General features: G+C 69.7%; 314 protein-coding genes, 7 tRNA genes and 3 pseudogenes (1 of these 324 running past the window's edge). 169 read left to right on the top strand and 155 right to left on the bottom strand.

The window, feature by feature from the left end; all coding sequences use genetic code 11:
• Positions 1 to 163: 163 nt before the first annotated feature.
• The 6 genes from OF850_RS05210 to hisI all read right to left on the bottom strand — a co-directional run bounded on the left by OF850_RS05210 (position 164) and on the right by hisI (position 4,646).
• A complete protein-coding gene (locus OF850_RS05210) occupies positions 164 to 451 on the bottom strand; it encodes a hypothetical protein (protein WP_301588828.1) in 288 nt (95 codons plus the stop codon).
• Positions 452 to 717: 266 nt separating this feature from the next.
• Positions 718 to 1,818, bottom strand: a complete 1,101-nt coding sequence (gene lpxB, locus OF850_RS05205; RefSeq protein ID WP_301588827.1) for a lipid-A-disaccharide synthase — start codon at positions 1,816 to 1,818, stop codon at positions 718 to 720.
• Positions 1,815 to 2,696, bottom strand: a complete 882-nt coding sequence (locus OF850_RS05200; protein ID WP_301588826.1) for a carbon-nitrogen hydrolase family protein — start codon at positions 2,694 to 2,696, stop codon at positions 1,815 to 1,817. The genes lpxB and OF850_RS05200 overlap by 4 nt, the downstream gene beginning before the upstream one ends.
• On the bottom strand, positions 2,693 to 3,280 hold the full coding sequence (locus tag OF850_RS05195) for a GNAT family N-acetyltransferase (RefSeq protein ID WP_301588825.1): 588 nt from the start codon (positions 3,278 to 3,280) through the stop codon (positions 2,693 to 2,695). Before OF850_RS05195 ends, OF850_RS05200 begins: the two co-directional genes overlap by 4 nt.
• Positions 3,277 to 4,227: a CobW family GTP-binding protein gene (locus tag OF850_RS05190; RefSeq protein WP_301588824.1), complete on the bottom strand. Its 951-nt coding sequence runs from the start codon at positions 4,225 to 4,227 to the stop codon at positions 3,277 to 3,279. The genes OF850_RS05195 and OF850_RS05190 overlap by 4 nt, the downstream gene beginning before the upstream one ends.
• Positions 4,224 to 4,646: a phosphoribosyl-AMP cyclohydrolase gene (gene hisI, locus OF850_RS05185; RefSeq protein ID WP_301588823.1), complete on the bottom strand. Its 423-nt coding sequence runs from the start codon at positions 4,644 to 4,646 to the stop codon at positions 4,224 to 4,226. The genes OF850_RS05190 and hisI overlap by 4 nt, the downstream gene beginning before the upstream one ends.
• 23 nt (positions 4,647 to 4,669) lie before the next feature.
• On the opposite strand from hisI, the gene OF850_RS05180 reads away from it, so the two are divergent.
• The 3 genes and pseudogenes from OF850_RS05180 to OF850_RS05175 all read left to right on the top strand — a co-directional run bounded on the left by OF850_RS05180 (position 4,670) and on the right by OF850_RS05175 (position 6,345).
• Positions 4,670 to 5,146, top strand: a complete 477-nt coding sequence (locus OF850_RS05180) for a Fur family transcriptional regulator (protein ID WP_301588822.1) — start codon at positions 4,670 to 4,672, stop codon at positions 5,144 to 5,146.
• Between the two features lie 70 nt (positions 5,147 to 5,216).
• A pseudogene (locus tag OF850_RS23630) lies at positions 5,217 to 5,813 on the top strand (UDP-N-acetyl glucosamine 2-epimerase); the annotation flags it as partial.
• On the top strand, positions 5,752 to 6,345 hold the full coding sequence (locus OF850_RS05175; protein ID WP_368044672.1) for a UDP-N-acetylglucosamine 2-epimerase: 594 nt from the start codon (positions 5,752 to 5,754) through the stop codon (positions 6,343 to 6,345). The pseudogene OF850_RS23630 and the gene OF850_RS05175, both read left to right, overlap by 62 nt.
• On the opposite strand, the gene OF850_RS05170 is transcribed toward OF850_RS05175, so the two are convergent.
• From OF850_RS05170 to OF850_RS05145, 6 genes are all read right to left on the bottom strand, one after another.
• Positions 6,335 to 7,093 (bottom strand): NAD kinase, encoded by a 759-nt coding sequence (locus OF850_RS05170; RefSeq protein WP_456313710.1) that lies wholly within the window; start codon positions 7,091 to 7,093, stop codon positions 6,335 to 6,337. The two genes, OF850_RS05175 and OF850_RS05170, sit on opposite strands and share 11 nt — an antisense overlap.
• A 2-nt stretch (positions 7,094 to 7,095) precedes the next feature.
• Positions 7,096 to 7,923 (bottom strand): carbon-nitrogen hydrolase family protein, encoded by an 828-nt coding sequence (locus OF850_RS05165; protein WP_301588820.1) that lies wholly within the window; start codon positions 7,921 to 7,923, stop codon positions 7,096 to 7,098.
• A 52-nt stretch (positions 7,924 to 7,975) separates the two neighbouring features.
• The gene (locus OF850_RS05160; RefSeq protein ID WP_301588819.1) at positions 7,976 to 8,338 is read right to left on the bottom strand and encodes a hypothetical protein; all 363 of its coding nucleotides are present in this window, start codon (positions 8,336 to 8,338) and stop codon (positions 7,976 to 7,978) included.
• On the bottom strand, positions 8,338 to 9,324 hold the full coding sequence (gene moaA / locus OF850_RS05155; RefSeq protein WP_301588818.1) for a GTP 3',8-cyclase MoaA: 987 nt from the start codon (positions 9,322 to 9,324) through the stop codon (positions 8,338 to 8,340). Before moaA ends, OF850_RS05160 begins: the two co-directional genes overlap by 1 nt.
• Positions 9,325 to 9,397: 73 nt before the next feature.
• Positions 9,398 to 10,360: a Bug family tripartite tricarboxylate transporter substrate binding protein gene (locus tag OF850_RS05150; protein ID WP_301588817.1), complete on the bottom strand. Its 963-nt coding sequence runs from the start codon at positions 10,358 to 10,360 to the stop codon at positions 9,398 to 9,400.
• A gap of 31 nt (positions 10,361 to 10,391) precedes the next feature.
• Entirely contained in the window at positions 10,392 to 11,027 is a 636-nt protein-coding gene (locus OF850_RS05145) for a phosphorylase family protein (RefSeq protein WP_301588816.1), read from the bottom strand.
• Between the two features lie 308 nt (positions 11,028 to 11,335).
• Between OF850_RS05145 and OF850_RS05140 the strand changes: the two genes are divergently transcribed.
• The 9 genes from OF850_RS05140 to ychF all read left to right on the top strand — a co-directional run bounded on the left by OF850_RS05140 (position 11,336) and on the right by ychF (position 19,768).
• On the top strand, positions 11,336 to 12,505 hold the full coding sequence (locus OF850_RS05140; protein WP_301588815.1) for a CaiB/BaiF CoA transferase family protein: 1,170 nt from the start codon (positions 11,336 to 11,338) through the stop codon (positions 12,503 to 12,505).
• Positions 12,502 to 13,392, top strand: a complete 891-nt coding sequence (locus OF850_RS05135; RefSeq protein WP_301588814.1) for a hydroxymethylglutaryl-CoA lyase — start codon at positions 12,502 to 12,504, stop codon at positions 13,390 to 13,392. The genes OF850_RS05140 and OF850_RS05135 overlap by 4 nt, the downstream gene beginning before the upstream one ends.
• An 85-nt stretch (positions 13,393 to 13,477) precedes the next feature.
• Positions 13,478 to 13,942: a (2Fe-2S)-binding protein gene (locus OF850_RS05130; RefSeq protein WP_301588813.1), complete on the top strand. Its 465-nt coding sequence runs from the start codon at positions 13,478 to 13,480 to the stop codon at positions 13,940 to 13,942.
• Positions 13,943 to 13,962: 20 nt separating this feature from the next.
• Positions 13,963 to 16,155: a xanthine dehydrogenase family protein molybdopterin-binding subunit gene (locus tag OF850_RS05125; RefSeq protein WP_301588811.1), complete on the top strand. Its 2,193-nt coding sequence runs from the start codon at positions 13,963 to 13,965 to the stop codon at positions 16,153 to 16,155.
• A gap of 55 nt (positions 16,156 to 16,210) precedes the next feature.
• Positions 16,211 to 16,879 carry a hypothetical protein gene (locus OF850_RS05120; RefSeq protein ID WP_301588809.1) on the top strand — a complete coding sequence of 223 codons (669 nt, stop codon included), beginning with the start codon at positions 16,211 to 16,213 and terminating at the stop codon, positions 16,877 to 16,879.
• Between the two features lie 92 nt (positions 16,880 to 16,971).
• Entirely contained in the window at positions 16,972 to 17,646 is a 675-nt protein-coding gene (locus OF850_RS05115; RefSeq protein ID WP_301588808.1) for a 50S ribosomal protein L25/general stress protein Ctc, read from the top strand.
• Positions 17,647 to 17,652: 6 nt separating this feature from the next.
• On the top strand, positions 17,653 to 18,219 hold the full coding sequence (gene pth / locus OF850_RS05110) for an aminoacyl-tRNA hydrolase (RefSeq protein ID WP_301588807.1): 567 nt from the start codon (positions 17,653 to 17,655) through the stop codon (positions 18,217 to 18,219).
• Complete coding sequence (locus OF850_RS05105; protein ID WP_301588805.1) at positions 18,216 to 18,674, top strand: hypothetical protein; 459 nt, start codon at positions 18,216 to 18,218, stop codon at positions 18,672 to 18,674. The genes pth and OF850_RS05105 overlap by 4 nt, the downstream gene beginning before the upstream one ends.
• Complete coding sequence (gene ychF / locus OF850_RS05100; RefSeq protein WP_301588804.1) at positions 18,674 to 19,768, top strand: redox-regulated ATPase YchF; 1,095 nt, start codon at positions 18,674 to 18,676, stop codon at positions 19,766 to 19,768. Before OF850_RS05105 ends, ychF begins: the two co-directional genes overlap by 1 nt.
• Before the next feature lie 9 nt (positions 19,769 to 19,777).
• On the opposite strand, the gene OF850_RS05095 is transcribed toward ychF, so the two are convergent.
• Positions 19,778 to 19,975, bottom strand: coding sequence for a DUF1674 domain-containing protein (locus tag OF850_RS05095; RefSeq protein WP_301588802.1), 198 nt, complete (start codon positions 19,973 to 19,975; stop codon positions 19,778 to 19,780).
• 92 nt (positions 19,976 to 20,067) lie between these two features.
• Here OF850_RS05095 and htpX point away from each other — a divergent pair, with 92 nt between their 5' ends.
• The 9 genes from htpX to OF850_RS05050 all read left to right on the top strand — a co-directional run bounded on the left by htpX (position 20,068) and on the right by OF850_RS05050 (position 30,028).
• Positions 20,068 to 21,006 (top strand): zinc metalloprotease HtpX, encoded by a 939-nt coding sequence (htpX, locus tag OF850_RS05090; protein WP_301588801.1) that lies wholly within the window; start codon positions 20,068 to 20,070, stop codon positions 21,004 to 21,006.
• Between the two features lie 94 nt (positions 21,007 to 21,100).
• Positions 21,101 to 22,168 (top strand): TRAP transporter substrate-binding protein, encoded by a 1,068-nt coding sequence (locus OF850_RS05085; protein ID WP_301588800.1) that lies wholly within the window; start codon positions 21,101 to 21,103, stop codon positions 22,166 to 22,168.
• Between the two features lie 3 nt (positions 22,169 to 22,171).
• Positions 22,172 to 22,768 (top strand): TRAP transporter small permease subunit, encoded by a 597-nt coding sequence (locus tag OF850_RS05080; protein WP_301588799.1) that lies wholly within the window; start codon positions 22,172 to 22,174, stop codon positions 22,766 to 22,768.
• On the top strand, positions 22,765 to 24,129 hold the full coding sequence (locus OF850_RS05075) for a TRAP transporter large permease (RefSeq protein ID WP_301588798.1): 1,365 nt from the start codon (positions 22,765 to 22,767) through the stop codon (positions 24,127 to 24,129). The genes OF850_RS05080 and OF850_RS05075 overlap by 4 nt, the downstream gene beginning before the upstream one ends.
• Positions 24,130 to 24,147: 18 nt before the next feature.
• The gene (locus OF850_RS05070) at positions 24,148 to 26,175 is read left to right on the top strand and encodes a hydantoinase/oxoprolinase family protein (RefSeq protein WP_301588797.1); all 2,028 of its coding nucleotides are present in this window, start codon (positions 24,148 to 24,150) and stop codon (positions 26,173 to 26,175) included.
• Positions 26,175 to 27,797 carry a hydantoinase B/oxoprolinase family protein gene (locus tag OF850_RS05065; protein WP_301588795.1) on the top strand — a complete coding sequence of 541 codons (1,623 nt, stop codon included), beginning with the start codon at positions 26,175 to 26,177 and terminating at the stop codon, positions 27,795 to 27,797. Before OF850_RS05070 ends, OF850_RS05065 begins: the two co-directional genes overlap by 1 nt.
• Positions 27,794 to 28,270 (top strand): MaoC family dehydratase, encoded by a 477-nt coding sequence (locus OF850_RS05060; protein ID WP_301588794.1) that lies wholly within the window; start codon positions 27,794 to 27,796, stop codon positions 28,268 to 28,270. Before OF850_RS05065 ends, OF850_RS05060 begins: the two co-directional genes overlap by 4 nt.
• A gap of 52 nt (positions 28,271 to 28,322) precedes the next feature.
• Positions 28,323 to 29,270: a 3-hydroxyacyl-CoA dehydrogenase family protein gene (locus tag OF850_RS05055; RefSeq protein ID WP_301588793.1), complete on the top strand. Its 948-nt coding sequence runs from the start codon at positions 28,323 to 28,325 to the stop codon at positions 29,268 to 29,270.
• The gene (locus OF850_RS05050) at positions 29,267 to 30,028 is read left to right on the top strand and encodes an SDR family NAD(P)-dependent oxidoreductase (protein ID WP_301588792.1); all 762 of its coding nucleotides are present in this window, start codon (positions 29,267 to 29,269) and stop codon (positions 30,026 to 30,028) included. The genes OF850_RS05055 and OF850_RS05050 overlap by 4 nt, the downstream gene beginning before the upstream one ends.
• A gap of 3 nt (positions 30,029 to 30,031) precedes the next feature.
• Here OF850_RS05050 and OF850_RS05045 read toward each other — a convergent pair whose 3' ends face one another.
• A complete protein-coding gene (locus tag OF850_RS05045; RefSeq protein WP_301588791.1) occupies positions 30,032 to 30,421 on the bottom strand; it encodes a RidA family protein in 390 nt (129 codons plus the stop codon).
• Between the two features lie 68 nt (positions 30,422 to 30,489).
• On the opposite strand from OF850_RS05045, the gene OF850_RS05040 reads away from it, so the two are divergent.
• Positions 30,490 to 31,704 carry a Zn-dependent hydrolase gene (locus OF850_RS05040; RefSeq protein WP_301588790.1) on the top strand — a complete coding sequence of 405 codons (1,215 nt, stop codon included), beginning with the start codon at positions 30,490 to 30,492 and terminating at the stop codon, positions 31,702 to 31,704.
• On the opposite strand, the gene OF850_RS05035 is transcribed toward OF850_RS05040, so the two are convergent.
• From OF850_RS05035 to OF850_RS05000, 8 genes are all read right to left on the bottom strand, one after another.
• The gene (locus OF850_RS05035; RefSeq protein ID WP_301588788.1) at positions 31,701 to 33,080 is read right to left on the bottom strand and encodes a CoA transferase; all 1,380 of its coding nucleotides are present in this window, start codon (positions 33,078 to 33,080) and stop codon (positions 31,701 to 31,703) included. The genes OF850_RS05040 and OF850_RS05035 overlap by 4 nt on opposite strands.
• 40 nt (positions 33,081 to 33,120) lie before the next feature.
• Entirely contained in the window at positions 33,121 to 34,809 is a 1,689-nt protein-coding gene (gene atzF, locus OF850_RS05030) for an allophanate hydrolase (protein WP_301588786.1), read from the bottom strand.
• Positions 34,806 to 35,627: an alpha/beta hydrolase gene (locus OF850_RS05025; protein ID WP_301588784.1), complete on the bottom strand. Its 822-nt coding sequence runs from the start codon at positions 35,625 to 35,627 to the stop codon at positions 34,806 to 34,808. Before OF850_RS05025 ends, atzF begins: the two co-directional genes overlap by 4 nt.
• Positions 35,624 to 36,490: a polysaccharide deacetylase family protein gene (locus tag OF850_RS05020; protein ID WP_301588783.1), complete on the bottom strand. Its 867-nt coding sequence runs from the start codon at positions 36,488 to 36,490 to the stop codon at positions 35,624 to 35,626. The genes OF850_RS05025 and OF850_RS05020 overlap by 4 nt, the downstream gene beginning before the upstream one ends.
• A 1-nt stretch (position 36,491) precedes the next feature.
• The gene (locus OF850_RS05015; protein ID WP_301588782.1) at positions 36,492 to 37,271 is read right to left on the bottom strand and encodes an ABC transporter ATP-binding protein; all 780 of its coding nucleotides are present in this window, start codon (positions 37,269 to 37,271) and stop codon (positions 36,492 to 36,494) included.
• Positions 37,264 to 38,040: an ABC transporter permease gene (locus OF850_RS05010; RefSeq protein ID WP_301588781.1), complete on the bottom strand. Its 777-nt coding sequence runs from the start codon at positions 38,038 to 38,040 to the stop codon at positions 37,264 to 37,266. Before OF850_RS05010 ends, OF850_RS05015 begins: the two co-directional genes overlap by 8 nt.
• Before the next feature lie 8 nt (positions 38,041 to 38,048).
• Positions 38,049 to 38,999 carry an ABC transporter substrate-binding protein gene (locus tag OF850_RS05005; RefSeq protein ID WP_301588780.1) on the bottom strand — a complete coding sequence of 317 codons (951 nt, stop codon included), beginning with the start codon at positions 38,997 to 38,999 and terminating at the stop codon, positions 38,049 to 38,051.
• A gap of 134 nt (positions 39,000 to 39,133) precedes the next feature.
• The gene (locus tag OF850_RS05000; RefSeq protein WP_301588779.1) at positions 39,134 to 40,093 is read right to left on the bottom strand and encodes a D-2-hydroxyacid dehydrogenase family protein; all 960 of its coding nucleotides are present in this window, start codon (positions 40,091 to 40,093) and stop codon (positions 39,134 to 39,136) included.
• Positions 40,094 to 40,261: 168 nt separating this feature from the next.
• On the opposite strand from OF850_RS05000, the gene minC reads away from it, so the two are divergent.
• Genes minC through OF850_RS04980 form a run of 4 tightly spaced genes read left to right on the top strand, consistent with a single transcriptional unit; the run spans position 40,262 to position 43,166 of the window.
• Positions 40,262 to 41,005, top strand: a complete 744-nt coding sequence (gene minC, locus OF850_RS04995; protein ID WP_301588778.1) for a septum site-determining protein MinC — start codon at positions 40,262 to 40,264, stop codon at positions 41,003 to 41,005.
• Between the two features lie 30 nt (positions 41,006 to 41,035).
• Positions 41,036 to 41,860: a septum site-determining protein MinD gene (gene minD / locus OF850_RS04990; protein ID WP_301588777.1), complete on the top strand. Its 825-nt coding sequence runs from the start codon at positions 41,036 to 41,038 to the stop codon at positions 41,858 to 41,860.
• Positions 41,857 to 42,144, top strand: a complete 288-nt coding sequence (gene minE, locus OF850_RS04985) for a cell division topological specificity factor MinE (RefSeq protein ID WP_301588776.1) — start codon at positions 41,857 to 41,859, stop codon at positions 42,142 to 42,144. The genes minD and minE overlap by 4 nt, the downstream gene beginning before the upstream one ends.
• 8 nt (positions 42,145 to 42,152) lie before the next feature.
• Positions 42,153 to 43,166, top strand: coding sequence for a serine hydrolase domain-containing protein (locus tag OF850_RS04980; RefSeq protein WP_301588774.1), 1,014 nt, complete (start codon positions 42,153 to 42,155; stop codon positions 43,164 to 43,166).
• 6 nt (positions 43,167 to 43,172) lie between these two features.
• Here OF850_RS04980 and OF850_RS04975 read toward each other — a convergent pair whose 3' ends face one another.
• From OF850_RS04975 to OF850_RS04965, 3 genes are read right to left on the bottom strand one after another with little or no spacing between them, the layout of a single operon-like run.
• A complete protein-coding gene (locus OF850_RS04975) occupies positions 43,173 to 43,508 on the bottom strand; it encodes a DMT family transporter (RefSeq protein WP_301588773.1) in 336 nt (111 codons plus the stop codon).
• Positions 43,505 to 44,455: a glycosyltransferase family 2 protein gene (locus OF850_RS04970; protein WP_301588771.1), complete on the bottom strand. Its 951-nt coding sequence runs from the start codon at positions 44,453 to 44,455 to the stop codon at positions 43,505 to 43,507. The genes OF850_RS04975 and OF850_RS04970 overlap by 4 nt, the downstream gene beginning before the upstream one ends.
• Before the next feature lie 7 nt (positions 44,456 to 44,462).
• Complete coding sequence (locus OF850_RS04965; protein WP_301588769.1) at positions 44,463 to 45,167, bottom strand: class I SAM-dependent methyltransferase; 705 nt, start codon at positions 45,165 to 45,167, stop codon at positions 44,463 to 44,465.
• A gap of 163 nt (positions 45,168 to 45,330) precedes the next feature.
• Between OF850_RS04965 and OF850_RS04960 the strand changes: the two genes are divergently transcribed.
• Genes OF850_RS04960 through OF850_RS04945 form a run of 4 tightly spaced genes read left to right on the top strand, consistent with a single transcriptional unit; the run spans position 45,331 to position 48,841 of the window.
• Positions 45,331 to 46,155 (top strand): FAS1-like dehydratase domain-containing protein, encoded by an 825-nt coding sequence (locus OF850_RS04960; protein ID WP_301588767.1) that lies wholly within the window; start codon positions 45,331 to 45,333, stop codon positions 46,153 to 46,155.
• On the top strand, positions 46,148 to 47,086 hold the full coding sequence (locus OF850_RS04955; RefSeq protein WP_301588765.1) for a DMT family transporter: 939 nt from the start codon (positions 46,148 to 46,150) through the stop codon (positions 47,084 to 47,086). The genes OF850_RS04960 and OF850_RS04955 overlap by 8 nt, the downstream gene beginning before the upstream one ends.
• On the top strand, positions 47,070 to 47,963 hold the full coding sequence (locus OF850_RS04950) for a DMT family transporter (RefSeq protein WP_301588764.1): 894 nt from the start codon (positions 47,070 to 47,072) through the stop codon (positions 47,961 to 47,963). Before OF850_RS04955 ends, OF850_RS04950 begins: the two co-directional genes overlap by 17 nt.
• Positions 47,960 to 48,841: an MBL fold metallo-hydrolase gene (locus tag OF850_RS04945; protein ID WP_301588763.1), complete on the top strand. Its 882-nt coding sequence runs from the start codon at positions 47,960 to 47,962 to the stop codon at positions 48,839 to 48,841. Before OF850_RS04950 ends, OF850_RS04945 begins: the two co-directional genes overlap by 4 nt.
• Here OF850_RS04945 and OF850_RS04940 read toward each other — a convergent pair.
• The 5 genes from OF850_RS04940 to OF850_RS04920 are packed head-to-tail and all read right to left on the bottom strand — an operon-like array spanning position 48,824 to position 54,298.
• Positions 48,824 to 49,450, bottom strand: a complete 627-nt coding sequence (locus OF850_RS04940) for an NUDIX hydrolase (protein ID WP_301588762.1) — start codon at positions 49,448 to 49,450, stop codon at positions 48,824 to 48,826. The genes OF850_RS04945 and OF850_RS04940 overlap by 18 nt on opposite strands.
• The gene (locus OF850_RS04935; protein ID WP_301588760.1) at positions 49,431 to 50,237 is read right to left on the bottom strand and encodes a nitroreductase family protein; all 807 of its coding nucleotides are present in this window, start codon (positions 50,235 to 50,237) and stop codon (positions 49,431 to 49,433) included. Before OF850_RS04935 ends, OF850_RS04940 begins: the two co-directional genes overlap by 20 nt.
• Positions 50,234 to 52,237, bottom strand: coding sequence for an acetate--CoA ligase family protein (locus OF850_RS04930; RefSeq protein WP_301588759.1), 2,004 nt, complete (start codon positions 52,235 to 52,237; stop codon positions 50,234 to 50,236). Before OF850_RS04930 ends, OF850_RS04935 begins: the two co-directional genes overlap by 4 nt.
• Positions 52,234 to 53,385, bottom strand: a complete 1,152-nt coding sequence (locus tag OF850_RS04925) for an acyl-CoA dehydrogenase family protein (protein ID WP_301588758.1) — start codon at positions 53,383 to 53,385, stop codon at positions 52,234 to 52,236. The genes OF850_RS04930 and OF850_RS04925 overlap by 4 nt, the downstream gene beginning before the upstream one ends.
• A gap of 4 nt (positions 53,386 to 53,389) precedes the next feature.
• Positions 53,390 to 54,298, bottom strand: coding sequence for an SDR family NAD(P)-dependent oxidoreductase (locus tag OF850_RS04920; RefSeq protein WP_301588757.1), 909 nt, complete (start codon positions 54,296 to 54,298; stop codon positions 53,390 to 53,392).
• A gap of 153 nt (positions 54,299 to 54,451) precedes the next feature.
• Between OF850_RS04920 and OF850_RS04915 the strand changes: the two genes are divergently transcribed.
• Positions 54,452 to 56,887 (top strand): MHYT domain-containing protein, encoded by a 2,436-nt coding sequence (locus OF850_RS04915; protein WP_301588756.1) that lies wholly within the window; start codon positions 54,452 to 54,454, stop codon positions 56,885 to 56,887.
• 13 nt (positions 56,888 to 56,900) lie between these two features.
• Here the strand turns inward: OF850_RS04915 and OF850_RS04910 are convergent, their stop codons facing one another.
• From OF850_RS04910 to rlmB, 10 genes are all read right to left on the bottom strand, one after another.
• Complete coding sequence (locus tag OF850_RS04910; RefSeq protein WP_301588755.1) at positions 56,901 to 57,269, bottom strand: HesB/IscA family protein; 369 nt, start codon at positions 57,267 to 57,269, stop codon at positions 56,901 to 56,903.
• 17 nt (positions 57,270 to 57,286) lie between these two features.
• On the bottom strand, positions 57,287 to 57,637 hold the full coding sequence (locus OF850_RS04905) for an SUF system Fe-S cluster assembly protein (protein ID WP_301588754.1): 351 nt from the start codon (positions 57,635 to 57,637) through the stop codon (positions 57,287 to 57,289).
• On the bottom strand, positions 57,630 to 58,073 hold the full coding sequence (sufU, locus tag OF850_RS04900; protein ID WP_301588753.1) for a Fe-S cluster assembly sulfur transfer protein SufU: 444 nt from the start codon (positions 58,071 to 58,073) through the stop codon (positions 57,630 to 57,632). The genes OF850_RS04905 and sufU overlap by 8 nt, the downstream gene beginning before the upstream one ends.
• Positions 58,070 to 59,314, bottom strand: coding sequence for an aminotransferase class V-fold PLP-dependent enzyme (locus OF850_RS04895; RefSeq protein ID WP_301588752.1), 1,245 nt, complete (start codon positions 59,312 to 59,314; stop codon positions 58,070 to 58,072). The genes sufU and OF850_RS04895 overlap by 4 nt, the downstream gene beginning before the upstream one ends.
• Complete coding sequence (sufD, locus tag OF850_RS04890; protein ID WP_301588751.1) at positions 59,314 to 60,585, bottom strand: Fe-S cluster assembly protein SufD; 1,272 nt, start codon at positions 60,583 to 60,585, stop codon at positions 59,314 to 59,316. The genes OF850_RS04895 and sufD overlap by 1 nt, the downstream gene beginning before the upstream one ends.
• Positions 60,582 to 61,325 (bottom strand): Fe-S cluster assembly ATPase SufC, encoded by a 744-nt coding sequence (gene sufC / locus OF850_RS04885; protein ID WP_301588750.1) that lies wholly within the window; start codon positions 61,323 to 61,325, stop codon positions 60,582 to 60,584. The genes sufD and sufC overlap by 4 nt, the downstream gene beginning before the upstream one ends.
• Positions 61,325 to 62,824: a Fe-S cluster assembly protein SufB gene (sufB, locus tag OF850_RS04880; RefSeq protein ID WP_301588749.1), complete on the bottom strand. Its 1,500-nt coding sequence runs from the start codon at positions 62,822 to 62,824 to the stop codon at positions 61,325 to 61,327. Before sufB ends, sufC begins: the two co-directional genes overlap by 1 nt.
• Positions 62,825 to 62,833: 9 nt before the next feature.
• Entirely contained in the window at positions 62,834 to 63,286 is a 453-nt protein-coding gene (locus OF850_RS04875; protein ID WP_301588748.1) for an SUF system Fe-S cluster assembly regulator, read from the bottom strand.
• Positions 63,287 to 63,478: 192 nt separating this feature from the next.
• Entirely contained in the window at positions 63,479 to 64,246 is a 768-nt protein-coding gene (locus tag OF850_RS04870; RefSeq protein WP_301588746.1) for a 2-keto-4-pentenoate hydratase, read from the bottom strand.
• The gene (gene rlmB, locus OF850_RS04865; RefSeq protein WP_301588744.1) at positions 64,243 to 65,004 is read right to left on the bottom strand and encodes a 23S rRNA (guanosine(2251)-2'-O)-methyltransferase RlmB; all 762 of its coding nucleotides are present in this window, start codon (positions 65,002 to 65,004) and stop codon (positions 64,243 to 64,245) included. The genes OF850_RS04870 and rlmB overlap by 4 nt, the downstream gene beginning before the upstream one ends.
• Positions 65,005 to 65,071: 67 nt before the next feature.
• On the opposite strand from rlmB, the gene OF850_RS04860 reads away from it, so the two are divergent.
• Positions 65,072 to 65,143: transfer RNA gene (locus OF850_RS04860), tRNA-Thr, on the top strand.
• Positions 65,144 to 65,249: 106 nt separating this feature from the next.
• Positions 65,250 to 65,840 carry an EF-hand domain-containing protein gene (locus OF850_RS04855; RefSeq protein ID WP_301588743.1) on the top strand — a complete coding sequence of 197 codons (591 nt, stop codon included), beginning with the start codon at positions 65,250 to 65,252 and terminating at the stop codon, positions 65,838 to 65,840.
• Here OF850_RS04855 and OF850_RS04850 read toward each other — a convergent pair.
• The 8 genes from OF850_RS04850 to phnG are packed head-to-tail and all read right to left on the bottom strand — an operon-like array spanning position 65,830 to position 71,981.
• Complete coding sequence (locus OF850_RS04850) at positions 65,830 to 66,495, bottom strand: DUF1045 domain-containing protein (protein WP_301588742.1); 666 nt, start codon at positions 66,493 to 66,495, stop codon at positions 65,830 to 65,832. The two genes, OF850_RS04855 and OF850_RS04850, sit on opposite strands and share 11 nt — an antisense overlap.
• Positions 66,492 to 67,619 carry an alpha-D-ribose 1-methylphosphonate 5-triphosphate diphosphatase gene (locus OF850_RS04845; RefSeq protein WP_301588741.1) on the bottom strand — a complete coding sequence of 376 codons (1,128 nt, stop codon included), beginning with the start codon at positions 67,617 to 67,619 and terminating at the stop codon, positions 66,492 to 66,494. The genes OF850_RS04850 and OF850_RS04845 overlap by 4 nt, the downstream gene beginning before the upstream one ends.
• Positions 67,616 to 68,305: a phosphonate C-P lyase system protein PhnL gene (phnL, locus tag OF850_RS04840; RefSeq protein WP_301588740.1), complete on the bottom strand. Its 690-nt coding sequence runs from the start codon at positions 68,303 to 68,305 to the stop codon at positions 67,616 to 67,618. The genes OF850_RS04845 and phnL overlap by 4 nt, the downstream gene beginning before the upstream one ends.
• A complete protein-coding gene (gene phnK / locus OF850_RS04835) occupies positions 68,302 to 69,057 on the bottom strand; it encodes a phosphonate C-P lyase system protein PhnK (protein ID WP_301588739.1) in 756 nt (251 codons plus the stop codon). The genes phnL and phnK overlap by 4 nt, the downstream gene beginning before the upstream one ends.
• Positions 69,054 to 69,899, bottom strand: a complete 846-nt coding sequence (locus tag OF850_RS04830) for an alpha-D-ribose 1-methylphosphonate 5-phosphate C-P-lyase PhnJ (protein ID WP_301588738.1) — start codon at positions 69,897 to 69,899, stop codon at positions 69,054 to 69,056. The genes phnK and OF850_RS04830 overlap by 4 nt, the downstream gene beginning before the upstream one ends.
• On the bottom strand, positions 69,896 to 70,996 hold the full coding sequence (locus OF850_RS04825) for a carbon-phosphorus lyase complex subunit PhnI (RefSeq protein ID WP_301588737.1): 1,101 nt from the start codon (positions 70,994 to 70,996) through the stop codon (positions 69,896 to 69,898). Before OF850_RS04825 ends, OF850_RS04830 begins: the two co-directional genes overlap by 4 nt.
• A complete protein-coding gene (gene phnH, locus OF850_RS04820) occupies positions 70,996 to 71,562 on the bottom strand; it encodes a phosphonate C-P lyase system protein PhnH (RefSeq protein ID WP_301588735.1) in 567 nt (188 codons plus the stop codon). The genes OF850_RS04825 and phnH overlap by 1 nt, the downstream gene beginning before the upstream one ends.
• Positions 71,559 to 71,981 (bottom strand): phosphonate C-P lyase system protein PhnG, encoded by a 423-nt coding sequence (gene phnG / locus OF850_RS04815; protein ID WP_301588734.1) that lies wholly within the window; start codon positions 71,979 to 71,981, stop codon positions 71,559 to 71,561. Before phnG ends, phnH begins: the two co-directional genes overlap by 4 nt.
• Positions 71,982 to 72,062: 81 nt before the next feature.
• On the opposite strand from phnG, the gene phnF reads away from it, so the two are divergent.
• Complete coding sequence (gene phnF / locus OF850_RS04810; RefSeq protein ID WP_301588733.1) at positions 72,063 to 72,788, top strand: phosphonate metabolism transcriptional regulator PhnF; 726 nt, start codon at positions 72,063 to 72,065, stop codon at positions 72,786 to 72,788.
• Complete coding sequence (locus OF850_RS04805) at positions 72,788 to 73,954, top strand: alpha-D-ribose 1-methylphosphonate 5-triphosphate diphosphatase (RefSeq protein ID WP_301588731.1); 1,167 nt, start codon at positions 72,788 to 72,790, stop codon at positions 73,952 to 73,954. The genes phnF and OF850_RS04805 overlap by 1 nt, the downstream gene beginning before the upstream one ends.
• On the opposite strand, the gene OF850_RS04800 is transcribed toward OF850_RS04805, so the two are convergent.
• Positions 73,907 to 75,484 (bottom strand): hypothetical protein, encoded by a 1,578-nt coding sequence (locus OF850_RS04800; protein WP_301588730.1) that lies wholly within the window; start codon positions 75,482 to 75,484, stop codon positions 73,907 to 73,909. The two genes, OF850_RS04805 and OF850_RS04800, sit on opposite strands and share 48 nt — an antisense overlap.
• Positions 75,485 to 75,601: 117 nt before the next feature.
• Between OF850_RS04800 and OF850_RS04795 the strand changes: the two genes are divergently transcribed.
• Positions 75,602 to 76,597, top strand: a complete 996-nt coding sequence (locus OF850_RS04795; protein ID WP_301588728.1) for a glycosyltransferase family 2 protein — start codon at positions 75,602 to 75,604, stop codon at positions 76,595 to 76,597.
• Here OF850_RS04795 and OF850_RS04790 read toward each other — a convergent pair.
• From OF850_RS04790 to dctP, 7 genes are all read right to left on the bottom strand, one after another.
• The gene (locus tag OF850_RS04790; RefSeq protein WP_301588726.1) at positions 76,533 to 77,048 is read right to left on the bottom strand and encodes a biotin transporter BioY; all 516 of its coding nucleotides are present in this window, start codon (positions 77,046 to 77,048) and stop codon (positions 76,533 to 76,535) included. The two genes, OF850_RS04795 and OF850_RS04790, sit on opposite strands and share 65 nt — an antisense overlap.
• Before the next feature lie 46 nt (positions 77,049 to 77,094).
• Positions 77,095 to 77,292, bottom strand: a complete 198-nt coding sequence (locus OF850_RS04785) for a hypothetical protein (RefSeq protein WP_301588725.1) — start codon at positions 77,290 to 77,292, stop codon at positions 77,095 to 77,097.
• Between the two features lie 61 nt (positions 77,293 to 77,353).
• Positions 77,354 to 78,601 carry a serine hydrolase domain-containing protein gene (locus OF850_RS04780; protein WP_301588723.1) on the bottom strand — a complete coding sequence of 416 codons (1,248 nt, stop codon included), beginning with the start codon at positions 78,599 to 78,601 and terminating at the stop codon, positions 77,354 to 77,356.
• Positions 78,602 to 78,682: 81 nt separating this feature from the next.
• Positions 78,683 to 79,918, bottom strand: a complete 1,236-nt coding sequence (locus OF850_RS04775) for an ABC transporter substrate-binding protein (protein ID WP_301588722.1) — start codon at positions 79,916 to 79,918, stop codon at positions 78,683 to 78,685.
• A gap of 61 nt (positions 79,919 to 79,979) precedes the next feature.
• Positions 79,980 to 81,257, bottom strand: coding sequence for a TRAP transporter large permease (locus OF850_RS04770; protein ID WP_301588720.1), 1,278 nt, complete (start codon positions 81,255 to 81,257; stop codon positions 79,980 to 79,982).
• The gene (locus OF850_RS04765) at positions 81,254 to 81,838 is read right to left on the bottom strand and encodes a TRAP transporter small permease (protein WP_301588718.1); all 585 of its coding nucleotides are present in this window, start codon (positions 81,836 to 81,838) and stop codon (positions 81,254 to 81,256) included. The genes OF850_RS04770 and OF850_RS04765 overlap by 4 nt, the downstream gene beginning before the upstream one ends.
• Positions 81,839 to 81,862: 24 nt before the next feature.
• Complete coding sequence (dctP, locus tag OF850_RS04760) at positions 81,863 to 82,831, bottom strand: TRAP transporter substrate-binding protein DctP (protein ID WP_301588716.1); 969 nt, start codon at positions 82,829 to 82,831, stop codon at positions 81,863 to 81,865.
• Positions 82,832 to 82,977: 146 nt separating this feature from the next.
• On the opposite strand from dctP, the gene OF850_RS04755 reads away from it, so the two are divergent.
• Positions 82,978 to 84,444, top strand: coding sequence for an N-acyl-D-amino-acid deacylase family protein (locus OF850_RS04755; protein ID WP_301588715.1), 1,467 nt, complete (start codon positions 82,978 to 82,980; stop codon positions 84,442 to 84,444).
• A 70-nt stretch (positions 84,445 to 84,514) separates the two neighbouring features.
• The gene (locus OF850_RS04750) at positions 84,515 to 86,137 is read left to right on the top strand and encodes a thiamine pyrophosphate-binding protein (protein WP_301588713.1); all 1,623 of its coding nucleotides are present in this window, start codon (positions 84,515 to 84,517) and stop codon (positions 86,135 to 86,137) included.
• 3 nt (positions 86,138 to 86,140) lie between these two features.
• Here the strand turns inward: OF850_RS04750 and OF850_RS04745 are convergent, their stop codons facing one another.
• From OF850_RS04745 to OF850_RS04705, 9 genes are read right to left on the bottom strand one after another with little or no spacing between them, the layout of a single operon-like run.
• On the bottom strand, positions 86,141 to 86,692 hold the full coding sequence (locus OF850_RS04745; RefSeq protein ID WP_301588712.1) for a VUT family protein: 552 nt from the start codon (positions 86,690 to 86,692) through the stop codon (positions 86,141 to 86,143).
• A complete protein-coding gene (gene queC, locus OF850_RS04740) occupies positions 86,670 to 87,368 on the bottom strand; it encodes a 7-cyano-7-deazaguanine synthase QueC (RefSeq protein ID WP_301588711.1) in 699 nt (232 codons plus the stop codon). Before queC ends, OF850_RS04745 begins: the two co-directional genes overlap by 23 nt.
• Positions 87,365 to 88,393 (bottom strand): tRNA epoxyqueuosine(34) reductase QueG, encoded by a 1,029-nt coding sequence (queG, locus tag OF850_RS04735; protein WP_301588709.1) that lies wholly within the window; start codon positions 88,391 to 88,393, stop codon positions 87,365 to 87,367. Before queG ends, queC begins: the two co-directional genes overlap by 4 nt.
• Entirely contained in the window at positions 88,390 to 88,785 is a 396-nt protein-coding gene (locus OF850_RS04730) for a RidA family protein (RefSeq protein ID WP_301588708.1), read from the bottom strand. Before OF850_RS04730 ends, queG begins: the two co-directional genes overlap by 4 nt.
• Positions 88,782 to 90,389 carry an AMP-binding protein gene (locus OF850_RS04725; protein ID WP_301588706.1) on the bottom strand — a complete coding sequence of 536 codons (1,608 nt, stop codon included), beginning with the start codon at positions 90,387 to 90,389 and terminating at the stop codon, positions 88,782 to 88,784. Before OF850_RS04725 ends, OF850_RS04730 begins: the two co-directional genes overlap by 4 nt.
• Positions 90,386 to 91,540: an acyl-CoA dehydrogenase family protein gene (locus OF850_RS04720; protein ID WP_301588705.1), complete on the bottom strand. Its 1,155-nt coding sequence runs from the start codon at positions 91,538 to 91,540 to the stop codon at positions 90,386 to 90,388. The genes OF850_RS04725 and OF850_RS04720 overlap by 4 nt, the downstream gene beginning before the upstream one ends.
• The gene (locus OF850_RS04715) at positions 91,540 to 92,334 is read right to left on the bottom strand and encodes an enoyl-CoA hydratase family protein (RefSeq protein WP_301588703.1); all 795 of its coding nucleotides are present in this window, start codon (positions 92,332 to 92,334) and stop codon (positions 91,540 to 91,542) included. The genes OF850_RS04720 and OF850_RS04715 overlap by 1 nt, the downstream gene beginning before the upstream one ends.
• A complete protein-coding gene (locus tag OF850_RS04710) occupies positions 92,331 to 92,807 on the bottom strand; it encodes a MarR family winged helix-turn-helix transcriptional regulator (protein WP_301588702.1) in 477 nt (158 codons plus the stop codon). The genes OF850_RS04715 and OF850_RS04710 overlap by 4 nt, the downstream gene beginning before the upstream one ends.
• Complete coding sequence (locus OF850_RS04705) at positions 92,807 to 93,529, bottom strand: SDR family NAD(P)-dependent oxidoreductase (RefSeq protein WP_301588701.1); 723 nt, start codon at positions 93,527 to 93,529, stop codon at positions 92,807 to 92,809. The genes OF850_RS04710 and OF850_RS04705 overlap by 1 nt, the downstream gene beginning before the upstream one ends.
• 76 nt (positions 93,530 to 93,605) lie before the next feature.
• Here OF850_RS04705 and OF850_RS04700 point away from each other — a divergent pair, with 76 nt between their 5' ends.
• The 4 genes from OF850_RS04700 (at position 93,606) to OF850_RS04685 (ending at position 98,838) form a co-directional block, all read left to right on the top strand.
• Positions 93,606 to 95,921, top strand: coding sequence for a bifunctional salicylyl-CoA 5-hydroxylase/oxidoreductase (locus OF850_RS04700; RefSeq protein ID WP_301588699.1), 2,316 nt, complete (start codon positions 93,606 to 93,608; stop codon positions 95,919 to 95,921).
• The gene (locus tag OF850_RS04695) at positions 95,918 to 97,126 is read left to right on the top strand and encodes a flavin-dependent oxidoreductase (RefSeq protein ID WP_301588697.1); all 1,209 of its coding nucleotides are present in this window, start codon (positions 95,918 to 95,920) and stop codon (positions 97,124 to 97,126) included. The genes OF850_RS04700 and OF850_RS04695 overlap by 4 nt, the downstream gene beginning before the upstream one ends.
• Positions 97,123 to 97,869, top strand: a complete 747-nt coding sequence (locus tag OF850_RS04690) for an enoyl-CoA hydratase (RefSeq protein WP_301588694.1) — start codon at positions 97,123 to 97,125, stop codon at positions 97,867 to 97,869. Before OF850_RS04695 ends, OF850_RS04690 begins: the two co-directional genes overlap by 4 nt.
• A 117-nt stretch (positions 97,870 to 97,986) precedes the next feature.
• Complete coding sequence (locus OF850_RS04685) at positions 97,987 to 98,838, top strand: universal stress protein (protein WP_301588693.1); 852 nt, start codon at positions 97,987 to 97,989, stop codon at positions 98,836 to 98,838.
• 15 nt (positions 98,839 to 98,853) lie between these two features.
• Here the strand turns inward: OF850_RS04685 and trpE are convergent, their stop codons facing one another.
• On the bottom strand, positions 98,854 to 100,338 hold the full coding sequence (gene trpE / locus OF850_RS04680; RefSeq protein ID WP_301588691.1) for an anthranilate synthase component I: 1,485 nt from the start codon (positions 100,336 to 100,338) through the stop codon (positions 98,854 to 98,856).
• On the bottom strand, positions 100,338 to 102,224 hold the full coding sequence (locus tag OF850_RS04675) for a peptidylprolyl isomerase (protein ID WP_301588689.1): 1,887 nt from the start codon (positions 102,222 to 102,224) through the stop codon (positions 100,338 to 100,340). The genes trpE and OF850_RS04675 overlap by 1 nt, the downstream gene beginning before the upstream one ends.
• 108 nt (positions 102,225 to 102,332) lie before the next feature.
• Between OF850_RS04675 and tpiA the strand changes: the two genes are divergently transcribed.
• From tpiA to OF850_RS04655, 4 genes are all read left to right on the top strand, one after another.
• Entirely contained in the window at positions 102,333 to 103,067 is a 735-nt protein-coding gene (gene tpiA, locus OF850_RS04670; protein ID WP_301588862.1) for a triose-phosphate isomerase, read from the top strand.
• Between the two features lie 46 nt (positions 103,068 to 103,113).
• Positions 103,114 to 103,434, top strand: a complete 321-nt coding sequence (gene secG, locus OF850_RS04665) for a preprotein translocase subunit SecG (protein ID WP_301588687.1) — start codon at positions 103,114 to 103,116, stop codon at positions 103,432 to 103,434.
• A gap of 64 nt (positions 103,435 to 103,498) precedes the next feature.
• Entirely contained in the window at positions 103,499 to 104,278 is a 780-nt protein-coding gene (locus tag OF850_RS04660; protein ID WP_301588685.1) for a serine/threonine protein kinase, read from the top strand.
• A gap of 34 nt (positions 104,279 to 104,312) precedes the next feature.
• Positions 104,313 to 105,947, top strand: coding sequence for a CTP synthase (locus OF850_RS04655; RefSeq protein ID WP_301588683.1), 1,635 nt, complete (start codon positions 104,313 to 104,315; stop codon positions 105,945 to 105,947).
• A 4-nt stretch (positions 105,948 to 105,951) separates the two neighbouring features.
• On the opposite strand, the gene OF850_RS04650 is transcribed toward OF850_RS04655, so the two are convergent.
• Positions 105,952 to 107,103 (bottom strand): hypothetical protein, encoded by a 1,152-nt coding sequence (locus tag OF850_RS04650; protein ID WP_301588681.1) that lies wholly within the window; start codon positions 107,101 to 107,103, stop codon positions 105,952 to 105,954.
• 17 nt (positions 107,104 to 107,120) lie between these two features.
• A complete protein-coding gene (locus tag OF850_RS04645) occupies positions 107,121 to 108,515 on the bottom strand; it encodes an aspartate aminotransferase family protein (RefSeq protein ID WP_301588679.1) in 1,395 nt (464 codons plus the stop codon).
• Positions 108,516 to 108,579: 64 nt separating this feature from the next.
• Here OF850_RS04645 and OF850_RS04640 point away from each other — a divergent pair, with 64 nt between their 5' ends.
• Positions 108,580 to 110,865, top strand: coding sequence for a molybdopterin-dependent oxidoreductase (locus tag OF850_RS04640; protein ID WP_301588677.1), 2,286 nt, complete (start codon positions 108,580 to 108,582; stop codon positions 110,863 to 110,865).
• Positions 110,865 to 112,202 (top strand): alkaline phosphatase PhoX, encoded by a 1,338-nt coding sequence (locus OF850_RS04635; RefSeq protein ID WP_301588675.1) that lies wholly within the window; start codon positions 110,865 to 110,867, stop codon positions 112,200 to 112,202. The genes OF850_RS04640 and OF850_RS04635 overlap by 1 nt, the downstream gene beginning before the upstream one ends.
• A 1-nt stretch (position 112,203) precedes the next feature.
• Here OF850_RS04635 and OF850_RS04630 read toward each other — a convergent pair whose 3' ends face one another.
• From OF850_RS04630 to glpK, 3 genes are read right to left on the bottom strand one after another with little or no spacing between them, the layout of a single operon-like run.
• Positions 112,204 to 112,524, bottom strand: coding sequence for an AtuA-related protein (locus OF850_RS04630; RefSeq protein ID WP_301588673.1), 321 nt, complete (start codon positions 112,522 to 112,524; stop codon positions 112,204 to 112,206).
• Positions 112,521 to 113,891: an acyclic terpene utilization AtuA family protein gene (locus OF850_RS04625; RefSeq protein ID WP_301588672.1), complete on the bottom strand. Its 1,371-nt coding sequence runs from the start codon at positions 113,889 to 113,891 to the stop codon at positions 112,521 to 112,523. The genes OF850_RS04630 and OF850_RS04625 overlap by 4 nt, the downstream gene beginning before the upstream one ends.
• Positions 113,891 to 115,360 (bottom strand): glycerol kinase GlpK, encoded by a 1,470-nt coding sequence (gene glpK, locus OF850_RS04620; protein ID WP_301588671.1) that lies wholly within the window; start codon positions 115,358 to 115,360, stop codon positions 113,891 to 113,893. The genes OF850_RS04625 and glpK overlap by 1 nt, the downstream gene beginning before the upstream one ends.
• A 74-nt stretch (positions 115,361 to 115,434) precedes the next feature.
• Between glpK and OF850_RS04615 the strand changes: the two genes are divergently transcribed.
• The 3 genes from OF850_RS04615 to OF850_RS04605 are packed head-to-tail and all read left to right on the top strand — an operon-like array spanning position 115,435 to position 119,313.
• The gene (locus OF850_RS04615; RefSeq protein ID WP_301588670.1) at positions 115,435 to 116,607 is read left to right on the top strand and encodes a M20 aminoacylase family protein; all 1,173 of its coding nucleotides are present in this window, start codon (positions 115,435 to 115,437) and stop codon (positions 116,605 to 116,607) included.
• A gap of 7 nt (positions 116,608 to 116,614) precedes the next feature.
• The gene (locus tag OF850_RS04610) at positions 116,615 to 118,177 is read left to right on the top strand and encodes a methyl-accepting chemotaxis protein (RefSeq protein ID WP_301588669.1); all 1,563 of its coding nucleotides are present in this window, start codon (positions 116,615 to 116,617) and stop codon (positions 118,175 to 118,177) included.
• Positions 118,174 to 119,313, top strand: coding sequence for a PP2C family protein-serine/threonine phosphatase (locus tag OF850_RS04605; protein ID WP_301588667.1), 1,140 nt, complete (start codon positions 118,174 to 118,176; stop codon positions 119,311 to 119,313). The genes OF850_RS04610 and OF850_RS04605 overlap by 4 nt, the downstream gene beginning before the upstream one ends.
• On the opposite strand, the gene OF850_RS04600 is transcribed toward OF850_RS04605, so the two are convergent.
• Genes OF850_RS04600 through OF850_RS04570 form a run of 7 tightly spaced genes read right to left on the bottom strand, consistent with a single transcriptional unit; the run spans position 119,308 to position 125,663 of the window.
• On the bottom strand, positions 119,308 to 121,638 hold the full coding sequence (locus tag OF850_RS04600) for an Hpt domain-containing protein (RefSeq protein WP_301588665.1): 2,331 nt from the start codon (positions 121,636 to 121,638) through the stop codon (positions 119,308 to 119,310). The two genes, OF850_RS04605 and OF850_RS04600, sit on opposite strands and share 6 nt — an antisense overlap.
• Positions 121,635 to 122,273, bottom strand: a complete 639-nt coding sequence (locus OF850_RS04595; RefSeq protein WP_301588664.1) for a response regulator — start codon at positions 122,271 to 122,273, stop codon at positions 121,635 to 121,637. The genes OF850_RS04600 and OF850_RS04595 overlap by 4 nt, the downstream gene beginning before the upstream one ends.
• On the bottom strand, positions 122,270 to 123,271 hold the full coding sequence (locus OF850_RS04590) for a chemotaxis protein CheB (protein ID WP_301588663.1): 1,002 nt from the start codon (positions 123,269 to 123,271) through the stop codon (positions 122,270 to 122,272). The genes OF850_RS04595 and OF850_RS04590 overlap by 4 nt, the downstream gene beginning before the upstream one ends.
• Positions 123,268 to 124,167: a chemotaxis protein CheW gene (locus OF850_RS04585; RefSeq protein ID WP_301588662.1), complete on the bottom strand. Its 900-nt coding sequence runs from the start codon at positions 124,165 to 124,167 to the stop codon at positions 123,268 to 123,270. Before OF850_RS04585 ends, OF850_RS04590 begins: the two co-directional genes overlap by 4 nt.
• Positions 124,160 to 124,849, bottom strand: coding sequence for a CheR family methyltransferase (locus tag OF850_RS04580; RefSeq protein WP_301588661.1), 690 nt, complete (start codon positions 124,847 to 124,849; stop codon positions 124,160 to 124,162). Before OF850_RS04580 ends, OF850_RS04585 begins: the two co-directional genes overlap by 8 nt.
• A 53-nt stretch (positions 124,850 to 124,902) precedes the next feature.
• Positions 124,903 to 125,226, bottom strand: coding sequence for an STAS domain-containing protein (locus OF850_RS04575; RefSeq protein WP_301588660.1), 324 nt, complete (start codon positions 125,224 to 125,226; stop codon positions 124,903 to 124,905).
• 29 nt (positions 125,227 to 125,255) lie between these two features.
• Entirely contained in the window at positions 125,256 to 125,663 is a 408-nt protein-coding gene (locus OF850_RS04570; protein WP_301588659.1) for an ATP-binding protein, read from the bottom strand.
• Between the two features lie 197 nt (positions 125,664 to 125,860).
• Between OF850_RS04570 and OF850_RS04565 the strand changes: the two genes are divergently transcribed.
• The 4 genes from OF850_RS04565 to OF850_RS04550 are packed head-to-tail and all read left to right on the top strand — an operon-like array spanning position 125,861 to position 129,710.
• A complete protein-coding gene (locus OF850_RS04565) occupies positions 125,861 to 126,595 on the top strand; it encodes a hypothetical protein (protein WP_301588657.1) in 735 nt (244 codons plus the stop codon).
• A gap of 33 nt (positions 126,596 to 126,628) precedes the next feature.
• The gene (locus tag OF850_RS04560) at positions 126,629 to 127,792 is read left to right on the top strand and encodes an acyl-CoA dehydrogenase family protein (protein WP_301588656.1); all 1,164 of its coding nucleotides are present in this window, start codon (positions 126,629 to 126,631) and stop codon (positions 127,790 to 127,792) included.
• Entirely contained in the window at positions 127,789 to 128,751 is a 963-nt protein-coding gene (locus tag OF850_RS04555) for a Bug family tripartite tricarboxylate transporter substrate binding protein (protein WP_301588654.1), read from the top strand. Before OF850_RS04560 ends, OF850_RS04555 begins: the two co-directional genes overlap by 4 nt.
• The gene (locus tag OF850_RS04550) at positions 128,748 to 129,710 is read left to right on the top strand and encodes an NAD(P)H-dependent flavin oxidoreductase (RefSeq protein ID WP_301588652.1); all 963 of its coding nucleotides are present in this window, start codon (positions 128,748 to 128,750) and stop codon (positions 129,708 to 129,710) included. Before OF850_RS04555 ends, OF850_RS04550 begins: the two co-directional genes overlap by 4 nt.
• On the opposite strand, the gene OF850_RS04545 is transcribed toward OF850_RS04550, so the two are convergent.
• On the bottom strand, positions 129,692 to 130,597 hold the full coding sequence (locus OF850_RS04545) for a tyrosine recombinase (protein ID WP_301588651.1): 906 nt from the start codon (positions 130,595 to 130,597) through the stop codon (positions 129,692 to 129,694). The genes OF850_RS04550 and OF850_RS04545 overlap by 19 nt on opposite strands.
• A 3-nt stretch (positions 130,598 to 130,600) precedes the next feature.
• Entirely contained in the window at positions 130,601 to 130,747 is a 147-nt protein-coding gene (locus OF850_RS04540) for a hypothetical protein (protein ID WP_301588650.1), read from the bottom strand.
• A 36-nt stretch (positions 130,748 to 130,783) separates the two neighbouring features.
• Between OF850_RS04540 and aroB the strand changes: the two genes are divergently transcribed.
• Both aroB and OF850_RS04530 read left to right on the top strand, forming a co-directional pair.
• The gene (aroB, locus tag OF850_RS04535; RefSeq protein ID WP_301588648.1) at positions 130,784 to 132,481 is read left to right on the top strand and encodes a 3-dehydroquinate synthase; all 1,698 of its coding nucleotides are present in this window, start codon (positions 130,784 to 130,786) and stop codon (positions 132,479 to 132,481) included.
• Positions 132,478 to 133,488 carry an NADP-dependent oxidoreductase gene (locus OF850_RS04530; RefSeq protein ID WP_301588647.1) on the top strand — a complete coding sequence of 337 codons (1,011 nt, stop codon included), beginning with the start codon at positions 132,478 to 132,480 and terminating at the stop codon, positions 133,486 to 133,488. The genes aroB and OF850_RS04530 overlap by 4 nt, the downstream gene beginning before the upstream one ends.
• 3 nt (positions 133,489 to 133,491) lie before the next feature.
• Here the strand turns inward: OF850_RS04530 and OF850_RS04525 are convergent, their stop codons facing one another.
• The 3 genes from OF850_RS04525 to OF850_RS04515 form a co-directional block, all read right to left on the bottom strand.
• Complete coding sequence (locus OF850_RS04525) at positions 133,492 to 134,478, bottom strand: glycosyltransferase family 2 protein (protein WP_301588645.1); 987 nt, start codon at positions 134,476 to 134,478, stop codon at positions 133,492 to 133,494.
• 78 nt (positions 134,479 to 134,556) lie between these two features.
• A complete protein-coding gene (gene cysE / locus OF850_RS04520; protein ID WP_408906455.1) occupies positions 134,557 to 135,222 on the bottom strand; it encodes a serine O-acetyltransferase in 666 nt (221 codons plus the stop codon).
• Positions 135,207 to 136,202: a cysteine synthase A gene (locus tag OF850_RS04515; RefSeq protein ID WP_301588644.1), complete on the bottom strand. Its 996-nt coding sequence runs from the start codon at positions 136,200 to 136,202 to the stop codon at positions 135,207 to 135,209. Before OF850_RS04515 ends, cysE begins: the two co-directional genes overlap by 16 nt.
• A 165-nt stretch (positions 136,203 to 136,367) precedes the next feature.
• Between OF850_RS04515 and OF850_RS04510 the strand changes: the two genes are divergently transcribed.
• Positions 136,368 to 137,318 carry a Bug family tripartite tricarboxylate transporter substrate binding protein gene (locus OF850_RS04510; RefSeq protein ID WP_301588641.1) on the top strand — a complete coding sequence of 317 codons (951 nt, stop codon included), beginning with the start codon at positions 136,368 to 136,370 and terminating at the stop codon, positions 137,316 to 137,318.
• 459 nt (positions 137,319 to 137,777) lie between these two features.
• Here OF850_RS04510 and OF850_RS04505 read toward each other — a convergent pair whose 3' ends face one another.
• Genes OF850_RS04505 through OF850_RS04475 form a run of 7 tightly spaced genes read right to left on the bottom strand, consistent with a single transcriptional unit; the run spans position 137,778 to position 142,557 of the window.
• On the bottom strand, positions 137,778 to 138,752 hold the full coding sequence (locus OF850_RS04505) for a zinc-binding dehydrogenase (RefSeq protein ID WP_301588640.1): 975 nt from the start codon (positions 138,750 to 138,752) through the stop codon (positions 137,778 to 137,780).
• A gap of 10 nt (positions 138,753 to 138,762) precedes the next feature.
• Entirely contained in the window at positions 138,763 to 139,191 is a 429-nt protein-coding gene (locus tag OF850_RS04500) for a GNAT family N-acetyltransferase (protein WP_301588638.1), read from the bottom strand.
• Positions 139,188 to 139,646: a CopD family protein gene (locus OF850_RS04495; RefSeq protein WP_301588637.1), complete on the bottom strand. Its 459-nt coding sequence runs from the start codon at positions 139,644 to 139,646 to the stop codon at positions 139,188 to 139,190. Before OF850_RS04495 ends, OF850_RS04500 begins: the two co-directional genes overlap by 4 nt.
• 7 nt (positions 139,647 to 139,653) lie before the next feature.
• Complete coding sequence (parA, locus tag OF850_RS04490) at positions 139,654 to 140,280, bottom strand: ParA family partition ATPase (RefSeq protein WP_301588635.1); 627 nt, start codon at positions 140,278 to 140,280, stop codon at positions 139,654 to 139,656.
• Between the two features lie 29 nt (positions 140,281 to 140,309).
• Positions 140,310 to 140,924, bottom strand: a complete 615-nt coding sequence (locus OF850_RS04485; RefSeq protein ID WP_301588634.1) for a hypothetical protein — start codon at positions 140,922 to 140,924, stop codon at positions 140,310 to 140,312.
• Positions 140,921 to 141,220, bottom strand: coding sequence for a hypothetical protein (locus OF850_RS04480; protein ID WP_301588633.1), 300 nt, complete (start codon positions 141,218 to 141,220; stop codon positions 140,921 to 140,923). Before OF850_RS04480 ends, OF850_RS04485 begins: the two co-directional genes overlap by 4 nt.
• Positions 141,221 to 141,237: 17 nt before the next feature.
• A complete protein-coding gene (locus OF850_RS04475; RefSeq protein ID WP_301588632.1) occupies positions 141,238 to 142,557 on the bottom strand; it encodes a sulfite oxidase in 1,320 nt (439 codons plus the stop codon).
• Between the two features lie 45 nt (positions 142,558 to 142,602).
• On the opposite strand from OF850_RS04475, the gene OF850_RS04470 reads away from it, so the two are divergent.
• Genes OF850_RS04470 through OF850_RS04460 form a run of 3 tightly spaced genes read left to right on the top strand, consistent with a single transcriptional unit; the run spans position 142,603 to position 147,889 of the window.
• Positions 142,603 to 144,039 carry an NAD(P)H-hydrate dehydratase gene (locus tag OF850_RS04470; protein ID WP_301588630.1) on the top strand — a complete coding sequence of 479 codons (1,437 nt, stop codon included), beginning with the start codon at positions 142,603 to 142,605 and terminating at the stop codon, positions 144,037 to 144,039.
• A 23-nt stretch (positions 144,040 to 144,062) separates the two neighbouring features.
• Entirely contained in the window at positions 144,063 to 145,463 is a 1,401-nt protein-coding gene (locus tag OF850_RS04465) for a malonyl-CoA decarboxylase (RefSeq protein WP_301588628.1), read from the top strand.
• 38 nt (positions 145,464 to 145,501) lie between these two features.
• Positions 145,502 to 147,889: a 1-deoxy-D-xylulose-5-phosphate synthase N-terminal domain-containing protein gene (locus OF850_RS04460; protein ID WP_301588626.1), complete on the top strand. Its 2,388-nt coding sequence runs from the start codon at positions 145,502 to 145,504 to the stop codon at positions 147,887 to 147,889.
• Here the strand turns inward: OF850_RS04460 and OF850_RS04455 are convergent.
• Positions 147,871 to 148,428: a DUF1643 domain-containing protein gene (locus OF850_RS04455; protein ID WP_301588624.1), complete on the bottom strand. Its 558-nt coding sequence runs from the start codon at positions 148,426 to 148,428 to the stop codon at positions 147,871 to 147,873. The two genes, OF850_RS04460 and OF850_RS04455, sit on opposite strands and share 19 nt — an antisense overlap.
• Before the next feature lie 113 nt (positions 148,429 to 148,541).
• Here OF850_RS04455 and OF850_RS04450 point away from each other — a divergent pair.
• From OF850_RS04450 to dnaE, 30 genes are all read left to right on the top strand, one after another.
• Positions 148,542 to 148,626 (top strand) — tRNA-Leu (locus OF850_RS04450).
• 38 nt (positions 148,627 to 148,664) lie between these two features.
• Positions 148,665 to 149,987: a trigger factor gene (gene tig / locus OF850_RS04445; protein WP_301588623.1), complete on the top strand. Its 1,323-nt coding sequence runs from the start codon at positions 148,665 to 148,667 to the stop codon at positions 149,985 to 149,987.
• A gap of 184 nt (positions 149,988 to 150,171) precedes the next feature.
• The gene (gene clpP, locus OF850_RS04440; protein ID WP_301588621.1) at positions 150,172 to 150,813 is read left to right on the top strand and encodes an ATP-dependent Clp endopeptidase proteolytic subunit ClpP; all 642 of its coding nucleotides are present in this window, start codon (positions 150,172 to 150,174) and stop codon (positions 150,811 to 150,813) included.
• Between the two features lie 144 nt (positions 150,814 to 150,957).
• The gene (clpX, locus tag OF850_RS04435; protein WP_301588619.1) at positions 150,958 to 152,214 is read left to right on the top strand and encodes an ATP-dependent Clp protease ATP-binding subunit ClpX; all 1,257 of its coding nucleotides are present in this window, start codon (positions 150,958 to 150,960) and stop codon (positions 152,212 to 152,214) included.
• Between the two features lie 118 nt (positions 152,215 to 152,332).
• Positions 152,333 to 154,729: an endopeptidase La gene (lon, locus tag OF850_RS04430; RefSeq protein ID WP_301588618.1), complete on the top strand. Its 2,397-nt coding sequence runs from the start codon at positions 152,333 to 152,335 to the stop codon at positions 154,727 to 154,729.
• Between the two features lie 191 nt (positions 154,730 to 154,920).
• The gene (locus OF850_RS04425) at positions 154,921 to 155,196 is read left to right on the top strand and encodes an HU family DNA-binding protein (protein ID WP_301588617.1); all 276 of its coding nucleotides are present in this window, start codon (positions 154,921 to 154,923) and stop codon (positions 155,194 to 155,196) included.
• A gap of 122 nt (positions 155,197 to 155,318) precedes the next feature.
• Positions 155,319 to 155,394: transfer RNA gene (locus tag OF850_RS04420), tRNA-Val, on the top strand.
• 62 nt (positions 155,395 to 155,456) lie between these two features.
• Positions 155,457 to 155,533: transfer RNA gene (locus OF850_RS04415), tRNA-Asp, on the top strand.
• 196 nt (positions 155,534 to 155,729) lie between these two features.
• Positions 155,730 to 156,098 (top strand): NADH-quinone oxidoreductase subunit A, encoded by a 369-nt coding sequence (locus OF850_RS04410; RefSeq protein ID WP_301588615.1) that lies wholly within the window; start codon positions 155,730 to 155,732, stop codon positions 156,096 to 156,098.
• A 6-nt stretch (positions 156,099 to 156,104) separates the two neighbouring features.
• Positions 156,105 to 156,650, top strand: coding sequence for a NuoB/complex I 20 kDa subunit family protein (locus tag OF850_RS04405; protein WP_301588614.1), 546 nt, complete (start codon positions 156,105 to 156,107; stop codon positions 156,648 to 156,650).
• A gap of 16 nt (positions 156,651 to 156,666) precedes the next feature.
• Positions 156,667 to 157,281, top strand: a complete 615-nt coding sequence (locus tag OF850_RS04400) for an NADH-quinone oxidoreductase subunit C (protein ID WP_456313722.1) — start codon at positions 156,667 to 156,669, stop codon at positions 157,279 to 157,281.
• A gap of 68 nt (positions 157,282 to 157,349) precedes the next feature.
• Positions 157,350 to 158,519, top strand: coding sequence for an NADH-quinone oxidoreductase subunit D (locus OF850_RS04395; RefSeq protein WP_408906459.1), 1,170 nt, complete (start codon positions 157,350 to 157,352; stop codon positions 158,517 to 158,519).
• 62 nt (positions 158,520 to 158,581) lie between these two features.
• Positions 158,582 to 159,229: an NADH-quinone oxidoreductase subunit NuoE gene (gene nuoE / locus OF850_RS04390; protein ID WP_301588860.1), complete on the top strand. Its 648-nt coding sequence runs from the start codon at positions 158,582 to 158,584 to the stop codon at positions 159,227 to 159,229.
• Between the two features lie 4 nt (positions 159,230 to 159,233).
• The gene (nuoF, locus tag OF850_RS04385) at positions 159,234 to 160,529 is read left to right on the top strand and encodes an NADH-quinone oxidoreductase subunit NuoF (protein WP_301588611.1); all 1,296 of its coding nucleotides are present in this window, start codon (positions 159,234 to 159,236) and stop codon (positions 160,527 to 160,529) included.
• Between the two features lie 6 nt (positions 160,530 to 160,535).
• Positions 160,536 to 162,563: an NADH-quinone oxidoreductase subunit NuoG gene (gene nuoG / locus OF850_RS04380; protein ID WP_301588610.1), complete on the top strand. Its 2,028-nt coding sequence runs from the start codon at positions 160,536 to 160,538 to the stop codon at positions 162,561 to 162,563.
• A gap of 4 nt (positions 162,564 to 162,567) precedes the next feature.
• Positions 162,568 to 163,578 carry an NADH-quinone oxidoreductase subunit NuoH gene (nuoH, locus tag OF850_RS04375; protein ID WP_301588607.1) on the top strand — a complete coding sequence of 337 codons (1,011 nt, stop codon included), beginning with the start codon at positions 162,568 to 162,570 and terminating at the stop codon, positions 163,576 to 163,578.
• A complete protein-coding gene (nuoI, locus tag OF850_RS04370) occupies positions 163,575 to 164,063 on the top strand; it encodes an NADH-quinone oxidoreductase subunit NuoI (RefSeq protein ID WP_301588605.1) in 489 nt (162 codons plus the stop codon). Before nuoH ends, nuoI begins: the two co-directional genes overlap by 4 nt.
• Entirely contained in the window at positions 164,060 to 164,755 is a 696-nt protein-coding gene (locus OF850_RS04365; RefSeq protein ID WP_301588603.1) for an NADH-quinone oxidoreductase subunit J, read from the top strand. Before nuoI ends, OF850_RS04365 begins: the two co-directional genes overlap by 4 nt.
• Positions 164,755 to 165,066, top strand: a complete 312-nt coding sequence (gene nuoK / locus OF850_RS04360; protein WP_207537050.1) for an NADH-quinone oxidoreductase subunit NuoK — start codon at positions 164,755 to 164,757, stop codon at positions 165,064 to 165,066. The genes OF850_RS04365 and nuoK overlap by 1 nt, the downstream gene beginning before the upstream one ends.
• A 4-nt stretch (positions 165,067 to 165,070) precedes the next feature.
• On the top strand, positions 165,071 to 166,981 hold the full coding sequence (gene nuoL, locus OF850_RS04355; RefSeq protein WP_301588600.1) for an NADH-quinone oxidoreductase subunit L: 1,911 nt from the start codon (positions 165,071 to 165,073) through the stop codon (positions 166,979 to 166,981).
• Between the two features lie 3 nt (positions 166,982 to 166,984).
• Positions 166,985 to 168,502, top strand: a complete 1,518-nt coding sequence (locus tag OF850_RS04350) for an NADH-quinone oxidoreductase subunit M (RefSeq protein ID WP_301588598.1) — start codon at positions 166,985 to 166,987, stop codon at positions 168,500 to 168,502.
• Complete coding sequence (gene nuoN, locus OF850_RS04345; RefSeq protein ID WP_301588597.1) at positions 168,499 to 169,920, top strand: NADH-quinone oxidoreductase subunit NuoN; 1,422 nt, start codon at positions 168,499 to 168,501, stop codon at positions 169,918 to 169,920. The genes OF850_RS04350 and nuoN overlap by 4 nt, the downstream gene beginning before the upstream one ends.
• Positions 169,917 to 170,633 (top strand): biotin--[acetyl-CoA-carboxylase] ligase, encoded by a 717-nt coding sequence (locus OF850_RS04340; protein ID WP_301588596.1) that lies wholly within the window; start codon positions 169,917 to 169,919, stop codon positions 170,631 to 170,633. Before nuoN ends, OF850_RS04340 begins: the two co-directional genes overlap by 4 nt.
• A gap of 3 nt (positions 170,634 to 170,636) precedes the next feature.
• Positions 170,637 to 171,431 (top strand): type III pantothenate kinase, encoded by a 795-nt coding sequence (locus OF850_RS04335; protein ID WP_301588595.1) that lies wholly within the window; start codon positions 170,637 to 170,639, stop codon positions 171,429 to 171,431.
• Positions 171,428 to 173,071, top strand: coding sequence for a ribonuclease J (locus OF850_RS04330; protein ID WP_301588594.1), 1,644 nt, complete (start codon positions 171,428 to 171,430; stop codon positions 173,069 to 173,071). Before OF850_RS04335 ends, OF850_RS04330 begins: the two co-directional genes overlap by 4 nt.
• On the top strand, positions 173,071 to 173,328 hold the full coding sequence (locus OF850_RS04325; RefSeq protein ID WP_301588593.1) for a DUF1467 family protein: 258 nt from the start codon (positions 173,071 to 173,073) through the stop codon (positions 173,326 to 173,328). Before OF850_RS04330 ends, OF850_RS04325 begins: the two co-directional genes overlap by 1 nt.
• 395 nt (positions 173,329 to 173,723) lie before the next feature.
• Positions 173,724 to 175,031 (top strand): proline--tRNA ligase, encoded by a 1,308-nt coding sequence (gene proS, locus OF850_RS04320; protein WP_301588592.1) that lies wholly within the window; start codon positions 173,724 to 173,726, stop codon positions 175,029 to 175,031.
• A gap of 45 nt (positions 175,032 to 175,076) precedes the next feature.
• Positions 175,077 to 176,330 carry a lipoprotein-releasing ABC transporter permease subunit gene (locus OF850_RS04315; protein WP_301588590.1) on the top strand — a complete coding sequence of 418 codons (1,254 nt, stop codon included), beginning with the start codon at positions 175,077 to 175,079 and terminating at the stop codon, positions 176,328 to 176,330.
• A complete protein-coding gene (locus OF850_RS04310) occupies positions 176,323 to 177,003 on the top strand; it encodes an ABC transporter ATP-binding protein (RefSeq protein ID WP_301588589.1) in 681 nt (226 codons plus the stop codon). The genes OF850_RS04315 and OF850_RS04310 overlap by 8 nt, the downstream gene beginning before the upstream one ends.
• 21 nt (positions 177,004 to 177,024) lie before the next feature.
• On the top strand, positions 177,025 to 180,444 hold the full coding sequence (gene dnaE, locus OF850_RS04305) for a DNA polymerase III subunit alpha (protein ID WP_301588588.1): 3,420 nt from the start codon (positions 177,025 to 177,027) through the stop codon (positions 180,442 to 180,444).
• 4 nt (positions 180,445 to 180,448) lie between these two features.
• Here the strand turns inward: dnaE and OF850_RS04300 are convergent, their stop codons facing one another.
• Positions 180,449 to 181,576, bottom strand: coding sequence for a Kelch repeat-containing protein (locus OF850_RS04300; RefSeq protein WP_301588587.1), 1,128 nt, complete (start codon positions 181,574 to 181,576; stop codon positions 180,449 to 180,451).
• Between the two features lie 145 nt (positions 181,577 to 181,721).
• On the opposite strand from OF850_RS04300, the gene OF850_RS04295 reads away from it, so the two are divergent.
• From OF850_RS04295 to galE, 5 genes are read left to right on the top strand one after another with little or no spacing between them, the layout of a single operon-like run.
• Positions 181,722 to 182,072: a RidA family protein gene (locus OF850_RS04295; RefSeq protein WP_301588586.1), complete on the top strand. Its 351-nt coding sequence runs from the start codon at positions 181,722 to 181,724 to the stop codon at positions 182,070 to 182,072.
• Positions 181,967 to 183,148 (top strand): NAD-dependent epimerase/dehydratase family protein, encoded by a 1,182-nt coding sequence (locus OF850_RS04290; protein ID WP_368044671.1) that lies wholly within the window; start codon positions 181,967 to 181,969, stop codon positions 183,146 to 183,148. The genes OF850_RS04295 and OF850_RS04290 overlap by 106 nt, the downstream gene beginning before the upstream one ends.
• Before the next feature lie 18 nt (positions 183,149 to 183,166).
• Positions 183,167 to 184,297, top strand: coding sequence for a DegT/DnrJ/EryC1/StrS family aminotransferase (locus OF850_RS04285; protein WP_301588584.1), 1,131 nt, complete (start codon positions 183,167 to 183,169; stop codon positions 184,295 to 184,297).
• 6 nt (positions 184,298 to 184,303) lie between these two features.
• Complete coding sequence (locus OF850_RS04280) at positions 184,304 to 184,618, top strand: YnfA family protein (protein WP_301588582.1); 315 nt, start codon at positions 184,304 to 184,306, stop codon at positions 184,616 to 184,618.
• Positions 184,619 to 184,674: 56 nt separating this feature from the next.
• Positions 184,675 to 185,676 (top strand): UDP-glucose 4-epimerase GalE, encoded by a 1,002-nt coding sequence (galE, locus tag OF850_RS04275; RefSeq protein ID WP_301588581.1) that lies wholly within the window; start codon positions 184,675 to 184,677, stop codon positions 185,674 to 185,676.
• Here the strand turns inward: galE and OF850_RS04270 are convergent, their stop codons facing one another.
• Both OF850_RS04270 and OF850_RS04265 read right to left on the bottom strand, forming a co-directional pair.
• Complete coding sequence (locus OF850_RS04270; RefSeq protein WP_301588580.1) at positions 185,677 to 186,063, bottom strand: DUF488 domain-containing protein; 387 nt, start codon at positions 186,061 to 186,063, stop codon at positions 185,677 to 185,679.
• Positions 186,063 to 186,395: a DUF1491 family protein gene (locus OF850_RS04265; RefSeq protein WP_301588579.1), complete on the bottom strand. Its 333-nt coding sequence runs from the start codon at positions 186,393 to 186,395 to the stop codon at positions 186,063 to 186,065. The genes OF850_RS04270 and OF850_RS04265 overlap by 1 nt, the downstream gene beginning before the upstream one ends.
• Positions 186,396 to 186,457: 62 nt before the next feature.
• Here OF850_RS04265 and OF850_RS04260 point away from each other — a divergent pair, with 62 nt between their 5' ends.
• The 3 genes from OF850_RS04260 (at position 186,458) to OF850_RS04250 (ending at position 188,025) form a co-directional block, all read left to right on the top strand.
• Positions 186,458 to 186,661 (top strand): hypothetical protein, encoded by a 204-nt coding sequence (locus tag OF850_RS04260; RefSeq protein WP_301588577.1) that lies wholly within the window; start codon positions 186,458 to 186,460, stop codon positions 186,659 to 186,661.
• Between the two features lie 74 nt (positions 186,662 to 186,735).
• On the top strand, positions 186,736 to 186,891 hold the full coding sequence (locus OF850_RS04255) for a type II toxin-antitoxin system Phd/YefM family antitoxin (protein WP_301588575.1): 156 nt from the start codon (positions 186,736 to 186,738) through the stop codon (positions 186,889 to 186,891).
• A gap of 42 nt (positions 186,892 to 186,933) precedes the next feature.
• Positions 186,934 to 188,025, top strand: coding sequence for a DNA topoisomerase IB (locus OF850_RS04250; protein ID WP_301588574.1), 1,092 nt, complete (start codon positions 186,934 to 186,936; stop codon positions 188,023 to 188,025).
• Here the strand turns inward: OF850_RS04250 and parE are convergent.
• From parE to OF850_RS04230, 4 genes are all read right to left on the bottom strand, one after another.
• Positions 187,976 to 189,949, bottom strand: coding sequence for a DNA topoisomerase IV subunit B (gene parE / locus OF850_RS04245; RefSeq protein WP_301588572.1), 1,974 nt, complete (start codon positions 189,947 to 189,949; stop codon positions 187,976 to 187,978). The two genes, OF850_RS04250 and parE, sit on opposite strands and share 50 nt — an antisense overlap.
• 102 nt (positions 189,950 to 190,051) lie before the next feature.
• On the bottom strand, positions 190,052 to 191,641 hold the full coding sequence (locus OF850_RS04240; protein ID WP_301588570.1) for an MFS transporter: 1,590 nt from the start codon (positions 191,639 to 191,641) through the stop codon (positions 190,052 to 190,054).
• A 1-nt stretch (position 191,642) separates the two neighbouring features.
• Positions 191,643 to 192,926, bottom strand: a complete 1,284-nt coding sequence (locus tag OF850_RS04235) for an NCS2 family permease (protein ID WP_302474067.1) — start codon at positions 192,924 to 192,926, stop codon at positions 191,643 to 191,645.
• A 49-nt stretch (positions 192,927 to 192,975) separates the two neighbouring features.
• Positions 192,976 to 194,037 (bottom strand): NAD(P)H-dependent flavin oxidoreductase, encoded by a 1,062-nt coding sequence (locus OF850_RS04230; protein WP_301588568.1) that lies wholly within the window; start codon positions 194,035 to 194,037, stop codon positions 192,976 to 192,978.
• A gap of 90 nt (positions 194,038 to 194,127) precedes the next feature.
• On the opposite strand from OF850_RS04230, the gene glmM reads away from it, so the two are divergent.
• A complete protein-coding gene (glmM, locus tag OF850_RS04225; RefSeq protein ID WP_301588566.1) occupies positions 194,128 to 195,495 on the top strand; it encodes a phosphoglucosamine mutase in 1,368 nt (455 codons plus the stop codon).
• Positions 195,492 to 196,283, top strand: a complete 792-nt coding sequence (gene thiD, locus OF850_RS04220; protein WP_301588564.1) for a bifunctional hydroxymethylpyrimidine kinase/phosphomethylpyrimidine kinase — start codon at positions 195,492 to 195,494, stop codon at positions 196,281 to 196,283. Before glmM ends, thiD begins: the two co-directional genes overlap by 4 nt.
• Before the next feature lie 6 nt (positions 196,284 to 196,289).
• Here thiD and OF850_RS04215 read toward each other — a convergent pair whose 3' ends face one another.
• Positions 196,290 to 197,255, bottom strand: coding sequence for a Bug family tripartite tricarboxylate transporter substrate binding protein (locus OF850_RS04215; protein ID WP_301588563.1), 966 nt, complete (start codon positions 197,253 to 197,255; stop codon positions 196,290 to 196,292).
• Complete coding sequence (locus tag OF850_RS04210; protein WP_301588562.1) at positions 197,252 to 198,283, bottom strand: adenosine deaminase family protein; 1,032 nt, start codon at positions 198,281 to 198,283, stop codon at positions 197,252 to 197,254. Before OF850_RS04210 ends, OF850_RS04215 begins: the two co-directional genes overlap by 4 nt.
• A 60-nt stretch (positions 198,284 to 198,343) precedes the next feature.
• On the opposite strand from OF850_RS04210, the gene OF850_RS04205 reads away from it, so the two are divergent.
• Positions 198,344 to 199,468 carry a phosphoserine transaminase gene (locus OF850_RS04205; protein ID WP_301588560.1) on the top strand — a complete coding sequence of 375 codons (1,125 nt, stop codon included), beginning with the start codon at positions 198,344 to 198,346 and terminating at the stop codon, positions 199,466 to 199,468.
• 4 nt (positions 199,469 to 199,472) lie between these two features.
• On the opposite strand, the gene OF850_RS04200 is transcribed toward OF850_RS04205, so the two are convergent.
• Positions 199,473 to 199,643 carry a metallothionein gene (locus OF850_RS04200; RefSeq protein ID WP_301588559.1) on the bottom strand — a complete coding sequence of 57 codons (171 nt, stop codon included), beginning with the start codon at positions 199,641 to 199,643 and terminating at the stop codon, positions 199,473 to 199,475.
• A 70-nt stretch (positions 199,644 to 199,713) separates the two neighbouring features.
• The gene (locus tag OF850_RS04195) at positions 199,714 to 200,250 is read right to left on the bottom strand and encodes a hypothetical protein (protein ID WP_301588558.1); all 537 of its coding nucleotides are present in this window, start codon (positions 200,248 to 200,250) and stop codon (positions 199,714 to 199,716) included.
• A gap of 77 nt (positions 200,251 to 200,327) precedes the next feature.
• On the opposite strand from OF850_RS04195, the gene OF850_RS04190 reads away from it, so the two are divergent.
• The 3 genes from OF850_RS04190 to OF850_RS04180 all read left to right on the top strand — a co-directional run bounded on the left by OF850_RS04190 (position 200,328) and on the right by OF850_RS04180 (position 203,816).
• Entirely contained in the window at positions 200,328 to 201,479 is a 1,152-nt protein-coding gene (locus OF850_RS04190) for an ATP phosphoribosyltransferase regulatory subunit (protein WP_301588556.1), read from the top strand.
• A complete protein-coding gene (locus OF850_RS04185) occupies positions 201,479 to 202,768 on the top strand; it encodes an adenylosuccinate synthase (protein ID WP_301588555.1) in 1,290 nt (429 codons plus the stop codon). Before OF850_RS04190 ends, OF850_RS04185 begins: the two co-directional genes overlap by 1 nt.
• 82 nt (positions 202,769 to 202,850) lie before the next feature.
• Complete coding sequence (locus OF850_RS04180; protein WP_301588554.1) at positions 202,851 to 203,816, top strand: Bug family tripartite tricarboxylate transporter substrate binding protein; 966 nt, start codon at positions 202,851 to 202,853, stop codon at positions 203,814 to 203,816.
• Positions 203,817 to 203,836: 20 nt separating this feature from the next.
• Here the strand turns inward: OF850_RS04180 and OF850_RS04175 are convergent, their stop codons facing one another.
• The 8 genes from OF850_RS04175 to OF850_RS04140 form a co-directional block, all read right to left on the bottom strand.
• Positions 203,837 to 205,057, bottom strand: coding sequence for a TIGR03087 family PEP-CTERM/XrtA system glycosyltransferase (locus OF850_RS04175; protein ID WP_301588552.1), 1,221 nt, complete (start codon positions 205,055 to 205,057; stop codon positions 203,837 to 203,839).
• The gene (locus OF850_RS04170) at positions 205,057 to 206,100 is read right to left on the bottom strand and encodes a FemAB family XrtA/PEP-CTERM system-associated protein (protein ID WP_301588550.1); all 1,044 of its coding nucleotides are present in this window, start codon (positions 206,098 to 206,100) and stop codon (positions 205,057 to 205,059) included. The genes OF850_RS04175 and OF850_RS04170 overlap by 1 nt, the downstream gene beginning before the upstream one ends.
• Positions 206,097 to 206,969, bottom strand: coding sequence for an XrtA system polysaccharide deacetylase (locus OF850_RS04165; RefSeq protein WP_301588548.1), 873 nt, complete (start codon positions 206,967 to 206,969; stop codon positions 206,097 to 206,099). Before OF850_RS04165 ends, OF850_RS04170 begins: the two co-directional genes overlap by 4 nt.
• Positions 206,966 to 208,147 (bottom strand): ExeA family protein, encoded by a 1,182-nt coding sequence (locus tag OF850_RS04160; RefSeq protein WP_301588545.1) that lies wholly within the window; start codon positions 208,145 to 208,147, stop codon positions 206,966 to 206,968. Before OF850_RS04160 ends, OF850_RS04165 begins: the two co-directional genes overlap by 4 nt.
• Before the next feature lie 52 nt (positions 208,148 to 208,199).
• Positions 208,200 to 209,726, bottom strand: a complete 1,527-nt coding sequence (locus tag OF850_RS04155) for a TIGR03016 family PEP-CTERM system-associated outer membrane protein (RefSeq protein ID WP_301588543.1) — start codon at positions 209,724 to 209,726, stop codon at positions 208,200 to 208,202.
• 244 nt (positions 209,727 to 209,970) lie between these two features.
• On the bottom strand, positions 209,971 to 210,879 hold the full coding sequence (locus OF850_RS04150; protein WP_301588542.1) for a P-loop NTPase family protein: 909 nt from the start codon (positions 210,877 to 210,879) through the stop codon (positions 209,971 to 209,973).
• On the bottom strand, positions 210,876 to 212,378 hold the full coding sequence (locus tag OF850_RS04145; RefSeq protein ID WP_301588541.1) for an XrtA system polysaccharide chain length determinant: 1,503 nt from the start codon (positions 212,376 to 212,378) through the stop codon (positions 210,876 to 210,878). Before OF850_RS04145 ends, OF850_RS04150 begins: the two co-directional genes overlap by 4 nt.
• Positions 212,378 to 213,022, bottom strand: coding sequence for an XrtA/PEP-CTERM system exopolysaccharide export protein (locus tag OF850_RS04140; protein WP_301588540.1), 645 nt, complete (start codon positions 213,020 to 213,022; stop codon positions 212,378 to 212,380). Before OF850_RS04140 ends, OF850_RS04145 begins: the two co-directional genes overlap by 1 nt.
• A 313-nt stretch (positions 213,023 to 213,335) precedes the next feature.
• Between OF850_RS04140 and OF850_RS04135 the strand changes: the two genes are divergently transcribed.
• From OF850_RS04135 to OF850_RS04105, 7 genes are all read left to right on the top strand, one after another.
• Complete coding sequence (locus OF850_RS04135; RefSeq protein ID WP_301588539.1) at positions 213,336 to 214,664, top strand: exopolysaccharide biosynthesis polyprenyl glycosylphosphotransferase; 1,329 nt, start codon at positions 213,336 to 213,338, stop codon at positions 214,662 to 214,664.
• 61 nt (positions 214,665 to 214,725) lie between these two features.
• Positions 214,726 to 216,675, top strand: coding sequence for an ATP-binding protein (locus OF850_RS04130; protein WP_301588538.1), 1,950 nt, complete (start codon positions 214,726 to 214,728; stop codon positions 216,673 to 216,675).
• Complete coding sequence (gene prsR / locus OF850_RS04125; RefSeq protein WP_301588536.1) at positions 216,672 to 218,048, top strand: PEP-CTERM-box response regulator transcription factor; 1,377 nt, start codon at positions 216,672 to 216,674, stop codon at positions 218,046 to 218,048. Before OF850_RS04130 ends, prsR begins: the two co-directional genes overlap by 4 nt.
• An 11-nt stretch (positions 218,049 to 218,059) precedes the next feature.
• Positions 218,060 to 220,828: an XrtA/PEP-CTERM system TPR-repeat protein PrsT gene (gene prsT / locus OF850_RS04120; protein WP_301588533.1), complete on the top strand. Its 2,769-nt coding sequence runs from the start codon at positions 218,060 to 218,062 to the stop codon at positions 220,826 to 220,828.
• 3 nt (positions 220,829 to 220,831) lie between these two features.
• A complete protein-coding gene (locus OF850_RS04115; protein WP_301588532.1) occupies positions 220,832 to 222,136 on the top strand; it encodes a putative O-glycosylation ligase, exosortase A system-associated in 1,305 nt (434 codons plus the stop codon).
• Between the two features lie 121 nt (positions 222,137 to 222,257).
• Complete coding sequence (locus OF850_RS04110; RefSeq protein ID WP_301588531.1) at positions 222,258 to 223,499, top strand: glycosyltransferase family 4 protein; 1,242 nt, start codon at positions 222,258 to 222,260, stop codon at positions 223,497 to 223,499.
• Entirely contained in the window at positions 223,496 to 225,463 is a 1,968-nt protein-coding gene (locus OF850_RS04105) for a hypothetical protein (RefSeq protein WP_301588530.1), read from the top strand. Before OF850_RS04110 ends, OF850_RS04105 begins: the two co-directional genes overlap by 4 nt.
• Before the next feature lie 103 nt (positions 225,464 to 225,566).
• On the opposite strand, the gene OF850_RS04100 is transcribed toward OF850_RS04105, so the two are convergent.
• Positions 225,567 to 226,019, bottom strand: a complete 453-nt coding sequence (locus tag OF850_RS04100; protein WP_301588864.1) for a hypothetical protein — start codon at positions 226,017 to 226,019, stop codon at positions 225,567 to 225,569.
• On the opposite strand from OF850_RS04100, the gene asnB reads away from it, so the two are divergent.
• The 6 genes from asnB (at position 225,936) to OF850_RS04070 (ending at position 234,130) form a co-directional block, all read left to right on the top strand.
• Positions 225,936 to 227,783 carry an asparagine synthase (glutamine-hydrolyzing) gene (asnB, locus tag OF850_RS04095; RefSeq protein WP_301588858.1) on the top strand — a complete coding sequence of 616 codons (1,848 nt, stop codon included), beginning with the start codon at positions 225,936 to 225,938 and terminating at the stop codon, positions 227,781 to 227,783. The genes OF850_RS04100 and asnB overlap by 84 nt on opposite strands.
• Positions 227,784 to 227,856: 73 nt before the next feature.
• Positions 227,857 to 230,049 carry a glycosyltransferase gene (locus tag OF850_RS04090; protein ID WP_301588529.1) on the top strand — a complete coding sequence of 731 codons (2,193 nt, stop codon included), beginning with the start codon at positions 227,857 to 227,859 and terminating at the stop codon, positions 230,047 to 230,049.
• Between the two features lies 1 nt (position 230,050).
• Positions 230,051 to 230,785 carry a YdcF family protein gene (locus tag OF850_RS04085; RefSeq protein WP_301588527.1) on the top strand — a complete coding sequence of 245 codons (735 nt, stop codon included), beginning with the start codon at positions 230,051 to 230,053 and terminating at the stop codon, positions 230,783 to 230,785.
• Positions 230,782 to 231,852: a GNAT family N-acetyltransferase gene (locus OF850_RS04080; RefSeq protein WP_301588526.1), complete on the top strand. Its 1,071-nt coding sequence runs from the start codon at positions 230,782 to 230,784 to the stop codon at positions 231,850 to 231,852. Before OF850_RS04085 ends, OF850_RS04080 begins: the two co-directional genes overlap by 4 nt.
• On the top strand, positions 231,849 to 233,030 hold the full coding sequence (locus OF850_RS04075) for a glycosyltransferase family 4 protein (protein WP_301588525.1): 1,182 nt from the start codon (positions 231,849 to 231,851) through the stop codon (positions 233,028 to 233,030). The genes OF850_RS04080 and OF850_RS04075 overlap by 4 nt, the downstream gene beginning before the upstream one ends.
• Positions 233,027 to 234,130: a glycosyltransferase gene (locus tag OF850_RS04070; protein ID WP_301588524.1), complete on the top strand. Its 1,104-nt coding sequence runs from the start codon at positions 233,027 to 233,029 to the stop codon at positions 234,128 to 234,130. The genes OF850_RS04075 and OF850_RS04070 overlap by 4 nt, the downstream gene beginning before the upstream one ends.
• Positions 234,131 to 234,138: 8 nt before the next feature.
• On the opposite strand, the gene OF850_RS04065 is transcribed toward OF850_RS04070, so the two are convergent.
• Positions 234,139 to 235,050, bottom strand: coding sequence for a glycosyltransferase (locus OF850_RS04065; RefSeq protein WP_301588522.1), 912 nt, complete (start codon positions 235,048 to 235,050; stop codon positions 234,139 to 234,141).
• Positions 235,051 to 235,136: 86 nt separating this feature from the next.
• Here OF850_RS04065 and OF850_RS04060 point away from each other — a divergent pair, with 86 nt between their 5' ends.
• On the top strand, positions 235,137 to 235,601 hold the full coding sequence (locus OF850_RS04060) for a response regulator (RefSeq protein ID WP_301588520.1): 465 nt from the start codon (positions 235,137 to 235,139) through the stop codon (positions 235,599 to 235,601).
• A gap of 21 nt (positions 235,602 to 235,622) precedes the next feature.
• Here the strand turns inward: OF850_RS04060 and OF850_RS04055 are convergent, their stop codons facing one another.
• From OF850_RS04055 to OF850_RS04030, 6 genes are read right to left on the bottom strand one after another with little or no spacing between them, the layout of a single operon-like run.
• Complete coding sequence (locus OF850_RS04055; RefSeq protein WP_301588519.1) at positions 235,623 to 236,588, bottom strand: asparaginase; 966 nt, start codon at positions 236,586 to 236,588, stop codon at positions 235,623 to 235,625.
• A gap of 2 nt (positions 236,589 to 236,590) precedes the next feature.
• The gene (locus OF850_RS04050; RefSeq protein WP_301588517.1) at positions 236,591 to 238,180 is read right to left on the bottom strand and encodes a peptide chain release factor 3; all 1,590 of its coding nucleotides are present in this window, start codon (positions 238,178 to 238,180) and stop codon (positions 236,591 to 236,593) included.
• Between the two features lie 45 nt (positions 238,181 to 238,225).
• The gene (locus OF850_RS04045) at positions 238,226 to 238,579 is read right to left on the bottom strand and encodes a hypothetical protein (protein ID WP_301588515.1); all 354 of its coding nucleotides are present in this window, start codon (positions 238,577 to 238,579) and stop codon (positions 238,226 to 238,228) included.
• Positions 238,576 to 241,077, bottom strand: a complete 2,502-nt coding sequence (locus OF850_RS04040) for a cbb3-type cytochrome c oxidase subunit I (RefSeq protein WP_301588514.1) — start codon at positions 241,075 to 241,077, stop codon at positions 238,576 to 238,578. Before OF850_RS04040 ends, OF850_RS04045 begins: the two co-directional genes overlap by 4 nt.
• Positions 241,074 to 242,036, bottom strand: a complete 963-nt coding sequence (locus OF850_RS04035; RefSeq protein WP_301588513.1) for a cytochrome c oxidase subunit II — start codon at positions 242,034 to 242,036, stop codon at positions 241,074 to 241,076. The genes OF850_RS04040 and OF850_RS04035 overlap by 4 nt, the downstream gene beginning before the upstream one ends.
• Positions 242,033 to 242,653, bottom strand: coding sequence for a cytochrome c oxidase assembly protein (locus OF850_RS04030; protein WP_301588512.1), 621 nt, complete (start codon positions 242,651 to 242,653; stop codon positions 242,033 to 242,035). The genes OF850_RS04035 and OF850_RS04030 overlap by 4 nt, the downstream gene beginning before the upstream one ends.
• 148 nt (positions 242,654 to 242,801) lie before the next feature.
• Here OF850_RS04030 and selD point away from each other — a divergent pair, with 148 nt between their 5' ends.
• From selD to OF850_RS03990, 7 genes are all read left to right on the top strand, one after another.
• A complete protein-coding gene (gene selD / locus OF850_RS04025) occupies positions 242,802 to 244,973 on the top strand; it encodes a selenide, water dikinase SelD (RefSeq protein ID WP_301588511.1) in 2,172 nt (723 codons plus the stop codon).
• A complete protein-coding gene (locus tag OF850_RS04020) occupies positions 244,930 to 245,121 on the top strand; it encodes a hypothetical protein (protein WP_301588509.1) in 192 nt (63 codons plus the stop codon). The genes selD and OF850_RS04020 overlap by 44 nt, the downstream gene beginning before the upstream one ends.
• A gap of 77 nt (positions 245,122 to 245,198) precedes the next feature.
• Complete coding sequence (locus OF850_RS04010; RefSeq protein WP_408906458.1) at positions 245,199 to 248,324, top strand: molybdopterin-dependent oxidoreductase; 3,126 nt, start codon at positions 245,199 to 245,201, stop codon at positions 248,322 to 248,324.
• 1 nt (position 248,325) lies between these two features.
• Complete coding sequence (locus OF850_RS04005; RefSeq protein ID WP_301588503.1) at positions 248,326 to 249,189, top strand: 4Fe-4S dicluster domain-containing protein; 864 nt, start codon at positions 248,326 to 248,328, stop codon at positions 249,187 to 249,189.
• Positions 249,190 to 249,194: 5 nt separating this feature from the next.
• On the top strand, positions 249,195 to 250,106 hold the full coding sequence (gene nrfD / locus OF850_RS04000; RefSeq protein WP_301588502.1) for an NrfD/PsrC family molybdoenzyme membrane anchor subunit: 912 nt from the start codon (positions 249,195 to 249,197) through the stop codon (positions 250,104 to 250,106).
• Entirely contained in the window at positions 250,103 to 250,369 is a 267-nt protein-coding gene (locus tag OF850_RS03995) for a hypothetical protein (RefSeq protein ID WP_301588501.1), read from the top strand. Before nrfD (OF850_RS04000) ends, OF850_RS03995 begins: the two co-directional genes overlap by 4 nt.
• Before the next feature lies 1 nt (position 250,370).
• The gene (locus OF850_RS03990) at positions 250,371 to 251,234 is read left to right on the top strand and encodes a formate/nitrite transporter family protein (RefSeq protein WP_301588500.1); all 864 of its coding nucleotides are present in this window, start codon (positions 250,371 to 250,373) and stop codon (positions 251,232 to 251,234) included.
• Between the two features lie 2 nt (positions 251,235 to 251,236).
• On the opposite strand, the gene OF850_RS03985 is transcribed toward OF850_RS03990, so the two are convergent.
• A tRNA-Sec gene (locus OF850_RS03985) sits at positions 251,237 to 251,329 on the bottom strand.
• Between the two features lie 45 nt (positions 251,330 to 251,374).
• Between OF850_RS03985 and OF850_RS03980 the strand changes: the two genes are divergently transcribed.
• Positions 251,375 to 251,641, top strand: coding sequence for a PRC-barrel domain-containing protein (locus tag OF850_RS03980; RefSeq protein WP_301588498.1), 267 nt, complete (start codon positions 251,375 to 251,377; stop codon positions 251,639 to 251,641).
• Here the strand turns inward: OF850_RS03980 and OF850_RS03975 are convergent.
• The 16 genes from OF850_RS03975 to OF850_RS03900 all read right to left on the bottom strand — a co-directional run bounded on the left by OF850_RS03975 (position 251,580) and on the right by OF850_RS03900 (position 271,004).
• Positions 251,580 to 253,466, bottom strand: a complete 1,887-nt coding sequence (locus OF850_RS03975; protein WP_301588496.1) for a selenocysteine-specific translation elongation factor — start codon at positions 253,464 to 253,466, stop codon at positions 251,580 to 251,582. The two genes, OF850_RS03980 and OF850_RS03975, sit on opposite strands and share 62 nt — an antisense overlap.
• Positions 253,463 to 254,848 (bottom strand): L-seryl-tRNA(Sec) selenium transferase, encoded by a 1,386-nt coding sequence (gene selA / locus OF850_RS03970; RefSeq protein ID WP_301588493.1) that lies wholly within the window; start codon positions 254,846 to 254,848, stop codon positions 253,463 to 253,465. Before selA ends, OF850_RS03975 begins: the two co-directional genes overlap by 4 nt.
• A 14-nt stretch (positions 254,849 to 254,862) precedes the next feature.
• Positions 254,863 to 255,771, bottom strand: coding sequence for a hypothetical protein (locus OF850_RS03965; protein ID WP_301588491.1), 909 nt, complete (start codon positions 255,769 to 255,771; stop codon positions 254,863 to 254,865).
• Complete coding sequence (locus OF850_RS03960; RefSeq protein ID WP_301588487.1) at positions 255,768 to 256,163, bottom strand: c-type cytochrome; 396 nt, start codon at positions 256,161 to 256,163, stop codon at positions 255,768 to 255,770. The genes OF850_RS03965 and OF850_RS03960 overlap by 4 nt, the downstream gene beginning before the upstream one ends.
• 8 nt (positions 256,164 to 256,171) lie before the next feature.
• The gene (locus OF850_RS03955) at positions 256,172 to 256,777 is read right to left on the bottom strand and encodes a DUF3341 domain-containing protein (protein ID WP_301588485.1); all 606 of its coding nucleotides are present in this window, start codon (positions 256,775 to 256,777) and stop codon (positions 256,172 to 256,174) included.
• Complete coding sequence (nrfD, locus tag OF850_RS03950; protein WP_301588484.1) at positions 256,774 to 258,099, bottom strand: NrfD/PsrC family molybdoenzyme membrane anchor subunit; 1,326 nt, start codon at positions 258,097 to 258,099, stop codon at positions 256,774 to 256,776. Before nrfD (OF850_RS03950) ends, OF850_RS03955 begins: the two co-directional genes overlap by 4 nt.
• Positions 258,096 to 260,729, bottom strand: coding sequence for a 4Fe-4S dicluster domain-containing protein (locus OF850_RS23625; protein WP_301588482.1), 2,634 nt, complete (start codon positions 260,727 to 260,729; stop codon positions 258,096 to 258,098). Before OF850_RS23625 ends, nrfD (OF850_RS03950) begins: the two co-directional genes overlap by 4 nt.
• Entirely contained in the window at positions 260,726 to 261,340 is a 615-nt protein-coding gene (locus tag OF850_RS03940; protein WP_301588481.1) for a cytochrome c3 family protein, read from the bottom strand. The genes OF850_RS23625 and OF850_RS03940 overlap by 4 nt, the downstream gene beginning before the upstream one ends.
• A gap of 59 nt (positions 261,341 to 261,399) precedes the next feature.
• Positions 261,400 to 262,077, bottom strand: coding sequence for an extensin-like domain-containing protein (locus OF850_RS03935; RefSeq protein WP_301588480.1), 678 nt, complete (start codon positions 262,075 to 262,077; stop codon positions 261,400 to 261,402).
• Between the two features lie 31 nt (positions 262,078 to 262,108).
• Positions 262,109 to 264,526 carry a hybrid sensor histidine kinase/response regulator gene (locus OF850_RS03930; protein WP_301588478.1) on the bottom strand — a complete coding sequence of 806 codons (2,418 nt, stop codon included), beginning with the start codon at positions 264,524 to 264,526 and terminating at the stop codon, positions 262,109 to 262,111.
• Position 264,527: 1 nt separating this feature from the next.
• Complete coding sequence (locus OF850_RS03925) at positions 264,528 to 266,033, bottom strand: ATPase domain-containing protein (RefSeq protein WP_301588476.1); 1,506 nt, start codon at positions 266,031 to 266,033, stop codon at positions 264,528 to 264,530.
• 124 nt (positions 266,034 to 266,157) lie between these two features.
• Positions 266,158 to 267,456, bottom strand: coding sequence for a citrate synthase (gltA, locus tag OF850_RS03920; protein ID WP_301588475.1), 1,299 nt, complete (start codon positions 267,454 to 267,456; stop codon positions 266,158 to 266,160).
• Positions 267,457 to 267,568: 112 nt separating this feature from the next.
• On the bottom strand, positions 267,569 to 268,297 hold the full coding sequence (locus tag OF850_RS03915; protein ID WP_301588474.1) for a class I SAM-dependent methyltransferase: 729 nt from the start codon (positions 268,295 to 268,297) through the stop codon (positions 267,569 to 267,571).
• Positions 268,298 to 268,522: 225 nt separating this feature from the next.
• On the bottom strand, positions 268,523 to 269,080 hold the full coding sequence (locus tag OF850_RS03910) for a thermonuclease family protein (RefSeq protein WP_301588473.1): 558 nt from the start codon (positions 269,078 to 269,080) through the stop codon (positions 268,523 to 268,525).
• Positions 269,081 to 269,133: 53 nt separating this feature from the next.
• Entirely contained in the window at positions 269,134 to 270,183 is a 1,050-nt protein-coding gene (locus OF850_RS03905) for a CYTH and CHAD domain-containing protein (protein WP_301588472.1), read from the bottom strand.
• Between the two features lie 293 nt (positions 270,184 to 270,476).
• The gene (locus OF850_RS03900; protein WP_301588470.1) at positions 270,477 to 271,004 is read right to left on the bottom strand and encodes a SixA phosphatase family protein; all 528 of its coding nucleotides are present in this window, start codon (positions 271,002 to 271,004) and stop codon (positions 270,477 to 270,479) included.
• An 88-nt stretch (positions 271,005 to 271,092) separates the two neighbouring features.
• Here OF850_RS03900 and OF850_RS03895 point away from each other — a divergent pair, with 88 nt between their 5' ends.
• Positions 271,093 to 271,710 carry a DUF6134 family protein gene (locus OF850_RS03895; protein ID WP_301588857.1) on the top strand — a complete coding sequence of 206 codons (618 nt, stop codon included), beginning with the start codon at positions 271,093 to 271,095 and terminating at the stop codon, positions 271,708 to 271,710.
• Positions 271,711 to 271,759: 49 nt separating this feature from the next.
• The gene (locus OF850_RS03890; protein ID WP_301588468.1) at positions 271,760 to 272,533 is read left to right on the top strand and encodes a creatininase family protein; all 774 of its coding nucleotides are present in this window, start codon (positions 271,760 to 271,762) and stop codon (positions 272,531 to 272,533) included.
• On the opposite strand, the gene OF850_RS03885 is transcribed toward OF850_RS03890, so the two are convergent.
• Together OF850_RS03885 and OF850_RS03880 are read right to left on the bottom strand one after the other, a co-directional pair.
• Positions 272,530 to 273,249: a metallophosphoesterase gene (locus OF850_RS03885; RefSeq protein WP_301588467.1), complete on the bottom strand. Its 720-nt coding sequence runs from the start codon at positions 273,247 to 273,249 to the stop codon at positions 272,530 to 272,532. The two genes, OF850_RS03890 and OF850_RS03885, sit on opposite strands and share 4 nt — an antisense overlap.
• Positions 273,246 to 274,646, bottom strand: a complete 1,401-nt coding sequence (locus OF850_RS03880) for a cryptochrome/photolyase family protein (protein ID WP_301588466.1) — start codon at positions 274,644 to 274,646, stop codon at positions 273,246 to 273,248. The genes OF850_RS03885 and OF850_RS03880 overlap by 4 nt, the downstream gene beginning before the upstream one ends.
• Before the next feature lie 102 nt (positions 274,647 to 274,748).
• Here OF850_RS03880 and OF850_RS03875 point away from each other — a divergent pair, with 102 nt between their 5' ends.
• Entirely contained in the window at positions 274,749 to 275,366 is a 618-nt protein-coding gene (locus OF850_RS03875; protein WP_301588465.1) for a fasciclin domain-containing protein, read from the top strand.
• Positions 275,367 to 275,387: 21 nt separating this feature from the next.
• On the opposite strand, the gene pdeM is transcribed toward OF850_RS03875, so the two are convergent.
• On the bottom strand, positions 275,388 to 276,059 hold the full coding sequence (gene pdeM, locus OF850_RS03870; protein WP_301588464.1) for a ligase-associated DNA damage response endonuclease PdeM: 672 nt from the start codon (positions 276,057 to 276,059) through the stop codon (positions 275,388 to 275,390).
• Positions 276,056 to 278,620 carry a ligase-associated DNA damage response DEXH box helicase gene (locus tag OF850_RS03865; protein ID WP_301588462.1) on the bottom strand — a complete coding sequence of 855 codons (2,565 nt, stop codon included), beginning with the start codon at positions 278,618 to 278,620 and terminating at the stop codon, positions 276,056 to 276,058. The genes pdeM and OF850_RS03865 overlap by 4 nt, the downstream gene beginning before the upstream one ends.
• Positions 278,621 to 278,632: 12 nt before the next feature.
• Between OF850_RS03865 and OF850_RS03860 the strand changes: the two genes are divergently transcribed.
• The gene (locus OF850_RS03860) at positions 278,633 to 279,673 is read left to right on the top strand and encodes a ligase-associated DNA damage response exonuclease (RefSeq protein WP_301588460.1); all 1,041 of its coding nucleotides are present in this window, start codon (positions 278,633 to 278,635) and stop codon (positions 279,671 to 279,673) included.
• Entirely contained in the window at positions 279,670 to 281,256 is a 1,587-nt protein-coding gene (locus OF850_RS03855; protein ID WP_301588458.1) for a cisplatin damage response ATP-dependent DNA ligase, read from the top strand. The genes OF850_RS03860 and OF850_RS03855 overlap by 4 nt, the downstream gene beginning before the upstream one ends.
• 7 nt (positions 281,257 to 281,263) lie before the next feature.
• Here OF850_RS03855 and OF850_RS03850 read toward each other — a convergent pair whose 3' ends face one another.
• Together OF850_RS03850 and OF850_RS23620 are read right to left on the bottom strand one after the other, a co-directional pair.
• The gene (locus OF850_RS03850; protein WP_301588456.1) at positions 281,264 to 281,440 is read right to left on the bottom strand and encodes a hypothetical protein; all 177 of its coding nucleotides are present in this window, start codon (positions 281,438 to 281,440) and stop codon (positions 281,264 to 281,266) included.
• A gap of 86 nt (positions 281,441 to 281,526) precedes the next feature.
• A pseudogene (locus tag OF850_RS23620) lies at positions 281,527 to 281,649 on the bottom strand (hypothetical protein); the annotation flags it as partial.
• Positions 281,650 to 281,888: 239 nt separating this feature from the next.
• Between OF850_RS23620 and OF850_RS03845 the strand changes: the two are divergent.
• From OF850_RS03845 to bfr, 3 genes are read left to right on the top strand one after another with little or no spacing between them, the layout of a single operon-like run.
• Positions 281,889 to 282,911 (top strand): extracellular solute-binding protein, encoded by a 1,023-nt coding sequence (locus tag OF850_RS03845; RefSeq protein WP_301588453.1) that lies wholly within the window; start codon positions 281,889 to 281,891, stop codon positions 282,909 to 282,911.
• Between the two features lie 18 nt (positions 282,912 to 282,929).
• Positions 282,930 to 283,091 (top strand): (2Fe-2S)-binding protein, encoded by a 162-nt coding sequence (locus OF850_RS03840; protein ID WP_301588452.1) that lies wholly within the window; start codon positions 282,930 to 282,932, stop codon positions 283,089 to 283,091.
• A 17-nt stretch (positions 283,092 to 283,108) separates the two neighbouring features.
• Entirely contained in the window at positions 283,109 to 283,603 is a 495-nt protein-coding gene (gene bfr / locus OF850_RS03835; RefSeq protein WP_301588450.1) for a bacterioferritin, read from the top strand.
• A gap of 4 nt (positions 283,604 to 283,607) precedes the next feature.
• On the opposite strand, the gene OF850_RS03830 is transcribed toward bfr, so the two are convergent.
• Positions 283,608 to 285,245 (bottom strand): ABC transporter permease, encoded by a 1,638-nt coding sequence (locus OF850_RS03830; protein ID WP_301588448.1) that lies wholly within the window; start codon positions 285,243 to 285,245, stop codon positions 283,608 to 283,610.
• 84 nt (positions 285,246 to 285,329) lie between these two features.
• A complete protein-coding gene (locus OF850_RS03825; protein ID WP_301588446.1) occupies positions 285,330 to 285,965 on the bottom strand; it encodes a flavin reductase family protein in 636 nt (211 codons plus the stop codon).
• A 121-nt stretch (positions 285,966 to 286,086) separates the two neighbouring features.
• Here OF850_RS03825 and OF850_RS23615 point away from each other — a divergent pair, with 121 nt between their 5' ends.
• From OF850_RS23615 to OF850_RS03805, 4 genes are read left to right on the top strand one after another with little or no spacing between them, the layout of a single operon-like run.
• Positions 286,087 to 287,187, top strand: a complete 1,101-nt coding sequence (locus tag OF850_RS23615) for a hypothetical protein (RefSeq protein ID WP_301588444.1) — start codon at positions 286,087 to 286,089, stop codon at positions 287,185 to 287,187.
• Positions 287,079 to 287,540 (top strand): PAS domain-containing protein, encoded by a 462-nt coding sequence (locus tag OF850_RS03815; RefSeq protein ID WP_301588443.1) that lies wholly within the window; start codon positions 287,079 to 287,081, stop codon positions 287,538 to 287,540. The genes OF850_RS23615 and OF850_RS03815 overlap by 109 nt, the downstream gene beginning before the upstream one ends.
• 30 nt (positions 287,541 to 287,570) lie before the next feature.
• Positions 287,571 to 287,840 carry a hypothetical protein gene (locus OF850_RS03810; RefSeq protein WP_301588441.1) on the top strand — a complete coding sequence of 90 codons (270 nt, stop codon included), beginning with the start codon at positions 287,571 to 287,573 and terminating at the stop codon, positions 287,838 to 287,840.
• Positions 287,841 to 287,852: 12 nt separating this feature from the next.
• On the top strand, positions 287,853 to 288,362 hold the full coding sequence (locus OF850_RS03805; protein WP_301588856.1) for a methyl-accepting chemotaxis protein: 510 nt from the start codon (positions 287,853 to 287,855) through the stop codon (positions 288,360 to 288,362).
• Here the strand turns inward: OF850_RS03805 and OF850_RS03800 are convergent.
• Entirely contained in the window at positions 288,359 to 289,336 is a 978-nt protein-coding gene (locus OF850_RS03800; RefSeq protein ID WP_301588440.1) for a 2-hydroxyacid dehydrogenase, read from the bottom strand. The two genes, OF850_RS03805 and OF850_RS03800, sit on opposite strands and share 4 nt — an antisense overlap.
• A gap of 108 nt (positions 289,337 to 289,444) precedes the next feature.
• On the opposite strand from OF850_RS03800, the gene OF850_RS03795 reads away from it, so the two are divergent.
• Genes OF850_RS03795 through OF850_RS03785 form a run of 3 tightly spaced genes read left to right on the top strand, consistent with a single transcriptional unit; the run spans position 289,445 to position 293,975 of the window.
• The gene (locus OF850_RS03795) at positions 289,445 to 290,233 is read left to right on the top strand and encodes an SDR family oxidoreductase (protein WP_301588439.1); all 789 of its coding nucleotides are present in this window, start codon (positions 289,445 to 289,447) and stop codon (positions 290,231 to 290,233) included.
• Positions 290,227 to 292,320, top strand: coding sequence for a hydantoinase/oxoprolinase family protein (locus tag OF850_RS03790; protein WP_301588438.1), 2,094 nt, complete (start codon positions 290,227 to 290,229; stop codon positions 292,318 to 292,320). The genes OF850_RS03795 and OF850_RS03790 overlap by 7 nt, the downstream gene beginning before the upstream one ends.
• Positions 292,320 to 293,975, top strand: a complete 1,656-nt coding sequence (locus OF850_RS03785) for a hydantoinase B/oxoprolinase family protein (RefSeq protein ID WP_301588437.1) — start codon at positions 292,320 to 292,322, stop codon at positions 293,973 to 293,975. Before OF850_RS03790 ends, OF850_RS03785 begins: the two co-directional genes overlap by 1 nt.
• A gap of 755 nt (positions 293,976 to 294,730) precedes the next feature.
• Here OF850_RS03785 and OF850_RS03780 read toward each other — a convergent pair.
• From OF850_RS03780 to OF850_RS03770, 3 genes are all read right to left on the bottom strand, one after another.
• The gene (locus OF850_RS03780; protein ID WP_301588436.1) at positions 294,731 to 295,417 is read right to left on the bottom strand and encodes a hypothetical protein; all 687 of its coding nucleotides are present in this window, start codon (positions 295,415 to 295,417) and stop codon (positions 294,731 to 294,733) included.
• A gap of 319 nt (positions 295,418 to 295,736) precedes the next feature.
• Positions 295,737 to 296,963, bottom strand: coding sequence for an MFS transporter (locus OF850_RS03775; protein WP_301588435.1), 1,227 nt, complete (start codon positions 296,961 to 296,963; stop codon positions 295,737 to 295,739).
• A gap of 416 nt (positions 296,964 to 297,379) precedes the next feature.
• Complete coding sequence (locus OF850_RS03770) at positions 297,380 to 299,797, bottom strand: non-ribosomal peptide synthetase (protein WP_301588855.1); 2,418 nt, start codon at positions 299,795 to 299,797, stop codon at positions 297,380 to 297,382.
• A 742-nt stretch (positions 299,798 to 300,539) separates the two neighbouring features.
• Between OF850_RS03770 and OF850_RS03765 the strand changes: the two genes are divergently transcribed.
• Positions 300,540 to 300,731 carry a hypothetical protein gene (locus OF850_RS03765; protein ID WP_301588433.1) on the top strand — a complete coding sequence of 64 codons (192 nt, stop codon included), beginning with the start codon at positions 300,540 to 300,542 and terminating at the stop codon, positions 300,729 to 300,731.
• Positions 300,732 to 301,035: 304 nt separating this feature from the next.
• Entirely contained in the window at positions 301,036 to 302,406 is a 1,371-nt protein-coding gene (locus tag OF850_RS03760; protein ID WP_301588432.1) for a tyrosine-type recombinase/integrase, read from the top strand.
• Positions 302,407 to 302,478: 72 nt separating this feature from the next.
• Here the strand turns inward: OF850_RS03760 and OF850_RS03755 are convergent, their stop codons facing one another.
• Positions 302,479 to 302,769 (bottom strand): hypothetical protein, encoded by a 291-nt coding sequence (locus OF850_RS03755; RefSeq protein WP_301588431.1) that lies wholly within the window; start codon positions 302,767 to 302,769, stop codon positions 302,479 to 302,481.
• An 869-nt stretch (positions 302,770 to 303,638) separates the two neighbouring features.
• On the opposite strand from OF850_RS03755, the gene OF850_RS03750 reads away from it, so the two are divergent.
• The 10 genes from OF850_RS03750 (at position 303,639) to OF850_RS03705 (ending at position 309,985) form a co-directional block, all read left to right on the top strand.
• Positions 303,639 to 303,866 carry a MerR family transcriptional regulator gene (locus OF850_RS03750; RefSeq protein ID WP_301588430.1) on the top strand — a complete coding sequence of 76 codons (228 nt, stop codon included), beginning with the start codon at positions 303,639 to 303,641 and terminating at the stop codon, positions 303,864 to 303,866.
• A 229-nt stretch (positions 303,867 to 304,095) separates the two neighbouring features.
• On the top strand, positions 304,096 to 304,362 hold the full coding sequence (locus OF850_RS03745; RefSeq protein WP_301588429.1) for a hypothetical protein: 267 nt from the start codon (positions 304,096 to 304,098) through the stop codon (positions 304,360 to 304,362).
• A complete protein-coding gene (locus OF850_RS03740; protein ID WP_301588428.1) occupies positions 304,359 to 304,574 on the top strand; it encodes a hypothetical protein in 216 nt (71 codons plus the stop codon). Before OF850_RS03745 ends, OF850_RS03740 begins: the two co-directional genes overlap by 4 nt.
• Positions 304,571 to 305,440, top strand: coding sequence for a DUF7146 domain-containing protein (locus tag OF850_RS03735; RefSeq protein ID WP_301588426.1), 870 nt, complete (start codon positions 304,571 to 304,573; stop codon positions 305,438 to 305,440). Before OF850_RS03740 ends, OF850_RS03735 begins: the two co-directional genes overlap by 4 nt.
• A complete protein-coding gene (locus OF850_RS03730) occupies positions 305,433 to 306,902 on the top strand; it encodes a YfjI family protein (protein ID WP_301588425.1) in 1,470 nt (489 codons plus the stop codon). The genes OF850_RS03735 and OF850_RS03730 overlap by 8 nt, the downstream gene beginning before the upstream one ends.
• A complete protein-coding gene (locus OF850_RS03725) occupies positions 306,899 to 307,255 on the top strand; it encodes a hypothetical protein (protein WP_301588424.1) in 357 nt (118 codons plus the stop codon). Before OF850_RS03730 ends, OF850_RS03725 begins: the two co-directional genes overlap by 4 nt.
• Entirely contained in the window at positions 307,252 to 307,662 is a 411-nt protein-coding gene (locus tag OF850_RS03720; protein ID WP_301588423.1) for a hypothetical protein, read from the top strand. The genes OF850_RS03725 and OF850_RS03720 overlap by 4 nt, the downstream gene beginning before the upstream one ends.
• A 98-nt stretch (positions 307,663 to 307,760) precedes the next feature.
• Entirely contained in the window at positions 307,761 to 307,988 is a 228-nt protein-coding gene (locus OF850_RS03715; protein ID WP_301588422.1) for a hypothetical protein, read from the top strand.
• Between the two features lie 9 nt (positions 307,989 to 307,997).
• Positions 307,998 to 309,503 (top strand): PAS domain S-box protein, encoded by a 1,506-nt coding sequence (locus OF850_RS03710; RefSeq protein ID WP_301588421.1) that lies wholly within the window; start codon positions 307,998 to 308,000, stop codon positions 309,501 to 309,503.
• 65 nt (positions 309,504 to 309,568) lie between these two features.
• Positions 309,569 to 309,985 carry a response regulator gene (locus OF850_RS03705; RefSeq protein ID WP_301588420.1) on the top strand — a complete coding sequence of 139 codons (417 nt, stop codon included), beginning with the start codon at positions 309,569 to 309,571 and terminating at the stop codon, positions 309,983 to 309,985.
• Positions 309,986 to 310,140: 155 nt separating this feature from the next.
• Here the strand turns inward: OF850_RS03705 and OF850_RS03700 are convergent, their stop codons facing one another.
• On the bottom strand, positions 310,141 to 310,386 hold the full coding sequence (locus OF850_RS03700; RefSeq protein ID WP_408906454.1) for a DUF6894 family protein: 246 nt from the start codon (positions 310,384 to 310,386) through the stop codon (positions 310,141 to 310,143).
• 512 nt (positions 310,387 to 310,898) lie between these two features.
• Between OF850_RS03700 and OF850_RS03695 the strand changes: the two genes are divergently transcribed.
• Positions 310,899 to 311,438, top strand: a complete 540-nt coding sequence (locus OF850_RS03695; protein ID WP_301588418.1) for a hypothetical protein — start codon at positions 310,899 to 310,901, stop codon at positions 311,436 to 311,438.
• Positions 311,439 to 311,451: 13 nt separating this feature from the next.
• On the top strand, positions 311,452 to 311,604 hold the full coding sequence (locus OF850_RS03690) for a hypothetical protein (protein ID WP_301588416.1): 153 nt from the start codon (positions 311,452 to 311,454) through the stop codon (positions 311,602 to 311,604).
• Positions 311,605 to 311,714: 110 nt separating this feature from the next.
• On the opposite strand, the gene OF850_RS03685 is transcribed toward OF850_RS03690, so the two are convergent.
• A complete protein-coding gene (locus OF850_RS03685; RefSeq protein WP_301588414.1) occupies positions 311,715 to 312,575 on the bottom strand; it encodes a hypothetical protein in 861 nt (286 codons plus the stop codon).
• Between the two features lie 567 nt (positions 312,576 to 313,142).
• Complete coding sequence (locus OF850_RS03680; protein WP_301588412.1) at positions 313,143 to 313,787, bottom strand: PEP-CTERM sorting domain-containing protein; 645 nt, start codon at positions 313,785 to 313,787, stop codon at positions 313,143 to 313,145.
• A 269-nt stretch (positions 313,788 to 314,056) separates the two neighbouring features.
• Between OF850_RS03680 and OF850_RS03675 the strand changes: the two genes are divergently transcribed.
• Positions 314,057 to 314,233, top strand: coding sequence for a hypothetical protein (locus OF850_RS03675; protein WP_301588410.1), 177 nt, complete (start codon positions 314,057 to 314,059; stop codon positions 314,231 to 314,233).
• 50 nt (positions 314,234 to 314,283) lie between these two features.
• On the opposite strand, the gene OF850_RS03670 is transcribed toward OF850_RS03675, so the two are convergent.
• The gene (locus OF850_RS03670; RefSeq protein WP_301588409.1) at positions 314,284 to 314,976 is read right to left on the bottom strand and encodes a hypothetical protein; all 693 of its coding nucleotides are present in this window, start codon (positions 314,974 to 314,976) and stop codon (positions 314,284 to 314,286) included.
• Between the two features lie 678 nt (positions 314,977 to 315,654).
• Between OF850_RS03670 and OF850_RS03665 the strand changes: the two genes are divergently transcribed.
• Complete coding sequence (locus tag OF850_RS03665; protein WP_301588407.1) at positions 315,655 to 316,380, top strand: PEP-CTERM sorting domain-containing protein; 726 nt, start codon at positions 315,655 to 315,657, stop codon at positions 316,378 to 316,380.
• 505 nt (positions 316,381 to 316,885) lie between these two features.
• On the opposite strand, the gene OF850_RS03660 is transcribed toward OF850_RS03665, so the two are convergent.
• Both OF850_RS03660 and OF850_RS03655 read right to left on the bottom strand, forming a co-directional pair.
• Positions 316,886 to 316,960: transfer RNA gene (locus OF850_RS03660), tRNA-Asn, on the bottom strand.
• A 71-nt stretch (positions 316,961 to 317,031) separates the two neighbouring features.
• Positions 317,032 to 317,105: transfer RNA gene (locus tag OF850_RS03655), tRNA-Cys, on the bottom strand.
• Between the two features lie 110 nt (positions 317,106 to 317,215).
• On the opposite strand from OF850_RS03655, the gene OF850_RS03650 reads away from it, so the two are divergent.
• The 11 genes and pseudogenes from OF850_RS03650 to OF850_RS03600 form a co-directional block, all read left to right on the top strand.
• The gene (locus OF850_RS03650; protein ID WP_301588405.1) at positions 317,216 to 317,896 is read left to right on the top strand and encodes a protein-L-isoaspartate O-methyltransferase family protein; all 681 of its coding nucleotides are present in this window, start codon (positions 317,216 to 317,218) and stop codon (positions 317,894 to 317,896) included.
• A gap of 62 nt (positions 317,897 to 317,958) precedes the next feature.
• Complete coding sequence (locus OF850_RS03645; RefSeq protein WP_301588403.1) at positions 317,959 to 319,344, top strand: TolC family outer membrane protein; 1,386 nt, start codon at positions 317,959 to 317,961, stop codon at positions 319,342 to 319,344.
• A 32-nt stretch (positions 319,345 to 319,376) separates the two neighbouring features.
• Entirely contained in the window at positions 319,377 to 319,880 is a 504-nt protein-coding gene (locus OF850_RS03640) for a DUF2497 domain-containing protein (protein ID WP_301588401.1), read from the top strand.
• Between the two features lie 47 nt (positions 319,881 to 319,927).
• The gene (locus OF850_RS03635) at positions 319,928 to 322,588 is read left to right on the top strand and encodes a valine--tRNA ligase (RefSeq protein WP_301588399.1); all 2,661 of its coding nucleotides are present in this window, start codon (positions 319,928 to 319,930) and stop codon (positions 322,586 to 322,588) included.
• A 28-nt stretch (positions 322,589 to 322,616) separates the two neighbouring features.
• Entirely contained in the window at positions 322,617 to 324,335 is a 1,719-nt protein-coding gene (gene ilvD / locus OF850_RS03630; RefSeq protein WP_301588397.1) for a dihydroxy-acid dehydratase, read from the top strand.
• Between the two features lie 79 nt (positions 324,336 to 324,414).
• Positions 324,415 to 325,571: pseudogene (locus OF850_RS03625) on the top strand (DegT/DnrJ/EryC1/StrS family aminotransferase).
• Positions 325,475 to 326,062, top strand: coding sequence for an O-linked N-acetylglucosamine transferase family protein (locus OF850_RS03620; RefSeq protein ID WP_368044674.1), 588 nt, complete (start codon positions 325,475 to 325,477; stop codon positions 326,060 to 326,062). The pseudogene OF850_RS03625 and the gene OF850_RS03620 overlap by 97 nt, the downstream one beginning before the upstream one ends.
• Before the next feature lie 252 nt (positions 326,063 to 326,314).
• The gene (locus OF850_RS03615) at positions 326,315 to 326,641 is read left to right on the top strand and encodes an O-linked N-acetylglucosamine transferase family protein (protein ID WP_301588392.1); all 327 of its coding nucleotides are present in this window, start codon (positions 326,315 to 326,317) and stop codon (positions 326,639 to 326,641) included.
• Entirely contained in the window at positions 326,638 to 327,441 is an 804-nt protein-coding gene (locus OF850_RS03610; protein WP_301588387.1) for a glycerophosphodiester phosphodiesterase, read from the top strand. Before OF850_RS03615 ends, OF850_RS03610 begins: the two co-directional genes overlap by 4 nt.
• Before the next feature lie 25 nt (positions 327,442 to 327,466).
• Positions 327,467 to 328,270 (top strand): ABC transporter ATP-binding protein, encoded by an 804-nt coding sequence (locus OF850_RS03605; protein WP_301588385.1) that lies wholly within the window; start codon positions 327,467 to 327,469, stop codon positions 328,268 to 328,270.
• A protein-coding gene (locus tag OF850_RS03600) for an AMP-binding protein (protein WP_301588383.1) crosses the window boundary here: on the top strand, positions 328,267 to 329,143 show its start. Its footprint extends 1,007 nt past the window's final position; only the first 877 of its 1,884 coding nucleotides appear in the window; its start codon is at positions 328,267 to 328,269; its stop codon lies beyond the right edge, outside the window. Before OF850_RS03605 ends, OF850_RS03600 begins: the two co-directional genes overlap by 4 nt.

Genomic DNA, 329,143 nt, shown 5'->3' with positions numbered 1-329,143 from the left:
TGTATCGCTCGACGGACCGCCGCTGTCGTGGTGGCGCAGCCGTGTTGAACCTGGCCCATAGCGCGTCCTTCCACTCCTGGGAGAAGACTGCACCATCAAAACCTGGGATCAAACATCTAGTTCACGTCGATCTCGTCCAACTGGCCGCGCAGCATGAAGGCCTTCAGGTCGCACATGGTGAACATAGTCTGGCCGCGCGAAACGTGGGAGGCGGCCTCGATCGTATCCGGCCCGCCGCCTCCGCTTTCCGGCGTTCTGGCGGCATCAGCACGACACCACTCACCTCGGCCTGAGCAAGGTCCTGCTCCAGGTCGCACAGCTTACCCCCGGCGTTCTGCAATTCCAGATCCGCGGTGGCCAGTTGCTTGGCGTCGCCCCGCGCCAGCGTGCAGGCGAGGTCTTGTCGCGCCGCTTTCAGCTTCAGGTCCTGGTTGCACGCCTGCTGGAGCATCTGGCTCTGCCTGATGCGGACGCGAAACTTGCCCGCCTCAAGATTCGACGCCGCACTCTGGCGCCGGGCGCGCGGCCTCGAAGCCTGTAAATCAGCTGCGCAGCTCCTGGACCTTGCGGCCGAGCCTCGCGAATGCGCGATTCCAGTTCGTTGCGGTCCATGTGGGGCAGGATCCGCGAGGTCGAGATCGATGCCATGCAAGACGGTTCGCTCGGTCGGGTCGATGCGGAAGCGTCTCATGAGGCCGCGAAGCTCGAACATGGCGCTCAAGAAAGCATGCGCAGCACCGCCTCCGCAGCCGCCGCGCTCGGGGCGCCACCACCAGGCGGTGCCAGCTTCTCCAGCGCGCGGTGGAAGCCCCGGCGCTGCCGTTCCGCCTCGGCTCCGTCGTCGATCAGCGGTTGGAGCGCCGCGCGCAGCAGGCGCGGCTCGCAGCGCTCCTGCAGGAATTCGGGCACGACCTCCTCCTCGGCCAGGAGGTTCACGAGGGAAGCGTGGCGCACGCGCATCAGGCGGCGGACGATGGCGGCGGTGACCGGGTTCACGCGATAGGCGACGACATGCGGCAGCCCTGCCACCGCCGCCTCCAGCGAGGAGGTGCCGGACTTGATCAGTCCGGCGCGGCAGGCGGCCATGGCATCGGCCTTCTCGGCCGGGGCGCGGACGTAGCGCGCGCCCCACGACGCGGTCTCGGCGCGCACCTCCTCCTCCACCGTGCCGGCCAGGGCCACGACCGGGGTAACCCCGGGCGGCAGGGCAGCGCCGAAGACCGGCAGGTGGCGGCGCAATTCGCCGCGCCGGCTGCCCGGCATGACGAGGAGGCCTGGCCCGTCCAGCGGGAAGCGCGCGGCATCGCCACCAGCCGCCTCGCTTTCCAAGATGGGGTGGCCGACGAACTCCACTGGGATGCCAGATTGCTCGAAGAAGGGTGCCTCGAAGGGCAACAGGGCGAGGATGCGGTCCACCACCCCCACCATCCTCCGCACCCGTCCGGGACGCCACGCCCAGACCTGCGGCGCGACATAGTGCACCACCGGAATGCCCAGCGCCTTGGCGCGCCGCGCGAGGCGCAGGGTGAAGCCCGGATTGTCCACCGTCACCAGCAGGGCGGGGCGGTCGCGGCGCAGCGCATCCTCCGCCTCGCCCATCCGGCGCGCGAGATTGCGAAGCTGCGGCAGCACCTCCACCAGCCCCATCAGCGCCAGCTCGCGGATGGGGAACAGGCTTTCGACGCCCTGTTCCGCCATGCGCTCCCCGCCGATCCCGGCGAAGCGAAGCCCCGGCGCCAGCGTCCGCAGCGCGGCGACGAGGCGCGCGGCGAGGATGTCGCCCGAAGCCTCGCCTGCCGCGATCCAGACGAGGCTCATGCGAACTCGGCCGGAGAGGGGCGGGGAACCGGGGCGCGCGGCCAGTCGCGGTGGTTCCGCACCGCGCCGTCCGCCCGCACCCGCTCCAGCGCCTCGGGGTCGAGATCGGCGAGGACGAGGCCCGGCTCGTCCATCGCTCCTTCCGCCAGGATGCCGTCTGAGGGGAAGCCGCGATCCACCGGGCCGAAGATGCCCGCCGCGCCATGGTTCTCGTCCAGCGCGGCCGAGGCGGCGAAGCCACCGACGGTGGGCGCCACGGCCACGAAGCACTGGTTCTCCATCGCGCGCGCCCGCGCGCCGATGCGGACGCGGCTGAAGCCGTGCGTGGTGTCGGTGCAGGAGGGGACGAGGACCAGCCACGCCCCCGCCTCGACCTGGGCGCGGACCAGCTTGGGGAATTCCGCATCGTAGCAGATGGCGATGCCGATCCGGCCCCAGGGCGTGTCGAAGACGCGGGGCGCCTCGCCCCCCTCGACCATCCAGCGCTCGGCCTCGAAGCGCGTCATCATCCGCTTGTCCTGGAAGGCCATGGTGCCGTCGGGGCGGATCAGCGGCGCGCGGTTCACGATCCTCCCGCCCATCTCCATCGGCAGGCTCCCGGGGCAGAGCCAGATCCCGGCCGCGCGTGCGGCTTCGCGCATAGCCTCCAGCACGGCGGGTGCGGCCCGCACCATGGCGCGCAGTTCCGTCGCCTCGTCGGCCGCGCGGTTGCCGGCCAGGGCAGCGCCGAGCTCCACGCAGGCATATTCGGGCATGACGGCCATCTCCGCCCCGGCGTCGCGGGCACGGCGGGCCCAGTGCTCCAGCTTGGCGGCATAGGCGGCGATGTCGGGCAGCGGCTCGACCGGCCAGGCGCAGGTGGCGAGGCGCAGCGTCACAGCGTCTTGATCCAGAAGGACAGGTGGTGCGGGACTTCCGCCGCGCCGCCGATCTCGCGCCAGTTGAATCGGCAGGCGATGTCCGGATGGTGGGTGTAGCCGCGCTTCCGCCAGAACCCGTCGAGCGGCACGTGACCGGGCGGGCGGCGCGGGTCCTCCGCATCGCGCTCCACGGCGCAGAAGGCGGCGAAGCGCAGCCCCGCCTCGCGCGCCACTTCCTCCCGCTTCGTGAAGAAGGCGACGCCGACGCCCTGGCCGCGATACTCGGGCAGAAGGACGCTTTCGCCGAAATAGGAGTGCTCTGCCGGGTCGCGCCCCGCTTCCTCGAAGGCCTGCCGGACGGGGGCATGGGCCTCGCGCATCGGCTGGCAGGTCGAGGCGCCGACTGCTTCCTCGCCATCCAGCCCGACGATCACCGCGGCGCCCTCGCCCTCCGCGTACTGGCGCAGGTAGTTGGTCTCGTAGCGGCCTTCCGCCTCGTAGAGGTAGGGCCACTCGCGGAACACCGCGCCGCGCAGATGGCCAAGGCGCGGCAGGTGGCGCAGCAGCGCCTCGCCGCGCAGCGTCTCGATGCGGAGGCTCACGCCGCCTCCAGGAAGGCGCGCAGCCCTGCTTCCGCCACCTCGGGGTCGAGGCCGCGCAGGATGAGAACGAGGCGCGAGGAGCGGTCATCCCCTTCCGGCCAGGCGGGCAGGCGGCGCGGCGCGTCGAAGAGGTGCCGCACCCCGTGCAACGCGACCGGGGCCTCCTCGCCCTCCAGGTTCAGCACCGCCTTGAGGCGCAGCATTCGCTCGCCCTGCGTCATGGCCATCATCTCCAGCCAGGAGGCGAGGCCCTCCCATCGCAGCGGCTGGCTGAAGCGAAGGCAAAGGGCGCGGATGTCGGAGCCGTGCCGGTTCGGGTCGTGATGATGGTGATGATGCGCCTCCTCCGCGGACCAGGGCAGGTTCCGCCCAGGGTCGCCGGGCGCGAAGATCGCCTCGGCCGGGGCGTCGTTGCGCAGGATGGGCGCGACCGGGTTCAGCGCACGCAGCCGGGATTCCAAGGCCGCCGTGTCGGGCGCCACGTCGGTCTTGGTCAGCACCAGCCGGTCCGCCACCGCAACCTGCCGCCGCGCTTCCTCCTGCGCCTCCAGCGTCGCCATGCCGTGCGCGGCGTCCACCAGCGTCACCACGGCGTCCAGCACGAAGTCGCGGCGCAGCAGCGGGTCGGACATCAAGGTCTGGAGGATCGGGCCGGGATCGGCGAGGCCCGTCGTCTCGATCACCACGCGGTCAAAGGGCCGGCCAGAGGCCGCGAGGTCGCGCAGGGCGCGCGACAGGTCGCCGCGGATGGTGCAGCACAGGCACCCGGCCTGGAGCAGCACCACATCCTCCTCCACGGCCTGCACGAAAAGTTGGTCCAGCCCGATCTCGCCGAACTCGTTCACCAGCACGGCGGTGCGGGGCAGGGCGGGCAGGAGGCGGTTCAGCAGCGTGGTCTTGCCCACGCCAAGGAAGCCGGTCAGCAGGGTGATGGGGCGCGGCGTCATGCGCCGTACAGGCTCTCGGGGCTGGCCTCGGGCGCCGCGATCTCGGTCAGCACGCCGTCGCGCGGGGCGAGGAAGAAGCAGGAGCGCCGACCGGTGTGGCAGGCCACGCCATGCTGGTCCACCAGCAGCAGCACCGTATCCCCGTCGCAATCGAGCCGGAGGTCGAGGACGTGCTGGACCTGCCCGGAGCTTTCCCCCTTGCGCCACAGCCGATTGCGCGAGCGGCTGAAGTAGCAGGCACGCGCGGTTTCCAGCGTCTCCTCCAACGCTGCGGCGTTCATCCAGGCCATCATCAGCACCTCGCCCGTGTCGTGCTGCTGCGCGATGGCGGGAACAATGCCCAGGCCGTTGAACCGCACCGAGCGGAGGATCGCGGAGCGGAGCACCGGGTCGGGAATGGGGAGGGAGGCGGGATTCATCGGGATGGAGTATAACCCGCCGCATGACCGCCGTAGAGACGCCGGAACTCGACGCCGCTCTGGCCGCTGCCGAAGCGCGCTGCGCCCGACAAGGCGCCACGCTGACCCCGCTGCGCCGCCAAGTCCTTCGCCTCGTGCTGGAGGCGGGGCAGCCCGTGGGCGCCTACACATTGCTGGAGCGCCTGAAGGAGAGGCGGGGCCCAGCCGCACCGCCCACCGTCTATCGCGCCCTGGACTTCCTGCTGGAGCAGGGTCTGATCCACCGGCTGGAACGGCTGAACGCCTTCCTGCCCTGCATCGGCCCCGAGGAGGAGCCCTGCGGCCATGGCTGCGGCCACGACCATCCGCACCAGTTCCTGATCTGCACGCGTTGCGGCGCCACAGCCGAGATCGCCGATCACGATGTCGCTCACGCACTGACTGCAGCGGCCGATCGCCTGGGTTTCCGCCCCAGCCGCGCGACGGTCGAGGTCGAGGGAATCTGCGCCCGCTGCGCCTGAGGCCCTGGTTGCATTCCACAAGAACTGCCATGGATAGAAGCAACCACCGGTTGAGAAGCGGTGTGAATTCATGGAGTTGTCCCGCTTGCACCTCGCCTGCGTCGTCGGCACCCGTCCGGAGGCGCTCAAGCTTTTCCCGGTGATCCGCGCGGCCCGTGCATCGGGCCATCGCTGCGACATCCTTTCGACGAGCCAGCATCGGGAAATGTTGGATCAGGCGCTGGAGGGGTTCGGGCTGCGGCCCAGTTTCAACCTTGCGCTGATGCGGCCGGGCCAGGGGCTGTCGGCGCTGGCAGCCGGGGTCCTGGCGGGGCTCGACGCCTGGCTCATGGCCGAGCGGCCGGACTGGTTGCTCGTGCAGGGCGACACGACCTCGGCGATGGCGGCTGCCCTGGCCGGGTTCCACGCCCGCATCCCGGTGGCGCATGTCGAGGCGGGGCTGCGTTCCCACGACCTGGACGCGCCCTTTCCGGAGGAGGCGAACCGCGCCGTGATCGGACGCCTGGCCCGGCTGCATCTCGCGCCGACGGAAGCGGCGCGGGAGAATCTGCTGCGCGAGGGCGTGCCGGGCGGCGCCATCCGGGTCACCGGCATTACCGGGGTGGATGCCCTGCTTGTCGTGGCGTCGGGGGCGCCCGATCCGTCTGTCGCACTGGACCCAGCGCGGCACCTCGTCCTGGTCACCGCGCATCGCCGGGAAAGCCAGGGGGCGGGGCTGGACCGCTTGGCGCGCACTGGCGCGTCTCGCCGCGGGGCCGGACGTGCAGATGGTTGTGCCGCTGCACCGCAACCCTTTGGCGGCGAAGCCCCTGGCCGAGGCTCTGGCGAACCATCCCGGCGTCACCCTGCTGCCGCCACAGGATTACCGCGCCTTCGTCGCCCTGCTGTCCCGCGCCGCGCTGGTCGTCACCGACAGCGGCGGCGTGCAGGAGGAAGCGGCGACGCTCGGCATCCCCGTGCTGGTGGCGCGGGAGGAAACCGACCGGCCGGAGGCGATGGAGGCGGGCACGACGCTCGTCGTCGGAACATGGGAGGCGGCGCTGCTCGCCGCGGCGCATCGCCTGCTGGACGCCCCGCCGAGGCCGCTGCGCCCCAGCCTCGCCTTCGGGGATGGGCGGGCCGCGCCGCGGATCCTGGCGGCGCTGGAGACGTTCCGGCAGGTCGAGGCACCGGTTCCGGCGCTGGCCTTCAGACCGTGAATTGCTCGGCGATGATGCGCTCGGACAGGGAGTGGTCCGGGTCGAAGAGCATGGTCATGGACAGGCTGCGATCCTCACGGATCTCTACCCGACGCACATCGCGTACCTCCGTATAGTCGGCCGTCGCGGAGACCGGACGCTTCTGCGCCTCCAGCACCTCGATCTCCACCCGCGCCGCCGAAGGCAGCAGCGCCCCGCGCCAGCGCCGCGGCCGGAAGGCGGAGATGGGGGTGAGGGGAAGCAGGTTCGCGTCCAGCGGCACGATCGGGCCATGCGCCGAAAGGTTGTAGGCGGTGGATCCCGCCGGGGTGGCGAGCAAGATTCCGTCGCAGGTGAGTTCGGGCAAGCGTTCCTTGCCATCCACCAGCACGCGCAGCTTGGCCGCCTGGCGCGTCTCGCGCAGCAGCGACACCTCGTTGATCGCGAGCGCCGCGTGGGTCTTGTCCGCCGTGTGGGCGCGCATCCTTAGGGGATGCAGCGTCGCGGCCAGCGCCGCCGCGAGGCGCTCCGGCAGATCCTCCTCCCGATAGCCGTTCATCAGGAAGCCGACCGAACCGCGATTCATCCCGTAGACGGGCATGTTCCGGCCCAGGAAGCGGTGCTGCACCTCCAGCATGAAGCCGTCGCCGCCCAAGGCCACCACGAATTCCGCCTGGGCGGGGTTGGCATCGCCATACAGTCCGGCGAGGCGCGCGCGCGCGGCCTGCGCCGCCTCGCCCTGCGCCGCCAGGAAGGCAATGGCGGTCAAGGTCAGGCCAGCTTCCGGTGCTCGAGCACGGGCATGTCGCGCCGCACCCGCTCGGTCACGGCCCGGTCCAGCCGCGCCGTCGCCCAACCCGTCCCGTCCGAGCAGCATGCGACCACTTGGCCCCAGGGGTCGGCGATCAAGGAATGACCATAGACCTGTCGCGTCGCCCCGCGTTCCTCGTAGCTGCCCCAGGAGGCGGCGGCGATGAACCAGCACTGCGTCTCGATGGCTCGGGCACGAAGCAGCACCTCCCAATGGTCCTTGCCCGTCATCAGCGTGAAGTTGGACGGCACGAAGATCGCCTCGGCCCCGGCACGGCGCAGGGCGAGATACATCTCGGGGAAGCGGATGTCGTAGCAGATGGAGCAGCCGAAGCGCGTCCCGTCCGCCTCGAAGGTCACGATCTCGGCGCCGCCCTCGTAGAGCGCGCTTTCGCGATAGCCGGTGCCGTCGGGCCCCGTGATGTCGAAGAGGTGGATCTTGCGGTAGCGCGCCACCTCCCGCCCCTCCGGGTCGAAGACGAGGGTGGTGTTGTGCAGCTTCTCCGCGCCCTGCTCCACGATGCTGCCACCATGGACGAAGATGCCGGCACCGCGCGCCATCTCGCGCATCGCCTCGTAGGCCGGGCCTCCGGTGCCGCCCGGCTCCGGCAAGGTCTCGGCGGCGGCCACGCGCGCGTCGCGCCCGCCGCCAAGGTTGGTCCAGGTCTCGGGCAAGGACACCATGCGCGGACGGTCGGCCTGCAGCACAGCTGCGACGAGGTGCCGCGCCTGGGCGAGATTGGCCGCCTTGTCGCTGCCCTGGTTCATCTGGATCACGGAAACGCGCATGGACCGATTGAGCCACAGCGCCGAAAGCCCGGCTAGAGCCGGACGATTCGCGTCAGCGCGGCTTCGGCCATGTGATGCGGGGCTCGGACCGGCCGCGCGGCGGCAGGGTGGGATGGCCACGCGGCCCGACCGGATCCTCGGAACGCATCGGCGCCGCGTCCAGCATTGTTTCCTCCGGAGCCGACCATTCGCGTGATGGGCGCCCCTCGGACATCCGCACTGCGAGGCCGCGGATCTCGGCGCGCAGCTCGTCCAGCTGCGCCTCGATGGCATCGAGGCGCCCCTTCACCCCGAAGACCGAGAAGGGCATGACCAGGAGGCAGAGCCCAAGCCCCAGCAGGATCACCAGCAAGATGAGGCCGGTCCATTCCGGCATGCCCGGCAGGGTCAGCCGTTCGGAAAGCTGCTGCAGCATCAGCCGCCCGTCACGCTCATGTGGCGCGACAGGGCCGGATCGCGCGCCCGCTCGATCACGAAGTCGTGTCCCTTGGGCTTGCGGGCGATGGCGTTGCGAATGGCCTGCTTCAGCCCGTCCTCTCCCAGTTCCGGGTCCCGCAGCGGGGCGCGGAGGTCCGCCGCGTCCTCCTGGCCCAGGCACATGTAGAGCGTGCCGGTGCAGGTGAGGCGCACACGATTGCAGCTTTCGCAGAAATTATGGGTCAGCGGCGTGATGAGACCGAGCCGCGTGCCGGTTTCCGCCACGTCGTAGTAGCGGGCTGGCCCGCCCGTCGTGAAGGAGGTCGGGTTCAGCGTCCAGCGTTGCGCCAGCTGCCGCTTCACGGTGGAAAGCGGCAGGAACTGGTCGGCGCGGTCGCCTTCCACCTCGCCGAGCGGCATGGTCTCGATCAGGCAAAGGTCGAAGCCATGCTCGCCGCACCAGGAGAGCATGCGGTCGAACTCGTCCTCGTTCACGCCCTTCAGCGCGACGGCGTTGATCTTGACGTGCAGCCCGGCTGCCTTCGCGGCGTAGATCCCCTCCAGCACCTTGGCGATGTCGCCCCAGCGCGTCGCTTCCTTGAAGCGGGCCGCATCGAGCGTGTCGAGCGAGACGTTGACGCGCCGCACCCCGGCGCGGAACAGCCCCTCGGCATGCTTCGCCAACTGGGTGCCGTTGGTGGTGAGCGTCAGCTCATCCAGCCCGTGGCCGATCCGCGCGCCCAGGCTCTCGATCAGCGACATGACGTTGCGGCGCACCAACGGCTCGCCGCCCGTCAGGCGCAGCTTGCGGACTCCCATCGAGACGAAAGCACCGCAGAGCCGGTCCAGCTCTTCCAGGGACAGGACCTCGCTCTTGGGGAGGAAGGTCATGTCCTCCGCCATGCAATAGACACAGCGAAGGTCGCACCGGTCGGTGACCGAGACGCGGAGATAGGTGACGCTGCGGCCGAAGGGATCAATCATGAAGGGCGCTCCGGCTTCCCATGTGGGGCCGGAGCGGGGCTTCCCGCAAGGGTCATGAGCGCCCCGGGGCGTCTCACTCCGGCTCGATCCCGGCGGCGCGGATGGCATTGGTCCACTTCGCCGTCTCGGCGCGGGTGAATTCGCGCGCTTCTTCGGGGCTGGAGGCGCGGACCTGCATGCCGAAGCCGCTGCCCAGGCGCTCCCGCAGCGTGGCGTCGGCGGCGGCGTGGCGCACGGCGGCGTTCAGCCGCTCGACGGCACGAGCGGGGGTGCCCGCCGGCACGCAAAGCACGAACCAGGCGAAGATTTCGTAATCCGGCAGCCCCTGCTCCGCGACCGGCGCCACGTCGGGCAGCTGGGCGGAGCGCTGGCGCGTGGTCACGGCGAGCGAGCGCAGCTGCCCGCCCTGGACGCCCGGCAGGATCACCGCCTGGTCCGCTACGAACACGTCCACCCGGCCCGAGATCAGGTCCTGCACCGCGTTGGGCGATGAGCGGTAGGGTACGTGCAGCATCTTCACCCCGGCCATGGAGGCCAGCATCTCCGCCGCCACGCGCTGCGAGGAGGAGGCCGAAGCGAAGGTGACCGCCTCCGGCCGTGCCCGCGCCGCGTCCAGGAGCTGGCGCAGGTTGCGATAGGGGGAGCTGGCGGAGACGGCTACCAGCAGCGGCACGGAGCAAAGGGTGGAGACGGTGATGAAGTCCCGCTCCATGTCGAAGGGCACGCGGCGGAACAGCGCATTCGCGGCGGCATTGGTCGAGTTGGTTCCGAACAGCACGGTCTGGCCGTCCGGCGCGGCGCGTGCCACGGCCTCGGCGCCGATGAGGCCGTTGGCGCCGGCGCGGTTCTCGATGACGACGGGCTGGCCCAGCACCTCGCGCATCCGTTCGCCGAACAGCCTCGCCACCGTGTCCGTCGCGCTGCCCGCCGCAAAGGGGACGATGCCGCGCACCGGACCGGCCGGCCATTCCTGGGCGAGGGCAGGGGCGGAAAAGGCAGCGACTGGAAGGGCGGAAAGGATCTGGCGACGATTCATTGCGTGTAACCCTTGGCGTAGTGGCGTTTGGTTACGCGGTGAGAGCCCTCGCCGCAAGGCGCAGCCGCTTCATGGCCGTTCCGCTGTGCCGTGCGACGCGAAGAAGGCCAGGCAGATCGCCGGGGCGACGCAGCAGCGAAAGCAGGACGCGTCCGGGCGCGACATCGCCTTCCGGCGTCATTCCGGCCAGGGCTGACGGAGGCACCCCTGCGTCCGCTGGGTCGCCCACTGCGCGCAGCGCTGCGAAAGGAATGCCACGCCGCAGGGCATGGCGCAGGGCGATGGCGGATTCCATGTCCACCGCGGCCGCGCCCGTTTGCGCGCGCAGCGCCGCCTTGGCTGCGGGTGTGACGACCGCTTCGGCACCGCCTACCAGCAGGGCAGGGACGGCGCCCGTGGCGGCCGCGAGGCGCAGCGACCAGCCTGCATCGGCCGATCCCTCGCCCCAAAGGCCCGCGGCGATCAGAAGGGTGCCGGGAGGCAGCGCCGGATCCAACCCGCCGGCTAGCCCGAACGAAAGGATCGCCGTCGGAGTTTCCCGATCAAGCGCCGCGTCCAGGCGCGCCCTGTCACCACCGGCATGGACAGCCCGCACGCGAGGGAGCAGCGCCGCCTCCGCGCGCAGCCCGCAGACCAGGAGGCAGCCCGAGGGCAGGAGAGGTGGCATCGATGCCGAATAAGGGCGTGGCTGCGACGATGGAAGGCGCGGTCCCAATGCCCAGACGAAAAAAAGGAGGGGTGGGCACGGGGGGGCGCCCACCCCCCTTAAGTTAGGTGTCACCCGGAGCCAAGACGGCTCTCGGGAGCACATCCGGGAGAGACAAGGGAGAGTCGGGGGGGACTGCTCCCGTGCATCCCATCAATGCGGAGCCACAGGAGATGGTTGCGGAAAGGCTGTGGAAAAATCATGCAATGGTTTGCCGTCTCCTCCCTTCAGGCTATCAAGGAAGGTTCATGCGTCGGGAGAGCCGTTCCTTGCTGCCTCTGGAAGGTTTAAAGGTCGTCGAACTGGGCCACTACATCGCCGCGCCCTTCTGCACCCGGCTGCTCGCCGATCTGGGCGCCGAGGTCATCAAGGTGGAGCCACCGGGCGGAGACCCCTTTCGCGGCTGGGGCGCACAGAAGGACGGGCATTCGGTCTGGTTCTCCGTCCATGGGCGCAACAAGCTCTCCGTCACGCTCGACCTGAAGAGCGAGGAAGGAAAGCGGCGTGTGACGGCGCTTTGCGCGCGCGCCGACGCGGTGGTGGAGAATTTCCGCCCCGGCTACCTGGAGCGGATCGGCCTTGGCCCCGCCACGCTGCAGGCCGAGAATCCTGGCCTCGTCGTCGCGCGCATCTCCGGCTACGGGCAGGACGGGCCCTATCGCGACAAGCCGGCCTTCGGCGCGATCGGCGAGGCGATGGGCGGCCTGCGCCACCTGACAGCCAATCCAGGGCAGCATGAGTACCCGCCACCGCGCTGCGGCGTCTCGATCAGCGACGACCTTGCCGGCATGTATGCGGCGCTTGCGGTGGTGTCCGCCTGCTGGGGGCGGGACCGCGGTGGCGGGAAGGGGCGCGTGCTCGACCTGGACCTCGTCTCCTCCGTGTTCTCGCTGATGGAGGGGATGCTCACGGAGCACGGGCTGTTCGGCTGGGTGCGGCAGCCCCAAGGCGCCGCCATCGCCACGGCCGCGCCCACCAACACGTATCCTTGCGCCGACGGGAGATGGCTCTGCATCGCGGGCAATAGCGACCTCATCTACGCCCGCCTGATGACGATGATCGGACGCTCCGACCTGCGCGACGACCCGCGCATGGCAACGAATGGCGGGCGCTGCGCCCACGCCCCCGAATTGGACGAAGCCATCGCCGCCTGGACCCGCACCCTGCCCGCCGCCGAGGCGCAGGACCTGCTGGAAGGTGCGGAAGTTCCCTGCTCCCGCCTGTACGACATCAAGGATTGCGCCGAGGATCCGCACTTCCAGGCGCGCCACCTCGTCGCCCGCGTGCAGGACCCGCTGCTCGGCGAGGTGCTTCATCCCGCACCCCCCTTCCGCATGGACGGCGTGGGGCCGGAGGAGATGATCCGCTGGACCGGCCGCGAGGCCGGCGCGGACAATGACCGCGTGTTCCACGAGATCCTGGGGGAGCCCCGCGCATGATCCAGCTTTCCGAGGTTTCCCCCCGCGACGGGCTGCAGCCCATCAGGGAATGGGTTCCGACCGACACCAAGATCGCCCTGGTCCGCGCCCTGCACGCGGCGGGAATCCGGCGCATGGAGGTCGGCTCCTTCGTTTCGCCCAAGGCCATCCCGCAAATGGCCGATACCGGGGAGGTGCTGGCCGCGGCACGCGAATTGCCGGGCCTCGAATGCACCGTGCTGGTGCCGAACCGGCGCGGCTTCGATGCGGCGATGCAGGCGGGGGCGCATCGCCTCGGCTTCTTCATGAGCGTGACGGAGAGCCACAACCGCGCCAACCTCAACCGTTCCCGCATGGATAGCTTCGCCGAGCTTTCCGCCCTGCTGCGTGAGGTGCCGAAAGGCGTGAAGGTGCGGTTCAACCTGTCCTGCGCCTTCCATTGCCCCTTCGAGGGCGTGGTGCCGGAGATGGACGCGCTCGACTGGGTGGAGCGGGTGCAATCGCTGTCGCCCGACATCGAGGTCAGCATCTGCGACACCACGGGCAATGCCGCGCCGGACCAGGTACGGCGCGTCTTCACCCACGCCATCAACTCCTGGGGCAACCGCTTCGCCTTCCACGGCCACGACACCTACGGGATGGGCGTCCTCAACAACCTCGCCGCCTATGAGGCGGGGTGCCGGGTCTTCGACGCCGGCTCCGGCGGCATCGGCGGCTGCCCCTACGCGCCCGGCGCCACCGGCAACACGGCGATGGAAGACTTGGCCTGGGTGTTCCGCCGCATGGGGCTGGAGACCGGGCTGGACTGGTCGAAGCTGCTGGAGGCGGCGGATCTCGCGGCCTCCGTGCCCGGCGCGCTTCCGGGCGGGCGGGTGCGCGGGGTGCCGGCGGCACGAGAAGCCGTCTGACAATCCGGTTGCGGGGAAACCCGCGCTGGGCTTTGCTTCCCTCCAAAGCGCCGGCACCGCACCGGCGCCTCCGGAGGAAGCCCTCATGAGTCAGAGTCTCGCCCTGACGGTCAATGGCCGCGCAGTCACCGTTGCCGTGGACGATCCGCAGATGCCGCTGCTCTACGCGCTGCGGAACGAGGTGGGCCTGACCGGCCCGCATTACGGCTGCGGCCTTGCCCAATGCGGCGCCTGCACCGTGCATGTGGACGGCGCAGCCGTCCGCTCCTGCGTGCTCCCGGTGGCCGAGGCCGCCGGCAAGCGCGTGGTGACGCTGGAAGGCCTCGGCACGCCGGAGAACCCGCACAAGCTGCAATCCGCCTTCATCGAGGAGCAGGCGGTGCAGTGCGGCTACTGCACCAACGGCATGATCATGGAGAGTGCCGCCCTGCTGGAGCGCAACCCGCGTCCCAGCGCCGATCAGGTGAAGGAGACGCTGGCCAACAACATCTGCCGCTGCGGCACGCATCCGCGCGTCGTTGCCGCCGTGCTGCGCGCCGCGCAGGGCTGAGGGAGGAAGCGATGGACCGCATGACCACTGACCGCCGCTCCCTGCTCAAGGCCGGCGGCGCGCTTCTCGTGGCCTTCGCCGCCGGCGGGGCGCCGCGCGGCGCCCTGGCCTGGGCGGAGAAGCCTGTCGCCACCGACCGGGTGGAGTCCTTCCTCGCGCTCGAATCCGATGGGCGCGTCACCGCCTATGTCGGCAAGGTGGACCTCGGCACCGGGATCCGCACGGGATTCATGCAGATCGTGGCGGAGGAACTGGACGTCCCGCTCGGCCGCATCCGCGTCGTCGAGGGCGACACGGCGCTGACGCCGGACCAGGGGGCGACCTATGGCTCGCTCTCCATCCAGAATGCGGGGGTGCAGCTGCGCGCCGCCGCGGCCACGCTGCGGCGCGAGGTGCTTCGCCGCGCCGGCGAGCGCTTCGGCGCCGAGCCCGCGTCGCTGCGGATCGAGGAAGGCATGGTCGTCGCCCCGGGCGGGCGTGCGAGCCTCGCGGAACTCGTGCGCGCCGGCCGCGTCGAACTGGCGGTGGACGCGAACGCGCCGATCAAGGCGCCGGAGGAGCGGCGCGTCGTCGGCCGCGCCGCGCCGCGCGTGGACATTCCCGACAAGGTGTTCGGCCGCTTCGAGTATGTGCACGACTTCAAGCTGCCCGGCATGCTGCACGGCCGCCCGGTCCGCCCGCCCGCCATGGGCGCGGTGGCCGAGGCGGTGGACGAGGCGAGCATCCGCCACATCCCGGGCGTGGTGCGCGTCGTCCACCAGGGCGCCTTCGTGGGAGTCGTAGCGGAAACCGAGTGGTCGGCCATCAAGGCGGCGCGGGAGCTGCGCGTGCGCTGGTCGGACTGGAGCGGCCTGCCCGACCAGTCCCGCCTGTGGGAGCACGTGAAGGCCACACCCGTCGCGCAGGTGCAGGTGACGAGCGAGCGGGGCGACGCCCCCGGCGCGGTGCGCGGCGCGGCCCGGCAGCTTTCCGCGTCCTATGATTTCGGCATCAACTCCCACGCCTCCATGGGGCCGTCCTGCGCGGTGGCCGAGTGGAAGGATGGGCGCCTCACCACCTGGTCCGCCTCCCAGGCGACGCACAACCTCCGCAAGCAGCTGTCGATGATGCTGGCCGAGCCGGTGGAGAAGGTGCGCTGCATCTACATGGAGGGCGCGGGCTGCTACGGCCGCAACGGGCACGAGGACGCGGCGGCCGATGCGGCGCTGCTCGCCAAGGCGGTCGGCCGCCCGGTGCGCGTGCAGTGGATGCGCCATGACGAGCATGGCTGGGACCCCAAGGGGCCGCCCCACCTCGTCGAGCTTCGCGGCGGGTTGGACGCCCAGGGCAACATCGTGGGGTGGGAGGCCGAGGCCTGGATCCCCAAGGGCGCCGGCGGCAACGTGGACCTGGTGGCGGCCGAACTGGGCGGGCTGCCGCGCGAGAACCAGATCCATCCGGGCAACATCATCCACAACCTGGCCCAGCCCTATGGCTTCCCGGCGGTGAAGACCACCTGCCACCGGCTGGACACCACGCCCTTCCGCCCCTCCTGGATCCGCACGCCCGGACGGATGCAGAACACCTATGCCAGCGAATCCTTCCTGGACGAGATGGCCGCCGCCGCCGGCAAAGACCCGCTGGAACTGCGCCTTTCGCTGCTCCCGCGCGAGGAAACGCGCGCGAGAGAAGTGCTTGAGCGCGTGGGGCGCATCGCAAACTGGCAGACCCGCCCCTCGCCGCAGAACGACCGCTCGGGCGAGGTGCTGCGCGGGCGTGGCGTCACCTTCTGCAAGTATGAGCTGGTCCGCACCTATGTCGCCGCGGTGGCTGAGGTGGAAGTGAACCGCAACACCGGCGCCATCAAGGTCACGCGCTTCCTGTGCAGCCATGATTGCGGACAGATCATCAACCCGGACGGCGTTCGCTCCCAGGTCGAAGGCAACGTGATCCACACCCTGTCGCGTACCTTCAAGGAGGAGATGACCTTCGACCGCAAGGCCGTCACCTCGCTCGACTGGGCGAGCTATCAGGTCATCACCTTCCCCGAGATTCCGGAGATCGTGGTGGATCTGGTGGACCGCCCGACGGAACGCCCCTGGGGCGCGGGCGAACCCTCCGCGGCGGTGGTGCCGAGTGCCGTGGGCAACGCGATCTTCGACGCGACCGGCGTGCGGATGCGGAGCATTCCCTTCACCGCCGCGAAGTTCCGCGCCGCCGCGCAGGGCGTTTGACGAACGAGCCAGCATGCGTCGGGTTCGATTTTTGGTTCTTTTGCTGGGGTCGGGCTTGGTCTCGACCCCGGCCCCCGCCCAGCAGCGCGGGTGGTCCACCGACATCGCCACCCACGGCTCCTGGACCGCCTATCGCGCCCAGACACCGACCGGGCGCCAGCTCTGCGGCATCCGGGTGGTGGGCGCGGAGGGGCGGACGCTGCACCTCAAGCACTTCGCCGGCGACCGCCACGTCACCTTCCAGGCCTTCAAGACGAGCTGGTCCATCCCGCAGGGCACGCGGCTGCGCCTCAGCCTGCGGGTGGACGGCAACGCGCCCTGGACCACGGGCGGCGCCATCGGCCAGCGCAACTTCGTGGAATGGACGGTGGGCGGCGGGATCGAGCGCTTCGACGCGCAGTTCCGCAACGGCGCACGCCTGTTCCTGGAGTTTCCGGAAGGCAGCGAGGCCGCCTGGGTGGTGAGCCTCACGGGATCCGCCGCCGCGATGGGGCGGATGGTCGAGTGCATGGGCACGCTGCGCCAGGGGCAGGGGAAGCGCCGCGCAGCGCCCCGACCCAACCCTTCGGCGATGCGCCGCGCCCCCCACCGCCCTCCCAGCCCTTCGCGCCCAGCGTGCCGCAGAAGCCGCTTCCGCCCGGCGTCCGTCCGGGCGAGGCCCCCATCCGCCACGCCATCTGAGCCCATCGTGGACGCGGTTGCGCCCGCGCCGCGTTCCGCCTAGAACCCGCGACGAGGCGGCACCCCTGGAGGCCGCCTGTTTCCGTTTGGGCATTCCCCCACGGAAGCAACACACCGCGAGAAGGAGCAAGTGGCATGGTCCAGACCATTCGGATCGAGGCTGCGGCGCGCGGGCGTGCCGGTAAGGGGGCGGCGCGCGCGACCCGGCGAGAGGGGCTTGTCCCCGGCGTGATCTATGGCGCGAAGGAGGAGGCGACGCTGATCGCCCTCGACCCGCGCGTGGTCATGAAGGAACTGCACAAGGGCGGCTGGCAGTCGCACCTGTACGAGGTGGCGGTGACCGACGGCCCGACCGTCCGCACCCTGATGCGTGACGTCCAGTTCGACCCCGTCTCGGACCGCCCCATCCACATCGATTTCCAGCGCCTCGCCCCCGGCGCGCGCATCCGCGTGAAGGTGCCCGTCACCTTCCTGAACGAGGAAGAGTGCCCGGGCCTCAAGGCCGGCGGCGTGCTGAACGTCGTCCGCCGCGAGGTCGAAGTCTTCGCGGCCGTTGATGCGGTGCCTGAGAGCTTCGTGATCGACCTCGGCGAGGCGAAGATCGGCGACTCCCTGCGCTGGTCCGCGGTTCAGGACAAGGGCGGCGCCAAGCCGGTGATCAGCGGCCGCGACTTCGTGGTGGCGACCGTTGCCCCGCCGACGGTGGACGAGGACACGACGATCGTGGCCCCGCCGCCCCCGCCGGAGGCGACCAAGCAGAAGGCGCCACCCGCTGGCGGCGCTGCCAAGGCACCCGCGAAGAAGAAGTAACGCGCCATGCGACTCTGGGTCGGGCTGGGTAATCCCGGCCCCGAGCACGCGCGGCAGCGGCACAACATCGGCTTCATGGCGCTCGACGCCATGGCCCGCCGCCACGGGGCGCCCCCGTGGCGGCAGAAGTTCAAGGGCGAGGTTTCCGAGCTGACGCTGGGGCGGGAGCGCATCCTGCTTCTCAAGCCGCAGACCTACATGAACGCTTCGGGCGATGCGGTGCAGGCTGCCTGCGCCTTCCACAAGATTCCGCCGAGCGATGTCACCGCGTGGCATGACGAGCTGGACCTCGCCCCCGGCAAGGTTCGGGTAAAGCAGGGCGGCGGCACGGCGGGGCACAATGGACTGCGCGACATGCAGCGCGCCCTCGGCACGGCGGATTTCGGCCGCGTGCGGCTTGGCATCGGCCATCCCGGCCACAAGGACCGCGTCACCGGCCATGTGCTGGGCAATTTCGCCAAGGACGAGACCTGGGTGGGCCCGCTGCTTGACGCGGTGGCGGACCACGCGCCGCTGCTGGCCGAGGGCCGCGCGGAGGATTTCATGACCCGCGTTGCGGAGGCCGCACGATGACCGAACCCATGGTGATCGAGGAGTATTTCGGCGCGCCTGGCGAGGACGACCTGCTCAATGCCGCCGCGGCGCTCGCGCAGGCGCTGCGCGGCTTCGCGGCGACGGAGGCGCAGGCGGCTGCTGGGCTGCGCGCCTGCCTGCCCGGCCCCACGGATGCCGGCCCGCTTTCCGACATGCGGCGCGCCCGCGCCGTCTCGCTTGCCGCTGCCGAGGCCGCCAGCCGGGCGGCGCTGCTGCTGGAAGCCGCCGAGATCGTCGGCCCGGGCGGAAAGGCGGCCGCCATCGCGGAACGTCTCGCGGAAGCCGCGAAGCGCCTGGGAATGAACGTCGCCGGGCTGGTTCCGGCGCTGCGTGCCGCCGCCCTGTCCTTGCCGACCGACGATGCCTCCGCCCGCATCGCCGCCGCCATCCGGGTGGGGGAACTGGTGGGCGCGCTGGAGAAGGGACAAGGGTAATGGGCTTCAACTGTGGAATTGTGGGCCTGCCGAATGTCGGCAAGTCCACCCTGTTCAACGCGCTGACGCAGACCGTCGCCGCCCAGGCCGCCAACTACCCCTTCTGCACCATCGAGCCCAATGTGGGCCGCGTCGCCGTGCCCGATCCGCGCCTCCAGGTGCTGTCGCGCATCGGCAAGTCGCAGAAGATCGTCCCCACCAGCCTGGAGTTCGTGGACATTGCCGGCCTCGTGCGCGGCGCCTCGAAGGGCGAGGGGCTGGGCAACCAGTTCCTCGGCAACATCCGCGAGGTGGACGCCATCGTCCACGTGCTGCGCTGCTTCGAGGATGGCGACGTCACCCATGTCGAGGGCAGCGTGGACCCGCTGCGCGACATGGAGATCATCGAGACCGAGTTGATGCTCGCCGATCTCGACTCGCTGGAGAAGCGCGTGCCGGCCCTGCAGAAGAAGGCGCGCGGCAACGACAAGGAGGCCGCGCAGCAGCTTTCCCTGATTGAGACGCTGATTCCTGTGCTGCAGGAAGGCCGCGCGGCGCGCACCGCCGTGCCGAAGGGCGAGGAGATGGCCGCCTCGCGCCTTGGCCTCATGACCACCAAGCCTGTCCTCTATGTCTGCAACGTGGAAGAGGCGAACGCCGCGGAGGGCAACGCCCACAGCGCGAAGGTGCTGGAGTTCGCCAAGGCGAACAACGCGAAAGCCGTCGTGGTCAGCGCAGCGATCGAGGCCGAGATCGCGCAGATGGACGAGGCAGACCGCAAGGAATTCCTGGAAGGCCTCGGACTGTCCGATTCAGGCCTGGACCGCGTGATCCGCGCCGGGCACGACCTGCTCGGCCTCATCACCTATTTCACGGTCGGGCCGAAGGAGACGCGGGCCTGGACGATCACCCGCGGCATGACCGCGCCCCAGGCCGCGGGCGTCATCCATGGCGATTTCGAGCGCGGCTTCATCGCTGCCGAAACGATCGCCTATGACGATTATGTGGCGCTCAACGGCGAGGGCGGCGCCAAGGATGCCGGCAAGATGCGCGTCGAAGGCAAGTCCTACGTCGTGAAGGACGGGGACGTGATGCTGTTCCGCTTCAACGTCTGACCGCTCGGGTCAGAAGTCGCTGACCCGGCCCTTCCGCTCCCAGTCATTGTAGCGGGTCGGTTCCGGCCCGCTCGGCCCCTCCTCCTCCACCTTGGGGTCGGAGAAGGGGCGCTGCGGCCGGTTCAGCTTCGTCAGCGGCGGCGCGGTGCGCGGCTTGCCGGACGGAAGGGGCGGCTTCGGTTCCTGGTCCTGGTCCATATCCGCCATGTGGCGAGGCCCGGCCCGGAAGGGAAGGGCGCTGGATCGCAGCCTTCGCCTCCCTATCTTGTTTGGGAGGCTGACACAGGAGGCTGAACGGGATGCGCGGCTATTTCCGCACCATGGTGCTGCTTGCGGCGCTGACGGCGCTGTTCATGGGAATTGGCTGGGCGCTGGGCGGACAGCAGGGCGCGCTGATCGCGCTGGCGATGGCGGCGGCCATGAACCTCTTCGCCTGGTGGGGCAGCGATTCCATGGTGCTGCGGATGCACAACGCCCAGCCGGTCGGCCCGGGCGAGGCGCCGCAGCTCCATTCCATGGTGCAGGGGCTGGCGCAGCGCGCCGGCATTCCCATGCCGGCCCTGTACGTCATCCACGAGAACCAGCCCAACGCCTTCGCCACCGGCCGTTCCCCCGAGAAGGGGGCCGTGGCGGTGAATACCGGCCTGCTCGACATGATGGACGAGCGGGAGGTGGCTGGCGTCGTCGCGCATGAGCTGGCCCACATCAAGCACCGCGACACGCTGATCATGGCCGTGACCGCGACCATCGCCGGCGCCATTGGCTGGATCGCGCAGTTCGGCTTCCTCATGAATCGCGGCGGCGACCGGCGGGTGAACCCGATCTTCGCCATCCTGGCGATGATCCTGGCCCCTATCGCCGCCATGCTGGTGCAGACCGCGATCAGCCGTTCGCGCGAATACGAGGCGGACGCGGAAGGCGCGCGCATCTGCGGCGACCCGGCCTGGCTCGCCAGCGCCCTGAACAAGCTGGAGCAATACAAGCAAGGCATGGTGAACGAGCGCGCGGAGGCGAATCCGGCAACGGCGCACATGTTCATCGTGAACCCCCTCGCTGGGCTCCGCATGGACAGCCTGTTCAGCACCCATCCGCCGACGGAGGAGCGCGTTTCGCGCCTCATGGCGATGCGCGGGGGCGATGCGCTCCCGCCTTCCCAACCGTCCTTCCGTCCGCCACCGCCCAGGCCGCAGGCACGAAGCCCATGGGCGCAGCCCAACCCCTGGGCAGGGCGGCGCTGACGCGGCCGCGCGCCGGAGCGACCCCTCTGGCGGCGCGGGCCATCCGTGCCATGCTGCCTCCCATCCTCGGCACGGTGACCGAAGAGGAGGCCGCATGTTCCGTTCGATGCTTCTCGGGGGCGCGATTCTGGGAGCCCTGGCACTGCCCGCCGGTGCGCAGGCACCCATTCCGCCGGGGCCGCGCATCGCCATCACGGCGATCACCCAGCCCTTGCCGACCCAGCCACAATACACGCGGGTGGACCAGCCGCTGATCCGCGACGGGCTGCGGACCGCCAGCAATGGCCGGATCGAGGTGACGCTGGCCACCCATGCAGAGCGCAACCTAGCGGGGACGGAGATCGTGCGCCTCGTCCGCTCCGGCCAGGCAGAGATCGGCGCGGGGACGCTGACAACCCTTTCGGGCGACGTGCCCATTCTGGACGGCATCGACCTCTCCGGCCTCGCGCCCGACATCACCCTGGCGCGGCGGATCGCCGATGCCATGGTGCCGGTGGCGAACCGCGACATGGAGCGTTTCGGCACGCGCATCATCGCAACCTATCCCTTCCCGGCGCAGGTGGTGTTCTGCCGCCAGCCCTTCACCAGCCTTGCCGACCTGCGCGGGCGACGCATCCGCACCTTCGGCAACTCGCTGGTGGATTTCTTCAACGCGCTGGGCGCGCAGCCCACCTCCATCGGCTTCCCCGAGGTGTATTCGGCGCTGGAGCGCGGCGTGGTGGATTGCGCCATCACCGGCAGCGGCTCCGGCGCCGCCGCGCGCTGGCCCGAGGTCTCGACCCACATCTCCGATATGCCGGTCAGCTGGGCGGTCGCGGCCTACATCGTGAACGTGTCCTGGTTGAACCGGCAGGAGCCGGCGGTGCGCGAACTGATCGAGCGCACCTTCCGCGAGGTCAGCGACCGCCAATGGGCGCTGGGCGCCGAAGCTACGCGCGACGGCATCGACTGCAACATTGGCAACCGCGAGGCGTGCCGGATCCACCAGCTGGCGGCCCGTCCGATGACGGAGGTGAAGGCCACCGAAGCCGACCGCGCCGAAACGCGCCGCATCTTCGAGCAGGTGGTGCTGCCCGGATGGGTGCGCCGCTGCGGGGCGCGCTGCGGCGAGGTCTACAACCAGGTGATCGCGCCCTTGAACGGCATCCGCTTCGGAGGCTGAGGGGTGCTGCGTGCCGCCACGGGTCTTCGCCGCGCCGTGGCGGCGCTGGCCGCCCTCATGGCCTATCTCGCCGGGTGGAACTACGTCTTCTGCGCCGTCTTCGTCACCGGCGACATCATCGGGCGCAACGTCTTCGGCGTTTCGAGCGCCGCAACTGTGGAGGTGACGGGCTACATGCTCGCTTGCGGCATCGCCTGGGGCCTCGCCCATACCCTCGCACGGCGCGCGCATATCAGGGTGGACGTGCTGCTGAACCAATTGCCGCTGCGGGCGCGGGCGCCGTTGCACCTGCTTTCCCTCGTGCTGCTGACGGGCTTCGCCCTGTTTTGCGCCTGGGCTGCCTGGTCGCTCTGGGACGAAAGCGCGCTGTTCGATGCGCATGACAATTCCGCCCTCCGTATTCCACTGATCTGGCCGCAGGGAATCTGGGGCGTGGGCATTGCCGCCTTCGTGCTGATGTGCGCCGTGCTGCTGCTTGAGGCGCTGCTGGCGTTGGCTGCGGGACAGCCGGGAGAGCTGGACCGGCTGCTGGGCTCGCGCTCCTTGCAGGACGAGACGGAAGAGGCGCTTGAAGCGGTTCGGATGGCGCGCGGCGGATGATCGCGATCGTCTTTCTGCTGGGGCTTCTGGGCGCGCTGATCTTCGCTGCCGCATCCGGCGTCTCCGCCCTGCCGGTCGCCGAGATCCTCATGCTGGTCGGCATCTTCATCGTATTCTTCGGGGCAGGGGTGCATATCGCCGCCGTGCTCGGCGTGCTGGCCTTCCTGGTCGGCTTCCTGTTCAGCGACCGGCCCTGGTGGATGTTCGCCGGCCAGACATTGTGGGGGCCGTCCTCCAACTACGTGCTGGTGGCGGTGCCGCTCTTCCTGCTGATGGGCGAGATCCTGCTGCGTTCGGGGCTTTCCGGGCGACTCTACAGCGCGCTGAACCTTTGGCTGAACCGGCTGCCGGGCGGAGTGCTGCACACCAACATCGTTTCCTGCGCCGTGTTCAGCGCCATCAGCGGCTCCTCCGTGGCCACGGCGGCCACCATGGGCAGCGTCGCTCTGCCCTACTTCCAGGACACGAAATACGACCAGCGCTGGGTGCTGGGCTCGCTGGCGGCGGGTGGCGCGCTGGGCAACCTCATCCCGCCCGGCATCACCTTCATCATCTACGGGCTCATCACCGAGACCAGCGTTGGCGCGCTCTACATCGCGGCGCTGCTGCCCTCGCTGCTGGTGACCGGGCTGTTCCTGCTGCTGATCTTTCTCCACGGCGTGCGAAACCCGATCGAAAAGCCGCCCGCCGTGCCGCTGGTCCTCAAGCTGCGCGCGCTGCGGGGCCTGCTGCCAACGGTGCTGCTGATCCTGCTGGTGCTGGGCAGCATCTATGCCGGATGGGCCACGCCCACCGAGGCCGCGGCGCTGGGCGTCACCGGCGCCATGCTCTTCGCCGCCATCGAGCGCCGCCTGTCCTTCCGTCTGCTGAACGAAAGCGCGGAGGCGACGGCGCGCAACACCGCACTGCTCGGGCTGATCCTGTTTGGCGCCTTCCTGCTTAACTACATCCTGACCACGATCAACGTGCCCCAGGCCCTGGCGGCGATGATCGCGGAGATGCCGCTACCGCCCTGGGCGGTGATGCTGTGCATCATCGGGCTCTACTTCGCCCTCGGCACCTTCATGGAGGGGTTCTCCATGATCATCACCACCACGCCCGTCATCTTTCCGGTGGTGGTGGCGCTGGGCTACGACCCGATCTGGTTCGGCGTCATCATCACCATGCTGGTCGAGATCGCGCAGATCTCCCCGCCCGACGGGACGGTGATGTACGTGCTGCAGGGGATGCGGCCGAAGCCCGGGCCCATCACCGATGTCTTCCTGGGTGTGATGCCCTTCCTCCTCGCCTATCTCCTGGCCGTGCTGCTGCTTCTGGTCTTTCCCGAGATCGCGCTGTGGCTGCCAGGGATGCTGGGCTAAGCAGCGCCGGAGCCGGAATTGGACCAACCCGTTCGCATCGCCGTGGATATCGGCGGCACCTTCACCGACCTGCAAATCCTGGATGCGCGCGCCGGGCGCGTCCAGGCGCACAAGACCCCGACCACCCCGGCCGACCCTTCGGAGGGGCTGATGACCGGGGTGCGGGAGGCCGCATCGCACTTCGGCTTCGCGCTGTCCGAGGTGGGGATGCTGTTGCACGGCACCACCATCGCGACCAACGCGGTGCTGGAGCGCAAGCTGGCGCGCGGCGTCCTGCTGACGACCGCAGGCTTCGAGGACGTGCTGGAGATCACCCGCCATGTCCGGCGCGAACTCTACCGCCTCGACCCCGATCCATTCCCCTGCCTGATTGAGCGTGACCGGCGCCTGGGCGTCACGGAGCGCCTGCGCGCCGATGGCAGCGTGGAAATCCCGCTCTCCGGACTGGACGGACTGATGGAGAAGCTGCGGGCGCTGGAGCCCGAGGCGGTGGCGATCGGCCTGCTGCACGCCTACGCCAACCCTGCGCACGAGGAAGCCCTGGCGGAGGCGGTGCGCGCGGCGTTGCCGGGCGTGCCGGTCAGCCTGTCCTCGGAGGTCTCGCCCGAGATCCGCGAGTATGAGCGGCTTTCCACCACGGTGCTCAACGCGGTGCTGATGCCGGTGGTGCAGAACTACCTGAACCGGCTGAAGGCACGGCTGGGCGAGGGCGGCTTCACTCCGCGTCTGTTCCTGGTGCAAAGCAATGGCGGCATGTGCAGCCTGGACCGCGCGGCGGCGCAGCCCGCGCGCCTCCTGCTCTCAGGCCCCTCGGGCGGCGCCATGGCGGCCGAGCGCCTGTCGCGCCGCCTCGCGCGGCCCAACCTCGTCGCCGTGGACATGGGCGGCACGTCCTTCGACGTTTCGGTGGTGCAGGACCACCGCATCGGGCTCGTGACCCAGGGCGAGGTGGACCGGCTGCCGGTGCGGCTGCCGATGGTCGAGATGCGCACCATCGGCGCCGGCGGTGGTTCCATCGCAGCGGTGGATGCGGGTGGGCGGCTCAGCGTCGGGCCGCGCAGCGCCGGTGCGCGGCCTGGCCCGGTCTGCTACGGGCGTGGCGGGACCGAGCCCACCGTCTCCGACGCCAATGCCGTGCTGGGCCGCTTCGACCCAGATTTCTTCCTGGGCGGGGCCATGAAGCTGGAACTCGGCGCCGCGCGCGAGGCCATGGTGGCGCGGGTCGGCGACAGGCTCGGTCTCTCCACCGAGGCGGCGGCCGAGGGCGTGATGCGCGTGACCAACACGCAGCTTGCCGCCGCCGTGCGCCTCTCCCTCTTCGAGAAGGGCCTGGACCCGCGCGACTTCGCCCTGCTTTCCTTCGGCGGCGCCGGCGGGCTCCATGCCTGCGAGGTGGCGGAGGAACTGGGCATGACCGAAATCGTGCTTCCGCGCGAGCCGGGCACGCTTTCCGCCTACGGCATCATGTTCGCAGACCTCGTGCAGGACATCGCTCGCTCCCGCCTGCTGCCACTGGAGGAGGCGTCACTCCCGGCCATGGAGGAGACGCTCGGAGCGCTGCACGCCGAGGCGCAGGCGCGGCTAGATGCCGATGCCATTCCTGCTGGCCAGCGCGCCGTAGAGATCGCGGCCGACCTCCGCTATCGCGGCCAGGCCTTCGAACTGCTGATCCCATGGCCGGAGGCTCCGGCCCTCACGCCGCTGCTCGCGCGCTTCCACGCGACGCATCGCGCCCGCTTCTCCTATGCGGATGAGAGCGAGCGGGTGGAGCTGGTGACGCTGCGGGCGAGCGCGATCGGCCGCCTCCCCAAGCCGGAGGAAAGCCGCGACGTCCCGCCCGGTGCTTCGGCCCCCGGAACCCGGCGCCTCTGGACGGGCGGCGCCTGGTGCGAGGTGCCGGTGCATCTGCGGGAGACGCTGGCGCAGGGGGTGGAGGTGGCGGGCCCCGCCATCATCGAGGAAGCCTTTGCCACCCATTGGATCGCCCCCGGCTGGACCGCCACGCTCGACCCCGAAGGCGCGGTGATCGCGCGGAGGACCCCCTGATGAACGCGATCGAGATCGAGGTCATCCGCAACGCCTTGACCGCCGCGGCAGCCGAGATGGACGTGACGGTCTGGCGCACCAGCCGCTCCACCATCGTGCGGGAACTGCTGGACTACTCCACCGCCGTCTTCGACGCGGAGGGCTGGAACCTCGCGCAATCCGCGCGCATCCCCTCGCACCTCAACTCCATGAGCCACGCGCTGCGGGAGATCCTGGCGCGGTTCATCCCCGCCGGGGAGTGGGGCCCGGATGACGTGGTCATCACCAACGATCCCTATTGCGGCGGCCAGCACCTGCCCGACATTCTGGCCTTCAAGGCGGTGTTCCACGAAGGAACGCGCATCGCCTTCGCCGGCACGCTCTGCCACCACATCGACGTGGGTGGGCTGGCGGCAGGCTCCTACGCCGCCAAGGCGACCGAGATCTTCCAGGAAGGGTTGCGCATCCCGCCGCTGAAGGTCATCGCGGGCGGCGTGCGGAATGAGGGTGTCTGGGCCATGATCCGCCAGAACATCCGCAAGCCGGACCTGCTGCTGGGCGACCTGTCCTCGCAGCTGGCCTCGCTGGACGTGGGGGCCGCCGCGATCCGCCGCCTCGCGGCGCGTTTCGGCGCAGCGGCGATGATCGAAGCCGGACGACGCATTCTGGACATGAGCGAGGCGGGAATGCGTGCCGCCATCGCCGCCATGCCCGACGGCATCTACGAGTTCGAGGATTTCCTGGACGACGACGGCGTCGAGGTGGGCAAGCCCATCCGCCTTCATGTCAGCCTCACCATCGAGGGGGACGAGGCTCGGGTCGACCTGTCCGGCTGTTCTCCACAGGCGCTGGGTCCGGTCAACGCCACCCTCGCCAGTTCCACCGCCGCGGTGATGTTCGCCCTGATGTGCTGCGCCGAGCCTGGGCTGCACATGAGCGCCGGCTGCTACCGCCCCATCAAGGTCGAGGCGCCGGAGGGCAGCGTGGTCAATGCGCGCGCCCCGGCCGCGGTCGCGCACCGCATCGCCGCCACGCACCGCCTTCTGAACGCCATGAACGGTGCGCTGCACCAGGCCGTGCCCGACCGCATCCCTGCTGCCTATTACGGCAACAGCTACGTCACCACCTTTCAGACCGTCGCCGCCGATGGTGGGCGCGAGGTGCTGGTGGAGATCGAGATCGGAGGCAGCGGCGCGCATCCCGCGAAGGACGGGGTAAACGCTTTCTCCTCGGGCATGCACAACAACAGCAACATCCCGATCGAGATGATCGAGGCGCAGATGCCGCTGACCGTCACGCGCTATGAGTTGCGGCCGGGCAGCGGCGGCGCGGGGGAGCGGCGCGGCGGGCTGGGCCTCGTGCGCGAATGGCGGGTGGATTCGCCGCGCTGCCTGTTCACCGCCAACATGGACCGCTTCGTCCATGCGCCCTACGGTCTCGCGGGCGGGCAGGCGGCGGCGCCGGGGACGCTGGAACTTGTGCGCGACGGTGACACGATCGCCGTGCCGCCCAAGACCGACAACCTAGAGCTTCGCGAGGGCGACGTCATCCGCCTCGCCACCTCCGGCGGGGGCGGGTTCGGCGACCCGGAGCGGCGCGACGGCGATGCCCGGACCCGCGACGAAAGGCTGGGATACGCATGAGCTTCGACCCGAGGGAACATCGCCTCGCCCCGCAGCGCTGGTACGAGGACTTCGCCCTGGGGGAGGTGTTCCGCCTGCCCAGCCGCACCATGACGGAGGCGGTGTTCCTCGCCTTCCAGGCGGCGTCCGGCGACAACCACCCGGTGCATTACGACGTGGAGTTCTGCCGTACGCGCGGCATGCCGCACATGCTGGCGCATGGCTACCAGGTCTTGATCCAAACCGCGGCCGGGGCCGGGATGCTGCCCTTCCTGATCGAGGACAGCCTCAAGGGCTTTCTCGAGCAGTCCTCCCGCTTCCTTCACCCGGTCTTCGTCGGCGACACGCTCTACGCCGCGCTGACCGTGGACGAGCTGTCGCCCAATCGCTCCACTGGGGTGCTGGGACTGCGCTCCACCGTCCACAATCAGAAGGGCGTGCTGGTCCTGGAAGGGCGGCAGCGCTACCTGCTGCGCAAGCGCCCGGCCGGTTGACCGCGCGCCCGCCCCGCCGCAGCCTTCCCGGCGACAGCACGGGGAGGATGCGATGCGGGTCGCGGTGATCGGCGCGGGGTTGATGGGTCATGCCATCGCCCTGGTCTGGGCCATGGGCGGGCACACGGTCCGTCTGACCGACTCCAGCGCCGAGACGCTGGAACGGGCGCAGGGACTGATGGAAAAGGCCATCGCCACCCTGACCGAGTACGGGGAGAACAAGGGCTTCGACGCCGCCATGCTGGCGCAGGCCGTCACGCGCCACACCTCCCTTGAGGAAACAGTCGAAGGTGCCGAGCTGATCGTCGAGGCGATCATCGAGAACCCCGAGGCCAAGCGCACCCTTTACACCGAACTGGAGAAGCTGGCCCCGGCCAACGCGACGATCGCCAGCAATACCTCCTATCTCGACGTCTTCCCGCTCATGCCGCCCGCGCTGCTCAAGCGGGCGCTGATCGCGCACTGGTACACGCCGCCCTACCTGGTGGACCTCGTGGACCTCGTGCCGAGCGAGGAGCTTGAGCCTGGGCGGCTGGAGGCGGTGCAGGTGGCCCTGAATGCCATGGGGCAGGTGCCCGTGGTGATGAAGCGCTTCATCCCGGGTTACATCGCCAACCGCATCCAGGCGGCGGTGCAGAATGAGGTGCAGTGGTTGATCGACAACGGCTATGCCGACGCGCAGATGGTGGATGCGGCCGTCGTGCACGGCATCGCGCTGCGCATGCCCATCGTGGGCGTCATGGCCAAGGCCGACTTCACCGGGTTGCCGCTGCTGCAGCACACCTTCCGCAACAAGATGTACACACCCCCCGTCGCATTCGAGAGCAGCCCCTCCATGGACGCGCTGATCGCCGAGGGTGCGACCGGCGTCATGTCCGGGCGCGGCTACTACGAATGGGGCGAGGAGCCGGCCAAGCTGTTCGAGGAGCGTGACCGTAAGCTCATCGCGCTGAAGAAGTCGCTCCGGGAGATCGGCACCATGGCGGGGTTCCGGAAATGATCAGCTACGACCTCCGCGGAAAGGCCGCGCTCGTCACCGGCGGTGCCTCCGGCATCGGCCTCGCCACCGTGCGCATCCTTGGCAAGTCGGGCTGCAAGGTGGCGATCAACCACTTGGCCGACGACGCGCGCGGGCAGGAGCAGGTCGAGGCATTGCGCGCCGAAGGCATGGATGTCATCTCGGCCCCCGGCGACGTCGGCGACGCCGAAGGCTGCGCCGCCATGGTGGAGGCGGCGGCCGCCTCGCTTGGGCGGCTGGACTACCTGGTCAACAACGCCGGCACCCCAGGCACCCGCACCAGCATCGCCCCGCACGAGCTGGACCGGCTGACCGAGGAACTCTGGCACGCCGTGCTGGAGGTGAACTTGCTGGGTGTGTTTCGCTGCGCCAAGGCCGCGGCCCCGCATCTGCGGAAGGCGGGCGGTGCGATCGTCAACACCGCCTCCATCGCCGGGCTGAGCTTTCCCGGCTCCTCTCCGGCCTATGGGGCCAGCAAGGCGGGGGTCATCTCGATCACCCAGAACCTCGCACGCGGGCTGGGGCCGGAGGTGCGGGTGAACGCGGTCGCCCCCGGCGCCGTGAACTCGACCTGGCAGGTGCAGTGGAGCAATGAGGAGCGGGCGACGACCATCGAGAAGGCGGTGCTCAAGCGCCGTTGCGAGCCGGAGGACATCGCGGAGGCGATCGTCTTCCTGCTCGCGGGCGCGAAGATGGTGACGGGCCAGACGCTGGTGGTGGATGGCGGCCTGACCCTCTGAAGCTCAGTCGACCGCCACGATAGCCTCGATCTCCAGCAGGAACTCGGGGACGGGCAGGGCGGAGACGACGCTGGTGGTGCGTGCAGGAAGGTGGCTGGCCGGGAAGGCGGCGCGGTAGAGGCGGTTCATCTCCTCCACGTCCGTCGCGCGCACCAGGAGAACGCTGGTCTTGAGGACGCGAGTGATCTCCGTCCCGGCCTCGGCCAGGATGGCGTGCAGGTTCTCGACCACCTGCCTGAACTGGGCCGCGAAGTCGTCCCGCGCGATGTTCCCCTGCGCATCCACCGGCCCCAGCCCCGAGACGTAGAGCGTGTCGCCGTGCCGCACCGCCATGGAGAAGGGCGGGAAGGGGCGGCCGCCTTTCGGCGTCGCGTAACGGGTGATCTCGGCCATGCTCGCCTCCTTTGGTGCGGCGCGAACTTGGCCTATCCTGCGGCGGTCGAACATACCGGGACGAAGCGATGGCGCAGGTGGATACGGAACGCTTCCTGAAGGATCTCAACGAGCTTCGGCGCATCGGTCAGTTCAAGACCGGCGTCCATCGCCCGACCTTCTCGCCCGAGGACATGGAAAGCCGCCACTGGTTGGTCGCGCGGCTGGAGGAATGCGGACTCGAAGCCTCCATCGACGGCATCGGCAACGTGTTCGGCCGTCACAAGGGACCCGGCCCGCACCTCCTCGTCGGCTCGCATATCGAGACTCAGAACCAGGCGGGCTGGCTGGACGGCGCGCTGGGCGTCATGTCCGGCGTCGCCCTGGCGCGGGCCGGGCTGCCGGTGGACGTGATCGCCTTCGCCGACGAGGAAGGCCACTATGGCAGCTTCATCGGCAGCCGCAGCGCCACGGGCCTCCTGGAAGAGGGGGAGATCGACCGCCTCAGCAACCGCTACCACGGCAAGCCCCTGCGCGACGCGCTTCGGGAAGCGGGTCTGGAAGGGCGCGAGCGGCTGCGCCTCGACCCGTCGCGCTACAAGGGCTTCTTCGAGCTGCACATCGAACAGGGCACGCAGCTTGAGTCGCGTGGCCTGCGTGCCGGCGTCGTTACCGGCATCGTCGCCATCTGGCAGTTCCGCATCCTCATCACCGGCATGCAGGACCATGCGGGCGGCACCACCATGGCCGAGCGCAAGGATGCCGGCCTCGCCGCCGTGCGCCTCCTCGCCCGCATCGACCAGGAATTCCCCATGGTCTGCGGCGAGCGCTCCACCTGGACCTGCGGCCGCATCGCGCTGGAGCCCGGCGCGCCGAGTATCATTCCCGGCTCGGCCGAGGTGCTGTTCCAGTTCCGCGACATCGACATGGAGACGCTGGAGCGGATGGAGCGCACGCTGCGCGCCATCGTCGGGGAGTCCAACCGGCGCGAGCGCTGCACGGCGGAGCTTCAGGTGATGTCGCGCAGCATCCCCTCGCCCTGCCACGAGGCAATGATGGCGACGCTGGACCGCGCGGCGGAAGCCGAGGCGCCCGGCGGCTGGATGCGCATGCCGAGCGGCGCCGGGCATGACGCGCAGTACATGGCGCGCATCATGCCGGCCGCAATGCTCTTCGCCCCTTCCATCGGCGGCATCAGCCACCACTGGGCCGAGGACACGAAGGAAGAGGATCTGGCGCTGAACGTGCGCATCCTCGCCCGCGCGGCGGAGGATTTCCTCCGCTCCAACGTTTCGCCCGGCTAGGCCCAATCGGCTGGGCTGCTGCCCAGCGGTGCGGCGGGCAGGGCCCAGTGCGGTGGCGTCGCATCCATCCGGGCCGCGTGGCGCAGATGCGTCATGGCGCCCCAGGCGCCCCGCTCCACCGTGAGGAGCTCGCCGATCTCCTCCTGGCGCGGATCGGGGATGCGGAACCCGTCCGTCACCTGGCCCAGCCCACGCAGCCACATCCCGGTGCGGGCCAGCGCCACGCGCACCTGCCACGACCCGCCCTCCTGCGCGCGGCGCATCCATGCGGCCAGGACGCCCAGCGCCAGCAGATAGCCCGAGGCGTGGTCGAGGGGTTGGCAGGGCAGGACGCGCGGCGGGGCGGTGCCTGCCGCCTCGGCCTCGGCGACGTTGAAGCCGGTCGCGGTCTGCACCAGGCTGTCGAAGCCACGCTTTCCCGTCCAGGGCCCGGTCCAGCCATAGGCGGACAACTCCGCCACCACGATCCCGGGCCGCAGCGCCGCGAGCGCGGGGGCGGAGAAGCCAAGCCCGGACAGCCCGCCAGGACGGTAGGATTGCAGGAAGGCGTCCGCGCCCTGCACGAGGCTGCGCAGCCGGTCCCGCGCGGAAGCATCACGCAGGTCCAGCGCAGCGCAACGCTTGCCGCGCCCCGTGTCCTTCACCAGCGTATCCACCGCGGGCAGGTGCGGCGCGGTGACGTGCAGCACCTGCGCGCCATGCGCCGCCAGGGCACGGCCTGCCACCGGCCCGGCGATGACGCGCGTCAGTTCCAGCACGCGCATCCCTTCCAGCGGGCGCGCGGCCAGGGGAGGGAGGGGCAGGGGCGGCGCGTCGCCGATGCGCGTGATCTCGATCAGCGGCACCGCGGCCAGCGCCTTGCCATGTCCATGCGCGTCCCATTCGGCGAAGTCGCGCATGGCGGCGACGCACAGCCCCGCTGCCGTCGCCTCCTCCTCGAAGGGAATCGCGTCGCGGCCGCGCAGCGCTTCCGCGACCGCCTCGCGCGAGGCCTCGCAGCCCAGCAGGCGCAGGATGCCGTCGCGGTGATGGGGAAAGTTGGTGTGCAGCCGGACCACACGCCCATCCCGCGTCGGATAGGCCCCCGCGATGGCGTCCCACGGATCGGGCGGGGCGGCGCCGTTCTCGCGCAGGTGCCGTTCCGAGCGGAACTCGAGCGCCGCGTGGCGCATCTCCAACGAAACGCCCTGCGTCGGCCCGCCCCGCGCCGCATGGATCGCCGCAGCGGCGAGGGCAACGGCGGCGATCGTGGATTGCGCCGCCTCACCGATGCGGAAGGAGGAGGGGAGAACCGGGTCCTCCCCAGTCAGCCGCGCCCCGAAGGCGAGGCGCCGGTCGAGACCGGTCTGGTCGAGCAGGGCGGCGAGCGTCTCCATGCCGCCAGTGCAGCCAAGCGCCGGCCCTGATGCAAGGGCTTCAGGCGGCGCGCCGGGCCTGAAAGGCGCGCCACCCGCCGAGCGACGTAATCTCCGGCGCGCCGCGCACCCCCTCCGCCTCGGCCAGGAAACCAAGCACGGCCGAGCCGTCCTCCAGCCGCACCGATCCGAAGCCGAGCGGCGGCGGGACCGCGGCGAGCAGGGGACCGATCGCCGCCTGCGGCAACACCCAGACCTCGCCCGCGATGGCGGCACCGCCTGGGTCCCGCAGCATGCCAGGCCGGGTGCCGAGGTCGAAGAGGCGGTATTCCGGCGCCGTGCGTGCCTCCCGCAAGAAGCGGCCGCCCAGCGCCGTCACCTGCCCATTCAGCGGCAGGCCGGACATGTGCGCGCCGATGCACAGCAGCGCCGCCTCGCCCGGCTCGATCTGCGACGCGGGCAAGGGCTCGCCCAGCAGGCCGGCGGCGATGCCACAGATCCGCGCCTCGGCGAATGCGGGGCCGACCAGGGTGACACCCGCCCCGGCCGGGATGGCGACGGCCGACAGGTCGCAGAGATTCACGAAGTTCGTGTAGGTGCCGAGGCGCGAATTGGCCCCGACCGGGTCCGCCAGCATCGCCGCGACGGTCGGGATGCCGGGCGCGGTGGGCAGCAGCAGCGCGTCGGACCCTGCGAAGAGCCGCTGCGCGAGCAGCCGTGCCTCCGCCGCGGCGTGGACATCGTCGAAGGCGTCCACAGCCAGGCGATGGAGACCGCCCTCGAGGATGGTGCGCGTCACCGGGTGCAGCGAGGCGGGGCGCTCGGTCACCCATTCCCGCAGCGCGGCCGTGCGCTCGGCGACCCAGGCGCCGTCGTAGAGGCGGCGCGCGATGGCGAGGAAGGGCGAAATGTCCACGCACACGATTTCCGCACCCATCGCCTCCGCGCGGGCGAGCACGGCGGCGAATTCCTCCGCGCCCTCGTCGAACTCAAGGTGCGCTGCCAGTGGCACGGCCAGGCGGAAGCGCAGCGGGCAGGGGACGGCAGCGCGCCAGGAGGCGGGAAACTGGCGGGAATACGGGTCCTCGCCATCCGGCCCGGCGATCACTTCCAGCACGGCGGCTGCCTCCGCGACCGAGTGCGCGAAGACCGAGACGCAGTCGAGAGAGCGGCAGGCCGGCACCACGCCGCGTGTCGGCACGAGGCCGAGCGAGGGCTTCAGGCCCACGATCCCCTGCGCCATGGCCGGCACCCGTCCCGACCCGGCCGTGTCCGTGCCCAGCGAGAAGGCGACGATCCCCGCCGCAACCGCGCTGGCCGAGCCCGAGGATGAACCGCCGGGGACCAGCGCAGCGTCGCGCGCGTTGCGCGGCGTGCCATGGGGCGAGCGCGTGCCATTCAGGCCGGTGGCGAACTGGTCCAGGTTGACCTTGCCCAGCATCAGCGCCCCGGCCGCGCGCAGCCGCGCCACGGCCGGGGCGTCCGCACCCGCCACATAGGCGAAGTCCGGGCAGGCGGCGGTGGTCGGAAGTCCCGCGACGTCGATGTTGTCCTTCACCACGAAAGGGACGCCGTGCAGTGGGCCAGGGGGAAGGCGGCCAGCTTCCTCCAGGAGCGCAGCTTCGTCGCGCAGGGTGATGAAGAGGGCCGGATCGTCCCAGGCAACAATGCGTGCCAACGCCTCCCGCGCGATGTCGCGCGGCGTCGCACCGGCGGCGATGCGGGCGCGGATCTGCGCGATGGTCGTCAACGCAGCAACTCGGCGGCGGCGCGCAGAAGGGCGCCGCCGGGCTGCCGCAGCGCCTCCAGCACGCGGAAATGGTCCGCCCCGGCGATGGGCAGGAGGGGGCCTGGGGCCTGCGCCTCGGCACGGTAGCCGTGGAAGTGGCGGGAATGCTGGCACAGGGCCGGCAGCTCCGCCGCGCCATAGGCCACGGCGATCGGCTTGGGCACCACGGGGCGGCGCAGGGGCGACAATTCCGTGATCTCCTCGTCGGTCAGCCTCAGCGCCGTGTTCAGGTAGGTGTCGCGGATCGGCCCCAACTCGTAGATGCCCGAGATGCACAAGGCCGCTGCCACCGCCGGATGCTCCGCCCCCAGCGCGGCGAGATGTCCGCCGGCCGACCAGCCGGACAGAAGGATCGGCCCGCCCGCCCCATGCGCCTCGCCATTCGCCGCCAGCCAGTCCAGCGCGGCGTGGATCTGCCAGCAGATGCGCTCCATCGTCGCATCGGGCGCGAGGGAGTAGCCGCACATGGCGACGTTCCACCCCATCGAAAGCGCCCCCTGCGCCAGGATGGCGAAATCCTCGCGCCGGTTGCGCTGCCAGTAGCCGCCATGGATGAAGGCGAGCGTCGGCGCCGCGGGATCGGGGCCGCGATAGATGTCCCACTGCTCGCGCTCGGTCTCGCCATAGGCGAGGTTCAGGGCATGGACGCCCTTCAGGCGGAAGGCCGCGGAGGCGGTGGCGCGCTCGTCGATCAGCGTGGCGCTGTCCGGCACGGCCCCGGTGTTGTTGTACGCCGCGTCGCGGTCGCGCCGCGTCATCTTCGCCCAGTCGCAGATCATGCCGCTTCCCACCATTCCAGGATCGCCCGACCCTGAGCGAACACCACGCCCGGCCGCGCGGCAATCTTTTCCAGCGTCCGTTCCAGCACGCCGATCCGGTGCGGCACGCCCGAGATGTAGGGATGTGCGGCCAAGCCCATCACCTTGCAGCCCTCCTCCTCCGCCTCCTCCAGCAGCCGGTCCAGCTGGGCGAGGCTGCGCTCCTGCAACTCCTCCGCCCTGTGGTGCTGGATCATGATCAACGGGATGTCGTTCAGCTCGACGCTGTAGGGCATTGACCAGATCGGGCCATGGACCGTCCGGATGGCCACCGGCACGTCGTCCACCACCCAGTCAGCGCAGTAGCGGATGCCGTGCGCGGCCAGGATGTCCGTCGTTTCCAGGGTCTGGGTCAGTCCTGGCCCCAGCCACCCGACGGGCGGCGCGCCGGTCACGCGGGCAATGGCGGCGACCGTGTCGCGGACCATGGCGCCCTGGTCCTCCACCAGATGCGTCGGCACCTGCCGGAAGCCGTGCCCCATGAACTCCCATCCGGCCGCATGCGCCGCAGCTGCGACGCGGGGATAGGCCTCGCAGACGCGGCCGTTGATCGAGAGGGTGGGGCGGATGCCCAGGGCTTCGCAGGCGCGCAGGATGCGCCAGAACCCCACCCGCATGCCGTACTCGTGCCAGGCCCAGTTGGCGATGTCGGGCAGGACGGACGCACCGGTGGGGGCGCTGAGGACCTGGCGCGGCATAGGGCGGTCGATGCCCCACTCCTCCACGTTGACGACAAGGAAGACCAGGACGCGGGCTCCTCCCGGCCCGGTCCGTGGCGCGCGGTCGCGCGGCGCGGCGTAATCCAGCCGTGCTTCGGGGCGCATGCTAGTGATGGCTTCCCAGCAGCGCCGAGAAGCGGCGGCGCAGCGCATTGAACTCGGGGTCGGTCGGGTCGCGCGGGCGCGGCAGCGAAACCCGCTCATCCGCCACGATCCGGCCCGGTCCCGGCGACATCACCACGATCCGGTCGGCAAGGAGGATCGCCTCCTCGATCGCATGGGTGACGAAGAGCACGGTCAGGCGCGTCCGCTCCCAGATTTCCAGCAACTCGCGCTGGAGGTTCTCGCGCGTCATGGCGTCCAGCGCGCCGAAGGGCTCGTCCATCAGCACCACCTCCGCCTCGTTGGCGAGGACGCGGGCGATGGCGACGCGCTGCTTCATGCCGCCGGAAAGCTGGTGCGGATAGGCATCGGCGAAGCGCGTCAGCCCCACCATGTCCACGAAGCGCTTGGTGGTAGCCTCCACCTCGGCGCGCGGGCGGCCGCGCGCGGCGGGGCCGAAGCCTACATTGCGGGCGACAGACAACCAGGGGAACAGCCCGTAATCCTGGAACACCATGCCACGATCCGGCCCCGGGACGGAAACGGGCGCGCCCCACATCGAAAGCCTGCCCTCCGAAGGCGTCTCGAACCCCGCGATCATCCGCAGCAGCGTAGATTTGCCGCAGCCCGAGGGGCCGATCAGGCAGACGAACTCGCCCTTGCGAACGGTCAGGTTCGCCCCCTCCAGCGCCACGATGGGTTCGCCGTTGAAGGAGAAGCGCTTGGTGACCCCGGTGATGTCGAGGATGTTCAGCGCGGCGCTGGTGATCATGCCGTCAGCCATGTTGCGGACTCCAGCGCAGGAGGCGGCGGCCGAGCGCCTGCACGAGTGCATCGGACAGGAAGCCGAGCAGCCCGATCACCACCATCCCGCTGATGACGATCTCAGTGCGCGACAGCTGCCGCGCCTCCATGATGATGGCGCCGAGGCCTGTCTGCACGCCGGTCATCTCGCCGACCACGATCACCACCCAGGCGAAGCCCAGTCCGAGGCGAAGCCCGGTGAAGATGGAGGGCAGGGCGGCGGGCAGCACCACCTTCCAGAACACGGCGGAGGGGGAGACGCCGAGCATGGCAGCGGCCTCGAAGAGCCGCCCATCCACGCTGCGGACGCCGAAGATCGTGTTGACCAGGATCGGGTAGAAGGCACCCAGGAACACCAGGAAGAATGCCGAGCGCGGCCCGATGCCGAACACGATCATCGCCAGCGGCAGCCAGGCCGTGACCGGGATGGGGCGCAGCAACTGCAGCGTGGGGTCGAGCAGGGAGCGCACCAGCGCCACGCGCCCGATCAGCATCCCTAGCGGCAGTGCCAGCGCGGCGGCGAGCAGGAACCCGCCATAGACGCGCCCCACGCTCGCCAGCGCGTGCTCGGGCAGCGTCGCCGAGTACAGGTCGTCCCACACCCCGCCGAAGGCGAGGTCCCACAGCTGACGCCCGACCTCCAGCGGCGGCGGGATCAGGCTGAAGGAACGGCCCGCCGTCGAAAGGTGCCAGAAGGCCAGGAAGATCAACGGCGCGGCCAGGGCAAGGCCGAGCGCTCGTCCGCGCACCGGCATGGTCAGGCCGCGGCCCGTGCTTCGTCGTCGGAGAAGCGCGTGTTGAAGAACACGTTGAAATCTGGCTGCTGGCGGATCTGCTGCAGCTCCTGCATGTGCTGCGCGTAGGTGCGCGAACGCTCGATCATCGCCGGGGTCATGCGCCAGTTAAGCTCGACATTCTCGATGGAAACCTCCAGCGCGGCGCGGTTCATGCCCAGGCGCTGCACCGCCATCTCGATCGCGGCGGCACGATTGAGGGTTGCGTACTCGCTGGCGCGGCGATGGACGCGCATCATGGCGGCGCAAAGCTGCGGGTTGCGCTGCGTCGTCTCGTGATGGGCCGCGAAGATCATGTTCAGCGTGCCCATCGCCGTGGAGTAGGGGAACTCCACGATCTTGCCGATGCCGGAGGTGACGCTGATGCCCGGGCCGGGCTCGGCGCCCACATAGGCGTCGATGTCGCCGCGGGCGAGGGCGGCGTGCATCTCGCTGAAGGAGACGCGGATGCTCTGGATGTCGCGGATGGTCATTCCCTCCATCCGCAGCCGCTCGCGGATGAAGACTTCCTGCGTCGAGCCGGGCCAGATGCCGACGCGGCGGCCGCGCAGATCCGTCAGCGTGTTGATCGGCCCATCCTTGCGGGCCACCACCGCCATCCCCTTGTCGCAGCAAGAGCCGATGACAACCACCGGCTCGCGCGCGGCGGAACCCAGGATGCCGGCGGCAATGCCGAAGGCGCCGAAATCCACGGAGCGGGTGACGACGGCATTCTTGCCCTCGGTCGGGCTCTCGAAGGGGATCACCTCGACAGTCATGCCCTCGGGCATGAAGCGCTCATAGAAGAAGGGGGTGATGGAGTGGATCAGGCGCAGTGCCCCCATCCGGACGCGCGTGCCCTGTGCGGCGACGAGGGCGGGCGCCGCGAGCACCCCGATGGTGGTGGCAAGCAACTGGCGGCGGACGAGGCTCATGGCGCGATCTCCCTCTCGGTGAGAGGGTGATGCCGCCATGGGGTGGGGCACGGCAACGCCGCATTGCCGGTTTTTGCGCCGCCCCGTGCGAGCCCTGCATCGATTCAATGCAGGGCTGCCCAGGGAGTGTGCAATCAGCCTGTGATGACGCGGATGGGCTGGCCCTTCTCAAAGGCCTCGATGGCCTTCACTGCGCCCTCGAAATAGACGCGATAATTCTCCTCCGTGCAGTAGCCGAGATGCGGGGTCAGCACGGTGTTCGGGGCGGACAGCAAGGGATGGTCCGCCGTGACAGGCTCGACATCGTAGACGTCGATGCCTGCGCCCGCGAGGCGGCCCTCGCGCAGCGCGGCGATCAGGGCGTCCTGGTCCACGATCGGTCCGCGCGAGGTGTTCACCAGCAGGGCGGAGGGCTTCATCGTCGCCAGCTCCGCCGCGCCGACCAGGCCGCGCGAACGCTCGGACAGGATGTAGTGGATCGTCAGGACGTCGGCCTCGCGGAACAGCGCCTCCTTCTCCACGCGCCGCGCGCCGCCTTGAGCGGCCGCCTCCTCGGTCAGGTTCTGGCTCCAGGCGATGCACTCCATGCCCAGGGCCTTGCCGACAGCGGCCACGCGCCGTCCCAGCTTGCCGAAGCCGAGCAGGCCCAGCGTCTTACCTTCCAAGCCCGTTCCGATGGCCGTCTGCCAGCGCCCGGCGCGCATCGCGGCTTCCTGCTCCGGGATGCGGCGGGCCAGGGCAAGGATGAGTCCCCAGGTGAGATCCACGGTCGGCGCGCCGAAGCTGGGCGTGCCCGAGAAGGTGACGCCCCGCGCGGCGCAGGCAGCGACGTCGATGCCGCGGTTGCGCTCCCCGGTGGTGATCAGCAGGCGCAGGTTGGGCAGTCTTTCGATCAGCGCGGCGGGAAAGGGGGTGCGCTCGCGCATCGCCAGGATGGCGTCGAAGGGGCGCAGTCTTTCCACCAGCGCGTCCTGGTCAGCCAGCGTGTCCCGGAAGACGGACTTCTCGACATGTGACAACCGGTCCCAGGGGCCGAGCCGGAGCGTGACGTCCTGGTAATCGTCGAGGATGGCAAGGCGCTTGATCTGCGGCATGAGGAACCCTCCCGTGATGTTGGGGCAGGAGGCAGCCCGGAATCCGGGCCGCGTCAATGCCCGACTCCGTGGTTTTCCGGATACGCCGAGGCGATTGGGGGCTTCGCCGGGGGCGCGCACCCCGCTATGTGACGGGTTGCCTGAACCTTTGAGGATGCCCCACCGCCCATGACCGCCGACGCGCGGCCCGCCGCCCCCCCTTCGGAAGCCTTCCGGCTGCGCGCGAGCAATTACAGCCTGCTGACGCTCCGGCTGCTCTCGGCCCGTCCCGAGGAAGTGCTTCCTGCGCTGGGCGATCAGTTCCGCCGTGCCCCGGGCTTCCTGCGCTTCGCGCCGATCGCGATCGGGCTGGACGATCTGGACGGCCAGGAGGTGGATTTCGCGGCGCTGGTCTCGGGCCTCCGCAAGCTGGAGATCCTTCCCATCGGGGTGGTCGGGGGGCCGCAGACCCTGCGCGCCGCCGCTGCCGGCGCCGGGCTGCCGACCCTGCGCTCCGCGGGGCAGAAGGAAACGGAGATCGAGGCGCCGGCCCCGGTCGCAGCGCCCCCCGCCGCCCCCGAGGAAGCACCCCGTCCCGCCGCTGCCCGCACCTTGCTGGTGGAGCAGAACGTGCGCGCCGGGCAGCGCATCTACGCCCAGGGGGCCGACCTGATCGTGATGGGCACCGTCAACGCGGGCGCCGAGGTGCTGGCGGATGGGCACATCCACATCTACGGCACGCTGCGCGGCCGCGCGGTGGCCGGCGCCAACGAGGATCCGGAAGCGCGCATCTTCGTGCAGAATTTCGACCCGGAGCTGGTTGCCATCGCAGGGTTCTACGCGGTGCGCGAAGGGCTCCAGAACGCCTCCATCGGCCGCACCGTCGCGGTGCGGCTGGAGGGTGAGCAATTGCGCTTCGAGCCACTGGGCTGAAGCAATCGGAACGCGAGGTGAGGTGAACACATGGCGCAGGTGATCGTCGTCACATCGGGCAAGGGGGGCGTGGGCAAGACCACATCCTCCGCCGCCATCGCCACAGGGCTGGCGCAGCGCGGCAAAAAGACCGTCGTGATCGACTTCGACGTGGGGCTCCGCAACCTCGACCTCATCATGGGTGTCGAGCGGCGGGTCGTCTTCGACATCGTCAACGTCATCCAGGGCGAGGCGAAGCTTCAGCAGGCGCTGGTCAAGGACAAGCGCGTGGATGGCCTTGCCATCCTCCCCGCCTCGCAGACGCGGGACAAGGACGCGCTGACCCGCGAAGGCGTCGCCACGATCATTGAGGAACTGTCGAAGGATTTCGACTACATCCTCTGCGACAGCCCCGCCGGCATCGAGAAGGGCGCGTTGCTCGCCCTGTATTTCGCCGACCAGGCCATCGTCGTGACCAACCCCGAGGTTTCCTCCGTCCGCGACAGCGACCGCATCCTGGGCGTGCTCCAGAGCAAGTCGAAGCGCGCCGAGGAAAAGAAGGAGCCGGTGAAGCAGCACCTCCTGCTCACCCGCTATGATCCCGCCCGTGTCGAGCGCGGCGAGATGCTGAAGCTGGACGACGTGCTGGAGATCCTGGCCATCCCGTTGCTCGGCGTGATCCCGGAGAGCGAGAGCGTCCTCAAGGCGTCGAACTCCGGTAACCCGGTGATCATGGACAGCGACAGCACGGCGGGACAAGCCTACTCCGACGCGGTGGGCCGCTTCCTGGGTGACGACCGGCCTCACCGCTTCCTCGAAGCACCGAAGAAGCCGGGCCTGTTCGGACGCCTGTTCGGCGGCGGGAGGGCAGCATGAGCTGGCTGAACTTCTTCCGGGCCCAGAAGCGCGAAGAGGCCCAGCAGCCGCCCGGCACGGCGGCGGCGGCGAAGGACCGGCTTCAGGTCATCATCAGTCATGAGCGCGTGTCGCGCGGGCGCGACGACTTCCTGCCCAAGCTCCAGCAGGAGTTGGTGCAGGTCGTGGCGCGCTATGTCGCGATCGACCCGGGCAAGGTGCAGGTGAACCTCGAGCGCGGCGGCGACTTCTCCACCCTCGCCATCGACATAGAGCTTCCAGGGCCGAAGGCGCAGGCGCATTGAAGGCCGCGGTGGATTGGGCGCTCTCCCACGAGACGCCCTGGCCCCGCGACATCCGCGCCCACCTCGATTCCGGCTTCTTCGAGCCGCCGCCGGACAACGCGGTGATCGGCCCCGTGCAGCCGCGCGGCGGCCCGGCCGGGGTGATCTTCAAGAGCAGGAAGCGCATCGCCGAGTGGGGTGATCCGCAGCGCGCCAACATGACCTTCAGCGTGGCGAAATCCTACCTCGCGCTGCTGGCCGGCCTTGCCTGGATGGACGGCCTGCTGCCGGAGCTCGACGAGGAGGTCCGGCGCCGCGCCCCGCACCCGGCCTTCGAGGGCGAGCACAACGGCGCCGTGACCTGGCGGCACCTGCTCACCAACACCTCCGAATGGGAAGGCACGCTCTGGGGAAAGAGCGACCTGATCGACCGCGGCCGCAATCTGGGCGTGGAAGGCCAGGGCGCGAAGCGCTCCACCCGGGCGCTGCAGCCACCGGGGCAATACTGGGAGTACAACGACGTCCGCGTGAACGCGCTTGCGCTGGGCCTCCTGCTGCTGTTCCGTCGCCCGCTGCCCGACGTCTTCGCCGAGCGCATCATGCGTCCGATCGGCGCCTCCGATGGCTGGACCTGGCGCGGCTATTCCACCTCGCAGGTCGAGGTGGACGGGCGACCGATCGAGAGCGTTTCGGGCGGCGGCCACTGGGGCGGCGGTGTCATCATCAATGCCGAGGATCAGGCGCTGGTCGGGCTGCTGGTGCAGGCCGGGGGCGAGTGGCGCGGGCAGCGCGTCGTCGCGGAGGAATGGCTGCGGCAATGCCGCACCCCGTGCGCGCTGAACCCGCAATACGGCTTCCTGTTCTGGCTCAACACCGGCCGAGCCAAGTGGCCTTCGGCCAGCGAGGGCGCCGTTTGCTTCTCCGGCGCCGGCGGCAACACGACCTGGATGGAGCCGGAAGGCGACATCGTCGCAGTCTCGCGCTGGCTGGACGGCGCGGCGCTGGACGGGTTCATGCAACGCGTGCGTGAAGGGGCGACTTAGGCCCCTTCATGCCGTGGCGAGCAGTGCCACCCCGCTCACGATGAGGAGGATGGCGGCGACCTTCTGCGCCCCCATCGCCTCGCCGAAGAACCACCAGCCGACCAGGGCGATGATCGCGTAGCTGGCTGCGGTGCAGGGCAGGGCGACGCTCATCGGGATGCGGCGCAGCGCGAAGATGTAGAGAAAGGCGCTGCCGCCATAGAGGCACAGGCCGAGCAACGTCGTAGGGCGGAAGACCTGCGCGATGAAACCGCCGGCCGCGCCCGCTCCCGACTTCAGCAGCACCTGGCCAACCATGGAGGAGCAGATGGCGGCGATCAGCGCCGCCCAGTGAATGTTCACGCCTGCGTCCCCTCGTTGCGCTTTACTTCGCGCACCACGCCTTGCGGCTTGCCATTGGCCGAAAGGAAAGCCCGGCCCACATACTCGCCCAGCACGCCCAGGATCAAGAACTGCACGCCCGAAACCAGCAGCGTCACCATCATGGATGACGCCCAGCCGGAGGGCGTTTCGCCCAGCAACGCCTCGACCAGCACCCACAGCGCCATCAGGAAGCCGAGCACGCCCATCGCCACCCCTGCGATGATGGCGAGGCGCAGCGGCAGCAGCGAGAAGTTGGTGGCGAGGTTCAGCCAAAGGCGGACGAGGCGGCGGAGCGTGTAGTTGGACTGGCCCTCGACGCGCGGATAATGCGCGACCTCCAGCGTCGTGATGCGCTGCGTCACCTGCATGATCAGCCCGTCGATGTAGGGGTAGGGGCCGGAGTACTTCGTCACCTCCCGCACCACGAGGGCCGAGCAGCAGCGGAACGAGGACAGGTACAGGCCCTTCGGCTTGTCCAGCAGCGTGTCCGCTACCTTGTTGGCGAAGCGGCTGCCCAGGTTGCGCCAGCCCTCGTGCTCCTTCACAGCATAGCGCGTATAGACCACATCCCAGCGGCCCAGCCGCGCATGGTCGTAGAGGCGCACGACCTCCTCCGGCGGGTTCTGGAGGTCGTCGTCCATGTTGATGACATAGGCGCCGCGCGCATGGCGGAAGCCGGTCATCACGGCGTTGTGCTCGCCGAAATTGCGCGCGTGCTCGACGAAGGTGATGGGCACCTTCGCCTCGCGCACCAGTTCGCGGCAGACATCGCCGGAATTGTCCGGGCTGCCGTCATTGACCAGCACGACCTCGATGCCGCCTTCGGGACGAAGCTCGGACAAGGCGGCGACCAGCCGGCCAATCGTCGTGGCGCCGCGATAGACCGGTATGACGACCGAAAGGCCGACGGGGTGGGTTTCGTTCATGGGTGTCTCAGCGCGTGGCGGTGAGGAGGAGGGAACCGCCGGCCGGGAAGGGCAACCCGGCGCGGGCCAGCCCCCATTCGGCCTCGGTGGCGGCGAAAAGGGCCCGGTCCAGCCAGGGCGGGTATTCCGTGACGTCGGAGGCGGCGTCGTCGCGCCGCGCGAGGACGCGGCGCTGCAGCAGCATCAGCGGCAGGAGCAGGGAGTTCCAGTGCTGCGTCCGCACCGCACCGAATCCCGCGCGTTCCAGCATGACCCGCGCATCGGCGCGGCTGAAGCGGCGCGCATTGTGAACCCGCGCGTCATGGGCCGAGCGCAGCCATTCATGCGCGGGCAGGTTCAGCGCCAGCGTCCCGCCGGGGCGCAGCACCCGCCGGAATTCGGCCAGCGCCTCGCCGGGCTCGACGGCGCGGTGCGACAGCACGTCGAAGCTGGCGACGGCGTCGAAGCAGCCATCGGGAAAGGGCAGGGCACTGACGGTGCCGGAGGCGATGGCGGCGCCGGTCTTTTCCCGCGCGCGGCGTGCCGCGACCTCGGCGTATTCCAGGCCGAACAGTCGCAGAGCGGGACGGGCGGCGCGGAGGCGGCGCAGGAAGCCGCCCGTGCCGCAGCCGGCATCCAGCACGCTCGCACCGTCGGGAACAAGGCGCAGCAGTGCTTCCGCACGCCGGTGCAGGGCGCGGTACCACCACATGCGGTCCTCGACAGCATCCATCAGCGCGTATTCGGCTTGCTCCACACAGGGCGTGTCGCCCGTGAATCAGGCGGTGGCAAGTCCGGGAAATGACGGTCGCATGGCAGGGCGGCGCCCCGCCACCTTGCTGCCACCTCGTGCTGCGACAAGGATGCCGGCGCCAGCAACCAGAGGATGTGCAGCGATGGACCACGCCACCTTCGTGGGACGGACCGAGACGACCGAGGACCGGTTGGACCCGCGCCTCGTCATCGGCCTGGCAGCCACGCTGGACCTGCCGATGCCGAAGGGCGACATCCCGCCGCTTTGGCACTGGATGCTGTTCCAGGATTGGCGCCGCCCGGAGGGCATTGGACCCGACGGCCACCCCAAGCGTGGCGGCTTCCTGCCGCCCGTGCACGACTTGCCGCGCCGCATGTGGGCGGGCGGGCGGCTCGAATTCGGGCCCAACGCCCTGCGTGCCGAGGATCGCGTCTCGCGCCGCTCCACCATCCTTTCGGTGAAGGAGAAGACGGGCGGCTCCGGCCGCCTCGTCTTCGTGACGGTGGCGCACGAGATCGAGGGGCCGCGCGGCCCGGTGCTGCGCGAGGAGCACGACATCGTGTATCGCGGCGGCGAGGGCGCGGCGGTGAAGGCGGCGCCGGCCGCGCCCGACTTCGGTGCGACCACGACGCGCAGCCTCCTGCCCGACGCGCTGATGCTGTTTCGCTACTCGGCGCTGACCGGCAACGGCCACCGCATCCATTACGACTTCCCCTACGTGACCGGCGAGGAGGGGTATCCCGGCCTCGTCGTCCATGGGCCGCTGCAGGCGACGCTGATGGCGCAGGCCATCCTGGACGCGGCGCGTGGCAAGCGTCTGCTGCGCTTCGCCTTCCGCGGCGCGCGTCCCGCCTTCGCGGGAAACCGCCTGGACGTTCTGGCGCGAATCGAGGGCGAGGCCGCGAAGGCCGAAACCCGCGACGCATCGGGCGCGACCTGCATGGCAGCCGAGGCCGTGCTTGGCTGAACCCCAAACCGGCCGCGCTACCTCCGGCGAAGCGGCGGTGCGCGGCCTCGCCTTTGCCGCGACCGGCTACGCCGTCATCTCCTTTGCCGACGCCGCCGTGAAGTTCCTGCTGCCCGAGATCGGGGTGGCGGGAGCAATGCTGTGGCGCGGGGTGGTGGGGTCGCTCGCCGTCGCGGCCATGGCGCGCGGGCGGGGGCTGCTGCCGCGCCGCGGGACGCTGGTAATCGCGCGCTCGGCCCTGCACTGCACCGTGTCCGTGCTCTGGTACTATGTCTGGATGTCGGGGCTGGGCCTCGCCGACAGCTACGCGGTCGCAGCCGCGGCGCCACTGCTGATGACGCTGCTCGCTATCCCCATGCTGGGCGAGAAGGTAGGCTGGCGGCGCTGGACCTCCTGCGCCGTGGGGTTCTGCGGCGTCCTGTTCATGCTCCAGCCCGGCGGCGAGCTGTGGCGCTGGGAGGCGGCACTGCTGCTGGTCGGCGTCTGCGGCATGGCGGTGAGCCGCATCTGGACGCGCACCCTGGCCAGCACGGACACGCCGCAGACCATCGCCTTCTGGCTGATGCTGACCCACGTGCCCTTCGGCCTCGCGGTCCTGCCCTTCCCGGGCCTTTGGCCGGATGCGGACAGGCCGGACCTTTTCCCCTCAGCCGGGCTGGTGGCGCTGCTGGTGTTCTTCGGCGTGTCCAACGCGGTGGCGCACCTTCTCTTCGCGCGCGGCTTCGCCCTGGCGAACATCGCCGCCCTGGCGCCGCTGGAATACACGCCGCTGCTCTGGGGCCTTGCGCTGGGCTTCCTGATCTTCGGGGAGGTGCCGGCCTGGACCACACTGACCGGCGCCGCCATCGTCATCGGCGCTGGCATCTACAACCTGCACCGCGAACGGGTGCGCCGGGCCGAGGAAAGGTCGAAACGTGCCGCTGCGCCATGACATGCGGCGCGGGGCGGCCTGCATGCTCGCCGCCACCTCGCTCTTCGCCGTGATGAACGTCTTCGTGAAGCTGGCTTCCGAGGAGCTTCACTTCCTCCAGGTCATGTTCTTCCGCTCGGCCCTGGCGGTGCCGGTGGTGCTGCTGATCGTGCTCCGTACGCGCGATGGCGCCACGCTGCGCACCAAACGCCCCTGGCAACACGTGCTGCGCGCCGCGACGGGCACCACGGCCATGGCCTGCTCCTTCTTCGCGCTCTCCGTGCTGCCGCTCGCGGAGCAGACCGCGCTCACCTACACCACGCCGCTCTTCGTCACGCTGCTGGCCATCCCATTCCTGGGCGAGAAGGTGGGGGTGCACCGCTTCGGCGCCGTGGCCGCCGGGTTCCTGGGCATTGTGGTGATCGCGCTGGGCAAGGGTGCCTTCGGCGGGGAGGTCACGCGGGCGGCGGCGATGGGGATGGGGGCGGCGGTGGCGCATGGCGTCTTCTCCGCCGCGACGACGCTGCTGGTCCGCTCCCTTTCCTCCACCGAGCGATCGGGCACCATCGTCCTCTGGCAGTCGCTGCTGATGACGGGCTTCACCGGCCTCGCCATGCCCTTCGTGTGGGTGAATCCCTCGATGGAGGGCTGGCTGCTGCTGCTCGCGACCGGGGTGATCGGCGGCGTGGCGCAGGTTCTGCTGACGGAGGCCTATGCCAGTGCGCAGGTCTCGGCGCTCGGCGCCTTCTCCTACAGCGGCATCCTGTGGTCGATCCTTCTCGGCCTCCTCGTCTTCGGCGACCGGCCGACCCTGTGGACGCTGCTCGGCGCCACGTTGATCGTCGCCGCAGGTCTCTACATCATGCACCGAGAGATGGTGCGGAAAGCCCGGCGATGAACGTTCCCTTCCTGCGCGACGACCCCCTCCCGCCCGGCGAGGCGGAGACGGTCGCCCCTGGCATCCGCCGCATCCTTTGCGACAACCCCTCGGCCTTCACCTTCAGGGGCACCAACACCTACCTCGTCGGCGGGGGCGGCTCCGTCGCGGTGATCGACCCCGGGCCGGAGGATGAGCGCCACCTCCAGGCCATCCTCGCCGCGACCGCAGGCGAGCGGGTCACGCACATCCTCGTCTCCCACACGCACCGGGACCACTCGCCCGGCGCACGGCGCCTCGCTGCCCTGACCAACGCGCCGACCCTCGGATACGGCCCGCACGCCACGCCGCCGGAGGCGGGGCAGGAGGGAGGCGATCACGACTTCGTGCCGGACATCGCGCTGGCCGACGATGCGGTGGTGGATGGCGCTGACTGGCGGCTCCGCGCGCTGTTCACGCCGGGCCATTGCGGCAACCACTTGTGCTTCGCGCTGGAGGGCAGCGGTGTCCTGTTCAGCGCCGACCATGTCATGTCCTGGTCCACCAGCGTTGTTTCACCACCCGACGGCTCCATGCGCGCCTACATGGACAGCCTGGGCCGCCTGCGGCTGCGCGAAGGGGTGGACCGTCTTTACCTGCCCGGCCATGGCCCGCGCCTGCCCGACCCGATGCCATTCCTGGATGCGCTCTCGGTCCACCGGCGCAGGCGCGAGCAGCGCATCCTTTCCGCCTTGCGCGAGCACGGGCCGGCCTCTCTGGAAGCGCTGGTCGGCCCGGTCTATGGCCCGATGGACCCGCGCTTGGTGAAGGCGGCGGGGCGCTCCATGCTCGCGCAGCTCCTCATGCTGGAGGAGGAGGGAGCTGCGTCCTGCCGCGACGGGCTATGGGCGCTGGCGTAGGCGCTCCGGAAGGCGTGAGTCCCGGCCGGTGATGCGGATCAGCGGTCGCGCCGGGTCCTGACGCCAGCGCAGGAACTCCTCCACGATCATGGCGGTGATGCGGGCATGCGGCGCGGCGGCAAGCTCGTCGGGCGTGAAAAAGCGCAATTCCTCCAGCTCGCCCGAGCCGCGCATCTCGCCCAGGGCCATCTCCGCGGGGGCAAGAAGGAAGCGAGCGTGGAAACGGATGGGAAAGGTGGCGGGGGTGATGGCGCGGGTCAGATAGGCCAACCCGGAAAGGTCTGGCGCTGCCCCGCCCAGGCGCAGCCCGGTCTCCTCCTCCAGCTCGCGCGCGGCGCAGACGCCGAGCGCCTTCGCGAGCGAAGGCCGTGCGGAGAGCCCCAGCTGCGCGGCGGTGTCGCCCGGCAGCCCCGCTGCGACCGGCGCGCGGTAATCCGCGCGGTCCACCCGCCCGCCCGGAAAGACGAGCATTCCGGGCATGAAGCGCAGGTCACGGTGCCGGCGGCCCATCAGCAACTCGACGCCGCGCGCGGAGGACTCGCGATAAAGCAGCAGGCTCGCTGCATCGCGCGGGCGGGCGCGGCGCCGCTCAGCGCAGGGCGAAGCCATGGGCCTCCAACCAGGCACGGAACTCCGCCCGTTCCGGCACCGACAATTGCCGCGCCACGTTCTCGCTCCAGCTGCAGCCCTCGGGGGCGGGCCCATGCACGTTGGGGTAGCGCGGCTTGGCGCGCGGCCGAGCGGCGTCATAGGCGGCGATGGGCTCCGGCGCGGCGTCGGAATACGCCTCCCGATGCACGACGACCTCCTGCGGCAGCCGCGCCGAAATCTCGTTGCGCGCCTCGGGCCAGCCGAGCGCCAGCCCGGCCACCGGAAACACGCCATCGGGCAGCGAGGCGAGCTCGCGCATCAGGTCCAGGTGGTTCCGCACGTAGCTGACCGGGCAGGTCCCGAGCCCCAGCGCCTCGGCCGCCATCGTGGCGAAGCCGAGGGCGAGCGCCGTGTCCACCGCGCCGTTCAGGAAGCTGTCCATGTTGTCGTTGCGGTTGGTTCGCCCGGCGCGCTCGCCGATGGCGCGGTTGCGGCGGAGATCGGCACAGAACAGCAGGAAGACCGGCGCATCGGCGATCCAGGGCATGGTGCCGATGGAATCGGCGATGCGGCGCCGCGTCGTCGCGTCGCGCAGCACCACGATGCTGTATTGCTGGAGGTCGCTCTTGGACGGGGCGGATTGCGCCCCCGCCAGCACGAGGTTGAGCAGGCCGTCCTCGACCTCGCGCGCGGCGAAGCGGCGCGTCACGCGGCGGTCGAGGATGAGGCGAAGCCCCTCCGGCGCAGGGTCAGCGGGCGGCTCGAAGGGCAACCGGCCGTAGCGCGCGGCGAGGAGGTCCTTCATCGGCGTATCACCCATGCATCGGCGACGGTCAGGCCGCTCTCGTGGATCATCAGCGGGTTCACCTCCGCCTCCGCGACCTCCGGCACGAGGGCGAGGCGGGAAAGGGCGACGATGGCCCGCGCCAGCGCATCGGTGTCGCCGCGCGGGAGGTTGCGGAAGCCCTGCACGACGCGCAGCGCGCGCACCTCGGCGATCATCGCGTGGGCCGTCTCCTCGTCCACCGGGGCGAGGCGCAGCGACACGTCGCGATTCAGCTCCGCCAGGATGCCGCCCGCGCCGAGCATGACAATCGATCCGACCTCGGGGCTGTGCCGGTAGCCGAGGATGGCCTCAGCCAGCGGGCGCGCCATGGGCTGGGCCAGGAAGCCGCGGAGCCGCGCGTCGGGCGCGGCCACGCGGACGCGCTCGCGCATCGCGGCCATCTCGCGCCGCAGCGCCGCCTCGTCCAGGATGCCCAGAGCGACGCCGCCGACTTCCGTCTTGTGGGCGAGGTCGGGCGACAGGATCTTCAGCGCGACCGGGTAGCGCAGGCCAGCCGCTGGCTCCGTCTCGAAGCGTGCCCAATCGCTTTCGAGGCCGAGTGCGGCCAGCGCCTCGCGCGCATCCGCCTCGTCCGGCTCGGCAGGCAGGGAAAGGGCAGGGACCTCTGCCGCCACGGGGTGCGGCGCCCGCCAGGACAGAAAGGCGCGCAACGCGTCGGCCAGGGATTCGGGCGTGCGGAAGCCGGCGATGCCCGCCTCCGCCAGCAGGCGCAGCGACGCGTCGGCCTGCGGCACCAGGAAGGCGGCGACCGGCTTACGCGCCTCCGCCGCGGTGATGCCCGCCACTGCATCGGCCGGGCGGAACTGCGCGGAGGAGCCGATGACCGGCACGATCACCGCCGTCTCCGCGTCGCGGTCCAGCGCCTCGATTGCCGCCCGGATGCGGTCGGGCTTGGTGCCGGCCAGGGTCATGTCGAGCAGCCTCGCCCCCGCGCGCATGCCCACGGCCGAAAGCGCCTCGGAGGCGGCCGCGTCCGGCGCGCGCGCCTCGACCCCCGCGACGCCGAGCGCATCCACCGCCATGGCTCCGCCGCCGCCCGTGGTGGTCAGCACTGAGACTGCAGCGGGACGCACCACGGCGCGCTGGCCGATGGCGAGGGAGGGGAGTTCCAGGAAGCCTTCCAGCGTCGTCGCGCGCAGGATGCCATGGGCGCGGAAGAACGCGTCCACCGCGGCGTCGCTGCCGGCCAGCGCGCCGGTGTGCGACGCTGCCAACTCCGCCCCATACTCGGAGCGGCCGAGCTTGAAGGCAATGATCGGCTTGCCGCGCGCATGGGCCTTGGCGGCCGCTTCGGCGAAGGCTTCCGGAGCGCGGATCGCCTCCAGGAACAGCATCACCGCGTCCACGCCGGGGTCGTCCACCAGCATCCCGGCGATCTCACCAGCCGACAGGTCGGCCTCGTTGCCCGTGCCGATGAGGTGCGAGAAGCCGAGGCCTCGCGCCGCGCCGCGCGACAGGATGGCGCCCATCATGGAGCCCGACTGCGAGACCAGCGCGACGCGCCCCGGCAGCAGGCTCTCCGCCTCCAGCGCCGCGTTCACTGTGCAGGCGATGCGATCCTGCAGATTCACGACTCCCATGGAGTTCGGGCCGAGCACGCGCATCCCGCCCGTGTGCGCCGCTTCCACAACGCGGCGCTGGCGCTCCTCTCCCTCCGGCCCCGCCTCGGCGAAGCCGTCGGCCAGGATGCAGCAGAGCTTGGCGCCCTTGCGAGCCGCTTCCGCGACCTGCGCCTCGACATGGTCGGTGCCGAGCAGGACGTAGGCGAATTCCACGCCTTCAGGGATGTCGGGCCGCGTCGCCTCGCCGTTGATCTCGCTGGCGCGCCGATGGACTAGGTGCAGCGCGCCGCCGAAGCCGTGTCGGCGCAGGTAGCGCTGGGGCCGCGCCGTCAACCGCGATGCATCGGCCGAGGCGCCGATCAGCGCGATGCTGCGCGGCGCCAGTAACTCCCTCATCGCGGCGGGCGCTGCGAGAAGGACTGACCGAACACCCCCTCGGCGATGCGGTTGCGCATCATCTCCAGCGACCCGCCAGCGATCATCCAGCCGCGCGTCCGGCGCACGCAGTATTCAATCAAGAGGTCCTTGGAGTAGCCCATGCCGCCCATGACCTGCATGGACTCGTTGGAGGCGAGCCAGCCAGCCTGATTGCAGGCATACTTGGCCAGCGCCACTTCCTGCGCATCGGGCAGGCCGCGCCCGGCATTCACGGCGGCACGGTAGAGCAGGAGGCGCGCGGCATCGAGCGCCACGCGCATCTCCGCGAACTTCCATTGCAGCCCCTGGAAGTCCATTAGCTTGCGGCCGAATTGCGAGCGCTGCATCGCGTGCTCGCGCGCCTGGTCGAAGCAGTACTCGCCGAGCGCCAGGGCACGGGTGGTGTTGCCCAGCCGCTCCACGTTGAAGCCGCCGATCTGCTTCTTGAACCCGCCGGGGCCGAGCAGCACCATCTCCTTCGGAATGTAGACATCCTCGAAGTAGAGGGCGCACCACTCCTCGTCGTTCATGTAGAGCGAGGGCTGGCCCAGGCGGAAGCCTTCCTGCCCGCGCTCCACCAGCACGGAGCCGATACCGCCCACGCCAGGCCCGAAGCGGCAATACACCACGAAGACGTTGGCCTCCGCGCTGTTGGTGGTGAAGACCTTCTGCCCATTCAGGCGGAAGCCGTCCCCGTCCGGCGTGCAGCGCGTCGTGAGGTCGGTGAGGGCGGAGCCGGCCTCGGGCTCGCTCATCCCCACCGCTGCCACCGCTTCCCCGTTCAGGAGCGGCTTGAAGAACCGATCCTTTTGGTAAGGGCTGGCATACTCTGCCAGAGTACGGAAGGCGCCGAAATTTCCCGCCTGGAGCACGTCGGCGGAGCGGGGGCAGACTGCGGCGATCTGCTCCATCGCCAGCACGGCGTCCATCGCCGTGCCGCCCTGGCCGCCATCCTCCTCGGGCAGCATGATGCCGAACAGGCCTTGCTGTGCCATGAGCTTGGCGACATCCCACGGAAAGCCGACCGTGTGGGCGCGTTCCACCGCCCCTTCCCGAAGGTGGCGCTCGGCGAAGCCGCGCACCACCTCCGCGAAGGCGGCCTGCTCTTCCGAGACGCGGAAATCCATGGGGTCAGACCGGATCCCAGGAGAAGACATCGCCCGAACGGTCGAGCGGCGTGAAGCCGGAACGGAAGGACGGCAGCGCGATCTCGGCGATCTTCTCCGGCGTCCAGCCCGACTCGCTGTGTACGGAGCGGATGGGCCGGTTCTGCGAGAACAGGAACAGCTCGTGCATGCGCGGCGCGAAGATCTGGCCGGACACCTCCTTCGCCGCGTCGGAGGCGAGGAAGACCGCGAGCGGCGCATTCTTCTCCGGCCCCATGCGCATGATCCGCTCGACCCGCGCCTTCTGCTCCGGCGTCTCGGCGGGGATGGAGGAGGTCATGCGGCTCCACGCGAAGGGGGCGAGGCAGTTGGAGCGCACGTTGTAGCGCTTCATGTCCAGCGCGATGGACTTGGACAGCGCCACGATGCCCAGCTTCGCCGCCGAGTAGTTCGCCTGCCCGAAATTGCCGATCAGCCCCGAGGTCGAGGTGATGTGGACGAAGGAGCCGCTTTCCTGCTTGCGGAAATGCTCCGCCGCCGCGCGGCTGACGAAGAAGGAGCCGTTGAGGTGGACGTTGATGACGGCCAGCCACTCCTCCGGCGTCATGCGGTGGAAGATCTGGTCGCGCAGGATGCCCGCGTTGTTCACCACGATGTCCACGCGTCCGAAATTGTCGAGCGCGCACTGGACGATCTTCTTCGCGTTCTCCCACTCGGAGACGCTGTCGGTGTTGATGGCGGCCTGGCCGCCCTTCTGCTCGATGATGCCCTTGGTCTGCTCGGCCGGCGTGGCCGAGAAGCCTTCGCCGCCCAGCGAGGCGCCGATGTCGTTGATGACGATCTTGGCCCCGGCCTCCGCCATGGCCAGCGCGATCTCGCGCCCGATGCCGCCGCCCGAGCCGGTGACGATCGCGACCTTGCCTTCAAGCATCATGATGAGGCGTTCTCCCGTATGTCCGTTTCGCAGCGCGGGAGGTTAGGACGGGCATCCGCGCGCGTGAAGCGGTCCCCTTCCATCGATTCATCCCCTCGCAACGGTGGCGCGGGGAGGCTACGTTTGGAAGCGTAATCAAGGCCCTGAAAATCATTGCACGGGAATCTGCACGAACTCGGCGAGGTCCTCGGCGGCCACCATGACCCGGCCCTCGTGGCCTTGTCGGTTGGAATCGCCATCCTCGCCTCCTTCACCGCGCTGGACCTCGCGGGCCGGGTGCGCGCGGCCCATGGCTGGGGCGTTCGGCTCTGGACCGGGGCGGCGGCGGTTGCCATGGGCGGCGGCATCTGGGCGATGCACTTCGTGGCCATGCTGGCGTTCACCCTGCCAGTTCCGATCACCTTCGACCCGTGGCTGACCCTGTTCTCGCTCGTGCTGCCGATCATCGTGACAGGGTTCGGCTTCGGCCTCGTCCGGCGAGGAGCCGGGCGGACACGCTGGGTGGTCAGCGCCGGGATCGTGGTCGGCATCAGCATCGCGACCATGCACTACACCGGCATGGCGGCGATGCATTCGGGCGCAGTGCTGCACTACGACCCGGTTCTGGTGGCGGTGTCCCTGCTGGTCGCGGTGGTGGCGGCGACCGTGGCGCTATGGCTTTCCCTGCACGAAACCGCCCCTGCGCCGAAGTTGGGGGCGGCCGTGGTGATGGGCCTCGCCGTGGCAGGAATGCACTACACCGCGATGGCGGCGGCGACCTGGGTGCTGCCGGCGGGCCACGGGCGCCCCGATGGCGCCACCGGCCTGGAGCAGGCCTCTCTGGCGCTTGGCGTCGGGAGCACGACTGCGCTGATCCTCTTCCTGTCGCTGCTGGCGGCGCTGTTCGACCGGCGCTTCAGCGCCCTGGCGCAGCGCGAGGCCGCGGTGGCGCTCCGCGAGAGCGAGGCGCGCGCCGCCATGCTGAGCGCCGAGCGTGCGGCAGCCGAGGCAGCGCTGCGCGTGGGCGAGACGCGGTTGCACATTGCGCTGGAGGCCGCCGGGCTCGGCACCTGGGAGGTGGATTTCGCGACCGGCCAGGTCCAGTGGGACGAGACGATGGGGGCGCTGCTGGGCCTGCCGCCCGCTGCGCGCGAGTCCGCGGCGCGGCGCTGGCAGGATTTCGTCCATTCCGAGGATCTTTCCCCGCTTCGCGCCGCCTTGCGGCCCGCCATGAAGGAAGGCGGCCCGTTCGTCGCCGAGTTCCGCGTGCGCCGACAGGATGGCGTTGAGCGGGTCATGGCGCTTCGCGCCGCCCAACTCCCGCCGACGCGGATGGTGGGGGTCTGCCAGGACGTCACCCAGGCCCGAGCCGCCCAGGCCGTGCTGGAGCGCGACCGGCAGGAGCTGGAACGCCTGGTCGAGGAGCGGACCGCTGCCCTGCTCCAGGTCGCGCGCCAGCGGCGTCGGGCCGAGGAGGAGGCGCGCCAGGCCGAAAAGCTGGCTGCGCTTGGCCACCTCACCGGTGCGGTCGCGCACGACTTCAACAACCTGCTGCAGGTCGTGACCAGCGGGGCCGCGCTGCTGCGTCAGCCAAGTATCGCCGGGGCGAAGCGGGAGGCAATCCTGGACGGGATGATCCAGGCCGGGCGCAGCGCGCGGGACCTCACGGGGCGCCTTCTCGCCTTCGCGCGACGGCAGGCGTTGCATCCCGAGGTGGTGGACGTGGCGGAACGGCTTTCCGGCATGTCCGAGCTTCTGCGCCGTACCCTCGGCTCCGGCATTGAGGTCCGGACGTCGATCGAGCCTGACCTCTGGCTCGCCAAGGTGGATCCCGGGCAGCTGGAGGTGGCGATCCTGAACCTCGCCGTGAACGGGCGCGACGCAATGCCGGATGGCGGGGTCGTGACCATCGAGGCGCGCAACGCGACGCTGGACAAGGAGGGCGAGCGCCCGGCCGGCGAGTACGTGTGCATCGTCGTGCGGGACACCGGCCAGGGTATCCCGCAGCACCTGCTGGACCGCGTGCTGGAACCCTTCTTCACCACCAAGCCCACGGGGTACGGCACGGGGCTCGGCCTGCCGCAGGTGCTCGGCTTCGTGCGCCAGTCGGGCGGCGACCTTTCAATCCGCAGCGAGGTGGGGGAGGGGACCGCTGTTTCCCTGGTCCTGCCGCGCGCCCTTGAGGAGGCGGCCGCCGCCAGACCGGTATCCGCCGCGCCGAACTCCGCCAGGCGCGGGACGATCCTCGTGGTCGAGGACAATGTCGAGGTCGGGACCCTCGCGGTGTCGCTGCTGGAGGAGCGCGGCTACATCACCCGCCACGTGAGGAGCGCGGAGGAGGCGCTGTCCCTGCTCAGGTCCGGGATGATGCCGGATGTCGTGTTCTCGGACGTGGTGATGCCGGGCGGAGTCGGCGGGATGGAACTGGCCCGGATCGCGCGGGAATCCTGGCCGAGCCTGCCGGTGCTGCTGACCACCGGCTACAGCGAGCAGCTCAGCCGGACATCGCCGCCCGATGGCGTCGAGATCCTGCCCAAGCCCTATCAGCCGGAGGAATTGTCGGCCGCGCTGGACCGCGCGCTGCGGCGGAAGGAGCCGGAGGCGGCATAGCGCCGCCCCTCGGTCACACGTGGAAGGATTCGCCGCAGCCGCAGCGGCCCTTCTCGTTCGGGTTCACGAAGGTGAAGCCCGCGCTCATCGGTTTCATCTCGTAGTCCATGACCGTGCCGATCAGGTAGAGCGATGCCTTGCGGTCCACGAGGATGGTGAGGCCCTTGTCCTTCACCACCTCGTCGCCCGGCCCGGGCGCATCCACGAAATCAAGGTCATAGGCCATGCCGGAGCAGCCCTTGGTCTTGACCCCGATCCGCAGCAGCTTGCCCTCCTCGGCCTTGCCGTAGAGCGCGCGCAGCCTTTCAGCGGCAGCCTCGGAAAGCCGCATCAGCGGCGGCAATTCGCGCCTGGTCTTGGTGGGGGTTTCGGCGGTGGCCATCGCGTCCAGCCTCCTCGTCAATACATGTTCAGGGCGAGGCGCGCGTCCTCGCTCATGCGTGACTGGTCCCAGGGCGGGTCCCAGACGACCTCGACCTTGCAGCCCGCGACGCCAGGGACCTGTCGCACCGCCTCTTCCGCCATGGCAGGCAGTTCCTGCGCCGAAGGGCAAGAAGGGGTGGTCAGCGTCATCTCCACCTTCACCTCGCCGTCGTCGGCGAGTTCAATGGCGTAGACAAGGCCAAGCTCGAAGATGTCCACCGGGATCTCGGGGTCGAAGACGGTCTTCAGCGCCTCGATCACCGCTTCCTCGCGAAGGGCCGGGTTCACTTCCCCTTCGGGCGTCCAGGTCCCGTGCGTTTCACTCACTGCTCGCCTCCTGGCCACCTCGAAGCGCGGCCTCCAGCGTCACCCAGGCGAGGGTGGCGCACTTCACTCGACTGGGAAACTTCGCGGCGCCCGCGAGGCTGCGTAGCACCTCGAACCGTTCGCCATCCGGCACGGTGCCGATCCGCGCCATTTCCCGCACCTTTTCCGAAAGGTCGAGCGCGGCCTTGGAGCCGAGCCCGCCCACCGCGCCTGTCAGCATGGAGGCGCTGGCCTGCGACACGTCGCAGCCGCGCCCCAGAAAGGACGCTTCGGCGATCCGCCCATCCTCCAGCCGCAGGAACACTTCGACCCGGTCGCCACAGAGCGGGTTGTCGCCGCGCGCCGTGGCGTCCACGCATTCCAGGCGGCGTCGGTTGCGCGGCTTCCGCGCGTGGTCGCGGATCTCGGGCGGGTAAAGTTCCAGCAGGTCGCTCACGCAAAGAACCGCCGCGCCTCGCGCAGCGCCTCGGCCAGGGCATCGATCTCGCCATGGGTGGTATAGAGGCCGAAGCTGGCCCGGGCCGACCCGCTCTCCAGCCCCAGCCGCTCGTGCAGCGGCTCGGCGCAATGGCGGCCGGCGCGGATGCAGATGCCGCGCCGGTCCACGAAGGTGGAGAGGTCGTGCGGGTGCGCCGCGTCCAGCGAGAAGGAGAAGACGCCGCCGCGATCCTGCGCGCTCCCGACCAGGGTCAGCCCCTCGACCTCCGGCAGGACGCGCATCGCGTGGTCGACGAGCGACCGCTCATGCGCCTCCATCGCCTCCATGCCGATGGCTTCGACATACTCGATGGCGGCCTTCATGCCGGCGGCTTCGATGATGGGCGGGGTGCCGGCCTCGAAGCGCGCCGGCGGCGCGGCCCAGGTCGAGCGCTCCAGCGTCACCGTCTCGATCATGTCGCCGCCGCCGAGGAAGGGCGGCATCGCCTCCAGCAGCTCGTGCTTGGCGTAGAGCACGCCGATGCCGGTGGGGCCGTAGAGCTTGTGGCCGGTGAAGGCGTAGAAATCGGCGTCCAGCGCCTGCACGTCCACGCGGCGATGCACCGCGGCCTGGGAGCCGTCGAACAGCACCCGCGCGCCGTGCTCATGCGCCATGCGGGCGATGGCCCCAGCCGGCGTCACCGTGCCCAGCACGTTGGACATGTGCGTGACCGCGACAAGGCCGACATCGCCCTTCCGCAGCTCCGCGTGGAGGGAGTCGAGGTCCAGCTCCCCCGCGTCCGTGATGCGGATGAAGCCGAGGCCGATCCCGCGCCCGTCATCCCGCAGCATCTGCCAGGGAACGAGGTTGGCATGGTGCTCCATCTCCGACACCAGCACGCGCTGGCCGGGCTTGAGCATGCCCCGTCCGAAGGAATGCGCGACGAGGTTGATCGCGGAGGTGGAGCCGCCGGTGAGGATGATCTCCTCCACCCGCGCCGCGTTGAGGAAGCGACGTGCCGCCTCGCGCGACGCCTCATGGTTCTCCGTCGCCACCTCGCTCAGGTGGTAAGCGCCGCGATGCACGTTCGCGTAGGCCGTTTCCATGCAGGCGCGCATGGCGTCCATCACCTGGCGCGGCTTCTGGGCAGAGGCGCCGCTGTCCAGGAAGACGAGCGGACGGCCGCGCACCGTCTGCGACAGGATCGGGAAATCCTGCCGGATGCGCTGCACGTCGAGCGGGGCGAGGGCGAGGTCCATCAGGCGGCCTCCCGCTCCCACCAACCCGACACGGCCTCTTCCAGCGCTGCCTGGGCAATGGGATCCGTCACGCCCTCCACCGCCTCGGTCAGGAAGGCCTGGACGAGGATGGCTCGGGCCTCCTCCGCCGGGATGCCGCGGGCGCGCAGGTAGAAAAGCTGCTCCGGGTCGAGCGCGCCGACCGTGGCCCCGTGCGAGCACTTCACGTCGTCGGCGTAGATCTCCAGCTGCGGCTTGGCGTCGATCTCCGCCTCTTCGCTCAGCAGGAGGGCCTGGTTCATCTGGTAGCCATCTGTGCGCTGCGCCGCCTGCCGCACCAGGATCTTGCCCTGGAAAACGCCGCGCGACTTCCCGGCGAGCACGGTCTTCACGGTCTGGCGGCTGGGGCAATCCGGCGCGGCATGGTCGAGGAAGGTGGTCGTGTCCGCGTGCTGCCCATCCGCGACAAGCTGGGCGCCGTTCATGTGCGCCGCCGCCTTGGGTCCCTCCAGCACGACATGGATCTCGTTCCGCACGAGACGCCCGCCAGCATTCAAGGTAAAGTTGTCATAGGTGCCGCCCGCCGCCACGCGGGCGCGAATGGTACTGAGCTGGAAGGCCGCGCGGCCCTCACGCTGCACGCGCACATGGGTGAAGGAAGCGCCCTCGGCCACGCGGATGTCGTAGACCGGGTTGTGCAGATAGGCTGCCCCGGCAGGACCGGTGCTCGTCTCCACGATGGTCAGCTTCGCGCCTGGCGCCAGGCGGATGACATGGCGCGGGTGAAAGGCGATGGGCCGCTCGCCATGGGCGGCGAGGTTTAGCACCTCCACCGTTCCGGCGTCGGCCCCCTCAGGCAGATCGAGGAACAGCCCGTCCTCGAACATCATCGCGTTCAGCCCGACCAGCGGCAGGCCGCCATCCTCCGCCAGCAGTTCCTGCGCTGCCTCCAGCCGCGCGGCAAGCGGCGCGGCATGGGGCGGAAGCTGCGAAAGGTGCTCGGCCAGCCTCCCGTCCACAAAGACGATGCGGTTCGGCGCCCGGGCGGCGGGCAGGGCAGGGCTTTCGCCCACCGCGGTCAGCGCCTCGGTGAAATGCGCCTGCGCCACGGGGGCGAGGTCCGTGTAGCGCCATTCCTCCACGCGACGTCCGGGCAGTCCCTTCGCGCGCAAGGTGGCGGCGCCCGCCTCGCGTAGGGCGCGCACGCGCTCCAGCGACGCGCCGGGAAGCCGGTCGCGGAGCCCTTCGAAGCGGGAAAGGAAGCCGCCAGCGCCTCCGGTGACTGCATTCATGCCGCGCTCGCCTGGCCGTAGCCCTGCGCCTCCAGCTCCTCCGCCAGCTCCTTGCCGCCGGAGCGGACGATGCGTCCGCCCATCAGCACATGGACCCGGTCGGGAACGATGTAGTTCAGCAGGCGCTGGTAGTGGGTGATGACCAGCGCCGAGAAATCCGGGCCGCGCAACGCGTTCACGCCTTCCGAGACGATGCGCAGCGCGTCGATGTCGAGACCACTGTCGGTCTCGTCCAGGATGGCCATGGACGGGTTCATCAGGGCCATCTGAAGCACCTCGTTGCGCTTCTTCTCGCCGCCCGAGAAGCCGACATTGACGTTGCGCTTCAGCATCTCGTCAGACATCTGGAGCTGCTTCAGCTTCTCGCGCGCCAGCTTCAGGAAGGCCATGGCGTCCACTTCCTTCTCGCCGCGCGCGCGACGCTGCGCGTTCAGCGCGGTGCGGAGGAAGTTGGCGTTGCCCACGCCCGGCAGCTCGACCGGATACTGGAAGGCGAGGAACAGGCCAGCGGCCGCGCGCTCCTCCGGCTCCATCGCCAGCAGGTCCTGACCGTTCCAGGTGACGGAGCCGCCGGTGATGTCATAGCCCTCGCGCCCCGACAGCACGTAGGACAGCGTGGACTTGCCAGAGCCGTTGGGGCCCATGATGGCGTGGATCTCGCCCTTCGGAACCTCGAGGTCGATCCCCTTGAGGATCTGCTTGCCCTCGATCTCGGCGGTCAGCCCTTCGATACGCAACATTAGCCCACGCTCCCCTCAAGGCTGATCGCCAGCAGCTTCTGCGCCTCCACGGCGAACTCCATCGGCAGCTCCTTCAGCACCTCGCGGCAGAAGCCGTTGACGATGAGGCCCACGGCCTCCTCCTCGTTCAGCCCGCGCGCGCGGCAGTAGAAGAGCTGGTCCTCGGCGATGCGCGAGGTCGTGGCCTCGTGCTCTACCTTCGCCGTGACGCAGCGATTCTCGATGTAGGGCACGGTGTGCGCTCCGCACTGGTCGCCGATCAGCAGGGAGTCGCACTGGGTGAAGTTGCGCGCGCCCTGCGCCTTCGGGCTGATCTTCACCAGGCCACGATAGGTGTTCTGGCTGCGGCCGGCGGAGATGCCCTTGGACACGATGGTGGACTTCGTGTTGCGGCCGATGTGGAACATCTTCGTGCCGGTGTCGGCCTGCTGGAAGTTGTTCGTCACCGCGACCGAGTAGAACTCGCCCACGCTGTCGTCGCCCAGCAGGATGCAGGACGGGTACTTCCAGGTGACAGCCGAGCCGGTCTCCACCTGCGTCCAGGAGATCTTGCTCCGAGCCCCACGGCAGGCGCCGCGCTTGGTCACGAAGTTGTAGATGCCGCCCTTGCCCTCGGCGTCGCCGGGGTACCAGTTCTGCACCGTGGAATACTTGATGGTCGCATCGTCCATCGCGACCAGCTCGACCACCGCGGCGTGAAGCTGGTTCTCGTCGCGCTGCGGCGCCGTGCAGCCTTCCAGGTAGGACACGTGGCTGCCCGCATCGGCGATGATCAGCGTGCGCTCGAACTGGCCGGTGCTCTTGGCGTTGATGCGGAAATAGGTGGACAGCTCCATCGGGCAGCGCACGCCCTTCGGGATGTACACGAAGGATCCGTCGGTAAAGACGGCGCTGTTCAGGCAGGCGAAGTAGTTGTCGCCCTGCGGCACCACGCTGCCCAGGTATTCGCGCACCAGCTCCGGATGCTCCTGCACCGCCTCGGAGATGGAGCAGAAGATGATGCCGTGCTTCGCAAGCTCGCCACGGAAGGTGGTGGCGACGCTGACGCTGTCGAACACCGCATCGACGGCGACGGGCATGCGGCCGCTATCGGCCGGGCTCTCGCCCGCACCCTCGACGCCGGCCAGGATCGCCTGCTCCTTCAGCGGGATGCCCAGCTTGGCGTAGGTCTTCAGCAGCTCCGGATCCACCTCGTCGAGCGACTTCGGGCCGGCCTTCTTCACCGGCGCGGCGTAGTAGTACGCGTCCTGGTAGTCGATCTTCGGGTAGGAGACGCCGGCCCAGTCGGGCTCCTCCATCTTCTGCCACAGGGCGAAGGCCTTCAGCCGCCAATCCAGCAGCCACTGCGGCTCGTTCTTCTTCTTCGAGATGAAGCGGACGATGTCCTCGTTCAGCCCCTTGGGGGCGAACTCCATCTCGATCTCGGTCTCGAAACCCCACTTGTAGCCGCCTTCCTGGACGGACTGGACGGTCTCGATGGTCTCGGCAACGGCAGGCATGGAAGGCTCCTACTCGGCGGCGAGGCGCAGATCGGCCTCGGGGATGAAAGCGATGGGGGCGGGCATCGCCAGGTCAGCGACGGTGATGCCGGACAGGGCTTGGCGGATGGCGTGGTTCACCGGATCCCAGCGCCCGCGCACCGGGCAGTGTTCCTCGGAGCCGCAGCCGCCCCCGCCGCCCTCGACGCAGGCGGTCAGGGCGATCGGCCCGTCAAAGGCGGTGATCACGTCGGAAAGCGGAATGGCGTCGAGCGGACGGGCCAGCACGTAGCCGCCGCGCGCGCCGCGCACGCCCTCGACCAGCCCGGCCCCGGCCAGGATCTTGAGCACCTTGGCCACGGTCGGCTCGGCCAAGCCAGTGCGGTGGGCCAGTTCGGGCGCGCTTTGGCGCAGGGATGGGGCCGCGCCCATTCGGGCCAGCACCACCACGCCATAATCGGTCAGCCTCGACAGCTTCAGCACCGGACTCTCCTTGCTCCGCTCCAAATAGGACCAGGGGCGTCCTCTTTCCAGTGGGGCTCGGAGTTTGCGACCATTCCGGCGTTGCATGGCCGGCGCACGGGTATGCGTTAAGTGGCACCGGCCTTCGGCCGTCAGCCCGGAGGAGGCTGGCGGCCGTGGCTGGGGATCAGGAAAGCGAGGCGCGAGGACCCGTCAGTTGAAGCGGACCGAAACCTTGCCCAATCCTTCGAACTGCACCACCACCTCGCCTGGGGCGGGCAGCCAAATGGGCGGCGTCACGCTACCCAGCCACACCACCTGGCCGGCGCGCAGCCCGCCGAACTCGCGCGCCGCTGGCGAATCGGCCAGCCAGCGCAGCGCCTCGAGCGGGTGGCCCAGCAGGTCGCGTCCGTGTCCGCCGCCCTTGGACACGCCATCCACGAACAATTCGCCCCGCATGGCGCCGAGGTCGAGGTCGCGCCAGTTTGCGGGCGCGCTGCCCAGCACCCCCCCGGCGTGGAAGACCTGGTCGGCCACCAGCGTCGGCGTCCCTAGCTCCACAAGATCGCCATAGCGACGCTCGACGATTTCGATGGCAGGGAACACCTCCGCCACGGCTTCCAGCGCCTCATCCCGGCTGATCGGGCCGGGCGCCAAGTCGCGGGCAAGGCGCAGCCCGACCTCGCATTCCACCCCGGGGTTCAGGAAATCACCGAAGCGAAGCGCGGCGCCATCCGGGTGCAGGGAAGTGGCGGGGACGAAACCCGCCACTGGACCGGACAGGCCCAGGTACTCCTGCATCTGCTTCGTCGTCGCGCCGATCTTGAAGCCGAAAGGTGGCACGGCGCCCAGCTTCTCCGCGAGGCGGCGCTGCGCGGCATAGCCTTCCTCCAGCGTGCGGGGCGCGGCGGCGCCCAGCGTGGTCAGCACCCGCTTGGCGCGGCGCGCCTCAAGGATCGCGGCGGCAGCATCCATCGTCATTCCCTTCCCAGCTCGTAAAGGGCCACCGCGGCGGCGGCCGAGACGTTCAGGCTTTCCATGGCGGGGCGGATCGGCAGCCGCACCAGCTCGTCGCAGCTTTCGCGCGTCAGGCGGCGCAACCCCTCGCCCTCGGCGCCCAGCACCAGAGCGACGCGGCGGCCGACGAGCCCGGATTGCGCCAGCGTGACCGGCCCAGCCGCCTCCAGCCCCACAACCCATAGCCCAGCCTGCTTCAGCGACTCGATGGCACGGGCAAGGTTCACCTCCCGCAGCACGGGCACCACCTCCAGCGCGCCGCTGGCTGCGCGGGCGAGGGTTCCGGTCTCGGCGGGTGCATGGCGCTCCTGCATGAGGACGGCGGCCGCGCCGAAGGCGGCGGCGGAGCGCAGGATGGCCCCGACATTGCGAGGATCCGTCACCTGGTCGAGCACCAGGACCGGTCCGGTGGTCTGTTCCATCAACTGTGGCAGGGCAGGGGGCGTCAGCGCCTCGACCAGCAGGGCGGCGCCCTGGTGAATGGCCTCGCCGCCCAGCATGCGGTCCAGCCGGTCCCGCTCCACGAATTCCGGCTTGATGCGCCAGGGGCTCTCGGCCCGCTCCGCCAGTTCCGCTTCGGCACCACGGGTGACAAGGAGGCGGCGCAGGCGTCTCGCCGGGTTCCGCAGCGCCGCGGATACGGCGTGCAGGCCCCACAGCCAGACGCCCTCCTCCGGCAGGGCGGCGGATCTGGCGGGAAGGGGAGCGTTGCGGCGGCGCATGGCGGCATCTGGCGGGGATTGCCCCGTGCTGGCAAGCGGGGCCCGGCTGCGATACAGGGAGAGCTGCGCCGGGTTAGCTCAGCGGCAGAGCAACCGCCTTGTAAGCGGTAGGTCGTCGGTTCAATCCCGACACCCGGCATCCCTGTTGCACTTCGTCACCGTGGATGCCACGCGGCGGTTACACGCGGCGCGCATTTTGCGTCTCAAGGGCGGACCATCCCCGCCCGGACAGGAGACACAGCACGATGAAGTCCAAAGCTGCCTTCGCTCTCGGCGCCGCCCTTCTGGTGGGCCTCCCGGCCTTTGCGCAGCAGAATGCCGCTCCGGCTCAGCAGGGCCAGGCGCGGACCGAGGGCCAGCGTAAGGGGCCCCGCGGCATGGAGCGCATGTTCGAGCAGTTCGACACGAACCGCGACGGCCGCGTGACCTTTGACGAGGCCTGGGGCGTGGTGACCCATCGCTTCAACCAGGCCGATGCCGACCGCTCCGGTGGGCTGAGCCAGGAGGAGTTCGCCAATCTCCGCGCTCCGAGCCCCGAGGGTGCCCGCCAGCCGAGCCCCGAGCGCGCCGAACGCATGCAGCGGGGCCGCGCCGCCATGTTCCGCGCCCTCGACGCGAACAGCGATGGCCAGGTGACGCTGGAGGAGATGCGCGTTCCCGCCTCCGCCCGCTTCCGGGCGCTGGACGCGAACGGCGACGGTGCGGTGACGCGCGATGAACTGCCGCGCTGGCGTCACGGCCACCACCACCACCGCGGCGAGCGGGGTGAGCGTGGCCAGCAGGGCGAACGCGCCCCTGCGGCACCGGCCGCGCCCGCCGCCCCGGCTACGCGCTGAGGCTCAGCCTCTCCGCGATAAGGAAGGGCGCGTCCGGCTCGCGCTGCGTGAAGACGCAGACCTGCCGGACGCGCCTCGCCCGGTTCGCCGCGGCGCCCACGCGTGCCTCGGCTTCCGGTCGGATCAGCGCCTCCTCCTCTTTCGAAAGGCGGCGCGTCAGCGTCACGTGGAAGTGGAAATCCTCCAGGACGTAGGGATACCCCCAGTCGCGCAGGTGCCGGTCCTGGCGTTCGGTCAGACCCGATTTGCGGCGGCGTTCCAACTCCTTCTCCGAAGCTGGGCTACGGTGGCGGTCAAGCCGGGTGACGAGCGCATCGGCCAGGGCCTGGAGCGGCGGGCAAGGCTCCGCCTCGCGCAGCGCCAGGAACCCCTTGTGGGTCCGAACCATGAGGGGCGGCAGGTCGAAGGCCGGGATGGATGCGGCGACGCGCCGCGCCTCCCCCAGGAAGTCATCCCAGCCATGAACGGGGATAAAGGGTGGCTTGAGCGTCGCGTGCAGGCCGTAAAGGCGCGGCGCCTCCGTCCATTCCGCGATGCCGGGCAGATCCGGCTGCGCCAGCCGCGCTCCTGTCTCCGCATCGCGACCCAGCCAAGTGGACCCGGCCTGGTGCAGCGGGTCGTCCAATTCCGGCGCCCAGTACAGCGCCACCCTCATGCGACGCGTTCTCCGCGCACCCAGGTTTCGCGGATCACGGGGGTGCCGCGGTGCTCGCGCACGCGCACCAGATCGGCGCGCTGCCCCGCTTCCAACCGGCCCCGATCCTCCAGCTTCGCCATGCGGGCGGGGGCGGAGGTGACGGTCGCGATGGCCGCAGGAAGCCCGATTTCCTTCGCGGCCAGGAAGGCGGCCTCCACCATGGCGGAGGGCACGTAGTCGCTGGCGATGGCCGTCACCGTGCCGGCGCGCAGCAGGTCCATGACCGCAACATTGCCTGAATGGCTACCGCCGCGCACGAGGTTGGGCGCGCCCGCGATCACCCCGACCCCGAGGTCGCGCGCCGCCTCGGCCGCTTCCATGGTCACCGGGAATTCGCTGACCCGGATGCCGTCGCCGGCATTGCGGGTCACCTGCGCCTTGGTCTCGTCGTCGTGGCTCGCCAGGGGCAGGGCACGCGCGGAAAGCCGGTCCAGCGCGAAGCGGCGCTGCGGCTCCAGCGTCTGCTCCCGCTGTGCCAGGAGTTCGGCGATGCGCTGCTCCACCTCGGAGGCCGTCATCTTGGTCTGCCGCACGCGCATGGCGCGGTAGCGGTCAAGGTCGCGATACTGGCCGACCCCCGGCGAGTGATCCATCAGCGAGGCCATCGCCACCAGTGGATGGTCAGCGACGGAATCCAGCAGCCCCGGCATGTCGCGGGCCGGCAATTCGCAGCGCAGATGCAGCAGGTGCTCGACCCGCAGCGCGCCGCTGCCTGCCAGGGCCGTCGCTTCCTCCACCCCCTCGCGGAAGGTCTGGTCGCGGCCCTGGTCGAAGCCCAGGTCGCCGAGGCAGAGCGCGTCCAGCACGGTGGTGACGCCGGCCGCGGCGCATTGCGCGTCATGCGCCAGGAAGGCGGAGCGGGCAGGCCAGCGCGCATTGGCGCGCGGCTGCACCTGCCTTTCCAGATTGTCGGTGTGCAGGTCCACCATGCCGGGCATGAGGAAGTCGCCCTCCAGGTCCACGGCGGAGGGGTGGGCGGAGCGGCCCGGCTGGACGTCCACGATCCGTCCGCTCTCGGCCACGAGCGTGCCCTGGATCACCGCGTCCGGCAGGACGAGGCGCACATTGGTGAAGATGGTCATGCCGCCTCGGTGGCAGGGGTGGGGCCGATGGGCAAGACCCGGTGCAGCCGGTCGGCCACCCGATCCCGCACCTCCTCGTCGTGGAAGATGCCGATGATGCCGGCGCCGCGTGCCTTGGCCTCCAGGATCAGCCCCACCACCACCTCGCGGTTCGCGGCGTCCAGGCTGGCGGTCGGCTCGTCCAGCAGCAGGATTGGATAGGCGGGGCCGAAGCCGCGCGCCAGGTTCACGCGCTGCTGCTCCCCCCCCGAAAAGGTGGCCGGGGGAAGTCCGTGCAGCCGGTCGGGCAGGTTGAGCCGCCGCAGCAGGGCTCGCGCTGCCTCGCGCTCCACCCCCGCCTCCACCACGAGATCCAGGGCCGGGACGCGCGGGATGACGCGAAGGAACTGCGAGACGTAGCCCAGCGTCTCCGCCCGGATCTCGCGCACGAGGCGCGGCTCTGCGGCGGCGAAATCCACCATCGCGCCGCGGTGGCGCAGGAGGACATGCCCCGCATCCACGCCGTAATTGCCCTGGAGGCAGCGCAGCAGCGTGGACTTGCCCGCGCCGGAGGGGCCGGATAGCGCGACGCACTCGCCCGCTTGGAGTTCCAGCGCCTCGCCCTCCAGCACAGGCAGGGAGACGCCGTCTTGAAGGTGCAGGGTGAAGCCCTTGCGCAGCCCTTCGGCCTTGAGGAGAAGCGTCATGCCGCCAGCACCGAGGAAACGAGGAGCTGGGTGTAGGGGTGGCGCGGGTCGTCCAGCACGCGGTCCGCCAGGCCTTCCTCCACCACCTGGCCGCGCCGCATCACCAGGATGCGGTGCGCGAGAAGCCGCGCGGCGGCGATGTCGTGCGTCACCAGGAACACGGCCAGCCCCATCTCCTTCGCCAGCTTGCGGATCAGGTCGAGGAGGCGCGCCTGCACCGAGACATCGAGCCCCCCGGTTGGCTCGTCCATGAAGACGAGACGCGGCTCGGTCACGAGGCAGCGGGCGATCTGGAGGCGCTGCTGCATCCCGCCGGAGAAGTTGCGCGGCGGTTCGTCCATGCGGGAGGGGTCGAGTTCCACCCGCTCCATCCAGTGCGCGGCGACCTCGCGGATGCTGTCGTAGCGCCGCTCGCCCGCCGCCATCAGGCGCTCGCCGACATTGCCGCCGGCCGAAACGCCGAGGCGCAGGCCGTCGCGGGCGTTCTGGTGGACATAGCCCCACTCGGTCCGCATTAGGCGGCGCCGCCCGGCCTCGGACAGGGCGAGCACGTCCTGCCCGGCATAATGAACCGTGCCGGCATCGGCCGTGATCTGCCCGGACAAGGCGCGCAGCAGGGTGGACTTGCCGGAGCCGCTTTCGCCCACCACCGCCACCACCTCGCCGGGCCAGATGGCGACGGACACGCCATCCAGCGCCGGCGCGGCGCCGAAGCGAAGGCGCAGCCCATCGGCTTCCAGCAAGGCGCTCATCGCTGGTTCTCCCGGCAATGGTCCGTGTCGGAGCAGACGAAGACCCGCCCGCCGCGATCATCGGATACGATCTCGTCCTTGTAGCTGTCGCGGCTGCCGCAGAAGGCGCAGGGCGCGGCGGCCAGCATCGGCCGGAAGGGGTGGTCGTCGAAATCGAGCGAACTCACCTCCGTCCAGGGCGGGACGGCGTAGATCTTCTTCTCCCGCCCCGCACCGAAGAGCAGGATCGCGGCGCTGCGGTGAAGCTTCGGATTGTCGTAGCCGGGGATGGGCGAGGGCGACATCAGGTAGCGCCCGTTCACCATCACCGGATGATTGTAGGAGGAACCCGTCTCCCCCTGCCGCGCGATGTCCTCGTAGAGGCGAAGCTGCGCGAGGGAATAGTCGCCCAGCGCGTGGAGGCGCCGCGTTTCGGCGAGGCGCGGCTCCAGCCGGAACAGCGGCTCGGGCATCGGCACCTGGAAGACGAGGACCTGTCCTTCGGTGAGGGGGCGCTCCGGAATGCGGTGGCGCGTCTGGATCACCGTCGCCTCCGCCGTGCGCGTCGTCACCTTCACCCCCGCGACGCGCTGGAAGAAACGGCGGATGGAGACAGCGTTGGTGGTGTCGTCCGCGCCCTGGTCGATCACCTTCAGACGGTCGCGCGGACCAAGGACCGATGCCGTCACCTGGATGCCGCCCGTGCCCCAGCCATAGGGCAGCGGCATCTCGCGCGCGCCGAAGGGGATCTGGTGGCCGGGAATGGCGAGGCCCTTGAGGATGGCGCGGCGGATCATCCGCTTCGTCGCCTCGTCCAGATAGGCGAAGTTGTAGCCGCCTGCTTCCTGCACCGCCGCGCTCATTCGGCCGCTTCCTTTCGCGCCGCGATGCGCTCGGCTTCCCAGCGGCGGCGGATGGAACGGAGCTTTTCCAGTTCGCTCTGGAAATCCACGTGGTGCGGCAGCTTCAGGTGCTCGACGAAGCCCGTCGCCTCCACGTTGTCGGAATGGAGCAGGACGAATTCCTCGTCCTGGGCGGGGGCGGTGGCCTCCTCGCCCAGCTCCCGCGCCATGAGCGCCCGGTCCACCAGCGCCATCGCCATCGCCTTGCGCTCGTTCTGGCCGGGAATGAGCCCGTAACCGCGGGTGAATTGCGGCGGCTCCTCGCGCGATCCGGCGAACTGCGTCGCCATCTGACATTCGGTCACCGTCACCTCACCGATGGAGATGGCGAAGCCCAGTTCCGGCGGCTCGACCAAAACCTCCACCTCGCCGACGCGCAGTTCGGCGACGAAGGGATGGGCATTGCCGTAGCCGCGCTGGGTGGAATAGCCGAGGCCGAGCAGGAAGCCCTCGTCGCCACGCGCCAGCGCCTGCAGGCGCAGCGGGCGCGATGCGGGGAAGGAGGGCGGCTCGCGCGTCAGGTCGGGCGGCGCTCCGCCCTCCTCCGGCACCTCCTCGCGCATCAGCCCCTCGCCGGCGAGGAAGCCGGTGACCTGCGGCATCGGGCCGGTCCCTTCCGCGTCCTCCTCGGGCGCGGGAAGCGCGGCGCCCTCCGCGGCCAGCGCGAAATCCAGCAGGCGGTGCGTGTAGTCGAAGGTCGGCCCCAGGACCTGTCCGCCCGGCAGGTCCTTGTAGGTGGCGCTGATGCGCCGGCGCGCCTGCATCGCCCCGGTATCGAGCGGTTCGGCCGCCATGAAGCGCGGCAGCGTGTTGCGGTAGGCGCGCAGCAGGAAGGCGGCTTCCACCGCGTCGCCACGCGACTGCTTCAGCGCCAACGCCGCGAGGTCGCGGTCGAGGCAGCTTCCTTCCGCCATCACGCGATCCACGGCCAGTGCCATCTGCTCGCGCAGCTGCGCGGCCGTGATCTCTGGCAGGGCAGTGTCGCCACGCCGCTCATGTGCCAGCCAGCGATGCGCCGCCTCGATCGCCGCGTCGCCGCCTTTCACCGCGACATACATCAGCCATGCTCCTCGATGCGGACGGTGCGCGGCAGGGCGGCGAACCGCGTGCCGGCGCACAGGAACAGGTCCACTCCACGCGGGAAGGCCGCGCGCCGCGCGTCCCAGGAGGTGGCAAAGCCCTCGGGCAGCCCGTCCACGCGTAGGCGATGCTCCGTCTCGATGCCGGGCCCCAACAGACGCCAGCCCTCCCCAGGGACCAGGTGCCGAAGCTGGAGGATCACCGTCGTGCCGTCCTGCGGCGCCTCGTCCGTGCCTTCGCGGAACAGGGAAAGCGGGGGAAGGGCACCCGTGACGACCGCGAAGGCGGCGTCGCCAGGGGGGACGAGCGGGGCGCCACAATGAAAGGCGATCCAGCCGCGCGTCTCCTCACCCGCATCGGTCCAGAACGGCGTGTCGGCGTCGACCAGCGTCAGCAGCAGCGCGGCAGCGGCCGGATCCAGCGCATTGGGAATGCCCTCGGGCGGGACGATCTCCTGCACGCGGCCGGGACGGGCCATGGCCTCCATCGCGGCGCGGAAGCAGGCTTGCGCATCCAGCACGGGGTCGTGAAAACCGGGCTTCATCGCATCGTCCCGAGGGTGGAAAATCGCACGGCGGTTGCTGCGGCACGGCGGGATTTCTGCTCCCGTGCCGCGCGCTGCGCCTCGGCCAGCGGGGCCACGACGCGCGCATGCCACGCCTCGCCTTCGGCCCCTTGCAGCAGGGCATCCATCACCGCTGCCACCTCGGCGGCATGGCGGTCCCGGCCGAGGCGCCAGCCATGGCCCAGCGTTCCGTCAGGAAGGGCGACGGTGCACCGCGTCGCGGTGGCCTCGCCGAGATTGAACACGGCGCCAGCGCCGCCAGCCCGGCCGCGGAGCATGGTCAGGCCGGTCTCCGGCCCTCGCAGCCTGCGGTAGGGGGGGAGCGGGCCTGCGAGGCTTCCGATCTCTTCTGCCGAGGCACGAGCCAGGACCGAGATCCATTCGGGTCGGGTTGCCATTGGTCTAGACAGCTACACAGGAGCTTCTGTAGGGTCAACGCAGTTCTCGCCGGGGGGGCGCCCAAATTGGTTGAAGATTCCGTGACGCTTGACCGCGCGGCGGGCGTGGCGCTCTGGCGCCAGATTGCCGGGCGGATCGAAGCTGACATCACTTCGGGCATCCACGCCCCAGGGGACCGCCTGCCCACCGAGGCCGAGCTGTCGGCGCGGTTCGGGGTCAACCGCCACACGCTGCGGCGCGCGATGGAGTCATTGGAGGCGCGCGGCCTCGTGCGGGTTGAGCAGGGGCGCGGCTCCTTCGTGGCGGAGGACGTGCTCGACTACCCGCTCGGCACGCGCACCCGCTTCAGCGAGATCATCCGCTCCCAGAACCGCGAGCCGGCCGGGCAGCTCGTCCGCCTCGCGGAGATCGAGCCGGAGCCGCGCATCCGCGAGATGCTGGATCTGCGGAAAGGCGCACGGGTCGTGATGGCCGAACGCATCGCGATGGCGGATGGCCGCCCCGTGGCCCTGGGCGCGCACCATTTCCCGCTCGCCCGGTTTCCTCGCATCGCGGCGCAGCTGCGCGAGAACCCATCCATCACCGCCGCGCTGGCGGCGTCCGGCGTGCCGGATTACCGCCGCCGCGTCACCCGCATCACGGCCAGGATGCCGACAGCGGAGGAGGCTATGCTGCTGGTCCAGTCCCGCGCCCGGCCCGTGCTGGTGAGCGAGGCGCTGAATGTCGATCCCGATGGGCGGCCAGTGGATGCGACGATCACGCGATACGCGGCGGGGCGCACGCAACTCGTCGTCGGAGACGCCTGATGGCGAATTGGACCATTCGCGGCGGCGCGGTGCTTCGCGGCGGACGGCTGTCCGTGAGCGAGGTCGGCGTATCCGATGGGCGGATCGTACCCGGGGCGGGGGGGAGCGGCTTCGACGCGCGCGGCCTGCTGGTCCTGCCGGGCATCGTGGACATCCACGGCGACGCGCATGAACGATGCCTCCAGCCGCGGCCCGGGGTGGATTTCCCGGCCGCCTTCGCCTTGCGCGATGCAGCCTCGCAGATCCTCGCCGCCGGGATCACGACCGCCTTTCTCGGCGTGACTCTATCCTGGGAGCCGGGGCTGCGCTCACTGCCCGTGTTCTGCGACCTGCTGGCGGCGCTGCGCGACCCGCCGCTTGGCCCCGATCTGCACATCCACCTCCGCTTCGAGGCCGACAACCTCGACGCCGAACCTTACGCGCTGGCCGCGATCGAGGAAGGTGCCGTCGCCCTGCTCGGCTTCAACGACCATACGCCCGGCATCCTTCGGCAGCTGGACGACCCAAAGCAGTTGGGCAAGTACGCGGGCCGTGCCGGGGTGACGGAGGAGGCGTTCCGCCGCCTCGCGCTGGGCGCCGCCGCGCGCCGTCCCGAGGTGCCGGCCTCGCGCGCCCGCATGGCGGAAGCCGCGCGCCGGGCGGGCATCCCCATGCTCTCCCATGATGACGCCACGACGGAGGATCGACGGCAGTTCCGCGGCCTCGGCGCCACCATCTGCGAGTTCCCGATGGCGGAAGCCGTGGCGGAGGAGGCGCGGCGAGCGGGGGAGGCGGTGGTCATGGGCGCGCCCAACGTGGTGCGCGGCGGCAGCCACCTCGGCTGGGCCAGCGCGGCGCCGCTCGCGGAGCGCGGCCTCGTTTCCGTGCTGGCCAGCGACTATCACTGGCTTGCACTGGCCGAGGCGCCGTTCCGCCTGGCCGCGCGCGGCGTGCTCGACCTCGCCGCCGCATGGGCGCTGGTCTCGGAGAACCCGGCGCGCGCCCTCGGCCTTGCCGACCGAGGCCGCATCGCCGAGGGGCTGCGCGGCGACCTCGCCCTGCTGCGGCCGGAGGGCGGGGTGGAGGCGGTGTTCGTCGCGGGTGCCTTGGCCTGGGTCGCGCCCTCAGCGGCGTGGCGCCTAGCCGGCGCGGCGCAACGGGCAGAAGAGGTGACCGCCGCGCTCTAGGCTCGTCCGGACCAGGGTGCAGGGGCCCGCTTCCTGCAGCCCATGCGCGCGCAACACGGCCACGCGCGCCGCCTCAGGCGTGCCCGGCCCCGCGACACCCCAGATCGGGCCATCATGGGCCGCGATCGCGGCGCGGATGCGGCGGTTCAAGCCGTGGTCGTGGTCGGGGTTGTTGAAGTTGGTGTGTAGTCCGAACACCCGCACGTCGGCAGGCAGGAAGGGCACGAGATAGGCGTGCGGCTCCCAGTCGAGCGTCACCACCAGCGCACCGGGCTTCACTGGGATGGGATCGGACTGGAAGAGACGTGCCTCGTGCCGCCCATGGCCCCAGTTGGGATGCACGGTCGTTCCGAGCAGCACGCCCACCACGAGGCCGAGCACCGCCAGCGCCGGTACCGGACGACGCCCGAAGGCGAGGCCGAGCGCGACGATCACCAGCATCACCGACAGCGCTTCCAGCAGCACGAGGTAGCGATAGATGCCGAACATCCGTGCCCAGGCGAGGTACGAGATCGCGGTCACGCCCATCAGCAGCAGCACCGCCCGCCGCCCACCCGGAGGCCGCCGCCAGAGCAGCAGCGGCACGGCGAGCAGGAAGGCGATGTAGCCGGTGGCGACGCGCGCATCGCGCATCCGAATCTCGGTCACCAGGTTCGTGGTCGGCCTCAGCCACCAGAAGGGGTATAACAGGGCCTGGAGGCGCGAGCGCGGCAGGAAGCGTTCATCCGCGAGGGCTTGCAGCAGGAAGTCCGGCGAGCGGAAGACGTGGTTGTAGAGGGGGAAAAGCGGGTTCCCCGTCTCGCGCCACAGGGTGAGGGCGTGCGGGGCCCAGAAAAGGAGGAAGCCCGCGCCCATCGCCGCGCCTGCCGCCAGCGCCGCGCGCAGCCCGAGCAGGAGGAGGATCATCACCCCGATCGGCGCGGCGAAGATGACAGTGGTCAGCTTGAGTCCCGCCGCCAGCCCCGCTGCCGCCCCCGCGACCGCAAGACGCCTAAGGCGTGGCGGTTCCCCCGCGTCACGCCGCTCGGCCTCCCGCAGCACGAGCAGATAGGATAGGGCGAGCGGCACGGCAGCTGCGACATCGTTGGCGCTGAGACCGACACCCGGAAGGACGGCCGCGCCCGTCAGCCCCGCAAGGACAGCGAGCGCGGTGGCGGTCAGCCCCGCCTCACCGCGTCCGAAGAGCGGCGAGGCATGCGCCCAGGCGATGCGCGCAACCAGAAAACCGAAGGCCCCGGCTGGCAGGCCCATCACGAAGGCATAAAGGCGCGGCCAGTCCTGGAGGCCCATCCAGAGCGCATAGACGGGCAGGCTGAGGAACGGGTTGAAGTAGCTTTGCAGCTGTGCCGGTGCGCCGTCCTCGAACAGCCGGCCGTTCAGCCAAGCGAAGGGCGCGTAGAGGTGATAATTCTGCAAGTCCCAGTTTCGATCCGTCCCCAGTGCGACGGACAAGCCGCCGCCGGCCAGGAGGCAGAGGAGGAACAGGAGCGGCCAGACTCGGTCGGCGCGCCGCAGGAGAGAGGCGGACATGGGCGCCCCATAAGCCGGAATCCGGGCGCCGCGTAGGGGGCGCACCGGGGCTTGCGGCCCCTGGGCCGCTCGCCTAGAGCGATCGGGCTCGCGGCGGAAGCCGCGTGAGGATCCTCCATGCCGCCCGCCACTCCCCGCATCGCCGTGCTCGTTCCCTGCCACAACGAGGCGCTGACCGTGGCCGAAGTCGTACGCGGCTTCCGGGCCGCGCTGCCCGGCGCCGTGATCTACGTCTACGACAACAACTCGACCGACGGCACTGCCGAGGTGGCCCGAGCGGCCAGGGCGGAGGTGCGCTTCGAAAGCCGCCCCGGAAAGGGCAGCGTGGTCCGCCGCATGTTCGCGGACATCGAGGCGGACTGGTACGTCATGGTGGATGGCGACGCGACCTACGACGCATCCGCCGCGCCACTTCTGATCGCCGCTGCGGCCGAAGGCCGGTTCGACATGGTGAACGCGGCACGGGAGGAGACGGGGCATGGCGGGGCCTATCGGCCCGGCCACCGTTTCGGCAACCGGGTGCTCACCGGGCTGGTCGGCCGCGTCTTCGGCACCCAGACGCGCGACATGCTGTCCGGCTACAAGGTGTTCTCGCGCCGCTTCGTGAAGAGCTTCCCTGCAATGAGTGCCGGTTTCGAGATCGAAACGGAGCTGATGATCCACGCGCTGGAGCTCCGCCTGCCGGTTGGAGAAATCGCCGCGCCCTATGGCGAACGGCCCGAAGGTTCGACCAGCAAGCTGTCCACTTGGCGCGACGGCTTCGTGATCCTGCGCCTGATCGGCGTGCTGGTGCAGCGGGAGCGGCCCTTCGAGTTCTTCTCCATCCTCGCCGGGCTGCTGGCGGTGGTGGCACTTGGTCTCGGCCTGCCGGTGGTGTTCGAGTTCATTGAGACGGGGCTGGTGCCCCGCCTGCCGACGGCGGTGCTGGCCTCGGCACTCATTCTTTCCGCGTTGCTGTCCTTCGCGGTTGGGCTGATCCTGCAGGCCATCACCCACAGCCGGCGCGAGATGAAGCGGCTTGCCTACCTCGCGCTCGGCTCGGGGGCACTCAGCGCCGCAGCGCCTTCAGCGAAGCCAGAGCCAACGCCGTCTTCAGCGCCGTCCCGGGGATGAACAGGACGAAGCCGGCCCAGAGTGCCTTCTCCATCCCAACATAGGCCGCGAGCCACAGAACGCCCGGCACGAAAAGCACGAGATGCGCGGCGAGAAGCGCCGCGCCCTGGCGCCACCACGTGCCGCGCGCAGCGTACCCGGCCAGCCAAGCCGCAGGCAGGAAGCCGAGCAGGTAGCCCGCTGTCGGCCCGGCCAGCACGGCAGGGCCGCCCATGCCACTCGCGAAGACCGGCAGTCCCATCGCGCCTTCGATCAGGTAGAGCGCGACGGCGGACGCAGCGAGGCGGCCGCCGCCCAGGGCGCCAAGCAGCAGCACCGCAAGGCTTTGCATGGTCGCCGGCACCGGCCAGAGCGGCAGGGCCACCTGTGCCGAAGCGGCAAGCACAAGGGAGCCGAGGAATGCGAGCGCCGCGAAGCGGGATGCGGCGCGCAGGGAAAGATCTTGGGTCATGGGCGCCGCCTCGCACGCTGCGTGCGGCGCCGCAAGCCCGGCGCCGTCAGGTCACCGCGTCTTCGGCGGGCTCCGAATGGAGGGGATCGGACGCGCTGTGATCGCCCCGTCCCATCCCGCGACGCAGCGCGCAGGCCCCCGCCATGGCTGCCGCGCCAAGGCCAAGCCCAAGCGCGAAGGCCCATTTCGCGACCAGGGCCAAGGTCATCATCCCCAGCGGGGCACCGAACGGGCGCAGGATCATGGCTTCCTCCTCATCTCGACACGGAAGATGGCCCTGCGCCCGGCCCGGTCAACGCCCCGTCTCAGCCCTCGTCCACCAGCGAGCCGTAGACGAGGTTCTTGAACAGCATCCGCGTGCGGACGCGGTTGGACGGTCCCTGCGCCATGAACACGCCGACAAGGTTCTGCGCGCGGTCGATGGTGAAGGACGTCCCCCAGGCGCCGGCCCACATCGCATCGCCGGGGCTACCCGGCGCGACGCCCATGCCGTCCGCGAGGCGCACGCCGAAGCCCAGCCCGAAGCCGTAGCCCGGGCCGGTGCTGGCCGCCGGCGTCCCGCCCATGCCGACCATGTGGTTGCTCATCATGTACCGGATGGTGGTGGGGGAAAGGTAGCGCCTTCCCTCGAAGCTGCCGCCATCCACCAGAATCTGGCAGAAGCGGTGGTAATCGGCGCTGGTCCCCACCATTCCGGCGCCGCCCTTGAGGTAGGAATTGGCCGACTGATCCTGGCGGATGCGGTAGGAGGCCCACATACCGGCCTTCAACGGATCGGAATCCGGTGCCTCGGCGAGACGCGGCGCGCGGGCATCATCCACCCACCAGACCGTGTCCTTCATGCCGAGCGGGCCGGTGATGCGGCTTTCCAGCAGACGGTCCAGACGCTCCCCGGCCACGCGCTCCAGCAGCAGGCCCAGCACGTCGGTGCTGATGGAATAGAAGAATCGCTCGCCGGGCTGGAAGGCGAGGGGGATGGTGCCCAGACGGCGCAGCATCTCATCGCCGGCCAGGGGTTCGTTCCGCGCCTCGATGTTGTGCTGGCGATACAGGTCGCGGATGCGCTCCGGCGCCGCATCGCCATAAACGAAGCCGGAGGAATGGCGCAGCAGGTCCTGCACCGTGATGGGGCGGGCCAGGGGCTGGTCCCCCTGCGGCGTGTGGACGACGAGGTTCCGAAGCTCCGGCATCCACTCCACGATCGGGTCGCGCAGGGACAGCCGCCCCTCCTCGACCAGCATCATCGCCGCGACGCTGGTGAGCGGCTTGGTCATGGAGGCCAGCAGAAAAATGCTGTCCTGCGCCATGGGCTTCTGGCGCGCCATGTCCTGGTGGCCATAGGCCTGGTGGTGAACCACCTCACCGTTCCGCGCGATCAGCGCCACGGCGCCTAGAAAGGAGCCGCGCTCGATCTCACGAGCCATGGCCGGGGCGAAGCGGTCGAGGCGTGAGGGCGAAAAGCCCTGACGCAGCGTCTCGTTCTGCGCGCGGGCGAGGGATGGGGCGGCGAGAAGCCCGCCCGCAATGACGGGAAGGTTGCGTCGTGCGATCAAGAACTTTTCCTCCTGGGCGTGCCTCTGCCGGGCCGCCGGCGCAAAAGTTGCGCCAGCATCGGCCCGGCGTAAAGCGTCGCCTCAGCCCCGGACCAGGGGGCAGCCGCCTTCGGAAAGTGGACGCCAGGCTTCCTCCGTCGGGACCGTGGCGCGCAGCTTAAAGTAGTCCCAGGTGCCGCGGCTCTCGGCGGGGGCCTTCACCTCGAAGAGATAGGCGGGGTGCATCTTTCGCCCGTCCTCGCGGATGCGGCCAGGGCCGAAGGCGTCGTCATCCGTCGGCATGCGCTTCATCATCTGCAGCACCTCTCCGCCGCTGGCCTTGGCGCGGGCGGCGCCCATCTCGGCCACGGCCTTCAGGTAGTGGATGGCGCAGGAATAGGTGCCCGCGTGTTCCTGGTTCGGCATGTTGGTGGGCGTGCGGCGCAGGATGCGCCGCGCGAGGCCGCGCGTGCGGTCGTTGAGATCGTGGTAGAACACCTCGCTCATGATCAGGCCCTGCGCGTCCTCCAGCCCGATGGCGTGGACGTCGGTGATGAACATGACCATTCCCGCCAGCTGCTGGCCGCGCCGCGTGATGCCGAACTCGCGTGCCTGCTTGATCGCGTTCACCGTGTCCTGCGCCGCCGTGGCGAGGCCCACGACCTTGGCCCGCGATGCCTGGGCCTGGAGCAGGAAGGAGGAGAAATCCGTGGTGCCGGGGAAGGGGAAGCGTGCCGAGCCCAGCATGCGCCCGCCCGCGCGCTGCACGAAGCCGGCCGTGTCCCGCTCCAGCTGGTGGCCGAACGCATAGTCGGCGGTCAGGAAGAACCAGGTGTCGCCGCCTGAGCGCACCGTGGCGCCGCCGACCACGTTCGCGAACATCCAGGTGTCATAGGTCCACTGGACTGTGTGCGAGGAGCATTGCGGCCCGGTGAGGGCGGATGAGGCGGCGCCCGAGGCCAGTTGCACCTTGTCGCGCTCCCGCACCAGATTGGCGACGGCGAGGGCGATGGCGCTGTTGTTCACCTCGCAGATCATGTCCACGCCCTGGGTGTCGATCCAGCGCCGCGCGAGGGCGAGGGCCGCGTCCGGGCGGTTCAGGTGGTCGCCCTGAACGACCTCCACGCTGATGCCGCGCTGCGAGAGGCCGAGATCCTCCACCGCCTGCTGCACGGCGGCAACGGAGGTGGGGCCGGAGGTGTCGCGGTAGGGGCCGCTGAAATCGGCCAGCACGCCGATGCGGATCGTGTCGTCGCGTGTCTGGCTGCGCCCCGGCAGCGGAGACAGGGCAACCGCGCTTCCCGCGCCCAGGGCGGCGCGGCGGCTGATCGTCGTCATGGACAACCTCCCAATTGTTCGGCGGAGGTTGCCGCGAGGTCAGGCCCCCTGCAAGCGCCTTTCAGCGGAAGACGAGGCTGGGAAGCAGGAGCGAAATGGCCGGGACATAGGTGATGGCGAGGAGGCAGGCGAGGATGACGCCGATGAAGACCGGCAGGTAGCGCATCAACTGCTCGATCGAGGTGCCGGCCACCTGCGCGGCGGCGAAGAGGTTCACGCCGAAAGGCGGGGTGATCATGCCCAGCGCCAGGTTCACCACCATCACCGTGCCGAAATGCACCCCATCGATGCCGAAGCGGCCCGCCGCCTCCTGCAGGATGGGAGCGAGGACGATGATCGAGGCGCTCGTCTCCACGAACATGCCGACCAGGAAGAGGAACAGGTTCACGCCGAGCAGGAACCAGCCGGGCCCGTCGAAGGTCTCGACCAGCCAGGCGGCGGCCGCGTCGGGCACGCCCTGCCGGTTCAGCAGCCAGGAGAAGAGCCCAGCGCAGGCGATGATGAACAGGATGACGGTGGAGGACACGACCGAGCGACGGATGATCGGATACAGATCGCGCCAGGACAGCTCCCGGTGCAGCACCATGCCGACCAGCAGCGCATAGGCCACGGCAATGACGCTGGCCTCGGTCGGCGTGGTGATGCCGCCATAGATCCCGCCCAGCACGACCACGGGCATCAGCAGCGCCCAGCCCGCCTGCCGTGCCGCCTGCAGGACGGGAAGCCGCCCGTCGCCATCCTGCTTGCCCCAGCCCTTGATGCGACACCAGATCAGCACGGCCGCGATGAGGCCGCCGCCGATCAGCACGCCCGGACCGAAGCCGGCGATGAAGAGTTCGGGGATGCTGACCTGGGTGGTGACGCCGTAGAGGATCATCGGGATGGAGGGCGGGATGATGACGCCAAGCTCCGCCGCCGTAGCCTGGAGCGCTGCGGCGAAGCCGACGGGATAGCCGTGCCGCACCAGCGCCGGGATCATGATCGCCCCGATGGCGAAGGTGGTGGCGACGCTGCTGCCACTGATCGCGGCGAAGATCATGCAGGTGAGGATGCAGGTGCAGGGCAGCCCGCCCTGGATGCCGCCCACCAGGCTCTTCGCGAAATCCACGAGGCGGCGCGAGATGCCGCCCACATCCATCAGGTTGCCGGCCAGGATGAAGAAGGGGATGGCGGCGAGCGGAAAGCGATCCAGCGAGACGAAAAGCTGCTGCGCCGCGACGATCAGGGGAAAAGAGGTGAAGCCTGCGATGCCCCAGATGGCAGCGATGCCGATCGCCACCGCCACGGGCACCGCTGCGGCGAAGAGCACCAGCATGACCGCGAGCATGGCGCCGGTCATGCCACCTCCTTCGGAACGGCCTCATGCCGGTCCAGGAATTGCGCGAGCGCGCCGATCACGGCGAAGGCAGCGCCCACGGGAAGGGCGGCGTAGCCCCAACTCATGGACACCTCCAGCCCTGCCATCTCCTGGAACTGCACGCGCCCGGCCATGGACCAGCCGAACCAGAACAGAACGCCGAGAAAGGACAGGCAGCAGGCCAGGGCCGCCGCCTCCAGCCCTCGGCGAACCGCGCCGGTGCTGAAGCGATGCGCCGCGTCGATGGCCACCAGCGCCCCGGCCCTGAGCGCCACGGCGAGGCCGAGATAGGTCATCCAGATCAGCGCCGTCCGCACCAGCGCCTCCGACCAGATCGAAGGCGTCTCGGTCGCGAAGCGGGCGATGACCTGCCAGAGCCCGGCCCCGAAGGCGACGGCCAGGGCGATGCAGGCGAGGATGGCGGCGAGCCCGGTGGTGGCGCGGTCCAGCAGCAGCACCATGCGGCGCAGCGCGGGCACCCGCGCCCCCAGCAGCAGTGCCGCCGTGGCGAGGAGGCTGATCGCCCCCACCGCCATCAGCGGCCCGGGATTCAACGGGTTCATCGCCTCTCCTGGCCTAGGCGAAGCTCACTGCGCCGGCCGCCAGTCGCGGATGCGCTGGAGCAGGGCGCGGTCGAGCTGCTGCTCGATCTGCCCGGCCGAGGAGGACAGGGCTTGCTGGAAGGCCGCGTTGTCCACCTGCGTCACCACCGTCATGCCGCGGCGCCGCAGCTCCTCCACGCCTGAGGCCTCGTCGGCCGAGACACGGTCGCGGTTCGCGCGGGCCGCGGCGCGCGCCGCCTCGTTGAAGGCGTTGCGGTCGGCGGCCGACATGCGGGCCAGGAAGGCCGGATTGCAGATCAGCACGGCCGGCGAATAGACGTGGCCCGTCAGCGTCAGGAAGCGCTGCACTTGGTTCAGGTTGTTGGCCACGATCACCGGGATCGGGTTCTCCTGCCCGTCCACCGTGCCCTGCTGCAGCGCCGGCACCAGCTCGGAGAAGGCCATCGGCGTCGGCAAGGCGCCCAGCGCTGTGAAGGCGCGCATGTGGACCTGGTTCTCCATGGTGCGGACCTTGAGCCCGCGCATGTCGGCGGGCGCGTTCACCTCGCGCCGCGAGTTGGTCAGGTGCCGGAAGCCGTTCTCCAGCCAAGCCACGCCGACAAGTCCGCGCGGCTGGAAGCGGGTGAGGAGCTGCTGGCCGATCTCGCTGTCCAACACGCCGCGGGCGTGCGGGTAGTCCCGGAACAAGAAGGGCACGTCGAGGGTCCGCACCTCCGGCACGAAGTTGCCGACCGGGCCGGTGGAGCCGAGATAGCATTCCGCCGTGCCGATCTGCACGCTCTCGATCACCTCGCGCTCGTTGTCGTTGCGCTGGATGTTGACGCGGTAGCGGCCACTGGTCGCGCGCTCGAAGGCTTCCTTCAGCGCGGTGGCACCGGCGCCGTAATGGCTGTTGAGCGGCAGCGGGTGCTGGATGGTCAGCTGGGTCTGCGCAAGGGCCGGGCCCGCCAGCATCGTGGCGAGGCCGGCAGCGGCGAGGGTGCGGCGGAACATGGTCTGGAACCTCCCGAGGCGGGGCGCCCCTCGGGCGCCGATTGCCCTGAGCGTTACCGCTTCCGCCCCCGCCCGTCCATCCGGCGCGCCCTGGCGCGGGGCGCCCCCCTGCGGCATGGTGAGGCGGACGACGGAGACCCCTGCCCATGGCCCTGCGCTGCGACCTCGTGATCCGGGATGCGACCGTGTTGGACGGAACCGGCGCCCCGCGCTTCCGCGCCGACGTGGCGGTGGAGGGGGACCGGATCGTGAGCCTCGGCGACCTCGGCTCGGCCAGCGGGCAGGAGGAGGTGGACGCGGGGGGTCTCGCCCTCGCGCCCGGCTTCATCGATGCCCACACTCATGACGACCGGCTGCTGCTGTGCGGCCCCGAATGCGTCCACTGCAAGACCAGCCAGGGCGTGACGACGGTGGTGGTGGGCAATTGCGGCGTGTCCCTGGCGCCGCTGCGCATGGAAAAGCGCCCGCCGCCGCCGCTGGACCTGCTGGGCGACGAAAGCTGGTTCACCCTAGGCGGCTTCGGCGAGTACGCCGAAGCACTGGCGAAGCGCCCCACCGCCGTCAATTCCTTCGCCTTCTGCGGTCACCAATCCCTGCGCGTCGAGGCAATGGAGGGCGACGTCTACCGCCCCGCCACGGATCGCGAGATCGCCCGCATGCAGGACCGGCTGCGCGAGTCCCTGCGCGAGGGGGCAGGCGGGTTCTCCACCGGCCTCTACTACGCGCCCAACATGCACGCGCCGACGGAGGAGGTCATCGCCGTCGCCAGCGTGGTGGCGGAGGAAGGCGGCCTCTACGCCACCCATATGCGCGACGAGGCGGATGGCGTGATGGACTCCATCCGCGAGACGCTGCGGACGACGCGCGAGGCCGGCAACATCGAGACGATTATCTCACACCACAAATGCTCGATGCCGGAGAATTTCGGCCGCTCCCGCGACACGCTGGCCCTGATCGACGCGCTCGGCCAGGACCAGCCCGTCGCCTTCGACGTGTATCCCTATCCGGCCGGCTCCACCGTGCTGATGCCGGAGCGGCTGCGGCAGGACGTGCCGGTGCAAGTGACCTGGTCCGTCCCGCACCCCGAGCAGGCGGGGCGCAACCTGGACGACATCGCCCGCGACTGGGGCATGACGCGGCGAGCGACGGCGGCAAAGCTGTTGCCCGCCGGGGCCATCTACTTCCAGATGGACGAGGCCGACGTGCGCCGCATCATGGCGCATCCGCGCGCCATGATCGGCTCGGACGGGATCCCGCACGATGCGAAGCCGCATCCGCGGCTCTGGGGTACCTTCCCGCGCGTCCTCGGCCACTATGTGCGCGAGGTCGGGCTGTTCACGCTGGAAGCGGCGGTTCACAAGATGACGGGGCGCACCGCCCAGGTCTTCGGCTTGCCGGACCGCGGCACGATCCGCCCTGGCGGCTTCGCCGACCTCGTTCTGTTTGACCCGGCCACGGTGCGCGACCACGCGACCTACGAGAACCCGGACGCCATCTCCGAGGGCATCCGACGCGTGTGGTGCAACGGCGTGGAGACGTTCCGCGAAGGGCAGGCGCCGACAGGCGCCGGGCCGGGACGGTTCCTGGGCAATCCGCGCCTCCGGTCCCACTGACCGGAGCGGCTTGTCCGGCCGTTCCCCCCGGCGCATCCTCCCCCGCCCCCAGAACGAGGAAACGCCGTCCGTGCCCAGCGCCGCCCAGATGCTCGTTGATTTCCTGTGCCGCCAGGGCGTGGACCGTGCCTTCTGCGTGCCCGGCGAGAGCTACATCGCGCTGCTGGACGCCATCCACGACGCGCCGATGGACCTCGTCGTCTGCCGCCAGGAAGGCGGGGCGGGCTTCGCTGCGCTGGCCGACGCGCGGCTCACCGGGCTGCCGGGCGTGTTCATGGTCAGCCGCGGCCCGGGCGCCTGCAACGCCTCCATCGCCCTGCACACGGCCGAGCAGGACGCGGTCCCGCTGATCCTGCTGATCGGTCAGGTGGAGGCGCGCAACCTGCGCCGCGACGCCTTCCAGGAGATCGACTATCGCCGCATGTTCGGCGGTTTCTGCAAGTTCGTGGGCGAGGCGACGCGGCCCGAGCAGGTGCCCGAACTCATCGCCCGCGCCTGGGCCGCCGCGACGGGCGGCGTGCCTGGCCCCGTGGTGTTGTCCCTGCCGGAGGACGTGCTGGCCATGGCCTGCGCCGCGCCGGCCGTCGCGCCGACGCGTGTGGAGGCGGCCGCCCCCGACCCCGCGCCACTTGCCGCCTTGCTGCGCGCGGCCGAGCGCCCGATCCTGCTCGCCGGGCATGGGCTGGAAGGGGAGGGCGGCCGCGCGGCGCTGCGCCGCTTCGCCGAGGCCTGGAACCTGCCCGTCGCGGTGTCCTTCCGGCGGCAGGATCTCTTCCCCAACGACCATCCGCTCTATGCCGGCGACATGGGGTTGCGGAACCCGGACGGGCAGCGCGATGCCTTTGCCGAGGCGGATCTCGTGGTGGCGCTCGGCACTCGGCTGGCCGACATCACCACCCAGGGCTATTCCTGGCCGGCACCGAGTCAGCGCCTCGTCCATGTCTGCGCTGACCCGCGCTTCCTCGGCTGGCACTTCCCGGCGGACCCCGCCATCGTCGCCGATGCGCGGGCGTTGCTGGCGGTGATGGAGGGCGAAGCGCCGGGCTTCCCGCAAGGCCGTGCGGTCTGGTGCCGGAGGCTGCGCGACCTGCACCTCGCGGACACGAAGGTCGCGCGACGCGACTGGCCGGACGGGCTCCCTTTCGCCGAGGTCGCCCAGGCGATCGGGGAGGCGCTGCCGGAGGATGGCATCCTGACCCTCGATGCCGGCACCTTCGGCGCGCCCTTCTACCGCAAGGTGTCATGGAAGCCGGGGCAACGGCTTCTGGCGCCGATTTCCGGCGCCATGGGGTTTGGGACGCCGGCGGCCGTTGCGGCCGCGCTTCGCTGCCCGGGCCGTACCGTCGCCTGCGCGGTGGGCGATGGCGGGGCGCTGATGACTGGCGGCGAGCTGGCCGTGGCGCTGGAGCGCAAGCTGCCCCTCAAGCTGATCCTGTCGGAGAACGGGGGCTATGCCAGCATCCGCATCCACCAGGAGCACCAGCATCCGGGCCGGGTCAGCGGCACCATGTTCGGCAACCCGGATTTCGGCCGCTGGATCGAGAGCTTCGGCCTGACCCTGCTGCGCGTGAACACGCGCGACGATTTCTCCGCGATGCGCGAGGCGATCCGCCGCCCGGGCCCGGCCGGCATCCTGGTGCGCACCTCGATGGAAGCGGTGCTTCCCCGCCGCTCCGCCCTCGCGGCGGAGTGAAGGTCAGGCGAGGCCCAGCCGCTCATCGCGCCGGCGCATCAGCGCGATGAGGGGCAGGGCCGCTGCCACCATCCACGCCTTCCCGACGACCTGCCCGGCCAGGTAGTCCAGGCTGCCGAAGGCGAGCCACAGGAACACCACGCTGTCCACCACCAGCCCGACGGCGGAGGAAGCCAGCACCGCCCGCGTCAGGCCCCGCCTCTGCAACGGCGTGTAGACGCCGAGATCGGCCGCTTCCGACAGGAAGAAGGCCGTGGCCGAGGCGACGACCAGCGCAGGTGGTGCCAGGAAGGCGGAAAGCACCGTTCCCCCGGCAATGGCGCCCGCCGCCCAACCCAGGCCCAGCCGCCGCTGCACGAGGTCCCGCAGGATCAGGGCGAGGCCGATCATCAGCACGCCGGACGGTGCCATCAGCCCCGGCGCCACGGGGATCAGGCACGGGCCACCCGGCGCGCAGACCATGCCGGCATTGCCGATCAGCCAGTTGGCGGCCGGGATGCACAGCCCGAAGCCGAGCAGGAAAAGGAAGCCCTCAAGGCGCGGGGAGAGGATCATGCGATGCGGCATAGGCATCCCAGCCCCGGGCGCGCAAGTCGCAGGCCGGGCAATCGCCGCAGCCATGCCCCCAGCGATGGAGGGTGCCCCGCACGCCCCGGTAGCATGAATGGGATTCCTTGCGGACCAGTTCCACCAGGGTGGGGCCGCCCAGGGCCTCCGCCAATTCCCAGGTTGCCTTCTTGTCGCGCCACATCAGCGGCGTGTGCAGGACGAAGCGCCGGTCCATGCCCAGGTTCAGGGCCACCTGCATGGCCTTCACCGTGTCGTCGCGGCAATCCGGGTAGCCGGAGTAATCCGTCTCGCACATGCCGGCGACGAGGTGCCGCAGCCCTCGCCGAAAGGCGAGAGCGGCGGCGAGCGTCAGGAAGACGAGGTTGCGGCCAGGGACGAAGGTGCTGGGCAGCCCATCCGCCTGCAGGGTGATCTCTGCGTCGCTTGTCAGGGCGGTATCGCTGATCGCGCCCAGCACGGGCAGGTAGAGCAGGTGGTCCTCGCCCAGGGCAGGGGACGCCATGCCTTCGCGCAGCGCCGCCCGGCAATCCAGCTCGACCTTGTGGCGCTGGCCGTAATCGAAGCCGAGCGTCTCCACCCTCGGGAAGCGGCGCAGCGCCCAGGCGAGGCAGGTGGCGCTGTCCTGCCCGCCGCTGAAGAGGACCAGTGCCCCTTCCGTCACGCTGCAAGCTCGCGTAGGGCCCAGGCACCGGCTTCCGCCACGACCGGGTCCGCGTCGGCGGCCAGGGCTTCGGCGTGGGGGCGCAGCGAGGGATCGTTGCTGTTGCCGATGGCGATCGCCAGGTTCCGGCGGAATCGCCCGATGCCGATGCGCTTCACTGGGCTTCCGGCGTAGCGGGCGCGGAAGGCGGCGTCATCCAGCTCGGCCAGTTCAGCGAGGGGCGGAGCGACCTCGTGGCGCGGCTGGAAAGCCATTTCGCGTGCCGCTTGCGCGAACTTGTTCCAAGGACAGGCGGCTAGGCAGTCGTCGCAGCCATAGATGCGGTTGCCCATCGGGCGGCGGAATTCCTCAGGGATCGGGCCGCGATGCTCGATGGAAAGGTAGGAAAGGCAGCGCCGTGCATCGAGCCGGAAGGGGGCGGGGAAGGCGTTCGTCGGGCAGGCATCCAGGCAGGCCCGGCAGGAGCCGCACTGCTCGCGCTCGGGTTCGTCGGGCTGGAGGGGCAGGGTGGTGTAGATCTCGCCCAGGAAGAGCCAGTTGCCCCATTCGCGGGATAGGAGGTTGGTGTGCTTGCCCTGCCAGCCCAGCCCCGCCTGCTGGGCCAGAGGCTTCTCCATCACCGGCGCCGTGTCCACGAAGACCTTGAGCGGCGCGCCGCGGAACTCGCGCGCCATCCACTGGCCCAGCGCCTTCAGGCGCTTCTTGACGACGTCGTGGTAATCCTTGCCCTGCGCGTAGCAGGAGATCGTCGCCCGATCCCGCTCCGCCAGGCTTCCCAGCGGGTCGTAGCCCGGCGCGTAATTGGTGCCGAGCACGATGACGCTCACGGCTTCCGGCCAGAGGGATTGCGGGTGGGCGCGCTGCTCCCGCCGCGCTTCCATCCATTCCATCGTGCCGTGGGAACCGGCGTCCAGGAAGGAATCCAGCCGTGCGCGGGCCTCGGGCGGCAGGGTGGCGGTGGTGAAGCGCACCGCGTTGAAGCCCAGGGCCAGCGCCTGCTCCCGGATGCGCGCCTCCGCGCTCACGGCGGCAAGATGGCGGTCGCCTCGATCTCCACCTTCGCCTCCGGCTCCACCAGCGCGACCACCTGCACGAGCGTCATGGCAGGGAAGTGCCGCCCCATGACGGAGCGATAGGCAGGACCGAGCTCCGCCAGGCTGTCGCGATACTCGGCGATTTCGGTGACGTACCAGGTGAGGCGGGCGATGTGCTCGGCCCGTCCGCCCGCTTCGGCCAGCACGGCAAGGACGTTGCGCAGCGCCTGCCGCGTCTGCGCGACGAAGCCCTCGGCGAAATGGCCCTGGGCGTCCCAGCCGACCTGCCCGCCGAGGATGACGAGGCGGCCTTCGCCCATCAGGCCGTTGGAGTAGCCGCGCGGCGCGGGCCATCCCTTGGGGTGAAGCGCGGTGAGGCTCATGGGGCGGGGCTCTGCCAGGGCGTGGCTTCCGGTGCAAGGGGAAGCTTGCGGAGGGCGAAGCGCTGCAGCTTCCCGGTTTCCGTGCGTGGGAGGGCATCGTGGAACGCCACCCGGCGCGGGTACTTGTAGGGCGCGATGACGGATTTCACGTGCTCCTGCAGCGCGCGGACCGTGGCGTCGTCGGGCAGGTGGCCCGGATGCAGCACGACATGGGCGGTGACGATGCTGCCACGCTCCTCGTCGGGCATGCCGACGACGCCGGCCTCCCTCACGGCCGGGTGGGAGAGCAGCGCTTCCTCGACCTCCGGCCCGGCGATGTTGTAGCCGGCGCTCACGATCATGTCGTCGTTGCGCGTCAGGAAGTGGAAATACCCGTCCTCGTCCTGAAAGAAGCTGTCGCCGGTGATGTTCCAGCCATTCTGGACGTAGCCGCGCTGCCGGGGATCGGCGAGGTAGCGGCAGCCCGTCGGCCCGCGCACGGCGAGGCGCCCCGGCGTGCCGCGCGGCACCTCCTCCCCGTCCAGGCCGACCACCTTCGCCTCGTAGCCGGGAACCGGCAGGCCGGTGGCGCCGGGGCGGATCGCCTCCTCGGGCGCGGCGATGAAGATGTGAAGCATCTCGGTCGCGCCGATCCCGTCCATGAGCTTCAGGCCGGTCGCCTTCTGCCACGCCTCGAAGATCGGCTTGGGCAGGTGCTCCCCGGCCGAGACGCATTTCCGAAGGGAGGACAAATCGTGCTCCCCGGCCTTGGCCGCCATGGCGCGGTAGGCGGTGGGGGCGGTGAAGCAGATCGTCGCGCGGTGCCGGGCGATGGCGGCGGCCAGTTCCTCCGGCGGCGCACGCTCCAGCAGGATGGCGGTGGCGCCGACACCGAAGGGAAACAGCACCAGCCCGCCCAGGCCGAAGGTGAAGGCCAGGGGCGGCGAGCCGATGAAGCGGTCTTCCGGCGCGGGGAGCAGCACCTGCGCGGAGTAGTGATCGCAGATCGCTAGCATGTCGCGGTGGAAATGCATCGTCCCCTTCGGCTCCCCCGTGGTGCCGGAGGTGAAGCCAATCAGGCACACATCGTCCTGCGCCGTGTCCGCCGCCTGGAACTGCGCGGGCTGGGAAGCGCAACGCGCCTCAAGCTCGCCATTTCCCCAATGGAGGATGTGCTGGAGGTCCGGCGCATCGGCGGCGGCGAGTTCGTCGGCAAGGCGCGCGTCGCACAGCGCGTGGGTCACACGCGCCTTGCGGAGGATCTGGCCGAGTTCCCGCGCGCGCAGCAGCGGCATGGTGGCGACCACCACCCCACCCGCCTTCAGCACCGCGAAATACGCGGCCACCATCCAGGCATTGTTCGCCGAGCGCAGCAGGACGCGGTTCCCGGGCACGAGTCCGAGATCGTTCATCAGCACGTTGCCGATGCGGTTCACCCGCTCCACCAGCTGCGTATAGGTTAGCGTCTCGGCCGGAGTCACCACTGCCGGGTGCTCGGCGCGTGCCGGGAGGTTGCGGTCGAGCAGTGCTGTCGCGCAGTTCAGCCGCGCCGGGTAGGGAAGGGGGGTGAGGTCGGGCCATTCCTCCGGTGGCGGAAGGTTGTCGCGGCAGAAGCTGTCGATCACCCGGCCCTCCTGTCCCGTTCCGCGCGGGCAATCACCACGCGTTGGATCTCCGACGCACCCTCGTAGACGCGCAGCGCCCGTACCTCCCGCGCCAGGAGTTCGGGCGCGGAGTCTCGGACCACGCCCAGCCCGCCATGGATCTGCTGGCACGCATCGGCCACCCGGAAGGCGGCCTCGGTGGCATGGAGCTTCGCCATGCTCGCTTCCCGCGACACGCGCGGCCTTCCCCCATCCTTCAGCCAGGCAGCGCGATAAACGAGCAGGGCGCTCGCCTCGACCGAAACGGCCGCATCGGCGATGGCAGCCTGGGTCATCTGCTGGTCGAACAGCGTCGCGCCGAAAAGCTGCCGCCCGGACGCGCGGTCCAGCAGCAAGTCGAGGCCGCGCCGTGCGAAGCCCAGCGCAGCGGCGCCCACCGTGGCGCGGAACACGTCCAGCACGGCCATGGCGACCTTGAAGCCCTCGCCGGGCGCGCCGATGCGGTGGGCATCCGGAACGCGCACCCCGTCCAGGCGCAGCCGTGCCAGCGGGTGCGGCGCCGCGACCTCGATCCGCTCCGCGACGCTCAGCCCTTCCGCGTCGCCCGGCAGCCAGAAGGCGGAAAGGCCGCGCGCGCCCGGCGCCTCGCCGGTGCGGGCAAAGAGGAGGATGGAGCCGGCGATGGCGCCGTTGCTGATCCAGGTCTTCTCGCCGCTGATGCGCCAATCGGCGCCGTCGCGCACGGCGGCGGTGGCCAGGGCGGCGGCGTCGCTTCCTGCTTCCGGTTCGGACAGGGCGAAGGCGGCGAGGCTGGTTCCCGCCCGCGCTCCCGGCAGCACCGCTTCCCGCACTTCGGGAGGGCCGAACAGGGTGATGGCGCCGGTGCCCAGCCCCTGCATGGCGAAGGCGAAGTCGGCGAGGCCGGAATGCCGCGCGAGGATGTCCCGCGCGAGGCACAGTTTCCGCACATCCAGGCGCCCACCGGGAGGCACGGCCGCGTCGAGCAGGCCAGCCTCGCCCATCGCGCGCGCCAGGGCGCGGGTCGAGGCCTCCGCATCGCCGTGATCGGTCAGGGCTTCCGCGTGGCGTCCGGCCCATTCCTCGACATGCGCCGCGAAATCGCGGTGGGTGTCTTCAAGGAAAGGCCAGCGAAGGAAGTCCTGGTCGGGCATCAATCCCCCTGGAAGACGGGGATACGCTTCGCCGCGAAGGCCTCGTAGGCGCGGCGGAAATCCTGGGTGGTCATGCAGAGGGCCTGGGCTACCGCCTCGGCCTCAATGGCCTGCTCGACCCCCATGGCCCATTCCATGGCCAACATGCGCTTGGTCATGCCGTGGGCGAAGCCCGGGCCGGCGGCGATTTCCGCCGCGAGGGCCTGAGCCTCGGCCAGCACGTCGCCCTCCACCAGCCGGTTGAAGAAGCCCCAGCGCTCCCCTTCCTCGGCCCGCATGGCGCGGCCGGTGAAGAGCAACTCGGAGGCACGGCCCTGGCCGATGAGGCGCGGCAGGATGGCGCAGGCCCCCATGTCGCACCCCGCGAGGCCGACGCGGTTGAACAGGAAGGCCACGCGGGCGCGCGGCGTCGCGAGGCGGATGTCCGAGGCCATGGCGATGATGGCCCCCGCCCCCGCCGCCACCCCGTCCACCGCCGCCACGATGGGCTGCGGGCAGGCGCGCATCGCCTTCACGAGGTCGCCGGTCATGGCGGTGAAGCGCATCAGTCCCTTCGTATCGCGTTCCAGCAGCGGGCCGATGATCTCGTGCACGTCGCCGCCCGAGCAGAAATTGCCGTCAGCCCCCGTCACCACGAAGGCTCGGACTGCGTCGTCCGTCGCAGCGGCGCGGAAGATGGCGACCAGTTCGGCATAGCTGTCGAAGGTCAGAGGGTTCTTTCGCTCCGGCCGGTCAAGCGTGAGGGTGACGACGCCGCCCTCATTCTCGCTGCGGAGATGGTGCGGCAGGCTCATGCGATTCCCTCGGCGATGGAATGCTTGGCGCGGCCCAGCAGGGCGTGCAACGCCGCGCGATCATCCGGTGCGATCCCCGCGAGCAGGGCATTCACCCAGCCTTCATGCGCGCGGGACTGGCGGGCGAACTCGCGCGCGCCGAGCGGCGTCAGGCGAAGGCGAAAGGCACGGCGGTCATTGGCGTCCAGCCGACGTTCCACCAGCCCTTCCTCCTCCAGGCGGGCGGCGAGGCCGGTGACGTTGCCGTTGCTCACCATCATCCGGCGCGACACCTCGCCGAGGGTCAGCCCCTCCGGCGCGCGGTCCAGCGCGGCGAGCATGTCGAAGCGCGGCAGGGTGGTGCTGAACTCAGCGCGTAGCCGGCGGCGGATCTCGCGTTCCATCAGGGTCGCGCAGGTGAGGAGGCGCAGCCAGAGGCGGAGATTGTCCTTCCGGCCTGGCGGAAGTCCAGCGAGGGCCGTCTCCGCGTCCATCACACCTCTCCGCCGGAAACGGGCAGGGCGGCGCCGTTCACCCCGGGCGCAGCGCACAGGAACAGCACCGCTTCCGCCACCTCCTCTGACGTGAAGAGCCGGCCCTGAGGGTTGCCCATAGCCAACGCGGCGCGGGCGGCAGCTGGGTCGCGGCCCGTCGTGGCGCCGATGCGCGCGACGCTTTCCTCCAGCAGCGGCGTTTCGGTGAAGCCGGGGCAGACGCAGTTCACCGTGACGCCGCGCGAGGCGACTTCCAGCCCCAAGGCGCGGGTGAAGCCGAGCAGCGCGTGCTTCGCGGCGACATAGGGCGCAACATACGCATAGCCCTTCAGCGCGGCGGTGGAAGCGACGTTCACCACGCGGCCCTGGCGCGCTTCCAGCATCGCCGGCAGCAGGGCGCGGGTCAGCGCGACGGCACTCATGAGATTGGCTTCCAGCGCCGCGCGGAACGCCTCGTCATCCGTCTTGAGGAAAGGCGCGGAGACGGCCGTGCCCGCAGCGTTCACGAGGATGGTGACGGTGGGGAGGGAAGGGGGCGCCCGCGCATCGGCTGGGATGAAGTCGGCGGCGGCGCCGGCTTCGACCGCCGCGCGCAACGGCGCCTCGCGCCGTCCCAGCACCGTGACGATGGCGCCGGCTTCGGTCAGCGCGCGGGCGCAGGCCAGGCCGATGCCCGTTCCCCCGCCGCTCACCAAGGCGCGCTGCCCGTCGAACCGCAACATGCTTTGAGCTTAAAGCATTGCGGCCGCGCCCGCCACAAGGATATTCTCCGCGGCAACGGGCTCCAGGAGCAGCGCCATGCGCATCGCCATCATCGGCGGCGGCCCCGCCGGCCTCTACTTCGCCATCCTGATGAAGCGGGACATGCCGGCGGCGCGCGTCACGGTGGTGGAGCGCAACCAGTTGGATGACACCTTCGGCTTCGGGGTGGTGTTCAGCGACGCCACGCTCGACGCCTTCAAGGAGGCAGACGAGCCGTCCTACCGTGCCATCACCGAGAGCTTCGCCTATTGGGACGACATCGAGGTGGTGGCGAAGGGCGCCCGCCACCGCATCGGAGGCAACGGGTTCTGCGGCTGCTCGCGCCGCACGCTTCTGATGCTGCTGCAGGGCCGCGCGCGGCGATTGGGCGTGGAGCTGGATTTCGGACGCCAAGCGCAGCCCGAGGACTTCCCCAACGCGGACCTTGTCGTCGCGGCGGACGGCATCAACTCCCCGATCCGCGAGCGTTTCCGCGAGGATTTTCGCCCCAGCCTCGACCTGCGGCCCAACCGCTTCGCCTGGATGGGCTCCACCCGCCCCTTCGATGCCTTCACCTTCTTCTTCAAAGAGCGGCCTGAAGGCATCTTCATCGCCCATTGCTACCAGTACGAGCCGGGCCGCTCGACCTGGGTGATGGAGACGGACCCCGACACCTTCGCCCGCGCCGGGCTGGACACGATGGACGAGGCGCAGAGCGCGCGCTTCCTGGAGGAAGTGTTCCGGGAAGAACTGCAGGGGCATCGCCTCGTGACCAACCGCTCGCACTGGCGGCGCTTCCCGACTATTCGCTGCGAGCGATGGGTGCGCGGCAACCTCGTCCTGCTGGGCGACGCTAAGGCCAGCGCGCATTTTTCCATCGGCAGCGGCACGAAACTGGCCATGGAGGACGCGATCGGCCTGCACCGCGCCTTCATGGCGGGCGGCGACGTCACCACCTGCCTGCGACGCTTCGAGTCCGCCCGGCGCGAGGAGGTGGAGAAGACCCAGCACGCGGCCGACGTGTCGCTGGTCTGGTTCGAGCACGTGCGGCGTTTCTGGCACTTCGCCCCGGCACGCTTCGCCTTCGGCGTCATGACACGTTCCAAGGCCATCACCTGGGATAACCTCCTGCTCCGCGCGCCCGGCTTCGTGCGGGAGGTTCAGGAGCTCGTCGCAGCTGAGACTCCGGGCGGCAGGCCAAACAACCCGCCCATGTTCCAGCCCTTCCACCTGCGCGGCATGGAGGTGGCGAACCGCGTCGTCGTCTCGCCCATGTGCATGTACTCGGCGGAGGAGGGGATGCCGACCGATTTCCACCTCATTCACTATGGCGCGCGGGCCATGGGTGGCGCGGGGCTGATCGTCACGGAGATGACCTGTCCGGCACCGGATGCGCGCATCACCCCGGGATGCACCGGACTGTGGAACGAAGCGCAGCAGGAGGCCTGGACGCGCATCGTCTCCAACGTGCATCGCGCGGGCGCGCGCATCGCCCTGCAGCTTGGCCATGCCGGGCGGAAGGGCGCGACCAGGCTGATGTGGGACGGGATGGACCAGCCGCTGGAGGAGGGCGCCTGGCCGATCATCTCCGCCAGCCCCGTTCCCTATTTCCCGCACAGCCAGGTGCCCCGGGAGATGACGCGCGACGACATGGACCGGGTGAAGGCGGAGTTCGTGGCGGCTGCCCGGCGCGGCGTCGAGTGCGGCTTCGACATGCTGGAGCTTCATTGCGCCCATGGCTACCTGCTCGCCAGCTTCCTGTCGCCGCTGACCAACCACCGGACCGACGAGCATGGCGGCACGGTCGAGAACCGGCTGCGGTTCCCGCTCGAAGTGTTCCGCGCCCTGCGCGCCGAATGGCCCGAGGACCGTCCGATGTCGGTCCGCATCTCCGCCACGGACTGGGCCGATGGCGGCATTTCCGACGCGGACACGATAGCCATCGCCCGCGCCTTCCGCGACGCCGGTTGCGACTTGATCGACGTGTCCACTGGCCAGACCGTGCAGGATGCCCTGCCGAGCTATGGCCGCATGTTCCAGCTTCCCTGGGCCGACATGATCCGCAACGAGGGCGGCATGGCGGTGATGTGCGTCGGCTCCATCACCACGGCCGACCAAGTGAACACCATCGTCGCCGCCGGGCGGGCGGACCTCGTGGCGCTGGGGCGGCCGCATCTGGCCGACCCTTCCTTCACCCTGCATGCCGCGGCAGAATACGGCGTCCGCGAGGTGGCAACGCCCATCCAGTATGAATACGGCAAGCAGGCGCTGTTCCGCACCGCCGCGCGCGCGAGGGAGGAGATGATGGAGCTTCGGCGCAAGGCCCGTCCGGCCAGCCATGCCCCGGCCCCGCTGGGCCGCGCGGCGGAATGACGCTGCCCGTCCTGATTGCGGGGGGTGGCGTTGGCGGACTTACCCTCGCCCTATCGCTGCACGAGCGAGGCATCCCCTGCATCGTGCTGGAATCGGCGCCGGAGGTGCGGGAACTGGGCGTGGGCATCAACACCCTGCCGCACGCCATCCGCGAGCTTGCCGCGCTGGGGCTGTTGCCGGCGCTGGACGCGGTAGCGATCCGCACGCGCGAACTGCGCTACCTCAACCGTTTCGGGCAGGTGATCCGCAGCGAGGCGCGCGGCCTTCACGCGGGCCATGACGTGCCGCAGTTCAGCATCCATCGGGGGCGACTGCATGGCGTGCTGTGGCGCGCGGCGCAGGAGCGGCTTGGCGCGGCTCTGCGCGCCGGCAGCCGGGTCGAATCCTTCCGCCAGGACGGAGAAGGCGTGACGGTGACCCTCGCGGATGGCGAGGAGATGCGCGGCGCCGTGCTGGTGGGGGCGGATGGCATCCATTCGGTGATCCGCCGCAACTTGCATCCGGACGATGGCGGCATCCGCTGGAATGGCATCCAGATGTGGCGCGGCGCGCTGGACTGGCCCGAGTACGAGGGCGGCGACTGCATGATCGTCGCCGGCGACATGAAGGAAAAGCTGGTCCTCTACCCCATCGCGCCAGGCGCGGCGCCGGGCACGCGCCTCACCAACTGGGTGGTCTGCGCGCAGATCGGCGACCCGTCGGCGCCGCCGCCGCGGCGGGAGGACTGGTCGCGGCCCGGAAGGATGGAGGAGGTGCTGCCGCATCTGCGCCGCTTCCGTGTGCCCTGGCTGGACGTGGAGGCGCTGGTCCGCGCCACGCCAGAGTTCTGGGAGTATCCGATGTGCGACCGGGATCCGCTGCCGGGCTGGACCCAGGGGCGCGTGACGCTGCTGGGCGACGCTGCGCATCCCATGTACCCGGTCGGCTCCAATGGCGCCTCGCAGGCCGTGCTGGACGCGCGCTGCCTCGCCGCGAAGCTGGCCGTGCTCCCGGCGGAGGAAGCGCTGGCGGCCTATGAGGCGGAGCGTCACCCACCGACGCGTGACATCGTGCTGAGCAACCGGCGCGGCGGGCCGGAGCGCGTGGTGGACGTGGTGAGCGAGCGTGCCCCCGAAGGCTTCGCACGCATCGAGGATGTCATCGCCCCGGAGGAGCTGGAGGCGATCAGCAAGGGATATGCAGTGATGGCGGGATTCGCACGGTGAAGGTTGAAATTCGCAAGGACGGCGATATCCGCCGCGTCACGCTGCTGAACCACGCCAAGCTGAACACGGTGAACTCGCCGATCCTGGAGGAGATGGCGGGAGCCTTCGCGGTGGAGGACGACATCCGCGCCGTCGTGCTGACCGGGGAGGGCGACCGCGCCTTCATCGGCGGCGCCGACATCTCCGAGATGGGCGCGATCCGCACGCCCGAGGACGGGCGCGCCTTCATCTCCCGCATCCATGCGGTGAACAGCGCCATCCGCGCCTGCGCGGTGCCGGTCATCGCCCGCATCCAGGGCTGGTGCCTGGGGGCGGGGATGGAGATCGCCGCCGCCTGCGACCTGCGGATGTCGGCCGAGGAAGCGAAGTTCGGCATGCCCGAGGTGCGGGTCGGAATCCCCTCCGTGGTCGAGGCGGCGATGCTGCCCAACCTGATTGGCTGGGGCCGTACGCGGCGCCTGCTCCTGCTTGCCGAGACGCTGGACGCGCGCACTGTCGAGGAATGGGGCTTCCTGGAACGCGTCGTCCCCCGCGCCGGACTGGACACGGCGGTCGAAGAATGGCTGCACCTGCTGCGCGAGGCCGGGCCGCGTGCCATCCGCGACCAGAAGGCGCTGATCTCCCGCTGGGAAGGGCTGACGCTGGATGAAGGGATCAAGGCCGGGATCGGCGCCTTCGGTCAGGCTTTCACGACCGACGAGCCAACCCGGATGATGGGAGTCTTCCCCAGCCGGAAGCGCTGAACGTTGAGCGATTGCTTGCCGCGACATTGACGAAAATCAATGAATCGCCCAGCACGGTGGCCTAACTGGTGGTGAGCGGCCCTGGCCGCGCGTCACCGACAGCCATGGGAGGTTCGGATGCCTAGGCAAGCGATGGAGAAGGCACCCTGGGAAGGAGGCCTGCCGCGGCTCATCCTCTTGGCCACGGATCTGAGTTGCCGCTGCGACCGTGCCCTGGACCGTGCGGTGCTGCTGGCGCAGCAATGGAGGGCGAAGCTTCTCGTCGTTCATGTGCTGGAAGGCACGGAGCCGCGCGACCCGCCTCCGCTCGACCTCGCGCGGCGGCAGGTCGAGGCGGATCTCGAGGGCCGTTCCGTGGAATGGGAACTTGCGCTGGAGCGGGGCGAGCCGGCCGAGGCAATCCTGCGCCAGGCCCAGGCCCAGGGGGCCGGGCTGATCGTGACCGGCGTGGCGCGCCGGGATCCGCTGGGCGAATCGACCCTGGGCGCGATCGTCGAGCAACTGGCGAAGCAGGCGCCGATCCCGCTGCTGGCGGTGAAGGGACGGGCGCGCCGGCCCTATGCACGGCTCGTCGTGGCAACGGATTTCTCCGAACCGTCGCGCCACGCCATCGCCTGCGCGCGTGCGCTCCTGCCGGACACGGAGATGGCGCTGTTCCACGCCTATCGCCTGCCCTTCGAAGGGTTCATCGGCAAGGATGGCAACGAGAGCGAGCTTCGCGCGATGGCCGAGGGGGAAGCCGCCGCCTTCCTCAAGGCCGAGCCTTCCTCCCCGCCGTTGCGGATGGAGTATGGCTGGCCGGAATCAGCCCTGTCCGCCCATGTCCGCAAGGAGGCGATCGAGCTGGCAATGCTCGGCACCCAGGGCCGCACGGGGCTGAAGGGCTTCCTGGTGGGCAGTGTCGCGAAGCGGCTGATGGCCTGCCTGCCTTGCGACGTCCTGGTGGTGCGCGGCCCCGAGGCCGGGTGACCTCGCGCGGTGCGCTCAACGGCCCCCGGCCGCGAAGCGCACCGCTTCCTCGGCGGCGCGGAACAGGGCGCGTGCCTTGGCGATGCATTCCTCGTGCTCGGCGCGCGGGTCGCTGTCGGCCACCACGCCGGCGCCCGCCTGGACGTGCAACGTGCCGTCCTTCACCAGGGCGGTTCGCAGCGCGATGCACACATCCATGTTGCCATCGACCCCGAAATAGCCGAGGCCTCCGGCATAAAGGCCACGCCGGGACGGCTCCAGTTCCTCGATGATTTCCATGGCGCGCACCTTGGGCGCGCCTGAGAGGGTGCCGGCCGGGAACCCCGCCACAAGCGCATCGAGCGCCGAGAGCCCCGGGCGCAGCTTGCCCCTCACTTCGGAAGCGATGTGCATCACCTGGGAGTACCGCTCGATGGCGAACTGATGCGGCACGCGCACGCTGCCGATGGCGGCGACGCGCCCGACATCGTTGCGGCCCAGGTCGAGCAGCATCAGATGCTCGGCCCGCTCCTTCGGGTCGGCGAGGAGTTCCTGCTCCAGCGCCTGATCCTCGGCCGGGGTGGCGCCGCGGCGACGCGTGCCCGCCAGGGGACGGATCGTCACTTCGCCGTTGCGGCAGCCCACCAGGATCTCCGGCGAGGCGCCGGCCGTGGCGAAGGCGCCGAAATCGAAGAAGGTCAGGTATGGCGCCGGGTTGATGCGCCGCAGGGCGCGGTAGAGCGCGAAGGGCGGCAGGGCGAAGGGTGCCGAGAACCGCTGCGAGGGGACGATCTGGAACGCGTCGCCCGCGCGGATATATTCGCGCGCCCGCTCCACCGCCGCCATGTAGCCCTCGGGCGTGAAGTTGGATTGCGGCTCGGGCTGGGGCGGCAGGTGAGCCGGTGGGGCCGGACGGGGCAGGGGGCGGGATAGCGCCTCCTCCGCGTCATCCAGGCGCTGCTGCGCGCGCTGCCAAGCCGCCTCTGGGTCGGCGGCCTCCCAGACAGGCGTCACCAGCGTCAGCGCGTCGCGGACGTGATCGAACACCGCGAGCAGGGTGGGGCGGATCAGCACCGCCTCGGGGATGCCGAGAACGTCCGGCTTCAATGCCGGCAGGCGTTCCATCTGCCGGACCATGTCGTAGCCCAGGTAGCCGAACAACCCGGCCGCGATGGAGGGCAGTCCGGTCGAGCGACGGATCTGTAACGCGGCTACGCGGGCGCGCAGCGCCTCCAGCGACGGCAGGGCCTCGCGCTGGAAAGCGTGGGGGGCAGAAAGCGCCTGCTCGTTGCACTCGGCCACCCCGTCGCGCACGCGCCATATCATGTCGGGGGCAAGGCCGATGGCGGAATAGCGTCCGCGCGCCGCGCCGCCTTCCACGCTTTCCAGCAGGAAGGAGAAAGGCCGCCCTTCGGCGAGCTTGAGAAAGGCGCCGACCGGGGTGTCCAGGTCGGAGACGCGCTCGCGGTGCAGCAGCACCGGGCCTTCGGCCAAGGCCTCGCGGAAGGCGGCGAAATCCATCACTCGCTGCCCGCGATTTGCTGCACGACGCGCGGATTGATGCGCACGTCGGCGCGGGCGCGCAGCGCCGCCTGGTACTGCGCTTCCAGATCCTCGGCCATTGTCTGCGCCATCTCGCGGCGCAGGGCGCCCAGTGCCTCCGCCGCCTCGCCGAGTTCGGCGGGCTGGATCGAAAGAAGCTGAACCACGGCGAAGGAGCGCGGACGCGCCACCATGGTCGCGCCGTTCACCGGCAATTCGAAGACTGGAGCGAGGAGTTCGCGCGGCATCGGGTTGCCGCCGCCCGGCTCGCGCCCGAAGGGCCCCAGCACTTCCACCGGGGTGCCGATCTCCGCTGCAGCCTCGGCCATCGGGCGTCCGGCGCGCAGCGCGGCCAGCAGGGCGGCGGCGCGCTCCTCCTGGAAGCGGCGGCGCGCATCCGCCACGAAGGCCTCGGTCACTTGTTGGCGCACCTCCTCCAGCGGGATGAGGGCGGGCGGGATCACCTCGCGCACCTCCACCGCCATGAAGCCCCATTCGCCTTCCTGGAAGCGGGGCGCGGCGCCGCGCTCTGCGGCGAAGATGGCGCGCAGCGCGGCGGCGCGAGCGGCGGCGGGAACTGGCAGGGGCACTTCCGCCCCATCCGGCGCACGGCCCTCGGCGTCGATCCGCGCCTCGGCGAAGCCCAGCTCATGGCGCCGCGCGGCCTCGGCCACGGTGGCGCCGCCGGCCAGCGTGTCCTCCACGCGGGTGGCGCGGTCGAAGGCCTCGTCCGCCGCGCGCTCGGCGGCCAGCGTGGAGCGGATGCGGTCGCGCACGGCGTCCAGCGGCTGGGTCTCGCCAGGTTGCACGGTGCCGACGCGCAGCACGTGCCAGCCGAAGGGTGTCTGCACCGGGTCGGACACGCCACCCGCGGCCAGGGCGAAGGCGGCACTGGCCAGGGCGGGCAGGGGCATCTCGGTGCGGGTCACGGAGCCGAGCGGTGTGGCGCTGCCGCCTGCCTCGCGTGCGGCCGTCTCCACCGCCGGGAACTCCGTCCCCTCTTCGCGCCACAGCCGCGCCACGTCGCGCGCGGCCTCCTCCGTGGGCACGAGAGCCTGGAACACCTCGCGCCGCTCGGGTGCGCCGTACTGGTCGCGATTCGCGGCGTAGGCATCCTCGATGTCGCGCTCGCTCACCTCGATCGAGGCCATCATCCGCTCCGCGTTCAGCGTGGCGATGGCGATTTCGCGGAATTCAGGCGTGGAGAAGCGGGCGGCGTTGTTCTCGTGGAACCGCGAAAGCTGCGCCTCGGTGGGGGGCTCCGGCTCCGGCGCGTCGGCGAAGTCCAGTTCAACCAGCGCCGCCGTGCGCCGCTCCAGCTGCCAGGCGAGGATGCGGGCGGCCAGTGCCTCGGGCACGGAGGCGCCGGCGCGGACCGCACCCGAAAGCTGCTGCCGCGACAGGTCGGCGCGCAAAAGCGCCAGGAAGCCGCTCTCGGTCAGGTCGTTGTTGCGGAGGAACTGGTTGAAGGAATCGCGCGAGAATCGGCCATCCAACCCCCGGAACCCGGGGATGCGGAACACGTAGGCGCGCACCGTCTCGTCCGGGACGGTGATGCCCATGCGCTGGGCCTCCTGCCGCGCCACGCGGTCGATGACGAGGGACTCCACCGCCTGCTCCGCCACGGCCCTACGGATCGTCGGATTGGGGGTGAAGTTGCCCTGCAGCGCGCGGGTGATGCGCTGCAGCTCGCGCGTCGTCGCCTCCTGCGCCTCCTGCGCCTCGATCGCCTCGCCGCCCACGCGGGCGACGGAGGTGTCGCGGCCGATGTTGCGGACCATGTCCTCGATGCCCCAGACGGCGAAGGACAGGATCAGCAGGATGAAGAGGGCCTTGGCGAACCAGGTCCCGGCCAGGCGGCGCATCGCGGAGATCATGGGCAGGGATTAGCGGCTGGGCGGGCAGTTGCCAAACGGGGCGGCCCGCGCCATCACCCGCCCGCCAAGAGAAGGATGCTCGGGATGACGCCAGGAATCCGCCCCCTGATCGCCGGGAACTGGAAGATGCACGGCTCGCTGGCCGAGGCCTCCCGTCTCGCGGAGGAGTTGAAGGGTGGCGCTTCGGGCGCCGATCTCCTGGTCTGCCCGCCCTTCCTGCACATCCAGGCCGTCGTTTCCGCCGTCCAAGGCTCCGCCGTCGCAGTGGGCGGGCAGGATTGCCACGCGGCGGCCAAGGGCGCCCATACCGGCGATGTCAGTGCCGCCATGCTGCGCGATGCCGGGGCGACCCACGTCATCCTGGGCCACAGCGAGCGCCGGGCCGATCATGGCGAGACGGATGCGGGCGTGCGCGCCAAGACAGAGGCAGCGCTCGCCGTCGGGCTGACCCCCATCGTCTGCGTCGGCGAGACGGAGGCCCAGCGCTTGGCCGGCGAGGCAGAGCGGGTGGTCGAGACGCAGCTCTCCGGCTCGCTCCCCGATGGATTCGCCGAGGCGGGCGGCGTCGTGGCCTATGAGCCGGTCTGGGCCATCGGCACCGGCCGCACCCCCACGGAGGATGACATCGCCGCCATCCACGGCGCGATGCGCAGGGTGCTGGTGGGCCGTTTCGGCAAGGCAGCCGAGGGAACGCGCCTGCTGTATGGCGGCTCGGTGAAGCCGGGCAATGCGGCGGCGATCCTGGCATTGCCGCATGTGGATGGGGCGCTGGTGGGCGGGGCCAGCCTGGTCGCGGCGGATTTCCTGGCCATCGCGAAGGCGGCGGGCTGAGGCACGGCTTCCGGTCGAGGTGCGCTTGGTCTAGAAGCCCGGCACCATGACCACCGTCCTCCTTGTCCTGTTCCTGCTCGTCACCCTGGCGCTGATCGGCGTGATCCTGATCCAGCGCTCGGAGGGGGGTGGGCTCGGCATCGGCTCCTCCCAGGGGATGGGCGGGCTGATGTCGGGGCGTGGGACGGCGAACCTGCTGACGCGCACCACCGCCGTCCTGGGCACGATGTTCTTCGCCCTCGCCCTGGTGCTGGCCCTGCTGGACCGTGGCACGGGCGCGCGCCGCTCCATCCTGGACACGCCGCCGCCCGCGGCGCCGGCCACCGCCCCCGCCATCCCGGCGATGCCGGCCGTCCCGACCAACTGAGGCGCCCTTAAGGGGTTCTTACCCTTTCCCTGCGATGGAATCCCTGGTCACGGGAGCCATCGCGGTGAATGAGAGCTTTCCTCCCGAATTGCTGGACCGGTATCGGCCCGATTGGGTCATCGGCCGCAGCCGCTCCTCGATCGTCTGGGCGGTCACGGAGCGCGCCGGCAACCGGCCCCTCGCGCTCAAGCAGCTTTCCCTCAGCGTCATGGCCCATGTCTGGCCTCGCCACCCACACCTCGTCACCGTGGTGGATCAGCCGCGCTGGGACATGCCGGCCATGGAAAGGTTGCGTGCCCTGCCGCTGCGCGACTGGGCGTCGCCCGGCGAGGTCATGGCGCCGGCGGCCGCGATCGCCCTGCTTCTGCCCCTGTTCCGGGCGCTGCGCTGCCTGCATGTCTCTGGGGTGGCGCATGGCGGCCTGCATGGCGGCAACGTGCTGGTGCGCGGCCCGGCCGACCCCGTGCTGCTGGAGCCGGAAACCGGGCGCGTCCCGGTCCTCGGCGCCGCGCCCGAGATCCTGTGCGGCGAGGCGCCGCACCCCGGTGCCGATATCTGGGCGGCAGGCGTGCTCGCCTATCTGTTGCTCACCGGCCAGCCGCCCTGGGCCGGCGCGCCCGAGGCGATGCGCGAGCGGGTGCTGGAGGAGCCGATGGTCCCACCCCGTTCCTTCAACGACGCGATCCCCGAGTCGCTCTCCCAATGGCTGCTGCGCTGCCTCGCCCGTTCTGCCGCACGCCGCTTCGCCGATGCGGAGGAGGCGCTGGCCGCGCTTGAGGCAGTGCTGCGGGAGGAACCTGCCATGATCGGGACGAGCCCACGGGTTGCGTCGGGGAAGGGGTGACTTCCGACCCGGCTTCGGGGTAGGACGGGCTCCCATGGCGCGGTTCGTATTCATCACCGGCGGCGTGGTCTCTTCCCTCGGAAAAGGCATCGCGGCGGCTTCCCTCGGGGCCCTCTTGCAGGCGCGCGGCTATCGCGTGCGCATCCGCAAGCTCGACCCTTATCTCAACGTGGATCCGGGGACGATGTCCCCCTACCAGCATGGCGAGGTCTTCGTGACCGATGACGGGGCTGAAACCGACCTCGACCTCGGCCACTACGAGCGCTTCACCGGCGAGCACGCGACGCGGGCCGACAACTGGACCACGGGACGCCTTTACTCGGAGGTGATCGCGAAGGAGCGCCGCGGCGACTACCTCGGCGCGACAGTGCAGGTCATCCCGCACATCACGGACGCCATCAAGGAAGCGGTCCAGGCCGACACCGACACCTATGACTTCGTGCTGGTCGAGATCGGCGGGACCGTGGGCGACATCGAGTCGCTGCCCTTCCTGGAAGCGATCCGCCAGCTGGCAAACGAGCTGGGCCCGCAACGCAGCTTGTTCGTCCACCTGACTCTGGTGCCCTATATCCCCTCGGCCGGAGAGCTGAAGACCAAGCCGACGCAGCACTCCGTGAAGGAGTTGCTGGGCGTCGGCATCCAGCCGCAGATCCTGCTGTGCCGCTGCGACCGCCCGATTCCGGAGAATGAGCGGCGCAAGATCGCTCTGTTCTGCAACGTCCGGCCCGAGAGCGTGATCCCGGCCTATGACGCGCGCTCGATCTACGAGGTCCCGCTTTCCTACCACCGCGAGGGGCTGGACCGCGAAGTGCTGCGCCACTTCAACCTGAGCATCTACGGCGAGCCCGACATGCGCCCCTGGCAGCGCGTGGTCGAGCGCATCACCAACCCGGAGGGGGAGGTGACCATCGCCGTGGTCGGCAAGTACACGGGGCTGCTGGACGCCTACAAGTCGCTGAACGAGGCGCTCGCCCACGGTGGCATCGCCCACAACACCCGCGTCAGGCTCGACTGGGTGGACAGCGAGATCTTCGAGCGCGGCGAGGAAGAGGTGCTGACCCGCCTGCAGGGCGTGCACGGCATCCTCGTCCCTGGCGGCTTCGGCGAGCGTGGCACGCTGGGCAAGATCGAGGCGGTGCGCTTCGCGCGGGAGCGGAAGATCCCCTTCCTCGGCATCTGCTTCGGCATGCAGATGGCGGTGATCGAGGCGTCGCGAAACCTGTTGGGCCTGGAGAAGGCATCCTCGACCGAGTTCGGCCCGACCGAGGAGCCGGTGGTCGGCCTGATGACCGAGTGGGTGCGCGGCAACCAGCGGGAAAGCCGCACGGCCAGCGGCGACCTGGGCGGCACGATGCGGGTCGGCGTGTATCCGGCGCAGCTTTCCACCGATTCGCTGGTGGCGAGCGTCTATGGCAGCGACCGTATCGAGGAGCGGCACCGCCACCGCTACGAGGTGAACGTCGCCTATCGCGACAAGCTGGAAGGCTGCGGGCTTCGCTTCTCCGGCATGTCGCCCGACGGCGTGCTGCCGGAGATCGTGGAGTATCCGGACCATCCCTGGTTCATCGGCGTGCAGTTCCACCCGGAACTGAAGTCCAAGCCCTTCCAGCCGCATCCGCTCTTCGCCGGCTTCGTGGGCGCGGCGGTGAAGCAGGCGCGGCTGGTCTGAGGGCCTAGCGCACGCCGCGGTCCGGGACCGCGGCGCAGGTGGCAGCGGCGAGAAGCAGCCCCGCCACCCACCAGTATTGCCAGACGCCGTAGGAGAGCATCGCCACCACCAGCCCGGCGGCGAGGCATCCCGCCGCGGCTGGGTCGCGCGACGCGCGCCCCAGCTCCACCAGCAGCCACGCGCCGAGCAGGCCGCCCACCGCGCCGAGTTCCAGCCAAAGCTGGAGCGCGGCATTGTGCGGATGCAGCGGCAGCAATTGAGCGTTCGCCCAATAGGGTCCGGACACGCCGAAGCGCGCGAGCATCCCGGCATCCGGCGCGCCGGTGCCGCCGGGAATGGCGCGCGACGCTTCCATGCCCCAGCCGATCAGCGGCGAATCCATGACACGGGCGGTGACGAAATCCCAGATCAGGAGGCGGTGCGCGGCGGAGAAGGGAAGTTCGCCCACCTCGATCCCGCTTCCCAGCACGAAGCGCGCCAGGAAGGGCGCGGCCAGCACGAAGCCGGCCCCTGCCAAACCGATCAGCAGCCCGGTGACGCGCGGCACGAACGCCGCCAGGAGGACGGCGGCGACCGCGGCGAGCGAGGCGAGCTTCGCCGCTTCCCCAGGCAGCAGGAAGGACACGGCCACCATTCCCGCCGCGAGCAGCGCCCGCAGCGGCAGCGGAACGGAGGGATTCGCGAAGGCGAGGGGGGCCAACAGGGCCATCCCGGCCATGGCGTTCTTCAGCCCGAAGGCCAGCTGCGCCGGCGCTTCCGGTAGGCCCCGCACCGCCGCGCGCACAGCGTTGCCGGTGGCATCGTCCAGCGCCGCGATCGCCAGCCCCACGGCCAGCCCGCCCGCTGCCCAGAACCCGATGCGCCGCGAGGGCGAGGCGAGCAGCGCCGCCCCGGCCATCGCCCCGAGCCCCGTCATGACCGCGAGGCGCAGGCTGGTATCCAGGGCACGCCCGGGCTCCGGCGACCAAAGCGCCGACGCCGCCCCCCAGGCAAGAAGGGCGAGCAGCGGCCAGGCGGGGCGCGGCAGCTGCGAGGGGCGCCAGCCCTCGCGCCACGCCACCAGCACCGTCCCGGCGAGGCCGAGCAGGGCCAGCGGCGCCATGGCGCGCGATTGGAGAACGAGCGCGAGCGGCAGCAGCGCGAGCGCCGCCGCCACCGGAAGGGTTGCGCCGATCAAACCGCGGCGAGGCTCTCGCGACGCAGCTGGACCTGAAGCTCATCCAGCGCACGGCCGAAGCGGTCGAGCATGTCGTGGATCTCCGCCTCGGTGATGATGAGCGGCGGCGAGAAGGCGATGCCGTCGCCGGGCAGGAAGCGCATGATCAACCCGTGCGATTCCGCGATCTTGGACAGGCGCGGGGCGATCTTGCGCGCGGGGTCGAAGTTGCGGCGCGCCGCCTTGTCCTCGACCAGCTCGACGGCGGCGATCAGGCCGCGCCCGCGCACCTCGCCGACCAGCGGGTGGTCGCCGAAGCGCTGCCGCAGCCCGTCCTGCAGGGCGGGCGCGACGGACTGGACATGCGCGACGAGGTTCATCTCGTCGTAGATCTTCAGTGTCTCGACCGCCACGGCGGCCGGGACGGGGTGGCCGGAATAGGTGAAGCCATGGCCGAAGGTGCCGACGCTCTCGGAGCCATCGGCAAGGCCCTCGAAGACGCGCTCATTCACCATGACGGCGGAGATGGGCAGGAAGGAGGAGGAAAGCGCCTTGGCGCAGGTCAGGATGTCCGGCTGGATGCCGAAGGCCTGCGAGCCCCAGTACTCGCCGGTGCGGCCGAAGCCGCAGATTACCTCATCCGCGACGAACAGCACGTCATGGCGGCGCAGCACCTCCTGCACCTTTTCGAAATAGGTGGCGGGGGGAACGATCACCCCGCCCGCGCCCATGATCGGCTCGGCGAAAAAGGCGGCGACGGTGTCCGGTCCCTCACGCAGGATCACCTCTTCCAGCTCGTCCGCGAGGCACGTGGCGAAATCCTCCTCGGACTCGCCCTCGTTCGCGCCGTGGTAGTGGTGCGGCGTCGAGACGTGGTGGATGCCGGCGATCGGCAGGTCGAACAGCTTGTGGTTCGCCGGCAGCCCGGTGAGCGAGGCCGCGGCGAGGGTGACGCCGTGATACCCCTTGATGCGGGCGATGATCTTCTTCTTCTGCGGCCGTCCGGTCGCGTTGTTGAAGTACCAGATCATCTTGATGGCGCTGTCATTCGCCTCGCTGCCCGAGTTGGCGAAGAACACCTTGGACATGGGCGCGGGCGCGCGCTCCAGCAGCATCTCGGCCAGCTCGATCTGCGGTTCGTGCGAGCGGCCGGTGAAGCCGTGATAGAAGGGAAGCTGGCGCATCTGGCGCGTCGCCGCCTCCACCAGCCTCTCGTTGGAGAAGCCGAGCGAGGCGCACCAAAGCCCCGCCACCGTCTCGATGTAGGAGTTGCCCTGCTCGTCGAAGACGCGCACCCCCTCGCCGCGCGTGATCACCAGCGGCCCGTTCTTCTGGTGGGCGCGGCCATCCGTGTAGGGATGCAGCACGCTGGCGATGTCGCGGACGGCGTTGCTGTTGCGGGGAGGGGTCATGTCGCGTCTCCTGATCCGCCCATCCTAGCTGGCCGGGCGGAACGAGGAAGGGCATAACGTCGCGATGGACCAGATCGTGCCGCATGCTTCCCATTGGGGCTTCTTCGACGCGGTGGTGCGCGACGGCGTTTTCGTTGAGGCGCGGCCCTTCGCGCGCGACCCGATGCCGGCGCGCCTCGTCGCCGCGACGCCCGCCACGGTGCACAGCGCGACGCGGGTGGACCAGCCCTATATCCGCAAGGGCTGGCTACAAGGCCGGCGCGCCGGCCATGCGCGGGGCGGCGACCCCTTCGTGCCGGTCTCCTGGGACCGCGTCACCCGCATCCTGGCCGAGGAAGTGGCGCAAACCCGCGCCGAGCACGGGGACAACGCCATCTTCGGCGGTTCCTATGGCTGGGCCTCGGCTGGGCGTTTCCACCACGCCAAGACGCAGCTTCAGCGCTACCTTGCCCTGGGGGGCGGCTTCACCAACAGCGTGAACGCCTATTCCTACGCCACCGCCCAGGCCCTGCTGCCGCACGTGCTGGGCGACGTGGAGGTGCTGCTCGGCCGCATGACCGACTGGTCCGCGATCGCGCGCCATGCCCGTTTCATGCTCTGCCTCGGCGGCCTGGCCGAGAAGAATGGCCAAGTCACGAGCGGCGCGGCGGCGCAGACCTACGTGCCCAACATGCGCGCGGCGGCCGAGGCTGGGGTGCGCTTCGTCAACGTCTCGCCCTTCCGGGGCGACACGATGGAGGCGATCGGCGCCGAATGGGTGCCCATCCGGCCCGGCACCGACACGGCGCTGCTCTTGGCGATGATCCGCCACATCATGGACCGGGGCCTGGAGGATCGCGGCTTCCTCGCCACCCATGTCACGGGGTGGGACCGCTTCGCCGCGACGCTGGGCGGCCGCACGCCGGAATGGGCGGAGGGCATCACGGGCATCCCGGCCGCCACGATCCGCCGCCTTGCCGAGGAATGCGCCGGCCAGCCCACCATGCTGACCGCTGCCTGGAGCCTCCAGCGCGCCGACCATGGCGAGCAGCCCTACTGGACCCTGGTCGCGCTCGCCTCGGCCCTCGGGAGCATCGGCAAGCCGGGGCAGGGGGTCGGGTTCGGCTACGGCTCCTCCGGCGGCATCGGCAACCCGCGCCGGGCCCTGCCGAGCGTTTCCATGACCGCGACGCCCAATCCGGTGCGCGACTTCATCCCCGTGGGCCGCATCACGGAGCTGCTGGAGAACCCGGGGGGCACCATGGCCTATAATGGCCTGAATCTCGCCCTGCCGGAGATCCGCATCGTCTGGTGGGCGGGGGGCAATCCCTTCCACCATCACCAGGACTTGAACCGCCTCCTCCGCGCCTGGTCCCGTGCCGAGACAGTCGTGGTGCAGGAGCCGTGGTGGACCGGCGTGGCCCGCCATGCCGACATTGTGCTGCCCGCGACCACGACGCTGGAGCGCAACGACATCGCCTCCACCTCGCGGGACCGCTTCGTGCGCGCCATGCACCGCGCCATCGCGCCGCTGGGCCAAGCGCGCAACGACCACGACATCCTGGCCGACCTCGCCGACGCCAGCGGGTTCCGCGACCGCTTCACCGAGCAGCGGGACGAGGGGGCGTGGCTGCGCTTCCTGTACGGGCGCTGGGTCAGCGCCTGCGCGAAGTTCGGCTTCGAAGCACCTGATTTTGAAAGTTTCTGGGCCGAGGGACACGTGGAGATGCCCCTGCCAGCACACGGCGAGGAATACACGCAGTTCGCCGAGTTCCGCGCCGATCCGGAGGCCAGCCCGCTCGACACGCCTTCGGGCAAGGTGGAGATCTTCTCCGAGGCGATCGCGGCGATGGGCCTGCCCGACTGCCCCGGCACGCCCAGCTGGATCCCGCCGCGCGAGTCCCTGCTGACCGCCGCGCCGGACGAACTCCACCTTCTCTCGTTTCAGCCGGCGACGCGGCTCCATTCCCAGCTCGACCCAGGTCCAATCGCCGCCGCCGACAAGATCCAGGGGCGCGAGCCGATCCTGCTCTGCGCCGAGGATGCCCGGGCACGCGGCCTCGCCGAGGGGCAGGTGGTGCGGGTGTGGAACGGGCGCGGCGCCTGCCTGGCAGGGCTGCGCATCATCGAGGGACTTACGCCCGCCGTGGCGCTGATGGCGACCGGCGCTTGGTTCGACCCGCTGGAGCCCGGGGTGCCCGGCTCGCTTTGCGTCCATGGCAACCCGAACGTGCTGACCGCGGATGTCGGAACCTCGCGCATGGGGCAGGGGCCATCGGCGCAATCCTGCCTGGTGCGCGTGGAACCCTGGCGGGAGGCGCTGCCGCCGGTGCGCGCCCATGTCCCGCCGCCCATCGAGGAGACCGTTTGATGCGACGCCGGACCCTTCTGGCCGCCCCCGCGCTTCTGGCCTCCGCCGCGGCCCTCGCGCAGGTCGGCCCGCCCGTGCAGCAGGATGACGTGGTCGCGCCCGGCTGGCGCCGCGACATCCTGATCCGATGGGGCGACCGCGTCACCTTCGATGCCCCGCCCTTCGACCCGCGCCGCCTGACACCGGACGGCGCCTCGGCCCAGTTCGGGTGGGACGCGCGCATCGCCGCGCTGGTCGTGCCGCCCGCCTCGGCCGACGGGGTGCAACGCCTCGTCCTCGCCGTGGCGCATCCGACGGTGGACCCACGCATGGCCTTCCCCGGCGGCACGGACCGGCCGGATGTGGCGGCGATGATGCAGGGCGCCAGCCTCCTGAACCTGGAGCGCCAGGGTGGCCGCTGGATCGTGGCCGAGGGCGGCTTCCAGGCGCGCCGCGTTTCCGCCACGACTCTGTGCCGCGGGCCGGGCGGCGCGGTGCGGGGCGTCCTTGCCGTCTCGGGCGGCGCGGCGACGCCCTGGAACTCGCTGCTGCTGACAGAGGGGGATGCGACACCCTGGCTGCAGCGCCTCGGCGGGCTGAACCCCGGCCAGTATGGATGGCTGGTGGAACTTGATCCGCTCGACCCCCAGAGCATTCCCGTGAAGCGGGCAGCGCCCGGGCGCTTCGCCAAGGCGGATTGCGCCGCTGCCGTGACGCGCGACGGCCGCGCCGCCGTCTTCATGGCCGAGGCGGGGGAGGCGGGCTACCTGTTCCGCTTCCTGTCCACCGGCCCTGCTTCGGCGGACGACGCGCTCGATTCCGGCACGCTCTTCGTCGCGCGGAGCGAGGGCGGGCGGCTGGGCTGGGCGCCGCTGCCCGGCACCGGCGAGGCGCTGGCCGAGGCGCGGAGCGCGGGCGGCACCCCCTTCAGCGGGATTGCCGCCCTGTCCTGGGACACGCCGCGCTCGCGCCTCCTGATCGCGGGGCAGGACGGCGTCGCCGAGTGGCGCGGCGACCCGGCGGCGGAAGCGGGCTTCCTGGCCCCGCTCGCGCGGCTTCTCAACGCCTCCGCCGTTGCCGCCACGCCGCGCGGCGAGGTGCTGGCTGGCACCGATACGCAGGGCCGCGTCGGACCGGCGGCAGAAACCTTGTTCCTGGACGGGCGCCCGCTCTACGGCGCGCCGCGCGCGGCGGGCATCGGCGGCGTGGCGGTGACGCCCGATGGCGGCACGGTGCTGACGGTGGTCCGGCGCCCCGGCGCGGAGCCCGGCGCGTCCTTCGACCGGCCCGCGACGCGCTGGCCGGAGTTCCAGCCCGGCGTCCCGCCCCGCACCGCGCTGGTGACGCTGACGCGGTAAGCTAGCTGGGAAGCGCCACTTCAAGGGCCAGTAGGCGGAAGCTGTTGGTCTTGCCGTGGCCGTCGAGGTTGAGCGAGCCGTTCACGCCCCCCTCTAGCGCATCCTCCACGATGAAGTTGAAGGCGTGGAGCAGGGGCAGGTCGTAGCGCCGGCAGGACGTGGCACCGCGATGGCGGAACAGCGCCAGCACCCGCTCCTCCGTCACCTGCTCGGCGAGGAGGGAGTAGTGCGCCGGATCGTAGGGGATCAGCGACAGGTTCAGCCGGTTGCCTTTGTCCCCCGCCCGTGAATGGGCGATGTCGTAGAGCGGGACGCCCGTCATCGCAGCATCTCCTTGGCAGTGCGGATGGCGACGCGCGTCGGCACGCGTTCGCGCAGGATGAGATGGGAGCGGGTGAGGATGCGCGGCGTGACCCGCCACCGCGCGCCGCCCGTCCCGGCAGGACCGCAGCACAGCATGGCCAGCACCTCGCGCGCCGCCTGGTCGGCATCGTCGCGGCTCGCTGATTCGACCGCGAGGCGCACGCGGACCTCCGGCGCGTCGCACTCGGCATCGCGCCACAGCGCCCCGCCATCGCTGTCATGCACGCTGGCAAGGCCGATCAGGTCCACCCGCGCCTTGACCTTGAGGCCGCGCATCCGCAGCCGCTCCAGCAGCACGTCGGCCATGGCGCGGGCGCGGCCGGCAGCATTCGGGCCGGCGACGCTCACCTCGCCCTCGCCGAGCCAGGAGCCCTCGAAGCTGGCCGTGACCTTGAGCGTCTCAGGGCGCGGATGGCCGCGCAGTCCCCGCAGGGCGACGCGGTCCTTCCCCGCCTGCTCCAGCGTGCAGCCGGTGATGTCCAGCACCACGTCGGGGGTGATGTATTCCGCCGGGTCGTGCAACTCGTAGAGGAGCTGTTCCTTGATCGTGCGGAAATCCACGACGCCGCCCGTCCCCGCCGGCTTGGTGATGACAAGCTCGCCTTCCGCCGTCACCTCGGCGATGGGGAAGCCGAGATTGGCGGGATCGGGCACGTCCTTGCGGCCGGGGTCCCAGAACACGCCTCCTGTCACCTGGGATCCGCATTCCAGAAGATGGCCCGCCGCCGCACCGATGGCGAGCCGGTCCCAATCCTCCACGCCCCAGCCGAAATGATGCGCGAGCGGCGCGATGGCCAGGGCCGGATCGCTGGTGCGGCCCGCCACGATGACCTGCGCGCCCTCGCGCAGCGCCTCGACCAGCGGCTCCGCGCCGATATAGGCGTTGGCGGCGACGAGGCGCCAATCGCCCATGTCCAGGCCGGCATCGGCGTCGTGCACCGGCAGCTGGCCGTTCGCGACCTGGCCCGTCACGTCGTCTCCCTCGACCACGGCGATGCGGAGGTCGGGCAGGCCAAGCTCCATCGCCACCCGGGCCACGGCGCGCCCCCCCGCGGGCGGGTTGGCGGCGCCCCAGTTGCCGAGCAGCGGGATCGCATGCTCCGCCGCGTCGCGCAGGATGGGGCGGACGAGGCGCTCCAGCATCGGCTCGTAGCCGAGTTCCCCGTCGCGGCGCTTTTCCAGATGCGCCAGGGCGACGGTGCGCTCGCCCAGCGTCTCGAAGAACAGGGCGGCGGGGGTGCCACCGGCCACGAGGTCGCGCATGACGGGGATGGGCGCGTCCACCCGGTCCCCCGAAAAGCCGGAGCCATTGCCAAGGCGGAACATCAGCCGAGAACCCTCCCGACGGCGCGTTTCCAGTCGCCATGCCGCTCGCGCGCCTCGTCGCGCGACATGGTGGGGGAGAAGCGGCGTTCCAGCTTCCAATGCGTCGCCGGCGCCTCGGGACCGGGCAGGAGCCCGGCCTGGTGCCCGGCCAACCAGGCGGCGCCGAGTGCGGTGGTTTCCGCCACCACCGGCCGGTCCACCGGCGCGCCGAGCAGATGGGCCAGGAATTGCATGGTCCAGTCGCTTGCGGTCATGCCGCCATCCACGCGCAGCACGCAGTCGCCCATGGCGGGCCAGTCGGCGCGCATGGCGTCCAGCAGGTCGGCCGTCTGGAAGGCGACGGATTCCAGAGCGGCGCGGCAGATCTCGGCGCGGGTGGTGCCGCGCGTCATTCCCAGCAGCGCGGCCCGCGCCCCCGCGTCCCAGTGCGGTGCGCCGAGGCCGGTGAAGGCCGGGACGAGGTGGACGCGCTGCGCCGGGTCGGCCTTGGCGGCCCATTCCCCCGCTTCTCGCGCATGGGCGATGATGCCAAGCCCGTCGCGCAGCCACTGCACCGTCGCCCCGGCCGAGAAGATGGAGCCCTCCAGCGCGTAGGCCCGCACGCCGCCCAACTGCCAGGCGATCGTGGTGAGAAGCCGGTGCTTCGAGGCGACGGGCTCTTCGCCAGTAACAAGCAGGGCGAAGCAGCCCGTGCCGTAGGTGGACTTCACCATGCCCGGCGCGAAGCAAGCCTGGCCGATCGTCGCTGCCTGCTGGTCGCCCGCCATGCCGCGGATCGCCACCTCGCCGCCCAGGAGGCGCGTGGTGCCGAACTCCGCCGCGCAATCCCGGATTTCCGGCAGGCAGGCGCGGGGGATGCGGAACAGGGCGAGCATTTCCTCGTCCCAGTCGCCACGGCGGATGTCCATGAGCAGGGTGCGCGCGGCGTTGGTGGCGTCGGTGGTGTGGACGCGGCCCTCGGTCAGGCGATGCAGCAGGAAGCAATCCACCGTGCCGAAGCAAAGCGCCCCGCGCTCCGCCGCCGCGCGGGCGCCGGGGGTGTTGTCCAGCAGCCAGCCGAGCTTGGTGGCCGAGAAATACGGGTCGAGCAGCAGTCCGGTCCGCGCCGAGACGAGTGCTTCTTCGCTGCGGAGCCGGTCGCAGGTTTCGGCGGTGCGGCGATCCTGCCAGACGATCGCGCGGCCAATGGGCCGGCCCGTGTCCCGCTCCCACAGCAGCGTCGTTTCGCGCTGGTTGGTGATGCCGAGCCCGGCGACCTGCCGCGGCTCCAGCCCGGCCTTTGCCATGGCCTCGCGCAGCACCCGCAGGGAATGTACTTCGATGTCGCCCGCGTCGTGCTCGACCCAGCCCGGACGCGGGAAATGCTGCGGCAGCTCGACCTGGGCCGTGGCGAGGGGTTTGAGCCCGGCGCCGAAAGCGATGGCGCGGGTGGAGGTGGTGCCCTGGTCGAGGGCGAGGATCGCCTGCATGTGCCTGTGCTTCCTGCCCCTTTGACGCGGTGCCCCGTGCTGCCGGATGATGGCTTGAATCAAGGAAGACCGGAATGCCCGTCCCCAATCGTCTCGCCGACCTCCAGCCCGAAATGGCCGAATGGCGCCAGGACATCCACGCGCACCCCGAGCTTGGCTACGAGGAACAGCGGACGAGCGACCTCGTCGCCGCCAAGCTGGCGGAGTGGGGCATCGAGGTGCATCGCGGCCTGGGCGTGACCGGCCTCGTCGGCGTGCTGCGGAACGGCGATTCGGGCCGCTCGGTCGGGCTGCGGGCCGACATGGACTGCCTGCCGATGAACGACGAGTCGGGCGCGCCCTACGCCTCCACCGTGCCCGGCAAGGCGCATGCCTGCGGCCATGACGGCCACACCACCATGCTGCTCGGCGCCGCCAAGTATCTTGCGGAGACCCGGAACTTCGACGGGACGGTGCATTTCATCTTCCAGCCGGCCGAGGAAGGGGGTGCCGGAGCGCGCGCCATGATTCAGGACGGGCTGTTCGGCCGCTTCCCATGCGACAAGGTGTTCGGCGTCCACAACGACCCCAACCTGAAGCTGGGCGAGGCGGCGGTGGTGTCCGGTCCGGTGCTGGCGGCCTCCGACCGGGTGAACATCTTCATCAAGGGCATTGGCGGCCACGCCGCGCGGCCGCACCAGGCGGTGGACCCCATCGTGGTCGGGGCGCAGATCGTCGTGGCCATGCAGGCCATCGTGGCGCGGCGCGTGGACCCGCTCGACTCCGCCGTCATCTCGCTATGCCAGTTCCACGCGGGCAGCGCCTCCAACGTCATCCCGGAAACGGCAGAGATCCGCGGCACGGTCCGCACCCTGCGTCCCGGCACGCAGGACGAGATGGAGCGGCTGATCACCCAGACCGCCAAGGCGATCGGGGCGCTGAACGACGCCGAGGTGACGGTGGAATACGTCCGCGGCTACCCGCCCACCGTGAATGACGAGGCCGAGACGGAGCGCGCCGCCCTCGCCGCCGCCAAGGTGGTGGGTCAGGAGCGCGTGATCCGCAAGCGCCCGCCCAACATGGGCGGCGAGGACTTCTCCTTCATGCTGCTGGAGCGGCCGGGTTGCTTCGTGAAGCTCGGCCAGGATGACGGTGCCAGGGGCGGCGTCGCGCTGCACAACCCGAAATACGACTTCAACGACGCGCTCCTGCCCATTGGCGCCGGCTTCTTCGCCGCGCTGGTGGAGCAGGAATTGCCGCGCGGCTGACGCGCGGATGCAGCAAGGCACCGGCTTCTTCGGCCGCATCGGCACCAGGGCGGCGATCGTCCTGCTGCTGATGCTCGCCGTGCTGGCCTTCCTGGCCGGCAGCGCGCTGGTGCTGCTGCATCGCCAAGGCGCGATCATCGAGCGGATGGGCGTGCATGACCGCGCCGCCATCGCGGCGGTGGACGACTTTTCCAACGACGTGGCGGATTTCGCGCAGGGCTTCGCGGCGGTGCTGGCCGGCGCCCTTCCGCCCACCGTCACCGCGCCGCGCATGAAGCGCAACGCGGACGGCATCCTCGAAAGCTACGAGACGCTGGCGAACCTGCTCGGAAACCGGCTGGACCGCGTCGTGGCGGAGGGTGCGCGGGACATGGCGCTGCGTATGCGCGAACTGGGCGACCGGGTCGCCGACGCCTTCGCGCGGCGCGCCCGTGCCGAATGGGGACCGCTGCAGGAGGAATGGCTGGACGTGGTGGTCGCCTTCAACCGGCTTGCCACCGATGCGCGGCGCATCTCGAAGCAGGACGCGGATGAAAGCCTCGTGGAGGCGAACAGGCTGCGCGAGCAGGGCCAGCGCGCGACGCTCCTCGGGGTGCTGATGGGGCTGGTGGGGCTCGGCCTCGTCTGGGTCGTGCTCGTCGTGATGACGGTGAAGCCCCTTGGCGGCGTCGCCTCCTCCATGCGCCACCTTGCGGCCGGCGATGCCGAAGTGGATATCCCCGGGACCGACCGGAAGGACCAGGTGGGCGAGATGGCGCGGGCCGTTGCGGTGTTCCGCGCCAACCTTGCGGAAACGCGCCGGCTGATGGACCAGGCGCTGGAAGGGTCGCGGCGCACCGCCATCGTCACCACCCAGGCGAGCCAGGCGATCGGCCAGGTGAGCGAGGGCAGCCTGACCCAGCTTTCGGAGCTGCGGCAGGTATCGGACGCGCTGTCCCACACCTCGCAGGCGGTGAGCGACGTGGGACGCTCCACCCAAACCGCGCGCGACACGGCCTCCGAGGCGCGGCGCCTGCTCCAAGCCTCGCTGGAGAAGGTGCGGCTGCTGGTGGAAACCGTGGATGCCGTGGGCGAGGACACAGAGCGCGTGACGCGCATCGCCGCCACCATCGGCAAGATCGCCACCCAGACCAACATCCTCGCCATCAATGCCGCGATCGAGGCCGCCCGTGCAGGCGAGCACGGGCGCGGCCTCGCCGTGGTGGCGGAGGAGGTGCGGCAGCTCGCCGCCTCGACCGAGGCGCTGGCTCAGGAGATCGCCGAGGTGGTGCTCCAGGCCGGGCGCCGCACGCGCGAGGGGGCAGGGGCGGCCGCCGCGGTGGGCGCCAGCATGGATGATTTCGAGCGGCTGACGGAGGAAACGGCGCGCCTCGCCGCCTCCATCGCCGTTGCCATGGAACAGCAGCAGACCACCATCGCCAGCCTCGATGAGCGGGTCGCCACGCTGACCCGCATCGGCCAGGGCAATGCCACGGCCGCCGAGGAGATCACCGTCACCATGATCGACCTGTCGCGACTCGCCGCGGAATCACGCGCGGCGGTGGAGAACATGGCCGCGGGCCGCGCATGAACCCTTCCTTCCTGGTCGTCGACGACAGTTCCTTCAACCGGCTGCTGCTCAAGCGCCGCCTCGCCGAACTCGGCTATGGCGAACCCGAGATGGCGACCAACGGCGTCGAGGCACTGGAGGCGATCGGCCGGCGGCGCTTCGACGTGGTTCTGCTGGATCTAGAGATGCCGGAGCTGGATGGCATCGGCGTGCTGGAACGGCTGCGCGGCACGCGCGACGCGCCGCCGGTCATCGTCATCTCCGCCCAGACCGAGATGTCGGGCGTGATCCGCTGCATCGAGCTGGGCGCCGAGGACTACCTGCCCAAGAGCTTCGACCCGCCGCTGCTGCGGGCGCGGCTGCAGGCGGTGCTGGAAAAGAAGGCGCTGCGCGACCTCGCCGACCAGCGTCTCCGGGCGCTGGAGGCGGAGCTGGAGAGCGCGCGCCGCGCGCAGCTTTCCATCGTTCCGCGCGACTTTGTCGCGCTGGAGCGGCCCGGCTTCGCGGTCCATGCCCATATGGAGCCAGCGCGGGAGGTGGGCGGGGATCTGTACGACCTGCTGTCCATCGGCGCGGACCACATGCTGTTCGTGGTGGCCGACGTGGCAGGAAAGGGAGCGCCGGCGGGGCTGACGATGGCGCGCTCCTTCGGGTTGATCCGCGCCGCCGCCCGGACCTCGCCCGGCGTGCCGGATCCGGCGGTGCTGCTCGCCCTCGCGAATGATGACCTGGCGGCAGACAACGAGGACATGACCTTCGTCACCGCCGCGCTGGGCGTGGTGGATCGGCGCAACGGCAAGGGACGCATCTGCGTCGCGGGGCACGAGGCGCCGCTGCGCCTGACGGCAGGTGGCGCGGTCGCGCTGGCAGGCTACAACGTGCAGCCGGCCCTCGGCGTGATCGAAGGCTTCGCCTACGCCTCGCAGGATTTCGCCGTACCGGAGGGCGAGGGGCTGCTGCTCCTTTCCGATGGCGTGACCGAGGCGCAGGACCCAGAGGGCGAATTGCTGGGCAAGGATGCGGTCGTCGCGTCGCTCGGCGGCACGGTCGCCCCCGACCTCGCCATCGGAAAGCTGCTGTCGGCTATCGCCACCCATGCACGCGGTGCACCGGCCGCCGACGACGTGACCATCCTGGCCTTCAGCCGCTCGTCATAGTTCGTCCGGCTCCAGCAGCAGCACCGCCTCGCCATGGCCGAGAACGCCGACGCCGCCCACCCCGGGCCGGCCGGCGATCTCGGGATGCAGTGGCTTCAGCAGCAGGTCGGTGCGCCGCCCGATCCGCGCCACGGCTAGGCCCAGCAGCCCGGCCGGGCGCCGCAGCAGCACCACGGCGGAAGGCGGCGTGGCGGGGAGGTCCAGCAATTCCTCCAATGCGCGCAGCTTCACGTCGGGCGGAACATGGCCGGGCTCCAGCACGGATTCCACGCGGTTCGCGGGCAGGGCGTAGGGGTGGCCTGCCGCCTCCACGAGCAGGACTGGCTGGATGGCCGCGTTCAGCGGCAGGTCCAGCACGAAGCCCGTGCCCTGGCCCGGCAGACTGTCCACCCGCACGGTGCCGCCGGCACGCCGGGCCGCCTCCTGCACCACGTCCAGCCCGACGCCGCGCCCCGAGACGTCGCTGACCACCTCGCGCGTCGAGAAACCGGGCAGGAAGAGCAGAGCATGCACCGCCTCGCCAACCGGATTGGCGCCGGGCGGCAGCAATCCCCGCGCACGGGCGCGGGCCAGCACGGCCGCCTCGTCCACGCCGCGCCCGTCGTCGCGCAGCACGACGCGCAGCCGCCCGGCCCGGCGCTCAGCGGTGAACAGAATGCGCGCGATTCGCGGCTTTCCGGCAGCCGCGCGCGCTTCCGGCGTCTCAACCCCATGGTCCACCGCGTTGCGCAGCAGGTGCAGCAGCGGATCCGCCAGAAGGTCGGCGAGGGAGCGGTCCAGCGTGACTTCCTCGCCCTCGGTCACCAGCTCCACCGACTTGCCCTGCGCCTCGGCGAGTTGCCGGAGCGGGCGGTGCAGGCGCTGCGCCAGATGGGCAAAGGGCACCACGCGCAGCTCCAGCACCGCCTCGTCCATCTGGCCGAGGGACAGGCGAAGCCGGCTTGCGGCGCGGTCGGCCGCGACGCGGACGGCGCGCAGCCGCTCCAGCGCGGGGGCGAGACGCGAGGCCGGGCCGGGCGGCAGACTGCGCTGAATGGCGGAAAGATCGTCCAGCGCCTGCGCAGCACCCGGGTCGGCGAGGGAGTCGGTCAGGGCGAGGGTCGCAGCGCGCAGTTCCGCCTCCAGCGCGATCACCGCGTCGATCCGGTCCTGCCGGACGCGCAGCATGGGCGGAGGGGGCGGCGCATCGGCGGGGGCAAGGTCGAGCAGCGCGACGCCCTCGGGGTCGAGTTCGGCGCGCAGCGCGGCCAGCTCGGCGGGCGGCAGGTCGCTGGTGAAGAAAATGTCGAGCGAGCCGGGCGGGCCGGCGCTGGCGAGCGATTCCCCCGCGCGCTGCAGGAAGGCCTCCGCCACTGCCTCGGCAAGGGCGAGGGCACCCAGGCGCAGCCGCCAGATGCGGCGTCCAGCCCCCATCGCGGCGGCGGCGCGACTGTGCGCGGCTTGCGGAAGGGCGGTGGCGAGCGACGAGGTGAGCGGCGGGGGAGGCGGTGCGGGCGCCGCCTCGACGGGACGGAGCACCGGTTCCAACAGCGCCTGTCGGAAATGCCCGACCGGGAGGCCACGCGCGGCCAGATCCTGGATCTGGCGGCCGAGTTCCTCCGCCCCACGGTCGCCATGGGCGTGCGCGGCATCGGCGAAGTCGCGCGCTGCCTCGCGCGCCGAGGCGCCTTCCAGCGCTGCAAGGAGCGGCGCAGGGTCGGGCCGGCCGGGCAGGGTGGCTGCGGCGCCGGCCGGAAGGCCGGTCACCGCTTCCAGCAGGGCAAGCTTGCTCCGAAGCCGACCATAGCCGCTGGGCGATCCGGCCTCGGCGAGGGCGGCAGCCAGGGCCGGAAGCCCTGCGTCGCGTGCGGCCTCGGCCAGCTGCGGCGACGGGCGGGGCATCTCCGCCGCGAGGCGCGAGGCCAGGGAAAGCCGCAGCGGGTCGCCGCCCTGCGCGACTCCGCGCGCTGGGCTTGCTGCCGGGGCGGGCGCGGCATCTCCGGCGGCAAGCCGCGCCAGCAACGCGGCGTCGGCCGGCAGGTCGCGCCCCTCGGCCAGGGCGTCGCGTGCCGCGCGCAGCGCGTCCACCGTTCCCAGCAGTGCCTTGCGAGCATCCTGGTCGAGCTGCCGCGCGCCAGACCGCGCCCGTCCCAGAACTTCCTCGGCGGCGTGGGCCAGGGCGCCCATTCCACGCGCGCCGAGGGCATTGGCCATGCCCTTCAGGCTGTGCATGGCACGAAAAAGGACGTCCACCGGGGCTTCGCCAGTCAGCCCCGCCTCGAGCGTGTCCAGGTGCTCCGCCGACTCCGCCAGGAACTCGGCGAAAAGCGGATCATCCGGGCTCATCGCGCCATCGCCCGTCGGCAGGCGGCCACGATCTCCTCGCCCGCACGGTTGGCCAAGTCCGGCGACAGCGCGCCCGAGGGCTTGGAAACGCAGCAGAAGGCGCCGCGCCGCAACGCTTCCAGCGCGGTCGGGCTGCCGGGCGGCGCGGCGGAGGAGACGACGACGACCGCGCCCGAACCGGCGAGCGCCCATTCGGCCAGGAACCCCATCCCGTCCAGCACCGGCATCTCAAGGTCGAGCAGGATGAGGTCAGGCCGTTGCTCCGCCATCAGCCGCAGCCCTTCGTGACCGTCCGCCGCCTCGCCCACCAGTTCCAGCCCGTCGGCGCCCTCCAGGATGCCGCGCAGCAGGCGCCGGATGGTGCGGCTGTCATCCACCACCAGCACGCGCGCCGGGCCGCCCCCCTCCGCTTGCGGCTCCAGGACAGCGCGCAGCGCGGGCGCGGCTCCGACCAGCGACTCAAAGGGCGCGTCGGCTTCGGGGAAGGGCGCGGCGAAGCCCATCGCATCGGCCATGGAGCGCAGCCGCGCCAGCACGCGCTGCGCCGAGGCGGCGTCCGGCGCTGCCGCCAGCGCATCGCACTCCGCGGCCCATTCGGGACGCAGCGCGGCGAGAAGCTCCTCGTCCGCGATCATCGCGCAAGTTCCTTGAGGCGCTCGCCGATCGTGGCGGGTGGCAGCACCTCGGCGGCGGGAACACGCGCGCGCGTCGCGCCGGGCATGCCGCCCACCACGGCGCTGTCGCGCGACTGCACCATCACCATGCCGCCCTGCGCCGCGATCCGCGCCGCGCCATCCGCCCCATCATCGCCCATGCCCGTCAGCACCACGGCACAGCATGGCACGGCCAGCAGCGCCGCGCTGCGAAACAGCAGGTCGGCGGAAGGATGGACCAGCCCGTCCGCGCGCAGGGCGAAGCGTAGGGCGAGATGCGCGCCCTCGCGCAGCAGCACGGCGTCCTTCGACAGCAGCATGGCCTCGCCGGAGCGAAGCGGCGCGTTATCCGTCGCGACTTGCACCGGGACGCCGGTCCGCCGCGCGAGGTGGGCGGCCAGTTCCGGTGCAAGACGTTCGGGCATGTGCTGCGCGATGACGGTGGGCAAGGGCGGCGGCCCGGAGGCGCGCAGAAGCGCCTCCAGCGCATCCGGCCCGCCGGTCGAGGCAGCGACCAGGATCAGCGACGGGCGCTGGGCAGGCACGGCCAGCACCTGTCGCGCCGGACCGCCCGCGCGGTCCCGCTGACGCGCCCAGTGCCGCAGCCGTGCGCGCAACTCACGGTCCAGGTGACCGAGGTCGAGACCGCCCAACCCCGTATCCTTGGACAGGTAGTCGCTGGCCCCGGCGGCCAGGGAAGCGAGGGCCACCGGGCTGTCCGCCGAGGTGTGCTGGCTCACCATGACAACCGCCGGCGGGTCGGGGAGCGCCATGATGCGCCGCGTCGCCTCGATGCCCGACAGCACCGGCATCTCCACGTCCATCGCCACCACGGCGGGGCGCAGGCGCTTGGCTTCGGCGATGGCGGCCTCGCCATCCGCCGCTTCGCCCACGACGCGCAGATCGCCTTCCGCCTCGATGATGCGCCGGAGCGCAAGCCGCATGAAGGCGCTGTCGTCCACGACCAGGACCGGGATCACGCCGGCCTCCCGAGTGCGGCCACGGACAGCACCGGCAGCGGCGCGGCGCCGAAGCGCGCAAGGGCGGCGATCAGCCCGCCCTGTCGAAGCGGATGGATCTCCGCCGCTGGGACGGCGCGCACACCGGCAACGGCGGAAACCAGCATCAGACGCCCCGGATGGGTGGCAAGGCGCAGCAGCGGCGCAGGCAGCCTCGTCGGCGCGCCGCCGAGGCGTGGCCCGGCATCGAGCACGGGCAGCACCTCGCCGCGATGCGCGGCGACCGAGCCGCCCGGAACGGGAGCGGGGTTGAGCGGCGGAAGGACCGCCACCACTGCCTCGACCGGAAGGGCGACGTCGCGCCCACCCGCACTGAACAGGACGAGATCGCGATTCGCCACGGGCGGCGCGAGGGCGTCCGCCGGAGCGAGCGGCGCCATGGCGAGAAGCGAGGCCGCCTCGCGGGAACCGAGCCATTCGGTGAAGTCCTCGCCGCCGGAGGGGAGGGCGGAGATGCGCCCGGCGGGAAGTGCGAAGCGGTGCCCCCCGTGCCGCAATTCGAGGAGGAGGGCGGCGTCGCGCCAGCCTCGCGCGCCCGGCAGCGCCAGCACCGGCACGGGCGCGCCATCCAGCAGGGAGACGCCCAGCATCCCGGGCGGCGAGGCGGGCAGTGGGACGGGCGCATCGAAGCCGTGGATGCGCCAAGCGAGCGAGGTGGGCACGACGAGGCCCGCCTCGGCGAGCGTCAGTTGTAGTGCCCCGATGCCGGCGCGACGCTGACTGGCGGGCGGCAGGGGAAGCGGTTCGGCGAATTCACGCGTGGGCCGCTCGGGCAAGGCCTGGCGCGGCACGGGCACGGCGATCCCGTCCACGAAGGCGAAGGCGCCGCCGCCGGGAAGGGGGATCGCTTCAGGCATTGCGGCGCCACAGCATCTCGCCGAGCGGCGCAAGGCCGGCGGGGCGCTGGTCGGTGGGACCAAGGCCGAGCACGCCGCCCGGCCGCAGCGCGCCCGTCAGGCGGCCAATGACCTCCGCTCTCGCCTTCTCATGCAGGTAGATCAGCACGTTGCGGCAGAAGACCACGTCGAAGCGGCCCGGCAAGGCGTCGCGCAGATTGGCGCGATGGAAACGCGTGACGGCGCGCAGGGCAGGATGCGGGCGCGGCCGCCCGCCTTCGTCGGCCAACAGTGGCAGCACGTCGGGCGGAACCAAGGCAAGCGGGTCGCCCAGCCCGGCCCCCGCCTTCCCTGCTCGTGCCGCGTCCAGCGCTGGCCGGCACATGTCGAGGCCCAGCACCTCGACCGTTGTGCCGGGTGGCATGTGTCGCATGGCCAGGGCCGCGAGGCTCCATGCCTCCTCGCCGCTGGCGCAGCCCGCGGAAAGCAAGCGGAGGGCGCGGCCCTCGCTGCGCGCCGTCGTACCCAGCCCGGGCAGCAGTGTGGCCAGCGTGGTGAACTGCCCCGGCAGCCGGAACAACCGCGTTTCGCCCACGCTCACGGCGTCGAGCAGCGCGGCCCAGTCGGGGTCGTCGAAATCGGGCGGCGTCCGGGCACAGCGCGTCGCAAGTTCCGGCGCGCGGGCCAGCCGCCCGGCCAGCACGGGTGAAGCGGCCAGCCCGGCGAGGCTGGCCAGTCCCGCAAGAAGCTCCGGATTCAGGCCGCGGCAGCCTCGGCCCGCGTGCCGAAGGCGGGAATGATCTTGTCGAAGCCGCTGATCTCGAACACCTCGCGCACCGGGGGCTGCAGCCCGACCACAGCGAAGGGGACCTGGCCCTCCTTGGCCTGCTTGGCGGCCTTCAGCAGGACGCGCAGCCCGGCCGATGAAACGTAGCGCACCCCAGACAGGTCGGCGATCAGGCCGCCCTGCTTCAGCATCTCGGTCAGCTTCGCCTCGGTCATCGCGGCGGTGGCGGTGTCCAGGCGCCCGTCCAGCACGGCGACGGCGCGGCCGGCTTCCTGGGCTTCGGTGATGTCCATGACTTGTCTCTCCAGCGAGTGGGCGGAATCTACCCTCCAAGGGGAAGGGTGCAAGTGAGGCGGTTGAGTCCGCCTTCGCGCGCATAGACGGCATCGCGTGTCATCGTGCGGACGAGGTGAATGCCCAGCCCACCGGGGTCGCGCTCCTCCAGCGGGGCCGCCGTGTCGGGCGCCGTGTGCGCGAGGGGGTCGTAATCCGGCCCGTCATCGGTCAGAGAAAGCCGGACCCCTTCCGCCTGCAGGGTCGCGCCGAACTCGAAGTAGCTCGCGCCGGTCGCATGGTTCGCCACATTGGCCGCGACCTCCTCCGCGACGAGGGCGAGGCGCATCGCCACCGGCATGGGCAGGCCCGCTTCCTCGGACCAGGAATCCAGCGCTTCCTGAAGGGCGGTGACGCTGTCGAGCGTCGGCGGGAGGCGGAGACGGAACGGGCTCATCGTTCCCCGCAAGCTGGCCCGCCACGCGCCGCGCCGCAAGCGTGACGCCCCGCGCCGGGCAGGGTGAGGGTCGCGCCGGCATCGGGGGATGCGGGGCATAGTTCGTGACGAAGCGATGACAGATCGCCGCCGCATTCTCTGGCCGGCGCCCTGATCCTTGCCACGCTGCTGCAGGGTGGGTTTGGTCTTTTCGCGCTTTGGCGGGCCCACGGGCCGAGGCCGCGGAGGCGGCGCGGCTGGAACACGCCGTGGCCGGGCTGGATGCGGTGCGCGGGGCGCAGGCGGGGTTCGGCCGCCAGGTCCAGGAATGGAAGAACATGCTCCTGCGCGGCCCGGACCCAGCGGCATTGGCGACGCACCGCGCCGGATTCGAGATTGCGTTTGGCGCGGTGCGGGAAAGCCTCGCCGCAGCGGATGCCAGCGGCATCGCACCCAGCGGGCTGCTCGCGCGGCTCGGCCGCGACCATCACGATTTGCGGGCCCGCCACGAGGAAGCACTGGGCGGAGACCGATCGGGCGCGGATGCGGCGCTGCAGGCCGGCGACCGGGAACCGCAGCGCTGTCTCGGTGAGGCGGCGCTGATGTCACGCTCCTCGGCCGCGGAGGTCATGGCCGATGCGGTGCGGGCGCGGCTCGACCAGCTGGGAGAGTTGCGCGAGGCCGTCGCCGACTTCGTCGACACGGGCAGGGCAGCCCCGGAGAAAGCCGCGCCGATGGCCGAGGCGCTGCACCTCCTGCTGGAGGAGCTGCGCGACGTGCGCGACCCCGCCGCACGGCGTTGGCTGTCCGAGCTGGCCGGCGACCGCGGCGAGATGATGCGCGACCTCCGCACCCGCGCCGCCAGCAGCCGCAACGAGGCGGTGTTCCGCCTCACGGCCGCCTTCGAGCGTGCGGTCTGGCTCATCCGCCGTCTGGCGCTGGCCGAGGCATAAGGTCTAGCTTCCCCTCAAACAGGGAGGGGCGCGATGCCGGATGGAGTGGTGGAGGCCGACGCCTTCGCGGAATACCTGGGAAACATCCGGCGCCTCGTGCGCGACCGCCTGATCCCGGCGGAGCCACGGCTGGAAGGCGAGGAAACCCTGCCGGAGGACCTCACGGACCTCCTGCGGCAGGCTGGGCTGTTCGGGATCTCCATCCCCACGCGCCATGGCGGGCTGGGCCTCTCCATGGAGCAGCAGGTGCGGGTGATGATGGAGGTCACCTATGCCTCCGCCGTGTTCCGCGCCCGCTTCTCCACCACCATCGGACTCGGTTCGCAGCCCATCCTCTACAACGGGACGGAGGCGCAGCGGCGCGAATGGCTGCCGCGCATGGCGAGCGGCGAGGCCACCGCCGCCTTCTGCCTGACCGAGCCGGAAGCCGGCAGCGATGCCGGCGGCGTGCGGACCCGCGCGCGGCGCGACGGCGCGGAATTCGTCCTCGACGGCAGCAAGCGCTACATTACCAATGCCCGCCAGGCGCAGGTGCTGATCGTGATGGCGCGCTCCGAGGAGGGCTCGCGCGGGGCAGGCGGCATCAGCGCCTTCATCGTTCCGCGCGACACGCCCGGTATCACCATGGGCCCGGCCGACCGCAAGATGGGACAAGACGGCAGCGCGACGAGCGAGGTGTATTTCGATGGCGTCCGCGTGCCCGAGACGGCGCTGATCGGCGGGCGCGAGGGCGGTGGCTTCAAGACGGCGATGCGCGGCATCAACCACGCGCGTCTGCACGTCGCCACCACCTGTGTCGGGCAGGCGCAGCGCCTGCTGGACGAGGCGCTGTCCTATGCTCGGCAGCGCAAGCAGTTCGGCCAGCCCCTCGCGGAGTTCCAGCTCGTGCAGGCGCAGCTCGCCGATTCCCGCGCGGAGCTCCTAGCGGCCCGTTCGATGGTGCTGGAAACGGCGCGAGCCTTCGACGCGGCGGGCGAGGCGCAGGGCGGGATCATCGCCGACATCGCGTGCTGCAAGCTCTTCGCGTCCGAGATGGTGGGGCGCGTGGCCGACCGCGCCGTGCAGATCCACGGCGGCATGGGCTACATGCGCGGCACCGTGGTGGAGCAGTTCTTCCGCGACGTGCGACTGCTGCGGATCTTCGAGGGCGCTTCCGACATCCAGCGCCTGCTGATCGCGAAGGAGATAATGCGATGATCGCGCGACGCTCCCTGCTGGCCGCCCCGGCTCTGCTGCCCGGGCTGGCCGCGGCGCAATCCTGGCCCAACGGGCCCGTGCGCCTCGTCGTGCCCTTCGCGCCGGGCGGGGCCGCCGACACGCTTGGGCGGTTTTCCGCCGCAGCGTTAGGCGCGGCCACGGGCGGCTCCTTCCTTGTGGAGAACCGCACGGGCGCGGGCGGCAATGTCGGGCTGGAGCAGGTGGCGCGTTCCGCCCCCGACGGGCAGACTTTTGCCGTCGTCGCGGCGGCGGCGACCATCAACCAGACGCTTCACCGCAACCTCCCCTTCGACCTCCTGCGCGACTTCGCGCCCACCGTGGTGATCGCCATGGTGCCGAACGTCCTGTCCGTGCATCCCTCCACGCCCGTGCGGAACGCCAAGGAGTTCCTGGACTGGGCCATGGCGAAGGCGGGAGGCATTTCCTTCGGTTCGGCGGGAATCGGCACGCATCCGCATCTTTCGATGGAAGTGCTGCTGCGCCGCGCTGGCGCGCAAGGAACCCACGTGCCGTTCCGCGGCTCCGCCCCGGCGGTGACCGAGCTCATCGCCGGCCGCATCGATGCCGTCCTGGAGAATTTGCCGCCGCAATCCGCCTTCATCCGCGAGGGGCGGCTGCGGGCGCTTGGCATCTCCTCTCGCGAGCCGCATCCCGACTTCCCCGACATTCCGCCCTTGTCGCGCGAGCTGGGCTGGCCGGATTTCGAGCCGACCGCCTGGCAGGCGCTGATGGCGCCCGCCGGAACCCAGCCCGCCATCGTGGAGCGCGTGGCCGCCATCATCGCCACCGCCCTGCGGGAGGAGGCGAATGCCGCGCGCATCCGCTCCCTGGGGGCCATCCCCTCCGGCATGGGGCCGGCCGAGTTCCGCCCCTTCGTCGCCGCCGAGGTTGCGCGCTGGGCCGAAGTCGTGCGTGCGACGGGAGCGACCGCAGGATGAGAACCCGAGTCACCGAGATGCTCGGCATCGACCTTCCCATCGTCCAGGGGGGCCTCGCCCGCGTGGCAGGGGCGGAGCTTTGCGCCGCCGTTAGCGAGGCGGGCGGGCTGGGCCAGATCAGCACGGTCGGGCTGGACGGCCCGGAAGGATTGCGTTCGGAGATCCTCGCCTGCCGGGCGATGACCGCGAAGCCCTTCGGGGTGAACCTGCCCATCGGCCGCTTCGACATCACGCCGATGCTGGAGGTTGCGCTGGAGGAGCGGGTGGCGGTGATCGCCCTCACGGCCGGCAATCCCGCACCCTGGATCCGCCGGGTGAATGGCGGGGCCAAGGTGCTCGTACTCACCGCCGGGCCGGAGCTGGCCCGCAAGGCGGAGGCGGCGGGCGCCGACCTCGTCGCCACGGTGGGCTTCGAGGGCGGCGGCCATATCGGGCGCAGCGACGAGACGACGATGGTGATGGTGCCGCGCGTCGCCGCCGCCGTGTCCATCCCGGTCCTCGCCTCCGGCGGCATCGCGGATGGGCGAGGCCTCGTGGCGGCGCTGGCCCTGGGCGCCGAGGGGGTGGAGATGGGCACGCGCTTCGTCGCCACGAGGGAGGCGCGGGCGCATTCCGCCTACAAGCACGCCCTGCTCGCCGCGCAGCCGGAACAGACCATGCTGATCAAGCGCAGCGTGGGCCAGCCGGGGCGCGTCCTCCGTTCCCGCCATGCCGAGGCGATCGTCGCGGCCGAGGCGAAGGGCGAGGACATCCTTCCCCTCATCTCCGGCGAGGCGAATGCGCGCGGCGTGGGCGAAGGCGCGCTGGAGGACAGCTATGTCTGGGCCGGGCAATGCGTCGGGCTGATCGAGGACCTGCCCTCGGCCGGCGAGGTGGTGCGGCGCATGGGCGCGGAGGCGCGCGCGGTGCTGGAACGGCTGCACCGCCTGGGCGCGGAGGCTCAGGCGGCGCTGGGCTGAAGCCGGGCGAGGGGGTGATGCTCCTCGACCACGGCGCGCAGCCTTTCCTCCAGCACGCGGGTGTAGACCTGCGTGGTGGCGATGTCGGCGTGGCCGAGCAGGGTCTGGAGCGCGCGGAGATCGGCGCCGCGCGACAGGAGATGCGTGGCGAAGGAATGGCGCAGCACGTGCGGCGACACCCGCGCCGGGTCCAGCCCGCCCGCCAGCGCCGCCTGCTTCAGCAGGAGCCCGACCCCCTGCCGCGTCAGATGCCCCGACGCCCCGCGTGAGGGAAGGAGCCAGCGCTGCGCCTGCGGCCGCCCCTTGCCGCGCTTGGTCAGGCCTTCGCGCGCCATGGAAGTCGCTTCGCGCGCGCGACGGGAAACGGGCACGAGCCTCTCCTTCGCGCCCTTGCCGCGCACCGTCACCAGCGGTGCGTCGCCGCGCAGCGCGCCGGAAGGCAGCGTCACCAGTTCCGAGACACGCAGGCCGGATGCGTAGAGCAGCTCGATCACCGCCAACGCCACCGGCGCCTGGCTGTCGGGCAGGGAGGCCGCGCCCATGGTGAGGAGGTCCATCTCCTCCTCGGTCAGCGCCTTGGGCAGCGGGCCAGGGGCCTTGGGGCTTTCCAGCAACTCGGTCGGGTCGTCGAGGCGAAGCCCCTCGCGCGCCAGGAAGCGGTGGAACTGCCGCAGCGAGGACAGCTTCCGTGCCTGGGAACGCGGCGAGAAGCCACGGCCGGCCAGCCCGCCGATATAGGTGCGGAGTTCCGCCGCATCGGCCCGCACCGGATCATGCGCCGCGATGTATTCCGCAAGGTCGGTCCGGTAGGCGAGCAGCGTGTTGCGCGCGGCGCCACGCTCGGCCGCCATCATCTCCAGGAAGGCTTCCAGAAGATGGAGGGCCACGCGCTACCGCGTCTGGAACCGGTCATTCGGCAGGACGCGCTCGACCGGCGAGGTCGAAACGTCCGGCGGAAAGGCGCCAAGCGCCAGCAAGCCGAGCACAAGGGCCGCGATCAGCAGGAGGATCAGAAGAAGGATCGGACGACGGAACATGGAAACCGGGGCATCCCCTCGCACGGCGCGGGCTTCGTGCTACCTTCGCGGACCGTGTCGCGCAACCTCGCCCCCCTTCCATCCGCCGCCGCTTTGCCCCCGCGCCGTTCGGTCGTCCTGGTCGGGATGCCAGGCGCCGGGAAATCCTCCATCGGCCGGCGCCTTGCCGCGCGCTGGGGCCTGCCCTTCCGCGACGCCGACACCGAGATCGAGCAGGCGGCCGGCATCGCCATCAGCGAGATCTTCGCCCGCTATGGCGAGGCGCATTTCCGCGAGGGCGAGCGCCGCGTGATCGGCCGCCTGGTGAACGGCGCGGAGCCCGTGGTGCTCGCCACCGGCGGCGGCGCCTTCGCCGATCCGGAAACGCGGGCGCTGCTGCGCTCCTCCGGTGCGCTCACCGTCTGGCTGAAGGTGCGGCTGCCCTTGCTGCTGCGCCGCGTGGCGGGGCGGGAGCATCGCCCGATGTTCCGCAACGCCGATCCGCGCGAGGTGCTGGAGCGGCTGATGGCGGCGCGCCACCCGCTCTACGCCCAGGCCGACCTCGTCGTTCCCTGCCAGGACGAGCCGCCGGAGCAGACCACCCGCCGCGTCGCCGAGGCGATCCTGGCGCACCGGCCGGCCGAGCGCCTGCGTGTGGAGCTCGACCGCGGCGCCTATGACATCCTGATCGGCGAAGGGATGCTTGCGCGCGTGGGGGCGGAGATGGCGGCGCGGCTGGACGGCCGGCGCTGCGTCGTCGTCACGGACCGCAACGTCGGGCTGCACCACCTGCCCACGCTTCGCACCAGCCTTGCTGAGGCGGGATTCACCCTGGCGGGCGAAGTGACGGTCGCCCCGGGCGAGGCGTCGAAATCGCTCGCGGAATACGCACGGGTGGTGGAAGCGATACTGGACGCGAAGCCCGACCGGCGCACCGCCGTGGTGGCGCTGGGCGGGGGTGTCGTGGGCGACCTAGCGGGCTTCGCGGCGGCCTCCGTCCTGCGCGGCCTGCCTTTCGTGCAATGCCCAACGAGCCTGCTGGCTCAGGTGGATTCCTCGGTCGGCGGCAAGACCGGCATCAACACTCGGCACGGCAAGAACCTCGTTGGAGCCTTCCACCAGCCACGCCTGGTCCTGGCCGATACGGGCGCGCTCCGCACCCTGCCGCCGCGCGAACTGCAGGCAGGCTGGGGCGAGGTGGCGAAGCACGGACTCCTGCATGGCGCGCTCTGGGAATGGTGCGAGGCGAATGGCCCGCGTGCACTGGCGGGCGACCCGGCCGCGCTGGCGCATGCCGTGCTGGAAAGCTGCCGCCTGAAGGCCGCCGTGGTGGCGGAGGACGAGTTCGAAACCAAGGCCCAGGGCGGGCGTGCCTTGCTGAATCTCGGCCACACCTTTGGCCACGCGCTGGAGGCCGAGACCGGCTACGGCGACGCGCTGCTGCATGGAGAGGCGGTGGCGATCGGCCTTGGCCTTGCGGCGGAGCTTTCGGCGCGGCTTGGCCTCTGCTCGCAGGAAATGCCCGGGCGCGTGCGCGAGCACGTGCGCGAATGCGGGATGCGGGTCCGGATTGCCGACCTCCCGCGCCGCTTCACGGCCGATGCGCTGATGGCGCGGATGCGGGCGGACAAGAAGGCGCGCGAGGGGCAGATGCGCTTCGTGCTGCTGCGCGGGGCCGGGCATTGCCTGACCGCGGACGACGTGCCCGAGGACGCGGTGCGCCGCTTGCTGATCGAGGAGGGAGCAAGTCCATGAAGAACACGCAGGTGCTGCTGCGGAACCGCCCGACGGGCGAGCCGTCGGAGACCGACTTCGAGGTGGTGGAGACCGAAATTCCAAGCCCCGGTCCCGGCCAGGTCCTGGTCCGCGCGCATTTCCTGTCGCTCGACCCGTACATGCGCGGCCGCATGAGCGACGCGAAGAGCTACGCCAAGCCCGTCGCGCTCGGCGAGGTCATGGAAGGCGCCACGGTCGGCGAGGTCGTGGAAAGCAACGACCCCCGCTTCGGCGAGGGCGACCTCGTCGCCGGCAGCAAGGGCTGGCAGCGCTTCAGCGTCGCGGACGGCGATGCGCTCCGCAAGGTGGACACGGGCATCGCGCCGCTTTCCACTTACACCGGCCTGCTGGGCATGCCGGGCCTGACCGCCTGGGTCGGGTTGGAGGATATCGGCCAGCCCAAGCCGGGCGAGACCGTCGTCGTCTCCGCGGCGTCCGGCGCGGTGGGGCAGGTGGCGGGACAGATCGCCAAGGCACGCGGGGCGCGGGTGATCGGCGTCGCGGGCGGCCAGGCCAAGTGCGACTTCGTCGTGAAGGAGCTGTGCTTCGACGCCTGCCTCGACCATCGTGGCGACCTCGATGCCCAGCTGGACAAGGCCTGTCCGGACGGGATCGACGTGTACTGGGAGAATGTGGGCGGCAAGACGCAGCACGCGGTCTTCCCGCGCTTCCGCGACTTCGGGCGCATGGTGATGTGTGGGATGATCTCGCAATACAACACCGCCCCCGGGGCCGACACCTCCAAGGCCGAGCCAGGTCCCAACCTGGGCGCCGTGGTCCGCAAGCGGCTGCGCATCCAGGGCTTCATCGTGTTCGACACGGGCTGGCAGCGCTACGGGCGCTTCCTGGCCGAGATGGACGGGATGATCCGCGCCGGCCAGCTGAAGTGGAAGGAAGACGTGGTGGAGGGGCTGGAGCGGGCGCCGCGCGCCTTTATCGGCCTGCTGCGCGGCGAGAATTTCGGCAAGCTCGTCGTGAAGATCTGACCTTCAGGCAGCAGCGCGGCGCTGCTGCCATTCCGACAGGCGCTGGAGCAGCCGGTTCAAGGGCAGCCCCAGCCTGTCCGGCAGGGCAAGGCACGCCGCCTTAGCACGCAGCCGCGGCGGGCGGTCGCGGGGCGCGACCTCGGAAAGGAGGCGCCGCGCCAGGGCGTGGTTGCGCTCCGCGAAGGCAAGCTCCGCGGCGGCGACGCTACGGTGTTGAAGCTCCTGCTCGATCACGGCGCGGAACGGCACCGCCTCTCGGTGGTGGCGCAGGACGAAGCGCAGCAATTCCACCTCCTGCTTCAGGTGCTGGGCCTGGTCGTGCAGCGTGGTGCCGCTGTCGCGCCGGATCGTAACCATGGGATCGGGCAGCGCACCGGGGCGACCCGCATAAAGGCAGCGCAGGATGAACTCCCACCCCTCCGGACGGAGGCCGCGCATCCGTGAGTCAAAGCCCCCGGCGCGCTCCACCAGTGATCGGGCGAAAAGGGAGGCGGAAAGCCGGACTGGCGTCCAGCGGAAGGCGAGGGCAGCGACCAGCCGCTCGAACACGCATCCTTCGGGGATGTCGCGCCGCCCGCTCGCTTCCCACCAACCCGAGATGGCCGCGCCGAAGCCGGTCGCACCGGGTGTCGCCTCGTGCCGGAAATCGGCGAAGAGGAGGTCCAGCTTCGGAGCCGCGCGGTGCAGCGCGGCCATGCGGAGCAGGAAGTCCGGCTCCCAGCTTTCGCCCCCCTCGATGAAGGCCAGCCAATCGCCTCGCGCCCGGGCAATGCCGGCATTGCGCATCGCCTGCACGCCGCCCGAGCGTTCCACGCGCTGTATCGTGAGGCGCCGCCCGAACTCCGCGGCGAGGGCGAGACCTTCTTCCGTGGCACCGTCATCCACCACGATCACCTCGCGCGGCGCATGGCGCTGGCCCAGGACCGAGCGCAGCGTTCCGGACGGGGATGGCGCACCGGCGCGGAGCGGCAGGATGACGGAAACGTCCATGCGACACCTTCCATGCTGGGCTCGGGCGCTGTCCCCTGCCCCTATGGTAAGCGTCGAACGGGTGCGTCGGTTGCGACCTTAGCTTCGCTCCCGCAGCGCGCTCCGCTCCGTCTCGGCGCGGAGGCGGCGGACCTCCATCTCCAGCGCCGCCAGCCTTTCCCCGACCGGGTCGGGGTTGGAGGCCGAAAGCCCGTATCCGACATTCGGCTCCTGCGGGCAGTCGGAGGGTGGGCAGCGCGCCGGGATGCCGACCACCGTGGCGCCGTCCGGCACGTCGTTCACTGCGACCGCATTCGCGCCCACCCGCGCGCCGCGCCCGACGGTGATGGGCCCGAGGACCTGCGCGCCCGCGCCGATCACCGCCTTGTCGCGAATCGTCGGGTGCCGCTTGCCGGGCTTGAGCGAAAGCCCGCCCAGCGTGACGCCGTGATAGATCAGCACGTCGTCGCCAATCTCCGCCGTCTCGCCGATCACGACCCCCATTCCGTGGTCGATGAACAGACGCCGCCCGATCCGTGCGCCGGGATGGATCTCGATGCCCGTCAGCATCCGGCCGAGATGCGACGCGAAGCGCCCCGCGCCGCGCAGCCCGGCGCGCCACAGCGCATGGGCCAGGCGGTGCCACAGCACGGCGTGGAGGCCGGGATAAGAGAACACCACCTCGCCCCAGGAGGGCCGGGCCGGGTCCCGTTCGCGGATGGAACGGCCGAGTTCCAGCAATTCGCCGATCATGATTCGAGCCACGGCGGCGCGGGCAGGTTCTTGCCGCGCAGGAATTCAGGGTTGAACAGCTTGGACTGGTAGCGGGCGCCGCCGTCGCACAGGATGGTGACGATGCGGTGCCCCGGACCCATCTGTCGCGCCAGCTTGATCGCCGCCGCGACGTTCAGCCCGGCCGAGCCGCCGACGCACAGTCCTTCGTGCCGCGTCAGGTCGAAGACCTGCTCCAGCGCCTCCGGATCCGTCACCTGGATGGCGTCGTCGATCGGCATGCCCTCCAGATTGGCGGGGACGCGGGACTGGCCGATGCCCTCGGTGATCGAACTGCCCTCCGACATCACCGGCTCGCCAGTCTTGCGCCAGGAATAGAGGGCGCTGCCCAGCGGATCGGCCAGGACCACGCGGGTCGAGGGATCATGCGCCTTCAGCGCCAGGGCGACGCCCGCGAGCGTCCCGCCCGTTCCGCAGGCGCAGGTAAAGCCATCCACCTTGCCACCGGCCTGGGCGATGATCTCCGCCCCCGAGGTGCGGCGATGCCCCTCACGGTTGTCGAGGTTGTCGAACTGGTTGGCCCAGAACCATCCTTCGTCCTCGGCGAGGCGGCGGGAGACATGGACGTAGTTGCCCGGGTCCTTGAAGGGCTTGGCGGGAACGAGGCGCAGCTCGGCGCCGATCATGCGGAGGAAGTCGATCTTTTCCTGGCTCTGCGTCTCCGGCATCACGATGACCGAGCGGTAGCCACGCGCATTGCCCACCAGCGTCAGGCCGATGCCGGTGTTGCCCGCCGTTCCCTCGACGATCACGCCGCCGGGCTTCAGCGTGCCACGTTGCTCCGCCGCCTCGATGATGGCGAGGGCAGCGCGGTCCTTCACCGAGCCGCCTGGGTTCATGAACTCGGCCTTGCCGAGGATGTCGCACCCCGTTGCCTCGCTCGCGCGATGCAGCCGGATGAGGGGCGTGTTGCCGATGGAGCCGAGAAGGCCGGCGGAGGGGGCGGTCCACATGGGGACAGCTTATGTCTGCGTGGCGCGCCGTGGAAATCCCCATTCACGCTTCCCACGCGTGGCCGGGACGCGCGCCGTGCCGATCTTACGCCGCTAAAGCACGTTGACTGGCTGCAATTCCTCCAAGATAAAACGTAGATTGATCGTGCAATAAGGATTTTCACGATGGATCGCCGTTCGCTCCTGGCTGCCGCTGCCTCCCTGGCGCTTCCCCTCCCGGCTTTCGCGCAGGGCGAGCGGTCGATCCGCCTCATCGTGCCGGTGGCGCCCGGCGGCTCGCAGGATATCGTCGCGCGCCTCATCGCGCGTCACCTGGGGCCGGCCTTGGGCACGTCCATCCTCGTCGAAAACCTGCCAGGCGCTGGCTCCAACATCGGCTATGAGGCTGGGGCACGGGCGCGTCCGGATGGGCTGACGCTGGTTGCGGGCGCGGACAGCCTATCCATCAACAAGGCCCTCTTCCCGCGTCTCTCCTTCGATCCGCTGACCGACCTTGTCCCTGTGGCGCAGGTCACCTCCGTGCCGCAGATCCTGGTCACCCGCGCTGATTTTCCTGCCAATTCCCTGCCTGAGTTCGTGGAATACAGCCGGCGCACCCCGGTCGCGGTCGGGACGCCGGGCAATGGGCAACTTTCGCACCTGTTGATCGAGGTTTTACAGCAGGTGACCGAGACCACCTGGACCCATGCGCCCTATCGCGGCGGTGCGCTTGCGATCAATGACCTGCTCGGCGGCTCGCTTCAGGGCGTGATGATCAACATCGGCGCCGTGACGGACCACGTGCGGACTGGGCGTTTGAAGGGCCTCGCCGTGTCCACGGGTGCCCGCGCCGCGGCCCTGCCGGGGGTGCCGACGCTGTCCGAGGCGGGGCTGTCGGGGCTGGAGGCGTCGGGCTGGCATGGGCTGGTCGCCCCCAGGGGTACCGACCCTGCGCTGATCACGCGCATCAACACCGCGGTGGGTCAGGTGCTGCACGTGCCGGAGGTCGCGGAGCGGCTGAAGGGCCTGGGCATCGAGCCGGTGGACGCCCCGGCCGAGGCGCTGGGCGAGCGCCTGCGCGCCGACGCCACCCGCTGGGCCGAGGTGGTGCGCCGCACTGGCATGCAGCTGAGTTAGCGCCTCACTCGTCCCGACGGCGTCCGGTGATGAGCTGGGCGCCGTGCTGTCCGGTCGGCCGAACCTTCCCTGGGCTCCGCTTGCTTGAAGGTGAGGAGAAGGGAGCGCGCAAGGCGGTCGCGTCGTTCAGGGTCTTAAGGTGGGGCATCGGGCCGCGCCCATATGTCGTGGCTGAAATAAGAGTGCGTCGAGCCGGTGGCGATCACCATCGCGGCTGAAGGACGGGGATCCCTTTGGCCATGCGAACCACCAACCGCGCCTGCGTGCCCACCCCCGTCACTTCGCCCATCAGGGCAGAAGATGGTTCGCACCGGCCAAGCGATGGCCCCGGGTCCGGGCGCCGTCGTCGCCACCTGATGCAGCAGCTGGAGCAGATGGTGGTTCTACCGGTCCACCAGAGCCCGCGCCGAGGATGACGACGCGCAGTGGCGCCTTCTCGGCCGTCATGGCATGGCCCCCTCAGGGGATCAGGGCGATCTTTCCGAAATGCGCGTTGGCCTTCATGTGCGCCAGCGCCGCCTCGACGTCGTCCAGTGGGAAGCAGCGGTCCAGCGGCAGGCGCAACTCGCCGCGTTCCAGCGCGGGCCAAAGGTCGGCGCGCATCTTGCGCACGATCTCGCGGATCTCGTCGGCGGAGCGCGTGCGGAAGGTCACGCCGATGTAGGTGATGCGTCGCGCGGCATGGAGGTCGAAGTCGAAATCCGCGACCATGCCGCCCAGCCGCCCGACATTCACGATGCGGCCCAGGATAGCGGTGGCGCGCATGGTGTGCCGGACCAGCGAGCCGCTGATCTGGTCCACCACCGAATCCACGCCGCGCCCATCCGTGGCCTCCAGCACCTGGTCCACCCAGCCGGGATCGTTGGTGTCCACGGCGAGGGTCGCGCCGAACTCGCGCAGCCGGGCGCGGCGCTCGGCATTGGTGGAGGTTCCGATCACCACGGGGCTGCCCATCAGCCGCGCGACCTGCAATCCCATGAGTCCTACGCCGGAGGATGCGCCCTGGATCATCACCGTGCGTGAAGGGCCGGCGCGGCCATGCGTCACCACCGCGTCATGCATGGTCTGCAGCGCCACCGGCAGGGTGGCGGCGACCTCCCAGGACATGTTGGCATCCGGGATGGGCGACACGCGGCCCCAATCGGCCACCGCGTACTCGGCGAAGGAGGAGGCGAGGGAAGCCATGACGCGCATGCCGGGGCGGATCGAGTCCGGCACCTCCGACCCGACCTCCACCACCTCGCCGGCGCCTTCGAGGCCGGGAATGGCCCCCGGGCCGCCGATCGCTCCGTGGCGGTGGCCTGCCGCGACCGACAGGTCGGCGCGGTTCATGCCGATGGCGCGCAGGCGGATCAGCACCTGCTGCGGCCCTGGCTTCGGCTCGGGCACCTCCTGAACGGCGAGGCCCTGATCCGTGACGATGGCGGCCTTCATGGATGTCTCCTCAGAGTGTCTTGCGGTACCAGATGCGCGCATGGCCGGGCGGCATGCCGTCCAGCCGCCCCGCCTCGATCCAGCCGTTGCGTTTCCAGAAATTCGCGGCGGTGAAGGAGAAGGTGTCTGTATAGGCGTCGGTGCAGCCACGCGCGCGCGCCACCGCCTCCGCGCGCGAAAGAAGGTCGGTGCCGAGGCCCTGGCCGCGAACCTCGCGCGACAGCCACAGCCAGTCGATGAACAGCCAGTTCCAGTAGGTGAGGCCGAGCAGCCCGCCCTTCACCACGTCGTCCTCGTCGCGTGCCAGCACCGTCACCGGTTCGCGATCATAGGGACCCCCCATCTCCTGGTTGAAGGTGTGGAGGCCGCGCTGGATGGCAGCCACCGCCTCCAGTTCGGGGTAGTCGTCGTCGCTGATGGTCAGCCTGGGCGGATTCATCCCAGCCGGCCCCACGCCGCGACCAGCACGGTGAGGGTTCCAAGGAGGAGGTTCGCGGTGACCAGCTGGCGGACCCGGTCATTGGCGGCAGCGGCGCCCGCCTGGTCGCCGGCGGCCAGGGCGGCGCGCATCTGCTTCCAGGGGCCGAAGAAGATCGCAAGGAACACGGCGGCCATCAGCAGCCCGGTCAGGTGCATCAGGTGCACGTGCCAGCCCGCGCCCCGGAAGCCGCCGTAATAGCCGAAAAGCAGGCCGTAGCCGGAAAGGAGCACGATCGGCATGGCGTGCCAGACGACAAGAAAGAACCGCCGATGCGTCCCGCCCATCAGCGCCATTCGCTGCGCCGGTTCAAGCGCGGCGAGGGAGGGGCGCAATGCCAGGATGGCGAATGCCATGCCGCCCACCCAGAGCGCGGCGAAGAGGACGTGCAGGGCGTAAAGGAGGTTTGGCAACATCCTCCTGTTATTGGCCGGCGAGCCCTCGGATGGAAGAGGCGAGGGCCCGAAGCTCGGAAGCGGCGGCGGAACGGGGCTGCGCCTCGGTGACGCCCTGGCCGGTGGCGAAGGCCGTGGCATAGGCCGCGCGGTTGCCCAGGCGTTCCTCCAACACCGGCGCCTTGCGGCGGCTGAGTTCCTCCAGCACCACGTCGGCGACGCGCGATTGCGGCGGGACGCGGTTGAGCACGTACCGCCAGGGCTTCCGCTCGCCCTCGGCCAGGGCGACCGTCGCCTCGCTGGCCCAAAGGTCCGGCAAGGATGGCTGCAGGGGGATCAACACGAGGTCGGCGGCGCGCAGCATCTGCTTCGCGTCCGTGTCCACCTGCGGTGGGGTGTCGAGCACCACGAAGCCCGGCCCGCGCCGAAGCCCGTCCAGTGCGCCAGGCACCCGCCAGCCCGAGGGCGTGTCGAAGCGCAGCGGCGCATGGCCCTGGGCGACCCGAATGGCGTGCCAACGCGCCAGGGATTGCTGCGGGTCGGTGTCCAGCAGGGTGACGGGAGCGCCTTCTCCCAATGCGATGGCGAGGTTGGCCGCGAGGGTCGATTTCCCTGCGCCCCCCTTCTGCTGCGCGACCGCGATCACGAAGGCCATGCCCTTACCCCTTCGATTCGGCGCGGAGTCTAGCGCGCCTCGCGGATCGCCCGCAGGGCCGCGAGGATGGCGGCACCCGGGACGGTGAGGGGGCGCGGCGCGAGACCCTCGGCTGCGGGGGTCATGCTGGCCTGCGAGAAGGCAACGCGGCCTGTCGCACCCTCCGCCGCCTCGCGGATGCGGGCATGGTAGCCGGTGAGGTCACCGCCCAGAAAGCTGTCCCAGGCCTGCGCGACGAAATGCAGCGATACGGTGGCGCCCGTGCGGGCGGCAGCGGCCGAGAACAGCGCCTCCGTGGGCTCGCGCGTAGTGGGCGCGGCATAAAGCACGCTCACCTCGCCGCCCGAGCGCGTCGCGGCTTCGGCCAGGGCCGCGTCGGCGCGCAGGACGGGACAGGGCGCGCGCACCCGCTCCACCGCCCGCCCGATGGTGGAACAGGTGAGGATCACCGCATCCGCGGCGCGCGCCAGCGCCTCCATGACCCGCGCCGCCTCGTTCAGCGTCGCCTCGTCCGGCTCCCGAAGCAGGTCGGGACGGGCGTGGTGGGACAACTCGCAAGCGCGCACCGGCAGGGCCTCGGCCGCAGCCTCGAACAGGGCGGCGTTGCTGCGTGCCGTGTGCAGGCAGGCGAGGCGTGCGATCACGGCAGGAAGGGGTTGCGTCCGCGCGCCGCCCCACCGCGCGGGCCGAAATGCTGCGCGAGGTAGTCCACGATCTGCCGCCGCTCCTCGCCTTCCAGGGGCGCCATGCCGTGTACCTCGGTCATCCAGTCCATCAGCCCGTCCCAGCGATTCCGGTCAAAGGCGGAGCGCCGGATGATCGCGGTCGAGTGGCAGGCGGTGCAGGCGTAGAACACCTCCTCCTGGCCCGGCCCTCCGGGCAGGACAGACGGCTCTTCCTCTTGCGCCACGGCCGGCGTGGCGAGGAGGAGGGCGAGCAACAGGAAGCGACGCATCCTCACCCGACCAGGATGGCGGCGCGGCTGATCGGATTGGCGCCATAGCCCTGCGGGTTCCAGTTCGCGGCCGCATGGGGCTGCATTCGGCCTTCGCTGTCCGTGGCGCGGTACCAGATCTCGTAATACCCGTCGCGCGGCAGGGCGATGCGGCCTTGCCAGCGCTGCCAGGCGTGACGGTTGGCTGGGGCGGCCACTTCCATCCTCTGCCAGCTCGCCCCGAAATCCGTGGAGACATGGACGGAACTGACCCAAAGGTCGCCCGCCCAGGCGGCGCCGCGGAGTTCCAGCTCGCGGGTGCCAGCGGGGAGCCGCGACCCATGTGCGTGGGAGGACAGGATGGAGCGCACCGGCATGCTCTCCATGTCCGTGAAGGAGCGGCCATCGTTGCTGCTGCCCGGCACGATGGGCGTGACCGGCAGGCGGTAGGAAGTGCCGCCCATGCCGGCCCCCGTATGAGGCTTGTCCAGCACCGCAATGCGCGTCAGCCATTTCTGGGACAGGCTGCCCGGCCAGCCCGGGACCAGCAGCCGCGCCGGCGCGCCATGGATGTGCGGGATGGGCTGCCCGTTCAGCTGGAACACGATCAGCGTGTCGTCATCCATCGCCTTGGCGAGCCGCATCCCGCGCGAGATGGCGGCGCGGTCCGCCGCGCCCGACAGATGCGGGTCCGCACCGAAATGCCCGGTATGCGCGGCGCCCGGCTTAAGCCCGGCGGCGCGCAGCACGTCGCGCAGCCGCACCCCGGTCCATTGGCCGTTGCTGATGGCGCCGTTGCCCCACTGGTTGCCGCGCGTCTGCGGGGCGAAATGGGCACGCCCGTTGCCGCCGCATTCCATCTGCAGCTGCATCGTCACGTTCTCGAACCGGGAGCGCAGCTCGCCAAGGGTCAGGTTGAGGGGCGAGTTCACCTCGCCATCCACCGTGATGCGCCACGAATCGGCGTCGCCCGTGTGCTGCTCGGGGATCTGGCCGTTGTTGCGGATAAAGAAATGGCGGTAGCTGGTGATGGGCTCGTCCAGCATGTGCTCGGGCGTCTCGGCCACGAGCGGGCGGTCGCCTTGCAGGATCAGGTCAGCCTTGCCCTCGAACCGCAGCACAGGCGGGGCGTTGCCGCCGCTGCCCTGCGCCGAGGCGGGCCGGGCGAAGAGCGCCGGCAGGTGCCCTTCCGGCATGTGGCGGGCGAAGGGGATGGCCGCGCCCAGGGCGGCGCCCATGGCCGTGAGGGCCGCTCCCTTCAGCGCGCCGCGCCGGCCAAAGGCCACGGCATCGGCCCGCTCGGGGTCGTCGCGGTAAAGCTCCTGGATCGAACGTTCGGCCATGGGGGTTCCTCCGGCTGTTCCGCTTTCGCGCGGCTTCGTCCGATTATGAGCGCGATGACCCGCCGCGCCGCAACCCCCAGCGAATTGCTCTCCCCCACCGAGATGGCCGAGGCCGACCGCCTCGCCGGGAACGGACCGGCGCTGATGGAGGCGGCCGGCGCGGCCGTGGCCCGCGCCATCCGCTCGCGCTTCCGCCCCTTGCCCGTGCTGGTCCTGGCCGGGCCAGGACACAATGGCGGCGATGGGTATGTCGCCGCGCGGCACCTGGAACGCGCGGGCTGGGACGTTGCCGTGGCGCCCTTGGCCCCGCCGAATGGCGACGCGGCGGGAGCTGCCGCGCACTGGCGCGGCCCCATTCGCCCCTTCGCCCCTGCGTCCCTTGCCCGTGCCGGGCTGGTGGTGGACGCGGTGTTCGGCGCTGGCCTGTCCCGTCCGGTTGACGGCCAAGTGGCGGAAACGCTCTGCGCGATCCGAACGCCGATCGTGGCGGTGGACGTGCCGAGCGGAGTGGATGGCGCCACCGGCGCGGTGCGGGGCCTCGCGCGGCAGGCGGCGCTGACCGTGACCTTCTTCCGGCTGAAGCCTGGTCACCTCCTGCTGCCCGGCCGCGACCTTTGCGGCGAGACGGTCCTGGCCGAGATCGGCCTGCCGGAAGCCGTGCTGGACCGAATCGGTCCGCGCAGCTTCCGCAACGGTCCAGGGCTGTGGCGGCTCCCGCAGCCCGACACCGCCACGCACAAGCATTCGCGCGGGCATGTGACAATGCTTTCCTCCGACGCCTTGTCAGGGGCCGCGCTGCTTGCGGCGCGGGGGGCGCGGCGCGCCGGGGCTGGCTTGGTCACCCTGGCCTGCGAGAGCGAGAACGCAGCACGCGCGCACCGCATGGCCGAGCCGGGCGCCCTGACCCTCACGGGCGACTGGCCCGAGGCGCTGCTGGAGGATGGTCGGCGCGAGGTGTTCTGCGCAGGCCCAGGCCTTCCCCCCGACGCCACGACCCGCGGGACGGTGGCTGCGCTGCTTGCCGCTGGGAAGCGCCTCGTCCTCGACGCGGGTGCGCTCACCGCCTTTGCGGGCCACCCAGACCGGTTGCACGGCGCCGCCATCCTGACCCCCCACATGGCCGAGTTCGCGCGCCTGTTCGGCGAGGTGGGGAAGGACCGGCTTGAAGCGGCGCGCAGGGCTGCGGCGCAGTCCGGGGCGGTGATCCTCCTGAAAGGCAGCGATACGGTGATCGCCGCGCCGGATGGGCGAGCCGCCATCAACGACAACGCGCCTGCCTGGCTGGCCACCGGCGGAACGGGCGACGTGCTGGCCGGAATCGCGGCTGCCCTGCTGGCCCAGGGAATGCCGCCCTTCGAAGCCGCATGCGCCGCCGCCTGGCTGCAAGGCGAGGCCGCGCAGAGGGCCGGCCCAGGCATGATCGCGGAGGATCTGCCACCGCAAATTCACGCTACGTTTCTCCATGTTGCGGCGTTAATATAGACAGTCGCCCGGAGAGAAGTTTGATGTCTGACGTCGTCGTGATTCCCGCCGAGACCCTGGTGGACCGCGCCCTCCGGCGCGTGACCGGCCTTTGGCGCGACATGGCGGAACGCGTCTCGGGCCGCGAGGAAGAGCTCTCCATCGCCGAGCAGATGGGGGCCTGCCTGTCCGGACGGGGTGGCGAGGTTTCGGCCCGCGCCCGCGCGGCGAAGCTCGCGGCTGCCTACCGATCCCTGCCAGCGGCGGACCGGCTGTCCTTTCTCCGCACGCTGGCGGAGTTCGATGCGGACCCGGTGGCCGTCGAGAAGGCAATGGCGCAATGGACGGGCGCAACCGACCCTGCGGGCAAGGCCGCGGCCAAGGTCGCCCTGCGCCGCGCCCTGGAAAGCCCGCGCGTCCGTTTGATGACGCAGTTCACTGGCATTCCGGACGGGGTGAAGCTGCTGGTGGATCTGCGCGAGGACCTTCTCGGCCTGATGGGCGACGACCCGCTGCTGCGCGCCTTGGAAGCGGATCTCAAGACGCTGCTCGCTTCCTGGTTCGACGTCGGCTTCCTGGAGTTGCGCCGCATCGATTGGAACAGCCCCGCCGCCCTCCTGGAGAAGCTGATCCGCTACGAGGCGGTGCACCGCATCGAAAGCTGGGAAGACCTGAAGAACCGCCTGGACAGCGACCGCCGCTGCTACGCCTTCTTCCACCCCCGCATGCCGGAGGAGCCGCTGATCTTCGTGGAGGTCGCGCTCGTCCAGGGCCTCGCCGGCAGCGTCCAGGCCCTGCTGGACCCGACGGCCGAGGTGATGGACCCGGCCAAGGCCGACACGGCGATCTTCTACAGCATCAATAACTGCCAGCGCGGCCTCGACGGCATTGCGTTCGGCAACTTCCTGATCAAGCGCGTGGTCGATGTGCTGGGCCTGGAGTTCCGCAACCTGCGCAACTTCGCCACCCTCTCGCCGATCCCCGGCTTCTGCCGCTGGCTGGCCGCGCGGGAGGAGGCGGGCGCGGAGGGGCTGCTGACTCCAGAGGAGACGGAGGTGCTTCGCCAGGCGGCGCAGGCCTCGCCCGGCACCTCCGGCCTCGCGGCGCTGCAGATGCTGATGGCGCGCAAGGATTGGGACGCGCCGACGCTCAAGGCGCTGGAACCCGTGCTGAGCCGGCTTTGCCTGCGCTACCTCGCCGTGGAAGGTGGCCGGAACCCGAAGCGCGCCGCCGATCCGGTTGCGCATTTCCACCTCAGCAACGGCGCGCGCATCGAGCGCCTGAACTGGCGTGGCGACATCAGCCCCAAGGGCATGCGCGAGAGCGCGGGGATGATGGTCAACTACCTCTACGACCCCGAGGCGATCGAGGACAATCACGAGGCCTATGCGGGCGAGGGCAGGCGCGCCATGTCCGCACCGGTCCGCAAACTTGTGAAGAGCTGAATCCAGGGTAGAGTCGGGGACAAGCCGGAGGAACCCCGATGAACCAGCAGGCCCTGGCGCGACGCGCCGAATCCCCGGCCGAAGCGCAGCGTGTCGAGCTCCTGCACGCCATCGAGCGCAAGCTCCTCTGGCTGTCCGCCTGGATGATCCACCACGCCAACCATGTCCGTCCCAACCGGGACGGGCTGAAGGTGGGCGGGCACCAGGCTTCCTGCGCCTCCTGCGTGTCCATCATGACCGCGCTGTATTTCGAGGTGCTGCGGCCCGCCGATCGCATCGCCGTGAAGCCTCACGCGGGGCCGGTCTTCCACGCCATCAACCTGCTGATGGGTCGCCAGTCGCCGGAGCGGATGGAGACGCTGCGGCAGTTCGGCGGCGTCCAGCCCTATCCCTCCCGCATGAAGGATGGAGCGGAAGTGGATTTCTCCACCGGCTCCGTCGGGCTCGGCGTCGCGCTGACCTCCTTCGGCTCGCTGGTGCAGGATTACGTGCGGCTCAAGGACCTCGCCCCGCCGAGCGTGCCGGCCGGGCGCCACGTTGCCATCGTCGGCGACGCGGAGCTGGACGAGGGCAACATCTACGAAGCCCTGCTCGAAGGCTGGAAGCACGACATACGCGACGTCTGGTGGGTGGTGGACTACAACCGCCAAAGCCTCGATTCCGTGGTGCAGGACCGTCTCTTCGGCCGCATCGAGGGGCTGTTCCGGGACATGGGCTGGAACGTCGTCACCCTGAAATACGGCCGCAAGCTCCAGGCCGCCTTCGCCCGCGAGGGCGGCGAGGCGCTGCGCCGCTGGATCGATGACTGCCCGAACAGCCTCTATGCCGCGCTGACCTTCCAGGGCGGCGCCGCATGGCGCGCGGCGCTGCTGGCCGAGCTGGGCCGCGAGGATGGGGTGCGCGCCATCATCGACCCGCTCTCCGACGAGGAGTTGGCGGGGCTGATGACCAATCTCGGCGGGCATGACGTCGAGACGCTGCTGGAGGCCTTCCGCGCCCAGGACGCGGCCGGAGACCAGCCGACCTGCTTCATCGCCTACACCATCAAGGGCATGGGCCTGCCCTTCGCCGGGCACAAGGACAACCATGCCGGGCTGATGACGAAGGAGCAGATGGAGGGGTTCCGGACGGAGATGAAAATCCGCCCCGGGCATGAGTGGGACCCGTTCGAAGGGCTTCCCTTTCCGGAGGCGGCGCTGCGCCGCGTGGTGGAGGAGGCCCCCTTCGCCAAGCCGCTGACAGCGGAAGGCCGGCGCCTTTCCGCGCCCACCATCCCGGTGCCTGCTGCCTTGCCGGTGCCCAAGGTGCCCGAGGGCCGGAAGCTTTCCACCCAGGCCGCCTTCGGCGAGATCCTGGCCGGCATCGGCCGTGGGGAGGGGGAATACGCTGCCCTGGCCTCGCGCATCGTGACCACCAGCCCGGACGTGACGGTCTCGACCAACCTCGGCCCCTGGGTGAACCGGCGCGGCATCTTCGACCGGCACAAGAAGAACGACGTGTTCCGCGACGCCAAGCTCGCCTCGGCGCAGCGCTGGGGCATGTCGCCCGAGGGCCAGCACATCGAGCTCGGCATCGCGGAGCAGAACCTGTTCCTCGTGCTGGCGGCGTGCGGCCTCGCCCACTCGCTCTACGGCGCACGGCTCCTGCCAATCGGGACGGTGTACGATCCCTTCGTCAATCGCGGCCTCGATGCACTGATCTACGGTTGCTACATGGATGCGCGCTTCCTGCTCGTCTCGACCCCGTCGGGCCTGACGCTGGCACCGGAGGGCGGGCAGCACCAATCGGTCAACACGCCGCTCATCGGCATGGCCCAGGACCGGCTCTCCAGCTACGAGCCTGCCTTCTCCGACGAGCTTGCCGTGCTGATGCGCCATGCCTTCGCGCATATGCAGGCGGAGAACGGTTCCTCCGTGTGGCTGCGCCTTTCGACACGCGGCCTCGCCCAGCCCAAGCGTAAGCTGGACCCGGAGGCGGTGATCGCCGGCGGCTACTGGATGGTTCCGCCCGCGCCCGGCGCGCGCATCGCGATCGCCTACCAGGGTCCGGTCGCCCCCGAGGCGATGTCCGCCTTCGGGGCGCTGCGGGCGGAGGAACCGGGCGCCGGGCTCCTCGCCGTCACCAGTCCGGACCGGCTGCATCAGGGGTGGCTGCAGGCCCGCCGGCAGGCGCGGGGTGGACCCGGCGCGGCCCCTTCCCATGTCGAGTCGCTGCTGGCGCCGCTGGCCCCGGGGGCCGGGATCGTCACCGTGCTGGATGGGCACCCGGCCTCGCTGGACTGGCTGGGGGCGGTCCGCGGGCAGCGCGTGGCAGCACTGGGCGTGGACCGCTTCGGCCAGGCCGGCGACCTTCCTGACCTTTACGCGGAATACGGGCTGGACGAGGCAACGATCCTGGACGCGTGCGCTCAGCTCCTGATCGGGTAGGGGACCAGCGGGGCATCGCGCCGCTGGTAGAGCGGGTGCTTCGGGCTGCCATCCCCGTTCACCCCAAAGCAAAGCGGTTGCAGCCCCAGCCCGGCAAGCAGGGAAGCAAGCTGCGGCCCTCGTCCGGCGAGCGGCTTCGGCGGCTGCCCCCAGGCGACCACCAGGGGCGACGCGCGGGCGGCGTGGCGCGCGATGGCCGCGTCGTTCTCCGCCCCCACCGGGTCGTCCACCTCCAGCAGCCGCCGCTTGTCGGTGACGCGATAGGCGAAGGCGTTCAGCATCACGCAGCCCCCGGCGCCCCAGAGGTGCCGGGCGCGCCACATCACCCCCTGCACGGTCGGGTCATCCACGTCGACGTCCGCGGTGGATGGGTTCATGCCGATCACCGCCGCGACGCCGGGGCTGCCGATGGGCTTTCCATCCCACCGCCGCTCGAGGGTCCAGCGCCAGCGCCGGCAGGGGGAGAATTCGGCTTCGGACACCACGTCCTCCGCTAGGCGCAGCCGGACGCGGCCGCCAGGGTCATGAGGGTCGGCCATGGCCGCATCCTCGTGGGACCCGGCCGCCCTGGCTAGCCGCCGCGACGCTGGCTTGGCGCGGCCGGGGGTTTCCGCTACACGCCCGGCTTCCGACCCGGAACGCGGATACGGACGCGGGCGTGGTGGAATTGGCAGACACGCTGGATTTAGGTTCCAGTGGCGCAAGCCGTGGGGGTTCAAGTCCCTCCGCCCGCACCACTGGGAAGTCCCGGCACAGATTGGATGGATTGCGCGCGATGCAGGTGACGGAGGTTGCGAACGAGGGTCTGAAGCGGGCCTATACGGTGGTGGTGCCCGCTGCCGACATCGCCGCGCAGAAGGACAAGCGCCTCGCCGAGCTCGCGAAGGACATGAAGATTCCGGGATTCCGCCCCGGCAAGGTGCCGCAGAAGGTGGTCCAGGCCCGCTACGGCCAGGCCGTGATGGGCGAGGTGCTCGAGACCTCCGTGCAGGAAGCCACCGGCAAGGTGGTGTCGGAGCGCGGCCTGCGTCCGGCCCTCCAGCCCAAGATCGAGCTGATCAACTTCCATGACGGTGCCGACCTGGAGTTCCGCGTGGACGTGGAGATCCTGCCCGAGATCCCGATGCCGGACTTCGCAGCCATCTCTCTGACCCGCCCCAAGGCGGCCCCGGGCGACGAGCAGGTGCAGGAGGCTTTGGACAACATCAGCCGCCGAAACGCCTCCCTTGAGGAGACGGAAGCTCGTCCCGCCCAGAAGGGCGAAGTGCTGGTCTGCGACTTCGTCGGCCGCATCGGCGGCGAGGAATTCCAGGGCGGCTCGGCCAACGACATGCCCATCGAGGTCGCGGGCCCCGGCTTCATCCCTGGCTTCACCGAGCAGCTGGAAGGCATGGCCCCGGGCGAGGAGCGGGTGGTCAAGGTGGCCTTCCCGGCCGAGTACGGCGCGGCGGAGCTGGCCGGCAAGGATGCCGAGTTCACCGTCACGGCCAAGTCCCTCAAGGTCTATGCCAAGCCGGCCCATGACGACGAGCTGGCGAAGAAGATGGGCCTCGAAAGCTTCGACAAGCTGCGCGAGCGCATCGTCGAGGTGCTGCAGGGCGAGTACGACGCCGCCTCCCGCCTCGCCGTGAAGCGCAAGCTGCTGGACGCCCTGGCCGACCAGGCAAGCTTCACCGTGCCGGAGGGTATGGTGGAGGGCGAGTTTGCCCAGATCTGGCAGCGCGTCGAGGCCGACATGAAGGCCGGCAAGCTGGATGGCGACGATGCGGGCAAGGACGAGGAGACGCTGAAGGCGGAGTACCGCTCCATCGCCGAGCGCCGCATCCGCCTGGGCCTGCTGATCGCCGAGATCGGCCGGACCAACAACATCGAGGTGACGCGCGACGAGCTGTCCAACGCGCTTCGCCAGGAAGTCGCCCGCTACCCGGGTCAGGAGAAGCAGGTCTTCGAGTTCTTCCAGAAGAACCCGCAGGCCATGGACAACCTCCGCTCCCCGATCTTCGAGGAGAAGGTGGTGGACTTCATGCTGGAGCTGGCCAAGGTGACGGACGAGGAGATGTCGCCCGAGGCCCTGCAGAAGGCCGCCCAGGGCGAGTGACCGCGGCGCCCCGGCCACCATTCGGCCGGGGGGGTTTTGCGGTGGTGGGGAAGGGGGCTTTTCCTGCCCCCCCGCCGCACCACATGATGCGGGCTGGAGGGCAGGGCGCCGGGCGGGATTCGCCGGGCCGGCCCGCCGCCCGCGCCCATCCCGGGGCGGGCGACTTTTTCGGGAAAGACAATCCATGCGGGACCGCGATCCGGTCGAAGTGTACAACAACTCGCTGGTTCCGATGGTGGTGGAGCAATCCAGCCGCGGCGAGCGGGCCTATGACATCTATTCGCGCCTGCTGAAGGAGCGGATCATCTTCCTGACGGGTGCCGTTTACGATCAGGTTTCTTCCCTAATCTGCGCCCAGCTGCTGTTCCTGGAGAGCGAGAACCCGAACAAGGAGATCTCGTTCTATATCAATTCTCCGGGCGGTGTCGTTTCTGCTGGCCTCGCGATCTACGACACGATGCAGTACATCCGCTCGCCCGTCTCGACGGTTTGCATCGGCATGGCGGCGTCCATGGGCTCGCTGCTGCTGACGGCCGGCGCGGCCGGCAAGCGCTTCGCCCTGCCCAATGCCCGCGTGATGGTGCACCAGCCCTCCGGCGGTGCCCAGGGTCAGGCGACGGACATCGAGATCCAGGCCCGCGAAATCCTGACGCTGCGGCGCCGGCTGAACGAGATCTACGTGAAGCACACGGGGCAGCCGGTCGAGGCGATCGAGGCCAAGCTGGAGCGCGACAGCTACATGTCGGCGGAGGAGGCCCTGGCCTTCGGCTTGATCGACCAGGTCGTGACCACCCGGCCCGTTACCGCCGAGCCGGCGAAAACCTAACCGGCTTTGGCAAGTTTCAATTCCCCGGGGTGCTTGATGCTCCCCGGGGAAGGCGCGCTTCCCCCCGGGGGTTCCGGGGGGCTATCATTCGCCAACGCGCCTTCCAGGCGGGGCTGACGCCTGCCGAGGGAGCGAGGAGTGGGCATGAGCAAGTCTGGCGATAGCAAGAACACCCTGTACTGCTCCTTCTGTGGGAAGAGCCAGCACGAGGTCCGCAAGCTGATCGCGGGTCCGACGGTGTTCATCTGCGACGAATGCGTCGAGCTCTGCATGGACATCATCCGTGAAGAGCACAAGACGCACATGGTGAAGACGCGCGACGGCGTGCCGACACCGAAGGAGATCTGCAAGGTCCTCGATGACTACGTCATCGGGCAGGACCATGCGAAGAAGGTGCTCTCCGTCGCGGTCCACAATCACTACAAGCGCCTGGCCGCCGGTCAGAAGAACAACGACATCGAGATCGCGAAGAGCAACATCATGCTCATCGGGCCCACCGGCTCGGGCAAGACGCTGCTCGCGCAGACCCTTGCGCGCATCCTCGACGTGCCCTTCACCATGGCCGACGCCACCACGCTGACCGAGGCGGGCTACGTGGGCGAGGATGTGGAGAACATCATCCTCAAGCTGCTCCAGGCCGCGGACTACAACGTGGAGCGGGCGCAGCGCGGCATCGTCTATATCGACGAGGTCGACAAGATCAGCCGCAAGTCGGACAACCCCTCCATCACGCGCGACGTGTCGGGCGAGGGCGTCCAGCAGGCGCTGCTGAAGATCATGGAAGGAACGGTCGCCTCCGTCCCGCCGCAGGGGGGGCGCAAGCATCCGCAGCAGGAATTCCTGCAGGTGGACACGACCAACATCCTGTTCATCTGCGGCGGCGCCTTCGCGGGGCTGGAGCGGATCATCGGCGCACGCGGCAAGGGCTCGGGCATCGGCTTCGGCGCCGAAGTCCGCGACCCGGAGGAGCGGCGCGTCGGCACCGTCCTGCGCGAGGTGGAGCCGGAGGACCTGCTGAAGTTCGGCCTGATTCCCGAGTTCATCGGCCGCCTCCCGGTGGTCGCGACCCTCGAGGACCTGGACGAGCGGACGCTGATCGAGATCCTCACCAAGCCCAAGAATGCGCTGCTGAAGCAGTATCAGCGCCTGTTCGAGATGGAAGGGGCCAAGCTCACCTTCACCGAGGACGCGCTGAAGTCGGTCGCGCAGCGGGCCATCCAGCGCAAGACCGGGGCCCGCGGCCTCCGCTCCATCATGGAGCAGATCCTGCTGGGCACGATGTTCGAGCTCCCGGGCCTCGCCGATGTGGACGAGGTCGTGGTGAACCGCGAAGTGGCGGAAAACCGCGCCCAGCCGCTGTTCATCTACAACGAGAAGCCGGCGGAGCAGAGTTCCGCCTGATGGGGCGCGGCCTTGGAAACCGGGCCGCGCGCGACCAAATAGTGAGTCCATCCCGTGGCCGGGCGGCTTGTGCCGCCTTCGGGCTTGCCCCCGGCCGACTGTCCCTTGAGAGGTCCCCATGACGGAAACCATCCGCGGCGAGTTGCTTCCCGTGCTGCCGCTGCGGGATATCGTCGTCTTCCCGCATATGATCGTGCCGCTCTTCGTGGGGCGCGAGAAGTCGGTGCGGGCGCTCGAATCCGTGATGAAGGAGGACAAGCAAATCCTCCTCGTCGCCCAGAAGAATGCCGCCCAGGACGACCCGGGCAGCGCCGACCTTTACGAGGTCGGCACTGTTTCCACCGTGCTCCAGCTTTTGAAGCTGCCCGACGGCACCGTGAAGGTGCTGGTCGAGGGCGGACGCCGCGCGCGCATCGCTGGCTTCAAGGAGACGAAGCAATATTTCGAGGCCTTCGCCGAGGTCATCGAGGAGCAGGCACCCGAGGGGCGCGAGGTGGAGCCGCTGATGCGCTCCGTCGTCTCGCAGTTCGAGAGCTACATCAAGCTCAACAAGAAGATCGCGCCTGAGGTGCTCGTCTCGATCAACCAGATCGAGGATGCGGGCAAGCTCGCCGACACGGTGGCGGCGCATCTTTCCATCAAGATCCCCGAGAAGCAGGAGCTGCTCGAGATCGGCGCCGTCGGCCAGCGGCTCGAGCGCGTCTTCGCCCACATGGAGGGCGAGATGAGCGTCCTTCAGGTGGAGAAGCGCATCCGGAACCGCGTGAAGCGGCAGATGGAGAAGACCCAGCGCGAGTACTACCTGAACGAGCAGCTGAAGGCGATCCAGAAGGAGCTTGGCGAGGGCGAGGAGGGCAAGGATGAGGCCGCCGAACTCGAAGCTAAGATCAACGCCACCAAGCTGAGCAAGGAAGCGCGCGACAAGGCGATGGCGGAGCTGAAGAAGCTGCGCTCCATGTCGCCGATGAGCGCCGAGGCGACGGTGGTGCGCAACTACCTCGACTGGATCCTGTCCATCCCCTGGAAGAAGCGCTCCAAGGTCCGCAACGACATCGTCGAGGCGGAGAAGGTGCTCGATGCCGATCACTATGGCCTGGAGAAGGTCAAGGAGCGGATCATCGAGTACCTTGCGGTCCAGTCGCGCTCCAAGAAGATCCGCGGGCCGATCCTTTGCCTCGTCGGCCCTCCGGGCGTCGGCAAGACCTCGCTGGGCAAGAGCATTGCCAAGGCGACCGGCCGGTCCTTTGTCCGGATGAGCCTTGGCGGGGTGCGCGACGAGGCGGAGATCCGCGGCCACCGGCGGACCTATATCGGCTCCATGCCGGGCAAGGTCATCCAGGGCATGAAGAAGGCGAAGACCTCGAACCCGCTCTTCCTGCTGGATGAGATCGACAAGCTCGGTGCCGACTGGCGCGGCGACCCGTCGAGCGCCCTGCTGGAGGTCCTGGACCCCGAGCAGAACTCGACCTTCGGCGACCACTACCTGGAGGTAGACTACGACCTGTCGGACGTAATGTTCGTCACCACGGCGAACTCGCTCCGCATGCCGCAGCCCCTGCTCGACCGCATGGAGATCATCCGCATTCCCGGGTACACCGAGGATGAGAAGGTCGAGATCGCGAAGCGTCACCTCCTTCCGAAGGTGACGGAGGCGAACGGGCTGAAGCCGGGCGAGTGGACGCTCTCCGACGAGGCGATCCGCGACATGGTCCGCTACTACACGCGGGAAGCCGGCGTCCGGAATCTCGAGCGCGAGATTGGCGGGCTGGCGCGGAAGGCTGTGAAGGAGATCGTCTCCAAGAAGGCCAAGAAGGTCGCGATCAACCGCAAGAACCTCGACAAGTATGCCGGGGTGCGGAAGTTCCGCTATGGCGAAGCGGAGAGCGAGGATCAGGTGGGCGTGGTGACCGGCCTGGCCTGGACCGAGGTGGGCGGCGACATCCTCTCGATCGAGAGCGTGGTCGTCCCCGGCAAGGGCCAGGTGAAGCCGACGGGGCAGCTGGGCGACGTGATGAAGGAAAGCGTGCAGGCCGCGCTCTCCTACGTCCGCAGCCGTTCGGTCACCTTCGGCATCAAGCCGACACTGTTCGAGAAGCGTGACGTCCACGTCCACGTTCCCGAGGGGGCGACCCCGAAGGACGGGCCGAGCGCGGGCATCGCCATGGCGACGTCCATCGTGTCGGTGCTCACTGGCATTCCGGTGCGTCGAGACGTGGCGATGACCGGCGAGATCACGCTGCGCGGCCGCGTGCTTCCGATCGGCGGGTTGAAGGAGAAGCTGCTGGCGGCCCTGCGGGCCGGCATCACGACCGTCTTCATCCCGAAGGAGAACGAGAAGGACCTCGCGGAGATCCCGGACAGCGTGAAGAAGGCGCTGACCATCCGGCCCGTCTCCCATGTGGATGAGGTGATCGCGGGCGCCCTGGTGCGCGTGCCGGAGCCCATCACCTGGGTCGAGCCGGAGGAAGTGCCGCCCCCGCCTGCGGCACCGGAGCCGGCGGTGCGTCCGCACTGAAGGGAAGGGGGGCTTCGGCCCCCCTTTCTGCATCCAGGGCATGCTTCATCCGGCGCAAACCCAATGAATCCCTGGGTCTTGGCGCGACGCTTCAGTTGACGCGGCCGAAACGCCGCGATTAGTGTCGCGCCGGTGCCGTGCGGGGGAATCGTCCCTGGCCGGCAGGATGCGGAGAGAGGGGGGGCAACCCTATGAACAAGCAGGATCTGGTCAGCGTAGTGGCCGAGACGGGAGAGATGTCCAAGGCCAAGGCCGGCGAGGTGCTGGACGCGGTGTTCGACGCGATCACCAAGGCCCTTGGCAAGAAGGGCGGCGAGGTTCGCCTGGTGGGCTTCGGCACGTTCAGCACCAGCAAGCGCAAGGCCGGCAAGGGCCGCAACCCCCGCACGGGCGAGGAGATCAAGATCCCTGCCAGCACGACCGTACGCTTCAAGGCCGGCAAGGGCCTTAAGGACGCCGTGAACTGACCATCGGATCCTGGTAGATCAGTCCCCCTCCAGGGGGCGGAAGCCGGCCGCGAGGCCGGCTTTTTTCGTTCCCGGCACTTGGCCCTTGTCCTCCGCCGAGGAGGGTCTATGCAGGGTGCCAGGGGCGCTTAGCTCAGCTGGGAGAGCGCCTGCTTTACACGCAGGATGTCGGCGGTTCGATCCCGTCAGCGCCCACCACTTTCCTTCGCTCGCCGCGTTGACAGGACCGCCTAGGGGACGTAAACGCCGCTCCACGCTGCGCGGGTGTAGCTCAGTCGGTTAGAGCGCCGGCCTGTCACGCCGGAGGTCGCGGGTTCGAGCCCCGTCACTCGCGCCAGTCTTTTCACCCCATCCTTGATGTCCGTTCCTCGGCACCCAAGCTATTGCTCCGATAAGGAGAATTCCCGGGGTGCCCTATGGCGGCACGTTCCGTTCTTCCTTATGGTGCGCCGCATCGGGCCGGGCGCGGGCTTGCGCGCTGCACGGCCTAAAGTCACGTGCAAGCCAAGGCAAATCGAATCGCAAGGCCGACAATGACGCAGCCCCTGCTCGCCGAGTACTTTCCCATTCTCGTCTTCCTGGGAATCGCCGCCGGGATCGCGCTCGCCATGGTGGGGGGCAGCCTTCTTCTGGCGCGGCAGAAGCCGAATGCGGAAAAGCTCTCGGCCTATGAGTGCGGCTTCGAGCCTTTCGACGACACGCGGCGGCGCTTCGACGTGCGGTTCTACCTCGTGGCCATCCTCTTCATCATCTTCGACCTCGAAGTGGCCTTCCTGTTTCCCTGGGCGATCGCGCTGGGCGACATCGGCTGGCTGGGCTTCCTGTCCATGATGGGGTTCCTGGGCGTGCTCACCGTGGGGTTCATCTACGAATGGCGCAAGGGCGCCCTGGACTGGGAGTAAGGCGAGATGAACGAGATCGCCTGGAACAATCAGGGGCTGGGCCCCGGCGCCGAGCAGGATGCGGTGGTCCGCGCCGTGACCGGCGAGATCGAGGACAAGGGCTTCGTCGTCGCCAGCCTGGACAAGGTGGTGAACTGGGCCCGGACCGGCAGCCTGTGGCCGATGACCTTCGGCCTGGCCTGCTGCGCCGTGCCGATGATCCACGCCTACATGGCCCGCTACGACCTCGACCGCTTCGGCATTATCCCGCGCGGCTCGCCGCGGCAGAGCGACGTGATGATCGTGGCCGGCACGCTGACCAACAAGATGGCACCCGCGCTCCGCAAGGTCTACGACCAGATGAGCGAGCCGCGCTGGGTCATCAGCATGGGTAGCTGCGCCAACGGCGGCGGCTACTACCACTACAGCTACAGCGTGGTGCGCGGCTGCGACCGGATCGTGCCCGTGGACGTCTACGTGCCTGGCTGCCCGCCCACGGCGGAAGCGCTGGTCTATGGCATCCTCCAGCTACAGCGGAAGATCCGTCGGACGGGGACCATCCTCCGTGGTTGACGCGCTCGAGAACGACATCCGCGCCACGTTGGCCGATCGTCTGCCCGTGGAGTTCGTCCGCACGAACTGGAACCGCGAGCTGGAGCTGCACACGACGCGCGCGGCGCTGCCGGCCCTGATGCTGCTGCTGCGCGACACGCCTGCGCTGGACTTCGCCCAGCTGATGGACGTGTGCGGCGTGGACTGGCCCCAGCGTGCCGAGCGCTTCGACGTGGTCTACAACCTGCTGTCGCTGACGCGGAACGAGCGGGTGCGCGTGATCGTCACCACCGACGAGCGCGAGCCCGTAGCCAGCGTCTCGCTGCTCTGGCCCACCGCGACGTGGTTCGAGCGCGAGGCGTGGGACATGTACGGCATCACCTTCGCCGGCCTCGCCGATCTGCGCCGCATCCTCACGGATTACGGCTTCGAAGGGCATCCGCTGCGCAAGGACTTCCCGCTGACCGGCTTCAGCGAGGTGCGCTATGACGCCGAGGCCGGACGCGTCGTGTACGAGCCGGTGAAGCTGACGCAGGATTTCCGCAACTTCGACTTCCTCTCACCCTGGGAAGCGATGACCACGCTCCCCGGCGACGAGAAGGTCCACCTGAACCGCATCGAAGGCCCCGAGAAGGGGAGCGAGACGCCATGAGCGTGACGACCACCGTCCTGGGCGAAGGCCCGGGCGACGGGGCGGGCGAGTTCCGCCGCACCGTCCAGATGGACAGCCACACCATCAACTTCGGCCCGCAGCATCCGGCGGCGCACGGCGTGCTGCGCCTCATCCTGGAGATGAAGGGCGAGGTGGTGGAGCGCGCCGACCCGCATATCGGCCTGCTGCATCGCGGCACCGAGAAGCTGATCGAGCACAAATCCTACCTTCAGGCGAACCCGTATTTCGACCGCCTCGACTATGTCAGCCCGATGTGCATGGAGCACAGCTTCGTGCTGGCACAGGAAAGGCTGATGAACATCGAGGACCAAGTGCCGCCTCGCGCGCGCTGGATCCGCACCATGTTCGCCGAGATCACGCGCATCCTGAACCACTTGCTGAACGTGACCACCTACGCGCTCGACTGCGGCGCGATCACGCCAGCGCTGTGGGGCTTCGAGCAGCGCGAGCACCTGCTCGAGATGTACGAGATGACGGGCGGCTCGCACTACCACGTCAACTACTTTCGCGCCGGCGGCGTATCGCGCGACATCCCGGCCGAGCTACCGGAGAAGATCCTGCGCTGGGCGGCGCAGTTTCCGGCATTCCTTGACGAACTTGAGGGGCTGCTGACCGAGAACCGCATCTTCAAGCAGCGCACCGTCGATGTCGGCGTGATGACGGCCGAGCAGGCGATGGCGTGGGGCTTCAGCGGGCCGAACCTCCGTGCGTCGGGCGTCGCGTGGGATCTGCGCAAGAGCCAGCCCTACGAGATGTACAGCGAGGTGGATTTCGAGATCCCGGTCGGCCGCCATGGCGATTGCTACGACCGCTACCTCATCCGCATGCAGGAGATGCGGCAGTCGCTGCGCATCATCGAGCAGTGCCTGCTGAAGATGCCGACGGGGCCGGTCAAGATGCTGGACAGCAAGATCAGCCCGCCGAAGCGCTCCGAGATGAAGCGCTCGATGGAGGCGCTGATCCATCACTTCAAGCTCTACACCGAAGGGTATCACGTGCCGGCCGGGCAGACCTACACCGTGACCGAGGCGCCGAAGGGCGAGTTCGGCGTATTCCTTGTCAGTGACGGGACGTATCGCCCGTATCGCTGCAAGATCCGCGCGCCCGGCTTCGCGCATCTCCAGGCGATGGAGGCACTGAGCAAGGGCCACATGTTGGCCGATGCGGTGGCGATCATCGGCTCCCTCGACATCGTTTTCGGGGAGATTGACCGGTGAGCGACCGTCCCGAGGAGAAGGGCCAGAACCAGCGCGGCCCCGACAGCCTGCGCGACCAGGGCATCGGCGGCGGCTTCGAGCACACCCACGCCCAGGGCAAGGCCGAGCACGACCAGCCCACCCATTTCGCTTTCGACGAGCAGAGCGAGCGCGAGGTCCTGAAGTTCATTGCCCGCTATCCCGAGGGCAAGCAGGCCAGCGCGGTGATTCCGCTGCTCTACGTCGTGCAGAAGCAGATGGGGCGGCAGACCGGCAGCGCCTGGGTGCCGCGTGTGGCCATGGACGTGATCGCGAAGCGCCTCGGCATGCCGGCGATCCGCGTCTACGAGGTCGCGACCTTCTACTTCATGTTCAACACCAAGCCGATCGGGCGCTACCACCTGCAGGTCTGCGGCACGACGCCCTGCATGCTTCGCGGCTCCGATGACGTCCTGCGCGCCTGCAAGGATGCGGGCGGGCTGAAGGGCTATGGCGACACCAGCGTCGACGGCAACTTCACGCTGACCGAGGTGGAGTGCCTCGGCGCCTGCGTGAATGCGCCGATCCTTCAGGTGGATGACGACTACTACGAGGATCTCGACTACGAGAGCACGGTCCGGCTGATCGAGTCGCTGAAGCGCGGCGAGCGGCCGGCGCCCGGCAGCGCCATCGGTCGGCAGACCAGCGCGCCCGAGGGTGGGCCGAACACGCTGACGGGTGTGGAGGAGTAGGGCCATGGCGCTTTCCGACAAGGACCGCATCTTCACCAACCTCTACGGGACGCAGCCCTGGAACCTCCAGGCGGCACAGATGCGCGGCGACTGGGACGGCACGGCCGGCTTCATCGGCAAGGGCCGCGACTGGGTGATCGAGGAGGTCAAGAACTCCGGCCTTCGCGGCCGCGGCGGCGCCGGGTTCCCGACTGGCATGAAGTGGTCCTTCATGCCGAAGCAGAGCGACGGCCGCCCGGCCTACCTCGTCGTGAACGCGGACGAGTCCGAGCCAGGCACCTGCAAGGACCGCGACATCATCCGCCACGATCCGCAGAAGCTGATCGAGGGCTGCCTGATCGCGGGCTTCGCCATGAACGCGGTGGCCGGCTACATCTACATCCGCGGCGAGTACTACAACGAGGCCATGGTGCTGGAGGCCGCGATCGATGAGGCCTATGAGGCCGGGCTGCTCGGCAAGAACGCGGCCGGCTCGGGCTACGATTTCGACCTGTACGTGCATCGCGGCGCCGGCGCCTATATCTGCGGCGAAGAAACGGCGCTGATCGAGAGCCTCGAGGGCAAGAAGGGCATGCCGCGCCTGAAGCCGCCCTTCCCGGCGGCGGTGGGGCTGTATGGCTGCCCGACCACGGTGAACAACGTCGAGACGATCGCGGTGGTGCCGACCATCCTGCGCCGCGGCGCCGGCTGGTTCTCCGGCTTCGGCCGACCGAAGAATGCGGGCACCAAGGTGTTCTGCATCTCCGGCCACGTGAACAAGCCCTGCAACGTCGAAGCGGAAATGAGCATCCCGCTGCGCGAACTGATCGACCGCTATGCGGGCGGCGTGCGTGGCGGCTGGGACAACCTGTTGGCGGTAATCCCGGGCGGCTCCTCGGTGCCGCTGCTGCCGAAGCACATTTGCGACGACGTGCTGATGGACTTCGACGCGCTGCGCGAGCACAAGTCGGGCCTCGGAACGGCGGGCGTGATCGTGATGGACAAGAGCACCGACGTGGTGCGCGCGATCGCGCGGCTGGCGCATTTCTACAAGCACGAGAGCTGCGGCCAGTGCACCCCCTGCCGCGAGGGCACGGGCTGGATGAAGCGCGTGATGGACCGGATGGTGCGCGGCGAGGCGGAGATCGAGGAGATCGACGTGCTGGAGCAGGTGACGCGCCAGGTCGAGGGGCACACGATCTGCGCCCTCGGCGACGCGGCGGCCTGGCCGATCCAGGGCCTCATCCGCCACTTCCGGCCCGAGATGGAACGACGGATCCTTGAGCGGCAGGGGCGGCCGATGCCGCTCGCCGCGGAGTAAGCAGCGATGGCCAAGGTCACGGTCGATGGCATCGAGGTCGAGGTGCCGAACGGCGCCTCGGCGCTTCAGGCCTGCGAGGCAGCGGGGAAGGAGATCCCGCGCTTCTGCTATCATGAGCGGCTGAGCGTCGCCGGCAATTGCCGCATGTGCCTGGTCGAGGTGGAGAAGGCGCCAAAGCCCGTCGCCTCCTGCGCCTACCCGGTCATGGACGGCATGAAGATCTTCACCGACACCCAGACCGTGCGGAATGCGCGGCGCGGCGTCATGGAGTTCCTGCTGATCAACCACCCGCTGGATTGCCCGATCTGCGACCAGGGCGGCGAGTGCGACCTGCAGGACCAAGCGGTGGCGTACGGCAAGTCCTTCTCGCGCTACGAGGAGGGCAAGCGGGCGGTGAAGGACAAGTATGTCGGTCCGCTGATCAAAACGATCATGAACCGCTGCATCCATTGCACGCGCTGCGTCCGCTTCTCTCAGGAAGTGGCCGGGGTGCCGGAGATGGGCGCGACGGGCCGCGGCGAGGCGATGGAGATCGGCACCTATGTCGAGAAGGCGCTGACCACCGAGCTTTCCGGCAACCTGATCGACATCTGCCCGGTGGGCGCCCTGACCAGCCGTCCCTACGCCTTCATCACCCGCCCCTGGGAGCTCTCGAAGATCGAGAGCGTGGACGTGATGGACGCGCTCGGCGCCCCGATCCGCGTGGACGTGCGCGCGGGCGAGGTGCTGCGCGTCCTGCCGCGCCAGAATGACGAGGTAAACGAGGAGTGGCTGGCCGACCGGTCGCGCTTCGCCATTGACGGGCTGAAGCGCCGTCGCCTGGATCGCCCCTGGGTGCGGCGTGACGGCAAGCTCGTTGCGGCCTCCTGGGCGGAGGCCTTCCAGGCTGTCGCGGCCGGACTCCAGGGCAAGCGGATCGGCGCCATCGCCGGCGACACCTGCGATGCCGAGAGCCTGTTCGCCCTGAAGCAGATGCTCAACGCGCTTGGCTCGACCAGCCATGACGCCCGGCAGGACGGGGCCAGGATCGACGCCTCGCGACCGGATTTCTACCTGTTCAACAGTGGCATCGCCGGGATCGACGACGCCGATGCGCTGGTGATCATCGGCAGCAATCCCCGAGTGGAATCGCCGGTGCTGAATGCACGCATCCGGCGCCGCTGGCTGGCGGGCGGCTTCCGCGTCGGCATGATCGGACCTGATGCCGAGCTGACCTACGCGGCCGAGAGGCTGGGAGCCGGCCCACAGGACATCGCCGCCGCCGCTTCCTTCCTGGACGGCGCCGAGCGGCCGATGATCATCCTCGGACGCGGTGCCCTCGCGCGGCAGGATGGCGCCGCAATCCTGAAGGCTGCGTGGGACCTCGCGGCCAGCACCAACGCGCTGCGCGAGGACTGGCACGGCTTCAACCTCCTTCACCATTTCGGCGGGCAGGTCGGCGCGCTGGATGTCGGCTTCGTCCCGGGCGAGGGCGGCCATGACGTCGAGGGGATGCTGGGCGGCGGCGTGGATGCGCTGTGGCTGTTCGCCGCGGACGATTTCGACGTGGCGCGCATCCCGGCCGGCACCTTCATCGTCTACCAGGGCCATCACGGAGACCGCGCCGCCGCGCGCGCCGACGTGATCCTGCCGGGCGCTGCCTACACCGAGAAGGACGGCACCTATGCCAACACGGAAGGGCGCGTCCAGCACGGCCGCCTGTCCACCATGCCGCCGGGCGAGGCGCGTGAGGATTGGCGCATCATCCGTGCCGCCTCCCAGTTCCTGGGCGTAACGCTGCCCTTCGACACGCTCGATGCCCTGCGCGGCGAGATGGCCGGGAACCATCCGGCACTGGCTAGGCTGAATGCCGGCCCGGTGCGCGGCTGCACGGACAGCACGGGTCCGGCCGGGGAGGGGGCGCTTTCCGCCGAGCCCTTCGCGCCGGCTGTCACCAATTACTGGCAGGTGGACCCCATCTCCCGCGCCAGCGCGGTGATGGCGGAATGCGCCGCCACCTACCTGGCGCCGCAGCCGGCGATGGCGGCGGAGTGAGGGCATGACCGAGTTCCTCAACACGCCAGTCGGAATGCTGGCCCTGACGGTTGCCCAGACCCTGGCGCTCCTGGTGCCGGTGCTGATCGCGGTCGCCTACCTCACCTGGGCCGAGCGCAAGGTCCTGGCGGCGATGCAGATGCGCAAGGGCCCGAACGTGGTCGGCCCCTTCGGCCTGCTGCAGCCCTTCGCCGATGCGCTGAAGATGCTGATGAAGGAGACGATCATCCCGTCCGGCGCGTCGCGGCTGCTGTTCATGGCCGCGCCGATGCTGACCTTCATGCTGGCGATGCTGGCCTGGGCCGTCATCCCGGTGAACGATGGCTGGGCCATCGCCGACATCAACGTGGGCATCCTGTACCTGTTCGCGATCAGCAGCCTGGGCGTCTATGGCATCATCATCGCCGGCTGGGCCTCGAATTCGAAGTACGCCTTCCTCGGCGCGCTGCGTTCCGCAGCGCAGATGGTGAGCTACGAAGTCTCGATCGGCTTCGTGATCGTCACCGTGCTGCTCTGCGTCGGCTCGCTGAACCTCACGGAGATCGTGCGGGCGCAGGAAAACCTCTGGTTCTTCATCCCGCTCTTCCCGATGTTCGTGATCTTCTTCATTTCCGCCTTGGCCGAGACGAACCGCGCCCCCTTCGATCTGCCCGAGGGCGAGTCGGAACTGGTGGCCGGGTTCTTCGTCGAATACAGCTCGATGAGCTTCGCGCTGTTCTTTCTCGGCGAATACGCGAACATGATCCTGATGAGCGCGCTGACGACCATCCTCTTCCTGGGGGGATGGTATCCGCCGCTGCACATCGAGCCCTTCACCTGGATCCCGGGTCCGGTCTGGTTCGCGCTGAAGATCGCACTGGTGCTGTTCTTCTTCATCTGGGTGCGCGCGACCTTTCCGCGCTACCGCTATGACCAGCTGATGCGCCTGGGCTGGAAGGTATTCCTGCCTTTCTCGCTGCTCTGGCTCGTGCTCACGGCGGGGTTCCTCAAGATCACGGGGCTGCTTCCGGCATGACGACCCTCGACCGCTTCGCCCGATCCTTTCTGCTGACCGAGCTGGTCGGCGGCATGGCACTGACGCTGAAGCAGTTCTTCAGCCGCAAGGCGACGATCAACTACCCGCATGAAAAGTCGCCTCTCTCGCCCCGCTTCAAGGGTGAGCACGGTCTGCGCCGCTATCCGAACGGCGAGGAACGCTGCATCGCCTGCAAGCTGTGCGAGGCGGTGTGTCCCGCGCTGGCCATCACCATCGAGTCCGAGCCACGCGACGATGGCAGTCGGCGCACCACCCGCTATGACATCGACATGACCAAGTGCATCTACTGCGGTCTCTGCGAGGAGGCCTGCCCGGTGGATGCCATCGTCGAGGGGCCGAACCTCGAATTCGCCGTCGAGAGCCGCGAGGAGCTGCTTTACGACAAGGAGAAGCTGCTGGCGAATGGCGACCGGTGGGAGCCGGTGCTGGCCAAGCGCCTGGAACTGGACGCGCCCTACCGATGATCGCCGCCCTTGCCTTCTACGTCTTCGCGGCGATCCTCGTCGCCTCGGCGGTCATGGTCGTCACCTCGCGCAATCCCGTGCACTCGGTGCTGTACCTGATCCTCGCCTTCTTCAACGCGGCAGCGCTGTTCCTGTTGGCGGGGGCCGAGTTCCTGGCGATGATTCTGGTCATCGTCTATGTCGGCGCCGTCGCGGTGCTGTTCCTCTTCGTCGTGATGATGCTGGACGTCGACTTCAGCCAGCTTCGCGAAGGGTTCCAACGCTACGCGCCCTTTGGCGCCGTCGTGGGCGGGATCCTGTTCCTGGAACTCCTGCTGGTGCTGGGCGCCTGGAACTTTGCGCCCGAGGCCGGCGACCTGCGCTTGGCTCCCGCGCCCGAAGGTGTCTCCAACACCGAGGCGCTGGGGCGGCTGATCTACACGGATTACATCTTCCTGTTCCAGGCGGCGGGGCTGATCCTGCTGGTCGCCATGATCGGCGCAATCGTGCTGACGCTGCGCGACAAGCCGGCGCATTCCCGGCGCCAGGACATCGGCGTGCAGATCGCGCGCTCTTCCAGCCTCTCCATGCAGCGCCCGTCGCCGGGTCAGGGCATCTCGCGTGACGCGATCCTGCGCCCTCTCCCCCCCGAGCCGCGGGAGAAGCCGAAGCCAGTCACGCATGACGGTCATGGCCATGGGGGACACCACTGATGCTGGCCGTCGGCCTCGCGCACTACCTCGTGGTGGGCGCCATCCTCTTCGTGCTGGGCGTCTTCGGCATCTTCATGAACCGCAAGAACGTCATCGTCATCCTGATGTCGGTCGAGCTGATCCTGCTCTCGGTGAACCTGAACCTGGTCGCCTTCTCGGCCCAGCTGGGTGATCTGGCCGGGCAGGTCTTCGCGATGTTCATCCTGACCGTCGCCGCGGCCGAAGCCGCGATCGGCCTCGCCATCGTCGTCATCTACTTCCGCAACCGCGGGACCATCGAGGTCGAGGACGTCTCGACGCTGAAGGGTTAGGCGCATGTTCGTCGGAGCCGTCTTCTTTCCGCTCTTGGGCGCCACCATCAGCGGCTTCTTCGGCCGCTGGATCGGCGACCGGGCGGCCATGTGGTCCACCGTGATCTGCATGGTGCTCGCCGCCGTCTGTGGCGTCTCGGCCTTCTTCCAGGTCGCCATGGGCGGCCAGCCCACGACCGAAATGCTGTTCACCTGGATGGACGTGGGCGACCTCGAATTCGCTTGGTCGCTTCGCTACGACACGTTGAGCGCGGTGATGGTGGGGATGGTCACTTTCATCTCCACGCTGATCCACCTCTACAGCGTCGGCTACATGTCGCATGACGAGACGCCGTCGCGCTTCTTCGCCTACCTGTCGCTCTTCACCTTCATGATGCTGATGCTGGTGACGGCGGATAACCTCGTCCAGCTCTTCTTCGGCTGGGAGGGCGTCGGCCTCGCGAGCTACTTGCTCATCGGCTACTGGTACGAGAAGGAAAGCGCGAACGCGGCGGCGATGAAGGCCTTCATCGTGAACCGCGTCGGCGACCTGTTCTTCATGCTCGGCATGGCGCTGACCTTCTGGACTTTCGGCTCGCTGGAATTCGACGCCATCTTCGCGGCTGCCGCGGATCGGGCCGGGGACACCTTCCTGGGCCTGCCGTCGCTGGAACTGATCGGGATGCTTATGTTCCTGGGCGCCTGCGGCAAGTCGGCGCAGATCGGCCTGCACACCTGGCTCCCGGACGCGATGGAAGGCCCGACGCCCGTCTCTGCGCTGATCCACGCGGCGACGATGGTGACGGCGGGCGTGTTCCTGATGTGCCGCATGTCGCCGGTCATGGAGTACGCGCCCTTCGCCCTGTCCGTGGTCACGGTCGTGGGGGCGACGACGGCGATTTTCGCGGCGACGATCGGCTGCGTGCAGAACGACATCAAGCGCATCATCGCCTATTCGACCTGCTCCCAGCTCGGCTACATGTTCTTCGCCGCGGGAGTGGGTCTCTACCAGGCGGCAATGTTCCATCTCTTCACCCACGCCTTCTTCAAGGCTCTGCTGTTCCTGGGCGCTGGCTCAGTCATCCATGCGATGAGCGATGAGCAGGACATCCGGCGCATGGGCGGCATCTGGCGCAAGATTCCGGTCACCTACGTGGTGATGTGGATCGGCTCGCTCGCACTGGCGGGCATCCCGATTTTCGCCGGTTATTATTCAAAGGACGCGATCCTGGAGGGTGCGATCGCCGCCCAGTCGGGGGTTGGCGCCTACGCCTTCGCCTGCGGGATCCTGGCCGCCTTCCTGACAGCCTTCTATTCCTGGCGCCTCATCATCCTCACCTTCCACGGCAAGCCGCGGGCGGACGCGGGAACGATGGCGCATGTGCACGAGAGCCCGGCGGTGATGCTGATCCCGCTCCTCCTCCTTTCGGTCGGCGCAGTGGCGACGGGATTCACCTTCGCGCCCTATTTCATCGGCGACCTTCAGGAGCAGTTCTGGAACGGCGCGATCTTCAACCTTCCGGCGAAGCACATGATGGAGGCCCTGCACCACGCCCCGCATTGGGTACCGACGGTCGCGAAGATCACCGCCGTGTCGGGCATCGCGCTTGCCGTGCTGCTCTATGGCTTCCTGCCGTGGGTGCCGGCGCGCATCGCAGCCGCGGTGCCGGGGCTTTACCGCTTCCTCCTGAACAAGTGGTATTTCGATGAACTGTACGACCGCGTCTTCGTCCAGCCGGCCCGCCACCTTGCGGTGCGGTTCTGGCAGGTCGGCGACGTCCGGATCATCGACGGGATGCCGAACGGCGCGGCCGCAGTCGCGGCCGGTGCGGCGCGCGGCGCAGTGCGGCTGCAGACCGGGCGAGTGGCGAACTACGCCTTCGCCATGATCATCGGCCTCGTCCTCTTCATCACCATCTTCCTGCTGGGCGCCTGACCGATGAATGCCGCGGGCTTTCCCCTCCTTTCGCTCCTGACCTTCCTGCCGCTGGCGGGTGCGCTGATCATCATGAGCGTGCGTGGCGAGGAGGCCGTCGTCGCCTCCAACGCGCGCTGGACGGCGCTCTGGACCAGCCTCATCACCTTCGCCCTGTCGCTCATCCTCTGGTTCCGCTTCGACAAGTCCAGCCCGGACTTCCAGTTCGTCGAGCAGCTGTCCTGGCTGCCGGAGTTCGGCGTCAACTACATGATGGGCGTCGACGGCATCTCGGTGCTGTTCGTCCTGTTGTCCACCGGGCTGACCCCGCTCTGCATCCTCGCCTCCTGGGAGAGCGTGGAGAACAGGGTGCGCGAGTACATGGTCGCCTTCCTTGTCCTCGAGACAATGATGGTCGGCATGTTCTGCGCGATGGACTTCATTCTGTTCTACGTCTTCTTCGAGGGCGTGCTGATCCCGATGTTTCTCATCATCGGGATCTGGGGCGGGGCGCGGCGCGTCTATGCCGCGTACAAGTTCTTCCTCTACACGCTGCTCGGCTCGGTGCTGATGCTGCTGGCGATCATCGTGCTGTGGTTCAGCGCAGGGACCACCGCGATCCCCGAGCTTGCGGAGTTCGAGATCCCCTTCTCGATCCAGGTTTGGCTGTTCCTGGCCTTCTTCGCTTCCTTCGCCGTGAAGGTGCCGATGTGGCCGGTCCATACCTGGCTGCCCGACGCGCATGTGGAGGCGCCGACGGCCGGCTCCGTCATCCTGGCGGGCGTGCTGCTGAAGATGGGGGCCTATGGCTTCCTTCGCTTCTCGCTGCCGCTCCTGCCCGAAGCCTCGGCTTTTTTCGCGCCCTTCATCTACGTGCTGTCGGTGGTGGCGGTGGTGTACACCTCGCTGGTCGCGCTCGCGCAGCAGGACATGAAGAAGCTCATCGCCTATTCCTCGGTGGCGCATATGGGCATCGTCACGCTGGGCATCTTCACCTTCAACCAGCAGGGGATCGAGGGCGCGCTCTTCACCATGCTGGCGCACGGCGTCGTTTCGGGCGCGCTCTTCCTCTGCGTCGGCGTGCTGTATGACCGCGTCCATTCACGCGAGATCGCGCGCTATGGCGGGTTGGCGAAGATCATGCCGGCCTATGCGCTGGTCTTCATGCTCTTCACCATGGGCAGCGTGGCGCTGCCGGGCACGGCGGGCTTCCCCGGTGAGTTCCTGGTGATCGTCGGTGCCTGGGCGGTCAGCCCCTGGGTGGCGCTGGGCGCGGCGCTCGGCATGATCCTGGGCGCGGCCTACATGCTCTACCTGTACCGGCGCGTGTCCTTCGGCCGCATCATCCGGGACGATTTGCGCTCGCTGCTTGATCTCAGCCCGCGCGAGTATGCGACCTTTGCGCCGCTGATCGCACTGACGCTGTGGATGGGCATCTATCCGCAATCCTTCCTTTCCTTCTTCTCGGTGACCGTCTCGCAGCTGGTGGAACAGCACCAAGCTGCGGTGCAGGCCGCCTCCCGTCTCGCGGGGCTTCCATGAACTGGCAGATCGCCCTTCCTGAAATCGTCCTCGCCATCGCGGGCTGCGTCATCCTGCTCGTCGGGGTCATCCCCCGGCGGGACATGACCTTTCCAGTCGCCATGGCGACGATCGGCGCGTTCCTCGTCACCGGCGTCCTCGTGCTGATGCAGCCCGAGGGGACGGGCTTCGGCGGGCAATACGTGTCCGACAGCTTCTCCGCCTTCATGAAGATCCTGGCGCTGGCCGCGGGGGCGCTTTCGCTCCTGGTCGCCCTCGACTGGAACGAGAAGGAGGGGCTGTCGCGCTTCGAGTTCCCGGTGTTGGCGCTCTTCGCCACGCTCGGGATGATGGTGATGATCTCGGCCAATGACCTGATGAGCCTGTACCTCGGGCTCGAGCTGCTGTCGCTGCCGCTCTACGTCCTCGCCGGCTTCGATCGCGACAATCCGCGCTCGGCCGAGGCAGGCCTGAAGTATTTCGTGCTGGGCGCGCTGTCCTCGGGCCTGCTGCTCTATGGCGCGTCGCTGGTCTATGGCTTCGCTGGCACGACGAGCTTCGACCGCTTGGCCGACGCGCTTTCAGCCGAGGCGGGGGTGAGTGCCGGCGTGGTGGTGGGCATCGTCTTCATCATCGCCGCCCTGGCCTTCAAGATCGCGGCGGTGCCGTTCCACATGTGGACGCCCGACGTGTACGAGGGCGCGCCGACGCCGGTCACCGCCTTCTTCTCCGCCGCGCCGAAGGTCGCGGGCGTGGCGCTGCTGGTGCGGGTGCTGGCAGGGCCGTTTTCCGAACTGTCGGACCAGTGGCAGCAGATCATCGTGCTGGCCTCGCTGGGCTCGATGGTGCTCGGCGCCTTCGCAGCGATCGGCCAGAGCAACATCAAGCGCCTGATGGCCTATTCCTCCATCGGCCATGTCGGCTTCGTACTGATGGGCCTCGCGGTGGGCGGGGAAAGCGGGCTTCGCGGCGTGCTGGTCTATATCAGCATCTACATCGCCATGAATCTCGGCGCCTTTGCCGTGCTGATCGCCATGCGCCGGAACGGCCGCGCCGTAGAAGGCGTCGAGGACCTCGGCGGGCTTGGCCGCAACGACCCTATGATGGCGCTGTGCATGGCCATCTTCATGTTCTCAATGGCTGGCATCCCGCCCCTGGCCGGGTTCTTCGCCAAGCTCTACGTGCTGCTGCCCGCGGTGGAGCAGGGGTTCTGGGTGCTGGCGACGGTGGGCGTCATCTCCTCCGTCGTTTCGGCCTACTACTACCTGCGCATCGTCAAGGTGATGTATTTCGACGCGCCGCTGAACGGCTTCGAGCCGCGCGCTGGGGGCGTGACCGTGGTGCTGGGCGCGACGGCGCTGTTCACGACGCTGTTCTTCCTCTTCCCCGCGCCGCTCCTCGCGGCGGCACGGCAGGCCGCGCTGGCGCTGATGGGGTGAGCGGCGCGACCTCCCGTTGGCGGTTGCGCATCTTCGAGGCTCTGGACAGCACCCAGAGCCTCGTCTCCGGATTGGCGGAGGCGGGCGAACCGGAAGGGCTCGCGGTGATGGCCCGCCGCCAGACGGCTGGGCGCGGCCGCGAGGGACGAAGCTGGGAAGGGCCGTCGGGCAACCTTGCCCTGTCGGTGCTGCTCCGGCCCGGTGGTCCGGCGCGGGACCTGCCGCAATACGGGCTGCTCGCCGCGGTCGCGCTGCACGAGGCGGCGTCGCATCATGCTCCGGGGCTTTCGCTTAAATGGCCCAACGACCTGCTGAGGGACGGCGCGAAATGCGCCGGCATCCTGGCGGAGGGCGCGGTGGACGGGCAGGGGGGCATCGCGCATCTGGTGCTGGGCCTGGGGGTGAATTTGGCCCATGCGCCGGAGGTGCCCGGGCGCTCCACGGCAGCACTCGGCCCGACACCGCCGGAGGAGTTTGCGCGAACGCTCCTCGCTGCGCTCGAAGCCTGGATGTTTCGCCGCCGCCTCGAAGGGTTCGCGCCGGTCCGGGCGGCATGGGAAGCAGCCGGCCCAGTGCGCGGGGAGATGCTGACGCTGCGCCAGGGTTCCGGCACCGTCTCGGGGCGCTATGAAGGGCTGGCCGAGGATGGCGGGCTGATGCTCGCGACCGGGGGGCGGGTGCACCGTTTCCTCGCCGGCGAGGTAGGGGATTAGGCGATGCTGCTGGCCGTGGACGCGGGCAACACCAACGTGGTCTTCGCGGTGCATGACGGGAACGAGTGGCGCGGGCGCTGGCGCATCGCCACCCGCGCGGACCGCACCAGCGACGAATACGCCGTGTGGCTGCTGACGCTGATGACCCACGCCGGGCTGCGCCCCGCGGAGGTCGACCGCTGCGTCATCGGTACCGTGGTTCCCGCCGCCCTCTACAACCTCCGCCGCCTTTCCCGCGACTGGTTCGACTGCGAGCCGCTGGTGGCGCGATCGATCCTCGACTGGGGGTTCCGCATCATGGTGGACCGGCCGCAGGAAGTGGGCGCCGACCGCCTGCTGAATGCCCTTGCCGCGCATCATCATTACAAAGGGCCGCTGATCGTGGTGGATTTCGGCACCGCCACCACCTTTGACGTCGTGGATCAGTCCGGGAACTACCTCGGGGGCGCCATCGCCCCTGGCATCAACCTTTCCATCGAGGCGCTGCACCGCGCCGCGGCCCGGCTTCCGCGCATCGGCATCGGCCGCCCCCAGGCTGCCATCGGCCGCGACACGATCAGCGCCATGCAGTCCGGAATCTTCTGGGGCTATGTCGGGCTGATCGAGGGCATCATCTCCCGCATCCGGGCCGAGGCGGAGCAGCCGCGCCTGAAGGTGGTCGCCACCGGTGGGCTTGCCCCGCTTTTCGCCGAGGGAACCACCTTGATCGAGAAGGTGGACCCCGACATCACGCTGGAGGGGCTGCGCCTCCTGGCTGGCCGCAACCCGCCCCCCCCATCCCCCGCTGGACACGCATGACACCCAAGGACGACCTCGCCTTCATCCCTCTCGGCGGCACGGGGGAGATCGGCATGAACCTCAACGTGTATCGCTGCGACGGAAAGCTTCTCGCCGTGGATTGCGGCATCGGGTTCGGCGGGCCGGACAACCCCTCCGTCGAGATCATGGTTCCCGACCCCGGATGGCTGGCGGAGCGGCGCGAGGACCTGCTGGGCCTCGTCATCACCCATGCGCACGAGGATCATGTGGGGGGCGTGGCGCATCTCTGGCGCTCGCTGCAATGTCCGATTCACGCCGGCCCCTTCGTCTCGGCCGTGCTGCGGCGCAAGCTGGCCGAGGCCGGGCTCTCGCAGGAGGCGGAGCTTCGCCCCTTCGACCTGCCGGGCCGGCTGAAGCTCGGCCCCTTCGACATCGAGTTCCTGCGCGTCGCCCACTCCATCCCCGAGGCCCTGGCCATGGCGATCCGGACGCGCCACGGCCTTGTCGTCCACACCGGCGACTGGAAGCTGGACCCGGAGCCACTGATCGGCCCGCCCACGGACGAGGCCGGCTTCGCCCGGCTGGGCGAGGAGGGCGTGCTCGCCATGGTGTGCGACAGCACCAACGCGCTGGTCGAGGGGCACTCCGGCAGCGAGGCCGAGGTGCGGCACAGCCTGCAGGAGCTGATCCGTTCCACGCGGGGCCGCATTGCGGTGACGTGCTTCGCCACCAACCTGGCCCGCGTCGAGACGGTCGCGCTCGCCGCGAAGGAAGCGGGGCGCGACGTGGCGCTGTTCGGCCGATCGCTCCGCAACTCCGTCGCTGCGGCGCGGGAATGCGGCTACCTGTCCCGCGTGCCCGACTTCGTTGCCGAGGACGAGGCCGGCTACATCCCCGACGACAACCTGCTGATCATCTGCACGGGGTCGCAGGGCGAGGAGCGCTCGGCGCTTGCGAAGATCGCCTCCGACACCCACCCGAACATCGCGCTAGGCGAGGGGGATACGGTCATCTTCTCCTCGCGGCAGATCCCGGGGAACGAGCGCGCGATCCTTCGCGTGCAGGACGACTTGGCCCGGCGCGGCTGCAAGGTCATCACCGCGGATGACCATTTCGTCCATGTCAGCGGCCACCCGGCCCGCGACGAGCTGAAGCGTCTCTATGAGTTGGTGCGCCCGCGCTATGCGATCCCGGTGCATGGCGAGTGGCGCCACCTGTCCGAGCACGCCTCGCTGGCGCGCGGCCTCGGGGCCGAGGCACTGGTGATCGAGGATGGCGACGTGGTCCGCCTCGTCCCCGGCCGGGCCGAGATTGCGGAAAGCGTGCCGGTCGGGCGGCTGGCAGTGGATGGCAGCCGCCTCCTTCCGGTGTCCGGTGGGGTGCTGGGCGCGCGCAAGCGCATGCTCATGAATGGGGTGGTGGTTGCGAGCCTCGCCGTGGACGGGCAGGGGCGGGTCGTGGGCAAGCCGCGCATCTCGGCGCCCGGCCTGTTCGATCCGGATGGCCCCGAGTCCGAGGATCTGGCGGAGGCACTGGCGCGCGGCCTTGGCGAGTTGCCGAAGGGACTGCGGCGCGAGGACGATGCGGTTACCGAGGCGGCGCGCGCCATGCTTCGCAAGGCGGTGGGGAAGCAGCTCCGCAAGCGTCCCAATGTCGAGGTTCACCTTCTGAGGGTCTGATGGGCTGGTTCATCGGTTTCGTCGTCTATTCGCTGGTTTGGTGGACGCTGCTGTTCTGCGTCCTGCCCATCGGCGTGAAGCCAGAGGAAGGCCGCCTGGAGGAGGGAGGGTGGCGCGGAGCCCCCGCCACCCCTCAGCTTGGCCGCAAGATCATCTGGACCACGATCCTCTCGACGGTGATCTGGCTTGCGATCTACGCCCTGATCGAAAGCGATCTGATCTCGTTCCGGCGTGGCTGGCTGGCCATTCCCGATTGAGAGGTTCTGCATAAGGAAAAGGCGACTGCCTGGATTTCACCCGGCGGTCGCCCTTTGAATAGGCATATCCTTGATGGATGCCTGATTTCCAGCCGATTTCTTCCGGCTTTCGCATTGGACCCGACGGGCCATTCCGCCATTATCTCGGAAGAGAGAGGGTGTTCCTCTTTCTGCCGTGTGACTGGCGTTTCCTCCCTAAACTTGGGCTGTCTCCGCAAGGAGGCGGCCCTTCTTTTTCTTTACCTGTTGCAAGTGAGCCATTCAAGTCACTTTCTTCACCAAAAGCGTTGTGCGGCGCAGCAAAATTTCATTCCCGCTGTTGAAAGGGCCGGGTTCAGGCCCAGCCGATTCCGCTGTAGGGTGCGCGTGCCGTTGCCTTCGAGGATTCCGTTCCCTTGCGCCTGACCAAAGCCTTCCTGCCCACCCTCAAGGAAACTCCTGCCGAGGCGCAGATCGTCTCCCACCGCCTGATGCTCCGCGCCGGGCTGATCCGTCAGACGAGCGCCGGCATCTATGCCTGGCTGCCGGCGGGGCTGCGCGTGCTGAACAACGTCGCCCGCATCGTTCGCGAGGAGCAAAATCGCGCGGGGGCGCAGGAAATCCTGATGCCGACGATCCAGTCGGCTGAGCTGTGGCAGCGCTCCGGCCGCTACGAGGATTACGGAAAGGAGATGCTGCGCATCGAGGACCGGCACGGCCGCCCGATGCTGTTCGGTCCCACCAACGAAGAGATGGTGTCCGACATCTTCCGTGGCTACGTCACCAGCTACCGTGAGTTGCCGCGCAACCTCTACCACGTCCAGTGGAAGTTCCGGGACGAGGTTCGGCCCCGTTTCGGCGTGATGCGCGGGCGCGAGTTCCTGATGAAGGATGCCTATTCCTTCGACCTGACCAAGGAGGGCGCGCAGCACTCATACCGCCAGATGTTTGTCGCCTATCTGCGGACCTTCGCGCGCATGGGGCTGAAGGCCATCCCCATGCAGGCCGACACGGGTCCGATTGGCGGCAACCTCAGCCACGAGTTCATCATCCTGGCCGAGACAGGCGAAAGCCAGGTCTTCCTGGATCGCGAGCTGCTCGACTTCGACCCGCTCGCGCAGGAGCCGGATTACGAGGGCGACCTTTCGCCAACCGTGGGTTTCTGGACGAGCCGCTACGCCGCGACCGACGAGAAGCACGACGAGACGGCGTGGGGCCAAGTGCCGGCCGAGCGGCAGGTGAGCGCCCGCGGCATCGAGGTCGGCCACATCTTCTACTTCGGCACCAAGTATTCCGAGCCCATGGGGCTTCGCGTGGCCGGGCCCGACGGGTCCGAGGTGGTGCCGGAGATGGGCTCCTACGGCATCGGCGTGTCGCGCCTTGTCGCCGCGCTGATCGAGGCCAACCACGACGAGGCCGGCATCAAGTGGCCAGACGCGGTGGCGCCCTGGCGCGTTTCCATCCTGAACCTCAAGCCCGGCGACGCAGCGACCGATGCGCTGTGCGACAGGCTCCACGCTGCGATGCCCGACCAGGCGCTGCTGGATGATCGGCCGGAGCGTGCCGGGGTGAAGTTCGCCGATGCGGACCTGCTGGGCTGCCCTTGGCAGGCCATCATCGGCCCGCGCGGCGCCGCGTCCGGCAAGGTGGAGCTGAAGCGCCGCGCGACGGGCGAGCGCGAGGAAGTCTCGCTGGACGAGGCGCTGGCACGCATCCAGGGCTAGGTTCGTGCATGAAGCGGCCGCCTGGCTGCTCAACGAGAGGCACTGATGTTCAACGCATTCGAGCGCACGGTGGCCAAGCGCTACCTCTTGTCGCGCAAGAGCGACCGCTTCACTTCGGTCATCGCGATCTTCTCCTTCCTTGGCATCATGCTGGGGGTGGCGACGCTAATCATCGTGATGAGCGTGATGGGCGGGTTCCGGCAGGAATTGCTGGGCCGCATCCTTGGTCTGAACGGCCACATGGGCGTCTTCGCGGCGGAGCGAGGCAATCTGCGCGACTTCGACGCGGTCGCCGCGGCCGTGCGCCGCGTGCCCGGCGTGGTGAGCGCGACGCCCATCGTCGAAGGGCAGGTTCTGCTGACCGCCGAGGGCGGCGGAGCGAGCGGCGGCCTCGCGCGCGGCATCCGGCCCGAGGATCTGCGCGCGCGGGAGATCATCGCTGGCAACATCCGCGCCGGCTCGCTCGATCAGTTCGGCGGGGATGACGCCATCGCCATCGGCACGCGCCTCGCCTTTCGTATGGGCATCAGCGTGGGTGACCGCCTGACCCTCGTCTCCCCGCAGGGCCGCGCCACCGTCATCGGCACCATCCCCCGACTGCGCGCCTATCGGGTCGTGGCGCTGTTCGAGGTGGGGATGAACGAGTACGACAGCTCCTACGTCTTCCTGCCTCTCTCCGCCGCGCAGACCTACTTCCAGACCGGGCCGGACGCCGCGACGCAGGTGGAGGTCTTCGTCGCCGATCCCACGCGGGTGAGGGCCGTCAACCGGGAGATCCGCGCCGCCGTGCCATCCGGCATCCGCATCCTGGACTGGCAGGACGCCAACTCGTCCTTCTTCGCCGCGGTGCAGGTGGAGCGGAACGTGATGTTCCTGATCCTGACGCTAATCATCATCGTTGCGGCCTTCAATATCATCTCCTCCCTGATCATGCTCGTGAAGGACAAGGGAAGGGACATCGCCGTGCTGCGCACCATGGGAGCGACCCGCGGTGCCATCATGCGGATCTTCCTGCTCTGTGGCGCCTCCATCGGCGCGATCGGCACGCTGATGGGGTTCGCGGTGGGGGTGCTGTTCTGCCTCAACATCGAGAGCATCCGGCAATTCATTCAGATGCTTTCGGGCACGGAGCTGTTCAGCCCGGAAGTGTATTTCCTCACCCGCCTGCCGGCCGTGCTGAACTGGGCCGAGGTTGCGCAGGTCGTGGCGCTGGCGCTGGCGCTGGCCCTGCTGGCGACGATCTACCCCAGCTGGCGCGCAGCCCGAACCGACCCCGTGGAGATGCTGCGCAATGAGTAGCCCGCCGCTCGAACTGCGCGGCGTGGCGCGCCGCTACAGCACGGAGGCCGGAACGCTCGAGGTGCTTCGCGGCGTGGACATGGCGCTGCAGGCCGGCGAGGTGGTGGCGTTGGTCGCTCCCTCCGGCACCGGCAAGTCTACCCTCCTGCACGTCGCCGGATTGCTGGAGCGGCCCGATGGCGGCGAGGTCCTGGTCGAGGGCCGCGCCGCCGGCACGCTAGGCGACGATGCGCGGACGGAGATCCGCCGCAGCACCATTGGCTTCGTCTACCAGTTCCACCACCTGCTGCCCGAATTCACCGCGGCGGAGAACGTCATGCTGCCCCAGATGGCGGCTGGCGTCGGGCGTTCGAAGGCGGCGGAGCGCGCGAAGGATCTGCTCGGCACCTTCGGGCTTGCCGCGCGGCTCGACCATCGGCCTGGCAAGCTTTCGGGCGGCGAGCAGCAGCGCGTCGCGATCGCCCGGGCCCTTGCCAATGCGCCGCGCGTCTTGCTAGCCGACGAGCCGACCGGCAATTTGGACGCTGCGACGGCAGAACTCGTCTTCGCCGAGCTGCTGAACGAGGCGCGGCACCGGGGCCTCGCGGCGCTGATCGCGACCCACAACAACGAGTTGGCCTCCCGCATGGATCGCGTGGTGACCCTGCGCAACGGGGTGCTCGTTCCCGGCTGACGGATCGCCTATACTGGCGGGATGGCCGGCTTCATCCATCTCCACGCCCACTCCGCCTATTCCTTGAGCGAGGGGGCGATCAAGGCGGAGAAGCTGCCGGCGCTCGCCGCTGCGGCCGGGATGCCGGCCGTGGCGTTGACCGACACGGCCAACATGTTCGGCGCGCTGGAATTCGCCCAGGCCGCGAGTGGCAAGGGGGTGCAGCCCATCATGGGCTGCCAGCTTTGGCTCTCCCGCCGCGCCGTGTCCGAGACGCGCGAGGAGGTGATCCGCGCCGGGGCGGATTGCGTGGTTGCGCTGGCGATGGATGCCGAAGGGCTGGCGAACCTCAAGAAGCTGTCCTCGCTTGGCTGGATGCGGGACGACGATCCGTCGGGCCGCCCCGCCATCGGGCTGGATGACCTGCGTGGTCACGGCAAGGGCCTGTTCCTGCTGACTGGCGGCGATTGCGGACCACTTTCTCGCCTGCTGGCCGAGGGCCGACGAGAGGCGGCTTCCTGGCTGCTGGATGCGCTGCGCGAGTGCTTCCCGGATCGCGTGGCGGTGGAACTGATGCGCCACGGCCCCACGCCGCGCCAGGCGGCGCTGGAGCCCGGGCTGCTGCGCTTGGCCGACGAGACGGGCGTGCCCATCGTGGCCGCGAACGACGTGTACTTCGCGGAGGCGAAGATGCACGAGGCGCATGACGCGCTGCTTTGCATTTCCGAGGGGCGCCTGCTCACCGAGCGCGAGCGGCGCCGCGTCTCGCCCGAGCATTGGTTCAAGCCGGCCGACGCGATGCGCGCCGCATTCGCCGACCTGGGCGAGGCTTGCGACAACACGCTTGCCATCGCGAAGCTCTGCACCGTGCTCGAGACGGCCCGCAAGCCGGAACTGCCGGTCTGCCCGAAGGTGCGCGAGGGCCGAACGGAGGGCGAGACGGTGGCCGAGATGGCGCGCGAGGGGCTGGCGCTCCGCTTCGCCCCGGACCCCGTGCCGCCGGTCCATGCCGAGCGGCTGGAATACGAGCTGCGCGTCATCGAGCAGATGGGCTTCTCGGGCTACTTCCTGATTGTCGCAGACTTCATCCAGTGGGCCAAGGCGCAGGGCATTCCCGTGGGTCCGGGGCGCGGCTCGGGCGCGGGCTCCGTCGCGGCCTGGGCGCTGTCCATCACCGACCTGGACCCGCTGCGCTTCGGCCTGCTCTTCGAGCGCTTCCTCAATCCCGAGCGCGTCTCGATGCCCGACTTCGACATCGATTTCTGTCAGGACCGGCGCGACGAGGTGATCCGCTACGTGGTGCGCGAGTACGGTGCCGACCGCGTCGCGCAGATCATCACCTTCGGCAAGCTGCAGGCCAAGGCCGCGGTGCGCGACGTGGGGCGCGTGCTGGGCATGCCTTACGGGCAGGTGGACCGCATCGCCTCGCTCATTCCCAATAACCCGGCCAACCCCGTGCCCCTCGCCGCCGCTATCGAGGGCGAGCCGCGGCTGCAGGAGGCACGCGAGACCGACGAGGCGACGGGGCGCTTGCTCGACATCGCGCTGCAGGTGGAGGGCCTGTACCGCAACGCCTCCACTCACGCGGCGGGCGTGGTGATCGGGCGCAAGCCGCTGCTCGACATCACCGCCATCTACCGCGACCCGCGCAGCGAGATGCTCATCACCCAGTACTCGATGAAGCATGTCGAGCAGGCTTCGCTGGTGAAGTTCGACTTCCTCGGGCTGAAGACGCTCACCGTGCTCGACCGTGCGGTGAAGCTGCTGCGCGAGCAGGGGGTGGAGGTCCAACTCGACACGCTGCCGCTCGACGATGCCGCGACCTATGAGATGCTGGCGAAGGGCGACGCGGCGGGGGTTTTCCAGTTCGAAGGCCAGGGCATGCGCGACTGCCTTCGCGCCATGCGGCCCGACCGCTTCGAGGATCTGATCGCCGCCGTCTCGCTCTACCGGCCGGGGCCGATGGAGAACATCCCCGCCTATTGCGCCCGCAAGCACGGTGAGAAGTGGGACAGCCCGCACCCGCTGATCCACGACATCTTGGCCGAGACCTACGGCATCATGGTCTACCAGGAACAGGTGATGCAGATCGCCCAGGTCATGGCGGGCTATTCGCTGGGCGGCGCTGACCTGCTGCGTCGCGCCATGGGCAAGAAGAACAAGGAGGAGATGGCGAAGCAGCGCGCCATCTTCGTTGAGGGCGCGGGCAAGAACGGCGTTGCCGAGAAGGTGGCCGGCGAGGTCTTCGACCTCATGGAGAAGTTCGCCAATTACGGATTCAACAAGTCGCACGCCGCGGCCTACGCGCTCGTTTCCTACCACACAGCCTATCTGAAGGCGCATCACCCCGTTGCCTTCCTCGCGGCCTCCATGACGCTCGACATGGACAAGACCGAGAAGCTGGCGAGCCATATGCAGGAGGCGTCGCGGCTTTCCATCAAGGTGCTGCCGCCGGACATCAACCGCTCCGGCGCGGAGTTCGTGATCGAGGATGGCTCCATCCGCTTCGCGCTCGCCGCGATCAAGCGCGTCGGGCTGCAGGCGATGAAGGATCTGGTGGCGGCGCGCGACGTGGGCGGGCCTTTTGACAGCCTTGCGGATTTCGCGGCGCGGGTGGACCCGAAGCTGCTCAACAAGATGCAGCTGGAGAACCTCGCCAAGGCCGGCGCCTTCGACAGCATGGAAGGCAATCGCGCCAAGCTGGTGGCGGGGGCGGAGACGGTGCTTCGCCGCGCCCAGGCCAGCGCGGAGGAGCGGGGTTCCAGCCAGATCGGGCTGTTCGGCGAAGCGGAGCAGGGGCCGCCCATGCTGCGCCTGCCCGACATGCCCGACTGGCCCACCTTGGACAAGCTGGCCTTCGAGGCGGAGGCGGTGGGCTTCCACCTTTCGGCCCATCCGCTAGACGAGTATCGCGGGGCGCTGCGGCGCCTCGGCGTCACCCTTTCCGCGCGCATCTCCGAGAAGGCGCGGGCCGGGACGGGGCGGCTGAAGCTGGCGGGCACGGTGACAGGGCGGAAGGAGCGCAACACGCGCACCGGCAGCCGCATGGCGTGGGTGTCGCTCTCCGACCAGGCGGGCGGCTACGAGGTGACCTTCTTCTCCGAGGTGCTGAATCGCTGCCGCGACATGCTGGAGGAGGGCTCGGCCGTGCTGGTCACGGCCGATGCGCGGATCGAGAACGACGCGCTGCGCCTGACCGCCGCCGATTGCGAGAAGCTGGACAAGGCCGCCGCCGGGGCGGGGCAGGGGATGCGCGTCTTCGTGGAGGCTGCGACCGCCTTGCCCGACATCAAGGCGCTGCTGGAGCGCGAGGGGCGCGGCAAGGGCCGCGTCTCCATCGTGCCGCGCCTCGGCCCCGGGCAGGAGGTCGAGGTGGCGCTGCCGGGCGGCTGGAATGTCGGGCCGCGCATGATGCAGGCCCTGAAGGTGCTGCCGGGCGTGGCGCAGGTGGAGGAGGTCTAGCGCCTCACCCCAGCGTCCAGGCCTCGTGGATGGCGCTCTGCACCGCACCGCCCAGCACGGCACCGCCGCCGGCCACGTAAATCCAGTCCCCGATGGCCACCGCCGCGACGGCGTGGCGCGGCGTCGGCATCGGCGCATGGCTCTGCCAGGTGTCGGAGGCGGGGTCGTAGCTTTCCATCTGGCCGAACACCTTGGCGTCCCGCGCCTGTCCGCGCTCCAGGATGCCACCTTCGCCGCCCATCACGTAGAAGCGGCCCTTGTGGATCACCATGCCGTGGCCGGAGCGCGCCGTGGGCAGCTTCGCCCTCTCCTCCCAGGTGTCGCGGGCGGGAAGGTAAACGTGGTGCATGCCCGTGTTGTACTGGAAGGTGTTGAACCGGCCGCCGACGACGTGGATCACGCCGTCATGAGTCACGCAGCCGACATGGTCGCGGCCCGCTGGCAAGGGCCGGCGCAGCTCCCACTTGTCGGCCTGCGGGTCGTAGACCTCGTGCCAGGCGATGGAGGCGCGCTCTGGCGCGGGGTCGGTCGCGCCGCCAATCAGGTGAATCTTGCCGTCCAGCACCGTGGCGGCGGCCGCGCCGCGCGGGCGAAGCAATGGTGCGATCTCCTGCCAGCGGTCGCGGGCGACGTCGTAGAAGAAGGCCTTGTCGTCGCAGCGGCGATTCTGCTCGATGAAGCCGCCCAGCGCATAGACACGCCCGGCATCGGCCACCACCGCGACGTGGTTCGCCCCGCGTGGCAACGGCGCAGCGTCGAGCCACTGGTCCCGCGCCGGGTCGTAGACCGTGTGGTAGGCGCGGTTCACCCGACCTTCGCCATAGCCACCGACCACGTGCATGCGGCCATTCCAGGCCGTGGCCCAGGCCATCTCGGAGCGCGGGATCGGCATGTCGGCGCGCTTGATCCAGCGGCCGGCCGGGCCGGCGGGGGCGGGGCTGTCGGTCACGCGCTGCGCCGCCTGCTCCGGCGTGATGTGGTGCGGTGCGCCGCCCTGAAAAAGGTTGTGGAAGGGCTCGGGCGAGGGCGTCATCGGCCGCAGCGCCGGGGCTTGTTGCGCCCCGTGGTGCTGGGCCAGCGCGGCACCGGGCAGCAGCACGGCCCCGGCGGCGAGGAGGTGGCGGCGGTTCATGGCGTGGCTCCTTCGGGCTGCGCAGCCCGGGAACGGTTGGATATCCCACGGCAATGCTCGACAGCGGCACCGGATACGTCAAGGACCGGGATGGCGGGCGGCTCTCCATCGGCTAGGTTCAGGCGGCAGGACGAGAGGGGATTCCATGATCCGTCGGCTGGCTGAAGAAGGGCGCCTGTCCGGCGCGGTGGTGCATGGCGGGCTGGTCTGGCTGGCCGGGCAGGTGCCGGACGACACGTCCGGTGATGCCGAGGCACAGACCGCGGACGTGCTGCGCCAGATCGACGCGCTTCTCGCCGAGGCCGGCACGGACAAGTCGCGCCTGCTGAGCGTGACCGTGGTGCTTGCCGACATCGGGGATGCCCCTGCGATGAACCGCGCCTGGGACGCTTGGCTCGACCCCTCGGCCAAGCCGGCGCGGATGACGATCCAGGCCCCGCTGGTGGACCGATCCTGGAAGGTGGAGATCACGGGGGTGGCGGCTCTGCCCGGCTGACGCGCCGCAACGCGGACAGGGAAGCGGCGCAGTTCCGCCGCAAATCGGTTGCGATGGTGGCGGTGCAGGATCGGGTGGGCTGGATGGATTCGGAGTTCTGGAAGCGGAAGCGGGTGCTGGTGACGGGCGGGGCGGGGTTCCTCGGCTCCAATCTGTGCCACGCCCTCGCCGGGCTGGGGGCGCGGGTCACGGCGCTTGACGCGATGTTGCCCGAGGGGGGCGCCAACCCGGCCAATCTGGAAGGGGCCGGCGTGATGCTGGTGCGCGGCGATATCCGCGACACGGAACTCCACTCCCTCTGCCAGGGCGCCGAGGTGCTGTTCAACATGGCGGCCCAGACCAGCCACATGGGCGGGCAGCGCGACCCGGTGGCGGATATCGCCATCAACGCCGTCGCCCAGGTGCGTCTCATCCAGGTGATGCGCGAGGCGGCGCCTGGGGCGCGCGTCGTCCATGCCTCGACGCGCCAGTTCTACGGCCGTCCCATCGCCCTGCCGGTGGACGAGATGCATCCGGTGAACCCGCCCGACGCCAATGGCGTGTCGAAATGGGCCGGCGAGCAGTACTGGATGCTGGAGAACCGGGTCCTAAGCCGTCCGGTTGTTTCCCTGCGCCTGACCAATTGCTACGGCCCGCGCCTGCGCATCGCCGATGCGCGCCAAACCTTCCTGGGCATCTGGATCCGCCGCCTGCTGGAAAGCGAGCCCTTCGAGGTTTGGGGCGGGGCGCAGCTTCGCGACCTAGCCTTCGTGGACGACGTGACCGATGCCTTCCTGACCGCGGCCGAGCAGGCGGACCGGCCGGGCGTCGCCGGGCAGGTCTTCAACCTCGGTGGAGCGCCGCCCGTCTCGCTGCTGGAACTGGCCGAGCGCATCATCGCCGCCAATGACGGGCAGGGAAGCTTCACGACGCGCGAGTTCCCCGCCGACCGCGCTCCGATCGACATCGGCTCCTACGCCGCCAACGACAAGGCCTTCCGCGACGCGACGGGATGGGAGGCGCGGGTTTCGCTGGATGAGGGGCTGCGCCGCTCTCTCGATTGGTACCGCAGCCGCCTCGCCGATTACGCCTTCTGAGCTTTCACGGGAAACGCCATGTCCGCCGCACCCAACTTGCTGCCCTTTGCCGACCCCGGAGCGGGCTATCGCGCCCTGAAGTCCGAGATCGACGCCGCCCTGGCCCGCGCGCTGGAAAGCGGCTGGTACATCCTCGGCAAGGAGGGCGAGGCCTTTGAGCGGGAATTCGCCGAGTGGGTCGGGCTGCCGCGCGCGGTGGGCTGCGCGAACGGCACCGATGCGCTGATGCTCATCCTGCGCGGCATGGGCATCGGCGAGGGCAGCACGGTCGTCACCGTGTCGCACACGGCGGTGGCGACCGTGGCCGCGATCGAGATGACGGGCGCCACGCCGCTGCTGCTCGACATCGATCCCGACACCTACACCATGGACCCGGACGAGCTTCGCGCCGTGCTGGAGGACCCGCCGCCCGGCCTGCCGCCGATCCGCGCGGTCATCCCGGTGCACATCTACGGCCAGGCCGTAGATCTCACCCCCATGCTGGCGGCGTGCCGCGACGCCGGCGTTGCACTGATCGAGGACTGCGCCCAGTGCCACGGCGCGCGTCTCGACGGGCAGATGCTCGGCACGTTGGGCGACGCGGCGGCCTTCAGCCTTTACCCGACCAAGAACCTGGGTGCGCTGGGCGATGGCGGCATCCTTGCCACGCGCGACGCGGAGCTTGCGGATCGCATCGCCGCCATTCGGCAGTACGGCTGGAAGCGGCGCTACATCAGCGACCTCGTCGGCGTGAATTCCCGCCTGGACGAGGTCCAGGCTGCCGTGCTGCGCGTGAAGCTGAAGCATCTGGATCGGCAGAATGCCCGCCGTCGCGAGATCGCGGCGGCCTATGACGCCGCGCTGGCCGGAACCGGATTGACGCCCCCCGCCCGCCGCCCGGGCGCGGAGCATGTCTATCACCTCTACGTGCTACGCCATGCAGAGCGCGACGCGCTGATGGCGCGGCTGAAGGAGCAGGGGATCGGCACCGGCATCCACTACCCGGTTCCGGTGCACGAGCAGCCGGCCTACGCCCGGCGCGTCGCCCTTGGCCCCGCCGGCTGCGCGGAAACCGCCAAGGCGGCGCGCGAGGTGTTCTCGCTGCCCATGTACCCGGAGATCTCCGACGAGGAGGTGGGACGGGTCTGCGCCGCGCTCCGCGGGCTCTGAAGTCGCGTGGCGGCGCTGCTGGCCTTGCCGGCCGCGGCCCTGCTGGAAATTCTGGGCTGCTTCGCCGCCTGGGCGGTGCTGCGCCAGGGGGCGAGCGCCTGGTGGCTCCTGCCCGGCGCGCTCTGCCTCGCGGGGTTCGCGGGGCTCCTCGCCCTCGCACCGACGGTCACCGCGGGGCGGGCCTTTGCCGCCTATGGCGGGGTCTACGTGGTGGCAGCCCTGCTCTGGGCGACCATCGTGGAGGGGGACAGGCTGCGCTTCTTCGACGCGGTTGGGACGTTGATGCTTCTGGCCGGGGCGGGGCTGCTCCTGCTGCCGTGACTTTTCCGCATCCGCATGGTTTCGACCGTGCGGGCGCTTCGGAGGAAGGAACCAAGATGGCGCGTTACCTCGTTTCGGGCGGAGCCGGCTATGTCGGCAGCCATGTGGTCCTGACCCTGCTCGATCAGGGCGACGAGGTGGTGGTGCTGGATGACCTGTCCAGCGGCCACGGCGGCTCGCTGCAGCCGGGCATTCCCTTCGTGCAGGCCTCGCTGGCGGATCGCAAGGCGCTGGACGAGGTCTTCGCCGCCTGGAAGTTCGACGCGGTGTTCCACCTCGCTGCGCTGTCGCTGGTGGGCGACAGCATGAAGGAACCGCTGCGATATTGCCGCGAGAACCTGTCGAACAGCATCAATCTGGCAGAGGCGGCGGTGAAGGCGGGCTGCCTGCGCTACGTGCTGTCCTCCACGGCAGCGGTGTTCGGCGTCCCGCGCGAGGTGCCGATCACGGAGGAAACGCCGACCCTTCCGGTCAATCCCTATGGCTTGTCGAAGCTGATGATGGAGCAGGCCCTGGGCTGGGCCGAAGGGGCGAATGGTCTGCGGTCCGCCTGCCTTCGCTATTTCAATGCTGCCGGCGCCGACCCGGCGGGGCGCTGCGGCGAGGACCACGACCCGGAGACGCACCTGATCCCGCGCGCCATCCTCGCCACGCTCGGGCAGTTGCCGCCGCTGCACGTCTTCGGCACGGATTACGACACGCCGGACGGAACGGCGGTGCGCGACTACGTGCACGTCATGGACTTGGCGGCGGCGCATGTCGCGGTGCTGCCGCGCCTGGACCAGGGCTCGGTGCGCTACAACCTCGGCAACGGGCGCGGTCATTCGGTGCGTGAGGTGATCGCTGCCGTCGAGCGCATTTCCGGCCAGAAGGTGCCCTACGAGAACGGGCCGCGCCGGGCCGGCGACCCGCCCGTGCTCGTCGCTTCCTCCGCCCGGATGATGGCCGAGACCGGGTGGCGCCCGCGATTCGACGATCTGGACCAGATCGTCGAGACGGCCTGGAACTGGCACGTCGCGCATCCGCGCGGCTACGGCACGCAGCGCAGCGCGGCCTGATCAAGCGAGGGAGGCGCCGCGCTCCTCCAGCAGGGCGCGCAGGGCCGAGCGGTGGCAGCGCTCCTCATCCTCGCAATAGCAGCCGACCGAGAAGGCCGCTCCATGCGACATCGCCGCCAGGAGGTCGAGCGTGTGCCGGGGGGCGGGGGCCTCCATCCCGGCCCGATAGGCGGACAGGAAGGCGCGCCATTCCGCTTCGGTCCGCGCCGTCCGGCCGCTTGCCACCAGCGCGGGGCTGGGCGAGAGCTCGGGCAGCCAGACATCGAACCAGTCCTCGGCCGCGTAGCGCTCCCTTCGGACGCCGCGCGGCGGGCGGCGCACCGTGCCGATCCGGGTGCCCTTGCCGGGGTGGCGCGGCGTGCCCAGCCGGACGATGCGGACGAGCATCAGATCAGCCGCGCCTCGAAGGGAGGCTTGAGGTCTGGGGCCTCGAACTCCACCACCCAGAGGTCGGGGTCGCGCTTCACCTGGCGATCCACATAGGCGGTGGCGTCCGCCTCCTCGACCGGCGCCGCGCCGGTGCCGCGGATCCAGGCCGGGCGGCCTTCCGCGTCGCGCGCCTGGGCGAGCACGACAAAGCCTTCGCGGCCATGCAGCACGCACAGCACCCCACCCGAATCCGCGTCCCCCTTGCGGAGGATGGCGGCGGGGCGGCCGGCCATGTCCGACATGCGCACGGCCATGGAAACCCAGATATGCGCCTTGACCTTCGCGTCCATGCTCCGTGTTTGGGGGTTTCCCTCCCTTGTCGCAAGCGCGGCCGGGGGGCAGATGGTGGCCCATGGAAAGCACCAAGCTGACGCCCGGCCAGCGGGCCTATGAGCAGAAGCGCGCGCAGAAGGCCGGGATGAGCCTGGATGCTTGGCTGCGCGACAAGGAGAAGCGCGCGGCGGCGGAGACCGCTGCGGCGCCGGCGGCAGCCAAGCCCGACAAGAAGCCTGGCTTGTTCGCCCGGCTGATGGAGCGGGCGAACAAGCCGCTGTGATTGACGGCCCCATCCCGCTGGATGGCGGACCGGTCCCTGGGCTGGAGAGTCTGCCGCGAGCGGAGATGACGCTGATGGAGCAGACCCTTCCGCAGCTCGTGGACGCCGCGCTGCGCGGCCCGCTGGTGCTGACCCGCAATGGGCAGGACGCCTTCGTGATCCTTCCGGTGGATGCCTTTGCGCGCCTTGCCGCGGCCGCCGAACGCAAGGGACCGGTCATCGAGGGCTGACGCGGCAACCGCAGGACCCGGCGTGGCTTCATTACTGCAGGGATGAACGAGCCAGCACCCAGCGAGGCAGCAGCGCGCGAAGCCGGGTTGCGCCACAGCAGCGACGCGCGTCCGGGCATCCTCCGGCTCCGGCACGGGCGGGGCTTCCGCTACCGCGCCCCTTCCGGCGCCGCGGTGCGCGACCGCGAAACCCTGGCCCGCATTGCCGCTCTGGCCATTCCGCCCGCCTACGCTGAGGTGTGGATCTGCCCGGACCCGCTCGGCCACCTCCAGGCCACGGGGCGCGATGCGCGCGGGCGCAAGCAGTACCGCTACCACCCGCGCTGGCGCGCGCACCGGGACACGACGAAGTATCACCGCATGGCGGGTTTCGCCGCCGCGCTGCCGGGCATCCGCGCGCATGTGGATGCGGCACTCCGCCGGCAGGCCCTGACGCGGGAGAAGGTGCTGGCCGCGATCGTGCGGCTGCTCGACACCACCCTGATCCGCATCGGCAATGAGGATTACGCGCGCGAGAACGGCTCCTTCGGCCTCACCACGCTGCGGAACCGTCACGTGGCGGTGGAGGGCGGCGCGCTGCGCTTCCGCTTCCCTGGAAAAAGCGGCCGGGTCTGGCGACTGCGGGTGGAGGACCGGCGCGTGGCCCGCGTGGTGCGAGAGCTGCAGGACCTCCCGGGCCAGGAACTCTTCTCCTGGCAGGATGAGGCGGGGGAGGTCCACAGCATCTCCTCCGGCGAAGTGAACGACTTCCTGCGCGAGATTTCGGGCGAGGAGATCACCGCCAAGGATTTCCGCACCTGGGCCGGGACGGTGCTGTGCGGCCTCCATCTGGCGGAGCAGGGGGATTTCGGCAGCGCGACGGAGGCGAAGCGCCGCATTCGCGAGGCCGTGGCGCAGGTGGCGGCGAGGCTGGGCAACACGCCTACCGTCTGCCGCCAGTGCTACGTCCACCCGGAGGTGCTGGAACGCTTCGCACGCGGCGAGTGGCAGCTGGAGTTGGACCGCAGCCCCTCGAACGGGCTACGGCCCGAGGAAGCCGCAGTGCTGACGGCGTTGACAGCCGATCCGCCTGCGCCGCCGCGCGTCAGGCGTCCACCGCCTCCACATCCAGGCTCGCCGCGTTCTCCTGGATGAAGCGGAAGCGCAATTCGGGCCGGCGGCCCATCAGCGCTTCCATCAGTTCTGCAGTGCGAGCCCGCTCCTCGGGTGGCAGCACCACCTTGAGGAGGGTGCGCCGCGCAGGCTGCATCGTCGTTTCCCGAAGCAACGCGGGAGGCATCTCACCCAAGCCTTTGAATCGGCTCACTTCGACCTTCTGGTTGGCCTTGAAGTGCTTCTTGCGCTGCCGCTCCAGGTCGGCATCGTCCATCGCATAGACGGACTTGCCGCCGGACTGGAGGCGATAAAGCGGAGGCTGGGCCAGGAACACCTTGCCCTGGCGCACCAGTTCCGGGAGTTCCTTGTAGAAGAAGGTCATCAGCAGCGCGGCGATGTGGGCACCATCCACGTCCGCGTCGGTCATGATGACGACACGGCCGTAGCGTAGCCGTGCGATGTCGAAGCGCTCGCCCACGCCACAGCCCAGTGCCTCGATCAGGTCGCGCAATTCCTGGTTCTGCCGCAGCTTCTCGGCAGAAGCGGAGGCGACGTTGAGAATCTTGCCGCGCAAGGGCAGCACGGCCTGCGTCTCGCGGTCGCGCGCCTGCTTGGCGGAACCGCCGGCGCTGTCGCCTTCGACCAGAAAGATTTCAGTGCCTTGCGAGGATTCCTTGGAGCAATCTGCAAGTTTCCCAGGCAGCCGCAGCTTGCGCGTGGCAGTCTTGCGCGGCGTGTCCTTCTCGGCACGACGCCGCATCCGCTCCTCCGCCCGCTCGATCGCCCAGGCAAGGAGGTTGTCGGCCAGGGCCGGCGCCCCGGCCAGCCAATGGTCGAAATGATCGCGGATCGCCGCTTCGGTCAGCTTCTGCGCATCGCCGCTGGTCAGCCGATCCTTGGTCTGTCCCTGAAACTGTGGGTCGCGGACGAAGACGGAAAGCATCCCGGCCATGCCGCCGAACAGATCCTCGGCGGTGACATTGCCGGCGCGGCGCTCCTTCTTCATGTCGCCATAGGCGCGCAGCCCCTTGACGAGTGCGTTCCGCAAGCCGGCCTCATGGGTGCCGCCCTGCGGGGTCGGGATGGTGTTGGCGTAGGTGGACAGGAAGCCCTCGCCGCCATCGAGCCAGGTGACGGCCCATTCGCAGCGCCCCGCCGAGTCCGGAAACTCGCCCGTGCCGGCGAAGGGCGCGGGGACGACGGTGGCCTTGCCCTCGATTGCGGTGGCCAGGAAGTCGGACAAGCCGCCGGGGAAGTGCAGCGTCGCCTCGGCGGGGGTATCGGTCCCCTCCACCAGCGCAGGGGCGCAGCGCCAGCGGATCTCGACGCCGCGATACAGGTAGGCCTTCGAGCGGCACAGGCGAAACAGGCGCTCGGCACGGAACTGGAGGCGGCCGAAGATGTCGGGATCGGGGCGAAAGCGGATGGTGGTGCCGCGACGGTTCCGGACCTCGCCCTCGCGCTTCAGCCTCGTGGTCGGCTTGCCGCGGCTGTAGGACTGACGGAAAAGTGCGCCGCCGCGCGCCACCTCCACCTCCATGGTCTCGGAAAGCGCATTCACCACGCTGGAGCCGACGCCGTGCAGGCCGCCCGAGGTGTCATAGGCCTTGCCGCTGAACTTGCCGCCCGAGTGCAGCGTGGTGAGGATGACCTCCAGCGCCGACAGCTTGGGAAACTTCGGGTGCGGGTCCACCGGGATGCCACGGCCATTGTCGCGCACGGCCAGGAAGTTCCCATCCTCCAGCACCACCTCGATGCGGTCGGCATGGCCGGCCACCGCCTCGTCCATGGCGTTGTCGATGATCTCGGCAGCGAGGTGGTGGAGGGCGTTCTCGTCCGTGCCACCGATATACATGCCCGGCCGGCGGCGGACGGGCTCCAGCCCCTCCAGCACCTCGATATCCGCGGCGGTATAGGAGGTCGCGGCCGGCTTCACGCGGCCCGCTCCGAATAGATCGTTCATGTTGTGTTCGCTGTCCCCTGACGGGAAAATAGGGTCCGGAGGGGGTGAAGGCAATGGCAAATGGTGCCGTTCCGGATCCCTACGGAGCGTTCGGACGCGCGGTCAGGAGCGCACGTTGACGTAGCGCGCCGCCTCCGGTGGGCCGTCGCCCTCATGCAGCAGCGTGGCACGGGCGAGGACGGCGCGATCCTCCTCCGTGAGGCGCGAGGCCTCGCGGAGGTGCTCGGCCCAGCTCTCGATGGTCCAGAGTTCCACCCACCGCTCAGGATGGGCCACGTCCTCATAGAGGCGCCAGCTGGCCGCGCCGCCGCGCAGCCGGACGAGGCGCACCTGCTCCATCGCGGCCAGGAAGGCTGAACGTCGCCCGGGCGGGATGCGGTAGCGCACCACCTCCATCAGCCGCCGCTCACCGCCATGCAGCAGACCGCGCAATTCCGGCGCCGGAGGTTCCGGGCGGGCCAGGGCGGCTTCGGGCACGGGGGCGAAGGTCGGCGGGTCCAGTGGCCAGCGCCGCACCAGCACGGCCCCCAGCGCAGCGCATCCGGCAAACACGGTCATGGCGAGCGGAACCCCCACCCGCCCGGCCAGGACCCCCGACAGCGCGGAACCGAGCGCGAGGGCGCCGAAGAAGCTCATCTGGTAGATGCCGATGGCGCGTGCCCGCACCCAGGCCGGCGCCGCCATCTGCGCTGCTGCCTGGAGGGTGGAAGCTGCGGCGATCCAGGCCACGCCATAGACCACCATCGCCAGGGCGGCGGCCGACCAGTGCGGCACGAGGCCGAGCAGCGCCATGGCGCCGGCGCCGAGCAGCGAGGAGAACATGACCAGGCCACCCCGGTCGGTCAGGGCGCGGGCGCGCGGCAGAAACAGCCCGGCGCAGACCGCCCCGGCCCCCATGCAACCCAGCAGGATGCCGAAGGCCTCGGGTCCCAGCCCCAGCTCCTCCCGCACCACCAGGGGCAGCAGGCCCCACACGGCGGAGGAGAACAGGAAGAAGGTCACGGCGCGGATGATCGCCGCATGCATCGCTGGAGTGGCAAGCACGTATCGGGTGCCGGCGCGCATGGCCGGCATCATCCGCTCGCGCGGGAGGCGGGATCGGGCGGACTCGCGCCGCCAGCCCAGCAGCACCGCGACCAGCACGAGGATGCAGAGCGCGTTGAGCAGGAAGGCGGCACCCACCCCGGCCCAGGCGATCACCATCCCCCCCATGGCCGGGCCGACGGCGCGGGTGAGGTTGAAGCCGATGCCGTTCAGCGCGATGGCGCCCACCAGATCCTCCCGCGGGACGATCTCGGGCGTCGTGGCAGCCCAGGCCGGGAAGCTCATGGCCAGCCCGGCGCCCAGCGCGAAGGTGAGGGCGATCAGGCCCCAGGGGCTGAGCGCATCCCCGAAGGTCAGCAGGCAGAGCAGGAAGGAGACGGCCGTCATCCAGAGTTGGGCGGCGATCAGGAAGTGCCGCCGGTCCATGATGTCGGCCAGGGCGCCCGCCGGCAGCGCCAGCAGAAAGACCGGCAGCATGGAGGAGGCCTGGACGAGGCTCACCATGATGGGGCGTCCGTCGAGCGAGGTCATGAGCCAGCCCGCCGCCGTGTTCTGAATGAACAGCCCCGTGTTGCTGGCGAGGTTGGCGAGCCACAGCGCCCGGAAAACCGGGTGCCGCAGCGGCGCGAGGGCGGCGGGTGCTCGCATGTCAGCCGATGGCGAACTTGACCACGCAGAGCGCGGCCAGCACCCAGACCGCGCCGTGCACCTCTCCTGCGCGGCCGACGAGAAGCTTGAGGGCGGCATAGGCGATGAAGCCGATGCCGATGCCGGCAGAGATGCTGAAGGTGAAGGGCATGGTCAGCGTGGTGAGCACCGCGGGCAGGTACTCGGTTTCATCCTCCCAGTTCACGGAGCGCAGCGCCTGCGCCATCAGCGCCGCCACGAAGATCAGGGCCGGGGCCGTGGCGAAGGGCGGGATGGAGGCGGCAAGCGGCGCGAAGAAGAGCGCGAGCAGGAAGAACCCCCCGACCACGATGGCGGTGAGCCCCGTCCGGCCGCCCTGCTGGATGCCCGAGGCGCTCTCGATGTAGCTGACGGTAGGCGAGGTGCCGAGCGCCGCGCCGACCATCACCCCGCCGGAGTCCGCGACCAGCGCCCGGCCGAGATTGGGGATGGACCCGTCCGGCCGCATCAGCCCGGCGCGATGGGTGGTGGCGATCAGCGTGCCGGCATTGTCCAGCAGGTCCACGAGGAAGAAGGTGAAGACCACCCCCAGCAGGCCGACCTGAAACGCGCCCGCGATGTCGAGCTGGAGGAAGGTGGGTGCCAGGGAAGGGGGCACGGCGGCGACGCCCTTGAAATCGGTGAGGCCGAAGGGCAGCCCGGCCAGCGCCGTGAACAGGATGCCGAGGAGGATGGCACCCGGCACTCGCCGCGCCGAAAGCGCCGCGATGAGCAGAAGCCCCGCCGAGCCGAGCAGCACCGGCGTCGTGAGGCGCCCCAGCGCCACGAGCGTCACGGGGTGGTCCACCACCAGCCCGAGGTTCTGCAGGCCGATCAGTCCGAGAAAGGCGCCGATCCCCGCTGCAATGCCGAGCTTGAGGCCGAGCGGGATGCCCCCGATCAGCCATTCGCGCACGCGCAGAATCGAGATGAGGAAGAACAGGATGCCCGAGACGAACACCGTCCCCAGGGCGACCTGCCACGGGATGCCCAGGGCGCCGACCACGCCAAAGGCGAAATAGGCGTTGATCCCCATGCCCGGCGCCATGGCGATCGGATAGTTGGCGAGCAGGCCCATGAGCGCCGAGCCGATGGCCGCCGCCAGGCAGGTCGCGACAAAGGCCGCGCCCTGGTCGATGCCCGCCGCGGCGAGGATGCCCGGGTTCACGATCAGGATGTAGGCCATGGTCAGGAAGGTCGTGGCGCCTGCCAGGGTCTCCTGCCGCAGGCTGGTGTTGTTCTCGGTCAGCCCGAAGAAACGGTCCATCACAGCCCCTGTCCGTCGCCGCGGCGCAGCCTAGGGGTGGGGTCCGGATTCAGGGAAGCATGGCCTCCGCCTCGGCCCAGACCCGCCGGGCGAGGTCGGCCGCCGGCTCGGCCCGGGAGAGCGCCACGCCCTGGCCCGCCCAGAGCTGCATCCGCGAAGGGTCGTCGGTCTTTCCTGCCTCGGCCCGCATGGGTCCGGAAAGATGGCGCTGGATAGGGTAGGGGGCGGGCTCCGCCCCTTCGAAGGCGCGCGTCGCGGCATTGGCCACCGAGCGCGCAAGCCGCCCTGAAAACGCGCGCGTTAGAACGGTGTCCTCCGGCCCCGCTTCCGCCAGGGCGCGCGCATAGCCGATGGCGATGCCAGCCTCCGGGCAACGGAGGAAGGCCGTGCCCATCTGCACGGCGCTGGCGCCGAGAAGCAGCGCCGCCGCGACGCCGCGTCCGTCCATTACCCCGCCCGCCGCGATGACCGGGACGGAAAGCGCGTCGGCGAAGCGGGGGATGAGGGCGAAGAGGCCAATATTCTGCGTCTCAGCCCGCTCCGGGTCGAAGGCCCCTCGATGACCGCCGGCCTCGGCGCCTTGCGCCACGACGGCGTCGGCACCAGCCGCCTCGGCCGCACGTGCCTCCTCCAGCGTTGTGGCATTGCAGATCCAAAGAATGCCGCGTGCCTTCATTTCCTGGACGAAGGAGGACTCGAAAACGCCCATGATGCTGGACACGACGGGCGGGCGGACCGCCAGCAGCGCCTCGCACTGCGCCGCGAAATCCTGGGTCCAGGGACCGTCGCCCACCTCGGGCGGTGGTGGGCCGAGCGCGGCAATGGTGCGGCGCGCGCCATCCTCCCGCGCGGCGTCGCGAGGTGGGGCAGGGTCGGGAATCCAGAGATTGACCTGGAAGGAGCCATTGGACCGTCCCCGGAACTCCGCGGCCCAGGCGGCGATTCCGGCCGGATCGGACATCAGCGCCCCCAACCCTCCCATTCCGCCAGCGTTGGAAACGGCGGCGGCAAGCGCTGGCGGAGAGGCGCTCGCCATGGGGGCTTGGAGAATGGGAAGTCGGAGGCCGAAGCGGGTGCAGAAGGTTTCGGCGCGGCGGCGCGGCGTGGGCATGGCTGACAGCCTGAACGCACGCGGCGGTTGTGTCCACCGCGCCAGTAAATTAGCAACGCCATGAAACGCCTTCAGCGCCAGGATGATCGAATGAGCAGCGAAAAGGGAGCCGCACGGCGCCTCTTCGGCACGGATGGGATCCGCGGCACCGCGAACCGGGCGCCGATGGACCCAGGGACCGCGTTGCGGCTGGGCCAGGCGGCGGGACATTTCTTCAACCGCGGAACCCACCGGCACCGCGTCGTGATCGGCAAGGACACCCGCCTGTCGGGCTACATGCTGGAACCGGCGCTGACGGCGGGCTTCGTTTCCGCCGGGATGGACGTGGTGATCGTCGGCCCCCTGCCGACCCCGGCCATCGCGCTGCTGACCCGCTCCCTGCGGGCCGATCTCGGTGTCATGATCTCCGCCTCGCACAATCCATACGAGGATAACGGCATCAAGCTGTTCGGCCCTGACGGGCTCAAGCTGTCGGACGACCAGGAAGCCGCCATCGAGGCGCTCATGGCGGGCGATCTGGCGCGCAGCCTCGTCGCCCCGTCGCGCCTCGGCCGTGCCTCGCGGCTCGAGGACGCGCCGGGCCGCTACATCGAGGCGGCGAAGCAATCCTTTCCGCGTGGCCTGACGCTGGAAGGGCTGCGCGTCGTCGTGGATTGCGCCCATGGCGCCGCCTACAAGGTCGCCCCGACCGTGCTGTGGGAACTAGGCGCCGAGGTGGTGAGCGTAGGCGTCGCGCCGGACGGCTTCAACATCAACCGCAATGTCGGTTCCACCGCCCCGGCCGCCCTGGCCGAACTGGTGCGCGAGCGCCGCGCCGATCTCGGCATCGCGCTGGATGGCGATGCCGACCGCGTGGTGCTCGTGGATGAGGAAGGGACGCTGATCGACGGCGACCAGATCCTCGCCCTCATCGCGGAAAGCTGGAAGCGCGACGGACGCCTGCGCTCGCAATGCGTCGTGGCGACGGTGATGAGCAACATGGGCCTGGAGCGCTTCCTGCGCGGCCAGGGCCTCACCCTGCACCGCACCGCCGTGGGCGACCGCTATGTCGGCGAAAGGATGCGCGAACTGGGTTGCAACCTGGGCGGCGAGCAGTCGGGCCACATGATCATGAGCGATTTCGGCACGACCGGAGACGGGCTGGTGGCCGCGCTGCAGGTGCTGGCCGTGCTGGTGGACCAGAAGCGCCCGGCCAGCGAGGTGTGCCGCCGCTTCGCGCCGCTGCCGCAGAAGCTCGTCAACATCCGACACACCGGCATCTCTCCGCTCGACCGCGAGGAGGTGCGCGAGGCCATCAAGGCCGAGGAGGAGAAGCTCGGCGCGCGGGGCCGCGTGCTCATCCGCGCCAGCGGGACCGAGCCCGTGATCCGCGTCATGGCGGAGGCGGAGGAGGAGTCGATGGTGAACGAGGTGACGGATCGCCTCGCCGGCGCCATCCGCCGGGGCATCGCTGCGTGAAGGGACGGGTGCTGATCTGCGCCGGCAGCGATTCCGGTGGCGGTGCGGGCATCCAGGCCGACATCAAGGCCATCACCGCGCTGGACGGCTTCGCGATGACGGCCATCACCGCGCTCACGGCGCAGAACACGCTCGGCGTGCAGGGCGTTCTGGGGATCGAACCGGGCTTCATCCGCGCGCAGATCGCGTCGGTGCTGGACGATCTCGGCGCGGATGCGGTGAAGACCGGCATGCTGCACGACAGCCCGACCATCGAGGCGGTGTGCGACGAGGTGGCCGCCCGCGCCCCCGGTGTGCCGCTGGTGGCCGATCCGGTGATGGTGGCGAAGGGCGGGCATCGCCTTCTCGCGGCCGAGGCGGTGGAAACGCTGAAGCGCCGCCTGCTTCCCCTCGCGACGCTCATCACGCCCAACATCCCGGAGGCGGAGGTGTTGTCCGGCCGCGAGATCCGCGACGAGAAAGGGATGCGCGAGACGGCGGAGGCCATGCTGACCCTGGGCGTTCCGGCCGTGCTGCTGAAGGGCGGCCACATGGAAGGCGACCGCCTCGTGGACATTCTCGCCACGCCGGAGGGCGTGACGCGCTTCGAGGATGCGCGGATCGACACGCGCCACACCCATGGCACGGGCTGCACGCTGGCAAGCGCCATCGCCGCTGGGCTGGCGCAAGGGCTGGACTTGGTCGAGGCAGTGGCGCGCGGGCGACGCTACGTGCGTGCGGCGATCGAGGCGGCGCCGGGCTACGGGGCGGGCCACGGACCACTCAACCACGCGGTGCGGGTGACGTAGGCGCGGCTATTCGATCCGGATCTTCGCAGCGCGAGCCACGGCGGCGTAGCGGGCGGAATCCTCCGCGACCAGACGGGCAAACTCCTCCGGCGTCAGGCGCCAGGGCGTCATGCCCACGAGTTCGAGCTGCCGGGGGAATTCCGGGTCGGCGTGCAGCGCGTCCAGCGCCGTCATCAAACGGTCGGCGATTCCAGGCGGCGTGCGGGCAGGAGCCAGCACGCCCTGCCACGCCAGCATCCCGGTCCCCACGAAGGCAGGGTGGTTCGAGGCAGGCGGCACGCCAGGCAGCGAGGAGTGCTCGCGCGCGGAGGAGACGGCGAGGCCGCGCGCCCTTCCATCCCGCACCAGCGGCGCCGCGCTCGTTACCGTCAGCACGGCGAGGTCCAGCCGTCCCGCCAGCACGTCCTGCGCGATCTGCGCGGCGATGCGGTAGGGGACGTGCTCAAGCTTCAGCTCTGCCCGCTGCGCCAGCGTCTCCGCCCAAAGATGGAGCGAGGTGCCGATGCCGGAGGTGCCGTAGGTCAGCGGATCCGCCGTCCGCTTCGCCAGGTCGATGAGTCCCGCCAGATCGCGTGCCGGCAGGTCGGGCCGAGCCATCAGCACCAGCGGCAGGGAGGCGAGCATGGCAAGCGGCGTGAAATCCGCCTCCGGGTTGTAGCGAACGGCGGCGGGCATCACGCTGGGTGCGATGGCGAGCGGGCTTTCGACGCCCAGCAGCAGCGTGTGCCCGTCCGGCGCGGCGCGTGCCGCGCGCTCCGTGCCGATGGTGCCGCCGGCGCCCGGGGCGTTCTCCACCACCACGGACTGGCCGAGGTTCCGCGCCAGCATGGCGGCTGCGATGCGCGCCACCGTGTCCACGTTGCCACCCGCGGCGAAGGGCACGATCAGCGTCAGCGGACGGCTCGGGAAAGCGGTCTGGGCCACGGCGGAGGCGGTGAGAGGGAGGAGGGCCAAGCTGCGGCGGGGGATCATGCGGCGGGGAACTCCAGCGCGTCGAATTCTTCGGCGTAGGCTGTGAACAGGTGACGCTTCGCCGCGTCGGGCAAAAAGGACCCGGCGATGCCGTTCAGCGTGAATCCGCGCAGCGCCTCGCGCCCGAAGCCAAAATCCTCCGCCATCATGCGCCAGCATCGCGTCGGGGTGACGCGGTGCAGGGGCGGATCGTCCGTATTGGGGTGGATCAGCAGCCCGGCCCCCGGCATGCGCGGGATGGGGTGGTCGCGCGCCCAACGCTCCGGGGCGAGGGTACGCAGGTAGAAGGAATTGGTTGGGACGACCGTGAACACTATCCCCGCCTCGGCGAAGCGCCGCGTCAGGGCCGGATCCTCCAGCACGGTGTAGCCATGGTCCAGCCGCTCTGCGCCACACAGATCGACCGCGGTCTCGACGTTGCGCGGGTGGCAGCCGAACTCGCCGGCATGGGCGGTGATGCGGAAGCCGGCCTGCTTGGCCATCCGGAAGGCCTTCCAGAACCGCTCCGGCGGCCCATCCGGCTCACGGTAATCGATGCCGAGGCCGATGATGGCGTCGCGCCGGTGCGCGATCATCCACTCCACCATCTCCACTGCCCGCTCGGGCGTGTCCTCGCGGTCGATGGCGGGGATCAGCAGCGCCGAGACACCGAACTCCACCGCCGCGTCGGCGAAGCCGGCCAGGATCGCCTCCGCTCCCTCGCGATAGGAGAAGAGATGCGCGGTGCCGGTCGGGTTCCAGAAGATCTCCGAGTGGCGGACATTGTGCGACGCCGCCTCGGCCAGGTGCTCATAGGTGATGCGGTGCAGGTCGGCCGGGCGGCGCAGCAGACGCTGCTCCAGCGCGCGGAGGATGTGCAGCACGCCCTTCGGCCTGGCGTCGCGGGCGTAGAGCGATTCCGTCTCCGCCTCGCCCATCCCGGCTCGCGCGGCAAACTCCGCGAAGGTGGGGCGGAGCACGGCGCCCAGCAGGTGGACGTGCAGCTCCACCTTGGGCAGGGCATGGCAGAAGCGGTCCAGCGCGTCCATGCGCCATGCTGCGACGGGGCAGGCTTCCGGGGAAGGGGCGGTTGGCAGGGCAGCGCTTGCATGGCACGACCCTCCCCCATGCAGAAGCCCGCCAATCCCTGCTTTTCCTCCGGCCCCTGCGCCAAGCGGCCCGGCTGGTCCCTGGCCGCGCTGGAGGGCGCGCTGACCGGACGCTCGCACCGCGCGCCGCCCTCGCGCGAAAGGCTGCGGGAGGTGATCGAGCGGTCCCGGCAAATCCTGGAGATGCCGACGGGCTGGGTGCTGGGCATCGTCCCCGCCTCCGACACCGGGGCGGTCGAGATGGCGATGTGGAACCTGCTCGGCCCGCGTGGCGTGGACGTGCTGTCCTGGGAAAGCTTCTCCGCCGAATGGGCGCGCGATGCCCAGCGCGAGCTGCGCCTCCCGGACCTCCGTATCATCGAGGCGCCCTATGGACAGCTGCCCGATCTGTCGCGTGCGGATCCGGCGCGCGACTGCATCTTTGTCTGGAACGGGACCACCAGCGGCGTGCGCCTACCCGATGGCGAATGGATACGCGATGATCGCGAAGGCCTGACCATCTGCGATGCCACCAGCGCCGCCTTCGCCATGGCGCTGCCCTGGCGCAAGCTCGATGTCGTGACATGGTCCTGGCAGAAGGTGCTGGGCGGCGAGGCGGCGCACGGGATGCTGGCGCTGTCGCCACGAGCCCAGGCGCGCCTGGCGGCGCAGAAGCCCTCCTGGCCCATGCCCAAGATTTTCCGGCTGAATGATGGCGTGTGGAAGGGCGACACGATCAACACCCCTTCCATGCTCTGCGTCGAGGACGCGCTGGACGGGCTGCGCTGGGCGGAGTCGGTCGGCGGTCTGCGCGGCCTGATCGCCCGCAGCGAGGCCAACCTCGCCGCCGTGGCGGAGTGGGAGGCGCGGAGCCCCTGGGCCCGGTTCCTCGCCGAGCGGCCTGAGACGCGGTCCTGCACCTCAGTCTGCCTGCGCTTCCGCGACCTGGACGAAGCCCGGCAGGCAACGACGGCCAGGCGCATGGCCGCATGGCTCGAGGAGCAGGGCGTGGCCTTCGACGCAGCCTCCTACCGCGACGCCGCGCCTGGGCTCCGCATCTGGTGCGGCGCCACCGTCGAGACGCCGAATGTGCGCGCCCTGCTGCCCTGGCTGGACGAAGCCTGGCGTGTCGCGACCGGGTCCTAGCCCCTCAGCCGTGGCATTCGCAGCCAGCGTGGTGGCATCCCGCGCCCTCCGGGTGGTGATCGGCGCAGGCGTCGGAGCAATAAAGCCGCCCGTCGCGCTCGATCGCCTTGACGGTGCCGACCACGCAGACGCAGTCGCTGCACGCGCATTTCACCATCTCGACCGTCGCTTCCATGGCAGGCTCCTCTTGCCGTCGCGCAGGATGCTGCGCCGGGGCGCGGCGCGCCGGCAAGCGAAACCGGCACTCAGCGGAAGCGGCTGGGCCGGTCGAGGCGCGCGAGCTCCGCGTTCACGGCACCGGCCGCCTCGCGAACCCGGGGCAGGGCCGGCATCGCCGCGAGGCGCGCCAGCGTTCCCGCCGCCCCGGCCGTGAAGATGCCGGGCTCGGAGAGCGCCGCGCGGGCCGCCGCCTCGTCCCCCGCCCGCAACGCCTCCGAGGCGCCGCGCAGCCGGCGCTCGGTGGCTTCGCCGGGTGCGCCCCGGGCGATGCCGAGATAGCCGCGCATCTCGTCGCGCCCTGCTTCGAGCAGGGGCTGGAGGGTCGGGCTCATGGACGGGCCGCGCACCGGATCGGTGGTGAAGGACCGCGCCAGGAACTCCATCTGCGCCGCGGCCATCGCCGCGCCGGCCGGATCGCCGGCATAGACGGAGGTGTCGCCGAGGTTGCGCGGCGCGTAGAGCGCAGCGCCCCGGAGCGGGTCGCCGAAGCCGCCGAGGTAGTCCGTCACCGGGTCCTGGGCGCAGGCAGCGAGGAGGAGGAAGGGGAGGAATCGGGTCTTCATCGGCGCATCCTGCACGAGGAACGCGCCGGGCGCCTGTCTTGTCGCACCCGCCCGGCCCTGCCACACAGCGGCCCGTGATGAGCGAAGCCCCCAACCCCGCCCTGTTGCCCGCGGGACTCATGGACCTGCTGCCCCCAGAGGCGGAGCGTGAAGCCGTGCTGGTCGAGGCGCTGATGGAGAGCTTTGCCCGCCACGGCTACGAGCGCGTCACCCCGCCCTTGCTGGAATTCGAGGAGGGGCTGCTCGCGGGCTCGGGCGCCGCCGTGGCCGAGCAGACCTTTCGCCTCATGGACCCGGTGAGCCAGCGCATGATGGGGTTGCGGGCCGACATGACCCCGCAGGTCGCCCGCCTCGCGGCCACGCGCTTGGCAGGGCAGGGGCGGCCGCTGCGCCTGTGCTACGCCGGGCAGGTGCTGCGCGTGCGCGGCTCCGAGTTGGCCCCCGCGCGCCAGCTGCGCCAAGCGGGGATCGAAATGATCGGCGGCGCCGCGCCGGAGGCCGACGCCGAAGTCGCCCTGGTGGCGGTGGAGGCGGTGTCGCGCCTTGGCATCCAGGGGATCTCGCTGGATGTGGGCCTGCCCCGCATGGCCCAGGCCCTGATCGAGGCGGCCGGCATCATCGAGCCCCTGGCCGGGCGCCTCGCCCGCGCGCTGGACCGCAAGGACGCCGCCGACGTGGCCGCGATGGTCGAGGGACGCGGCCCGATTGCCGCGTTGCTGCCGGAGTTCCTTGCCGCCGCTGGGCCGGCGCGGGAGGCGGTGGCGGCGCTGGATCCGGCCCGCCTTCCGGAATCCGCCCGCCCCATCGCCGAGAACGCGCTTTCTGTCGTGCGCGCCATCGCCGCGCGCGCCCCGGGGCTGCGCATCACCCTTGATCCGGTGGAGTTCCGGGGCTTCCAGTACCATGTCGGGGTCGCCTTCACCCTGTTCGGCCCAGGAATGACCGGGGAGCTGGCACGCGGCGGGCGTTATCTCGCCGCGCATGACGAACCGGCGACGGGCATGACACTTTATGCGGATGCGGTGCTGCGCGCCGCACCGGACGGCGCGCGCCGCCGACGCTGCTTCCTGCCCATGGGCACCCCCGCCGAGGCGGGCGAGCGCCTCCGCGAGGCGGGCTTCGCCACCGTTGCGGCGCTCTCCGCGACCGACACAGCGGCCGCCTTGCGCTGCACCCACGAATGGGATGGCGAGGCCGCCATCCCCCTCAAGACCACGGAGACCGTGTGATGGCCAATGTCGCGGTGATCGGCGCCCAGTGGGGCGACGAAGGCAAGGGCAAGGTAGTGGACTGGCTGGCGAGCCGGGCCGACATCGTCGTGCGCTTCCAGGGCGGCCACAATGCCGGGCACACGCTTGTGGTGGGTGACCAGACCTACAAGCTTTCCCTGCTGCCGTCCGGAGTGGTGCGCGGCAAACTAGGCATCATCGGCAATGGCGTCGTGCTCGACCCGGATGCGCTGCTCGGCGAGATCGCCAAGGTGCGCGGGCAGGGGCTCGACGTGGGGCCGCACAACCTCCGCGTCGCCGACAACGTGCCGCTCATCCTGCCGCTGCACCCGGCGCTGGACCGAGCGCGCGAGGCGGCGCGCGGTGAGGACAAGATCGGCACCACCGGGCGCGGCATCGGCCCGGCCTATGAGGACAAGGTGGGCCGCCGCGCCATCCGCCTCTGCGACCTCGCGGAGCCGGAGACGCTTTCCGCAAAGCTCGACGAGTTGCTGCTGCACCACAACTCGCTGCTGCGCGGCCTGGGCGCGCAGGAGTTCAGCAAGCGCGACCTGCTGAACAAGCTGCTGGCGCTGGCGCCCGAGCTTCTCCCCTACAGCGAGCCGGTGTGGGAGCGGTTGGACGAGGCGCGGCGCGACGGGCGGCGCATCCTGTTCGAGGGCGCACAGGCCGTGATGCTGGACGTGGACCACGGCACCTATCCCTACGTGACCTCCTCCAACACCGTCGCCGGCAACGCCGCCGCCGGGGCAGGAATCGGGCCGGACGCGATCGGCCTCGTGCTCGGCATCGCCAAGGCCTACACGACGCGCGTCGGCTCCGGCCCCTTCCCGAGCGAGCTCCATGACGAGATCGGCCGCCGCCTGGGCGAGCGCGGGCGCGAATTCGGCACCGTGACGGGACGCCCGCGGCGCTGCGGATGGTTCGACGCTGCCATGGTGCGGCAGGCGGTGAAGCTCGGCGGGGTGCAGGGCCTCGTCCTCACCAAGCTGGACGTGCTGGACGGGCTGCCGGAACTGAAGATCTGCGTGGGCTACCGCGTCGGTGACGAGGAGATGCTCCGCCTGCCGCCCGCTATGCGTGCCCAGGCCGCGGCGGAGCCGGTCTTCGAAACCATTGAGGGATGGACGGGCTCCACCATGGGTGCCCGCTCCTATGCCGAGCTTCCCGCGCAAGCGGTGAAGTACATCCGTCGCATCGAGGAACTGGTGGAGGCGCCGGTGATGATGCTGAGCACCAGCCCCGACCGTGACGACACCATCGCGCTGCGCGACCCCTTCGCGGGGTGAGGCACGGCCCGACCGTCGGGTTGCAAGAAAGTTGAAACTTGCGCAATCGTCGGCACGAAAGACTTTCTCAGGGAGGAACGGAATGAATCGGCGCCATCTCATGGCGCTCGCCGGGTCGGGGCTCCTCGCCCCCTCCGTGCCGCGGGCGCAGAACTTCCCCGACCGGCCGCTCCGGCTGATCGTTCCATGGCCGCCGGGCGGCTCGACTGACACGGTCGCGCGGCTATTCCAGGCGCGCCTTGCCGAGGTGCTGGGCCGGCCGATCGTGATCGACAACCGTGGCGGCGCCAGCGGCGCGACCGGGGCGATCGAGGCGTCGCGTGCCCCGAATGACGGCTCTACCTGGATGCTGGTCTACGACACCCAGGCCACCAACGAGACCGTGATGCGGCTGCCCTTCCGCACCATGGAGGCTTTCGTGCCGACGACCCTCGTCGCCACCGGCCCGCTGGTGATGGTCGCGCATCAGTCCACGCCCTACCGAAACTTCCAGGAAGTGGTGGACGCCGCGAAGCGCGCGCCCGACACGCTGAACTACGCGACCTCGGGGGTCGGCGGCCTCGCCCATGTCTCGACGACGCTGCTGCAGCAGCAGGGCGACTTCAAGATCGTCCATGTGCCGTATCGCGGCGGCGGCCCGGCCGTGCAGGACGCGGTGGCGGGCCACGTGCCGCTGTTCATGACCAATGTCGTGATCGTGTCGCAGCACATCCGCTCCGGCGTGCTGCGCCCGCTCGGCGTCACCACGCGCGGCGAGACGCGTCACGTGCCCAACACCCGATCCTTCCAGCAGCAGGGCTTCGGCGACTTCGAGGCGCCGACCTGGTGGGCGATGCTGGGCCGCGCCGGTACGCCGGAACCGCTCGTGCGCAGGATGCACGAGGCGCTTCACCGCGTCCTGAACGAGCCTGACGTGAAGAACCGCATCGAGGAGCAGGGTTGCGACATCACCGCCGCCGGCCCCGAGGAATGCGCCCGCTTCATCCAGAGCGAGATCACCAAATGGGGCCGGGTGATCACCGACAACAACATCCGCGCCGATAGCTGAGCGGCGCGGCGGGGACCGTCTTAGGCCGCGAGGCCCAGGGGCGGCCCCCGGTCTTCCATCACCGCATCCAGGCGGCGCAGCGTGGCCTTCCAGTCATGCGCCGCCAGGACGGCAGCACGCGCTGCCTCGCCCAGGCCGGGGTGGCGGCCGTCAAGCACCTCGCGCACTGCGGCCGCCATCCCGGCCGCATCGGGTGCGACCAGGGCGTCGCGCCCCGCGAAGGCACGCACGCCCTCGAAGGCCTGGGGGGTGCAGATGATCGGCTTGGCCATAGCCATCGCCTCCAGCACCTTGTTCTGGATGCCGCGCGCGATGCGGAGCGGCGCCACGGCTGCTGTGGCATGGGCGATGTAGGGGCGGATATCCGGCACCGGGCCGGTGACTATCACATTTGGGATCCGCTCGAGCGCGCGAACCGAAGGGGCAGGGCTTGCGCCCACGATGGCGAAGCGCAGCCCGGGCAGCAGTGGGAGGGCTTCCTCCGCGAACCAGGTCACCGCGTCCACGTTCGGGCGGTAATCCATGGTGCCGGTGAAGACCAGCACGGGCGGGCCGGCGGGATACGGGTCCGGATGCTCGATTTCCGGGTCGAAGCGCGCCAGCTCGACACCGTTATCCACATGGTCCAGCCGGGACGCCGTGTCAGGTGCCAGGGCGGCGAAGCAACGCGCTTCCTCCTCCGACACGAAGATCGAGCAGTCGAAGGCCAGGGCGGCGCGGCGCTCGAAGCGCAGCAGCGTTTCGGCTTCGCGCGCATAGACCCAGCGCATCGGGCCGGTGGTTTCGGCGGCATAGGCACGCCACTTCGCGGAGTCGACGTCCACGAAATCCAGCACCCGGCGCATTCTCGCTTCCTGGGCGGCCGGCGTCATCAGCAGCGGCGCGACGGCCGAGGAATAGGCGAGCGCCCGGCTCCATCGCCGCGCCTCGAGCCCCTCCTCCACCCAGGCGGACAAGGCCGGGTGGCGGAACCAAGCCAGGGAAAGCGGCTGGCCAGGGCGGAAGCGCGGCAGCGCGCGCAGCGCCGCGGCGGGCCCGCGCGGGATCGGGTGCGCCTCCACATGGGAGCACCATTCGCGCAGCGCCTCCACATGCGCCATGTCCGCCGGGTCATCCACGAGGCAGCCCAGCTCGACCTCATGGCGGCGCGACAAGTGCGCCAGCATGTGGAAGGCGCGGATCTTCTCGCCCTTCTGGGGAGGGAAGGGAATCCGATGCGCAAGGAAGAGAAGCCGCCCCATCAGCCCAGCCCGCGCACGAGATAGGGTCCGACCGCGTTGGCGACCGAGATGGGCAGCTTCTTCCAGGCCTTGATCAACAGCCGGTACTTCGGGTTGTTTGGGTTGTTGTCCGGGATCCGCGCGCCCGGCGCAAGGCGGTAGCAGTAGTGCAGGGGTTCCGCCGTGAAGCCCCAGTTCTTCTTATAGTCGAAGGCGCCCGTTCCGGATTTGGAGCGGCCGAAATCGAAGACCTTCGCGCCACGCTCATTTCCAGCGCGTCGCATTACTTCCCAGTACATCACCTCGCTGGCCGAGAGCCCCCGTGCCTCGCGCGTGCCGCCGCCGTAATAGGGCAGGACCTGGTCGCGGAAATGGAAGGACAGGACGGACGCGACGGCGCGTCCTTCGTGCCAGACCGTCGTCACGTCGTGCGCGTCGGGGAAAGCCTCGGTCAGGTTGCGGAAGTAGCGCTTCGGAAAGACCGGCGAGCCGAGGTTGCGGACGCTTTCGGCATAGACGGCGTGCAGCGCGTCGACGTTCGAATCGCTCGTGGAGGAAAGGCCGCGCTTGAAACCCTTGCGGACCTCGGCGCGCTGCTTGCGCGGGATGTTGCGCTCCATGTCCTTCGCGTCATCGCCGGAGACGGCGATGGGCTTGCGGAAGGTGTAGTAAAGGGCAGGCCGCTCCTCCCAGCCCTCATCCGCCGTTTCCAGCCTGCGGAACTCCAGCACCGGGGAGCCGATCCGGTCGCGCAGCGCGACCGCATGATCCTCCAGCGCCCTTGCCGCCTCAGGCGTGGCGGCTACCGTGCCGCCATAGACGCAGAAAGGCGTGGAAGCGAGCGTGTCGCCGAACAGGCGCGTGCGCATCCGAGCCAGCGGCAGGACGCCCACTACGGCGCCATCTTGCTCGGCCATGGCGTAATGGGTCACGTGGCCGAAGCTGTCGCGGATCACCTTCGCCCAGGGCGAGAGATGGAAGAAACTGGCCTCGGGACGCGAATGGACGAACGCGTCCCATGCTGGCGCGCTGGCCGCGTCCAACTCCCGAATTTTGATGCTCATCCGGCAATCTCTTCCGCGAAGACCTCGTCCATGCGGCCCCAGGCGAAATCCCCCAGCAGCCGTGCCAGCTTACCTTCCATGCGCGCGAGCCCGGTGTAGTGGCGGAAGCGCGACAGGCGCGGCGCCCCGCTGACGCGCGGCTGGCCGGGGTCCACCTCCCAAGGGTGGAAGTAGAAGATGCCGCGCTGCGCCTCGCGCCCGTTCACGCGGCGCAACCCCATCCGGAAAGGGCCGTAGGGCAGGAGGCGAAACCAGCCGCCGCCGGCGCAGGGCAGGTTGCGGTTGCCCAGGCGCACCGTCGTCATTGGCAACTCGATCACGCCATCGGGGCAAGGGCGATGCGGGCCTCGCGGCGCGTCGGGCGCACCGTAAAGGTCGTGCCGCACCGGAAAGATCGAGGAGGAATAGCGGTGCCCTTCCTCGGCCAGGATCGTGTGGGCCCAGGGGGTTCGGGCGCCGATGGAGAAGGTGGGGGCGCGGTAGCCACGCACCTCGACGCCGCCCGCATCTTCCAGCGCCTGCTTGGCGCGGCGGATGTCGGCACGGAACGCGGTCTCGCCGATGGCGGAAACCTGTTCGTGCCCATAGCCGTGGCTGGCGAGTTCGTGCCCCGCCGCAACGATGCGGCGGATCAGCGCGGGATGGCGGTCGGCGACCCATCCGAGGGTGAAGAAGGTCGCGCGAACCGAGTGTGCGGCGAAGAGGCCGAGGACGAGATCCGTGCTCGCTTCGACGCGGCGGTCATATTGCTCCCAGGCGTCACGGGACAGGGTCCCGGCGAAGGCCTGAACCTGGAACCAATCCTCGACGTCTACGCTCATCGCATTGCGAGGGCGCACCGCGGCGCGGCGGTCGCTCAGGGAACTCATCGCCCCGCCCTGCGACGCGCGAACAGGTTGATGAGGCGGTCCACCACCCGCTCCTGGCGCGCGGCGACACGGGTAAGCGTGTCGAGTTGGTCGGTGAGGGCGGCGATACGCGGATCGGCGACGGCGCTGGCGTGGGCGTGCTCGCGGTGCGTTTGTTCGGGGACGTAGGTCTGCGCTTCGCGGGTCAGGCGCGGCGGCTCGGCCTCGTAGCGCTGGGCGCGAAGCTCGGGCTGTGGCGGCGCGGCGTCCTCGTGCCGCGCCATGGGGAGCGCGTGCGGAACCGAAGGGGGTTCGACGGCGCGGGGCGTATGCAGCGGCACGGCCTCGGCACGTGCCAGGGTGGGTTCCGGAACGGGGACGAAGCTGCCGCCAAGATCCTCTTCCAGTTCCTGCGCCGTGGACTCGACGAGGTCCAGCTCCAGCACCTCCGCCCCCTCGAGCGCCCCGGCGAGGAGCACGCGTGAGCAAAGGCGGTTGATCCGACGCGGCACGCCGCCCGTATGATTGTGCACTGCTTGCAGCGTCCCGGCACCCCAGGCCGGACGCCCCTGCCAGCCGACGGCGCGCAGCCGGTGCTCGACATAGGCCTGCGTCTCGTCGGAGGAGAGGGGCTGGAGATGATACGAGGCGAGGATGCGCTGGCGCAGCTGCTCCAGGTCCGGCCGCGCGAGAAGCTGGCGCAGCTGCGGCTGGCCGAGCAGCACCGTCTGCAGGAAGGCACGCCCGTTCTCGGTCACGTTGGAGAGCATGCGAAGCTCCTCCAGCGCACCATGCGAAAGCGCCTGGGCCTCGTCCACGATCAGCACATGCCGCCGGCCCGCCTCGCCGCCCGCTCGAAGCGCGCGCGTGATGCCGGTGAGAAGCTGCGCCTTGCCCCCTTCGATCGGGACGCCGAAGCAATCCGCGACGAGCCGCAGCAGATCCTCACTTTCAAGCTGCGAGGTGACGATGCGCCCCACCGCAAAAAGGTTGGGATCCAGCTCCATGCAGAGCCGCTCGACCAGCGTGGTCTTCCCGGCTCCCACCTCACCGGTCACGACCACGAAGCCCTCTCGCTGGGCAAGCCCATAGGCGAGATGGGCATAGGCCCTTGCGTGCCCGGCGCTCGCATAGAAGAGCCGGGCATCGGGCGTCATCAGGAAGGGGTGGGCGCGAAGCCCGTAATGTTCGATAAGCATGCCGCTATGGAAACGTCCCAATCGAGGGAGAGTTTCGTCTATTCTGCGGAGTTCAGAAAGTCTTGCGCAAGGAAACTATGATCGCGTTCCGCAGCCCGCTTCGAGTTTGTGAAATTGGGACGCTCGAGTCCGCCAGCGTCGTCTGCCGGTCGGTGACCTGATATTCGATCGCGCCTGACAATGTGTCAGAAAAAATGCGCCGGAATGAAGCGCGCAGCATCCAGCTGCCGTTCTGCCCTCGGGAGCCCGGTGATTCGTATAGGGAATAGCCAGCGATTGCCGTGAAGGTGGTAAGAGGGTTCACCGCGCGGCTGTAGGTGAGGCTGAACGAGTTCGACGTCTGGCCGAAGGCGACGACTCCCGGATCATTCGCGACGAGACGGCGGCCCTCGTGCCGGTAGTTGAGGCTGAAGCTGTCGCGGTCACGACGGTGCGCAATGGTGGCTTGGGCACGGCGGATGCGGAACACGCCGCTTTGCAGGCCCAGCACCGCGGAACCGCCGAGATCGGGCTGGGGAGCGCCGCTGAATCGGTCCACCGGCAGGCCGTTCTCGTCCACGGTGATCGTCTGCAGGAGGTCGGCATTGCGCTGCAACGGCGTGGCAAGACCGTCGTCGTACCGCAGGAACATCGTGGTCCGCGCGGTGAGCGCGAGCCGTGCCTCCAGGACAGGAGAGTTCACTCCTTCGCGGCGCCGGTACCGCGCGATGATCATGCTGTTTGGGCTCGGATCCCAACGCACGCCGACGCCCCAGACGGGCTCGTCGATCCGGATGCGGGGCGCGGATTTGTAGTGGATCGACTCGTAGCCGCCCTCGACGATGGCATAGAGGTTGCGGCGCAGCGCGTAGCGCGTCTCAAGGATGGCGGAGGCGCGATGCGCGCCATCGAGAGAGCCGGCACCCTCGAAGGTCGCGCCACGAACGCGGAACTCCGCAGCGAAGCGACCGAAATCCTCGCCCGTCCGAACCGCGCCGAAGACCGAGTTCGAGATCAAGTTGCCAGGACGGTAGAAGGGGACGCCATCCGGCCGGATCGACGCCGCTGCGCCCTGTCGCTCGACGTACTGGAAGACGTAGCCACCCGTCACCGCGGCCCGTGTCCCGAAGCGGTGAATGAAATAAGGCGAGACCGAGAAGTTGTAGGTCTGTGCCACGCCGCGACGAGGCAGGGTGGCCGTGTCGTTGCTCGTGAAGCCACTGGCGATTGGCGAAACGAACGCGCTCGCCCTCAGGTCGAGAAAGACCGATCCTGGGACGAGCTGGATCGTCGCGTCGCCGAGGAAGCGGTGGTCGATCCGGCTCTGCTCGCGCTGTTCCAGGTAGCCAAGGAAGGTCGGAGAATAAAAGGCACGGCCGCGGATGCGCGCCGACTCGGCAGCGACCGAGATGCCCGGCGTGACCGTGGCGATCACCTCGCCTTGCTTGCCCGAGGCTCGGTTCGTGTAGCTGTTATCCGTGAAGATGGTGCTGGCATTGACGAAGGGCGTGACGACCCAGGATCGCCCGCCCGGAAGCTGGGCGGTCGGCTGCGACGCTCCGAACGAGTCGCTGAAGAACGGGCTCAGGCGAACGGCCATGTCACCGGGCCGCTCCGTCGCTGCGACGCCCGTGTCCACCGGGCCTCGCGGGGCAGGGCTGGAGCCGAAGGGGCCCGTCGGTGCCGCGCGCGGCGGAAGGCCGACCGCCCCGGGGGTCTCCAATCCCGAAAGGAACTCCGGTGCGACCGTGAGCGCGTTGTCAAAATCCTGCGCATGCACATTCGCGGCCGGCAGCGCAACCAGCGCCGCCGCCGCAAGCCCCCGACTGAAGCGGGATGCTGGCTTAGCCGTCGTAACCATAGGCCCCAAAACGTTCGTCGCCCGGACGGGCGCGATTTAGAACGAGCTGGACGGTGGGGCAACCATCCAGGAGATCGAGCGCCGCCTCGATCTGGCCGCGCTGCGTCCGCTCCGCCTCCACCACCATCACAACCTGGCCAACGACGGGAGCAAGCGCACTCGCCTCGCTGGTCGAAAGGGCAGGGGGAAGGTCGAGGATGACGATATGGCGGGGGTGAGTTTCGGCCACACGCAGTGCCGCAGAGGCGATGGCGGCACCCGAAGGGCGCCCCTGACCGAAGGGCAGCACGAAAAGCCGGTCGCGCTCGGTCGGCACCACATTGGGTCCGACCGGTCGATCCGGATTCGCGGCCAACTCGGCAATGCCGGGCCGGTCCTTGCAGTCGAGCAGCTCTGAAAGCGAGCCACTCTTTCCGTCCGCGTCCAACAGCATCACGGGCTGGGCCCGTGCGGCGGCCATCGCGGCGGCGATGTTCAAGGCCATGAATGTCTTCCCCTCGCCCGGAAGGGTGCTCGTCACCGCCACCAGGCGCGGATGGCGCCCCCCCGTGGCCGCAGTGGCATGCACCGTTCGGACCACCTGATCTTGCACTACTGCAATCTCTTCGAAAAGCCTGTTTCTGGCGTGGGCGTGCGCGATCATCCCGGCCGCGTGCAGCCGAACCAGGGGAATCGGCGGGGAGGTCGGCGCCCCGCCCGGCGGTAAACCAGGACGCGCCTCCTGCGGCCGGGGCACATCCATCACCCCGGCCCCTGCGCGCAGCGCATCGGGAAGCGCCTGCTGGTCTGCCCTGGGCGGGGCGCCCGAGACCGGGGCAGGGGCTGGCACGTTCAGGCCGCCCAGGGCCTGCATCGCGCGCTCGGCGAGGTGCCGGCGGGGAGGTTCGGTCATGCGAGCACCTTTCGAAGGATGTCGGCGCCGCCCGCCGCGACACCCAGGAAGCAGACGAAAAGCAAGGACAGCGCTCCCGCAAAGACCGCCGCAGGCAGGAGGCGACGCTTCGGCCGTGCAGGCGAAACAGCACCCAGGACGGGGAGGCCAAGATCACGCAGCTCACGCAGGCTGTAGATGCTGCTGTCCAGGAGGCTCAGCAGCACGGCAACCGCCGCACCCGCGCCCAGCGCGGCCACGAGCGCGCCCGCGGCGAAGAGCGGGCGGTTTGGCCCGGTCGGCGCGACGGGCTGGGACGGCGGCTCGATGATGTCGAGGCGCACCTGGTCCGCACCCGTGCGGGCCGCCCCCGCGATCTGCAGGGACTCGCGCCGCTGCAGCAGTTCCTCGTAGGAGCGCCGCAGGATGCCATAGTCACGATCGAGGTCGGTGAGCTGAGCGAGGAGCTGCGGTGCCCCGCGCGCAAGGGATTCCAGGCGCTCAACTTCCTGAGTCTCGGCGGTGATGCGCCGGCGCAGCGATGCGATGTCGCCTTCCGCGTCCACGAGGCGGGTTTGCAGCGACTCGAAGGCCGGGTTCGAGCGGGGCTCGCCCCGGACACTGCCCCCGGCCCCTCCACCGGTCCGTCGCAGATCTGCAACGATGGAGCGCTGCATGGCGATGGCCGGATGCTGGTCGGTGTAGCGGGTCAGCAGCTGGCGCAGCTCGGCCTCCGCCGCAGCGAGCGGGCCGGCATTGCCGCCGCCACGCGCCAGCACGTCGGCCGGCAGGGTGCGGGGCGTCTGCTCCACCTGGCGGCGGATGATGTCGCGCCGCATCTCCGTGTCCTGCAGCTCGCCACGCAGTTCGTTCAGGCGCTGGCGCGCCGCTTCGAACCGTGAAGCGCCACCGGTCGTTTCGTTGGGGATCAGATCGACGTAGCGCGAACGGAACTCGGCACGGCGCCGCTCCGCCTCACGCAGCTGCGCCTCGTAGGTCGCGACCTGCTGGTTCACGAAGGTGCGCGCATTCTGCATCTGCTCGCGGTCGTTGCCCGACACACGCTCCATGAAGAGGTCCAGCACGGTCTGCACGACGGCACGTGCGATAGTGGGATCGCTATCCGTGTATTCCACGCGGAACAGGTTCCGGGCCTGCGGCGTGATGCGGATGCTCGTGGCCAGACTGGCCACCATTCCTTCGCGTTCGCGTTCGCTGTTGACGCGCAGCCCCAAGTCCGTCCGTGCGATCACGCGCTCAAGGTTCGGTCGGGCGAGCAGGGTTCTTTGCAGCGTTTCCACCTGCGCAGCCGTCGCGCCATCCACGGCGATGCCGCGCAGCGTTTGGCCGAGGATGGCGTCGGCATCAGCGTAGATGCGCGCGCTGCTCTCGTAGCGATCAGGCAGGGAAGCCACTCCGATCCAGCCGAGGATGGCAACGACCCAAGCGACGAGCAGGGCCGGCCAACGCCGCTTCCAGGCGGCGGCGGCATAACGCCGAAGATCTGCAACGGGCGACATCAGAACCAGCTCTGCGGAATGATGAGGGTGTCCCCCGGGCGCAGCGGGACGTCCTGCGTCATGTCCCCGTTCCTGAGCAAGTCATTCAGCCGGACGCGTTCCACACGCGCGGCACCGGAGACAGGATCGCGGCGCACCAGTTCTGCCCGGTTGCCTGCTGCAAAGCGGGTCAGGCCACGCGTAGCGATCATCACGTCTAGGACGGTCATGCCGTCGCGATAAGGAATGGCAACCGGCTCGGCCGCCTCGCCAACCACGCGCACCATCCGTGCCGGCGGACCAAAGAACTGGCGCACCATCACCGTCACGTTCGGCTCGCGGACGTAACGAGCAAGGCGCTGCTCGAGGTCGCGCGCCAGCTGACTGGGCGTCTTGCCGGCGGCCGGCACGTCGGGGGCAAGGGGGATGGAGATGCGCCCGTCGGGCCGCACGGGAATCTCCACCGAGAGATCCGGGGCGCGGTAGACGAAGATCCCGAGCGTATCGCCAGGGCCGATCTGATAGTTCTCGCTATCCTGCGCGGGCGCGCCTTCGCGCGCCAAGAACTGCGGCGCAGGCCGTTCCGCACACGCAACAACGCCCAGAAGCGCGGCGAGCGCCATGCCGCGCAGCAGTGCACCTCGCATGCTGTTTTGCCTCTCCATCCCGGTTCTCCCGATCATGGGTGCGTTAGGCACCCTGCCATGCGCAACTCTGCGCCCGCTCGAAGGTTGCTAAAAGGCGTAATCTCAAAACCAAAGCCTGACATTATGATAATGTTGCTTTATTGGACGTTTATCATTAAACTTCCCCAAACATATCATAAAGAATGTTTTCTATTGCCTTGAACGCACAAATTTTTAAAGCTTGCCAAAATCCTAGCAATCGTTGGCAACCACGGCCATGGGTACTGTATTGTCCAGGCGTCAAACCGACCGGGACCCCCCCCCCCAGAAGCCCGTCTGCCGGAGAGCGCTCATGACCAACCTGTTCGGGCACAGCATCCCCTCGTCGCTGTTGTCCCTGTTCGCCCTTGAGGCTGCTGCCTCATTGGGAGCCTTCTACCTGATTCTCCTCTGGGGTATTCCAGAGGGTGCGGCACTCAGCCACCTCCAGCTCCTTTCCATTGCAGCCTTGTTCACAGCCTGCGCTAGTCTGGCCGGTGGCGCGACGGGGCTTTACTCGCCGCGCTGCTGGCTTCGGGCCAACCGCGTCGCGGCCTCGGCTGTCCTGGCTGGCATCGCCTTCGTCGTGGTGGGCGAGTTCCTTTTCCCCGAGATGAGCGCCGCTTCGGGCGCCGCCTTGCCGATGTTGGCCCAGGCCGGCTTCGTCGGGGCCTTTGTGGCAGCGGTCGTGTCCTCCCGGCTGCTTTTCGCGGCGGCCGCCCGGCGAGGGATGCTGAACGGCCGCGTGGTGCTGGTGGGCTCCGATCCGACGCCGATGCCCCAGCGCCTGCCGCCCGAGGTGGCGACGGTGCTGCATGCTGGCGCCTCCCTCGATGCCGAGCTGGCGCCCGAGCGCCTGCGCTCCCTGCGCGCCTCCACCGTGGTGGTGCGTGATCCCGGCGAGTTGGCCGTCACCACCCGTGTTCGCCTCGCTGCGGCGAATGTGCGGGTGATGAGCGAGGCGGAGTGGCTGGAGTGCTGCTCGGCCGAGGTTGACATCGCCTCCCTGCCGACGGGCTGGCTCGCCGGCCTCGATCAACGGCAGGAGGGGGTTCTGGAAGCCGGGGTGCGCCGCGCACTGGACGTGACGTTGAGCCTCGCCCTGCTGCTCTTCACGCTGCCGATCCTGATCCTGACCGCGATCGCGATCAAGCTCGATAGCCCCGGCCCGGTCTTCTACCGGCAGGACCGCGTGGGTCGGGACGGGCGTACGTTCACCCTCTTCAAGTTCCGCTCTATGCGCCAGGACGCCGAGGTCGCGGGCGCGCCGATCTGGGCGCAGAAGGGCGACGCCTGGGTGACCCGCACAGGCCGCTTCCTTCGCCTGACCCGCATCGACGAGATCCCGCAGGTGTTCAACGTCCTGCTCGGCCACATGGCCTTCGTGGGCCCGCGGCCGGAGCGCCCCGGCTTCGTGGAGGACCTGGCGCGTCAGATCCCGCACTACGAGGCCCGCCACGTGGTGAAGCCTGGGATCACCGGCTGGGCTCAAGTGAACTACCCCTATGGCGCCTCCGTGGAGGATGCCCGGCGGAAGCTGGCCTTCGACCTTTATTATGTGAAGCGGCGCTCGCTGTTCCTGGACCTGCTCATCATCATCTCGACGGTGCGCGTGGTGCTGTTCCAGGAGGGGTCGAGGTAACCATGCTTCGGGGGGGCAGTACGGGGGCGTACCGGAAGGGGGCGAAAGCCCCCTTCGTGCCGTGATCGCCACGCTGCACGCCATCGCGGCGCTGGCTGGCGTCGCAGTGGCGCTGGGTGCCCTGGTTGCGGGACGGGGTCGTCATGTCTGGCCGCCTTTCGCAGCTGGCATCGCCGCCGCGGCTTGGGCAGGCGCCGTCGTGCTCGACCCCGTCAATCCGCTCGGAGGCTCCGCGGGGTTGCTGGAGGTGCTGCGCTCGGGTGTTTGGGGGGGCGTGCTTCTCCTGCTGCATTGGCGCCTTGGTGGCGGGAAGGTGTTTCGCGGCTTCACCGTCGCCCTCCTGCTGATCCTGTCAGCGGCGCTGGCCGCGGCACTTCCATTTTTGCCCATACTGGGCGAATTGGCGCCGCATACGCGCCTTGCCCTGGCCCTGCTGCTGGTCCTCATCGCCGAGAACCTCGCGCGCAACAGCGGCGAGGCGGCCGGCTGGCACCTCTGGCCCCCTGCCATCGCCCTGGGTGGCCTCGGCGCCTTTGATGTCATGATCTACTGCATCGCCGCGCTTGCCGGTGGGGTCGATGCGCGCCTCGTTGCAGCTCGGGCGCTGCTCACGGCGCTCGCCTTGCCGCTGCTGGTTTTGGCGGCGCGGCGCGACCGGCGCTGGTCCCGCGCTACCCCGTCGCATGAGGTCGCCTTTCACGGTGCCACGTTGCTGGTCGCAGGGGCCTTCCTGCTGGGGGCGGGGGCGGTCGGAAGCATCCTGCAGAGCATGGACCGAGAATGGGGCGGGGCAGCCCAGGTGGCTCTCCTGGCCGGTGCCGCGCTGTCCCTTGTTGTACTGCTTTCCGCCCGCTCGGTACGGTCGCGCATCCATCGCTGGGTCGCCCGACACTTCCTTGCGGCGCGATACGATTACCGCCGTGAATGGCTACGCGCCGTGGCGACCCTGTCAGGGCCCGGCAGCGCAGCGGCACCCAATACCCGCGCGATCCGCGCCATCGCCGATCCGGTGGACGTCCCGGCGGGGACGCTGCTTCTGCGCGAATCGGCGCCCGGCCTCCTGCTGCGTGCGGCCGATTGGAACCAGTCCGAAGGGCCGGACCGGCTCGAAGAGGGGGATCCCGTCCTCGCGCGGCTCTCGGCAGGTGAGGTGGTGGCCTTTCCGCAGCCTGGCCCGCTTTGGGTTGCTGTTCCGCTCATGCACCACGCCGAGGGTCTGCTTGGAGCCGTCCTGCTCGCCCCGCCGCGTGCCCCGCACCCGCTAGAGGAGGAGCTGGCAGAATTGCTCGTCACGCTGGGGCGCGAGGTCGCGATGTTCCTGGCCGAGCGCCGCGCCGCGGAGCGGCTGGCCGAGGGGAGGCGCGTCGCCGACTATGCTCGGCGCTTTGCCTTCGTCGCCCATGACGTGAAGACGGTTTCCTCGCAGCTTTCCATGGTGCTGGCTAATGCCGAGGCCCATATGGAGGATCCAGAGTTCCAGCACGACATGCTCCTGACGGTGCGCGGCGCGGCGCGGCGGATCGACGCCCTGATCGCGCGGCTCAGGCGGGACGAGGCGGCTGGGGAGGCGGCCGGGACCGGCGACCCGCTCGGTGTGGCGGAGGCGGTGGCGCGTGGGCTTGGCCACCCTGTCGAAATCAAGGCGGAAGGCCGGTTTCCGCCCGTGCCGATGGCCGAGGAGGCATTCTCGACGGTTCTCACTCACCTGCTTCGAAACGCCGCAGAAGCTTCTCATGCCGAGAAGGTCATCCAAATGGCCTTCCAATGCGTTGGAGACATGTTGGAGATTGTGATTGCCGATGAGGGAGAGGGCATGAGCGAGGCGTTTCTGCGGGATGGGCTGTTCCGTCCCCTTGCCACGACCAAGCCGAAGGGCAGCGGCATCGGCGCTTGGCAGGCGCGTGAACTGGTGCGCGAGGCTGGCGGTGAACTGACGGCGGAGAGTCAGCTGGGCGAGGGGACTCAGATTCGCATCACCCTGCCCCTGGCGCGGGCCGTGGAGGCGGCATGAGCAAGCCCAAGCTCCTCGTGGTGGAGGACGATCCGGGCCTCGCCGCCCAGTACCGCTGGGCGTTTCCCGCGCTGAAGGTTTCGCTGGCCGGGGATCGCACCCAAGCCCTCGCCGCCGTGAGACGTGACACGCCGGACGTGGTGCTGCTCGATCTCGGCCTGCCGCCCGATGCCGAGGGCGTGGCCGAAGGCTTCGCGACGCTGGAGACGATCAAGCGCGAATGGGCCGACCTGCCGGTCGTGGTGGCGACCGGCCAGGGCCAGCGCGCCAACGCCCTGCGCGCCGTCGCCCTTGGTGCCTACGACTTCCATGAGAAGCCGGTGGATCCGGCGGTGCTGCAGGCCATCCTGGACCGCGCCCTGCGCCTGCGGGCACTAGAGGAGGAGAACCGGCGCCTCGCCTCCACCCCCCGCCCGTCGCCCATCGAGGGGATCATTACCGCCGACGAGGGCATGCTGAAGGCATGCCGCCTGGTCGAGCGCCTCGCCTCCGTCTCCGTCCCCGTCCTGCTGCTCGGCGAGAGCGGCACGGGCAAGGAGGCGCTGGCGCGTGCCCTGCACACCATGGGGCAGCGCGCGAAGAAGCCCTTCGTCGCCATCAACTGCGCCGCGATCCCGGAGAATCTGCTGGAGGCCGAGTTGTTCGGCCATGAGCGCGGCGCCTTCACCGGCGCGGTGAAGCAGGTGCAGGGCCGGTTCGAGCAGGCGAATGGCGGAACGCTCTTCCTGGACGAGATCGGTGAGATGCCCGTTTCGCTTCAGGCCAAGCTCCTGCGCGTTCTGCAGGAGCAGGTGGTGGAGCGAATCGGCGGCCGTTCCCCCATCCGCGTCGATGTCCGCATCGTGTCGGCCACCAATCGCGACCTCGAAGCGGAGTCGGAGAATGGCGGCTTCCGGGGCGACCTGCTGCACCGCTTGAACGGCGTGCCCGTCCGCATCCCGCCCCTGCGGGATCGCGCAGGCGACGCCCTCCTCCTGGCCCGCCATTTCCTGGCCCGATTCAGCAAGGAGCATGGGTTGAAAGTGCGTGGCTTCGATGCTTCGGCGACCGAGGCGATGGCGGCGCATCGCTGGCCCGGCAACGTGCGGGAGCTTGAAAACCGCGTGCGCCGGGCTTCGCTGATGGCCGACGGGACGCTCGTCACCGCCGCGGATCTGGAATTGACGGCCCCCGACGCCCCGCCCGACGATGCGCTGGATCTGCGCGCGGCGCGCGGCCGGGCCGAGCGCGAGGCGATCGAGCGCGCCCTGTCTCGGTCAGGGAACTCTCTTTCGGAAGCCGCGCGCCTGCTCGGCGTCAGCCGGCCGACCCTTTATGGCCTTCTGGCCGCCCATGGAATCCCCGTGCCGCGCTCCCGCGCGGAAGCGGATTAGGAGCCTGCTGCATGCGTAAGCCCCTGGCCCCCACCCTGGCCCTTCTCGCACTGCTCGCCGCGCAACCGGCGCATGCGACGGTGGAACGCGCCCGCGCTGCCGAGGCGCGCGGCGACCTCCGCACCGCGCAGATCGAGCTGCGGAACGCCGCGCGCTCCACGCCGAATGACGGCGCGGTGCGAGCCGCCCTGGCGCAGATCTCGCTCGACCTCGGCGACGCGGACACGGCGGATCGTGAGGCCCGCGCAGCCCTCGCCGGCGGCTATGACCGCGCGGAAGCGACGGCGTTGCGGATCCGTGCCCAGCTGGCGCTGGGCCGCACCCGCGACCTCCTGCGCGAGTTCCCGGTGCCCGATGCCTCGGTCCCGCGGGACGTGGCGGCGCAGATCTATGCGGGCCGCGCCCTCGCGCACCTCGCCCTGGAGCAGAGGGCCGAGGCCAAGGCCGCGGCGGAAGCGGCGGTGGAGGCTAATCCCCGCGCGGTCGAGGGGCACCTGGCCCTTTCGGCCGTGGCGCAGGTGCAGGGCGACGAGGCCCTGGCGGAGCGCGCCTCCGACGCCGCGCTGGCCGCCAACGGGCGATCGGTCCAGGCCCTCCTGCGCCGCGCGGGCCTCGCCTATGCCAAGGGCGACGTTCAGCTCGCGGGCGAGCTTCTCGGACGCGCCGTGGATGTCGCGCCGGGTCACCCGCTGGCACGCGTCCAGCGGGCGGAGGTGCGGCTGCGCCTCAACGACATCGAAGGCGCGCGGTCGGATGCGGAGGTATCGCTCCGCAACGCACCCGGCCTCGCATCGGCGCACTATGTCCAGGCGCTCATCTTCGTCGCCACGCAGGATTGGCGCGCGGCGGATACGGCGCTGACGCGGCTCGGTCAGGCGACGCTGCAGAACACCTCGGACGGGCTTCTCGCCTTCGCCACCGTGAAGGCGCAACTCGGGCAGGACGCCCAGGCGGAGGAAGCGGCGGCACGTGCCGTCGCGCGCCGTCCGCTCGACGTCCGTGGCGTCCGGCTCCTTGCCTCGCTCCAGGCCAAGCGCGGCGCGAACCGCGACGCCACCGCCACCCTGGCCAGCTATGCGCAGCGTGGCGGGCGCGACCCCGAAACCCTGGCTCGCCTGAGCGCGATCCAGCTCAGCGAAGGGCGCCGCCGCGAGGCGGAGCAATCCCTCCGCGCGGCGGTCGAAGCACAGCCAGGCAACGCGGAACTGCAATCGCGCCTTGCGGCCGTCCGCCTTTCGCTGGGCGACTACGCTGGCATGGCGGAGGCAGCCCAGGCCGCGCTCGCTGGCGGCCGGGACGACCCTGCCGCACGGCAGATGCTCGCCCTTGCGGCGATCTCCCGGGGCGAGGCGGAAGCGGCGGAGGCGGAACTTTCACGGCTCACGCCGGAGCAGCGCAACAGCGAGGTGGCGTTGCTCGCCGAGGGCTCGATCCGCGCCATGCGGCTCGATCTGGCCGGGGCGCGCCAGGTGCTGGAGAACGCGCTCAAGGCCAACCCGGCCTCGATCGGCGCGAAGCTTGGCCTTGCGCGCATCGCGGGCAGCGAGAACCGCATTGCCGACCTGGCGCGCTACCTTGGCGAGGTGCTGGCGGCGGATCCGGAGAACGCGCAGGCCGCGACGCTCCTGCTGCGCGCCGCACGGCCGGGCAATGAAGCCCTTGCCGCGCTGCGGACGGCGCAGCAGGCCAATCCGGGGTCGCCGATCATTGCGGGCTCCACCGCGCGGGCCCTACTTTCCACGGGTGATCCCGCCGCCGCCTCCGCCGTTCTGGAGCACGAGGCTCTGCGCCCACGCATCACCGCGCCCGCCTTGCGCCTGCTGCAGGCCGAGGCGCACGCCGCGCGCGGCGCCTGGGCGGATGCCGAGACGGTGGCCCGCGCCGCCATTGCGGAGCAGCCGACCAACGCGTCGGCACGCCGCCAGCTTGCGCTCGTCCTGGCCCGGCGCGACGAGAACCGCGAGGCCGAAGCGGTGATCGAGGAGGGGCTGCGCCTCGTCCCCAATGACTCGCTCCTGCTTTCCACCGCCGTGATGCTCGCCCAGCGGTCCGGCGGGCCCGACGCCGCGCTCGCCCTCGCGGATCGCCTCGCGCGGCGCCCGGGCGCGATGCCGGCTGGCGCTTGGCTGCGCGGCGACTTCCTGATGGCGCTGAACCGCCAAGCCGAGGCGGCGCGCGCCTTCGCGACCGCCTACTCGGAGGGACCGACCGAAGCGTTGGCCCTGCGCCTCGCCGTCGCGCATCTCGGTGCCGGACAACCTGAAGAGGCGCGCCGTGCGTTGCAGGCTTGGCTGGACCGCTCCCCCGAGAGCCCGGCCGTCCTTGCCACTTCTGCCCGTCTCGACCTCCAGGCGAACCGCACGGCCGAGGCTGAGCGGAAGTTCGAGACCCTGCTGCGCCTCTCCCCGAATGATGGCGGCGTCTTGAACGACCTGGCCTGGGTGCTGGCTCAGCGTGGCGACCGGGAGTCGCTGGCCCGCGCGCGGCCGATGGCGGAACGCGCCTTCGCCCTCGCCCCGCGTCCGGAGACGGGGGACACGCTGGGTCTCATTCTCCTGCGCTCGGGCGAGGCACGCCGCGCAGTGGAGGTCATGCGCCACGCCTACCCAGAGGGCAACGCACCAAGCCCTGGCATGGCCGTTCGCTACGCCACGGCCCTCGCTGAGATCGGGGAAAGGGAGGAGGCGCGCCGGCAGCTCACCGCCGCGCTCCGCACTCCCGCTTTCCCCGAGCGCGCCGAAGGCGAGCGCCTCCTTTCCCGACTGAATGGAAGCCGCTGACCCTTGCGCGACATCGTCTTCTTCGGGATCTGCGCACCCTGGCTGGTGCTGGCGACCATCAGCCCCTTCGCGGGGATCCTGATCTGGTCGTGGATCTCCTTCATGAATCCCCACCAGCTGGTCTGGGGCTTCGCCAGGACCCCGCCTTGGGCGATGCTCGCCTTCATGGCGACGGTGGTGGGCTGCGTCCTGGCCGGTGAGCCGAAGCGGGCCGCTCTTAACTCCGTCACGGTGCTGCTGCTCGCCTTCCTCGCATGGATCACCCTGACGTCGATGATCGCCCTGGCTCCTCCGTCCGCGGTCTGGCCGATGTGGGACCGCGTGATGAAGGTGATCCTCGGCCTGCTGCTGACTGCAGCGCTGCTCACCAGCCGGGACCGGATCCACGCCATGGTGTGGATGATGGTACTGTCGCTCGGCTATTTCGGAGTGCGTGGCGGGATCTTCACGCTGGTCACGGGCGGCGGGCATATCGTGCTCGGCCCCGAGCAGACGATGATCGCGGACCGCAACCACCTCGCGGTCGGCATGCTGATCTCCATCCCGTTGATGAACTGGCTGCGCCTGCACTCCAAGTATCGGTTGATTCGGATCGGCCTCATCGCGGCCATGGGCCTCACGCTCGTCGCGGTCCTCGGGTCGCAGTCGCGTGGGGCGCTCCTGGCGCTGATCGCCACGGGTGGGGTGTTGTGGCTGCGGTCGCGCGGCAAGGTGGTCTCGGGCATCGCGATCGTCGCAGCGGTCGCCGGGGCGATCGCCTTCATGCCCCAGACCTGGGTGAGCCGCATGGAGACGATGCAGAACTACGAGGAGGATGCCTCAGCCACGGGACGGATCCTCATCTGGATGTCGGCTTATGAGATGGCGCGCGAGCGGCCGCTGACCGGCGGCGGCTTCCGTGCCGTTTATCAGCAGGAGATCGTCGACCGCCTGACTCCAGGCGTCGCGGCGCGTGCCACCCATTCGATCTGGTTCGAGGTGCTCGGCGAGCATGGCTGGGTCGGCTTCGGGATCTGGTTCGCCTTGCTGCTTGCCGGGATCTGGCAAACTTTCCGCCTCGCCGCCCTTGCGCGCGGACAGCCGAAGCTCCGCTGGGCCTGGGACCTTGCGCGGATGTCGCAGGTCTCGATAGTCGCCTACATGGCGGGCGGGACCTTTCTATCGCTTTCCTACTGGGACTACTTCTGGACGCTTCTCGTGGTTGTTGCTGCCGCGAGAGCGGTGGTCCTCAGGCAGGCGCGCCAGGAAACCGAACGCGTGCGGACCGTCGCCACCGGTGGCTGGCGCAGCAGGGCACAGGCGGCTTGAACGATGCAGGCCATTTACTTCCTCGCCATGTTGATCGGCGCCGGGTGGCTCGCCCTCTGGGCGAGCCTGCCCTCGATCAGCCGGCGCTACCCATCCCCCTTCGACATGCGGGACGACGACGATGCCGGACACGCCGCTCCTGACCCTGCCGCGCGACAGCGCCTCCGCCGCGCCGCCGCGGCCCAGCCTGCCGCGCCTGCTGGTGTTCAGCACCCTGTACCCGAACGCCGCAACGCCCAATCATGGCGTCTTCGTCGAGAACAGGCTCAGGCATCTCGTCGCCGACGAGGGCGTTGAGGCGCGGGTTCTCGCCCCCGTTCCCTGGTTCCCGGAAGCGCTGGCGCCATTCTTCACGCGTTGGGGGCGCGCTGCGGCCGTCCCACGTGACGAAATTCGGCATGGCCTCGCCGTGCGCCATCCGCGGTTCCTCGCGCTGCCCCGGCTCGGCATGGTCACCAATCCATGGGCGCTTTATCGCGCTGCGCGAAAGGAGGTGACACGGATGATCCAGGCCGGGTTCGACTTTGACGTGATCGATGCGCACTACCTGTATCCGGACGGCGTTGCCGCAACGTGGCTGGGGCGCGAGTTCGGTCGGCCCGTGGTCATCACCGCACGTGGTTCCGACGTCTCGCAGCTGCCCGATCACGCTGTGCCGCGCCGCCTGATCCGACGCGCGATCGAGGATTGCGATGCGCTGATCGCCGTCAGCGCCGACCTGAAGCGCGGGCTGCTCGCGCTCGGCGCCCCTGACGACAAGGTGACAGTGCTGCGCAACGGGGTCGAGCTCGAGCGCTTCCGGCCGCCCTCCGACCGAGCGGCCCTGCGCCGGGAACTGGGCGTCGAAGGGATCCTGATTCTCTCGGTCGGCCTGCTGATCGAGCGCAAGCGGCATCACCTCACGATTGGGGCGCTGAAGGATCTGCCGGAGGCCCGGCTCTGGATCGCAGGGGAGGGGCCGGAGCGCGCTTCGCTCGAGGCACTCGCCCGCCAGCAGGGCATCGCAGACCGCGTCCGCTTTCTCGGCCCTGTCCCGCACAGCGAGCTGCCGCGCTTCTACGGCGCAGCAGATGCGATGGTCTTGGCGTCTTCCCGCGAGGGCTGGGCCAACGTGCTGCTGGAATCCATGGCCTGCGGCACGCCTGTCGTCAGCACCCCGGCCTGGGGTGCGCGCGAAGCGGTCTGCACCGAGGCGGCCGGCGAGGTGGTCGACGTGGCAACCCCTGCGGCCATCGCCGCTGCCTTGCGGAGGGTCTTGGCAGAACCGGATCGCGCTGCGACACGTGCTCACGCGGAAAGCTTCGGCTGGCGTGAGGTATCGGCGGGCCAGGCCGAGGTGTTCCGCCGGGTACTCGGCCGTTGATCGCGCGGCGCTCCCTGCCGCTTCTCCTCGGTGCCTGCTCGGCCGAGGCGCAGACAGGCGCAACCCGCACGGGCGCAGCCCGCCGCGTCGCCGCATCGGGCGGCCCGCGTCCCTCCATCACGCTGGAAGGTCCGAGTGCCGAGGGCGTGCTGGTCTTTGGCCACCCCTTCCGCCGCGGCGATATCGGCCGCGGGGCAGGGCTCCGGGCAGATGCCGGTGGGTCCGGAGCCTTGCCCGTGCAGATGGACGTCACGACGCGTCATGCGGATGGATCGGTCCAGCACGCGGTGATCGCGCTGCGCATTCCGGCCCTGAGACAGGGGCAGAGCCTTCCCGTCAGCCTCTTGGTCGGGCCTGAAGTGGGCGCGCCGCTCAGTCCGGCACGCGCGGCGGAGGGTCGGTCGGCGAGGGTCGAGGTTGGAGGATTCGTGGTGGATGCGCTTGCAGGGCAGGGAGGGTGGCAGGTAGGCCCCTTGGCGGCGCGGAAGCGCGTCGAAGTGGACGTCCCCGCCGACGCCGCCGGTGGCGCCACCTCGCTGCGCCTCGTGCTGGATGTCGCCCTCCATGCCGACGGTGCGCTGGTGCTGGATACATGGTTCCGCAACGACCTCGCGCTTCGGCCGGGTGTGGAGTATGCGAGCTACGAGCTTCGCGTCAGCCTGGATGGGCGAGAGGCGATGGCCGGAAGGGTCGCGCGGCATCACCCCTATGCGGGATGGGGGCGGCTGGTTTCGACGCGACCCATCGCGGCGCATATCCGTTTCGATCCAACCTATCTGGCAGACGCAGCGGCAGCGCACCGCTACGATCTGGGCACGGGTGTGGCACCGCAAGTCCTGGATGGGTTCGCCCGAGCCATGGCGGCGCCGTCCTGGACGGTGCCGCTCGATCCTCGTGGCATCACGCAGCGCATGCATACCGGGGGCGCGCGGGCCGATATCGGACCAGCACCCTTGCCGGTTGCAGCTTGGGTGATCAGCCAGGATCGCCGTGCGACGCGCTTCGTGCTGGGGCAGGCGGAAGCCGCGGGCGCAATCCCCTGGCACTTCCGCGATCCCCAGGGCGGCTGGATCGACACGCGCAGGCGTCCCGGCTTCTGGACCGATACGCGTGCAAGGCCACCTCACGGGCTTACTTTCCCGGTCGGCGGCGATCATGGATGGGCTCCCGATCGTGCCCATCAGCCCGACTATTCCTTCATGCCTTGGATCCTGACCGGCCGGCGTGCCTTCCTGGATAACCTCACCGCACAGGCGCATCACTCGGTGATCGCGACGTGGCCGGGCGTCCGGCGGGAGGGGGGACTTCCGGACAACAACATCGTCCACAATGCGCAGACCCGCTCCGCCGCTTGGTCCATGCGCCAAGTGGACAACGCAGCCTGGGCGCTCGGGGATCAGGCCGGGTGGGTCGGAGAGGTTTCCGCCGCGAACTGGGCGTGGCTCCGCCGCATGCTGCCTGAATGGACAGCGACGCAAGGCGAAGCCCATGGATGGATTCCTGGAGAGTACGGAGGATCGGGCGTCCTTCCGCCCTGGCAGCAGGATTACTTCGTTTCCACTGTAGCCATGGCGGCCAAGCGCGGCAGTGCGGACGCTCGGGCCGTGCTGTCGTGGATGGAGAATTTCCTGGCCGGCCGCTTCCTGGCGCGGGACCGCGGCTTTAACCCGCATGATGGCTGCGCATACCTGATCGCCATCTCGCCGCCGCGGGGCACGCCCTACCGCAGCTGGGCCGAGATCGGTCGCGAAACCGTGGCTCGCAACCTGTCCAACGGTGAGGGGTGGGAGAAGAGCCGAGGCGATTACGGTCGCTGGGCGCTACAGTCGCTGGCGGCGCTCGTCGAAGTCCTCGACACGCAGGCGTCCCGGAGCGCCTATTCCTGGCTTCTCAACAGCGGGGCATATGGCATCGACGCGACCACCAGGGCCCGGCTGCCAACGCTCTCAATCGTTCCCGCCTAATAAACCTTCCCAATTTGCATCCCATGGAGGGATACGTGCGTTCAGGCAGCAGAAATGGGAAGTTACGCCTGATGGCGCATGTAAAACTTGAAGCTCCGCGTCCTCAAGCGAGAAGTGCGCTGGTCAAGCGGAACACGCCCCACCACAGGGCAATGCCAAGGGTGAAGATGAACAGCACCGCGACAGGCCACGGCAGACGCTCCGGCCATCCGGCCCCAGCAACTTCCGCGTGTGCGGAAGGGGAGATCAACTTGTGCTCGACCCTCTGCATACCCTCAGACATCCTTCGATCGCCGCCTGCTGCATCCTTACCATGCACGGCAAGGTTGTGCAATTCACTTTTCACTATCGAGGCATTTTTGGCTGGTATGCTTGATTCGCAACATACGTATGATTGCGAAGGAGCGGCCTGATGTGCGGCATCGTCGGCCTCTTCCACCCATTCAGCGCCGCAACTCCAGACGTTGCGGCCTTGCGCCGCATGGCGGATGCCCTTGCGCATAGGGGGCCGGATGGTGATGGTTTCCATGTCGAGCCACATCTCGGTTTTGGCCATCGGCGACTGTCCTTCGTGGACCTCGAGGGCGGGTCGCAGCCCATGACAACCGCAGATGGAGCGGTCCTCGTTACATTCAACGGCGAAATCTATAATCACGTTGCCTTGCGCGAGGCCCTGGAGGCTGCGGGCCACCTTCACCGCACCCGCTCCGACACCGAGATCCTCCTTACCGGTTGGCGTGAGTGGGGCGTTGGGCTGCTCGACCGTTTGCAGGGCATGTACGCTTTTGCCCTCTGGGATCGGACACGCAGCGAACTGCTGCTCGCGCGCGACAGGATGGGCGAGAAGCCGCTGCACTGGACGGTGCTGCCGGACGGCACCCTGGCCTTCGCGTCCGAGATCCCCGCGCTTCTGACGCTTCCGGGCGTGGACCGCCGCACCGATCCCATGGCGATCGAGGATTTCCTCGCGCTCGGCTACATTCCCGACCCGGCGACAGGCTATGCCGCGATCCGCCGTCTCCCCGCCGCGCATTTCGCGCTCCTGCGGCGGGGCGAGGCGATGCTTCCCGAGCCACGCTCCTACTGGCGCCCCCCTACGCGCGCCGTTGCGGGTTCGGCCGACGCCGCTGCGGAACTTCGCGCGCGGCTGACTGACGCGGTGCACCTGCAATTGATGGCGGATGTTCCGATTGGCGCCTTTCTGTCCGGGGGCGTGGATTCCGCCTCCGTTGTCGCGCTGGCGTCGCGCAAAGTGGGTCTTTCCACTTTTACGATCGGCTTCTCGGGCCCCGGCGATGAGCGACCTGCCGCTGCCTCCCTGGCCGCGCGCTTCGGCACCACTCACCATGCCGAGGAGGGCGAGCAGGACTACCTCGCCGCCGCATCGCGTGTCGCGGAGGTGTATGGCGAGCCTTTCGGCGACCATTCCGCCGTTCCGAGCCTTGCCGTCTCGCGCCTCGCGCGCCGCCACGTGAAGGGCGCCCTTTCGGGCGATGGGGGCGACGAGGTGCTCGGCGGCTATCGGCGCCACCGTTTCCACTCGCTGGTGGAGGCGGTGCGTGCGAACATCCCGCCAGGAATGCGCAGGGCGGTGATCGGGCGGCTCGCCGCGTGGTATCCGAACCTTGCAGGCGCGCCCCGCTGGCTGCGGGCTAAGTCCACCCTGACCGAATTGAGCCTGGACAGCGCGCTCGGCTATTACGGCACGGTCTGCAAGCTGCGCGATGCCCGTCGACAGGCCTTGCTGTCGCCCCGGCTGCGGACGGCGCTCGAGGGCCACAGCCCATCCCGACGCTTCGTCGAAGCGATGGACGAGGCAGATCCGGACGACCCGTTGCTCGCGGCACAGCGCACCGACATCCTCACCTATCTGCCCGGGGACATCCTCGTGAAGACTGACCGTGCCTCCATGGCGCATTCGCTTGAGTTGCGTGCGCCGTTCCTTGACCACAACCTCGTGGAGTGGGGCTTGGCCCTGCCGGCGCGCGAGAAGCTGCGCGGCGCCTTCGGCAAGCACGTGCTTCGCCGCGCCATGGCGCAAGACCTACCGCACGACCTGCTCTGGGCCCGCAAGCGTGGTTTCGCCGCGGAGATCGCGGGGCAGTTCCGCCGGCGCGCAGGCGAGATCGGCGCGCGCCTGCGACGCGGCGCACTGGGGGATAGCGGCCTCCTCGAACTGGGCGAGGCGCAGCGCCTCGTCGCCGAGCATGAGGCGGGCGCGGCCGATCATTCCCAGCCGATCTGGCAGATCCTGGTGCTGGAGGCGTGGCTGGCCCGCGAGGCAGGCCTCGCCCCGGCCGAGGAGCGGGCGGCAGCATGAGCGCGGAAACTCAAACCTATCGCGACCGCTTCGGACGCGGCCCCATGCAGCTTGCCGCAACTGGTGCCGCGCCATGACGAACCGCGTGCTCCATGTCCTGAAGCTGTTCCGGCCGGATTTCACGGGGGAGGGGGTCTTTTTGGAGCGCTGCTCCGCCGTGATGCGCGAGATCGCGCCTGGGGTGGAGCACGAGCTCCTGGTCACCCACACGCCGCGCCCGGCCGAAATGATCGAGTTCGGACCGGGGCTTTCGGCCGTCCATTACCTTTGCGACGGCGCCGTGGGGCATGTGCAGCGCGAAGCCGCCCTGGGCGCCTGGTTTGCCCGCCATATCTCGCGCTTCGACGTGGTCCATTTCCGCACCCACGCGGACCGCTGGTTTGTGTCGCCCCTGCTGGCGCGGCTCGCGGGACGGCGCCTTCTCCTGTCCGCCACGCTGGATGACAGCCTTCCGGCACTGCTGCGCGGCTACCGTTCCGTCTCCCGCCCCCTGGCACGGCAGGGTTTCCGCCTGTTCGATGGCTTCGTCTCCATCTCTCCCAAGCTTCAGGCGGAAACGCTCGGCGCCGGCGCCCCGCCGGAGCGCTGCCACCTCATCCCCTGCGGCATCACCACGCGGGATCCCGACCCGGAGGAGCGCGCGCGGTTGCGCGCCGAGCTGGGGCTGGGGGACGAGGACGTCGCGCTCATCTCGGTCGGTGGGCTCTGCGCCCGCAAGGACCAGGCCACGCTGGTGGAGGCGATGCCGGCCCTCGGCCCGAAGGCCCACCTTATTCTTGTCGGGCCGGAGCTGGAGCCGGAGTACGTCGCCGCCCTGCGGTCCCGCGCCGACGCGCTCGGCGTGGCGGGGCGCGTGCACCTGGTTGGGGAGCAGCGAGACCCGCATCCCTGGTTCGGCTGTGCCGACATGTTCGTCTTCGCATCGCGTCGCGAGGGCTTCGGCACGGCCGTTCCGGAAGCCATGGCGCACGGCCTTCCCGTCGTGGCGCGACGCCTGCCGGGCGTGAACGAGGATTTCATCCTCCCGGACGAAACTGGCTTCCTGTTCGAGGAGGACGCCGAGTACATGCCTCTCGCCCGGCTCCTCGTCGAGGACGCCGCGCTTCGGCGCAGTCTTGGCGAGGCAGGCCGCATCCTCGCGCGATCCCGTTTCGGGATGGATTCGATTGCCGCGCGGTACCTCGAAGCCTACGGTCTGTCCCATCGCATCGAAGAAGGCGAGCCTATGCCGAGCCTGCCCGCGACTGCCTCCGTCACCGATCCGAGCTTCCATGCACCGCTCGAGTTGGGCGGCGACGGGACGCCTCTGCTCGTCACCACAGTGGATGCGGAGGAGGCATTCGACTGGACCGGGCCATTCCGGCGCGACGCGCTGGACGTGTCTTCGATGGGGCGGCAGCACCTCGCCCACCGTGTGTTCGAGAAGCACGGGGTCGTGCCGGTCTACCTGACCGACTACCCCGTCGCGACACAGGATGAAGGCGCGGCGCCGCTGCGCGAACTCCTGCAAGGCGGGCACGCCGAACTCGGCGCCCAGCTCCATCCATGGGTCACGCCGCCCCTCGACGAAGAGCTGAGCGAGCGCAACAGCTATGCGGGCAACCTGCCGCTGACGCTCGAGATCGAAAAGGCGAAGCGCCTGACGGGAGCGTTGCAGGATGCGTTCGGCATCCAGCCGCGCATCTGGCGCACCGGTCGCTTCGGGCCCGGGCCTCGCACCGCGGACATCATCAAGCAGCTTGGCTACGAGTGCGACAGCAGCCTGACCCCATGCTGGCCCGCGGAGGGATTGGCGGAAGGTGCGCATTGGGCGCTGGACGCCCGTCCACGCTGGTTGGACCGCGAGCGGACGCTGCTCGGACTGCCGGTCTCCGCCGCGCTGGTCGGGCGGGCCACGCATCCGGGGCTGGCGCGCCGCCTTTATCGCTCGCGCTCGGATATCCTTGCCGGGATGGCGGCGCGCTTCGGACTGATGGAGCGGATCCGCCTTTCCCCGGAAGGAATCACCCTGGATGAGGCGAAGCGTCTCGTCCGCTCGATGCGGGCGCAGGGTCACCGTGTCTTCGTGCTGACCTACCACTCGCCTTCCCTGGCGCCGGGCAACACGCCCTACGCGCGCACGGAGGAGGATGTCGCGCGCCTGCTCCGCTGGCTGGACGCCTTCTATGCCTTCTTCCGCGAGGAGATCGGCGGGCGTTCCGCGAGCTGGCGCGAGATCCATCAGGGTGCCGTCATGCGTCCCGAGCCGGCCCTGGCGGCCGAATAGCGTGTCGCTCCAGGCCGCGCTCACCGCGCTGGTCCTGCCGCCGCTTGGGTTCGTGGTTCTGGCTGTTCCGCTTGCCCTGTGGCGGCGCCGGGGCGCTGGCATGGCGGCCGCGGCCTGCGCGGGGGCGGTGCTGGTTCTCGCCACGCCCTACGTCTCGTCCTGGCTGCTGGTCGCCGCGTCGCTGGACGAAAGACCCGTGCCGGCGGCCGAGCCGCGGGCCATCGTGATCCTTGGTGGCGAGGTCGCGCGCGGAAACGAAGGGCCGGAGGTGGGTGCGCTGACGCTGGAAAGGCTGCGGGCCGGCGCGGGGCTGCAACGGAGGACGGAGCTTCCGGTCCTTGTCACCGGTGGGGTCGTCGCGCCCCGCACCCCGCCCATCGCCACGATGATGGCGCGGAGCCTGGACCGCGACTTCGGTGTGCCGGTTCGCTGGGAGGAGAAAGAGGCCGGTGATACCGCAGGCAACGCGAGAGGCAGCGCAGCGTTGCTGAAGAGGGAGGGTTTGGACACCGTGCTTCTTGTGACTCATGGCTGGCACATGCCCCGCGCGCGCGATGCCTTCGTTCGCGCCGGACTTCAGACGCATCCCGCTCCGGTTCGCCGGCAGTTCCCGGCTGACGGCGCTGGGCTCGGCGGGTGGCTGCCACGCCCGGATCACCTCCTCGATTCCTGGTATGCGCTGCGCGAAATGCTCGGGCGGGTCGTTTATGCAGTGCGCGACGGAGAAACATCATGAGCAGCGCCCTGGCCGCACCGCTGTCTGCCCCCGCCCGCTTCGGCACGCAGAAGCTGCGCGTCGTCGAGGTCGAGGCACCGTTCCTGCCCTGCTGGTGCGACGCCTTTCTCGACGAGGAGGATTTCTTCGCTTCGCGCCTGTGGTTCGACACGCTGCTGGCCCATGCGCGCCCGCTGGGGTCGAAGCTCGTCCTGGCGGTGGATGAGGCAGCCGGCATCCTGCTTCCCCTGATGCGCGGGCCGGGCGGGATGTCGTCGCTTTCCACGCCCTACACACTCGACTGGCGGCCGCTCGGCCCTGGCGCGGCTCGGGAGGCTGGGCTTGGCCTCGCCGCCGCGCGCCGATGGGATGCGCCGCTGCGCCTCGACGCGCTGGACCCAGGGGAGCCGGGCACGGCGGCTTTGCTGCAAGGCGCGCGGGATGGGGGCCTCCAGGTGCTGCCCTTCCGCCACTTCGGTAATTGGCGCGACGTGCTGCCGCCCGGCGTCACCTGGGAGGCTTGGCTCGAAGGGCGCCCCGGCGCCTTGCGCACGACGATCCGCCGCAAGGCAACCTCGCGTGTTACCTTCGAGATCGTGGACCGCCCCGGCCCTGCCCTGGAGGCCGGGATCGCAGCCTTCGAGGCGGTGCGCGCCGCTTCCTGGAAGCCGGCCGAGCCTGCGCCTGCACTGGACGCGGCACTGATGCGGACCGCGGCGCCGCTCGGCATCTTGCGGCTTGGCATCTTGCGGCGCAGCGCCGATGGATGGCCCATTGCGGCACAATACTGGCTCCTGGACGCGCCGGGCGGGAGGCGGCGCGCCACCCTGCCCAAGCTTCACCATGTGGAGGCGGCGCGCGAGCACTCGCCCGGCACGGTGCTGACGGCGCGGATGATGGAGCATCTGCTGACGGAGGACGCGGTGCGCGAGGTGGATTTCGGCCGGGGTGACGACCCCTACAAGAAGCTTTGGGTCGCCACGCGGCGTCAGCGTGAGGGCGCGGTGCTCGCTTCGATGCGCCACCCGGCGGGGCTGCTGGCCCTGGCGCGCGCGACGGCGTCCCGGCTGCGCCGGTCCTTCGCATGAGCGCGGCGCTGGACACCGCGACGCCCGCGGAAGCGTCGTCGCGCAAGCTGCGCATCCTCTACAGCCATCGCATCCAGTCGCGGGACGGGCAGGGGGTGCACCTGGACGCGCTGGTGCAGGCGCTCCGGCAGGAAGGGCACGAGGTGCGCGTCGTTGGCCCGGCGGCCTATGACCGGGCGGAGCTGGGCGGGGAAAGCAGCTGGATCTCCGGCCTGCGCCGCGCCCTGCCGGCCGCCGTCGCCGAGGTGGCGGAACTCGGCTACAGCCTGCCCGCCCATGCGCGGCTCATGGCCGCTGCGCGGGAGTTTCGACCCGACGTCATCTACGAGCGCTACAACCTGCATTACCTCGCCGGCGCCTGGCTTGCGAGGCGCCTACGCCTGCCCTTCCTGCTGGAGGTGAATGCCCCCCTCGCGGAGGAACGCGCGCGGTTCGGCAACCTCGCCCTCAAGGGGCTGGCGCGCTGGAGCGAGAACAATGCGTGGCGCGCGGCCGACGCCGTGCTGCCAGTGACGGGCGTGCTGGCAGAGCATGTCGAGGCGGCCGGCGTGCCCCGCGACCGCATCCACGTCATCCCGAACGGCATCCACCTGGAGGAATTCCCGGAGCCCGTGCCGCGCATGCCGGGGCAGGAAGTGGTGCTGGGCTTTGTCGGCTTCGTGCGCGACTGGCACGGGCTGGACAAGGTCGTCCGCGGCATCGCCGAATGGCGCGGCGAGGTGCCGCTGGCGCTGACAGTGGTGGGCGAGGGCCCGGCCCGGCCGGGGCTGGAGGCCCTGGCCCGCGAACTGGGGATCGCCGAGCGTGTGCGCTTCACCGGCCTTGCACAGCGCCACGAGGTGCCGTCGCTGGTGTCCGATTTCGACGTGGCCTTGCAGCCCGCCGCCGTGCCCTACTGCTCGCCGCTCAAGGTCTTCGAGTACATGGCCGCTGGGCGCGCCATCGTCGCGCCGGACCAGCCCAACATCCGGGAGGTGCTGGAGCACGGGCGCAACGCGCTGCTCTTCGACCCCTCCGACCCCGAAGGTTTCTGGAAGGCGCTGTCCCGCCTTGCCGGTGATCCCGCCCTGCGCGATTCCCTGGGACGTGCAGCGCGGCGCGAGGTGATCGCCCGCGACCTCACCTGGGAAGGCAATGCGCGCCGGGTCGCGGCCCTTGCCGGAAAGCTGCTGCCGTGAAGGCTCCCCTGCTGCTCCATGTTTTCCCCGGCTTCGCGGTGGGCGGCGCCCAGGTGCGCTTCGCCATGCTGGCCAACCGCATGGGGCCGCGCTGGCGCCATGCCATCGTCTCGCTGAACGGCCGCATGGAATGCGCCGAGCGCCTTGCGGCGGACGTGTCCTGGGAGCGGGTTCCCTTCGCCGCCGAGGGCTCGCTGCCGCAGCGCCTCCAGCGCACCCGTGCCCTGCTCCGCACCGTGCGGCCCGATCTGCTGCTCACCTCGAACTGGGGCAGCATCGAATGGGCGATGGCGAACGCGGCCCCGGGCGGAGTTCCGCACATCCACATGGAGGACGGCTTCGGGCCCGACGAAGCACGCGGCCAGAAGGCGCGCCGCGTCTGGACCCGGCGACTCGTGCTGCGCAGGGCGGAGACGGTGCTGCCCTCGGCCACGCTGCTCGAGGCGTCTCGCCACCTGTGGCGCCTGCCGGAAGCGCGGACGCACCTGATCCCCAACGGGCTCGACCTCGCGCGCTTCGCGCCGGGTGGGCAGGGGGGGGATGGCCTCCCGGTGATCGGCACGGTTGCCGCCCTTCGGGCCGAAAAGAATATCGGGCGCTTGCTCCGCGCCTGCGCCCTGCTGGCGGGGGAGGGTTTGGGTTTCCGCCTGCTCATCGTCGGTGAGGGAGAGGAGCGGGCCGGGCTTGAAGCCTTGGCCGGAGAGCTTGGCCTGGCGGGAAGGACACGCTTTGCCGGCCACATGCCCGACCCGGCTGCCGCCTATCGCGAGATGGATGTCTTCGCCCTGTCATCCGACACGGAGCAGATGCCCTTCTCTGTGATGGAGGCCATGGCCTCCGGCCTGCCGGTCGCCTCGACTTCAGTGGGCGACGTGCGCCGGATGCTGCCGCCGGAGCAGGAGCGCTTCCTCGCTCCCTGCGACGACGTGGCGCTCGCCGGAGCGCTGCGCCCGCTCCTCTGCGACGCAGCGCTCCGCCGGGAACTCGGTGCGGCCAATCGCCTTGTCGCGGAACGGGACCTGGATCAGGATCGGATGTTCAGCGCGCATGCTTCGTTGATCGAACGCCTGCTGATGTCGCGCGCCGCGCTGGCAGCGTGATGCAGGCCTCAGCTGTAGAGGTGGGCACGCTCCGCCTGCTTCACGCTGTCATCGGCGCGAAGGTCACGCTCGATCCGACGCCGCGCCTTCCAGTCGAAGTATGTGCTGAGGCCGTTCCAGCCCCGCTCCATCGAAGCGTGGCACGCGCGGTACAGGTCCACCACGTGTTCCGGCATCGCTGACACGCCACGTTCGAACAGCAACGGGTAGAGCATGTTCGCCTGCTGCCGGCGCACCGCGTAGCGCATCTTGCGGTTCCGGTAAGTCTTGAGGTCGCGCAGGGAGAAGGGCGAAAGCGGCTTGAAGGCAAAGCCGCCCTCCTCGCTCACTGCCACGCGCTCCTCCCGCCGCGGGGAGCGCGGGTCGAGGTCATGCTTCACCAGCATGGTGACGAGGCCGTCTTCGCCGAACATGCCGAAAGGCAGGCGCACTCCTGCCTCGCGGAAGCGCCGCACCGCCTCGCCGCGCAGGGCATAAAGGTTGCCGGCCATCTCGCGGCCGACCGCGAGCTTGGCGCGGAACTCGGTTTGGGACCGTCCCGAGACCGGCAGCGCCGCGCAGCCCATCGCTTCTGGGTTATTCTCGAATGCTTGAAGAAAGCCGCGCAGGGTGCCCGGGACCATGCGGCAATCACCGTCCGTGAAGACATGCGCCGCGGCCTCGAGGGGCGCGACCTCGTGCACGTAGTGGTTCCAGGCGTTGGCCTTGTCGCCGCGCTGGAGCACCACGGGAATCACCGCGAAGCCCACCGGCTTGTAGGCGTTCACCGCCGCTTCCGTGCCATCCGTGCAGCCATTGACGAGCACGTGCACCGTCACCTGCGCTTCCTGCGCGCAGGCTCCGATCGCATCGAGGCAGGCGCCGATGCCGTTCTCCTCGTTGTAAGCGAAGACAGCGACGGACAGTTGAAGCATCGGCATCCTGTCATTCTCCCGCTCGGAAGGCGAACGCGATGTTGTCTAGGGGGGTTTGGGAGAAACGCAACCTTCACCGAGGGCACAAGCTTATGCGTGATGAGCACGCGCCAATATTGCTTCGGCGGGCTCCGGTCGCTATCGGGAAGAAGCAAAACGCGGCAGAGGGGGAAGGCCCATTGACGGAACAGCCATTGAACGGTCGGCGCATCCTCCTCGTTGAGGACGAACCCCTCATCGCAATGTTTGCCGAGATGACGCTGGGTGATGTGGGCGCGATCCCGCTTGGTCCGGCTGCGACGGTTTCCGCCGCGAGCAGCGCGATCGAGGGCGAGGCGCCAGAGGCTGCGCTCGTGGATGTCCGCCTGCGCAACGGGGAGAGCGGCTACAACGTCGCCGACCTGCTGGCTGCGCGCGGCATCCCCTTCGTGCTGGCCACCGGACTGCATCCCGGCGATATCCCGGAACAGCATCGTGCCAGGCCCGTTCTGTCGAAGCCCTACACCGCGCCCCAGCTTCTCGCCGCGCTCGCCGCGCTGCTCGCGCCCGTTCCCTGAGGGCGGGATCGGCCGCGACGCTCAGCCATACGCAGCGAAGCAGGCGGCTGGATCGAGCCCCGAGGCAAGGGCGAGAGCCAGCAGGAGCCGTGCCTTTGCGGCTGGCAGCGTCCCCGCGGGAATCAGCCCGCGCGCCAGCAGGTCCATCTCCGCCCCGGCATAGCCATAGGTCCCGGTGAAGACCGGCCCCGCAAAGCAGCGGGAGCAGAGCACCACCGGCAGCTCGTCAGCCAGGGTTCCAAGCTTCGCGGCGGCCTGCGCCGGGACGTGACCGGCCCCCATCCCGTCCACCACCGCGCCTCGATAGCCGAGGCCGCGCAGCGCGTGGAGAAACCGTCCATCCTCGCCCACGCCCCAGCCGAGGATCGCGACTGGCGGCCATTCGCCGTCCGGGGTGGGCAGGACCGGACGGCGGGGTACCTCCGAGAGGATCCGTGCGCGCCCTTCCGCGACGAAGCCAAGCGGTCCCGAAAGGGGAGACGCGAAGGCGGAGGGCAGGGCGCTGTGGCCCTTGCGGACGAAGCGCGCTGCGTGGATCTGGTCATTCAGCACGGCGAGCGTGCCCAGACCGCGCGCATCGGGCGAGGCCGCGACGATGGCAGCGGCCAGCAGGTTCGCCGGGCCATCGGCGCCCGGTGCCGCCGCCCCGCGCATCGCGCCGGTGACGACCACCGGCTGTTCACCGGGCACGCACAGGTCGAGCAGGAAGGCGCTTTCCTCGATCGTGTCTGTGCCCTGAATGACCACGGCCCCGTCGCAATCCTCCGCCGCGATGCGCCGTGCGACGGCGAGCAGGGTGGCAGGCTCCAGTGAAGGGCTCGCCACGCGCGCGGGGGACTCCGCGACGATCTCCGCCACCTCGGCGAGGCCCGGCACGGCGGCGACGAGTTCCGCCGCGCCCAGCGTGGGGTTCAGCCCGGCCCCGGCGCCCGGCGTCATGGTGATGGTCCCGCCCAGCGACAGGACGAGGAGGCGGGGCCGCGCCACCCTCAGCTGCCTTCCAGCGCGTGCTGCTCGCGCACCGCGTGGAAGCGCAACATGGGCCATTCCTCCTCGGCGCGGCGGCGGCGCCAGTCGGAGGTGAAGAGCGCCACGAGTTCGCCGTCATGGTCCTCGGCGCAGTCGGCCCGGTGGATCCGGGTGAAGCGCTCGATCGCGGCGCGGTCCTCGCCGGTCACCCAGCGCAGCATGTCCCACTGCACGTTCTCGAAGCCGACGGGCACGCCGTACTCGGCCTTCACCCGGCTGCCGAGCACGTCCACCTGCAGCAGCCCGACGACGCCGACAATGGGCGGCGAGCCGTCAAGGGGGCGAAAAAGCTGCACCACGCCCTCGTCGGCCAACTCCTCCAGCGCCTTCTTCAGCTTCTTGGCGAGCATCGGGTCTTCCAGCCGTGGGCGGCGCAGATGCTCGGGCGCGAAGGAAGGGACGCCGCGGAAGTTGATGGGCTCGCCCTCGGTCAGTGTGTCGCCGATGCGAAGCGTGCCGTGGTTGGCGATGCCCACCACGTCGCCGGGCCACGCCTCCTCGGCCACTTGGCGGTCCTTCGCGAAGAAGAAGAGCGGCGCGTTGACCGGCACCTGCTTGCCGGTCCGAACCTGGGCGAGGCGCATGCCCTTCTCCAGCCGGCCGGAGCAGATGCGGAGGAAGGCCACGCGGTCGCGATGCTGCGGGTCCATGTTGGCCTGCACCTTGAACACGAAGCCGGTGAGCTTCGGCTCGCTGGGCTCCACCGTCCGGGCATCGGCGGTGCGGCGGCCGGGCGGGGGCGCCATGGCGGCCAGCCCGTCCAGCAGATGCCCAACCCCGAAGTCGCGCAGGGCGGAACCGAAAAAGACCGGCGTCAGCGTGCCATGCAGGAAGGCCTCGGCGTCGAATTCCGGAAAGCCTCCCTGCACCAGCTCCACCTGCTCGCGAAGCGTGGCGGCGTGCTGGGGGATCTCCCGGTCCAGGGCCGGGTCGTCCAGACCGGCGATGGGTATATGGAGGTCGCCACCCTCGCGCAGCAGGCGCAGGGAGGGCTCGCGCAGGTCCATCACCCCCCGGAAATCCCGCCCTGCGCCGATGGGCCAGGCGGCCGGAGTGACGTCGAGGGCGAGGGTCTTCTCGATCTCGTCCAGCAGGTCGAGCGGGTCGCGTCCCTCGCGATCCATTTTGTTGATGAAAGTCACGATGGGAATGTCGCGCAGCCGGCACACCTCGAAGAGCTTGCGCGTCTGGCTCTCGATGCCCTTGGCGGCGTCCAGCACCATCACCGCCGCGTCCACCGCCGACAGGGTGCGGTAGGTATCCTCCGAGAAATCCTCGTGGCCCGGCGTGTCGAGCAGGTTGAAGACCAGCCCGTCCCGCTCAAAGGTCATGACCGAGGTGGCGACGGAAATGCCGCGCTCCTGCTCGATCTTCATCCAGTCGGACCGAGTGCGGCGGCCCTCGCCCTTGGCGCGGACCTGACCGGCCAGCTGGATGGCGCCGCCCTTCAGCAGCAGCTTCTCGGTCAGGGTGGTCTTGCCGGCGTCGGGGTGGGCGATGATTGCGAAGGTGCGGCGCCGGGCGGCCTCGGTGGCGACGGGGGTGTTCATGCGGCCCCGTCTATGGCCTGGGGCGCCGGATTTCCAGGGGGCGCGTCAGCAGGCCGGCAGGACGAAGGCCGGGGCGGCCTGGAACAGGATGGTCAGGGCCGCGGCGCAGCAGGCGGCGAAGAGCAGCCAGAGGCGGAAGCGCGGTTCCTCCTCCCCGCCATCCACTTCGGGCAGGCCCATCCGGGCTAGGGGCGCCCAGGCCAGCAGGGCGAGGCCCAGCAGCGCCAGCACAGTCACCCCCGCCACCAGGGCCTGGACGAAGGGCATCCCGAGCATGCGGGCTTCGACGAAGCCTCGCTCGCAGGCAAAGGAGTGAATGGCGTAGATCAGGCCGAAATGCGCCCCCCACAGGAAAAGCGGGGCCGTGGGGCGCAGCGCCCGGGCGATGCCGCCGATCACAGCAGCCTCGGGAAGCCGTGCAGCAGCACGAGCCCCGCCGCCCCCTGGGCGCAGGTGTAGAGAAAGAACAGCCGCGAATTGTCGAAGACGAGGCGCCGCTCGCCATTCAGCATGCCCGCCCAGGCGCGTGCGACGGTGTAGCCCATCATCAGTGCGGAGACGGCGACATGCACACCCTGGAAGGCAACCAAGGCGAAGGACGAGGAGGAGTGGACGTGCTCGCGCGGCCGCAGCCCGGCTTCCCACAGGGCCAGCGCCTCGCCCGCTACGGCGGCGGCCAGCAGCGCAACGGCCACCAGCACGAACAGGGAAGGGAGGCGGCCGTGCTGCGAGAGGCCGCGCCCGGCCCAGATGACGGACCCGGCAGCCGCCACATAGGCCGCGAACGCGGCCAGTCCCCAGCCAAGTTCCGGGATCCGCGCGGCCCAGCGCGCATCGCCATTCACCAGCCAGAGGAACAGGTAGCTCCCTGCAAGGCAGGCCCATGCCGAGCCCGCGACGACCAGGAGGGTGGAGACAGCCCACCATGACACGCTGACGGGGCCTGTTGCGTAGGTCGGGATGACGATCCCCTCGCCAATATCCGCCTCGCGCGGCTCGAGCGGCCCGAGGTCCGTGCTGGTCCAGAGCCAGCGCAGGAAACCGGCGAGCCCGATGGCTGCGAACCCGGCCGCCGGCACCAGCGCCTCCAGCGCGAGGGAGAGGAACGTCCCCGCCGTGCCCACCGCCGCGACGATATGGGCATAGCCCGGCCCCGGGAGCACCGCGACATATTGCGGGACGGCGGCGGAGGCGGTGCCGACCAGTGTTTCACGCTGGCCCGTAAGGGTCATCGGCAGGTAATGCCCGCCGGCCTCGGCCTGTTCCTTCATCCCTGGCTGCTGCCAGAGCGGATAGCGCGAGGCGACGCGAGGAAGGCTCCGCGGGCCGTGATTTCCCGTGTCCATCCACTCGAGCGTCCCGGAATCCCAGGGGTTCTCGCTGCTTCCCTGGGAAAGCCGGAAGTTCCGGGCAATGTCGTAGAGCAGGACGATCCCCCCCGCCAGCACGGTGAGCGCACCAAGGGTGGAGAGCAGGTTCCAGATCTCCAGCCCAAGGCCTGCCGGGTAGGTGTAGATGCGCCGCGGCATCCCCATGAAGCCCGAGATGTGCATGGGGAAAAAGGTGAGATTGGTGCCGAGAAAGAGCAGCCAGAAGGCCCACTTGCCCAGGCGCTCCGAGAGGGCCGTCCCGATGGAGGGCGCCCAGTGGTAGAGCGCGGCGAGAAGCGGGAAGACCATGCCGCCGATCAGCACGTAATGCAGGTGCGCCACGATGAAGTAGGTGTCGTGCGCCTGCCAGTCGAAGGGCGTGACGGAGACCATCACGCCTGTCAGCCCGCCCAGCGTGAAGATGAACAGGAAGCCCAGCACGAACAGACCGGCTGCGTTCAGCCGCACCTTCTCGCCCGAAGCGAGGGTGCCGATCCAGGCGAAGACCTGGAGCCCCGAGGGGATGGAGACGGCGAAGCCGGCAGCCGCAAAGAAGGCGAGGCTCATCGCCGGGATGCCCACCGTGTACATGTGGTGGACCCAAAGGCCGAAGGACAGGAAGGCGGTCGCCACCAGCGCGAGCACGACGAGGGAATGGGCCAGAAGCGGCGTGCGCGCCATGGCCGGCACGATCATGGACACCATGCCCGCGGCGGGCAGGAAGATGACGTAGACTTCGGGATGGCCGAAGAACCAGAACAGGTGCTGCCACAGCAGCGGGTCACCGCCCCGCTCCGGCAGGAAGAAGGGCCAGTCGAAGGCGCGCTCCAGCTCCAGCAGGGTGGAGGCGATGATGACGGCCGGGAAGGCGATGATGACCATGCCGGCGAAGACCAGCATCGCCCAGGCGAAGACCGGCATCCGGCCCAGCGTCATGCCGGGCGCGCGGCAGCGCAGGATGCCGACGATCAGCTCGATCGCGCCCGCGATGGCGCTGATCTCGATGAAGCCGATCCCCAGCAGGTACATGTCGGTGTTGATGCCTGGCGAGTTCTCCTTGCTCGTCAGCGGTGGGTACATGAACCAGCCGCCGTCGGGCGCCACGCCGAAGAAGAGCGAGGAAAAGAAAGACAGCCCGCCGAGCAGGTAGATCCAATAGGCATAGGCGCCGAGGCGAGGTGTCGGCATCTCCCGCGAGCCGAGCATGGAGGGAAGCAGGGTGATGCCCACCGCTTCCACCGCCGGCACGGCGAAAAGGAACATCATCACCGTGCCGTGCATGGTGAAGATCTGGTTGTAGGCGGCGGCGCTGACGATCTCGAGGCCCGGCCAGGCCAGCTGCAGCCGGATGATGACGCCGAGCAGGCCGGCAAGGGTGAGGAAAAGCAGCGCCGTCGCCACGAAGAGCGGGCCGATGATGTTGTTGTTGATGTCGGTGAAAACGCGCCAGCCGCGTGGGCGCGTCCACGCCGCCTTGAGGCGCTCGAACTCCTCCGACGGCCGGGGCAGGGGGTTCGGAGTCGTCACCGCAGCGAGTCCAGCCAGGTGGAGAGGGCGAGGATCTCCTCGCCCGAGAGCGAGCGCGCGAAGGCGGGCATGTGGTTCCCCGGCTTGATGTCCTGCGGCGCGGCGATCCATCCCGCGAGGTTGCCGAGGTTGTTGGGCAGCGCCCCGGCGGCGAGGGTGAGGCGCGAGCCGACGCGCGAAAGGTCGGGGGCGATCCGCGCCTGCCATTCCGTGCCGCGCACCGCGTGGCAGGCGCCGCATCCGGCTGCGCCGAAGACGCGCATCCCCGCTTGCTGCTCCGGCGTCGTGGGGGCGGGGACGGGGGCCGCCTGCCGCGCGAGCCATTCCTCGAACTCCGACGGCTCGTGCACCACGACCGGGAAGGCCATCAGCGTGTGCTGCTCGCCGCAGAACTCGGTGCACTGACCGCGCAGCTCGCCGACGCGGTCCGCGCGCAGGCGCAGGACGTTGGCCTTGCCGGGGATCATGTCCAGCTTGCCGTGCAGGTTGGGAATCCAGACCGAATGGATGACGTCGGCCGAGGTCAGGGTCAGCTCGACCTCCCGGCCGCGTGGCAGGCGCAGCTCGTTGGCGGTGACGGCGCCGCTGTCGAGATAGCGCATCTCCCACCAGTATTGCCGGCCGACGATCTCGATCCGCATCGGTTCCTCGCCCCCGAAGGTGACGAGGGCGCGCGACACGCCGAGGGAGTGGGCGAGCAGGGCCGTGAGCGTCACCGCGGGAAAGACGATGCCCATGCCGATGACGAAGCGGATGTTGCCCATGCGCTTTCGCCACGAGGCAGGTGCCCAGAGGGCAAGAGTGATAGCCACGACGACGACCGTCAGGATCACCCCGCCGCCCGTGAAAAGCAGGGTGGACAGCCTGGCGATGCGGTCCGCCTGCGGCCCCCAGGCGTCGAGCGGGGTTTGCGGGCCCGAACAGCCGGCGAGCAGGAGAAGCGGCAGAAGGCGCTTCATCCGGCTGGCCGCGCCTCGCGCAGCGCCCGTGCCACGGCGGCGAGCGCGAGCCCGGCGAAGAGCACGCCGCCCGGCACCCACATCAGCAGCCCGCCCAATTGCTGGTCCTCCAGCGCGGAGAGCCCCCAGGGCCAAGTCGTGAAAGCGTGCGGCAAATAGAGCGGACGCGGCGCAAAGGTCAGGAAGGCGCCCAGCACGCCCATCTGCGCGGCGGTGACGATGCCGGCAGCAAGGGCCGACTCGGGCCGTGCGTGCAGCAGCGCCTGCCAGAGCCACACCGCCGCCACCAGCAGCGACAAATGTGAGGCCCACCACGCGAGGTCGGAGGTGAAGGTCCAGCCATAGGGCGCGGGCAGGTGCCACAGCCACAGCATCGCCGCGAAGACGGAGGCCGAGACCGGAGCGGATGGCGCGCGGGCTCGCAGCCCGACCGCCAGCAGAGGCGCCGCGATCAGCACCAGCGCCATGTGTTGCGCCACCCGCGCCGAGAACAGGGCGACGGCAAGGGAACAGAGCGGCGACAGCAGCGCAAGTGCGACGAGCCCCGAGCCTGCCAAGAGCGCCACGCGGTTCGGCGAGCGGCGCCACCCCAACGCAAGGAGAGCAAGGACCGCCATAGCGACGGGCGCATCGGCGTTCCAAGGCACAGCACCCGGAACGGGCGGTTCGCCGCAATACGGGATCGGAAGAGAGGGCACGCTTCGGCCTTTCGCTGCACCTTGGCGTTGTGGCAACGCGGGAGCCGCGGGAGGGCTGCGCAGAACCATGATCCGATACGATGTCGTTTTGGTGGGTGCTGGCGCGGCGCATCTTGTGGCGCTGCGGCGCTTCGCCATGCGGCCGTTGCCCTCCTTCGCCCGCCTTTCCCTGATCGTGCCGGAAGCGGAGCAACCCTACTCGGGCGCGGTGCCTGCCGTGATGGCCGGGCGCTGGCGGCGCGACGAGGCGATGCTGGACCTCGCGCGGCTCGCACGTAGCGCCGGTGCGCGGTTAATCCTCGCGGAGGCGACTGGGCTGGATCGGGTGGCGCGCGAGGTGGCTCTGTGTGGGCGTCCGCCCCTGCGGTGGGATGTGCTGTCGCTGTGCCCCGGCGCCCCGCCGGCAACCGTGCCGGGCGCGGAGGAGAATGCGCTTCCGCTGAAGCCGCTCGGGCGGTTGCTGGAGGGGTGGGAAGCCGCGCTGCGTCCAGGTCTCGAAGTCGTCGTGGCAGGTGGCGGCGCGGCTGGGGTGGAGGCCGCAATGGCGGCAAGGGCGCGGCTGGGCGAGGGCGCTTCCGTTACCCTGGTCTCGCCGGGCCGGCCGCTGGGGACGCGCCTCATCGAGGCGACGCTGCGCCGCGCGGGCATTCGCCACCTGGACGGGAGGGCCTCGCGCGTCGAGCCCGGGCGGCTGATGCTGGAGGACGGCGCATCGCTGGCCTTCGGCCTGTGCCTTTGGGCCGCGGGCGCCGCGCCGCCCGAATGGCTCGCTTCCTCCGGCCTGCAACGGGACGCAAAGGGCTGGTTCCGGGCGGCACCCGACCTGCGCGCGCTTGGGGAGGCACGGATCTTCCTCGCAGGGGATGTCGCATCGGTCGAAGGAGCGAAACGACCGCGCAACGGCGTCTTCTCCGTCCGGCAAGGAGTCCCGCTCGCCGAGAATATCCGTGCGGTGGTGGAGAACCGTCCGACGAAGCCGTTCCGGCCGCAGCGCCGCAGCCTTGCGTTGCTGCAGGCGGGAGACGAGGCAATCGCGACCTGGGGCGGCTTCGCAGTGCGCGGGCAGTGGGCGCTGCGCTGGAAGGACCGCATCGATCGCGCCTGGATCGACTCGTTTCGCCGCTTGCCGCCCGCGCCGATGCCTCCCACCGCCGCGCCGATTGCGATGCGTTGCGAGGGGTGCGGTGCCAAGCTGGCGCCAGCCGTTCTGCGCGGCGCGCTGTCGCGCCTGGGCGGTCTGCCAGCCGGCCCCGCCGAGGACGCAGCCACCCTGCCGCCCCTGCGCGGCGAGGCCGTGCAAAGCGTGGACCTGTTCCGCCCGCCCGTGGAGGACCCCTGGCTGGCCGGGCGCATCGCCGCTGCCCATGCGCTGGGGGATCTCGCCGCGATGGGGGCCGAACCCCGCGCGGCCCTGGCCTTGGTGGCGCTTCCCGATGCCGCCCCTGCGGTGCAGGAGGGCGATCTGTTCCAGTTGCTGCACGGCGCGCGATCGGTGCTCGGGCCGGCGGGCGCAGCGTTGCTCGGTGGCCATAGCGCCGAGGCAGCGCAGCCCATGATCGGCTTCAGCGTGACGGGTGACGCGCCGGAAGGCGCGACCCTGCGGCGAGGCGCATTGCGGCCGGGTGACGCGCTCCTGCTGACGCGACGCCTCGGCACGGGTGCGGTGATGGCTGCCGCGATGGTGGGGCAGGCGCGTGGCGCCGACCTCGCCGCGTGCTGGACACAGATGGGATCCGACCCGATGCCGGCTGCCCGTATCTTGCGTAACCACGGCGCTACGGCGGCGGCCGACGTCACCGGTTTCGGCCTGCTGGGCCACCTGGGGGAGATGCTCGCGGCCTCCGGCTGCGGGGCTGTGGTCGATCCCTCGGCGCCGCTCGCCCTGCCCGGGGCGCTCGAGGCGTTGCGCGACAGCATCCGCAGCACGTTGCACGGGGCGAACGAAGCCGCCCTCGCGCAGGTGGATGGCGAGGCGGCGCCGGAGCACTTGGCGCTGATGCTGGACCCACAAACCTCAGGCGGCCTCCTGGCCGGACTTCCGGCTGAACGAGCGAAGCGCTGCGTGGACGCGCTGCGCGTTGCGGGCGTCGATGCTTGCATCATCGGCCATGCCGTGGCGAGCGTTCCTCGCATCCGGCTGCAACCGGGCGCCGCTTCTGCCCGTTGCCGGCGGGATGAACTATTCGACAGGAACCGTGCTGCTGATCCAGGAGGGCCGCTTCCGGCTTCTGCGCGATGACGGGCGCGGCCTGACGCTCGCCCTTTCCCCTTCCGCGAAGATCGAGCCGCAGGATCTTCCGCCGCTGCTGCATCGTCGCGTTTCCGTGGAGTGGGAGCCGGTGCCGAGCCTCGTGGCCGGCAAGGTCCACCGCGTCGAGCCCTTGTGAGGAGCCACGCCATGCCCCGCCGCACCATTCCCGACCGTGCCGTCGAGTTCCTGCGTGAGTGGTCCGTGCCCCGGCAGATGGCCGGCCAGGATCACCGGCGCGAGGCGGCGGAGTCGGCCATGGCGCGCCACGGTCGCCCGCGCACGGAGAAGGCGGACTCCGTCGGCACCTCCATCTGCCCCTACTGCGCCGTGGGCTGCGCCCAGCTGATCTATGCCAAGGACCGCCAGCCCATCGCGGTGGAAGGCGATCCGTCCAGCCCGATCAACCAAGGCACGCTCTGCCCCAAGGGCGCCGCGACGATGGGGCTGATGACCAGCCCGATGCGCCTCGACCGCGTCCTGCATCGCGCGCCCCACGCGACGGAATGGCGAGAGGTGTCGCTCGATTGGGCGATGGACCGCATCGCGCACCTCACCAAGCAGACCCGTGACGAAAGCTTCGTCGGCGACGCACCGGACGGGACGCGGCTGAACCACACAATGGCGATCGGCTCGCTGGGCGGGGCGACCCTCGACAATGAAGAGAACTACCTGATCAAGAAGCTCTTCACGGCCGGCCTCGGCATGGTGTTCGTCGAAAACCAGGCCAGAGTCTGACACAACAATTCGGTGCCCAGTCTGGGCACCACCTTCGGCCGGGGCGCGGCGACGATGCCCCAGTGGGACCTCGCGCGCTCCGACGTGGTGCTCGTGATGGGCTCCAACATGGCCGAGAACCACCCGATCGCCTTCCGCTTCGCCATGCAGGCCAAGCTGCGCGGCGCGACGCTGATCCACGTGGACCCGCGCTTCACCCGCACTTCGGCCATGTGCGACATCTACGCGCCGATCCGCGCGGGGACGGACATCGCCTTCCTGGGCGGCATCATCCATTACCTGCTCGAGAACGACCTCTGGTTCCGCGAATGGGCGGTGCCCTACACCAACATCGCCACCATCATCGAGGACGGGTTCGCCGGTCCCGAGGGCGACGGCACCTTCTCCGGCTGGAAGGAGGAGGAGACGCGCTATGGCACGGAGACGTGGCAGTACAAGGGCCTGACCGTGCCTTCGCCCTTGGCCGAGGCGTGGATGGAAACGGGCGGCGACTTCGCCGAGCGCGTGTCGCATCTGCGTGACGGCCCGCCGCCGCGCGACGAGACGCTGCAGCACCCGAACTGCGTCTACCAGATCATGCGCCGGCATTTCGCCCGCTACACGCCCGAGATGGTCGAGCGCATCACCGGTTGTCCGCGCGACCTGTTCCTCCGGATCTGCGAGGCAATGGCGCGGAACTCGGGGCGCGAACGCACAGGTGCGATCTGCTACGCGGTCGGCTGGAACCACCATTCGACCGGCGCGCAGATCATCCGCGCCGGCGCGATCCTGATGGGGCTGCTGGGCAATGTGGGCCGGCCGGGCGCGGGAATGCTGGCGCTGCGCGGCCACACTTCCATCCAGGGCTCCACCGACATCGCGACGCTCTACGACCTCATGCCGGGCTACCTGCCGCAGCCGCACGCGCTACGCCCGCACGGCACGCTAGAGGAATACTTGAAGGTCGAGACGGCGCCGACCGGGTGGTGGAGCGAGTTCCCGAAATACGCAGTCTCCCTGCTGCGCGCCTTCTATGGCGGCGAGGCCTCTGCGGCGAATGGCTGGGGCTATGACTGGATGCCGCGCATCGTCGGCGATCACAGCATGCTGCCCATGACGCTCGCCATGGACAATGGCGTGATGAGCGGCCTGTTCGTGATGGGGCAGAACCCGGCGGTGGGCGGTTCCAACTCCAAGCTCGTGCAGCGTGGCCTCGCCAAGCTGGAATGGATGGTGGTGCGCGACATCGCCGAAACGGACACCGCCACCTTCTGGCGCGACGGCCACCTCATCCGCGACGGGGAGATGCGGCCGGAGGAGATCGGCACCGAGGTCTTCCTGATGCCCGGCTCCCTGTCTGGCGAGAAGGCGGGAAGCTTCACCAACACGCACCGCCTCGTGCAGTGGCATGACAAGGTGGTGGACGCGCCAGGCGATTCGACTTCCGAACTCTGGTTCGTGGATGAGTTGGGCCGTCGCCTGCGCAAGCTCTACGCGGGCAGCACGCGGCCAGAGGACCAGCCCATCATCAATTTGCGCTGGGACTACCCGCGCGACGAGGAGGACGAGCCGGATGCCGAGGCGGTGCTGCGCGAAATCAACGGACATCGCTGTGCCGACGGGCAGCTCCTCTCGACCTTCCAGGACCTGAAGGAGGACGGCTCCACCGCCTGCGGCACCTGGATCTATACCGGCGTGTTCCCGGAGGCGGGCAAGAACCTCGCCCGCGCGCGGAAGGCGGATGGGCCGGAGGGTCCGGGCACGCATCTCGGCTGGGGCTTTGCCTGGCCTGCCAATCGCCGAACCCTGAACAACCGCGCCAGCGCCGACCCCGACGGGCGTCCCTGGTCGGAGCGCAAGAAGCTGATCCAGTGGAGCGAGGAGAAGGGCGAATGGAGCGGGCCGGACGTGCCCGACTTCCCGAAGGACAAGCGGCCTGACTACCAGCCCAATTGGGAGGAACGGCCGAAGGGCGTCGCGGCCCATTCGGGTTCCGAGCCCTTCATCATGCTCGCCGATGGGCGGGCCGGGCTTTTCGCGCCGTCCGGCCTGAAGGACGGCCCGTTGCCGGAGCATTACGAATCCGTCGAAACGCCGGCGACCAATCCACTGCACCCGAGCATGTCCTCCAGCCCCGCGGCGAAGCGCTGGGACCAGCAGGATAATCGCCTCGCCCCGCCGGGCGACCCGCGCTATCCGCACATGCTAACCACCTTCCGCCTCACCGAGCACCATTCGGGCGGCACGCCGACGCGCATCGTCACCACCACCGCCGAACTCCAGCCCGAGATGTTCTGCGAGATCCCGGTGGAACTGGCCGGCACCCTCGGCATACGGATGGGCGACTGGGTCGTTCTCGCGACGGAGCGCGGCGAGATCGAGACCAAGGCTATGGTGACGTCCCGCCTGCGCCCCTTCCGCCTGCCTGACGGAAGCGAGTGTCATCAGCTTGCGCTGCCCTGGCACTTTGGCTGGGCCGGCTTCGCCACCGGCGACGTGGCGAATGTGCTCACCTCCGTGGTCGGCGATGCGAATACGGGGATGCACGAGAACAAGTCGCTCGCCTGCGCGTTGCGGCCGGGACGGCTGAATCGCGTGCAAAGGCCGCGCAGGGAGGCGAGGTGAGATGGATGGCGGCCTGATCAACCCTGGACGGCAGGAGGCGGAACGCACCGCCGGCGCGCGGATCGAACCTGGCCGTTCCTACGGCTTCTTCACTGACACCACGCTCTGCATCGGCTGCAAGGCCTGCGAGGTCGCCTGCAAGGAATGGAACGGCCTGCCCGCCGATGGCGACATGCGCCTGTCCGGCCATTCCTACGACAACACGGGCGCGCTGGGCGCCGAGACCTGGCGTCATGTCGGTTTCGTGGAGCGGCTGGACGACCGGCCGGGCGAGATGAAGCCTTTCCAGTCCAACTGGATCATGTTCAGCGACGTGTGCAAGCATTGCGACCCGGCGCCCTGCCTGGAAGCGTGCCCGACCGGCGCATTGTTCCGCACCGAGTTCGACACGGTCGTGGTCCAGCAGGACATCTGCAATGGCTGCGCCTATTGCGTCCCTGCCTGTCCCTTCGGCGTGGTGGAGATCTCCAAGGCGGACGGCAAGGCGCATAAGTGCACGCTCTGCCATGATCGCATGAAAGGCGGAATGGAACCGGCATGCGCGAAGGCCTGCCCGACCGACTCCATCCAGTTCGGCGCGCTGGAGGACCTCATTCCCCGCGCCCATGAACGGGTCGAGCAACTGCAGGAGATGGGCCAGGACCGCGCCTATCTCTACGGCGCCCCCGGCACGCCCGGCGCGACGCACGGCATAGAGAAGCTCAACGCTTTTTTCCTGCTGACCGAGCGGCCAGAGGTGCACGGCCTTCCCTCGGAGCCTGTACGCCCGGCGCCACGCGCACAGCCATCCCTGATCGCGGGGCTGGGCACGCTGGCGGGGCTGGCTGCGGCCGCGCTGGTCTTCGGCCTCGGGGGGCGGCGATGAACAAGATGGCACCTGTCCCACTGCCCGAGCCCTGGCAGGGCGAGACCTACCACGGGCGCCCGACGCTCAAGCCTGCCGAGTTTGACTGGAAGGTTGCCGCCTACATCGCGGTCCAGGGCGCGGCTGGCGCGGCGCAGGTGCTTGCTGGCGTTTCGCGCATCGAGGACCCCGGGGACCGGAACGGGCTCGCCTCGCGCGCGCGCGCCTTCGCCTTGGCCGGGTCCGTCATTGCGCCGGCCATCCTGATCGGGCACCTGAAGACGCCGAAGCGCTGGTACAACATGCTGCGCATCGTGCGCCCGCAATCGCCAATGTCCTGGGGTTCCTGGGTGATCACGGCCTTCGGCGCCGCTAGCTTTGCCGCCTGGGGCGCGGAGCGCATGGGCTGGGGGCGCATCGCCGATTTCGCGCAGATCCCGGCGAGCCTCGCGGGGGCAGGCGCCGCGACCTACACGGCGACGCTGCTTTCCACGACATCTAATCCGCTGTGGGCCGCTGCACCCGGGCCGCTGGCCGCGCAATTCGCTGCGTCTTCGATGGCGGGCGGCGCGGCGGCGGTGGCTCTGCTGCAGCGCAAGGCCGGCAAGATCGAGAGTGCGCAACGTCTGGAACGCCTATCGGCCGCCGCGCTGGGGGCGGAGGCCGCAGCGTCCATGATGCTTTCCGAAGCGCAGCGTCGCGCCGGCGTTTCGGCCCCGCTGAAGAAGGGGCCGCCTGCGGTGCTGCACAAGGCAGGCGCGCAAGCGCTGGGCATCGCCGCGCCGCTGCTGTTCCGCGCGCTCGGACGCCCGGCCCTGGCTTCCGCCGCCATCCTGCTCGGCGGCGCGCTGCTGCGACAGGCGGTCCTGCGCGCGGGCGACGAAAGCGCGAAGCGCCCCCTCGACTCCCTCGGCTTCGCAAGGGAGGTCCGGCGATGAGCGAAGGCCGGGCCCGTTCCGAACTGGAGCGCCTGGTGGCCGAGCCGCGCCCCTGCACCATGGACAAGGCGCGCGACGCCTTGCTCGCGCTCTCCGCCCTTCGCGACGAGCTGGCGCGCCGCCGCCGCGCAGGGGAGCCGGTGGAAGAGGATCTGCGCCGGGTGAACTCGGCGCTGGCCCTCACCTGGTCGGGGGCGCTGCCGGTGGCGGGGTTCCGCCCGGGGCGTCTGGAGAAGGCGCGCGCCATCCTGGAAGGGGGCTGAGTTGGCCGAATCCTCCGAGACCGAGGTCCGCCCTCCCGAGAAGATCGCCGAAACCGCCACCAAGAAGACGGCGAAGAAGGCGCATCTCGATTTCCAGGTGCTGACGACGCTCGGCATTCTTGCCGGGCTCTATATCGGCTTCGGCGGGCTACTCGCGACGGTGGCGCTTGCGGGCGCGGAGGAGGCGATGCCCTACGGCGCTTCGCGCCTCCTGGCCGGGCTGGCTTTCACCCTTGGCCTCATCCTGGTGGTCGTCAGCGGTGCCGAGCTTTTCACCGGCAACACGCTGCTGGTGCTGGCCTGGGCGGAGGACCGCGCGGGGCTGGGCGACGTGGCGCGCGCCTGGGCGCTGGCCTATGCGACGAACTTCATCGGGTCGCTTCTGGCCGTGGCCCTGGCGTTGGGCGCGGGTCTTGCCATGTCGGGGGACGGCGCCTTTGGTGCCGCCGCGCTCAAGACCGCGCAGGCGAAGGGCGAGATGTCGTTCGGCAAGGCCTTCGTCAGCGGCATCCTCGCCAACACGCTGGTCTGCCTCGGCGTGTGGATGGCCTGGGGCGCGCGCAGCGCGACGGACAAGATCCTCGTCATCATCCCGCCCATCGCCGCCTTTGTCGCGCTGAACACCGAGCATTCGGTGGCGAACATGTCGCTGATCCCCCTGGGCTGGGGCGTGCGCGACCTCGCAGGATCGGAGTTCTGGGAAGCGACGGGGCTCACCCCCGCGGAGTATCCCGATGCCAGCCTACGCGGCCTGGTCGGCAATCTCGTTCCCGTGACGCTCGGCAACATCGTTGGCGGCGTGCTGGTCGGCACGGCATACTGGTTCGCCTATCTGCGCCCCAAGAAAGAGAGAGGCGAAGAATGATGTGGCGGAAGCGGATGGGAATCGAACCCACCACCCGCCATCGGCGGGCCTGCGGTTTTGAAGACCGTGGGGGCCACCAGGCCCCAATCGCCTCCATCTTGGCAACGTCACTCCTTGCCGGGGGTTTCGGGGCGGCGCTGATGGCGATGCCCGTCCGGGCACAGCAACCGCCGGATCAGGCGAGCTTTGTCGGCCGTGATGCCTTTGCATCGGACGGCACGCGCATCGGTACGGTCCGGCGCATGGTGACGAACCGCGATGGGATGCCAATGGGCCTGCTGATCGAAGTCGAGGACGGGATCGTGCTGGTCCCCCTCCAGCAGGTGAGCAACCGCGCGGGTCGTGTCATCCTTCCGCTGACGCAAGGCGAGGCTGAGGCCCTGCCTCGCCTCCCGCCGCGGAACTGAGTCTCCGCCGATCCCCGTCACGCCGCGTGAACCCCTCGGCGTCCAGCCTTTCGAGCAGCGGCACGCCGTGACGCCGCGTGAGGCCGAGCAGCTTGTCGCATTCGGAGACGGTCAGCCCCTCCGCCGAGGCAGCCAGGGCAGGGGCGAGACGGCTCCGCGCCTCGGCCAGCGCATCGCGGTGGAAAATCCATTCGCGCTTCTGCACTGCATCGGGCGCGCGGAGGAGGATGCTCTTCGCCAGGAGGTGGCGCATTGCCGCCATCCGCATGCGGTCCCCTGCCGCCACGGAGGCCGGTTCGGGCGGCGACAGCGCCGCTTCGCGGAACGCCGCTTCCACCTCGCGCAGCAAGCGCTGCTCCGCCCCGCCCAGTGCGGGCCCGGTGGGGAGGGTGAAGCGTCCAGCGGCGAGGCGAAGCACGCCACGGGCGACGAGGCGCGCCGCCACCGCCTCGCCGGGCGCACCGGCAGGCAAGGCGGAGCGCAGCAGGGCGCGTGCCTCCGGCCCCGGCCCGAGTGCGTCGCGCGAGACCGCAGCCTGCACCGCCCCACGCAGCGCCGCCTCCAACTCGGCCAGCGCAGGTTCGGCCATGGACGTGCCTCCGGTGAGTGCCACCGCGCCCTCCGGCAGCCTGCCGCCGGCAAGGCGGCGCAACCGCTCCGTGGGCACTCCACGCGCGCCAACGGCCTCCAAAACCTTTTGCGCCGCCTGCTGCGTCGGAAGCGCCGCGAGGGAGTGCAGAAGTGCCGCGTCCCGGCCCCGGCGGCGTGGCGCTTCCGCGTCAAGCACCACTCCGCCCGCCAGGGTCCCGAGCGGCAGCGGCAAGCGGAGGAGGAAGCGCGCCCGTACGGGAAGGGCGAGGGGTCCGTCGGGTTGAAGCTGCGCCGCGCCACTCTCGCCCGGGGCCAGTTCCGCGCGGTCCAGCAGGCGGAGCCGCACGTCGCATTCTGAAGTGCCGCAGAGCAGGCGGAAGGCCTCTCGCCGCAGGGCGCGCGGGGCGTCGGGCAGCACGGTTACCCAGGCATCCAGCAACGGCGACGCGGCCAGGAGCCCCGGCGAGGCGAGTGCGTCTCCCGGTCCTGCGGCATCGCCCTTCAGCGCCACGGCGAGGCGCCGGCCCGGCCCCGCTTCGTCCAGCGCGCGTCCGTGGCTTTGCAGCGCGCGGATGGTGGCCTGCCGCGGCCCGGGCCAGATCTCCACCACCTCGCCAGGCACGAGGCGGCCTGATCGCAGCGCGCCGGTGACGACGAGCCCTGTGCCAGGACGATGGAAGGCGCGATCCAGCGGCATCCAGGCCTGCCCTGCCTCGCCCATCGCGGCCGGCTCCGCCAGGTCAAGCAGAGCCGCGCGCAGCGCTGCCAAGCCCCCGCCCGAGAGGGCGGAGCATGGCAGACATGGCCAGGGTCCGAGGCCGAACCGTGCCAGCATGTCCCGCGTCGTCTCCACGGCCGATGCGACATCATGGGTGCCTGCAAGGTCGGTGCGCGTGATGGCGACCAGGCCGCGGCGCACGCCAAACAGTGCGGCGATGCCCGCATGCTCGCGCGTCTGTGCGCGCGGGCCTTCGCGCGCGTCCACCACCAGCAGCGCCGCGCGCATGGCGGAGGCGCCTGCGGCCATGGCACGCACGAAGCGCTCATGCCCCGGCACGTCCACGAGGTCGAGTTCGCCCCCTTCGCCCTCCAGCCGCGCATAGCCGGGCAGAATGGAGATGCCGCGACGCTTCTCCTCCGGCAGGCGGTCGGTATCGGTGCCGGTCAGCGCCCGGACCAACGCCGTCTTGCCGTGGTCCACGTGTCCCAGCACGCCGACCAGGGCACGCCTCATGCCAGGGCCTCCGTCACCGCGCGCGCCGCTTCGGCGATCTCATCTTCCGCAAGGGTGCGCGGGTCGAGCAAGACGCGGCCGCGTTCCAGCCGCGCGATCAAGGGCGGGTGCGACCGCCGCAGCCTCGCGGCGAATTCCTCCGCTGTCAGGCCATCCGGGTGAAGCGCGACGAGGGTGGTCCGAAGCCGCGCCAGCGGAAGCGCGCCACCACCGACGAGGGAGTCGCCTTTCGCGACCTCGGCACGCGCAGTCTCCGGCAGCAGGGCCCGCAGGGACTGCGCCCGACGCGAAAGGGCTTCGGCGTCTTCGGCCATCATCCGCAGCGCCGGCACTTCGCGCAGGGCGAGTTCGGGGTCGCGGTGCAGGCGAAGCGTCGCTTCCAATGCGGCCAGCGTTGCCTTGTCCGGGCGCAAGGCGCGCATCAGGGGGTGCCGCGCGCAGCGCGCGATCGCGTCTTCCCGGCCCAGCAGCAGGCCGGCCTGCGGTCCGCCCAGCAGCTTGTCGCCACTGGCTGCGACGAGGTCGAACCCGTCTGCCACTGCCTCGCGCAGGCCACGCTCGCCCGGCAGGCCCAGGCGCGCGAGGTCGAGCAGCGCACCGCTGCCCAGATCCTCGACCGAAGCGAGGCCACGCTCACGCGCCAGCGTCGCAAGGCGCGCAGGGTCGGGCGCTTCGGTGAAGCCGAGAATGCGGTAGTTGGAAGGGTGAACTCGGAGGAGCACCCGCGACTCTGCTCCGATGGCCCTCTCGTAGTCGGACAAGCGGGTGCGGTTGGTGGTGCCGACTTCGACGAGGCGCGCCCCGCCCTGTGCCACCACCTCGGGGATGCGGAACCCGCCGCCGATCTCCACCAGCTCGCCGCGCGACACGATCGCCTCGCCCCCCGCCGCGACGGCGGAGAGCGCAAGGAGCACCGCAGCGGCGCCGTTGTTGACCACGAGCGCGGCCTCGCATCCGGTCAGTTCGCACAGCAGCGCTGCTGCTCCGCTGAAGCGGTCGCCGCGCCGGCCGGATTGCAGGTCCATCTCGAGCGCGCAATAGCCGCGCGCCACCTCCGCCATCGCCGCGATTGCAGCGGCCGCCAGCGGGGCGCGGCCGAGATTGGTGTGCAGCACCACCCCCGTCGCATTGAGGACGCGCCCAAGCCCGGCCCGTGTCCCGAGGCACTGCTCTACGGCAGCAAAGAATTCACCCGCGTCGAAGCCTTCGCTCCCCTCTCGCAGCGCCGCCAGTTGCTGCCGCATGGCGGCCGCGGCACGCTCGCGCCCATGCACGCGCACCAGCGCCCCGCACTCCGGCATGGCGAGCAGGCGGTGCAGCGCGGGAAGGGCGCGACGCGGATCAGGGACAAGGGCATCCATGGCGCCCGAACGGGGTGGCAAGGATTCCCGTTGCGTCAGGCGCGCCGCAGCATGAGGACGGACCCAGCCGCCAGGGCCGCGGCGACTGTCAGGTCCAACATCACGGAAGCAGCACCGGGCGGCGCTTCCGGCCGCACCACCCAGAACAGGTGGACGGGGTGCTGGAGCAGCAGCAGCCGAGCCACCGCCTTGAAGCGCCAGTCGCGCCACTGCGGAACGATCGCCAGCGCGATGGCGCAGAGCAGCGCGGGCATGAGCCATCCAAGCATCAGCCAGGCCCATGCGCCTTCGCTCCTGCGCAGGTACCAGGCGGATTCCGAGGGGATGTCGGCGTAGTAGACGACGACATACTGCGTGAACCACAGCCACAGCATGCCCATGGCGATGGTCAGCAGCGCACGTTCGAGCCCTGTCCTTGCCTCGGGCCCCAATGGCTCGCCCCGGCGCAGGGCGAGCAGCGTGGCGAACGCGAGCACGAAGGCGAGCTGCTCGGTCATGAGGGCGACGCCCTGCACGCTGCCTGTCCACGTCGCGTCTCGCGAAAGGGCCCATTCCTCCACGGCAAGCGCCCCAGTGAGAATCAGCGCAGCAAGTGCAGCGCCGGCGAGGCCGCGCCCGACCGAGGGACGCGCCAGCATCCAGCCCAGCGCGGTCCAGAGGCCCAGGATGGAGAGCGAGGTGGTCCAAACGAGGGTAGGATCTTCCGCCGCCTCGGTGGGCGCATCGCCCCATGGCCATAGGTAAGGCGCAAGGAATCGCATGGGCAGCGCCAGTGCGAACGCCACCAGCGGCGCCCAGCGCGACAGGGGGGCCAGGGCTGGGCGGAGCGGGTCGAGCCAGGATTCCGCCAGCAGCCGCCCCAGGGCCATGGCCAGGGTCGCTCCGAGGCCAACCCCTGCGGCGAGCAGGAAGACGAGCAGCCAAGTTTCGGCCAGGGCGCTCACGGCAAGCGCTCAACGAAGCGGGAAACGGCCCAACGCTGCCGCGGATCCAGCCGCCCTTCGACAGGATGCGCCCCGGCGAGGTTGGTCTGGAGTACGGTCATGCTGCGCACGGCATCGTGGGGCAAAGGCGGGATGGGCGGGTGGCCGTGGCGCGTTACAACCCCATCCCCCGCACCGGTCGGGCCATGGCAGGGGGTGCAGAAAATGCGGAACGCCTCGGCCCCTTCGCGCAGCAGCGCGTCGTCCACCGGGGGGCCGGGCGGGGCCAAGGCGGCGCGGCGCGCGGCGGTGCCCTGAGCAACGCTGCCCTCCGGCGCGGGAACGGGCGGCGGTGGCCGCGGGCTTTCCAGCCAGCCATCGCAGCCGGTGAGCAGCAGCAGCAAGGGAAGCACGGCCCGTCTCACGAGGGCGGCACCTCGCTGACGCGCAGCGACGCCTGGGCCCGGAGGAAGCGCTGCGCCCCTTCCGGCGTGTGCATAGGGTCGTCCGGGCTGATCCAGAGAAAGAAGCGGTCCTCGCTTGCCCTCAGGAAGCCCCGCGCGGCGAAAACCGGATGGTGCAGGCGCGGCAAGCCGTTCAGCCACAGCATGGCGAGCAGCGCAGCGAGCGCGGCGACCAGCACGCCCAGGATATATGCGGCGGGCAGGAAGACCGGCCAGGCGTGCGGCGGGCGCCCCCCCACATTCACCGGGTAGTCCACGACCGAGAGATACATGGTCAGGCCGTAGGCGCCGGCCATGGCGGCGGCGCCCGCCCCGGCCGCCAGCCAGCCGACCGGCGCGGCCCGGATGCCCATGGCCTCCGCCGCATCGGGCACCGGATGCGGGGCGTAGGCCTCGAAGAGCGTCCAGCCTTCCGCGCGGGCGGCGCGCACGGCCTCCGTCAGCGCATCGGCGTCCCGGAACTCGGCGATCGTACCGGCGCCGCGTGGCGGCAGGACCACCTCCGCCGAGGAAGGCGGGTGCCGGAACAGCCAGTAGAGCGCGGCGCCGAGGATGCGCTTCACCGCTCTTCCTCCTCCATCTCGTGCTCGCTCTCCTCGTGCCGCGTCTCGTACATGGAGACGATAGGGAGGAAGCGTCCGAAGCACAGCAGGGCGAGCGCGAAGAGCGACGCGCTGCCGAGCAGCAGCGCCCATTCATCGCCGCTTGGTGCGTAAGCCGGCACCGGGAAGGGAACGCGCGGCCGGGAGATCCCGTCCACCACCAGGGACCAGCGATCCAGCCACACCCCCGCCGCGGCGAGCAGCCCAACGGGCACGAAGACGAAGTCGCGGCGCAGCGGCCGCCACCACAGAAGCTGCGGCAGGAGACCGCCCATGACGACGGCGAGCCACCAGGCCGGCCCGCCCAGCCGGACCAGGAAGGCCGCCCGCGTCGCCCCGTCCTCCTGGAGGAGGGCAGCCCCCGCCTCGTGCAGCCAAGCGAGCAGCGCGGCGACCCCGGCGGCGGCCAGGAGGCGCGCCAGCAGGTCCATGTCGTCGCGATCCACGAACTCGCGCAGCGACAGCCCATGCCGCAATGCGACGGCGAGGGCGAGCACGATGCCGAGGCCCGATGGGAGACCGGTCGCGATGAAATGCAGGGGCAGCCGGGCCTGGTGCCAGTCGGCCACCACGGTGACGGCGAATTCCAGCGCCACCACGGTCTGCGCCGAGAGCAGCAACGGAAGCACCAGTGCGGCAACCATGCGGTAGGCGGCCTGGTGGCGATGCCAATGCGCCACGGAACCGCGCCAACCCAGCGCCCCCAGCCCATAGAAGCGGGCGAGGCCCACCCGCCCGTGCCGCGCCGCCCGGTCGCGCAGCGTCGCGAGATCCGGGATCAGCCCGACATACCAGAACAGCGACGTGACGAGCACATGCGCGCTGATGCCCCAGAAGTCCCAAACGAGGGTCGAGCCGAATTGCGGCCAGAGCCCCCAGGTGTTGGGGTAGGGCAGCGTCCAGTAGAACAGCCACGGCCGCCCGAGATGAAGGATGGGGTAAAGCGCCGCCGCCAGCACCGCGGCCAGCGCGGCGGCCTCGGCGAAGCGGTTCACCGCCGTCCGCAACCCGTGGCGCCGCAGCACCAGCACCGCCGCGAAGAGGCTCGCGGCGTTGGCGACGCCGATCCACCACGCATAGGCGATCAGGTCGAAGCCCCAGACATGCGGGATGTTGTTGCCCCAGACGCCGATGCCGACCCAGAGCAGACGCGCCACCGCGATGGCCAGCAGCACCACCCCGGCGCCGGCCAGCGCGAAGCCCAGCCAGCCGCCCCAGCCGAGCGGCCGCAGCGCCGCTTCGGCCACGCGGGCGGTGGAGGGGGGCGGGCTTTCCGTGCTCACGCGCCGCCCTCCTCGACGCGGGCGAGGTAGGAGGTGCGCGGACGCGTCCCAAGCTCCTCGAGCATCAGGTAGGAGCGCGGATCATGGCGGGCGCGCGCGACCGCGCTTTGCGGATCGTTCAGGTCGCCGAACAGGATCGCGCGCGTTGGGCAGGCGCGCGCGCAAGCCGTTTCCACCGTGTCCAGACGCCCCTCGGCGCGCGCCGCCTGGATGCGGTGCGTGCAGTAGGTGCATTTCTCCATCACCCCGCGCGGCCTAAGCGCCACGTCCGGATTGCGCGCCGGCGTGTCGACGCGGCGGCGGTGATCCTCGAAGTTGAAGCGGCGCACCTTGTAGGGGCAGTTGTTGGAGCAGGTCCGCGTGCCGATGCAGCGCGGATAGACCATGGCGTTCAGCCCCTCATGGTCATGCACCGTGGCGTTCACCGGGCAGACCGGCTCGCAGGGCGCCTTCTCGCAATGCATGCAGGGGACGGGCTGGAAGAGGGAGCGGTCCTCCGGCCGGTCGTGCCGCTCCACCCGCAGCCAGTGGAGGCCGCGGCCGCGCGCCATGTCCGCCGGCCCCACCACAGGGACGTTGTTCTCGGCCTGGCAGGCGATGGCGCAGGCATTGCAGCCGATGCAGGCGTCGAGGTCGATCGCCATGGCCCATGCCGCTCCGGGATAGGGCCATGGCTGGTGCAGCGAGGAGCCATAGGCGAAGGGCGGCAGCCGCTCCCCCGGCGCGACCACCTTCGCCGTGTCCGGTTCCAGCCCCGGCTGAGACTCCCGCGCGATCAGCGCGATGCGCTCCCCGGTCGCGCGGAGGGCGAGCCCCGGCACGACCCAGGCGCCATCCGCCGGGCGCAGCGCGGCGGCATGGAAGCCGCGCCCCTCGCCGACCGGCCCGCCCGCGCGCCGCCCGAAGCCAAGGGGCAGGGTCACGCAATCCACCGCCTGGCCCGCGAGCGGAAGCACAGGCGCCCGAAGGGTTTCGCCGCCCAGCGTCAACTCCACCTCGTCGCCGGCGGCGAGGCCGAGGCGCGCTGCGGTCTCAGGCGCGACAAGCGCGGCGTTGCCCCAGGACAGGCGGGTGAGGGGGCGCGGCAGCTCTTGCAACCACGCCTCATGCGCGAATGCGCCCGCGCGCAGATGCGGGTCGGGCGCGAAATGCGCGGCGAGGCCGGGCGGGAAGGGACTGCCCGGAAAATCCCAGTCGGGGCGCAGCGCGAGGGAAGCGGCTGGGGCGGGTTCGCCAGCCACGCCAGCTTCCAGCGCCTCCTCCCAGCGTGCCTCGAAATCCACCTCGCCCCAGACGGTGCGCCACGTGTCGCGCACCGCGTCGCGGCCGGTTCCCTCGCGGTCCAGCAGGGCAAGCAGCGTCTCGACCGTGCCTCTCACCTCCCCGCCCGGGTGGGGGGCGACGGGCTGGCGGATGCCGGGCGTGCCATCGAAGCTTCGCGAGTCGCCCCAGCTTTCCAGCGGGTGGGCGAGGGGGAGGTGCCAGGCCGCCGCGCGCCCCGTCTCGTCAACCCTTTCGCCGAGATGTGCCGAGTGCGCGACGCGTCCCATCGCGGCCGCGAAGCCCGCCCGGTCATGTGCGGGATTGACGTCAAGCAGGAGAAGGCGGCTCACCTCGCCCGCCCGCATCGCCTCCTCCAGCGGCGCCATCGCTTCGCCGCCGCCGGACGGCGGCGAAATGAGGCGCAGCGCGCTGCTCTCGAGATGCGCGTTGATCGCATGGGCGATGGCGTGGACGGCCGCGGGCTGGCCCCGCCCCGCCAGGACCAGGGCACCCGGCCCCGCTTCGCGCAGTGCGGTGGCCAGGGAAGCCGCAGCCAGATGCGTCGCGCCCGCCACCAGGCCGCCGACGCCAAGCTCCCCGGCGATGGCCCGTGCGAGCGGTTCGAACTCCGCCGGGTGCAGGGCGAGACGACGGTCCGCGCGGGCGCCGGTCAAGCTCGGGCTCGCTTCGGCGACCAGGAGGCGTGGCCGTCCCTCGCGCCAGGCCCGCGCCAGGGCGAGCTGGGCCGGGCCATGGCCAAGCGGGTCGGCGCCCAGGCACAGCACCGTCCGCGCCGCGCGCAGGTCGGGCAGCACTTCCATCGCCTCCCCGAAAGCGGCGAGGGCGGCGGCCTGGGAGGCCGGGTCGGCCATCGGGTCATGGACATGCCAGACGCTGCCGGGACTGGCCTCTAACGCCTCCGCGACCAACCGCCGCAGCGTGGGAGAGGAAAGGGGACCGGTGACGATGCGCAGCCCCTCGCCACGCAGCCCGGCGAAGGCATCCCGCACGGCGCCCGGCGCGGCGGGGCGACCGCGCTGCAGCGCGTGCCGCGACCGCTCCGGCGCGTGCAGCGACAGCGGCGCGGATTCGAGGAACACATCGCTCGCACCCAGGCTCCCGGGATGGCCCGGATTGCCCTCCACCTTGATCGGGTGTCCGCCGCGCGTCCGCACGAGCACGCCGCGTCCCAAGCCGTCCAACTCCAGCGTGGTGGGAAAGACGGCGTCCTCCGACGCCACGCCGCGCCCGCGGCCATGCAGCGGATGGCCGAACTCGTCCGGCTGGTCACATCCGGCAAGTGCGGAAAGCGCGATGGAGGCGCCCATCACCCGCAGCGCGTCGCGCCGTGTCGCGCCGCCGCTCACTTGTGGCAGACCGTGCAGCGGGTGAGGGGCGGCACCTCGATCCCGGCATGGACATAAGGCTGCGCGCCGAGGCCCACCGGCGTCAGCCCACGCGTTTGCGGGTCGCGATGGCAGTCGAGGCACCAGCCCATGGAGAGCGTCTCCGCGCGAACGGTCCGTGGCATCGTCTCCACCGCGCCATGACAGGTCGCACAGGTCACGCCGGCTGCGAGGTGCGCAGCGTGGTGGAAGCGCACATGGTCGGGCAGTCGGTGCACCGAGGCCCATTGCGTCGCCAGCCCCGCATCCACCGCCGCCTGGATCGGCGCGAATTGCGCGGTGACGTTCCAAACGCGCTGGTGGCAGCCCAGGCACAGCTCCCCGGCCGGCATGCCGGCGCCGGCGCCGCGCGCGGCATCGCTGTGGCAGAAGCCGCAGTCGAGACCAAGCTGCCCGGCATGAATGGCGTGGCTGAAGGGGATGGGTTGTTCCGCCGGCTTCCCCACCGCCCATGTCGAGCCCGAGCGCGCCCAGGCGTAGCCGAGCGCCAGGGCGAGGACGGCGAGAAGCGCCGCGACAACGAGCACCAGCCGAAGCCGTGCATCGGCGCGAGGTGTGAAGATTGGCGCCATGAATCCCAGCTTTCCGGCGCGTAACGCGCCGAAGCTTGGAGAGGTTGGCCATCGCGACCTCAGCGGCAGGCGCGCCAGGGACCCATGTCGAGATGGAAATGATCGCGATGCGCGGCGTCGCGATCCGGCCCTAGCACTACCGAGAAGAAGCGGCAGGCATTGTCACGCGCCGCCCGCAGGAAGCCGGCCTGTTCGGGCGGCCCCGACCATCCACGCAGGAGCGTGACCTCGCGCCCGTCGACCAGTCGGAAGCTGGCGATGTCGATGGCGTTGGCCGTGGCGTGCTCCGACCGCCGCCCGCTGGCGGCGTTGTTCACGTTGCGGCAGTTCCAAGTGCCCAGATGGCGGACAGAGGCGACTTCGCTGTCCAGATGGCGCCGCGCGGCGGGCTGAAGCCCATGCCGTTCCCACAGCACCCAGGCGGCCGCGACGCGGCAAGTCACCGCTGGCGCAGCCGGATTGGCGGCGACCGGGCCGGGTAGGCGCACGGCGTCCTCCACCGCACATCCCAGATTCGACGGGCGATCGGGCACACGGATGGGATTGATGCCCGAGGCCTCGAAGGCCGCGAAGCAGGCGGTGGAGTTGCGCGAAAGGCGCGCCAGCTTCAGCGGCGTCAGCAGATTCGGCGCCGCCCGCAGGTCAAGCGGAGTGCGCGGGTCCCATTCCGGCGGCAGCACGCGAAGGCCCAGCCAGCAAAGCCCGAGCAGGACCGCAAGGAGCAGAACGAAACGCATCGCCCTGCCAAACGCGGGTGGGGCCGGAAGGTCAGCCCTTGGCGGCGCGATGCCCGGCCAGGCTGACCACGGTCCCGCCTTGCAGCAGCCGCGCCACCTCCCGGGCCAGGTCGCCCTGCCGGAAGGGCTTGGCGAGGCGGGGCAGCGACGTCGCCTCGCCTTCGCCAAGGGTCGAATAGCCGGTGATCAGGAGGGCGGGCAGGTCGGGCCGCAGGCGACGCGCCTCCGAGATCAGGGTGCTGCCGCGCATCTGCGGCATCAGGTAGTCGCTCACCAGCAGATTTAGCCTCGTGTCGCCGCGCAGCAGGTCCAGGGCGGCATGGGCGGAGGAAGCCTCGGTGACGCTGTGCCCCATCTCCCGCAGCATGTCGGCCGTCGCGGCGCGGACGAGGTCCTCGTCATCCACGAGCAGCACCGCTGCGCGACGCGGCTGCGGCACGGGGGTGTCGGTGCTGCTGCGTGGCGACTCCGCCTCACCGACCGCGACGGGCAGCCACAGCTCCGCCGTCGTGCCCTCGCCGGGAGTGCTGCGAAGACGGAGCGCGCCCCCAAGCTGCGCCGCGAGTCCGTGCACCATGGACAGGCCCAGCCCGGTGCCCTTGCCGGGGCCCTTGGTGGTGAAGAAGGGCTCGATCGCGCGCGCGAGGGTGGCGCTGTCCATCCCCGTACCGGTGTCGCTGACCGAGAGCCGGACGTATGAACCGGGCGGCAGGTCGCCTCGCCGTGGCGGCGCCTCCACCATCTCGGCCCGCAGGTCGAGGCGCCCACCGCCAGACATGGCGTCGCGCGCATTCACCGCGAGGTTGAGCACGGCGAGTTCCAGCTGGTTGGGATCGGCTCGCGCCGGGGCGAGATCCGGCCCGACCGAGACCGAGACCGTGATATGCGGGCCGATGGAGCGCTGCATGAGGTCGCGCATCCCCTCAACCAGCGCGCCGATATCCACCGGCCGCGCTTCAAGGTGCTGCCGCCTGGCAAAGCTGAGCAGGCGCTGCACCAGGAGCGCCGCGCGCTCGGCGCTTTGCAGCGCGCCGCCGATCAGCTTCACCGAGCGGGCATCCGCCTCATGCCGGCCGCGGAGGAGATCGAGCGCGCCGATGATCGGCGTCAGCAGGTTGTTGAAGTCATGCGCCACGCCGCCGGTCAGCTGGCCCAGCGTCTCGATCTTCGCGGTCTCGTGCAGCTGCGCCAGGGCGGTGCGAAGTTCGGTCACGTCGCGTCCCTCGGCGACGAGGGAAACGACGCAGCCCACTTCGTCGGTCAGCGGCTTCAGCGAGAAATCCAGCAGGGACCGGCTGTCGCCGGCGCCGCGCATCTCGATCTCGCGCCGCACGGTCTCGCCCGCGGACGCGCGCTCCACATCCGCGCGCAAGGTCTCGGATAGGCCGGCATCATGCGCAGCGAGGGGGCTTAGCCAGATCGGCCGCCCGACGATCTCTGTCGCACTCAGCCCGGCCCAGGCCAGGGCGGTGCGGTTCACCTCCTGCACCACGCCGTCCGTCGAAAGCAGGGCGACGATCTGGAAGGAGGAGTCGAAGATGCCGCGGAACCTCGTCTCACTGGAGGCGAGGGCGAGGGTGCGCTCCTCGACCCGCGCTTCCAGGGTGGCATTCAGGTCGCGCAGCGCTTCCGCCGCCGCGCGGCGGTCGGTGATGTCCTCGCCGGAGGAAAGCAGCCCGGCAAAGCTCCCGTCTGGCTCCCGCAGCACGGCGTTGCGCCAGGCCACGACGCGCGTGCTGCCATCGGCGTGAAGCAGCTCGTTCTCCTGATAGGCGATGTCCAACCGCTTACCCGCCATGAGTCCGCGGAAGATGGCGCGCCGTGCCTCGCGCTGGGCCAGGGGCACGGCGGTCTCGAACCAGTCCCTGCCGAGGATGTCCTCGGCCGAGCGGTAGCCGAGGATCTCGACGCCCTTGGGGTTGATCTCGGCCACGCGGCCGCGCCCGTCGAGCACCAGCAGCATCACGCCCGCCACATCCAGGTAGCGGCGGGTCCGATCGCGCTCTTCACGAAGCTGAGCGCCCTGCACGGCTAGGCGCTCCACCTGCCGCTCCGCCTCGTGCTGCCGGGCGCGGGCGCGCAGTGCGGCGCGGGCGGAGGAAACTAGCGTGACGGGAAGAAGCGGCCGCTCCAGCAGCGTGACGTTGCCCAGCCTCTCGGCGAGATGCGAACGCGGCAGCGTCGCCTCTCGCCGGAGCGTGAGCAGGATCACGGGAATGTCGGACCAGGGCGGCTGCTGCTTCAGCCAGCCTTCGAGGAGCGCGAGAGCCTCCTGGTCCATCGCCTCCTCGGTGACGATGACGGCGCCGGCCTCGCGCCGCCGGAGCAGGGCGACGAGGGAGGGGGCATCCGGCGCGACGAGGCTGTCCATTCCTGCGGCGGAAAGGATGCCAGACACGACCTGCGAGTCGCGGCCCGCCGGCGCAAGGATGCCAAGCCGGCCCGCCACCTCAGCCGCCACGATCCGCCAGCAGCTCGCCGGCTTCCCCGGCGTATCGCGGCACGCCGGTCAGGACGCCGGAGAACCGCCGTAGGGGCCCGCCGACGCGGATGCCCTTCGAGTCGATCCGGTACTCCCTAATCAGGGATTCGTGCCCGCCCGTGCGCTTCTTCATGACCGAGATAGCGCGGCGCATCTCCCCCGCGGCTTCGAAGAAGCGCAGCAGCAGCACGGTGTCGGACAGATAGGTCAGGTCCACGGGCGATTGCATCGGCCCCACAATCCCATGCTGCGCCAGCACCAGGATGGTGAGCACGTCACGCTGGTTCAGGAACGTGAGCAATTCATGCATCTGGAGCAGCATGAACTGCTCCTCAGACATCGCATGCTGGTAGCCCGACAGGCTGTCCAGCACCACGACGCGTGCCCCGCGCTCCAGCACCTCGGCACGGACAAGGCCGGCCAATTCGCCGGGCGAAAGCTCGGCCGGGTCCACCTGCTGAAAGGTGAAGAGCGCCTCCGGCACCTGATCGGGCCGAATGCCAAGCCCATTCGCGCGGCGGAGGAAATTGCGCCGCGTCTCGTCGAATGAAATAAAGACGGCCCGTTCGTTCCGCTTCACCGCGGTCATCGCATATTGCAGCGCGAAGGTGGACTTGCCCGACCCTGCAGGTCCCATGATGAGCGAGGAGGTTCCGCGTTCGAGCCCGCCACCCAGCATCCGGTCAAGCTCGGCGATGCCGCTCGCCACGGGCTGTTCCGCATCTTCAGGCCCGGTCTTGTGGTCAGCTGCGACGAGGCGGGTAAAGACCTGCAGACCGCCTCGGCGTATCACGTAATCGTGGAAGCCGCCGCGGAACGCGCGACCGCGCATCTTGTGCACGCGCAGCCGGCGACGCTCCGCCCCGAAGGCAATCGTCAGCTGCTCCAGCCGGATCACCCCATGGACGAGGCTGTGGAGATTTGCGTCGTCCATCTCCTCCGTAAGGTCGTCCACGAAGAGTGTGGTGGCGCCGTTGCGGGCGAAAAAATGCTTGAGAGCCAGAACCTGTCGCCCATAGCGCAACGAGGTCGCAGCCAGGAGGCGGATGTCGGAAAGGCTATCGAAAACGATGCAGCGTGGCTTGATCCGTTCCACCGCCTCCATAACCAGGCTGACCGTCTCTCCCAACTCGAGGTCGGAGGCATAGACCACCGACTGCTCTCGGGAAGGGTCGAGGCTGAGCTCCGCCGGGACCAGTTCGAAGATCTCGATGCCTTCGAGATTCCAGCCATGGGTCGCGGCGGATTTCCGCAACTCCTCGCCGCTCTCAGAGAGGGTGACGTAGAGGGCGCGCTCCCCCCGTTCGCGCGCCGCGAGCAAGAACTGCAGCGCCAGCGTGGTCTTGCCGGAGCCGGGCCGACCTTCGATGAGATGGACGCGTCCGGTCTCATAGCCACCGGCCAGGATGTCATCCAGCGCCGCGATGCCGGTCGGGACGCCAAAGCTTGCCTGGGGCAGGGGTGCGTCGGTCATGAACTTCCTGAACGCAGCCGGGCGCAACGCAAAATGCGCCGCCCCGTCCTTTGCCAGAAGGAAGGCGGGGCGGACCGTCTGTCAAGTATTCAGGAAGGAGAGCGCCCCGCCTGGGCGCAATCGTTCAGCGCGCGTCGACCGGACGGTAGTCCCGCGAGGCGGCGCCCGTGTAGATCTGCCGCGGGCGACCGATGCGCTGCGACGGATCCTCGATCATCTCCTTCCACTGGCTCACCCAACCCACCGTGCGCGCCACCGCGAAGATCACGGTGAACATGCTGGTCGGGATGCCCATGGCCTTGAGGATGATGCCCGAGTAAAAATCGACGTTCGGGTAGAGCTTGCGGCTGACGAAGTAGTCATCCGTCAGGGCGATGCGCTCCATCTCCATCGCCATGTCGAGCAGAGGCTCGTCCTTGATGCCAAGCTCGCCGAGGACCTCGTGGCAGGTCTCCTTCATGATCTTCGCGCGCGGGTCGAAATTCTTGTAGACCCGGTGCCCGAAGCCCATGAGCTTCACGTTGCTGTTCTTGTCCTTCACCTTCTCGATGAAGTCCGGGATGTTCTCGGGCGTGCCGATTTCGCCGAGCATCTTCAGCACGGCCTCGTTCGCGCCGCCATGGGCAGGACCCCACAGCGCGGCGATGCCTGCGGCGATGCACGCGAAAGGGTTGGCGCCGGTTGAGCCGGCGAGCCGCACCGTGGAGGTGGAGGCGTTCTGCTCATGGTCCGCATGCAGGACCAGGATGCGGTCCATCGCCCGCTCCAGCACCGGCGAGACGTTGTAGGACTCGGCCGGGACGGCGTTCAGCATGTGCAGGAAGTTCGCCGCGTAGCTGAGGTCGTTGCGCGGATACACGAAGGGCTGGCCCAGCGCGTACTTGTAGGCCATCGCCGCGATGGTCGGCACCTTGGCGATCAGGCGGAAGGCCGCGATCTCTCGCTGATGCTCGTCGTTGATGTCGAGGTTGTCGTGGTAGAAGGCGGCCAGGGCGCCGACGACGCCGCACATGATCGCCATCGGGTGCGCGTCGCGGCGGAAACCGTCGAAGAAGCGGCGAATCTGCTCATGCACCATGGTGTGGCGCGTTACACCGACCCGGAACTTGTCCAACTGCGCGCTGGTCGGCAGCTCGCCGTACATCAGAAGGTAGCAGACCTCGATGAAGTCGCTCTTCTCGGCCAGCTGCTCGATCGGGTAGCCGCGATAGAGCAGGACCCCCTCATCGCCGTCAATATAGGTGATCTTGCTCTCGCAGCTTGCGGTCGTGCCATAGCCGGGGTCGTAGGTAAAGACGCCGAGCTGGTTGTAGAGCTTGCGAATGTCGGCCACCTGCGGCCCGAGCGTGCCCGTCAGCAGCGGCATGGAGGCGGAGGAGTTGCTGCCCTCCAGCGTGATCGTGATCGAAGAGGCTTGGCTCATGGTGCGGGCAACCTTCCTTGAGGCATCGAATTCGGCCCGCGGGGCGGGCAGTCCTTGTGCAACGCAAGATAAGCTCAGTGGGAGACTTGTCCATCGGCCCCGGTGCGGCTGCCTAACGCTCCGCCTCGAAGACGAACACCCCAGCCGGGCCGTCCGAGGTGATACCCTGGCTATGGGAGGAGACGAAGATGAACCGGGGGTCGCGGAAGCCAGCGCGCCTCGCCAGATCCAGCACGTCCCAGCCCGGGATTTGGAAGACCAGGGAACCGCCCTCGGGGTTGAGCGGGTTGCCGTGATACTCAGGCGGGACCAAGTGCCGCACCTCGCCGTTCTCCAGCACGGCCCGCTGGTCGGTCATCTCGTCGCCAAGGGGAAAGGTGGCGATCAAGCGGCCGCCCGGGGCCAGGACGCGGGCCATGTCGCGAAATGCGGCGTCGAGGTCTGGTACGTGCTCCAGCACCTCGTTGCTCACAATGAGGTCAAATGAGGCGTCTGGCAGGCTAGACTGGGTGATGTCCACGGCCGGGATCGGATACAGCTTGCGTACCTCCTCCTTCAGCACTGCATACTCCGAGCAAAGGCAACGCGCGTACCGGCCGCGTAGCAGCAGGGCGAATTCGGTCAGCGCCTCGTGCGCGTGGACGCGGAGGTCCCAGGTCTCGCCACCACGCGGGTGGCTCGCCACTCGTTCCATCACCAGGCGCAGCCGAGGGTTATATCCCCCAGCCAGAAACTCCTCCCGGACGTTGGTGCCGCGCAGTTCCACCTCGGTGGGCATAAGCCGGCCAAGCAGGGTGGAATGAACGCCGTGCCGCCTCGCATGTGCGATGATGGATTTCATTCGGGCATTTGTGAGGAGCGCTTCATTCCTTGCGGCGAAGCTTTTCCACTCGGAATAGGACCGGAACTCGCGCTCCAGATGATCAGGGTCCATCATGTTGACTGGGCCCTTCAGTCCGAGCGACCGATCTACCCAGGCCTGGCGCAAGTTTCGGCGTGTCGACCTTGGCAAGAGGGGCACAAGTCGACGTCTAAGGAAGTTCAGCAAGCGGATTGGCATGCGGGGTCAGCGGCGCCAATGCGCCGGGGGCTCGAAGCCTCCAGACCAGAGTCCACGCTGCGCGGCGCGGGCCTGGGCTTCCAGCGGAACCAAGGCGGGGAGGGTGGCGGCGTCGGCTAGCGCCCAGCCATTCGCGACCATGGAGGCGTTCAGCTCCGCGCCCCCAGCCTGGCAGAGCCCGAGGGCGCGCCCGAAGCGGTCGCGGCCCTGCACGCGGCAATCCACCGCTCGCTCCTGGACCAGGCGCGCCAGTTCCGCGGTAGCGGCGGTCCCGCAATCATACAGGCGACCGCCCGCATCGGTGCAGGACTGACCACGCTCTGGCGCCGCGATCCCGTGCAGGCGGAGTGTCCGCTCCCCAAGGCGCAGCGTATCGCCATCCAGGATGCGAATCTCCGAGGCCGGGGAATTCCACTCGGCGTTGCGAGGGGCCGAGCCCAAAAGGTCAGAGGGCAGGCCTATGCCCACCAGCACCGCACCCACCAGGGCTGCGATGCCGACGAGGACCGCACGGCCCAGCCGGGATTCGGATCGGGCGGGCTTGAAGATGCGGCGCTGTCGCATGGCGCAGGGTTAAACCCTCCCCCAGCGGCGAGCAACCCGGACATTACCGCATGTTACGCATCGGCGGCGATCGTGCCTCGCCAGAAACGAGGGGTTCGGCGCAATTCGCGCCAAGCGGCGATGGAGGCGAGGCGCGACCCTTCGGCGCGGCCCGCGGCGTAGCCCGTGACGGTGCCGATGGCAAAGCTGCCCGCGCCACGCCCGGCAAGGGAGGCCGCGAGATCCCTCGCCACCGCCGCGTCGTTGGCGAGGCCAAGCGCATCCTGAAGGGCCGAGAGTCGCCGGTTGAAGCGCTTCGCGCCACGACCGGGGAACAGCGCGGCAAAGGGCTCCGCAGCATAGCGGAGGCGCTTCGCATCCAGGCGCATCTCGTGCAGCCCCTCCGCGTCGAGTTCCTCCATCTGCATGCCGGCGCGCTTCAGGCGGCGCCACCGCTTGCGCAGGAGGCGGGCGGCCAGCGGGGCCAGGGGCGTTTCCCCTTCTGGTGGCAAAGCAGCCAGGTGCATGCCTTCGACGATCAAGCGCCGAAACTCAGGCCCTGCGAGAAAGACCGAAAGCGCGCCATAGGCGACGCGCTGCTCGGCCTCCGCGGCGCGGAGCAGGCCGCGAAGCCGCCGGTCGTCCCCGAGCGCCTGGGCGGTGCCGGCTGCAATGCCGGACAGGAACACGTCCCAGTCGCGGGCGCGGCCCAACCTCTCGGCCAGGTCGCGCAGCGCGCCGCCCCATTCCGCCCAACCCGTCCCCTCTGGCCGAAACAGCCTGAGGAAGGAGCGCAGGCGGCGCAGCGCCACGCGGGATTGATGGACGCCACGCGGGCCTTGCGCGAGGTCGCAGCGCGGCACCTCGGCGAGCAGGGCCTCCAGCAGATGCGCTGTGGCCCGGCGCAGCGCGAGCTCGGCCGTCTCCACGCCCTCGAGAATCGGCGCGCCTGAGGCACGCTGGCGCACGGGACGCTGCTCGGCCAGCGCCAGCGCTTCCTCGGCGAGGGAGGCGCGTGCCGGAAGGAGTGACAGGTCTTCGGCCAGCACGGCGGCAAGGCGCAAAGCGTCCTCGCCCTCCAGGAGCAGCAGGGCGATGCGATGCCTACGGCTCTCCGCGTCCATTCGGCCCTCAAGCCAGGAAATCCCCGCGGCAAGCTCGGCACGACGGGCGGCGAGGCGAGCTAGAGGCACAGCGCCAAGGGGAGGAGGCGGACAAGGCACCCCGGACTCGAAGACACCGGGCAACCTCCCCGGGGCGAGCGGATGGTGAAGCGCGCACACGCCACGCCGGCGCTCGATCACCGCGCCATGCTCGGCACGGAAGAAGGTCACGCTCTCCCGCCGGAAGGCGGGAAGCGCGGCGAGGAGCGGATGGAGGGGACGCCTGGCCCCCGGCGGGAGGGCGAGGGCGAGGATCAGGCCGCTTCCTCCGGCAGGTCTCGCGGGCACAGGAAGCGGACGAGCCGCCCGCCGCCTTCCCCCAGGTCGCGCCAGAGCGAGGCGACGGAGAACTCGGCCAGGGAGCCGGTCGGATAGGCTTCGGACAGGCGTTGCACCATCTCGCTGCCCGCATTTCCGGCCCCGGTCAGGGCCAGGGCGAGGTCGTGCAGCCCCGGGTTGTGCGCGATCAGCAGCACGGAGCGCGCCGTCTCCGGAACGGCACGCAGCTTGTCCAGCAGCACCGCCCAGGGGGCGAGGTAAAGCGCGTCCATCACCTCGACGATCGGCGCGCCCTCGATCGGCTGCAGCGCCTCCAGCGTCTGCAGCGTCCGCCGCGCAGACGAAACCAGCACCACGTCCGGCGACAGGTCCAGCCCGCGCATCCGCTCCGCCATTGCCGCGGCGGCGCGCTTGCCCCGCGCGTTCAAGGGCCGCGCGTGGTCGGACAGCGTGGCCTCGTCCCAGGAGGACTTGGCGTGGCGAAGCAGCAGGAGTTGGCGCATCGGCGGCGATGATGGCATGGGGCGGGCCGCTTGTCGCCCTGCCGCGCGGTTCCGGAGGCGCCCCGCCTCCTGTATCCTCCCCGGCGTGATGGATCTGTCCCGCCGCGCCCTCGCCCTTCTCGCCCTGGCTCCGGCCGCGGCGGCCGCGCAGCTTGCGCCGCCCTTTGCCTGGCGCTTCCGCGTCACCCGCAACGGCACCGACATCGGCACTCACGAGGTTCGCGTCACGGAGCAGGGGGGGCAACGCGTCACGCACTCGGAGGTGATGGTCGTCCCCCGCGTGCTGGGTGTCGTGGTGTACCGCTTCGAGCATCGCTACACCGAGGTCACAGATGGGTGGCGCTTCCGTTCCGTCGAATCGCGCCTGAACCGGAATGGCCGCATCGTCGAGGTGTCGGCCCGCGCGACGCCGGATGGGGTGCTGGTTCAGGGGCCGGACGGGCCGGGCCGGCTGCCCGCCAACGCCGCGCCGCTTTCCTGGTGGGATCCGTCCCGGCTGGGCGGGGTCGTGCCGATCTTCGGCACCACCACCGGGCAGATCATGGACCTGCGCTGGTCCCGGCGTGGCCTTCCCAATGGGGGGTTCGCCGTCGCCTGCACCGGCGAGGTGGAGGCGGAGTGCCTGTTTTCTCGTGACGGCGTCTGGACCGGCTTCAGCACCGTGGGCGATGACGGCAGCCGGGTGATCTACCAGCCCTTCGCTTGACCCCCGGCGGCGCTGTTCGTCCAATCGCCGCGCAGCGAGGGGACACGCCATGGATGCGCCAACGGAATGGATGAAGCTGACGGCGGCCGAACTCGGCGCAAGGGCGGCGAGCGGGGCGCTGCTGATCCTGCCTGTCGCTTCGCTGGAGCAGCACGGGCCGCACCTCGTCACCGGCACGGACATCCTGTTGGCGGGGGCGGTGGCGCTGGAAACGGCGCGGCGCCTGCGCGGACGCGGCTTGGACTCCGTGGTGGCGCCGGTCGTCTGGACCGGCCTCGCCGAGCATCACATGGCCTTTGGCGGCACGGTGACGCTGGACAGCGCGACCTTCCAGGCGCTGCTGCGCGGCATCGTCGGCAGCGCGGCGCGGGCGGGGTTCCGCCGGGTGCTGCTGCTGAATGGGCATGGCGGCAACAGCGAGGCGATCGGCACCGCCGCGACGGAACTGGCCGTCACCTTTGGCATCCGCGTCGCCGGATGCACCTACTGGCACTTGGTGCCGGAGGCCATCGCGCCGCATCTGGAACGCCAACTTGGCCTGATGCACGCCTGCGAGGCGGAAACGAGCCTCGTCTGGCACGTCCTGCCCGAGGGCGTGCGGCAGGAACGCCTGCCCGAGGCGCATGGGCCGATGTCCACTCGCGTGCCGGGGCAGCCCTCCGGCCTGCTCATGCGCCGTTCCTTCCGCGAGGCGAGCGCGAGCGGGGTGATCGGGGATGCCCGCGTGGCAAGTGCGGAGAAGGGCGAGCGGCTGCTGGCCTCCATCGCGGAGGCCTGCGCTGAGGTCCTGGCCAATCCGGCGCTTTGGGGCGAGGCGGGCTAGATCGGAAAGTCCAGCCAGGACAGGTGCCCGCCCTTGCCGGCGCCGGTATCCAGGAACACCGCCTCGCCGCCCATGCGGCCGGTGACGCGCAGCGGCCGCCCGTCGCGGGAGCGCGGGTCGTGGCCGACCACGACGGTGAGGCCGCGCGGGATCGAATCGACCCAGAGCACGAGGCGCTCTGGATAGCCGCTGGCCAGGGTGCGGCCCGTCACCTGCCCGAACAGCGCCCGCGACAGCACTGGGTCAGGGCGGCGGCGGCCGGCATCCGGCGGCGGTGGCGTCAGCAGCATGGTGCGGTGGAAGGCCGCATGGACGAACAGCAGCGGCCCCGCCCGAAGCCAGGCTGGGGCGCGGCCGATCTCCTCCAGCGCGCGCGTCGCGAGGGCGATCCCATCCGAGGCTTCCCCAAGCTGGGCCAGGGTGCGCGGGATCGCCTCGGCCGGGGAGCGGACCCGTGCGCCGTCCAGGGCGCGGCGCAGCTTGTGGTCGTGGTTGCCCAGCAGGAACAGGCCTTCCCTGCGGTCGACCATCGTGAAGGCGAGGCGCAGCGCCTCCGCAGCGTCGGGCCCGTAATCCGTCAGGTCGCCAAGCTGCACCACGAAGAGGCGGGCCTCACGCGCACCCTCGATGGCCGCGCGGAACTGCGATGCCTCTCCATGCACGTCTCCGACGGCCCGGATCCCGGCGAAGCCTCTCTGGCGCAGCTCCTCGATCACGCGGCCTCCGCGGCGCGCATCCGCGCGAAGGCGTCGAGGGCGCGGCGGCGCCCTTCCTCGGGTGCAACGAGGGGGGTGGGGTAGGGGGCGGGCGGGCCGCCCGGCATTGCCCAGGGCCGGTGGACAAAGCGGCGCGGCACATCGGCCAGCTCCGGCACCCAGCGGCGCACGTAGTCGCCCTCCGGGTCGAAGCGCTCGCCCTGCAGCACCGGGTTGAAAACGCGAAAGAATGGCGAGGCGTCGGCGCCGCTGCCCCCGATCCACTGCCAGGAAGCGCTGTTGGAGGCGAGGTCGGCATCCACCAGCGTGTCCCAGAACCACGCCGCCCCATCCTGCCAGGGCTGGAGCAGGTGCTTCACCAGGACCGAGGAGGCCACCATCCGCACCCGGTTGTGCATCCAGCCCGTCTGCCAAAGCTGGCGCATCCCCGCATCCACCAGCGGAAAGCCGGTGCGGCCGCGCTGCCAGCGCCGCAGCAGGCGCATGTCGCGAACTGCGGGAAAGGCTTCGAAACGGCGGGCAAGTGGCGCCTCGGGCATCTCGGGCCGGTGCCAGAGCAGGTGGTAGGAGAAGTCGCGCCAGAGCAGTTCCTTCAGGAAGCCGTGATCGCCCTCTGCCCCCGCCGCGCGCGCCGCGTGCCAAGCCTGACGCGGCGACACCTCGCCCCAGCGCAAATGCGGCGAGAGTCGCGCGGTTCCCTCAATGGCAGGGCGGTCGCGCCCCTCGCCATAGCCGCGCAGCCCTTCCGCCATGAAGCGCGCAAGGCGCGACTGCGCCCCGGCCTCGCCCGGCCGCCAGCTTTCCTCCATGCCTTGCCACCAGGCTGGCTCGTCCGACGGCAGGAGTTCAAGGGCTTCGAGGGCAAGCCCAGGCAGTTCGAGCCCGGACAGCTCCTGGGGTGCGCGGAAGGGGGCAGGCGGCTCGCCCTTTCCGAACAGGGCGCGCGCGAAGGGGGTGAAGGCCGCGTAGGGCCGGCCCTGGCCGCTGCGGAGCGTGTGCGGCTCGTGCAGCAGCGCCGAGGAGTGCAGGAAAAGCGTGCCTCCCTCGGCACGCAGCCGTTCAGCAACTTCGGCGTCGCGCTTCCGTGCCCAGGGTTCGTAGAGGAGCCCCGCGTGCACCTCGTTCGCGCCGATGCGCGCCGCGAGGGCAGGAATGACCTCCACAGCGCGGCCGCGCGCGAGGTGCAGGGCCGCGCCGCGGGTCCGCAGCGCGGTGTCGAGCGCCGCGAGGGACCGGTGCAGCCACCACCGCGCGGCACCGCCCGCGCGCCATGTGCCGGCGGCCTCATCGTCGAGCAGGAAGACCGGAAGGACAGGCTTCCGGCACGCTGCTTCCAGGGCAGGATTATCCGCCAAGCGCAGGTCCTGCCTGAACCAGAAGAGGGCCGGAGCGGTCATGTCATGCGATTTAGGGGCGCGGGCCCCGTGCGGAAAGACTGAAACCGTCTGGGATAACCTCACGTTCGGGCGACGCGATCCCCGACTCGAGGAGTCACAATCATGATGATCCGCTCTCGCCGCGTCCTGTTCGGCGCCGGCGCTGCCCTGCTCGCCGCGCCGGCCCTGGCGCAGAACGCCAGCAACATGCCCGTCGTCGGCAGCCAGACCCGTGCCTCGCCGCTGAACGTGATCGACACGCTCGCCGCCGCCGGCAACTTCAATCGCTTCATCACCCTGGCACGTCTTGCCGGCCGCGTCGAGGACCTGCGCGGCGCCGGACCCTTCACCCTGCTGGCCCCGACGGATGAAGCGATCGGCCGCATCCCCGCCGGGCTGCGCCAGAACTGGATGGGCACGGAGAACACGGACAACCAGGAAGGCAACATCCAGCAAGGCGACCGCCTTCGCCTGATGGCCTTCGTGGACCTGCACATCGTCCCGGGCCGCTACACTCTGGCGCAGCTGGCCAACACCAGCACGCAGCTGCGCACCATGAACGGCAACGTGATCGAGGTCGCCTCGCAGCCTGGCCAGGAATACCGCACACGCATCGTCAGTGACACGGGCTTCGGCGTCGGCGGCGTGAACGCGGAGCTGCGCCCGACGCGCTTCCTGGTGCCGGAGATGATCGCCAGCAACGGCGTCGTCCTGCCGATCGACGTTGCGCTGATCCAGTAGTCGCGACGCGGCGGGAGGCCCTCAGGCGGCCGCCCGCCGCAATGCGTCGAATGGCGCGGAATGCAACCGTGCGTCGCCGAGAAGGAAGACGCGCACCGCATTCCGTGCGATCCCGGCCATGGCCGGATCGAGAACGTTCAGCCCGCCCGTGAACGCGCCGAATGATGGCAGCACCAGCCGGTTCGCGCAGAGCAGGAAGCAGGGCCGCGTGATGCCGCCGATGCGCGTCGGCATCGTCGCCTTCGGATGGAAGTGGCCGCTAAGCTCCGCTTCGCCCCGCGCCACGTCGCCGGCGATGTGGCGGAAGACCAGCTTGCCGCGCCGCCATTCCGGGACGCCGTGCTCCGCGTCGTGGTTGCCCGACACCCAGATGCACTCCTCAAGCCCCGCACAGAGCCGCTCCAGGGTCGCGCGGTCCTCCACCGCCATGCGTCCCGTTGCCGCGCCGTCGTGGAAGCTGTCGCCCAGCAGAACGAGGCGGCGCGCGCCATGACGACGAATGGCGAGGGAAAGGCGCTGAAGCGTTTCGCGCGTGTCGTAGGGCGGCAGCATGGCACCGCGCGCGGCGAAGGCGCTTCCCTTCTCCAGATGCAGGTCGGCGACGACCAGCGTTCGCTCGCCGGGCCAATGCAGCGCGCCTGAGGGACAGAGCATCAGCCGCTCCCCGAGAAGATGGACCGGTGCCGCGATCATGCGCGCCGCCTCGCCGGACGCCGGCGTTCGGAGCGACCGAAGCGCGACCGGTCCTGGTCCACGGCCGCGCGGACCTGGATCTCGTCGGTCAGCTCGGCCAGCGTCTCATTGAACCGCTCGGCCCCGTCGGTCGCGTCGTTCACCAGCGCGGCGGCCTCGGCCAGGATGTCGTCCTCCGCGCCGCCCGGCACCCACTCGCGGCCTTGCTCAATAAGGGCCGGCACGGCGAGGGGGGAGACGCGCTTGAGGCGGCGATGCACGACGCGCCCCTTCACGCGGGCGAGCAGCGCGGCGATGCGCGCGACGTCGGTGAGGCCGGACGCCGCCTCGGCGCGGGTGGCGCGCAGCAGGACGTGGTCAGGCTCGTGCTTGCGCAGCACCTCGTAGATCAGGTCGCTGTTCACGGTCATCTGGCGTCGGGTCTTCTCTTGGCCCGGGTGGTTCTTCTCGATCAGCCCGGCCACGGTGGCGATGTTGCGGAAGGTGCGGCGAAGCATGGAGGATTCCGCGATCCACTCCTCCAGCTCCTCGCCGAGAAGGTCCTCGGTGAAGAGTTCCGCGGCGTCGCCCGGCTCAAACGCCATCCAGGCGGCGAGCACGTAGTCGGTCGCGACGTAGCCGAGCGGCCCCCAGCCAAGGCGCTCCATGCGTCGCGTCGCCAGCATGCCGAGGGTCTGGTGCGCAAGGCGCCCTTCGAAGCCGTAGGCGACGATGAACCAGCGCCCGCCGCGCGGAAAGCTTTCCACCAACAGGTCGTCGCGTCCCGGCAGGCGGGAGCGGAGCGATTGCAGCCGCAACCAGTCCCGCACCTCGTCCGGCAGGTCGCGCCAGCGCTCCGGGTCATGCAGGATGCCGCGCACCCGCGCCGCGAGATGAGTGGAGAGCGGCAGCTTCGCCCCGGCATAGGTGGGGACGCGCGCATCGCCCACGCCGCCGCGCGACACCTCGGCCACGACGCCGTTCATCCCTTCGAAGCGCAGCACCTGCCCGGCGAAGAGAAAGGCATCGCCGGGGACGAGGGTGGTGATGAACCACTCCTCCACCTCGCCCAGCATCGGCCCGCCGCGCATCCGCACCTTGAGCAGCGGCGTGTCCACGATGGTGCCCAGATTCATCCGCACGATCCGCGCAACGCCGTCGCCGCGGATGTGGTAGAGCCCCTCCGCGTCGCGGAACAGCCGGCGCCAGCGGTCGTAGGAGCGCAGCGCGTAGCCGCCATCCTCGGCGAAGCGGACGACATCGTCGAAATCGCGCCGCGAAAGCTCCGCATAAGCGCCCGCGCGCCGAACTTCCTCAAAGAGCGCGTCGGGGTGGAAGGGCGCGTGGCATGCCATGGCGAGGACATGCTGCGCGAGCACGTCCAGGCCGCCCGGGCGCGGCGGATCGCCATCCAGCTCCCCAGCCGCGACGGCCTCGATGGCGGCACGGCACTCGATTACTTCGAAGCGGTTGGCGGGGACCAGGAAGGCGCGGCTCGGCTCGTCCATGCGATGGTTGGCGCGGCCTACGCGCTGGAGGAGGCGCGCGACGCCCTTGGGTGCGCCCACCTGGATCACCTGGTCCACCGCGCCCCAGTCGATGCCGAGGTCCAGCGAGGCCGTCGCCACCACCGCGCGCAGCGTGCCGGCCGCCATCGCCGCCTCAACCTTGCGCCGCTGCTCGATGGTAAGGGAGCCATGGTGGAGGGCGATGGGCAGCGCCGCGTCGTTCAGGCGCCACAGGGCGGCGAAGACCAGTTCGGACTGGGCGCGTGTGTTCACGAAGACGATCGTGACGCCGGCCCCGGCGATGCGCGCCATGATCTCCGGTGCGCTCGCCAGGCCCATGTGGCCGCCCCAGGGCAGCCGCCCCGCCGGAAGCTGCACCCCGATCTCCGGCGCCGCGCCGCCCGCACCCCGGACGAGCGCGACGTCGCCGCCCGGGCGCAGCCATTCCCGGAGCGCGTCTGGATGGTTCACCGTGGCCGACAGACCCGCGACCGCCATGCCGGGCGCAATGCTCTCCAGCCGGGCGAGGCAGAGCGAAAGCTGGTCGCCGCGCTTGGTCCCGGCGAGGGCGTGCGCCTCGTCCACCACCACGCGGCGCAGCCCGCCGAACATCTCCTGCGCATCGGGCAGGGAAAGCAGCAGGGTCAGGCTTTCCGGCGTGGTCAGCAGGATCTGCGGCGGGGCGGCGCGCTGCCGGGCGCGGCGGTTTGCGGGCGTGTCGCCGGTCCGCGCCTCGACCCGGATGGGCAGGGCCAGCTCCTCGATCGGGGCGGAAAGGTTGCGGGCGATATCCACCGCCAGCGCCTTCAAAGGCGAGACATAGACGGTGTGCAGCCCTTCCACAGGGCTGTCGGCCAGTTCGATCAGGCTCGGCAGGAACCCGGCCAAAGTCTTGCCGCCACCAGTCGGGGCGATCAGCAGCGCCGAGCGCCCGGCCTGCGCCGCCTCGACCATGGCAAGCTGGTGAGGTCGGGCTTGCCAGCTGCGGGCAGCGAACCAATTCTCGAAACGTTCGGGCAATGTTCCGGGCACCGCCACGATATAGGCGGGGAACCGAGGGCGGCAAAGGCGCATTCACCCCATCACATGCTGGCACCCCATCCTGAAACCTGGCTCTGCACCCGGCCCGAAGGCCTCTTCTGCAAGCCGGGCGATTTCTTCGTGGACCCGGTCCGGCCGGTGCCGCGCGCCATCATCACCCATGGCCACAGCGACCATGCCCGTCCCGACCACGGCGCCGTGCTGGCGACGCGCGAAACCCTGGCCATTATGCGCGCCCGCATGGGCGAGGACCGGGCCGGGCGCGTCCAGCAGGAGATCGCCTACGGGGAGGCGCTGGAAATCAACGGCGTCCGCGTGACGCTGCGGCCGGCGGGCCACGTGCTCGGCTCCGCCCAGGTGGTGATGGACTGGAAGGGGAGCCGCGCGGTGGTGAGCGGCGACTACAAGCGCCGTCCCGACCCGACCTGCGCGCCCTTCGAGCCGGTGCCTTGCGACGTCTTCGTGACCGAGGCGACCTTCGCGCTCCCGGTCTTTCGCCATCCCGACCCGGCTGAGGAGATCGGCAAGCTGCTGCGCTCCGTCGCGCTCTTTCCGGAGCGGACGCATGTCATTGGCTGCTATGCGCTGGGCAAGGCGCAGCGCCTCATTTCCCTCCTGCGCGAGTCCGGGTGGGACCGGCCGGTGCCGTTGCACGGGGCGCTGATGAAGTTGTGTCGCCTCTACGAGGAACTCGGCGTGTCCCTCGGCCCCCTTGAGCCGGCGACCGTGGCCAACAAGGCGTTGTTCGTGGGCAACATCGTCCTGGCGCCGCCTTCCGCCATCCAGGACCGCTGGGCGCGCCGCCTGGCCGAGCCGGTGCCCTGCCTCGCCTCGGGCTGGATGCGGGTACGGCAGCGCGCCCGGCAGGGTGGGGTGGAGCTGCCACTGGTCATCAGCGACCACGCCGACTGGGACGAACTGCTCGACACCTGCGCCGAGGTCCAGGCCCCCGAGATCTGGATCACCCATGGCCGCGAGGAGGCGCTGATCCACGCCCTGGCCCAACGTGGCCAGCGCGGCCGTGCCCTGCACCTGGTCGGGCTGGGCGACGAAGAGATCGAGGACGAGCCAGGAGGCGGGGAATGAGCGTCAAGCTCTTCGCCGCCCTGCTCGAATCCCTGGTCTACACCCCGTCGCGCAACGGCAAGCTGCGCCTCCTTCGTGACTGGTTCGCGACCGCGCCAGATCCCGACCGTGGCGTCGGGCTGGCCGCCCTGGCTGGGGAGCTTGCGCTGAAGACGGCCAAGCCCGCGCTGGTGCGCGACCTCGTCGCCGCGCGGACCGATCCGGCCCTGCTGGCCCTGTCCCATGACTATGTGGGCGATTTCGCCGAGACGGTCGCCCTGATCTGGCCGGAGCGGCCCGGTGCGAACCAGCCGCCCCCCGGCCTCGCGGAGGTGGTGGAGCTGCTGGAACTCACGTCCAAGGCCGATCTGCCCGACCTCATCGCCTCCTGGCTGGACGTGCTGGATTCCTCCGCCCGCTTCGCCCTCATCAAGCTGGTGACGGGCGGGCTGAGAGTCGGCGCCTCTGCAAGGCTGGCCAAGACGGCTCTGGCCGATTGGTCGGGCACGCCCCTGGATGACATCGAAGAGGTCTGGCACGGCGTCGCGCCGCCCTACCTCGCAATCTTTCGCTGGCTGGAAGGGAAGGGGCCGCGCCCCGACCCGAACGGCGCCCCGGTCTTCCGCCCCCTGATGCTGGCGCACCCGCTGGAGGAAAAGGACTTCGCCGCCCTCCACGCTCCGGACTGGCGCGCCGAATGGAAGTGGGACGGCATCCGCGTCCAGGTGACGAGCGGTCCCGGCGGTGCGCGGCTCTGGTCGCGCGGCGGCGAGGATGTCTCCGCCTCCTTTCCCGACCTCGCCCCGTCCCTGACCTTCCATGCCGTACTGGATGGGGAGCTGCTGGTGGTACGGGAAGGTGAGGTCGCGCCCTTCTCCGATCTGCAGCAGCGCCTGAACCGAAAGGCGCCCGGCGCGAAGCTGCAGCAGCAGCACCCCGCGATGATCCGCCTCTACGACATCCTCATGGACGGGGAAGAGGATCTCCGCGGCCTTCCCTTCGACGCCCGGCGGGCCCGGCTCGAAGCCTGGTTCGCCCGGGAGCGCCCGGCGCTGATGGACGTTTCGCCGCTGATCCCCTTCGCCTCCATGGCGGAGCTGGCCGCGATCCGCGACGGGACCCGCGCGGCCTCCATCGAGGGGCTGATGCTCAAGCGCGCCGACAGCGCCTACGTGCCCGGCCGGACCAAAGGGCTGTGGTGGAAGTGGAAGCGCGACCCGCTGACCATCGACGCCGTGCTCATGTACGCCCAGCGCGGGCACGGCAAGCGCTCCTCCTTCTACAGCGACTTCACCTTCGGCCTGTGGCGGGGCGAGGAACTTGTGCCGGTCGGCAAGGCGTATAGCGGCTACACGGACGAGGAATTACTTTGGCTGGATCGTTGGATCCGGAACAACACCACCGCCCGCTTCGGCCCGGTGCGGGAGGTGGAGAAGGAACTGGTGCTGGAGGTGGCCTTCGACGCTGCCCAACGATCCGGCCGGCATAAGTCCGGCGTCGCGCTGCGCTTCCCCCGCATCGCCCGCATCCGGCGCGACAAGCCGGCCAGCGAGGCGGACCGGCTGGAGACCCTGATGGCGACCATTCCGGATGGCGGAGCTTGATCGCTCCCTAGCCGTTCGGCGCGTCGCCCGTTGCCGGCCGCACTCGGGCCCGGCGCGCCAGCATCCAAAGAATCGGCGTCACGATCAGCTCCATCCCGATCGCCAGCAAGTGCGGCAGGGGTGGCACCGTCCAAAGCAGGCCCAGGAGCCGGAAGGCGCCGCCAAGCACCACGATCGGCGCCATGAGGTCAAAGACCCAGGCCCGTTGGGGAGGTCCACGGCGGCCCAGGCAAAGGCGAGGCCGATCCCGAGCAAGAGGCCTGAAAGGTAGCGGACATGGTTGTCCATGGCCGGTGTCGCGTCGCCTCCCAGCAGGGCCGCGCCGAGCAGCCCGCCGGATAGGCCGGCGAGGATCGGCACGCCGCATGCCACCCAGATCGCTGCGCGAACCATTCCTTTTGCCCCTGTGCGCGCTTCTGGCCGCCAAGGTCCTGGACTTCATTTGACCCAAGATTCGCCATTGGCGCCACGCCGCAGATTCGCCGTTAGCGCCACGCCGCGGTCCCCCCTCGACCAGTCCGCCATCGCACGGCATGGCCGCCGGATGAAAATGCGAAGCCTTCGCATCTGCACTTGCGAACGCCTCGCAATCTCGGCATACGGTGCGGCGACGCATTCCCCGGAGGGATCTGATGCTTCGCCGTAGCCTTCTCGCCGCCATCCCGGCCGCCCTGGCCGCCCCGCGCCTCGCCTCCGCGCAGGAGCGGGTGGTGAACCTCTACTCCTCGCGCCACTACGACAGCGATCGCGCCCTGTACGAGACCTTCGCGCAGCAATCCGGCATCCGCATCCGCCTGATCGAGGCCAATGCAGACCAGCTCCTCGAGCGCATCCGGGCCGAGGGCGCCAATTCCCCGGCCGACGTGATCCTCACGGTGGATGCCTCGCGCCTTGCCCGCGCGGCCGAGATGGGCCTGACCCAGCCAGTCCGCTCCGACGTCGTCGCCAGCCGCGTCCCGGCCGAGCTGATCGGCCCCGAGGGCATGTGGTTCGCCGTTTCCCGACGCGCCCGCGTGCTGATGTATGACCGCGCCCGCGGCGCCCCCGAGGGCCTCGCGCGCTACGAGGACATGGCCGATCCGCGCTTCCGTGGCCAGTTCCTGATCCGCTCCTCCGGCAATGGCTACAACATCGCCCTCGCTTCCTCCTTCCTGGCCGTGAATGGCGAGGCGGCGACCGAGGCCTGGGCGCGCGGCATCGCGGCGAACCTGGCCCGCCCGCCCTCCGGCGGCGACACCGACCAGATCCGCGCCATGCTGGCCGGGCAGGGACGCATCGCCCTGGCCAACACCTACTACCTCGGCCTGCTGCGCAACTCGCAGCGCGCGGAGGACAAGGACCTTGCCGGCCGGGTGGCCGTGATCTTCCCGAACCAGGGGGACCGCGGCACGCACGTGAACATCAGCGGCGCCGCCCTGGTCCGCACTGCCCCGAATGCCGAGAACGCCCGCCGCTTCCTGGACTTCCTGACCACGCCGGAGGCGCAGCGGATCTTCGCCCTGGGCAACATGGAATACCCGGCCGTGTCCGAGGCGGAGACGCACCCCTTCCTGGTCTCTCTGGGTCAGTTCAAGGCCGAGAGGCCGGACAGCGCGAAGCTGCTCGCCAACGCGCCCGAGGCGCTGCGGATCATGCAGCGCGCGGGCTGGAGGTAAGCCCAGGTGGTCGTTTGCATGTGCAATGCCATGACCGACAAGGATATCCGCGCCGCCATCGCCGGCGGCGCGGAGCGTCCCAAGGACGTCTACTGCGCCTGCGGGAAATCCGCCCAATGCGGTTGCTGCACCAGCATGATCCTGTCCATGATCCGGGATGAGACGGCCAAGGCCGCCTGAACGGAAGGGACCATGCGATGCCGAAGCGAGACCCCAAGGTCATCGAGCACCTGAACACGCAACTCACCAACGAGCTGACGGCGATCAACCAGTACTTCCTGCACGCCCGGATGCTGAACCACTGGGGCGTGACCCTGCTCGGCAAGCACGAGTACGAGGAAAGCATCGAGGAGATGAAGCACGCGGATGACCTCATCCAGCGCGTCCTCTTCCTCGACGGCGTGCCCAACGTCCAGCGCCTCAATCACATCCTGATTGGCCAGAATGTGCGTGAGGTGCTGGAGTGCGACCAGAAGATCGAGGAAAAGGCGATCGAGGACCTGCGCGAGGGCATCGCCTATTGCGAGTCGGTCCGCGACTACGTCTCCCGCGACCTGCTCCTCCGCATCCTGGCGGATGAGGAGAAGCACGAGGACTACCTCCACGCGCAGTTCACGCTGATTGAGCAGATCGGGCTGCCGCGCTACATCCAGCTGAATTCCGCCCCCGCGCCCGACCAGCACGCGGACTGAGCGGTCAGTTCTTCCGCATCGCCCGGGTCAGGGCGATGACGGGCAGCAATCCCGCGAGCACGATCAGAAGGGCCGAGGTGGACGCCTCGGCCAGCCTTTCGTCGCTCGCGAGGTTGTAGACCCGCACCGCCAGCGTATCGAAGTCGAAGGGCCGGACGATCAGCGTCGCCGGCAGTTCCTTCATCGTATCGACGAAGACCAGGATGCCGGCGGTGAGCAGGGCGCCGCGGGTCAGCGGGATCTCCACGCGCCGCACCGCCTCGCCGGGGGCACAGCCCAGTGTGCGGGCCGCCATGCCCAATGTGGGCTTCAGCCGCGCCAAGCCCGACTCGACCGCCGAAAGCGCGACCCCCAGGAACCGAACCAGATAGGCAAAGACCAGCGCCGCCAGCGTGCCCGAGAGCAGGAGGCCCGTGGAGATGCCGAAGCGCGCGCGCATCCAGGCATCCAGCGCATTGTCAAACAGGCCGAAGGGCACCAGCACCCCGACGGCAATGACCGAGCCCGGGATGGCGTAGCCCAGCCCCGCCGCCCTACCGGCCAGGCGTGCCATCCTTCCGCCCGACATCCGCGCCGACCACGCGAGCCACGACGCAATCAGGACCGCGAGCGCCGCGGTGATCCCCGCCAGGGTCAGCGAGTTGGTGAGGAATGGAAGGAAGCGCGACGGGGCAAGCGGGTCGCCCGCCTCCACCATCAGGGAGAGCAGCGCGCCGGCGGGCACGGCGAAGCCCAGCAGCACGGGAAGGAGACACGCCAGGCCGGCCAGCGCTGCCTTGGCGCCACGCAGAGGGACGGGCTGGAAGGGCGCGTGGCGCGTCGTCATGGGATGAAAGCGTCGCCCGCCGCGCGTCGCCTGTTCCAGCGCCAGGAGCAGCGCGACGCAGAACAGCAGCGCGGCGGCCAGCTGCGAGGCGGCACCGCGATCCGCCATGCCGAACCAAGCCTCGTAGATACCGGTAGTGAAGGTCCGGATGCCGAAATGCTGCACGGTCCCGAAATCCGCCAGCGTTTCCATGAGCACGAGGCCACTCGACCCCACCAGCGCCGGCCGCGCCAGCGGCAGCGCGACCGAAAGGAAGGTGCGGCCGAGCGAATGCCCCAGCGTGCGCGACACCTCCACCAGGCAGGTGCTCTGGGCCAGGAATGCGGCGCGGCACAGCAGGAAGACGTAGGGGTACAGCACCATGGCCAGGACAAGCGCGGCGCCTGGCAAGGACCGCATCTCGGGGAACCAGTAGCCGCCATAGGACAGGCCCGTCGCGCCGCGCAGCGCGACCTGCGCCGGTCCGGGCACGTCCATCAGCCAGGTCCAGGCATAGCCGGCGACATAGGCAGGCATGGCCAGCGGCAAAAGCAGCATGACCTGCAGCCCGTCGCGTCCGGGGAAACGGCAAGCCGTGACCAGCCAGGCCGTGACCGCCCCGGCCGTTCCGGCCATGGCCACGACGAGAAGGCCAAGCAGCGCGGTGTTGGCCAGCATCTCCGGCAGGAAGGTGCGTGCGATGTGCGACCAGACCGGCCCGGACGGCGTCGCAGCGGAGGCCAGCACCGCTGCGATGGGCAGCAGCAGCAGCAGCGCCGCCAGCAGGGGCAGCACCGGGCGGCGTGTGCGCGACAAGGGGAGGAGCGCCGCGCTCATCGTCCGTGATTGAGAAGCATTCGCATCACGCCGCGCTATAGCGCGGGACGGGGCCGGAGGGAACGACCGGCCCCGGTGCTGGCATCAGTCGCCCTTGCGGGACTGCCAGTCCTTCAGCGCGATGCGCGGCACCTCGACCCGGTCTGTGGTGCGGGCGTACCAGCCGCGCCCGTGCATGCGCCCGACCAGGCCAAGCTTGGGCGTGTCCACGTATTTCTTCTCGACATCCAGCATCGCCTCGTCGGCGATGTGCATGGCCAGGACCTGGCCCAGGACGATGGTGTGATGCCCGACCGTAATGAGCTGGAAAGTCTTGCACTCCAGCGCCACCGGGCTTTCGGCGATGCGCGGCGGCTTGACCTTGGAGGAGGGGATCGTCGTCAGACCCGCCTCCTCCAGTTCGTTCACGTCGGGTCCGAAATCGATGGCGGTGATGTTCATCCGCTCCACCGTCGCCTCGTTGACGAGGTTCACGACGAACTGGCCCGTTGCGCGAATATTGCCCAGCGTGTCCTTGCGCGCGCCGTCGGGGCGGGGACCGCAGCCGATGGCGATCACGACCGGGTCGTCGGTGAGCGCATTGAAGAAGGAATAGGGCGCGGCGTTCAGGACGCCCGCCTCGTCCTGGCTCACCACCCAGGCGACGGGGCGCGGCACGACGGTCGAGACGACGAGCTTGTAGCGGTCGGCGGCGGGAAGCGCCTCGAAGTCGAAATACATGCGTGGATTCCCCAGTTTGGGCTTTCCCGCTTATGCGGCCCGGCCCCTGTCCTGTCGAGGCTTCACCGGACCTTAAGCTTGCCGGCGCATCGTGCGCCGTACAGCACTTGGGAAGGCCCGAATGAGATTCCTCCGCAACCTGTCCGTCGCGAGCAAGCTCGCTGTCAGTGCCGCCGTGGCCATGATCCTGCTCGGCACGCTCGTCTTCCTTGACGTGCAGGAGGGGCGACGCGCCGCCGAGGCGCAAGCCGGCGAACGTGGCGCAGTGGGCGCCCAGCAAGCCGCTGCCGCCGTGGTGCGGGATGCGATGGAGGCGACCACCGCCTGGCGGGGGGTGCTGGTCGCCCAGAGCCCAGAAGCCATCGCCCTCGGGGCTGCCGGGACGCACATGGAGGCCGCGCTGCGCGCCGCCGGCGATGGCCCCGCCGGCAGCGCCCTCGCCTCCGCCAAGGCTGAGCTGCAAACCCTCACGGGTGCCTTCAACGCCGGGATCGAGACACGGGTCGAAACGGTGTCACGCCGTGACCGCGGTTTCTTCCCTGCCTTTCCGCTGTTCGTCCAGGCGCTCGAGGCGGCTTCCGCCAACCTCCAATTCACCCTGACCGGGGAAGCGCGGGAGGAGGTTCGCGACATCCTCGACACCTATGTCGCCTCCGTGAACGAGACGCGGCTTGGTATCCAGCGCTACCTGTCCACCGATGACCCGCAGGCGGCGACGCGGGTTCGGCGGGCCGTCGCGCAGGGGCGCGTCCATGCACGCCGGCTCGTTTCCGCCTCCGAGGGGCCGCTCCAGTCCGACATGCGCCGCCTCGCCGATACGGGCGAAGCGATCGGAACCGAGGCCGAGGCGATGCTCGCCCTCGCCAGCCGCGTGCTGGAGATCCGCACCGGCACCATCCAGACGGCGCGGGAGCGTCTGCTGGCCGCAAGCGCGCAGGCGAACCGGAGCCTCGCGGCCGCTGCCGAGGCCCGTGCCGCCGAGGCAACAACCGCCATGTCGGGAATGATCCGCTTCGTATGGATGGTGGGGCCGTGGTGGCGGCGATCCTGCTGCTGTCCTCCTGGCTCACCTCGCACGCCATCGGCACACCGCTGCGCCGCCTGGCGGAAGCCGTGCGCTCCATCGCGGCGGGGGAGGCTTCAAAGCCGGTGGGCGACCGCGACCGCACGGATGAGATCGGCCGCATCGCCCAGGCGCTGGAGGAGCTTCGCGCTACGGTGAACCGCGCCTTCGCCCAGTCCCAGATGCTGGAGCAGATGAGCGTGGGCGTGATGATGGCCGAGCCGTCAGGCGAGTTACGCATCCAGTACGTGAACCCGCAGGCCCGCGCCTCCCTCGAGAAGGCGGCCGAAGGCTTCCCCGCCCTCACCGGCGAGCCCGTTGGGAAGAGCCTCGACTGCTTCCACGAGAAGCCGGAGCATATCCGCACCGTCTTCGCCGATCCGGACAAGCCGCCGCACCGCTCCCGCATCCACGTGGGGCGCGAGGTGATGGACATTCAGGTCAGCGCCATCCGCGACGGGCAGGGCCATTATGTCGGCCCCATGATGCTTTGGACCGAGGTCACCGCGTAGGCGCGCCTCGCGGACCGGTTCGAGGAGGAGGTGGGCCAGGTGGTCGGCCGCGTTTCCGCCGCCGCCGGGCGAATGCAGGACTCGGCCCGCAGCCTGTCCCACTCCGCCGAGCACTCCGGCCGGGAGGCCGACGCCTCGGGCCGCGCGGGCGCCGATTTGCAAGCCGTCGCGGCGAGCGCGGAGGAATTGGCCGCCAGCGTGGCCGAGATCACCCGTCAGGTCGCCGAGGGCGCGGAGGTGGCGCGTGCGGCCGCCGCCGAGGCGCGGGCCACGGACGGCACGGTGCAGGGCCTTGCCTAGGCGGCCGCCAAGATCGGCGACGTCGTCCGGCTGATCAGCGACATCGCCGGCCAGACCAACCTGCTGGCCCTGAACGCCACCATCGAGGCGGCACGGGCGGGCGAAGCGGGCAAGGGCTTCGCCGTGGTGGCGAGCGAGGTGAAGAACCTTGCCGCCCAAACCGCAAAGGCGACGGAGGAGATCGCGGCCCAGATCGGTGATATTCAGGGCACCACGCAGGAAGCGGTGGGCGCGCTGCGCAACATCTCCGGCACCATCGAGCGGATGAACGAGGTGACCACGGCCATCGCCGCCGCGGTGGAGGAGCAGGGCGCCGCGACACGCGAGATCGCGCGTTCCGCGGCGCTGGTGGCGGAAGGCACCGGCACCGTGGCCCGCCGGATCGAAGATGTCCGCGCCGCGGCCGGCGAGAATGGCCGCGCCGCGGGCGACATGCTGACCGCTTCCAGCGAGCTTTCGGAGGAAGCGGCGCGGCTGGAGCAGAAATCCGCCGACTTCCTCCGTCAGGTCCGCAGCGCCTAGCGCACCTCGTGCGGAGCGGGACTGTTCTTGATCAGCACCGCCTCCAGGTTCTCCAGCGCGCGGCGCCCCATGGCGTCGCGCGTCTCGACCGTCGCGCTGCCGAGATGCGGCAGCAGGGCCACGTTCTCCAAGCCCATATAGCCCTCGAAGATCTTCGGTTCGCCGTCATACACGTCGAGGCCCGCGCCGCGGATCTGGCCGGTTTTCAGCGCCTCCACCAGCGCCGCGTCGTCCACGCTGCCGCCGCGCCCGCTATTCACCACCAGCGCGCCGCGCTTCATCTTGGACAGACGCTCCGCGTTCAGCCATTTCCGCGTCGCGTCCCCGCCCGGCACGTGCATGGAGATGACGTCGATCGCCGCCAGGAAGGCGTCGTCGCTGTCGTGATAGATGGCGCCCTGCTCGAGCTCGGCGGGCAGGCGGTTGATGTCACGGTAGTGGATCTCCATGCGGAAGCCGCGCGCCATCTGCGCCAGTTCCCGCCCGATCCGCCCCATGCCCAGGATGCCGAGCTTCTTGCCCTCCAGAGTCACGCCCATCAGCTGCGTCGGCGCCCAGCCTTCCCACTTGCCAGCGCGCACCATCCGCTCGCCCTCGCCGGCGCGGCGGGCGGCCATCAGCATGAGCGTCATGGCGGTCTCGGCGGTGGCGAAGCTCAGCACCTCCGGCGTATTGGCGACGGTGATGCCCCGCTCCCTCGCCGCCTTCACGTCGATGTGATCATAGCCGACGCTGAAGGTGGCGATGGCCTTCACCGAGGCGGGCAGGGCGCCGATGGCGGTGCCGTTCAGCGGGTCGCCTGCCGCGCAGAGGATCCCGGCCGCGCCACATTCCGAGGCGCGCCGCGCGATCTCGGAACCGTCGCGGAACCAGGGCTCGTCCTGGGAGTTCAGCCGCGCGTCGAAGCGCTCGGCGGCCAGGTCCTCGATCTGATCAGGCAGCTTGCGTGTGACGAGCAGGACGGGCTTCGACATGGGGAACACTCCTTGGTATCTCCGCCGTATACATCCGGGGACCCGGCTGGACAGAGGGGGCGAGGGGCGGCACGGTCCCCGCCGCCAGAGATTCCGGGAGAGACGGGCATGGACCTGCGACTGAAGAACCGCCGCGCGCTGGTGATGGGCGCCTCCAAGGGGCTGGGCCGCTCCGTGGCCGATGCCCTCGCCGAGGAGGGCGCGCACCTCGTCATCTCCGGCCGCGACCAGGCGACGCTGGACGCCGTCTGCGAGGAGCTGAAGGCCCGCGGCGCGGCCAGCGCCGTCGGCATCGTGGCCGACGTGGCGGACGGAACGCAGATGGACGCGCTCGCCAAGGGCGCCCAGGACGCGATGGGCGGGGTGGACATCCTGCTGCAGAACCATGGCGGCCCGCCGCCCGGCCCCGCGCTGGAGGTGACGGAGGAGCTTCTTGCCACCTGGTTCCAGCGCATCGTCCTGTCGCCCATCCGCGTCGCCAATGCCGTTCTGCCGGGGATGCGCGCACAGAAATGGGGGCGCATCGTCAACGTCGGCTCGACCGGCATGGTGCAGCCCCTGCCCAACATGGTGCTGTCCAACACTCTGCGCGCCGCGTTGATGGGTTGGATGAAGACCCTCAGCGCCGAGGTCGCGCTTGAAGGCGTCACCTGCAACATCGTCGCGCCCGGCGCGATCCGCACCGACCGATCGGTCGAGACGGCGAGCGGCACAGCCAGGCGCCAGGGCAAGAGCGTGGATGAGGTGATCGCCGAGCGGTCCAAGACCATCCCCGCCGGCCGCTATGGCGATCCGTCCGAGTACGGTCCCATGGTCGCCTTCCTGTGCTCCGAGCAGGCTTCCTACATCACCGGCTCGATCTTGCGTGTGGACGGGGGCGTGGTCCGCGGATGGTGAGCGACGTGCGCCTCGCCGCCGATATCGGCGGCACCTTCACCGACGTGGCGCTGGAGGCACGGACCGGCGAGGAGCACCACCAGCGTTGGACGGCCAAGGTCCTCACCACGCCCCGCGCGCCCGAGCAGGGCGTGCTGGAAGGGGTCCGCGTGGTGCTGGAGAAGGCCGGGTTCTCCGCTGGAGACCTGTCCCTGATGATCCACGGCACCACCCTCGCCACCAATGCGCTGATCGAGCGCAAAGGGGCGCGGACGGCGCTGATCACCACGGAAGGGTTCCGCGACGTCCTGGCCCTCGGCAATGAGAGCCGCTACGACCAGTACGATCTCAACATCAGCCTGCCCGAGCCGCTGGTGCCGCGACGCTGGCGCCTGCCCGTGCCCGAGCGTCTGGACAACACCGGGGTGGTGCTCCGCCCGCTGGACGAGGCGGCGTTGCGGGCCCTGGTGCCCGTGCTGCGGGAGGAGGCGATCGAGGCCATCGCCGTCGGATTCCTCCATGCCTTCGTGAATCCGGCGCATGAGCGCCGCGCCGCCGCCATCCTGGCCGAGGAGCTGCCCGGCATCCCCGTCTCCCTCTCTTCCGAGGTGAGTCCGGAGATGCGCGAGTGGGAGCGCTTCTCCACCACCGCCGCCAACGCCTACGTTCAGCCGCTCATGGCCAACTACCTGGGCCGGCTTGAGGAGGGGCTGCGTGCCATGGGCATGACGGCGCCGCTTTTCCTCATGCTGTCGGGCGGTGGGCTGACCACGATCGCCACCGCCGCCCGCTTCCCGATCCGTCTGGTCGAGTCCGGCCCGGCGGGTGGCGCAATCTTCTCGGCCCATGTGGCCAAGGAGCGTGGGCTTGACCGCGTCCTGTCCTTCGACATGGGAGGCACAACGGCCAAGGTCTGCCTGATCGACGAATTTGCGCCCCAGGCCAGCCGCAGCTTCGAAGTCGCGCGGGTCGGGCGCTTCCGCAAGGGTTCCGGCCTGCCGTTGCGGATCCCCGTCATCGAGATGGTGGAGATCGGCGCCGGTGGCGGGTCGCTCGCTCATCTGGACAGCCTGGGGCGCATCCAGGTCGGGCCTGAAAGCGCGGGAGCCGACCCCGGCCCGGCCTGCTATGGCCGGGGCGGTACCCACCCGGCCGTGACGGACGCGAACCTCCTGCTCGGCCGCTACGACCCGGAAAGCTTTGCGGGCGGCAGCATGCGCCTGGATGTCGGCGCCAGCGAGGGCGCCGTCACGGAGCATGTGGGGAAGGGGCTGGGGCTGGAGCCCAGCATGGCCGCCCTCGGCGTCGTCGAGGTGGTGGACGAGAACATGGCCAACGCGGCCCGTGTCCACGCCATCGAAAGCGCGAAGTCCTACGAGGGTCGTTCCATCATCGCCTTTGGCGGCGGCGGCCCGGTGCATGGCTGCCGCGTGGCCGAGAAGATCGGTGTCTCCCGTATCCTGGTGCCCAGCGGAGCAGGGGTGGGCAGCGCCATCGGCTTTCTGCGCGCTCCCGTCGCCTATGAGGTGGTGCGCAGCCTGTACACCCGCTTCAACTCCTTCGACTTGGCGGGGGTGAACGCGCTGCTGGCGGACATGTCGGCGGAGGCCTCCTCCGTCGTGGCGCAAGGCAGCTTCGGCGCCGAGACGGCGGAAGCCCGCATCGCCTATATGCGCTATGTCGGGCAGGGGCACGAGATCGCGGTGGCCCTGCCCACACGCGCCCTGACGGCTGAGGACGTGGCTTCCATCCGCGCGGCCTACGACGGGGAGTATGCGCGCTTCTATGACCGCCCCGTCCCTGGCAGCGACGTGGAGGTGCTAAGCTTCGCTGTCACTGTCGCGACCGTGGTGGAGGCGGTGGAGCCCGCCGCCAAGGTCGCCGACGCGCCCAGTCCGGCGCCGATCCGCACCCAGCGCGTGCGCGACACGGCGACGGGACAAGTGGCGGACTGGGCGATCTTTGACCGCGACGCCATGGCGCCGGGCGCCAAAGTGAATGGGCCATGCATCGTGACCGAGGCGGAAACGAGCACGCTGGTGGGCCCGGGCTGGACCTGCCGGATGGACGGGCTCGGATACCTGGAACTCGTGAAGGAGGCCGCGTGATGGACGCGATGCAGGCCATCAACCGCCAGATTCAGTGGAACCGACTGATCGCGGTGGTCGAAGAGCAGGCGCAGACCATGATCCGTACCGCCTTCAGCACCACGGTGCGCGAGGCAGGGGACCTGTCCGCGGGCATCTTCGACCTCCAGGGCCGAATGATGGCGCAGGCCGTCACGGGCACGCCGGGCCATGTGAATTCCATGGCAGAGTCGGTCGGGCACTTCCTCGCGAAGTTTCCGGCCCACACCATGAAGCCGGGCGACCACTACATCACCAACGATCCCTGGCTGGGCACGGGGCACCTACACGACCTGACGGTGGTGACGCCCGCCTTCCACGACGGGAGGATCGTGGGCCTTTTCGCGAACACCGCGCACATCATCGACATTGGCGGCCTCGGCATGGGTCCCGAGGGGCGCAGCGTCTTCGAGGAAGGGCTCTACATCCCCATCGTGAAGTGCTTCGACGAAGGCCGCGCCAACGATACATTCTTCGACATCCTTCGCGCCGGGTCGCGCACCCCGGTGGAGCTGGAGGGGGACGTCTACTCCCTTTGCGCCTGCAACGACGCGGGCGCCCGTCGCTTGGCCGAGATGATGGCCGAGTACCGGATGGATTTGCTCGACGACCTTGCCGACTTCATCTTCGACAGCAGCCTCCGCGCCACCCTGGCGGAGATCGCCAAACTGCCGCGCGGCCGCCATTCCGCCGAGATCCGCTCGGACGGGTACGAGGCGCCCGTCACGCTGAAGGCGGCGATGGAGGTGAAGGAGGACGGAATTGAGGTGGATTTCGCCGGCACCTCCGGCTTGTCCACGCGCGGCATCAACGTGCCGCCCGCCTATTGCCGCGCCTATTCCTGCTTTGGCATCAAGTGCGTCGTGGCTCCTGAGATTCCCAACAACTGGGCGAGCCTTCTGCCTTTCCGCATGACCATCCCCGAAGGCTGCATCCTCAACGCGCCGCGCCCCTATCCGGTCAGCGTGCGTCACGTGGTCGGTCAGTTGCTGCCTGACCTGATGATGGGCTGCCTGGAAGGCTTCGTGCCCGGCCGCGTCAACGCTGAAGGTTCTTCAGCCCTATGGAACCCGCCCTTGCGCGGTGGCGCCCAGGTGAGCGGCCAGGCGGCCGAGGTCGATGATTTCGAGATCATCACCTTCAACAGCGGCGGGACCGGCGCCCGTCCGGGCAAGGATGGGCTGGATGGCATTGCCTTCCCATCCGGCGTCCGCACCATGCCGGTGGAGGCGACGGAGAACGTCGCGCCCGTCGTCTTCTGGCGCAAGGAACTCCGCCCAGACTCCGCCGGTCCGGGACGCACGCGCGGCGGCTTCGGCCAGATCATGGAGATCAGCGCGAAGAACGAGGCCGAGTTCGCGGTGAACGCCATCTTCGACCGCGTCGCCAACCCGCCAAAGGGAAGGCAGGGCGGCGGCGATGGGGCAGGGGGCTGGGTCGGGTTGAACGATCCGAATGGGACGGTGCTCCGAACCAAGGGCTTCCAGGTCGTGCCGAAAGGGCGCCGACTAGTCCTTAAGCTCCCGGGAGGCGGTGGCATGGGAGACCCGCGGAAGCGCGACCGATCGATGGTGGAGCGCGACCTGGCCGATGGGCTGCTGACACCTGAGGCGGCGCGGCGCGATTATGGATACTAGAAACGGCGGAACGTGAATGGCTCCATCCTGTCCGTAGCGGTCGCCCATACCTTTGCCGCGCCAGCGGCAGAGGTGGCGAAAGGTGCTGCCCCACTCGCCAAGGGCCTGCGGCGATTTGCGTCAAGAAGAGTCGGTTGCACGAACCCGGGCGTGCCTTCGACAAACATGCGGATGCCGCTTCCCGTCGAGCCTTTCTGGTGGGCTGCCCGATGATCAGCGGTGCTGTCCGCTTCGACGCAGCGTTCCTCAGTACCGAACGAACCAAAGCGGCCAAGGCCACCTCGCGAAAGGCAGCCTGATCCAAGCTAAGTCCGCTCCTGGGACCCAAGGCGGCCGCAGGGCTTGGCCGCTTGAGCTGTGACTTCGTTGCTGTGCCCTCGTCTGCAACAGGCCGTAAAACTTGCCGACGAACAGGCGAATAGCCGGCAGCGCTCGCGAATGGCACTTGATGCCCTGCTGGGAAGCTGAAGCGGCGATGCTTCCGATCTGCGACAGTTGGCAAAATTGCTCTGGCCAGTTCGCCAAGTATTGGGCCCTTCATGCTCGCGTGTCGCAGCGGGGCGTTTCCCACTTTGTCACGAATTTCTTGGTGAAAGAGTGGGATGATCCTGAAATAATTCGATATGATTCAAATTCGCTGAGCAAATTCTCTTGAAGGACCGCGCGAACAAAGCCGTCTGCACTAAAAAAGAACGGCCCCAGCTCGTTGGAGCCGAGGCCGTCCCTTCCACACCGCTAAAGAAAGCGGTTTGTGCTCAGGCCGCGACCTTGCGGCGAACTGCGGCGAGACCGAACACGCCAAGGCCGAGCAGGGCGAGGCCAGCCGGGGCCGGAACGGCGACCTGCGAGGCGCTCGCGTTGCCGCTGACGCTCGCCGTGAAGTGGCAGATCGTCGTGCCGCAGATGTCGAGCGCCTGCGAAAGTGCCGTGAAGGTGAAGCCGATCGCCGACGGATCCTGCAGGTTGGCGGCAGGGATCTGGTCGGAGGTCAGGTTCACAATGCCTGACGGCTCCGTGGCAAGCAGGCTGGCCTGGAAGCCACCTTGCGGTCCGGACACGCGCGAACCCGCCAGCGCGATGTCCGAGAAGCTGCCCGACAGGTAGTTGATGCCCGTGCCGCCCATGCCGGAGGTGATGGTGAAGGTGCCGGCGAAGGCCTGACGGACATCGTCCCCGCCCACAAGTGTCGCGGCGCCCGTGCTGGTCGCGTTCAGGTTCAGGAAGGCCGAGAAAGGCGTCGCGACGCCATTCGCATAACCCGACACGGTCACTGCCACGTTGGTCCCCATCAGCTCCGTCGTGGCGCCGCCAATGGAATTGGCCGTGATCAACTTTTCGGTCGTGTCCTGCGCCCAGGTGATGATGGTGATCGGCGCCGCCTGGGCGATCGCGCTCAGACCGACAAAGGCGGCCGTTGTCGCCAGTAATGCTAGCTTCCTCATTTTGGTCCTCCTGAGACCGAGTGTTGCTTTTTCTGGCTTCCAGCCTTGCGGAACAAGGAACCTCTCCCGTCAAGGTCTGCGACGAGCGTCGCCGCCCATCTAAGTTGAGAAAGGCAAAACCTGTGCCAAGCACCTAAGTCTTTGACCTGAGTTGTCTTTGCGGCGGTCGAGCCGCGCGTCACCGCCAAGACGTAAAGATCTTCGACTAGTCACCGCAATCTGCACTGCTCGTTGTTGTCCGGCCTTTTGTCGCGTCAAAATAGACTCCGTGAGCAGGGATGGAAGTTATTGCTTTCCATTTTAGAAAGCTCGAGGTGTTTTAAGCGGTGCGTCCGCAGTGCCAGGCGCGCAGCATCAGCCAAGAGGCAATCGACATGTTGACCAGGTTCCACAAGAGGCCGTTGAGCAGTGCCGCATGGTAGGAACCGGACAGGTCGAAAATGACCCCAGAGATCCAGCCGCCGAGCGCCATTCCCGCCAGCGTGGCTGACAGCACCATCCCCACCCGCGCCCCCGCCTCCTCCGGCAGGAAGTAGGTGCGGACGATCATGGCATAGCTGGGCACGATGCCGCCCTGGAACAGCCCGAACAGCGCCGAGAGAAGATAGAGCGAGACCAGCCCGTCAAAGGGCAGAAACAGCGCCAGCGCCACCGCTTGCAAGGCGGAGCCGAGCAGCAATGTTGCCAGCCCGCCGATGCGGTCCATCAGCAAGCCGAAGGCGAGGCGGCTGACCACGCCGCAGGCCAGCATCACCGACAGCATCTCGGCGCCGCGGGCCGCGCCGTAGCCGAGGTCCACGCAATAAGCGACGATGTGCACCTGCGGCATAGCCATGGCGACGCAACAGGCTACCCCCGCCACGATCAGCAGCGCCTGCAGCACGTTGGGCGCGAGACCCAGCGGTAGGAAGGGCGCCGTGCTGCGCGCCGCGACGATCCAGCTGGGCTGCGCGGGCAGGCGCCGCCGCAGCAGCAGGGCGAGCGGCAGCATGGAAGCGAAGCAGATGATGCCGACCCATAGATGCGTCTGCCGCCAGCCCACCGTTGCAATCAAGTGCTGCAGGAGCGGCGGCCAGACAGCGCCTGAGAAGTAGTTGCCGCTGGCGCAGAGCGCGACGGCGATGCCGCGCCGCCGGTCAAACCAGTGAGAAATGTCGGCGACCAGGGGCCCGAACATCACGGAACTTCCCACGCCCACCATCACGCCGTAGAGCGCCGCGAAACTGGCCATGCTTCCTGCCTGCGACACGGCGGCATAGCCGAGGCTCAGCAGCAGGATGCCGGCGCAGACGGGCCGGAAGGTGCCATATCGGTCGGTGAGGCGCCCCGCCACGATGCCGCCGGCCCCAAAGCCCATCATGACCAGCGTGTAGGGCAGCGAGGCCTCGCCCCGGTCCACCCCAAACTCCGCCTGCACCGCCGGAAGGGCGACGACCACGGACCACATGCCGACGCAGCCGATGGTCGCGAGCAGGAGCGCAACGGCGAGACGAAGCCAAGCATAGCCCGACTCCACGCCGTTCCTCTGATCTCCGATGCCCGTCACGGCACGACGTCCATGGTTTCAGCCTTCTCCGCATCCGGGCGAGGCCAGCATGGCAGGGCGTGAGCGCATGGGCGAGGGAGGGTCCCACATGCGCGCACGGCCGGTCCGACGCCACAAGTACTTTCGTGGATCGGGCGGAGGTTGGCTTCGCGTTGGTGCAGCACCAAAGGCCGGTGCTCGTGACGCCTTCGGCGCGGGGGCCGATCCATCGCTGGAGGCCACGACACGAGAGCGCTCCTTGGCCGCTCGCCGCCATCGGCCGAAGCTTGCGGCGCGCCATGGCAGCTGGCTGGCTCCAACCGCCCTGAGAGCGGACCAACACACTTGTCGCGCGACCCCGGGTGCCCGGAACCCAACTAATGCCGGCGTGGCCACTGCCTCCTTGCGACCCCCGCTAGCCCCGGGGTCGGGTAGAACTACTCGGTCCCGCTTGACGAGCGCGCTACCTCCCGTTCGACCGCAGCAACGAGCGCCGCACGGTGTGGAGGGCGCAGCATGGCGTAATGGTCTCCGCCAACCGGCATGATCGTGCGTAGGTCACACCAACGGCTCCATCCCAGGTCGCTGGGTACGCCCAGGCGCGGCGTCTCCGACAGGAACAGCGTGGCTGGGGTGCGCAGCCTCGGCCGCTCGGCGTCGCCGGCCCAGCGGTGCAGCGCAGCCTCCCGCAGCGACAGCTCGAACTCGCGCCATAGCGACAGTCCGGCCAGGCCGGGCGGACGTGGCGGCAGGAGCCGTGCGACACACGCTGCACTCGCCGGCCGCTGAGCGGCGAGCCGCAGACGCCACCGCAACCAGCGCAAGATGATGTCCTTGGTCGAAGGAGCCTCGGGCAGCCTGGCAGAAATCGCCTCGTCCGCCTCTGGGCCGCGAGTGAGCTCCGACAAAGGCCAGGGATTGCAGTCGAGCAGAATGAGGCAGCGAACCCGTCGTCCTCGGCGCTCCAGACGCGCCGCCAATTCCCAGGCCACTGCCCCGCCATAGGAATAGGCAAGGAGGATTGGGTCGACACCCGGCGGAAACACGGCCTCGGCCTGGGGCAGCACCGCTTCGGCGTCCAGCGCAGCCCGCGCACCACGGCGGGCGAACCCGCGCCAGTCTGCGTAGTGGGCGGTTGCGATGTCCAGCTTGGAGCAGCCGTCACGGAAGCGCGCGAGCGGTTCACTGTCACCGCCGCTTCCCGGTAGGAGAAGGGCGCGCTCCCTGCCGGCGCTGTCGCGGGGCCTCACGGGAGCTGTCAGTGCGGCGGCCATGGCGTTGAGGTCCATCCCGGGATGGATTGCCTCATGGGCCGAGGAGTGACCGGTCAGACGCTCGACTTCCACCGCCAAGTGCAGGAAGGCGAGGCTGTCCCCCCCGGCTTCCTCGAAGCTGACGCCCGGTGCGGGACGTGCGCGATTGCCGAGGGCACGCCGCCACGCACGGGCCAAGCGAGGGTCGATCGCGTGACCGACCTCATCCATGGGAGCGGGAAGGGGTGTCCGGAGCTGCCTGAGGAGGGCCGCGGCGTCCACCTTGCCTCCCGGTAGGCGCGGCAGCGCTTCCAGAAGCGCGATCCGCGTGGGCTGCATGTACGAGGGGAGCGCGCTCCGCAGTGATCGCGCCAATGCCTCCGCGAGGCCTGTCTGGGCGACGCCAGCCTCCGCCACCGCTGCCGCGAGCAGTCGCGCCCCGGTTGGCCCGTCCGGGTCGGCGACGACGGCAGCCTCGCGCACGCCGGGCAGGAGGCGCATGTGCTCCTCGATCTCCTCCAGTTCGACGCGTCGCCCGGCGATCTTCACCTGCCGGTCCGCACGCCCCACGATCTCGAGCAGGTTGTCGTCGCGCCAGCGGGCGAGATCGCCGGTTCGCAGGCGCCTTGCCCCGAGGGTGTCAGGGCAGTCGACGATCCGCCCGTCGCTCGAAACGAGGCCGCCGTCCTGCCACTCACCGAGCGCAATATAAGGACTGACCGCCACCAGCTCGCCCACCTCGCCGGGCGGAACCTCGCGCCCCTCCCGGTCGAGAAGCAGGACTCGATGCCCGGCCAGGGGCCGGCCCGCTGGGATGCGGGCGCCATCCGGCTTCCAGCCGGGCGGCACGTCCCAGCGCAGCAAGGCCGGGAGTTCCGTGAGCCCGTACAGGTTCACGAGTTGGCAGCTCGCCGGCAGTGCCGCGCGCAGTGCCTGAAGATCCGCGGCAAGCATGGCTGTGCCGCTGGCTTGGCACCGCGCGACCCCGGCAAGAGCATGTGCTGCGCCAGGCGCCGCGAGCAAGGCGCAGAGGGTGGCAGGCAAGCCTTGCATCGCGTTCGCGCCGAGGGTCTCGGCCGCCCGCAGCGTATCGGCGAGCCCGAGACGGGGCACGTCCGCACGAAAAAGAAGGGCTCCGGACAGAAGCGCGCCAAGCCCATGGACGAGCCCGGATATGCTCGCATTGGCTGCGGTCGAGAGATAGGTGTCACCAGGGCCGAAGCTGAACTCTCCTGCGAGCTGCCGCGCCCGGAACAAAAGATTGCGACGGCTATGAACGATGCCCTTGGGGCGGCCCGTGCTGCCGCTCGTCGGCACGATGACCGCTGGGGAGCCAGGATCTTGGCTGGATGCGGGGCTGAACTCCTCGGCGGCCGTGGGCGCCGGCAACCGATGCAGATTCCCTGGAAGGCACGCCTCAGGCTCGGCCACGCAAGCTGGGACTCCCAGGGCACTCACGACGGCGGATGTCCGGTCAAGCGGGTCGCGGGCGTCGAGAATTGCGAAAGGACGGCCCGCCATCAGGGCGCCTACGATCCAGGCTTGTGCCTCGGCGCCGTATGGAAGGTGCACGCCGACGGGCCCGACAGCAGGGGCATCCATGACCGCTTGGGCAAGACCGCAAGCAATGCGCCAGAATCTGGCGCGATCGAGGGGCGGAGACCTCCCATCGGCCGCGATCAATGCCGCGGGCGCCGCGTCCCGCCAAGTTCGGAGGAGCGCTGGGAGATCGTTCTGATCCCAAGCTGATGTGAGGTCTGCGGCCAGGGTGGCGGTGCTCACGGATGAACCGCCCGGGTAGATCGTGCGGGCTCAAGAGTGCACGGCGGCAGGTTCGCGAAGCGGAGGGGAAGGATCTGTCGGTGGGTGCTGAGTTCCTGCGAAATATTACTACGGTAGGAAACCCGCGCTGACTGACCGCCTCCTCCAATGCCGAGGAGCAACGCCCCCTGCGTCGTGTGCCCTGCCGGTCTTCGCATCGGCGCGTCCTCCTCATTCCTTGCGACAAAGTTAATTAGCATTCCCAAAAATGGATTGTGCAAGGTCCGAAGAATCAGCAATTTTGCTTGGGCTGGTCCGAACAGGGGAAACGGGTGGCACGGCGCAACTTCGCGAGACGTCCTCGCGAGGCAGGGGGCGCGCTGAAACAAGCCTGCGAGAAGCGCGGCTGACTGGCACCGCACCACAGGATCGCCAACCGCGCCGAGCGCGCACCAATGCCCAGGCATTGATTCGAGGGTCAGCGCGACGGCACTCGGTCGGCGCGGGGCTGCCGGCGTTATCGGGACATGCAAACCAGACACAGGATGCGGCTGCCCCACACTCTGGCTTCTGAGGGCGGCCGATGATGATCGCCGACAGGACGCGCGAGGCCGTGGGGGCTGCGGCGAGGGCAGCCAACGCCGCTTCGGAACGCTCAGGTTCCGGGCCGGCCGACATGAACGCAATCGCCCTTGCCGCCGTAACGGGCTACCTGCGTGCGCTCGGCTGCGCCGACGAGGCCCAGCGTGTCGAGCGCGCAGGAGAGGCAGGATGAGGCGCAGCAGCGTTCAGCATCAAGTGGCGGACAGCCGACAACCTGATGTTACGGAAAGCCCCGGAAGTGCTGCGTGAATGGCTCCGGCGGTTGGATTAATCCTCCGGTCCCCGCCTGTCTCCCGATGACCCAAAAGGCTATGTAGGCCGCAGATTTTGGCTTCCTGAACGCTGCGATCCATCCACGGCCGTTTCCAATTGCTTCCTACCAGCCCACAAATTATTTGTGGGCTCAGTTGTGGGCTGGGTCGCTGGCGCGATTGCGGACAGCGTGTCGGCTCGGTCTGGGAAGCGGAGAAGCGGCCATGGCCCGGACGGTTCGCAGTGCCCTGAATGCGGTGCGAGTAGCGGCGCTGGTGAAGCGCGGGGTGCCAGGCCGGCACGCCGACGGCGGCGGGTTATACCTGCATGTGACCGGCAAGGACGCGGCGAAGTGGAGCATGCGCTTCATGGTCGCGGGCCGTGCGCGCGAGATGGGACTAGGTCGGTACGCCGCAGACCCAGGGCAGGGTGTTACGCTGCAAGAGGCACGTACCCGCGCCCGTGCGGCCCGCACCAAGTTGGACGTGGGAGTTGACCCGCTGGCGGAGCGCGAGGCAGCCGAGGCAGCGCGACAGGCGGAGGAGGAGGCCCGGCGCAAGGCGGAGGCCATTGTCAGCCCCGACCGGACGTTCAAGGCCGCTTTCGAGGCTTGGCTTGAAGCCCATGGACCCGCGATGCGGACCGAGCGGCAGCGGCGTCTCGCCCGCGGGCTCATGAACAACCACGTCTTTCCGCGGATCGGCGGGCTACCGGTGGCGGCAGTCGGCACAGCCGACATGAAGGGTGTCCTTGAACCCATCTGGCGGAGCCTGCCCGAGACAAGTCTGCGCGTCCGCATCCGGTGCGAGGCGGTGTTCGCCTGGGCGAAGGCCGCTGGCTGGCGAGAGGCACCGAACCCGGCGATATGGAAGGACAACCTCGCGCCGCTGCTTGGAAGGCAGGGCGAGGCGGCCCGCGTGACGCATCACAAGGCGCTCCCCTGGCAGGACGTCCCCAGCTTCATGAACCGGCTGGAGGGGGAGGCGAGCATGAGTGCGCTGGCCCTGCGCCTCATCATCCTGACGGCGGCCCGCACGGGCGAGGCGATCGGCGCGACAGGGGCTGAGATCAGGCGCGACGCACCGGATGGGCCGGTATGGGTGGTCCCGGCGTCTCGCATGAAGATGGGCGTGGAACATCGCGTTCCCCTCTCGCCAGCGGCGCTTGCTGTGCTGGAGGAGGCCGCGGCCCAATGCGGCGGTGCGCCTCGCCCGACCGATTTCGTCTTCCCCGGCGCGGCGGGCTCGCGTGGCGGGCTCGTCGCTGGCGGGCGCACCGGGGCAGGGAAGGGAGGCCTCTCGCAAATGGCGCTGTTGGCCCTCCTGCGCCGTTTGAAGGTGGCAGATCGTGCCACGGTCCATGGATTCCGCAGCTCGTTCCGGGACTGGGTCGCAGAATGCACGGCGACCCCGGAGGCGGTGGCGGAGGCCGCGTTGGCGCATGCCGTGGGCAGTGATGTGATGCGTGCCTACCAGCGCAGCGATCTGCTGGAGAAGCGCCGCATGCTCATGAACCAGTGGGCCGCGTTTTGCACCGCTCCGGCCGCATCCGTTGCGGACCTAGCCTCCGCACGGGCGCAGAGGGCCGGGGCATGACCTTGCATCACGACCTCGGCCCCATCCCAATGTCGTTAAATCCTCAGAGCCCTTGCACAGCGGCACGTGCAGCTAGATGCATATGAAGTTAACCGCTCCTGAGCCATAGGAGGCAGGCGCCACGCTCCGTCCTGTGAAGAAATACATCATCTGCGTATCGGATCGCGCCACTTCCGCCTCCATCCGACGCCCCAGCCGGGCGCAGTGAGCGTTAGCGGCTTCGAGCGCCGCGACTTCCGCTTGAGCGGCCGTATAGGTGTTCTCAGCGGTGGCACGAAAACGGTTTGCGCCAAGCTGGACGACATTGGTCTGCGTGCAGCTTGCAAGGAGGAGAACAGCCAACAATGCGATTGGGCGCTTCATGGATGTAGCTTGGCCGCAAGGCTCCCAAGAAGGCAAGGACAGAAACGGGCGGTCATGTCCTTCCGCAAACCCCGCTTGCCGACAGAGGCGCTGCTAATCTTGCGAATGCTGCTAACCGGCTGATCGTGTACGTTCGACTGCGGCGGGGCAGGGCTGGCCAGCTCGCGCGGCTTCCGCACCGCGCAGCCTCGCCGCTTCCCTATGCGGATGTGCCAGCGGAGGCGCTCGTGACGACCGACCCGAAGCTTGGTCAAGTATTTGGTCTAGGGGGGCCGTTGCCGGCCATAGAAGCCGCTGACCGCGAAAATGCCTCTTCCCATTTCGATGGACCACAGCGCCAAAGCGAGGGGGTCGGGTGGATGCTTGCACGCTTGCTCGTCGCCCCAAGCGAGGTTGATTGCCCAAACTTCTCGCTGCGGCTGGCTACTGGAGAGCTAGTTCTCGCACATGGTCGGGAACGGGCCGCATCCATCCTTCAAGGCTTGGCCAACAAGCTGCGGAGCAATGTGTCTGCTTCCCGCAATTCGGATCCCCCTCAGACCGGTCGGCCCCCGATGCGAAATATCCAAGAGTACGCCGAAATGTATCTAGATATCTCTGGGACGGGCCGGGTCATGACGTTTGCTCTCTTTACGCGGCTCACGCGCTTGGCTCATGAGCAACATGGCTTGCCCTTGCCCTTCAAAAGCGAGCGAGGGTTCACAACGGAACTGGGCAAAGCGGTACGACAGCTATCTGAGGAGCGGCGCCTGGACGCAGATAAGTCAGCAAGCCGGGATCGCGACTAATCTGTTGATGCAAAGTGCTTCGACCTGAGCAGAATAGGTGACCATCCGGGCGCGTCCTGCGCCCAACGGAGGATGGTCCCGATGCACGTTTCCCCTGTCAGTTTAGCGCCCGAGATGGTGCCACTCCCCCGCGCCCCGGCCGTGTTCGGCCTGTCGCGCTCTGGGTTCTACCGCCTAGCGGCGGAGGGCCGCATCCGTATGGTCAAGGCCGGCGCTCGCACGCTCGTGGACGCGGCCAGCGTCCGCGCCTACCTCGCCTCGCTGCCCGTCGCGGAAGTGAAGGGCGATGCCCGCCGGAAGGCCGCGTGACATGCGCGCTGCCCTCCGCACCGCGGCCGAACTGATCGGCGCTTCGCTCCTGGGGCTGGCACTCGCTGCTGGCCTCTCCCTGATCGTCAATACATAGAAAAGCGCCGCCGGCTTAGGAACCGGGCGGCGCTGATCGCAAACTGCGTGAAGTTTCTGGCTGCACCGGGGACATAACGCGCGATTGGCTCAAAGCCAAGGTTTTCCGAGCAGCGGGCATCAAGGATTTGAAATGCCCGACAACCAAAGCTACAGCAGCGAGGGACGTGTTCTCGCGCCCCTTCCTGACTTCATTGTGCCCGTGCCGCGCGAGGTGTCGCGCCGCGCCTGGGATTGCGCCTTTGACCTTGGCGCCGAGCACTCGGGCCGGATCGGCAGCGAGGCGCTGTGGCATGCCTTTCAGGCCATCGTGACGGGGCGAGATCCTGAACTGCTGACCTGGGCCGAGTGCAGCTTGCTGCTCCGCGCCCATCGTCACCTGCGGGGGACACGCGCATGAGCCGCCGCCCTAGCCGGACCACGCCGCCCCTCCGGGCGCCGCTGGCTGCTTCCGAGGAGCCGGCGCGCCGCGTGCTCCTGCCCGGCCTCGAAACGCCCTCTGGTGCGCCCGTGGTAGTCCTGGCGACCGGACACCCCCGGCGCCCGGTCCTACACGTCCTGGGCGGCCTGAGCGCCTTGCTGGCGGCCTCCGCCACGCGGGGCGACGCATGATCGCCGCCGCCGACCTCGCCGCCCGTCATGGGCTGCGCCGCCGCGCGGGTGGACGTGACTGGGCCGGCAACTGCCCAGCCTGTGGTTACGCCAACGCCTTCTCCCTCCGCGAGAAGGACGGCCACGCCGTGTGGTGGTGCGCGTCCTGCGGCAACGACCGTGACAAGCTGGCGGAGGCAGTGCTGGGCCGCACGACACAGCGCAGCGCTGCCGGCGCTTGGCACGACCGCAGCGAGGCGCCCGACGCCGCGCGCAAGACCGCGCTGGCGCTGGCTCTGTGGAACGCGGCCCTGCCCATCGCGCGCTCCCTGGCGGAACACTACCTCGCGGGGCGTGGCCTGCCTGTGCCCGATGGCAAGGCGCTGCGCTTCCTACCCGACGCCAAGCACGCCAGCAGCAGCCGGCACCCTTGCATGGTCGCGCTGGTAACTGACGCGACCGGCAGGAGCGTGGCCGTGCATCGCACCTTCCTGGCACCCGGCGGTGCGGGCAAGGCCGCGCTGGACCCGCCGCGCATGACACTAGGGCCGGTGGGTGGTGGCACGGTGCGGCTGTGGCGCTGGACGCGCGGCCTGCCCCTGGTGATCGGTGAAGGCATCGAGACGAGCCTCGCCGCTGGGCAGATCCTGGGCGTGCCCGCCTGGGCTGCGCTGAGCGCAGGCAATCTCCCGCACGTGCCGCTCCCGCCGGGGCTGACGCACCTCCTGATCGCGGCCGACGCCGATCCGGTGGGGCAGCGCCACGCTTGGGCAGCCGCGGATCGCTTTGCCGCCGATGGGCTGCGGGTGGAGGTGCTGACCCCCGATGCCGGTGACTTCAATGATCTCTTACAGCGCCAGCAGGCGCGGGATGGCAACCATGGCTGACGGCTTCGCGCGCGAGACGGCGCATGCGCCCGAGAAACGCCCGCTCTATCGCACCCTTCCGCCCGCCCTGCCTTATCCGGTGGGCGCGCTGGGGCCGCTGCGCGACGCAGCGGAAGGCGTGCGCCTGCTGACGCAGGCGCCCCTCGCCCTGTGCGCGCAATCCGTGCTGGGCGCAGCGGCGCTGGCGGTGCAGGCGCACCATGACGTGATCCTGCCCGGTGGTGGGCGAAAGCCGCTGACGCAGATCTTCGTCTCCATTGCGGAAAGCGGCGAGCGCAAGTCCAGCGTGGACCGCGCGGCCCTGCACGCGGTCTATGCGGTGGAAGCCCGATGGGCGGAAGCGCACGCGCAGGACTTCGCCGACTGGAAGGCGGACCACGCGGCCTGGAAGAAGCACAAGGAGCACCTGGAGACCACGCACAAGGCGAAGCGGACGGAACTCGCGGCCGCTCTACGGACCATGGGCGCCGAGCCGAAGCCGCCGCCACACCCGATGCTGCTGGTGGCCGATCCCAGCCCCGAGGCGCTGGTGATGCATCTGGCGGATGCGCGACCGTGGGGCGGCGTGTTCACGGCCGAGGGCGGCATCCTGGTCGGCGGCAATGCCTTTAACGACGAGACGCGCATGCGGACCGGCGCGCTGCTGAACACGCTCTGGGACGGCGAGGCCATCCGGCGGCTGCGGGTGGTGACGGGCAAAGCCTTCCTGCCCGGTCGGCGATGCAGCGCGCACGTCATGGTACAGCCGGTGGTGGCCGATGGGCTGCTGAGCGATGACATGCTGGACGGGCTGGGGCTGCTGGCGCGGATGCTGCTGGTGGCGCCGGACAGCACCGCCGGGACGCGCCTGTTCCGCGACTGCGCGGCCGAGGCGAAGGCGCTGCTGGCGCCCTACAACGCGCGCCTGACCGAACTGCTGGAGCGTGAGCCGCGGGTGAAGGCGGATGCGGATGCGGTGCTGGATCCTCTACCGCTGGAATGCGGCGCGGACGCCCCCGCGCTGTGGATCGCCTTTCACGATTATGCCGAGAGAGCGATCCACGAAGGGGGCGAGTGGCGGGCGATCCGGGCCTGGGGCGCAAAGGCGGCCGAGCATGCGGGGCGGCTGGCCGCGGTGCTGGCGGCCTATGCCGGCGAGGGGCATGTCTCGGGCCAGGCCATGGCGAACGGCGTGACGCTGGCGCAGCACTATGCGGCCGAGATGCTGCGCCTCAAGGGCGGCGCGGCGGTGACGCCGGAACTGCGCGAGGCCAAGCGGCTGCTCGACTGGTGGCTGGCGCGGCGCGACCCGCGCGCGCACCTGTCCGAGATCTACCAGCGCGGTCCGGGCAGCGTGAGGACCGCATCCAAGGCACGGGCGGCGTGCGAGGTGCTGGTGGAGCATGGCTGGCTGCGGGAGATGCAGCCTGGCGCTGTGCTGGACGACGCACCCCGCAAGGCGGCGTGGGAGTTGATGCCATGACGGCCGGGTTCGATGCCCGCGCCGCTCTGGCGCAGATCCGCGCAAGGCGAGCAGAAGCCGAAGCGGCACGGCCGGTTAGCAGCCTTCGCAGGATTAGCAGCGAGCCAGATGCGTTTCCCGCATCCGCGGCCGCCCCGTCTCCCTGGCCGGAAGGAGTGGACTTCGTCCTGACGCGCGATGCGGCCCGGCTGTCGGGCTATGTCGCGGCCGGCTGTCGGTGGCGCTGGTGCCCGTCCGGCAGCATCGAACTGACCAAGCCCGATGGCCTGCCGTGGTGCCTGCCGCCTGAAATGGTAATTCGGCTGGGAGCGGAACGGCTGCTGCCCGAGGTCGTGACGGAGGCGCAGCCGTGAGCGCCGCGCCAATCCCAGCCAAGGTGGCGAAGCTGTTGCCCCTGCTGGGCAGTGACAAGCCCGGCGAGGTGACGGCAACCGCTGCTGCCATCGGCCGCACCCTAACGGCCGCAGGGCTGGACTGGCATGCGCTGGCGCTTGTGGTGGAGCGCCACACGGCCCTGCCGGTGCGCCCTGGCATAGCACCGGCCGCCGCCTTCTCTTTCGGTGCCCTGCCACCCCGTGGCGCTCGCAAGGCGCTGGCGCTGCTGGCCACGCGCCCCGGCCTGACGCGGCAACAGGTGGCGGCCATCGAAGTCATCAAAGCGCGGCTGTTAGGTGCGCCGGTCCATGTCCGCATCAACCACGCCGACGCGGCTTGGCTGGACGCCTTGTGGCATCGTGCCTTCGGAGACAAGGCGCCATGAGCGAGCCAACACAACCTCCCCAAACCTGCGAGGGAGCCGCCCGAAAATCACGCGCGCATGTGCGCGCGCGCGCGAGGAGCGAGGATGACCCGACCGTAGTGGGTGTGCGGCTGGGACCGGAGGACCGCCGGACGCCCCTGGTGCTGGTGGACGTGCGCCTGGGGCCGGCGATCGTGACCTTTGGCTTTGCGCGGCTTCGGCGCGGGCGGTGGGAGGTGCGATGTCCTGCCGATGCCTACGGTGCTGCGGCGGTGCGCCTGCCACCACGACTACGAGTGCGCGTGGTGGAGATGGTACGCGTGGCAGCGGAGAATGCCTGGCGATGACGCTCCCTCTTGCTCGGTGTCACCGGGGTAGAGGGTGTTACGGACCTAACCTCGGATTGTGGCCACGCCAGATGCGAACATCTGAGATTGGCAGAAAGCCGACCAGGCGACTTCACCGTGACCCCGCCAGAGATTTACCTCGACGGTCCTGAGCGGATCGCCCAGCATGGCAGGACATGTGGTCGGCAGCCTTGGCCATCGGCCGCGAAGCGTGCCACTGGCGGCCTGCAACAGAACCCATCGGCTCACCTTTCCGCGCAGATGGATAACATCGGAAGGTCGGCCGACATGCCAATCGAGAAACAAGACCGTGATCGGCAGGGCCAAGCCCCTGCCGAGCGCGACATGAGAGCCCTCCAAGCCCAGGGCGGGCCGTTCGTCGAGGCCGTCGAGGCCACACGCATGCCGATGGTGGTCACCGACCCTCAGGTCACGGGCAACCCCATCATCTACGCCAACGGCGCCTTCCTGGACCTGTGCGGCTACGGACCCGACGAGGTACTCGGTCAGAACTACCTCTTCCTCATGCCCGATGCTGCAGAGCCTGATATGGCTCAGCGGGTCGGGGCTGCCATGAACGCCCGCGAGACCATCGCCGAGGAAATCCAGTTCCGCACCAAGAATGGCCGCACGATCTGGGTGAAGGCGTTTGTTTCCCCCATGGCCGAAGACGGGGTGGTGGTGCGGCACTTCGCCTCCTTCCTGGACGTGACCGACCGGGTGGAACGCGAGAATGAGTTGCGCGAGATGACGGCCACGCTGGACCGGCGCGTCGAGGCGCGCACGCGCGAGCTGAGCGAGGTCAACGCCCGCCTGCAGGAAGAGCTCGAGCGGCGGCTGCAAACGGAAGCGGTGCTGCGCGACGCCATGGCGCAGCAGCAGGAGGATCTTCGCTTTCGCGAATTCATGGTCCGCGAGATCAACCACCGCACCAAGAACGCCTTCCAACTCGGGCTCAGCCTCCTGGCGATGCAGGCCCAGCATGCGCGGGACCCGGAGTGCAGCGCGGCTCTGGAAATCGCCATGGAGCGGATCCGGCGCATGGCCGAGGTGCATGCCCTGCTGACCTACGACGGCACCGCGCCGGACAGCATTGACGTCTCCGATTACCTGCGACGCCTGTGCCGCGACATGGAGAAGAGCTTCGTGCCCGCGCCGGGCCGGATTGCCGTGGCGGTGGAGGCCGAGGAGGACGTGGCCTGGAGCCCGGATCGCGTGCTGCCGCTGGGGCTGATCGTGGGCGAGGCGCTGACCAATGCGCTCAAGCATGCCTTCCCGGACGGGCGCCAAGGGCAGGTGCGGGTGCAGCTGCGGGCACAGGGTGGCGGGCGCATGCGGCTTTCGGTCGAGGATGACGGCGTGGGCCTGCCGCAGGCGAAGCGCGAGGGCTCGCTGGGGCTGCAGCTGATCCAAACGCTGGCGCGGCAGGTCGACGGCAGCGTGACTGTCGGACCCCGACATGGCGGCGAGGGAACGGCCGTCATCGTCACCTTCCCGGAGATGAGCCAGGTCTGAAAACAGGAACCGAAACCGAGAACACCCGCTCGAACTTGCTCAGGAAACAAAGGCTCGAAGCGACCATGGTCAGGGTGTTGCTTGCGGAGGACGAGGCCCTCCTTGCTTTGTTTTTCCAAGACGAGCTGGAAGCGTGCGGATGCGAGGTGGTCTGGGCTCCGAATGGCAGAAAGGCGCTCGAACAAGCGGAGCAAGGCGTGGGGTTTGATGTGCTCGTGACCGACCTAAACATGCCACACATGCGAGGGGAGGAACTCATTCGCCGATTGCGGCGGACGTGGCCACGCCTTCCGGTCGTGGTGGTGACGGGAACCCCGCCCCCCGAGGGGGCTGCTGGCCTCAACGCGGAGGGCGATGGACCGCTGCTCCTGCTGGTCAAGCCAGTCCTTCCCGCCGCGATCCTGAAAGCCCTGGTGGCGATGGGTGTGGCCGTGGGACGGCTCAAGCGTGAAGGCGGGCGCTGCTCGGAGGGGCAGCCCTGAACCTCCGCTGCGGGAGGGGTTGGGCGGCCAGGGAAGCCGTGGAGGTGTTTCAAAGGCACTGGAACTCCAAGCGCGGGCATCTGTGCCACGAAGGCCGGCGGCACGTCCTTCAGCTTTGAGGGGTGGCCGTCAGGGTCAGCAGGCGGCCGGCCCGCTCACAATGCTTCGATCACGCTCCGAAACGGAACCGTCGCCACCACCGCCCCGGCTTCGTCGGTGATCTCGAACTCCTGGCTGCCAAGCTTGCCATCGCGCCGGATGCCTTCGGCGAGTATGCCGCGGGCTGCGGGAATGGCCGCCTTGCGCGCTACCTCAACGTCGGGGAGGTCTGTCCCCTCCGGATCCTGCATCAGGTCGCTTCCGTCGCGCACAAGGAAAAAGAAGCGGGCATGGCTCCTCAAGCGTCCGCTTGTCCGAGAGTTGCGGAGTAGTACCCCCCAAACGATGAAGCCCCGCCGATGCGTGGCGGGGCTTCTCGAAGCCTCAGGAAGGTAGGTGGGTTGCGGCCTCGGCCCGGGGCGTACCCGGGGACTTGCATCCCCGGCACCGCTCTTCTGAGCGGAGGAGCAGGGACAAGAGGAATAATGCTTCCCGCCCGAAAGGTTTCCCCGCCAGCAGTGCCTGGCGGACGGGCCACTCCGGAGCGGGGAACAAAACCTTGAGCTGAAAGAAAGCGCTCTGGCCCTTGTGGGACCGGAGCGCTGACTTGTGTGTGCTGACGCAGAAGGTGTCAGGCAGCCTTGCGGCGCACGAGACTAAGGCGAGCAGGCCGGCGCCCAGCAGGGCCAGGCCAGCCGGAGCCTGCACAGCCATTCAGATCTACCCCAAGATCGGACCCGCACTCTCGTCGCACTAGCCAAACCCGCCGCTGATCGGGATAGCTGGGCCCCACCATGGGAGCGAGGGCCTTTCGATGTTCATTCGCTGCAAGGAGGGGGTCTTCGTCAGCCTAGCCCAGGTCGAGGCGATCCGTCCGGTTTACGCGACCCAGCGGGATGAGCCTCAGTTCTCGGCTGGTGCGTTGATGGAATGGGCCGTCTCCACAGTTGGCGGCCGCCAGTACACTGCTGACCGGCATGAGTTCCGTGAGGAATTTCTAACGAGCCAAACCATTTCCGCAGCCGCGGGGGAGCGCGCGCTCGTGATTACTGTGGTGGACTGTATGGCACGCCCGACGGAGCAGGACATGTCCGCAAGGTGGTTACCAATCGTCGCATGGCGGATCCCATCGGCATCGGGGGCTCCCCCCCAAGCGGTTCTCCTTGAAGAGATCGCGTCCAACGAGATCACGCTGATTGAAATGACCGACGGTCGGCTGCTGCTCCCCCACGGTCGCGAGTACGAAGACGAGGCCGAAGCAGCGGCCGCTATCCTGCGAGATTTGCAGGAGGAGTGTGACGGGAAGGAGGCTGCACCGCCAGCTGACGCTCGGACGTCCAACGAGGCGGAATGATGCGCAAACTGGAATGTTCGAGCAGATGGGACCTGAGGGCGGGCCGCGCTACCGCTACCGGGGCGCCGAGATCCCCTGCGACTACCGGCCCCCGCGAGCCTTTGGAGGTGACGTGACCCTCGACAGCGCCGCGCCCGGCACCCGCGTGGAGACCATCCTTTTGTGAGGGGCCAGAGGGTTCCACTGCGGCTCCGGGGGGTTCGGGAGGCCGCCTTGAACCGACGCTGACGTCTCGGGCGGCAGGCAACCTGAGTGGTTGCCCGCCAATGTCAGATGTCAGCGGACGTTGCCGGTGCCTCGCACCAGAAGCACGTCACGTGTTCCGCGACGCGCGCCGAAGACCGCTGCCAGCGCGCCGAGCAGCATGATGCCGAAGATCGCAAACCCCGCCGTCGCCGCGCCTGAGGCCGCGGTGTCGGCCGCTTGGCGTGCCGTCTCCTCAGCGCGACGTACGGCCTCGGCAGCCTGCTGCTCCGCCTGCTGCACCCGCTGCTGCGCTTCCTGAACCGGAATGTTGTACTCGGCTGCCACCAAAGCGTTCAGTCGCTCTCGGTCGCTGGCGGTCATCCGGCCATCGGTCACCCACCGCGTGGCAAGAGTGGCCATCTCGGCATTGCGCTGATCCGAGGTCATGGAGGCCGGGGAGCCGCCGCCACTCAGAGCACGCTGGACGCGGTCCACCATCCCCTGGGTCGCGCTCTGCAAGCCCCCCGGGCCGGCAACGTTGCTCGCTGCGGAGGCCGCCGAACCGGCGCCCCGGACGACGCCGCCCAAGACACTCGACGCGCTCGTGGCCGCTGTCGAGGCGATGCCGGCCACAAGGTTGCCGAGCAGGACCGCCGAGATCAGGAAGGTCGTACCCCACACGGCCAACCCATGCAGCGTGCCGTCCGTGTTGTCCGAGGTGCCGGACAGGCGAGCGGCCACGTAGGCACCCACCGCGAGGCCGATCAAGTTTGAGATCAGCACCCAGATCGCCGCGCCGATCCCGAAGCTGGAGGCGGAGGGGGTGTCGCGCGCTGTCGCGTCCACGGTGGTGGCGCCGACGCCCGCCCCAAGGGCGTTCAACATGAGGCCGATCGTCACGGCCACCACGGCGCCGGCGATGACGGCACCCCAGGAAATCCGGGAGGACAACGAGGGCGCCCCCTCAGGCAAGACCGCCGCAGGTGCCAAGCCAGCAGAAGGGCCGGTTTCAACTCTGTTTTGCATGACGAGGTATCCTATGTTTCTAGATCGTGGGGACCGGTGTTTGCGCTGCCGTTGGCTACGGCTCCGGTATCGCCGGCTACCTCACCAGCAACCTCCCGAAGCATTGCCCGGATCGTTTTCGTCTCGCCGACCGCGCGAATGCCATCCATGGGGGAGGACGCCTCTGCCGACCGCCTTGGCGACCAGGGCTGATCGAAGCAATCTCGTATGGGTGAACAGCGCCGAGGCCGCTTAGTTACCGACCGAACGGTCAGCGTCGGCTCGCGCGCCTCCGCAAGATCAAGCCCGACGCCAGCGTGCATCGAAGGATCCGGGGCCAACTGAGCTAATGCGCGCGCGGCGCATCCTGCCGCCCAGTGTTCGGGCAGCAGGCTTGGTCCCGCTGGGCGGCGTGGAGATCATCCGCCGGAACACCAAATCCTCAGCTGAAAAGAAACGCTCCGGCCGTTGTGGGACCGGAGCGCTGCGGTGAGTTGGCTGACGAGGAAGGTGTCAGGCGGCCTTGCGGCGCACGAAGCCGAGGCCGAGCAGACCGGCGCCCAGCAAGGCGAGGCCAGCGGGGGCCGGCACCGGCACTTGGCCCGGAAGGGCCGCGGAGCCACCGGAGAAGGTGAAGGTGCCGACCAAGTTCACGCCGTCCGTCTGGCCCGAGAAGGTGAAGGTGCCAGAAGTCGGGTCAAAACCGGCCGCACGGAGCGTGCCGACGCCATTGATCAGCAGGTAGTCGGTCTCGTACGCACCCTCCGCTGCGGGCGGGGTCGAGAACTGCGTCGTGTTGATCGAGTTCAGGTCAAAGGACACCCCGCCCACGGTAAAGAAGTCGGCGATAGGGCCCGCGAACGAGGCGAAGTTGAAATCCTGGATCGCGCCGGTATCCCCAGCCGAGACGGGCATGTTGCCGCTCGGGTTGGTCTGATCCACCCGGAAACTGCCGCCCGCGCCGGTGACGCAGGGGCCGGTGATGTTGGCGCAAAAGTCGATGGCGGCCGCGTCCACGAGGCGGACATTGTTGCCGCTTGCATCCGTGCCTCGGAACAGGCCACCAAAGTCGATGGAACCCGTCAGAGGCGCGGCGTTCACCGCAACAGGCGCGGCAAGAATGGCAAGGCCCAGGGCCATGTGCTTCAGCATCTGCATAATCTCTTTCCTTTCCGTGCTTGGCCGGTGCAGCCAAGCCGTGCACCCGTTGTTGCAGGCACTATTGAAAGACATGCAAGCGCCGTGCCAGTAAATTATTTCCAACGGAAACAAACGCATACCTAAAGGTAGTCCTGGGAATTTTATGGATTTGCATAGGTTGTCGACACCGGTTCAGGTTTCACGAGAGGAGTAAACAATTTTTACTCAGCAGGGCTTGCGCCGCACCCGCCTTTCTCGGGGGGCCGGAAGCGTATTGCATCGTGCCCATGGATATTCGCCGCGCCACACGTCTGGCGGGCGACTTGCCTACCGAAGAGTTCCTGGCCCGGATGCACTGCACCGAATGCAGGCATCGCGGCGCCCAGATCATGGTGCATGGCGATCCGCGTCCGCCCGATGTGGTCGAGCGCAACGGGCCGATGCCGGTGACGCTGGAGGAATAAAGCCCCGAAACGACGAAGCCCCCGCCAAGTCCGGCGAGGGCTTCGGTCCTTCAGGCGCTGGCCTGACCGCGCCGGACGAGGCCGAGGCCCAGCACGCCGAGGGCCAGCAGGGCGACGCCGCCGGGCGCGGGCACGGCCATGGCCGCGGTAATCGGGCCGGAGAATAGGCAGGGGTCGAAAGCCGCGTCGCAGCCCGTCCCGATGGCAACGGCATCGCCGGAGAAGCCCCACCCGCTGAAGGCGAGGTTCACGCCCAGGATCTTGCCATAGGGCATGTGGTTGTCATCATTGAAGTGGAACGAGCCCGTAAGGCCCGTCTTGGCGCTGCCCTGGAGGCTGAAGGCTTTGGTCTGGAGGGTGTCGTTCCGGCCGATCTGGACATCCCGCAGATAGGCCAGATCCACAAAGTTGCCCGAGAACATCTCGCCGCCGTTGAAGGTGACGCGGAAGCCCAGCAGCCCATCCGTCTCATCCACCAGCGGCGTCGTCCGGAAGATGCTGCCATCCGGGTTCGCGTAGGCGTCCGAGTTGTTGAACCGGAAGTCGAAGCCTTTGTTGAAGGCCGCCACCGTGACGGTGATCTGCCCGTGCATCGTGTTCCGCGTCGGGACGCTGCCATCCACCTGCCCGGTGTAGGCGGCGCTGAAGTTGAAGTTGACGGTGGCGGGCGCCGCCTGCGCCGCGCCAGCGGAGGCAAGCAGCAGCAATCCCAGCGCGACCCGCTGGCCCAGTCTTCGGATCATGATTTCCTCCCGAATTTTTAACGGAAGGACGCTACCATTGCTCGGAAAGGTATATGCAAGCCCTCTCATGAAAGAAAGCCGCTCGCTCAGAGGTGAGGGCTCAGCGCAACGGCCAGTCTGGGCTGGCCTTGAACATGAAGCTGTGGGCGTAGCCGCCAAGTCGGTCGGGCTGCTGGTGCGTCTCGGGGGAGAAGGCTTCGACCGGCACGGGTTCGCCCTGCCAGAGGAACCAGCCTGAGTAGCCCCGCTCGAAGAGATGACGAAACAGCTCGAAGGGCCGAGATCTATGGCAACAAGGTGGGCGCCGTTTGCGGGCTGCGGATGGAAGGTCGCCCGTTCTACGGCATCAGCTCGGAGGGCCGAAGACCACCACTTACTTGGGGATCTGTCGGTGATCGAGCAGCGCGTGCCGCACTGGCTCAAGGCCGCGCCGAAGAGCGAGAGACGGCGTTCGGCGAGGCTGCTCAATACGCAAAGCCAAGCGGGCCGCGTGCTGCAATCTCTTGTAATGTATCGATACAGAGGATCAACGAGGCTGGGCTCTGAGCTCCTCTCGACCGAACCTTTCAATTCTAGGTGGAATAATGGACAAGGCTTAATATCGACGCCACGTTATACGGTTGAATGGGCGCAGCTGCTCCGTGATCATTCCGGCGCATAAGCAGGAAACACTCGATAATGCGCTTCCCTTCGAAATGCTTCGCGGCAGTCTGTCTCGCCGCCATCGGACTACTGACACCAGCCGCTGCTCAGGCAGATTGGATTTACAGCTTCGTCCAGACCGGGGCTACGTATGGCAATGGAGGGACGTACCCCGAGAACCCCGGGGTGGGCGATCCGCCGTGGACGATCCCGTCAGGTGATCTCAACACCTTTGGGTCCTTCCGCCTCGCGGACAATTTTGTCCGGACCGGGCGGACGATCGACCTGAACACGGATACTCCGTGGGACAACTCAGCGAAGGGACTGGTCGATATCCAGTTCACGACCGCCACACGACTGAACCCGTGGGCGTCCATCAGCGCTAATATGGATGACTTCCTTCGCATCCCCCAGTCGAGCGGATTGTACTATTATCACCTCCTTTTGAAGAGTTCGCCTGGGAAGCTGTTTCCCACCGGTTACATCCTCTACAATGACCAAAGGTCGGACACCTTCATGGAAATCGCCGCGGACGGCACCGTCAAGGGTCACTTCAACTCGGACTACGGCGGTGGATATTGCTACTCGACTGGCTCCTGCCAGTTCACGGGCTACTTCACCGCGAGCCACGTGCGGAACGGCAACGGCCCGAATGCCTTGGCCGCTGTTGCCGTGCCTGCCCCTGCCTCGCTCGCGCTACTGGGGATAGGCCTCGCGGGCCTCATCGCTGTGCGGCCACAGCGTGCGCGCAAGGTCGACTGACGGGCAGCCTCGCTCCTGGGGAACGACTGCACGCTTGATCAGGCGCCGCACGGGAAACCGTGTGGTGCCTGCCGCACCTCGCAAATGCCCTACGTTGGAACTAACGGCTGAGGCTGTGTCACGACCGCGCCAAATGGTAGCAGGCGGCATGCCCGATGACCTTGAACTGAGCGGACAGGTGGGCGCCGAAGACGGGCCGCGCTACCGCTACCGGGGACGCTGAGATCCACTGCAACAAGGTCAGCGCGGTTTGTCAGCTGAGTATGGCCGGGCACCCCCTCAAACGGGCAGCAGTTCGGGGCACCGAACACCATCACGCCATTGGTGGATCTTCGGGTGATCGAGCAGCGCCTGCCGCACTGGCTTAAGGCGGTGCCGAAGGATGAGATGCGGCGCTAAGCGTGCACCGGGCAACGCTTACAGAAAGGCAGCCGACGCTCTTTTGTGGGCCGAGTTGTGGGCTGGCGGCTTATTGCTCCGTAAAGCCGCAGAAAAGCTCGACCGATGGCTCCGGCGGTTGGATTCGAACCAACGACCAACGGATTAACAGTCCGCTGCGCTACCGCTGCGCCACGCCGGAACATCGCGGTGCGGGGCGAATAGCAGAGGGCTTCCCGCCCTGCAACCGCCCCGGAAACACTACCTGCGCTGTGGAGGTCCGGAGCGGAATCGAACCGCTGTAGAGGGTTTTGCAGACCCTTGCCTGACCACTCGGCCACCGGACCCCAAGCGCGGGCCCGGTATCGGGCAGCGGGGCCTTCCGGTCAAGGCGCGCCGGCTTTCCGCCCCGCCCGGCGCCCCGTATAAGTCCCGCCAACGGAAAGGCAGGCAGGCGATGACGCTCCCGGCGGCAATGGTTCAGGATCATGAGGCGGCGCGCCGCATGATGGTGCTTGGCCAGATCACGCCCAACGCGGTCACGGACCCCTTGCTGGTCCAGGCGATGGGCGAGGTCCCGCGCGAACGCTTTCTGCCTTCATCCATGGCGACCCGCGCCTACGCGGACGAATCGACGCCCCTCGCACCGGGGCGTTTCATGCTCCAGCCCATGGTTCTGGCGCGCATGATCCAGACAGTCCTGCCCCAGCCCGGAGAGCGGGCGCTGGTTCTCGGGGCTGGAAGCGGCTACGGCGCGGCAATCCTCGCACGGATGGGCCTCGTCGTGACGGCGGTGGAAGAGGAGCAGCCGCTGGTGTCGCTCGGCCAGAGCGCGCTCGAGTTCGCCCTGCACGGCAACCGGCCGAGCCTGCATGTCGGCGACCCCGCACGCGGCTGGCCAGAAGGTGCGCCGTTCCGCATCCTACTGATCGAGGGCGCAGTCCAGCGTGTGCCAGAAACCCTCTGGTCCCAGCTGGGCGAGGGCGGTCGGGCGATCCTGGTCCGCGCGCGTCCCGGCATGATGGGCCAAGTCTGCCTATTCCGTCGCGTTGGCGGGACAGTGAGCGAGTTGCCGGTTTTCGAGGCTCCGGCGCCCCTGCTGCCTGCCTTCGCGGAATCGGCCGGATTCCGGTTCTGACCCTCGCGGTGGCGCCGGGCGACGCCACCCGCTATTCTCCTTCCCAAGACGCTCGGAGTTCCATGCGGATGCGTTCCAGCCCGTTCCGTTACGGCCTCGCCGCCGCTATGCTGCTCGCGGTGGCGCCTGCCAGTGCCCAGACGCTGCAGGAAGCCCTGGCCCAGGCCTACAACAACAATCCGACCCTGCTTGCTGCCCGCGCCCAGCTTCGCGCGGTGGACGAGAACGTTCCCCAGGCCCTTGCCGGCTGGCGACCCACCGTGGTCATCGGCGGCTCCTACGGCGCCACGGATGTGCGGAACACCGGGCAAGGCGGTGTCGTCAGTCGGATCGACCGCTCGCCGGCCAGCGTCACGGGCACCGTCACGCAGCCGATTTTCCGCGGCGGCCGCACCGTCGCCCAGACCCGCCAGGCGGAGAACCAGGTCCTGGCCCAGCGCGCCCGGCTCTTCGCGACCGAGCAGCAGATCCTGAGCGACGGCGTGAACGCCTATATCGGCGTGATCCAGAACGCCGAGCTCCTGCGTCTCAACATCAACAACGAGCAGGTGCTGGGCCGCCAGCTCCAGGCCACCAATGAACGGTTCCGCGTCGGCGAGATCACCCGCACCGACGTGGCACAGGCCGAGAGCCGCTTGGCCGGAGCGCGGTCGTCCCGCACCCAGGCGGAAGGCAATCTCCAGATCGCCCGCGCGACCTATCAGCGCGTCGTGGGAGAGCCGCCGGGCCGGCTGACCAACCCACAACCCCTGCAGGTGCCGGTGCGCTCGGCCGGCGATGCCCAGGCCGCGGCCATTGCCAACAACCCGAACGTGGTCGCGGCCCTTTTCAATGCGGCCTCCGCGCGCGACGCGGTGGACGTGCAGATTTCCACCCTGCTCCCTCAGGTTTCCGCAACGGCCCAGGCCTTCCGGCAGGACAACTCGCAGCTGCGCGGCACGCGCCAGACCGGCGGGCAGGCGACGCTGAACCTCAACGTGCCCCTCTATCAGGGCGGCGCCGAGCACGCCCTGGTCCGCCAGGCGCGCCAGACGGCGCAGCAGGCCATCTCCCAGGTGGATGAGGCGCGCCGCGCCGTGGCGCAGCAGGCAGCCCAAAGCTGGGAGCAGCTTCGCTCGGCCCGAGCCACGGTGGAAAGCGTGCGCTCGCAGATCCGTGCCGCCGAGATCGCGTTGGACGGCGTCCAGCGCGAGGCGATCGTCGGCAGCCGCACCACGCTGGACGTGCTGAACGCCGAGCAGGAATTGCTGAACGCGCGCACCAGCCTAGTGAATGCCTTGTCCACGGTCGTGACCGGCTCCTACAACCTGGCCGCTTCCGTCGGGCGTTTGACGGCTCAGGATCTCGGGCTGCCGGTCGAGCTTTACGACATGCGCCAGTACTACAATGCGGTGCGCGACCGCTGGGTGGGCATCGGCGACTACTCGGTCGCGGCGGTGCGGCGGTGAGCGGAAGCGGGCCTGCGCAGCCAGAGCCCACGATGGACGATATCCTGGCGTCCATCCGAAAGATCCTGAACGAGGACGAGCCTCCAGCCGGACCGATCCCCGTGACGGAGCCGGAGCCCCTCCTGCTCACGCCGGACATGATGATCACCCGGCCGGAGGGCTCATTCCCGGCGGGGGCGCGCGAGCCTCCGCTCGTCTCGCCGGAGCCCGTCCCCCTCGCCGAACTGCCCGCGCCCGCATCCGCCGCGGCTGCCCCGGAGCCCGAGCCGACCCCCATGCCCGATCCGACTCCCGAGAACCAATCGCTCATCGCCCCGGCCGCGGCGGCGGCGGCGGCGGCCGCCCTCGGACAGTTGTCGCGCGCCGTGGCGCAGGAGCGGGCCACGGTCGTCACCCGCGGCGGCCCCACGATCGAGGAGCTGGTCCGGGAGGAAATCCGACCCGTCCTGAAGGAATGGCTCGACACGCATCTGCCCGCGATCGTCGAGCGCCTGGTCCGCCAGGAGATCGAACGGGTGATGTCCCGGCAGGGCTGAGGCTTAACTGGGCTTGACGGGAAGCGTGGGGCGCGGAAGTTGCGCCCATGCTCCCCAAGGCTTTCGACCCCTCCGCCATCGAATCGCGCCTCTATGCCGAGGCCGAGGCCACCGGCGTCTTCGGCGCCGACCCCGCGCGGGACCGCCCGCCCTTCACCGTCGTCATCCCCCCGCCCAACGTCACGGGCAGCCTGCACATCGGCCATGCGCTGAACAACACGCTGCAGGACGTGCTGGTGCGCTTCCGCCGCATGCAGGGAAGCGACGCGCTATGGATGCCGGGCACGGACCATGCCGGCATCGCCACCCAGATGGTCGTCGAGCGCCTCCTCGCCAAGACGCAGCAGCCCGGCCGGCGCGAGATGGGGCGAGAGGAGTTCCTGGAGCGCGTCTGGCAGTGGAAGGCCGAGAGCGGCGGCACCATCACCCGCCAGCTTCGTCGCCTGGGCGCCAGCCTCGACTGGCCGCGCGAGCGCTTCACCATGGATGAGGGCCTGTCCCAGGCCGTGCTGGAGGTCTTCGTGCGCCTGCATGAGGAAGGGCTGATCTATCGCGACACGCGCCTCGTGAACTGGGACCCGGTGTTTCAGACCGCCATCTCCGACCTCGAGGTGGAAAGCCGGGAGGTGAAGGGCACGATCTGGACGCTCCGCTACCCGGTGGAGGGCGGCGGCCATATCGAGGTTGCCACCACGCGCCCCGAGACCATGCTGGCCGACACCGCCGTCGCCGTTCATCCGGAGGATGAGCGCTTCGCCGCGCTGGTGGGCCGTCATGTCATCCTGCCGCTGGTCGGCCGGCGCATTCCGATCGTCGCGGACGCCTATTCCGACCCGGAGAAGGGCACGGGCGCGGTGAAGATCACTCCCGCCCACGACTTCAACGACTACGAAGTGGGGCGCCGGCACGAACTCGCCATGCCGAGCGTGCTGGACGAGAGTGCCCGCGTCACTCTTGCCGAGATCGAGCAGCCGTCGCCCTTCCTGCGCTCCCTGGAAGGCATGGACCGCTTCGAGGCGCGCCAGCGCATCATCGCGGAACTCGATGCGCAGGGCCTGCTGGTCCAGGCGGAGCCGCACCCGCACCAGGTGCCGCATGGCGACCGCTCCGGCGTGCCAATCGAGCCGCGCCTGACCCTGCAGTGGTATTGCGATGCCGCCACCTTGGCGAAGCCCGCCATCGAGGCGGTGGAGACCGGCCGTACCCGCTTCGTGCCGCGCCAGTACGAGAACCTGTTCTTTGCCTGGATGCGCGACATTCAGCCTTGGTGCATCTCTCGGCAATTGTGGTGGGGCCACCGCATCCCGGCCTGGTATGGCCCAGACGGCACCGTCTTCGTGAAGCGCAGCGAGGCGGAGGCGCTGGAAGCCGCCCAGGCGCACTACGGCGAGCCGGTGGAACTGCGCCGCGACGCGGACGTGCTGGATACTTGGTTCAGCAGCGCCCTCTGGCCCTTCTCCACCCTTGGTTGGCCCGGGGACACGGCGGAGCTTCGAAAGCACTATCCGACCGACGTGCTGGTGACAGGCTTCGACATCATCTTCTTCTGGGTGGCCCGGATGATGATGATGGGGCTGCACTTCATGAAGGAAGTGCCGTTCCGCGACGTGGTGATCCACGGTCTCGTGCGCGACGCGAAGGGGCAGAAGATGTCCAAGTCGAAGGGGAACGTCATGGACCCCCTCGACCTGATCGACCAGCACGGCGCGGATGCGGTGCGCTTCACTCTCTGCGCCCTGGCCTCGCCGGGCCGCGACATCAAGCTCGATCCGCAGCGGTTGGACGGCTACAGGGCGTTCGCGACCAAGCTGTGGAATGCCGCGCGCTTCCTGGAGATGAACGGCGTCAGCCCCAATCCGGAGTTCAACCCGGCCACGGTGCGGACGCCCCTGGCGCGCTGGCTGCTCGGCAAGTCCTCGGCCGCCATCGCCGCGGCGACGGAGTCGCTTGAGCGCTTCCGCTTCGACGACTACGCCGCCGCCCTCTACGGCTTCACCTGGAACAGCTATTGCGACTGGTTCATCGAGTTCGCGAAGCCGGTGCTGAACGGCCCCGACGGACCGGAAAAGGATGAGGTTCGCGGCGCAGCCCAGCACGTCCTCGGTGTGATCCTGCGCCTGCTGCACCCGGTCATGCCCTTCGTGACGGCTGAACTCTGGGAGCAGCTTGGCTACGGCAAGGCGGTCTCCCTCACCACGACCGAATGGCCGCGCGCCGTGCTGACCGATGCGGAAGGGGAGGGGATCGACCTCGCCATCGCGGCGATCGGCGCGATCCGCTCGGCGCGTGCGGCGCTGAACGTGCCGGCCGGAGCGGCGCTGCCGCTACGAGTCTCTGGGTCCATGTCGGCCGCGCAGGACCTCGCGGCCTTCACGGCGCAGATCATGCGTCTCGCACGGGTGGAGGCCCCGCAATTCGTCGCCGATGCAGCGGAGGGTGCCGGGCCCGGTGCCAGCGCGGCGGCGGGCGAGTTGTCGCTGTTCCTTCCGCTCACGGGGGTCGTGGACCTTGCCGCCGAGCGCACGCGCCTCAGCCGGGATCGTACGAAGGCCGAGAGCGAGCGCGACAAGCTCGCGAAGAAGCTTGGCAATCCTGGCTTCCGCGCGAAGGCTGAGGAAAGCGTGATCGCCGAGACGGAGGAAAGGCTGGCCGAAGCCGAGGCCGAGTTGCTCCGCCTGGACGCCGCCCTGTCGCGCATCGCAAGCTGACCCAGAAAGCCGAGGAAACGCCCAAGCCATGACCCAATGGGACAAGTCCAAGCTTCCGAGCCGCCACGTCAGCGTCGGCCCGGAGCGCGCGCCGCACCGCTCCTACTACTACGCGATGGGCATGACGAAGGAGGAGATCAACGCCCCTCTCGTCGGCGTTGCGACCTGCTGGAACGAGGCCGCGCCCTGCAACATCGCCCTCAGCCGCCAAGCGCAGTCCGTGAAGCAGGGCGTGCGTGAGGCGGGCGCGGCGCCGCGCGAGTTCACCACCATCACGGTGACGGACGGCATCGCGATGGGGCACCAGGGGATGAAGTCGTCGCTTGTCTCGCGCGAGGTGATCGCGGATTCGATCGAACTCACCATGCGCGGCCATTGCTATGACGCGATCGTGGGTCTCGCCGGGTGCGACAAGTCGCTGCCTGGCGTGATGATGGCCATGCTGCGCCTGAACGTGCCCGCCGTCTTCATGTATGGCGGCTCGATTCGTCCCGGGCACCACCGCGGCCGCGATGTCACGGTGCTGGACGTGTTCGAGGCCGTGGGCACCCACGCCGCCGGCCGCATGAGCGACGAGGAGCTGGAAGAACTGGAGCAGCATGCCTGCCCCGGCGCCGGCGCCTGCGGCGGGCAGTTTACCGCCAACACCATGGCCTGCATCAGCGAGGTCATGGGCCTCGCCCTACCGAACTCCGCCGGCGCCCCAGCGCCGGACGAGGATCGCGACGTGTGGGCACTGGAATCCGGCCGGCAGGTGGTGGACCTCATCCGCAACAATTTGCGTCCGCGCGACATCGTGACGCGCAAGGCGCTGGAGAATGCGGCGCGCATCGTCGGCGCGACGGGCGGCTCGACCAATGCTGCGCTGCACCTGCCGGCGATTGCGCACGAAGCCGGCATAGACTTCCCGCTGGAGGAAGTGGCGCGGCTGATGCGCGACACGCCGCACATCGCCGACCTCAAGCCCGGTGGACGCTACGTCGCGCTCGACGTGCACCGGATCGGCGGCGTGCCGGTCATCATCAAGGCGCTGCTGGACGGTGGGCTGCTGCATGGCGATTGCATCACCGCCACCGGCAAGACCTTGGCCGAGAACCACGCGAAGGTCACCTTCCCGCAGGACCAGGACGTGGTGCGCCCGGTCTCCAACCCCATCAGCAAGATCGGGGGGGTCGTCTCGCTCTTCGGCAATCTCGCGCCTGATGGTGCGATCGTGAAGATCGCCGGCATGGAGAAGCTGCGCTTCGAGGGGACGGCACTTTGCTTCGACTGCGAGGAGGACGCCTTCGCTGCCGTCGAGGCGCGCGCTTACAAGCCCGGCGACGTCATCGTCATCCGCTACGAGGGCCCCAAAGGAGGGCCCGGCATGCGCGAGATGCTGAGCACGACCAGCGCCCTTTACGGCCAGGGGATGGGCGACAAGGTGGCGCTGATTACCGATGGCCGCTTCTCCGGCGCCACGCGCGGCTTCTGCATCGGCCATGTGGGGCCAGAGGCGGCGGTGGGCGGCCCGATCGGCATGCTGCGCAACGGCGACCGGATCGTAATCGACGCGGAGAAGGGCACGATCGACGTGGCGCTCTCGGAGGAGGAACTGTCAAAGCGCCGGGCGGACTGGAAGCCTCGCCCGCATGACTACAACAGCGGCGCCCTCTGGAAATACGCGCAGACCGTCGGGCCGGCGCGCCACGGGGCGGTGACCCAGCCCGGGGCGCGCTCCGAGACCCACGTCTATGCCGATATCTGACATCTGACCTGGCGGCGTTAACCCGGCCTTATGGGCCGCGCAGGCATCTTCCCGGAAGCGAAATCCGGGAAGCACGCTGATGGTGAGCGCCTCGTCCATTCTGGAGCCGGGAATCCGGCCAACCTTGCTGCCACGGCCGGCGCTCTCCTGCAGCCGGGTGGCGCCGTCCCTCCTGACGGTCGAGGGCGCGCTCCCACCCATTCCGGTGGCGCGCCCGCTGCTGCCGCACGTCGATGCGCTGCTGCCCTATCTGCGCCGAATCGACGCCGCGCGGGTCTACGCGAATTGGGGCCCCTTGAACGCGGAGCTAGAAGTGCGGCTCGCCGTGCATTGCAGCGGCCATGTCGTGTCCGTCTCCTCCGCCACCGATGGATTGGTCTGCGCCTTGCGCGCAGTGCTGGAGGATCGCCCTCTCGAGGCCCGGCGAGGCCTGTGCCTGATGCCCTCCTGGAGTTTTGTGGCGAGTGCCCACGCCGCGATCGTCGCCGGCCTCCAGCCCGCCTTCCTCGACGTCGGTGAGGAGCGATGGGCGCTGGAACCCGGGCAGGTGCGCGACGCGATCCGTGCCGCCCGTGCGAGCCAGGAGGAAATCTCCGTGGCCGCCGTGCTGGTCGTGGCGCCATTCGGATTGCCGGTCGATCCTGGCCCTTGGGACGCTTTCACGCAGCAAACGGGTATCCCCGTCGTGGTCGATGCTGCTGCCGCTTTCGATGGACTCTCCGCCGGTTGTAGCCCCGCCGTGGTGAGCCTGCATGCGACCAAGGCCGTGGGGGCTGGGGAGGGGGGTTCGTCGCCACCACCGATCCCGATCTCGCTCGTCGCATCAAGCGCACGGCGAATTTCGGCTTCTTCGGGTCCCGGACTGCAGAGGTTTCAGGGCTAAATGCGAAGCTCAGCGAGTATCATGCCGCCGTCGCCCTTGCTGCACTGGACGAATGGCCGCATCGCCGCGCTGCCCTTGCGTCCACAGCGGCGCGGATGGCCGAAGCGCTGGCAGGAATGGGCTGCCGGCTCCAGCCGGGCTTCGGAAAGGATGGGTCGGTTCGACCTGCGTGGTCCCCTTGCCCGAAGGGGACATGCAGGATCTTCAACTCCTCGCGACAATCGAGCCATACGCGGAAGGTGAGGGGGATGCGGCGATCCTGGCGGGTCATGCCCGATCCCTGCATCGAAGGTTTGCCACCGCTGGTGCCCGACGGCACCGGTCCCGAGAAACCGAGGGGCGCACCCGCATGAGCATCCTGTCCCCCGGGCTGGGGCGACACCCAGTCGGTTGGCTCACCCTGGCTGGCCTCGAGCGGCTACCGGAGGAGGGGTTCGACCTGATTGTCTGCTCCCAACGCGGCTTCGAGGATCCGCTCGATCGGCGCTTCCGTGCCCTTGCGGCGGAATGGCGTGATGTGCCGGCCGGACTGACGGACCATGATCTCGCAGAATGGCTCCGTGCGCGCGACCTCGACCTCCTACTCGAGATGGGAGGGCACGGTGAGGGCGGCCGGGTCTCCTGCTTGCGGCACCGTCCTGCGCCGGTCGCGGTGAAGTGGGTGGGCGCGCAGTCGGCTACGACAGGTGTGCCGGGCGTGGCCTGGATGCTCACCGACGCACGGGAGACCCCTGCGGGATTTGAGCCCCACTACACCGAACAGCTGCTTCGCCTGCCCGACGGCTATGTGTGCTACACGCCGCCCCCCTACGCGCGCCCCCCATCACGACCCTGCCGGCCCTGACGCGCGGGTACGTCACCTTCGGATGCTTCAACAACCTTCAGAAGGTGACGCGCCGCGCTCGGCGGGCCTGGGGGCAGATCCTTCGGTCATTGCCGAGGGCGCGCCTCGTGCTGCGGACCCACGCGTTGGGCGATGCACCGACGCGCGACGACTTTCGCCGCCTTGTGCTGAGGATGACATCCCGACCGACCGGTTGGAGCTTCACGGACCCCTCCCCCCGACCGCCTCCTCGCCGCATACGGCGAGGTGGATGTGAGCCTTGACGCATTTCCCTATTCGGGCGGGCTGACCGTCTGCGAGTCCCTGTGGATGGGCGTTCCGGTCATCACTCTGGCGGGCACCCATTTCGCCGGACGCCATGCCTTGTCGCATCTGACCATTCTTGGCCTGCAGGATTGGGCCGCCTGGGACTGCGATGCCTATGTCCGCCTCGCCCTGTCCAAGGCAGGGGACCTGAATGTCCTCGCGGGGCTGCGGGCCGGGCTGCAGACACGGATGGCGGCGTCCCCGCTCATGGATGCCGCACGCTTCGGCCGGAACCTTGCCGCCGCCCTGCGACGCGCACTGGCGGAGGCTTGACGGGGCCGGTTGGGCGGCGCGACACGCCGATCATGCCTACTCCCGAACTCGCCAGCCATCGTGGCGGCGCCTTCCTCTGGCCGGAGAACAGCCTCTCCGCCATTCGCGCTGCCCGTGCCTTCGAGGCCGAGCAGGTGGAGATCGACATCCACATGTCGCGCGATGGTGAGCCGGTCGTCATGCACGACGCTACGTTGGACCGGATGACGGATGGCTCCGGGCCTGTTTCCGCACTCGACTGGGCGGCGCTCCAGCGTCTTCGGGTGAAGGGGACGGGCGGCGAGGCCATTCCCCATCTGCGCGAGGCGGCGCAGGCAATCGCGGCAGGCAGGAAAATCCTGCGGTTGGAGATCAAGAGCGACACGACCGGCGCGCCCTATCCAGGGCTGGCGCGCGCGGCCGCCCATGCCGTGGGCGAGCGGGCGGCCACGGTGGTGATGTCCTTCGAGCCCGCGACCCTCGCCGAGTTGGCTGAATTGGGCGGGTTCGCACAGTACGTCCTGCTGGTGGATGGGAGGCGGCGCCGCGCCAGCCGTGCCGAGGACCTGATTGCCGCCTGCCGCGCCGTCGGCGCCACCGAGCTTGGCCTGCCGGTCGAGGCCGTGGATGTCGATCTGGCGCGGGCGGTTCATGGGGTCGGTCTGCGGCTTTCGGTCTGGGGCGCGAACCACGCCCCCACCTTGCGCCACGCCCTGTCGCCGGAGCTTGCCCTGGACGCGATCGCGACGGATGACCCCCCGCTCGCAGCGCAAATGCGCGCCGATGCAATGCGCTTGCGGACCGGCCACCCTCCCGACTAGCCTTCCGCCCATACAGGGAGGAAGAATGCCGGGAAGCACGATCCTGGAGGCGGACCGCGTGTCGCTCCGATTCGGTGGCGTTCGCGCGCTCACCGACGTGTCCTTTGCCATCCAGGCGGGCGAGGTGTTTTCCATCATCGGCCCGAACGGCGCCGGCAAGACCTCCATGGTGAACTGCGTCTCGGGCCGCTACCGGCCGACCGAGGGGCGCATTCTGTTCGAGGGGAGGGACATCACCCGCCTGCCGACCAGCCGCCGCGCGGCCTTGGGGCTAGGCAGGACCTTCCAGAACCTCGCCCTGTTCGGTCACATGACCGTGCTCGACAACATCATGGTCGGGCGTCATCACCTGATGAAGTCCGGCTTCATCCGAGGCATGGTCCACTGGCTCGGCGGCGCGCGGCAGGAGGAGTTGGCGCACCGGCGGGAGGTCGAGGAGATCATCGACTTCCTCGAGATTCAGCATGTCCGGAAGGCCCCCGCCGGGACGCTTTCCTACGGGCTCCGCAAGCGGGTGGAACTGGCGCGCGCCGTCGCGTTGCGCCCCAAGCTGATCCTGCTGGACGAGCCGATGGCGGGCATGAACCTCGAGGAGAAGGAGGACATGGCCCGCTTCATTCTCGACCTGAACCAGGAATGGGGCATGACCGTGCTGATGATCGAGCACGACATGGGGGTGGTCATGGATATCTCCCACCGCGTCATGGTGCTGGATTTCGGACGCAGGATCGCGGAAGGCCTGCCGGAGGAGGTGATGGCAGACTCGCATGTCCGCCGGGCCTATCTGGGCGAGGTGGAGGAGACTCCGGAGCCGGAGACCGCGGGATGACCGATGACACGCTTCCGCGCCTCCTCGCCCGCAATGCCGCTCGCCATGCGAACGAGATCGCACTGCGCGAGAAGCACCTGGGCATCTGGCGCTCCTTCACCTGGGCCGATTACCAGGCGCGCGTCCGCGGCTTCGCCTTGGGGCTGGCATCACTCGGCATCCGCGGCGGCGACGCGGTCGGGCTGATCGGCGACAACCGACCGGACTGGGTGATGGGCGAGGTGGCAGCGCACGCGCTGGGATGCCGCACCATCGGCATCTACCGCGATTCCATGGAGGAGGAGGTTGAGTTCCTCCTGGCCTTCACCGGCGCCTCCGTGGTTTTCGCTGAGGATGAAGAGCAGGTGGACAAGCTGCTCAGCATCGGCGACCGCCTGCCGGGCCTGCGGCACATTGTCTTCACCGACCCACGCGGGATGCGCAAGCTGGAGGATCCGCGCCTCGTCAGTGCCGAGGAGCTGTTGCGCCGCGGGGCGGAACGGCCAGAGCGCGAGTATGCCGCGCTGGTGCAGGCGACACGTGGTGAGGATGTTGCCATTCTCTGCACTACCTCGGGCACGACTGCGCGGCCCAAGCTGGCGCAACTCACCTCGAGCGCACTGATACGCCATTGTGAAGCCTACCTCGCCGCTGACCCCAAAGGCCCCCAGGACGAGTATGTTTCGGTGCTGCCGCTGCCCTGGATCATGGAGCAGATCTATGCGGTCGGCTGGAACCTCATCTCCCGCATGAAGGTCAACTTCGTGGAGGAGCCGGAGACCACCATGGCCGATTTCCGCGAAATCGGCCCCACCTTCGTCCTTTTCGCGCCGCGCACCTGGGAAGCGCTGGCGGCGGAGGTGCGCGCGCGCGTGATGGACGCAAGCCCGTTGA

The sequence above is a fragment of the Sabulicella glaciei genome, assembly GCF_026183895.1.
Lineage (GTDB): Bacteria > Pseudomonadota > Alphaproteobacteria > Acetobacterales > Acetobacteraceae > Roseococcus > Roseococcus glaciei.
Note: the sequence above shows the minus strand (reverse complement) of the source record. Positions and strands in the feature narration are given on the sequence as shown.

Excerpts from the sequence above, each read along its gene's own strand:
- OF850_RS05210 (WP_301588828.1), bottom strand. The coding sequence starts at position 451 with ATGCTCCAGCAGGCGTGCAACCAGGACCTGAAGCTGAAAGCGGCGCGA.
- lpxB (WP_301588827.1), bottom strand. The coding sequence starts at position 1,818 with ATGAGCCTCGTCTGGATCGCGGCAGGCGAGGCTTCGGGCGACATCCTC.
- OF850_RS05190 (WP_301588824.1), bottom strand. The coding sequence starts at position 4,227 with ATGACGCCGCGCCCCATCACCCTGCTGACCGGCTTCCTTGGCGTGGGC.
- hisI (WP_301588823.1), bottom strand. The coding sequence starts at position 4,646 with ATGAATCCCGCCTCCCTCCCCATTCCCGACCCGGTGCTCCGCTCCGCG.
- OF850_RS05180 (WP_301588822.1), top strand. The coding sequence starts at position 4,670 with ATGACCGCCGTAGAGACGCCGGAACTCGACGCCGCTCTGGCCGCTGCC.
- OF850_RS05175 (WP_368044672.1), top strand. The coding sequence starts at position 5,752 with ATGCCCTGCTTGTCGTGGCGTCGGGGGCGCCCGATCCGTCTGTCGCAC.
- OF850_RS05165 (WP_301588820.1), bottom strand. The coding sequence starts at position 7,923 with ATGCGCGTTTCCGTGATCCAGATGAACCAGGGCAGCGACAAGGCGGCC.
- OF850_RS05160 (WP_301588819.1), bottom strand. The coding sequence starts at position 8,338 with ATGCTGCAGCAGCTTTCCGAACGGCTGACCCTGCCGGGCATGCCGGAA.
- moaA (WP_301588818.1), bottom strand. The coding sequence starts at position 9,324 with ATGATTGATCCCTTCGGCCGCAGCGTCACCTATCTCCGCGTCTCGGTC.
- OF850_RS05150 (WP_301588817.1), bottom strand. The coding sequence starts at position 10,360 with ATGAATCGTCGCCAGATCCTTTCCGCCCTTCCAGTCGCTGCCTTTTCC.
- OF850_RS05145 (WP_301588816.1), bottom strand. The coding sequence starts at position 11,027 with ATGCCACCTCTCCTGCCCTCGGGCTGCCTCCTGGTCTGCGGGCTGCGC.
- OF850_RS05135 (WP_301588814.1), top strand. The coding sequence starts at position 12,502 with ATGATCCAGCTTTCCGAGGTTTCCCCCCGCGACGGGCTGCAGCCCATC.
- OF850_RS05130 (WP_301588813.1), top strand. The coding sequence starts at position 13,478 with ATGAGTCAGAGTCTCGCCCTGACGGTCAATGGCCGCGCAGTCACCGTT.
- OF850_RS05125 (WP_301588811.1), top strand. The coding sequence starts at position 13,963 with ATGACCACTGACCGCCGCTCCCTGCTCAAGGCCGGCGGCGCGCTTCTC.
- OF850_RS05115 (WP_301588808.1), top strand. The coding sequence starts at position 16,972 with ATGGTCCAGACCATTCGGATCGAGGCTGCGGCGCGCGGGCGTGCCGGT.
- pth (WP_301588807.1), top strand. The coding sequence starts at position 17,653 with ATGCGACTCTGGGTCGGGCTGGGTAATCCCGGCCCCGAGCACGCGCGG.
- OF850_RS05105 (WP_301588805.1), top strand. The coding sequence starts at position 18,216 with ATGACCGAACCCATGGTGATCGAGGAGTATTTCGGCGCGCCTGGCGAG.
- ychF (WP_301588804.1), top strand. The coding sequence starts at position 18,674 with ATGGGCTTCAACTGTGGAATTGTGGGCCTGCCGAATGTCGGCAAGTCC.
- OF850_RS05095 (WP_301588802.1), bottom strand. The coding sequence starts at position 19,975 with ATGGCGGATATGGACCAGGACCAGGAACCGAAGCCGCCCCTTCCGTCC.
- htpX (WP_301588801.1), top strand. The coding sequence starts at position 20,068 with ATGCGCGGCTATTTCCGCACCATGGTGCTGCTTGCGGCGCTGACGGCG.
- OF850_RS05085 (WP_301588800.1), top strand. The coding sequence starts at position 21,101 with ATGTTCCGTTCGATGCTTCTCGGGGGCGCGATTCTGGGAGCCCTGGCA.
- OF850_RS05075 (WP_301588798.1), top strand. The coding sequence starts at position 22,765 with ATGATCGCGATCGTCTTTCTGCTGGGGCTTCTGGGCGCGCTGATCTTC.
- OF850_RS05065 (WP_301588795.1), top strand. The coding sequence starts at position 26,175 with ATGAACGCGATCGAGATCGAGGTCATCCGCAACGCCTTGACCGCCGCG.
- OF850_RS05060 (WP_301588794.1), top strand. The coding sequence starts at position 27,794 with ATGAGCTTCGACCCGAGGGAACATCGCCTCGCCCCGCAGCGCTGGTAC.
- OF850_RS05055 (WP_301588793.1), top strand. The coding sequence starts at position 28,323 with ATGCGGGTCGCGGTGATCGGCGCGGGGTTGATGGGTCATGCCATCGCC.
- OF850_RS05050 (WP_301588792.1), top strand. The coding sequence starts at position 29,267 with ATGATCAGCTACGACCTCCGCGGAAAGGCCGCGCTCGTCACCGGCGGT.
- OF850_RS05045 (WP_301588791.1), bottom strand. The coding sequence starts at position 30,421 with ATGGCCGAGATCACCCGTTACGCGACGCCGAAAGGCGGCCGCCCCTTC.
- OF850_RS05040 (WP_301588790.1), top strand. The coding sequence starts at position 30,490 with ATGGCGCAGGTGGATACGGAACGCTTCCTGAAGGATCTCAACGAGCTT.
- OF850_RS05035 (WP_301588788.1), bottom strand. The coding sequence starts at position 33,080 with ATGGAGACGCTCGCCGCCCTGCTCGACCAGACCGGTCTCGACCGGCGC.
- OF850_RS05025 (WP_301588784.1), bottom strand. The coding sequence starts at position 35,627 with ATGATCTGCGACTGGGCGAAGATGACGCGGCGCGACCGCGACGCGGCG.
- OF850_RS05020 (WP_301588783.1), bottom strand. The coding sequence starts at position 36,490 with ATGCGCCCCGAAGCACGGCTGGATTACGCCGCGCCGCGCGACCGCGCG.
- OF850_RS05015 (WP_301588782.1), bottom strand. The coding sequence starts at position 37,271 with ATGGCTGACGGCATGATCACCAGCGCCGCGCTGAACATCCTCGACATC.
- OF850_RS05005 (WP_301588780.1), bottom strand. The coding sequence starts at position 38,999 with ATGAGCCTCGTCCGCCGCCAGTTGCTTGCCACCACCATCGGGGTGCTC.
- OF850_RS05000 (WP_301588779.1), bottom strand. The coding sequence starts at position 40,093 with ATGCCGCAGATCAAGCGCCTTGCCATCCTCGACGATTACCAGGACGTC.
- minC (WP_301588778.1), top strand. The coding sequence starts at position 40,262 with ATGACCGCCGACGCGCGGCCCGCCGCCCCCCCTTCGGAAGCCTTCCGG.
- minD (WP_301588777.1), top strand. The coding sequence starts at position 41,036 with ATGGCGCAGGTGATCGTCGTCACATCGGGCAAGGGGGGCGTGGGCAAG.
- minE (WP_301588776.1), top strand. The coding sequence starts at position 41,857 with ATGAGCTGGCTGAACTTCTTCCGGGCCCAGAAGCGCGAAGAGGCCCAG.
- OF850_RS04970 (WP_301588771.1), bottom strand. The coding sequence starts at position 44,455 with ATGAACGAAACCCACCCCGTCGGCCTTTCGGTCGTCATACCGGTCTAT.
- OF850_RS04965 (WP_301588769.1), bottom strand. The coding sequence starts at position 45,167 with ATGGATGCTGTCGAGGACCGCATGTGGTGGTACCGCGCCCTGCACCGG.
- OF850_RS04960 (WP_301588767.1), top strand. The coding sequence starts at position 45,331 with ATGGACCACGCCACCTTCGTGGGACGGACCGAGACGACCGAGGACCGG.
- OF850_RS04945 (WP_301588763.1), top strand. The coding sequence starts at position 47,960 with ATGAACGTTCCCTTCCTGCGCGACGACCCCCTCCCGCCCGGCGAGGCG.
- OF850_RS04940 (WP_301588762.1), bottom strand. The coding sequence starts at position 49,450 with ATGGCTTCGCCCTGCGCTGAGCGGCGCCGCGCCCGCCCGCGCGATGCA.
- OF850_RS04935 (WP_301588760.1), bottom strand. The coding sequence starts at position 50,237 with ATGAAGGACCTCCTCGCCGCGCGCTACGGCCGGTTGCCCTTCGAGCCG.
- OF850_RS04930 (WP_301588759.1), bottom strand. The coding sequence starts at position 52,237 with ATGAGGGAGTTACTGGCGCCGCGCAGCATCGCGCTGATCGGCGCCTCG.
- OF850_RS04925 (WP_301588758.1), bottom strand. The coding sequence starts at position 53,385 with ATGGATTTCCGCGTCTCGGAAGAGCAGGCCGCCTTCGCGGAGGTGGTG.
- OF850_RS04920 (WP_301588757.1), bottom strand. The coding sequence starts at position 54,298 with ATGATGCTTGAAGGCAAGGTCGCGATCGTCACCGGCTCGGGCGGCGGC.
- OF850_RS04910 (WP_301588755.1), bottom strand. The coding sequence starts at position 57,269 with ATGGCCACCGCCGAAACCCCCACCAAGACCAGGCGCGAATTGCCGCCG.
- OF850_RS04895 (WP_301588752.1), bottom strand. The coding sequence starts at position 59,314 with ATGGACCTCGCCCTCGCCCCGCTCGACGTGCAGCGCATCCGGCAGGAT.
- sufD (WP_301588751.1), bottom strand. The coding sequence starts at position 60,585 with ATGAATGCAGTCACCGGAGGCGCTGGCGGCTTCCTTTCCCGCTTCGAA.
- sufC (WP_301588750.1), bottom strand. The coding sequence starts at position 61,325 with ATGTTGCGTATCGAAGGGCTGACCGCCGAGATCGAGGGCAAGCAGATC.
- sufB (WP_301588749.1), bottom strand. The coding sequence starts at position 62,824 with ATGCCTGCCGTTGCCGAGACCATCGAGACCGTCCAGTCCGTCCAGGAA.
- OF850_RS04870 (WP_301588746.1), bottom strand. The coding sequence starts at position 64,246 with ATGACGATGGATGCTGCCGCCGCGATCCTTGAGGCGCGCCGCGCCAAG.
- rlmB (WP_301588744.1), bottom strand. The coding sequence starts at position 65,004 with ATGCGCCGCCGCAACGCTCCCCTTCCCGCCAGATCCGCCGCCCTGCCG.
- OF850_RS04855 (WP_301588743.1), top strand. The coding sequence starts at position 65,250 with ATGAAGTCCAAAGCTGCCTTCGCTCTCGGCGCCGCCCTTCTGGTGGGC.
- OF850_RS04850 (WP_301588742.1), bottom strand. The coding sequence starts at position 66,495 with ATGAGGGTGGCGCTGTACTGGGCGCCGGAATTGGACGACCCGCTGCAC.
- OF850_RS04845 (WP_301588741.1), bottom strand. The coding sequence starts at position 67,619 with ATGACCATCTTCACCAATGTGCGCCTCGTCCTGCCGGACGCGGTGATC.
- phnL (WP_301588740.1), bottom strand. The coding sequence starts at position 68,305 with ATGACGCTTCTCCTCAAGGCCGAAGGGCTGCGCAAGGGCTTCACCCTG.
- phnK (WP_301588739.1), bottom strand. The coding sequence starts at position 69,057 with ATGAGCGCCTTGCTGGAAGCCGATGGGCTGCGCCTTCGCTTCGGCGCC.
- OF850_RS04830 (WP_301588738.1), bottom strand. The coding sequence starts at position 69,899 with ATGAGCGCGGCGGTGCAGGAAGCAGGCGGCTACAACTTCGCCTATCTG.
- OF850_RS04825 (WP_301588737.1), bottom strand. The coding sequence starts at position 70,996 with ATGTATGTCGCGGTGAAAGGCGGCGACGCGGCGATCGAGGCGGCGCAT.
- phnH (WP_301588735.1), bottom strand. The coding sequence starts at position 71,562 with ATGAAGCCCGGTTTTCACGACCCCGTGCTGGATGCGCAAGCCTGCTTC.
- phnG (WP_301588734.1), bottom strand. The coding sequence starts at position 71,981 with ATGGCAACCCGACCCGAATGGATCTCGGTCCTGGCTCGTGCCTCGGCA.
- OF850_RS04805 (WP_301588731.1), top strand. The coding sequence starts at position 72,788 with ATGGCGAATTGGACCATTCGCGGCGGCGCGGTGCTTCGCGGCGGACGG.
- OF850_RS04800 (WP_301588730.1), bottom strand. The coding sequence starts at position 75,484 with ATGTCCGCCTCTCTCCTGCGGCGCGCCGACCGAGTCTGGCCGCTCCTG.
- OF850_RS04795 (WP_301588728.1), top strand. The coding sequence starts at position 75,602 with ATGCCGCCCGCCACTCCCCGCATCGCCGTGCTCGTTCCCTGCCACAAC.
- OF850_RS04790 (WP_301588726.1), bottom strand. The coding sequence starts at position 77,048 with ATGACCCAAGATCTTTCCCTGCGCGCCGCATCCCGCTTCGCGGCGCTC.
- OF850_RS04785 (WP_301588725.1), bottom strand. The coding sequence starts at position 77,292 with ATGATCCTGCGCCCGTTCGGTGCCCCGCTGGGGATGATGACCTTGGCC.
- OF850_RS04775 (WP_301588722.1), bottom strand. The coding sequence starts at position 79,918 with ATGACGACGATCAGCCGCCGCGCCGCCCTGGGCGCGGGAAGCGCGGTT.
- OF850_RS04770 (WP_301588720.1), bottom strand. The coding sequence starts at position 81,257 with ATGACCGGCGCCATGCTCGCGGTCATGCTGGTGCTCTTCGCCGCAGCG.
- OF850_RS04765 (WP_301588718.1), bottom strand. The coding sequence starts at position 81,838 with ATGAACCCGTTGAATCCCGGGCCGCTGATGGCGGTGGGGGCGATCAGC.
- dctP (WP_301588716.1), bottom strand. The coding sequence starts at position 82,831 with ATGTTCCGCCGCACCCTCGCCGCTGCCGGCCTCGCCACGATGCTGGCG.
- OF850_RS04755 (WP_301588715.1), top strand. The coding sequence starts at position 82,978 with ATGGCCCTGCGCTGCGACCTCGTGATCCGGGATGCGACCGTGTTGGAC.
- OF850_RS04745 (WP_301588712.1), bottom strand. The coding sequence starts at position 86,692 with ATGATCCTCTCCCCGCGCCTTGAGGGCTTCCTTTTCCTGCTCGGCTTC.
- OF850_RS04730 (WP_301588708.1), bottom strand. The coding sequence starts at position 88,785 with ATGAGCCTCACCGCGCTTCACCCCAAGGGATGGCCCGCGCCGCGCGGC.
- OF850_RS04720 (WP_301588705.1), bottom strand. The coding sequence starts at position 91,540 with ATGCCCGACCAGGACTTCCTTCGCTGGCCTTTCCTTGAAGACACCCAC.
- OF850_RS04715 (WP_301588703.1), bottom strand. The coding sequence starts at position 92,334 with ATGAGCCTGCCGCACCATCTCCGCAGCGAGAATGAGGGCGGCGTCGTC.
- OF850_RS04710 (WP_301588702.1), bottom strand. The coding sequence starts at position 92,807 with ATGGACGCGGAGACGGCCCTCGCTGGACTTCCGCCAGGCCGGAAGGAC.
- OF850_RS04705 (WP_301588701.1), bottom strand. The coding sequence starts at position 93,529 with ATGTTGCGGTTCGACGGGCAGCGCGCCTTGGTGAGCGGCGGGGGAACG.
- OF850_RS04700 (WP_301588699.1), top strand. The coding sequence starts at position 93,606 with ATGCGCATCGCCATCATCGGCGGCGGCCCCGCCGGCCTCTACTTCGCC.
- OF850_RS04695 (WP_301588697.1), top strand. The coding sequence starts at position 95,918 with ATGACGCTGCCCGTCCTGATTGCGGGGGGTGGCGTTGGCGGACTTACC.
- OF850_RS04685 (WP_301588693.1), top strand. The coding sequence starts at position 97,987 with ATGCCTAGGCAAGCGATGGAGAAGGCACCCTGGGAAGGAGGCCTGCCG.
- trpE (WP_301588691.1), bottom strand. The coding sequence starts at position 100,338 with ATGGATTTCGCCGCCTTCCGCGAGGCCTTGGCCGAAGGCCCGGTGCTG.
- OF850_RS04675 (WP_301588689.1), bottom strand. The coding sequence starts at position 102,224 with ATGCGCCGCCTGGCCGGGACCTGGTTCGCCAAGGCCCTCTTCATCCTG.
- secG (WP_301588687.1), top strand. The coding sequence starts at position 103,114 with ATGACCACCGTCCTCCTTGTCCTGTTCCTGCTCGTCACCCTGGCGCTG.
- OF850_RS04655 (WP_301588683.1), top strand. The coding sequence starts at position 104,313 with ATGGCGCGGTTCGTATTCATCACCGGCGGCGTGGTCTCTTCCCTCGGA.
- OF850_RS04645 (WP_301588679.1), bottom strand. The coding sequence starts at position 108,515 with ATGACCCCTCCCCGCAACAGCAACGCCGTCCGCGACATCGCCAGCGTG.
- OF850_RS04640 (WP_301588677.1), top strand. The coding sequence starts at position 108,580 with ATGGACCAGATCGTGCCGCATGCTTCCCATTGGGGCTTCTTCGACGCG.
- OF850_RS04635 (WP_301588675.1), top strand. The coding sequence starts at position 110,865 with ATGCGACGCCGGACCCTTCTGGCCGCCCCCGCGCTTCTGGCCTCCGCC.
- OF850_RS04630 (WP_301588673.1), bottom strand. The coding sequence starts at position 112,524 with ATGACGGGCGTCCCGCTCTACGACATCGCCCATTCACGGGCGGGGGAC.
- OF850_RS04625 (WP_301588672.1), bottom strand. The coding sequence starts at position 113,891 with ATGTTCCGCCTTGGCAATGGCTCCGGCTTTTCGGGGGACCGGGTGGAC.
- glpK (WP_301588671.1), bottom strand. The coding sequence starts at position 115,360 with ATGCAGGCGATCCTCGCCCTCGACCAGGGCACCACCTCCACCCGCGCC.
- OF850_RS04615 (WP_301588670.1), top strand. The coding sequence starts at position 115,435 with ATGCCCGTCCCCAATCGTCTCGCCGACCTCCAGCCCGAAATGGCCGAA.
- OF850_RS04610 (WP_301588669.1), top strand. The coding sequence starts at position 116,615 with ATGCAGCAAGGCACCGGCTTCTTCGGCCGCATCGGCACCAGGGCGGCG.
- OF850_RS04605 (WP_301588667.1), top strand. The coding sequence starts at position 118,174 with ATGAACCCTTCCTTCCTGGTCGTCGACGACAGTTCCTTCAACCGGCTG.
- OF850_RS04600 (WP_301588665.1), bottom strand. The coding sequence starts at position 121,638 with ATGAGCCCGGATGATCCGCTTTTCGCCGAGTTCCTGGCGGAGTCGGCG.
- OF850_RS04595 (WP_301588664.1), bottom strand. The coding sequence starts at position 122,273 with ATGATCGCGGACGAGGAGCTTCTCGCCGCGCTGCGTCCCGAATGGGCC.
- OF850_RS04585 (WP_301588662.1), bottom strand. The coding sequence starts at position 124,167 with ATGCCTGAAGCGATCCCCCTTCCCGGCGGCGGCGCCTTCGCCTTCGTG.
- OF850_RS04575 (WP_301588660.1), bottom strand. The coding sequence starts at position 125,226 with ATGGACATCACCGAAGCCCAGGAAGCCGGCCGCGCCGTCGCCGTGCTG.
- OF850_RS04570 (WP_301588659.1), bottom strand. The coding sequence starts at position 125,663 with ATGAGCCCGTTCCGTCTCCGCCTCCCGCCGACGCTCGACAGCGTCACC.
- OF850_RS04560 (WP_301588656.1), top strand. The coding sequence starts at position 126,629 with ATGCCGGATGGAGTGGTGGAGGCCGACGCCTTCGCGGAATACCTGGGA.
- OF850_RS04555 (WP_301588654.1), top strand. The coding sequence starts at position 127,789 with ATGATCGCGCGACGCTCCCTGCTGGCCGCCCCGGCTCTGCTGCCCGGG.
- OF850_RS04550 (WP_301588652.1), top strand. The coding sequence starts at position 128,748 with ATGAGAACCCGAGTCACCGAGATGCTCGGCATCGACCTTCCCATCGTC.
- OF850_RS04540 (WP_301588650.1), bottom strand. The coding sequence starts at position 130,747 with ATGTTCCGTCGTCCGATCCTTCTTCTGATCCTCCTGCTGATCGCGGCC.
- OF850_RS04530 (WP_301588647.1), top strand. The coding sequence starts at position 132,478 with ATGAAGAACACGCAGGTGCTGCTGCGGAACCGCCCGACGGGCGAGCCG.
- OF850_RS04525 (WP_301588645.1), bottom strand. The coding sequence starts at position 134,478 with ATGGACGTTTCCGTCATCCTGCCGCTCCGCGCCGGTGCGCCATCCCCG.
- OF850_RS04515 (WP_301588644.1), bottom strand. The coding sequence starts at position 136,202 with ATGTGGACCGCCCCCTCCGCCGGCCTTCTCGGCTCCATCGGCAACACG.
- OF850_RS04510 (WP_301588641.1), top strand. The coding sequence starts at position 136,368 with ATGGATCGCCGTTCGCTCCTGGCTGCCGCTGCCTCCCTGGCGCTTCCC.
- OF850_RS04505 (WP_301588640.1), bottom strand. The coding sequence starts at position 138,752 with ATGAAGGCCGCCATCGTCACGGATCAGGGCCTCGCCGTTCAGGAGGTG.
- OF850_RS04500 (WP_301588638.1), bottom strand. The coding sequence starts at position 139,191 with ATGAATCCGCCCAGGCTGACCATCAGCGACGACGACTACCCCGAACTG.
- OF850_RS04495 (WP_301588637.1), bottom strand. The coding sequence starts at position 139,646 with ATGTTGCCAAACCTCCTTTACGCCCTGCACGTCCTCTTCGCCGCGCTC.
- parA (WP_301588635.1), bottom strand. The coding sequence starts at position 140,280 with ATGGCCTTCGTGATCGCGGTCGCGCAGCAGAAGGGGGGCGCAGGGAAA.
- OF850_RS04475 (WP_301588632.1), bottom strand. The coding sequence starts at position 142,557 with ATGGCCGAACGTTCGATCCAGGAGCTTTACCGCGACGACCCCGAGCGG.
- OF850_RS04470 (WP_301588630.1), top strand. The coding sequence starts at position 142,603 with ATGAGCGCGATGACCCGCCGCGCCGCAACCCCCAGCGAATTGCTCTCC.
- OF850_RS04465 (WP_301588628.1), top strand. The coding sequence starts at position 144,063 with ATGTCTGACGTCGTCGTGATTCCCGCCGAGACCCTGGTGGACCGCGCC.
- OF850_RS04460 (WP_301588626.1), top strand. The coding sequence starts at position 145,502 with ATGAACCAGCAGGCCCTGGCGCGACGCGCCGAATCCCCGGCCGAAGCG.
- OF850_RS04455 (WP_301588624.1), bottom strand. The coding sequence starts at position 148,428 with ATGGCCGACCCTCATGACCCTGGCGGCCGCGTCCGGCTGCGCCTAGCG.
- tig (WP_301588623.1), top strand. The coding sequence starts at position 148,665 with ATGCAGGTGACGGAGGTTGCGAACGAGGGTCTGAAGCGGGCCTATACG.
- clpP (WP_301588621.1), top strand. The coding sequence starts at position 150,172 with ATGCGGGACCGCGATCCGGTCGAAGTGTACAACAACTCGCTGGTTCCG.
- clpX (WP_301588619.1), top strand. The coding sequence starts at position 150,958 with ATGAGCAAGTCTGGCGATAGCAAGAACACCCTGTACTGCTCCTTCTGT.
- lon (WP_301588618.1), top strand. The coding sequence starts at position 152,333 with ATGACGGAAACCATCCGCGGCGAGTTGCTTCCCGTGCTGCCGCTGCGG.
- OF850_RS04425 (WP_301588617.1), top strand. The coding sequence starts at position 154,921 with ATGAACAAGCAGGATCTGGTCAGCGTAGTGGCCGAGACGGGAGAGATG.
- OF850_RS04410 (WP_301588615.1), top strand. The coding sequence starts at position 155,730 with ATGACGCAGCCCCTGCTCGCCGAGTACTTTCCCATTCTCGTCTTCCTG.
- OF850_RS04405 (WP_301588614.1), top strand. The coding sequence starts at position 156,105 with ATGAACGAGATCGCCTGGAACAATCAGGGGCTGGGCCCCGGCGCCGAG.
- OF850_RS04395 (WP_408906459.1), top strand. The coding sequence starts at position 157,350 with ATGGACAGCCACACCATCAACTTCGGCCCGCAGCATCCGGCGGCGCAC.
- nuoF (WP_301588611.1), top strand. The coding sequence starts at position 159,234 with ATGGCGCTTTCCGACAAGGACCGCATCTTCACCAACCTCTACGGGACG.
- nuoG (WP_301588610.1), top strand. The coding sequence starts at position 160,536 with ATGGCCAAGGTCACGGTCGATGGCATCGAGGTCGAGGTGCCGAACGGC.
- nuoH (WP_301588607.1), top strand. The coding sequence starts at position 162,568 with ATGACCGAGTTCCTCAACACGCCAGTCGGAATGCTGGCCCTGACGGTT.
- nuoI (WP_301588605.1), top strand. The coding sequence starts at position 163,575 with ATGACGACCCTCGACCGCTTCGCCCGATCCTTTCTGCTGACCGAGCTG.
- OF850_RS04365 (WP_301588603.1), top strand. The coding sequence starts at position 164,060 with ATGATCGCCGCCCTTGCCTTCTACGTCTTCGCGGCGATCCTCGTCGCC.
- nuoK (WP_207537050.1), top strand. The coding sequence starts at position 164,755 with ATGCTGGCCGTCGGCCTCGCGCACTACCTCGTGGTGGGCGCCATCCTC.
- nuoL (WP_301588600.1), top strand. The coding sequence starts at position 165,071 with ATGTTCGTCGGAGCCGTCTTCTTTCCGCTCTTGGGCGCCACCATCAGC.
- OF850_RS04350 (WP_301588598.1), top strand. The coding sequence starts at position 166,985 with ATGAATGCCGCGGGCTTTCCCCTCCTTTCGCTCCTGACCTTCCTGCCG.
- nuoN (WP_301588597.1), top strand. The coding sequence starts at position 168,499 with ATGAACTGGCAGATCGCCCTTCCTGAAATCGTCCTCGCCATCGCGGGC.
- OF850_RS04335 (WP_301588595.1), top strand. The coding sequence starts at position 170,637 with ATGCTGCTGGCCGTGGACGCGGGCAACACCAACGTGGTCTTCGCGGTG.
- OF850_RS04330 (WP_301588594.1), top strand. The coding sequence starts at position 171,428 with ATGACACCCAAGGACGACCTCGCCTTCATCCCTCTCGGCGGCACGGGG.
- OF850_RS04325 (WP_301588593.1), top strand. The coding sequence starts at position 173,071 with ATGGGCTGGTTCATCGGTTTCGTCGTCTATTCGCTGGTTTGGTGGACG.
- OF850_RS04315 (WP_301588590.1), top strand. The coding sequence starts at position 175,077 with ATGTTCAACGCATTCGAGCGCACGGTGGCCAAGCGCTACCTCTTGTCG.
- OF850_RS04310 (WP_301588589.1), top strand. The coding sequence starts at position 176,323 with ATGAGTAGCCCGCCGCTCGAACTGCGCGGCGTGGCGCGCCGCTACAGC.
- dnaE (WP_301588588.1), top strand. The coding sequence starts at position 177,025 with ATGGCCGGCTTCATCCATCTCCACGCCCACTCCGCCTATTCCTTGAGC.
- OF850_RS04300 (WP_301588587.1), bottom strand. The coding sequence starts at position 181,576 with ATGAACCGCCGCCACCTCCTCGCCGCCGGGGCCGTGCTGCTGCCCGGT.
- OF850_RS04295 (WP_301588586.1), top strand. The coding sequence starts at position 181,722 with ATGATCCGTCGGCTGGCTGAAGAAGGGCGCCTGTCCGGCGCGGTGGTG.
- OF850_RS04285 (WP_301588584.1), top strand. The coding sequence starts at position 183,167 with ATGTCCGCCGCACCCAACTTGCTGCCCTTTGCCGACCCCGGAGCGGGC.
- galE (WP_301588581.1), top strand. The coding sequence starts at position 184,675 with ATGGCGCGTTACCTCGTTTCGGGCGGAGCCGGCTATGTCGGCAGCCAT.
- OF850_RS04270 (WP_301588580.1), bottom strand. The coding sequence starts at position 186,063 with ATGCTCGTCCGCATCGTCCGGCTGGGCACGCCGCGCCACCCCGGCAAG.
- OF850_RS04265 (WP_301588579.1), bottom strand. The coding sequence starts at position 186,395 with ATGGACGCGAAGGTCAAGGCGCATATCTGGGTTTCCATGGCCGTGCGC.
- OF850_RS04260 (WP_301588577.1), top strand. The coding sequence starts at position 186,458 with ATGGAAAGCACCAAGCTGACGCCCGGCCAGCGGGCCTATGAGCAGAAG.
- OF850_RS04255 (WP_301588575.1), top strand. The coding sequence starts at position 186,736 with ATGGAGCAGACCCTTCCGCAGCTCGTGGACGCCGCGCTGCGCGGCCCG.
- OF850_RS04250 (WP_301588574.1), top strand. The coding sequence starts at position 186,934 with ATGAACGAGCCAGCACCCAGCGAGGCAGCAGCGCGCGAAGCCGGGTTG.
- parE (WP_301588572.1), bottom strand. The coding sequence starts at position 189,949 with ATGAACGATCTATTCGGAGCGGGCCGCGTGAAGCCGGCCGCGACCTCC.
- OF850_RS04240 (WP_301588570.1), bottom strand. The coding sequence starts at position 191,641 with ATGCGAGCACCCGCCGCCCTCGCGCCGCTGCGGCACCCGGTTTTCCGG.
- OF850_RS04235 (WP_302474067.1), bottom strand. The coding sequence starts at position 192,926 with ATGGACCGTTTCTTCGGGCTGACCGAGAACAACACCAGCCTGCGGCAG.
- OF850_RS04230 (WP_301588568.1), bottom strand. The coding sequence starts at position 194,037 with ATGCCCACGCCGCGCCGCCGCGCCGAAACCTTCTGCACCCGCTTCGGC.
- glmM (WP_301588566.1), top strand. The coding sequence starts at position 194,128 with ATGAGCAGCGAAAAGGGAGCCGCACGGCGCCTCTTCGGCACGGATGGG.
- OF850_RS04215 (WP_301588563.1), bottom strand. The coding sequence starts at position 197,255 with ATGATCCCCCGCCGCAGCTTGGCCCTCCTCCCTCTCACCGCCTCCGCC.
- OF850_RS04210 (WP_301588562.1), bottom strand. The coding sequence starts at position 198,283 with ATGGACGCGCTGGACCGCTTCTGCCATGCCCTGCCCAAGGTGGAGCTG.
- OF850_RS04205 (WP_301588560.1), top strand. The coding sequence starts at position 198,344 with ATGGCACGACCCTCCCCCATGCAGAAGCCCGCCAATCCCTGCTTTTCC.
- OF850_RS04200 (WP_301588559.1), bottom strand. The coding sequence starts at position 199,643 with ATGGAAGCGACGGTCGAGATGGTGAAATGCGCGTGCAGCGACTGCGTC.
- OF850_RS04195 (WP_301588558.1), bottom strand. The coding sequence starts at position 200,250 with ATGAAGACCCGATTCCTCCCCTTCCTCCTCCTCGCTGCCTGCGCCCAG.
- OF850_RS04190 (WP_301588556.1), top strand. The coding sequence starts at position 200,328 with ATGAGCGAAGCCCCCAACCCCGCCCTGTTGCCCGCGGGACTCATGGAC.
- OF850_RS04185 (WP_301588555.1), top strand. The coding sequence starts at position 201,479 with ATGGCCAATGTCGCGGTGATCGGCGCCCAGTGGGGCGACGAAGGCAAG.
- OF850_RS04180 (WP_301588554.1), top strand. The coding sequence starts at position 202,851 with ATGAATCGGCGCCATCTCATGGCGCTCGCCGGGTCGGGGCTCCTCGCC.
- OF850_RS04175 (WP_301588552.1), bottom strand. The coding sequence starts at position 205,057 with ATGGGGCGGCTTCTCTTCCTTGCGCATCGGATTCCCTTCCCTCCCCAG.
- OF850_RS04170 (WP_301588550.1), bottom strand. The coding sequence starts at position 206,100 with ATGAGCATCAAAATTCGGGAGTTGGACGCGGCCAGCGCGCCAGCATGG.
- OF850_RS04165 (WP_301588548.1), bottom strand. The coding sequence starts at position 206,969 with ATGAGTTCCCTGAGCGACCGCCGCGCCGCGGTGCGCCCTCGCAATGCG.
- OF850_RS04160 (WP_301588545.1), bottom strand. The coding sequence starts at position 208,147 with ATGCTTATCGAACATTACGGGCTTCGCGCCCACCCCTTCCTGATGACG.
- OF850_RS04155 (WP_301588543.1), bottom strand. The coding sequence starts at position 209,726 with ATGGCCGTTCGCCTGAGCCCGTTCTTCAGCGACTCGTTCGGAGCGTCG.
- OF850_RS04150 (WP_301588542.1), bottom strand. The coding sequence starts at position 210,879 with ATGACCGAACCTCCCCGCCGGCACCTCGCCGAGCGCGCGATGCAGGCC.
- OF850_RS04145 (WP_301588541.1), bottom strand. The coding sequence starts at position 212,378 with ATGTCGCCCGTTGCAGATCTTCGGCGTTATGCCGCCGCCGCCTGGAAG.
- OF850_RS04140 (WP_301588540.1), bottom strand. The coding sequence starts at position 213,022 with ATGGAGAGGCAAAACAGCATGCGAGGTGCACTGCTGCGCGGCATGGCG.
- OF850_RS04135 (WP_301588539.1), top strand. The coding sequence starts at position 213,336 with ATGACCAACCTGTTCGGGCACAGCATCCCCTCGTCGCTGTTGTCCCTG.
- prsR (WP_301588536.1), top strand. The coding sequence starts at position 216,672 with ATGAGCAAGCCCAAGCTCCTCGTGGTGGAGGACGATCCGGGCCTCGCC.
- prsT (WP_301588533.1), top strand. The coding sequence starts at position 218,060 with ATGCGTAAGCCCCTGGCCCCCACCCTGGCCCTTCTCGCACTGCTCGCC.
- OF850_RS04110 (WP_301588531.1), top strand. The coding sequence starts at position 222,258 with ATGCCGGACACGCCGCTCCTGACCCTGCCGCGCGACAGCGCCTCCGCC.
- OF850_RS04100 (WP_301588864.1), bottom strand. The coding sequence starts at position 226,019 with ATGGCCAAAACCGAGATGTGGCTCGACATGGAAACCATCACCATCCGG.
- OF850_RS04090 (WP_301588529.1), top strand. The coding sequence starts at position 227,857 with ATGACGAACCGCGTGCTCCATGTCCTGAAGCTGTTCCGGCCGGATTTC.
- OF850_RS04080 (WP_301588526.1), top strand. The coding sequence starts at position 230,782 with ATGAGCAGCGCCCTGGCCGCACCGCTGTCTGCCCCCGCCCGCTTCGGC.
- OF850_RS04075 (WP_301588525.1), top strand. The coding sequence starts at position 231,849 with ATGAGCGCGGCGCTGGACACCGCGACGCCCGCGGAAGCGTCGTCGCGC.
- OF850_RS04065 (WP_301588522.1), bottom strand. The coding sequence starts at position 235,050 with ATGCCGATGCTTCAACTGTCCGTCGCTGTCTTCGCTTACAACGAGGAG.
- OF850_RS04060 (WP_301588520.1), top strand. The coding sequence starts at position 235,137 with ATGCGTGATGAGCACGCGCCAATATTGCTTCGGCGGGCTCCGGTCGCT.
- OF850_RS04050 (WP_301588517.1), bottom strand. The coding sequence starts at position 238,180 with ATGAACACCCCCGTCGCCACCGAGGCCGCCCGGCGCCGCACCTTCGCA.
- OF850_RS04035 (WP_301588513.1), bottom strand. The coding sequence starts at position 242,036 with ATGAAGCGCCTTCTGCCGCTTCTCCTGCTCGCCGGCTGTTCGGGCCCG.
- OF850_RS04030 (WP_301588512.1), bottom strand. The coding sequence starts at position 242,653 with ATGGCGGTCCTTGCTCTCCTTGCGTTGGGGTGGCGCCGCTCGCCGAAC.
- selD (WP_301588511.1), top strand. The coding sequence starts at position 242,802 with ATGATCCGATACGATGTCGTTTTGGTGGGTGCTGGCGCGGCGCATCTT.
- OF850_RS04005 (WP_301588503.1), top strand. The coding sequence starts at position 248,326 with ATGGATGGCGGCCTGATCAACCCTGGACGGCAGGAGGCGGAACGCACC.
- nrfD (WP_301588502.1), top strand. The coding sequence starts at position 249,195 with ATGGCACCTGTCCCACTGCCCGAGCCCTGGCAGGGCGAGACCTACCAC.
- OF850_RS03995 (WP_301588501.1), top strand. The coding sequence starts at position 250,103 with ATGAGCGAAGGCCGGGCCCGTTCCGAACTGGAGCGCCTGGTGGCCGAG.
- OF850_RS03980 (WP_301588498.1), top strand. The coding sequence starts at position 251,375 with ATGGCGATGCCCGTCCGGGCACAGCAACCGCCGGATCAGGCGAGCTTT.
- OF850_RS03975 (WP_301588496.1), bottom strand. The coding sequence starts at position 253,466 with ATGAGGCGTGCCCTGGTCGGCGTGCTGGGACACGTGGACCACGGCAAG.
- OF850_RS03940 (WP_301588481.1), bottom strand. The coding sequence starts at position 261,340 with ATGGCGCCAATCTTCACACCTCGCGCCGATGCACGGCTTCGGCTGGTG.
- OF850_RS03935 (WP_301588480.1), bottom strand. The coding sequence starts at position 262,077 with ATGCGTTTCGTTCTGCTCCTTGCGGTCCTGCTCGGGCTTTGCTGGCTG.
- OF850_RS03925 (WP_301588476.1), bottom strand. The coding sequence starts at position 266,033 with ATGACCGACGCACCCCTGCCCCAGGCAAGCTTTGGCGTCCCGACCGGC.
- gltA (WP_301588475.1), bottom strand. The coding sequence starts at position 267,456 with ATGAGCCAAGCCTCTTCGATCACGATCACGCTGGAGGGCAGCAACTCC.
- OF850_RS03915 (WP_301588474.1), bottom strand. The coding sequence starts at position 268,297 with ATGAAATCCATCATCGCACATGCGAGGCGGCACGGCGTTCATTCCACC.
- OF850_RS03910 (WP_301588473.1), bottom strand. The coding sequence starts at position 269,080 with ATGCGACAGCGCCGCATCTTCAAGCCCGCCCGATCCGAATCCCGGCTG.
- OF850_RS03905 (WP_301588472.1), bottom strand. The coding sequence starts at position 270,183 with ATGGACGCGGAGAGCCGTAGGCATCGCATCGCCCTGCTGCTCCTGGAG.
- OF850_RS03900 (WP_301588470.1), bottom strand. The coding sequence starts at position 271,004 with ATGCGCCAACTCCTGCTGCTTCGCCACGCCAAGTCCTCCTGGGACGAG.
- OF850_RS03895 (WP_301588857.1), top strand. The coding sequence starts at position 271,093 with ATGGATCTGTCCCGCCGCGCCCTCGCCCTTCTCGCCCTGGCTCCGGCC.
- OF850_RS03890 (WP_301588468.1), top strand. The coding sequence starts at position 271,760 with ATGGATGCGCCAACGGAATGGATGAAGCTGACGGCGGCCGAACTCGGC.
- OF850_RS03880 (WP_301588466.1), bottom strand. The coding sequence starts at position 274,646 with ATGACCGCTCCGGCCCTCTTCTGGTTCAGGCAGGACCTGCGCTTGGCG.
- OF850_RS03875 (WP_301588465.1), top strand. The coding sequence starts at position 274,749 with ATGATGATCCGCTCTCGCCGCGTCCTGTTCGGCGCCGGCGCTGCCCTG.
- pdeM (WP_301588464.1), bottom strand. The coding sequence starts at position 276,059 with ATGATCGCGGCACCGGTCCATCTTCTCGGGGAGCGGCTGATGCTCTGT.
- OF850_RS03865 (WP_301588462.1), bottom strand. The coding sequence starts at position 278,620 with ATGCGCCTTTGCCGCCCTCGGTTCCCCGCCTATATCGTGGCGGTGCCC.
- OF850_RS03860 (WP_301588460.1), top strand. The coding sequence starts at position 278,633 with ATGCTGGCACCCCATCCTGAAACCTGGCTCTGCACCCGGCCCGAAGGC.
- OF850_RS03855 (WP_301588458.1), top strand. The coding sequence starts at position 279,670 with ATGAGCGTCAAGCTCTTCGCCGCCCTGCTCGAATCCCTGGTCTACACC.
- OF850_RS03850 (WP_301588456.1), bottom strand. The coding sequence starts at position 281,440 with ATGGCGCCGATCGTGGTGCTTGGCGGCGCCTTCCGGCTCCTGGGCCTG.
- OF850_RS03845 (WP_301588453.1), top strand. The coding sequence starts at position 281,889 with ATGCTTCGCCGTAGCCTTCTCGCCGCCATCCCGGCCGCCCTGGCCGCC.
- OF850_RS03840 (WP_301588452.1), top strand. The coding sequence starts at position 282,930 with ATGTGCAATGCCATGACCGACAAGGATATCCGCGCCGCCATCGCCGGC.
- bfr (WP_301588450.1), top strand. The coding sequence starts at position 283,109 with ATGCCGAAGCGAGACCCCAAGGTCATCGAGCACCTGAACACGCAACTC.
- OF850_RS03830 (WP_301588448.1), bottom strand. The coding sequence starts at position 285,245 with ATGAGCGCGGCGCTCCTCCCCTTGTCGCGCACACGCCGCCCGGTGCTG.
- OF850_RS03825 (WP_301588446.1), bottom strand. The coding sequence starts at position 285,965 with ATGTATTTCGACTTCGAGGCGCTTCCCGCCGCCGACCGCTACAAGCTC.
- OF850_RS23615 (WP_301588444.1), top strand. The coding sequence starts at position 286,087 with ATGAGATTCCTCCGCAACCTGTCCGTCGCGAGCAAGCTCGCTGTCAGT.
- OF850_RS03800 (WP_301588440.1), bottom strand. The coding sequence starts at position 289,336 with ATGTCGAAGCCCGTCCTGCTCGTCACACGCAAGCTGCCTGATCAGATC.
- OF850_RS03795 (WP_301588439.1), top strand. The coding sequence starts at position 289,445 with ATGGACCTGCGACTGAAGAACCGCCGCGCGCTGGTGATGGGCGCCTCC.
- OF850_RS03790 (WP_301588438.1), top strand. The coding sequence starts at position 290,227 with ATGGTGAGCGACGTGCGCCTCGCCGCCGATATCGGCGGCACCTTCACC.
- OF850_RS03785 (WP_301588437.1), top strand. The coding sequence starts at position 292,320 with ATGGACGCGATGCAGGCCATCAACCGCCAGATTCAGTGGAACCGACTG.
- OF850_RS03780 (WP_301588436.1), bottom strand. The coding sequence starts at position 295,417 with ATGAGGAAGCTAGCATTACTGGCGACAACGGCCGCCTTTGTCGGTCTG.
- OF850_RS03770 (WP_301588855.1), bottom strand. The coding sequence starts at position 299,797 with ATGGATGCCCCTGCTGTCGGGCCCGTCGGCGTGCACCTTCCATACGGC.
- OF850_RS03765 (WP_301588433.1), top strand. The coding sequence starts at position 300,540 with ATGATGATCGCCGACAGGACGCGCGAGGCCGTGGGGGCTGCGGCGAGG.
- OF850_RS03760 (WP_301588432.1), top strand. The coding sequence starts at position 301,036 with ATGGCCCGGACGGTTCGCAGTGCCCTGAATGCGGTGCGAGTAGCGGCG.
- OF850_RS03755 (WP_301588431.1), bottom strand. The coding sequence starts at position 302,769 with ATGAAGCGCCCAATCGCATTGTTGGCTGTTCTCCTCCTTGCAAGCTGC.
- OF850_RS03750 (WP_301588430.1), top strand. The coding sequence starts at position 303,639 with ATGCACGTTTCCCCTGTCAGTTTAGCGCCCGAGATGGTGCCACTCCCC.
- OF850_RS03745 (WP_301588429.1), top strand. The coding sequence starts at position 304,096 with ATGCCCGACAACCAAAGCTACAGCAGCGAGGGACGTGTTCTCGCGCCC.
- OF850_RS03740 (WP_301588428.1), top strand. The coding sequence starts at position 304,359 with ATGAGCCGCCGCCCTAGCCGGACCACGCCGCCCCTCCGGGCGCCGCTG.
- OF850_RS03735 (WP_301588426.1), top strand. The coding sequence starts at position 304,571 with ATGATCGCCGCCGCCGACCTCGCCGCCCGTCATGGGCTGCGCCGCCGC.
- OF850_RS03730 (WP_301588425.1), top strand. The coding sequence starts at position 305,433 with ATGGCTGACGGCTTCGCGCGCGAGACGGCGCATGCGCCCGAGAAACGC.
- OF850_RS03725 (WP_301588424.1), top strand. The coding sequence starts at position 306,899 with ATGACGGCCGGGTTCGATGCCCGCGCCGCTCTGGCGCAGATCCGCGCA.
- OF850_RS03705 (WP_301588420.1), top strand. The coding sequence starts at position 309,569 with ATGGTCAGGGTGTTGCTTGCGGAGGACGAGGCCCTCCTTGCTTTGTTT.
- OF850_RS03695 (WP_301588418.1), top strand. The coding sequence starts at position 310,899 with ATGTTCATTCGCTGCAAGGAGGGGGTCTTCGTCAGCCTAGCCCAGGTC.
- OF850_RS03690 (WP_301588416.1), top strand. The coding sequence starts at position 311,452 with ATGTTCGAGCAGATGGGACCTGAGGGCGGGCCGCGCTACCGCTACCGG.
- OF850_RS03680 (WP_301588412.1), bottom strand. The coding sequence starts at position 313,787 with ATGCAGATGCTGAAGCACATGGCCCTGGGCCTTGCCATTCTTGCCGCG.
- OF850_RS03675 (WP_301588410.1), top strand. The coding sequence starts at position 314,057 with ATGGATATTCGCCGCGCCACACGTCTGGCGGGCGACTTGCCTACCGAA.
- OF850_RS03670 (WP_301588409.1), bottom strand. The coding sequence starts at position 314,976 with ATGATCCGAAGACTGGGCCAGCGGGTCGCGCTGGGATTGCTGCTGCTT.
- OF850_RS03665 (WP_301588407.1), top strand. The coding sequence starts at position 315,655 with ATGCGCTTCCCTTCGAAATGCTTCGCGGCAGTCTGTCTCGCCGCCATC.
- OF850_RS03650 (WP_301588405.1), top strand. The coding sequence starts at position 317,216 with ATGACGCTCCCGGCGGCAATGGTTCAGGATCATGAGGCGGCGCGCCGC.
- OF850_RS03645 (WP_301588403.1), top strand. The coding sequence starts at position 317,959 with ATGCGGATGCGTTCCAGCCCGTTCCGTTACGGCCTCGCCGCCGCTATG.
- OF850_RS03640 (WP_301588401.1), top strand. The coding sequence starts at position 319,377 with ATGGACGATATCCTGGCGTCCATCCGAAAGATCCTGAACGAGGACGAG.
- OF850_RS03635 (WP_301588399.1), top strand. The coding sequence starts at position 319,928 with ATGCTCCCCAAGGCTTTCGACCCCTCCGCCATCGAATCGCGCCTCTAT.
- ilvD (WP_301588397.1), top strand. The coding sequence starts at position 322,617 with ATGACCCAATGGGACAAGTCCAAGCTTCCGAGCCGCCACGTCAGCGTC.
- OF850_RS03605 (WP_301588385.1), top strand. The coding sequence starts at position 327,467 with ATGCCGGGAAGCACGATCCTGGAGGCGGACCGCGTGTCGCTCCGATTC.